We start from the raw sequence: 415293 nt of genomic DNA on the forward strand, positions 1-415293 counted from the left end.
CGTGGCGACCTTGGGTGCCTCTAATTACACCTATGTTGAAGCAGGACGCTCTCAGCAGCTGGAGGACTGGATCATGGCTCATACTCGTGCCTTCCAGTTCTTTGGGGGGATCCCGCGTTTGTTAGTGCCAGATAATCTGCGTTCAGCCGTCACCAAAACCCATCGTTACATGCCTGTTATCAATGAAAATTATGCTCGAATGGCACGGCATTATGGCACCGCCGTCATGCCCGCGAGGCCCTATAAGCCCAAAGATAAATCAAAAGCTGAAAACGCGGTCTTGATTGTTGAACGCTGGATCCTCATGCGTTTACGCCATGAATACTTTTATACACTCAGCAGTTTGAATCAGCGGATCCGCGAGCTGTTGCATGATCTTAATCATCGTCAGCAACGCGTACATCCAGGCTCTCGTTATGAACTTTACACTCGGTTTGATAAGCCTGCGTTGATGCCATTGCCGACCTATCCTTACGAGTACATCGATAGCAAGCAAGCGCGTGTCGGGCCTGACTATCATGTGTTGTATGCAAAACACGCTTATTCCGTCCCACATAATCTGGTCAGCCATACCGTCACTGTGGAAGCGACCGCGCAAATCATCTGCGTGTACTATCAAGGAAAAGTGGTGGCACAGCACCCCAGAAAACATCACGACGGAGGGTTTACTACCGTCAAAGAGCATATGCCTGATGCGCATATCAAACAGCGCTGGAGCGCGGAAAGATTACTGAGTTGGGCTGACAGCATAGGCAATGGCGTCAGGGCAGTCATCAGCTTCCAGCTTGAACGACGCCAACATCCTGAGCAGGCGATTAAAAGCTGCCTTGCAATCCTAAGCTTGGCTAAAAAGTATAGTAACGACAGGCTTGAAGCGGCTAGCCAACGAGCTCTGCTACTGGAGCAGCCCTACCTCAAAGTCATTACAAACCTGCTGGTGAATAACAAAGAACGCATCGGCATTGCCACTACAGCAGAGGCTACACCACCGCTGACCCACCACAATATCCGTGGTCCACGTTATTATCAATAAGGAGAACTGAGATGAGTTTATCGACATTACATGAGCAACTGCGTGCGTTGAGGCTTGGCCATTTTACTCAAGCATTACAACAGCAAGAGACGCAACCAGCAACTTACTCTGACATGAGCTTCGAAGAGCGATTAGGCTTGCTGGCAACACATGAGCTACTGTGCCGTGACAATACCAAAGTGCAGCGATTGGCTCGCCAGGCTAAGTTACGGGTAGATGCCCGAGCTAGCCACATAGACTATCGAGCGAGTCGAGGGCTTAAAAAAGATAAAGTGGCCGCACTACTCAGCGGTCAATATCTGCACTACAACCAGAATATTATCCTAACGGGGGCAACGGGCTGCGGTAAAACGTATCTTGCCTGCGCGCTGGCTACACAAGCGTGCGACCAACATCACAGCGTACGTTATTACCGGCTCGGTGAGCTGTTAGATGAGCTACATATCGGCCACGCCGACGGCTCATACCGCCAACAACTGAGCACCTTGGCTAAACGTAAACTACTCATTCTAGACGATTGGGGTATGGAAGCATTAACGGCGCGACAGGCTAACGACTTGCTGGATGTGATGGAAATACGCTACCAGCAATCAAGCACCATTATCGCCAGTCAAATACCGACCAGTGAGTGGTACAAACTGATCCCAAGCCCGACGATCGCTGATGCACTATTAGATAGGCTATTACACAACAGTCACCGAATAGAATTAACAGGAGAGTCGATGAGAAAACTAGACCAATCCGATCACTTAGCGTAAAACTACAGTTATGAAAAAGAACGGCTAACGGGTGATCGGATAACTCCGGGATCGCTGTTCGGAATCACCGAAATACGCATTCTCCCTAATTTTCAAAATTTCCGTATCAAAATCCCACATTACAATAATTTTCATGCACATGTTTGTGTTCATTCATGCAGTCGCAAGTTCAACTCCGGTACCCCCGACCATTTTTATTTGTTACGCAGCTTCCTTAGATATTCTCTCTTTAGGTCGCCGACCGGTTGATTTGATCATGCAAATGCGGGTTAAACACATGCCGTATCAGCACAACTTCTCTTTCTAAAACAAATGCTTTAATTAAGACCCAAACACCTCGCACAGCACATTTAACGAGCGTTTGTGTTTATGCTTGCCATGGTAATTGACATTTGCTGGGCAGTTTTAATACTCATGGGCTGAGTACCTAGGGCTAAGTGCTCAGGGTTTTAGCAGGGCATTAAACAAGCTAATTTATCGCTGTATCCTGTATGCGTTAAATCCCGATGCTTGCGGCAAAACTTAATGTTGAAGCCATGTATTTCAATCGCCACACAGTGCTGACAGGGCTTGTTGACGTTTGCTGGTTGTTTTTGCAGCTGAGTGGCTGGTATTTATACAAGGCAGAGCTTGTGCCGTGTAGTTATTCTACATAAACAAGCGACCCGTTTGTATGGAACAAACGGGAACAGCTCTGCTGGCCGAAGGCGAAATATAGGATATATTTCGTATAACGCAGTAGAAATGCCAGCCACACGCTGCCCGAAGGGTTCGTCTGGCGATGCTTTGCTCTTTGTGGCCTACATGGATGTAGGTCAGGGGCGAGAGCAGGACGCGGTAGCTTCTCTCGTCGTTTATTTAGAATAACTAAATTACACTCCTCGTTTCGCGATCAAAACATCGCCAAACGAACAAAATCTAAACAGCAAACGTCAACAAGCCCTAGTGATCAGGTGGCCATTTGGATTAGTGACGGGGCGTTATAACCACTATTCATCAGAATAATAGTGGTTTTTTATTTTTGTGATAATGGGGGGCGTTTTTGCAGAAAAAGTGAGCCGCGTGGATCTGTAATTTTGTTACAGTTATCAGGGGCTTCCTTTACATATTCTAGGTTTGAAAATACCGATGTTTTTTTCTAAATTAATGATAATTATCACTTATTTTTACTCCGTTAACTGTGGTTTTAAGTGTTGTTCGCGTGGTGTTGGGTGGTAGGGCTAGGCTGTTTTTGTTAGACTATGCACCGATTTACATAACGGAGGAATTATGCTTAACCCATCCTGGCGTAGGGTTGTACTGAAAGTCGGCAGTGCCCTAATCGCGCCGGACAATGAAGGATGCAGCGAAAAGTATTTGCGTCCTATTGCCGAATTTATCCGCGAATGTCGCGCACTCGGTCGTGAAGTGATTTTAGTCTCTTCAGGCAGTGTCGCGGCTGGTAGACACCATTTTAATTTCCAGCATCATCGTGTGCCTATGGCGTTAAAACGCGCCATGGCTGCCGTAGGTCAAAATGAGATGATGAATTTCTGGAGCCGTTGTTTTGATTTTCCATGTGCTCAGGTACTACTGACGCACGGTGATTTAAGCGATCGGGTACGCCACGTTAACGTGCAAAATACTATGCGCCGACTGCTAGATCATGGTGTATTGCCTATCGTTAACGAAAACGACACTATTGCTACCGAAGAATTAAAAGTAGGCGATAATGATAATTTAGCGGCGATGGTTGCAACGGTAACGCAGGCTGATGCCTTGATTATCTGTTCAGATGTCGATGGTTTGTATACTGCAGATCCAAACAAAGATCCGAAAGCGACCTTAATCCCTACTGTCAAAAAAATTGATCAACGCATTTATGACTTAGCCGGTGGTGCAACTTCATCAGTGGGTACGGGAGGGATGCGTACTAAAATTGAAGCAGCAGAAAAAGCCACCACACAAGGTGTTGATACCGTGATTTTAGACGGGCATCAGGCTGACAGTTTTCAGTGTCTTTTAGCGGGCAAGAATCCGGGCACCATATTTTATGCTCAAAAAAATCCGTTACCGGCTAAAAAACATTGGGTTAGACATACCTTACGTGCCAAAGGCGAAATTTGGGTTGATAGCGGTTGTATCGATGCGCTACGTGATAACGGTGCTTCTTTACTCAGCAGTGGTATTGTTGAAGTAAAAGGCGAGTTTGAATCAGGTGATGCGGTGATCGTTCGTTGCTCTAACGGCAAGCGCTCTATTGCTAAAGGCGTAACACGCTTTAGTGCGAGTGAATTGTTTTCGATTAAAGGACAAAAAACCCAGCATATTGCCGATTATTTAGGTTATTGTCCCAACGGTAGTAACGCCGTGATCCATCGCAGTGAAATGATGTTACTGGAGAAAATATGAGTAATGATGTTGCAGCTAAGCTTGCTGCAGAAGCCGCAGTGGCGGCAAAAGCGGTAGCTGTATTAAGCACCGAGCAAAAAAATATCGTATTGCAGTCGTTTGCCGATAAGATTCGTCAAGCCACGCCAACTATTTTAGCCGAAAACCGTGCAGAAGTAGCAGAGGCGACGGCCAATGGCACAGCCGCGGCCATGGTTGATCGTTTAACGTTAACTGCTGAGCGCATTGAAGCGATGGCCAGTGCCATTGAGCAAATTATCCAGCTGCCCGATCCGGTGGGGTTAACCCGCCAAATTGAGCAACGGCCTAACGGCATCAATATTGCCAAGCGTCGTATTCCGCTTGGCGTAATTTGCATGATTTATGAAGCGCGCCCAAATGTCACGGCTGATGCTGGTGCTTTGTGTTTCAAATCGGGTAATGCCGTGATTTTACGTTGTGGTCGGGAAGCGATTAAAACGAGCTTAGCGATTGCCGCTGCTATGCGTCAGGCGTTAGCCGAACATAATCTGCCTGATGCGGTGATTAGTATTGTGCCCGATCCTGATCGTAATTTATTACTGGCGTTGTTAAAGCAGGATGATTACATCGATTTAGTGATCCCACGGGGTGGCGAAGGCTTAATTCGTTTTGTAACTGAGCATAGCCGTATTCCGGTGATCCAGCACTTTAAAGGTGTTTGCCATTTATTTGTGGATGCCAGCGCAAAACCCGAGATGGCCCTTAACTTATTAATTAACGGTAAAGTGCAACGTCCTGGTGTGTGTAACGCCTTAGAAGGCTTACTCGTACATCAATCGATTGCAGATAGTTTTTTACCTAAAGTTGCCGCGGCCTTGGCCGAAAATCAGGTTAAGGTGCATGCTTGTGCACAAAGCTTACCGTATTTTAGTGGTGCCTCAGTTATTGCGGAAGATGAATTTGGCCAAGAATACCTTGCGCCGGAAATTGCCGTGCGGGTGGTTGCTGATTTTGACGGTGCCATTGCCCATATTGATCGTTTTGGCAGCCAACATACCGAAGTGATTTGTACAGAAGATCAAGCTAATGCTGACCGTTTTATTGCTACCGTCGATACTGCGGTGGTCATGCATAACGCCTCCTCACGTTTTTCTGATGGTGGCGAATTAGGTTTAGGTGCGGAAATCGGTATTTCTACCAGTAAGTTACATGCTTATGGGCCTATGGGGCTTGAAGCATTAACCACCGAAAAGTATGTGGTTACCGGCGTGGGGCAAACCCGCGTTTAAAAGAACACAACGAAGTTATTACAGGCTTTTATCGTTGATAAAAGCCTGTTTTTTTGTCTTGAAAAAGCATCGTATCTAAAGGCTCGACTAGCGGGTTATAGCTCGCTATAATGCCGCGTTAATTTTTATAACAGGTCAGGTTCATCTTGAGTTTGTCGACACCCGGCCATCACAGTAAGGCGTATCAGAGCCGCCTGACATTGAATTTGAGGTAAAGAGATGCAAGTTTCTGTTGAAACCACCCAAGGTTTAGAGCGCCGTTTAAATATCGTCGTGCCAGCTGCCAGTATTGATTCAGAAGTGAAGAGCCGTTTACGCGAATTAGCTAAACGTCAGCGTATCGATGGTTTCCGTCCGGGCAAAGCCCCCGTTTCTATTATTCAGAAACGTTTCGGTTCTGCTGTGCTGCAAGAAGTCGCTTCTGAGCAAATGCAACGTTCTTTCTACGAAGCTATTGTAGAAAACAAATTAACGCCAGCCGGTGCGCCACAGTTTGCACCTGGTGCCTTAGAAAGCGGCAAAGATTTAGCATTTACGGCTATTTTTGAAGTGTATCCAGAAATCACGGTAGCGGCTTTAGATAAAGTAGAAGTGACTAAGCCTACTGTTGAAATCACCGAGGCGGATTTGTCTAACATGTTAGACACTTTACGCAAGCAACACGCGAAATGGGAAGACAAAGCAGATGCCGCTGTTACTGGCGATCGCGTCACCATGGATTTCGTGGGTTCAATTGACGGCGAAGAATTCGAAGGCGGTAAAGCGACTGATTTCGTTTTAGAACTAGGCCAAGGCCGCATGATCCCAGGCTTTGAAGAAGGCGTGATCGGTAAAGCAGCCGGTGAAGAAACCACGTTAGAAGTGACTTTCCCAGCAGATTACCATGCTGAAAACCTGAAAGGTAAAGCGGCAAGTTTTGCTGTTACCGTGAAGAAGGTTGAAGGCCAGGTATTACCTGAGCTGAATGACGAATTCGCCACTTTATTCGGTTTAGCCGATGCGTCTGTTGATGCATTAAAAGCTGAAGTAAAGAAAAACATGGAACGCGAACTGAAGCAATCCATTAAAGGCAAAGTAAAAGAGCAAGTGATCAAAGGCCTGTTAGCGAACAACGAAGTTGAAGTGCCTAAGTCTCTTATCGCTAGCGAAGTTGATGTATTACGTCAACAAGCATTACAGCGTTTTGGTCAAAACATGGATCCAAAACAGTTGCCAGAATTACCGGCGTCATTGTTTGAAGAACAAGCAAAAGACCGCGTAAAAGTAGGCCTGTTATTAGGTGAAATCATCAAGACTAATCAACTGAAAGTGGATGAAGCTAAAGTTCAAGAGCTGATCGACAACGTGGCCTCGGCCTACGAAGATCCAGCAGAAGTGGTACAGTACTACACCACTAACAAAGAGCTGATGCAAAGCATGCGTAATGTTGCGTTAGAAGAGCAAGCAATCGAAGTTGTATTAGCTGCGGCTAAGGTGACTGAGCAAGCTGCCGCTTTTGACGAGATTATGAACCCAAAGTCCGCTAACTAAGATTGACTTCTTAGCGTATGGCGGTTTTAATGGCTCGGACACGTGTTCGGGCCATTTTATTTTCAGGCACCGTCTTTTCGCCAGTATTACCCAGCTACAGCAGAGGGATCCCAGATTATGCCAATGTCTCGCGACATGAATGACATCGTAAATGCCTTAGTACCTATCGTTATCGAGCAAACGGCTAAAGGCGAACGTTCTTTTGATATTTATTCCCGCTTGCTGAAAGAACGGGTTATATTTTTAACTGGTCAGGTCGAAGACCATATGGCTAACCTGATTGTGGCACAGCTATTGTTCCTTGAATCAGAAAACCCAGAAAAAGACATTTATATTTATATTAATTCACCTGGTGGTTCAGTCACGGCCGGTTTATCGATTTACGATACCATGCGTTATATCAAACCCGATATCGCTACCGTTTGTGTTGGCCAAGCCGCCAGTATGGGCGCGTTCTTGCTATCCGGTGGTACCAAGGGCAAACGTTATTGCTTACCTAATGCCCGCGTGATGATTCACCAACCATTAGGGGGCTTCCAAGGCCAAGCGACAGATTTTGAGATCCATGCCAAGGAAATCCTGTATATTAAAGAGAAACTCAATCGCTTGATGGCTGAGCACAGTGGTAAGAGTTATGAGCAAGTATGTAAGGATACTGAACGCGATAACTTCTTAAGTGCACAGCAAGCCTTGGAATATGGCTTAGTCGACTCCATATTGACCAATAGAGAAGCTAAATAATTGGATTATGCGGGCAGTATTTGCCCGCTGGTTGGAAAAAGAGGTAGTTACATGTCTGATCACCGCACTGACGGCGACAAGAGCGGCAAATTACTGTATTGCTCTTTTTGTGGCAAATCACAGCATGAAGTGCGTAAGTTGATCGCAGGGCCACAAGTCTATATTTGTGATGAATGCGTTGACCTATGCAACGATATCATTCGCGAAGAAATTAAAGATATCTCACCTAAACGCGACGGTGAAAAATTACCGACGCCTCGTGAAATTCGTCAACACTTAGACGATTACGTTATCGGCCAAGAACATGCGAAAAAAGTGTTAGCCGTAGCGGTATACAACCATTACAAACGCTTACGTAGCTCGCAGCACAAACAAGACGTTGAATTAGGTAAAAGTAATATCTTGTTAATCGGCCCAACCGGTTGTGGTAAAACGTTACTGGCTGAAACGCTAGCGCGTTTACTTGATGTGCCGTTTACCATGGCGGATGCCACCACCTTAACCGAAGCCGGTTATGTCGGTGAAGATGTCGAAAACATCATTCAAAAGCTGCTGCAAAAATGTGATTACGACGTTGAGAAAGCCCAGCGCGGTATCGTGTATATTGATGAGATTGACAAAATATCACGTAAATCTGATAACCCATCTATCACCCGTGATGTATCCGGTGAAGGGGTACAGCAAGCCTTACTGAAACTGATTGAAGGTACTGTTGCTTCTGTGCCGCCACAAGGCGGGCGTAAACATCCACAACAAGAATTTTTACAGGTAGATACCTCTAAAATCTTATTTATCTGTGGTGGGGCTTTTGCCGGTTTAGATAAAGTGATTGAACAACGTAGCGCCAAAGGTGCGGGTATTGGTTTCGGTGCTGAAGTAAAAAGCAAAGAAAGCAGCCGTAGCCTGAGCGAATCCTTCCGTGATGTTGAACCTGAAGATTTGGTGAAATATGGCCTGATCCCAGAATTTATCGGGCGTTTACCCGTTGTTGCAACATTAACGGAATTGGATCTTGACGCTTTAGTGCAAATTTTAAGTCAACCGAAAAATGCACTAAGCAAGCAATTCGCGGCATTATTCGAAATGGAAAACGTTGAATTAGAGTTCCGTGACGATGCCTTAAAAGCCATTGCCCAAAAAGCCATGGAACGCAAAACCGGTGCGCGTGGTTTACGTTCTATAGTGGAAGGTGTTCTGCTTGATACCATGTATGAATTGCCCTCTATGCAGGATGTGGCAAAAGTGGTCATTGATGAAACAGTGATCCGAGGCGAGAGTCAGCCCATACTTATCTATGAGAACAACGAACCGGCGGTTGCTGAATCACACTAAATAAAAAAGGAGCTGCAAAGCTCCTTTTTTATCAGATGAATTGAAGTTTGTAGATCCGTCCCCATATACTATTTATTGTCGCCTGCAGTAATTTAATTCGAGAGTAAATCAATGACCACAGAACATTCAGAACGTTTGCACATGCCGGTACTGGCGTTGCGGGACGTTGTTGTTTATCCGCATATGGTAATCCCACTTTTTGTCGGCCGGGCGAAATCCATTAAATGTTTAGACGCTGCTATGGAAAACGATAAGCAGATTTTCCTGGTGGCACAAAAAGACGCCGCTTTGGACGATCCGGCTGAAAGTGATTTGTATCGCATCGGTACCATTGCCACTATTTTACAATTGCTAAAATTGCCTGATGGCACCGTAAAGGTGTTAGTTGAAGGCGGCAAGCGTGCGCAATTAGCTGAATTTACTGAAACAACAGAAAGCTTCGCTGCTTATATCGATCCTGTAGTGACACAAGACATCGATAGCCGCGAGCAAGAAGTGTTTTTACGCTCGGCCATTAATCAGTTTGAAGGTTATATCAAACTGAACAAAAAGATCCCGCCAGAAGTGCTGACCGCCTTAAGCGGTATTGATGATGCGGCCCGTTTGGCTGACACCATGGCGGCGCATATGCCACTAAAAGTGGATGATAAGCAAAAAGTCTTAGAGCTGACCAATGTCACAGAGCGCATCGAGTATTTGATGGCGATGATGGAAAGTGAAATCGACATTTTGCAAGTTGAACGGCGTATTCGTAGCCGGGTAAAAAAGCAAATGGAGAAAAGCCAGCGCGAGTATTACCTGAACGAGCAAATGAAAGCGATCCAACGCGAATTGGGTGAGCTAGAAGATGCGCCGGATGAATTTGAAGCGTTAGCGAAAAAAATTACTGAAGCGAAAATGCCCGCTGAAGCCGAAACCAAAGCCAAAGCTGAACTGCAAAAGCTGAAGATGATGTCACCGATGTCAGCCGAAGCAACGGTAGTGCGCAGCTATATTGAATGGTTAACGCAGGTGCCGTGGCAAGCGCGGTCTAAAGTGAAGAAAAACTTAGCCATTGCTGAGCAAATTCTCAATGCTGACCACTATGGTTTAGATAAGGTTAAAGAGCGCATCATTGAGTATTTGGCGGTGCAGCAGCGCGTGAATAAACTGAAAGGCCCGATCTTATGTCTGGTTGGCCCACCGGGCGTGGGTAAAACCTCGCTGGGGCAGTCGGTGGCAAAAGCTACTGGCCGTAAGTACGTGCGTATGGCACTTGGTGGCGTGCGTGATGAAGCCGAGATCCGGGGGCACCGCAGAACCTATATCGGCTCTATGCCAGGCAAAATCATCCAGAAAATGGCAAAAGTGGGTGTACGTAACCCATTATTCCTATTAGATGAAATTGACAAGATGGCTTCGGATTTCCGGGGCGATCCGGCTGCAGCGTTATTAGAGGTATTAGATCCTGAACAAAATGCCACTTTTAGCGATCACTACTTAGAAGTGGATTATGACCTGTCAGATGTCATGTTCTTTGCCACCTCGAATAGCTTAAATATTCCCGCCGCGTTATTAGATCGGATGGAAGTGATTCGCTTATCGGGTTATACCGAAGACGAAAAACTGAACATTGCCCGTCAGCATTTAATCAACAAGCAAATTAGCCGTAATGGTTTAAAACCGACTGAAGTGGTGATTGAAGACAGTGCAGTCATTGGCATTATTCGTTATTACACCCGTGAGGCGGGCGTACGTAGTTTAGAGCGCGAATTATCGAAGCTATGTCGCAAAGCGGTAAAACAAATTCTTTTAAACAAAGAGTTGAAAACCGTGCTGATTAACGACGCTAACTTGGAAGAGTTTCTTGGTGTGCATCGCTTTGATTACGGTAAAGCAGAAGACAGCAACCGCATTGGCCAGGTTACCGGTTTAGCCTGGACAGAAGTCGGGGGTGATTTACTAACGATTGAAGCGGCAGCCGTGGTCGGTAAAGGTAAATTAACCTACACCGGTTCGCTTGGCGATGTAATGAAAGAATCGATCCAAGCAGCGATGACGGTGGTACGTAGCCGTGCAGAAGCGCTGCGGATTAACGAAGACTTTTATGAGAAACGGGACATTCACGTTCACGTACCCGAAGGTGCGACGCCTAAAGATGGCCCAAGTGCCGGTATTGCGATGGTCACGGCGTTAGTGTCGGGCTTAACCGGTAATCCGGTGCGAGCTGATGTCGCGATGACGGGCGAGATCACCTTGCGCGGTGAAGTATTACCCATTGGTGGCTTGAAAGAGAAACTGTTGGCTGCGCACCGTGGTGGTATAAAACGCGTATTGATTCCGCATGATAACATTCGTGATTTAAAAGAAATCCCAGAAAATGTTAAAGGTGCCTTAGAAATTAAGCCGGTGAAATGGATTGAAGAAGTGCTAGAACTGGCCTTACAAGAGCCAATTGCCCGTGTGACGCCGGTAAATTCACCAAAAACAGCTGCAAAAAGCAAAAAAACCGAAAAAAATCCGGTTTAGGGGCTTTTTATTATCGTAGGCTGTGCTAAGTTATGGTCAGTTTCGGCCAAGCCCTTGTGTAGCAAGGGCTGCGGTCAAAGCCAAAATTATTAGTTTTCTCGTTTCTGCTGCTTGCAAGCAAAGTCGTTGCTTGTTATAACAAGCGGGCAACTTCTAAAAACTAATAGCTTGACGTTGTAGAAAATAATAACAATTGAAGGGGATGATATTGTGAACAAGTCTCAACTTATCGACAAAATTGCTGCGAATGCAGACATTTCTAAGGCCGCAGCAGGTCGTGCTTTAGACGCGTTCATCGACGCTGTTACCGAAGCTCTTAAGGAAGGCGATTCTGTAGCTTTAGTTGGTTTTGGCACTTACACTGTACGCGAGCGTGCTGCCCGTACTGGCCGTAACCCACAAACTGGTGCTACTATTCAAATCGCTTCTGCGAAGATTCCTTCATTTAAGCCAGGTAAAGCGTTAAAAGACGCAGTAAACTAACAGTATTCTGCCCGGCGCGCCGGGGAGGGTCCTTAAGCCCGCAGACAATGCCAAGGCTTCTATAAAAAAGGCGCATCTGTTAAGATGCGCTTTTTTTTTAGCACAAACTTTTGTGTCACCGATAACAGAGAAAGAGCAAAGATGTTAGAACGAATCAGAGAAGGCTCGCAGGGATTGACCGCCAAAATCATTTTGGGCTTGGTTATCCTGACATTCGCCCTGGCCGGGGTTGGTGGTTACCTAAGTACGCCACGTGATGCGGTTGTTGCCGTGGTTAATGGCGATGACATTAGTCAGGTGCAGTATGAGCAAGCATTACAAAATGAACGTGCTCGTATGCAACAGCAGTTTGGTGAAATGTACGATATGTTAGCCGCCGATCCTGCGTATATGGCTAACTTTCGTAATGAAGTGTTAGAACGTTTAATTGACGAAACCTTACAAAAGCAATTTGCCCGTAAGTTGGGTTTGCGGGTAGGTGATGATCAAGTACGTGAAACCGTTACTGGCCTACCAGAATTCCAAGTTGATGGCGTGTTTAATCAAGATCGCTTTATCGCGTTATTACGCCAAGCCGGTTATCAACCTGCTGACTTCCGCGAAATGGTTCGCGAAGGTTTAGCCACAACCCAACTGATGCAAGGCTTAGTGGGCAGTGAATTTGGTTTACCTGCCGAAATTAATTTATTGCTGTCGTTACAACAGCAAACACGTGACATCCGTTATTTCACGGTCACTGCTGAGCGTTTTGCTGAGCAAGTTAGTGTCAGCGACGATATGCTGCAAGAGTACTATCAGCAAAATATCAGCCGTTTTATGACGCCTGAGCAAATCTCTGCTGAATATGTAGAATTGTCAGCGGCCAAGTTAGCGGAAGACATCGAAGTGACTGAGCAGCAAGTGGCTGATTACTATCAAGCTAACGCTGCGCGCTATGGCACCGAAGAAAAGCGTGAATTTGCCCACATTATGCTGGAAAGCGAAAGTGAAGATGCCGCTATTGCTGCACAAGCTGCTGCCTTATTAGCGGAATTACAACAAGGTGCAGATTTTGCTGAGTTAGCAAAAACCCGCTCTGCCGATACCTTCTCTGCCGAAAATGGCGGTAATTTAGGTGAGTTGGTGGCCGGTCAAATGGACCCTGTGTTCGAAGATGCCGCTTTTGCGCTAACAGAACTAGGCCAATTATCTGGCGTAGTGAAAAGTGAATATGGTTATCATATTATCAAGTTAGCCACGCTTGAGCCGGCAGTGACTAAACCTTTAGCTGAGGTTGCTGCAGAAATTGCGACAACGTTAAAAGCGGAGCAAGCCACGGCCTTATTTTATGATCTGCAACAGCGTTTAGCACAAGTCTCGTTTGAGCAGCCTGACAACTTAGAAGAAGCCGCTGATGTGGTTGGTTTGCAAGTTAAAAGTACCGGCTTATTTGAGCGCGCTAATGCGGCAGAGCCCTTATCGCAACCGGCTATTTTGAATCGGTTATTTGATTTGAACTTCATTGCTGAAGGCTTAAACAGCGATGTGTTAGAAATTGCTCGCGAGCATGTTGTGGTGATGCGCGTTAAAGAACATGTACCGGCACGTACCTTAGGTTTAAATGAAGTGCGCGCTGAAGTACAAAACGCAGTACAACAAGCTGAAATGACCAAACAAGCTGCTGCCTATGCTGCAGAGCTCGTCGCCGCAGGTGGCGATTTAGCCGCGATGGCGAGTAAAGCAGAAGCGAGCATCGTTGATAGTGCTGCCACGCCGCGTTTTGGTGGTAGTTTAGAAACAGAGGTACGCAGTAAAGCGTTTGCTATGCCAAGACCTACTAACGATCAAGCCAGTATTGACTCGGTGCAGTTAAGTAACGGTGATGTGGTATTAGTGGCGGTGGATGCGGTTACCCCTGCCAATATTAGCAGTGTGCCAGATACCAGCCAGTTAGAAGCGATTGCACGTCAGCAAGCAGAGCTGCATTATCAAGCGCTGATTGCCACTTTAAAAGCTGACGCTAAGATCACGCGTCAATTACGCACGACTGATTTGAGTGAGCAGCTGTAAGCGCACTGAAACGGCGTTAACGCCAAAACACTGAAAAGGGAGCCAACGCTCCCTTTTTTATTCATTTGAGCACATGCTGTGCTAGCAGCGTTTTTCTTGGGTGTTAGGCGCTACTTTTAATTAAACGCTTGGTATAGTCATGTACGGGGTTATTGAACACCGCGGTGGTATTACCCACATCGACCATTTGTCCTTCATGTAACACCAGCATCTCATCACTAATATGACGTACCAAACGTAAGTTATTGGTAATTAATAAATACGCCAAGCCATTTTTTTGCTGTAGCTCTAGCAGCAAGTTAACAATTTGGGCGCGTAAAGAAGGATCCAGTGCGGTTAAGGCTTCATCTAAGATCAGCAACTTGGGATCGAGAATTAAGGCTCGTGCCAGCGCGACCCGTTGTAATTGCCCCCCAGAGAACATGTGCGGGTAGTACTCTGCATGTTCATCCAATAAACCCAAGGTGCGAAGGGTGCCACGGATTTTTACACGGCGTTGCTCAGTATCTAAAATGGTACTAAAGCGCAGCACGTCTTCTAACATTTGCCCGACTTTTTGTAGCGGATTAAGTGAGTGGCCAGCATCTTGAAAGATAAACCGGATAACGTGGTTATACTTTTTATAGTTAGTAATATCGACTTGCTGTCCTGACAGGCGAATAATGCCGCTATCGGGTTTTTCGATGCCCACTAACAACTTGGCCAAGGTGCTTTTACCTGAACCGGTTTCCCCGATAATTGCCAAGGTTTTTCCGGTGTCTAAGCTAAAGCTGACATCTTGTAAGGCAATAATTTTTTTACGGTTTAGCCCACGCTGTTTAAAGTAGCATTTGCTAAGCTGTTCCACCTCGAGTAAGGCGCTCATGATTCATCTCGCTTTTTCAGAGGGAAGTGGCAACTGTAATAATGATTTTGTAGCCGTTCTAGCACCGGTGTTTTTACACACTCTTTGCGAGCATTTGGGCAACGTGGCCCTAAGCGACAACCAATCGGCACATGTTGTAAGGTTGGAATACTGCCCGGTAATGCATACAGAGGCGTTTTGGGGGCTAGGTTACTTTGAAACTCAGGTACGCTTTTAATCAGGGCATTAGTGTAGGGATGAAACGGGTGCTTGAGAATTTGGCTGGTTTCGCCGCTTTCTACTAATTGTCCACAATACAGCACACTAATATGTTGGGTGTAACGCGCGACACTCTCCAGTTCGTGGCTGATTAACAATACCGCCATGCCTTTTAATTGGTTAAAACTGGCCAGCAAACGAAACAGCTGCGCTTGGGTCGTACTTTCTAAAGCGGTGGTGGGCTCATCGGCAATAAGCAGTTTGGGGTTTTTCGCGATGGCCATGGCAATCATCACTTTTTGGCAAATCCCCTCTGATAACTGATAGGGATAGCTTTGCATAATGCTTTTATGATCGCGGATCCCCACTTTGTGCAGCAAGGCAATGGCTCTTTTGCGCCGCAAAAAAGGTTTTTGCCACCAGCTACCGGTCAGCAGGTGGCTGGGGATGGCTTCTTCAAGTTGCTCACCAATTTCGGCGGTGGGATCCAAACTGCGGCTGGGCTCTTGGTAAATCATCGCGATATCTCTACCGATAATTTGCCGCCGTTGTTCAGCCGTTACCCGCAGCATATCTTGGCCCATCCAGTTAAAGCGATCGGCGGTAACTTGCCAGCGACGATTGAGTACACCGACAATTGCTTTGGCTATCAAGCTTTTGCCTGAGCCCGATTCACCCACTAAGCCCCGTGTTTCACCTTCGCGTAAACTGAGGCTCACGCGATCGACGGCGCGGATCAGCCCTTCAGGGGTTTCTAGTTCGATAGTCAGGTTTTTAATATCCAGCAGCAACATTAGCTTTCCCGCCGTTTTTGAATAGCCACTTTTAAACCATCACCTAATAAATTAACGGATAATACCGCCGCGAAAATCAGTAAGCCGGGTACTGCCACGCTGGCGGGGGCCACGTAGATCAGATCCATAGAATCACTGATCATCGCCCCCCATTCCGCGGTAGGGGCCTGTGCTCCCAAGCCTAAAAAGCCCAGCGCCGCGATATCTAAGATCGCCGTGGATAAGGCCATGCTGCTCATGACCGTAATTTTTTCCCAGATATTTGGGATCACCACACGGGTTAACACCTGCCAGTTATTCGCACCATCTAAGCGGTAGGCGGTAACATAATCGCGCTTTAACTGATCGGCAATGGCATTACGAATGCCATGCACAAATTGTGGTAAGAGCGCCAAAATAATGGCCCAAGCGGTGTTAGCTAAACCAGGGCCTAGAATTGCGACGATAATAATCGCCAGCAATAATGAGGGAATCGTTAAAACCAAATCGAGTAAGTGATTAAAGAAGCTGGATTTAACACCACGGCTCATACCGGCTAATGCGCCTAATGCTAAACCGGCCATTAAGCTGGCTAATACCGTCACTAAGGCTAAACCAAAGGTGTAGGTGGTGCCTTTGAGCATTCTAGAAAGCAGATCGCGTCCCAAGTCGTCGGTACCAAACGGGTATTGCACTAAGCCGTCAGGTGCCCAAGACGGCGGCAATAGTAATAAATTATCGGCTTGAAAATACGGATCATGCGGGGTGATAAAGGGCGCAATAACACTGAAGAGTAAAAAACTGGCAAAGAGAGTTAACCCCACCAAAGCGCTGTGTTGCCGAGAGAACTCACGCCATAACTGTGCCAGTGGTGAGCGATTGTTTTCTTCTAGATAGAGACGAAATTTAGCCATGTTAAGACTTCCTGGCCAGCGGATTAAACAGCGTATGCAGAATTTCAGTCAACATATTAACGGTAATCACCAACGTCGAAATAATCATTAAACCTGATTGGATCGCGGGAAAGTTGCGCTGATAAATACTGTCTATTAACCAACGGCCTATCCCTGGCCACGAGAAAATGACTTCTGTTAACATCGCTAGCGTGATGAGGGCGCTAAACTGCAAACCGATTTGCCGGATCACTGGTAACAACGCATTACGCAAGCCATGTCGATATAACACTTGCAGCCGGTTTAAGCCTTTGGCTTTGGCCGTTTTTATATAATTTTGATCCCACACCTCAAGCATCGCATCGCGTACAAAGCGGATCATCACGGTAGTGGGGTAGGTGGCGAGGACTAAGGTGGGCAAAATTAAGTGTGTTAGCGCATCGTGGAAGGCCGCTTGTTGATAGCTAACATCAGCATACATAATATCGAGCATAATAAAGCCGGTAACGTTGGGGATTTCGTATAACACACCGATCCGACCGCCGGAGGGAAACCAGCCGAGCCCAATACAAAAAAACATAATGAGTAACAAAGCCCACCAGAAAATCGGCAAGGAATAACCGATCAATGCCAGCCCAGAGATGGTCTTGCCAAATACCCCTTGCGGTTTAATGGCGGCTAAAATACCAAAGGGCACACCCAGTACAAAAGAGAGCAGTAGGGCGTAGGCGGTTAATTCTAAGGTGGCGGGCAGTACTTGCCAGATCTCTTGTAACAGCGGTTGCTGACTGGCAAAGGATAAGCCCCAATTACCCGCGATAATGCGTTCAAGAAAAGCCAAATACTGTGCCAAGTAAGATTGGTCGAGCCGATACTCACTGATCAGTAAATCGCGCTGTGTACTGTCGATATAACGCAGACCACTGAAGTTTTGTAACGGATCTCCAGGAAATAAATAACCGAGCGCAAAAGCAAAGATACTTAGACCTAACAAGACGGTGCCAAGTAAAAACAAGCGACGTAGTAAAAAAACAATCATGGTAGCACCCGCCTAGCGGCAAACAGCGCGATGCCACCGTAAGGGTTAATGATAACGCCTTCAACATTAGCATTAATGGCCTGAAAACGCTGCGAGTGCGCAATCGCCACTAAGGGCATTTCTGCATGTAAATGGCGTTGTGCCGCCAGATAATAAGCGCGGCGTGCCTCTTGGTTGTCGGTGCTCAGCGCTTGACTCAGCAATAAATCAAAGGTCGGATCACACCACAATGCGCGATTACTTCCACTTTCGGCCGCGGCACAGCTCAGTAGCGGGCTAAAGAAGTTATCAGGATCCGGGTTATCAGCGGCCCAGCCAATTAACACCGAATCATGCTCTCCTTCGGATAATTTACGCCGAAAGGTGTTCCATTCATAACTTACTATATTGGCGGTTACGCCAATATTAGCCAGATCGGCTTGGATCAGTTCCGCCATTTTTAACGCGTTGGGGTTATACAAACGCTGCACCGGCATCGCCCAGATATCCATGCTAAAGCCTGCAGCTAAACCGCTTTCTGCCAGCAACTCGCGTGCGCGTTGTGGATTGTATTCTGCGTCGGGGAGCTTTTGCTCAAAGGCCCACGAGGTTGGCGGCAAGATCCCTTTGGCCGCAGTGGCTTGATTAAAATATACCGCCTGTAAAATCGCGCTTTGATTAATCGCTATTGCCAAAGCTTGGCGCACTTTAACTTGGTCAAATGGTGCTTTGGTGGTGTTAAAAGCCCAAAAACCCACGTTCATGCTGGTACTTTCTTGCACTTTAACATCGGGACGTTCGCTAATCAGCGTAAGCTCAGCCAGACGCGGAAAGGCCACGATATCACATTCATGCGTCAGCAGTTTTGCCATGCGTTTGGCATTATTTGGCACAATATCAAATACCAATTGTTCCATGGCCGATTGGCCACGCCAATAGTCAGTATTGCGATATAAACGCACTAGCACATCTTTTTGATATTCACGAAAGCGAAATGGCCCCGTGCCAATCGGTCGACTATCTAACAAAGCCTGCTGCCCGTCGGTTAAAAGGTTTGCGGCATACTCGGCAGATAAAATCGCAGCAAAGTCCGTTGCTAGGTTGGATAAAAACGAGCTGTCAGGACGACTCAGCTCAAAGCGCACTTGATTAGGGCCTATAGCGCTAACTTGCTGCACTAAAGCGGCCCAGTTAACGCTTTGAAAGTACGGATAGTTGCCGCCACCTAAAAAGTGATAAGGGTGGCTAGGCTCCATTATCCGCTCAAAAGTAAAGACAACGTCATCCGCGTTGAAGGGCCTACTTGGGCTAAAAAAACGGGTTTGATGAAATTTAACATCTTGGCGTAAGGTGAAGTCATAGATCAGGCCATCGGCCGAGCGTTGCCAAGATACCGCTAAGCCAGGCATCAAGTTACCGTTCTCAGGATCGATATCCAGCAAACGATCATAAAGTTGCTGGCTGATAATATCGATAGTCGTGCCTGAGGTCACGCGCTGTGGATTAAAGTGTTCAGGGGGGCCTTCTGCACAATAAACTAAGCCCGAGCGCACTGTCTCGGGTACTTCTTGTTGGCACCCGGCGAGCCAAACAACACTGACCAGCAGCGCGATTAATCGATTTTTCATGCTTGTTGGCTATCCAGCAGCTGATATTTTTTCATATAACCTCTTAACTGATGATAAGTCAGTCCTAGCATCTCTGCTGTTTTTTTCTGATTATACTGGCTTGCCGCTAGCGCTTGCTTGATTAAATTGATTTCAAAATCTTGCGACAGGATTTTAAAATCTAAAGGTTGGCTAAAGTCATGTTCGGTGGCCGAAGGCGCAGGCGAAAAAGGTGAGGGGTTAGCGAGCTCAGTTGTTTTATCGATAACGGCTGGCGTTTTCACGGCATGGCTGGTCTTGGTCCGTTTTTGGGGGCGAAACGCCGACTCAAAAGGATCGAGTTGGATCTCATGTACTGGCACATAAGCATTATTATTGCGATATACCGCGCGCTCTACCACGTTTTTTAATTCGCGGACATTACCCGGCCAGTCATAATCGAGCAGGGTGCGTTTTGCACGCTCAGTAAAACCACTAAACAGCTCTAGGCCTAACTCGCGGACCATATTCATAGCAAAATGCTCGGCCAGTTGCATAATATCTTCACGGCGTTCACGCATCGGTGGCAAGGTGATCACATCAAAAGCGAGGCGGTCAAGTAAGTCGGCACGAAATTCACCTAGCTCCGCCATTGACGGTAAATCTTCGTTGGTTGCGCAAATCAGGCGCACATCGACTCGGATCGGTCGGCTGCCGCCAACACGTTCAAACTCACCGTATTCAATAACGCGCAGCAGTTTTTCTTGCACCATCGCGGGGGTATTCGCCAGTTCATCTAGAAATAAAGTGCCACCACTGGCCCGTTCAAAGCGGCCTTCATGGCGTTTACTGGCACCGGTAAAAGCGCCGGCTTCATGGCCAAATAGCTCACTTTCAAGCAGGTTTTCGTTCAGTGCGGCGCAGTTAAGCGTTTGATATTGTTGATCCCAACGTTTAGATAGAAAATGTAGGCGGGCGGCAATCAGTTCTTTACCCGTACCGCGCTCACCAATGATTAAAACCGGTTTATCCAGCGGAGCCAATTGTGACACCTGGTCAAGCACGTTTAAAAAGCTGTTGGCTTGGCCGATGAGATTATCTTGCCGAAACTTTTGATTCATGGTGAGCTATTAGTTGGTTAAATTAACTAATTTATAGTGTATTTCATAACCGATGGTAGGAACAGTTTTATTTTTATTTTAAATAAACCTGTTTATATTCATTGATTTAAAATTTATTACCAAGTTGGCAAGGAATCTGAATAAGGTTAAGGGGTAAACACAATTTACTTAACGCAGAGGATTACATTATGGGCATTTTTTCCCGCTTTTCCGATATCGTCAACTCGAATATCAACGCATTACTGGATAAAGCTGAAGATCCAGAAAAAATGGTGCGGTTAATCATCCAAGAAATGGAAGACACCTTAGTCGAAGTGCGTTCTTCATCGGCTAAAACAATCGCTGAGAAAAAAGAATTACAGCGTGTGGTTAATCGTTTGCATGAAGAAGTGAACGATTGGCAAGCTAAAGCCGAATTAGCCTTATCGAAAGATCGCGATGATTTAGCGCGCGCCGCTTTGATTGAACGGCAAAAAGCCCAAACGCAAGCGGATGCGGTAAGCCGTGATATTGCTAATCTGGATGAACATATCAGTAAATTGCAGGATGAAGTCTCGCAGCTGCAAGAAAAACTGGCGGATGCCAAAGCACGCCAAAAAAGTATGCTGATGCGCCAGCAAACGGTGGCGAATCGTTTAGAAGTGAAGAAAACCCTAGATAGCACTAAGCTGAATGATGCGATGTATCGCTTTGAACGCTATGAGCAAAAAATTGATAACTTAGAAGCGCAGGTTGAAGCCTACGACTTAGGCAAAAAGACCTTAAAAGACGAGTTCGCTGAACTGGCGGCGCAAGATAAGATTGATCACGAATTGGCTGCTTTAAAAGCCAAGATGCAGCAAGGTTCTAAAGACGCCTGAGTACAGGCGTCGTTTCAAAAGGGTTAAACCATGGATTTACATGAATTAATTTTTGTGCCACTGATACTGTTTATGCTTTTTGTGGCACCGCTGTGGGTGATTATGCATTATCGCAGTAAAAATAAAATTAAGCAGGGGCTCTCGGCCAGTGAGTTAGAGCAGTTAAATGAATTAGCGCACCGCGCTGAGAAAATGTCGGAGCGCATTAAAACGCTAGAAGCGATTTTAGATGCAGAAAGTCCACGTTGGAGGACGCAACATGATTAAGAAAAGAGCTGAATTACTGCGCGATGATGAAAATGGCAAGATCGCGGGGGTGTGTGCTGGTATCGCTGATTACTTCGGCTGGGAAATTTGGCTGGTACGTATTATTACCATTTCTGCTGCTTTTCTTGGCGCAGGTGGTTTAGTATTTGTACTCTATATTGCAGCTTGGGTGGTGCTTGAAAAAAAGTCACTGGCTCAACCGCCAACCGCCGGGGCAGGCAGTTCCATCTATAATGGGAAATCGGTTGAGCTGAAAACTCGAGTTTGGCAACGTGGTGAGTCACCAAAACAGGCGTTACAGCACTTAAACCACCAATTTAATAGCATGGAGTTGACGTTGCGTGATATGGAGCGGCATGTTACCTCAAGTCACTTTCAGTTAAATCGAGAGTTTAATAACCTCTGATGTCTTAACAGACTAAGCGAGTATTATGAGTTGGTTAGAAAGCATTCAGTATCAAAGTCAACAATGGGGCCAACGCGCACTGGATCGGCATTTGCGCCTTGGCGTGACGGGGCTCAGTGGTGCTGGCAAAACCGCATTTATTACTTCCTTAGTGCATCAGTTGACGCTGGGCGATCAACCAGAACATTTACCGTTTTTTGCTGTGGTACAACAAGGGCGCTATTTGGGCGGGCGGCTAGCCAACAACCAACCCTTGGCTTTTCCGCGGTTCCCTTATGAACAAAACGTGCAGTATTTACAGCAACAGCCAGCGACATGGCCACCGTCTACGGCTGGTTGGAGCCAATTAAACCTCACTTTACGTTACAAATCAGCCGCGGGCTGGCGCTCGAAGATCCAACAGCGCAGTGAGTTACAACTCGAGCTTGTCGATTACCCTGGTGAGTGGTTACTTGACCTTCCGATGTTGCAGCAAGATTATCAGCAGTGGTCAACATTTTGTTGGACGCTGTTTCAGCAGCCACATCGTCAAGCTGAAGCACAAGTTTTTGCGGACTTGCTAGCCAATACCGATTTAAACGATGTCAGCGCATTGCAGTTGCAACGCTTAACCGATGCTTATTTAAATTTATTACACACTTTTCGCGCGAATGCGGCGACGTTTTTGCATCAACCCGGTCGTTTATTAGTGCCTGGCGAATTAGCCGGCGCGCCAATGTTAAAACTCTTTCCGCTATTACCGGCGCAATTAAAGCAGGATAGCCCGTTGCTGCAACAACTCAGCGAGCATTATCACAGCTATTGTGATTATGTGATTAAACCCTTTTATCGACAGCATTTTTCCCGCTTAGATCGTCAAGTCGTGTTAGTGGATTGCTTATCCGCACTGAATGCTGGCTTCGCTGCGATGCAAGAACTACAGCAGGCCTTAGGTTTAATTATGCAAAGCTTTCGCTATGGCCCCGCCAGTATTCTGGGGCGCTTATTTAAACCACATATTAATAAAGTGCTGTTTGCCGCGAGTAAGGCCGATCATGTCACACCCGAGCAACATAAATCCCTGACGTTATTATTGCAGCAGCTTTTACAACAGCCGATTAAACATAGCCATTATGCGTCAGCAAAAAGTGAGGCCATGGCCTTAGCAGCGATCCGAGCCAGTAGCGCCGGATTTGTGCAACACGCTGGGCAAAAAAGCCCTTGTATCAGTGGTGTTGAGTTAGATAGCGGAAATAAGGTCACGCTGTTTCCAGGTGAAGTACCGGCTAAACTGCCGGATGCGGCCTTATTTAACCGGCATCCTTTTCAATTTCCGGCGCTCGCGCCGTTGCAACACAGCGGACAACAACCAATGCCACATGTGCGGATGGATCACGCCTTGGAGTTTCTACTAGGAGACAAATTACAATGACGGATTTAAAGCCTGCGCAACGCTTTAGCGATGTGGCCGATGTGAACAGTCCTTTGTTACAACCGCGTGCACAGTTTAGCGAACACGCTATACAGCCAGAGCTACCAGAGCCCAGCGAGCTAGCCAGCGAGCCCGGTTCACGCCTCGTTAGCAAGTTAATATATGTGGGCGTCGTGTTGGTGCTAGTGTTGGCGATATGGCAATGGTTAGCGTGGTGGCAACAAAGTTGGCAAGCCAGTATACCGATGGCAATACTCAGTAGCTTACTCAGTGTGGTGCTTGGTAGTGTCGTGTTGATCGTGGGGTTTAGAGAGTGGCAGTTATGGCGGCGCTTAAAGCAAAATCAGCGTTGGCAGCAACAAGCCACACGGATCAATGACAGCGTGCAGTTTGGTGAAGCCGCAGCTTTGTGCCAAGACATGTTAGCGGTATTACCACCGAGTAGCTCGTTAACCGCAGCAACTGCGCGTTGGCAGCAAGCGCTAACGCCCGAGCACAGTGATCAAGAGCAACTGAATTTATTTAATCAGTTGGTGCTAAGCGATGCCGATAAGAAAGCTCGGCAGGTGATTTGGCGCGCCAGTACCGATAGCAGTTTGGCGGTGGCGATCAGTCCTTTTGCCTTGGCCGATATGTTATTGGTGTTATGGCGCAGCAGTCGCATGTTACGCGAATTAGCGCAGGTATATGGTGCGCCTATTGGTCAATTACGCAGTATGGCGATGTTAAAGCGGACCTTTACCGCCTTATTGTGGGCAGGCGGCTCTGAGGTGGTGCTCGATATGGCGTCGGATGTGCTCAGTAGTGAGCTAACGGCAAAAATTTCTGCCCGCGCTGGACAAGGCGTGATTGCCGGTTTGTTGGTCGCCCGCATTGGCAGTTTAGCGCAACAACAATTACGCCCTTTACCCCTGCAAGTGAACCAAAAGGTCAGTGTGAGCGAATTAGCCAAAGTCTTAGTAGGGCGCTTTAAAGGCCAAACTGCAACTGACAATAAAAGCTGACAATTTTAACTGGTAAGATATGTTGTTGCTTCAGACAGCAAGCCGTCTGGCTTGCTTCCCTTTCTGCTGGCGCGAGTTAATGTTATTAACAAGTTAAGCCACAAGCAGACATCATTATGCATCAACCTAAAAATAAGCATCTAGAAACCCTCTGTATCCATGCTGGCAAGGCTGTTGATCAGCATGGCGCGCTGAGTTCGCCTTTATATCAAACCTCAACCTTTGTATTTGACAATGCCGAGCAAGGTGCTGCGCGATTTGCAGGTGAGCAACCGGGTTATATTTACACCCGCTTGGGCAATCCCACCACCCGTGAATTAGAGTTAAAAGTGGCGGCCTTAGAAGGTATGGCCGATGCCGCGGCGACGGCAACGGGGATGGGCGCGGTGGCCGCTGCGACCATGGCATTTTTACAACAAGGTGATCACCTGATTGCCAGCCAAGCCATTTATGGTTGTAGCTTTGCACTGTTTAATCATCAATTCCGTCGCTATGGTATCGAGGTCAGTTTTGTTGATATGACCGATCATGACGCAGTACGGGCGGCGATCCAACCCAACACCAAGATGATGTTTTTAGAAACACCGATTAACCCCAATTTAGTGGTGTTAGATCTGGCCTTCTTATGCGGGCTGTGTCGCGAGCACAATATGATGTCGGTCGTCGACAATACCTTTTTAACGCCGTTATTACAGCAACCTGCCCAATATGGCGCTGATATTGTCATTCACAGTGCGACCAAATATCTCAATGGTCATGGCGATGTGGTGGCGGGGATTATTGTGTCGGATCAAGACAACATTCAACAAATCAAAATGACCACGTTAAAAGACATGGGGGCGACGATGAGCCCACATGATGCTTGGTTAATTATTCGTGGCTTAAAAACGTTATCGGTACGTATGCAGCGTCATTGTGAAAATGCCCAGCAAGTGGCTGAATTTTTACAAGCGCATCCGGCGATCGCCGCCGTGTATTATCCGGGTCTGCCAGGACATCCAGGTTATCGCTTTATTGGTAATCAGATGAAAGCGGCCGGTGGTGTTATTGCTTTTGAATTAAAGGCCAGCTTGGAACAAAGCCGACAGGTCATCAATCGTTGTCAGCTGTTTAACATTGCGGTGAGTTTAGGTGATGCCGAATCATTAATTCAACATCCTGCGTCAATGACACACAGCCCTTATACGGCAGAAGAGCGGGCCAAAGCAGGTATTAGTGATGGCCTGATCCGCGTTTCTGTTGGCTTAGAGCATATCGATGATATTTTGGCCGACTTGCAACGGGCCCTGAGTATTATTGCTGTCGCGGTGCCACAACGGCAGAGCCACTCTCTGCCCGCTTGACGCTCACTGTAATGCCAGCTTTACGCTTGTGCATGACATTAATCGGGCGCACAGGATTAACTCCTGTCGCCCAATCATCTAGTATCTGCAGCTATTACGCTTGGCGCACCGCCCAACAATAATAATGCCGTCAAGCGATTCGGTTGAATACCGACCCCAATTAAGACAACAGGTAGTGTATGACTAAGACAAGTAAATACCAGTCACGACAGTCGGATGATCAAGGCATGATCCACTGGAGTGCGGAAGAAAATCAGATTTGGCATGAATTAATCACTCGGCAACTCAGTGTGATCGAAGGTAAAGCTTGCGCTGAGTATATGGCTGGGTTAGAGAAATTACAGTTACCGCAAGATCGCATTCCACAATTAGAGGAAGTGAGCCAAGTACTGCGCGAGTGTACCGGTTGGGAATGTGCCGAAGTACCGGCCCTGATCAGCTTTGATAAATTCTTTGAGTTGTTAGCGAACAAACGTTTTCCTGTCGCAACCTTTATTCGGAGCCGCGAAGAGTTTGATTATCTACAAGAGCCAGATATTTTTCATGAAATCTTCGGCCACTGCGCCATGCTTACCAATCCAGCCTTTGCTGAATTTACCCATACTTACGGCAAACTGGGTTTAGCGGCCAGTAAGCAAGACCGCGTTTACTTAGCCCGTCTCTATTGGTTTACCATTGAATTTGGTTTACTTAATACCGCCGATGGCCTACGTATTTATGGCGGTGGTATTTTATCGTCACCGGGTGAAACGCAGTATGCACTGGGCTCAGATATACCCGAACGCAAAGTTTTTGATGCGGTGGATGTGCTAAGAACCCCTTATCGTATTGATATTATGCAACCCATCTACTTTATGATTAACAGCATTGATGATCTGTTCGACATCTCGCAGTTAGATATGATGCAGTTGGTTAACCAAGCTCGGGCACTCGGTTTACATGCCCCGAAATTTCCGCCAAAAGAAAAACAAGCCAGTTAGGAAGAGTTCATGACACAATTAACCACAATGCAATGTGAAGCCTGCCGCGCAGATGCCCCTAAAGTATCAGATGCGGAATTACCTGAATTAATGCGACAGTTGCCCGATTGGACGCCGATAGTGCGTGATGGCATCTTACAATTAGAGCGCGAATATAAGTTTAAAAACTTTAAGCAAGCTTGGGCTTTTCATAATAAAGTGGCCGAATTAGCTGAAGCCGAAGGTCATCATCCGGCGTTATTACTGGAATGGGGCAAATTAACGGTGACCTGGTGGTCGCACTCGATTAAAGGCCTGCATAAAAACGATTTTATTTGCGCCGCAAAAACCGACGCACTGCTGTGATGATGGCAGCTTGACGAAAAAACTGGCGCCGAGGGCGCCAGTTTTATTTTGTGCAGAATTCTTTACGAAAATAACTGGTCTGTCAGCCATTCTATACCGTATCATGCATCATCTGTTAAGCCAGAGGTGTAATAAGGCTATGCGTTTAGAAATTCTTTGTCAAAATCGGCTGGGGCTGGCGCAGGATGTGCTGAATATTCTGGTCAGTTACCAGCTTGACCTGCGCGGTATCGAGGTTGATCCTTCGTTAAACAAAATCTATGTATCTTTCCCTACTGTCGACTTTCAGCAGTTCCAAGAGTTAATGGCAAAAATGCGCCGCATTAATGGCGTAGAAGACGTGAAAACGACGGCGTTTTTACCGTCTGAGCGTGAGCATAACGAATTAATGACATTATTGCGTACTTTACCCGATGGCTTAATTGCCATTGATGCTAAAGCCAATGTAACGGTAATTAATGATGCGGCGTTAGAAGCGCTGTCGGTTGCCCGCGAAGAGATTGCCGATCAATCGCTGCAAGGCATGGTAAAAGGCTTTAATTTTCTGCGCTGGTTAGAAGGTGATGACGTTTTGGCGCAAACTCGTCGTTTTGAAATTCATGGCAAACGCTTTATCGCCGACATTCTACCAGTACACGTGCCGGACGAAACGGGTAAAGATATCTTAGCGGGAGCGGTGATAAACCTGAAATCTGAGAGCCGGCTGGGTCAGCATATGATTGCCTTTAAAAAAGGCGATCAAGAAAGCTTCAATAGCATTCAAGCAACCAGTAATGCCATGCGCAAAGTGGTACGTGAAGCACGACGGATGTCGCAACTTGATGCCCCTATCCTGATTATGGGTGAAACCGGCACGGGTAAAGAGTTACTGGCACGCGCTTGTCATGCCGCGGGCGGACGTCACGGTAAACCGTTTTTAACAGTGCCTTGTGCCTCAATGCCTGATAACGTCGCGGAGTCTGAGTTATTTGGTTATGGTCCCAATGCTTTTGCCGGTTCGGCTGAAGGCAAAAAAGGCATTTTTGAACAAGCTAATGGTGGCACCGTTTTTCTCGATGAAGTTGGCGAGATGTCTCATCAACTACAAACGAAGTTATTGCGCTTTTTACAAGATGGTAGCTTTCGTCGAGTGGGTGAGGAGAAAGAAGTCAAAGTGGATGTTAGAGTGTTGTGCACCACGCAAAAAGATTTGCCAGCGATGGTGCAAGAATCGAAATTTCGCGAAGACTTGTTCTATCGGTTAAATGTATTGACGCTCAACCTACCGCCACTGCGGGAACGTCGCCAAGATGTGGTGCCGTTAGCGGAGTTTTTTATTGCGCGTTACGCTGCACGTTTAGGACGCAAAGCACCGAAGTTAAGCGAAAGCTGTAGTCAATTTTTGCAGCAGTATCCTTGGCCAGGTAATGTTCGGCAATTAGAAAATGCTTTATATCGTGCGGTAACCTTGTTAGATGGTAGTGAGTTAGATAAGCATCACTTACAGTTACCAAGCTATACCAGTGACTTTGGTTATTTAGAGCAAGACTTTGATGGCACTTTAGATGAAGCCGTAAAACGCTTTGAAGCTAATCTGCTGCGCAAGTTGTTTCCGGCCTATCCAAGTTCACGGCAATTGGCGAAAAAACTGGGTTTAAGCCATACAGCGGTGGCAAACAAATTGCGTGACTATGGCATTAACCGCAAGAGTGTAAAAATATAAAGACGATTTTGTAGTCTTTGCTGTACATCGGAAAGGCCGTCAGCCAGTGCTGACGGCCTTTCTGTTTGAACAAGCGGGAAAACAGCGGTTTTGTATGCTTAACTGTACAATTTGCTCCAGCTATCGCCTTCAGCTCTTCAGCGGCTTGCCTCTTTCTTTTTTCTGGCGCTCGCGCATGATGTCGGCAAAGACAAGGTAATAGGAGTTGTACAATGACTGATCATATTAATCCGCTAGGCACAGATGGTTTTGAATTCGTAGAATATACCGCTGCCGATGCTAACGGCATTCAAAAGTTAAAAGAGCTGTTTTTCGGTCTAGGTTTTACCGAAGTCGCCAAACACCGTTCAAAACAAGCTTGGCTGTATAAGCAGGGCGATATTAACTTTATCATCAACGCTGAGCCGAATTCGCAGGCCGAAGCCTTTGCACGCCAGCATGGTCCATCCGTGTGCGCCATGGCGTTTCGCGTAAAAGATGCCGCAGCGGCTTTGCAACATGCTTTAGCGAATGGTGCAAAAGAATATAAAAACCAAATTGGTCCGATGGAGCTCAATATTCCTGCCGTTTACGGTATTGGAAGCAGCTTGCTGTATTTTGTTGATCGTTACGGCGCGAGCTCAGTGTACGACATCGATTTTAAATACTATGACAACTGGCAAGTTGAGATGGCCCAACATGGTGTGGGTTTAGAAATTCTTGATCACCTCACGCACAATGTTATGCGTGGCAATATGAATTTGTGGGCCGGTTTCTATGAGAATATCGGTAACTTCCGTGAGATCCGTTATTTCGATATCGAAGGTAAACTGACGGGGCTGGTCTCCAAAGCGATGACAGCACCTTGCGGCAAAATTCGTATTCCAATTAATGAATCTTCAGATGACAAATCACAAATTGAAGAATTTATCCGTGAATACAAAGGCGAGGGTATTCAGCATATCGCGCTAACCACGGAAGATATCTATCAGACAGTTCGCACTTTACGTGAGCGCGGTATGGAATTTATGCCGACACCTGAAACCTATTACAACAAGGTAAATGAACGGGTCGAAGGCCATACTGAAGATCTCGATCAACTGCGCGATTTGCGTATTCTGATCGACGGCGCGCCGATGAAAGATGGTATCTTGCTACAAATCTTCACTAAGACCGTGATCGGGCCGGTGTTCTTTGAAATCATTCAGCGTAAAGGTAATGAAGGGTTTGGTGAAGGTAACTTCAAGGCCTTGTTTGAATCGATTGAAGAAGATCAGATCCAGCGCGGAGTGTTAAATAATGCGTAAATGGGCAGCCTTTCCATTAAAAGAAGGTGATATATCTCGTCAAGCGCATGCTGATTTTCCAGAGCAGGCCATTTATGAGCGTGAAGCGGGGCGCAGCGGCTTTTTTGGCCCCGCAACTCACTTCCATCATCGGCACGCACCCACGGGCTGGAGCGATTGGCAAGGCCCGTTGCGGCCACGCTTATTTGACTTTAATGCGGTGAACAGCAATAACACCGCTTCACCTTGGTCAGTACCGACCTTGTTACATAACGCCCATTGTAAATTTCGCACCTGGCGTTTAACTGACAAGATGTCGCGACTTGCTCGAAATGCCGATGGCGATGAGTTGTTGTTTATTCATGAGGGCAGTGCTGAACTGTATTGCGATTATGGTCATTTAACTTTGCGTGACGGGGATTACGTGGTGATCCCTCGTTCGACCATGTGGCGTTTAGAGCCGTCTGAGCCCATGCTTATTGTGTTAATTGAGGCGACCAACGACAGCTATCAATTGCCAGAAAAAGGCTTAGTGGGTAATCATGCGATTTTTGACCCTGCGATGCTCGATACGCCAAAAATTGATGAGGCGTTTAAAGCCCAATACAGTGAGCAGCAATGGCAGGTGGAAGTGAAACGACACAATGAAGTGTCGGTCATTACCTATCCTTATAATCCGCTGGATGCCATTGGTTGGCATGGTGATTTAGCTGTGATGCGCATTAACTGGCGTGATATTCGGCCTTTAATGAGCCATCGTTATCACTTACCACCGTCGGCACACACGACTTTTGTGGCACAACGATTTGTGGTCTGTACCTTTGTGCCTCGGCCTATCGAAAGCGATCCCGGCGCCTTAAAAGTGCCGTTTTATCATAATAACGATGATTATGATGAAGTGCTGTTTTATCATGCGGGTGATTTCTTTAGTCGCGATAATATTGAAAAAGGTATGGTCACTTTCCATCCGGCTGGCTTTACCCATGGTCCTCATCCTAAAGCGTTTCAGGCAGGGCAAGAGTATCGGAAAAAGTTTACCGATGAAGTGGCGGTGATGCTCGATACGCGAGATGCGTTGATTGCCGGCGATGCGGCAGTGGCTACCGAAAACCCTGACTATGTTAACAGCTGGAAAGTTAAGCCTTAATTGCCTGCACAAGGATAAAAAATGAAGTTAGCAAGTTTAAAAAATCAAACACGTGATGGCCAGCTTGTGGTGGTCAGCCGTGATTTACAGCATTGTGTTGCTATTCCACAAATTGCACACACGATGCAGCAGTTATTAGATAATTGGCAACAATTAGCCAGTAAAGCCGAGCAAGTTTATCAAGCGCTGAATCAAGGTAGCGTCAGTGATGCTCAGCCGTTTCAGCAGGCCGCGTGTGAATCACCGTTACCGCGCGCCTATCAATGGGCTGATGGCAGTGCTTATGTAAATCACGTTGAATTAGTGCGCAAAGCACGTAATGCCGAAATGCCGGCGAGTTTTTGGACCGATCCTTTGATGTATCAAGGGGGTTCAGATGATTTTATCGGCCCACGCGATCCTATCGTGGCGATCACCCCTGAGCATGGCATCGATTTTGAAGGTGAAATCGCCGTGATTACCGACGATGTGCCGATGGGAATAAGTGCCGACGCGGCCTTAGATAAAGTGCGTTTACTTATGTTGGTGAATGATGTGTCGTTGCGTGGCTTGATCCCGAATGAATTAGGCAAAGGTTTTGGATTCTTTCAATCGAAGCCCGCTTCAAGTTTTAGTCCTGTTGCCGTTACGCCTGATGAACTGGGGCAGCATTGGCAAGCCGGTCGTTTGCATTTGCCCTTGTTATCGACCTATAACGGCGAAGCTTTTGGTAAACCGAATGCCGGTATCGACATGACCTTTAATTTTGGTCAATTAATTGCGCATGCGGCAGCAACACGCAATCTGGGTGCAGGTGCTATTATTGGTTCAGGTACGGTGTCTAATAAGCAAGGCACTGACTATGGTACCGCCATTGCTGAAGGTGGCGTGGGCTATAGTTGTATTGCAGAAATCCGCATGATTGAAACCATTCGTGATGGTAAACCGACTACACGTTTTATGCAGTTTGGCGATACCATCCGTTTAGAAATGCTGGATCCACAAGGTCAAAGCATCTTTGGCGCTATTGACCAGCAAGTGACAGCTTCCCACTAAGCTGTTGCTGTTTGCAGGCGGATGCGCCGCATCCGCCTATTGCTGAGGGGACAACTTAGATGAAACTATACAGTTATTGGCGTTCCTCAGCTGCTTACCGTGTGCGCATTGCGCTCAATCTTAAGCAGCTCAGTTTTGAGACTATTCCCGTTCACTTATTAAAAGAGGGCGGGCAGCAGCATCAGCCGCCTTATCAGCGATTAAATCCAGCCGAGTTAGTTCCTGTTTTTATTGATGAGCAGGCAACACTGCATCAATCGTTAGCCATTATTGAATATTTAGAAGAGTGTTATCCGCAACATGCGTTATTGCCTGACAATCCGGTTGCGCGAGCACAAGTTCGCGGCCTAGCGCTGGATATTGCTTGTGAGATGCACCCGCTGAATAATCTTCGTGTATTGCAGTACCTAACGGGCCCGCTGGCGCTATCTGAAGCGCAAAAGTTAGAATGGTTGCATCACTGGTTGCATGTTGGCTTTAAAGCCTTTGAGCAACGCTTATCATCCTGTGCTGGCGAATATTGCTATGGCGACAGTGTAAGCTTGGCAGACGTGTGTTTAGTGCCGCAAGTGTATAACGCTCTGCGCTTTAAACTCGATATGATGCATTATCCGCAGATCAATCGTATTTATCACCATTGTCAGCAATTGGCGGCATTTGCTCTTGCTGCGCCAGAACATCAAAGTGATGCGCAACTGTAAATAACCTAACCTCCTCGATAGTGTTTGCTGTAAAGCGATTGCTGCAACGTTATCTTTACCGTATTGTGGTATTAACTGATGCAATGCTTCGCAAGCAAGGATTTTCGAGGTTGGGTAATTCAGAATGAGCAACGATGATATGTTCCAGTGGTGGCGACAAGCGCCGTTTGGTTGTGCTTTGTATCAAGAAACAGCGGCGCATCCTGAGCAATGGGTATTTGTTGATGCGAATGCAATATTCAAAGTGGTTACGGGATTAACGGCCGAGCGTTTAGCGCGTAGTCAGCCTGAAGAGTTTAACCGACATGCGGTGTACTTCTCAGAAAGCACGGCTTTATGTTACCAAGTACATAGTTATGCCCCTGCTACAGGGTTTTTCTTAGTGATCTTGCAGCAAATTCCCAATTTACATTTTGCCAGCCCGCCAACGGCCAGTCAGCGCGATCCTGTGGCTTTAGTCAGTTTACTGTTAGAACTAGGCCAGCATTTTAGTACGGTCGAACCGGCTGCATTACCCGCATTAATCCAGCAAGCTTTAGCCAAATTAGGGCAAACCGTGGCGGCAGATCGCGTTTATATTTTTAATTATGATTTTAACAACAATACCTGTTCAAACTCTTTTGAGTGGTGCGCTGAGGGCGTTATGCCGGAGATCAATAGTTTACAAGGCGTGCCCTTAGCGGTTATCCCGCAATGGCTGCATGCACATCAAACAGGGCAGGAGATGCACATCCCTGATGTACCGTCGCTGCCAAAGGGGGATGCGTTAAAACAAATATTACAACCGCAAGGGATCAAAAGTCTTCTCACCATACCCTTGTTGGCGGGTATGGAACTGTTAGGTTTTGTTGGTTTTGATTCGGTGAAACAGTATCGCTATTACACCGAGCAAGAACGCTTAGTCTTAGGTGTTTTTGCTAGAATGCTGGTCAATGTGGAAGTGTCGGCAAGGAATCGGGCATTAAAGTGATGAAGTTACGCTTTCCAAAACGTTGGTTAAATCGCACGTTCTGTTATGTGGGTATTTTTGGTTTAGTCTTTCAAGGCACCGCAGCTATACACGCTTGGTGGAATCAGATCCCCATACACTATTTCTGGCCATTATTGCTGGCACCCTTGCTCTGTTTGGCATCAGGTTTAATACCGTTATTGCAACTGCAAAAAGAGCCTTAACGTTTCGGTTTAAACATTCCTCGTACCTGTAATTCATTGATACCGTTATCACTCAAATTGAAATTAATTTGGGCTGGACCTTTACTAAAATAGTAAGATTCATCATTGATTTCCAATACAAAACGGCCTCGCGCAGAACGGGCATTATCATCTTTGCTTAGCTTAATGAGATATTGGCCAAGTTGCAGTGTAAAGCCATGCAGAGGCTGGTTGATAAAGTCGGTTACCCAGACCTCACTGTCATCTTGTAAAATTAAAGCCAGTGAGTAAGACTGCGGTGGCATCGCGAAACGGCTTTGCTGTTGGCCTACCGTAAATTCATAGGCACCGGCTTCACGTTTCAATTGCAGGGTAAAAATCTGCTGCCGTTGTTCGCCACTGGCCGTTTGCAATTGCAATTGGCCATGGTATTTAAAGTCAGCATAACTGAAATGGCTGCAACACAGTAACCAGGCTAATACTACATATTTCATCTGATACCTCGGTAAAAATCAGACAGCTGTTGCATCGACTAATAGCGTTAATTGTTGTCCAGGCTGAAGATAGCGTTCAGTATTAATATTATTCCATTTTACGATATCTGCCACTGTAATGCTGAAACGCTGGGCAATTTTAACTAAAGAGTCGCCAGGTCTCACCCGATAATTTAGGGTACGGGTTTGCTGAGTAGCGGTTTGTAAAGGACTGTTGCTCCAAAGCTGGATGCGCTGCCCCTCGTTTAAGACACTGTTAACGCTTAGTTTATTCCAGTTACGAAGCTGCGCTACCGTCACATCATATTTACGGCTAAGATCCCATAAAGTATCACCGCGCTGAATAATATGCTCGGTCATTTCACCGTTGCTGGTATGGGTATTATCGCTAGCGGCAATGCTTTGCTCTGAAGTGCTATGGTTGGTGCTGTTGGGGATCAGTAATTCTTGGCCAATCCGTATGGTATTGCCGGACAATTTATTTAAGCGCACTAACACGTCAACCGAGGTTTGATAACGACGCGCAATCACGCCTAAATTATCACCACTTTTCACACGATAAGGTTTAAACTGCATTAATTGCGTTACCGGTGTATTGGCTAACGCTTGGTTAAATACCTCGGCTTGCTCAATCGGTAATACCAGTTGATGGGGGCCATCTGGTGCGGTGGCCCATTGGCTAAAGCCAGGGTTTAACGCCTGCAAATCCGCAACACTCATGTTGGCCAAGTCTGCAGCAATGGCTAAATCAACTTGGCTACCTACATCAACCACGGTAATTTTTGGCTCATTAGCAATAAACTTCCAGACAATTTGGAATTCTTCAGGGCGTTGTAAAATATCAACCAGAGCTAATAATCTTGGAATGTAAATGGTGGTCTCTGCCGGTAAATCGAGCGACCAAAAATCAGTGGGTAAGCGCCGTTTTTGATTCGCTTTAATCGCGCGCATAATTCGGCCTTCGCCAGCATTGTATGCGGCAATCGCGTTTAACCAATCATGTTCTAAGGTATCGTACAGATATTGCAAATAGTCTAAAGCGGCTTGGGTAGATTGCACCACATCACGGCGACCGTCGTACCAGGTGTTCTGTGCTAAGCCAAAACGTTTGCCGGTGACGGGCATAAATTGCCACATGCCAACGGCATTCGCCGGAGAGGTAGCCAGGGGATCAAAGGCGCTTTCAACAATCGGCAGTAACGCCAATTCTAACGGCATTTGGCGTTTTTCTAGCTCTTGCACAATGTAGTACAAAAAAGGCTGGGCTCGACCCGCCACCTTATCTAAATAGGCTTGATTATCAGTATAAAAATTACGTTGTTCGACGATAGCGCGGGTTTGCGGTACCTTAAAACTTAATTGCGCTTGGATACGCAACCAAAGATCTTCCAACTCGCTGGCATCAAGCAGTTGTTGTTCACTGAGACCTGAAGCCCATAACCTCGCGGCAATTTTCTCAGCCGAAGCGGTATTCTTGTGAAAATCTACAGCTTTAGTTTTTGCTGTTTGTGGCTGTGGTACCTGAGCTGTCGTTTCAGCATCAGACCCTGTCGTGCTGACACAGCCGGATAACAGTGCCAGTAAAACTACGGCAGAGATTCTTACAGACATAACGGAGATCCAGTTTTAAAAAAAATAAATATTACCTGTCTGACAGCTCAATGCAAGTCAGGATTTAAATTGATCTTTGGCTGCTCTTAAGTAAGTAAACAGCTCAAGAGCCGAGCTTTGTTTAAATTTGTGTTGTAACGCTATGTTTTCACAGCGTAAAAAAGGATTAATCTTTTTCTCTAACGCTAAATTAGAAGGCAAAGTTTCCTGATTATTTTGTCGCTTTAACTGACTTTGCTGCTGATAATGCAGTAAATCTAGGTTATCGGGCTCAACCTCACGGGCAAAACGCAAATTTGCCAAGGTGTACTCATGTGTGCAATACACTTTAGTGGTACTGGGCAAGCTAGCGAGTCGTTGCAAAGATTGCAGCATCTGCGCGGGTGTCCCTTCAAATAAGCGGCCACAACCGCCGCTAAATAAGGTATCACCGCAAAACAAAACGTCCGCTGAATAATAGGCTACGTGCCCAGCCGTATGGCCCGGCACTTGTAGAGTCTGACAGTGCCAATTAAGTTCCGGAAAATGAATGATGCTATTATCGGCAACGGTTTCGGTTAATAATGGAATTTTATGCTGTTCTGCAACAGGGCCGATGATCCGAACCTCAGGCCACTGCTGTTTTAATTGCGCCAGGCCTCCGGTATGATCAGCATGATGATGAGTAATTAAGATCCCAAGCAATTGTTTGCCGGTTTGCTGAAGGTACTGATTGACCACCGTGGCATCACCCGGGTCAACCAGCAAACAATAAGGTTGGTTCGGGCGTGACAGAACCCAGATATAATTATCCTGAAAGGCATGAATAGGGCTAATATCCAGCATTGGGAACTCCTTTGCATTTAATCAGGGCAGAACATTAACATGAAACCGGCACTTCGTGACAATCATCCTGCAGTCCCTTCCGGCTGGCACTGTTTTCGGCAAGGCCATGCCTTAGCCAGTGCGCTGGAGCAGGAATTAGAGCCGTGGTTGCAAAAAATCTTCGGTTATTACTTATTGAAGATTGGTGATTTAAGTAGCCAATTAAGTTTACCCAGTGCCCGCTTACGCCAACAATTAACGCTAGGCTCTGCCGAAGGGCAAGCAGAACTGCCCTCCGGCGCAAAAATGATTGCTGAGCCCGACGCGCTGCCAATAGCGGCAGCGAGCGTTGATGCTGTGCTATTAAGTCATTGTTTAGAATTTCAATCCGATCCGCATCACGTGATCCGCGAAGCGCACCGGGTGTTAATTGGCGATGGTTATTTATTGCTCAGCGGCTTTAATCCACATAGTGTGCTTGGGTTAACCCGCTTTGCGCCTTGGCTAAAAAACGAATTTCCGTGGCAAGGTCATTTTTTCAGTGCGGCGAGGATTAAAGATTGGTTGCACTTAATTGGTTTTGAAGTGGTCGGTGAGCAGCGGTTTTTTTGCAGTTCAATGTTAAGTCCAGACTATAAAGCTGGACGTTGGCAACGTTTCAGTGAACGTCATTTACGCTATTTTGCGTCGAGTTATTTGTTGGTGGCGCGAAAAAGAGAATTACCCTTAACGCCGATCCGGCCAAAATGGCAGGTACAAACTGGCTTTTCTACCGCACAGGGCATTAGTGCTAGGCATGGCGCCCAGCGCAAATCAGTAAAATAAAGCTAAAAAAAGCCCAACAGATCCGCCAAGGCAGTTGGGCGTTGTTGTTGCGGTTAACGCTTTAATCGTGCAACTGTTCAATACGATAGCCGCGATCGGCCAGTAACTTTAATAGGCCATCTTCACCGACCATATGCAGTGCTCCCACTAATACCATCGTATCCTTGCCTTCCAGTTGTGTTAGCGTATCCAGCCAAGCATAGTTGCGTTTTGCCAAGGTGATTTGATAGATCTCAGGGATTTTTTTCATGTCATCGATAAATAAGTCAGCCAATTGCTCAGCATGACCACTGCGCCAAGCGGCCTTCATTTGCGCCAACATGCTTTCGATTTTTTCTAAATCTTGTAAGGTTGAACTGATCACTTTATTGGCGTCAATTTCATTTAAAGCGGTCAGCACCGCCAGATGTTCATCGACCGTTTCTAACCCACTCATGCTTTTTTGCTGTTGCAAGCCTAATTGCAAATAGTGCATATCTACGCCGGTAGAAGCGGCACCGAGGCGTTGCAGTTCTTGTACTGAAATCATCATTGCGGCAAAAGCCGGTTTAAATTGTTCTATGGCAGTGAGTGGCCATTGCCGCTCTTTCGCCATGGCTTGTAGCTGCTGATACACTTTATGGGATAGCACATCTTTTAAGTTCTGCCCTGGGCGATAAGTGTTTTGAGACATCATCTTATTCATCCCTGCTGGGCTGGTAAGTTGTTGCATGTCGGTTTCAAAAATCAAATGCTGGCTGGCATTAAAGGCGGTATCAAAAGCGTTAGGGAGGGGGAAGTCGTTTTCACTGAGTAGATGCACAGTGCCAACTAAGTAAAACTGGGTTTGATCTTTACTCACTTGCCAAACAGAAGCGGCAAAGACCGCTTGGCTGACACCGAAAAACAGCAATAATCCAATAGTAAGTAGTTGCCGCATAGCAAGCTCCTTCATTTAATAATAATATTAAGAGAAGAAGCCCGCCTCGTAGTGTTACCACATCAAATCATCAGGAATTTGGTAAGCGGCATACGGATCTTCTTCATCGGCCTGTTCGACAGGGCGGTCCTGTTGCACGATAACGCTTTCTGGTTGGCGCTGTGCAATTTTAGCAGCAATCGCTGCGGGCACTAACACATAGTTTTCACCCTGCTTAACGATCGAAAGTAAACCACGAGTTAATTCACTATGCAACTTATTATTAACGTAAAGTCGCTTAACCACTTTGCCGTCGGTAAAGTTAAATGCCACTTCACCACTGGGCTTAATGGTATTGCTCGTTATTAATTGTGAAACTTGCGCCGCAATGGCTTTTTTCTGCAACAACTGTTCTTTTTGGCGGTTTAATTCTTGATCGCGTGCCACCTGCTCTTGGCGGCGTTGCTCGGCCAGTAAGGTGGCCTCGGCAACCACTTTTTGGTTTTTACCTGATTGCACACGTTGCTGATGTTGTTGCTTTTTTGCCGCTTTTAGTTTTTTCGGATCGGCTAAACCGGCTTTAAGCAGTTGCTCTTTAAAGGCATTACTCATGAGGTTACTCTTAACGATTTACGGGAATATTGCTTATACTAGCTCGACACAGGGCACTAACTCAAATCTGTCAGTTGAGGTATCATAGTCGCCTATCGTAAAGAGAGGTATATTTTGGTTTTTCAGGACTTAGGGCTGGACCCGCGATTATTGCGCTCGGTACAACATTTAGGCTTTGCCACGCCTACAGAAATTCAGCAAGAAGCTATCCCTGCAGTATTGGTGGGCCGGGATCTGATGGTCTCGTCCAAAACCGGTTCGGGTAAGACCCTGGCTTATTTGTTACCGATGATGCAGCGGCTGTTGAAAAGCCGCCCTTTGTCTAAGCAAGATGCCCGTGCGTTAATTTTGGCACCCACCCGCGAATTGGCAAAACAGGTATATGCGCAATTACGCTTATTTGTGTCAAATACGCCTGTTACGGCAGCATTAATTGTGGGCGGCGAGAATTTTAATGATCAAGAGAAGCTATTAAAACGCCAACCGACCGTCATAGTGGCGACGCCTGGGCGTTTTTTAGATCATCTTGAGCACAAGTCAGTGTTTCTGCAAGGCTTAGAAATGCTGATCTTAGATGAAGCGGATCGCATGTTAGACTTGGGCTTTATGCCGCAATTAAATGCCATTAATAAAGCCGCCGAGCATCGATTACGTCAAACCTTATTGTTTTCAGCAACCTTAGATCACACTGAAGTTGATGAGCTAACGGTTGCCTTATTAAAAAATCCGTTTCGGGTTGCCTTAGGCAGTGGGCATGAGCAGCACAGTGATATTCAGCAGCAATTTATGTTTGCCGATAACCTCACGCACAAAGAAGCCTTATTAGCACATGTGCTCAAACACGAGCCGGTGAAACAGCTCATTATCTTTACCGCCACTCGTGACGATGCCGAGCGCCTAGCGACCGTGTGTGTTGATAACGGTTTTAGCGCCATGGGCTTAAGTGCTCGGTTAAACCAAGGCAAACGTAATGCGGTGATGCAGCAATTCGCAGCCGGTAAATATCAAGTGTTAGTGACCACTGACTTAGCCTCGCGTGGCCTCGATTTGCTGCAAGTGACCCATGTTATCAATTTTGACTTGCCGAAACACCCCGAAGAATATGTGCATCGGATCGGTCGGACGGGTCGTGCCGGTGCGAAGGGGCAGGCTATTTCCTTAGTCGGGCCAAAAGATTGGGTATCACTGCAAAAAATTGAAGGTTTTTTACGCCGGCCTGCAGAGTTTAGTGAGGTGGAAGGTTTAGTGGCGCGCTTCAAAGGCCCAACCGAGCCAGTAGAAAAAGCCGGTAAAGCGGCAGCGAAGTCAGCTAAAAGCACCACGAAAGCTAAACACTCGGGCAAGCCCAGCGCGAAAACGGTGAAAAAAGCCCCGGCGAAGGTGTTCTTCCAAGGTGGCGATGACGGCTCGGCGCCGGTGCGACGTAAAAAAACACCACAAGATTGATGGTTTTTTCCACATTACTGCTACACTGAGTAAGTAAGGTTTAGCAGTCCTTGCCGGAACGGCCCAACAGAAAACTATTTTCTGTTCGTCTCGGTATTTATATTGACCACTTAATCAGCATCACTGATAATGCGGTCGAAGTAAGTATCAGCTCGATGACGTGGCCGGTATTATTTAAGTCGCCGGAATGTCGGCAAAATTTGTTAAAGTAAGAGAGTGTTATGTCACAGTTAATTTCTGGTACAGTTAAGTGGTTCAATGAAGATAAAGGTTTTGGTTTTATCGAGCGTGAAGGCGGTAAAGACGTGTTTGTTCACTTCCGCGCTATCAACGGTACAGGCCGTAAAACGTTAGTTGAAGGCCAACAAGTGACCTTTATCGTTACTGAAGGCCAAAAAGGCCCACAAGCTGAAAACGTAACTGTTATCGGTTAATTAGTAAAGATTTTAAAGAGCCGGCCTTAGCGCCGGCTTTTTTATTGCCGAATACCTTGCCTGAGTTACGCCTCTAAAAAGTGGTGCCTTCTAACGGTAGGGGTAATTGTTCATGACAAGCCGATTTAAAGCCAAGCTGTATGCCAATCAAACGCACGCTGTGCTCTTGCCTGCGTTGCCAAGCCTGCGCTAATAGTTGTGCCAATAAGCGCGGATCTAAACGATGACATTGGGTTTCTACTGTCGTTTGCCGAAAATCACTGAATTTTAATTTCACGCCAATTTTTTGTAGTAATGCCGCTTTACCGCTTTGCGCTAAACGCTGCTCTAAGGTGGGTAATAACTGTAGCATTTCTTGTTCGGCTTGCTGTAAGTCCGCGATATCGTTCGGCAATGTCTGTTCTACACCGATCGATTTACGTTCACGATCTTGCCGGACCGGGCGTTCATCAATACCTTGGCTGCGTTTAATTAACGTAGCGGCGAAGCTGCCAAAATGCCGAGATAACAAGGCAAGTCGCTCTGTACTGATCTCTTCACCTGGCTGACAAATATCACGGCAAAAATGAAATCCGAGCTTGGCAAGTTTCTCTGCGGTTTTTACCCCAACGCCGGGGATTTTGCGCAGGGCGAGTTGCAGAACAAAATCGTTGATGGCCTCGGGTGGGATCACAAATAAACCATCGGGTTTTTGTTCATCACTGGCGATTTTGGCGAGAAATTTATTGGGCGCTACCCCAGCAGAAACGGTTAAACCGGTTTCTGCTAACACCGAGCGGCGAATATCCGCAGCAATCAGCGTGGCGCTGGCTTTAAATTGCTTACAATCGGTGACATCTAAATAGGCTTCATCTAAAGAAAGTGGTTCGACGTGCTCGGTATAACGGCGAAATATGCTTTGGATCTGTTGGCTAACGGCTTTGTATTTATCCATGCTCCCGCGCATTAAGGTTAGATGCGGGCAACGCTTTAAGGCTTCATGTGTCGGCATGGCGGAGCGCACACCAAAAGCCCGAGCCGGATAATTGCAGGTGGCAATCACGCCGCGTTCAGATCGACTACCGCCAATAGCTAACGGAATATGCCGCAGGGCAGGGTTGTCGCGCATTTCAACCGCGGCAAAGAAGCAATCCATATCTAAATGGATAATTTTTCGATGCGACATAATCCTGCTGCAAATAGCGCTGTATGAATAACCAGTAATTTACGCCCCTTGCAACACGTTGTAAAGCGAGTGGCAGTATTTCTGCACAGCCAGTAAGATTTTTTCAGGCTTCATTTCATTTAGCTGTCTGGATGTCTGTTTTTTCAGTGCAAGAATTAAAAAATAAGAGTAGAATAGCCAACAATTTTTAGACTGTTGTCAATCGATCAGCGTGGTAGCCGCGCGCAGGAGAAAGCATGTTAAAGCGTGAAATGAATATTGCAGATTTCGATCCGGAATTATGGCAATCCATGGTACAAGAAACTGAACGTCAAGAAGCCCATATCGAGCTTATCGCTTCAGAAAACTATGCCAGCCCTCGGGTATTGCAGGCGCAAGGTTCACAGTTAACGAATAAATATGCCGAAGGTTATCCGCACAAGCGTTACTACGGTGGTTGTGAATTTGTTGATTTAGCCGAAGATTTAGCCATTGCACGTGCCAAAGAATTGTTTGGTGCTGACTACGCTAACGTACAGCCACACTCTGGCTCACAAGCTAACTCAGCGGTATTTTTAGCGTTATTAAACGCTGGCGATACCATTTTAGGTATGAGCTTAGCGCATGGCGGTCACTTAACGCACGGTGCGAGTGTCAGCTCATCCGGTAAACTTTACCATGCTGTGCAATATGGCCTGCATCCTGAAACCGGCGTGATTGATTATGATCAAGCCGAAGCCTTAGCGCTAGAACACAAACCTAAGCTGATTATTGCTGGTTTCTCTGCTTATTCCGGTATTGTTGATTGGCAGCGTTTCCGTGATATCGCGGATAAAGTCGGTGCATACTTACTGGTTGATATGGCGCACGTTGCCGGTTTAGTGGCGGCGGGTTTATATCCAAACCCCGTACCTATTGCTGATGTCGTGACGACGACAACGCACAAAACCTTAGCCGGCCCACGTGGTGGTTTAATTTTGGCGCGTAAAAACGAAGCCATTGAGAAAAAGTTAAACTCAGCGGTGTTCCCTGGCGGCCAAGGCGGCCCTTTAATGCACGTTATTGCGGCAAAAGCGGTAGCCTTTAAAGAAGCCTTACAGCCTGAATTTAAAGTGTATCAGCAACAAGTGTTACTAAATGCCAAAGCCATGTGTGCTGAGATGATCTCTCGCGGTTATAAAGTGGTATCAGGCGGTACGGAAAACCACTTGTTCTTGATGGATCTCATCGACAAAGATATTACCGGTAAAGAAGCGGATGCGTGGTTAGGTTTAGCGCATATTACCGTTAATAAAAACTCAGTGCCTAACGACCCACGTTCACCTTTTGTGACCAGTGGCTTACGTATTGGTACTCCGGCTATTACCCGTCGTGGCTTTAAAGAAGCTGAAGCACGTTTAGTCGCCACACTGATTTGTGAAGTGTTAGACAGCCGTGGTGATGAAGCGGTTATTGCATCCGTCAGAGCCCGTGTTTCTGAGGTATGTAGCCGTTTCCCAGTTTATGCGTAAACTAAAATAACATGTTATGATGGCCGCAATTGCGGCCATTATTTTATCCGGCCATCTCAAAAAGTCCCGATAGGGTGATATAGAGAGCTCAGCATGTTTTGTCCCTTTTGTAACGCGGATGACACCAAAGTCATTGATTCTCGTTTAGTCGCCGACGGTCATCAAGTGCGTCGGCGTCGTGAATGTCTAGCTTGTCATGAACGTTTTACGACCTTTGAAGCTGCCGAACTGGTAATGCCGCGCATTATTAAGCGTGATGGTTCGCGTGAGCCTTTTAACGAAGATAAATTGCGCAATGGCTTATTGCGTTCGTTAGAAAAACGCCCGGTATCTACCGAAGAAATCGAACAGCTGATCCATAAAATTAAATCGCAATTACGTGCAACGGGCGAACGTGAAGTCGGTAGTCATTTGCTGGGTAATTTAATTATGGATGAGTTAGTTAAAGTCGATAAAGTGGCCTATGTGCGCTTTGCTTCGGTGTATCGCTCATTCAAAGATATTCGTGAGTTTGGCGAGGAAATTGCCCGCTTGGGAGAGAAGTAACGGTGTCCTTTTCAGAAGCCGATCATCAGTATATGACGCTGGCGTTAAGCTTAGCTGCGGCTGGGCGTTTCACCACCGATCCTAATCCTAATGTGGGTGCGGTGTTGGTGAAAAACGCTCAGGTTATAGGGCAAGGCTATCATCGACAAGCGGGGCAGGGCCATGCCGAAGTGTATGCTTTACAACAAGCCGGCTCTGCCGCAGCAGGCGCGACTTGTTATGTCACGTTAGAGCCTTGTGCGCATTATGGTCGCACCCCGCCTTGCGCCGAAGCGTTAGTGAAAGCTGGGGTCAGTCGCGTGGTGATTGCCATGTTAGATCCGAATCCACTGGTGGCAGGCAAAGGCGTCGCTATCCTCGAAAACGCAGGGATCAGCGTGCAGCATGGTTTACTTACGAACGCCGCCCGAGCGCTTAATCCGGGTTTTCTCAGTCGGATGGAACGTCAACGACCTTATGTTTGGCTAAAAATGGCCGCCAGTTTAGATGGGCGCACAGCACTGGCGAATGGCGTAAGTCAGTGGTTAACCGGGGATGTTGCCCGTGATGATGTGCAGCAGTATCGAGCGCAGAGCAGCGCGATTTTATCAACCGCGAGCACGGTATTAGCCGACAATGCACGCTTAACCGTGCGACAAACCGCCAGCGAGGCCATTAGCTGTTTAGCCGATGGTAGCCTTCGCCAGCCACTGCGTGTCATTTTGGATCGGCAACAGCGTTTAACGGGGGCTGAAGCCTTGTTTAGCCAAGGTGGCGCGGTGTTAATTTGCTATGATGGCACACAAGCGGCAAAACAACTTAGCGCCAGTGCAGTTGCGGTAACGCAATGGCCTGTTGCATTGTTGCCATCAGGCCAATTCGATTTATCGGCTTTGCTTAAAGTGTTACATCAGCAACAGATCAACAGTGTCTGGACGGAAGCCGGCAGTACGCTAGCCGGGGCCTTATTGCAGCAGGGGTTAGTCGATGAATTGATCTTGTATCAAGCGCCACTCCTATTGGGTGACTGTGCTCAACCCTTAGCGAAATTGGGCGATTTCCAACAATTAACCGCTGTACCGCATTTAACACTGCTGGATGTACACCAACTCGGCAACGATATTCGAATTCGGGCGAAGCCCACTACAGCAACTGTTGCCAACCCAACAAAAGAGAGCTGATATGTTTACCGGTATTATTGCTGCCACAGGTCACATTAGCCGCTTAACCGCTAAAGGCGGCGATTTAGAAGTGCAGATCCACAGTGAGCAGTTAGATTTTAGCGATGTGCAGTTAGGGGACAGTATTGCCAGCAATGGGGTCTGTCTTACCGTTACCCAATTGCTAGCCCAAGGCTTTATCGCTGATGTATCCGCTGAAACACTCGCCTTAACCCGCTTTAGTCAGTATCAGGTGGGACAGAGAGTGAATTTAGAAAAAGCCTTATTAGCCACCGGTCGATTAGGTGGTCATCTGGTCAGTGGTCACGTTGATGGCGTAACCGAGCTGCTGCGTATTGAAAAAACCGCGCGCGCCTGGCAACTGTGGTTTGCTATGCCTGCGGCGTTAGCCCCTTATTTAGCGCATAAAGGTTCGGTAACCATTGATGGCGTCAGCCTAACCGTAAATGAATTAAGTGCCACAGCTTTTCGTTTAACGATAGTGCCGCATACGGCTGCGCAAACGACATTGCTGCAGTTGCAAAAAGGCAGCTTGGTCCATATAGAGGTGGATCTGATCGCGCGTTATTTAGAACGCTTACTCCATACTAAAACACCTGCCCCTACAACAGGTGTTGATCTGGCGTTGTTAGCGCAACGCGGGTTTTTATAAAGAAGGTTAGCTATGCAACTGAATACACCTGCAGAAATTATTGAAGATATCCGCCAAGGTAAAATGGTTATTTTGATGGATGATGAAGATCGCGAGAATGAAGGCGATTTGGTGATGGCCGCCGAGTATGTCACGCCTGCTGCCATCAATTTTATGGCAAAGTTTGGTCGTGGCTTAATTTGTTTAACCTTATCGAAAAAACGCTGCCAGCAACTCAACTTACCCTTAATGGTCGACGCCAATAAATCACCGTTTGCTACCAACTTCACGGTATCCATTGAAGCTGCAGAAGGCGTGACCACCGGTATTTCAGCGGCCGATCGCGCTAAAACAGTGAAAGCGGCGGTGGCGCGTGATGCTCGCCCAACAGATATTATTCAGCCTGGGCATATCTTTCCTTTAATGGCGCAAGATGGCGGTGTATTAGTTCGTGCCGGCCATACTGAAGCCGGTTGTGATTTAGCGCGGTTAGCCGGGCTGGAACCTGCAGCTGTGATTGTCGAAATCCTTAATGATGATGGCACTATGGCGCGCCGTCCGGATCTCGAAGTGTTTGCGAAAGAGCATGATATTAAAATCGGCACCATCGCTGATTTAATTGAATACCGTAACCTCAATGAAACCACCATTGAAAAAGTGGCGACTTGTCAGTTGCCAACCGAGATGGGCGACTTTGAATTAGTGACTTTTAAAGACACTATTGATAACCAGTTGCATTTTGCTTTAGTTAAAGGCGAGATTGTCGCTGATGAGCCAACCTTAGTGCGGGTGCATTTACATAATACCTTTAATGATTTATTGCTGACGACGCGTGGGACTCATCGTAGTTTTCCACTGCATACCGCCATGCAGCGCATTGCTGATGAAGGTGGCGTCTTGGTGTTGTTAGGTAAGCACGAAAGCACCTCAGAGCTAGTGCAGATGGTGCAACATTTTGAAGCAGAAGATAAAGGTGAGAAACCGCCAGTGGCACCTTGGAAAGGCACCTCACGAAATGTAGGTGTGGGTTCACAAATTTTAGCCAGTTTAGGCGTGAAGAAAATGCGCTTATTAAGCAAGCCGATTAAGTACCATGCGTTATCCGGCTTTGGTCTGGATGTAGTGGATTACGTTTCTGAATAAGGCTATGCCCGAGTGTCAGAAATTATGCTATTATGCACGGCTAAATTTTGACGGCAGTTAAATAGTAAGGACAGGTCATGCAGGTAATTGAAGCAGGCTATGCAGCAAATGGTAAGAAAATTGCGATAGTAGTCGCACGCTTTAACGGTTTTATTGTTGAGAGTTTACTCAGTGGCGCCATCGACACCTTGCGTCGCGTGGGTAATATCGCTGAACAAGACATCACTGTCGTACGTATTCCAGGCGCCTTTGAGTTGCCATTAGCGGTACAACGTGTTGCTGCAACCAAGAAATATGATGCGATTGTGGCTATTGGTGCGGTGATCCGTGGTGGCACACCACACTTTGAGTATGTCTCTGGCGAGTGTGTCAAAGGTATTGCCCAAGTGGGTATGCAGTATGACCTGCCGGTGGCTTTTGGCGTTCTAACCGTAGACAGTATTGAGCAGGCGATTGAGCGTGCGGGTACTAAAGCCGGTAACAAGGGCGGCGAAGCAGCCATGTCGGCACTCGAAATGATCAATGTGCTTGCACAGCTGTAACAGGAAGCACAGATGAAACCTAACGTCCGTCGTCAATCTCGCTCACTTGCTGTTCAAGGCATTTATAGCTGGCAAGTTAGCCATAACCCGATAGCTGACATTGAGCAGCAATTGTTATTGGAAAATAATGTTAAACATATCGATGTTGCGTATTTCCAAGACATTTTACGCGGTGTGGTATTACACCATTCCAAATTAGACGAAGCGATTAAACCGTATCTCGAGCGCCCGTTCGAAGATATCGACTTGGTCGAAAAAGCGGTATTACGTGTTTCAGCCTATGAACTGAAGTACCGTTTAGATGTCCCCTATAAAGTGATCATCAATGAAGCTATTGAATTAGCTAAAGCCTTTGCGGCTGATGATAGTCATAAGTTTGTGAACAGTATCCTGGACAAAGCGGTCAAGGTATTGCGTCCAAATTAATGGAGAAGCCGACGTCAGTCGGCTTTTTATACGCTATGGGTGAATTTGATTTAATCGCGCGATATTTCTCGAATATCGGCGTGAAGCGCACTGATGTCAGTATTGGTGTCGGTGACGATGGTGCGGTGTTACAGGTGCGTGATGGTTACGACATCGTTGTTACAACGGATACCATGGTCGCGGGGACTCACTTTTTTCCTGATGTTGATCCGCGTGCACTTGGTCATAAATTAGTGGCTGTCAATGTGAGCGATCTAGCCGCGATGGGGGCAGAGCCAACATGGTTATCGTTGGCGATGACGTTACCCTCGGCAGATGAAAGCTGGTTAGCGCAATTTGCTGCCGGTTTGCATGAAACCGCCGAATACTATAATTGCCAATTGATAGGGGGGGACACCACACGTGGCCCACTCAGTTTCAGTATGATGGCTAAAGGCCAAGTACCGCGTGGTAAAGCCATTACCCGTGCCGGTGCTAAAGTGGGTGATTATATTTATGTCACGGGTACACTGGGCGATGCAGCTTTGGGCTTAAAGTTGGTGCAAGGACAATGCGAGATCAGTAAAAAGCATCAAGGCCATGTGTTACAGCGTTTTCATTATCCCTCTCCTCGGGTTGCTTTAGGTCAGGCGCTGCGCAATACCGCCAGTAGCGCAATGGATATCTCTGATGGCTTAGCCGGTGATTTACCGCATATCTTACGTCGCTCGGTAGTAGGGGCTTATGTTGATATTCAACGTTTACCCATGTCACAAGCGTTGAAAGATAGCTGTACAGCAGAAGAAGCCATGCAACTGGCGTTATCGGGTGGTGAAGATTACGAGTTACTCTTTACCGTGCCAGAGAATCGCCGCGGCTCACTTGATGTGCTACTGTCGCCTTATGGCGTGCCAATCACCTGTATTGGCCGGATCACTGGGGCGGTGGGTAAACTGGAATTAAAAGCCGGTGAACAGCCTTATGCGTACCAACATCAGGGGTTTCAACATTTTCTATGACAACAGCAAACAGCAAAGCCCGATTTCAGCTGGGTAAATGGCAACATTTTTTAGCCCTGGGTTTTGGCAGTGGTTTAGCACCAAAAGCACCGGGTACCTTTGGTACTTTGGCGGCACTGCCGTTGGTTTGGTTACTTAGCCTTGCCGGTCAACCTTGGTTATTGCTATTTATCGTTTTAGGAACTTTACTGGGTATTTATGTTTGTGGCAAAGCGGCAGCCGATGTGGGTGAACATGATCATGGCGCCATTGTTTGGGATGAAATTATCGGTTTTGCTCTAACGATGCTCTTTGTGCCGATAAGCTGGCAAAGCATGTTGCTGGGCTTTATCTTGTTTCGGCTGTTCGATATTTTAAAACCTTGGCCTATCAGCTGGTTTGATCGCAGGGTACACGGTGGTTTCGGTATTATGCTGGATGATTTGCTAGCCGCGTTACCTGCTTTAGCCATCTTGCATCTATTGGTGTACCTGTCATGGTTAAACTAAGGGCTGTCACCACACCGTAATCACTATCACCAAGGAGGGCTGCATGTCTCGTTTTCTGTTCATCATCTTTGTTTTGATGTGTCAGAGCGCTTTGGCGGCCCCACCTTCCGTGTATGACTATGATCTGAAGCACTGGACCAGTGCCGAAGGCTTATCAAGCAATTCTGTTCGAGCGATCACGCAAGATAAACTTGGCTATATCTGGCTTGGTACTCTGTATGGTTTAAACCGTTTTGACGGCCAACATTTTGAAGTATTTAGTAATGAAACCCATCCGAAATTAGCCAGTAATGCGATTACCCGTTTACTGACTGACAGTGACGGTAAAATATGGATCGGTACCAAAGCGGGTTTGTCAGTGTTGGATCCTGCCACTCTAGAATTACAACGCTTACCGATTTACAGTGAAGTGACTTCGCTGCTTGAAGTGGCGCCAGGCGAGATTTGGGTCGCCGCTGATCAATTATTTAGTGTGCAGCAAGATAAGGTACGCCGGGTCGAGCAAGTCAAAGCGGTGGTCAGTCAATTAGCCCAAACCAGTGAGCAGATCTGGGTGATGGCCAGCGATTATTTGCATCAGCGTGCGGCTGACGGCAGTTGGCAGCAATTCGCCTTGCCACTTGCATTAGCACAAAACCCCGTATACGACTTAGCATGGACCGATAACGGTTTACATATTGCCAGTGAAAACGGTTTATATCAGTTACAAAGCGACGGTGAGATTACCGCGCAGCTACTGCCTGACGACACCATGGCACCGGTATACCGCTTGTTACAAGATAATACGGGCGCGCAATGGCTTTCTTCTTATCGTAAACTATTTTTTCAATATCCCGGACAAGCTTGGCAAACGGTTACGGTTGCCGAACTTGGCAGTTCACCTTGGTTTAGCCGGGTGTTTCAAGATAAAGAGCATAATATTTGGCTAACCAGTTTTAGCGATGGCATTTTTATGGTCAATCGCAGTCAAATTCGTCGGTTAGTCCCCGGCAGCGATCCCATTATTCGCAGTGTCTCACTTACACCTCAAGGTAAGCTGTTATTAGCCAGTCAAAGCGAAGTGGGCTATTTAGACATGGCTGAACGTTTTCAGCCCTTGATCGCTGCCGAACAATTGCAAGGGCAAACGGTACATGATCTCTATTGGCCTGGCCCTGAGCAGCTATGGCTGGGGTTGGAACGCGGTTTATATCAATATGATGTGAAAACGGCCCAGCTCAGCGTGTTATTTCCTCAGTTGCAAGGCCAAGCCGTTAGGGTGGTAAAACCGGCGGAACAGGGCGGCATTTGGATCGGTAGTCTTAATGGTTTATATCATGCACAAGATAACGTTTTAACCTTACTTCCCTTTAACGCCGAATTAGAATCTAAACAGATCACCACTTTAAGTCAGCATAAAGGCCAAGTGTTGTTTGGCAGCAGTCGTGGTTTATACCGTTGGCAAAATGCACAATTAACTCGTTTAGGCATCGGCAGTGCCCTTTATAACGCTTATATTTTAGCGACATCAGTGTTACCCGATGGCACTGTGCTGGTGAGCACTTTAGATGATGGTGTGTATATTCAAAGACCCAATAACGCGTGGTTACATTTGCACAGCGGTAATGGTTTATTACATGGCCCTGCCTTAAGTTTTTATTTTCACCAGCAGTCGGGTTGGCTCTGGTTGAGCACGCATAAAGGGATCTTTCGTTTACGCGTCGACAGTTTGCCGCAAGCGGCCGATGAGGGGTTTCGTTTAGAAGAAGTGCTATCGCCCTACGATAGGCAGATGGGCTCGTTAACCAGCCGTTGTTGTAACGGTGCCGGCCAGTCTAAAGTGGCGTTCTGGCAGCAACAGCTATGGTATCCAACATTACGCGGTTTGGTTGCGGTACCTGAACAATTAGATAGTACTACCCCCAAGACATTAAGACCCATTTTGAAGAAAATCAGTGCTCAGCAAAGTTATCCGCTGTCGGGTCAACAACTGCGGCAAGTTCTGGAACGGCAAGAGCGCAATCTAACCATCAGTTATTCAGCGCTTGAATATACTCGGCCTGATAGTGTGATTTTTCGTTATCAGTTAATGGGCTTTGATCAGCAGTGGCATGAAGTGGTCGATCGGCGCGAAGCGGTCTATACCAACCTGCCACCTGGCAACTTTACCTTTAAATTACAGGTAAGGTATAACTATCAACATTGGTTGGATGCCCAAGAAACGCAAATTCAATTGGTGATCCCGCGCCGCTTTGATGAAACCTTGGTGTATCGCTTGCTGTGGCTCTGTTTGTTATTGTGTTTGTTTTATGGCTTATTTTGGCTTTATCGGCAAAATAACTTACATAAACAGGAACAATTAACCAGTTTGGTGCGTCAACGAACCCAAGAATTAGAAAACACCAATCAAAAGCTGAATGAATTGAACGAGCAACTCAGTCAATTAACGCATCGTGACACTACCACCGGCTTACGTAATAAACGCTTTATGTTTGAGCAGCTGCCTAAAGATATCGAGCATTTTCAGCGCAATCGTCAAGCGTTAACCGAGCAGGGTAAAACCATTGCTTTGTTGTTGCTTGAACCTGATCATTATCAGCAAATTCTTTTAAAGTATGGCGTTAGCACTGCGGATAGTTTGTTACAACAATTAAGCTCGTTATTAAGTCGAGAAACACGCGGCTCAGATTATGTGGTGCGTTTTGTTGATGCACGTTTTGTGGTGGTGTTTCGTGATATCGCGCAAGAGTTGGTGGCATCTTATAGTTGTCGGTTGCTAGAACAGATTGCGGCCAGTCATTTTACGCTGCCCGATGGTGAAGTGATTAATCCAACCGCGTCTGGCGGTTATGCACTTTATCCGTTACCTTTACTCGGTGGCCAGTTGTTGAATTGGGAAAGCTCAATGCAATTAGCCGAGCAGGCATTACTGCAGTTAAAAGCTCAAGGTTTAAGCGCGGTGGTGGGCAGTTTGGCTTTTGCCAGTCAATTAGATGCGTTTGAATTTGAAGAGAGTGTTGATTTACCGTTGCAGATTAATCGCTTGTTAGCTGAAGGGTTGATTTGGTTAGAGCAGCATCGGCTTTAGCAAGGCTTTTGCAAAGACGACACCCACGTTTTGGGTGTCGTTTGTCTAGCGCTGACTACTCTTCTTTTAATAAACGCTGCGCTTGTGCCAAAATACCGGCACTGTCTAAGCCTAATTCTTGATAAATCTCTTGTTGCGTACCGTGTTTAATAAACTCATCTGGTAAGCCTAAGTTGAGGATCTGGCCTTGATAATGTAGCTGCACCAAGTACTCATTTACCGCAGAGCCGGCACCGCCCATAATGGCGTTATCTTCAACAGTCATCACGTAGCTGTGATCCACAGCTAATTGCTGTAACAGTGCAGTATCTAATGGCTTAACAAAGCGCATATCAACTAAGGTGGCGCCAAGCGCTGTGGCCGCTTGCTCACAGGCGCCAAGCAGTGGACCAAAGGCCAAGATAGCCAATTTTTTACCGCGCTGTACCACTTTTGCTTTACCCAGTGGTAATAACTCCATCGTTGTTGCGGCCGCTTGATTGTTACCGCTACCTCGTGGATAGCGAACGGCGGCCACCCCGTTATGTTGATAGCCGGTATAAAGCATTTGCCGGCATTCATTTTCATTGGATGGCACCATAATGGTGATATTGGGAATGCAGCGTAAAAAGCTGATATCAAAAGCACCTTGGTGAGTTGGGCCGTCAGCGCCTACAATGCCCGCGCGGTCAATGGCGAACAACACATCTAATTGTTGCAGCGCCACATCGTGGATCAGTTGATCGTAACCGCGTTGTAAAAAGCTCGAGTAAATAGCCACTACTGGTTTTAAGCCCTCAATAGCCATGCCTGCGGCCAGCGTCACCGCATGTTGCTCGGCGATGGCGACATCAAAATAGCGCTTAGGGAAGCGTTTTGAAAACGCCACTAAGTCAGAACCTTCTCGCATGGCAGGGGTAATACCTTGGAGCCGCTCATCTTGCTCTGCCATATCGCAGATCCACTGGCCAAATACATTGGAAAAGGTTGGTGCACTGGCTTTTTTAGCCGGTTGCGTTTTAGCCGCGGGATCAAATTTTGCGACCGCATGATAACCAATCGGATCGGCTTCGGCAGGGGCATAGCCCTTACCTTTTTTCGTGACGATATGCAGTAGCTGAGGGCCTTTAAGCTGGCGCATATTGCGAATGGTATCGACCAAGCCCAATACATCGTGACCATCAATTGGGCCGATATAATTAAAGCCAAGCTCTTCAAAGAAGGTACCGGGTGTTACCATGCCTTTAAAGTGTTCTTCAGCGCGGCTGGCTAACTGATGTAATGGTGGCATGTTGCTGAGGATTTTTTTGCCGCCCTCACGCAAGCTAGTATAAAAACTGCCCGATAAAATGCGGGCAAAGTATTGGTTTAACGCGCCAACGTTCTCTGAAATAGACATTTCATTGTCATTTAAGATCACTAGCATGTCCGGTTTAATTTCACCTGCGTGGTTTAAGGCTTCAAATGCCATACCTGCTGTAATGGCGCCATCGCCTATAACCGCTACAACTTTGCGTTGATTCTTAGCTTGTTGTGCTGCCACAGCCATGCCTAAGGCTGCGCTGATGGAAGTACTGGAGTGACCTACCGATAACACGTCATAGACACTTTCTTCCCGATATGGAAAAGGGTGTAGGCCTTCTTTTTGGCGGATAGTATGCATTTGATGACGACGACCCGTGAGGATCTTGTGTGGGTATGCCTGATGACCTACATCCCAGATCACCCGATCAAAAGGCGTGTTGTAAACATAGTGCAGGGCAACAGTCAGTTCGACGGCACCTAAACCTGAGGCAAAATGACCACTACTTTGGCTAACGGTTTTTAATAAAAACTGCCGCAGTTCATGGCTCAGTTGGGGTAAGGTTTCCTGAGGTAATTGCCGAAGCTCATCGGGCAAATTAGCCTGAGTTAACAGTGGATATTCCGTCATATCAATTTGCATAACAAATGCCTATGTTAAAACTTTCTGGCAATAATATAGTGGGCAAAGCGTGCAAGCTCAGCCGTATCGTAGGGTAGCCGTTCGAGTGCGGCAAGGGCTTCTTGATAAAGTTGTGCCGCTTTATCTTTGGCACCGGCAAGCCCCAGTAAGGCCGGATACGTAGCTTTGTTGGCTTTAAGATCAGAACCCTGTGTTTTTCCTAAAGTGGCCGTGTCGCTTTCAATGTCCAGAATATCGTCCTGCACTTGAAAGGCCAAACCCAGCGCACTGGCAAACTTTAACAAATCCAGCAGGATCTGTTCATCTTCTACCGGGCTGGCGTAATAGGCTAGTTTAACTGTGCTTTCAATTAATGCACCCGTTTTTAAACGATGCATTAACTCTAATTTCTCTAAAGTGATTTTTTGATTGGTTTGTGCCAAGTCTATCGCTTGGCCGGCACACATGCCGGTGGCACCCGCTGCTTGTGCCAGCGTTTTCACCATTAACACCTGCCGACGCGGGCAAACCTGTTGGTAATCATGACTGCTCAATAGCTCAAAAGCAAAAGCTTGCAGTGCATCTCCGGCTAAAATCGCCGTGGCTTCATTATACGCTTTATGGCAAGTAGGTTTGCCGCGGCGCAAATCGTCGTTATCCATGGCCGGCAAGTCGTCATGAATTAATGAATAACTGTGGATCGCTTCAATGGCCACTGCTGGGGCATCGAGATCAGCCAGTTTGGCACCTAACATTTGACCTAGGCTATAAACCAGAAAAGGTCGAACCCGTTTGCCACCCAGCAATAAACTGTAAGCCATGGCGTCATGCAACAAAAAGTTCGTTGGAACTGTTGTGGTAAGCGCCTGTTGCAGTTGTTGTTCCACCCGCTGCTGAAATAGCGATAGACTGGTTGGGGCCAAGGTTAGTCTCCTGTTTGCGGCTCAAACGGCTGCAGAGGTTCAGGTTGTTGTTGCAACAAAATCTGGACTTTTTGTTCCGCAGCGTGCAGTTGCTGCTGACTGTGTTTGACCAAACTGATCCCACGCTCAAATTGGCCTAAGGCTTGCTCTAACGACAGCTCACCCTGTTCCAATTGTTGGACGATGTGTTCGAGTTCTTGGATGGATTGTTCAAATTGGCCTGGGTCTGCAGATTTTTTACTCATATTATTCCCCAAAAAAACTGTGCGCAACCTTATCGTAGCAGGCTATTATGGTCAATGAAATTGCGTATAGTAACGACTAAATTGGTATTCTTTGCTGATTTATTGCTTAATGATTCAGAGTTAAGGTCGATAACTAGTTTGCAGCTGATATAAAATAACTAAAATCAAGATTCAAAAGCCAGCCCCGGCACTGTTTTGGAAGGAGTAGGATGTGGATTTAGCGACCCTAATCGGATTGATTGGCGCAATTGGCTTTATTGTAATGGCGATGTTTATCAGCAGTAGCGGTGACGTCGGCATGTTTGGTGATTTGGTCTCGGTGCTCATTGTATTTGGTGGCTCGGTATTTGTTGTACTGTCTAAATTTACGTTGGCACAATTTCTCGGTGCGGGTAAAGCCGTGGCAAAAGCCTTTATGTTTAAAATTGAATCACCAGAAGAGCTGATTGAAACCGCTGTGCAATTAGGTGGTGCCGCCCGTCAAGGTGGTTTTTTAGCCCTAGAGGAGGCTGAAATTCCCAATGGCTTTATGCAAAAAGGCATTAATATGCTGGTGGATGGTCATGACGCTGATGTTGTGCGAGCTACCATGCAAAAGGATATTTCGTTAACCGAAAAGCGCCATGAAACGGCTATTGCCATTTTTCGTAGTCTGGGTGACGTCGCACCGGCCATGGGGATGATCGGTACCTTGATTGGTTTGGTGGCGATGTTATCTAACATGGATGATCCTAAAGCCATCGGCCCGGCGATGGCGGTGGCACTGTTAACGACGTTATATGGCGCCTTTGTCGCCAACGTTATTGCCATTCCGTTGGCCGACAAATTAGCGATCCGCAACCAGCAAGAAAAACTGAACAATATGTTGATCTTAGATGCGGTATTAGGCATTCAAGATGGGCAGAATCCAAAGGTTATTGAAGGGATTTTACGTAACTATTTAGCGCAAAATAAACGCGAAGTAGCAGGAGAGGCGGCATGAGTGACGAAGAAGAATGCAAATGCCCACCGCCTGGGTTACCCGCTTACATGGGAACCTTTGCTGATTTAATGGCGCTTTTGATGTGCTTCTTCGTGTTGTTATTAGCCTTTTCTGAAATGGACGTGTTGAAGTTTAAACAAATTGCCGGCTCTATGAAGTTTGCCTTTGGTGTGCAAAATAAAATTGAAGTGGATGATATCCCGAAGGGAACCAGTGTTATTGCCATGGAGTTTCGCCCTGGGCGGCCTGATCCCACGCCAATTGAAACGATCCAGCAGCAAACCATGGAAATGACCCAGCAAGTCATTGAATTTCAAGCGGGTGAAGAAGACTCTGCCGGCGGGCGCCAAGATCAACGCGATGATCAAACCGGTGGTCAATCGGCATTAAATGCTGAGGACCAAGAGGCCGCCGATGCCAAAGCGGCCGCTGCCGCAGAAGCCGCCCAAGAGCAGGTTAATGAAACGGTGAAGAAGCTAGCTGAAGAGCTGGAGCAACAAATCGTTGACGGCGCAGTGGAGTTAGAATCATTGGGGCAGCAAATCATTATTCGTATCCGCGAAAATGGCTCTTTCCCGTCAGGCTCTTCTTTTTTACAGCCGCGTTTTATCCCGATAGTGCGGCAAATTGGGGTGATGCTCAATGATATTCCCGGTGAAATCACCGTCAGTGGGCATACTGATGATTTTCAGGTGGGTGATGAGTTACATGCCAACAATTGGGATTTATCGGCTAAGCGAGCCGTTTCAGTGGCCACTGCTTTAATTGCTGCGCCGGGTTTTGATCGAAACCGCATTGTCGTGGTAGGGCATGCTGATACTCGCCCCTTGATGCCAAATAATAGTGAGCTAAATCGTCGGCGTAACCGGCGTGTCGAAATCTCGATCATGCAGGGCAAGCCTAAGGTGTCTGAACCGATCAGTTTTGAACCGGCAACGAATCCTTAAGTCAGCAAACGCCTAATCGCTTGATTAGGCGTTTTTGTTACGCTTAGTTATAATGCGCAACATTGTTAGCTAAATGCGCCCATCATGCTCGAATTTATTATTAAGTTGCATCCTGAAATCGCCATCAAAAGTAAGTCGGTGCGCAAGCGTCAAACGTTGCTGGTGGAGCAGAATCTCAGAACCTTACTAAAACATCTGCCGCATAAAGTGAAAGTCACCGGTTATTTTGACCACCTAACAGTCACTAGCCAATACGAGACGAGCGCTTGGCGCCAAGAATTAATTACCCGTTTAAAATGTATTCCCGGTATTGTTACCTTTGCTCAGATGCAAACGCGCCAGTTCACTGATTTAGCCGATCTTTTTCAGCAAGTTGCGGCGGTTTATCAAGCTCAAATTGTCAACAAAAGCTTTTGTGTTAGGGTGAGACGCCAAGGGGAACATGAATTTAGTTCACTCGACGCCGAGCGTTATATTGGTGGCGGCTTAAACCAATTAGTAAGTAGCGCGCGAGTGCAATTAAAGCAGCCTGACTTAGAGATTAAATTAGAGATTAAACAGCAGCAATTTTTACTGGTCACCGAGAGCTTTTCAGGCATGGGCGGCTTACCGATCCCATCGCAATCGGATGCCTTGTCGTTGATCTCGGGCGGCTTTGATTCGGCTGTTGCCAGTTATTTAATGATCCGCAAGGGTTTACGCACGCATTATCTGTTCTTTAATTTAGGCGGTGCAGCACATGAGAACGGTGTGCGCGAAATCGCCTTTTATCTATGGAAAACCTATGCGGCCTCGCATCGGGTGAAGTTTGTCAGTGTCGACTTTGCCCCCGTTGTCGCAGATATTTTGGAACATGTACCCACGGGTTTAATGGGGGTCGTTTTAAAACGCCTGATGATGCAGGTAGCCAGTGCTATGGCTGAAAAGCTTGGGATCTCGGCAGTGGTCACCGGTGAGAGTATTGGCCAGGTTGCAAGTCAAACTCTGGCTAACTTGGCCGTGATCGATCAAGCGAGCCCCAGCTTAGTTTTACGGCCGCTTATTAATCATGACAAACAAGATATTGTGGATTTAGCACGACAAATTGGTGTGGCCGAGTTGGCGGGAAGTATGCCGGAATATTGTGGCGTGATTTCACAAAATCCGACGGTGAATGCCATCCTCAGCGAGGTTATCACAGCCGAAGCACAGCTCGATCCGCGCAGGATAAATCAAGCCATTGAGCAAGCTAAAATCCTCGATATTCGAACCGTTGAATATCAAGCAGAACAACAAGCGGGTGTTATCGCTACCGAGACGATATTACCGGCTAACGCGATCGTGTTAGATATTCGCAGTCACGACGAAGTCGACGCGCGGCCACTGCAATTACAGCAGCATCAGGTATTGACCATTCCGTTTTACCGTTTAGCCACGGCGTTTGCACAGTTAGATCAGCAACAGCAATATTACTGTTATTGTGAACGTGGCGTGATGAGTCGTTTGCAGGCTTTATTGCTGCAAGAGATGGGATTTAACAATGTTGCAGTGTATCGGCCTTAATTATCTTGCAGCGCTTGCCATAGCGCTTGATTGGCCGGAACCGCTAGCTGATGTTTTGCCGCCGTGGCGACAATAAAGCCGGTGATCACGCTAAGCTCGGTGGGGCGGCCATGGTAATGATCTTGCTGCATTGATGAATAGTTATTGGCCGTCGCGGTGATCACCTGTTGCACTTGCGCAAAGGTTGCCGCAAACGGCAAATCAACTTGTTCAAGCGACGCCAGCTGACAGACTTCGGTGACAATTTGCTGCAATTGAGGTTGATGCTCTGCCGCCGCTAAAGCACCATTTTTACAATTTAACACTGCAGTGAGCGGGTTAATAGCCGCATTAATCGCCAGCTTTTGCCATAAAGCCGCTATGCTATTCTCGGTGACAGTTAACGGGCCTAAGGCCTGATTTAAAGCCGTGAAAACGGCTTTGCGTTGTGCACTCGCGGCCTCATTCAGTGGGCTGAGCATACTTTTACCTTGGCCGGTATGGCGGATCTGCTCTGCTTGTCGTAAGGCACCATGGCTAGTCGTTAAAAACCAGATCCCTTGCTTAGCCCGTGCAAATTGCCGCAAAGCCGCAAGGTCTGGCATACCATTATGGGAAACGACAATTTGGGCGTTGTCAGTGAGATGAGGTTGTAGTTGGGCTAAGGCCTCGGTAACGGCATAGGCTTTTACTGGTAAAAACAAGGCATGGATGGGGGAGACTGCCGCTTGAAAATGGCATTGTTGCTCGGTGTGATCTAGCGCCAAAAAGCGCACGCTTAACGATTTAGGTTGACGCAACCACAAACGTACTGGCGTATTAGCCTGTTGCCAACGACAGGCAGCAAGCAGGCCAATAGCGCCTTGGCCAACGACGGTCCAGTTTAACGCTTGCTGCGTGGTCGCCATAAATGCCACAGTTTACGCACAACAAAAAAGGTTAAAACCCCAGCCATATCAGCTACCCAATCCCAAAAATCGCCAGTTCGTCGCGTATAGTTTTCTTGTATCACTTCAATTAAGGCGCCATAGATTGCCAGTAAAAGTAGGATCTTCCAAAACACTGCTCGAAAGCCTTTCCAAATTAAGCCACTGAGTACAAAGAAAATACCAAAATGGGCCACTTTATCGAGATTTTCAATTTTAAAAAAAGACAACTCGCCAGCAAGCTTGTGGCCGTTAATCTCGGCCATAAAGCCAAAAGTGGCTAACAGCAGACATAATAAAAACAAAAAGCGATAAAACGATTGCGGCACGTTCTCATCTCCGATAAATGGGGCTCGGATTGTAGCAGTTTTCTGGTTATAATCACCAGCATAGACCGAGATAGGAGAGCAAGATGCCCGCTTTTGATATAGTTTCTGAAGTTGACCAGCAAGAGGTACTAAATGCGGTTGATAATGCTAACCGTGAATTACAAACGCGTTTTGATTTTCGCGGCGTAAATGCTGAATTTACCCTCAAAGATAAACAAATTAACATGGTGGCTGAGGCAGAGTTTCAGTTACAGCAAATGCTCGAAATCTTTTTTGCCAAAGCGGTGAAACGCAATCTAGATGTGCGCTCTTTTAAAGAAGGCGATGTGGTGCACTCGGGTAAAACCTACAGTTTAGCGTTATCGCTGCGCCAAGGTATCGAAACAGATATGGCGAAAAAGTTAGTTAAATTGATTAAAGACAATAAGTTAAAAGTGCAAGCCGCTATTCAAGGCGATCAAGTGCGCGTTACTGGTAAAAAGCGCGATGATTTACAAGAAGCTATCGCGGCGGTGCGTGCAGCTGAATTAGAGCAAGCTTTTCAATTTACCAACTTTCGCGATTGATTTGCAGTTAAGACTTCTAGAAGTCTATTGACTTAACGCTGATTCAGCGTAAACTTGCGGCGGCTCTTGATAGAGCCGCCGCTTTTTTAGGTGCTTGGTCGCTGCTTTTTAACGTCATCGACCAAGTTAAACGGGAATCTGGTGTAAAACCAGAGCTGCCCCCGCAACGGTAAGCAACTTAAAGTATTTCATCCGCCACTGTCGCAAGATGGGAAGGCGAAATACTCGCATCAGCAGGTTGTTAGCCCGGAGACCGGCCTAAAAGTCCTACAAACCAAAGAAATGTGCGGTGGGCACATTGCTGGAGTATCTATGTTTAAACCTTCTTGGGCGCTGCTTTTGTCAGCCGTGCCTACTGCTGTATCCGCGACTGACGCGGTCGAACATATCAGTGTTTACGCTAATCGCACCCCTTTAGCCGCCTCCGAAGTGTTAGCCAGTGTTTCGGTGCTAGATCGTGCAGATATTGAGGCTCGTCAAGCCAGTGATTTACCTGCTTTATTAGCGCAATTACCCGGTATTACGATTTCTCGTGACGGTGGCCGTGGCCAAAATAGCGGTTTGTATTTGCGTGGCGGGAATAATGGTCATACGCTCGTATTGATTGACGGCGTGCGCAGTGGCTCTGCCACCTTGGGTTATAAAACCTTATCGATGTTGCCCTTAGCGTTAATTGAACGCATAGAAGTGATCCGTGGTCCGCGAGCGGCATGGTATGGTGCTGACGCCTTAGCTGGTGTGATTGCTATTACTACTCGTCAAGCCCGCGGCGTGGAATTAACTGCGGATGTTGGCAGTTATGGGCAGGCTGGTGCTGGTATTAATGCCAGTCAACAACAGGGTGATCTGACCTTGAGTGCCAGTGCGGGGTATAGCCGGGCCGATGGTTTTAATGTGCGTAACGATTTAGATAACGATCGTGATGGTTACCAACAACGTTTTGCCAAACTGGCTGCAGCCTATCAAACAGGGTTTGGTCTTTGGCGTGGTCAGGTGGATGTTAACTCCGGTTTTTATCAGTTTGATACGGCCTGGGGCAGTGAAGATCAAGCGGAAACGTTAAACCGCAGTTATTTGTTGGGCTGGGAACATCAGCAAGGATCATGGCAACATCAAGCACAATTCAGCCGAACGCTGGATGATGACACGACTTATGGGCCTGTTTCGCAAAGCCCTTATGTGACTGAGCGCGATGAATTTAACTATCAGGCAACCACCGCATTGACAGATAGCCTATCGGGTTTAGCGGGCGTGAACTGGTATCAAGAAAGCGTTGCACGCTCTGGCGTAGCCTATGTGAAGGATAATCGCCTTAATCGTGCCGCCTTTGCTGGTTTACAATTTGCTGCGCAAGGCTTGCGTTTAGACGGGGCCGTGCGCCGCGACCTTACCGAGCAATACGGTGGTAACACGACCTGGCAATTAGCCGCAGGTGTTGATCTCAGTGATGCGATGCAGCTCAGAGTGAGCCGGGGCTCGGCTTTTAAAGCGCCGACCTTTAACGACTTGTATTATCCTGGTAGTGCCAATCCCGATTTACAACCAGAAAGTACCTTGTCGGATGAAATTGCACTGAGTTATCAGTTAGCCGCAGCGACGTTGCAGTTAGCCTGGTTTAAGCAAGATGTCGATAATCTGATCCAGTTTGATTTTGCGACCTACACGCCACAAAACATTGAACGTGCCAAAATTTCTGGCGTGGAATTCAGTGTTGATCTGCGTTGGGATTCGTTACAGCAAAGTGTCAGTTATAGCTGGTTGGACACTGAAAACACCTTGACTGGGCAGCGGTTAGCGCGCCGACCTGAGCACAGTGTGAATTGGCGCTTAACACAACAATGGCAGCAGTTATCGGCATTTTTGACGGCGGATTACCAAAGCGATACTTATCAAGGTGAGTATGCTAGTAGCCCATATCTAGGGGGCTTTACTGTGTTTGGCGTGGGTGGTAGCTATGCATTATCCCCAGCTTTATCGCTCAGTGCTAAGGTGGATAACCTGTTTGATAAACATTATCAAACCAGTTCGGGTTATGAAACAGCCGGTGTAAACTTTGGTTTAAGCCTGCAATATAAATTGCCTTAACCGCTTAGTGATTAAACGCTAAAGAGAAACCCAGCGCTGCATTTGCCACCTAGGTTGTTATCACTAGGCTGCAGTCGGCGCTGGATTTATTTTAATAGATGCTGAAATTGGCTGCGAAATTTTGACATTTTCGGTGAAATGACCCAATGACAGTAGCCTTGCTGTGGGTTTTGCAAATAATAGCCTTGATGATAACTTTCTGCAGGATAAAACACACTGGCCGGGCTGATCTCGGTCACAATGGGTTGTTCAAATAACTGTTGTTGTTCAAGCTCGCTTATTATCGCCGCGGCTTCGGCTGCTTGCTCCGCGTTATGGCTAAAAATAACGCTGCGGTACTGAGTGCCGACATCATTGCCTTGGCGGTTAAGTTGGGTAGGGTTATGTAAGCTAAAAAACAGCTGACATAGTTGTTTAAAGCTGATCTGGCTATCGTCATAACTCACTTGTACCACTTCCGCGTGGCCGGTTTCACCGGTGCAGATGCTTTGATAATCAGGATTGAGGGTGTGGCCTCCCATGTAACCGCTGATGGCCGCGTGTACACCGGTGACTTCATTTAACGCTGCTTCTAAACACCAAAAACAGCCTGCGCCGAACGTGGCAATCTGTGTACTCATCTCTTCTCCTTGCATCAACCGTTGATCGTGCCTGTCGGCTAATACGTAATGTAAAACTTAATAGATTATAACACGCCGGAGTAATAATGACGTTGGCAGTAATTGGTGCCGGAATGGCTGGGCTAAGTTGTGCCTATGCGCTGCAACAAGCGGGACATCAGGTTGCGGTATTCGATAAAGCACGCGGCGCCGGTGGCCGCATGAGCAGTAAGCGCAGTGCTGAAGGCTATTTAGATCTCGGCGCCCAATATTTTACGGCGCGGCAGCCTTTATTTCAGCAGCAAGTTACACAGTGGTTAAAGCAAGGGGTGGTCAATCGTTGGTTAGCACCCATGTATCAATATCGTGCTGGGCAATTAGCGGCTTCCCCCGATGCTGAGCAACGCTTTATTGGTACGCCGGCGATGCACAGCCCACTTCGCGCGATGGCCGACACCTTAGAATGCCACTTTAACTGCCGTGTCAGCACCATAACAAACACGGCAGAGGGCTGGTTTATTCAAAACGAGCACGCTGAACAGTATGGACCCTTTTCTCAGGTGATCTTGGCGATCCCACCAGCGCAAGCTGCCGCATTATTACCAGCGGCATTAGCGGTGACGTTACCCACCCGTTTATTACAACCTTGCTGGGCCGTGAGTTTACAACTAAGTAAGGCTACGCAGCATGCCGCCGGTGGTATTTTTGTTAAGGATCAGGCATTTGGTGTCAGTTGGATCAGTCGGCAAAACAGTAAGCCTGGACGCAGCGTCGCTGAAAATTGGCTGGTGCATTTTACGCCTGAGTTTAGCCAACAGCATTTAGAGCAAGACGCTGTTTTTTGGCAGCAACACGCTCAGCATGCCTTAAGCGGAATTTTAGGCTTGACCAAGCAGAGCGTGGCGGTGAGTCATGCGTTATGCCATCGTTGGCTGTATGCCCAGCAACAGCAGGTGCCAGATAGTCATTTCCAAGATGCAATAGCGCCGGGTTTGTGGTTAGCCGGCGATTGGACACGTGGTGGTCGGGTTGAAAATGCCTGGCTAAGTGGTTATGAATTAGCTCAAAGGATCCAGCATGGCTGAACATTGGCTTATTATTGGTGCAAGCGGCGGTATTGGCCGTGCTTTTGTTGATCAGTTATTGGCTCAGGGCAAGCGCGTGTCGGCAATCAGCCGACAACCGCTAACCGAAAAAGTAGCAAATCTGGCGTGGTATACGCTGCAGCAGGCCGATGCGCCTGAGACGGCATCGGTATTGACGACTATTTTTAGCCAACCGGTGACGGCTATCGTGTTATGTCAAGGCTGGTTGCACGGCGATAGTATGCAGCCAGAGAAAACCATCCGGCAACTGAGCGCTCAAGCGATGCAGCAAAGTTTTCAGGTTAATATTATGAGTCCGGCCTTGTATTTACAGTCTTTGTTTCCTTTTATCCAAAAACTGCCCCATATCAAATTAGCCGTGCTCAGTGCCAAAGTGGGCAGTATTACGGATAATCAGTTAGGAGGCTGGTACAGCTATCGGATGAGCAAGGCAGCGCTGAATATGTTGGTGAAAACAACCAGTATTGAACTGGCGCGCTATAACAAAACGGCCAGTTTAGTCAGTTTACATCCCGGCACCACGGATACGGCGCTATCTGCGCCATTTCAGCGAAATTTACCCGAAGGGCAGTTACAAAGCGCGCATGCCACCGCGGAGCGTTTATTGCCGATTATCGCAGGCTTAAGCCCAGAGCAATCCGGTCAATTACTCAATTGGGATGGGCAAGCGCTACCTTATTAAAGCTTACCGTTTTTTTGTGCGCCATGTCGCTGATCTGAACTGAGACGCTCGTTAGCGAAACTTATCATCAATTCAAGCAAGAGGATCCTTATGCGTTTTTTCAGCAAGCATCAAGCCTTAACACTGGGCAGTTGCCTTGGACTCTTACTGTTAACGCTAACGGCTTGTTCGCAAAAACAGCCGGTCAACAATGTGGCTTGGCAGCAACAGTTAAGTTTACCCTCAGTACAGCAAGCACTGAGTGTTGCCGAAAATTTGTCGCGTGATGTTGAACAAATCAGTTTTGAATGGCTGGATCCGGCTCGTGAACGCAGTGTACCAGCATTATTGTTCAAACCGGCTGCAGCACAACAGGCGAAAGCCTTAATCGTGTTCTCACATGGTTTAGGCGGCTCAAAAGAGCGTTATGCTTATCTGGGGCAATATTGGGCAAGTCAGGGGTTTGCGAGTTTGCATTTACAGCATGTTGGCAGCGATCGCAAAGTGTGGCGAGGTAGCCGTTTATTATTACCCTTTCGTTTAATGGATGCGGCCGATGATACTGAAGCACTGGCTCGGGTAGAGGATGTGAAATTCGCTTTAGATCACATTCTAGCCTCAGAGTATGCCGGACAGTTTGACCAGCAGCATATTGTGATGGCTGGACATTCTTATGGTGCTAACACCGCTATGTTATTAAGTGGGGCACAGGTGAAGCAGGATGGCCGTTTGGTTAGCCTAAAGGATGAACGGATCACGGCGGCCATTTTGATTTCAGCCCCGCCTTTTTACAATAAACAGCCGCTGTCTCAGGTACTATCCGATGTCAGGATCCCAACGCTGCACATCACCACCACCGAAGATGAAATCACAGTGCCTGGTTTTTACTCTGCACCACAAGATCGGCTTGAGCTGTATTACGCTATGGGCAGTCAATACAAAGTATTGGCCGTGTTCAGTGCCGGCAGTCATAATATTTTTACCAATTGGCGACGTAGTGGTGACTCTGCGCCTCAGCAGCAAGTGATTAAAGCGGCTACACAGGCTTTATCAAGCGCATTTATCGCGCAAATTACCAGCGGCGATGATCGTGAATTACGGCAATGGGCGCAGCAGCATCAACCCGTGTTAGCAAACTTTATACGTTCGGATACTGTTGCGCTACGCTAAGGCGTTGTTAAATAAGGCCACGTGGTATTACGCGGTCTTATTGATATCATTTCAATGCAATTATCCCTTCGTGTTGTGGCTCTTTCTATCGCACCACTGACACATGAATAACGGGCTGACAATGCTGTTTTAACCCTGTTGTTCAATGCATGGCGCGGCTCTTTCTATCGCACAACTGTCACATGAATAACGGGCTGACAATGCTGTTTTAACCCTGCTGTTCAATGTATGGCGTGGCTCTTTCTATCGCACCACTGACACATGAATAACGGGCTGACAATGCTGTTTTAACCCTGCGGTTCAATGTATGGCGTGGCTAAGTTAACGGATGCGCGCAGCATGTTAACTTAGCTATCCAGACAATAAAAACGGGAGCCTTAAGCTCCCGTTTGTGATCAATCAACGGCAGTTAGGCCTTATTTTGGCACCACCTCGTCAGCGGCGTGCTCATCAGGCGCGGCTAATTCGAGTTCTTCTAGCTTACGACTAATCGAGCGTGGTGAACCTGTATTGCGTGCAATAGCAATATAGACCACCGGTACCACATAGATGGTTAATAAGGTTGCTAAGGCAACGCCGGCTAAAATAACCATACCTATAACCATGCGGCTTTCAGAGCCAGGGCCGGTTGCCAATACCAGCGGTAAGCTACTCATCACCGTAGTAAAAGCGGTCATCACGATTGGGCGCAAACGTTGCGCTGCAGCACGTTTCACGGCATCTTCAAACGCCACTCCGGCATCGCGTAATTGGTTAGCAAATTCCACAATCAAAATACCGTTCTTCGCCACTAAACCGATCAGCATCACTAAACCGATTTGGCTATAGATGTTCAGTGTCATGCCGGCAAAGTAAAGGCCTGACAAGGCACCCACTAAGCCAAGAGGCACCGTGACCATGATCACCAGTGGGTGAATAAAGCTTTCAAATTGTGCGGCTAACACCAAATAAGTGATAATCAGTGCTAACACGAATACCAGTGCTGTAGAGCGACCGCTTTCTTGATAGAGTAACGACTCGCCTTTGTAGTCAACACCCACAGTGTCATTGATATCCGTTTTGACGATATTTTGCAGATACTCCAGTGCTTCGCCCAGGCTGTAACCCGCCGCCATACTGCCTGTGATGGTAATCGAGCGCATCCGGTTGTAACGGTTTAGGCTAGAAGCTGTGGCTTCTTCACGTAGCGTCACTAAGTTATCTAAAGGAATTAACTCGTTGCTACGATCCGAGCGAATATAAACGTTACTGATTTTGGTTGGCGCGCGGAAGTCATCGTCTAAGCCTTCGATAATCACATCGTATTCACGACCACGGTCTAAGAAGGTGGTGACGCGGCGGCCACCGAGCATGGCTTCCAGTGAGCGGCCAATGGCACCTACCGACACGCCTAAATCACCGGCGCGATCAATGTCGATATCAACTAAGATCTGCGGCACGGTTTCTTTATAATCATGATCCAGCATGATTAAGTTCGGGTTTTCAGCGGCTTTAGCCAGAATAATGTCACGCCATTGCGCTAATTCTTCATAGGTATTGCCTTGAATAACGAACTGGATTGGGCGATTTCCGCCGCCACCGCCGCCTAAGCCACTGCGCATAAACGTAAAAGCTCGCACGTCAGGCAGTTCGTTTACTTTGCTGCCTATTTCCGTGAGTAAATCTTGAGTCTTGCGTTTGCCGTTATACCAGTTTTCAGTACCAACAATGGCGATACCACCGCTGTTACCCCAACCAGGAACGCGCAATAGCATCCGAGTCAGCTGCCCATCCTCATAATAAGGCGTTAAAATATCTTCAATTAAGCGCATATTGCGGCTGTTGCTTTGATAACTTGCCCCTTCGGCGGGGCTCATCATCACGAAGAAGGTACCGCGATCTTCTTGCGGCGCGAGCTCGCTTGGCAGCATTCTGACTAATTGTACACTGGCGACAAAACATAACGTGACCACCACCAAGACCGGCCAACGCTTGGTGCACACTACGGCAAGTTGACGTTGGTAAGCGCTTTCTAGCTTGGCAAATGCCTTGTGTAACCAAGTGCCAAATCTACTTTCACGTTTGCGGTGCGACAATATTTTGCTGCAAAGCATCGGTGATAAGGTGAGTGCGACCACACTGGAAAACGCTACGGCAGCGGCCACCGCCAGCGCAAACTCGGTAAAGAGTTTACCTAGCTCACCTTGCATAAAGACAAGTGGTACAAACACCGAGATCAGTACTAACGTGGTTGCCACTACAGCAAAGCCAACTTCACGCGCACCACGATAGGCTGCCAGTAACGGCGCTTCACCTTGCTCAATCCGCCGATAAATATTTTCTAAAACGACGATAGAATCATCAACGACTAAGCCGATAGACAGCACCATGGCTAGCAAGGTCAGCAAGTTAATTGAAAAATCTAATGCATAGAGCACGGTAACGGCCGAGACTAGGGCAACCGGTACGGTAATCGCTGGAATAAAGGTGGCACGGATATTACCCAAGAACAGGAATATCACTAAAATAACCATGCCCATGGCAATACCTAAGGTGTTGTATACCTCTTTAATAGACTCCGAGATAAATACTGAAGAATCATAGCCTGGCTCAATGGTCATGCCTGCCGGGAGATTGACTTTAATCTTTTCCATTTCCGCGCGGGCATTGCGAACCACTTCCAGGGTATTAGCTTTAGATTGTTTAATAATGCCGATACCGAGGATGTTTTTACCGTCGCTGCGAAATTCACCTTCTTCATCTTCAGCGGCCAAGCTGACATCGGCGATTTCTGATAAACGAACTAAGTAATTGTTCGCTCCGCGTTTGACCACTAAGCGTTCAAAATCTTGTTGCGAGCGGAAAGAGCGCACCACGCGCACGGTAAAATCACGGTCAAAGGATTTGATATTACCGGCGGGTAATTCGACGTTCTCAGCACGTAAAATAGATTCAACATCTTGCACGGTGACGCCACGCGCCGCCATTGCATCGCGGTCTAACCAGATACGCATAGCGTAATCGCGTGAGCCACCGAATTGCAAACGGGCCACGCCATCTACCACTGAAAAACGCTCAGCAATATAACGGTTAGCGTAATCGGTTAATTCCAGCGTGGTCATGTTTTCGCTGTTTAAGACAAACCAGGCAATGGTATCTTCGTCTGAGTTTGCTTTGAATACTTCTGGCGGATCCGCTTGATCCGGCAGGTTGTTCAGTGCCCGAGACACGCGTTCACGCACATCATTAGCGGCTGCATCAATATCACGTTCAACGTTAAATTCAATGGTGATACTTGAGCGGCCATTACGGCTGCTGGAGTTTATATTTTTAATGCCCTCGACACCGCTGATGCGATCTTCAAGCAATTGCGTGATCTTACTTTCAACAATTTCAGCAGAAGCACCTGGGTAATTAGTATTGATACTGACTACCGGTGAATCGATATCAGGGTATTCACGCAGTGGCAGCATGCTGAAACAAACGATACCGAAAATCACCAATAAGATATTAATTACAGTGGCAAAAACCGGTCGTTTAACGGAGGTATCAGATAACCACATCCTTAACCTCCAACTTTATTGATGGTAATGCCGTTGCGAACCTTTTGTACGCCCTCAACAATCACTTCATCGCCTTCTCGTAACCCAGACAAGATCTCTACCCAACCTGGAATGCGCTGGCCAATTTCGATTTCTTTTTGCATCACTTTGTTATCCGCATCGACCACATATACATATTGACGGTTTTGCTGGGGTACTAAGGCTTTTTCAGAAATACGTAACACTTCACGGTTTTCAAGTTGTAAGCGCACAGACAGTAACATCCCTGGGCGCAGTTTTAAGCTTGCGTTGTCAATTTCACCATGCACGGTTACCGAGCGCGTGACCGGATCTAAACGCGTATCAATGGCCGAGACTTTGCCGCTGAAGGTTTCGTCCTGATAAGCTACGTTGGTAACGGTTAAGGGCATACCTAAGGCCACTTCTGAAAGATAGCGTTCTGCGACACTGAATTGCACGCGTAGCGTTTGCATATCATCGAGGCTAGTAATCACAGTGCCAGCATTGATGTAAGCCCCTTGGCTAACTTGGCGTAAACCTAAAAAACCGCTGAAAGGCGCACGGATGGTCATATCGTTCAGCTGCTTGCTGGCGATGTCCAGTTGCGCTTGCGTGCTGTTTACGCGGCTTTGTTGTTCATCCAGCATCGATTGGGCGGTGGCTTGGGTTTTGGCTAAGTTCTTCAAACGATCCAACTGCCGAGATTGTTCTACCAACACGGCTTTTAACTCGGCCACACGGGCTTTTTGCTGAATGTCACTGAGTTTGGCAATGATTTCGCCTTTATTGACTTTTTTGCCTTCACTGACGTTCAGTTCAATTAAGAATTCGCTACTTGGCGCAATGAGTTGAATGGAGTTATTGGCAATGCCGGTGCCTATGGCGCCGACTTCGCGACTCATTTCATGTCTTTCAACTTGGGCCGTTTTAACCGAAACTGCGCCGCCAGGTCCACGACCGCCGTCTTGAACTTGTCCGGATTGCCAGAACAAAAAGCCAACAAAACACAGTAATGCTAACAAAATGAACCATATTAATCGTGAATGTAATTGCGCCAAGGGAACTCCGGAACGTTAAGAAAAATCATCTTGGCTATTGTATGGAATTATCGACCTGTCAGATTCCCTATTATCGCAATCTGACTACACTTGGTCGTATCAGAACGATTTTTCGGCAAATCTGAACCGTTATTGTGGCTGAAATATAGTTTTAGCTGGCTTAAACCAAACAAACACTGGCAGACTATAAAGCAAAGAATGCGGGAAAGGGGAGAGCATAATGAGCAAATTAGCGCTAGCGGGTTCAGCCAGCAGTGGCGGAGCCAAACTGTTGCTGCTGAGTGTCGGCACATTGTTTGTGCTTTTTATCTATACCTTATTATTGGCCGAACAATTTAATTGGTTGCTAGCGGTGGCGTATATAGCCAGTTTTATGGGGATTTTTATTGGTTGGGCAAAATTAGCAGAGCCCAAATACAGTATCGATTGTGATGAACTGGGCGTGCATTATCATCATCGTGCCGGCAGCTGGCTATTGCCATGGCAAGCCTTTAGTTACAGTGCCGTGCCAAGCATTGGCGGCGAAGATCTGGCATTTATTGGTTTTAAAGTGACGGATTATGATGCGGTATTAGCAAAATTGCCGTTACGTTTAGCCGTGAAAATTATGACTGAGCAACGGCCTATTTTTTTAGAAGCCATCAAGCAAAGCTGCAGTATCGGCCAGTGCGCAACAGAGTTACTGCGTGAAAAAGATCATTTTAGCACTGCTAAGCAGCAGTATGATGGGGTCAAAGCGATTTTTGCCCAACGTATGCAGCGTATTACGGCGGCTTGTGGCTTTGAATTGTTAGTGCCAGTTAATGCAGAACCTGCTACTGTGCGCAAATGGTGTCAGGATATTAATCGGTTACGACTGCAACAACTGCATCCCGATGATAACTAGACACTTGTGTCGTGGTGTATAATAATACATCCATACTAGTTAGCTGGCAGGGTTGAAATGAGTAGTTATGACAAAGCATTTTTGGTGAGTGGCCGTAACACCATTATTCATAAAAATAAGAAGTTGGATTTGATTATCATCAATGATGATACTAACCCAACGCTGATCGTCACTCGGCATGGCGTTAAGGTATTTGAAGATGAAGTGCCAAGCAGTCGCTTAGAAGCTAAAGAGCAATACATGGAGCTGGTTGATGTGTCCAGTATTGATGTATTTGGTGAAACAAAAACATTGTTGTTTATCCAAGCGTTAAATAACAAAGAATATAAAATTGATTACACCAAAAAAGACACCGATATGTTTATTCGTTTACACCAGGATAATTATATCTAAAGCGCTGTATTTCACCCTATAACCCTGCTTTATCGCAGGGCTAATGCTATTGTTAGACTGTGTCATGTTTCCTTTTTGTTTTATCTTTAACCTGAGATAACGGGTTACCTATGCATTTTACTGAGCACAAACTTAAAATAATAATAAAGGTGCCGGTGTCTGCTACTGCTATCAGTGCCGATCTGATCCGCAAAGCATTAATAGACGCAGGTTATGGCCGCTGTTTTGTGCTGCAAGCACAAATCGACGCCTTGCTAGCCGAATACGCCCCCTTGTGTAAACAAGTTCAACAACAGACTTTGCTTGAAAATAGCGAAGAGCTGGTTTATCCCATTGCTGAAAAACGCCCAGCAGAAGTGACTTTTCAATTATCTGAAGACAAGATGTCAGCTACGGCGACCGTTACTGCGGCGTATGGCGGCGCGCCATTGGCTGCCAATGCATTGGTGAAAGCGGCGCAAGAGGCTGGCATTGTTTTTGGCTTTCAAAAAGAGCAGATTATACAATTGATCCAAACCAGTAGTCAGGCAGAGCCTGGTGCGCAGCTACAGGCTGAAATTGCCATCGGCCGACTGGCTAAGGATGGTTTGGATTCCCGTTTTGATCCATTAATTCCTGACATGGTAGTAAGACGTAAGCGACCACAGGTCGATTCTATTCATAAAGTGGACTTGCGTGATTTTGGCAGTGTCCCTTCTGTCGTTGCCGGCGATCCTTTGATGCGCCGCTTACCCCCCACGCTAGGTGAGGCGGGCTATACCGTGACCGGCGAAAAAACGCCGGCTGAACCTGGTAAGATTATCGAATGGCAATTAGGCAGTGGCGTGGCGCTAAGTAGTAATGACCCGAACCTATTGCTGGCGAAGCAAGAAGGGTTACCTCGCTCAATTGAGCATGGTGCAACCGTAGATGACGTTTTTAATACCTCACAAGTCGATTTAGGCTCAGGTCATATCATTTTTAAAGGCTCAGTAGTGATCACCGGTAACGTCGCAGCCGGTATGAAAGTGCTGGCAGGTGGCAATGTTTACATCAAAGGTGTCGTTGAAGGGGAATTGATCGAAGCCGGTGGTGATGTGGTGATTGATGGCTCTATTATTGGCCATCAAGTCAGTGAAGGGGATCAACATTTTACGACGGTTGTTAAAGCCAAGGGCGATATTCATTGCGCGTTAGCACAATACTCTGAATTACATTGTCAGGGGGCACTCTTTGCCAGTAAATACTTAATGCACTGCAAGGTCGAAGCCAAAACGGTTTTGGCGGGTAGTGAGGATAAAATTAACGGCAAAATTGTCGGTGGTCATTATCTGCTGGCTAATGGCCTTAGTTGCGGTCAACTCGGTTCGCCGTCGAATAGTCCGGTGATGATTCAATTAAACCGCTTAATTACGCCTTTACTGGAACAACAACGCTTACTTCGAGAGCAGTTGGTGTTGAGTCGACATGAGCTTGAAGAGTGCAAAGCACAAATTGAGCAACTACGTAAAGCGTCCGCGGGTAAAGGTGATCCGCAATTACAAATGTTTGAACTGGACTTTCAGCAACAACGAGAGTTGGTTAAAGCGTTGATCACTGAGGTAAAAGCTCTTGAAGAGCAGCGCCAACAAATTTTGCAAACCTTAGAAATTAAGGTTACGCAGCAGTTGTTTTCTGCCGTTGAAGTGCAGTTTGGACCACAGAGTGTGCGTACGCGACGTGAGCATAGCCCTTCTCGAATTAAGATCAGTGAGGGGCGTCCGCTGATTGAACCCTTGTAATATAGCCGCAATGCGACCAGCTGGAGCTACTTTGCGTTAATAGGTCGTGTAATATGTCTGCTTTTTTTCTATGCTATACCGGTATTCAATAACTGAGCTTTTGCGGTGCCTTTACTTCTCGTTTTGCTGTTATTATTTTGTTTTCCGGCTGCAGCCAATTGTAATATGGCATTTCGTTATGGCGTATTAATCTCGCCTGAGCATATTCGTATGATGCAAAATAATCGTACGCACGTGCAAATCAATCATGATCAGCAATTGTTTGTGCGCGGTGAGTTGCAAACACTCAGTGAAGAAGAGCAGCGCTTACTGCAGCAATATGCCGAAGGTTTACGTAAGTTCGTGCCTGAGATTGTCAGCTTAGCCGTCGATGGTGTTGAAGTGGGGTTATCCAGTATCGAAGCCATGTTAGCTGGCGTGGGTAGTCAATCGCAGCAAGACGAGTGGCGCGCGCTGATCCGGGAAACAACCTTTCAATTTTTATCGCGTTTTGTGCGCAGTGGCGACCACTTTTATCTGGCGCCGCAAAGCTTGAACGAGTTAGACAACTTTCTTAATCGAGAACTCAAACCGCAGTTAACCAGCTTAGCGCGGCGCACTGTCGGTGCTGTGTGGGGCGCATTACGCGATGCGTTACGTCAATCAGATAACAACTTTGAGCGAGCCGAAACTCAAGATTGGCAGTCTGTGAATCAATTGATGGAAAAGATCACCTTGGGTATGGACGAAAAAATGGTCGAGCTTGAAGCGAAATCAGCCCTGTTTTGCCAACGCATGCGCGAGCTTGACCATATTGAATCAAAACTGCAAAAGCGTATTGCCAGCCTTGCGCAGTTTGATGTGGTGGTTGAAAAGCCCGAATAGCCGTGGGCGACTTAGACGGACTATTTACCTCAGGCGCTGTAACGGCGCTTATACCACGCCATACTCATCTTGCAGCGATACCGGCATCGAGTTATCGACTTCATCACTGATCGCATCCAGCGTCTTTTCCGCTTCTTCCAATGAGCTGACTTCGGCAATATGAAACAACGCCTCACCTTCATTGACTAGCGGTAAGTTATTGCGGCCAATCACCACTCCCGCTAAGGTGGCGTGAATAGCCACTTCAAAATCAGAGTAGGGTGAGTAAATATGAGCCAGTAAATCACCTTGCTGTACCGTTTGCCCCAGGCTGACATAATAGCGGGCGATACCATCGTGCTCAGCTCTCACCCAGCTACTTTTTTTAGTAAACAGTGAGTCTGTTTTTTTGCCTCTTTTTAAGCGACTCAGCATACCGAGATCTTGCATCACGTTAACAATGCCACGCACGCCGATTTTAATCGATTGCTCGTCGAAGCGCAGTGCTTCACCCGCTTCATATAACAAAATGGGAATGCCCATATTATTTGCCGTGCCGCGCATGGTGCCATCACGTGTAGCGGCTTTGACGATAATCGGTGCGTTAAAGCTCTCTGCCATGCGCAGCGCCATTTTATCTTTGGCGCTGGCGCGAACTTGTGGCAGGTTTGCCCGATGGATGGCCCCCGTGTGCAAATCGATGGCATGGCTGCACTTTGACAACACTTGATTGGTAAATTGGAATGCCATGCGGCTACCCAGCGAGCCTTTTTCGCTGCCGGGGAAACTGCGATTAAGATCGCGCCGATCGGGCAGGTAACGTGATTGCTGCACAAAGCCATAGGTGTTGACGATAGGCACGACGATTAAGGTGCCTTTGAGCCGACTTAACCTTGGCAGTTTAAGCAAACGTCGACAGATCTCGACCCCGTTTATTTCATCACCATGCAGGGCCGCCGTGATTAACAACACTGGCCCTTCTTGGCGGCCATGCACCACATGTGCGCCGATATTCAGCTCTGTGTGGGTATAAAGCTTACCAAAGGGAATATCCACTACCGCGCGTTCCCCTGCAGCGATATAGGTATTGGCCAGCATAAAAGGGGGACGAGTTGTACTCATTAGCCGGTGCCTTTAGTTTTAGGGGGTTTTTTGCTTTGATGGCTCGCAACCTTTTTTTCTAGATAGCGAATGATCATGCCGGCCACATCTTTTTCGGTGGTGGTTTCGATGCCTTCTAACCCCGGTGAGCTATTGACTTCCATGACCACCGGGCCATGATTAGAGCGCAGTAAATCAACACCCGCTACATCTAAGCCCATGGTTTGCGCTGCCGCTAAGGCGGTTTTACGCTCTTCTGGCGTAAGGGTGATCTTAGTGGCACTGCCGCCGCGATGTAAGTTTGAACGAAACTCGCCGGCTTTAGCTTGCCGTTTCATCGAGGCCACGATTTTATCGCCCACCACGAAACAGCGAATATCAGCACCGTTCGCTTCGCGAATATATTCTTGTACCAAGATATGCGCGTTTAAGCCCATAAAGGCATCAATCACGCTTTCTGCCGCGGTGCGGGTTTCGGCTAACACCACGCCAATACCTTGGGTACCTTCTAACAGTTTAATGACCAGCGGCGCACCGCCGACCATGTCAATTAAATCGGGAATATCACCGGGCTTATCCGCAAAGCCCGTGATCGGTAAACCAATACCTTGGCGTGCTAATAATTGTAATGAGCGTAATTTATCGCGAGCGCGGCCAATGGCGACTGATTCATTTAGCGAGTACACGCCCATCATCTCAAATTGGCGCAGTACTGCGGTGCCATAAAAGGTAATTGAAGCACCAATGCGCGGGATCACCGCGTCAAAGCGCTCGAGCACATCACCTTTGTAGTGAATCGAGGAATTACTGCGGTTAATGTTCATATAACACATTAACGGGTCGAGCACTCTGACCTCATGGCCAGCGTGAGTAGCGGCTTCTACCAATCGTTTGGTGGAATACAGCTCAGCGTTACGCGACAAAATCGCTATCTTCATAAAGGCTCCTGCCTGCTCGCCAGGTTGGCGCAGACACTAAACACCAGGGGACTGACAATCGGTCGATTGTCAGGAATTAGGCAGGCTATTATGCCAGTAAAAATAGCGAACCCAGCCCTAGGAATGCAAAAAAACCGACGACATCGGTCACGGTGGTCAAAATAACTGAACCCGATAAGGCCGGATCAATTTCCAGTTTATCTAACCAGCGAGGAATAAAGACACCGCAGATAGCCGCGATAATAATATTGATAATAATCGCCACACCAATAATGCCGCCAATCAGCCAACTACCAAACCAAAAGAACGTGATCACCGCGATAACGATTGACCAAAGCAAGCCATTTAATGCGGCAACGCCAATCTCTTTGCGCAGTAGCGCAACATAGGTTTGTTCAGTAATTTGTTCGAGCGCCAAACCGCGGATCATCAGCGTTAGCGTTTGACTGCCCGCAATGCCACCCATACTGGCGACAATAGGCATCAGCACGGCCAAGGCGACCACTTCTTGTAATGTCGCCTCAAATAAGCCGATAGTCCAAGCGGCTAAAAATGCGGTAAGTAAATTAATGCCGAGCCACACCGCGCGGCGTTTGGCACTAATAAAGACCGGTGCGAATAAATCTTCTTCTTCATCTAAACCGGCGGTGTGCATGAATTGGCTTTCTAGGCTGCGCCTCACATTCTCTAATGCTTCACCTATGGATAAGCGGCCCAGTAATTTGCCCTCGGCAGAAACGACCGCTAGGGCGGTATACCCAGAGCGAGAGACCATATCTGAGCCTTGGTCTAAATCTAACTGACCATCAACGACCGGGGCTTCATCATCAATAAAGCTTTCAATCGGCAAATGGCTACCGCGACCCAGCAAGCGGCTGGCGGAGACTTGTCCGGCATAGCGGCCGGTGCGGTCAATCACAAATAAGGTTTCTTGGTATTCAGCGTCTTCAGGCAAACTTTGAAACAGCCGAATGGCATCACGCACACGCGCGTTTTTATTTAAGATCAGTAAGTCATGATCGGCATAACGACCACACTGATCTTCATCATAGGTTAAAGCGATCTCTAGCCAACGACGTTGACTGGCGTCTAGGCGCGAGCAGGCATAATCGTAAAGGCGAGGGGGCAATTCTTCCAATAACTCAAGTAAATCATCAACTTCCATTTCCTCAACGAGGGTGCGCAGTTGTTGATCATCGAGTTGTTTGAAAATGTTTTCACGCGCATCGACCCGCATATGGGTCAAGGCACTGACTTGATCTTCTGCCGCTAAGCCGAGCCAACAGTTTAACCGCTGCTCTAGCGGCATAGACTCTAATGCTAACGCTAGCTCAGACGGTTCTAATTCGGTTAACCGAGTCAGCAGCTGATTTAATTCGTCTTCATCGAAACTGTCACGAACAATTTCTTCAATATCAAGATGTTGGCTCTCTACCATACAGACTCCTTGTTACCACCAATTCTTGAACTTAAACCAGATTAGGCTACCCAGCCCGACAAAAAACATCACGATTAAGGCAATAAAATAACCATTTTTATGCATCAATTCTGGCATATTAGCAAAATTCATCCCATAAATGCCGGCAATAAAGGTTAAGGGAATAAAAATCGTGCTGACCATGGTTAACACTTTCATGCGTTCGTTAATTTGATGCGACGTTGTCGACATATAACCATCCACTAAATCGCTTAGCTGATCATAATACATGTCGGTCATGGAGTGCAGTCGTTCAAATTTCTCATAAAAGTCACGCACATCAGTGCTAAGAAACATTTTACTCATTGGATGCAGTTCTTCGTAACTGGCTTCGGCAAAAATATCTTTTTGGTAAGCCAAGTTGCGACTGACTTTGCGTAATACCGATCGGTAGCGCATCATGGTCGACATCAGTTCATCGTCACCTTTTTGCAGCATAACATCTTCGAGCTCACTTAATTCGTCCTCAAAAATCAGCAGCTTTCCTAAGTAGCTGGCCGATACGGCAAGGATAACTTGCTTAACCCAATCGCTGACGGTGGCATTTTTTTTCTCTGCTAATTGCGGTTGTAATTGGCTGGCGAGTAAAGGATCGTGACATTGAATTTTACTGATCAGAATATCGCGAGAAAATAATAAATTGATCTGTGCGCTTTCGGTCAGCTCGCTAAAGTCAGGATCGGCATAACCCCGTAAAATCAGTAAAGAAAAGTCGTCTTGGGCTTCAAACTTAGGCGGATGACGCTGGCGTGTAAAATCTTCTAACATGGTTGGCGCAATCGCCAATTTCTGCATCACATGCAGCTCTTCTTCAATACTCGCCTCAGATAAATCGATCCAGATCGGGCTGGTAAATTGAAAGCCATCAGATAAAGCTTTTAACTTTCGTTGTTGCCAAGTAGCCGATTCGTGATCAAAAAAATATAATGTAATCATGCAGGACCTTATTGGTTTTTTGTTTTTAATCCTGCCCAACACGGCAAGACGTGTTGGGCAGTGGGGTCCAGAGGGTTGGCCTTAACTGGCGTTTGACGTGCTGCGCTCGCGGATATAGTCGTTAACTAATTGCTCAAGCACATCCAACGGCACGGCACCATTAGCCAGAACCACTTGATGGAACTCACGAATATCAAACTGCTCGCCCAATTGCTCTTTCGCGTGCTGGCGTAATTCTAGCAGTTTCATCATGCCGACTTTATAAGCGGTGGCTTGACCTGGCATCACAATATAACGTTCGATAGCTTTGATCGCATCGTTTTCGGGGTTCGGTGTGTTATCCATCAAATACTGGATGGCTTGTTCGCGTGTCCAGCCTTTAGCATGAATACCGGTATCAACCACTAACCGCGCTGCGCGCCATAACTCCATCGCTAAGCGGCCAAAATCTGAATAGGGATCTTGATAGAGCCCAATTTCTTTTGGCACCAGTTCAGAGTATAGACCCCAACCTTCAATATAGGCAGTGAAGCCACCAAAACGGCGAAATTTAGGAATACCTTCCAGCTCTTGCGCTATCGCCAATTGCATATGGTGCCCCGGAATGCCCTCGTGATAGGCCAGCGCTTCCATCTGATAAATGGGCATACTGCTCATTTGATACAAGTTGGCGTAATAGATACCTGGGCGCGAGCCGTCCATTGATGGCCGCTGATAAAAGGCTTTACCGGCACTGGCTTCGCGAAACGGCTCAACCGCTTTGACAATCATCGGCGCTTTCGGCTGCACGATAAACAGCTCATCTAGCCGGGTGCGCATATTATCGATAAGCGCGGTGGCTTCGGCTAAATAAGCGGCTTTCCCCTCTGCGGTTTCAGGGTAATAGAATTGCGGCGCTTCGCGCATAAACACAAAAAACTCGGCTAAGTTACCCGCAAAACCGACTTGCTGCATGATGGCCTGCATTTCTTTATGAATGCGAGCGACATCATCTAAGCCTAACTGATGGATGGTGGCGGCATCCATATCGGTGGTGGTCATACGGTTTAAACGATTTTGATAAAACGCCGCGCCTTTTTCAAAACGCCACACCCCATCATCGGTACCGGCTAATTTTTCTAGCTCGCCAAGATAACTGATTAACTGCTGATAAGCCGGGCCAACGCTGGTTAAAAGCGCGACCTTCGCTTCATCTAACAGCAGTTTTTGTTCTGCAGCTGGCAAATTTAACGCGGTGACCTTGCTGGTAAAGTCGCTTAGAAGGGTGCTATCACCTTCCTCAGTAAAAGGGGCGCCTTGTAACAAGTTTTCGCTAGCGCTTTTTAAATGCGGAAAAACAAACTTTGGCACAATAATGCCCACATCAGCGCGCTGTTTTAATTGCTCTTTTAACTGCTCGAATAATTTGGGTACGGCATTTAACCGAGCGATATAGGCTTTTGCATCGCTGATATCACTGATTTTATGCTGGTTAATTAATACCGAAGGCACTTGTGAGTGCACGCCATACATCTGATTAACCGGGTAGCTGTATAAACGCCACTCTGCATCGGTCAGCATATCTTGTAATTGCTGCTGCATTAACTGATAACTCAGGCGGGTTTGTGCATCTAATTCAGCCGGGTCGATGGTGGCTAACAATAAAAGATGTTGACGCGTTTGCGCTAAATCTGCGGCGAAGGCACTGTCGCTCAGATCTTGCCACTTATCATAATCATCTTTGATGCCCAAGCTGGTTTGTAAAATTGGGCTACGCTGCACACGTTCATTAAAAATGCGTTCAAAGAGTTGATTGGCGCGCTCATTCACATCCACTTGCTGCTGTTGCGAAGCGGGCTCGCTGACATTCGTCTCAGCGGGTTTTGGGCCGCAACCGCTAACTAAGGCGGCAGATAACAGCAGTGGCAATAAGGCCAGAGTATATTTAGGTTTTTTCTGCATTGTGCTTCCTTTATCTTGTCGCATCTAAATAAATAGGGTCAGTAAATCGTTTAGGTAACGTGCCCCTAAAGGCGTGATTTGCCAATGACCCGGAATTTCGCGCAGCAAACCTTTGTTAATGGCGGTGGTGATTGGCTGCGTGATATAGCTTAAGGGTAAGCCAGTAAAGGCCGTAAAGTCGGCCATCGGACAAGGCTCAAGCAAGCGAAAGCGATTCATAAAAAATTCGAAGGGGCGATCCTCCGGCTCCACTTGCTGGCGCTCATCCAGATAGCTACGGCTTAAATCCATATAGCCTTTCGGATGTTTTACTTTAACCGTACGCAAAATACTGTTGCGGCTGGGTAAGGTAATCTTGCCATGTGCACCACAACCAATACCAAGATAATCGCCATAGCGCCAGTAATTCAAGTTATGTTGACACTGATGACCTGTTTTACTGTAGGCCGAGGTTTCATATTGCTGATAACCCGCCGCGCTTAATAAAGCCAGACCCTGTTGCTGAATATCCCAAAGGATATCGTCATCAGGTAAGGTCGGGGGTTTTGAAGCAAAAGCGGTATTCGGTTCAATGGTCAGCTGATACCAAGATAAATGCGGTGGTTGTAATGCAATGGCTTGGGCTAAATCATCTAACGCAGCAGCGACGGTTTGCCCCGGCAGGCCATGCATTAAATCCAGGTTATAACTTTTCAGCGGTAAGGTTGCGGCTAGCTTAGCCGCGCGACACGCTTCATCGGCGTTATGAATACGCCCCAGCGCGCTTAATTGCGCTGCTTGAAACGTTTGTACACCAATCGAGAAGCGCGTAACACCCGCCGCGACATAACCGGCGAAACGTTCCGCTTCAAAAGTCCCAGGATTAGCTTCCATCGTCACTTCAAGTTCGGGTTGCGCGGGCATACGGCTTAACACACCGTCGAGGATCTGCTTGATGCCGTCAGCACTAAACACGCTCGGTGTGCCACCACCAATAAAAATACTGTGCAAAGGGCGTTGCCGAACTAGGTGTAGATCTTCATCTAAGTCATTGAGTAAATGCGCAATATATTCTTGTTCAGGAATGCCTTGTTTTACTGCATGCGAATTAAAGTCGCAGTAGGGACATTTTTGAATACACCAAGGAATATGGATATACAGTGCTAAAGGCGGTAATTGCAAACTCAAGATGCCGCCTTATTGCTTTGCGCTAATGACATTAGTTTTACCAGTTGCTGTAAGGCCTGCGCTCGATGACTCCGCTGCTTTTTTTGCTCAGCGCTCAGCTCTGCTGCGGTTTTATTTAAGTCGGCCAGATAAAAAATGGGATCATAACCAAAGCCACCTTCACCGCGAGCAGCTAAGGCAATTTCACCTTGCCACTGACCGTGACAGACCAGTGGCGTTGGATCGGCTGCATGGCTTAAATACACCAACACACAATGAAAGGTTGCTTGACGTTGCGCTGGCGGGACATCAACTAAAGCGCTGAGTAATTTCTCACAGTTTTGCTGATCGCTCGCCCCCTGACCGGCATAACGCGCCGAGTATATACCCGGTGCGCCGGCTAAGGCCGCGACGGCTAAGCCGGAGTCATCGGCGATGGCCGGTAGGCCGGTAATGGCGGCAGCATGCCGGGCTTTTAAAATGGCGTTTTCAATAAAGGTTAAACCGGTTTCGTCAGCATCGCTCACGCCCAAGCTACTTTGCGTGACCACGTCTAACGAAAAAGGGGCGAGCATTGCGGCTAACTCTGCCACCTTGCCTTTATTTCCGGTCGCCAATACCACTTTGTTCATGCCTAAGCCTTATTCTGTATAAAGTTTTTGTTCGAAATTCAGTTGCTGACGGGTATTACCTTGGCGAATGTCGAGGCTAAAACGAAACTGCTCTTCATTACGAAACGGCATGACAGCGATATAATAAATGGCTGCACCGTCTTTAATTTCACGAAAGGTTAAACTGCGCTGTTGCCCTAATAAATTTCGGGCTATGCCGCTAATAATCACGGCTTGTGCTTGCTGAGTTTGCGTATCCAGTACCGAAATATTAATGATCGCGTTGTTTTTATTGCGGCTTAGATTAGCGGCTCTGGCCACTTCTGGTGTCAGAAACGTCGAGTTAAAAGCAATATAGTGAATATCCCAATCGCCTAACTGTTTTTTTTGTTCCGCTTGTAATGTACCTGCAAACAAAAAACTGCTTAGCATAAGCAGATACAGTAAGTAATGCGTTGTGCGTTGTTGCATCTTGATAACTCCGCTTTTGGTGAGAAATGCGCCGCCGTTAGGCGGCCTTAAAAAACCGTTCGAGTACCGAGCTTATAAACCGCGGAACCAGCCCGCGAACAGCAACTCAATAAATTTTAGCGCGACTAGGGCGATCAACACCGATAAATCTAAGCCGCCCATCGGCGGTAAGATGCGACGGATCGGCGAGAGCATCGGCTCGGTTAATTGTTGAAACACTTGTTCCATCGGGTTACGGCCTTGGCTGACCCAGCTCATAATGGCGCGAATTAATAAGATCCAGAAAATTAAGCTGAGGATCTCTTTCATTAACAGCAAGCCACCTAAAATAAAGCTTGGCCCAATTTGTAACGACACAGAAAATAATAACTGCAACACAATAAACTTGGTTGTTGCGAGTAAATAAGCGATTAATAAGGTGGCGGTGTCGAGTTTACCCATACTGGGGATCACCCGGCGCAGAGGCAGTACAACGGGGTTGGTGGCTTTTACCACAAACTGGCTAAACGGATTGTAAAAATCGGCTCTAACCAACTGTAACCAAAAGCGAATTAACATCAGCATAATGGCGAGTGTAAAAGCGGTATGCACTAAAAACTGTATTGCTTCCATTTGAGCTTCTCCGCTAACTTAAATACTTTTGGCCATGGCTTCGGCCCGATCTATAGCCGCTTGCATGGCTTTTGCCACCATCTCTTCTAAACCTTCATTCGCAAAGGTGCTGACCGCTTCGTGCGTAGTACCGCCTTTCGACGTTACTTGGGCGCGCAGTTGTGCAAAACTTAAATCACTTTGTAGCGCCATTGTTGCGGCCCCCAAGGCGGTTTGTGCCACCATGGCTTTTGCTTGTTCGGCACTAAACCCCAATTGTTCGGCTTTTTGTTGCATCGATTGCATAAAGTAAAAAAAGTAAGCCGGTGAGCTGCCGGTTACGGCAATAATATGATTAATTTCGTGTTCTTCATTTAACCATACTGTCATGCCGGTGCCTTGAAACATATGATCAACAAAGGCTTTTTCATAGTTTGAACAACGGCTTGGGAACAAGCCGGTAACACCGAGTGCGACTAACGAGGGTGTATTAGGCATAGCGCGAACTAACTTAATGTTGCCTAACCAATTTTCATAATGTGCTACCGGTAAACCGGCGGCCAACGTTACGAACATTTTGTCCTGACACTGCGGAGCTTGCTCAAGCAGGGCGCTGCAAACGTCTTGCATCATTTGCGGTTTTACTGCCAGCACGATAACGTCTGCCCAGTCGGCCGCGGCCGCATTATCTAAGGTGGTGGCAATACCGTAATCTTTTGCCAGCTCGGTTAATTTTGGTTGGCTACGATTAGCCGCCATAATATTCTCTGCTGGATAGCCAGCTTTAACCATGGCGGCGATAACACAGCGCGCCATATTGCCAGCGCCTATAAACGCCACCCGATTGTCATTCATGTTTTTCATAATTCCTTGCGCCAAAAATTGCGGTGCCTAATCTTATCATAGTTGCACCGTATGGTAGAGCCAGTGGCCAGTCATTCGACATACCCATGGATAATTCAGTCGCCGCCGGATAAAGCGCTTGTAGCTGCTTGGATAACGCCTGCATCGCCGCAAAGTCGGCTTTAACTTTGTGCTCATCGCCAGGTGCTGGAATAGCCATTAAACCTCGTAAAGTGATGCGAGGTAACGCATTCACATCGGCCGCCAGTGCCAGCATCTCTGTGGCCGCAATACCAGATTTACTGGCCTCATCGCTGATATTGATTTGCAATAACACCTGTAAATCGGCGGCATCAGCGGGCCGTTGCTCGCTAAGGCGCTGCGCAATTTTCAAACGATCGATGCTATGCACCCAGCTGGCATACTGCGCAATAATCCGCGTCTTATTAGACTGAATGGGGCCGATGAAATGCCATTGCAAGTCTGGTAAATGTGCCAGCGCTTCAGCCTTGGTGGCCAGTTCTTGTGGATAATTCTCTCCAAACAGGCGTTGACCCGCTTCGTAGGCGGCCAGTACGGCTGTATCAGGTTGCGTTTTACTCACGGCGATTAATTGCACAGGCTGACGCGATTCAGGCAATTGTTCACAATTTTTCGCTAGCTTCTGATAGGCGAGGGCAAGTTGTTCTGCTATGTTATTCATCATAAATAAGTAAATTGGAGTTTCCTAAACGTGGATATTACCGAATTATTAGCTTTTAGTGTTGAACATAAAGCCTCAGACTTACACCTTTCTGCGGGTGTACCGCCGTTAATCCGTGTCGATGGCGATGTACGCAAGCTCAATATTCCGCCGTTAACGCACAAAGAAGTGCATGCGTTAGTGTATGAGATTATGACCGATAAGCAACGTAAGGAATACGAAGAGCGGTTAGAATCGGATTTTTCGTTCGAAGTGCCTAACCTTGCTCGCTTTCGGGTTAACGCCTTTGTACAAAACCGCGGTGCGGCTGCGGTATTTCGAACCATCCCCAGTGACGTATTAACCTTGGATGATCTGGGCGCACCGGATATCTTTAAATCGATATCAGAAAACCCACGTGGTTTAGTGCTAGTGACGGGGCCCACTGGTTCGGGGAAAAGTACCACCTTGGCGGCGATGATCGATTACATCAACACCACGCGCTTTGATCACATCTTAACCATTGAAGATCCCATTGAATTTGTGCACAGCAATAAATTTAGTTTGATCAACCAACGTGAAGTACATCGTGATACGCACAGTTTTAGTAATGCGTTACGCTCAGCCTTGCGTGAAGATCCGGATGTGATTCTGGTGGGTGAATTACGTGACTTAGAAACCATTCGTTTAGCCATGACCGCCGCCGAAACCGGTCACTTGGTGTTTGGTACCTTGCACACCACCTCCGCGCCGAAAACCATTGACCGGATCATCGATGTGTTCCCAGGCGAAGAGAAAGCCATGATGCGCTCGATGTTATCGGAGTCTTTGCGAGCGGTTATTTCACAAACCTTATTGAAAAAGGTCGGTGGTGGTCGTATTGCTGCGCACGAAATTATGGTCGGTTTACCGGCTATCCGAAACTTGATCCGCGAAGATAAAATTGCTCAGATGTATTCCGTCATTCAAACCGGGGCGGCACATGGTATGCAAACGATGGATCAATGTCTGATTAACTTGGTAAACCGTGGTTTAGTGACGCAAAAAGATGCGGCAGCTAAGGCGCAAGATAAAAATACCTTTAGCAGAATGTAGTCGAGGTTTTATATGCAGCTGGTTGATTATCAGAAAAAAATGGTTGAGTTAAAAGCCTCGGATTTATTTATTACCGCAGGTATGCCGGTGGCGGCAAAAATTAACGGCGAATTACAGCCGATTGATGATCAACGCTTATCAGAAGTCGATTCGTTAAATTTAGTGTTGTCGGCGATGAGTGAGAAACAGCAGCACGAGTTCAATACCACCAAAGAATGTAACTTTGCGATTGCCAATGATGCGGGGCGTTTCCGTGTTTCCGCCTTTTGGCAGCGTGACAAAGCCGGTATGGTGATGCGGCGTATCGTGACCACCATTCCTAATGTTGACGATCTGGGTTTACCACCGATTTTAAAAGAAATCGTCATGTCCAAACGCGGCTTAGTGCTGTTTGTGGGGGGAACCGGTACCGGTAAGTCGACGTCTTTGGCGGCGTTAATTGGTTATCGAAACAAAAACTCGAAAGGGCATATTCTGACTATTGAAGATCCCATCGAGTTTGTGCACGAGCATGGCCGCAGTATGATTACCCAGCGTGAAGTCGGCTTGGATACTGAAACCTTTGACTCAGCATTAAAAAGCTCATTACGCCAAGCTCCTGATGTGATTTTGATTGGTGAAATTCGCTCACAAGACACCATGGAGTTTGCACTGTCTTTCGCCGAAACCGGGCACTTATGTATTGCCACTTTGCACGCGAACAATGCCAACCAAGCGATTGACCGTATTATGCACCTCGTACCAAAGGAGATGCACAGTAAGCTGTTATTTGACTTATCATTGAACTTACGCGGTATTGTGGCGCAGCAATTAATTCCTACCTCCGACGGTCAGGGGCGTGTTGCCGCCATCGAAGTGTTACTCAATTCTCCGTTTATTGCCGATTTAATCAGTAAAGGACAAATTGCTGAGATTAAAACGGTGATGGCGAAGTCACGCGAGTTAGGCATGCAAACCTTTGACCAAGCCCTGTATGACTTGTACAAGGCCGAAGTGATCAGCTATACCGATGCGATACACCATGCCGATTCTCCGAATGACTTACGTTTAATGATTAAACTGCGTAACAATGAAGTGAAAGGGTCGGGTTTCTTATCCGGAGTCACCCTAGACAGCATGGATAAAGAATAGGCGCCAACACATTATGGGTTTAAGTTCGATCATGACCCCTCGCAGCAAACTGGTTACCACCCAAGGTGATGCCAGTTTAGCTTCGCTGCGTAACGTATTTAATCAGTCGCATTTTCAGCATGTGCCGGTTGTCGATAGCAGCGATAAAGTGGTGGGTATTGTCTCAGTAAAAGATTATTTTAAAGAGGTCAGCCCGCTTATCGACTCGGCTAGCGAAACAACGCTAGGCTTGTTTATGCGTACGCGTAAGGTGCATCAAGTGATGGTGTCGCCGGTGATCACCGTGCCGCTGGATACCAGCATTCGAGTTATCGCTACTATGTTAGTTGAACATAATATCAGTTGTATTTTAGTTACCGACAATCAACAGCATCTGCTGGGGTTGTTATCGTGGAAGGATATAATGAAAGCCGCTTTGTTAGCCAAACCTAAAAGCTAAGAATCTTTGGCTTAACATGACTTTTATGCTGTACGCCAAATTTAATCTGCGGCGTAACGGCGGCGTAAAATCTGCACCCGCTCAATATACGCCTGAGTTTCTGCGAAAGGTGGAATGCCATTATAACGTTTTACGTTGCCTGGCCCCGCGTTATACGCGGCTAACGCTAAGGTCAGATCGCCCTGATAGTCTTTTAACAGCTGCCCTAAATATTGACTGCCAGCACGAATGTTTTGTTCGGGCTCATGGCCATTTAAGACCTGAAATTGCTGCATCGTGGCGGGCATCAGTTGCATGAGCCCCATGGCCCCTTTTGCAGAAATCGCATTGGGGTTAAATGCCGACTCGGCATGGATCACCGCCCGGATCAGTGCACTTTCTAGTTGATGCTCGGCCGCCGCTTGATTAATTAACCGGGCAAAACGTTGTTTAAATAACGGTGTTTTTTGCCAGTCTATACTGGAGTTAGGGGCACAAGCAAAGCAATCAAAGCGCAATAATTCAAAAGCTTGGCCAACAGGGCGTTGATCTGAAAATCGTGCGCTGCCATCGGGCAGCACGGTTTTATAAACTAATACCTTGGGCGTATTAGCGCTGCTGGCAGTCGGTTGCGGTAAAGGCGCACTATTAGGCGATAGTTTAATCGTCGTTTTCGGCTCGGTGATACGGTCTGTTGCCGCGAGCAGGGCGCTAAAGATTAAACAAAAACTACTTACGCCTAATGTGGCCCATCGCACGCTTTGCATTACCGGAGATCCTTGCTGTCAGGTTTGGCGTTTAACGCGGTGGGCTAACCATTTTAATACTACCGCGACCATTAAAATGATAACGGGAACGCTAATGCTTTGCCAGAGCGCTATCGGTAATTCTGGTAGCCAATAGCTTAATGAGCGCAATAACTTATCGGCTAATTGCACCGCATAATAGCTAATCGCCACTAATGACAAGCCTTCAACCATTTGTTGCAGCTTTAGTTGCAGTTTTGCTTTTTGTTCCATCGAAAGCAGCAATTGCTGATTTTGCTGGGCTAATTTTAAACTCATCCGGGTGCGTAGTAGCTCAGTTGAACGGCCTAAGCGGTTTGACAAGCTATTTTGCCGCAGTTGCACCGATGCGCTGGTTCGATAAGCCGGGGTTAAACGTCGTTCGGTAAAATCCTGTAGCGATAGCTTATCGTCAATACTGGTTTCATCTAAGGCTTTTAGTCGATCTAAGGTTAATTGATAATAAGCGGCGGTGGCTTCTAATCGAGAACTGTTTTCGGCAATTAAGCGCTCTGTACCTGCCGCGAGCTGGCTGATCTGATCCAGTAACTGTTCATCATTATCGCGTTCTTGTTCAATACGTTGAGTCAGTGAAGCTAAATTTTGCTCTAAGCTATTGAGTTGCTGCAAACTTTGCCGTGAGACCGGCCAACCGAGTAGCGATAATTTTCGATAATTTCCTAAATCAAATAATTGCTGCACTAAACGGCCTAATGCCGCGGCAGAGAGCCCTTGATCCAGCAGCAGCATGCGGCCGGCACCTTCAGCATGTTTTTGAAAATCTGTCCATATTTTGGCTTTGCCTGCAGCTAATAAGCTGTTTATACAATTCTCGGCATTGAACAAGCGCGCCACTTGTTGTGCCGCTAAGGGCTGTTTAGCATCAATGATGGTCAGTTGCACAATACGAAAAATTTGCCCTGGGATGTGATCAAACCAGTCACGTGAGGGCAAAAAATCTAAAGGATCATCAAACCATGGCTTTTCGGCGTCAGCACGAATAAATGTATAACTGGAAAACTCACCATGCCGCTCCCAGCGCAGCCATTGGCCATAAAGTGATAAGGTAAGATCTTGTGCCGCTTCGGTTAATTGGCTGCCTTGCTGTGCAGCCAATTGCTGCATACATTGAAACTCTAAGGCGCGTGACGCGGGGGCTAAGGTCAGCATAAAATGACACAGTCGACAGGGGGCCGTTAACGGCGGGAAAGTGCGCTGTTGTAATTCTTTATCCAATAAATCGCGAAGAGGATGACTGCGACGGGATAGATTTTCCATAATTCACCTCATGGTTGCAGGCCTAGGTTGTTCACTCAGGCGTAAGGTCGAAACACTATTGCTGCAGGTTGTATGCCAGTGCGAAGCGTCACAATTTGCGAGTGTAAGATGCTGAAATGAATAAAGTTTGAAAATTACATCCGGCTCAGGCCGCTAAAACTGCTAAAATTTGTGCTTGAAATGAAAGCAGTTGCCTAGTTTCAGTGCAAATAATGTGTAAAACAGGCCATCAGGGCGATTGGCTTCGCATACCATACCTATTCCATTGCGCATTCGGAGAACAATGTGCCGTTTAACAAAACTTTTTTCTTAGCGATTGCCAGTGTGGTGATGGCGATGTTGACGATCCAATCCGGTGCGTCTTTAGCCAAGCAATTATTTCCTTTAATTGGCCCTACCGGTACCACCGGTCTGCGTATCGGTTTTTCTGCTTTAATGTTGTGGTTAGTGTTTCGACCTTGGCGACATTTACCCGTCGGTCGTAATTGGCGAGCTGTTTTTATCTATGGCGTCTGTTTGGGTGGCATGAACTTATTATTCTATTTAGCCATAGCGCGCATTCCACTGGGTATAGGTGTGGCGTTAGAGTTCACCGGCCCACTGGCTGTGGCGTTATTTTCTTCAAGAAAACGCAGTGATCTACTGTGGGTTGCACTGACCATCGCGGGGATAGTATTGCTGTTACCCGATATGCGCTCGGTCGATGCCTTAGATCCCGTCGGTGTTGCGCTGGCGCTGGGTGCGGGGGCTTGTTGGGCGGGTTATATCTTATTTGGGCAACGTGCTGGCAGCTTAGCCTCAGGGGGGGTAACGGTTGCCTTAGGGATGGCGGTGGCCGCGAGCTTTTTGTTGCCGCTGGGCCTCTTTTCTGCTGGGCAGAGTTTACTCAGTTGGCAGGTGATCCCATTAGCGATTGGCGTTGCAGCGTTATCCAGTGCCATACCCTATAGTTTAGAAATGGTGGCATTAAAAAAACTACCCGCGCAAACCTTTAGTGTTTTGATGAGCTTAGAACCGGCTATTGCGGCTTTAGCGGGTTTCTTGTTTTTAGCCGAATTACTCAGCTTAACGCAATGGCTCGCTATTTTATTAGTGATCAGTGCTTCGTTAGGCAGCACCTTAAGCAGTAAATCTGCTGCAGCGAGCTAAGTTGGGTTTTTAAACCCTTAAAATCATAAAAAGTTGATCTGTACCGAAGCAGTAACGGCTTTTATTCGTTATAACTAAAGGGTAGGGCAAGCACAGTGCATCCTGTTGCGCTGTGCTACTGCAAATAAGGAGTAACCGATGAGTATGCAAACTGTCACTGATTTAATGACCCCAGATCCGCTATCACTGCAACGCAGCGCCACCTTGAAAGACGCCCATGAGTTGATGCGGGTAAAAAATATCCGGCATATTCCGGTAATTGATAACGAGGGCTTCTTAATTGGCATGTTAACGCAAAAAGTGTTGATTGGTGCAGTGATTAATCTTCTGGCGAAATACGGTGCGGCGGCGCTGGATCATAAAGAACAACAGTTAGGTGTGGCGACATTAATGTTAACCGATTTTGCCACCGTCACACCCGAGCAAAGCTTAACTGATGTGGCTTCATTTTTTGTCAGTAATCGGCATGGTTGTTTGCCAGTGGTCTCTGGCGACAATAAACTACTTGGTATTTTAACGTCATCTGATTTTGTTAGATTAGCAGTACAGTTGTTGGCGGAAAAAGCATAAAGTGTCAGATGAACCCCCCAAGCCAGTGTCAACCGACTTGGGGGAGTGGTTTAGTTTACACCCAGTTCTTTTAACAAGTTATCGGCGTTATCGACAACTTGCATCTGCCATAACATAAAGCGTAAATCGACTTGGATTGAGCGCGTGTTCGCTAGGTTAAAATCCCAATCAGAGATAATAGAATCTAGCGTACCATCGAAAGCTAACCCCACAAACTCACCTTTACCATTTAACACGGCCGAGCCTGAGTTACCGCCAGTAATATCTAAGGTGGCAAGGTAGTTCACCGGAACTGAATTAATGCTAGCAACTGCGTAAGGGCCATAGTTTTTGGCTTTAATGGCATCAAGTTGATTTTGTGGTGCATTAAACTCACCTTCGCCGGTCGCTTTTTCAGTAATACCGCGCAGGGTGGTGAATGCGGTCCAAGCGTTACCATCTTCATTACCGTGAGCCCGACCGGTAACATTACCGTAAGTGACACGCAGTGTGCTGTTGGCATCAGGGTAAACGGCTTTACCTTGTGATTGCATAAAGGCAATTTTCGCGCGCATGTAACTGGCATAAGCTTGTTGGATCTTGCCACCTAGCTCTTCTTGCTCCGCTTCTTTTGAACGATCAGTTTTGTACAGTGCTACTGCGGCTTTAACAAAAGGATCATTGCTATTAGCAAATTGTGCGGGTGTGCTTTCTAGCAAGGCCGCGCGCTGTGCTGCATCCGTTAATACAGTAGCGGCATACCAGCTATCAATCAGCGCTACTAAAGCGGCTTGATCCATATTATCTTTGATGCCCATGGCTTTGTCGAAGTCGGCATTGCGTTGTTTTTTCGGTAAAGCAACATACTTAGTTAAGCTTTGCAGATCTAACGCTTTTTCTACACGCACATCAAAAGAGCGATCCATACCAGCGATAAAGGCTTTAAAGCGCGGTAAATCACGTGCCTGGAAACCTGCTTTTCGCTCTGCATCGGGCTTAGTGCTTTCTTGCGCCAAGCGGTACAAACTGCGGGCTGTGCCAAGTAAGCGAGGGCTCGCATTATTCAGTAAATAACTATCGCGGCCTTGTTGCTGCTGCTCTTTTAACAGTTTTTCGATATTAGCCAGATCTTTGGCATAGGCTTTTTTGTTGGCGCTACTGCTGTTGACCCAAGCGGTTAATGCTTGATGTTCAGCTTGTTTACGCGCTAGAAAATCGCTTTGTGCATAGCTGTCGAGCATGCCTTGGCGGTTTTTCATGTAGTTATTTAAACCTGCCACTCGGCTGGCATATTTTAATGCCGCATCACGGTCATTGGCCGTTTCGCGGCCAATAATGTCCAGTGTTTCAGCAAACTGGCTCACGGTGTTCGGATAGCTCCACTCAAAGGTGTCCGCCACTTCAGACGGTAAGCGATGGCGGTTAGTGCGCCCCGGATAGCCTAATGCCATCACAAAATCGCCTTCTTTTAAGCCTTCTTTCGCTAATTTCAAGTGAAAATCTGGGGTGTAAGGCACGTTGTCCGCATGGAAATCAGCTGATTTCCCTTCAGGGCTAACATAAGCTCGCAGAAAACCGTAATCACCGGTATGGCGTGGCCACATCCAATTATCGGTGTCGCCACCAAATTTACCGACACCTTCGGCAGGGGCGTGCACTAAACGCACATCTTTAATTTCTAATTGCTTGATTAAATAATATTCTAAGCTGCCGTAATAAGCCGCTACAGAACAGCGATGACCGGCATCTTGCTCACATTCAGCAACGATGGCTTTTTGATTGGCTTCAATCGCGTCTACACGCTTTTTGCCGGATAATTTGGCGGTGCTGGCATCAATCACTTTGTTAGTGACGTTATCAACCGCCTTAGTGACATAGATACGGCTACCCGGGGCGGCCGGCACTTCTTCGGCTAAAGTCTTGGCTAAAAAGCCATTTCTGAGTAAGTCATTCTCTGCAGTAGAGTTGTGCGCGATGCTATTGTAAATACAGTGATGGTTAGTGGCCACTAACCCCTGTGGCGAAACGAAAGACGCTGAACAACCACCTAAACTGACGATAGCGCCCATTGGGAATTCGGTTAATTTTGTTAAGTTGGCTGGATCTAATTCAAGGCCAGCTGCTTTTAATTCAGTGGCAATATTAGGCAGCTGTTGCGGCATCCACATGCCTTCATCTGCCATAGCGAAACCGCTGGCCAGTGCCAGTACAAGTAATGACTTTTTCATAAAATCTCTTAGTCTTATTGGATTAATGAGGATAACGAGGTTGCAGCGCTATAGTCGGTGCATGGCTCAGGCTTGTCAAGCCGTAGACATACACCGTTACACTTTTGTGAAGTTAGTGGACACTAATGAGTTTCGAACCAGCAAATGGCTTTAGCCTGCTGCTTAGCTTGATACATGGCAATATCGGCCTGACGCAACACATCTGAACTGTTGTGTTGTGCGCCATGGAATAAGTTAGCGCCAATACTAGCCGTGCAGCTATGCTGAACGGCATGCGTTTCGGTAAATACATGAGGCTCTGCTAAAGCCGCACTAATTTTTTCGGCCAGTTGTTGTGCCAGGGTTTTTGCTTTATCGGCATCACAGTCTAAATCGCATAACACAATCACAAACTCATCACCCCCTAGGCGAGCGACGGTATCCACTTCTCGTACTTGGTTTGTTAGCCGATTCGCTACTTCAATCAGTAGTAAGTCACCCACTTTATGCCCAAAGCGATCGTTCACGGGCTTGAAATTATTCAAATCGATAAATAATAAAGCACCAAAGCTGTTGCTGCGTTTGCTTTGTTTAAAAGCCAGTTGTAGGCGATCATCCAATAAGCGGCGATTGGCTAAACCGGTGAGATGATCATAAAACGCCATTTTATGAATATGTGCAGCTGAGAGCGAGCGGGAAATGGCAAGCTCAGCTAAGTTACTGAAAATGGCCATCTTGCTGCTAAACTCAGCCGAGGGTAAGCCGGGTTCTTTTTGATAAAAGCCAAATGCGCCTAACACTTTACTTTGGGCATTTTTTATCGGAATTGACCAACAGGCTCTTAACTCGTTCAATAACACTAATTCGCGATAGGCTTGCCAATGAGGATGTTGTAATAAATCTTCAGCCATAACGGCTTGGCCACTGTAAGCCGCACTGCCGCAAGATCCGGCATCAGGACCCGGTGTTAATCCATCAATAGCATCATTAAAGGCTTGAGGTAACGAAGGGGCGGCGGCCACGCGTAAACAATACTGCGCTTCATCGAGTAACAGTATCGAGCATAATATTTCAGGATATTGGGCTTCAATTTGTCGAACAAGTTGTATTAAAACATCTGACAATGCTGAACCATGACTGATCATACTGAGGATCTGGTTTTGCATTTCTAATTCGTGCGTTCGATTTTTTACTTGTTGCTCGACAATTTGCAGCATGCGGTCAGCTTTATAATTGCTATGGCTCAGCTCTGCGACTTGTTCTGCCAGAAAAGCGATCAGCTTCATCATCGCTTCAATTTTTGATTCTGGGATAATAGGGACTTCGGCAATCGCTTTTAAATAGCTATCTTCATCAAAACTAAGTGCTTTTGCTTGCTGTTTAAAAAAGTTTAAATCCGGTTTTTTTATAAAGAATTGGCCAATATAAAGATTAGCCACGTGCTTATTGAGTATTTTTACTGGCGCTGCACAGTCAATTAAGCCATTTAAACATGCATAAGTGGCAAAATCTTGCTGTTTTATCGCTTCGTTGGCGAGAGTAGTATCAGAGCTAATGCAATTTTTAAGGCTAGCAGGGTGCTGACGATGAAACTGCATACAAACGCGTTGCCAGTTAGATGAAGAGACGACTTTACCGTGTAAATCAATCAGCGCGATTGACACGCCCAAGGCTTTTTGAAAGTTCTCAAAAATGCTATTTAGCAGGTTGAGGTCTAAGGTTTTTAGAACAGACTGTTGCGCATCCGGTGCTTGGCTACTGGCTGAAAACTGCCACGACGCCAGCAAAGGGTTAAGATTTTGGACATCAAATTTGATGTCTTCTTTAAATTTGCCCATGCCAATTAATCCATTATTTGTCAGGCGTTAACTCAAGTTGTGATTTAGCGTTGTTGCAGCAAGCGCTAAATCACCCCAACGTCCAGCTACCCATGGTCTTTAAGCCAAAACGTCACTGTTAAGAATAGCATATATTTTGTACGAACGATGTCAGGATAAAGGCTGAAACGCCTAGTATGAGACGTTGTCAGCCGAGATAAATGGCTAGCGTATTGTTATTTATGACGATCTTGTAGCACTTTAATGACATCATTAAGTGCTAATTTTTGACTACGTAGCAAAACAAGTAAGTGGAAGATTAAATCGGCTGCTTCGTTTGCCAGCTCTTCTTTATCACCTGCCATCGCAGCCAGGGCTGACTCTACACCTTCTTCCCCCACTTTTTGCGCAATGCGTTTTACGCCTCGGGCGAATAAACTGGCGGTATAGCTGCTTTTCGGATCGGCACCTTCACGGCTGGCAATCACTTGCTCTAAGTCATACAAAAAGCTCAGTTGTGGGCTGTTGGCGTTATTATCATGCCAGCAGGTTTCGGTGCCTTCGTGGCAAGTAGGGCCCGCCGGCAGCGCCATAATCAGTAAGCTGTCGGCATCACAGTCTTGGTCAATGCTGACCAAACTTAGGGTGTTACCTGAGCTTTCACCTTTGGTCCACAAGCGCTGTTTACTGCGACTGAAAAAGGTAACCGTGTTGCTTGCAAGAGTGTGAGAAAGTGCCTCGGGGTTCATATACCCTTGCATCAGCACTTTACCTGAGATGGCATGTTGCACTATGGCAGGCAGTAACTGATTTTCAGGCCAGCTCAGTTGTTCAATTTGTTGTTGGTTCATCATTTAATTCTCACGTTCGAATGTGTATTTTGCCATGTCGCATCACCGTTATTTTTAGTACGCTTTACATGGTCATTGTAAGCAAAGAGGCTGTAAATACTTGCACGCCTCACAGTGATACTGTACGCAAAACCGCTGTAAACACTTCCACGCTTCACACTGATACTGCACGCAAAGACGCCGTAAATACTTCCCTGTAGGCTCCTCTTTGGCATCCATGCCAAAGACGCTTTGCTTAGCAGTATCAGTGTTTCGCTCCTCAGCTCAGAAAAAGCCCTGAGCTATGCAAGATCGATACGTCTATTAGCGTTATCTCTAGTCCGTTTCATATGAATACAGCACGCAAAGACGCCGTGAATACTTTCCTGTAGTGTGACAAACTTCAATCCAGAAGTTTGCCCTTTAGGCCAGCCTTGCTGTCCAAGTGGGCGAATATCATGGATGATATTCACAATCTAGCCCCGAGAAAGCTTCACGGCGTGTTACAGAGAAAATGTACGTAGTGCTTGCGTGGGTTTTATGGCTTTCCTTTTAAGGACGTATACTAATACCATCGGCCAGTAACTTCGCCTTTAGCTCGCTGATTTGAATAATACCTTTGTGGAAGACACTGGCTGCTAAGGCCCCATCCACATCAGCTTGCTGAAACACCTCGGTAAAATGCTGCATTGCGCCGGCACCACCACTGGCGATCAACGGCACCTTGCACAGATCCCGAATGGTTTTCAGCTGCGCCAAATCGTAACCTTGCCGCACCCCATCCTGATTCATGCAGTTCAGCACAATCTCACCGGCACCCAAGCGCTGCACCTCAGTCACCCAATCGCGAGTTAACCACTGCGTTTTCTGGGTGCGGCTCTCATCGCCCGTAAATTGATACACCTGATATTGGCCCGACGCCACATCAAAAAAGCTATCAATCCCAATGACCACACACTGCTGACCATAGGTTTGGTTAAGCTCAGCAATTAACTGCGGGTTAGTTAGGGCAGGGCTGTTAATCGACACTTTATCCGCGCCCATCTCCAAAATTTTGCCGGCATCTGCCACCGATTTAATGCCACCGGCCACACAAAAGGGAATATCAATCACCTCAGCAATGCGGCGCACCCAGCTCTTATCAACCACCCGGCCATCACTGGACGCCGTAATATCGTAAAATACCAATTCATCTGCGCCGGCTTCGGCATAGCGCTGGGCCAGAGGCACAATATCACCAATAATTTCATGGTTACGAAACTGTACGCCCTTTACTACCTTGCCATCGCGCACATCCAAACAGGGAATTAAGCGTTTTGCCAGCATGCAATGGCCTCCTCAAGCGTAAACTTACCTTCTAACAGCGAGCGACCTAAGATCACCCCCGCGACACCCGAGCCAATTAACGCTTGGATATCGGCTAATGAACCAATGCCGCCAGACGCTTGCCAAGCCAGCGTTGGATACTTACTGCTAAGCTCACGGTATAACGCCACATTAGCGCCAGTTAAGGTGCCGTCTTTACTGATATCGGTACAAAGCACATGCTTAGCACCGGCAGCAATATAACCGTCTAACACTTGCTCTAGTGTTACGCCAGACTCTTCAATCCAACCGTGGCTAGGTAAGGTTTTTTCGCCTTGGGCATTAATGGCCACATCTAAGGCTAACACAATGCGCTCACCGCCATATTTGCGGATCCAGCATTGTACCAACTCAGGTTCCCGAATCGCCAAGCTGCCAATCACCACGCGGCTGGCACCAGCAGCGAGTAAATCCATCACATCTTGCTCGCGGCGCACGCCACCGCCAACTTGAATTTGCAATGGCGAGTCGGTCATCAGCTTGGTTAACAGGGCAATTTGCCGCTTGTTGGCATCTTTGGCACCCGAGAGGTCAACCACATGCAGTAGCGGCGAACCGGCTTTGGCATAGCTATCGCGTAGCGTAAAGGGGCTGAAAGTGTACTCGGTGGTTTTATCGTAAGCGCCTTGGTAGAGGCGCACGACCGTGCCGTCAATTAAATCTATCGCCGGAATAATCACAACTGCCACTCCAGAAAGTTTTGTAATAATCGCGCGCCCACTTTACCTGAGCGCTCAGGGTGAAATTGCGCACCCACCACGTTATCTTTACCAATAACCGCGGCAAAGTCAGAGCCATAGTGGCATTGCGCTAAGCTATATTCGCTCGGCACCACTGCAAAGCTGTGCACAAAATACAGGTAATCTTGTTCAGTAAAGCCGGCCAAAATGGGGTGCTGACTGATCTGGTGCAAGGTATTCCAGCCCATATGCGGTAAGCGTAAACCGGCGGCATTAAGCGGTGCCACTTCGCCTGGAATTAATCCTAAACAGGCGACATCACCTTCCATACTGTGGGCGGTGAGCATTTGCATACCAAGGCAAATACCCAGCATCGGTTGCGTTAGGCTTTGTAAGGTGCTGATGAGCTCGCGATCGGCTAAATTATGCATGGCTGCTTTCGCGGTGCCAACGCCGGGTAAAATGACCCGCGAGGCACCACGGATCACCGCAGCATCACGGCTTATTACAGGCTCAACACCTAAGCGTTTTACCGCAAAATACACCGAGCTGATGTTGGCACAGCCGGTATCAACAATCACCAAACTCATTACAACACTCCTTTTGAGCTTGGTAGTGCTTCACCCGATACGGTAATGGCTTGGCGCAGTGCCCTTCCAAAAGCTTTGAATAAACCTTCTACTTTATGGTGTTTATTGCCTTCGGTAATGCTTAGGTGCAAAGACATCAACATGGCATCGCTTATTGAGCGGAAAAAGTGTGGCACCATCTCCAGCGTTAAACCGCCCACCGCACCTTCGCCCAGCTCGCCGTTAAACACAAACAGCGGCCGACCCGATAAATCTAAAATACACTCGGCGCGGCACTCGTCCATCGGCAGCACAAAACCAAAGCGGTTGATGCCTCGCTTATTGCCCAGTGCTTGCTTTAAGGCTTGGCCTAGGGCGAGGGCGGTATCTTCGACACTGTGGTGATCGTCAATATGTAAATCGCCTTTCACTTCCACTTGCAGTGAGAAACCGCCGTGGGTAGCTATTTGCTCTAACATATGATCAAAAAAGCCAACGCCCGTGTTGAACAGGTTATTACCACTGCTATCTAAATCGACCGTCACTTTAATATCGGTTTCGCGGGTGGTACGCACCACGGTCGCGCTGCGGCCACGGCTTAATAAGCGTTTGGTGATTTCGGCCCAGCCTAAGCTGTCACGTTGATACTGAAAAGCCGGTAAGCCCATGTTTTCAGCCAGTTGCACGTCGGTTAGCCGATCGCCAATCACATAAGAATTGGTAAAATCGATTTTACCTTGCTGCAGGTAGTCTTTGACCAAACCGAGTTTCGGTTTGCGACAACTGCAGTTATCCCGCTCAAAGTGCGGGCAAATCAGCACATCATCAAACTGAATACCTTGTGAGGTTAAAAGCTGCATCATTTTGTTATGGGGTGCATCAAAGGTATCGCGTGGAAAGCTGTCGGTGCCTAAACCATCTTGATTGGTCACCATCACTAAGCGATAACCCGCCGCTTGCAGTTTTAATAGCGCCGGCACTAAGCCTGGCTCGTAGGCCAATTTTTCAAGGCTATCAAGCTGCTTGTCTATTGGCGGCTCTTCTACCATGGTGCCGTCACGATCGATAAATAAAATAGGTTGGCCACTCATGCGGTTTCTCTCTGATTAGGTTGAAAATAACGTTGCATTGCGCCGGCTAAGCGCTGCATTTCTGCTGGGCTGCCAATGGATACCCGAACCACTTCTGATAAACCCAGTTGGCTAGATTGGTTGCGGATCAAGATATCTTCTGCAATCAGCGCATTAACACAGGCTGCGGCATCGCTTACTTGCAACAATACATAGTTAGCATTGCTTGGCCATACTTTATCAATGCCCGATAAGCTTGCGGCAAGCGTAATAAAGTCATCACGTAAAGCATTAATGGTAGCCACACTCTGTTGCATTTGCGCGATACCGGCGGGCGATAGCGCTTGCGCAGCAATTTGTGCCACCGGCTCGGCAATCGGATAGGGCGCAATCATTTTTTTCAGGGCGTTGATAATCTCAGGTGCTGCCAACGTAAAACCACAACGTAAGCCCGCTAAGCCAAAGGCTTTAGAAAGCGTGCGCAGGATCACCAAGTGCGGGTAGCGACTGAGTAGCGGCACCACAGACGCCTCTGGGGCAAATTCAATGTAGGCTTCATCAACCACCACTAAAGCTTGATCGGTAAAGTGCTCTAACACGGCGATAATATCTTCACGAGGAATGAGATCTCCGGTCGGGTTATTGGGGCTACAAATAAACACAAGCTTTGGCGAGGTAGCGAAAATGCCGGGTAAATCTAAACGCTCATTATCTTTTAACAGTACTTTATTCACCGACGTTTGATTGCTCTCGGCGCTGATGGCATACATGCCATAGGTCGGTGGGCAAATCGTAATGCTATCTTGCTTTGGCTCGCAGAAGCTTCGGATCAATAGCTCAATGCCTTCATCAGCGCCTCGGCTTACCAATACCTGCTCGGCAGCTAATCCTGCATACGCGGCATAGCCATCAATCACGGCTTTGGGTTGGCAAGACGGATAGCGATTAAAGGTACCCTCTAACTGATAAGCGGGCGCTAGCGCGTTTTCATTGGCATTAAGCCACACCGCACCGCCACTCATCGAGCTGCGGGCAGAAGCATAAGGCACGATAGCTTTTACGGCATCACGGGCCAGCGGGTGTACCTTAGACATGTTCAGTCTCCTTTAATAAACTGGCCAAGCGTAACCGTACCGCATTGGCGTGCGCTTCTAAACTTTCGGCTTCAGCCAGGGTGACAATGGCGGGGCCAATATTGCGCATCCCGGTGGCAGATAACTGCTGCACGGTAAAGCGGCGGAAGAAATCGGTCATCGACAAGCTTGAGACAGTGCGGCTATAACCATAAGTGGGTAACACATGGTTAGTGCCACTGGCGTAATCCCCAGCAGATTCGGGCGTCCACGCGCCAACAAAAATACTAGCGGCACTGGTAAAACGCTCGGTGAGTAGCTCAGCTTGCGCTGTTTGCACAATTAAGTGCTCAGGCGCATAGGCATTGGTCACGCTAATGGCGCTGTCTAAGTCCGCTGTTAAGATGGCTCGGCTGTGTGCTAGCGCTTGCGCAGCAATATCGCGGCGCGGTAAAGCGGCTAATTGCACACTAAGCGCTTGCTCTACGGCATCCAGCAAACTTGCGCTATCGCTAACTAAAATAACCTGTGAATCAGGGCCATGTTCAGCCTGCGAGAGTAAGTCTGCTGCGACAAACTCTGGGTTAGCCTGAGCATCGGCCAGCACGAGCACTTCAGACGGGCCGGCTGGCATATCAATCATCGCGCCTTTGGCATCTTGGCTTACTTGTTGTTTTGCTTCAGTAACATAGCGATTGCCTGGGCCAAAAATTTTATCCACTTTGGCAATCGTCTCTGTACCGTAAGCCAGCGCCGCCACAGCTTGCGCCCCGCCAATGGTATAAATTTCGGTAATACCACAGAGGTTAGCGGCATAAATAATCTCGGGTGCAATATCGGTTGCCAGCGGTTTACCCGGTGGCGTTACCAAGACTGCACGCGGGCAGCCGGCTAATTGCGCTGGGACACCCAGCATTAACACGGTAGAAGGTAAGGGCGCACTACCGCCAGGAATATACAGGCCGACACTGCCAATTGGGCGACTTTTCAGCTGACACATTACGCCAACACTGGTTTCAACTTCGATATCCCGCGGTAATTGCGCCGCATGAAACTTGCGAATATTGTCATAGGCTAATTCAATAGCGGCTTTGCGCTCAGGTTGTAATTGGCTTAACAACTGCTGCTGCACGCTGGCACTTAACGCCAATGGGTTATCGGTAAGCTGATCAAATTGCTGACTAAAACGTCGTAAGGCTGCATCACCCTCTGCTTGCACCGCCGCAATGATCTCGCGTACTTTCGGGGCAAGGCTGGCTGAATCAGGCAGGGCCGGTCTGGCCAAAGCAGCTTGTTGGCCAGCTTGATCAAGTTGACTCCAGTTAAAGCGTTGCATCGATTACTCCATCATCTTTTCAATAGGTAATACTAAGATTGAGCTGGCGCCCAGTACTTTGAGCTGTTCCATGGTTTCCCAGAACAGGGTTTCGCTGCTGACCACATGCAAGGCCACCATATCGTTATTGCCAGCTAAAGGCAGTAAGGTTGGGTTTTCTGCACCAGGTAATAAGGCGATTACTTCGTCTAACTTAGCGCGCGGGGCGTGCAGCATGATGTATTTGCTTTCGTTGGCTTGCATCACGCCCTGAATACGCGGCATTAATTTTGAAATCAGCTTTTGATGTTGGGGATCTGTTAGCCCTTTGCGCTGAATCAATACCGCTTTACTGCGGTAAATCACTTCAGCTTCTTTTAAACCGTTGGCTTCTAAGGTCGCACCGGTTGACACGAGATCACAGATGGCATCAGCTAAACCGGCACGCGGCGCCACTTCAACAGAACCGGTCAGCATTACTACGCGGGCATTCACGCCTTGCTGTTTTAAATAGCGTGTCAGTAAACGTGGGTAAGTAGTGGCAATAGTTTTACCTTCAAGGCTGCTTACACCTTGATATTGCTCTTCTTGCGGAACGGCAATGGATAAGCGACAGCCACCAAAATCTAAGCGGGCCAGCACTTCATAGTCCGCGCTTTCGTTGTCGATTTGCCGTTGCAGTGATACTTCTTCTAATACGTTTTCGCCGATAATGCCTAGATCACAGACGCCGTCCATTACTAAGCCTGGGATGTCATCATCTCGCACCCGTAAAATATCAATCGGCATATTTTCAACGTGAGCAATTAAGCGTTGTTCACGTAAATTGATTTTTAAACCACAGCTACTAAGCAGCGCTTGTGATTCAATCGACAAACGACCTGACTTTTGCATACCGATGCGAAGACGTTTACTTTCAATGGCTGGACTCATTGGTCACTCCGAAAATTAAAAACTGTAATTAAAAACAAAAAACCCCGTGGCTTAGGCCTGCGGGGTTGCGAGTAACAAGATGCACCGGAGGCCCAGACAACAGCCCTCCACCTAAGCGGTAAGGCTAGGTTGTATGATGATGATGCAATGTTACTGTTGAACGATTCATGCTGTAAATTTATCCAAAATGCTATGCTATACAAGTTACTGCAGCAGACTGTTTTTCGCAAGCGCTTTTTTTCAAGCAATCCAACGAGTAATTTAATGTAAATATATTAAAATCAATAGCATAAGTTAATGTTGTATTTTTTTAAGCTAAACAGTTGCAGAGTCGCTGTTTTAAAAATTAAACCATTTGGTTAAATTATGGTCAGGTTGTATAGGCATGCATTGCGCTGATAGCGTTAAAGTGATGCGATTTGCCGCCGATATAATATTTTGAGACCCAAATAACATTTTAATTACGGACAGGAGGCAAAAATGGATGCTTTTATGCCATTTATACAACGTATTCCGGGAACGCCGATTGAGCCGGACCCGAAAACGGTGTTGCCTGTTTTTAAAGAAGCACGCCTTGAGCCCCTCAAGCGCGAAGAGCAAAAGTACCTTATTTTACGCCGTTTTGGTTATAAAACCGGCTCCGCTGATGATTATCCTGCCGCTCCTTACACCACTCCCGAAGAAGATCAGCATGTTGATAAAGACGGGCATTTAGATATTTTTGTCTGATTTTTTAGCTGAACAAGGCATAATAGCCAGCATTACATCTTATGCAGCGGTTACGTTAGCGTTTCAAAGCCTGCGTTTAAGCTAATCAAGCCTTTGTGGAGTGCCAGTGAGCTATTGCAATTTGCCCGTTTTCATCTGGATAACATATGGCCGTTAAGTCTGCTAAAGCCTTTGCTGAAAACGGTATACTGGCGCAGCATATTGCAGGCTTTAAACCTCGGGCCGCGCAACTGGAAATGGCAACCGCTGTTGAACAAACCATTCAAAAAGACGGTGCCTTGGTGGTAGAAGCTGGAACGGGTACCGGTAAAACCTATGCGTATTTAGTGCCTGCGTTACTGTCTGGTAAAAAAGTGGTGTTATCAACCGGAACGAAAAACCTGCAAGAGCAATTGTACTTTCGTGATCTGCCAACCGTACTTCAAGCCTTGGCGTTACCGGTTAAAACGGCTTTACTCAAAGGCCGCTCAAATTACCTGTGTTTGTTTCGTTTAGAGCAGCATTATCAGCATATTCCGGTAGCTGATCCGCAACTGATCGCCGATTTAAGCTTAATCAAAAAATGGTCTGCAGAAACGCACAGCGGTGATATCGGCGAATTAACTTATATTGCCGAAGACTCTAAAGCCTTACCCTATGTGACGAGCACAACCGACAACTGCTTGGGTAAAGACTGCCCCGTTTATGAAGATTGTCATTTACTCAAAGCGCGTAAAGAAGCGCAGGCCGCCGATTTAGTGGTAGTGAATCATCACTTATTTTTTGCTGACTTAGCCTTAAAAGATACTGGCTTTGGTGAGTTGTTGCCAGAAATGGAAGTGGTGATCTTTGATGAAGCGCATCAGATCCCTGATATCGCCAGTGAGTATTTTGGCGAACATTTCTCTAGCCGTATCTTACAAGATCTGTGTAAAGACATTGAGTTAGTCGGCAAGGCAGAGTTAAAAGATGTCATGCAGCTTAGTAAGGCAGCCGATAAAGTGGCCAGCCTAACTCGCGATTGGCGGCTGCAATTTGCCGCAGATCCCGCGCGGGGCAATTGGCGGCAAGCTTATCAAAACCCGACTATGCAAACGGCGATCACCCGCATTAACGATGCGCTAGACATGTTGTACCAGATTGTTAAAAGTAGCTTAGGGCGCAGCCAAACCTTGGATAATTGCTACGAACGTTTAGCACAGCTTAAAAGCCAACTGCAAAAATTACTGCAGGTTGAACAAACGGGCGTGAGTCTTTGGTTCGAAACCAGCAAATTGCATGTTGGTTTGCATTTAACGCCACTGAGTATTGCCGATAAATTTAACAAGCTGGTGTTTGCTGAGCAGCGCAGCTGGATTTTCACCTCAGCCACCTTATCGGTAGATGAAGGGTTTGCGCATTATCAGCAGCAAATGGGCTTAACGGGCGCTGAAACTTTACTATTGGAGAGTCCGTTTGATTATGCGCAACAAGCGCTGCTCTGTGTGCCGCGATTTATGCCAGAGCCGCACGAGCCTGCAATGATGCATGCTTTATTAACTATGGCGATAGAGCTGATTACCGCTAATAACGGCCGTTGTTTCTTTTTATTTACCAGCCATCGTATGTTACAGATGATGGCTAAAGCCTTACCTGAACAAATTCGCCAGCCGGTGCTTATTCAAGGCTCTACCGGTAAACGCTTATTGTTAGAACAATTTGTGAAATTAGAAAATGCGGTGCTGCTGGGTACCGGCAGTTTTTGGGAAGGCGTTGATGTACGTGGTGATACCTTAAGCTGTGTCATTATAGATAAGCTACCCTTTGCCTCGCCAGATGATCCGTTGTTACAAGCGAGGGTGGAAGATTGTGCGATGCGCGGTAAAGATCCCTTTGCTGAGGTACAATTACCGCAAGCGGTGATTACCTTAAAACAAGGGGTCGGCCGACTGATCCGTGATGTCACCGATCGCGGTGTGCTGGTGATTTGCGATAATCGGTTGGTGACTAAACCCTATGGGGCGACCTTTTTAAAAAGCTTGCCACCGATGCGGCGAACGCGTGATCTCGGTGCGGCCAGTCAGTTTTTAAAAGAGATGCAAGGTTTAAAAGAGCAGCAACAAGGAAACTCATGAATTTTTTAGCGTTAGATACTTCTACCGAAGCGTGTTCCGTCGCGTTAAGTCACAATGGCAAAATACTGACCCTAGACGAAGTATGCCCGCAACAACACAGCAAGCGTATTCTACCCATGGTGCAGCAATTACTGGCTGAGGCCGGTATTAACCTGAATCAGCTAAACGGTATCGTATTTGGCCGTGGCCCTGGGAGTTTTACTGGCGTAAGGATTGGCGTGTCAGTCGCACAAGGTTTAGCCTTTGGCGTCGATGCGCCGGTATATGGCGTTTCGACTTTGGCGGCGATGGCACAAGCTGCTGCGCAGTTAAAAAATGCTCAGCACGTTATTGCTGCGATTGATGCGCGGATGGCTGAGGTTTATTTGGCTGTCTATGCTCGTGATGAGCAGGGTTTGATGCAGGCGATTAGCGCTGAAGTGGCGGCAAAGCCTAGCGCCTTACCCGCAGCGATAACCGCTTTAAATTTTGACACTGAGGTAATGGCCGTCGGCACCGGCTGGCAAACCTATCAGAGCCAGCTGCAAGGCATACTTTCAGCCAGCGTGACCAAAGATATTCTATACCCCTCTGCACAATACATGTTGCCTTTTGCTGATCAGGCATGGCAACAGGGCCACTTTGTTGCAGCAGAGCAGGCCGAACCGGTTTATGTGCGTGACGAAGTCACTTGGCAAAAACTGCCCGGCCGTTAACCCCCAACCACACTCACATCGCCAAAGACTGGTCAGACCGCACTCCGGTACAGGTCTGACCATACTCAGAGACGTTAGCTTAGAGATGCCAGCTTGCAAATGCGTATTAATATCACTGTTTGCAAAAGTTACTGGCTTGTTGGTTGATTACTTGTCTATAATTAGAACACTGTCCATTAGCTAAGAGCTTGCATGAGCATCAACGCCAGTAACAACATTAATCCTAGTAGCTTGCTAAATCCGGCAACGAATCGGCCACAGCCGAGTCGTACGGTGCAGCCAGAGCGGGAGAGTGTGGTTAAAGAAACGGCGGGTATTCGTTTTGAGCGTGATGCGGTGGAGCGATTAGATAGCGAGCGGGAAGCGCAAACTAACCGCCAATCTTTTCGCGATAACACGGAGCAACGCAACGAACGCGCGGTTGCTGCCTATCAAAGTTTGCAAAACGAACAACGCCGTAGCGAAGTTCAAGCTATGCTAGGTGTCGATCTGTACGCTTAATGGCTGTTAATTGTTTGCTTTAAATTTTTTCGCTTCGCTTATCCCTTCTACTGCCACACTGAACTGTTCTAATTCCTTTACGTACAAGTTATATCTTTCTTGCTCGCTTACTATTTATTTGGCCTTGCTTATAGAGGCTAATGCGTGAGTGACCTCAGCGACATAACAGGAGTGAATATGTCTGCAAAGATTCTTATTACGGGTGCGAGCTCAGGTATTGGCCGCGAAACCGCAAGCTATTATGCACAGCAGGGCTGGACGGTTTACGCGGTGGCTCGCTCAGAAGATAAGTTAGCGGCACTGGCTGCTGAACATCCTGAAAAAATTATCCCTGTCAGTTTAGATTTAACAGATTATGCAGCAATGCAAGAATGGCAAGCCAGTTTACCGGCAGCACTTCATTTTGATGTGGTGCTGTTAAATGCCGGTAATTGCGAATATGTCGAGGCTAATGATCTTGATCTAGATGCGTTTGCACGAACTTTTGCCATTAATTTTCAGGCTGTTGTTAGCAGTACTAAGCTGTTATTACCACGTTTAAAAGCCGGCAATACTTTAGCAATTGTCAGTTCAATGGCACACTTTTTTCCTTTTACGCGTTCAGAAGCCTACGGTGCCAGTAAAGCTGCGGTCAGTTATTTTGTTGATAGTTTACGCGTTGATTTATCTGACACGGGTATTCATATTTGTTTGATTGAACCCGGCTTTATTGATACGCCATTAACGCAAAAAAATGATTTTCAGATGCCTTTCTTAATGCCTGTGGCCGCCGCAGCTAAACGTATTTTTGATGGCATCGAAGCGGGAAAGTTACGGCTGCGTTTTCCAAGACGCTTAGCCTATTTATTAAAAACGTTGAGTGTGTTGCCTTACGGTTTACGCTGTAAGTTAGCAGCCAAGATGAAGCAATCATGAGCAGCGTTAAGGTTAAATTAAATTGGCGAGTATTAATTGGCTTTGAGTTAAGTTGGTTTTTACTGGTCTATTTTCAGCAATTGGCTTTTTGGCCGGTTTTAGCTTATTTGCTTTATGGTCTTTGGCAACTGCCGTCAATGAAGGCGCGTTATTTGGTATTGGCGGCTGCCATTTTAGGTATCAGTGTTGACTCGTTATTAGTCGCAACAGGGATCCTAAGCTTTGCGCAATTGGCTTGGCTACCACTGTGGTTTATTTTGTTGTGGGCCATATTTGCGTTAGCACTGGTTGAAGTGATGAGTCGTTTCTTAACAAAACCTTGGCTGGGCTTTGCCTTGGGCGCGACCGGTGGGCCGCTGTCTTATATTGGCGGTGCGGCATTAAGTGACGGTGTCATGAGCTTCCCATCAGGCGTGACTTCTTACATCGTTTTATGTTTAGTCTGGGGCTTGTTAGGCGTGATTTTCGGTAAGATCCCAAGCCTGTTAGAGACCAGCACACAGCAAGAGTTGAACGGTTCGGCTCAGAAATAGTCTAAACATTATCGTCGGCGGCATCACAATGCTGCTTTTGGCAAGTTATTTGGAGGGGCTATGCGTAAGTTATTGGGTATTATTTTAGCATTGGGTGTGTCATTCCCGTTGTTCGCGGTACCGCAACTTGAGACCGTTGGCCAAGGTAGTTACCGTTATTTATTTTGGCAGTTATACGATGCACGTTTAGCGACCCGCGATGGCCGTTATGTTGATTACCAGCAAAGCTCGCCGTTATTGTTAGAGTTAACCTATAAACGCAAGATTAGCCGTGATCAGTTCATCGAGGCAACAGTTGATGAGTGGAAAAAGCTGAAACAAAGCACCACTGAGCAACAAGCTGATTGGGCTGAACAATTAAAAACGCTGTGGCAAGATGTGAAAGAAGGTGATCGTTTAGCGGCAGTGCTGTTAGCCGATTCGAGTGTTGAGTTTTATTTTAATGGCACCAAAACAGGGGTGGTTGCAGACAACACTTTTGGGCCCGCGTTTTTTAATATATGGCTACACAACGATACTAGTGCGCCAAAGTTACGCGAGCAATTAACCGGTCTACGTAGTGAATAAACAACAAAGCGCAAGTTAATACTGGATAGTTAAGTGTTGTCTCAGAATCACTTAACTATCCAGCAAAAATAACGACTGTGCGCTTTTAAGCCCGCTAAGGCTTAATGGCTACTGATATACTTGATTAATTGCTTAGCAATATCGGTATTGTCCATAAAGCCGTGGAAATCTTCACTGTTTTTACCATAAGCCATGACAGGGACATCCACCGCGGTATGGGCGCCTGTTGTCCAACCGGTGTAAGAATATTGAGCCACAAGTTTAACCGCCACTTCGCGTAAGGCTTTTTGCTCTTTGCCGCGAGCCGCTAACAATTGTTGCTGTTCTTCTTTGGTTAGTTGGATCTTGGTAAGAGCTAGCCAGCGTGCTAACGCGGTGTTGTCATCGGGGGCAGCATTAAGCTCATCTGCTATTTTACGACCCGTGGCTGATACTCCTTTAATGACCTCTGGTAACCATAAATACTTGCCTGCCGCGCCTAACGACATGCCACCGGTTTCGTGATCTGCAGTAATAATTAATAAGGTATCAGGATTGGCATCAACAAAGGCTTTAGCAACGGCGATAGCGTTGGCAAAATCATCCATTTCAGCCATGGCACAGGCGATGTCGTTATCGTGGCCACACCAGTCAATCTGACTGCCTTCTACCATCAACATAAAACCTTTTTCAGCAGGGCTTAATAATTGTAGGGCTTTGCTGGTCAGTGTCGCCAGTTGTCTCGGTTCAGTCGCATTAAGTGCCGCAGGTAACGCAACGTCAGCCATCAGTGCCAGTGCCGGTGCGCGGGTCAGCGAGTCAAGTTGCTGCCAATTATCGATGTACTGATAACCTTCGTTTTTAAACTCATTAACCAGATGTCGATCTTCACGGATAAAAAACTGAGTGCCACCGCCTAAAATCACATCCGCTACCGGCTTGCCGTTGATCCGATAGTCAAAGTACATGTCTGCAATCTGATTGTAATTTTGCCGACTGATATTGTGGGCTAAAAAGGACGCGGGAGTGGCATGGTTAACCTGAGAACTTGCGACCACACCATTAGCCTTACCTTGATGTTTCGCCAGTTGCATCATAGTGCCAATCGGTATGTGTTGGCGATTGACTGCTATAGCGCCGTTATAGCTTTTTACGCCCGTGGCCAGAGCCGTAGCACCTGCGGCAGAGTCGGTAACCAGGGTATCGTCGTCAGGGTAGGTGCTGGCAGTACCCTTCAGTAAATCATCAAATATCGTGTTAGCGACAGGGAGTTCCCCCTCATGTTGATAATAACGATAGGCCGTTAAGTAAGCGGGGCCCATACCATCACCAATCATGTAAATAATATTTTTTGGCGCTGCAGTAGCGGCGGTTGAGGCAAAAGCGATTACGGGTAGCAATAATAATGCGTGCATCAGATACCTTGTGTATTTAAACAACAGAGAAGCGTTGCAGTTTAAAGGATGAATATGACAACGCCAAGGCGCTTGCGGCAGAGTGGCTAAAAAATGATGCCAGTATGCAGGGTGCTTTTGCTGGACTTTTGGGCAAATAGGGCGTTATCTTAAAGCAGATTGTTTGATCGCAGTGCCTTATGCAGAGTTCGCATCTTAATAATGTTATGTAACAAGGTTTTACTATGAAAAAAATAACAACAAGCATAGTGTCTTTAGGTTTATTGCTGGCGTTAATGCCTGCGCCGACCGTTGCTAATAATGCCACCGAATGGCAGCAGCGTTTGACCGAATTGTCGGAGAGTCGTTCGCGTGGCGAGGCTCACTTGCAGCGCAACCAATACCGCCATCCAGTTGAAACCTTAATGTTTTTTGGTATTGAACCGCAAATGTCCGTTTTAGAAATTTGGCCGGTACGAGGCTGGTATACCGAGATTTTGGCGCCCTTTTTAAAGGATGAAGGGCAACTGACCATTGCGCATTTTCGTTTAGATGGTGGCAATAATGCGGATGAAAAAAGTGTATTCTGGACTCGACTGACCAACCGTTTAGAGCAGCGCATATTGCAGCAAGAAGCCACTTTTGGCCAAGTATCTCGCGTCGCGTTAGATCCTCCCAATTTTATTCCGCAGCTGGCCGCTGACCAATTTGATATGGTATTGAGCTTTCGCAATGTACATATTTGGGATCAGGCAGGACATTTGCGAGCAACGTTAGAAAATATGTTTCGGGTACTTAAACCGGGCGGTATCTTAGGGATGGTGGAGCACCGCGCCGCTAAAGTAACCGAACTGACCAGTTATGCCGTAGAAGGCTATACCGATGAAGCTTATTTAATTGCGGTTGCCGAGGCGATTGGCTTTCATTTAATTGACCGCAGTGAAATTAATGCCAATGCAAAAGATACCAAAGATTATGTGAAAGGTGTTTATACCTTGCCGCCAACGTTGGCATTAGGACAAGAAGATCGCGATTTTTACCAAAACATTGGTGAAAGTGATCGCATGACACTGAAATTTATTAAACCGCAAGACGTCGACAGCGTAGATTGATTGTCTGCTGCAGACATTTATGGGATGATTAACCTAGAGTAAAAACTCAGTATTTAGATGGCCGCAGTAATTACTGTATAACATCAATACAACTATAACGATAAATGGTTTTGTCAGAATACAGCATAGATGCCTGACAGCGACCAGATAGAAAAACTTCAAAAAAGGAGTAGACGGTGGATAGAGTCTGGTTAGAGAGTTATCCTGAAGGTGTGCCGGCAACAATTGATCCCGATCATTATTCGTCATTAAACGACATTTTTAGCCGTAGCATTGAAACTTACGCCGATAAAGACGCTTTTATCAATATGGGTAAAAGTCTTACCTATCGTGAGTTAGATCAGCAAAGCCAAGCCTTTGCCGCGTACTTGCAAAATACCTTGGGTTTGGTTAAAGGCGACGCTGTCGCGATTATGATGCCTAACCTTTTACAATACCCAGTGGCGTTAATGGGAACCTTGCGTGCCGGTTGTACCGTGGTCAACGTAAACCCCCTTTATACGCCTCGGGAATTACAACATCAGCTGTCTGACTCTAAAGCCAAAGCTATTGTTATCGTCGATAACTTTGCGCACACGCTGATGGCGGTAGAAAAACAATTACAAGTTGAACATGTCATCTTAACCAAAATGGGTGATATGTTAGGTAGTGTCAAAGGTGCGGTCGTTAACTTCGTCGTGAAACACGTGAAAAAGCTGGTACCCGCCTATCAACTGCGTAAAGCCATCCCCTTTAAACAAGTGCTGAAAGAAGGTGCTGCGCTGCAATGGCAAAAACCAAACATCAGCGGTGAAGATATTGCCTTTTTGCAGTATACCGGCGGGACAACCGGCGTATCAAAAGGCGCCATGTTAACTCATCGCAATATGGTGGCAAACTTAGAACAGGCCAGTGCCTTTTTAGATCATTTTTTAGTGGCAGGAAAAGAGTATGTTGTCACGGCGTTACCGCTTTACCACATCTTTGCGCTAACGGCGAATTTCTTTGTGTTCTTTAAGCTCGGTGGCACCAATTTACTGATCACCAATCCACGTGATATGCCCAACTTTGTTAAAGAACTCGCTAAATTTCCGTTTACTTCGATCACGGGCGTCAACACCTTGTTTAATGGTTTGTTGAATACGCCGGGTTTTGACAAACTGGATTTTAGTTCGCTCAAACTCTCTCTGGGTGGCGGTATGGCGGTGCAACGGCCTGTCGCCGAGCGCTGGAAAAAAGTCACCAAGAGTCGCTTATTGGAAGGTTACGGTTTAACGGAGTGCTGCCCACTGGTTACTTTAAGCCCAGTGAACTTAGAAGACTTTAACGGCAGTATTGGCTTACCGGCACCGTCTACGGATATCCGTTTAATTGATGATAACGGTAACGATGTCGCCCCAGGTGAGTCAGGTGAAATGTTAGTGCGTGGCCCACAAGTGATGCTGGGTTATTTAAACCGTCCAGAAGAAACCGCTAAAACCATTAAAGATGAATGGCTTTACACCGGAGACATTGCCCGGATGGATGAGCAAGGTTTCTTTTATATTGTCGATCGTAAAAAAGACATGATTTTAGTGTCGGGCTTTAACGTCTTCCCTAATGAAATTGAAGAAGTCGTCGCCATGAACGAGAAGGTACTTGAAGTGGCCGCAGTGGGTGTTGCAAACGACGTTGCGGGTGAAGTGGTTAAAGTGTTTATCGTGAAAAAAGATCCTTCTTTAACCGAACAAGAAGTCATCGCGCACTGTAAGCAACATTTAACGGGCTACAAAGTGCCGAAACTGGTAGAATTCCGCAAGGAATTACCCAAAACGAATGTAGGCAAGATCCTACGCCGCGAATTACGCGGTTAGTACTTAGAGCCGGCGATTGCCGGCTTTATTTTTTGAAGAGAGAACACCATGTCCTTGCTTAGTGATAATCAAAGTTTAGCCCGTTTTTGTTTGCAGGCAGCCGAGCAGCCTAGCTTAGCGGTTGATACTGAGTTTATCCGGCAAAGTACCCTGTCACCGAAGTTAGGCTTAATTCAATTATTTGATGGCCAGCATTTTGCGTTGGTTGATCCTTTAGCGATTGATGATTGGACGCCATTACAAACGTTGTTTGCAGCGCCGCATATTTGTAAAATTTTGCATTCTTGCACCGAAGATTTAGAAGCTTTTGCAACCATTAATATTACGCAGATCACTCCCTTGTTTGACACTCAACTTGCAGCGGAAGTGATCGGTTGGGGTGGGAGTATTGGCTATGCTCGTTTGGTCGAGCAAATTACCGGTGCGGTGATTGATAAGAGTGAAGCGCGGACCGATTGGTTGGCCAGGCCATTAGCGCCCGCACAGCTAGCGTATGCTGCGAATGATGTAAAATACTTGCTCGATGTGTATCAACGTTTGCTCACTGAATTTAAAACCCCGCAGCAGCTCGAGGTTTTACTCGCAGAAGGGCAACAATTATTGCTACGTCGCCAGCATCAATTGCCTGATCAATTTAAGTTTTTAGAGATTAAAAACAGTACCCAATTAAATAGTCGTGAATTAGCGGTATTACGTGACATCGTAAGTTGGCGTTTTCAGTATGCCAGTAGCAAAGATCTGGCACTGGGCTTAGTGGCTAAAGATGCTCAGTTGCTGGAATTAGCGAAACGCCGCCCGGCCACCCCAGAAAGTTTACTGAATATACCCGGCATGGCGACACGTGATATGCGTCGACATGCCAAACTATTAGTGGAGTTAATTCAGCAGGCGAAAGCGTTAGCGCCAGAGCAGTGTCCACAACGTTTTTATCATCTTGATCGTTTTGCCGGAGAAAAGGTGGTGTTAGCTGAACTGGGGCAGGCGGTGAAAGAAGCCGCTGCCAATAGTGGTTTGCCCGCCGCATTTTTGTCAACCCGTCGGCAATTACATGAGTTTTTTAATTGGTGTTGGCGGGTGTCCGATGAGCAACGTGCACAATTACCGATCCCTGAATATTTACGAGGCTGGCGTGCAGAGCTACTAAAACCGTTTTTACCCAAACCAGCACATGTCGACTTTTAAGTTAACTCGTTAACAACGTTCGTTAACGCTAAATGGATTTATGTAAAAAATAGGTGTTTTTTTTCGATATTTGTCAACTTTTTCGATTGATCCCGCAATTTTGAGACGGCGTAAATTTTCCCGCTTATCAATTAAAAGGGTATTAATGATGAAGAAAATATTAACACTGTCCTTAGCTTCTGTGGCAATGCTTTCCCTAAGTGCTTGTAACAGCAGCAACGATGATGAAACCATCACACCACCAGGTCAGCCAGCTGCCGTTGCCGATGCCACCTTGAAGTTTGTACATGCCTCGTCAGATGCACCTGATGTCAATATTCGTTTTGGCGCGAACGCGGTATCGGGTTTGGCTTATGCACAGAGCTCTGCAAATTTCAATGTGACTCCGGACACATACCAAGTTGCGGTTGATGCCATTTTACCAGGTAATAGCACCGCTACAGTGATTGGCCCATTGGGTGTGACGTTAGCCGAAGCGACCAACTACACCGTATTTGCTGTTGGCTCTGTTGCAAATGAAACCTTAGAACCGCTAGTGGTTACCTCTGATGTTGCGCCACTGGCTGCGGGTAACATCCGTGTACAAGTTGTGCATGCGGCCTCAGCAGCACCCACTGTGGATGTGCATGTTACTGCGCCAACGGATGCCTTAACCGCACCTTTAGCAACTCTAGATTATAAAGACTTTACTGCGCCGGTAGATGTGCCTGCAGGTAACTATCGTGTCCGTATTACACTACCTGGCCAATCTACCGTTGTATTTGACTCAGGTACTTTAGAGTTAGCCGCAGGCACGGATTTAGTGGTAGCGGCAATCAATAACCGCTTATCAGGTGCTTCACCTGTCTCATTGTTAGCGGTTGCTCCAGATGGCAGCTTCTTTGATGTGGCTGATGCTAACACCACTTCTTCAGTGCGCGTCGTACATAACGTCTCTGATGCACCTGCTGTTGATGTTATCGTGAATGACAGTCTTGAACTCGTTTCGGCGTTATCTTTCCCAGACTTTACTGATTATGTGGGTGTTGCTCCAGATACCTACAATGTCAAAGTTGCCGCAGCGGCAGATAACAGTATAGTGGTTATCGATGCAGATCTGACCTTAGATGCAGGGGCGTTTTACAGTGTGTTAGCCGTGGGTTCTTTACAAAATGATAGCATTGAGCCGTTAGTATTAGCGGATATGCCACGTCGTGTTGCCACTGAGGCACAAGTGCGTATTGTGCATGGTTCTACCTTAGCCGGTTCGGTTGATATCTATGTTACTGCTACTAATGATATCAGCGCTGCCACCCCTGCGTTTGCAGCTGTACCCTTTAAAGCTGACACCGGTTATGTATCGCTAGCCGAAGGAACTTACTTTGTTACGGTAACACCAGCGGGTAGTAAAACGGCTGCTATCGGGCCGTTATCATTAGACTTAGCTGCCAATAAGATTTACACCGCCGTGGCTCGTGATGGAGCAGGTTTAACCGGTAATGTGGGTTTGATTTTATTAGACGATTTTAACTAAGTCGTTATTCAAATACTTTTCCCTGTATCTTGAGCGACTAGCTTTGGCTAGTCGCTTTTTTTTGCCTAAGGTCTGCATTATTTAAGCTATTGTTTATATTGATGTAACGCCCTATCTTTCACTGCCGTGTTTATGCAGCAGCTAACAAGCTGGCAGGGTTTAGCGCAGATAGAGGCAGACGCATCCCAGCGTTCTGCGTATAATCAGCCGCTAATTTACGGGGTGGTTATGTCGTTAACGCGTGAACAAAAACTCGGTGGTGTATTTGCTGCCAGTGCTTATACCTTATGGGGCATTGCCCCGTTATACTTCAAACAGATTGATTATATCCCGGCTGCGGAAATTTTAATTCACCGTATCGTTTGGTCATTTCTGTTATTAGCTTTGGTGATTGTCGCACTGCGCCAAGTACAGAGCACGTTTAGGGTGTTTCGTCAGCCGAAAATGTTGGCTAGCTTATTGTTGACTGCGGTATTGCTGGGTGGCAACTGGTGGTTATTTATTTGGGCAGTGAATAATAAACACATGCTCGATGCCAGCTTAGGCTATTACATTAATCCGTTGCTGAATGTGCTACTAGGTATGGTGTTTTTGGGCGAGCGTTTGCGTAAATTACAATGGCTGGCGGTATCGCTGGCAGCGGCAGGTGTGTTGTGGCAAATCATCAGTTTTGGTGCTTTGCCTTGGGTCGCTTTAACCTTGGCGTGTTCTTTTGCGATCTATGGTTTGTTACGCAAAAAATTGGCGGTCGATGCCATTACCGGTTTGTTTTTTGAGTCTTTATTGTTAATGCCACTGGCGCTGTGGTATTGGAACACCTTCGCAGAGAGTTCAGCCGTTAATTTGTTAGACAACACCTTGGCGTTAAACGCTTATCTTGTGGCCGCGGCCTTTGTGACCACGATCCCTTTGCTGTGCTTTATTGCTGGTGCGCGTCGCTTACGCTTGTCAACAATGGGGTTCTTTCAATATATCGGTCCAACCTTTATGTTTATCTTTGGTGTTTGGCTTTATCAAGAGCCGTTTGCGGCCGAGCGCTTATTTACCTTTAGTTTTATTTGGGCGGGGCTGATTTGTTACAGCTATGATGCTTGGCGTGACTCGCGCCAATCGCGAAAAGCCAACTTAAACAAGCTATAAAAAAGCCAGAGCATGGCTCTGGCTTGAGGTATCTTTCAGGCGGTTACAACCGCTAAACGGGGTTTAGTCCGCCAGCTTCATTTCTGTGCTTACCACGACACCATGCTCGTTGACACCAACAGACATGCCAATTTTCATATCTGATTGCAGCATCGATTCAAGCTCGGCAGGCATAGGTTGTCCTGACATGGCAAACATTTCACCCAGTGCGGCAAAGAACTGTTGATAATCCATACCAAAAGCAATCATGCCGTTTTTCTTTAAGGCTTCTTTAGCAATCACCTGTGCTTGAGCGGTGGCTTTATCACCCACATACAACAAGAGGTGATTACCGCTTAGCTTTAGCCGCACATCTAAATTAAGCATAGCGACGGGTGGGAAAATATCCGCCACGGCAATGTCTTCGCCATCGGCTGGCAGCGTGATATTTGCCAAAGGCGGTAACATCGCTTTGGCATTCGCTAATAAGGTTTGTGGATTATCAGCCGACAAGGTGACTAAGGCATCAGCCGCTTTTGGCTGCCCTGTGTTCATGTCGATGCTAAAGCCATTAATGGTTACTGAAGCACCTTGCAAGCCATTGGCAGCCATACCGGCCATGGCTAACATCATCATAGGGTTTTGCGCTTTCATTTGCTCTTGTATCGCCACAAGTGGCTCACAGCTAAGCGTCAGATCTGTCATGCCAGCCCACATTTTACTAATAGCGGGGGTCAGTTGGCTGATCTCAGTGCCCATGGCTAGGTAGAACATGGACGGGTGGATCCCACCCGCTAAGCTCGACGGGATAAAGCCTTGCATACTCTGCATGCCTTCTAAAGCAATTTTACTTTCTGTAGGCCACAGCATCGTGCCGCTCATATGTAAACCGCTGTTATCTTGCTGGGCAATTTTGGCATCCATCACTAAACCTGGCCAGGTTTTCGCCAGCATGGCGGCATCAGTACGACAGGCATCGCTGTGCCACACTTCAAGCGCAGCAGGTAGGCCATCTGTAAAAGTTAACTGCAAATCTTTAGCTAATTGATTGCCATCGGTAGTGGTGAAAGCTAAAGCCAACTGTTCGGTACTTAAAAAACCAATACCATCTTGATGCAGCTGATATTTTTTGCTCATTTCGGTGAGCTTTTGGCTGTTACCTAAATTTTGTGCAGGCTTACTTTGCGCTAAACTTTGCGCGCGGTGCTCAGCCGATAATTGCGTGTTGTGTAAGACAACCGTACCCCAGCTGCGATCAATACTGACCAACAACTCTAAACCAGGCATGGCATCACCTAACGGGTAAACCTGATAGCTGTGCTCGCCTAATTGGCGTTGTTCAGAGACGACGCCGCTTTGGGTCGCTGCGCGCTCAAAGAAAGCTTGAAAGGCTAAAGCGTCAGACACTTCAAAACGCACCACTGGTGCCGCGCCAACTAAATAACTGAGCGAGCGTGTTTTGGCCATAATGCCGGTGTTGGCAACAAAGGTTTCTGGTGACGTTAATACGGTCAGGTAGTCTTGAAATAAGGCTATGGCAAATTTCAATGCTGGCGAGCCATTCTCAGATAATGCGGCCATCGCTTGCTGCATTTCGTCAGAATTATATTGTGCCGGTGACATACCGAGGCTTTTTAAATAAGACACGATATCCAGAGCAGTAAACTGGCCAGAAAACAGCGCGGTATCTGCAGGAACGTAGTCTAGCTCGGTAAACGAACTCGCGCTGGTCGATGATTGATTGAGGGCGAAATAGCCAGCGACGCCTGCGGCAACGATAGCGGCGGCAATAAGGGTCTTGCGCATTGTCTGCTCCTTTGACATAGAGTTAGGATAAAAAGCGCTACTTAGCGCTTATCATCGGGGAAAGTAACGTTTAGCTCGAGTACTGACAGTTCATCACTGCGTTGTTCCAGTGTCACGGCAATTTGGTCTGCAGGGATATCGACATATTTACGAATGACTTCTAATATATCGCGTTCCATTTGCGGTAAGTAATCTGGGCCAGAACGTCTTTTGCGCTCATGAGCCACAATGATTTGCAGGCGCTCTTTGGCCGTGCTGGCGGTATTTTTTTTAGTTGAACGAAAATAATCCAGTAGCGACATTAGTTATCCTCCAAAAATCCTTTTGATAAAGCCCTTTTTCTCAACGGTCAGAAAACGGAATGGCCGTGTTTCGCCCAGCAGGCGTTGTACGGTATCTAAATAAGCCTGACCAGCATCACTGTCTTTATCTAAAATAACGGGTTGGCCTGAGTTAGAGGCATTGAGCACCGCTTGAGACTCAGGGATCACGCCTATCAGTTCGATGGCTAAAATTTCTTTGACATCTTCAACGCTCAGCATTTCGCCCTTTAACACGCGCTCAGGATTGTAGCGGGTTAATAGCAAGTGCTCTTTAATACCATCTTTACCATGCTCGGCGCGTTGTGATTTGCTGGATAGCATACCGATAATGCGATCAGAATCGCGAACTGATGACACTTCAGGGTTGGTCACCACGACCGCTTCGTCGGCGAAATAAAGCGCCATCATTGCGCCTGATTCGATACCCGCTGGCGAGTCACAAATAATAAAATCAAAATCTTCAGATAATTCTTTCAGTACACGCTCAACACCATCACGAGTTAAGGCGTCTTTATCGCGCGTTTGCGATGCCGGTAAAATAAACAAGTTTTCTACGCGTTTATCTTTAATCAGTGTTTGTTTTAAATTCGCTTCACCGTTGATAACATTAACAAAATCATAAACAACCCGGCGTTCGCAGCCCATAATTAAATCGAGGTTACGCAAACCAATATCAAAATCGACGATAACGGTCTTTTTGCCAGCCAACGCTAAACCGGTACCAATCGCTGCGCTGGAGGTGGTTTTACCGACACCGCCTTTGCCCGATGTAACCACAATAATCTTTGCCATAGTGACGATCCTTACACTAATTCTGAAATGACTAAGCTCTCGTCCTGCCATTTAATGCAGGCCGGTTTGCCCCAAAATTCACCTTGCAGACTATCGCTAAGCCAGTAGTTTCCAGCTATCGACACTAATTCTGCCTGCATATTAAAACAATACACGCGTTTGCTATGATCACCATTAGCTCCCGCAATGGCTTTACCCCGAAGGGAGCCATAAATATGGATGTTGCCATCGGCAATCACTTCAGCGCCGGCGCCAACGGCACCTTTGATAATCAGATCTGCGCCTTTAGCATAAATTTGTTGGCCTGAACGTACTGTTTGTTCAACCACTTTGCTGTCCATGGTGCTCTGTGGTACTTGCGGTTGAACGGCTTTTTCAACGACGGCTGCAGCCGCTTTGACCGGCGCTTTACCGGCTTGTAGTACCGCTAAGCCCGCTTGTTGCGCTGCCGTTTTTTGCTCATTATTGGCACCGGTTACACCAACCAGTACTAAATTTAATTTGGTAAATACCTGTTTTAACGCAACAAAGTCAGGCTCATTCCGATTATCTTGTAGATTTAATACGATAGGCGCCTGATAAAAGAAGCCCGGTGCTTGGGCGAGTTTTTCAGCGAGAAGGGGCTCAAGGGTATGAATGCTTAGATCAGTACAATGTAACACGGACAAAGGGAACAAACTGCCCTTTAACTCTAAGGTGTGTTCAGACATAAAAATTCAGTGCTTTTGCTATTATTATTACTGCCATTGCAGCGTTATTATTTGCGTTACCGACGAGCGGCGCCATTACGCAAGACCTGAGCTTCATGTTATAGTCTTGCTATCTGTTAGGCAAGTTAGTGAAGTAGTTTTATTCTATGTTATGCGCCATTTATCGTAGCCTGCGTAAAGAAGGCACTTATCTGTATATTGAAAAGCGTGATGACTTCGAAAAGGTCCCCGCTTTATTACTGCAAAGCTTCGGTAAGCCGCAACTGGTTACCTTGCTCAATTTAGCTAAACGGGAACATTTAGCCCAAGTTGAAATCGAAAAGGTGAAAGCCGCTTTAACCGAGCAAGGCTACTATTTACAATTACCGCCCCCACCAGAAAATTTGCTGGCAGCACATAAAGCGTCTAACGCGTCTTCGCTGCAAGAATAAAGGAGAGAAGTATGACAGGATTAACATGGCGTCGCCTGACTACCGCCGCGGGCTTATGGCTTTGCAGTTCAGTGGCATTGGCGAACACTGAGGTGGCTCAATCTACCGAAGTGGCTAAACCCGACTTTGCCAGCTACACCGCGGCCTTAAAAGCTGAAGCCTCAACCAAAGGCTATGATGCTGCTTTATTAGATGCCGTATTCTCCAGCCTGGAATTTCATGAGCGGGTGGTGAGCGCGGATCGCAGCCAGCCTGAAGTGGTTGAAACGCTCAACACCTATTTACCGAAGCGGGTCAGTGAAATCCGCATTCGTATGGCGCGCGAGCGTTATCAACAATACCTACCGCAACTAGAACAAATTGGCCAACGCTATGGTGTACAGCCGCGCTTTATTATCGCGCTTTGGGGTTTAGAAAGCAGCTTTGGCCGTTTTATGGGCACTTATTCCATTCCCTCTGCTTTAGCCACCCTTGCCTATGAAGGGCGTCGCGAAACCTTTTTTCGCCAAGAGTTTTATAATGCGCTAGATATTCTGGCCGAAGGCCATATCACGCTTGAAAACATGAAAGGCTCTTGGGCTGGCGCCATGGGGCAAAGCCAATTTATGCCAAGCTCTTTTATGGCTTATGCCCAAGATGGGGATGGTGATGGTAAAAAAGATATTTGGACTAACGAGCTGGATGTTTTCGCTTCTATCGCCAATTATTTAAAAAACCAGGGTTGGGATAACAACAAAACCTGGGGGCGTGAAGTGTTACTGCCAGCCAATTTTGATCCGAGCCATGCCATTCAACGCGGCAGTTTAGCCCGTGCTGAGTGGTTAAAGCGTTGGGATGCCTCTGAGCGCAGTGTGATGCAATGGCACAAACTGGGCGTCACCCGTTTAAATGGTAGCGCTTTACCGAAAAGTGAGCAGCCGGCGGCATTAATTATGCCTGACGGTGAAAAAGGTCGTGCCTTCTTGGCTTATAGTAATTACAAAAGTTTAATGCACTGGAATCGTTCTTATTATTTCGTAACCAGTGTTGGCTATTTGGCCGATCTGATTGTGGCAGAGCAGGGCTAAATATGTATCAACATCTTACAATGGCCAACGTCGATATCGCCTTACCTGTGGGTAAGGTGGTGTGTATTGGTCAAAATTATCAAGACCATATCGCCGAAATGCAAAGTACCACTGCTCCCGAAGCCTTGTTTTTTATTAAACCGGCCACGGCGCTGGTGCCATTAGCGCCGCAATTTAGTATCCCGCAGCAGCAGGGCGAGGTGCATAACGAGCTCGAAATCGCGGTATTGATTAAAAGCCGATTATGCAAAGCCGATTATGCCACAGTCAATGATGCAATCTGGGGTTACGGTTTGGCTTTAGATTTGACGCTGCGCCAAGTGCAGGCCAAGTTGAAGCAACAGGGTCGTCCTTGGGAAATCGCCAAGGGTTTTGATGGTGCTTGTCCGCTCAGTGGTTTTGTTCCTAAAAACCAAGTGCAGCATCCGCAACAATTAGATTTTAGCTTATCGGTAAACCAGCAGCTGCGCCAACAAGGCAATAGCGCCAATATGATCCGTGGCATTAATCAATTAATCAGCGAAATGAGCCAGCATTTTACCTTGCTACCCGGCGATGTTGTTCTAACAGGTACGCCTGCAGGAGTAGGGCCATTGCAAGAAGGTGATGTGTTAACGCTAGAGCTCGCTGATTTTTTCTCGGTAACAACGCAGGTAACCGCATAAATGGCTTTAACAGAGAATTTTTGGCAGCACAAACCGCTGGCCGAGATGAATAATGAAGAATGGGAAGCCTTGTGTGATGGCTGTGCTAAATGTTGTTTGAATAAGTTTATCGATGATGACGAAAGCGAAGGTCCTACTGCAGTGTTGCATCAAGATGAGCAAGTGCATTTCAGTAATATCGCCTGTCGCTATTTAAACAGTCATAAATGCGAATGTACTGAATACACGCAACGCACCGTGCTGGTGCCTGACTGTATCAAACTCACCAAAGATAATTTAAAAGATATTTTCTTTATGCCGACCAGTTGTGCCTACCGCCGTTTACATGAAGGCAGAGGCTTACCGTCTTGGCATCCGCTACTTAACGGCGGTAAAAAAAGCTTAATGCATAAAAAACAAATGTCGGTACGCAACAAAACCATCTCCGAAGATCAGGTCGATATGGACAAGTTCGAAGATTATATTGTTAGCTGGCCATTGAATGACTTGGATTAAGCATGAGTGTAGAGCAATCCATTATTGCTGAAAGCGACTTGCTGCAGCAATTAAGCGGCTATTTAAATCCAACCGTCATCCAGCTAGGGTTATCGGTTTTGACTGTGCTGGCTTATATTGTGATCAGTCGCCGTCTCGTGCCAGTTATTTACGGCTTACTAAAAGGCCGGCGGATGCGTCCGGACATGAATAAACGGGCATTGGTGGTTTTTCATATCTTATTGTTGTTAGTGTTACTGGTGATGCTTAGCATCGTTTGGGGCGTCGACATTCGTGGCTTATTGGTGTTGGCTTCATCGATCATTGCGGTAGCCGGTGTCGCCTTATTCGCTTCATGGTCATTAATCAGTAACGTTACGGCTTTCTTTATCTTACTGGGGCAAAAAGACTTTGCTGAAGGCAGTAAGGTGCGCATTATTGATGGTAATAATGCGTTAGAGGGCGATATTGCAGAAATTCATTTATTCAATACGGTGCTGAAAACCACCGATAATGAGCGCATTATTTATCCAAATAACCTGATCATCTCGCGACCGGTGGTAATTGTTAGCGTTGCACCGGCTAAAAAGCGGCGTACCGTGGATGTCATGGCAAAAGCCGAACGTTGGCGACAGAAAAACCTACAAACGCGCCCAGTTAACCGAATTAGCAAGTGACAGTACTGTTGAATTTAGGTAGATTGAAAAAATCCAATGATTACAATAACGCAACGGCTGGATGCGCTTAAAACAGATTAAACTTGCCGGCTTTAAATCCTTTGTCGATCCGACCATTGTGCCGTTTCCTGAGGCGATGACAGCGGTGGTTGGGCCTAACGGCTGTGGCAAATCAAATGTTATTGATGCAGTACGCTGGGTGCTGGGCGAAAGCTCGGCCAAGAATCTGCGTGGCGATGCCATGACCGACGTTATTTTTAACGGCTCGGCCCAGCGTAAACCCGTCGCTCAAGCGTCTGTAGAGTTAGTCTTTGAAAACACACAAGGCCGCTTAGCCGGTCAAATGGCCGATCGCAGCGAAATTGCCATAAAGCGTTTGGTCACCCGCGATGCACAATCCAGCTACTTTTTAAACGGCAGTAAATGTCGTCGTCGTGATATTACCGATATCTTTTTAGGCACAGGGCTAGGGCCACGTAGTTACGCCATTATTGAACAAGGCATGATCTCGCGGCTGATCGAATCTAAGCCGCAAGAGTTACGGGTGTTTATTGAAGAAGCGGCGGGGATTTCAAAATACAAAGAGCGGCGGCGCGAAACGGAGAATCGGATCCGGCATACGCGCGACAATTTAGATCGTTTAGCCGATGTGCGTGATGAATTAGCCAAAAATATCGATAAGTTAAAACGCCAAGCCACTACCGCTGAGCGTTACAAAGAACTGAAAGCGCAAGAGCGCAAATTAAAAGCTGAGGTGACAACCATTAAATGGTTAGCATTTAATCAGCAATTAACCGGCCTTGAGCAACAACTGGCGGCAGAAGAAACTGAACTGCTTAAGTTTGAAACCAGCCAGCAAGGCGATCAGCGCATCTTAGTGCAATTAAAAGAGCAGGCGGTAGAGGCACGCACTTCGCAAGAGCGCTGTCAGCAGCAATATTATCAGCTCGGTGCCAGTATCAGTAAGTTAGAGCAGCAACTTGTCAATCAGCAGCAGCAACAGCAGTTTTTGCAAAGCCAACTCCAACAAAAACGAGACAACTTGCAGCAGTTTAGCCAACATCAACAGGCTGATCAGCAGCTATTAGCCGATTACACGGCGCAACTGACGCAATTTGAGCCACAGATAGCGCTGATAGAGGATCAATTAGCCGAAGTTGACGAGCAGTTACTGTTGGCTTCACAAGCGTTACAGCTGCAACAACAACGCTTTGAACAATGGCAAGAGCAACGTTTTAGTTTACGTCAGCAACAGCAACAATTGATAATGCAGTTACAGCATCTCGCGCAGCAGCAACAGCAAGTATCAGCACAATTGCAGCGGCAGCAAGCACAGCTCGAAGCCATTGACGAGCAAGCATTAAGCTTGGAGTTAGCTCAGTTAACCGAACAAGAAACCGTACTGGCTTCCGCCGTTACTCAAAGCAGTGCGCAACTCGCAACGTTGCAAAGTACCTTAGCTCTTGCAGCCGAACAACGCGAGCAAACACAACAGCAGCTGCAGCAACTGCAAAATCAATGGCAGCTGGTGCATAATGAAGCTCTGCGACTCACGGCGATCCAGCAATCTTTACCGAGCTCAGCACAGCAGGTTTTACAACAGTTGGAATTAGCCGAGGGTTGGGCGCTCGCTGTAGCCTTTGCTTTAGGTGAGTTACAACATGCGCAAATTGGCCGTGCTGCTCAGAATGAAGCGCAAACCTATTTAGACGCTGCAGCGCAAAGTGCCGTGCCCGGTACCTTAGCCGCCCAGGTGCTTAGCGGCCCTTATCCTGAAAGCTTTCAACATATTTTAGTTGCAGAGTCGTTGGCGCAGGCCAAAGTGATGCAAACCCAATTAGCTGCGGGGCAATCTGTGATTTGCCCGCAAGGGATCTGGCTGGGACAAAACTGGGGGCAATTACCCAGCGCCAATGCGGCCGACAGTGCTTTATTGCGCCAAGAGCGTTTACAGCAATTAATGGCTGAACAGCAAAAATTAACTGCTGCACTGGCCGAGGCCGAGACGACGGCTCAAACCGCAAAACAGCGCTGGCAAGACATACATAGCCAATGTACGGCGTTACAGCAGCAATTAGAACAGCAAAAAACCGCTTGGCAGCAACAGCAAACCGCTGTGCAGTTAAAACAACAAGCTTTAGCGCAGCGACAACAGCAACGGCAGCAATTCGTTGAAACCATCGCCGCGTTAAAGGATGAGCTGGAGCTACTTGCAGCTAGCAGCGAGCCTTTACGCGATCAACAAGAGGTGGTTGCTGAACAATTAAGTGAGCAACAAGCTGAGCAAGTAGAGTTTGAGCAGGCCGTGCAACAGGCTCGGCAGCAAGAAAGTCATTTACGTGGGCAAAGCGAGCGGTTACGCCAACAATTACTAGAGCAACAAATGCAGCAAACGCTTTGTCAGCGTCAGCAGCAAAGCCTTGCCCAGAATCTCAATCGTGCCCATGAGCAACAGCAACAATTACAATCGCAAATTGATGCGTTAACCACACAACTGCAGCAACAAGCCGATCCAAGCGAGCTGTTACAAGCACAGTTGCAGGAAAATTTAGGCTTGCATGTGGATGCTGAGCAGGCTTTGCAACAGGCGAATGAGCATTTATCGACGATTGAGCAACAAATTCGTGCCCTAGAGCAAGGTCAATCAGGTATAGTGCACTTAGTCGCGCAACAGCAAAAGAAACTGGAGTCGTTGCGCTTAGATGCTGAGGGTTACCGAGTTCGTGCTAACAATATGTTGGAACTCTTGCGAGAACAGCAAGTCATCTTAAAAAGTGTGTTAGCGGATTTACCGGCAGACGCGCAAGAGTCCGTATGGCAGCAGCAACTGGATAAAACCGTTGATGCGGTATCCCGACTTGGCGCTATTAATTTAGCGGCGATAGAGGAATATCAGCAACAAGCTGAGCGCAAACAGTATTTAGATGAACAACATGCCGATTTAATTGCGGCACTCGATACGCTGGAAACAGCAATGCGAAAAATTGATCGGGAAACACGGCAACGCTTTAAAGAGACCTTTGAACAGGTCAACCAAGGGTTGCAACAATTGTTTCCTAAAGTCTTTGGTGGCGGTAGCGCTTACTTAGATTTAACCGATGAAGACTTACTGGAAACCGGTGTGAGTATCATGGCGCGACCGCCGGGTAAAAAAAACAGTACAATTCATTTATTATCCGGTGGTGAAAAAGCGTTAACCGCTTTATCATTAGTATTTTCAATCTTCAGGCTTAATCCTGCACCATTTTGTATGCTGGATGAGGTCGATGCACCATTAGACGATGCCAATGTGGGTCGATTTTGTAATTTGGTGCGCGAGATGTCTGAAACGGTACAATTTATCTACATCAGCCACAATAAAATTGCGATGGAAATGGCCGCGCAATTAATGGGGGTGACTATGCAGGAACCCGGCGTCTCTCGAGTGGTGGCGGTTGATGTAGACGATGCTGTCAAGCTGGCAGTAGCCTAAGAACAGTGAAAGGTATAAGAAATGGCTAGCGACTTGCGTATGGTTTTAATTATTTTAGGTGCCCTGGTATTGGGCGGCTTATTTTTACATGGCTTATGGACGGTGCGTAAAAACAGCTCGAAAACGCAACACCGTTATCATCCAGAAGAAAATACCAAGGATGACACGGCTGAAGGCTTTGATGAGTTAGGCGTGGGCCCTGTACGAGTGGTTAAAGGGGCGGCTGCGGCTAAAAAACCGGTAGAGTTAAAGCGTTTTAATACGCCTCGACCAGAGCCTAAACCACAGAGTCGGCCTATTGATGTGCAGCGCCCAGCAGAGCAAAACGATTTATTTAGTGAGCCAAAAGAGCCGAGTTTAAATTTTTCAGCCATAGAGCAAGCAGAGCCGAGCGTATCCGCTGTCGATGACTTTGATTACGAGAGCGAGGTTGCGACAGACAGTGCTCACAGCAGTAGCAGTGCCAGCGAGTCTGAAGCGTCGTCATCAGAAGTGTTGATTTTGTACGTGCTGTTACCCGAAAACAAAGAGATCCAAGGCCAAGAATTACTGTCAGCCTTAACGCCTTTAGGTTTTAAATACGGTGATATGGATATTTTCCATCGTCATCAAGACAGTGCCGGTAATGGCGAAGTATTATTTAGCCTAGCCAATATGTTTAATCCGGGGACCTTTGCCCTGGATAAAATGGAACAACTGTCGACCCGTGGTTTAAGTTTATTTATGACCTTGCCAGGGCCAGGTGAGCCATTGCAAAACTTTAACTTAATGAATAACGCTGCAAAAAAATTAGCAGAAGAATTTGGTGGTCAGGTGTTAGATGGTCAACGTAGTGTATTAACAGTACAAACGGTACGACATTATGTTGAACGGATCCGTGAGTTCCAACGGCAGCGTTTGATCCATCGTTAAGTTGATATCGAATACCCTAACGGCAGGTACTTACCTGCCGTTTTTCGTCGAGAGTTAAGCCCGCTTATGAAACCAACAGCTGAACAGCAATGTGCTGCTATCCGCCAACAACTGGCAGACTATAATTATCAATATTATGTGCTGGATGCACCGACCGTCCCTGATGCGGAATATGATCGTCTGTATCGTGAGCTGCAACAGCTAGAGCAACAGTTCCCTGAATTCATTACCCAAGACTCACCGACACAGCGGGTGGGCGGTGCACCCTTGGCGAAGTTTTCGCAGGTACAGCATCGCTTACCGATGCTATCTTTAGACAATGCCTTTGCCGCCGAAGATCTGAGCGCCTTTACCAAGCGCATGCGTGACAGACTGGATCTTAGCGGTGAGTTTAGCTTTTGTTGTGAGCCAAAACTGGATGGTTTAGCGGTGAGTATTCGCTACGAAAACGGTCAGTTAGTACAAGCAGCAACACGCGGTGATGGTTATACCGGCGAGGATATTACTAGCAATATCAGAACCATTAGAGCCATTCCATTACAGCTAAAAGGCGAGTCGATCCCGGCAGTGCTTGAAGTGCGGGGTGAGGTGTTTATGCCGCTTGCGGGGTTTGCCCGCTTAAATGAACAGGCACGGCAACGCGGTGATAAGTTATTTGCCAACCCACGTAATGCCGCTGCTGGCAGCTTACGCCAGTTAGATCCGGCCATCACTGCCACTCGACCACTGATGTTTTACGCCTATGCCGTTGGGCAAGTTGAAGATCCGACACAGCTTTTAGATAGTGCTTGTCATTATCAGCGTTTGCAGCAATTAAAACAGTGGGGCTTACCGGTCTGTCCGGAAATTCAGTTAGTGACGGGTGAGTCGGCGGTGCTGGATTATTATCAGCAGATCTTAACGCGACGTGCCGAGTTGGCTTATGAAATTGATGGCGTGGTGATTAAAGTCAGTAACTTAGCGCAGCAACAGGCTCTGGGTTTTGTTGCGCGAGCACCGCGCTGGGCCATTGCTTTTAAGTTTCCAGCCCAAGAAATGCTAACCACCTTACTGGATGTCGATTTTCAAGTTGGCCGCACCGGTGCCATTACGCCTGTTGCCAGACTTGAACCGGTGTCGGTGGGCGGCGTTACCGTCAGTAATGCGACCTTGCATAATCAGGATGAGATTAACCGTCTTGGTGTGCAAATCGGTGACAAAGTGATTATTCGCCGGGCGGGAGATGTGATCCCACAAATTGTCGGTGTGGTGTTAGAGCAGCGGCCTGAGCATACTGTGCCGGTGCAATTCCCAAGCCGTTGTCCAGTTTGTCAGGCGCATATCGAACGCGTCAGTGGTGAAGCCGTGGCACGTTGTAGCGGCGGTTTAAGTTGTCAGGCACAGCTAAAAGAATCGTTAAAGCACTTTGTGTCGCGCAAAGCGCTGGATATTGACGGTCTTGGCGATAAGCTCGTGGAACAATTAGTCGATCATGCACTGGTGAAAGCACCGGCCGATATTTTTGCCTTAGATATGCCGTCTTTGCTGGGTTTAGAGCGGATGGCCGAAAAGTCAGCATTAAAGCTGTTGCAGGCGATTAAGCAGGCTAAAACCACGACCCTAGCGCGCTTTATTTATGCCTTAGGCATCCGTGAAGTCGGTGAGGCCACTGCGCTGAATTTAGCCACGCACTTTGCATCCTTAGATGCCTTAGCGCAAGCGAGCAACGAGCAATTATTGGCGGTCAGTGATGTCGGTTCAGTAGTGGCAGAGCATCTGGGCCATTTCTTTGCTGAGCCACATAATCAGGCCGTAGTAGCCGATCTGCTGGCCCAAGGTGTGCACTGGCCTGCCATGAGCAAAGTTGCAGCAACGGAGCAGCCCTTAGCGGGGCAAACCGTGGTGCTGACCGGAACCTTACAAAGCATGGGCCGCGATGAAGCAAAAGCGTTATTGCAACGCTTAGGTGCCAAGGTCTCGGGCTCGGTTTCTGCCAAAACACATGCGGTGGTTGCCGGAGACAATGCCGGTTCGAAACTGGTAAAAGCCAATGAGCTCAATGTGCCCGTGTGGGATGAAGCTGCTATGCTGCAATTGTTTCAGCAACATGGGCTTGTCGATGCGTAATCTTTATTTGCAGTGTGGGCAAGTAATGGCGATGTTGTGTTGGCGAGGCTGCTGATGAAAGAGTGGCCATTATTAGATAAATACGGTTTAGTCCCTGTACCGATGCGTTTATATTGGTTACTGATTTTATTGCTGCGGCCTTATCTGAGTTGGGTCTTGGTATTAACCGTACCTGCGCAGCAAAAAGACATGTTGAAACTGTTTTATCCGCAGCAGCAAGATTTTCTGATTGCCTGCTTATTGGCGTTACCCGTTTTACTGGTTGTTGCCGCCTTGTCGCAGCGCAGTGATAAACGTCATGCCGGCTGGCGGCATGTCTGGCGTTTTGGTTTACCCATTTTACTGCTTTGTTGTGGTGCTGATCTGGCCTATACGCTGTATGATCTGCCGGCCGATGCCATTTTAGATGCCCCATGGCGTTTGTTTACCGTAGTAGGGCTAGGGCTAGGCTTTGCCTGGCTGTGTCGCTCGCGTACCTTACCAGAGGTGTTTCGGGAGTGGCCGTTACCGGTTACTAAAGATTAGCGGCCGGTGTCAGTTTATGTTTAAGTTGATCATAGCGCTGTTGCTGATCGGGTTTTAACATCGCTTGCTCAATAATTCGCTGGCACTGACGTAATAACTTATTTTGCTCTTTTATCGGGCACAACGGCCGCGGTGAAGTCAGAATAGTTTGCCACAAGTTTAACGCAATACCCGCATTTCTAGGCATCACCTGATGGGCTAATGAGAACGCGGCGAATGCCTGCTCCCAATGTCCACGTTGATATAACTGCACCGCACTGTTGTTGAGTTCGCGTGGGCCCAGTTGCATTTGTTTGCGCTCGTCTTTTTCTTGTTGTAAATAAGCATTTAACATCGGATCCGCTTGGTTTTTCAGACAATAATCACTGATCTGCTCAAACAAATGTTCGGCATTTTCAGTTAAGCCTACTTCATGCATCGCTTTAGCTTTATCCAGCGCATCTTCTAACGAATGAATGGGCGTATCGACTTTTAAACTACGCAGTAAGGCTTTGGCCTTTTCTTTATTATCTTGTAAATAATGCAACCGCGCTTGAATGATATGTTGCTGCTCAGACAGTTCATGCTTATTAAACTGTTTTTGTAAACTGACTAAGCTCTGGGTAGCTTGGCGATTTAAACGCACGTTCTGTTCTTCATCTTCACTGCTCAGCGCAAAATCAATGCTGGCTCTGGCCAAATTGAGATACAAGTCGGGCTGTTCGAAAATTGAAAACCGTGCAAATTTAACCATGTCTTTTGCCGCACGGTATTGCGTTTCATAATCATGATTTAACCGCGACATATGAAACAGCTTTTGTTGGCGTAATAAATTGCGTGGTGCTAAATCAGCGGCATCAATCAGATGCTGCTGCGCTTCTTGATAACGTTTTTGTTTAAACTCTAATTCGGCAAGCAGATCTAAAGCAAATAAGCGGCTGTCTGAACGCATCAGCATCGCTTCTAATTCACTAAAAGCCTGCGACTCTTTATCCAGTTTTAAATAGCAGCGCACCAAGCCCATGCGCGCCCAGTTAAAGGGTTGGATCGCCAGCATCGCTTGAAAGTACTGCTCGGCCTCTTTATAACGCGCCAAGTTTAATAAAATATCGCCCTTGAGCTTTAATAATAACGGAAACCACTTGCGCTGGTTGGCATCAGACAGTTGCTCATCAATAAAGCTTAGAGCGGCATCATGGTTTTGCGCATCTAATAATTGATAGAGTTGGCGAAGTTGTTCTTTACGTTTTAAGACCCGCTCGATACGCACCTGCAAGTCTTTAATGGCAAAAGGTTTTGCTAAAAACTCGTCGGGTTGCAGTTCAATAACACTGTGCACAAGGGTAGGATCAGTTTCAGCACTGATAAAAATGACACCGGTGGTGTATTTTTGTAAGCCATTAAATTTCAGTTCTTCGTATAGCTGGTAACCGTCTTTGCCTTCACCTTGGTTGTAAGAGCAAATAATCAGATCGTAATGATTTTCTCGACATAGGGTAAGGGCAAGTTGCGGCCGATCGGCCACCGTAATATCTTGATAGCTCAACTTTTCTAACGCATAGCGTAAATAACTCTGTGACAAGGCTTGTTCGTCAATAATCAGAATTCGTTCATCGCGTTCTAGCGAGCTATCCATCGTTGGCAATAATCCTAAAGGTTAGTCAAACACACTATAGCAACTTTTTTGCACAGAATAACTGCTTAGTCGCAATTATTCATCGCATATTTTGCTGATTTTAAGAGGTTTTTAGTTAAGCTGCCTTGCGCTGGCTCAAGCCTAGGCTTCGCCACATAGCGCTTGGCGCAAAGTGGCTAAAAACGTCTTTTACCGATTAAAGCCTAAGTTTATAAGATTAACATAAGTCCAGATGCGATCCCTGCTAGTATTAACTGCTGGTATTTCATCAACAGCTAAAACAATAATAGGATACACGGTATGAACATCTTAGTGATTCTGGTCAGTTTCGTTGCCTTTTTAATGGTAGTGTTGCCTGGCCTGTTATATAAATATGGCCTGTTTGCGCTGAGCACGGCTTTTGCTGGCTTGCGTTATGGTGTCTATGTGGGAGGCGCAGCCCTAGTACTGTTATTAGTGTACTTAGTGCTGAAACGTAAAAATAGTAATTGGGGTTTAGCCGCTGCTTCAGCATTGTTGGCCCTATTTGCGGTGGCAGTGCCCGTCAGTTTATTGAATAAAGCGCGTTCAGTACCGCCTATTCATGATATCTCGACCGACTTAGTCAATCCACCTGAGTTTATTGCCATTGCTCCGTTGCGGGCAGATGCCCCCAACCCGGTCGCGTATGCTGGCGAAGAAACGGCCGAGCAGCAACGTGTTGCCTATCCTGAGCTGGCGACCCAGCAATATTCCCAAAGCCTTGAGCAAGTGTTTGCTGCAGCCGAAGCCGCAGTGAAAAGCTACGGCATGGAAATCGTCAATGTTGACCGCGCAGCCGGTATTATCGAAGCGACGCACACCACGGCATGGTTCGGCTTTAAAGATGATGTGATTATTCGCGTGGTGGATAACGGCGAGATGCGCTTATTGGATATTCGCAGTAAATCACGCGTCGGCAGAAGTGATGTTGGTAAAAATGCTGAACGTATTAACAGCTTAATCAGCAGCATCAATAGCGCGTTATAATCTTTAAAACGAAAGTGCAGTAAGGCGAAAGGGGATGGCAGACATCCCCTTTATTATTTGTTTAATTTGCCTTGTTGCCTTTGCTAAAACGCGTTACCGCCCGCGCAAAGCAGCGAAACAGCTCACGTTGTGCGGGCAGATAGGGTAAATACTCGGGATGCCATTGCACGCCCACCACAAATCGATGCTTATGCTCAATCGCTTGCACAAAACCATCGGCATCTCTGGCGGTAATAATCAGGTTATCGCCTAAGCGTTTAACCGCTTGGTTATGCAGGCTATTGACACTAAAGCGGCTGGGCGAGACACAATGGCTCAGTTGGCTATTCTGTGCCACCGTGACCTCTTTAACCGGTAATGCGGTGTAGGCATTGGGGGTTTTCTGGCGATCAGGGCGGATATCGGCATGTAACGAGCCGTTCGCCACAATATTAAGCAGCTGTGCGCCGCGACAAATGCCGAGAATGGGCAGCCCCGAATCGAGATATTGTTCAAGCAGGGTCATTTCCAGTTTATCGCGAGCGGGGTCATAACGGCTGGTTTCGCGTGCACCCTCACCATAATGCTCAGGATGAATATCATCGCCACCACTAATAATCAGCCCGCTGATCGGCTGGTTCAGCTCTGGCCCTCCAGGGTAAAGATAAATACCGCGCAAGCCCACCAGCCATAGATTAAAACGGATAGCCCACCAACCAATGGGAAAGCGTTTACGTGGGCCAGTTACCGCGATAAGCGGTTTGGTTGCGTTTTTCATCATTGCGTTAGCCTAACCTTTGCAGTAATTCTGTACTGCGGGTTAGCCATTTTTTATCAAGATCGCGCGTCAAGCGTTGATAGTCGGCACGAAACTCATCGATAAATTGTGCTAGCAGTTTGGGTTGATCCGCCAGTTGTTCAACTTTAAGCCAGCGCTGCCAGGGTTTAGATAGATCCCAATTCGGGTTATCAATATCGCAGTTGGGTAAGCGGTAATGCAAGGTGGGCCGAGCCTTGATTAAGGCGCGCTCTGGATGCGTGTCTACCCATTTTTCATCGATGTGCGCAATTAATGGTAGTAAATCTAAACTGCGATTTCGGCTGGGGTTGTAAGCCATATAGTCGCGAATAAAGCTATCTAAATCAGGTTGATACTGTGGGTCTACCACCTTAAGAATATAGTCTTTGTTAAAGTTATCGATATAGGGCGTAAGCTTGCGCACGAGGTCGATGTTCTCTTTAGCATAAATATAATCATACAAACACATGTAGGCTTGCAGATACCTGACTAAGGTTGTCACCTGAAGATCAGGCAGATCGGGGTTTAAGTGTAAACCGAAGGCATAACGTGCGGCTTTGCGTGTGCCGACCGCGCCATTTTCGCGTAAACAATAAAAGAGGGTATTCAATTCAGCCAACTGACCGACGTTGAGCGGTGGCGTGACCACTTCCCAAGGCACCAGTTGCTCTGCTGCCGATTTCAATAATTGCTCGGCCGCTTGATAAATAGCACTGCTTTGCTGCGCACTCTCTTCTGTCGCAACGATCTTTTGCAAGAGTTCAGCATCGAGTTCCAGCCGAAAATCACCTACACGGCTGTCTTTGATCTGGTAGTTGAAGATCGAGTGTTTAATTACCTTACCGCCGAAACTTGCGGTAATACAATCGACAATCGATTCAGGCTGGCAGCCAGCAAATTCTAATTCAACCCCGACTTGTCGTTCGGCATTCTGATGATTTTGCTGCTGAGGTGGCAGCCAATTCGTGGTGTTATGCTCACTCAAAATGGCTCCTTAACGTGTAAGTACAGTGTTCTTAAAGCAATTACTTATAGTATCGCGAATAAAGGCCAGGTGCGAATTGTCAACAAACATACTGATATTAAACAGGTTTTAAATTGCCGATTTCATTGATAAAAAATACGCAAATAGTTGCATCTAATTATTCAAGTGGGTCGTTACTGCAATTGAAGATGAGTATTTAGCAGCAAAGCCAATAGCTATGCCACTCATCAAACTCAGTTGATAAACGTAAGGACAACGTCATGACAACATCAAAATTAGTTCGGCCGACAGGGCCTTTAGCATTAAGCGCATTAGCTTTAGCCATGTTATTGGCTTTATCGGGTTGTAATGGTGATGATGGTGCACCCGGTGAAATGGGCGCCACAGGGCAACCAGGCCAGCCTGGCCCCATAGGTAACAATGGCCAGCCCGGTTTCGCCGCCGCTAATTTTCTTATCGCTAACAATGGCACGGATAACCGCAATACCGTGGATGTGGTTAATCAAAATGCCGCTATGCTGAAACGTTTAACGGGCTTAAATAATGAAGGGCTGGCGCTTGATCCGCTGGGCAATTTAGTGCAAGCCGGTGACAGCATGAACGGTAGCCTTAAAACCTTTTGTCAGATAGCACAACGTGCTGATAGCGCTGCGTTTAACCTAAATCGTGATCGGGAAATTACCGGTGCGACAACCGGTTTAGTTAATCCCAAAGGAATTGCCTATTCTCAGATGCGTGGTTTAGTGTTTATTGCCGATCAAACCGCAATGCAAGTGACCGTATATGGCGGCGCCGCGGCGGGGAATGTCGCGCCGTTAGCTACCACCACCACCGATGCGATGCCGTGGGATCTGTTTTACGATGACAATAACGATAGGCTGTATGTGGCGCTAACAAATGGCGTATTGTCGGTTTACGATAATTATGTTGCAAGCAACTATGCCGCGATGCCAACGCGCAATATCACCCCGGTTGATAGCAATGGGGCTAAACAGTCGATTAATTTACATGGGATTGCCTACGATCGTTTATCTGACAAAATGGTCCTTTCGGATGTTGGCAGTGCCTCCGATGCCACCGATGGCGCAATTTTTGTACTTAATAACATATCAATGGTCGATGGTAATGTTGTGCCCAGCCGAGTCATTAAAGGCCCCGCAACTAAACTGGGTAATCCGGTAGATATTATTTTATCGGGCAGCGAATTACGCATTGCCGAAAAAGCCAATGATGCCATTTTGGTGTACGCCAATATTTTTGCAGGTGCAAGCGGTGATATTGCGCCTGATTTAACAACCAGCGCCATTAAACCTGAAGCATTGGTTGAACTGACCGCTTCGCGCCAAGACGCCGATATTTCGGATATCAGCAGTGCTGCGGTGTTACTCGGCGTTGCGGTATCCAGTAATCCCGCGGTAACAGGCCCGACAACAGGGCAAATAAGCCGATTAAATGCGCCTTTAACCAGTAACTTAGGCCAATATAATGCGCTACAAAATATTGAAAGCGTCACCTTTGATTTGGCAGGTGACAGCTACACCACTTTTGATACGGCGACTAGCGGTGGCATTGTGATTTCTAACCGTGTCGCGACTATGCGCTTAGGCGAGCAATATTCTGCGTCGCAAGATCGGATCATTACCGGAAGTAACACGGGCTTAATTTCACCCAAAGGCTTAGATGTTGATTCTGCCTCAGGTTTGATTTTTGTGGCTGAAAATAATGCGGCAACACCCGGCGTATTCATTTATTCAGCCTGTGCTAGCGGTAATGCCGCGCCACTATTAACCTTAAACACCGCCCCGGCGCAACCGTGGGATGTTGATTATGATCCCACCACAGATCGTGCTTTTGTCGCATTAACCAATGGCAGTGTTGCGGTGTTTAATCAAGTTAGAGCGAAATGGCTAGCGGGTAGCAGTGTCATTAGCACTGCAGATCGTATGATCACCCCCGCGGTCTCCGGTGTTGCTGTGGCAGCGCCAACCAATTTACATGGTATTGATTATGATTTTGCCAGTGATGCGTTAATGGTCTCTGATGTGGGCAGTGCGGCCGATGCCACCGATGGTAAAATTTATATTCTAAATAATGCCAGCAGTGCTGATGGTTTAACCAACATAGCCGTTAATATCAGTGGCGCGAATACCTTACTCGGTAATCCGGTTGATATTATGTATAGCGGTGCGCATCTTTATGTTGCCGAAAAGTCGAATAACCGCGTGTTACGCTTTGATAATATCTTGAACAGTGCCGGTGGTAATATTGCTGCCAACGCCAGTTTTGCGGTAACGGCCCCCGAGTCGGTGGCGATTATTCCAGTGTATCTGAGTAATCGGCAGTGATGCGCTGATTCAGGAGTGTGCGATAAGCGCTATAGCATAAAAACCGGTATGACTTGATGCCGGTTTTTCGTTAATCACTTTGTGCTTAGTGTTTATCCTTTACCCGTTAAAGACCTGCGCTAAGCTAATTTACATGCTTAAGCAATGCGACATCCGCCCTGCACTGAGGGCGGATATTCACCTGTAACACTATAGGTTTTATCAGGTTTGCAAACGCTTAGGTTAGAAGAAACCTAACGGATCTTCACTGTAACTGACCAATAAGTTTTTGGTTTGCTGATAATGATTCAGTGCCAGTTTGTGGGTTTCTCGGCCAATACCGGATTTCTTATAGCCACCAAAGGCCGCGTGCGCCGGATACATATGGTAGCAGTTCGTCCACACCCGACCGGCTTCAATTTTACGGCCAAAGTGATAGGCGCGATTCATATTGCGCGTCCAAACCCCAGCGCCTAAGCCAAATTCTGAACTGTTAGCCAGCTGCAGGGCTTCGGCTTCATCTTTAAAGGTTGACATCGAAATCACTGGGCCAAAAATTTCTTCTTGGAATACCCGCATATCGTTAGTGCCTTTTAAGATGGTGGGCTGAATATAATAGCCGCCGTTTAAGTCGTCACTTAGTTGCTCAACCTGACCGCCGGTCAGCACCTGTGCGCCTTCTTTTTTGCCGATTTCAATGTAACTTAAAATTTTATCAAACTGCGCTTGGGAGGCTTGAGCGCCCACCATGGTTTCGCTATCCAGTGGGTTGCCGCGCTTAATTTGTAGCGTGCGCTCTAAAATCCGCGCAATAAATTGCTCGTAAATATCTTCTTGAATAAACAGTCGTGACGGGCAAGTACAAACTTCACCTTGGTTAAAGTAGGCCAGCACCGCACCTTCAATCGCTTTGCTAAGAAATGAATCGTCTTTATCCATCACATCGTTAAAAAAGATATTTGGTGATTTACCGCCAAGCTCAACGGTAGACGGAATAATATTTTCTGCTGCACACTTTAAAATGTGTGAGCCAACAGGCGTAGAGCCAGTAAACGCAATTTTGGCAATACGGCTGCTGGTTGCCAGGGCTTCACCGGCTTCTTTGCCAAAGCCGTTTACCACATTCAGCACCCCGGCTGGCAGTAAGTCGCCGATTAATTCCATTAACACTAAAATAGAGGCGGGCGTTTGCTCGGCAGGTTTTAAAATGACACAGTTACCGGCCGCCAGTGCTGGCCCGAGTTTCCATGCGGCCATTAAAATTGGGAAGTTCCACGGAATAATTTGGCCAACCACGCCCAGTGGTTCATGGAAATGGTAGGCCACAGTGGTTTCGTCAATCTCACCAATACTGCCTTCTTGGGCGCGTATACAGCCGGCAAAATAACGAAAATGATCAATTGCCAGCGGTATATCGGCGGCTAGGGTTTCACGAATGGCTTTGCCGTTATCCCAAGATTCTGCGACGGCTAACATCTCTAAGTTTTGCTCCATACGATCGGCAATCTTCAGTAAAATGTTACTGCGTGCCGCTACAGAGGTACTGCCCCAAGCGGCTTTAGCGAGATGCGCTTTGTCGAGCGCTAATTCGATATCTTCTTTACTCGAACGTGGGATCTGGCAAAACACCTTGCCGTTTACCGGGCTTTTGTTATCAAAATACTGGCCTTTAATGGGGGCGACCCATTTACCACCAATATAGTTACCATATTGCGCTTTAAAGTTAACTAAGGCACCCGCTGTACCTGGATTTGCATAAATCATAGTCTATCCTTTGTCTAAATAGTTTAGTAATTAACTAAATCTGGCGGGAAGTTATTGTTTTTTAGCCGCCATAAGTTCACATTAGCGCAGGTGTATTCAGCACGCTTGCTTGCTAGTCCAGACTTTTTGTCTATTTGTCCAAACTGAGGGAGACTATGACAACATCGGTACTCACCCAAAAACGCCAACGCATTAATGTGCTTGTTGAAAACAAAGTGAGCTTTGCTGGTGAACATGCTGAACTCAGTATTTATGACACTTATCAAGATGCGCAGCAGGTGGCGTTACACTCTAGTGAGTTATTATTTTGCGGTATGCTAACGGGCAAAAAAGTGATGCATGTCGCCGACTGCCAATACCACAGCGCGTTTTTACCGCATCAATCTTTTGTGCTGGCGCCCGGGCAAAAGGTACTTATCGACTTTCCTGAGGCATCATTGCAACAACCCACCACCTGCCTTGCCATTGAAATCAGTACCGATAAAATCCGTAACGTGGCCGATGCGCTGAATTTCAAACAAGAAATTAGCAATAGCGATTTTTTTCATTATGTGCCGAAGCTGGTACACGGCCAGCATAATTCGCAAACGCAGCAGTTACTGGAAAAAATGATCACGCTGTTCAGTGAAAACGAGCAGCACCGTGACTATTTAATTGAATTGTCGCTAAACGAATTGATTACCCGTTTATTACAGCAGCAAAGCCGCGAATTACTGTTGGCCAGTTGTAAGCAAAACAACCAAACAACACCGCTGGGTAATGTGCTGAACTATATTGAGCAACACCTAAGCGAAGATATTCAAATTGAAACGTTATGCAAAATTGCTTGCATGAGCCGCAGTAAATTTTATCAGCAGTTTAAATTAGCTTTTGGGGTAACCCCAGCGCAGTGGCAGCAGCAATTGCGCTTACAACAGGCTTATCGGTTACTGCAAACTGGCGAGCGGATAAGCCAAGTGTGTTATCAGTTAGGCTTTAATAACCCAAGCCACTTTAGCCGGGTGTTTAAACAAACCTTTGGGGCAGCGCCTATCCATATCGCTAAAGCCAATTAGCCGCTGCGTAAACGGCTAGTTTAGTGGCAGATGGAAAAACCACAGCTACATTTTTTGTTAAACGTAGCTGTGGTTAATAAGATTATTTGGCTTGGTGTTATTGCGCGGCTTCTTCTTTTTTTACCATGGCAAGCAGCGAGTCTTTAAGCTGTACACGGCGCATTTTTTTCTGCTCTAAATTGTCATCCGTAGTAGGGGTACCGGCAGATTCAATACTAAATACTTCGTGATCTAAGTCGTTGTATTCATCAAATAACTTGGCAAAGTGCCGGTCGTGCATCTTTAAATGGCGAATAGTATGGTGATGATCGGGAAACTCACTGAGAAAGCTATGTTTTTCAAGCGTCATATTATTTCCTTATGCGATTAATTACTGTCTTACCCTGATAAGTATAGGCTTAAATTAAAAAAGGTTTATTGATCTCGGTCACAGAGTTGTTTGAAACCACAGGGGCAGGCCTTGCATGTTGATTTTAAAAAACCGTTCAACAGTTAACCGCTTGGCCAATAGAACTTTAGATGCAGACGGTTCCGGCAAGTATTGGATAACGCATTGAAAGCGGTTTTTTCGTTTGACTAATAGCTCAATGTTGGGCGCTCACTGGCTTAAACTGATGTTCTTTAGGCTTGTTGATTACGCGGGTGCTAGGTATAGTCTTTATAAACAATCGTTGGACACTACCATGCAAATACACCGTTTTCTTTTATTAATACCCTTATTGCTTTGCACTGAAAATGCCTTAGCTGCGCAACTGGACAATTTTAAAACCGGCCCCGTGTTTAACGATTTCGGGCCGACAGCACCCGTGCAACAAACTGAGCCGGTGCCAGTCAATACGGTATTTAAGCTGGCTTTCGACGTCGCTAAAGCTGCAGAACCAGGCAAGTTAAATCGGTCGATAGAAAGTGCGGCTCGATTTATCAATATGCATGTCGCAGCGGGTGTGCCTTTAGAAAATATTCAGCTGGCCGTGGTAGTGCATGGCAGTGCCTCTTTAGAGATGACAAACCCAAAGTTTTTTGCCGCCAATAAAGATGGACTAAAAAATAGCAGCGCCACTGCTATCGCACAACTACAGGAAAAGGGAGTCAAATTTTACCTTTGTGGACAAAGTGCTGCCGCTAATGGCATCAGTAATGCTGACTTGCTACCCGGTGTGAATATGGCGCTTTCTGCGATGACGGCTCACGCGCTATTGCAACAGCAAGGCTTTGCCATTAATCCATTCTAAAATTCTTGGTGTCAAAGCCCAACTGCGCCGAGGGTTACGGTATTTCTGCCAGCGCGCTTGCTGCTGTAAAGCGCTTCATCTGCGGCTTTTAGCGCACTCACGTAGTCGTGTTGTGAGGTATCCACATGCACTAAACCGATACTGATGGTCAGTTCGACCTTGGCATCAGCCACAAATTGCAGTTGTTTTTCAACTTGTTCACAGAGTCGTTGGCTAATTTTTAGTGCGGTGGCTTCATCCAGATCGATCAGCAGTGCAGCATATTCTTCACCGCCAATACGGCCAATAATATCGTTACAACGCAATTGTTTAGATAACAACTGTGCCACGGCTTTAATTGCGCTATCGCCTACCGCATGGCCAAATTTATCGTTAATTTTTTTAAAGAAATCGATATCGATCATCATTAATACGGCAGGCAGAGGGCGCTGTTGTTGCCAATAACGTTCCACCTGATTGAAAAAATGCTCGCGATTGGCCAGTTTGGTTAAGCCATCGCGTTGCGACTTTAAGGTGAGTTTGCGTTCCAGTTTTAAAAAGCATAACCAGGGTAGCAATAAAGCGGTAAAGGTGGTCAGTAAGATATGGCTGAGCAGGGTATAGACCGAGCTTTCGGGTAAGCCATTCATATCTAAAGATTGCCATTGCCAGAGGATCATCATTATCTGGGTAAACATGGTCAGCGCATGCAGCAGAAAAATACCTTGAAGTGAGCGGGTAAAGGTTGGCTCGGTGATTACCGATTTTTCTAACAACACGGCACATAAACAGAAGGTGACACCGATGACCAGCGCAACCAGCACACTCAAGATACCTGGATGCTGATAGACACTTAGCAATGCTATGACGATCAGTGCCAACAGCACAAAAGCGTGTTGGCGCCGGCGCCGAGTATAGCGAAAACGTGAAAATTGAATGAGCCCCGCCAGCACCAATATTGGCGCCAATAACAACAAGCAATCAGCAACAAAGAAGGTGAAAAACGCGGCAATATCATAAGGGCGTAAGGCGACGAGCGTGCCACCCAGCACAAAACTGATGGATGAGAATGACCAAAGTCGAAAGCAGCGATCTTTGGGTTTGCGCCGATAAAGTAAGTATAAATAAAAACCCACAATCAGGTTTATTACCAGAGCTAATATCACAACAGTGGGTAAATGCATGTATTCCTCAGGACAAGGCAAAGAAGTGACTAGTCCGCTTTAAAATCTCATTACAAGCATAGCAAAATTAATGACAAACTTGCGCGTTATTGCAGTTAGTCAGGGTGGCATGCTCGAATTCTAAGGTGGAATGACCTATACGAAACTCACGGGCTAATAGTGCTTTTAAGGTGGTTTTTATTTTCTCCAGTGCTGCCACATCCATGTTTTCCACCACAACATGCGCCTCAAGCGCACTGTGCTGTTCATCGACTTGCCAGATATGCACATGATGCACGTTTGTTACGCCATCTACCGCTTGCATGGCCGTAATAACCTGTGGGATGTCTATATGCTCAGGTGTGCCATCCATCAATAAATGGATAGCTTTAGGCAGCATGCTAAAACCTTGCCAAAGCACATAGCCGGCAATCAGTAATGTCAACAAGGTATCCACCCAGTACCATTGGTAAAGCAAAATTAAGGTGCCGGCGATAATCACTGCCACGGAGGCGAGGGCATCGGAGACATTATGTAAAAAGGCGGCTTTAATGTTCATACTGTTTTTTGATTGCGCATACGTCAGAAGCACGGTGACCACATCGACTAGCAACGCAAAACTGGCCACAATAACCACCAGCCAACCGGCGATCTCTTGTGGATCAGCTAAACGCCATAACGCTTCGTAAATAAGATATAAGCCAATAATGATTAAGGTGGTGAGGTTAATTAGCGCTGCAATCACTTCGGCCCGTTTATAGCCAAAGGTTTTCAATTCATCGGCGGGTTTACGGCTTATCTTGCGGGCAAAGATGGCGATACCCAGCGAAGCGGCATCACTTAAATTATGCAGGGCATCGGCAATCAGCGATAAACTGCCCGAGATGATACCGCCAACAATTTGCGCTACGGTGAGTAAAACATTGATGACCACGGCAACAAGTAGTTTGCTATCGCCAAGGTTTTCTGTGCCATGGTGGTGGGAATGGGGCATAAGCGGTTTCCTGCTGCTAATTGATGATGATGCACGTATACAACAGCAAACGATACTAGATAGCTGTAATAGGCATGCAGTTAAGCATAGGAAGAATAACGGTTATTCACCACGTCAATCCAGTTAATGCGTTTTAGTAGAGTAGCACTTAAACACGTAGATAAAGAGAGTCATATACGCTAAAGAGCGGGCGGTGCTCACCCAGCTGAGCTGACAATAGATTAGATGAGTTTCAAATAGAATTTGGTGGATTGTACTGGGTTCGATCCAGTGACCCCCGCCTTGTAAGGGCGGTGCTCTCCCAGCTGAGCTAACAATCCATGGGACATATAACAACGAATTGGTGGATTGTACTGTGTTTGAATCAGTGGCAACCCTGTCTTAGCAAAGAGCGGGCGGTGCTCTTTTTTAAGTTTACAAAAAATTTGGTGGATTGTACTGGGTGCGAAGTAGTGACAACCGTGTCTTGGTAAAGAACGGGCGGTGCTCTCCCAGCTGAGCTAACAATTCAGTTTTCAGTTTTACCTGAAGGGAGCATAGAATTGGTGGATTGTACTGGGTTCGAACCAGTGACCCCCGCCTTGTAAGGGCGGTGCTCTCCCAGCTGAGCTAACAATCCATGGGACATATGATATCGAATTGGTGGATTGTACTGGGTTCGAACCAGTGACCCCCGCCTTGTAAGGGCGGTGCTCTCCCAGCTGAGCTAACAATCCAGTTTTCAGTTTTACCTGAAGGGAGCATCAAATTGGTGGATTGTACTGAATTCAAATCAGTGGCAACCCTGTCTTAGCAAAGAGCGGGCGGTGCTCTCATTTAAGTTTAAAACATCAAATTGGTGGATTGTACTGGGTTCGAACCAGTGACCCCCGCCTTGTAAGGGCGGTGCTCTCCCAGCTGAGCTAACAATCCACGCTGTGATGGCGCTCATTATAGGCAGCAAGAAAAGAGTGTCAACTTTATTTTCTGAAAATGCTACCGCTTGCCGCAAAAGTGAACAGCATTTTGCCTATTGCCGAAAAAGTCTGCATGAACAACGACAGCTTTGGTGCATCCTGCGGCTGGCATTGCTACAATAGCCAGCTTATAGCTTGTTCAGTCAGATATGGAAAAATTATGTCATTGGTGACTCGTTTTGCCCCAAGCCCAACCGGTTATTTGCATGTTGGTGGTGCTCGTACTGCCTTATTTAGCTGGTTATACGCTAAAAAGCAGGGTGGTAAATTTATCCTGCGTATTGAAGATACGGATTTAGAGCGTTCAACGCAGGCATCGGTTGATGCCATTTTAGAAGGCATGCAGTGGTTGGGGCTGGATCACGATGAAGGCCCTTATTATCAAACTCAGCGGTTTGATTTATATAAAGAGGTGGTTGCGCAATTATTAGCTGAAGGCAAAGCCTATAAGTGCTTTTGTACTGTTGAAGAAGTAGACGCCATGCGTGAAGCGCAAATGGCCGCCGGGGAAAAACCCAAATACAACGGTATGTGGCGTGACAGAACCGATCACCCGAGCGATAAGCCTTATGTTATTCGTTTTAAAAACCCACTAGATGGTGTAGTGGTAATTGACGATATGATCAAAGGCCGCATTGAAATTGCTAATGCCGAGCTGGACGATTTGATTATTGCTCGAAGCGACGGTACCCCAACTTACAACCTGACCGTAGTGGTAGATGACTGGAAAATGGGGATTACTCATGTGATCCGCGGTGATGACCATGTTAACAATACGCCTCGGCAAATGAACATTTTAGCGGCATTGGGTGCAGATATTCCAAAATACGCACACGTACCGATGATATTAGGCGATGACGGCAAGCGCTTATCCAAGCGCCACGGCGCTGTTGGCGTGATGCAGTATCGCGATAATGGTTTCTTACCGCAGGCGTTATTAAACTATTTAGTGCGTTTGGGCTGGTCTCATGGCGATCAAGAAATTTTTAGTATTGATGAATTAAAAGATCTCTTTGATTTGTCTGCCTGTAACCGCGCACCCTCTGCTTTTAATACTGACAAGCTGATTTGGCTTAACCAGCATTATATGAAAACGCTGCCAGCAGAGCAGGTGGCTGAGCACTTAGCTTGGCATCTGGCAGAGCAAAAGTTGAATACTGAAAACGGCCCGGCGCTTACTGACGTGATTAGCGTGCAAGCTGAGCGGGTAAAAACGCTAAAAGAGTTGGTAGAAGTCAGCCGTTATTTTTACGAAGACTTCAGCGAGTTTGAAGAAAATGCAGCGAAAAAGCATTTACGTATTGTTGCAGCGGAACCTTTAGCGTTAGTTCAAGCCAAACTGGCTGAACTCAGCACATGGGATGCGGCCAATATCCACCAAACGATTAATGCAGCAGCAGAAGCATTGGGTTTAGGTATGGGTAAAGTCGGCATGCCATTGCGTGTGGCGGTTACCGGTGGCGGTAACTCACCTGCTTTGGATCAGACGTTGTATTTAGTCGGCAAAGAGCGTGCTTTAGCGCGGATCACACTGGCACTTGACTATATAAAGCAACGCGCTGAAAGTAACTAAGCGGTTAGCCAGAGCTAGCGTCTGAAGATTCGGCGCTAGCATTACTTAGAAACCCCATAAAGAAATTACGCCTAACATGCCTGTTTTAATACTTTTGCTCGGATTACTGTCCTTTAGTGTACTCGCCAACGAAGAACCCGAGAACGATGCGGGAACGTTGCCTGAATTTATCGATTTGGGTATTTTGGGCACCATTACGGGTGATATCGAACTCGGCTTTTTGTTTATCGACGGAAATACCGAAGCACGAGGCTGGCGGCTGGTCACCGAAATGGTGCATGACACTGAGTATTTTCGGAATAAGTATCAGTTTCAGGGGCGGTTACAAAAAAATCAATTTACCAATACAGATACCGGTGATGTGACCAGCCAAACGACCATAAAGCGTTACGCGTTCACGGGGCAAAGCAATTATAAATTCCTAAGTGGTACACAGTCATTCTTTGGCCGTGCAGCTTATGCCTATGACATGCTCGGGGCTTTTAAACAGCAAGGGCAGTTGGTAACAGGTTATGCTAACCGTATTTATGAGCACCAAGCTAACTATTTAGACTTAGAAACCGGCCCGGGTTTTGCCTATCGCGAAGCAGCATCGGGTAACACTAGCCGTGGTTTAATCTGGTTTTTAGCGGCCAACTTCGATCAAGAGTTGTATAAAGGCAGTCGCTTTCGGCAGACTTTTGAGGGAAACGTATCGCTGGATGGCAATAACTCGATATTTACCAGTCGCACGTCGTTAACATCGCAAATTAATGGTCGTTTAGGCATGCGTTTAAGTTTTAGTGTGAACTATAACTCTGAGCCTGAAGGCGATGCTGAAACGACAGATACAGAAACGTCGGCTTCACTGGTTTATGCTTTTTAAATGAGTAGTGTTACAGCTAAGCTTTAAGGTATTGAACAAAACAAAAAAGGGATTTAGGGTTAATATCGAGCAGTGTAATGTTTAGCATAACGCAGTTTGCTCACATCAACACGCCATGAATCATCCCTGAGGCTCGATGATGATCTTCATTCCTGAAGTTCACCCTTCCGGGCCTGCAAAGCTGTTCAAACTCGTTCCCAACGAATTTGTCCGGCCATCCATGGCCTTTAACGGTTGATTTAGAGCAAACAGGTCATGCTCAACTGATTTGCATTAGACTCAAGGTCATTTTTTAAGCGCATTCACTAGTTGGTGTTCAATTAGTGCAGGATACGGGCTCTTAATGTACCTGGGATCGCTTTTAATTCATTTAACGCCTGTTCACTATCTTCAGAATCAATATCAATTACCACATAACCAATTTCTTGTACGGTCTGTAAGTACTGACCAGAGATATTGATATTATGCCTTGCAAAAGCTTCGTTGATCTTGGTCAGCATACCAGGTTGGTTTTTGTGGATATGCAACAAGCGTGAGCGGCCTTTGTGCTCAGGTAGTGATACTTCAGGGAAGTTAACAGCGGATAGTGTTGAACCATTGTCACTGTATTTAACCAGCTTACCCGCCACTTCAAAACCAATGTTTTCTTGTGCTTCTTGGGTTGAACCACCGATGTGCGGAGTCAAAATCACATTATCAAATTGACGCAGGGGTGAAACAAACTCTTCGCTGTTGCCTTTGGGTTCGATAGGGAAGACGTCAATGGCGGCGCCGGCCAACCTTTGGCTTTCTAAAGCAGCGGTGAGTGCCGGAATATCGACCACCGTGCCGCGCGAAGCATTGATCAAGATCGCGCCTTGTTTCATTAGCGCCAGTTCTGTTTCACCAATCATGTTTTGAGTTTGTACGGTTTCAGGTACATGCAAACTGATCACATCTGAGGTTTTCAGTAAGGTTTCTAAATCAACTTGTGTTGAGTTACCTAACACTAATTTGCTTTCGATATCATAAAATTGCACGCGCATACCGATATTTTCAGCCATGATACCTAACTGCGTACCGATATGGCCATAACCAATAATCCCCAAGGTTTTACCGCGGGCTTCAAACGATTGGTCTGCCGTTTTTAACCACTCGCCACGATGGGCAGCGGCGTTACGTTGTGGAATACCGCGTAACAGCATAATTAATTGGCCTAATACTAACTCGGCAACCGAACGCGTGTTAGAGAAGGGCGCATTAAACACCGGAATGGCGCGAGTTAACGCGGCATGCAGATCCACTTGGTTAGTACCAATACAAAAACAACCAATCGCCATCAGTTTATTGGCGGCATCTAATACCGGCTCGGTCAGCTGAGTGCGCGAGCGAATACCGATGACATGTGCATCTTTGATTCGCTCAATCAGCTCATCTTCTGGTAACGAAGTCTTCAGATACTCGATATTGGTATAACCATTATCTTTAAAGGTTTGTACGGCACTGTGGTGCAAACCCTCGAGCAGCAGGATTTTAATCTTGTCTTTTGCTAGCGAAAATTTTTCCATGTCACGTCTCTTGTGCTTAATTAAATTAAAAAATGCTGCCTATGATTGTCGTCGTATTGCTGCAGCTTCGGTGCTGCATTTTATTATTTTAAGGTTTGGGTGCCGTTAGCTGTGCCAACCAGCACGATATCGGCATTACGCTGAGCAAAAATACCGTTGGTAACTACGCCGACAATATTGTTTAATTGTTGCTCTAGTTGCAGCGGATCGGTGATGGCTAAGCCGTGTACATCAATGATCTGATTACCGTTATCTGTAATTACGCCTTGGCGTAAAACCGGTTTGCCACCCAGTTTGCTTAATTCGCGGCTAACATAGGCGCTGGCCATTGGGATCACTTCAACCGGTAACGGGAAACGGCCCATCACGTCTACTTGCTTGCTGCTATCAACAATACAAATAAAGGTATCGGCTACGGCGGCAACAATTTTTTCGCGAGTCAATGCGGCACCGCCACCTTTAATCATATGGCGCTGCGGGTTAATTTCGTCAGCGCCATCGATATACACATTAAAGCTAGCCACGTCATTTAAGTCGAACACCGGAATACCCAGCGCGGTTAATCGTGCTGTGGATTGCTCCGAGCTAGACACAGCGCCAGTGATTTTATGCTTAATCTCGGCTAAGGCATCGATAAAATGATTCACGGTAGAGCCGGTACCGACACCGACAATGGAGTTCTCAGGGATAAAAGCCAGTGCTGAGCGGGCAGCATTTCGTTTCATTTCATCTTGAGTCATTGCTTATCTACTTTATACGTTTAGCCATACAGATGGATATTATATCGGCTGTGTTAAAAAAAGACAGTGTTGCTTTTGCTCTGTCTGCTCAGTCGGCGTTAAAACGCCAAAAATGTGAAGGTGTCGCGATAGCCGCCATGGGCTGATCCCAGGGCGCTATCGGTAATTCAGGCCATTGCTGGCAATTATGCGCTAAACCAATTAATTGCGGTGTGCGCGCTGGCGCAGCGAGATGATTTAACGGCGCAAGCGTACGATCGTAAAAACCACCGCCCATACCCAAGCGTTGGCCACGATCATCGAAAGCGACTAAGGGTGTAAAAATAACATCGAGCTCGGCCACCGGTTTAATGTGTTGGCAATGCCAAGCGGGCTCGGCAATACCGAATTTGTTTGTTCGCATCGGCATTGAAGGCAAGTAATGCTGAAATAACAAATAGCCACTGACAAAAGGATGCAGTACCGGTAAATACAGCTGTTTATTAGCGTCGAGTAAGGCGTTGATTAATGGGCTGGTATTAATTTCGGCATCGTTGCTTAGGTATAAAGCAAAGTGTTGTTGGCACATGATGTCAGGTTGGCTAAGGATTTGCTGGCAGAGCGCAAGGGCGGCGCTATGTTGGGTTGCGGCAGAAAGGGCTTGGCGACGCTGTCGCATTTCTGTACGCAATTGCTGACGACTTAACATGTCTTGCTGCAGCCTCGCAAAATCGGAATGGCAAAGACAAACCGCTGAGCCTGAGGCGGTTTGTAAGTGTTCTCCAAGTTGCCGTAACTTATTTAAGCCCTTGAACCCAAGGTTCAAGGCGGAAGGCCAATGGTCACCGTAGGCTTCCCAGTACAAGCCGGGCCTGCACAAAAGCAACGCAAAAGCATCCCTAGGTAAAACAATTATCGGCTCAGGGACGTCAACAAGCACACAAACAACCCAGAGAACGCCTTAAGTATAACATCCGTAACGGCGCTGTCTAAATTATTCGATAAATTGTCGGTTTGTTTGCTGTTTGTTTATGCACTTTGGCCTGCAGAGCATAGCCCTAGCAGTATTGGCCAAAACGGGTGGGGGTGTTAGCATAAGCTACTTTGATTTTTTTAGGCGAGGGGTGCTATGCCCGGTTCTTTGATTCACAGCTATGATCGTTGGAGTACGGCACTTGAGCAAGCCCATGTGATGGCATCGGCCGCCGAGCTGCATGGTTTAATTAGTGGTTTACTCAGCGGTGGCTTATCTGCGAAATCGGCTGACTTCTTAGCCGTGTTGTACGATTTTTTAAATGATGGTCAGGCTTTACCCGCAGCGCTAAAAGCCGACGTCCAGCAGTTAATTAGCAATACTGCCATCAGTTTACAAAGCGGTGAATACGATTTTGCACTATTGCTGCCCAACGAAGATGATGCCTTGGTTGAACGGTTAGAAGCCATGGTGGAATGGACACAAGCCTTTTTAGTTGGTTTTGCGGTGCAGCAAACGGATCTGTCTTTAGTGTCAGAAGATGTGCGCGAAGCGGTAGAGCAATTGACCGAAGTGACCAAAGTGGATCTTACTACCAGCTCTGATAGCAGTGCTGAAGAAAACGAAGAAGCTTATTACATGGTACTCGAACATATTCGGTTAATGGTGTTCAGTTGCTTTAACGATGTCGGGCAAAAGTTTCAAGATAAAGGCCCTGTAAGTAAAACACTGCATTAATCTGTTGATGGGCGTTTTAGGCTAAGCGTAAGGTGCGCTTAGGCCAAATACAGCTTGGCAGATGACCCAAACCGAGGCTTTATGTTACCCGAATATTTTCAGCAACGTCGTCAACAACTGCTTGCGCAACTACCCGAGCACAGTGTGGCGATTATCGCCGCGGCTTCAGAGCAAACGCGCAGTCGTGACACCGAATATCCCTTTCGCCAGCACAGCGATTTTTGGTATTACACCGGCTTTAACGAGCCGGAAGCCTTACTGATTTTAAGCAAAGCAACCGATGCTGACACCACCAGTTTACTGCTGTGCCGCGACAAAGATGCTTTCGCTGAAATGTGGCAAGGTCGACGCTTAGGCCCCGCAGCGGCGCTTAAAACACTGGGGCTTCAGGCCTGTAGTCAAACCGAGCAGCAAACACAGCTTACTCAGGCGTTAAATGGTAAAACGGCGGTATATCTTAATTTAGGTGAACACCCAGGCTTAGAGCAGCAAATTAGTCAGATCATGGCGGTGTTGCGGCAGCGCGAAAAGCGTGGCGACAGTGCTCCGACGGCATGGCACGATTTACGACCGCTCAGTAGTGAACAACGCTTGGTTAAGCAGCCGGAAGAATTGCACATTATGCGGCAAGCGGCGCAGATCAGCAGCCAAGCGCATCAGCGTGCGATGCGTTTTTGTCAGGTCGGTGCCTGGGAATATCAGCTGGAAGCGGAGATTTTGCATGAATTTGCCCGTCAGGGCGCACGTTTCCCCGCGTACAACAGCATCGTTGGTAGTGGCGAAAATGGCTGTATTTTGCACTATGTTGAAAATGCCAGTCAGTTGGCGGATAACAGCTTAGTATTGATTGACGCCGGCTGTGAGTTGCAAGGTTATGCTGCCGACATTAGCCGTACCTTTCCGGTCAATGGGCGTTTTACACCTGAGCAAGCAGCCATTTATCAGTTGGTGTTAGATGCACAACTTGCGTGTATTGCTGCCGTGAAACCCGGTTGTACCTTTGCCGATTTAAACTCTTTAGCGGAACAAATCTTAACCACGGGCTTAGTTGAGCTGGGTATATTACAAGGTGAGTTAACTGAACTTATTCAGCAAAAAGCCTGTAAACAATACTTCATGCACGGTATTGGTCATTGGCTAGGTTTAGATGTGCATGACGTCGGGGCTTATAAAATCGCCGGGCAAGATCGACCCTTTGTCGCCGGTATGGTGTTAACCATTGAACCGGGTCTGTATTTTCCTGCCGGTTGTGCCGCCGCCGCAAAATGGTGGGGGCTTGCGGTGCGAATTGAAGACAATATTTTGGTAACGGCTGATGGCTACGAGAACCTTACCGCCAGCTGTGTAAAAAGCATTACCGAGATAGAGCAGTTAATGAAGTGAAGCCTGTTTCATCTGATAAACCGGCTAATTTGCTAGGAAAAGTGCTTGCATGAAAATCATAGAGCCTTCAGCCGCGCCAGAGCAGGCATCCAGCCCGCAGGGCGCAGCAAACTTTGATTTGGTTATTGCCGGTGGCGGTATGGCAGGCTCTATGCTGGCGTTGAGCATTGCCCAGCGTTGCCCCGAACTGACTATCGCGATAGTCGAGCAGCAAGCGGCCAGCGCGCCGCAAGCCAGTTTTGACAGCCGCAGTATTGCTTTGGCTGCGGCCAGTGTCGAACAGCTTCAGCAATTAGGTATTTGGGCGGAATTAGCCCGCCACAGCTGCCCTATTTTACAGATCGCCGTATCCGATCGCGGCCATTTCGGTAAAACTTGGCTATCAGCTGCAGAATATCGCTTACCGGCATTAGGCCAAGTTGTCGAAGTAGAACACCTAGGCGCGGTATTAACGGCGAAGTTGGCGCACTATCCGCAAATCACGCGTTATCAACCCAATCAAATTAGTCAACTGCAAAGCGGTAAAGCGCAGCAACAACTGACTTTACAAGATGGCAGCGCCATTGCTGCTCGTTTACTGGTCATTGCCGAAGGTGGTCAATCGGCTACTCGTCAACTTGCCGGTATTACGCAAAGTGAACAGCCTTATCAGCAAACCGCGATCATTTGTAATGTGGCTATTGCCCAGCGCCATCAGCATAAAGCTTATGAACGTTTTACCGAGCATGGGCCTTTAGCTTTGCTGCCGTTAGTCGATAATCGCTATTCAGTCGTTTGGACCGTTAGCCCTGAGCAGGCCGAGCAGCTAATGGCTTTGTCTGAGCCTGATTTTTTGGCAAAACTACAACAAGCCTTTGGCTATCGTGCAGGGCAATTTACTGGCTGTGGTCAGCGAGCATGTTATCCCTTGGTGCTGCGACAAAGCCCGCAAGTGGTCGGGCATCGGTTGGCGTTGCTAGGTAATAGCTTACACAGCTTGCACCCGATTGCCGGACAGGGCTTTAACTTAGCCTTACGCGACATTGCTTGTTTAAGCGATCTGCTTGCCAGTGGTACTTTAGAAGAAGTGGGCACTTACCCGCAGTTACGCCGTTATCAGCTGGCGCGACAAGCCGATATGGCGCAAGTGATCCAACTGACTGATGCGCTGGTGCGCAGCTTTTCGAATCGCTCTCGTTTAATTGCCTTGGCGCGCAATATGGGGTTGTTAGCATTATTACTGAATGATCAGTTAAAACAGCCATTAGCACGGCAAACCATGGGCTATGGAACCTCTTATGCAAAATCTTGATATTACTATCGTCGGTGGCGGCAGTGCGGGGCTTACCTTGGCGTTGTTATTGGCGCCCTTAGGTTTAAAGATTGCTTTAGTCGAGCAGGGCGCTGCGCCAACATCGTCCGAGTTAACCTATCAGCGGGTCAGTGCGTTAAACCCGGCTTCAATGCGTTTACTCAGCCACTTAGGTGTGGCAGACCCTATTATGGCGCAAGCGGCGGCTTACTCGTCGATGGCAGTGTGGGAAGCTGATAGCTTTGGACGTATTGAATTTAGTGCAGAGCCACCGCAGTTGCCGCAACTGGGTTGGATCTGCGATAACGAAGGGATCCGCCAGCAGTTATATCAGCAGCTACAAACACACAATAATGTGCAGTGTTTCTTTCAAGCAAAGATTAGCCAACTGGCGCAAACCGAGCGCGAAGTGTTAGTGCAGCTCGCCAGCGGTGACATTTTATTAAGTCAGTTACTGGTGGGCGCTGATGGGGTCAATTCTTTTGTACGGCAGCAGCAACAGCTACCGTTAACGCATTGGGATTATCAGCAACAGGCGATTGTGGCGCGTATTCATTGCCAAGAACCACATCAAGGCGTGGCGCGGCAAGTGTTTTTACCCACTGGGCCGCTAGCACTGTTACCCTTACCCGATGCACAGCAATGCTCGATTGTTTGGAGTGCCGACACGGCACGGGCAGAGCAGTTACTGGCCTTAGACAATCACGCCTTTAATCAGGCGCTTACGGCGGCAAGCCAAAGCGCCTTGGGCTGTTTAACGCTGACAAGCGAGCGGCATAATTTCCCGTTGACCATGCGCTATGCCAGTGAGTGGGTGCGGGGGCGGGTTGTGTTAGTGGCCGATGCTGCGCATAGCATTCACCCTTTGGCGGGCCAAGGTATGAATTTAGGTTTAATGGATGTGGCCGCGTTAGCGCAAATTATTGAAAAGCAACTGCAAAGCGGTAAAGCCTTGGCTGAGCCTCGTGCATTACTGGCTTATCAGCGCTGGCGTAAAGCCGAAGCGCAAAGCATGATCGCCACGATGGAAGCCTTTAAACGGGGTTTTAGTAACAAGCAACCGGCACTGAAATTATTACGTGGTGCAGGCTTGTTACTGGCCGATAAACTGCCAGGTTTGAAACAAAAGCTGATGGCGGCTGCGCTGGGTAACAGTGGCGACTTACCAGACATTGCCAAGTATTAAACTGGGCTTTAGGCTGTTTGCCGCCAGGCGCAGCCCTTTGTTATCGCCAGCGCAAGGCTTAGCACCTTTCTAGCAACACTCTGCAACACAAATTCTTTAGACTAACCGGCTTATACGCGTTAGTCTTGAGAGGACATCAGCTCCTCAACAAGGATTTTAACCATGCGTAAGTCTTTAATTGCTATAGGTTTAGCCGCTTTTTTGGCCGGTTGTGGCGAAGCGCCAACCACACAAACTAGTCAAACTGTAGACACCGTAGCCGCACAACCACACATTTCTGAAACAGCACGACTGAATCAGTGGTTTGAAACTAAGTACGAAGAACAGTTACAGCAAAGTCCGTTACGTTTGACCATGTTGGGGCGCAAAGACTTATACAACCAAGTCGATGATGTCTCAATTGCAGCAGAAGAGGCGCAATTGGCTTGGTTAGCGGCCACCGTGGCAGAACTGACCAGCAGTTTTGATTACAGCCAACTTGATTTAGAAGCACAAACCTCTTACGACATCTGGGTTTATCAGTACGAACAAGCAAAAAACGGCGTGCAATTTCGAAAGAACACCTATGTGTTCAACCAGATGCAAGGTATGCATGCGTTGTTACCGCAAATGCTGATTAATTTTCACAAAGTGGATAACAAAGAAGATATGCAGGCCTATGTGTCGCGCATCGAAGGGATCAGCCGAGCGATTATGCAATTACTGGAGCGCACCAAGGCCAATGCTGCGGACGATTTTCGGGCGCCACGCTTTGCCTATGAAGGGATCATTGAGCAAATCGATAATTTGATCACCGGGGCGCCATTGCTCGATGCGCCGCAAGATATTCCATTGTGGAGCGATGCGAAAGCGAAGATCGCCGCACTGACCAGCGCGGATAAACTCAGTGATAAAGAAGCCGAGCAACTCACTCATGAAGCCAAACTGGCACTGCAACAGCACTTTTTACCGTCTTATACCGCATTAAAGCAATGGTTAGCAGAAGATGTCAGCAAGACCGATGAGATAGCTACCGGCGTAGGTAAGCAAAAAAACGGCGTCGCTTATTACGATTACATGTTAAACGTCTCCACTACCACTTCATTAACCGCTGAGCAAATTCATCAGATTGGCTTAGATGAAGTTGAACGCCTGACCAAAGAGATGATTGCCATTAAAGATCAGGTGGGGTTTGACGGTGATCTGGCGGCCTTTTTCAAATTTATTAAAGCTGACGATCAATTTTACTATCCCAATACCGATGAAGGCCGGGAAGGCTACCTAGCCGACTCCCGGCAATATCTGGCTTTTATTGAAGAAAAATTACCTGAGTATTTTGGCATTTTACCCAAGGCCGGATTGGTCGTGAAACGGGTAGAGGCATTCCGTGAGCAGCCAGGCGCAGCGCAGCATTATTTTCCTGGCACGCCTGATGGCGCCAGACCGGGTATTTACTACGCGCACTTATCTGATATGCGCGCCATGCCAAAAAACGAAATGGAAGCCATCGCTTATCATGAGGGTAGCCCTGGCCACCATATGCAAATCTCTATTGCACAAGAGCTGACCTCGGTGCCGACTTTCCGTACCCAAACCGGTTTTACTGCTTATGTCGAAGGTTGGGCGCTGTATTCAGAATTGTTAGCGAAAGAAATGGGCGCTTATGAAAACCCTTATTCAGATTTTGGCCGTTTAATTACCGAGATTTGGCGCGCAGTGCGTTTGGTGGTAGATACCGGTTTACACAGCAAAGGCTGGACCGAGCAAGAGGCTATTGAATACTTCTTAGCGAAAACCCCGATAGCCAACGAAGCGGTGCGATCAGAAGTTCGCCGTTATATTGTGTGGCCTGGGCAAGCGACCGCCTATAAAATTGGCATGATCAAAATACTGGAGTTACGCAGCCACGCGCAGCAGCAACTGGGTGAGCGTTTCGATATTCGCGCTTTCCATGACACCGTGCTTGGCGGCGGTGCCTTGCCGCTAGCGGTGCTGGAAAAACGCGTCAACAATTGGATTGCTCAAGTCAAAGCGAGCTAAGCCAGTACGACCATACTGACCAGCTATCTCCTCAAAAGGGCTGTTTATCGCGTATAAACAGCCTTTTTTGATCATCACCGTTAAAAAGTGCGTATCGTTTGGGTTAACTTAATTATGCAAAGGATTTCACATGACACTTTTTCGGCTAATCATAGTCAGTTTGGCTATTGTCTTTTTTAGCCCGGCACAGGCACAGCAAGCTAGGGGAGGGCAGGCTGCACAAGTTATTGTGATGCCATTGAGTTTCGAGCAGCAAAGCAGCCGCATCGAAGCGGTGGGTACAGCCGAGGCCGTGCGTTCAGTGGTGATTTATCCTGCTGTTGCCGATAAAGTCACCGCAGTTAATTTTTTACCCGGACAATTCGTTGAGCAGGGTGATGTGTTGCTGCAATTAGACGATCGCCGGCAACAAGTCGCCGTGGACCGTGCCACAATCCAATTAGCGGATGCCGAGCGCACCGTTAACCGTTTACAAGAAAGTCGCCAGCGCGGCGCTATCGCGCAAAGTGATTTAGATGACGCTATTACTAACCGCGACTTATTAAAAGTACAAATGGCCGAAGCCAAAACCAATCTAGAAGATCGAACGGTACGCGCACCCTTTAGCGGCGTAGTAGGGCTAACGGATGTCGAAGCGGGCGATCGCATCACCTTGCAAACCCCGATCACCACTTTGGATAATCGTGAACAATTACTGGTTAATTTTGTGGCGCCAGAAGCCGCTTTACCCATTTTATCGGCACAGGGTTCAGTGTCGTTACAGCCTTGGTTATCGCAAGGCGAAACAATAGCGGCACTCATCAGCCAAGTGGATTCACGTATCGATACCGCTAATCGTAGCATTCGTGCCAGAGCCCTGCTTGATAACGCCCAAGACCAGTATCGGCCGGGCATGAGCTTTCGAGTGATTTTAGAGCTGAAGGGTGATAGCTACGCCGTGGTGCCAGAAGCCGCGCTACTGTGGGGGGCAACCAGTGCTTATGTTTGGCTCATGCAAGATAACAAAGCGGTGCGGGTTGATGTACAAATTATGCAGCGACTCAGCGGCCGTTTATTAGTCGCGGGCGCTTTAAACGCCGGTGATATGCTCATCGTTGAAGGCGTGCAGAGCTTACGCAATGGCCAAGCAGTAACCGCTGTTGCTACCGAGGGTAGTGTCTTATGAGCCAGCCGAATATCCAGAACGATTTACCGTCGTTATCGATCCGCCGCCCCGTGTTAATTGTGGTGTTAAATCTGCTGATTATCATCGCGGGTTTAGCGGCGTTAAATGCCATTGAGGTACGAGAATTACCTGATGTCGACAGACCAATAGTGTCCGTAACGGCCGCTTACCCCGGCGGTTCGCCAGAAACCGTGGATACCGAAGTCACCAGTAAACTAGAAGGGGCAGTGGCACGGGTCAGTGGCGTTAAATCGATTAATGCCTCAAGCGAAGAGGGCAGTGCTCGCATTCGCGTTGAGTTTAGACCCGGTATTAATTTAGATGACGCTGCCAATGAAACACGTGAAGCCGTCAGTCGGGTGCAGCGCGAATTACCGAATGGTGTGGAACGTTTAGCCATTATCAAAGCGGATAATGATGCGGAGTCGGTGGTGAGTTTAGCCGTGTCGAGTAAAACCTTGGATCTGGAAAGCTTAACCGAGCGCGTTGAAACAGATTTAGCACCGATGTTTTTAAGCATTCCCGGTGTGGCTGATGTACGCTTAAATGGCGACCGCGAACGCGTGCTGCGCGTTTTACTCGACCCACTGCGTTTAACCAGTTTTAATTTATCGGTTACTGATGTGGCAGCCGCACTGCGCTTAGCGCCTTTTGATGTGCCTGCGGGTAGCATGAAATCCACCGATCAGCAGCTTATCGTGCGCGCAGATGCTACGTCGATTACCGCAGAGCAAATTGCCGATATTATTGTCAGTGATAACACCCGAATTGGCGATGTGGCCACCGTGTATTTTGGCCCGGCAGATGCAGGCAGTTTAGTTCGGCTAGATGGTAAACCGGTCATTGGGTTAGGAGTGATCCGACAGGCTCGCTCCAATACCATTGAGATCTCAGACGAAGTGTTAGCCATGGTGAAGCAACTGGAAAACCGCTTCCCTGATTTAGAGTTACAAGTGACCTCAGATGATGCCGAGTTTATCCGCAGTTCGGTGAAAGAAGTGTTGACCTCCTTGGTGCTGACCATCTTAATGGTTATTGCCACCTTGTGGCTGTTTATCGGCTCTGGCCGCGCTACCATCGTTCCGGCTTTGTCGATCCCTGTGTCGCTGATTGGGGCTTTAGCAGCCATTTGGTTAATGGGTTTTTCAATTAATATCTTAACCTTGCTTGCGCTTGTTTTAGCCACCGGTTTGATTGTGGACGATGCCATCGTGGTAACCGAAAACATTCAGCGGCGCCGAGCTATGGGTTTGGGCGCGCGGGCAGCGGCAGTTATTGGCACGCGTGAAGTGTTCTTTGCCGTGGTTGCGACCACGGCGGTTCTCGTTGCGGTGTTTGTGCCCATTGCCTTTTTACCTTCTACCGCTGGTCAGTTATTCCGCGAGTTTGGCGGTGTCTTGGCCATCGCGGTAATTATTTCGTCTTTTGTGGCTTTATCACTGGTACCCGCATTAACCGCGAGGCTACCGATAAAAAGCGGCGGTCAATCGCGTTTGGCGGCATGGGGTCATCGAATTTTGCAGGGGTATCAACGCAGCTTACACTTTGCCCTTGATAAAGCATGGTGGGTATTTTTAGCCAGCGTGCTAGCTGCAACAGCCGCACTGAGTGTGGTGAGTGTGCTGGATAACGAGCTGCTGCCCACGGAAGATCGCGGTAGCATCCGCGTGTTTGCTCGCGGCCCCGATGGAGTGGGCTTGAATTTTATGGATCGTCAAGCGGACAAAATGGAAGATATTTTGCTGCCTTATGTCAACGGCGGTGATATTGACTCTATTTATACGGTTGTCGGCCAGTGGGATCCTAACCTCACCTTTATTACGGTGCCATTAAAACACTGGGATGAGCGTAAGCGCTCACAACAAGAGATTATTAATGAGATCCGTGGGCCATTGGCTGCGATACCGGGTGCGCCAGCGCGGGCTTTTGGTTCAAACAGTTTGAATTTACGTGGCCAAGGCGGTGGGCTGGAATTGGCTTTAACTGGGCAAAGCTACAGTGAAATCTTTGCTGCAGCCCAAGCGTTTGCCAATGTGATCCAGCAGCAGATCCCCGAACTGGGTATGCCACGGATTTCGTATCAACCGACCCAGCCTCAGCTTAGAGTGAACATTGACCGCCGTCGGGCGCAAGAATTAGGTGTGCCGTTATCCGATATCGCCACCACCTTAAGAGTGGCCATTAATGGCGATGATTTGGCCGACTTAAATGTTGGCGATCAAGCTGTACCGATTATCTTGCAAGCACAAACCTCGAAAATTAACGATCCGTCTGATCTGGCCAATTTATATGTGGGTTCTCGCGATGGCGGCTTAGTGCCGTTATCAAGCCTAGCCACTATCTCTGAAGAGGGAGTTGCCGCTGAACTTGAACGCCAAGCGCAGCGCCGTGCTATTGAGCTGGATCTGGAATTACCGCCAGAATTGCCGCTGCAAGAAGCGGTAGCGCAGTTGCGTGAGCTGGCGGAGCAACATTTACCCGATAATATTGGCTTAATCTTTTTGGGTGAAGCCCAGACGTTTGAGGAAACGGCCCGCGAAGTCACCATGACTTATGTGCTGGCTTTTGTCATCGTGTTGTTGGTATTAGCCGCGCAGTTTGAAAGCGTAAACAGTGCGGTGGTGGTGATGGCCACGGTGCCATTTGGTATTGCCGCGGCGCTATTTGCGCTGTTTTTAACCGGTACTTCTATCAATATTTACTCGCAAATTGGCTTGGTGATGCTAATTGGCTTACTCGCCAAAAACGCTATTTTGTTAGTCGAGTTTGCTGATCAGTTGCGTGATCAAGGTCTTGAGGTACGCCAAGCAGTAGAGCGCGCGGCCAGTATTCGTTTGCGCCCCATCACCATGACGCTGCTTTCTACTTTACTGGGTGCTTTACCGCTGATTTTATCTACCGGTGCGGGTGCTGAAGCGCGCAATGCCATTGGTTGGGTGGTCTTCGGTGGTTTAGGGATTGCCGTGTTATTCACGCTATACCTGACACCCGTGTTGTACTTAGCCTTAGCACGCTTTGCCAGACCAAGAGCCGATGAAAGCAAGCGCTTGAAAACCGAGCTCGATCACGCCGAGCAATTTGAGTAACTATTAGGCTTTTACCTGGTGCTTTGACTGAACAAGTACCAGGTTTTACTCTCTCACTTGCTTGACCCTGTGCTGCTTTAAAAGTTTAGCTGGGTTCGTAACGAAACGGCGTTACCGGAGCCAAGCGCTTTAGCTTGTTCGATATACTCAGCGTTTAAGATATTCGCCATCAGCTTAATGTTTTTACTGGGGTAATAATTTAAACCAACAGAATATACTGTGGCGCGGCTTTGCTCTTGTGTCAGGTTGAACCTGCTGATGCCTGCCGTTAGCTCCCAGTCTTTTTTGCGACTGATGCCACCTAAACTGCCATTTTTATACTTTCTGTTCTGTCCCGAGAGTAAATAGCTCATCTCAAAATACCCCCCACTATATTGATATTGCTGAGCAAAAGTACTGTTGATGTCAGTTTGCTGCCACTCAGCCAAAAGCATAAAACCCTTGTGTTGCCAAAGCATATCTAGAGCGGTTAACCAAGCGTTATTGGCGTTAAAGGCGGTGCCCTCGATTAATGAATCAGCGCTATGAACCTGTAGAGTTTCGTTAATTCTGAATAGACTACCCTGATAATCACGTTGACTAAAAGAGCTGCCGACATGCAGTAAACTGTCGTCAGTAGCATAGGCGGCCCAACTGATCCTGCCGGTTATGGCCCGCTCTTGCTCATCTTGATCATGGATAAAATAACCCAGTTGCCAGTTTAGATTGCCAAAAGTATTCGATAGCTTTACGCCATGGGCTCTGCTTGGCGAAAGCGCTTCGCTAACCACACTGCGCTCGATTAACAGCAAATTACTGGAACTGGTTAACTGCGCTAAGCCAAAAGGCTCTTTTTGCAGACCGAAGGTCATATCGGCGAATTGCCAGCCGCTGTAGTTTAGCCAAGCATCTTTTATGGATAGCCCATCGCTCAACTCAATACTGAGCTTGGCTTGCCAATGGCGATTAAGATCGCTTTCTGCTTTAAGCCGAAAGCGCCGCAACTCTGCGTCAGCATCACCTGTGGTGGCTTTTTCTAAAAAGTTGGCCGCGTAGTTATCGTAATCCAGCATGATATCGCCAGAAAACGCCACCTCTGGCCAGCTTGGCGTAGCTGCATAGCTGGTTTGACTTAACAACAGCAGGCTACTGAGCAATAACGCTATTCTCATGATGCTTTTACCATGTTACCGCTTGCTATCGGCGTTTTTGCATGGGCTGTGGCAGTACAAGGTAAATAGGAAAGCTTGAGTTCTGCGGTATCTTTTAAAAAATCGATATGCAGAATATCTACCGCTATTACCTGTAAGCCGGTGCGTTGGTATAAGTCTGCCAGCAGCAGAGCTTTGTTTTGCGGTTTAATATTTTCGATCCGCTCATAAGAGACAGTTTGGGTACGATAACGGCTTCTTAAAAAACGCATATCAATGATAAAGGCCGCAAAACAAATTAAACCATTGAGTAGCAATAATTCGATAATGGCCAAATTGCTAACAGCGGTGAGTAACGCAATGGCGATGACTAAAAACAGGTAGGTCATTTCTTTAATTGAAATGGCATCAGTGCGATAGCGCAGCATGGTAAAAACTGCAAATAAGCCAAAGGCAAACTCCATCGACATATCAACGCCATGCAATAAGTTAGTAATGATAAAAATGCCGATGCCAAACAATAAAAAAGAGCCAGCCACTTCGCTGTTTTTATGTAAGCGGTAATAACAGCCATAGCAAAGTACGGCGATAGATAAGATGTTGATAACTAGCTTGATAATAAAAGCCAAATCTAAAGAAATCATATTAATTAACCCAGTTGAAAGTGTTTGATTGAATAGCCGCAAACTTGTCGATAAGCGTCAAGGTTGGTTTAAAGGCATTGGTTTTAAGTTGGTTGGGATACAGCAAGGCACAGCCAATGCAATATTTGCTAAATGACACCGGATAAATATGGTTTTTTGCCATCAGTTGGTAAAACGGTGACAATTTAGAGCGTTTAAATTGCTTTAATTCCGCAATAAAAAACTGCGATAAGCTAAGCGGCTGGCTGGTTTTATCGGCTTGAAACCACAGATTAAAATCCAAGGTTAAACGCTCAGCACTGGCTTCATTAGCAAGCGCGATCCGCTGATAACCACTCACTTGGCTGATCTGCAAATTGCTTAATGGCGTTTGCATGTGTTTCGCCATAAAGGCGTGCGTGATGTCCTGATTTTCTAAAAGATCAGCGCAGGGAATGCGTGATTTTATGGTGCGTTTTTTATTGTTTTTAAACTTCACTTCTAAAAAGTGGCTGTGCGTATCAAGGTAACTGCGTTGTCTGACTTTAAAACGGTTTAATTTGCCATTGTGGTGGCTGTAATAAAAGTCGAAATGGGCTGTGTCTAAATAGCGATTGTAATAGCGTGACACCCGTTGACCACCGATTTCCAAGACACTGTAATACTGCTGTAATTGTGTTAACAATGACGGTAAAAATGCACTAGGTAGCATAAATTTAACGTCTACCCGATCCATCAAAGTGGCTTTATCCAGATCACTGAGTTGATGGCTGCGAAACAGCATCAAGGCTTGCATTAAGGCCGGATTCGCTTGCGAAACAGGCTGTGGCTTATTTAGTTGCGGTGTTTGCCTCGGGGTTTCCGCTAAGCGCTGTTGATTGAAGAGTGATGAACTTAACATAGCAACCTCTGCGGGTTAGTTAGGGTTAGGATTTAAACACTTTATGTAAATCGAGATCTCACGCAGGTGCGCGAGTTCTCGACTGCTGAGTGCTTAATTACTGCAATAACCACGACCTGTGCCTTTGGACGGCAGGGTACCCAGTAACTGCTGGCGCATATTGGCAACGCGATAATTCACAAAAGAAGTTAAACCGTAGAAATTGCTCACCGTAGAGGTTTGATTGGTTTTGTATTGGCTATAGCTGTAAAACGCTGTGGGATCCGCCGCAACATGTTGGCCAATTTGTGCGTCAATCGCGGCTACCCAAGCTGCAAAGTTCGCGCTGGCTAAAGGCCCGTCGATCAGTTGTTGTAAATAACCATGGTAGCTAGCCAAGTTGGCGCTATCGGCAAATACTTTGGCAACTAAGGGCTTATTAGCTAAAGCGCCATCGGTAGGTTCGTCAATGTATAAGCCACGAATATCAGCACGGTTACAGCCCATACTAAAAGAGCCAAAGGCTTCATTTAGATCCCAAGGTAACATTGAAAAGACGCCATCTTGTTCATAAATGTAGTAATTGTGCGCTAAAATTCCGTGGTAACTATCCAGATTAGATAAGGCTACACTAACGGCCATGTAGCGTAATACGGAGTCTTGCTCAATGACACTTAAGGCATCGCCGTAAGCCATTTCACGCACAAAGTTAATAAAAGCACCATTATCTGAACTGGCTTCGTTGGTTTTTAATTCAACACCGGTATAACTGCTGAAATTATCGTTAATCCATTGCAGATCGCTGCCCACCCCGTCTGGCTTGTAAAGATCGCCTTGGGTATTGCTAAAATGCTTGGCAATAAAGTCTTCGTTAACAAATTCAACCAATAAATAGAGCCCTTTCAGCTGACCATTAACATAGACATTGACATAAGCATGCTCAGGGGTGGCGACGCCCATTTGCTCCATTAATTCATAGGCAATATATTCGCGCATGTAAGAAGGGTCGTTGAACATATTGTTCAGCACAAATTTCTTCATGCCGAGTAACTTTTGGCCACTGACATATTCATTCACATCAATATTAAAGCTAAAACGTTCGCCGCCCGAGCGGTAAACAGAATCTAAGCTAGAGTTACCCTTAGTACGAATGGCAACACTGTCTAATGTAACGCCTTTATAAGTGACTGCGGTGGGGTAGTATTCTTCATCTAAGGCATTATCAAGCATGTGCTCCCACTTGGCCGCGTCAATCTCAAAGTAAATCGACTCAACCGCGGCTTTGTTATACACCGCCGGTAGCTGATTACTGGCACCTTGCGTGATGGCTAAGGTGTTCTTCTGCCAGCTGCCGTCACTGACTAAACCATAGCTATAACCGGCGGCAACATCGCTCGCTTGCCAGCTGAGGTAATCGACCGTTTCATTATTCAACAGCAGTGATAGTTCGTCTTCTTTACCCAGTTTAAAAGGCACGTAATAGCTGCCGGGGTTTTCATCTGTGGCATAAATCACCAAAAACGCGCCTGGCGCCAAGTTTACATCCGGTAAAGTAACCGGCTCAATATCGCTGCTACTGTCGATAACCTGATATTGATTTAGCGCGATGACACTGTCGCTGTTGTTGTACAACTCAAACCAATCCAACCCCTCATCCAGAGGTGAGGCGACCACTTCATTGATCACCAAGGGCCCGTGTGACGCCGCGATATTGCTTGTAGCAGCAGTAGGCGTTAGTGTAGCAACTGCATCACTGCCATCAGGAAAGCGACCAAAGCTGTAACCGGCTAGCGCTTGGCCGTTTTTCCAACTCAGTTGGTCGACCAAATCCTCGTTTTTATATAAGCTGACCAGATCGGAAGAGCCTAATTTAAAAGCAACGGTGGCGCTGTCTGCCATGGCATCGGTGGTGGCATACACACGATAAAAACTACCAGAGCCTAAAGTCACCGCCGGTAAGGAAACGGCAACGCCATTCTCATCAGCAACTTGGTAATCACCCAGAAACACGCTACTGTCGCCGCTAACATATAACTCGATCCAATCTGGACCGCCGATAGCATCTTTTGCTACCACTTCGTTAATGCGTAGCGGTGCGTTGTGGTTCGTTTTGGTATCGGTTAATACAACAGCGCCAGTGACCATTTGATTAGCCGCACCTGGAGTGGGGCTCAGAGTTTGTGCGTTATCACTGCCATCGGTATATAAACCAAAGCTATAGCCTTGCGCCGCTTCACCCTCTTGCCAATCTAACTGATCAACTTGTACACCTTGCTTAAATAAGGTTAGGGCATCGTCAGAACCGAGTTTAAAGGTGACATAATATTGCCCTTCGGCAGGGGTATCGGTTTCATCAATCGCTTGAATGACGACAAACTCACCTGCTTTTAAGGCAATGGCCGGGAGGGTTTGCGCACTATGTGAGGTGTTATCATCAACAATGCTGTATTGAGATAAATCTGCGATATCAGCCGTTGCATACAGCTCAAACCAGTCGGCACCCTCGTTTACTGCTGCCGCAACAATTTCGTTAATTCTTAAGTCACCGGTTGTTTGACTCACCGGTGTGGTAGGGGCAACTGCAACACTGGTGTCGACGTCGCTGCCGCCACCGCAGCCAAATAATAGCAAACTGATTAACGACAAAGGGAACAGGGCAGAGGTTTTACAATTCATATTTCCATCTCAATAACATTCGGGGTATACAGCAACATACCGTGGAAATTTGCATGAATTGTGCAGTTATTGTGAAACCTGCTGAGCTAATGGCTCTAAGCTTGAAAGTGAAATGAAAAAATAGCAGAGCGTGCTAGCTAAGATGGCGCATTAAGCAAGCACAATGCTAGCGTTTGAGGTGTATGCAAGCAGCAAACGGTTCCATAAGCAGTTGCTTAACCTTGTTTTAATCTTGCTATTGCATTAATCTGCAGAAGTTAATCATATAGATAATGTTCAAAATACGGATTGTTATGAACTTCTCCAAATGTCCGACCTGCCAGCAAAGTGTTGGTATCCATAAATTGTGTTTATCTACTCCTCTGCGCGCTTTTACTTGTAAACATTGCGCAACCTCGCTGTGTATTGAACATAAAATCAGTTCTAGATTTATAATCTATGGCATTTTACCTTTTTTGCTATCGGCATTTGCATATTGGTTAGTTAGTAAAAACGTGCTTTCTGAGGTACTTTTGCTTTTGGTATTCTTTATTTGGATGTTGCTAGGGACGTACTCTGTTCGGGTTGCTCTAGCAAAAGATCTTTCCAAGATGGAAAAAGAGTCCGTCAACAAGGTCTAATAACCAAATATTTGTGGACTTAACCTATAGCAGGAAGCTTAAGTGATTGAACCTTTGACCATTAACATTATTTCTATCTTCCTTACCTTACAGTTTGTTATTGCCTGTTGGTTTTTCCATGAAAGAAATCACACCATTAGAGGGTTTAGCGCCTTTCTTTTAGCTGGATTCTGCTTGTTGAGCATGTCAATTCTTGAATTAATCTTAAATAGGCATGCGCCACAAGCCAATGTATTTATAAACAATACGTTATATGCCACAGCGTTATTTTGGTTTTGTCGTGCGTTTAGCGAGCTATTAGAAATACGATCCAACAAAAACCATGAAAGATTTTGTCTGATTGGATCGTTTGTCCCAAGTTTGTTACTCGCATTCTTTCACGACGCAAATGCTGATGTCGTACACTACTGGCATTTCACTATTGGTGTTATGCCCTTGGTTTATCTTACCTATATCGTTGCGAAGAAGGCCCGCTATACCCAGTACCAAGAAGAACTCAGCTACTTTTTTTACACCTTACAACTGATCATACTTTGTCATCTCGTTTTTATTAGCATGGTGTTGTTATCTTTTGCTATTCCTGAATCGACGGTTTTGCAAATTCAAACAGTAAGTTCTATGACTATGCTATTTGGTCACCTGACATTAATTATGGTGTTTTTAATGTTGGCGTTTAGATTGAAACACAATCAAATGAAAAAATTGGGCGAAACCGATTACTTAACTTCTATTCTAAATCGACGGGCGTTTTTTGAGCGTTTAGAGAGCATACCGAAACGCGATGACTTGTACTTTATTTTGATTGACGCCGATTTCTTTAAAAAAATAAACGATGATTTTGGCCATGATGTTGGCGATGAAGCATTAAAGCATATCGCAAATCAAATCAGCAGCTTGCTGTCTAAGGCGGACCTTTTTGCCCGCTTTGGGGGCGAAGAGTTTATTATTGCTATTGCCAATATCTCTGAAACTAATATCAAAGCCGTGGCAGAGCGTATCCGACAAAAAATCGCGAATACGCCATTACTCTATAATAACCTGAATATTCCTCTCACCTTAAGTATTGGGGTGTCTCAGTATTCAGGCGCTGACGTACAAGACGATATCAAAACAGCAGATGCCATGCTTTATCAAGCTAAAGGTAATGGCAGAAACCAAACGGTGTTCTCGTTTAATTAAACTGATGAACTCATGGGATCAAACTGATGAGGTCAGGCCTTGAGAGTTAAATGTAGTCATAACAACGCTCGCTAAAACCTCAATACCAACCAGCAGCGAGTACCAAAGTTTGTGCCTTAAAAGCAGGCATTTTCTAAACCAAGTATTGCTAGCGTTAAAAACACGATTAACGCCTCTTTTTCATGCGATGAGCTATACTTTATTTTTAATTCTCCGCCGAGATTTCATCTTCAGCAGCGTTCTTGCTTTATCGTTCAAATGGCTGTTGTTCATCCTTTGTTTGATCCGATGCAGTAGGTGGTAGCGTTTTATAAATAGGCTTGAGTCGTCGCCTTGAAAAAACGGCATAGTTGTACAAGTTGAGTATGACGCATCTGTTAAGGAGCAGGTTCGCTGAGCGGCCACGTTTCCTTTTGTGAATAAACAACTTAGGAAACGTATTTTATGCTAAAACCCCTCAGTTTTTCGCTATTAGCGCTATCGTCGGTCATGGCTTTTGCCGAGTCTTATCCCGATCGCACACTTGATGTTAATGCGCCACCGCTGTTATTGCAGTCAAACGGCTTTACCTATCCGGCGCAGACACATTTAGAATCTGAAGCCTTGGTGCATGATGTGGTGTTTTTCTACTCGAACGATATGCTGGATTACTTTCAGAATGATGTTGAGCAGCTGCTTGCTTATGTTGAAGGGGCGGTGAAGATTAATAATGACAGTTTTCGACGCCAAGATATTCCATTACGCCGCAGAATAGCGGGGGTAGTGGCGATACCCACAGATTTAGTTTATGACGATAAAGCTGAGCGGGAAGAACGGCTTAATAATTTGCGCAGTGTGTATTTCAACAGAACTTATGATTTTAGTTTTTACTACGATACCTCTTATGTTGTGGCGCTGAATCGCTATTATCCTGATATTGTTGCCACTATTGGCCTGGCTGAAGTAAGCGGTAAATACTCTTGGGTCTCTCCGGTTGGGCTCGGTTTAGCCGACCGCACTTTAGCGCATGAGTTGGGACACAACGATGGTTTTATTCATGATACCGAAAGTTATAACAGTTACACCACGGCTGAGCGCACGCTGTTAGCTGCGCCATTCGCCCGTGGTAGCACCTGTGGTAACTTTGACAGTATTATGAAAAGCAGCACGGGTAATCGTAGTGAGGGCTTCTTTTCATCGCCGTTAGTGAGTAACAGCCAAGGCGTAGCTTGTGGGGTAAATGAAGAGGCGGATGCCGCACGAGCTTATAAAGAAGCCATTGTCAGTCTTATTCCTAATCGTCAGCGGCCTTTTGCTAACAATACACCCGCTAAAGCCGCTTCAGGCACGGTTGCCTTATCTCTGCCAAGTGCGGTGATCAATGAAGGGCAAACGTTAATCGTTGAAGTCAACTGGTCAGGGGCCGCATTAGGTGATGTTGTGCAGTTAATTACGCGCAAAGCGACTGCGGATCTCACCGATTTTCAGTCCACGCTTAAAAGTGTTTACTTTGATGGCAGCAACACCACAAGCCAAGTGACCGTGGCAACCTTCCAAGATGCGGTGTTTGAGCAAGATGAGGTGTTCGCCGTGGAGCTGATCCATCCTTATGGCGTCAGTATTGCCAGCAATGCGGCTTCGCAAACCGTGACGATCACCTCAGATGACATGGGTAATCCCGGTGTGATTAACTTTTCACAAAACACTTTGCAATTATCCGAAGGCCAGAATGCCAATTTAACGCTTAATCGAACAAATGGTGCCGATGGTCAAATTAGCGTTACTGTGCTAACCGAAGCGGGCAGTGCCACTGCTGACGATTTTACCCCAATAAACCGTGAAGTGGTGTTTGCCAATGGTGAGCTGAGCAAAACCATTAATGTTGCGGCCACAGCCGATGTGCTCGCCGAACCTGCTGAAACTTTTACCGTGCGCTTAACGGGCAATAGCCAAGTGATTGGCACTAATAATAGTGTCAGCGTCACTATTATCGCCTCTAGTGCCCCAGCATCGGGTGGCAACACCGGAAGTAACAGCAGTTCAGGCGGCGGTAGCAGCAACCTGTCGGCACTTTGGTTGTTAGTGTTAGTGGCGCTGCGTCGGCGCTTTGCTAACACCCCTCACGAGGGCAGAGCTTAAAAGTTGCATTGTGAAGCCACAAAACGTTTTAAAACGGATATGCGGCTGTGTCAGGAAATTAAAGACGTTACGCCAAAGCTTAAGGGCGCTGTCAAAGCTTGATGGGGGGCAGATAGTCAGTGAAGCCGTTTAAGTTGACTTCCAAAACTCGCTATTTTCTGCTCTGAGAAAAACTGAATTATTTTAATGTGTTATGCAGTTTTGCTATCAAATTAAATTCGCCAAGCTTTTATCGATAGCGCTTGAGCATGAAATTCATACGAGAGAATTAATGAAAGTACCTTACCTATTGAGAACGCTACTCATTGTTTTTATTATATTTAACGGGAATATTGCCGCTGATGAGCTTTATCTAACAATCGAAGAGCGCGAACAGCAGGCTGTTTTAATTGTGAGTGCTGAGGTTGTCAGTTTAGTACCGCTAAAGTTTTCAGAAGATTTGTACGCGCGAAAGGTCGCTATTCTTGCAATTCAAAATATCACCAAAGGAAATACGAACTCTGAATTTATATTAGTTTCAGTTGGCTATTATTGGCCTTATGGGATGTTGAATAGCCAAGATATTAAAGTTGAGGTAGGTATGAGAGGCACTTGGTTCCTTACTAAAGAAAAAGAAACGGGGCTATTTCAATTAAATAGCCCAAGTGATGTGGTGATTAACACATTAAACTAGCTTGATTATTTTTCTTTCTTAATTGGAAAAACATTATTAAGCAGGCAGAGAAAAACAAGATTATTGCAGGGGGTTCTGATACTGCTGCTGATCTTAAACCAAGGTTATTAACTAAATCTTGCATATTCACATTACTAAAGGCTCTATCTTTAAGTCTTTCGCCATTAGGCATTAAAGAGGGGCTCGCTCCTGTAGCCATTAGGCCCCATAGTGATTCGCCTGGGTTTATTTGTTGACCGCTAGGATGGAACTGATTCAAACCATGGCCTATCTCATGCGATAAAGTTCCGGCAATAGCATTAACTGCCTCGTTCATATCCCAAGTTCCGCCGGCTGCTAAAGTCAGTGCAGAAAAAATATTGTTGGAGAAAATAGAGCCAAAGATGTTATTTATCGTGGTTGGAAAGCGTGCAATGCCTCCAGGGCCTGAAACACAGGAAATACAAGCCACACCAAACCCATTGTGGGGGCCAGAAAGACGAGAACCCACTTGGATCGTGTAGTGATTGGGATCGATAGCTGATACATCGTCAGTTACAGCTGCTTTTACAAAATCAATATTTAATTGTTTATCGTTGCTGATAAAGCCATAAAGACTACTATTGTAAAAATCATTTCGCACGGCTGTCATAATGGCATCAGTCAGTGAGTTAAAGGTGCTTGCTGCGAATCCTGCTTGTGTCACGTCAAATGCAGATGTGGTGTTTCCCCACATATCAGTCGAGGTAGAGGTAAAATCAACTTTTATTAGTAATGCGTTAGCCGAATAACTGGTTATCGCGAACAAAAAAAGGGCCAGAAAGCTTACCTTTTTTAACATAAATCCATCCCGTTGTTTGAATTTTTAGTTTGAAATTAAACTATAGACTAAAATAGCTGTTTATTTGCCTCTTTCTTTTCTTTCGGGTGCAAACTAAAAGAGTAAGGCCTTGAACGTTGCATTGTGAAGCCGCAAAACGTTTCAAATCAGATATGCAGCTGTGTCAGGAAATTAAAGGCGTTACGCCAAAGTAAGCAGACTTAAGATTTGTTCAAATCACGTTTAGTGGTTATTATCAGATGTCTGGTTTTTGCAAAGGACTGATCTTATGCGTTATCTGTGGTTAATTTTGCCCATTTTCTTTACTTTAACGGGCTGTCAAAGCGCCTATTATTCGGCGATGGAAAAGGTTGGCGTGCATAAGCGCGATATTTTAGTTGATCGGGTAGAAGAAGCGCAGCAATCACAGCAAGAGGCGCAGCAGCAGTTTAAATCGGCGCTCGAACAGTTCAGCAGCTTAATAAAGTTCGATGGTGGCGACTTACAGCGTATGTATGAAGCGACCGACAGTGAGTTTCAAGCCTGTAGCAAAGCCGCCGCAGAGGTAAGTGGACGCATCGACAGTATCGAATCGGTAGCCGATGCGTTATTTGACGAGTGGCAAGATGAGCTGGAGCTTTACAGCAACGACAAACTGAAACGCGACAGCGCGCGCAAACTGGCTGCTACTAAGCGCCAATATACCAGTTTACTGAAAACCATGCGCCGCGCCGAAGACAGTATGCAGCCTGTGCTGGCTTCACTGCAAGATAACACCCTGTATTTAAAGCATAACCTAAACGCCAAAGCGATTGGGGCGTTAAAAGGTGAGTTTAATTCCATTCAAAAAGACATTAACCGACTGATTGCTGAAATGAATACTGCAATTAAGCAAAGCGAACAGTTTGTTGCAGCGTTAAAACAATAAATTCAACAACAGTAAATATCATTAGTCAGGAGTACGTTATGGCAGGTCAGGGCTCAGGTGGCAACGTTATCGCCGCCTTGTGTAATGTGTTTATCCCCGGGTTAGGACAGCTGGTGCAAGGCCGTATTTTAGCGGCTATCGTGTTTTTTGTTATTTGTGCTGTGGGTTATGCCACCTTTTGGTTGGTGATCCCGGCTATTGTCGCTGCCATAGCGCACTTATGGTCGATAATTGATGCGGCTAAGTTTCGACCGCTTGTTTAATACTGCTGTGGCGATACGTTTAAAAATGTGATTTTAAAGCGACTTTTCAGACAGTCGCTTTTTTGTTTTAAGGCCAAATTATAAACTCTATGCGTGGTTTTCCTATGGTTGGCCAGATAAAGCAAAAACACGGTAACGTCATCGTTAAATGGCTCGCCAATGTTAGAGAGCATTCATGAAAACAACAGAATTTGAATCAGAGTGGTGTTTACTGCAACAGCAGTTTGACAGCTACGAGAAGCATTCTCTTTATATAAAACTATTAAGCATTACGGTGGTATTAGTGGCACAGCTGGCAAGTGGGGTGAATGTTTTTATCTTGCTGCTGTTGGCAGTGCTTTGGCTACAAGATGCCATTTGGAAAACCTTTCAGTCTCGCATCGAGGCTCGGCTATTTCAGGTTGAGCAGGCTATTGCCGCGCAAGCTGAAGCCTTTGCTTTTCAGTTTAATACTGAATATCAAAAAGGCAGTTTAACCGGACTATCCCTTATGCAAGAGTATGCTCGTCAAGCCATTCGACCGACAGTGGCGTTTCCGTATATCGTATTAATACTCATGTTATCGGTGCAATGGGTAGTTTAGGTTTGGGGTTATCGCATTTAACTTCATGTCAGGGGCAGGCCTTGCTTTTTGTAGGTTCGCTTGTCAACGTTGGCCGCGGCTTTGGCAACAGTACCGAGTTTAAAAATTAAGCCCTCACCTCATTTGGTTTTTGTGTTGATGGCGCTAGCTTACATGAGCCGGGTACGGCTAAAGAAAAGGGCTTAGAAAAACAAACGTATACAGCCTTATAGCGCTTTTATTCACGCCAGTTAGCATAAGCGCTATTGCCAAAGCTGTACTAATTAGTAAGCTAGAACCTAAGCAACTTCTGCAAAAGCAGTGGCTTAGTTTGCTAGCCTCTGCGATACACCGCGCTGAACAATCAAATAAGGTAAAAGCCAATGAAGCCATCCATAACACGACTCATTTCACTGCTATTGCTGTTTGCGCTCGCTGGTTGCAGTAATAAAGCGGTCTATCAGAATTTGCAGCTTAATAAAAAGCAGCAATGTCAGCAATTACCGGTCAGCCAATATGATGAGTGTATGCGAAGTATCCCTCTAACTTACGAAGAGTATGAGCGGGAACGGCAGGAAGTGCTGAAAACGAGTAAAAAGACCAAAGACTAGCAGTTAATAGTTAATTGAAACCCCGTTAGCCTTCAAGGTCAGATACCGAGCTCTCCCAAGCTCTCAGAATTTAACGTTTTCGCCGTTGGCGAGATACTTTCTTTTGCGTCGCCAAAAGAAAGTATCCAAAGAAAATGCGACCCCACTTCCGCTCGAAAGCCCAACTGCTCATGCGCTGTCCAAGGCGAAAACGTAACTCGCGCGGCGCTACCGTCGCCGCACTCAAACACCCGTTTTCTTAAAACCTTGGACAACGATGACCAGTCGGCTCGCTCAAAGGGGAATTAAAGCCAGAGCAGTATTCGCTTAGTTGAATGATCCTTCTTTTGCCCCAAAACTTTTGGTCATTATTTAAGCGACTTAGCCTAAGCGGCTAATAAAGGGACTAAAGGGTCAGGTCTTGCTTTTTGCCTTTTCTGTCTGCTGCGTTAAAGTTAATATAGCTACGGGGGCAGATACCAAGCCTCTTAACGTTTTCGCCGTTGGCGAGATACTTTCTTTTGCGTCGCCAGAAGAAAGTATCCAAAGAAAATGCCCCTCTTCCGCTCGAAAGCCCGGCTGCTCATGCGCTGTCCAAGGCAAAAACGTCACTGACGCTATGCTTCGTCGCCGCACTCAAACCCCCCGTTTTCTTAAAACCTTGGCCAGCGATGCTCAACCGGCTCGCTGCAATGGGGAGAGTCTTAGAGGTATTCACTTAGCTGGATAGCTTTGGTAAAGAACCCTTCGGGGCCAGATACCGAGAAACACTGATAACTGTGAAGCATTCTTCGCAGTGAGTTTAGGTGCTGCCGCTTTCAGCTTGCCATGTTGATAGTGATAGAATAGTATCACTTTAGTGTTTCTTTGGAGCCTCTCAGATGAAAGTAGAACTCGTGACATCACTAAAGCGTCAAGCAACAAAGATCCTTGCCGAGCTGCACGATACGAAAGAGCCTGTACTGATCACTGAACATGGAAAACCGTCAGCTTATCTTATTGATGTAGACGATTATGCGTTTATGCAAAATCGTCTAGCAATCCTGGAAGGTATTGCTCGTGGTGAGCGCGCTTTAGCTAATGGTGAAGTTATCAGCCATCAAGATGCTAAGGACAAGATGTCAAAATGGCTGAAATAGTTTGGAGCGACTCCGCTTTATCGGATCTGAATGATATTGCTGAATACATTGCTCTTGAAAATGCAGTTGCGGCGAAACAACGGGTGCAAACCGTCTTCGCTAAAGTGGAGCGTTTAGCCGATTTTCCAGAGTATGGGCGTATTCCGCCAGAACTAGCGCATCTCAAGTATCGTGAATTGGTTGTCAACCCATGCCGTGTTTTTTACAAGTGTGATAGTGAAAAGGTGTATATTCTTTTTGTTATGCGCTCGGAAAGAGATTTGCGTTTGTTTATGCTGACTAAACTGTAGTTTTTACCCTTCGAGCCTTGAGCTTTCGGGGCCAGATAACCCGTTCCAATTTTAACTCAAAACGAGTTCTTCCAATCATACAAACAAAAGACATGCCGTTCTAAATTAAACCTAACCTCTTCATATTGATATAAGCCATCCACCAGAAACCCCGCTACAGGCCGCTAGCTGCAACAGGCTCACGCATTTGGAAGGCGGCTCAGTGAGCTTGGATCTCACAAGAGCCTTAAATTTTGCCTTAGATTTTTTGGTAAGTGGGTTTGATTCATTACAAAAAGTAATCCAAATTGGGCTGTTTACCCAAGAGGCCTTGCGGTATAATCCAGCAGTATTTTTTAGTCCAAGCTGCAGGCTTATTGCGTAACAGGCTGAAATTTAAAGCCTTTTGCTGCGATGGTTTTTCTGCTGCTGACCCTCACATTAAGTAGGAAAAAAATAATGGCTCAAAAAACCGTGTTACACGCCAGCCACCTCGCTGCCGGTGCCAAGATGGTCGATTTCTTTGGCTGGGATATGCCGATTAACTACGGCTCACAGATCGAAGAACACCACGCCGTGCGTCAATACGCGGGCATGTTTGATGTGTCGCACATGACCATAGTTGACATAACCGGTGCCAACACGCGTAATTTCCTGCGTTATTTAGTCGCCAATGATGTCGCCAAATTAACCGTGCCAGGTAAAGCCTTATACACCGGCATGTTGAATGCAGACGGCGGTGTGATTGACGATTTAATCGTATATTTCCTGCAAGAAGACTTCTTCCGTTTAGTGGTTAATTCGGCCACCCGCGAAAAAGATCTGGCGCACATCAATGCGCAAGCCAAAGCCTTCGACGTGACGGTAACAGAGCGTCCAGAATTCGCGATGATTGCCGTACAAGGCCCAAATGCGAAAGCTAAAGTTGCCACCTTATTAAATGAAAACCAACTGGCTGCCGTCGCCGGCATGAAACCCTTCTTTGGTGTGCAAGCAGGCGACTTGTTTATTGCGACCACCGGTTACACTGGCGAAGACGGTTATGAAATTGCCCTGCCAAACGAGCAAGCGGCCGATTTATGGCAGCGTTTAGTGGATGCTGGCGTAAAACCCTGTGGTTTAGGTGCGCGCGATACATTACGTTTAGAAGCCGGCATGAACTTATATGGCCAAGATATGGATGAAAGCGTATCGCCATTAGCCGCTAACATGGGTTGGACTATCGCCTGGGAACCGGCTGAGCGTGATTTTATTGGTCGTGCAGCGCTTACGCAAGCTAAAGCGGCAGGTACTGAGAAGTTGGTGGGTTTAGTGATGGAACAAAAAGGCGTGTTACGTCATGGTCAGCGCGTAGTTACCCCAGCAGGCGAAGGCGTGATTACTTCAGGGACTTTTTCACCTACACTAGGTTTTAGTATTGCGATGGCGCGCGTACCTGCTGCGACTACCGATACGGCTGAAGTGGATATTCGTGGCAAAATGGTTGCGGTTAAAGTGATCAAGCCGGCCTTTGTCCGCGCAGGAAAAAAACTCGTTTAAGCCGCAAACTGCGCACTAATTTACACCGAACTACAACATAAAACAGCTAAGGAAAATAACATGAGCAACATCCCTGCGAATTTAAAATATGCATCTAGTCACGAATGGCTGCGAGCAGACGGTGACGGTGTTTACACTGTAGGTATTACTGAGCATGCTCAAGATCTGTTAGGCGATATGGTGTTTGTTGAATTACCAGAAGTGGGTGACACTGTAGAACAAGGCGGCGATTGCGCTGTTGCTGAATCGGTTAAAGCCGCTTCTGACATCTACGCCCCCGTAGCCGGTGAAGTTATTGCGGTTAACGAAGCCTTAGCGGACTCACCAGAATTGGTAAACAGCAGCCCATACGCTGAGGGTTGGATGTTTAAAATTAAGATTGCTGATGAAGCCCAATTAGCCAGTTTGTTAGACGCTGCGGGTTACCAGAGCGCTATCGAAGAGTAATATCGGCTGTTTTAGCTGTTGGCCACCAAGCAATACAGTATCTATTTCATGATGATGCTGTATTGGTTGTTTAACGTTTCACCCGCGGCTGTTCATTATTAATGACAACGCCTGTAAAGAAAAACGGCTGATAGCGAAAACCGCAAAGTGTGCTGTGCTTATTTGGATCAATCTATTTGAGCTTACACTGCGTAAGCAACCGAGTTCGCACACTCGCATTTTTTATGTCAGCTGGCGTAGCAGCTTACACCTTAACTGCTTTGCGCCCGCTGTGACAACCGCTGCACCAATACCAGGAATTAAGCATGACCCATACCGCTGTTAAAACCCTGACGCAACTCGCTAAACACGATGAATTTATTCAGCGCCATATCGGCCCAGACAGTGCCGAAACGGCAGCCATGCTGCAAGAACTGGGCGTTGACAGCCTAGAGCAGTTAATTGCTGAAACCGTGCCAGCGAGCATCCGCTTACCTGAGCCGTTATCTATTGGTGACAGCCGCACTGAAGCCGATGCTCTAAGCTTTTTAAAAGCCGCTGCGTCAAAAAACAAAATGTATAAATCATACATTGGTATGGGGTATCACCCGACATTAACGCCAAACGTTATTCTGCGTAACGTATTAGAAAACCCGGGTTGGTACACGGCTTACACGCCTTACCAGCCTGAAATTGCTCAAGGCCGTTTAGAGTCTTTATTAAATTTCCAGCAGCTATCGTTAGATCTAACGGGTATGGAATTAGCCAGCGCTTCATTGTTAGATGAAGCCACTGCCGCAGCAGAAGCCATGGCGTTAGCCAAGCGTGTTGCTAAGAGCAAATCAAATACTTACTTTATTGCTGACGACGTACATCCACAAACTATCGACGTGGTAAAAACCCGCGCGGAAATGTTTGGTTTTGACATTATCGTTGGTAACGCTAGCGAAGCGACAGATTTAGATGTGTTTGGTGCTTTGTTACAGTACCCAAATACACGCGGTGATATTCGTGATGACAGCGCTTTAATTGCTGCTATTCAGGCGAAAAAAGCAGTGGTTGCCGTGGCTACCGATCCTATGGCATTGATGTTGTTAAAAGCGCCAGGTGAATTAGGTGCTGACGTGGTGCTAGGTTCTATGCAACGTTTTGGTGTGCCTATGTGCTACGGCGGCCCACACGCGGCTTTCTTTGCCACCCGCGATGCCTATAAGCGCTCTATGCCAGGTCGCATTATCGGTGTATCAAAAGATCGCCGTGGTAATCAAGCCCTGCGTATGGCCATGCAAACCCGCGAGCAGCATATCCGCCGCGAAAAAGCCAACTCGAACATCTGTACCGCGCAAGTATTACTGGCCAATATGGCGTCATTCTATGCGGTATATCACGGTCCACAAGGCTTAAAAGACATTGCTGAGCGTATTCATCGCAGTGCCGATATCTTTGCTGCCGGTGTTAAAGCTAAGGGTGTTAAGTTAGTTAATCACCATTGGTTTGATACAGTAAGCTTTACCGTTGCGGATCGTGCTGCCGTTATCGCCCGTGCTTTAGCTGCGGGTGTAAACTTACGCACGGACATGGCCGATTGTTTAGCCGTGAGCTTTAACGAAGCCACCAAAGCCGCTGATATTGCTGAGCTGTTTGATATCGTATTAGGCAACGGTCATGGCTTAGATGTTCAAGCCTTAGATGCCGCTATTGTGGCTGAGGGTTCAACTTCTATCCCTGCCGATTTAGCACGTACCAGTGCGGTTTTAACGCACCCGGTATTTAACCAGTATCACTCTGAAACAGAAATGCTGCGTTATATCAAAAAGTTAGAAAACAAAGATTTAGCACTGAACCACTCAATGATCAGCCTAGGTTCTTGCACCATGAAGTTAAACGCAACTGCTGAGATGATCCCGATTACGTGGCCAGAGTTTGCGTCTTTACACCCGTTCGTACCGCGCGATCAAGCCGATGGTTACTACGAGATGATTGGCGAGTTAGGCCGTTGGTTAGTTAACATCACCGGTTATGACGATATTTCTATGCAGCCAAACTCGGGTGCGCAGGGCGAATACGCCGGTATGGTCGCTATTCGTAAATATCACGAAAGCCGTGGTGAAGGTCACCGTAATATCTGTTTAATCCCAGTATCGGCGCACGGTACTAACCCAGCGACAGCAGCCATGACCAGTTACGAAGTTGTACTGGTAGATTGTGATAAATCAGGCAACATCGATATGGCTGATTTAAAAGCGAAAGCGGCGGAAGTGGGCGATCGTTTAGCCGCCATCATGGTGACTTACCCGTCAACACACGGTGTATTTGAAGAAACCATCGCTGAGCTTTGTGACGTGGTGCACTCTTATGGTGGCCAAGTATACATGGACGGCGCCAATATGAACGCGCAAGTCGGCTTAACCTCACCCGGCTTTATCGGCTCAGACGTGTCGCACTTAAACCTGCACAAAACCTTCTGTATTCCACACGGTGGTGGCGGCCCGGGTATGGGGCCTATTGGTGTAAAAAGCCATTTAGCACCGTTCTTACCGAATCACAGTATTGTCAAAATTGACAACACCGGCAGCAGCAACGGTGCGGTAGCGGCAGCACCTTTTGGTAGTGCGGGTATTCTGCCAATCAGCTGGATGTACATTGCCATGATGGGCAGTGAAGGTTTAAAACAAGCTACCGAGTACGCGATTTTAAACGCTAACTACGTAGCCAAGAAATTAAACTCACACTTCCCAGTGTTGTATGTAGGTACTAAAGGCCACGTGGCGCACGAATGTATTATCGACATTCGGCCATTAAAAGAAGCCAGCGGTATTACCGAAATGGACATTGCTAAACGCTTAATGGACTTCGGTTATCACTCACCAACGATGAGCTTCCCGGTAGCCGGCACGCTGATGATTGAACCCACAGAATCAGAAAGCAAAGCCGAGCTGGATAAGTTTATTGAAGCGATGATCACCATTCGTGCGGAAATTGCCAAAGTGGAAGCAGGCGAATGGACTGTTGATAACAACCCATTAGCCTTCGCACCACACAGTATGGAAGATATCTTCGACCCAGCATGGGATCGCGCTTACGAGCGTCAATATGCTGCCTTCCCAGTGAAGTTTGTGGCAGAAAACAAATTTTGGCCAACGGTGACCCGTATTGATGACGTGTACGGCGACCGTAACCTAATGTGTTCATGCCCAAGCCCGGAAGATTACAGGTAAGTTATTGATAAAAAAGAGGTTGCTGATCTTTCTCGTGTGATCGGTAATAATGGAAGCCCTCAAGTTTGAGGGCTTTTTTATCGCTAAAATGGTCAGTCAACGCGTATTTTCAACGCTGGCTATTGATAACGTGTAACGCAAAATGAATGCTGCAGTTGCACAGAGTAACGACATCACATTTTAATCGGCTTTGGCGTACGTGTTATCGATGCAAGCTGATTGGGCCATTTCTCAGTCAGCGTTAAGGCATCGCAGATTACCGCTGCGTTATTTATCACGTTTAGGCGACAGCCAGCACACTCTCAACTTAGTCATTAAGGGCAAGCTATCATGAGCAAGATTTACGTGTTACATGAAAACAATGAATGGACCGTGCATTTACAAAATCGACTCGATGAATTGAATTACCCTTATGAGCTATGGCATTTAGATGAAGGCATCATCGATTTAGCCAGTGAGCCACCCGAGGGTGTTTTTTATAATCGTATGAGTGCTTCTTCCCATACCCGTGATCACCGGTTTGCCCCTGAACTGGCTGGCGCAGTAATCGCTTGGCTGGAATTTCATGGCCGTAAAGTGATCAACGGCAGTGGCGCATTGCGTTTAGAGATCAGTAAAGTACATCAATACTTGGCTTTAGAAAAAGCCGGTATCGCCACGCCAAAAACCATTGCTGCGGTAGGCAAAAAACACATCATCGCCGCCGCAAGCTCGTTAGGCATGGGCTCATTTATTACCAAGCATAACCGTGCGGGCAAAGGGCAAGGTGTGCAATTATTTCACTCGGTACAGGCACTGCAAGAGTATCTTGATGGTCCGAATTTTGATGCGCCGGTGGATGGCATTACCCTTATTCAACAATATATTAAAGCGACCGAACCCTTTATCATCCGGCATGAGTTTATTGGTGGTAAGTTTTTGTATGGTGTGAAAGTGGATACCTCTGAAGGGTTTGAGCTTTGCCCAGCCGATGCCTGCTCAATAGGTGATATGTTCTGCCCAACGGATGAAAAACCGGCACAGCCCAAAGCGAAATTTGACATACTGCAAGATTATCGGCCCGCCTTTATTGAGCAGTATGAAGCTTTTTTAAAAGCGAATGGCATTGACGTTGCGGGTATCGAGGCCATTCAAGATGCTGATGGCAACAGCTATGCCTATGATGTAAATACCAACACCAATTATAATTCAGACGCTGAGGCCAAAGCGGGGCAATTTGGCATGCTTGAGCTGGCACATTACTTAAAAGCCGAGTTAGATAAATTATCTGCCTAAGTTTTCGGATCGGCTGACGCAATCTTAGTGCTAAGGTACACCTTGTCTGGATTGCGCCATTACATAAACCGCTGCTACAAGGCCGCGGTTTTTTTTTATGCTCAATGCGCCAGTTGTATCATTTAGAGAAACCTGACTCAACGCGTGCTATTTTTAACTTACTCTTTGAACCATGTCGTAAAAACCTATAGCCGTGTCGTTAAGGGGCTTAACTTAACATAGCTGAAGCTCTAGCCCTAAAAGGCATCAAGATGAATGATGCAAAGTGCGGCTAATCGGCAACAGGTGTGTTGTAACTTGTTACAACCACGGTATTTCGGCCTTTCTCTTTGGCCGAGTACAGTGCCTCATCAGCCAAAGTAATTAATTTATCCAGATCAATTTGATTTGGAGTGGCACTTACCACGCCAATACTTATCGTCACATTGCCTATGTTGTTCAGGTTAATTTTTTCAATTTGCGCTCGCAGACCATTGGCGAGTTGTTGCGCCTGATCACTATTAGTATTGGGTAAAAATATTAAAAATTCTTCGCCTCCCCAGCGCAATGGGATATCAGAATCACGTAGGCGACTTTTAATTTCTTTAGCCACCGCTTTTAGCACGCTGTCGCCTGCGGTATGACCAAATCGATCATTAATTCGTTTAAACCAATCTAAATCCATCAACATGATGCACATTGGATTATTGTGCCTTTTACCCAACTCCCAGCTCGGGTAAACAAGCTTTGAAAATGCTCGGCGGTTATACAAGTTGGTGAGCGGATCATGCAGGGCATTTCTTTCTGCGACTATTCGAGCGTCTTGCGCTAACTTAAAATTAAACCCAAGAGATATAGACAACAATGACATCTCTAATAGCATGCCTATTTCTATCCCTCGAAACGCCCATTGCGAATAAGGAATAATGCCCCAAGTGGCAAAACTAGAAATGGTTGCACCGCCGGTTCCCATAATGATTGCGGGGATAAAAAACTTGGCTAGCGGATCGTTATTTTTGTAGGCCAGGCATCCAACCACGAGCATCCAAACCGATAGGATGGTTAGCATAATCAACTGGATCATGATGATAAATGCGCGATCACCAGACAAAAATATCAGCCCCGCTATTACTAGTAAACTGGCATAGATGCGCTGCCTGTAGGCATACAAAGCGGGTAAAAAAGTCCGTGTATTCAAAAAGCCAATAGTAAACATGACTGCTGAGATCAAATAGCAAAACATGAGGCTTGGCATTAACCACTGCTGCAGGCTGACCGATCCAGACCAAAGCAGCCAAAAACCATGTCCGGTATAAGTGAAATTAAATGCAGTAAAGGCAAACAGGTAGATGGGGTAAAGTAAATATCTGATTTCTCTTAAGTGAAAATACAATGCTAAGTTGTATATCAGCAGAATCAGTAAGCCACCATACAACGCACCATAAATATATGCATTTTTGGTTAAAGCCTTGGCCATTGCCATTTCGCTGCCGATATAGATAGGAATGGTCAGAGGGTCTTCAGAGTTAATTTGAAAAAGCACATGAGACGTGCCCAGCGGAAATTCATGCGCAACCGAGGGCATGCGATCTTGGCGTGAGCGTTCTGAAAAAGGCACGTTATCGCCTGTAGACACCTGGTGAATCAATGTGTCGGCAGTAAAAAAATACAGATCAATATTATCTAACCAGGCATTATCAATTTTTATCACGCTGTGCAAAGGCGCATCAGTGACATTTTCAACAGGTAATACCGCCCAGATTGTGCTTTGGGTAAAACCGAAGCTCACTTTATTTTGAGTATTGTGAGTAAATTCATCGCGTTTGTATGCTGCAAAAGCTTGCTGCGGCGTTAAGCTGGATTTTGGGTCATCAAGTAAAAATAAACGCTCATTGACAAGCGCAATTTCAGTGTCAGTTAGTGCGGTATCTGCGATCGCTAAAAGTGACCACAAACACAATACAACGACAAAAGTTGCTCTTAAGAGCATTTGGCAGCGGTTCATAGGTAATGACGGTGATCCATTCTTACTCAACGTTATTGGGGTGAGGCATACAAGCTGTGCTGGCAAGATAGCCAATAATGGCCAACCCTCTTTTAACGACAGCCTATTATATCTAAGCCAATAAAGTAAGCGTTGGCAATATATTGTGCAATCAACGGAAACAAGCAAAAGCTTAACCCAGACCAGCAACAGTGTGTGGTAAAGTGTACTGGTACAGATCAAATTATAGCTCAGGATCTCTCACGTTTTTACATACCTAAAGATCTAACGTCTAAAGCACTGATAAAATTGAATTATTCCAATTCTTTTTCTGCATCACAAAGCAATTTGCAGCTTGTTACCAAAAGCAAAAGAGGAGCCTAGCGAAACTCCTATTAGTTAAGCCACAACAAAGTCGCCGAAAAACGGATGTTTAGACTACTATCAAGCATGTAACTTTTAATCATTGAAATAAAGGTGAACGAGATGGCTTACGTTGATGGTTTTGTGGCGGCGGTGCCTACCGCAAATAAAGAAAAATACATTGAACATGCCAAATTATCTGCGGTGGTATTTAAAGAACATGGTGCCTTGAGTATTACCGAGTCTTGGGGTGAGAGTGTGCCTGATGGTGAGCAAACGTCTTTTTTAAAAGCCGTTCAGTGCCAAGACAATGAAACTGTGGTGTTTTCGTCAGTGGTATGGCCATCGAAAGCGGCACGAGAAGCAGGCTGGGCTGCCATTATGACGGATCCACGTATGCAGCCAGAGCAAAACCCCATGCCGTTTGATGGTAAACGGTTAATTTATGGTGGCTTTGAGGTGATTTTAGAGGCTTAAAAAAGCTTAACTACAGATAAGCATCATTGTGCTTGATGCTTTTTAGCCATAGTTTGTTCAGCAAATATGGCTAGCTGCGGTTATAAAGCTTATGAGTCACGCCATATAAAGTTAAAAAAACTTGATATTGACATGTCGCTCTCTCTAAATGCGCTGCGCTAGTCTAGCCAATCACAGCGCATTTTCATAATTGCCAGTAAAAATGCTACGGTGTTGGCGTAAACCAGCTTTAATCTCCGTTTTAAGCTATGATTGTCTTGAATTGTTTAATAAAGCAATAACCTAAAAGTTGACCATGTTATGGAATTAAGTTTGTCGAGTTGTTTGAAATTAGCGCCACAAGAACTTATTGCCATAATGGAAAAAAGTTTCAGTCTCTTAGATCAAATTATTATTATTACCAATAATCCAAACCTGGATAAAGAGGGCTTAAAAATACTCTATGTGAATGCGGCTTTTTCCCGTGTTACTGGTTATGAACCCCATGAGGTTTTGTGTAAAAAGCCCTCTATTTTGCAGGGCGTGGATACATCCCCAGACGTCATCACGCAAATTCGCAACGCGATAAAAAATGAAGTGCCCTTTAATGGTGAATTACTTAACTATACCAAGTCCGGACAGGAATATTGGATAGAGTTAAATTTAACCCCCTTATCAATCAATGGTGAGCAATGCCAATATTATATTGGGCATTCGTTTGAGACAACGCGGTATAAAAAAACACGAGAAATTGCCAGTGAAAGAGAGGCAAGTTTAGATTTCGTTTTAGAGTCAGCCGGGCTTGGTTATTGGGATCTTGATTTAAAAACGAATGAAACTAAGCGTTCACTTAGACATGATAACTTGTTTGGTCATTTGACTATGCAGGAAAACTGGAGCTATGAAACCTTTCTTTCGCATATTATTGAAGAAGATAAACGTAGAGTTGACCAAGTATTTAACGAAGCCATGCGAATAGGGGGGGATTATGACGTCGAGTTTAGGTGTCGCTGGCCCGATGGTAGCATTCATTGGTTGTGGTCAAAAGGCCGCTTTATTGCCAATGAACATCATGAAGTGATCAGAGCAGCAGGTATTCAAGCTAATATTGATGAAAAAAAGAGTGCTCAAGAGAAAATATATAGCCTGGCATTTACAGATGAGTTAACCCAGCTTCCGAATCGTGCGGCGTTTAATAAAGGGTTGAAAAAACTGATCCTAAATTCAAAACCCTCAGCATTAAATGCTTTGCTGTTTATCGACCTAGACGATTTTAAAGTGGTAAACGATACCTCTGGCCACGACATAGGCGATTTATTGTTAGGAAATATCGCTAAGCGACTGAGTAATAGCCTATCGAACGTCAATATGATTGCGAGATTCGGCGGTGATGAATTTTTGATACTGGCAGAAGATATCGGTGTCACTCCTGAAACAGCCTACAGAAACGCTGAAAATTTAGGGAAAAAAATTCGTGAGCTCTTTAAACAGCCATTTTTCTGTAAAAACCATGAGTTCTATATTACTTCCAGCATTGGTATTACCCTTTTCAATGATACGGCCAGCAATAAGTTTGAACTACTTAAACAAGCGGATTTAGCACTGTATTATGCAAAATCGTGTGGTAAAAATAGATACAGCTTCTTTAATGAATCATTGCAATTAGACCTAGTGCGCCGTAATCAACTTGAAACAGATATGCGCAAGGGGCTTAGTAGGAATGAATTTTTCCTTGTTTATCAACCCAAAGTTAACTGCAATAACCAGCTAGTGGGTGCTGAAGCGTTGATTCGATGGCGCCATCCCACCCAGGGGATCATTTCTCCCGCAGAGTTTATTCCGTTGGCTGAAGATACGGGGTTAATCGTACCAATGGGGGAGTGGGTATTAACTGAAGCAATAAAGAGCATCAAGTCTTGGTCACATTTAATCATTCCATCAGAATTTAAATTATCGATTAACATTAGCCCAGTTCAATTCAACCATGAACGTTTTGTGGAACGATTTAGCTTTTTATTGAACGAATTTAATGGTTTGATGGATGCAGCGGCAAGTTTAGTATTGGAAATTACTGAAAACACGGTGATTCAAAATCTTGACGAGTCGATGTTGAAAATGACTATATTAAAAGAATTTGGCGTGACTTTCTCGTTAGATGACTTTGGTTCTGGCTTCTCGTCATTAAATTATTTAAAGCTGCTACCTATAAATGAAATTAAAATTGATAAGACCTTCATTGATGATATTGTCGAAGACCGGCGTAATGAGGTGATCCTTGAGGCAATCATTAAGATTACTCAGAAACTGAATTTAGATTTGGTTATTGAGGGGGTGGAGTCTATTGCGCAAGTCAGCCTTCTCAATGAACTTGGCGCTAAGGTTTATCAGGGCTTTTACTTTAGTAAGCCACTGTCTGAAATTGACTTTTTGAGTTATGCACAGAGCCATCGCTAATGATATTTTATAAAAAACACGCGCGTTGTTTGTCGTGCAATCAGTTATGCAGTGCAAGAATGAGGCATTTTTGATTGTTCAATAGGTGGTAACCCGCGTTAAAAATGGTTACAGGGTTAATACGCCACCCAAAATACTGTTCTTGATAAGGAATAATCATGAGTTTGATTGTTTATGGTGTGCCACTTTCACCTTTTGTTCGTAAGCTAAGGCTTTGCCTAGCTGAGAAAGCCTTAGACTATAAACTTGAAATTGTTTTACCTTTTGAGTCACCGCAGTGGTTTGCTGACTTTAACCCGCTACGGCGCATACCCGCCTTAAAAGATGGTGATATTGTGTTAGCGGACTCTAGCGTGATCTGCCAATACCTGGAAGACAAATACCCCGATAGCCTGCCATTAATGGGGCACAGCGCCGAGCAGCGAGCCAAAGTACGCTGGCTGGAAAAGTATGCTGACTATGAGTTAGCGCCGCTCAGCACCTTTACGGTATTTCAACAACGCGTGTTAAACCCCAGCAAGCAAAAGCCGGTTGATGAAGCCGCGGTGCAGCAGGCACTCACTGACACTTTACCTAAGCACTTTGTTTATCTTGAACAAACGCTCGGCGAGTCGCCATTCTTTGCCGGCGATAGCTTAACGCTGGCGGATTTAGCCTTTACCTGTCAGCTGATCAATATGGAGCATGGCGGTGAAACGCTGGATGCAGAGCGTTTTCCAAAGCTCCATTCGCTTTACTTACGGATCAAAGCTTTGCCATCGGTACAGCACGTATTAAAAGGTGAGCAGAAGATTTTAGCGTCAATTAAAGTGTCCTAAGGCGTTGGCGGTAAATGGCCATTATGCCAACGACAGGTGTTTAGCGGCTTAACATAATAAGGAGTGATAAAAATTAAGTATCTTTGGCTGAGTATTTTTAGCGCAGTATTCATTTGGTCGGGCATTACGCCTAAAGATCAGTTTACTTGGCTATTGGAGGTGGCTCCGGCGATCATCGGTTTGGTGTTGCTTATTACTACCTATCAATCGTTTCGGCTGACGCCATTACTGTACTTTTTTATTTTACTGCACTGCATTGTGCTGATGATTGGTGGGCATTACACCTATGCAGAAGTGCCTTTTTTCGATGGTTTGTTTGGCGCAGAGCGCAATAATTACGACAAAGTGGGGCATTTCTTTCAGGGCTTTGTACCGGCCTTGCTGGCAAGAGAAATTTTAATTCGTAAAGCGGTAGTCAATGGCGACGCTTGGCGTAACACTATTATTATTGCAATTTGTTTAGCGTTTAGTGCCTTTTACGAATTGATTGAATGGTGGGTAGCGCTGCTTTCGGGTGAAGACGCTGAAGCCTTTTTAGGTACTCAGGGTTATGTTTGGGATACGCAATCGGATATGGGCTTGGCCTTACTTGGGGCTATTATGGCTTTAGTGTTGCTCAGTGCGGCGCACAATAAACAATTAGCGAAATGGGTGTCATAAAATAGGCATTTACGCTCATCTGGCAGCGCAGTGAAGATAGCTTGGGTCACTAAATAGCGTGCTTAACAGTTTGCGCTAGCCAAGCAATCGATAAAAAAGCGCACAAATTGTTGTGGTACAAGCACATTTCTACCAATTGTCTTTTAATGAAGTGCACTAGCCGCGCAGCCATTGGTGTTTGGCGCAGTGCAGGATAGACTCATTTTAAGCAGCTGTGTTAGCAGAAGCGTTACCACCGCCAAGGGGCTTGCAGCACAGCGTTTAAATACACTTACCAGCTTGTATGCCCGTTGCACACTTATCCAGATGAGTTGCAGCCCATCAGTCTTTTAAAAGCCTCAAAGGAGAGCTGAAATGCGATTATTGTTATGTAGTGTCATGTTGGGCATGCTGTTTGGCTGCTCCAAACCGGCGCCAACCTCGATTAGCGAAACACCCAGCGAAGATAATTATACGGTGATGTTAAATGGCAACCGTGTTGGGCATTTGCATGTTATGACTGCCGGTAGTCAGATCAGTATTGATTATGATTATAAAAGCAATGGTCGTGGCCCTGCCTCAAAAGAGATCCTCAGTTTAGATGCGCAGGGGTTACCTACGGCATGGCAAATTAAGGGTAATACCACCTTTGGTAATAATATCAGCGAGCAGATGCAGCGCTCTGCCGAGCAAGTTAGTTGGCAAGATGCCACCGGTGCTGATCAAAAAACTGTGCCGGGTATGGCCTTGTATGTGCCACAAAATAGCAGCCCTTATAGTGCCTATATTATGGCCAAGGCGTTATTAGATACCCCAGCCAAAATGTTACCGGCCTTACCTGCAGGGCAATTATCAATAGAAAAGCTGGAAAGCCTGGTTGTTGAGAATAACGGCAGCGAATTAACAGTAAGCACTTATGCCTTATCGGGTGCAGATTTAGATCCCGATTATTTAGTGCTCGATGAGAAACTGGGGTTTTTTGCCTTTATTAACCCGCGTTTTATTGTGATCCGTGAAGGTTTTGAAGCAGAAGAAGCGCAGCTGCGTCAGCGCTCTGCGAATTATTCTACCCAACGCTTTGAAGCCATTCAGGCAGAGTTTGCCCATCGTTACGATGGCGTCGTGCGTATTCGCAATGTGCGGGTATTTCAACCAGAGCAACTCGCTTTATCTGAGCCGGTATCGGTATTAGTTAAAGACGGTCGCATTGAGCGCATTGCCCCGTTAGAGGAAGCCACACAACCGGGTGAAACCGAAATTGCCGGTAATGGCGGCAGCTTGTTACCCGGTTTATATGATATGCATGGCCATGTTGGCGATGATGATGGTTTAATGAATGTATTAGCGGGTGTTACGTCAATTCGTGACATGGGTAACTCGTTAGAGGTACTGGGTGAGTTAATCGGTAAAATTGATGCCGGTATTTTGGCTGGGCCGCGCATTTCCCGCTATGGCATGATTGAAGGTAAAAGCCCCACCAACAATAACAACGGTATTTTAGTTGAAACCGAAGCGCAGGCTTTAGCCGCAGTGCAAACCTATGCCGATAACGGTTTTCCGGGTATCAAAATTTATAACAGTATGAAAGGTGAGTGGGTACCGGCGATGGCCGAACTTGCCAAAGCGCGCGGTATGCGCGTGTCAGGTCACGTACCCGCGTTTTCTAATGCCAATGCCATGATCAAAGCCGGTTATCATGAGCTGACGCATATCAACCAAGTGATGCTCGGTTGGGTGTTACAGCCAGATGAAGATACGCGCACCTTGCTGCGCTTAACTGCCTTAGACCGCTTACCCGCGCTGGATTTAAACAGTGAGCCTGTGCAGTATACCTTGCAGCTGATGCGTGATAATAACGTTGCGATGGAGCCCACGTTAGCTATTCACGAGCGTTTGTTGTTATCGCGCAACGGTGAAACACAGCGTGCGGTGTTAGATTATATTGATAACATGCCACCGGGTGTGCAGCGCAGTGCCAAGGTGTCGATGGTGCAGGTGACAAGCCCTGAACAAGATGCGGCTTATCGCGGTGCTTACGAGCAAATTGTTAAAACATTAACCATGATGCGCGAAAAAGGCATTTTTATAGTGCCCGGTACTGATTTAGGTGGTGCTTTTACACTGCACCGTGAACTAGAACTGTATCAACAGCTTGGCTTTAGCCCTGCCGAACTGCTGAAATTAGCCAGTTACGATATGGCCAAATATATGGGGCATACTGAGCTTGGCAGTATTGAAGCGGGTAAATTAGCCGACTTCTTCTTAGTGCCGAATGATCCCACCGTCGATTTTAAAGCGATTAAAACAATTAGTTTAGTATCTCGCGGCGGCGTGTTTTATTACCCAAGCGAAGTTTATCCTAAATTAGGTATCAAACCGTTTACGGATAAACCGGCTGTGCGCACCTTAATGGTAGAATAAGCCTTAGCTTTAAAATGTGCAGCAGGGCGCGGTGTTGGCCCTACTGCCTTTATCTACTTATCTACCTATCTACCTATCTGCTGCAGTAGGGCGTTTCAGCAGCGCCTGCTGCAATCACGACACTGTTTAGACTGCCTGTTATCCTTCAGTAAAAGTATTGTTTCATCAAGCGTTGTTATGCCGAGGCCATGATACTGAGTAACCCCTCTCGTTTTTAATAAATAAAACCGCCGTGAGATTGATCGTATTGTGGCTTAAGCGCGTTGATAGCCCTAACAACCGCATGCAGCGTTTACGTTTCCCAGTTAATGCGCGTTCAATCTAAGGATATTTAACATGACATTATTAAGAACAACTCTGTTATTACTGTTGTCGCTTTTCGCGGCTAAAGCGTTGGCTATCGAAGAGGCAAAATATGCGGTTGAAGTGTCTGAGCGCGATTTTGAGCTGCGTTTGTACGAGCCGCATATTGTGGCAGAAACCGCCGTTGCAGCCGAGTTTGATGAAGCCGGTAATGTCGCGTTTCAGCGTTTGTTTAAATATATTTCGGGTAATAATGCCGCTCGGCAAGACATTGCTATGACCACACCGGTTGGTCAAGCTGCAGAAGGGCAAAAAATTGATATGACCACACCGGTCGGCCAGCAACAGCAAGCCGGGCGTTGGTTAGTCAGTTTTATGATGCCAGCAGAGTTTACGCTTGAAACCATTCCAGAGCCGCGTGATCCGCTGGTAAAAATTCGGCAAGTGCCAGCACAACGCATGGCCGCTATCACTTATTCTGGTTTTTGGAGTGAAAAGGGCTATTTGCGCCACAAAGAGAAATTGATGCAATGGATCAACGACAAGGGATACCAAGTAGCGGGTGAGCCGTCTTGGGCTCGTTATAACCCGCCATTAATGCCTTGGTTTATGCGGCGCAATGAAGTGTTAGTGCCAGTGATTGTTGCACCATAGCGCAACACAACGTGATTTTTTATTCTTTGTCCGCTTCGGCCGGTTTTAGAAAACTAAATTCGTTATAGCTTGGTATCTTTAAAGGCGAGCTAGTATCAAGCATCGCCGCTTGTTGTAGCGCTAGCACATCGGCAATAATCTGACTGCGAAACTTTTTCACCTCATTCCATACCGCGTTAAACGTCGCGCGATCGGCCAGCGGATCGGTCTCATAGGCCAGTAATAAAGGGCTTAAGTGCTGATAACCTATTGCTAAGGTGGCCGCTTGTTGCTCTTCAAAATCACGAATTTGTTGCTGCAAGGCCTCAGTTATCGCAGATTGCTGTGTTTGGGCAAATTGTTGTTTAAATTGAGTGGTTAAAAAATACTGCTGGTAGGCAGCTTCATCAAAAGAGGCGGCATTGGTCCACTGCATTAAATAGGGTTTATTCAATAGCTGGCGATTACTGGGGTCAATAATCATCACTGTCGGCGTGCCGTAATAAAGGGGTAGCTGATAGCGCGTGGTGGTGGCTTGGCCATATTGTAAATAAGCGACATCAACCAACACTATTTCAAACCGTTCGGCTAAGGCGGCAGCTAAGGTCGGCTCGGCAAAGCGTTCCAGTAACGCCACACTGTCATGACACCAGCTGGCACCCAACGCAACGAGTAACAATTTGTTTTCAGCTAAGGCTTTTTGCTCCAATACCGTTAGCGTTGGCAAGATCTGTTGTTCTGGCTGATAGCGCAAATCACTGTCTTGCGCACTGGCTGCTGGTACGGGGAACAGCAGTAAACAAAAAAGTATTAAGGCTAGCTGGGTTAATGTGCTCACAGATCACTCCAATGGCTATAAAATGGCGGTTTGTTGCTTAGCTTTTAGCATGATATCGCCCCTTTTGTCATGTAGGCTTTCAGCCGTAAGTTATAACTGCCTTGCGATGGTGGCGGCATTTTGTCATGCTGTTTGCTCTATTTAGCGGTATGCAGGAGACACTATGAGTGCCAGCCCTTTTCGATATTTTGATGATCAGCGTTTAACCCTGCAATGTGGCAGTGAACTTCCAGCAGCACAGTCGTTATTAACATTTGGCGATAACCGCACCTTATTAACGCAACTGGCTGCTGCGCCAACGGCTGAGCAACTGCTTGATGCTGCAGAGCAGGCTTATGTTGCCGGTTATGAGCAGCAAGCCTCTACCGAGTTTGAGCTGCAGGGGATGGCAATAGCGGGTATTGGTGATCCGTTATTACAGCTCGATTTATTAAAACAGGTGATACCGGCTTTTAAACAGCAACGCCATGGCGTACCGATCACGTTGGTGAGCTATGGTTTGGTCGCGGCAGACATGGCTGTAGAGCTTTGTCAGCAATTAATCGATCTTGAAGTTGAGCGCATCGAGATTTTTTTACCGGCCACCAATCCGCCCGCTTATCAGCAGCTTGTTCAGCCAAAACAGCATGGCTTTAGTGAGGTTTGCCAGTTTATTCATACCGCCAGTGACGCTGGCTTGTATGTCAGTTGTTTTGCGTATCAGCCGGTAAAACAGCAAAGCGCCTTACGTGCTTTAGCAAAAGAGTTAGGAGCACGGGATTTTGTTGTGAAACCGGGCTGAACAGGCTTCGGCACTCCGGCTGTTGTCTGCCTCAGTGTTATCGGCATTAGCCGCAGCGCGCCCTTAAAAAGCTTGCGCCACGCTACATTGCCAGTTAGCGTGGCTTTTTCTCTTTAACGAGTATTTCGATGAGCAGTGTGACCATTCTGGTCGATGTGCAAAACATCTACTACACCAGCCGAGAAGCCTATCAGCGCAACTTTGATTACAACGCTTTTTGGCGCCTGGCTACGGCTAATCGTACTGTAGTCAAAGCGATTGCCTATGCCATTGAACGTGGCGATGAAAAGCAGCGGCAATTTCAAAATATTCTGCGGGCTATCGGTTTTGAAGTGAAATTAAAGCCTTTTATACAACGCGCTGATGGCAGTGCAAAGGGCGATTGGGATGTCGGTATTACGCTAGATGCGATTGAATACGGTGCCAGTAGTGACACACTGATCTTACTCTCGGGCGATGGCGATTTTGCACTGTTAGCACAGCGGCTAATTGACAAATATCACACCGAAGTCGAAGTGTATGGCGTGCCAAGCCTCACCGCGCAAGCCTTAGTGAATGCAGCGAGCCGGTTTATCCCGATCAGCGACGATTTGTTATTAAAATAATCAGTAATGTAAACCATAAGCGCGGTGTTAAGGCTGAGCCTTGCTTTACAGCCTATGCCAGCAAGTATATCGTGTTGCACTCATTTACCGCACAGGTAATCGTTAAGGAGCTGTTATGACATTTTTTTCCACCGCCAGACGCTGGGCGTGTTGGCTGGGGCTGGCGAGCATTACCGCCTTGCCGGCACTGGCGAATACCGCGGGGCAAGTTCAGCAATTTACCCTTGAAAACGGTATGCAAATTTTAGTGTTAGAAGATCACTCGATCCCGAATGCTAATATGTATTTATTTTGGAAAGTTGGCTCACGCAACGAAGCGCCCGGCATTACCGGCATTTCACATTTTTTTGAGCACATGATGTTTAACGGTTCAAAAAAATACGGCCCGAAAATGTTTGACCAGGTGATGGAAGCGGCAGGTGGTGCGAATAACGCCTACACCACGGAAAATTTAACCGTGTATACCAACTGGTTTCCGAACACCGCACTGGAAACGATCTTTGATTTAGAAGCGGATCGCATTGCCGATTTAGATATTGATCCAGACATGGTAGCCAGTGAAACCGGCGTGGTGATCTCCGAGCGCAGCACCGGCTTGGAAAACTCCAATTACCGTACCTTAAGCGAAGCATTGAAAGGCGTGGCCTTTCAAGCACATCCTTATAGTTGGTCGGTAATCGGGCATGAGTCAGATATTCAATCCTGGGACATCAAGGATCTAGAGCAGTATCATAAAACTTATTATGCACCGAATAACGCGGTAGTGGTGATTGCCGGTGCCGTGACCCTTGCGGAAGTAAAACGCTTAGCCGAGCAATATTTTGCGCCGATCCCCGCGCAACCGGCACCGCGCGCGGTAAAAACCGTTGAGCCAGAGCAAACGGGTGAGCGCAGGGTGTTTGTAACTAAAGCCTCCGCCACCTCTGCCAATATTATGCTGGGCTATCATGTTCCTGCGACCTCCGATGCCGATTACTATGCGTTAGAGCTACTTAGCACCATTCTAAGCAGCGGCAATAGCTCGCGTTTGCATCAAGCCCTGGTTGAGCAACAACTTGCCACCAACGTGTTCACCAATGTGCCGTTATCGTTTGATCCCAATTTATTTTATATCTATGCCGTGGCTCGCCCCGGGGTTGCGGCAAGCACCTTAGAACAAGCGTTATTGCAGGCGCTAAGCGCGTTGGCCCAAAACGGCGTAACCGCGAATGAGCTCGAAAAAGCTAAAAATATTCAGCTGATGAATTTTTATCGCGAGATGCAAACCATTAATGGTAAAGCCGATAACATTGGTACTTACCAATTGTATTTTGGTGATTACCGCAAGTTATATCAAACAGCCGAGCTGTTTAATCAAGTGAGTGCCGCCGATATTCAACGGGTGGCCGCACGCTATTTAACTCGGGCAAACCGTACCGTTGGCATTTTGGCCGCTAACGAGGAGACCGATCAATGAAACACTTTATCAAGAATAAGCTAGCGGTAGGTCTTGTGCTGGCCACCAGCCTTGTGCTCAGTGGTTGTAGCCTGACTGCACCTGCAGTACCCGTCCCTGCGTCAAATGCTAGCGATAACGCACCGTCGGTATCGGCATTTAAGTTACCGGATTATCAGCAAATGGTGCTGCCCAATGGCTTAACGCTGTATTTAATGCCGCAACATGAAGTGCCTTTATTAAGCGTGCAAGCGGTCATTAGCGCCGGTGCCGTGCTGGATCAGCGCGGTGGCGAAGCCTTTTTAACCGCACAAAGCCTGTTGTTAGGTGCTGGCGATAAAAACAAGCAACAGCTAGAGCAAGCCACTGATTTTATTGGTGCCAGTTTAAATAGCGTGGCCGGTAAAGAAGCCAGCTACCTCAGCATGAACTTTATGCAAAAAGATACCGACAGTATGCTGGATATTTTAGCGGCGGTGCTAAGGCAACCGACGTTTGATACGACAGAATTTAGCAAATTACATGCGCGGTTAGTGGCACAACAGCAACAAGCCAAAGAAAGCCCGAGAAATGTTATTGGCAGTTATTTTGATGCACTGCTATATGGCAGCCATCCTTACGCCAAAGCCAGAAGCGGCAGTGAGCAATCATTAGCTTCACTGGATTTAAAAGCGGTTACTGAGTTTTATCAGCGTTATTATCAACCCGATAATATTGCCATTGTGGTCAGCGGTGATTTTCAAGTGAGCGAACTGACAGCACAACTGACAGCGCGTTTTGCTGACTGGCAAGGCCAAAGTGCAGCAAAACCCTCATTAGCTGAGGTCAGTAAGCCCAGCCAAGCGCGGGTGTTGTTAGTCGATAAAGCCGATGCGACTGAGACCACATTGATGTTCGGTGGTGTCGGGGTAAGTCAAAACAACCCTGATTTTGTTGGCTTAGAAGTGGTCAATACCATTTTAGGTGGCCGTTTTACCTCATGGTTAAATGATGAGCTGCGCGTTAACAGCGGGCTGACCTATGGCGCGCGTTCAGGTTTTAGTGCGTTAAGCCGCGGTGGTGCTTTTCAGATCAGTACCTTTACCCGCAGCGAAACCAGTCAACAAACCATTGAATTGGCGCTGAAAACCTACAGTAAACTGTGGCAGCAGGGCATCGACCAGGCAACCTTAGACTCGGCTAAAGCTTATGTGAAAGGCCAGTTTCCACCAGATTATGAAACGAATAGCCAGTTAGCGAATTTACTCGGTAATATGCATTTGTATCAGCTAGATAAAGGCTACATTAACGACTTTGAACAAAAAGTGGATAGCCTGACCTTAGCCGACACACAGCGGCTAATTCAGCAATATTTCCCGCAGCAACAGTTGCAGTTTGTATTAGTGGGTAAGGCAGATGAGCTAGCATCTTTTGCGCAAACGCTGGGCGAAGTGACTCGGGTATCAATTCAAGCGGATGGTTTTACCGCCAGTCGTTAATCAATCGACCTTGCTTGTTGGGCTAATCTTTTTGGCTTAACGTACTGAAAAATCGCTGGTCAGCTTAAGCTACCAGCGATTTTTTAAGGTCCTCAAACTGTTTACATCAGCTACATCGATGCATAACGGCCATTTGCCCATCGCATTCTGCTTTCATCATATTTGTCGATTAAGGCAATCGTTTTAATTCACTCTAATCTATTAGCCAATTGCTATACTCTTTTAGTGCGTTGTTATCCAAGCCAAGACTGCAAAGCCAAACAGACATGCCGGCATGGGTAAACCAACTTGTAGCTCACACGACTGCGCTGCAATCTTTAGAGTGAAATACCGTTTTTACTACAGGTGTAGAAACGTAAACGCAAAGGAACCTTATAATGAAAAAACAATGTTTTAATAAAACCGCTGTGGCGATAGCCATGAGTATGTTGCTGTTGTCTGGCAGTGCCTTAAGTGACAATCATGGTAAAGCCGAAATGACCAAGCCCAAAGGTGCAGTGGGCACAGGCATGGCTAAAGAAGGCCAAGCGAGAAGTAATCAATTCTGGTGGCCGGATCAGCTGGATCTGTCTGCACTACGCGATCATGATGCGCGTTCAAATCCCTACGGCGCCAACTTTAGTTACGCCGATGCTTTTAACAAACTGGATCTGGATAAAGTTAAACAAGATATCGATAAATTACTGACCACTTCTCAAGATTGGTGGCCTGCCGACTTCGGCAACTATGGCCCGTTTTTTATTCGGATGACCTGGCACAGCGCGGGTACTTATCGCACCCTTGATGGCCGTGGTGGCGCCGGTGGTGGTCAGCAACGCTTTGATCCGCTAAATAGCTGGCCTGATAATGGCAATTTGGACAAAGCTCGTCGTTTGTTATGGCCAATTAAACAAAAATACGGTGAGTCGTTATCGTGGTCTGATTTAATGGTGCTAGCAGGTAACGTTGCGCTGGAAAATATGGGTTTTAAAACCTACGGCTTTGCTGGTGGCCGAGCGGACGACTGGGAACCGGATATGGTGTATTGGGGGCCAGAAGTCGAAATGTTAGCCAGTGATCGTGAAGATCGCGATGGCAAGTTACAACGGCCGTTAGGTGCCACCCACATGGGCTTAATTTATGTCAATCCAGAAGGGCCAAAAGGCGTGCCGGATCCTATGGGCTCAGCGAAAAACATTCGGGTCGCGTTTGAACGCATGGCCATGAATGACGAAGAAACCTTGGCATTGATTGCCGGCGGTCACACTTTTGGTAAGATGCACGGTGCGCATAAACCGGCAGATTGTGTGGGCGCAGAGCCTGCAGCTGCCGATATTGAAGAGCAAGGTTTAGGCTGGAAAAACAAATGCGGTAAAGGTCACTCTGAAGATACCGTCACCAGTGGTTTAGAAGGCGCCTGGACACAAGCACCAACGCGTTGGACTTCGCTATATTTAAGCAATTTACTGAATTTCGAGTGGAAACAAACACGTAGCCCAGCCGGTGCTATTCAATGGATCCCTACTGATGAGTCATTACATACCGTAGTACCGGATGCGCATATTAAAGGTAAATTTAACCCGCCCGTGATGACCACCGCCGATATGGCGTTAAAAGTGGATCCGGAATATCGCAAAATTGCGGAGCGCTTTTTAGCTGATCCTGAAGAGTATCGTTTAGCTTTTGCTAAGGCTTGGTACAAGTTAACGCACCGCGATATGGGACCACCACGTAACTTCTTGGGCAAAGACGTGCCGCAAGATATTTTGGTGTGGCAAGATCCGATTGATGAAAAAACTAAATCGACCATTGATGCCAAAGCCGTTAAAGATCTTAAAGCCAAGATTTTAGAAACGGGTTTAAGCGTGCCTGAGTTAGTGCGCGTGGCTTGGGCTTCTGCAGCCAGTTACCGTCAATCTGATATGCGGGGCGGCGCAAATGGTGCGCGTATTGCGTTAGCACCGCAAAAAGACTGGGCGGTGAATAACCCAGCTGAAACCGCCAAGGTGTTAGCGGCGTTAACCGAAGTGCAAAAAACCTTTAATGCGCGCTCTAATAGACGCCAAGTGTCGTTAGCGGATTTAATCGTGTTAGGCGGTGCTGCGGCGATTGAAAAAGCCGCAAAAGATGCCGGTTATACTGTTAATGTGCCTTTTACACCGGGTCGTGGCGATGCCACCCAGGCACAAACCGACGTCAATTCGTTTAGCTTGTTAGAGTTAACGGCAGATGGTTTTAGAAACTACTTTGACAGCAAAAACAGCTACCGCTCACCAACGGAAATGTTAGTGGATAAAGCCGATCAGTTAGATCTGAGCGTACCGGAAATGACGGTGCTAGTAGGCGGCTTACGGGCACTCGATGCTAACCACAGTGGCAGTAAACACGGTGTGTTAACCACTAAACCTGGCACATTAAATAACGACTTCTTTGTTAACTTGTTAGACATGTCCACCGTGTGGAAAAAGTCGGCTACCGATGGCGTTTACGAAGGCTTTGATCGCAAATCAGGCGCACAAAAATGGACGGCAACGTCAGTGGATCTGATTTTTGGATCAAATTCAGAGCTGCGTGCGGTGGCCGAGGTTTATGCCTTTGATACCTCTAAGCAGAAATTCGTTAACGATTTCGTGGCGGCGTGGAGCAAAGTTATGGAGTTGGATCGCTAAGTCAGCGAAGCCATTTTGCTAAGTCGTCATACAACAAAGCCCTGTGGTTAACAACACAGGGCTTTTTATTGTGGCAGTGCCGCAACAGCATCAGCGCAAAATGAACACACAATACGCAGCAAGCAGCGTCAATGGCCTGCTATGTTAGCGATGAAAAGCACCAGCCCGCTCAGGCTGATAAATAATCTCTTCAATGGTAATCGTTGACATATTGCCGCCAGGCAATGGCCAATTAATCACATCACCGATAGACAATCCCAGCAAAGCACTGCCAACAGGCGCTAACATGGAGATCTGCTGACCGCTTTGATCTAAATCCTTCGGGTATACCAGCGTCAGTGTACTGGTTTTACCTTCAGCAAAGCGAAAGCGTACTGTTGAGTTCATACTGACCACATGAGGGGGCAGTTGTTCTGGTGCAACGAGTGTGGAACGCTCGATTTCTTGGCGCAAGGTCTCGGTCGCCATGCTCGTTGTTTTTTGCGCTCTTAGTAGGGCATCTAATCGATCATAATCCGTTGTGGATAACATAATGTCAGGGGTGTGCATTATAGGCTCCTTATTTTGCCATGTTGAACATGCAGTATGGTGAGTACTCGAAAATGTAATGGGTGACACAACAGCGATAAGTGAATGTCGGTATTAACCGTCTTGCCCAGCATGGCGCTGCCCAGCGGCGACAGTAATGAGATGCTGCCCGAACGGTAACAAGCGTGTGCCGGTGCCACTAACTTTAACCAACCCCTTAAGCCGGTTTGGCCATTTTCTAATTCCACGGTGCTGCCTTGGCGGATCACCGTGTTGATATTCAGCTTAGGTTGGGTTTGGCTGTCGGCTAAAAAATGCAACGTATTTGCAAGCTGCTGTGCCGAAATAGGCAAAAATTCATGGCAAGCCAGCAATGCAACCCAGCGACTAACAAAAGTGTTTGCGGGGTCGGGATAACAGAAATGCATAACAACTCCAGTACAGAGCAGTAAAAATCTAGTTAATAATAAGGTATTAAGAAATCAATATGGGATGTCTAGCCGATTTTGCGCAGGGCAAAACCGGCCTAAGAATGGAAGGCGATAACGTTATGTGTGTGGCAGTGCGCGTTTGCTGTGCCAGTGCGGATTAAATGAATAGCATGCATGCAAACACCATAGTGTAAGCCTATCAAAAAGGCAAGTCGTACGGCACTGAAGCGTGCGGTGTAAAATAAGGCGGTGATAAAAGCGAGCTCAGCTTAATGCTGCTTGTGAATATGCCGTGTGCGCTTTATGATCCGCTTGTTTTCTTGCTGTGTACATTTACCATTTATCAATACTTGCAAATGAGCCCTTCATGACTAAAACCCGCTCTATGGTCACCCTTATTAGCGCCTTTATTGCTTTAACTCCGCTCATCACACAGGCGAGTAGCTGGGATTTTTCTGGCGGTGTCGTGCTGACACATCAACAAACCGATGAGCAACAGGTAGCAAATGAAACTGCGGCTTCAGCGGATTTACTGCTAACAAAACAGCAGCTCAGTGGCAGTTGGATCATACATCTAGAAGCGTCCTCTAGCCCAAATACGGCAGGGATAAGTCGTGCATTACCGGAAGCGAATAACGATGTAGGCTCTGCGCTTGATAAAAATGATAATGGGCGGCTTCAACTGTCGGAATTGTATTACCAACATCAATTTAATGATCAGCAGAGCTTAAGTGCCGGCTTAATCGATATCTCTGGGATCTTTGAGCAAAGTCGGATTGCCAGCGATGAAGCCACACAGTTTCTAGGGCGGTATTTTAGCGCTAATCCTGTGATTGCCTTTCCAGATTACAGTTTAGGGGTGGTGTATGAGCAACAAGTCAGCTCCGCCATCAAGTGGAGGACAGCGTTGGCCAGCTCTAATGGGCTTGCCGACAACGATGGTCGTTCTTATGCGCAGTTATTTTCTGTCGATGAGCAAGATAAAGGCCTCTTTGCCATTAGTTCTATTTCTTGGAAACAACAAGCTTACCTGTTTCGTTTAGGAGCTTGGGCTAACACGGCCGCGCAAGCTCGGCTCGATGATCCCAATAAAGATCAAGCTAATTACGGCTTATATATGCTAGCCGGTTATGAAGTTGGGCAACATGCATGGAATCTGCGTTTAGGTGCGGCTAATTCTCATGTAAGTGCCGCCGCTGCGTTTACGAGTTTAAGTTATCAGTATAGACAAGGTGCTTATATACTTGGTTTGGGCATGGCAAGAGCTTATGCCTCATCTCAACAGCCAGAGTTTACGGCTAAGGTGATCCCGCCACGGCAAGATACCCAGCAGTACGAAGCTTATCTGCGCTATGCAATAACGCCAGATCTATTAATCACGGGTGTTGTGCAAGCCATTGTGAACAGTGATTTTACAGCTGCAGAGGATCAGTCTAATCGTGTTAGCCAAGTCTATGGCGCGCGTTTAACATGGTTATTTGGTTAAGTGTAGATAATTGCTTACTTTCATAATGTGTCAGCAGGTTCTGGAGTGGTCGCATGCCGCCTTTTTATCTTACGCTGTTACCTGATTTACTGTTATTACTCGGCAGCATGGGCTTGCGTCGTGCTTTACCCAGTGCAACCTGGCAAGGTATTGATACCCTTAACTATTATCTGCTATTTCCGGCTTTAATTTTTGTTAGTACCTTACGCAGTGCACCCGCTTGGACTGATTTAGCGATCATGGGGACGGGGGTGTGGTCGGTTATTTTATTGGCTTGTGCCTTAGGGGCTATGGTGCGCCGTTGGGGGCCTGCGCGTTTTCTTGATTTTGCGGGGATGTGGCAAACCGCTTGGCGTTTTAATACCGCGGTAGCGCTCGCGGTGGTGCAGGTGTTTCCGCCAGACTATCGCGGTTTGATGTCGATTGCGGTCGGGTTAGCAGTCCCCTTAGCCAATATCTTAGCCGTATCGGCGTTATCACGCGGCCAGCAGTTAACGAAACGGCATATACTTCGCCAGTTAGTTACCAATCCTTTTTTAATTGCCAGCCTCGCGGGTATCAGCTTTTCGTTATGGAATGTCCGTTTACCTGAACCGTTATGGCTTGCGTTAAGCAAGCTGGCGCAGGCGGCGATCCCACTGGCCTTGTTATCGATTGGTGCGGCAATCAACTGGCGGGCTTTGGCACAAATTACCCGTATTCAGTTAGCACTAAACAGCATTAAGCTACTGATTTTACCTGCTGTTATGTTGCTGGCTAGCCAATACTTAGGTTTAGCGGCAGCGCCAAGCGCCGTGCTGGTGTTATTTGCTGCTTTACCAACGGCCGCGGCTGCGCATGTGTTGGCCTCGGTATTTGGTGCTGATCGGCAAAGTGTGGCGACCTTAATTGCACAATCGACCGTTTTGGGTTGTTTGACCTTGCCGCTGTGGTTGCTTCTGATTCAACAGCTGATACTATCGTCCTAATTAGCAGCAATGCGGATAACCGCTTTTAATCTACTTATCAAGGAACTCGTCATGGCAACAGCATATCGGGAATACAAAGTTTTACATATAGCCGAGGGCGGCTGTGGCACCATCTTTTTGGGCGCATCGGGTTTACCTTTAAAAAAAGTAGAAGCCGAGTTAAACGCGCAGGCGGCACAAGGTTGGCAGGTAGTTTTTCAAGTGATTGAGCAAAAACGTTTTTGGCTGTTTTGGAGCCGTGAAGCGATGATCGTTACTTTAGGGCGTTAAATGCTCAAGCCGTTGCTGTTAAAACTCATCGCCTATTATCGGCGAACCGGCGGTGGTCAGCGCTGGTTTGCGGTTGACTGCAATTTCGAACCCACCTGTTCTGCTTATACCTATATTGCAATTGAGCGCTATGGCGTGCGCCGTGGTGTATCATTGGGTTGGCAACGGATCCGCCGTTGTAGCCAACATGATAGTTTTTGTAAATGTATCGAGCCGGTACCGGAGACTTTTGATGCTAAAGCAAACTGAGGTGGATGCTCAGGAAGAGGCGCTACGCTTGCGCGCAGCGGCCTTGCCCGATGCTCAGCGGCAAGCCTTTTATCAAATAGTAAAAGACCAACTGAAAGATCCTGATACCTACGCTGCCCTGAACTGGTTTTTTGTAGCGGGTTTACATCACTTCTATCTGCGGCAATGGCTGCATGGTCTGCTGAATATCTTAAGCTTTACACTGGGTGTCGCGTTATTGTTTACCAGTGTTTGGTTGACCGGTATCGTGCTGATCCTGTTAGTGAGCGTATACGAGTTTTATCAGTTGTTCCGTGCCCAAATTATTGTGCAGGATTGGAATAATCAATTAATGAACCGATTACTGGATAGTGGTGATTATCTTAAGCAACAAGCTGACCACCTTTAACTAAACCGCCATTTACTGATACCAAGCCAGTGTACTGTGTGAGCTAACACACCACGGCTTGGTATGAACCCACTTACTGTTTTAATTGCTGCTGGAGTTACCTTATGCGCATTGTCATATTATTTTTGTTGCTCTGTTCCTGCAATAGCGTTGCCACGACGCAGTGGCAACGTTTAGCTGATATGCCGCTTGCGGTGCAGGAAATTTATCCTGCAGCACATAACGGCAAAATCTACGTTGCCGGGGGGCTCAGTGATAGCCTGGATATGAGCGTGCAGCAAATGACCGCACTGGTGCAAGTGTACGATCCTGCCACCGATAGCTGGTCATTAGCAGCAGAGTTACCTGCACCGCGGCATCATGCTTATTTGGTGTCGGTACAACAGCAGTTATTCCTGTTCGGTGGTTTTGTCGAGGCGAATGATGGCCGCTGGAGCGCCAGTGCAGATATTTTGCGTTTAGATGAAGCGGCTCAGCGTTGGCAAAAAGTAGGCCAACTGCCAAAGCCGTTAACCGAAACCACTGCGGTGGTGCTTGGCAATAAAGTGCATTTCGCTTCAGGTCGTTCACCGATTGCTCTAGAAAATGCGAAGTGGCGCGATCAAGCTGATGTTAACTGGCACTGGATCTTTGACCCTGCCACTTTAAGCGTGCAAGCGGCACCGGCACTTTCACAGGCGTTTAATAGCGCTGCTGCCGTTAATTTGGCTGAACAATTTTATGTCGTTGGTGGTCGGCAAGTAGGGGGCAGTAATTTAGCGCTGATGCAACGTTTTGATGCACCAAGCGGTAAATGGCAAACGTTAGCCCCGTTACCCCAGGCGCAAGGCGGCCTAGCAGCAGCTGTGATTGATCAGCAAATATGGGTATTTGGCGGTGAGTACTTTACGGACGGCGGCGGTGTTTATAGTGAAGCCTGGGCTTATCAGCCCGAAAGTAATACTTGGCAAGCACTGCCTGCCATGCCGATACCACGGCATGGTTTAGGTGCAGTAACCTTAGATAACGTGATTTACGTGATCGGCGGCGCCACCACAGTAGGTTTAAAAGATACCTCAGCGGTGCTTGAACGCGTTCGGGTTGTAAAGTAATTATTGAATCAGCTAATGCGCGAGTCTCGTTTTGCATACTGGCGCACTTTTGTGAGAATTTAGGAACACCTTTTTATGCCACAACCTCGCAGTTCTATGCTTTTGGTAACGCTTTTAATGGGTTTAATCGCGTGTACGCCACCGGCCAAAGAGCAACCCACACAAGTTAAATTACGCATTTTAGAAACGGCCGATTTACATGCCAACATGCTGGATTTTAATTATTACAGCGGTCAAACCGATCCAAGTTTGGGCTTGGCGCGCACCGCCAGTTTAATTAAAGCGGCCAGGGCCGAAGTACAAAACAGCGTGTTGGTGGATAATGGCGATTTAATTCAAGGTAGCCCATTAGGTGATTATATTGCGCAGCGCGGCTTAGCAGAGGGTGAGATCCACCCGATCATGCTGGCGCTAAATACGTTGGATTATGATGTTGCTACCCTGGGCAATCACGAGTTTAACTTTGGCTTACCGTTTTTATATCAAACGCTAGCGGGGGCTAATTTTCCGTATACCAGTGCCAATATTTATTGCGCGACAACGCAGTGCCGCCCGGGTGTCGGGCAGGGCGATCATTTATATCCACCTTACATTTTGCAGCAAAAACAACTTATTGATACTCAAGGACAACCGCAGCAAATCACTATTGGCTATATTGGCTTTGTGCCGCCGCAAATCATGTCATGGGATAAACAACATTTACATGGCCAGCTGCGGGTAGACAGTATTATTGACACCGCAAAGCGCTTGGTGCCCGAAATGCAAGCGGCCGGTGCCGATGTGATTATTGCGATTGCTCATTCGGGTTTAGGTCATACGGGCGCAGAAGTTGATCCGATGGCTGAGAATATGGTGTATGCCTTAACACAGGTACCCGGTATTGCGACGGTGTTGTTTGGCCACAGCCATGCGGTGTTTCCCGCGGCGCAATTTCAGCATCTACCTAGCGCGGATATCTCGCAAGGCTTACTGAACGGTATTCCGGCTGTGATGCCAGGGCGCTGGGGGGATCATTTAGGTCTGGTCGATTTGACCTTGCAGCAAAACGCCGGTAAGTGGCAAGTGATCTCTGCTCAGGCGCAAACTTTAGCGGTGTTTGACAATGCCACCCAGCAGCCGAATGTGGAAGCTGATGCTGCTATTGTTGCCGCTGTTGCTGAGGCGCATCAAGGCACTATGGCCTTTATGCAGCGCAGTATTGGTATGGCCTCTGCCGATATGTACAGCTTTTTAGCACAAATTCAGGATGATCCCACCGTGCAATTGGTTGCCGATGCACAACGAGCGCGAGTGGCCGAGCTATTGCCGCCGGAATTGCAAGATATCCCGCTCTTGTCAGCTGCCGCGCCGTTTAAAGCCGGTGGTAAGCTGGCAAGCAGCAACGATGCCGAGCAATATATTCAAGTCAGCCAAGGGCCGTTAAGTTTTCGTAATGCTGCCGATTTGTATTTGTATCCGAATACTGTTGTCGCAGTAAAGTTAAACGGGGCTGAGCTCAAAGATTGGCTGGAGTGTTCTGCAAACCAGTTTTTACAAATTGATCTGACGTCAACGGCGCCACAAACACTGATTAACTTGGCGCATTCATCCTATAATTTTGATGTGATTGATGGCATCCATTACCAAATTGATGTTAGCCAACCGAGCAAATTTAATCAGCGCTGTGAATTAGTGAATGCATCTGCAAACCGCATTGTCGATTTACGTTATACCGATGCCAATGGCAAAGTGTATCGGGATGCCGAGTTTGCGGCCAAAAGCTTTATCGTCGCCACCAACAACTATCGGGCTTATACCGGCATGTTTGCGGGTACCGGCAGTGATAAGGTGGTGCTGGAATTACCCGACACCAATCGTGAAGCCCTGGTGGCCTATATTGAGCAGCAATCGCAGTATGATGCTGCCAGTGATCGTTATCTTAGTGCGGTGGATCCGCAAGCGGATCATAATTGGCGCTTGTTGCCACTGACAAGCGCGGTGCAATTAGATTTGCGCTTTAAAACCCGTGATTCAGTAGCCGCGCAGCAGTTCATTCAGGCGAATCAGTATTGGCCAATGACGAAGCTGGCGAGCGACAATGTTGGCTTTGCGGAGTATCGGCTAGATTTGCAAGTGGCAGCGCCGGCTAATTAGACCTCGCTAGAGGTTGTGTAGAGTTTAGAACGCTGTTGGCTAGCGTTTTCGTAACAGCAGCAGGGAGGCTGCGCAGGCTGAAAGGGCACAGGGAGGTGATGTGCTGCTTTAAGCGAACAACAGGCATTCTTACCCCGAAGCTAGCTTATAGCCAATCGGCTACCAGTGCTCCGTTCAACTTTGCCAGAACGCGCCGTGAACCCTTCCCTGGGGGCTCCTGTTTTTCATCCATGAAAAACACGGTTCTGGACAAAGTGAACTTCGCACTTAACGCCTCGTTTTGTTGTAAAGACCAGCCTGCCATTAACCCGTATCACCTTGTTAACAAGCTACGCACAAAACAGAGCCGTTAGCGGCATTTGAGCCATTTATCGTATTAGTGCGTATGTCAGTCTGATCAATCTTGACTGAACGCATGGCTACGGCCAGTTTACACAGGTTGTTACTTTTGCAACCTGGTCATGAATACATTAACTAAAAAGATAAGAGACTACTTAATGAATAAATCCATTCTCTCGCTTGCGGTATCGCTGGCCTTATTGGCCGCGCCGATTGCCGCCCAAGATGCCAAGCCTGCTGCTGCCGAAAAAAAAGAACAAACCTATAGCAGCATGATTGCCAACAAAACCGCGATAAACGGTTTATTTACGCTGTATGTTGATGAAAAAACCGGTGAGCATTTAATGATGATCACGGAAGCGCAACTCGACAAACCTTTTTTATATTTCGCGAAAACGTTAGATGGCGTGACCGATGCAGGGCACTTCCGTGGCTCGTATCGGGGTACTAAGCTGATTGAATTTCGTCGTTACTTTGATCGCATTGATGTGATCAGCAAAACACCACGCTTTTACTTTGATCCTAACAGTGCCTTAGCGCGCGCGGCGGATGCCAATATTAGTGAAGCCGTATTAGCTACGCTGAAAATTGAAAAGCAACAGCAAGATAAGTTTTTAGTCAAAGCCGACAAGCTGTTTTTAAGCGAAGACTTAACCAAAGTGTCGCCGTGGGCTAACCCGAACGATCCCAACGCCAAAAAACGTTTCAGCCTAGGCAAATTAGACGATAAAAAATCACGTATCGTGCAGCATCGTCCTTACCCAAATAACCTTGATGTCGTCGTAGATTATGTGTTTGCCGACGGCAACCCGGGCGTTCGTGGCAGCAATGCCTTAAGCGATCCGCGCTCTGTTTCTATCAAGTTCCAACATTCTTTTATTGCCTTACCTGAGAATAACTTTGTGCCGCGTTATGACGACGCGCGCATTGGTTATTTCACCACCCAAGCAGACAATATGACGTCAGAAGATTGGGCGCCGTTTCGGGATGTGATCCATCGTTGGGATCTGCAGAAAAAAGATCCGTCAGCGGCGGTATCTGAGCCTGTTAAACCGATCGTTTGGTGGATTGAGAACACCACACCTGTAGAGTGGCGCGACACCGTCAGAGACGGTGTATTAGCATGGAACAGTGCTTTTGAAAAAGCCGGGATTAAAAACGCCATTGAAGTGCGTATACAACCGGATGATGCCGATTGGGATGCGGGTGATATTAACTACAACGTATTACGTTGGACCTCGTCACCACAGCCACCTTTTGGCGGTTATGGCCCGTCGTTAGCTAACCCGTTAACGGGCGAGATCTTAGGCGCCGACATCATGCTTGAATACGTGTTTATGAAGAACCGTTGGATCTTCGACAAGCTGTTTACCGAAGGTCGTGCTAGTGAGCTAAGTGCTAATGACGCACACGAGCATAGCGATGGCTTATTTTGCTCTGCTGGTCATCAATTACAAGAAGGTTTTGTTATGGCGGCCAGTTTAGGCAATGGTTTAGACATTGACCAAAACGACATTATGCGCCAAGGCCTAATGGAGTTAATTTTGCACGAAGTAGGCCATACACTGGGGTTAAACCACAACATGCGCGCTTCTAACTTGTGGAATGCCAAAGAAGTGCATGACAAGAGCAAAACCCAAGGTATTTTAACCGGCTCGGTGATGGACTACACGCCAATCAATGTTGCGCCCATTGGTATGGCACAAGGCGACTTCTTCCAAGTAAAACCCGGCCCTTATGATGATTGGGCCATTGAGTTTGGCTACAGCGCCGCGTTAAGTGATCCTGCAGCAGAGCAAGCGCGTTTAGATAAAATTTTAGCGCGCTCGGTAGAGCCTGCCTTAGCCTTTGGTAACGATGCGGATGATATGCGCACGCCAGGGCGACACATTGATCCACGCGTAATGATTGGCGATATGTCATCGCAGCCGGTGGTATACGCCGCTGATCGCATGGCGCTGATTGAAAAACTGATGTCAGAACTGACTGATACGGCAGTAGAAGACGGTGAGTCTTACCAGCGTTTACTCACTTCAGCGAACATGCTGTTTGGCCAATACCGCAGCCAAGCCGGTGTGGTGTCGCGGCAAATTGGTGGGGTTTATGTTGAGCGTAATGTCGCAGGTGCCCCTACCGACAAGCAGCCTTTAACACCAGTGCCATTAGCGCAGCAACAAGCGGCCATGAAGTTACTGAGCGAAAAAGTGTTTGCGCCGGATGTATTAGCGGTAATGCAGCCGTTATACAGCCAGTTATTACAGCAACGTCGGGGCTTCACGCACAGCGGTCGTAACTTAGATCCTAAAGCGCATGAGATGATCTTAGGCATGCAAAAATCGGTGCTGGATCACATCCTGCACAAAGCCGTGTTACAGCGTATTTCTGACTCAGCACTTTATGGTAATGAATACAGCTTAACGCGCTTTATGAAAGATCTGACCGACAGCATCTTCGTTGACCCACGTAAAGCCACTTCGGTAAGTCATAACCTGCAAGTGGAATATGTGAAACGGCTGATTGCCGCTGCCGGTTTAGAAAAACCAAGCGACTATGACAATCTGGCGAAAGCGGCCGCCTTGTTGCAGTTGAATAACATTCAGGCCAGCAAGTTACCGCGCAGCGCGGATGATGCCGCAAAAGCACAAAAAGCCTTAATCGATCTGATGATCAGCAAGGCGCTGCAAAGCTAAGTGAACCGTTAACGAAAGCAAACACGGCCTAACCCTGATGTGGGTTAGGCCGTTTCATGCGTTAATTAAGAGGGTTACATCACTCAGATAAATTGCTTGGTAATAAATAACCGACACCACGTACGGTTTTAATCAGCTCTGGCTGCAGTTTTTTGCGTAAGTTATGAATATGCACTTCAATGGCGTTACTTTCGTTATCACCATCCCAACCGACACTGAGCTCTTCTAGATGCTGGCGCGTTAAAATTTGATCTTTATGCTGCAAAAAATCTTGTAATAACAAAAACTCGCGGCGCGTTAAGTTAACCGCTTGCCCGGCAAAGTCGCAGCTATGATTGGCTAAATCTAACGATACTTTCCCTACCGTCAGTACATCGTGTCGCCGCGTGCTTTGCCGACGCATCAGCACACGGATCCGCGCTTCTAGCTCACGCACATCAAAGGGCTTAATCATATAATCATCAGCCCCGGCATTGAGTAAACTCAGTTTGGTTTCTAGCTGGTCTAAGGCGGTCAGCACCAGTACCGGTAAGGTATGCTTTTGTGAGCGTAATTTATCTAAAACGGTTTTAGAAAAGCCATCGGGTAAGCCTAAATCGAGAATAATTAAGTCAAATTCGCTATGATTAATCGCTTGTAATGCCTGGTTACCGGTTTGGCAGTGTTCCAATTGATAACCGGCTTTGCTTAGCGCCGTGACAATACCTTGCGCTAATAATTTATCATCTTCGACTAATAACAAACGCATCGGCTTGCTCCTGCTGCTGGCTAATTCTGCCAAGACATTCATATTATTCACTTAAGATAGGCTTAACGAGGTCTCGCTACAAGCAAGAACCCGTGCTTGCCGTTTTTATATTGGCGAATGAAACACACTATAAAACGCTTGGCGTGTTATTTAGCCTTTTTTTGTTGCGCGAGGCTTAAGGCTTGCTTTATTTCTTGGCGACGGCCGAGATCGGCTTGCTCACGACCCGGTCTATCCGGTGCGGCCAGCGCTTTTTCAAAGGCCGCTATGGCGGCTTGATAGTCTTTTTGTTGCAGTAAAAAATCACCGTAAAAATAGTTAGCATCAATACCGTTAGGGTTAACCGCTAGGCCTTTGAGTAAATATTCACGGGCTTTCTTATCGCTACCAAAGCCAACGGGCCAGCCAGGCACTTGATAATACAATGAGCCTAAGCTGGTATAAGCCGAGCCATCTAAGGCATTGGCATCCAGCTCAATCGCTTGTTCAAACAAGCTGCGCGCCGCTTTCACTTCACTGAGTGCAGATAAACCGCCCACGGCACCGGCATAGGTTGAGCGAATAATCCCTTCCCAAATAAGATAATTCGCATCATTGGCGTGTTCGGCACGGGCAGCGCTGGCTTCAGTTAATAACGCCTGATAAGCGCTTTCTTGCTGCTTACCGGTTTGTTGATATTTAATCTCGGCCCAACGCTGTTGCAGCTGTGGTAATTCAATGGCGTTACTGGTCGCGCTGAATAACAAGGCGCTGCTTAACAAGGTATTCACGAGTAAAGTTTGATAAGTGTTCATAAAGCCTCTCCTTTGGTCAGCGCTTGGCTGACGTTTTCTTTTGCAAAGCGTTTAATCACCGGTAATTGACCGATAATGGCGTTATCGACCACCCCCGGCAATACAGCATTGATGCGGATAAACAGTTTTTCTGGATAACCTAAATCTTGATCGTGCATGTGTTTCGCTTGCAGTTGCCGCAGGACTTGGCTGGCAACCCACTCTGGGCTATCGGCCTTGACCTTTAATTGCTGATTCATTTGCTGCATCGCCGCGCTGTTCATCTCGGTTTGGGTGGCGCGAGGCGCGATATGACAAATTTGACGTGGGCTATCGGCCCACTCACGGCGGAGTGCTTGAGCAAAACTGCGCAGGCCCGCCTTACTGGCACCATAGGCGGCAAAACCGGGATAACCGATGGCGCCTAAGCTTGAGCCAATATACAGTAAGCGCGCATCGGCACTTAATCGCGGCAATAAGCTTTGTGTTAGCTGCATTGGCGCCAGTAAATTGGTATTAATTAGCTGGCTTAGCTGCTCTGCACTTTGATCGCCCAGTAAAGCAAAGTGGTTAGTGCCGGCAGCAAACACCACGGCATCTAATGGCTCTGTGCCTAAGCGCTCTAGCAGGTGCTGTCGACCGGCGCTACTGGTAAGATCAGCGATGACAATATGCGCTGGCCGACTGAGTTTAGCGGCTAAGGCCTGAAGTGCCGCTGCGTTTCTACCGGTTAGCCAGAGTGTTGCTCCCGCTTGGTCCAGTTGTTGTGCTAAAGCCTGACCAATCCCGCCACTGGCACCGGTTAATAAGACGGCTTTAGCCTGCAATGTCATGCGGCCTCCTGCTGCGATGGCGCGTTTTCGATACTGCGAAAGATATTGCCATATAACTGATAAAATACTTTTGCAGCATGAATGATGGCAGCTTGATCAGCGCTATCGGTAATGGTATCCATTAATTTTTCAAAAAACGTCAGATGTTCAATATCCAAGCTGCCGTGTGAACGCAGATAACTAAAGGCTTTATTCGGTAAGCCCAATTGCTTTTGAATAATGTCTGCTGCTTGTGTGGCCAAATTAACACTGGTGCCCTCAAGTACTAATACCATACCGAAAAACGCTAACGGATTTTTGCGCAGCACGGTGTCGTAGGCATAAGCCACCATTAACTCGGTTGCTAGGCGGGGCTGGCCATGTCGTACGCTTTCTTTGTCCACACCACAGGCGGCAACATCGTTTAACACCCACTCTTGATGGCCTAATTCTTCCTCAATATATTCGGCAATGGCTTCGCGATAATATTCTTGGTCGCTACGCAGTCTGCTGCCAACGGCCATCAACAAGGGCACAGTATGCTTAACGTGGTGGTAGGCTTCGGTTAAAAACGCCTGATATTCAGCCAAATTAAAGCTTTGAGCCGCTAAACAGCGCTGGATCAGCGGTGCGGATAACAGGTATTGCCGCTCATTGCTGGTTTGTGCCATTAGTGTGTTAAAAAAACTCATAAGTTAACTCCTCTTTGGCAGCGACTGCCATAATAGTGGGAATAAGCGGATCGGGTTGTTGCTGATATAGCTGCTCAATAGCGGCTTGATACTGCTCAATAATCGGCTGGCGGCGCAGTCGGCCATTGGCGGTTAATTGCTGATTCGCTTGGGTAAATGGGGTGTTTATCACCAATACCGTTCGCAGGCGCGCATAATCAGGTAATTGCGTATTAAGTTGGCTTAATTGCTGTTGTAAAGTCTGTTTGCTGGCATTGGCGCGAAGTGTCAGCACCACACTTAACCAAGGCTTGGCATCTCCTAGCACCATCGCCTGAGCAATGGCGGGGCAACTTTGTAATTCGGCTTCGAGCCATTCTGGCGAAATATTTCGACCATAACTGCTGATCAGCAGATGTTTGCTGCGCCCTTGGATCACCAAATAGCCGTCTTCATCCAGATAACCCAGATCGCCGGTATCTAACCACGCCTCTGGATCGCGTGGCATCTCACCAAGGTAACCACTAAAAAGCTGGCCATTCACTTCAATATGGTGCTGACGCACACGCACAGCAACATGGGGCAGGGGTTTACCCGCACTGTTTTGACGTTGTTGCTGCGGTAAATTTAACGCGACCACAGAGCCCGCTTCCGATAAACCATAACCTTGAAAAATTGGTAACTTCAGCGCTGCCGCCTGAGTTAACAAAGCTTTGGCACAATGCGCACCGCCTACGGCGATAAAGCGAAAGGTGCGGCTTAGCTCAGGATGCTGCCGGCAGATCAGCAGTAACGCTTGTAACAGCTGCGGCGTTAAAATCAAACTGGCTGGCCGATATTGCAATAAGCTGGCAATAAAGGTCGGCAAATCTAAACCCGAGCTGCCAGCCAGGCCGGTTTTAGCGGCGCTAAGCATTAAAACACGCTGCCCTAAACGCAGCGGCAAATACACGCCTGCAACGTTTTCTAATAAAGTGGCCAACGGCAATAAGCAATAATGCAGCTGAGGCGCAGCGCTAAACTGCTCGGCTAAAGCCTGTTGTAAGCCATCGCAGGTGGCGGCTTGTTGTTGCCAGCTTAAGCATACGCCCTTCGGGGTTGAGGTAGTGCCCGAGGTAAAAGTAATTTTGCCACTGCTGATCGGCATGCTGGCAGCATGATGTTCGACTGGGTTAAGGCGCTTTGCCCATAAGCCGTCAATAACCGTTGGCTGACTTTGTTCAGTGGCTTGTGTTTGCAGTAATAATTCAACACCGGCTTCAGCCAACATAAATTGTTGCTGCTGAGCAGAGAAAAACACCGGTACAGGGATGGCAATTTTATTCGCTTGTGCCAATGCCAGATCGGCAATGACCCAGGCGATACTGTTATCACCACTGATCGCAATGCGTTGATACGGCGAGGCGACTAGCCACGCACTGAGGATCGATACTTGCAAAGCCAACTCATGATAACTGAGTTGCTGTTCGCCATCGTCTAAAGCGATGCGATCGGCAAATTGCAGCAACTGAGCATGCGACACGGGCACGGTATTAAGCATAAGAGTGCTCCAATAGGTTAAGTTCGGTACTGATCTGTGTAATTTGCTCGGAAAATAGCCGTTTGATCAGCTGATAGCGGGTCAGTTGTTGCGCACTGGCTATCGCCGGCAACGCATGCCCTGCCATAACGGTAGGTTGTTTTTGATAATAGCGGCCCCAGCCTGTGGGGTTGTCGGCTAATTTGCTCACATCGGCGGGGGCCAAAGCCAGCGGTTGATAATGCAATTTACTCAATAAGGACTGCACTTCACGGGTCGCGGTAAAGGCGATCCATTGGTAAGGCGATGCAGCGATCAGTTCACTTAACACCACCATCAATAACAAACTGCTGCCACTGCGACTGGCGACCAAATTACCCACTTCTAAAATATGTTGGCGTGGTATCTCAATTTGCTGTTGAGCACTTAATACCTGTTCAATCGGTGCCGGTAAATATTGCTCTAAAAACAAGGGTTGCGACGCGGCGGCAGTTAAACCCACCACGGCGGTTAATTGCCCGGCGCAGTGCAAGCTTAGTAGCACCGGCATAAAAAAATTGATGTCGGCTTGATGGTGCTGTCGAAATTGCTGTTGAATAAACTGTTCTATCTCAGCGCGATCGGCGCTGTGCCTTGTATGCAGTGTCAATTTACTGCTTTGCAGCGCCAAACAATCGCCAAAAAAAGGGCGGGGCAAAGCGTTAAGCGCAGCGAACTGAGTCATAAGGTGGCCTTAGTAAAGCAAACTGTGACCAATTTAAATGCCGAACCTTAAGACTTTATTAAGACAGCACCCAAGTAGGATCATTTAATACTGAAAGGTAAAAAATTAACGGGATTTAACAGCGATACCCATGAAAGCGAGCCATTTTCGTATATTTGACGTACCTAATGCTTTATGATTAGGCTTTTACAGCAGCTAAAGCAAAAAAAGTGATACTAGTGAGCACTTTAGCGCTAAGCAATTTTACACGAGGCTATTTTGACGCACGCAGCAGTGGCAGAGCGGTTACCCAGCGCCAAAGAATTATGGTTTTTACCACTGGGTGGCTGTGGTGAAATTGGCATGAACCTGAATTTATACGGTCATGACGGTCAATGGTTGATGGTCGATTGTGGTGTAACTTTTTACAACCCGCTGCAGCCTACCACGCAAACATTAACCGCTGAAGTGCAGGCTGCTGATCCTGCCTTTATTAGTCAGCAGCGCGAACGCCTTTGCGCCATTATTATTACGCATGCGCATGAAGATCATATTGGTGCCTTGCCGTATTTGTGGCCACGCTTGCAAGCGCCCGTGTATTGCACGCCCTTTGCCGCAGAGATTTTACGCCGCAAAATTGCTCGCTCGGGTTTATCAGCAGATATGCCCATTATTGAAATACCGCCCGGCGGCACCTGTCATTGTGGGCCTTTTGTGGTTAATTGGCTGAATATCACCCATTCTATTCCAGAGCCGCAGGCACTGCTGATCACCACTGCCGCCGGTAAAGTGTTTCATACCGCCGATTGGAAAATGGATGCGGCACCGATTTTAGGCCGAGCCTTTAAACCGCAAGTGTTTAAACGCTTAGCCAAGCAGGGCATTACTGCCATGGTGTGTGATTCAACCAATGCCTTAAAAAGTGGTTTTTCGTTATCTGAAACGGCCTGTTACCAAGCCTTATTAACGGTGATCCAACCGTTTAAACGCCGAGTGGTGGTGACCGGTTTTAGCAGTAATATCGGCCGTTTAATCAGCTTAGGGCGCATCGCCAAGCAAAGCGGCCGTTATTTGGCGCTATTTGGCCGTGCCATGGAGAACATGGTGGGCGCGGCGCGGCAATGTGGCTTTTGGCCAGAAGATATTCCACTGATTGCCAACGAGCATGTGGGCTTTTTACCGCCCGAAGAAGTGCTGGTGGTAGCGACCGGCAGTCAAGGCGAGCCTAAAGCCGCTTTAACTAAGTTAGCAGAAGATCGGCATCGGCAATTATTATTAGAGCCTGATGATTTGGTGATTTTCAGCGCTATGCTGATCCCCGGTAATGAAATGCTGATTTCTCGAATGGTCGATAAATTAAAAGCCAAAAAAGTGCAGGTGTTACAACAAGCCGATACCTTATTGCCCATCCATGTATCTGGGCATCCCAACCAAGGTGAGCTGGATCTCCTCTATCGTTATGTACAACCCGAGATTGCCGTGCCGGTGCACGGTGAAGCCGCGCATATGCAAGCAAATGCCCAAGTGGCGAAGCTCGCGGGAGTGCGCCAACAATTGCTTGGGCAAAATGGCGATTTATTTATCCTAGCGCCGCAGCGTCGTTGCGTAGCGGGTTTTGCCCATGCGGGTCGAGTGGCAATTAATAACTAAATATCATTTATTTGTTTGTGTCTTAAACCAAGATAAACGGGCCATACCGCAACCACAAAGGTCAAGCTGCTTTTGTGTTTTGTTATACTTCACAAAAAAGCCATTGCACTGTGGCTAACACAGCGTTATTTTGCGCTATCAGCTTGTGCTAGAGGCCTAATTTAACCTTGATGCCGCAAACTCTCAGTCAAAAGGAAGCACAATGCAGCGCGTAGCGGTGGCTCAATTATTCGACGGTGCAAATTGGCATCATAATGTAGAAGTGCTGTTAGCGCAGGGGCGGATCAGTCAGATCCAAGCGGCGAGTGGTCAGGTGTTAGCCGGGATGTTAGTGCCAGGCTTTATCGATTTGCAGGTTAACGGCGGTGGCGGCGCTTTATTTAATACCGCGCCTACCAGCGAAACTTTGCACACCATGGTACAAGCGCATGCTCAGTTTGGTACTACCGCTATGCTACCGACGGTGATCACCGACAGTTTAAACGTGATGCAACAGGCCGCTACGACCATTGCTGCCGCGCTAAGCCAGCAACAAGCCGGCATTTTGGGCGTCCATTTTGAAGGGCCTCATTTATCGGTGCCGAAAAAAGGCGTGCATCCGCAGCAACATATTCGTGCTTTAACGGCCGCTGAGCTGGCGCTTTATCAGCGTTCAGATTTAGGATGTCGTTTACTCACCGTGGCTCCTGAAAATGTCTCTCCAGAACAAATTCAAGCATTAAAAGCCAGCGGTAGCCATGTTTGGCTCGGCCATTCTAATGCCGATGCCGCCACGGTGCAACAGGCACTGCAAGCCGGGGCCAATGGCTTTACCCATTTATACAATGCGATGTCAGCCTTTACTTCGCGCCAACCAGGTATGGTGGGCGTAGCACTAACGGATGCCGATAGTTGGTGTGGCATTATTCTCGACGGCTTACATATCGATGCCATTGCCGCAAAACTGGCGTTATTAGCCAAGCCGATGGGTAAAGTGGTGTTAGTCACCGATGCGATGTCGCCGGTGGGCACGACCGAAAGAGAATTTGCTTTTTTTGACGGTGTAGTGCGCCGCGAAGGCAATAAGCTGACCAATGAAGCGGGCGCGTTAGCCGGTTCCGTATTAGATATGGCATCGGCGGTGCGTTATGCCGTGACAACATTGGGTGTGGCATTGGATGAAGCGCTGCGCATGGCGTCGCTTTATCCGGCGCAAGCGCTGGGGATCGAGCAGCAATATGGTCATTTGCTGCCAGGTTATCGGGCCGATTTCACCTTACTGAATGACGATTTAGAGGTAGAAGGCTGCTGGATCGCGGGGCAGGCTCATTATTTAAAAACTAAAAACTAAAAACTAAAAACTAAAAACTAAAAACTAAAAACTAAAAACTAAAAACTAACCTTTATACAGCTGGCAGGAAATATGATGGATAAGTCTTTGCGCGCACCCTCGACCGTTTCAACGCTAGGCCCAATGTTGATTATCGGCATCTTGTTCTTTGTGTTTGGTTTTGTCACCTGGCTTAATGGTGCGCTGATCCCCTTTTTACAAATTATTTGTCAGCTAAACGAGTTTCAAGCCTTTTTTGTTACCACCGCTTTTTATATTGCCTACACGGTAATGGCCTTACCCATGTCATTTTTATTAAATCTATTGGGTTATAAAAAGAGTATGTTGGCGGGCTTACTGATTATGGCCGTTGGCGCTTTATTATTTATTCCTGCGGCACAAAGCGCCTGGTATCCGTTATTTTTATTCGCGTTATTTACCCTGGGTACCGGCTTAACCATTTTACAAACGGCAACAAACCCTTATATCGTTTGTATTGGCCCACGTGAAAGTGCCGCTATGCGCATCAGTATTATGGGTATTGTTAACAAGGCCGCCGGTATTATTGTGCCCTTTGTGTTTGCCTCTATGGTGCTGAGTAATATCGATCAGTTCTCTGCCGAAGCCTTGGCTAAATTGTCTGAGGTAGAACAGCAAGTGCAATTGGCTACGTTATCAGAGCGCTTAGTGCTGCCTTATCTTTATATGACGGGCGCATTACTGCTATTAGCGTTCTTTATCGGTTTTGCCCCCTTACCTGAATTACCCGCCAGCGAGACCGCGACTCAGCGCGACAGCAATCATTTACGTGCAGTATTGGCTAAGCCACAGTTGGTATTTGGGGTGCTGGCATTGTTTTGTTATGTCGGGGTAGAGGTGATTGCCGGTGATACCATTGCACTTTATGGTAAGCATTTAGCGGTTGGGCATTTCGGTGTGTTAACGTCTTATACCATGAGTTTTATGGTGCTGGGCTATGTGCTAGGCGTGGTATTGATCCCACGCTGGTTAAGTCAAGCTCGCGCTTTACAAATCTCAGCATTAAGCGGAATTGGCTTTAGTTTGGGGGTGATCTTTGCTTCAACTGATAGCCAGTGGTTATCGAGCGTGCTGATTGGCTGGTTAGGTTTTGCCACCGTGCCTGACTCAGTAATGTTTTTAGCCTTGTTAGGTTTAGCCAATGCGTTAGTCTGGCCAGCCGTGTGGCCTCTGGCTTTAGAAGGTTTAGGTAAATTAACGGCGACAGGCTCAGCGCTATTGATTATGGGCATCGCGGGTGGGGCGGTGTTGCCGTTAACTTATGGTTACTTGGCGGAGCAAAGTGGCAGTAACCAACAAGCGTATTGGTTATTACTGCCTTGTTATGTGTTTATCTTATTTTATGCCTTTAAAGGCCATAAGTGGCGACAGTGGGCCGCCGGTTAACGGATGCTGGCCATTAAGGCTGTCGCTGAAATCGCTGATATAACGCCGCGGTTTCTTTGGCTATATGCCGATAAAATGCTTGGTGCTGTAGCGCTGAGGCCGCTGCTTCATCAACCACAATAATGGCTTGTGGGTGGAGTTGTAAGGCGGAAGCGGGGCAAACTGCACTCAGCGGCCCCTCAACTAAAGCCTGCACGGCTGGCGCTTTCGCACTGCCAGTGGCAAGTAGCATAATCTTCTTTGCTTCTAAAATCGTGCCAATACCCATCGTGATCGACAAATGCGGTTGATACTCGTTTGCTTTAAAAAAACGCGCATTGTCGGCAATGGTTTGTGCGGTTAACGTTTTAATTCGAGTGCGCGACTGTAATGAGGACGTCGGTTCATTAAAGCCAATATGACCATTACGGCCCAGCCCTAATAACTGCACATCAATACCGCCTGCCGACAGAATAAGCTGCTCATAATCCATGCAGGCTTGCCAAGGATCCGCCGCTGCGCCCAGCGGCACATGCGTATGTTCAGGGTTTATATCGATATGCGCAAACAACTGTTGCTGCATAAAAGCACGATAACTTTGCGGGTGTTCGGGCGCTAAACCGAGGTATTCATCTAGGTTGAAGGTTTTAACCTGAGCAAAGGATAATTCTGCAGCCTGATAAGCCGCAATGAGGCGTTGATATAATGCCAACGGTGTCGAGCCGGTAGCTAAACCTAACACTGAGTTAGGTTTTTTGGTTATCTGCTGTTTAAACAGCTTGGCGCCATAGTCAGCTACGGCGGCGCCATCCGCTAAAATCACCACTTGCATGGCGGTATTCCTAAAAAACATTAAGGTGATTAATGTAGCAGGTTTTGACTAGGGCTTGTTGACGTTTGTAAGACCGTTTCGACCGTTTTAGCGCTTCACACACACAAACAGCGCATTACCGCTTTGCGTGTCCCAGGGTTGGATGCGTTGATAATCATGCTCTAACACATGCACTTCAAAATAAGGTGCAAGCAGCGCCAGTAATTCAGTAAAACTCACGGCCACCATGGTATGGCTGTCTTGCCATTGCTCGGTGTGCCCTTCGGTTTCTCGGCTGATCTGTAAATTAAGGGCTTGTTGCTCACCTTGCCCAGAGTAATACCACGACGAGGCAAAGGTAAAACGACTTTGCTGATACTCACTGCTATGTGAAGCGGATAATTGATTGCTTATGCGATCTTTATCAACCGCATTAAAACAAAACACACCGCCAGGGCGTAATGCTTGGCTTACGTGACGTAAGCAGCTTTGTAAACCGGCTAGGCTGGCGCTGTAATGAATGGAGTAAAGTAAACAAGTGATCAAATCGACTGGCTCGGCCAGCTGAAAGTGACACAGATCTTGTTGCATAAACTGCGCATCTGGGCAACGAATAGCCGCCAGATCGAGCATTGGCTGATTCAAATCTAACCCGGTACACTGATAACCCTGTTGCAGCAAATGCCAAATGTGCGGCGCGGTGCCACAGGCCAAATCCACATGCTGCTTGCCACCATTACCAAATAACCCGGCAATCCGCGCGATAGCTTGGCTTTGCTGTTGATAATTAATATCGGCACAAAGCACATCGTAATAGGCCGATAAATCTGTGTAGAGCGCATTGGACGAAATCATTGATCGCCGCCTCGGCAAGAAAAGGTGGCGCATAATATAGTAGTTTTGCTGTTTGGCAAAGTGATGAAGTGCTTAAATACTGCACAAAAATGCTTATGATATAAATGCTGAAATACTTTATTAGAGCAAGGCTGTTTTTTTATTAGCAAAAACAAGCAGAGTCACTTATGCTTTTTTATGCATATTATCTATACAAGGAAAGGTATTTTGACTAACACCACCACTTCACATCAATGGCGTTTTTTCCGCTCAGGCGGCTTTGACCAAGTCTCCATTGAAACCGCCGCCGATTTACTTCACTTAGGCGAACTTAATCCAAAACTTTGGACCGTACTGAATTGCCCGACTACGGGCTTAGAGTTTGATGAGCGCACTTTGGCGCTGATGGACAATGATGGCGATGGCCAGATTCGTGTGCCTGAAATTCTTAGCGCAGTAAGCTGGAGTTGTCAGCGATTAACTGATGCCAGTGTTATGTTTGCTCAGCCTGGTTTACCGCTCGCCAGCATTTCTAAAGCGGATGCTGAAGGCGAGGGCATTTATCATGCCGCCGAAAAAGTCATGGCCTATTTGCAAATCCCGGCAGACCAGCCGATTCAGGTTACGGACTTAACCAACACCAGCCAATTGTTTTCACCCAATCACTACAATGGTGACGGTGTCATCATGCCAGAGTTAACGCCTGATGCAGCACTACAACAATGTATTGCTGAGATCATCAATACACAAGGTGGCGTGGCCGATCGCAGTGGTGGCATGGGCGTAACACAGGATACCGTCACCAGCTTTTGGGCACAGCTACAAGCCGTGCAAGACTGGCATGCGGCCTATGCCAATGAACAAGGTTTACTGTGCCCGCTAGCAGAAAACACCGCGGCGGCCGTTGCGGTATTTGAGCAAGTGCAAGCGAAAATTGACGACTACTTTGTGCGTTGCCAACTTGCCGCCTTTGATGGCCGTGCCCGTGATAATTTAAACCCGTTAACGTCTATGTACGACGGCCTAGCCAATCGGGTTATTGCCGAGCAAGACAGTGATATTGCTTCATTACCCTTATCTGAAATTGCAGCAGATCGGGCTTTACCTTTAGTAGATGGCATTAACCCCGCATGGCAAACACAAATTGCTGCGTTAACCAGCAGCGTATTACAACCTTTGTTAGGTGACGATTACGCTGAATTAAACCACGCCGATTGGCGCAAGGTATCCGCTCAACTGGCGGCTTGGCGTAATTGGCAAGCCGCGCGCCCGGCTACTGCGGTGCATGACTTAGGTTTAGATCGCATTAACGAACTACTAGCCAGTGATTTTAAAGCGCAATTAGAACAACTCATCGCCGATGATTTAGCCGCGAGTACCTTTGCCGATAACCTATTAGCGCTGGAAAAGCTAACGCGTTATCAACAAAACCTCGTGACCTTACTGCGCAACTTCGTGACTTTTAGCGATTTTTATCACGGCGATTCAAAAGCGATTTTCCAAGCGGGTACGCTTTACTTGGATCAACGTAGCTGTGAATTAGTTATGCGCGTAGCCGATCCAGCGCGACATGCCTCTATGGCACCTTTTAGCGGCTGTTATTTGGTGTACTGCACCTGTGTGCGCCAAGGTGAAAAACCCATCAATATTGTTGCGGCACTGACTAACGGTGACGTTGATGAACTCATGGTGCCAGGCCGTAACGGTATTTTCTATGATCGCCAGGGCCGAGATTGGCGTGCCAGTGTCACCAAGGTGGTGGCGCAACCGGTCAGTATTCCGCAAGCGTTTTGGTCGCCGTATCGCCGTATGGCGGCTTTTATTGAATCGCAAGTGCAAAAATTTGCTGCCTCGCGTGATAAAGATATCGAAAGCAAAACCAATAGCAGCGCTGCTTCACCTACTGCGGTGGCCAGTAGCTTTGATATTGCGAAGTTTGCCGGTATCTTTGCGGCTATCGGTTTAGCCTTAGGCGCTTTAGGTACCGCTTTAGCTGCGGTGGTTGCCGGTTTGTTCTCGTTAGTATGGTGGCAAGTGCCGATAGTGTTGGCGGCTGTGATGTTACTGATTTCAACACCATCGATGATTTTGGCCTATCTAACATTGCGTCGGCGTAATGTGGGGCCACTACTGGATGCTAACGGCTGGGCGGTGAACACCCGCGCGAAAATCAATGTACCCTTTGGTGCAGCCTTAACGGGTGTCGCGAAACTCCCCGCTGGCGCGAAACGCAGCTTGAATGATCCCTATGCAGAAAAACGCAGCCCATGGCGTTTACCGATACTGTTGCTGTGCTTAGCCGGAGCAGCTTGGTTAGGTTGGTGGCATTTCTTTAGTTAATACGTGAAATGGGTTGAAATCGGGTTTGATTACCGAGCTACCCAAAAAAATCCCCCGAAGCCTTAATGACTGCGGGGGATTTTTTATTACGGTGTCACTACACATAACGCAACGGTTGAAAACTTGAGCCACAAAAAAGAGGTACTGTTTTAAGTTTCTGTATCCGTGCTGCGTAAATCGTACATTTTATACTTTTCAATTAAGGAATACAGTGTGGGGCGAGTAATACCTAATAGATCGGCAGCCTTAGATAAGTTACCTTCGGTCATCATATGGGCTTGGCGGATCGCTTGAGTTTCAACTTCTTCACGCATTTGCCGTAAAGTTTGCATCTTAATTTTGCCATTAGGGGCCACTAAGCCTAAATCTTCGGCATCAATTTGCTTTGACTCTGCCATGATCACTGCAGACTTCACTTTGTTCTGCAATTCACGAATATTGCCAGGCCAACTATGCGATAGCATGGCCTTGGTTGCCTGCTCAGAAAAGCCTTGCACATTAGAATGGTATTCTTCATTAAAGCGCTGCAATAACGCTTTAGCAATTAAAATAATATCGTGACCACGGCTACGCAGTGGTGGGATGCGCAGGATGATTTCACTCACTCGATAAAAGAGATCTTCGCGGAAGGTTTGTTGGCTGACCATCTCTTGTAAATCGCGGTGCGTAGCACAAATAACCCTTACATCCACTTCAATTTCACTGCGGCCACCAACACGTTCAATTACCCGCTCTTGCAAAAAACGCAGCATTTTAGCTTGTAAGCTTAAAGGCATATCGCCAATTTCATCCAGCAGCAAGGTACCGCCGTTAGCACATTCAATTTTACCAAGCGTGGTTTTAGCTGCGCCGGTAAAAGCGCCTTTTTCATAGCCAAACAGTTCGCTTTCTAACAGGTTTTCTGGAATAGAGGCACAGTTAATGGCAATAAAGGGTTTATCGGCGCGAGGGCTTTGCTTATGTATGGCGCGTGCAAACACTTCTTTACCGGTGCCGCTTTCACCCAGTAGCAGCGTGGTAATTTCAGTGGGGGCTATTTTTTCAACCACACGGCAAGCTTTGATCATGGCGTCGCTGTTGCCTAAAATATCCGTCTGTTGCTGCGAGTTGTTTTTTAGCGCTTTGTTTTCTTGTTCTAGCTCAGTAAGCTTAAAGGCGCGTTGTAAAATGATATTAAGCACATCGGCATCAATCGGTTTTTGATAGTAATCATAGGCGCCCAGGGCAATAGCTTGTAACGCATGGCTATTATCGGTACTACCGGTTAACACAATCACCTTGGTATCCGGTGCGCTGCTTAAAATCTCAGACAAACACGCCAAGCCTTCAGTGGCATTGGTCGGATCGGGCGGTAAGCCTAAATCAAGGGTAACAACCGAGGGCTCGTAGCGTCTAAGGTGTGTCATGGCTTGTTGCCGATCACCAGCAAAAACCAATTCGTAATCACTTAGGCTCCACTTTAATTGTTTTTGGATACCGAGATCGTCTTCAATTACCAATACAGTGTTCATGGCTATAACGTTCCTTGTGCTAAGAGGTAAGTGGTTTCTTCTTCGGATATTTCTGATTGTAAAGGAAGATGGATACTAAAAGTAGTTCCTTCACCTACGGTGCTACTGACTTTAATTGAACCACCCGCTTGCTCAATAAAGACTTGTGCATCGTACACGCCAATGCCCATGCCTGCATTGCCTTTTGTCGTGTCAAAAGGTTTAAACAACCGATGTTCAATAAAATCAGCGCTCATACCACAGCCAGTATCGCAAATATTCAGTAACAAATCGGTCGATGTTGTTTGCATATACACCTTTATGCTTCCGGTAGACGGTGTGGCATGCTGGGCATTATCTAATAAGTGAAACATTACATTCGCAAAGCGGTGTTGGTCTAACATTAGCTGACAATCTTGCCGAACAATCAACTCTGGTTGTGGTGATTTTACCGCACAGCGTTGCTCAATAACTTGGCTGATTATTTCTGCTACCGAGAAGCTGCGCTGCGGTCGTTCTTTTGATTGCTTAGTGGTCAGTTGCAACAGCATATTATCTAAGCGTTGTTGCATAGATTCTAAGGTGCTGAAGGTATCATCAATAAATTCAGGGTTGTGCCGGTGCTTTTGGGCATTGCGTAAGGTTAAATCTAACTGTGCCTTTACGTTTTTTAAATCGTGCACTACAAAAGCTGACATGCGGCTAAAGGCAATAAACTGAGCATTTTCGCTCAGTTTATCACTGTGCTGCATCAGTAACAGCAGGGTAGCAATTTGCTCCGATACCACAGACAGATAATCTCGCAGCTCCCAGTTTAATTGCAGCTTTTGCTCGTTACCTGCCTGCATAATACATACGCCCCAAAGGCCTGCTTTAGTGCGAATAGGCAACAGCAATTGCAGTTTTAATTGATCTTTCGATAAATCAGCTGTTAATGCCCCTTGCGGCTCGGTTAAATCAATCTGCCAGTTTTGGTTGGCGTACTGACTTTGATAACGCTGAAGTAATGTTATCTCAGCTTCAGTTAACGTTGCGCGGCCATGCAGTGCGAGCATTTTTAACTCACCTTGCGGTCGATATTGCACAATGGCACCTTGGCCGTAATTAATGCTTTGTAACCATACTTGGAGAATTTTTTGATGGCGATCGACATGGCTAATATCGATCTGTTTTAAGCCACTGGTTAGTGCCAACCACTTTTCACGATAATCGAAACTATTGGCAAAAAAATGTTTTTCAATAAATACTTTTAAGCGCCTGCGGATAGTGCCAGATAACACCAGCAGTAGCATCAAAGCAAAACCGAGCACAATAAAACTGGTTTGCAGTAACTCAGACCAACTACCGCCAATGTAGCGCAAATAAAAGCCTGTAATGGCCAGTAACAGCAGGTAGACCCCTGCGGCCATCACTAAAGTGCTTTGTAAAACAATATCTCGTGAAATATAGACATTAATGCCCCATGCCTCGATGCGCCGAATAGCGATAACTAAAAACGGGATCATCAACGTAAAAATAAAGCCACGAGCTTGCCAAAGGTGTGAGTCTATTCGGGCAAATAACGCCGATTCCGCAAGCAATACAAAATCAAACAGTATGCATACCGCTAAGGCGATCAGCAGGGGTTTAAACTGCCAGCGTTGTTGCACATTCGTTTTACGGTAAATCGCTTCTAAAATAGCCAGTTGCAATATAGCAATAAGTAAATTACCCACATAAATAAGATGCTGACTCATCCAGTGGTTTAAGCCAACGGCCGTCCACAGTACAAAGCCGAGTAGAGTAGCGATAACCGATTTATTGAAAAAAAAGTTTTGCCAATCTCCGTGATGTTTAAGTGCGGCAATTAAGAACAGTGATAACAGCAGATTGCGACTATTTTCTACAAGGTAAGAGCCGGAATTAACGTAGGGTAGTTGCAATGACCACGCATAATAACCCGCCCACACCACACTAACGACGCTAAAAGCAAACAATAAGCCACGCTGAACCGAGTTACTTTTAGTAGTTAATATCAATAACGCAAAGATTAAATAGCTTATCGCCGCGATGCCAAAGCCTAGTTGTTCTGCAGAAATGTCGATCACGTTGGATAACTCTTATCAGTTAGATTTTAATTGTTGAATATATTTGGCAGGAATAGCGTAACTGATGCCACTGGGATCGGATAACACAGATTCTTTACTGGCTTTGATATAGGTTTGGTTAATAACGCCAATGACCTCACCGTTAGCCGCATTATACAGCGGGCTGCCGCTGTTGCCGGGATATGCCACCGCGTCAAGCTGGTAAATTAAGTAAGGTTGGCGCAGCTGCCGTAAAGCGGCTGCATGTAGTTGGCTGGCTTGATCAGCCGGGATAATAATGGGCGAATGTGCCGCGATAATGCCTCGGTGGGTTGCTGGATAAAGCCCTAACACACTGGTAATAGGATAACCGGTGAATGCAATTTCAAGCCCTTCCGGTGCCAGTTCGCTTTGGCTACTTAATGTAACAGCGGGTAATTGGTTGTCGATGCTTAACAATGCCAGATCATGCTCAGGTGCCAAGCGGCGCGAGGTGATCTGGTGTTGTTTGACTTGCTGCACCGAGCCCGATAACACCACATATGTCTCCATTTTACTTTCATCTAAGCCGCGGCTGACTACGTGATAATTGGTGACCACTAGATTACCTGGGCTAATAACAAAGCCTGTACCCACTAACTGTATCCGTGGTGAGGCGGTCGGGTTATATATGCCTATCGCTACCACCGAAGGTTTTATTTTTTTAATAACGTCAACTAACTGTGCATTGCTCATCGAAGAAAATAAAGCCAATATACAAAGTAAAAAAAATCGGTACAAATGCATCTTAATTACCATCAGTATTATCCTTAATTGAGCTAATATTATCTTACTATGCTAATTTTTGCCTGGCAGAGCTAGGAAAAAACGCTGTTTCTACACCATACTACAAAAGAGAGACGATAAAATTAATTTTGCGTTTGCAGCCGCATAACTCACTCAAGAAATATTGTTTAACGCTAAATTAATTGTTGCTGCTTATAGATGGCTGATTTATAAGGTAGGTATATAGGCAAGTAAAATTCCATAGCAAGGTAAAGTGATCGACATAGCCTAGATGATTGCTTTGCGCGTTGCTAAGCAGCGAATTGAGATTGTAAATAGAGGATATAATGAAAAAAATCAGCAGCTTTGCAGATAATCCGGTTATTGGGGGCGTAGTAAAAAAAGCGATATCTTCGCTCGCCAGTAAAGATGCTAAAAATATATCTGAGCATTTTTCTCACTATTTACAGCCAACCATTGCTAATAGCCATGCCTTAAGAGAAGAAGTTTACCGTTTACGGCACCAAGTTTATTGTGAAGAATTACAATTTGAACAAACCAATTCCGTACACCAAGAAAAAGATGATTTTGATGAACACGCTATTCATTGTTTTGTTAGACACTTATCTTCAAAGCAACTCGCAGGAACCGTGCGCTTAATATACTCTCGCCAGCCAGAAGAATTATTACCTATCGAAAAATATTGCGCGCATGCCATTACTGATAAACATATTTTCCCAGGGCGTTTTGCCCGAGAAGAGATCTGTGAAATATCTCGCTTAGCGGTACCCGCCGCATTTCGAAAACGGGCGGTCGATAACTTTGCGGGCGCGGCTACGGGTGCCATTGATCACACTACGTTTTCAGCCACAGAATTACGCTGCTTCCCTTATATTGCCATTTGTTTGTATATGTCTGCTGCTGCGATGTCTTATAAAACCAAACGCTATTATGGTTTTGTGATGATGGAGCCTCGCTTAGCAAAAAGTTTAAGTTACGTAGGGATTAAATTTCATCAACTCGGCGATGCGGTCGAATATCACGGTTTACGCGCAGCTTATTTTATCGATTCACGTGAATTACGTAAGACACTAAGTGGTGGCTATCAATCATTATTAAAATCGGTAGAACACGAGTTATTTGGTGAGTTATCAGAAGAAATGTTGTTAGAACCCAATGAACGCTTACTAGGCTGGAGTCTTTAAGCTATTCGTTTAACAAGGAAAGGGTATGTTTGATTATAACCGCGCGTTTTCTCGTAATCTCGGTTGGGTTACAGAAACCGAGCAACAACAGCTCAAACACTTCAAAGTGGCGATTGCTGGGTTAGGCGGGGTAGGTGGTGAGCATTTACTCACATTATGTCGTTTGGGGGTGCAACGTTTCAGTTTGGCTGATTTTGATCAGTTCGATGTGCATAATTTTAACCGACAGGCCGGTGCTAACATCCACACTATTGATGAAGATAAATTAGCTGTGATGGCGAGAATGGCCGCCGAAATTAATCCAGATGCTGAATTAACGTGTTTTGAGCAAGGGGTAACGGCTGAAAATGTAGATGCATTCTTGGCTGGTGCCGATATTTACGTTGATAGCTTAGATTTTTTTGCTTTAGATGCCCGCAAATTGGTTTTTAAACGCTGTGAAGAGCTCGGCATACCCGTTGTTACGGCAGCACCTTTAGGTATGGGCTGCGCTTTTTTAAGCTTTATGCCAGGTAAAATGAGCTTTGAACAATACTTTTGTTTTGAAAACCACAGCCGTGAAGAACAACTCCTACGTTTTTTAGTTGGCGTATCGCCCGCAATGTTACAACGCGATTACTTGGTTGATGACAGCCGCGTTAATTTTCGAGAAGAGCGGGGCCCTTCAACTGCCATGGCGGTTAAATTGTGCTCCGGTATTGCTATTACCAACACTTTAAAAATCTTGTTAAAACGTGGGCCAGTTATCAGTGCTCCTTCTGGATTGCATTTTGATGCTTACCGCAATAAATTTGCCAAAACATGGCGGCCTTTTGGTAATAAAGGTTTGCTGCCGCGCATTATGTTGTTTATCGCCCGCCGTATCGTTCTGAAAAAATAAGAGCGAAAGTCACCGATAATTAAACGCTGCTAAATGCCGCTACTGCGCGGCGTTTAGCAGAACGATGTAGCCCCAAAAAACCATTTTAAACATCGCTGTGTTAGCGTTTAGTCTTACAGACAATACCGTATTTTGTATTATTAGTTCGAACTCTGGGTTAGCAAAAATGGATAAACAGCTTTATTGTTGTTGAAGAAGGCTTATTACTTTTTGCTCTGAAAAATCGCTCATTTAACCAGCAATATCGACTTAACTGCTTTGAGAAAATCTCTCAGAACGGCTGTTTTTGTCAGGATAATTTACAGATTTTGTTTTGATTTTAAGCTGGATTTTTTAAGTTATTGTTTATATTTGCTTTTTATTTTTGGCACGCGTTGTGCATTAACTAGGAAGAGTTACTTACTTTTTTGAAAGGAACAAAAAATGAAAAAGTTCACAGTTTTAGCAACCGTAATGGCTGCAGGTTTATTTGCTAGTAATGCACAAGCTGCAAAAATTAGTATCGATGCTTCATCAATTGTTGGCCCAGGTGCTAGCATGACTGGTTTATTTGAATCTATGACTTTAGGTTCATTCAATCCTTTATCGATTTACACGCCTTCAAATCCAGGTCTTGGTATTCAGAATGGTGATGTAGTTAAAGACGTTGGTTCAACGAACGTAATAGCACTAAATCCTTTATTTTTAGCTTCTACTACAGGTGGTTTTAATTCTGTTTGGACAATGAAAGTTAGTTGGAATTTATCAGGTACAGCTGTTGTTCTTCCAACAGCACCTAACACCTTTTTAGGTACTTTTGACAGCGGCTTAGTTTCATTTTCGATCTGTTCAATTGCAACTTCAGCTTGTAGTAATGTAATGGATATTGGTATAACAGGTTCTACTGCATCTACTATAACGAATGGTAAAGTTGGTATTGGCATTACAGGTCAAGTTTTATCAGTAGCTGATAACGTATTTTATGATTACAACGGTGATTTTTTTGAGCAAATAGTAAACAATGAAATTATTTTTGCTCTTGCTACCAGCGATATCTCTGGTTTACAAAATCAACCTACTGCTGCTGCTTGTAAAAACTCTAATGGTACATTTAAAGCAGGAGCGGTTGCTGGTGACCTATGTCGCACAACTACTTTAACTTCTGTTGATGTAGCTTTCGTTCCAGAACCAGCTTCATTAGCTATCTTAGGCTTAGGCTTAATGGGCATGGGTTTCTCAGCTCGTCGTAAAAACAAAGATACTGCATAATATCTTTAATTAGATGATAAAAATCCGGCACAGGTTGCCGGATTTTTTTATATATGTTTCTTAATAATAAAAACAGCTTACGGTATGCATTTTTCGTTGCACCTTTACTAATTTGCTTTGTTAAATTCTTATCTTAATGCCGTTTTAATTTCTTATTCACGCCATAATATACAATCACTTAAGTTGTAATCTTATTTAAGCGCCTGCCTTAATACCTTTAGTTAAATCACTAAACCAGCGTCTTGATCTAGTATGCTTAGAGCTTTAGCCATGACGATTTAGCCATCGCACAATCTCTATTTAATGACATCGTTTCTTTGGTTTCAATGTTTAGCTAACTAAACTGATATTTCCTAAAGCAGTTTTGCTTTGAGTTAAAATAATGGGTTCGTAAATATACTTGCTTGTAACGAAGGGTATTACCGTTGAAGTGTAAGAAAACTTAGATAAGTTGCTGGCATTGGAAAGCTTATTCTTAAATATCGAAAGAAAGGCTATAAGCAACAACGTGGCTGAGCAAAACTAGTTATTTGTTAAACCTGTTTAAGCGCTTATGTGTAGTTTAGGAACGAAAGCTTAGAGACAACAACAAAAAAGGCACCGAAACAAACCTTTAACAAACCTTTGATGAGGTGAGTATTACGGTGCCTTTTTGTTTAATAATAGTGTTAATTAGTTATTTTACGTTGTAACTCAGCTTTTTTGTCTTGGTATTCTGGTGCATCACTCACCGTTCTGAGCACGCTGCTAGCTTTCGTCATTTTATTGTCAGCAATTAATGCCTCTACATAATGTAGTTGAACATCAGTGGCATCGGGTCGAATAGCTAAAGACTTTTCAAACTGGCCGACAGCAGCGGCATAGTCTTTTTTCCGCAGCAGTAACAAACCAAAGGTATCCAGAATATCAGGATGGTTTGGTGCCATTTGTAGGGCTTGCTTAACTAGAGGTTCAGCTTTAGCAAACTGATTACGCTCTATCAGTAACCACGCATAGTTATTTAATGTTACTAAGTTGGGGGCATCTTGAACAATTTCTGCAAATAACGACATGGCTTGATCTGCGTCTTGCTCAATTAACAAATTAGCTTTGAAGGTAATTAACCCATTATCACGGCCATGTACTTCAGTGTGTTTATCAATAAAAGCAATAGCCTCATTTACTGAGGTTTTGGCAATTTCATCTACTAGATACACAGCTGTCAGTGCAGTAGGGTTAGCGGCATAACTGGCTTTTAAAGCGCTGCTTGCCTCTTTAGGTTGCGAGGTTGACATATACAACTGAGCCAAAATGTATTGCACTTCGCCTGATTTTTTTAATTCTTCAGGTAGCGTATTAATTCGGCTAATGGCTTGGGTGTAGCGTTTCAACTCACTTAGCAAGCGAATTTGTGCCAATTGCAAACGCGGGTTGTCAGGATAACTAACAGATAAAGTGTTTATGATATCCAGTGCTTTATTGAACTCTTTATTCGAGGTAAGTGCATTGGCATATGAAAACGCCGCTTGCGGATTTTTTTCGTTTTTACGATACCATTTCTCAGCCAATTGCAGCGCCAATGTTTGTTTACCGGTATTTTGATGTGCATCAATTAATAATAAATAATGCAGTGGCGGTAAATTAGGTAGCTCTGCATCAATAGCACTCAGTAATTCTGCCGTTTTATCAAACTGTTGGTTATCAGTATAGATCTGAGCCATTAACAAGCGAAGTGCAAAGTTTTGCGTATTCGCCGTATAGATCTGTTCTATTTTTTGTTTGGCTTTATTTTGGCCATCTTTGCCACGGTTGATACTGTAGTAAAACTCTAAAGCAGGCAGGTAGGTTGGTGTTGCCACAATAACTTGCTCAATACGTTTTGTTGCAGCGCTAAGGTCTTGTTTTTGAGATAATAATACGGCTTGAATATATCCTACAAAGGGGTTATCCGGTGTTTCGGCAGCAGCCAATGTATTAAATTCATTCGCTTTTTCAAAGTCACCTTGTAGCAAGGCCACATACGACTTGATATTAAAAGCCGCGGTCCGCGTTTTAGGATCCGCTTGCCATTGCTCGGTTAAGCGATCTATTTCAGCAAAACGTTTTTCTTCTATATATGCGGTGATCAGCCGCATGCGAGCATCATCCATGGCAGGATCGAGCTGTAAGGCTTTTTCTAAATCTTCAATAGCGCCAGGGCGTTGACCTTCGATATTTAATCGAATGCTGGCTAAGGTAGCTAAGCTGGATGAGTCTTGACTGTGATTATTCTGATAGTTTTGTAGTAGTAAATCAGCTGATTTGTCATTGCCTTGCCGAAGAAGTTGAAATGCGGTTTGCGCTAATAACTCTATATTTTGCTCTTCAACCGGTAAACTGCTTAATATTTCTGCGGCACGCTCACCTTGACCAGCATTAAGTTGTAATACAGCATATAAACGTTGCGCAGCCGGGAAACGTTGCAGCTCGCTTGCAATAGGCTCTAGCATATTTAATGCTTGTGCATTTTGATTTAATCTAGCAGCTGACATGGCTGCAATAATGCGGCTTTCTGGAATTGTCATACCAAAGCGTACGGCGTTTTCACTGAATTGCTTAGCCAGTTCTAATTCACCTTTTTCATACTTAATGATACTCAGTAAATGGTTGGCATAAGGTTGCTGCGGAAATTGTTTTAGCAAAGCATCGAGCTGTGGCTCGGCTTTGGTAAAGTCCTGCATCCGCACATAGGTTTGCGCAAGCAGCAATTTTGCCAAAGTAGCGGTGGGCACTTTTTTCACATAGTGCTCAAATGCAGCGGCCGCCTCCGCATCTTGCTGCTGCGAGGCATAAAGTTTGGCTTTAAAATACATGCTCTCATCAAATAATGGGCTGTCTGCTGTAATAGTTTCTATTGCAGCAAACGCTTCATCATATTGACGCTTTGATGCTGTAACATTCGCTTTAGCAAAAGCCGCCGCATCAGCTTGTGATGATGTACTGAGAGCCTCGAACAAACTAAAGGCTGCGGGCGCATCACTCATACTTATCAAGGACAACGCGCGGTAAGTATCCAATAGTGCACTGTCGGCTACACTGAGCGCTGTACCCGCTAAATCAAAATTTGCAGCCTGTTCAAAGTTATTATTAAGGTAATAGCTTTTTACTAAGAGTGGCGCAATATCTGCTATCGGTGTGCCATATTGCAAAGCACGCTCAAACTCACGTTCTGCGGTTACACTATCACCACTTTTTAGCATTGTTTCCGCTAATGCCGCGCGCAAACGGGCATCTTCAGGGGCTTGTTGAATCGCCGAGCGCAGTTCAATGGCTGCCGCGGCATACTGCGCTTGGTTAATAAAATCTTGGGCTGCATTGTAGTGTTCATCAGGTGTCTTCTTACTACAGGCGGCTAACACGGCTAAAAACACTAAGCTGGTGACAAGTTTTGGGGTTTTCATTTTACACTCCTTCGAGAAAGCGAAATCGTAAGCTTTGTCAGTGACAACGATATAACACACTGACAAACACTTTTGCTGTTTGAGGATATTGCTCATCCAGCGCTTATTTAATTTGAAACAACTGGCGCTTAAATAACCAAGCCGTTGTAAATTGGTGTTTAAAGTATGGCTTTGATGCGTTCTTTGTCTAATGTACAGTTTGGGCTAGAACATGGTGTAAAGTACCAATGTAAGTCCGATGCACGTTTTAATACCAGCGCCTGTTTCAATCGTGCCATTCGATATTGCCCCTCAGAGGTAATTCGGTTATCACCAAGTTGATACCAATATAATACCAATGCTTCCCTACCAAAGGGATCTTGCAAGCGGCGCCATTGGCCTAAACTGCTGTACTCTGTGGCAATCTGTTTCCAGCCTTGAGGAATAACATCGTTTAAATAATAATTAGGGTTACGGCTGGCCTCGGTGCCACTAAACATAAAGTGTCGATAGACAATCTGCTCAGCGTTTTCAGAGTAGGTGCGACTAGTTTGTTGTTCAATAGTGACGATTACAGGGCTTGGGCTAGAGAGAGTTAGCGGTTGCTCAGGTATTTCAGTGGGTTGTGCTGCAATGTTGTAAAGCAGTTGTCCCGAACTGGTTAAGTTTAAAGTTGTCGTTGAAAACACCAATAATACCGCTAATACCGTAACGCTAGTTGGTAACTTAATAGATGATGTTTCAAGCTTAGCGTTGATTGTTTCTGGTTGGGTTTTATCGAGAAAACCGCCAACGTAAAACAGTAGCATAATGAACGGGATATAAAGAAACCAGCCAAACATATTATGATCAGCGATAATTTCGCTTTGCATATCGGTGAAGTGGCCAATTAAGATTAAACCGACAATACGCAGCCAATTGGTAATAAGCGAACCTAAGATAGCAATCGTAAAAAATAGTAAAACACTGCGAGTGCGTTTCAAGTGTAAATAAGAAAATATCACGCTTAGCGCTAACGACACCACAAAATAGCGTAAGCCACTGCAGCCATCGGCAATTTCAAAAATACCCGCCGGTATGTGCACCATATTGCCCTCTACAAAAGTAGGGATGGTGGTAAAACGCATAATAAAACTTACTGCAGCAACAGAAATATCCTGCAATATACCGTTTATACTGCCCCAAATGGGGGTAATAAACCAAAGCAGCGCCGTAGGTACAATAATCGCCAAAGTAAACCTAAAGTAGCTAAGCAGTGCCAGCAAAATGACCATTGGCCACAACACACGGCTTAGCACATTTTGTTGTGCAAATTGCAGCCACATATAACCGAATAAAGCCAAAATAAATAAAGCAAAAAAGATTAGGTTGGTTTTAGGGGATAACTGCTGGTTTTGCCAAGCTTGCCAATAAAAAAAGGCAATAACAAACGGCAGTAAATAGGCGTGAGAATAAGTACCGTCATCAAAACTAAAAGATCTGAGATCGACGATAACTGCAGGGTTAGCAGCTAAAAAAACGAAGTAAACAGCAGTAATAAACAATAACGGCCAGTAGCGGGCGATGCCATTTTGAGATGTATCCACATTTTTCACAATATTAATCCTTTAAAACACGCATCATTATGGCTTAAAAATAAGTTAAACCTAGGTTTTATTACAAGGGTGTACAATACAATGAATAACAGCGTTACGCTTAGGTTATTTAAATGCAAACTCTAGTATTACTGGTTTATGATCACTGCCCAAAGCTTGCTGCACTTCGGCATGTATAGGGCGTATTTTTGAGCCTGTTAAAATATGATCGATTCGGCTACCAAATAACCGACTATTTTTAGTGTACCCTATACCAAATCCTACTTTATTAAAAGCGTTTGACCACTCTGACCAATACTGTTGATAAATTCGGCTTTTTTGCGTTAAGTTAAAATCACCACCAATCATCGACAATCCTTGATCAACACTTATTAACTCAGATGTAACCATACTTTCAAACACTTGGTTTTTATAGGCTCGAGTAATTGCAGAGTAATTGCTAAGCGGGGCATGCAGTAATTCAAAACCGTGTCGAGGCGTATTTAAATGCAGGTTTACTAGATCCACTTCAACCTCATCCAAAGTTAATAAATAGTGTGCAGCGTAATGACCCCAACCTTGTAAGGCTCTTCTGTCTAAATATCTCACCACCTGAAAGTCATGTTGACTTAACAAACAAAGATTGCCGTGGCAATCCAAGGTTAAGTTTGCAGGTAGTTGTTGATTTAATGCCGCCGGGGTACTTTCTTGTAATAATAGCGCGTCGAGGTCTTCGTTTTGATACCAAGCAATGATGGCAGCAGCATTAACTCGACCGCTGGCTACGTTAAAGGTGGCTATTTTATAGGTGTGGGTAGCTGAATTAACATTAGCTTTTGGATCCATAGCTAGGGAGAAATCGAATAGAACCACAACATTAGCTATCGTAGTTAATACAATTGAAATGATGAAGGATTTACTCGGCTTTTTTCTGAATAAGCAGAGAGGAAGTAACAGCAAGACTAGCCAACGTGGCGCATAGTCTAATACCGCAAATAACGGCTGCCATGTTAGCGGCAAAGGTGCATAAAGCGCTAACCAAAGACAAAAACTCGTAAAAATATATAACACAGGCTCGTTGCCAACTTAGAAGAATGAAATTAACTATTACAAGTTAAGGTAATAAACAAAGCATAGCAACCGCTATACAACCCTAAACCTGTGTTTAGAAGAAAACAACTTTATAACCAGTATTCACATCATGCTAAGGCAGGATTTTCATGTTTTAGCTTGCTTTTTAACAGCTGAATGTGTCAACCTAAACGACTATAAACTTCAATGTAAATGCGGGTTTTGTGCGATTCTAGCCTAATTCTCAGCATATTTTGTGTGCCAAAGCGTATCTGGCAAATTCAGGATGATATATGGACAGCAATTTTTCGTTAACAGGGCTTAAGATCGCAATTATTGGTCTCGGTTATGTGGGTTTGCCACTCGCGGTTGAATTCGCTAAAAAATATTCTACATTGGGTTTTGATATTCACCAAAAGCGCATTGATGAGTTATCAGCGGGGCAGGATCGCACTTTAGAAGTTTCTACCGATGAACTAACTGCTGCTACTTATCTTGAGTTCTCCTCTAATATCGAAGCTTTAAAAACTGCTAACTTTTTTATTGTAACTGTGCCTACGCCGATAGATCGGCATCGCCAACCTGATCTCACACCGCTAATCAAAGCTTCTGAAACATTAGGCAAAGTAATTAAACCAGGCGATATTGTGGTGTTTGAATCAACAGTGTATCCCGGCGCGACAGAAGAAGACTGTGTACCCATTATTGAACGCGAATCTGGCCTTACATTTAATAAAGACTTTTTTGCAGGTTACAGCCCTGAGCGGATAAACCCTGGTGATAAAGAACACCGGGTTACCACGATAAAAAAAGTAACATCTGGCTCAACGCCAGAGGTGGCAGAATTTGTTGATAATGTCTATGCCAGCATTATTACTGCAGGTACTTATAAAGCCAGCAGCATAAAAGTGGCTGAAGCAGCGAAAGTGATTGAAAATACTCAACGTGATTTAAATATTGCACTGGTTAACGAGTTAGCGGTGATATTTAGTAAATTAAATATCGATACCGAAGAAGTGTTACTGGCTGCCGGCACGAAGTGGAACTTTTTACCGTTTCGCCCTGGTTTAGTGGGCGGGCACTGCATTGGTGTAGACCCGTATTACTTAACACATAAAGCCCAGTCTATTGGCTATCACCCCGAGGTGATTTTAGCCGGGCGGCGCATTAATGATGGTATGCCAAAGTTTGTGGTGTCTTCCTTAGTTAAAACTATGCTAAAAAAACGCATTCAGGTGCAAGGTGCCCGTGTACTAGTAATGGGTTTAACCTTTAAAGAGAATTGCCCTGATATCCGTAACACTAAAGTGATTGATGTGGTTCAAGAATTAGCAGATTACGGCATGCTGCCGGATGTGTTTGACCCTTGGGTAGCCGCTGCTGAAGCTAAGCATGAATATGGTATTGAACTAATTACCGAGCCAGAAGCAGGGCACTACGATGCGGTAATACTGGCTGTTGCGCATCAAACTTTTAAAGATTACGGTACAGAGCACATCCTGTCTTATACCAAAGAAAACCATGTGTTATATGATCTTAAATATATGCTCGACCCCGCTAAAGTTGAACTTCGCTTTTAATTTCAAGGATAAATAATGACGTTTTACCAGCAGGCGCTGAATAACTTACTAACTGAACCAAAGCGGTGGTTAATTACCGGTTGTGCCGGTTTTATCGGTTCTAATCTTCTTGAAGTGTTACTTAAGCATAATCAGTATGTAGTAGGTTTAGATAATTTTGCTACGGGTTTTCAGCGTAATCTTGATCAAGTGCAAGACTTAGTTACGGCCGAACAATGGCAACGTTTTCAATTTTTACAAGGCGATATTTGTAATAGTGATGATTGCGCTAAAGCCTGTGAAGGCATTGATTATGTGTTACATCAAGCGGCACTGGGCTCAGTTCCACGTTCAATTAGCGATCCTGCGCGTACTAATGCTAATAACATTAGCGGTTTTCTAAATGTGCTTATTGCCGCACGAGATGCCAAGGTAAAATCTTTTGTGTACGCTGCTTCTAGTTCAACTTACGGGGATCACCCAGCACTGCCGAAAGTAGAAGAAAACATTGGTAAGCCGTTATCGCCATATGCGGTAACCAAGTACGTGAATGAACTTTATGCCGATGTGTTTTCTCGTACTTACCAATTTCATTGCACTGGCTTGCGTTATTTTAATGTGTTTGGCCCAAGACAAGATCCTAATGGTGCATATGCCGCTGTTATCCCTAAGTGGACAGCCGCGATGATTGCCAACGAAGATGTGGCTATTAATGGCGATGGCGAAACCAGCCGCGATTTTTGTTTTGTTGCCAATGCTGTGCAAGCCAATATCTTAGCGGCTGTTACACCCTTAGCGCGCAGTGAAGTATTTAACGTGGCAGTGGGTGATAGAACCACCTTAAACCAGTTGTTTGCCGCCATCAAACAAAACCTTCAGCAGCATAATATACATTACGACAAGTCAGCAGTTTACCGTGACTTTCGGGCAGGTGATGTTCGCCATTCACAGGCTGATATTAGCAAAGCAAATAAGCTTTTAGGTTATCAGCCTGAGTACCGTATCGCGCAGGGGCTAAAGATAGCTATGCCTTGGTATGTGGCTTTAGGTGCATAACCGTTGTATTTGATATATAGAAAGGGCTATAAATTTAGCCCTTTTTAAAAAAAATTCTTACTCGCAACATCAAATTTCTAAGTGGTTTAATTGCTGAAAACCAGTATGCGACATAGCTTATCGAATAGACTTTAGTATCTGTATTTACATATTGTGCTTTGTAACTGTTTGCTTTCCCTGCCATCAAATCATAAAACTTGATCTGCTTTTCTCTTGCATGACGCATTGCAATAAGATGCATCGCTACGCCTGTATTGAGTAGAGGGCTGTTTTCATTAATGCCACTTTGATAGTAATACAGCGTATCCTGATGATAAAACCCATAAAAAACAGCGATGCACTCTTCTTGAATAATAAGTTTAAATAAAAGTAATTGGTTCTTATTAAGCAGAGCAGATGCTAAATCTAAATGAAACTGCCGAAAAACTTGTGTGGTAAAGGCCCCAGGCTTACCACGTTTTTGCCATTGCAAAGTATGTAACTCAATCAACTCATTAAAATAGTCCATAATTTTAAAGTCTTCATCGCAGTATGCGATCTGTACATCTTCTCGTTCAGTAAAGCGCCGTGCTTGTCTGCGTAAAGTAGTATGCGGAAATTGTGATATTTGTTGCTGTTCACTAGTAAGAACATCAAGCCTAAAGCGTTTTCCGATGAGCTGCTCTTGGAGTTGCCACCCAAATTTTTTATAGCTTTTCAACCATTGCATGCATAAGGAATCTGGCAAAACATGTTCAAAACTAATTTTTACGCAGCGGTTAAGTTGCTCAACCTGTTCAGTAAAAAGCTTTAGCGATTCTGAAATATACAAAGGGTTAATAATGAAGTCTTGGAACTCACTAGCTACTTCAGCTTTTTCAGTTTCTCCTGTGCCAATAAAGCGTAGTTCATAACCAAAATGAACTTTTTTCAAATATAATGGATAAAATGCTACAGGAACATTATCTTTTGAGTGCAAGCTTAAATACAAGAGATCTAAGTTGTTAATGTTTTTAGTTATCCAAGTGTCTAGCCATAAATAAGAAACGCAAAAACTAATGTCAGTTAGTGGTTTTAAATGTTCGCATATCTTATCTAATCCATTTATTTTGTAGTTTTTCAAATCAAAAATGATCAGTTCAATCATAATTTTTTATTTCTTATGTTTTGTATTGAGTGATGATATTAACGTGATTTTTTAAATATTTTGGACTTAATTAGGCTAATTAATTTTTCTTCTAGGCCGTCAGGTTTGTTTTGAAGATGCCAAATTGAGAAAGAAAAAGTTAAATAAAAAATCACTGAAATTACTATTTGGGTTAGCAAATCTATTAAAGGCGTTGATAATTCTAATGATAATAAATAGAATGTCGCAATGTACATGAATAAAGTTGATAATGCGGGCCTGAATATAGACTTTGAAATATTAAATAAAGATATTCTTATGAATTTTTTTAAAGTTATCTTAGTAATAATTAACATCATTATAGATGTTAAAATCAGCGAATAGCCAACACCATCAACTCCATAAAAAGGTACTAGAATGTATATAAAACCATATATGCTAAATACTTTACATACACCAAAATAAAAAGGGATTTTGGGTTTACCCAAAGCATTAAAAACATAGCTTATGTTGCTGTATAAGCCTGAAAACAAACTTGCTACAGCAAGAAGTTGCATAAGGTAAATAACATGAACCCAACTTTGACCTAATGCTGTTGAAATCAGTTTTGGCGCAATAAGAGCAATACCTATAGCAGCTGGTATTGTAATACTACTTGAAAGAGATAGCGTACTTAGATATGCCACTCTGAGCTCTTTTAAATTAGATTGGAGTTTACTGTAAACAGGAAAAGAAGCTTTGTTGATGGGTGCGGCGACTTCCATTGAGGGAATTGTTGAAATTTCATTAGTCATAGTATAAGAACCAACCGCGGAGGTTCCTAACATTTTACCTATTACTAAATTGATAAGTTTTTCATTTGCATAATATAACGCGTTGTTTAGAATCAGCCATTTGGAAAAGCTCATTAACTTTTTAGCCGATTTCAAGCCGAATTTTGAACGGTGTGGGTGCATGAGGTAACTTGCTAAAAAAGATATGAAGTTTCCAAATACAATACCGATAGCCAAAGCCCAGTAACTTTGAAGTGTATAAGCTAAAAATACTATAACAAAAAAATTGATGAATTTTGGGATTACTTGATATTTCATTTCTTTTTTAAAGTTTAGATCCTTTTGAAAATTTATTACACCAATATTACTAAACCCATTTAAAAGTGCGGTAAGGGAAATCAGATATATTAAATTTTCGAGTCTTAAATCTTCAAAATACTTTGCTATATAAGGAGATAATATTATCAACAAAGCAGCAGAGACAACGCCAAATAAAACTTTAAAAGTCCACGCTGTATTGTAGTCATCGTCATCTGCATCACTTTTTTGAATTAGTACAGTGGCTAGACCGAAAGAGCTGAATAACTCTATAAAGCCATAAATTGCCATTGCTATAGCAATTAAACCAAAGTCTTCCGGTGTTAGGAGTCTAGCAGTTATAACAATACTAACTAGTCCAATTGACTTTACTAGTAGTCTTGTTAAGATCATTAAAAATGACGCGCTAAATAACTTTTTATGAATGTTTTCTGTGAGTTCTAAGTTTATTTTATATTCTTTGATCATTATGTTACCGTTGCAATTTTGGATAATCGTAAAAAAATTAATCAAATAAATTTAATTATTATCATATAATACCATGACTAAATTTGAGTTGATTTTTATTTATGAAAAAAAATGTATTAATGATAGCTAGTGAATTTCCGCCTTGTGGTGGTGGAGGTGTGGGCAGGATTTCAGCAATTGCTGAGTCATTAGTTAAAAATGGTTTCCGCCTAACAGTCATTACTGCAAATAAGGAGCATTTTTCGATTCTTGACGATTCACTGATGTTCAGTCATAAAAATTTGGAGATTGTAACTGTTAATTCCTTTCCAATTAGAAAAATTCTTTGGAGAATTCGTAGATATATCCCCTCATTTAAATATTTAGACAATTATTCATTATGGAGTGTACTAGCTAAAATAAAAATCAATTCGCTTCAAAAAATAAAATCTTTTGATATGGTTATATCAAGTTATCCAAGTAAATCTAACCATTCAATTGCCTTTTTTATATCTAAAAAATATGATATACCATGGGTTGCTGATTACAGAGATCCTCCATCTTTTTTATATGATAGCTCTCAAAGCAAACAAAGCTGTTTTTACAATTATGCCAAACAAGCGATGATCAATTGCGTTACTACTAAAAATACAAAAGAAATGATATCTAGTAATTTACAAGTGGCACATGAAAAAATACACGTTATTCAAAATGGTTGCTCAGAAATTGCTTCTACAATTAATCAAACAAAACCTAATAATGGAATTTTTGAACTAGTTCATACGGGTTCTTTTTATGAAAATGGCAGGGATATAAATCAACTTATAGAGGCTATTGATTTACTATCAATTCCATTGAGAATGAGGTTTATTGGTGATGAACCATATAATTCAACTAAGGAATTATTGCTAAAAATGAATAATTCAGAACGAATTGAATTTATAAGCTATATGAATTCAGATGAAGTTTTAAAGATTTCTGCAGCATGTAGTGCACTTATTGTAGTTCAAGGCGAGCTCTTTACCAATCAAATACCTGGTAAAATATTTGAATATCTAGCGCTCGAAAAACCAATTTTACTTATCAGTAATGAAGGCAGTTCAACACATCTGCTTACATTGGATGAACCAAATGTAATATTCGCTCAGTATGGGAATGTTGATTCAATTAAACTTGGTTTGTTAAATTTGACGATTCATAAAACAGTTGAAATTGATCGAAAGAAATATACAAGAGAAAAAATGGCTAAAAATTTTATTAGTCTTCTAGATTCAATATAGATTTAGTTATTTTTATAAGCAAGTAAAATTAAAAATGAGTAAGAATTTTGAATAAAAACCAGCTTTTTAATAAAGATATTGATAATCAAAACTCTAGTATTGTCTTTTTTATACTTTTTTTTTACTCTTTATTAGTTCTTATAAGACCACAAGATTTCTTAACTACATTTCCTGATTTTCCTCTTGTAATGTTAACGACAATTGCATGTTTTATATTAATAATTTCTTTTCAACGACCTTTACGTTGGGCACCTCAACAAACATTACTAATATCATTATTACCAATTGTCAGTATTTCAGGTTTTTTGAATGGATGGGGGACAAAAGGAATTATTGAGTCACTTAATATTGCATTTTATCTGATGTTGCCTTTATTCTTTTTTGCCACAGTTATATCAACAAATTTAAGACAAAAAAGCATTATGTTTGTGACTATTGTTGCATCACTTTTTATGGTGCATAACGGGTGGGTCCAACAAAACAGCATTGATGGATATGGTTGGACTGGTACCCAAGCAGTAGGTGGTGACTTAAGAAGAATTGTATATGTTGGTATTTTTCAAGATCCTAATGATCTTGGCATGTTATTAGTAATGAATATTCCTTTTTTAGTTTATTTCTTTTACAACGGCGGATTTATATCAAAGTTTTTATCATTTTCGGTTTTTGGAGTATTTTTGTATGGTATTTACATAACGGGATCTAGAGGCACAATACTGGGTACTGCAGCTTTGTTTGGTTTTTATTTATTACTCCGTTATGGTGGTACACGTTTAATTATATTTGGTATCGTGTCTGGTCCAGCAATAGCTACTCTATTATCTCAGTTTGGTGGTTTAAATTCAGGGGAAGCATCAGCTAGAGGCCGTCTTTATGCCTGGTACGATGGCATTCATTACTTAATAAGTAATCCTATTTTCGGTATAGGTAAAGGTAACTTTGCTGATTGGCATGGTCGAACAGCACATAATTCTTATATTCTTGTTGCTGCAGAACTCGGCGTTATTGGTTATACCTTATGGGGCGGCGCTTTAGCATTAACGGTATATATAGGTTATAAAATTTTTAAATTACCTGTTGAACGTTTTGCTAATCATCCTCAAAAAGTTTTAATTCTTGATGAATTAAAACTCAATACTGCATTATTCTTTTCAATGATTGCTTTTATGGTAACCGCTTTTTTCCTTAGCCGCTCATATATATTATTACTTTTTATTTTCGTGGGAATGAGTGTTGCTTCACATTACAGAGTGCTTAAGTATGTTCCTGAATTTAAAGAACTAATGACTACAAAATTCGCATTTAAGTGTGGTTTAGCTTCTTGGGTAATGATTTTAATGGTTTATTTTGCACTTAAAGTATCACTTTAAGCCCATTGCTAAAAATAAATAACTATATTGAGTTAATATTGAAACGTCTATTAATAAGCAGCTCGTTCTACAGAGCTTTAGAGGCAATTTGGGCTGCTGTGACTATGCTTATAGTAACACCTATTGTTATTAAAGCACTTGGTGCAGAAACCTATGGCTTGTGGTTACTCATTTTGTCTAGTGTTGGTTTGTTAAGTTTTTTTGAGTTAGGTTTCGCAAGTGCAATTCAACGTCGTATGGCACAGTTAATCGAGAATAATGACCTAATTCGATTGAATAGTATCTTTAGCAGTGCATTTTTCATTTTTCTTATCTTAAGTATTATCGCTTTTACTTGTGTGATGCTCATTGCAATAAACCCACTAGTTTTAGGTGTATCCTTAAATAACCAGTCTACTGTTTTTAATGCTTTATTTTTGTTGAGTATAAAACTAGTATTTGATTTTGTAGCGAATTGTTTTCATGGTATTTTTAGTGGTCACTTGAGGTTTGATATTGATTCTAAAGTTTCTATTGTTGCTATAACAATAAAAGCTATACTGATGGTTATGCTCGTACATAACTATGGTTTTATATCACTAGTGTTGATAACACTCTTTGTTGACATATCTGTACATATCATAAAATTTATCATTGCCTATCGAATTCAACCTAGTTTGACTTTGTCCTTACCGATAAATTTCAAAGATGATTTGATTGACTTAACCCACTACGCAAAGCATGTTGTTTTTATCGAGCTTTCACGTCTAATACAAGATAAGTCTGTAACGTTATTCATTAGTCATTTATTTGGTCTTGTAACAATTAGTATATTTTCAATTGCGGATCGTTTAATACGGCAAGCATACTCTATGATTCAGACTATTACGGGTGTTTTACAACCTTTTCTTATAAGAAAATTAGAGAAAGGTGAACTTAGTCAATCTTTGATGCAAAGCTCAATGCTTATACACACTTGGCTCTGTTGTGTGATTTTCTTACCAGTTATGCTATGTGGCCCTGCTTTTATAATATTATGGGTAGGCAGTGATTTTTCCGAATCAGCAGATTTACTACATATTTTTGTTTTAGCTTTTTTTTTAAAAGTGTTGGTTTCTCCAATATCTCATCTACTATTAGCCCACGCTAAACATCAAAAAATTGCTTTTCTAGAAATTACAGCTTCGATAATTTATATTACATTATTAGTTATTTTAGGAAATGAATTCGGTTTAGCTGGTGTTGTCTGGGGAGGCGTCTTAGCGTCATTGTTGGTGCACGTTTTTGGTTATGTGTTTCTTGCACACAAAATTTTAGGTATTAAGTTTACTATTGGTATCAGTATAATTGTTAAAACACAAATGATTTTTTGGCTAACTTATTTTTCTAATAACTACTTTGAACTTTTCAGTATGGAAATGACTTGGTTAGAACTAGTTTTCTCTGTATTTACTTGTACTTTATTCTCAGTATTAGTTGGGTTTTATTTTATATTAAATAAAGATTTAAGACGTTTATTACTATTTTTGATATCTGAAAAAAATTAGTCATATGATATTTTATATTTGCTAAAACTGCGGCTTAATCCAAAACCATGTAGCAACAGAATTTGAACGGTATTGCCAGTTAAAAGCTCTGTAATTCTTTCCAATTGAACCTGAGCAATCTTTTGTTTTGTTATCCAACCAGTGTAATAGTATTTTTTCTATCCTTGCTTCTAATCTTATTTTATCTTTGGTATTCATTGAAAAGTAATAGGCAAGTGATAAAGGAAGTATTACTTCTATATTATGTTGATCTGTATACGATTTTTTGTTGTGGTATTCTGCTATTATTTGTTTATTTGCCACGCTTGATGCTGAATACAGTAACTCAACAGCGTCATTATCTTCACCTGTGCAAGCCAGGCGCGCTTTAAAACCTGCTCTTCTCAAGTAATTAGCATTTATTCCTTCTCCATCAACGTAAGTTGAGGCAAAGCCATGCTTGTCTATTGCATTACCAAGTTTTTGTAGCATATCTGCTATTTTTGCTTGTTCAGTTATTTGATATGCATGCCATAAAAAATCTGCAATATTTTCACTCATCCACGGTGAAAACCTAAAGTTATCTGTGTCTGCTTTTTTAGCATTATTTGTTTTTGCTCTGTTTTCATGTACTAACCATGAATGTTCAAACGCGCCACTCTTAGGTGTCCAGCCATTATTTTTTTCCCATTCACTTACGTTGTTTTGCATTTGATGCAAAGTATGTATTCTTTGTTTTAAATGATTAAGTATTCTTTTATCGGCATTAATTTCATAAGCAATTACTTCAGTTAAACCGGTTAAGCCAGCAGCACGCTCTGTAAAGCCTTGGTTCTCTTTGGTAATCGGTTCTCTGGTATTGTACTGGTAATTACCTAGGTCAGCTTGTAGTGCCATATTGCTGATTAATTCGCTGTCCCATTGACTGTTATCGCCTAGTAACGCCCAAGCTAATTTTGCGGGTTGGGTATAAATATATTTACCGTCCTGACATGCAACGGTCTTAAATTGCCAACAGCCACTACCACCATTTGGAGCTGGTTTTGTTTGATCATTTCTGACATATAAAAAATAAAATTGTTTTGATAAAAAGGCTTCTTTTAAAAATGTTAATTCGCCAGTATTTAGATAGGCTTTAAATAATGCGGATGATCTGTCAAATAACCATTCCCCATTTGTACTCGCGTTGTAATCTAACTTTTGTACTAAACGTTTGAATTTTTTTCCAATCAATGATTTCAGTTGCGGTTGTCTTTTAGATATAACGTTGTAAGGAGGCACTATGTCGGTTGTTGAAAGATAAAACGGATCATGTAGCGCGAATACTCTCGGATAATACAAGTAAAACTTATCAGCGCCGGCTTTTACCCAGCCTTGTTCTGGTGGTGTTTTCTTGGGTATCCTTGTTGCTTGATGAGTGTGTTTTTTTATGATCAGTTCAGTTTCATTTAATTGATTGCTCATGTTAAAATTTGTTAATTGGATAGTTACTGAACGTAAAGAGTTATCTAACCAGTGCCAGCGTAAGCCTTCTTCTATATAAATATTTTGCTCAGTTCCGTTATAAAAAACGCTAATATCTTTGATGTCGTAAATACTCGATCTTGCTAAAGGCAAACCGAAAGTTATCACTTCATTTTTTTTACCAATAATGTCTGAATCGAGCTTTAATTTTATTATGGTTTCAAAACTTTCAACTTTTGTACATGCCATTATTAATAAAGACAAAATTAAAAATTTAGTTATTTTAATCATCTTTGCAGCCTTTTCTTGATTAATCTTTAGCTTTCTGAGTATTGTAGCTATACTTCTATTGCTATATAAAACATACATTAAGCCTTAATTACTTTGTAGCTATTTCCTAAATAGGATAAGACATATGCTTTATCAAAAGATTTTTTTTAACGTTTTGTATCCATTTTATGAAGGTATAATTAAGCGGCGGAAAACTTTTTCTTATTACCGCAAATATATGCAAAATGAAACTGTAAGCCGTGACGAATTGAAAGTCCAGCAACTTAAAGCTTTAAAAGATTTACTTGAGCATTGCTATAGTAATGTGGCCTATTATCGCTCTAAATGGGATGAACTTGGTTTTAAACCTTCAGACATTCAGACCGTTGCCGATCTAGAGAAAATTCCATTATTAACAAAAAGTATTATCCGTGAAAATTACGATCAGTTACGAGCTTCTACTCATGAAGGTATTAACATAACAAAAACCTCTGGTGGTTCTACTGGTGCTCCGTTCAAATTTGAGCATGACAGAGAAAATTACAATCGTAGGCAGGGAGTCATCTGGCGAGGATATGGCTGGTCAGGCAGTAAGACTGGTGATAAGACGCTTTACTTTTGGGGAACACCGGTTGGAAGTCTGTTAAAAGGGCATAAAATTAAAGATGCACTTTATAACTGGTTTTATAATAGAAAAATACTGAATGTTTTTTCTATGTCAAAGGATAATATCCAGACCTATGTTGATGCTGTTAATGATTTTAAACCAGATGGTATTGTTGCTTATACTGGGCCTCTGTATGAGATTGCTAAATATATAGTTGATAATAATGTTCAAGTTGCAAAGGTTAAATGGCTGATCGTTGGTGCAGAGCCTCTTTTTGATGTTCAAAGGGAAGTTATAGAGAAAGCTTTTTCAGCCCCGTTGTTTAATACCTATGGTTGTAGAGAGTTTACGCTAATAGCTGCTGAATGTAAGGAAAAAACTGGTCTTCACATTAATGATGATCATCTTGTTGTAGAAATTACAGATGATAGTGGTTTAGCAACTAAGGACGTTGGAAATATTGTCATTACTGATCTTTATAATTATGGCATGCCGCTAGTTCGCTACGTTAATGGTGATATAGCAAAACTTAAAGATAACCCATGTCCGTGTGGTCTTCCATTTTCACAATTATCTTATATTGATGGCCGTCGTTTAGATAAGATAGTTACAAAGTCAGGCAACCTTTTACCAGGCGAATTTTTCATATATATTTTAAAAGATGTCGTTGGTATTGATAAATTTCAAGTAATTCAAAATGCTGTATCAGAAATTGATTTGAAGATTATTAAAACTGAAAAGTATGATGCTAATTTTGCAGAAACCTATGTTAATCAATGCCTGATTGATACCGTTGGTGATGAATTACTTGTTAATTTTTATTATGTTGATGATATTGCATTAACGGTTAGTGGTAAGCATAGGGTAACAGTTTCTAATATTGTAGAATCTCTATAGAAGGAAAGGCTAAATTTATTTAGCCTTTCTTTATAAAAGGTTAGCTATTGGTTGAGTATATTTTATTATATTTGTCTAAAGTCACATTTAGTGAATAATCTATAGCTATAAAGTTGTATGCATTTTCTTCTATGCTGTATAGTAAATGTCTATTGTTGTATAGCTCAATTAAAATACTGCTTAGTGTTTTAGTGTCTGCGTATTCAAACAACATACCTGTAGTCTTATGATTAATAAGTTCAGGATTTCCACCAACGTTAGTTGCAACAGTAGGTATAGAATTTGCCATCGCTTCCATAATAGCAAGTGAAAGACCTTCCATTTTAGAACACACAACTTGAATATCGATTTTACTGTAGATTTGGTTCCGGTCTTTTACAATACCATGAAAAACTATTTTCATAGATTCAAGATGTTGTAATGCATATGTATTTAGTTTTTCAAATTCACTTCCATGTCCGAAAAAATGCAATTCAAATTTACATTGTTGTTCTGTTGTCATCTCAGCTAAGGCTTGTAATAGGTATTTTTGGCCTTTAATCGGATCCATTCTGCCAATTGAGCCTAGTCTTAAAACATTATCTGCTGTTTTTTTAATTTTAGATTTAGGCGGAACAATAATACCGTTTTTGATAACGGTAGATGAAGATAGAGGCCAATTATGATTTTTATGAAAGACATCACGTGCATCATTTGAGACAAATGTTATGTGCTTTACAAAAGGCTTGATTAATTGATGTATTAATTTCCAGATTTTTGTCGCGTAAGGTGCTGCGCCATGTCTTGTATAAATTATTTTCGTTTCTTTTGGTAATAACCAAAATACAGGAAGTAAAAATTTCATTAGTGCAGGGCTGTGGAAATGCAATATTGTAATGTTGTTGCTTTTAACAAGTTTTATAAATTGATTGTATTTATACCAACGTGAATTGCCTGTAGCATGCGTCACGCTAATATTGAGTTTCTTCGCTTCGCTAACTAATGCATCATTTTCAGTACCTAGACTATAAATTGATGAGGATGTTCCTTCTTTGTTCTGTAAATGACAAATATCAATGGCAAGTCTTTCTGCACCACCAAGATTCAAGCTAGAAACTCCATGAAGAATATTTAATTTTTGATTGTTCATTTTCGATTTATCCATATTTTAAATCGAAATTTATGTAAGTTATCATTGTCTATACAGATTCTGTATAAATTGAAAGGATCATTTAGTGTTTTATTGATACCGGATTGATTGTTAAAAGCGAATAAGTATCCAGCTTTTTGGCAAAGTTTTTTCGATGTATCGTTATAACAGTATGAGCTTCCAACAGGGTAAGCAAAAGCAGAAATTGTTGATGCTATTTCCTCTTCAATAATTTGTTTGGATCTAGTAATTTCATATTCTTGTTCATCCTCTGCTAGGCTTGTTAAAATTTGATGACTGACAGTATGCGAGCCTATTTCCATATTGTTAGCGGTCATCGTTTTAATGTTTTGCCATGACATAAATAATGAGGGTGTGTTTTTTAATAATTCTGCTTGTTTAGGTAATGCGTTGTGTAATTCTTCAAGAACTTTTGGGATGTTGTTTTTTCTCTGTCGTTTTGTGTTTTGAATATAATGTTGAATTTGACTCTCAATAATATTTTCATCAAGTAACATAGTTGATGAATTATCCGGCAAAGTTACCGTACTCCCGACACTGCGGCGCAGCATGAATGTTATTTCATCCCACCAAGCAATTTTTTTTGAATTAATTAGTGATGTTGAAAGGAAGAAAAGTGCAGGGACTTCGTGTTTTTTTAAAATTGGGTAAGCGACTGTGTAGTTATCAATGTATCCATCGTCAAAAGTAATTAATGCTAATCGTTCATCGATATTTTTTTTATATTGAAGCTTTTGTTCTAGTTCGTTAGTAGTAACGATCCTAAAGTTTTGTTTTATATCAATTATTATTTTTTCGAAAGCAGTTTCCGAGCAAGAAAATACATCCCTTGCAAACTCACTATCTTGTTTTGAACCAATGCGGTGAAAATTGAAAACATATAAACCATTTGGCAGTAATCGCAAGATTAGTTTATCTATTTGGAAATGGATAACTGTTTTTTCTATTATTTTTCTTATTGTATTTTTCATGAGCTACTTCTTAACTATTCAGTTTAAACGATGGTTTAGCTAAGATGAAATCACGGTATTTATTTGGGTTTCCTGACATGTCGGCTTCTGCTGCTTTAGCAATGTTATACATTTCACGAGCAGATACATAATGTAAAATATATTCTTCGCCATCGTTGTATTGCGTTTCTAAGTAGCTATGCAAAAAGTCACGAGGTTCACCTAACAAGGTATTCATATCGCCTTCTTGTGCACCGTGGGTGTGTACTTTAATAAATACCCACTCTGGGCGGCCTTTAACGTGGATGTTACTGTTAACCCATTGGTCTATTCTGCTTTTTAGTGGCGGAGCCGTTTTGCGAACATCACTATTTTCAATATGCGGCATACCGCTAGGCGTTCGCCACTCAAAGTTTAATCCAATGGGGCCTTGTAAGATCATTAAGTCACCCGTTGCGGTTTTATTTACTTCCACATCGATGCCATTATTATGCGATTTACATTTGCCGTCTTGGCCGGTAGCGTAATAAATACTGTTAATTTTGCTGGTTTGAGCAGGGCTTGGTGCACAGGGCAGGGTCATATCTATATAACAACCTGTCTCTTTTAACACTTTAAGCTCGTTATTTACGCCACAATGTTTACCATCAGGTAGTGAATTGTCTAATGACCAATTACCATGAATAAAGGCATATTGAATTTGTCTTGTTGTAGGGTTTAGCGGTAATGCGCCATGTTGTTCATGTAATACTTTGGCAAAGCCAGTTAGTGTGTTGCTAAGATTCTCTGCGGTATCATCTTCATGGTGTAAATGGATTTCTATTTCTCCAAAGCCTCTAGCACAAAGATCGGATAGTTTGGCTAGGTGTTCATGCCGGTATTCTTCTTCAGGATAAAAGAATACATGTTTTGGATAATGGCCATCAGCGTCGCGGTGTTTTTCTGCCATTTTGGGGTAATCGTTATACCAGCGATCAACTCTGGCGCGTTCTAGTTCGATATCGTTTTTGTTTTTCCATTGCGGCTCAAAATGGTCGACGAAACAGAATAGAATATGTTTTGGGCCTTTAACCTTTGGCTTGGGTTTTAAACACTGCCACAGATAAGCGCCAATCCAGTTGTGCATATTTTTTTGTTTCAGCACAAAATAAACAGCTGCAAGTATTAGCGTAATTAAAAGCACAAACAGCAAAACCATTGTCATTTTATTTCTCCTTGTCTTGCTGTTCTTTTCCAGCCGCCGCGTTCGTTATTTCGAATAAAACGCACAAACCCAAAGGCTAATGCTAAGTTCATTGATACAAAGAAGCTAATAATTTGAATTAATTTACCCACTTTAGCACCTTTATTTATCTGATAGGTTCCTATTACTGCGATTGCATAGAAAGTGATTTGCCCAACAAACAGTGTGAGATATAAAGGCGAGCTGATAAGCAACATATTGCAGATTAAGGCGAGTAACAGCAGGTGAGGTGCAAACCAGCGTAAAACCTTGTGCGACCAATAACACAAGCTGAAAAGACCTTGTGACGGTGATAGTGCCCATAAGGTACTGCTAAAGGCTCGGTAATTACCAAGGCCAATTCTTACTCTGCGGCCAAATTCGTCCTGTAAGGATGGAGCAACTTCTTCATAAGCAATCGCTTTTTCGTTATACACAATATCGTAATGTTGTTTTTTGATGTTCATGACGATACAAAAATCATCCACAACAGTGTTAGCAGCCAGCGGTTGGAATAGCTCACGTTTAATCGCATAGATGGCACCATTAGCACCAAGTAGCGCGCCGAGTGTCGATTCTTGCCGCTTTAAAAATTGTTCATATCGCCAATATAAACCATCGCTATTTTGATTACTGCCTTCGGTAACTAAGTGTAGTTCACCGCAAACGGCGCCAATATCAGGTGTAAAACTTAACATAAGTTGCCGAATAGCATCAGTAGCAAATTCGGTATTTGCATCTGTTAATACTAAAAATTCTGCTTTAGCATTTGCTACTAAGTCGTTTAATACGGCAATTTTGCCGCGATTTTCTTCAAAACAGAAAGGCGTTATACGTTCATCGTTGAAAGCTTTGATCAATACTGCGGTGTTATCACTACTGCCATCTGATGCGACTAAGATACGCAGGTTACCTGGGTAATCTTGCGCTAAAAGATTGTCTAAGCGTTGCGTGATACAAAGCTCTTCGTTATAGGCAGACAAGATCACATCCACGTCTGGCCAATGTTCAAAAGTTTGCGGTTGTTGCTTTGTGGGTTTAGCCAGATATTTTAGTAATATTGGGTATAGCACATAGGTATAGAGCAATAAGCTTATACTTAGCCAAAATAAAAAAATGCTCATTATTCAGCTCGCTTACTGACTATTTTGGCCGGGATGCCAACGACGGTAACATTATCAGGCACATCTTTAACTACTACGGCATTAGCGCCAATTTTTACATTGTCACCAATTTTCACATCACCAATAATTTTTGCGCCTGCGCCAATAAAGATATTATGCCCAAGCACGGGTGCTTTACCTCTTTCATCACCGATCACAACACCACTTTGAATAATAATGTTGTCGCCACCCGTTACTTTAGAGTTAATGATGATACCGACAGGATGCATCAAAATTAGCCCGGGGCCAAAGCGGCAACCAGCACCTAGCATACAACTATTCAGTATTTTATTAAGCCATAAGAATATTAAGGCGAGTGGCTGCAAGTGATGCCACTGCAGCCAACTGGTCAAACGGTATAAAAAGTTGGCCGAGCTGCCATCACTCAGAAAAGCACGAAGTAGCGATGTGCTGTAGCCTTGTTGTTGGAAATACTGCTGTTTATAGCGGATATCTCGTAAAAAAATACGCATCTTAGTCCATCCGGCTAATAAAAGTATCAACATTTTTTGGCCAACTAAACTGTTTGGCATGTTGTAATAAGGCTGTTTTTGACCACTGGTGCTGCAAAGCTTTATCTATGGCAACGCTCAATGCTGCGCTATTTTTTGCGGGGACTAATATCCCGGTTTCTTCGCTAACTACTTCGGGTATTCCCCCCACATCAGTAGCAATGGCAGGTACGCCGCTAGCTAGTGCCTCTAGCACTACATTAGGTACGCCTTCACGATAGCTAGGTAATATTAGTAATTTGGCTGTGCGCAGTCTCGCTGCAACTTCTTGCAAGGGGAGTGCACCATGTAAAAATACTTGCTGTTCAAGCCCTAGCGCTTGGATCCGTTTTGCTAATTTTTGTTTTTCGGGGCCTTGGCCAATCAAGTGTAACGAAGGAAAGTGTGCATTTAAGCAGTTAACTCTGCTTTGATGATAAGCCTCTAATAACTCATAAACGCCTTTTGTGGTCAATAAATTACCAATAAAGAGGATGTCTGCTGTTTGCGCCTCTGTGGTTGCAGGGTAAAAAATGTTTGGGTTAACACCATTATAATTTATACAAACCTTAGCTGGAGCAATGCCAATGGCTATGAGTTTGTCGGCTAACGCTTTGCTTGCACAAAACACCGTTTGTGCTTGGTTGAGCCAATATGCCATTTGCTTTCTGCGTGCTGCGAATTCAGTATTTTCATTAACATCAGTACCATGTGCTTTAACCAGCACTTTGGCATTAAATTTTTCGGCTAACATTAAACAAGCAATAGCATCAGGGTAGGCCCAAGAGGCAATGATGTGGCTAGGATTACTTTGCTTAATCCATTTGCGTTTAAACCAAAGCGAAATAGCCTGAAAATAAGGCGTTAACCTACGACCGAACCGCGGTAAGTAAAAGTAGGGCACGTAGCAACGCTCTGTGTTATTGCAACAGTCTTTTCGATGTTTTAGCCATTCTAACCAAGGAACAAGAATCATGATTCGAAACGGAAATTGTTCCGCAAGCAAGGCAAACTGCTGTTGATTAAAACTGGCGCGGTGAGGTGCCCAAGGTACTGGGAACAAATTAGTTATAGCCAGTAGAGAGACGGATTCTTTTTTCATCTTCTCATTCTCAGCTTGTGACACAATTTGTTTCTGTAAAATCTAGAGTAACTATCTGAACCAAACTATTAGGCCCCATGAATTTTTTTATATTCATTATGTTTAATACCAAACAAACCTGCGATTGTGCCAGCAGCAGAAGCAAATCTGAATAACCCTTCTATCCAGACTTTTTTATTTAATGTCAGTGCACCTTGTATGCATTTTATAAAACCGAAACCGAGCCTAACTAAAAACATTAGTAAACAACGGCCTAAAGCTATTATTGCGCTTTCTTCAAACCGATGACTTCGACTATAACCAATGCCTGAGCGGAAACCCCTGCGTAAAAACCAACTTAGGGAGGCTCTAGATTTTGGAAATTCTTCAATTACGGGCGCTTCAGTAAAGTAGGCTTTGTAACCGGCTTGAGTGCAGCGCAGTGCAAAATGATAATCGCTTGCACCAGTCATGGCAAAACGTCTATCAAAGGTGGGTTGAAACTTTTCCAGAACAGTTCTGCTGAGTAAAAGATTATTAGTATAAAAAATCTTAACTTGCTGACCTTCTGTTAAATGATTTTCGCCATATAAAAGTTGCGTTGCCCAGTTTGGTGTGCCAGTTTCACCGACAGAAATTACATTACTAGTAACAATATCACATTGGTATTTAAGTTGAGCTGCTACTAACTTTTCTAACCAATCTTCTGCCGCAGGCCACTCATCATCATCAATAAATATTAATGCATCATAATCGCGGGTTAAAAACCAACGAGTACAGTTGTTTCGTGCAGCAACAATACCTGGTTCTGCTTCCTGTTGATAATGTATTTTGAATGGCGCTTCTTCGGATATTTGATTGATTAAACTTGCGATTTCAGTTTGGCATGCATTATCAACGACTAAAATTTCAGCTGTCGAATGGCTCAATCTTTGTTTTAACAAAGCGTTGACTAATCTAGTAAGGCCTTGAGGTCTGCGGCAAGTAATAATAGCTACAAGCAATTTAGTTTGCATCTTACAATTCCATAAAATTGCTTGTCTCAAATACCGTTAAATTGGTTCACAGTATTAAGCCTAAAAGTTAAATACAACTTAGCAAGCACAAAAAATGACTATATTGTTATCTGCCCTTACCCAAAACTACGATCTCTACAGTTCTAATCAGAATCGTTAGATCAAGTAACAAACTGCGGTGCTTGATATAGTAAAGATCGAATTTTAATTTTTCTAAGGCATCTTCTGCTGTCGCACCATAAGGGTATTTCAACTGTGCCCAGCCAGTTAAGCCGGGGCGAACGTTATGGCGCTGGGCGTAGTAGGGGATATCTTTAACCAGTTGGTCTACGAACTCAGGGCGTTCTGGGCGCGGGCCTACAAATCCCATTTCGCCTTTAAGCACATTAATTAACTGCGGTAACTCGTCAACACGATATTTACGGATAAAACGGCCAACGCGAGTGACGCGCACGTCATCAGTGGTAGCCCATTGCGCACCGTCTTTTTCAGCATCAATACCCATGCTGCGGAATTTAATGATATGAAACGGTTGGCCATCAAAACCTACTCGGATTTGACGGTAAAGCACGGGGGCACCGGTTTTTCGGCCATCTTCTAAATAAATTAAAAAGGCAGTGATCAGCATGATTGGCCAAGTCAGTAGCAGTGTGAATATGGCTAAGATGGCGTTTAAGCGGTAATCTAAATTCGTTCTAAATTTTTTGCTGCGTGCTAAACCATTAGAGTAAATCACCCAACTTGGGTAAATAAGGTTTACAGCAATTTGCCCCGTTTCACTCTCAATAAAGTCGAGGATGTCGGTAACGTCAATACCGCGTGTTTTGCATTTAAACAACAAATCCACAGGTAACATATTGCGTCGCTCGTCGCAGGCAATCACTAGTTGTTCAATGTTGTGTTTTTCAGCATAGCTAAACAGGTCGTTTAGATAGTCCATGTCGATAAGTTTATCTTCAGGAATATAGCCTTCTTTATCCCCTTCAATACGCACAAAACCGACTAAGTCAAAATAACGTCGGTCGACATCACGGCGCATTCTGTTTTCAATAATAGCTGCGCGCTCGCCTGAACCGAGCACTAAGATTCTACGGCGGTTTAGCCTGACTAAGTCGTGGTATTGGAAAAAGGTGCGGAAGCTACTAATTAGCAATACAGTAACCAATGACGAGAGTAGTAGCGGGATAAAGCCTAAATCAATGTGGTCGGCGATGCTGAAAATAATAAATTCAAGAAATAAAACGTTGAAGCATTGAGTGAGAAATACGCGTTTAACAATACCCGAGCTCGTTTCGCGCAGTTTATGATCATAAAGCCCTAAGGACAGGGTGCAAAGCATGGTAGAAAATGTGAAAACGGCGATATAAACCATTTCCCACTCTAGTGTTAGCGATACCATGGGTTCTGCTGAAACGAAGCCAGCGAGGATGAAACCAAGATGGGCAGATAACAAAATTAAACTGATTTCACCCAACATCAGTATCTTATCGGATACTTTTGAGCGATTAATCCTTGTGCTGAACATAACACATCCTTGGTACTAGCTGGTGTTTTAACTCGTTTTGCGGAACGTTAAACATCACGAATTGCAGTTTAGGTAATATAAATAGACATTCTCATGATAGTACCTTTAAACTAGTCGAATGTCGATCTGTAATCTAGCTGAATTAACGCTGAATTCCTAGTTGCGTTTTTGAAATTAACCTTTAAAAAGTGCAGCCAAATGACGAACTTTTAGTTATATTGATGATGCATCAGACACAAGGACACGTTTTATGAATAACAAGTTAAACGTTAAAATAACTTTCTCCGCGCTTGTTGCTGCAACTTTGCTGCTTAGCGGTTGCGCTCAAAATAGTACTCTGCCGCGTGCATCAGTGCAGAACTCGGTAACGACTTCTGTTGATAATTATCAGTATTTGATTGGTCCTGATGATTCACTAACTATCTTTGTTTGGCGTAACCCAGAGCTTTCTGGGAATTTTATTGTGCGACCCGACGGTAAAATCTCAACCTCACTAATCGAGGATGTAGAGGTTAGCGGTAAAACCCCTACGCAACTAGCGCGTGACATGGAGCTTATTTTAGCTAAGTACATTCGTGATCCGGTTGTAACAGTGTCAGTGAATAATTTTGTTGGCCCTTACAGCGAACAAGTTCGTGTTATTGGCCAAGCGCTCAATCCGCAAGCCGTTAATTATCGCCAGTACATGACATTACTCGATGTAATGATTACGGTAGGCGGCTTAACAGAATTTGCAGATGGCAATAATGCTAAATTAGTGCGTACCACCAATGGTTCGCAACGTACTTATAACATCCGTTTAGATGACTTAGTTCGTGAAGGTGAAATCTCCGCTAACGTAGATATCTTACCTGGTGACATCATTATTGTTCCTGAAGCATGGTTTTAATCGACAGCGCTGGGCTTTTACCCTTATCGCAACACGGAGTTAGTAGTACATGAAGGAGTTAAACCACGCTATCGAGCAACTGTTAATTCAGCTGCATGGTATTTGGATCCGTCGTAGATACGTCATTATTACAGCTTGGTTAATATGCCCTGCTGCATGGTTTGCTATTTATAAAATGCCACCGGTTTACCAAGCCGATGCGCGTGTCTATTTTGATACTCAATCTATTCTTGAGCCGTTATTGCGAGGCCTCACGGTTAATCGTAACGCAGAGATGGAAGTCCAAGCTCTAGCGCGGTTAGTGTTAACGCGGCCCAACTTAGAAAATGTTGCGCGTAAAACCGATTTAGGTAAAGTCGCTTTAAGCAGTAAAGACTTTGAAAAAGTCGTCGATGATTTGGAAAAAAGCATCAAGCTTACCGTGCAAGGCGGTCGGCGTGAAGTAAACATTTATACCGTTTCCTATGAAAATAGTAACCCGCAATTAGCGTTAAAAGTGGTGCAAGAAATGCTGAGTGTGTTTATTGAAACTCGGTTAGGCACCAATCGGTCAGATCAGCTTTCTGCTGAGCGATTCATTACAGCGCAAATTGAAGAATACGAACGCCGTTTGCTAGAAGCGGAACGAAAACGTTCAGAGTTTCGTCGTAACCAGATGACCATTCTCGAGGGCGGTGAGGCCAATTATTATAATCGGATCAGTCAAGCTGAAGCTGAACGTGCATCGGCAGAGTTGGAGATACAACAGCTGCAACAACGTATTTTAAGTGCCAAGCGTGACTTAAATGAGTTAACTAGCCTAGGCGGTGAAGGCCGGGCACCTTCAACACAGTTTGACGCGCGCATTACCGAGGTAAAGAGCACGTTATCTACTCTAAAATTACGCTTTACTGAAAATCATCCCGATGTTGTTGAGTTTACTCGTTTACTTGAGCAGTTAGAACAGCAACGTAAAGATGAAATTGCCTTGTTAAAAGAAACCGGTGGTATGTCAGAAACTAACGCCGCTTTGCTGATGCAAAGCCCGCTTTACCAAAGTTTGGTTACCAGCATTTCTAATTTTGAGTCAGAAATTGTTTCTAGAAAAATTCTAATTAACAAGTTAGACGAAACGATTCAAACGCTAAGAAATAGTCTGCATTTAATTCCGCAAATAGAAGCTGAGTACGCAGCCTTAAATCGTGATTATGATACTAACCGGGCGCAATATGAGACGTTGTTATCACGGCGTGAGTCTGCAGAAATGGCACGTAAGGTAGACTCAACAGAGTCAGAAGGGCAGTTCCGCGTTATAGACCCGCCACGAGTGCCAATGCTCCCTTCTGGTCCGAAGCGGCTTCTTTTCTATACTATTGCGTTGTTTGCAGGTATTGCTGCTGGTGTGGGTATGGCTTTCCTAAGAAACTTACTGTCACCGGTGTTAACCAGTGCGGCACAACTAAGAAGTATTTCAGCCTTTCCTGTGTTTGGTGTGGTATCGCATACCAATAAGAAGCAAATTCAAAAAGTCAGTAGAACGCATTTGTTTTATTTCATTATGTTAAGCGGTATGTTGTTGATGGTGTATATGGGCTTGATGGTGAACGAGTTACTATTTGGTAAGCCTGCTGAAATGTTGTTGAGGGTGATCCAATGAGTTTAATTGAAAAAGCAATACAGCAACAGCAAGCCAATCAACAAAGCCAACCGCAGTCAGCCTCTGCTGCAGATCCTGTTATTGAAGTGACAATGGCTGAACATGAACATAAAGATAGGCCGGCCAAGCCAATAATAACCCTAAATCTTGATGCGTTACGTCAAAAAAACTTTGTAAGCTTATCTGCAGAGCGGCGGTTGATTAACGAAGAATACCGTGTGATTAAACGTAAAATTCTTAACAATGCATTTGGACAATTAAGCACTACCTTGCATCATCCTAATTTAGTGTTAGTTTCTAGCTCACGGCCGGGTGAGGGTAAAACTTTTACCTCCATCAATTTGGCGTTGAGTATGGCGTTAGAGCAAGATAAGACCATTTTGTTGGTCGATACTGATGTGCTGCGCCCTTCGGTATCAAAAACACTTAATTTAAATTTAGAGTATGGTCTGACCGAGTATTTACTGTCAGATAGCCTAAGCGTTGAAGACATTATTTACTCTACCAATGTTGATCGTTTAAAAATTATTGGCGCAGGGCAACCGCATCATTTATCTACTGAGTTACTCGCCAGTGAAAAAATGTTGAAATTATCCAGAGAGTTTGCCGAACGTTACCCTGATCGTCTGGTTATTTTTGATGCACCGCCTTTGTTAGGTGTGAATGAAACTGCGGTCTTAGCGGCAATGTGTGGCCAAGCAATTATTGTAGTAGAAGAGAATCGGTCTAAAGTCTCTGAGATTGAACAGGCAGCCTCATTATTGCCTGAAAATCTCGCTGTGGGTTTTGTTATTAACAAAGCGCACCGAAATCAGGGCAAAGGATATGGTTATGGCTATTATTATGGCGCGGAATAACAAGCAACAACATCTTGCTAAAGCGAGGTTGCACTCGTTGTTGTTACTATTACCGGTTGCATTGCTGCCTACAGCATTAAATGCTGCTGAAACCAAGATTACGCCGTTATTTAAAACGGCTTTATATGGCTATCAGATTGAAACTACCGAGTCTGATCAGACGGATGATGGCGCGGCTTGGGAGTTATCTCCCGGCCTTGTTTTCAATCGCCAGTCAGCCAATATGCAAACACAACTGCTTTGGCAGCATGAATCCGTTGCTTATGATGACGCCCAGCGCGATGGTGGCAGTTATAACGAGTTTCAATTTGTTAACCAAATCACCGCTTTAAACAAGCGTTTATCTTGGCAACTTAACGCCCAACAAAACTATTTAGTGAGAAACAGCCGTTTCGGTATTTTTTCTGACAAAATCACCGGTGCTGAGAATCTCAGTAAAGCCAATAGTTATGGAACACAAGTCCGTTATAGTAATTCGCCTTCAGCTGTCTATATCACTGATATTGCAGTGCAATATCGTAAATCTGAAGCTGCAGCAAGTATTGTTGATGATGGTTTTACTAATTTTGATACTGATACCTACAATGCTAATTTACGCCTAGGTACTAATAACCGTGGTTTAAATTTTTTCTGGTTATTTGAGGCAAGCTTACAAGAAACTGAGCGTGATTTAGGCAATGACATATCGGGTAGTTTGTATAACATTGCTATCGGTGTGCCTTTTGCGCCAAACTTTTCGTTTTTTGGGCGGTTAGGCGCGGAAAAAGCCGATAACGGCTCAATTTACGATAACAGTTTTGATTATTTTGGCGGTGGTGTTGAATACCGTTTTGGCGCTAAGTCGCGTGTAAACTTGACCATGAACCGCAGTGACTCTAATGCTTTTGATCAAAAAACAGAAACAGACACCTATGTCGCATCTGATTTCTTGTTAGCCTTAAGCCGCAGAACCAGTTTAGAAGGTTCATTTGATCGCCGCTATTTTGGCCGAACTATGCGCTTAAGTGGTAAGTATGATTTGCGGTTTTTGTCGGTGAGGTTAAGTGTTTCGGAAAATGTTCGCACGCAAAACCTGTTTGACAACGAACTAGATGATTTAGGTGTGTTTGTTTGCCCAGATGGCGCATCTGACTTTAATGCCTGCTTTAAGCCACCGACAAATCAATATGTGCCTGTTTTTGGTGAGTCGTTACAGCAAGTCAGTATCAATAACGCTGAGTTGCGCCAAGAACTAGTAAAAGTGCGAACTGAAAGTATCAACATTGCTTATAGCAAAAATCGTTTAGCGTTGAATCTGCTGTTTTCAGACAGTGAAACTGAATATGTAGAAACGGGTGCGGCTAACTCCAACCAAAGTGCGAGTTTGCAAGCATCATGGCTGCTCAATGAGCATAATAAACTGTTGTTCGATGTAACGCATTACAACACTAAGTATATTACTGAATTAAGAACAGATAAAAACTTGTCTGCCTCGTTAAGTTATTTACGCACCATCAATACACATTCTACTGCAAGGTTAGCTTTACGCAGGTTAGATCGAGATTCAAACCAATCGGAATTTGATAATGCTGAGAATCGGGTATGGCTGGAATACCAATATCGTTTCTAAGCTTAAACCTGTTGTGTTTAAAATAAAACGGCGCATTAAGCGCCGTTTTTATGTGTATCGGTAGCTGTAGCTTATTTTGCTTGTTGCTGACGTTGCAAAATAAGTTCATCAAGCTCTTTTATTAACTTAAGCTTCTGCTCTAAAGACTCATCTAATAACTGCTGCACTGAAGCACTGCCAAGCGCGGCAGGCGAGGGTGATGTAGTTACTGGAGCTTCGCTTTCACTTTTAATATTTTGAGGGCTGGCAGGTGTTTGGTGAGCAATTTCTTCGGAAATTTCATTAATCACGCTTTGTACATGCTCTGCACTAATCGTTTTATGCTGCTCCAGATAACCAAGTAGTAACACGCGGTCCATTAGCAGGTTAATGCGCCTTGGAATACCGCGGCTGAACTGCTGTACTAGCGGGAAGCATTCATCTTCTAATAAAGAATGTTTTACCCCTGCCATATTTAAACGAAATTCAACGTACTCTTTTGTTTCAACTTCAAGTAGTGGCACTAAGTTACTAGAGGCAATAATGCGCTGTCGAAACTGTTCCATATTCGGCGCCTGGATAACAGGGTTAAGCTCGTTTTGTCCCAATAAAAAACTCTGTAGTAGTGGCTTACCGTCTATTTGAAAGTTCGATAGCATGCGCAACTCTTCAATCGACTCTAAAGGTAAGTTCTGCGCCTCATCGACTAATAACAGCGCCCTGCGATGCATTGAGTGTAAACGCTTTAAGAAGATATAGATGGCATCCAGATAGCTAGCTTTGTTGTTCTCTTCAACTTTTAAATTAAATGAGTTCGCAATCATCCGAATAAGGTCGTCAGGCTCTAATTTTGAGGTTACGATTTGTCTGGCAACAATTTCATCTTGATTGAGCATTGATAGTAACTGACTGGCCAGCGTGGTTTTGCCGGTACCAACATCACCCGTGATAACAATAAAGCCTTCGCCTTGGGTTAAACCATACTGTAAGTAAGCGAGCGCTTTTTTATGCAAACGGCTAGCAAAAAACCAATTGCTGTTATGAGTAAGTTGAAAAGGCCGCTCCGTAAATCCATAGTATGACTCGTACATCGTTAATCCTTCCAGAAGCTCTTCATCGGTAAACTGAGCGTAGTGTATACAAAATCCAAGGCTAACACTAAACAAAAGCGTGTTAATGGCTTAAACATGATTAAGGCTGGTGATAGTTTAAAATTTACTCGAACAATCGGGCTGTTATAAAAAACTGTTGACACTTTTGAGGCACCACCCTAGAATGCGCCCCGTGTTCAGCGATAAGCTAAGTTTAGAGTTGGCACAGAAAAGTGTGGGGCTATAGCTCAGCTGGGAGAGCGCTTGCATGGCATGCAAGAGGTCAGCGGTTCGATCCCGCTTAGCTCCACCAAAATTTTATTGCGTCCCCTTCGTCTAGAGGCCTAGGACACCGCCCTTTCACGGCGGTAACAGGGGTTCGAATCCCCTAGGGGACGCCACTAAATTTTACACTTTTCAGACTGTTACAGCGTCCCCTTCGTCTAGAGGCCTAGGACACCGCCCTTTCACGGCGGTAACAGGGGTTCGAATCCCCTAGGGGACGCCAATTCAGTCACGCTTTTCACTGTTATGTCCCCTTCGTCTAGAGGCCTAGGACACCGCCCTTTCACGGCGGTAACAGGGGTTCGAATCCCCTAGGGGACGCCATTATTTATCAGTGGCTGTAAATTCCCAGACCGACTTTACATTTCGGGGCTATAGCTCAGCTGGGAGAGCGCTTGCATGGCATGCAAGAGGTCAGCGGTTCGATCCCGCTTAGCTCCACCAATTTCCAGTGCGTCCCCTTCGTCTAGAGGCCTAGGACACCGCCCTTTCACGGCGGTAACAGGGGTTCGAATCCCCTAGGGGACGCCATCTTTATTTCTGCTTCAAAACTCAAAACTCAAAACTCAAAACTCAAAACTCAAAACACCTACTCGCCGTGATGGCGGTGTGGACACCGCGCTATTGTCTTGGCACGGCGGTAGCAGGGGGCGAATCCCCTAGGGGACGCAATCTATTAACCATTATCATATTAATTTCTCTACTGCTTTCGCCGTGAATGGCGGTGCGGACACCGCGCTTTTTTCTTGGCACGTCGGTAATAGGGGTTCAAATCCTCTAGGGGACGCCATTCTCACTTTAAAAATCAATTAAACATCATACTCTGCTGCCGTGAATGGCGGTGCGGACACCGCGCTATTGTCTTTGCACGGCGGTAACAGGGGTTCGAATCCCCTAGGGGACGCCAATTTCAAACTAATTCTTCCGCATTTTAATTGTTTCCACGCCGTGATGGCGGTGCGGACACCGCGCTTTTGCCTTTGCACGGCGGTAACAGGGGTTCGAATCCCCTAGGGGACGCCATCTTTGTTTATGCTTCAAAACTCAAAACTCAAAACTCAAAACACCTACTCATCATGATGGCGGTGTGGACACCGCGCTTTTGCCTTTGCACGGCGGAAGCCGGGGTTCGAATCCCCTAGGGGACGAAATTCTTAACTTAAATGCTGATATCTCAATTGTGATGCTGCTGAAATGCCCTTTAGCTTATGAAAGGCTTCGCATTTGAACAGGGTAATGTGCTAACCTGCTGCGCGTTTAGGTATCCTTCCGAGTCATCTGTTGGTAGAGGTAAGCAAATGGTTTTCGCTAGAAAACTGGCTATTTTTATTTTCAAAGCCTTTGTTATATTTGCTTTAATAATGTCGTTATTGTTCTGGGGGCTAACCACTTCTGGTCAGGTAGTTTCACCTACCTTAAGCAGTGACGATGTGAAGATCTCGCAACAGGTGCTATCTACCAATTTAGCTAAATTTCAAAAAGCAGCCGGTAATATCGAGTTAGTGTTTAATCAAGCTGACTTTGATGCCATGAGTAATGTGGCCAGTCATACTTTGCAGCCTTTAGTTTTTCAAGTTGCACTATTTGAGAGCAGTGCTGTTTTTAATGTTGTCTACAGCTTGCCTGAACTGTTTCAGCCGCGTTTAATTCATGCTTATTGTTTTTTTGCGGAGACGTCTCAAGGCTTTGCCATTGACACTTGTAAAATAGGCCGATTACCTGTTTCGGGTCGAATAGCCAATTACCTGCTCAAAAAGTCTGTTCTTTTATTATTAGACTCACCTTCTGATCAGCAAGTATTACAGCTTCTTAAAACGGCTCAGGTACGTGAACGGCAACTAAGGTTTCATAGTGAGCAGCCTGAGAGTATTTCTTTAGCTTTAAATCCTAGTCTGTTTAACAGCCAATCTGGGGTGGAAACGTTATGGAATCGTGATGCGGTGTTAGCTGATCTCGATATTGAATTTTACCTGCAAGCGCTAAAGCAACTGGTTTTGGTTCATCCTGCTGAGCGTCGCTTAGCTTTTTATCTGCAGCAACTGCTGAAAACAGCTTTAATTCGTGCTGAGTCTAGTGATCTTGAAACTGAGTATCGTAATGCCTTGTGGGCTTTGGTCGTGGCATTTGGCAATAAGAAATTTTCTGCATACTTAACAGAACCTATTGATAAGAGCTTGCTAAGTGGTTTTCCAAGATTAACCCTAGCAGGGCGCGCTGATTTAACGCTGCATTTTTTATATTCAGCGGCATTTAAAAGCATGAGTAATACCTACTTTGCCGGGCAAATAGGTTTTCTAAAAGAAATTAATGATGCCGGTCGAGGGGGTAGCGGTTTTAGTTTTGTTGACCAGGCCGCAAATAAAGCGGGTGTGTTTTTAGTACAACAACTTGAAAATATTAACCCTCGATTATTGCATGAGCTTACTCCTGCAGAGTTTGAGCAAGCCTTTTTTCCTGCCATTACTGATTTACCTGAAGGAATAACGGAAGCCCAGTTTAAACAAGAATGGGGTGGCGCATCCGACCCTCGCTATCAAGCAAAGGAGCAGTTGATCGAGCAACGCCTTGCTGATTTAATTTTATATAAAACAGACGCTAACTGAACGGGCTAAGGCGCCTGTTCAAGCTGCATAATTAACGGCAGCATAATATCCCTTATCAACGGCTGCGCCTCAGCCGTCGGGTGAATACCATCCTGCATCATCAATTCTGGTTTAATCGCAATCTCATCCATAAAGAACGGCCATAGCGGGATCTGATGTTGCTCGGCGAGTGTCGGGTAGATCGCGGTGAAGCGCTCAACGTAACGTGGTCCGTAGTTGGGTGGAATGCGTATTTGCATAAGTATCGGTTGGGCATTATGCTGCTTGGCTGTGATAATAATTTGTTGCAATTGATCTTCGATTAGCTGTGGCGTAAACCCCCGTAAGCCATCGTTGCCGCCAAGTTCAACTAATACCCAAGTGGGTTGATGTTCTTTTAGAAGTGCCGGTAAACGGGCGAGGGCGCCACCGGTGGTTTCGCCGCTGATGCTGGCGTTAATTAGCGTGAGCTCGGTTTTTTCGGCCAATAGGGCGGGCCAGCCTTGTGATTCTTGTAAGCCATAAGCCGCACTTAAGCTATCGCCAAGGATCATGAACTTTTGGGCCAGAGCGTTCTGGCTAATAATAAACAATACAAAACATAAGATGATGCGCATGACTAAACTACCTGAAATTCATATTAAAGCGGTTAACCTTGCTAAACGGGTGAATGTTAGCGAAGGATCACTGACTATCCTGCATGATATTAGTCTGACAATCAATCAAGGCGAGACTGTCGCCATTGTTGGTGCGTCTGGTTCAGGCAAATCGACCTTATTGAGTTTATTGGCCGGCTTAGATGTGCCCAGTGCCGGTGAAGTGTTTTTAACCGGGCAGCCGCTACATAGCTTATCTGAAGATGACCGTGCCGGGATCCGCGCGGCGCATGTTGGTTTTGTGTTTCAATCGTTCTTATTGCTACCCAGTTTAACCGCCATTGAAAATATCACCTTACCCGCCGAGCTTGCCGGCGATAAGCAGGCAAGACAACGCGCGTTAACGCTATTAAAACAAGTTGGCCTACAAGACCGTGCAGATTTTTATCCAGCGCAGTTATCGGGGGGGGAACAGCAACGCGTGGCCATTGCTCGCGCCTTTATTACGCAGCCGGCCATTTTATTTGCCGATGAACCTTCCGCCAATTTAGATGCCACGACCGGCCAGCGTATTGAAGATTTATTGTTTGAATTAAACCAGCAACAAGGCACCACCTTGGTGTTAGTTACGCACAATGCAGAACTTGCTGCACGTTGTCAGCGCCAGTTAAAAATGCAAGCAGGGCGTTTTGTTGAAACAGAGGAGCCAGCTGATGTGGGCTAGTATTGCCTGGCGCTTATTTTGGCGTGAATTAAAACGCGGCGAGTTGTGGGTGATTGCCTTTGCGCTGTTTTTAGCGGTTTTCTCTGTGGTTAGCTTAAGTGGCATTACCCAAACAGTGCGCGTTGCGCTGGAGCAGCGCAGTGCGCAATTTATTGCTGCGGATCGCGTTCTTGGTTCTAGTCAGCCATTTAACCCAGAAATTATTCGTTTAGCTCAGCAGCAAACATTGCAAGTGGCGCAGCAAATGCAGTTCGATTCCATGCTGTTTAGTGAACAACAGATGCAATTAGCAACCATAAAAGCCGTTGATAATGCTTACCCACTTCGCGGTGAGTTGGTTCTTCACCAATCCGATAATGTGTTAAACGGTGAGTTGGGCAGCTTAACGCCCGGGCAAATTTGGGTTGAACCGCGTTTGCTGGGATTACTTGAGGTGTCTATTGGTGATGACATTGAATTAGGCAGCAGCCGTTTGCAAGTTGCTGGTGTTATCGTTAATGAACCGGATGCGCCTTTAAGTGTATTTGGTGGTTCGCCCCGCGTGATCATGCACATCGCAGATGTTGCGGCCACCGGCATTGTGCAGCCGGGCAGTCGTATTAGTTACCGTTATTTATTTGCCGGTGGCAATGCTGAATTAGACCGTTTTGCTACTGAGGTAACGCCTTTAATGTCGGTACACGAGCGTTGGCGCAATCGTGATCGGCAAACCGCCGTGGGTGGCGCGTTAGAGCGGGCTGAGCGGTTTTTATTATTAGCTGGCTTGCTGGGTATCGTGTTAGCCGCTTGTGCTGCTGCGGTAGCCGCAAGCCGTTATAGTCAGCGGCATGCGCAAGCCGTTGCCATTATCAAAGCGCTTGGGGCGAGCACCGCCCAAGTTCGGCGCATTTATAGCAGTCATTTAATGTTGGTGGTGTTGTTTAGCTTAGGCTTAGGTTTACTGCTGGGGCAGGTAACCTTGCTGGGCGTAGAATCGGCCATTGTGCTTTATGTCGGTGATTTTCGGCCTGAGTTTAGTTTGCGGCCAATATGGCTGGGTAGCCTAACCTGTATTTTATGTGCCTTACTGTTTGCCGCGCGGCCTTTATGGCAATTAACCATCACCCCTGCCATCCAAGTACTAAAACAACCGGTGCAGCAGTTGGCGTTTGATCGTTGGCAATTTATCACCGGCGCTGTCGCGGTATTCGGTTTAATGTGGCTATTTTCAGGTGAATGGTTAATTAGCATCGGCTTGTTTTTGGTTTGTGGGGTGTTCGTCGGTGTGCTATTAGGTATCGCCGCCTTAATGGTGAAAGCCGCTAAACCGGTAGCCGCGGGCCAAAGCAGTGCTGGCAAGTTGGCGCTGGCCAATTTACGCCGTAGATTATGGGCGAACAGCTTTCAGTTAATTACCTTTTCTTTAGCGTTGTTCTTGGCGTTGTTGCTGTATTTTGTTCGCGCCGAATTAATTGGTCAGTGGCAACAGCAGATCCCAGAAGGTGCACCCAATCACTTTCTGGTGAATGTCAGCGAAGCGCAGCGTAGCCAATTAGCAGACTTTGCCAAAGCGCATCAACTACAATCCGAGCCGTTTTATCCGGTGGTGCGGGGGCGTTTAGTGCAAGTGAACCAAGAGCAAATGCGCGATGAAGCCACAAAAGAAGATCGTACTGAACAACGCACAGGGGTTGGGCGCGAGTTAAACCTAACGTGGCTATCCACCTTACCTACGGCCAATAAAATCTTAAGTGGTAACTGGTTTTCAACTGAAAGTCGCGGTGAAGTGTCGGTAGAGCAAGAACTCGCTGAGCGTTTAGGTTTGAAATTAGATGACCAGCTGCAGTTTTCTATTGGCGGGCAAATGGTCTCGGCCAAGATCAGCAGCATTCGTCAGGTCGATTGGAACAGCTTGCAGCCAAATTTCTACATGATTTTAAGCCCAGATTTGTTGGAAGCTTTTCCAGCGAGCTATATCACGGCGTTTTATATCGAGCCGGATCGCTATCAGCTCGTCAATCAGTTAGCGCGTTTGATGCCTACGGTCACTGTATTAAGTGTCGAGGCAATAATCAAACAGGTGCAAGACATTATTGCGCAAGTCACGGTCGCACTTAGCTTTATATTACTGATTATTATTTTGGCTTCTGCATTGGTACTGGTAGCACAGGTGCAAGCGACATTAGAGCAGCGCGAGCAAGAGTTAGCCATATTGCGTACCCTAGGCGCGCGTTATGCTTTTTTACGCAATGCGCTAATCTTAGAGTTTACTTTTTTAGGGGCGTTAGCGGGCTTGTTTGCCACAGTGCTGGCAGAAGTGTTGTTATTAACCCTGCAACAGCGCTTGTTTGAATTACCCTTTAGTTTTCACTATGCCTTATGGTGGATGGGGCCGCTCAGTGGTGCGCTGTTAGTGTCGGCTTTGGGCTGGTGGCAGTTACGCCGTTTATTGCAAGTGCCAGGTGCGGTATTGATCCGCCGGGTGCTGCAAGGATAATGGCTGAAAAGCCAGTAGAAGCCGCTAAAACTACAAAACCCCTAACAATCTGTTAGGGGTTTTGTTATTTCGCTTTTTGCTTTGGCATCACAATGTTAATGCCGCTAAGGCCTGCGATAGCTGCGGATAACGGAAGGTAAAACCGGCTTTCAGTAGTTTTTGCGGCACCACGCGTTGCCCGTAAAGCAAAATGTCGGCCATTTCACCAAACAACAAGGTCGCCATAAACGCAGGCATTGGTAATACCGCAGGGCGTTTTAGGCGCTTAGCGAGCTCCGCCGTGAAAACTTTATTGGTCACTGGGCGCGGAGATACGGCATTCACCGGGCCGGTTATCTCGTCGTTTTGCATAATAAAGTCGATAAGGTTCACCATATCGTCTAAATGGATCCACGACATATATTGCGTGCCGTCACCCATTACCCCGCCTAAGGCCATTTTGAACGGTGGTATCATTTTGGCTAAAGCGCCCCCGTCTTCAGCCAGCACAATACCGGTGCGCAATAATGCAACTCGTGTTTGCTCACTACTGGCTCGCATCGCCAAGTTTTCCCATTTCGCACAAATATCGTGCGTAAACTCAGGGAAGAAAGCGTCGTAGTTTTCCGTGATCTCGGTATTACCCTGCCTGCCATAAAAGCCCGTAGCAGAGCCACTGATCAGCAATTTTGGAGGCGTTGTGGCTTGACTGATCAGTTGGCTAAGTTGCTCGGTTAACTGCCAACGGCTTTGGCAAATAAGGTCTTTTTGCTTTTCGCTCCAACGGCGCTTAGCGATAGGTTCGCCAGCCAAGTTCACCACCACATCAATGGTATTAAAATCCGCTTCTGAGAGGGCATTAATATAGTGAATATTGCTGTTAGCACTTTTACGGCCGGTACGGCTGAGGATCAGCAGTTTGTGCTCAGCTTGCCAAAGTCGTACTAAAGCACTGCCGATTAAGCCAGTGCCGCCAGTAATGAGGATCTGCATATCAGGTACCCTTACTTACGTTGTTGTTACAAACAGTTGTAACACATCAACCTTTATTGAAGTATAGCGGGTTATTTGTTAACCGATAAGGTTAGCGAAACAGAATCGGCAAAACGCAGGGCATGCGGTTTGTCGATTTCCACTTCAGCGTAGCTAACAGAGGCATGCGCACTGGCTAAAGCGAGGACATCAGAGGTGAGTTTTTCTAATAAACCAAAGCGATTGTTTTCAACCAGGGCAATAATTTGTTTGGTGATGGTGCGATAATTTAGCGCGTTAGCCATATCATCGGTTTGTGCGGCTGTTTCTGCGCGATAAACAATTTTAGCGTTTACTACTACGTCTTGTTTGTTCGCAATCTCATCTTCGTTAATGCCGATGTAAGTGCGTAAGCGCAGGTTTTTGATTCTGATTGTTGCCGGATTAAGATCCATAATAATACCCTTAATTAATTTTAACTGCTTACGCTACGCTAACGCGCTGCGATCAATCAGTACAGTAATTTGTTTAGGTATTTAGGCATCGTCATTGAATACAAGGGTAAAACAGGCACCGCCTAACTCACTGTCGCTAATGGTAATGTTACCCGAGTACGAGTTTACCAGTTCAGAGACGATAGATAAGCCGACGCCATGGCCTTCGACATAGGTGTCGAGTCGTGTGCCACGCTGAAACAACTCTTGGCGATTTTTTTTCGCAATGCCAGGGCCATCGTCTTCGACGATAATTGAAAAGGGTTGTTGGCCGATAGTTACCCGCACTTGATGACGGCTGGCTTTACAGGCGTTATCCAGTAAGTTACCCAACACTTCCATTAAATCGGTTTCATCACCACGGAAAAAGGCCTCTTCGCTGCACACTAGCTCAATTTCACAGCCTTTATCACGGTAGATTTTTTGTAGGGCGTTAATTAGCTTTTCAAGCAGTGGTAAAATCAGCGTTTCTTTTTTCCAAATATCCTGTCCTGAGCTACTGGCTTTTTTTAGCTGATGCTCGATCATCGCAGTAATGCGGTCAATTTGCTCTTTTAGTTCAGGCTGCTGAGCTAAAGGGGAGGTTCTCAGCACCGCTACCGGGGTTTTTAAGGCATGCGCTAAGTCACTTAAATGATTGCGATATCGCAGCTTTTGGCGGTTTTGACTGGCTAATAATAAATTCAGATCTTCTTTAATAACACTGAGTTCAGACGGATAATTGCCCATTAAGTGATCTTGTTTACCGCGTTCAAGTTGTCTGATTTCATGGTCCAAGCGGGTTAACGGTTTGGTCGTCCAGTAATAAGCCAGAATACTAAGCAGTAATAAACCTAACGCAATGCCAATAAACCAACGTAATAGTGTTGAGCGGAAGCTTTTGTGTGGTGCGAGTAACAATTCTGCGGTTTGCACCACATGAATGGCGAGCGGGCGAGCGCTTTCACCAGAGTCAAACAAAAAAGCGATACTGAGAATTTGGAATTGGCTGTCTTGCTGCTGTTCAGCATAAAAAATATGCTGCCCTGGTACTAAGGTTATATCTGGCACACGAAAGCTTTGATTAAGCGAAGAATCGGATTGCCATAACAGCTGTTTACCGTCGGTAACATAAGCACTTAAACCCGAGTCTGGCCGATAGAAGTCGGGGGCCAGCGAGTTGTTGGTTAATTCTATTTTGTTATTATCCAAGTTAAGCTCAGACAAAATGGCGTACATATGTACTTCCATTTTTTGTTCCGCATTGGTTAACAGCTGCGTGTGAAAGGCTTGCTCAATAGCCAAAAAAGAGCTGGGCAACAGCAATACTAACAATACTGCGCTGACCAGCCCTTGACGGAGCTTAAGAGGGATAACTCTCATTTACTCACTTGTAAATTAAAGCGATAACCACGGCCACGCAGTGTTTCGATCGGTTTTAGCTCGGCATCGGGGTCGAGCTTTTTACGTAACCGCAGTACAAACACTTCAATAACATTACTGTCTAAATCAAAGTCTTGATCGTAGATGTGCTCGGTCAATTCAGTTTTAGAGATCACCTTGCCTGGGTTAAGCATAAAGTACTCTAGCACTTTATATTCATAGGCGGTTAAACTCACTTCGGTTTCACCCAGCCACACCTGTTGTGTGCGGCTATTTAAAGAAATAGGACCCGAGCTTAGGGTCGGATCCGGTTGACCGGCTGCGCGGCGGATCAGTGCGTTACAACGGGCTAATAACTCTTCATTGTGAAAGGGTTTCGTTAAATAATCATCAGCACCAGCATCTAAACCTTCCACTTTTTCTTGCCAGCTGCCACGCGCCGTTAAAATGATGATGGGGGTTTTTAATTCTTGTTTGCGCGCTTTACGGATCACCGATAGGCCGTCTAGCTTGGGTAAACCCAAATCAATAATGGCCAGATCATAAGGGTATTCGGATAATTTAAACCAACCTTCGGCACCATCTACCGCCAGATCAACGCTAAATTGTTGTTGTAACAGGTCGTTCTTAATTTGCTCAGCTAATAATTTTTCATCTTCGATGACTAAAACTCGCATGCTTAATCTTCCCTTTTAACACGGCCGCTGCGGCCATCGACAATAACATTAACAACTCGACCATCATCTTGCATCACTCGCACACGATATTGTCGAGATTCTGCTCTTACTTTTAAAATGCGGCCAGGGAAACGTTGTTGCGCTAATTGTGCGGCAGTTTCTTTAGTAATGTCTTTTGTGGGTAAGGCAGTGGGTTGTTTTGCTGGTTCTTTGTTATCACTCAACAACATAGCGCTATCGTTTGCCTGCACGGGCGCAACAAGCACCAGCAGCAAACTGCAACTAAGTAAAAATGTGAGTATTTTTGTCATATTATTCAACCCCCTAGACAGTGTGGAACACCGCTACGACTGGTAAGGTGTGTTAACTACAGGTCTTGTTTAATCTGTAGAAGCCACAAAGTAATGCGCTGTGATTGGCATAAGCTAACCGCTGATTTATCTCTAACTTGATAATCTGTTTGTATATTCTTGCTAATGTACTGAAATATTATGTTGGCGGCAATCAGCAATGTGCCAAGAATAGGCGTTGATGGCTTAATTCAACCTGAATGTGAATGTAGCCATTTAATTAATTTTTTTAAAATAAAGTTGCAAAATAATTTAATGCGTCTAGATTTAATGCGGTCGGTAATTTTGCTTGCGATGTCTGCTTTGCGAATGCTGTAGCTACCAGCGGCTACCGACTCTGGTAGGTAAGTAAGGTTTATGTCAGTGTTAACTGCTGCGGCATCCAGCCATTTCGGGAGGAAAGCTGTTATGAAAAATGTTATTGTTGCCACATTGCTAGCTACTGCCGTATTGGTAGCTAACCACAGTTTAGCCAATAGTAATGTTCAAGAAGTCACTAAAGCGACGGCTAGCCAAGCGACAAGTAAATTACGCTTGAATCAAGCCAGTGTAGAGCAACTGGTTGCCGTGCCAGGTTTAGGCAAAGTGAAAGCAGAAGCGATAGTGGCGCACATTAGTGAAAAAGGCGCCATTAACAGTGAAGCGGATCTGACTAAAGTGAAGGGCATTGGTCCAAAACTGGCGGCACGCGTGGCGCAATATGTCAGTTTTGACTAATGGTTAAGGCAAAGCCTTAGGCGAGTTCGCCTAAGGCTTTCATTTGTTCGTTAGCCCACTGCACCGCTTTATGATAGGCATCGGGTACTTTTTCAACAGGTAGATTCAGTTGTTTGATGGTGTTCGTCGCTTCCGCCCAGTGCGCCGTTTCGTAACACTGAATTAAGCGAATATAATCGGCAAGCACACCTTCTTTATTCACTAACGCGTTTTTGATATCAGCTGCCAGCGGTAACTTCTCCATGACGCTTTCAATCGACTCATCCAAAATCGCATCCATTAACGACATCATACCGGTTAAGAAGGCTTTCTCTAACGGTACTGTGCCCGATAACGCCGCTAAGCCTTCAGCAAAGTTTGCCCGAGTCATGGCCATTCGCATCAATTCAGCCGGTTTGTCGGTACTGATTTGCGCGGTAAACAGCAAGGATAAAAATTTCTTTAACTCAACCTGACCCAGCACCACAATAGCGTGCTTAATGGTATCAATTTCTGCGCGGCGGCGGAAAATGGCCGAATTGCTGTAACGTAATAATTTATAAGACAGCGTCACATCGCGTTTAAACACTTCGGCGATTTGCACTAAATCCATATCGGCTTTTGATGTTTCATATAACAGCTCAGCTAAGGCTAACTGAGCTGGAGACAGCGCTTTGGCTTGCATCATTTCCGGTTTAGAGAAAAAGTAGCCTTGGAAATAGGCGAAGCCTTGCTGCATCGCTTGTTGAAACTCTTGAATCGTTTCCACTTTTTCGGCTAATAATTTGATATGCGGAAAGTCGGCAATCGCCGTTTTAATCTCTTCAATTTGTTCGCTATTGGTGCTGCGAAAATCGATTTTGATAATATCAATGTAAGGGTAAAAATGCCGCCAAACATGTTTGTGCTCGTAATCGTCGAGCGCCAGAACATAGCCTTGCTCTTTAAGATGCTGGCATTCTGCTAGCAGGCGTTTGCCCGGCTGCACCGTTTCCAGTACTTCAATCACTACCTGTTCTTTTGGCAGCATACTGGGGTATTTTTTTAGCAGTGTTTCTAGTGTGAAGTTGATAAAGCCCGGTTTATCGCCCAGAAAGTCGTCTAAGCCAAAGGCAAATTGACTGCCTTCAATCATTTTTGACGTGGCTTCATCACCATCAATGTCTGGAAATGCGTTATCGACGCCATCCCGAAATAGCAATTCATAGCCGAAAAGCTCTTTATTACGGTCCAAGATCGGTTGGCGTGCTGCATAAAAAAACATTCGTGAGGTTTCTCCGACAAGTAAACTTTGCTTAATGTAACAAAACGCTGGCTATGAAAGCCAGCGTATCTTCACCACTATCAGTAAAAACAGCCTGTTTTGTCACAGGCTGTTTCAATTATAGCGCATTAAGTGTTTGCTTTTAGGGTAGTTAGCATCTTAGTGAACATCTGCTGCACACTTTCTGATGGCATTTTACCCATTAAGCTGACAACAATAATGGCTATAGTGCTGAGGATCACCCCTGGTACAATTTCGTACATGGTAGCACTTAGCGTTTGACCATTAATGCTGATAGGTAAGTAGATCCACAGTAATACGGTGCCCGCACCAACAATAATACCGCTAAGCGCACCGGCAAACGTCATGCGAGGCCAATACAAGCTCAGGATAATCAGTGGGCCAAAGGCCGCACCAAAACCGGCCCAAGCATTGCTCACTAATTGCAGTACTGAACTGTCGCGATCGTAGGCTAGCGCGATAGCCACTAAGGCCACTAATAATACCGATAAACGACCCACCACCACTAATTCTGTTTGAGTGGCGCTGCGATTTACAAAGGTTTTATAAAAGTCTTCGGTTAACGAGCTCGATGTTACCAACAGCTGTGATGAGATGGTACTCATAATGGCCGCTAAAATAGCCGCCAGTAAAAAGCCACTGATCAGCGGATGGAATAAAAATTGTGAGAAGACAATAAAAATGGTTTCAGGATCGGCGATGTCCATTTTGGTTTTCGCCACATAAGCGATACCTACAAAACCGGTTGTAATGGCACCGACGATGGTCACAAACATCCAGCTCATACCAATGCGACGAGCCGTTTTGATATCTTTAACCGAACGGATCGCCATAAAGCGTACGATGATATGCGGCTGGCCAAAATAGCCCAGGCCCCAACTAAGCGCCGAGATAATCCCCAGTACTGAACTGCCGGCTACCCAATTCATTAAATCAGGGTTGATGTTAGTGACAATCTGGTTAACTTCACTGATCCCGCCAAGGTGATCGATCGCCACAATAGGCACTAATACCAAAGCGATAAACATTAAACAGCCTTGCACAAAGTCGGTAATGCTAACCGCCATAAAGCCGCCAATCAGGGTGTAAATGACCACTACACCCGCAGTAATATACAGGCCCAGTTCGTAGTTAAGATTAAACGAGCTTTCAAATAATTTACCGCCGCCAACGACACCTGAAGAGGTGTACAGCGTAAAGAAAATAACAATAACTAAAGAAGAGACAATGCGCAGCATGCGCGTTTTGTCTTCAAAGCGTTTTTCAAAGTAATCCGGAATGGTAATCGCATCATTGGCTATTTCGGTATACACCCGCAGCCTTGGAGCAACAATCAGGTAGTTCAGGAGGGCACCAATTAATAAACCGACCGCTATCCAGGTGCTACTGAGACCAGAAACATACATGGCACCGGGTAAGCCCATTAACATCCAGCCACTCATATCAGAGGCACCGGCAGAGAGCGCTGTCACGCCAGGGCCGAGTTTACGACCACCAAGCATATAGCCTGAAACATCATTATCTGTGGCATTGTAGGAATATAAACCGATGCCGATCATGGCAAGAAAATAAATACCCAAAGATATTAGGGTGGCAGTTTCCACTACGCGAGCTCCTTTTTTTAGTTTTATTAGGCATTACAACGAGGTTAACTGACCAGGTAATTAACCTTGAGTGTATCTCGCTATAATGATGATTGAGCTGACGTTTGCTGACGCGGCAACCCTTTCAATGCCCATCAGCAAAAGTCAAATCACGTTAAATGTTAACAACTAGGCTGCTCAGATACCAGTCATTTTCGGTAATGCGGTCTCAGCCGCAGGTCATTCTAACGTAAAGCCCCGGTAGCTAACACAGGGGCTTTAGGTATTCAGTAAGTTATTATGGGGTTAACCGCAATTTATCAAGGATAAAGTGACGCCAGCCCTTGCGGCGTAGGCTGTTTTGCCGGCGCTTGCCATTGCCGCCAATGCTGATAAAGGCTGTCGCCCTGCCACGGGTTGTCGGTGTTACTGTACAGTTGTTGTTCCAGTTGCTTTAACTCGGCTAATAAAGCCTCATCTTGTAATTGGCCCATGAGCTGCCCTAAAGAGCGGATCGAGGGGCCAAATTGTTGTTGCCCCCAAAGGAGTAATTGCTGTGCCGCTGTTGCTGCATCACCGGCGGCACAGGCTTGTTGTAGCAAGCGATTATCCGCCATCACTTTGGCGCTGCGTACCCTGTTTGCCGTTGTCGGTTGCGCAGAGCGTGACTTTAAAAAGTACAGGGCGATCAGCATAGACGCAAGCCAGAGCAGGCTAAGTAAGCTTGAGGTGTAATTCCATTGCCAAGGGTTGCTAGCCACTGACGGTGTGGCAGCCATTGGCGCAGGCAGCGTGTTGCCTGTAGGTGTGGCGCCTGCTGCTGCAATAACCTTAAAGGTACGTGCAGGTAACACCGTAGTTTGTAATTGATCCGTTTGGCTATTCCACCAAGCCAAACTAATTTCTGGCAGTGTGACTTCCCCCTCAGCATTAGCAATTAAAGCCGTGGTAAACACTTTTTGCGCGACCAAGCGGCCATTGCGTTCAGCGCCGACACTTTGCGGTTGTTCATCATATGAGCGTAATTGCGTGGGCAGTGGCTGAGATAACTCGGGTAATTGACTGGGCGACACATCTACGGCCGATAAGGTAATGATCCGCGTAACGGGCTCGCCGACCACTAATTCGGTGTTATTAGGTTGCCATTCTTCGGTCAGCGTGACTAAACCGGCGACAAGCCAATTTCCAGGGAAATCATCTGGTTGCGGTAATACCTGCAGGGTAATGGGGTTGGCTTCCTGCATCACGGTTTTACTGCGGGCAAAATAATTGTAGTTGCTGTTATCACGATCAATCACTTCACCGGTAAATACCGGCGGGTTAATCACCATATCTCCGCTGCGCTGCGGGATAACACTATAACGACGGGTAATAGTGCGATAACGCACGCCATTAACAATAGCGCTGCCTTCGGCATCTTGACCCACCCGTTTAATCTCGGCGCCTTCAAGTTGCGGTTCAGTTAAGGTGCCGCGCTGTAAATCACCACTAAAATAAATCACTACATCGTAATACAACATTTGTTGCACATAAACGTTATTGGTGGCAATTAAATTGGCTTCAACAAACAGCTCGCGTGAGGCATCTTTTTTTATTGGTTGGTCTAACACTTCCACGGTGAGCGGTAAAGAACGAATACCGTTAATTTCAAAAGACGGGATAGTGAAAATACCGCTGTTAAGCGGAAATAAGGTCAGTGACCAGCGGGTACTTTGGCTACTTTGGCCGTTAATAATTTGCGTGCTTTGGCTAACCGACGGCGCCATAACGCGGAAGTGTTGCTCTAACTGCCGATAATTTAAGGCGTCAGCCGATAAACGGCTATCTGCCGTGACAACCAAGGTGATGGCTTCACCGGCCAGTGCCGGGTTTTTATCCACTTCACTGGTGAGTGAACTAAAGGCCGCCAGCGGCATGCTCATAACCAGTAACAGAAAAATAAAGCTGTTAAATACCGATGTCACCATTCCTGACGAGCTCCTGGAGGGGGTTGAGTACGACGTTTCTGATGTTCTAATAACATTCTGTTGCGCAGTAAAATACCCGGATCATCCTGTACCTTGCGCAGCAGGTTTTCTAGCTCTTGTTGTTGCTCTGGCGTGGCATTGGGCCAGTTTTCAGTAACAACTTGCTGTTTATTGCTTGGCGGTTCGTCGCCGGGTTGCTGTTCTGTTGCTTGCTGCGCGGCTTGTTGCTCACGTTGTGCGGCGTCTTCTTGCTGCTCGGCATTTTGCTCGGCTTGTGCGCTGCTATCACCGGCACTGCCATCTTCTGCTGAATTTTGCTCGGACTCAGCCGACTCTTCAGCGTCTTGCTTTTCAGATGAAGCGTCGTCGGCAGCATCGCCGTCTTGCTGACCTTGTTGTTTATCTTGCTGTTGCTGATCTTGTTGTTGCTCTTGCTCTTGTTGCTGTAACAACTTGCGCATCAGCTCAGCATTGGCCGCCGGTGATGGCGCCTCGGGATCAAGCGCCAATGCTTGTTCGTAAGCCGCTAAAGCTGCTTCATATTGCTGTTGCATCGCTAAGGCATTGCCTAAATTGTGCCAGCTATCCACCGAAGGGGCGTCGTTGCTGGCTCGCTGATAGGCTTCTGCGGCTGCGGCATAATCTTCGGCCCGGTAAGCGGCGTTACCTTGCCATAGAGGATCACGAAACTTCTGTTGAGCTTGTTGATAGTCTTGTTGCTGATAATCCTCTACGGCTTGCTGTTGTTTTGTTTGCCATAAATCACGCCAACTTGCGGCATCTGCTGGGGGTAGATATAACAAGGGCAAGATCACTAAAATAGGGGCTTTACGCGCTAGCCACAGTGCTAAGGGTAAGAGTAACCACACCAAATAAACGGCATTGTCTTGCCATTGGTCGCCTGTCATCAGGGGCTGTGGCTGTCTGTCATCATATTGCTGTTGGTTTTGTTTCAGTAGTTGTTGTAAATCCGTATTATCGGCGCCGGCTTGCACTAAGCTTCCGCCGGCTTGGCGAGCTAATACGCGCAGTTGTTCAAGAGGAACACGAGGCATCACAACACCGCCTTGAGCATTTTTCAGCAGCTCGCCATTTTCTAAACGCACCACTGCACCTTCGGCTTGACCAAAAGCCATGATGGCTAATTGATGTGGCCAATTGTTCAGTAATTGCTGAATAGACTGATAACTGTCAGCATCAAAGCCGTCGGTAAACAGCACAATTTCACCGCTGGGGTAACCGGCTTGTTCTAATAACTCGGCGGCTTGCTCTAGCGCGCGTAGCACATTAGAGCCCTGAGCCGGCATCAATTCTGGGCGTAAGCTGGGAATTTGCAGGCGGATATTATTGTGATCCGGCGTCAGTGGCGAAATCACAAAGGCATCGGCGGCGTAACTGATTAAACCCAGATCACCTTCTTGTAGCAAATCAATAAAATCTAAAGCTTTAAAGCGTTGCTGTGTGAGGCGATCGGGCGTTAAATCTGTTGCCCGCATTGATAACGACATATCCATGACTAAAACCGTGGCTTTTTTCACCGTTAAGGCCGGCTGCGGCAGTTTCTGCCAGCTGGGACCACTTAACGCTAATACGGTCAGCAGCCAACAGCTGGCTAACAGCGGCAGAGCCCAAGGTTGGCGTTGCTGAATATGTTGGCCCAACAACATCACGTGCTGTAAATGCGGGGCAATCAGTTGTTGCCACGGGCTAGTATCTTGTCGCCGCTTTTGCAGTAACCAGCAAAGCAGTGCCAGTGGCAGCAACGCCAGTAACCAATAAGGTCGTAAAAAATGAAAGTCAGCGAACATCTTTCGTTACTCCAGACCAATTGATACGCCGAACCGCTAAAAAGCATGAACAGAGCAAGGCGAGGGCCAATGGATAATGCAACAGGCTGCGCTGTGGCCGAAAGGTCAGCTCTTCACGCTCAATCGGTTCGAGTTCATCTAATAACTGATAAATTTCTCGTAATTCTTTCGGGCTGCGAGCACGAAAGTAGCGTCCGCCGGTGCTTTCAGCTAATTCTATCAACAAGGGCTCATCTAAATCTTGCGACGGATTGATATTGCGCTGTCCGAACAGGCTTTGCTGGATCATTTGTTCTGCACCTAACCCAACCGTGTAAATTTTTACGCCCGCCGCTTTAGCCAGTTGCAATGCTTCTCGGGGTTGAATATCGCCGGCATTGTTAGCACCGTCACTGAGTAAAATCAGGACTTTATTGCTGGTTTCAAAATTATTAAAGCGTTTTACCGTTAAGCCAATGGCCTCACCAATCGCAGTGCGCTGGCCAACCAGCCCGATAACGGCATCATCAAGAAATTGCTGCACTGTGGCAAGGTCAAAGGTCAACGGGGTTTGCTGAAAAGCGGCATCGGCAAATAGCACTAAACCGATACGATCACCTTGGCGCGCTTGAATAAATTCACTCAGTACCGTTTTCATGGCTTTTAATCGGGTGGTATTACCCATCTCCAATCGCATATCGGGGATATCCATTGAGCCGGATAAATCAATCGCTAACATGAGCTCGCGCCCGGGCTGTGGCAAGCTTACCGGCTCATCCAGCCAGCGGGGCTGTGTGGCACTGATCACTAATAACAGCCAAATCACCGCTAATAAAAAATGACTGACGTTGCGCTGCTCGGCTTTGGCTTGGTTGGCACTGCCTAGTTTAGCTAAAGCCGGTAAATTAAGGGCACTGCCATTGCTCTGCGGTTTTTTCTTAAGCAGCAGTGGTAACGGCAAGGCTAATAATAACCAAGGATAAGCGAGATCAAGCATGGGTGCCGCCTTGCTTAAGTGGGCTAAACCCTTGTACAGGATCTAATTGTTTAATGATGTGCTGGGTTGCCAGCCAAAATTGCTGTTGCAGTGCCGTTTTATCTGGCCCGGGTGCTTGATAAAGCAGGGTAGCCAAAGGCGGTAGCGGCAACTGCGCCGGTAATTGCTGTTGTAAAAAAGCTTGCCATTGCTCGGTGCTGGCGCTTAACAGCGGGTGGCTGGGTTGATAGTGCTTTAACAGCCGTTTTAACAGCACATTTAATTCGGTGGCGGCTTGCGGCGATTGCCAATCAATGTGTGCCAATTCGGCCAGTGCCGCGCGTTTCACCCGCGATTGCTGCTTTGCCCGATAGCGCCAAAATAATAAAGCGGCTAATAACGTTAATGCCAGCACGGCGAGCAGCCAATAACCTAGTGGCGGCAGCATACTGCTTAAGAGTTCAGGCTCATAAATATCCGCTAATTGCGGCAGTAAATCGTGTTTATCGGCCATGATAACGCCTCGACAATTGGGTTAATAACGGTTCAGCACTGCTGATGCTAAGCCATTTACAGCCGAGTTGTTGGAGTTGCTGTTGCATTTTTTGCATGGTCTGTTGTTGCTGTTGTTGATAGCGTTGCTGCAGCTTGCGATCGCCAAGTGCCACCAACAGTGGTTCTGCATTGGCTTGCACCAAGGCAGAGCCTTGCGCTTTGGCAGGCAGTTGTTGTTCTAGCGGGTCGACCAACTGACAGCAATGCACTTCATTATGCTGTCGGATCAGCTGTAAATGGCGCATCGCTTCATCATCTAAGGCGTTAAAGTCAGACAGCACATACAACAGGCTGCCTGGGCGCAATAAGCGGCGCACTTCAGCCAGCGCTTGCGCTAAGGATAACCCTTGCGCAGTGGTGTCGGCTTGATGCACATCGACTAAGGCTTGCAGGTAGCGCAATACGCCACGCGTGCGACTGGCCGGCTTCAGTAAACGATGTTGCTGCTGACTAAAGACAATGCCGCCAAGTTTATCGCCATGTGCTTTGCTGTGCCAACTGATCACCGAAGCGAGATGCGCAGCTTGAATCGATTTTAATAATAAGGTGGAACCAAAGCGCATACTGCTGCTCAGATCGGTAAGAATAAACACCGGCCGTTCTTTTTCTTCACGAAATAGCTTGGTGTGCACCTTGCCGGTCCGTGCGGTAACACGCCAGTCAATCGCTCGCACGTCATCGCCAGGCTGATAATGCCTTACTTCGTCAAACTCCATGCCGCGACCTTTGCTTTTGGCCAAATAACTGCCGGCCAATTTGCTTTGAATGGCAATCGTCGGGCGCAGATCCAAAAGTTGCGTATGGCGCTGATACCACAACAGCTCAGCTAAACCAAGGTGGTAACCGCTGGCTTGTAGGGTGGCTAACCATTGTGAAGGCGTGGGTTCAGGCATGTTCATTTATGGCACAGCGACCTGCTGTAAAATTTCATCGAGCACGTGATCGGTACTGATCCCTTCTGCTTCTGCGGCATAGGTCAGAATTAAGCGGTGGCGCATCACATTATGGAACACCGCTTGAATATCTTCAGGCGTAACAAAATCACGCTCTTGTAACCAAGCACGGGCACGGGCGCAGCGATCTAACGCTATGGTGGCGCGCGGGCTGGCGCCATAGCCAATCCAACTGGCCAGTTTACTGCTGTAAGCGGCAGGTTGACGACTCGCCATAATCAACTGCACCATATAATGTTCAAGACTTTCCGAAAGGTGTAACTTTAAAATCGCTTGGCGGGCGGCAAAGATTTCTGCTTGGCTGATCGGCTTTGCCGCTGCAGCCGCTTCGTGCCGAGCTTCGGCGCGGGTTAGGCGCAAAATGGCTAATTCGGTTTGGCTATCAGGATAATCCACTTTTAAATGCAGTAAGAAGCGGTCGAGTTGTGCTTCTGGTAAGGGGTATGTGCCTTCTTGCTCTAGCGGGTTTTGTGTGGCCATCACTAAAAACAACTCCGGTAACGGGTAGGTATTACGCCCAACGGTAACTTGTTTTTCGGCCATCGCTTCCAGTAAAGCAGATTGCACTTTGGCGGGCGCACGGTTAATTTCATCCGCCAAAATAATATTGTGAAACAATGGGCCTGATTGAAAAGCAAACTGGCCGGTCTCTGGCCGATAAATATCGGTACCTGTTAAATCGGCAGGCAGTAAATCTGGGGTAAATTGGATCCGATGAAATTCGGCTTCTACACCCTGTGCCAGCGCGTTCACGGCGCGCGTTTTCGCTAACCCCGGCGGCCCTTCTACTAATAAATGACCATTGGCCAGTAAGGCCAACAAGATCCCTTCGGTCAGTGCTGGCTGCCCCAGAACTTGACTGTCTAAATAGCTTTTTAGTGATGCAAATGCCTGAACCATAATAATGTTAGTCTTTTAGTCAATAAGTGAATGATTTTTGCACAATTAATGGCAAAGCTAGCTACGCTAAGATGTTATAACCTTTATAAGGTTCCCGGTAGCAGAAAACAAGAGTATTAAAACAACTGTTTTAATTTTTGCTGAGTGTGGTTACAATCGAGCTACACTCAGAGGTCAGACCTGTAATCAAACAGAATTGCAAAAAGAGGATCACTATGGCTGCGCCAATTAATCTCACTACTCGGCAGGGCGAACGTATCGCCATTGTGGCTGGGTTACGTACCCCCTTTGCTAAACAGGCAACGGAGTTTCACGGTGTGTCCGCCTTGGACTTGGGCAAGTTAGTGGTCAATGAATTATTGATCCGCACCGAATTAGATCCTGCTTTAATTGAGCAGGTGGTGTATGGCCAAGTTATCCAAATGCCAGAAGCGCCCAATATTGCACGTGAAATCGTGTTAGGCACCGGTATGCCATTGCAAACCGACGCTTACAGCGTAACACGGGCTTGTGCCACTAGCTTTCAGTCGGTGGTAAGTGTTGCCGAGTCGATGATGGCGGGCATTACCCAAGTTGGTATTGCTGGCGGTGCCGATTCAAGTTCAGTATTACCTATTGGGGTCAGTAAAAAACTGGCACGCGCCTTAGTGGATTTGAACAAAGCCAAAACGCTCGGCCAAAAATTAGCCATAGTGCGCAATTTAGGTCTAAAAGATTTAATGCCAGTGCCACCGGCCATTGCGGAATACAGCACGGGCTTATCGATGGGCGACACGGCAGAGCAAATGGCCAAAAGCCATGGTATTAGCCGTGCAGCACAAGATGAAATGGCGCACCGTTCACACAGCTTAGCCGCGGCGGCGTGGCAATCAGGCAAGATGACTGGCGAAGTGATGACTGCGCATGTTGAGCCTTACAGCCGCTTTTTAGACATGGATAACAATATCCGAATGGACTCTAAACTTGAGTCTTATGCCAAATTAAAGCCGGTGTTTGACCGAGCGCATGGCACGGTAACTGCGGCTACCAGCACCCCTTTAACTGACGGAGCCTCGGCGGTATTGATGATGACTGAAGGTCGAGCCAAAGCGCTCGGCTATAAACCGCTGGGCTACATTCGTAGTTATGCTTTTGCGGCCATTGACGTATGGCAAGATATGTTAATGGGGCCATCTTATGCTACGCCAATTGCGCTGGCTCGGGCAGGCATGAACTTAGCCGATCTTACCTTAATTGAAATGCACGAAGCTTTTGCTGCGCAAGCGCTGGCCAATATGCAGATGTTTGCCAGTCGCAAGTTTGCTAAAGAACAGCTGGGCTTAGATCAAGCGATTGGTGAGATTGATATGGCGAAATTTAACGTCAATGGCGGCTCTTTGGCATATGGACACCCATTTGCGGCGACGGGCACGCGCTTAATCGTGCAAACGCTGAATGAATTAAACCGTCGCGGTGGCGGCGTTGGCCTTACTACGGCTTGTGCAGCCGGTGGCTTGGGTGCGGCAATGATTGTGGAGACAGAATAATGAGTGACAGCAACAGCTTTAGTTTAGCGGTACGCGACGATCATGTAGCCATTTTAACCATGGATATCGTTGGCGAAAGCATGAACGTGTTAAAAGCCTCTTTCGCGACTGAAATTGAGCAGCTATTACAAAAAATTGCCAATGACAGCAAAATCAAAGGCGTGGTGTTTATCAGTGGTAAAGCGGATTCGTTTATTGCCGGTGCCGACATCAGCATGCTAGACAGCTGCAAAAGTGCAGATGAAGCCGAAAAAATTGCGCAAATGGGCCAACAAATGTTTGACCGTTTGTCTCAGTTGCGTGTGCCTGTGGTTGCCGCCATTCACGGCCCTTGTTTAGGTGGAGGCCTAGAGTTGGCTATGGCATGTCATGCGCGTATTGCCACCGACAGCCCGAAAACGGTGTTAGGTTTACCCGAAGTACAACTGGGCTTATTACCTGGTAGTGGGGGAACGCAACGTTTACCTAAACTGGTAGGCGTACAAAAAGCCTTAGACATGATTTTAACCGGTAAACAGCTGCGTGCTGCGCAAGCAAAAAAAGCCGGTTTGGTCGATGACGTGGTGCCGCAGAGTATTTTGTTAGAGGCGGCGGTTAAAAAAGTTTTGGCGGGTAAACCGCCGGTAGTGGTTAAAAAGCAAAGCTTATTAAACAAGCTGTTAGAGCAAACCTCGCCTGGGCGTAAGCTGGTGTTTTCGCAAGCGTTAAAACAAACCTTAGCCAAAACGCAGGGTAACTACCCGGCCGCATTAAAAATCATCCGGGTTATTCAAACGGGGGTTGAGCAGGGCTACAACCAAGGTTTGGCCGCCGAAGCCAAAGCCTTTGGTCAGCTTTGTATGACTGCCGAGTCGGCAGCACTGCGCAGTATTTTCTTTGCTACCACGCAAATGAAAAAAGAAACCGGCGCTGGCGCCGTGATCCCTCAAAAAATTCATAAAGCCGCTGTGCTCGGTGGTGGCTTGATGGGCGGCGGTATTGCCAACGTTACAGCGACTAAAGCCGGTTTACCGGTGCGCATCAAAGATATTAGCGAGAAGGGTATTAGTGCAGCGCTGAAATACACCTATGATCAGCTGAATAAAAAAGTAAAAAAGCGCTTTATGCGCAAAACCGACATGCAAAAGCAGCTACTGCGGATCACCGGCACCACCGACTTTAGCGGCTTTCATGATGTTGATATCGTGGTAGAAGCGGTATTTGAAGATTTGGCGTTAAAGCAGCAAATGGTTGCCGACATTGAGCAACATTGCCCTGAACACACCATTTTTGCTAGTAACACCAGCTCGTTGCCTATTCATCAAATTGCGGAAAAGGCAGCCAGACCTGAGCAAGTGATTGGTTTACATTATTTTTCACCCGTGGATAAGATGCCATTGGTTGAAGTGATTGCCCATGAAAAAACCTCAGCGCAGACCATCGCGACGACCGTTGCTTTTGCCCGTAAACAAGGCAAAACGCCCATCGTGGTGAAAGATGCAGCTGGTTTTTATGTCAATCGCATATTAGCGTTGTACATGAATGAAGCCGCAAATATTTTATTAGCGGGTGAATCCATTGAAAAAATCGACAAAGCTTTAGTGAAGTTTGGTTTTCCGGTCGGGCCTATTACCTTATTAGATGAGGTGGGTATCGATGTTGGCGCGAAAATTTCGCCGATCTTAAGTGCTGAACTGGGCGAGCGTTTTACTGCCCCCGCCGCTTTTGAGAAGTTACTGGCAGACGGTCGTAAAGGTAAGAAAACAGAAAAAGGTTTTTACCAATACGGTAAGTCAGTGAAAAAAGGCAAAAAGCTGGTGGATGAATCGGTTTACAACGTACTGGGTGTTACGGTGGCACCGGCGCTGAATGCAGATGAAATCGCCAGTCGTTGTACCGCGCAAATGTTAAATGAAGCAGTACGCTGTTTAGATGAAGGTATTATTGCTTCAGCGCGGGATGGTGATATCGGGGCTATCTTCGGTATTGGTTTCCCGCCGTTTTTAGGCGGGCCGTTCCGCTATATTGACAGCTTAGGCGTAAATAACTTAATTGCGACCTTACGTCAGTTAGAAAACCGCTTTGGCAGTCGTTTTACGCCGTGTCCACGCTTGTTAAAAATGGCCGAGCAGGGCGAGCGCTTTTATCCAAACTAAGTTAAAGCAACCGCCCTGGTTATGGGCGGTTGTACTTTGCAATAAGGGCCTTAGGGCCCTTTTTACGTTTATGCGACTAAAGATTAACAGGAAGACGTCAAGATCGCTGTTATAATCAGCAATACAGTAAGGACTGACCCGTATCAACAGTAAAGCAGCAAAGGGGGCAATTGTGGTTGTAGTGCCATTAGTATGGTTAATGGTTGTTATAGGCGTATACATTGCGGCCTTACGCAGTGGCATGCGAGCGTTGCAATGGGCCATAGCGGCCATATTCACCGGGCCTTTATTACTGCCGCTGTTTAACAGTTACAAACGTTTAGCCATTCATCGCGCCCGCACCAAAAACGCGCGTATCTTCAGGCCTTAATTCGCCGGCCGGTGTTAGGTTTGCCATTGCTGGAGCAAGCGCATCACTGCTTGCAGTTGCGGTTGATATTCTTTATCAGTTAAATAGGCTGCATATAAGTCGAGCGTTAAGCTGGGCGTTGCCTCAAGCGGTTTTAAGGTACCTGCAGCCAACTCTGCGCTGACAAACTGCGCGGGTAAATAGGCACAGCCGCCTTGTTGTAACAACCAGGCTTTGGCCAAACTGGCGCTGCTGGTTTTTAACTGTATCGCCTGCTGTTCGGCAAAATGACGCTGGTGTTTAACGTCAAAGCTGCTCCCCCAATCGACATAACAATATCGTTGATCGGGTTTGCCCGCGGCTTGTTGTTCTTGGCAGCTACTGACCGGCAGTAAGGTAATTTCGGTTAATTTAACCAGCGTGATCTCATCGGTTTTTGGTGGATCAAATAAGATGGCAATATCTAATTGATGTTCCAATAATTGGCGGGTACTGGTTTCACGGTTTAAACTGTCAGTACGCCAGGTAACATCGGGTTTTGTGGCGGCTAAAGCTAAAAACACCGGCAGTAACACGCTTTCCCACAAGTTGGCTGTTGCGCCGAGTGATAATGGCTGTAACTGTTGTGTGCTTTGTGCCACATCCTGACGGGCGCGTTGTAACGCACTTAGCATGGTTTGGGCATGGGGCAGTAAACGTGCACCTGCCGCCGTTAATTGAATATTATTGCGATGGCGCACAAACAGATGAACACCGAGTTGTTGTTCCAGTTGTCGGATACGAAAACTCACCGCCGATTGGGTTAAATAGAGGTTCTCAGCAGCCTTCCCAAAATGTCGAGTATGCTGTACTTCTAAAAAGGTTTTTAATAACTCAGTATCCAAAATGATTCCTTTGTGATATTTATCGTAAGCATAAAAAATTTTTGTTTTACGACAGGAAATTTGTTAACCATACTCCGCACAGTTTAAACAGGCTGGCTTGATATTCAACGAGATGAGAGGAAAAAAGTGATGCAGCAAAGTTTTGTCGCTAATCGTCGCTTTTTCGATGACCGGAATTTCCCACGTGGTTTTACCCGGTCAGGGCGCTTTACTCTGGCAGAGGGTAATCTGTTAGAGAAACATGGTTTGGCAATGCAGCAACTGGATCAAGGTGCTAGAGCGCCAGTCAACGAAGAGGAAGAGCGTTTTCTGCTCGTCTGTCGCGGCGAAGCTGAAGCAACGACACCTTATGAGAAGACCTGGCAAAAGTACAAACAACGCTTAGCAGAAAAGCGTAAGTTCCATACCGTATTCGGTAAAAAACGCATTGCGGATGGGGCAGACGATTTCTCTTACGTTGAAACAGATTCTGATTAAAAAAAGCCCCTGAGGGGCTTTTTTTATATCTACTGTTTGGCTGCTACCAATTATTACCGTTTGCTGTCAGGCTTAAACGGGGTTTCTTTTGCTCTTGTAAAAAAGCTGCAAAATCGTCCGCCGACAGTGGCTTACTGTAATAATACCCTTGAATAATTTCGCAGCGCAGTTTTCTTAGCTGCTCTAATTGTTCAATGGTTTCAACGCCTTCAGCCACCACCGATAAACTTAAGTTATGCGCGATGGTCACAATCGTATCCACCATATTGCGGCCACGGGCGCTATTCATATCATCAATAAAGGCTTTATCAATTTTCAGCGTATTTAATGGGAATTGCTTTAAATAGGCCAGTGATGAATAGCCGGTGCCAAAGTCATCCATGGCGAGGTGAATACCGCGAGCGCGCAGTTTTTTCATGGTGTCGATGGCCAGTTTCGGCGATTCCATTACCGTGCCTTCAGTGATCTCTAATTCTAGGTGATAAGACGCCAATTGGGTTTGCTGTAAAATATCGTCGATTTGATCACATAAAAACGGCAGCATAAATTGCTTAGCCGATAAGTTTACCGCTACCCGTCCATGAAACAACCCTTGGTCAATCCAGCGGCGCACATCTAAACAGGCTTTGCGCAACACCACAGTACCAATATCGACAATTTGTCCGGTTTCTTCTGCAACCGGAATAAAACTCGCTGGGCTGACTAAGCCGCCTTTGGGCGTAATAAAGCGCACCAGCGCTTCCATACCGACCACTTTACCGCTGAGTAAGTCCATTTTCGGTTGATAGAACACCGTAAACAGATCTTCTTTTAAACCATGGCGGATTAAATTTTCGACTTGCAAGCGTTTAACCGCTTGTTTGTTCATGGTGTCATTAAAAAACAGATAACGATTCGCGCCAGCGCTTTTGGCGTGATACATCGCGGTATCGGCGTTGCGTAACAGCGCTTGTGGATCTTTGCCGTCTTCTGGAAACAACACGATACCGATACTGCTGGTGACGACCAGTTCATGTTGCTCGATAGCAAAAGGCGTATTAATTTGCTGCAGCATGGCTTTGGCAACACTGGTAATGGCATGAATATCATTGGTATTGCTTAGTAAAATGGCAAATTCATCGCCACCTAACCGATATAGCTTTTGCCGGAACAGTTTGTTGTTGTGCAGTCGCTCAGACAATTTACATAACAGCGCATCGCCTAATTCATGGCCGAGTGAGTCGTTAATTTTCTTAAAGTTGTCTAAGTCGAAAACTAAAAGCGCATGCTGGGTGTTGTCTTTGACTAAACTGGCCAGTTTATTCATAAACACCGCCCGATTGGGCAGTCCGGTCAACGTATCGCTGTTGGCCAATCGATTGAGTTCAGCATCACGTCGTTTGCGCTCTGAAATATCAGAGAATACGGCGACATACTGAGTGATAAAGCCTTGTTCGTCTTTAATCACATCAAAGGTTAATTCAGCTTGATAATAATCACCGTTGGTTTTGAGTTCACGGATCTCATCACTCCAGCGGCCTTTTTGTACCAAGGTTTTTTCAATTTCTTGTAAGAAGCGCGGCGGATATAAGCTAAGTTTAAAGCGGGTTTGTAGCACGCTTTCCCGAGTATTACCGGTAATGCTGCTAAACGCGGGGTTCACTTCGATAATATTAAACTTGGTATCGCAAATCACCACGGCATCTGAAATGTTTTCTAGACAGCGTGCAAATAACTGCATTCTGGCTTCGGCTTGTTTTAACTGACTAATGTTTTTCAGCGTGCCGGTCATTCGTTGTGCTTTGCCTTCGCTGTTATAGGCAACAACTTTGCCGCGATCTAATACCCAGATGTAATTATCGTCTGCCGTGCGTAAGCGATAACTGGATTCAAAAAACGGGCTATTTCCGGCCAGATGCTGCGAGAGGGCGCTACTGACACGTTCTAGATCTTGTGGATGAATTAAATTTTTGTTCGGAGGAAAGTTTTTACCTTCAGGCGGCGCAGACAGGGGTTCAAGCCATGCGCTGGAGCGATACAGCTCGCCACTTTCGATATTCCAATCCCATAACTCATCACCGCTACCCCAAATGGATAAGCGTAAACGCTCTTCACTTTTTGCCAGAGCTTGATGGTAAGTGCGCATGCGACGTTGATTAAATTGGGCAAGCAAAAAACCTGCAACGGCAATCGCCATCACAGTGTAAAGCAGATAAGGTTCAATGATGGTCCAGTCGATTACTGTTGCCGCAAGATACGGCGAAAAAAAAGCCAGTAAAATCAAACTACCAAGCGTAAATTTTTTATAAGACATTTATTATTGTTTTAGCGAATACTGAAGCTAAGTTAACGAAGATCAGCAGGGCTGTCAAAGCAAATTCAGCCCCGTGTTAGTTTATCTAGTAATTCAGTTTTCAAGAGGGTTTTTACATGGCTATGGCTGGGCGCCGGATCGGTTGCTAAAAACAGCACATCGTAGTCGGGTGCGAGCAGTTGTTGTAAAAACGCAATAAAGGCTTGCCGGCTTAGCGTTGCTAAGGCCTGTTGAATATCTGCGGTAAGACTAAACTGATAATCTTGCTGACCAAGGGCTAGCCACAAGCGCTTGGCACGTGCGCCTAAACTGGTATCACGCTCGGCCAATTGCGATAGCATACTTTGTTTTAATGCGGCGAACTCGTCAGACGTTAACTGCTGAATTTGTTCTAAAAACTGCTGAAAAAACGCCACTGTCGCGGCATACAGTTTATCTGCTGTTGAGTCGGGCGATTGTACGTAAAAGGCTAAACCTGGCAGGGTATTAATCGGCACATAACCGGTACCAACTAAATAGCCTAACTGTTGCTCTGTGCGTAATTGATGAAAATAGCGTGGCGACATCACATGGTTCGCCAACATAAAGCAGGCCATTTGGTCGGCCGTTTTTTGCTGAGCCGCAATATAAATCACAATGGCATGGTCGGTTTGACCACAGGCGACACTTTGCAACCAAACCGGGCCAAGATCTTTAATGCCGTTTTGCCGCGCAGGCAAAGCAGGGCCGCTAGAGTGCTGTGCCGCTAACCACGTCACTAATAGCTGCTGTAAATCGGCCGCGGCCGTAGCAGGCCAGTTGCCCACCAGTAAAGCTTCCAGATGGATCTGTTGTAACAGTTGCTGCTGAAATTGCTGAAACTGCTCAAAGCTTAATGCCGCTAGGGTGCGTTGTAATAAATCTAACTCAGGGTTTTGCGGCTGCAAAATGGCTGATAACTGACTAAATAACTGGGCGACGGGTTTATTTTTACTGCTGTTTTCCCAGTGTCGGCACAGTTGATGTTTGAGCTCATTAAAACGCTGTTCACTAAATTGAGGCTCGGGTAATTGGCTTAAAATATCGCTGAGTAAACGAATTTGGTTCGCGGTCAGGCCAGAGGTTTGTAAACTGACACCTTGCCGATGCACATGCAGATAATAATTTAACCCCGCAGTGGTCGCGGCATACAATTGCTGGTTAAAGCGATCCAGCACCAGTTCTACCCACAAGCGAGTGGCAGCTAACTGCGTTAAGGTTTGACAGCTATTAGGCAAGGTTAGCTGCACAAAGATATGGCCTTTGGGGGTGTTAAAATCCGTGTCGGCTTTATACCAAATGTGCAGATCATCACGCTGACATACCGCTTGCGGTAACGGCATATGCGCACTGTCCGGCAATAACGACAATTCGGTTTGTAAATACGGATTCGGCGCTGGCAATTGCATGGCGCCTTTGAGGGGTTGTTGGCTTAATTGCTCAAGCCACTGCTTATCTAAACGGACAATACTGTAGGGGGTATGATACCAGCGCGCTTCACGATTAACCGGCACCTCATCGGCCACCAGCATAATGCGCATATTGTCACTTCGAAAATATCCCAGCAGTTCTTGATACAGCGCCTCGGGCGGCAATTCCATGCGATAATCGCCGAAAATAATATCCTCAGGCGCGTAATGCTGCATATTTAGCGATAAATCGCCCGCGGTTTGTAAAGCGCTACTGGGCTCATAAAATTGAAATGACCATTGTAATAAGCGTTGCCGCTCGATAAACAGCGCTTGATTGAACCCGGATTGTTTTAGCAGCTTAATTTGACTGAACAGTGCTGCCACAATATCGCGATAATGCGCGCGGCCACTGGCAGTCAGTTCAAAGGCGACGGTGAAATCTTTGTAATTACTGCCATCAATACCGCCACCGGCACTTAATTGATTAACCAGCTCGCGATCTTTTAAATAGGCCAGTAAAGAATGTTGCCCTTCATCGCCCAGCAGATGTGCGATAAAACTCACCAGTTTATAGCGGTACCATGGCTGAATATCAGGCATGGCAAAGCTAACCACCAAACGGCTGCTGCTTTTATGGGGGCGGATATTTAATTGAATCCCTTGCTGTTCAGGCAAATACAATGGCACCTGTACCGCAGGTTTTTTCGGAAGATGCGTTGGCAGTGCCGCAAAATGTTGCTCGGCCAGCGTGGCTAATTCAGCAAGTGATTGAGGACCCACTAAGCACAAACTCATGCGGCTAGTGCTGTATTGCTGCTGATAAAACTGGCTGACGGCTTGTTGCAGGCTGTTGTTCGGTAAATCGGCGAGTGTTTGGGCATTCCCTACTGAAAATTTAGCAAAAGGATGCGCAGGGTTAATGCTTTCTTTGTGCGCTTGATAAATGCGGCGGCTATCATCTTTGAGTTTCATGGAAAACTCAGCTTCGATAGATTGCCGCTCTTTATCAACGTAGCTGGCGCTAAACAACGGCGCACTAAGCATATCACCAAAACGGGCCAGGCCTTGCGCAAAAGCGGCGTGTTCAATATCAAAATAAAAATGACTATGCTCGGTACCCGTCCAGGCATTATGGCTACCGGCATGTTCACTGATAAAGTGTTGAAACCCTCCTGCGTCGGGATAGTGTGCCGAGCCTAAAAACAGCATATGTTCTAAAAAGTGCGCGAGGCCTTCTCGTTCTTGCGGATCGTCAAAGTGTCCGACATTAATGGTTAAGGCGGCGGCACTTTTTTCACTGTCAGCTTGGTGAACCAAAAGCACAGGTAAACCGTTAGCTAACTGCAGATAGCGGTATTGCTTTGGATCATTTGGACTTTTTATTAGTTCATTATGTTGCAAAGCGGTTCCTTTATTCAACATGGGTGCTTGTTGACGATTGCGGGTTATCCGACGAAAGTTTCATAGCGATAAGTAATAACTAAGCGCTATATTATGCACAAATGATAGTTACGCTGACGGCAGACTTTCTTTATCATAGCGCACTATTTTCACCTGACGCATGCTAATTTGCTCAATAGCAGACTGAATGGGACAAAACAGCAGTATGGTAACAATTTCATGGTAAATCTCGTGATCATGCGACATGGCGAAGCACAGCCCTATGCGGCGGATGACAGCTTACGGCAATTAACACCAGACGGTCAGAACGATGTGCGGCAAATGGCCTTGTGGTTAAAAACGGTCTATGCCAATTTCGATTATGTTTGGAGTAGTCCATACCTACGTGCCCAGCAAACAGCTGAGTTAATGTTAGAGCAGCAGCCCGCAGAATGCCAATTTACGCTAATACCCGAATTAGTGCCTGATGCGCCAGCGCAAACAGTGAAGGCGCAAATTGATGCCTTATTGTTAGCCCAACCCAACGCTAAGCTGTTGTTGGTATCACATATGCCGTTGGTGAGCTTTTTAGTTGAAAGTTTAACTGAGCCTGGCCAAGCTCCAATTTTTAGCACCGCCTCGTTAACTTGTATCAGTTACCAGCCAGGGCAAGGGGGCGTGGTGCAAGAGCGTAATCGGCCACTGGCGTTGTCGGTATTACCCGAAATCTGAAAGGCGCACGGCGTTAGCGGCCAGGCAAATCCCGAAACTGTTGCTCGGTGCTTTGGTTGATTTTCAAAAGCAGTAATAAAGCGCCTTGTTTGCCCCATGCTTTGGGCGCGGTATGAAAGGCACGCACATTGGGATGCTGCACTAACCAATTCGGCACTTTTCGCGCTAAAATCCCTAACCCTTTGCCATGTACCACGCAGGCACAGTTAAATTGCTGCTGCTGGCAATAAGCTAATAACCCCGCTAATTCTGTTTTCGCTTGTTGGCCGGTCATGCCATGTAAATCCAAAACGACTTGCGGCTCGATTTCTGCGCGGCGCAGGCGTCCGGCTAAATGCGGATCATCACCGCTTTGCACATAAGACAAGCTGCCTTGGGTATCGCTAAAAACTTCGTATTCATCAGAGAAAAAGAACAGCTTTTCAGCAGTTGCGCTATTCGAGGCCGCGCTGGGGCGTTTTTGCTTGCTGCGTTTGGCAACTGGCGCTATCTTGTCTTGCTCAAGCGGGCGGGTGCCAGCAACAAACTCCCGGAACAATTCCAGCTCCTCTGGATCAAGGGTTTTGCTAGCTGAGTTTTTTTTCTGCATGCGCGCGGGTCTAATCAATATTTTGTTAAAATCTGGAGTGCAGCATACCATGACTGAGCAACCGCTATCACCTTTTCATCCTGAACAGTTGCAGGGGACTTTATCAGAACTGTGCACGGTACATGATTGGTTACGTTGGGCAGTAAGTCGTTTTCATCAGGCTGGAGTGTATTTTGGTCATGGTACCGACAATGCGTGGGATGAAGCGGCAGTGCTGTTAGCCCATGTGCTATTTTTACCGCCACTGACCGATGACAAACTGTTGCCCGTACGTTTAACCCTGCATGAGCGCCAAGCGTTTATCGATTTACTGCAGCAACGCATTGAACAGCGTATTCCCGCCGCTTACCTGACTCAGCAAGCCTACTTTTGCGATCTGCCGTTTTATGTGGATGAGCGGGTGTTGATCCCACGCTCGCCGATTGCCGAATTAATTAAAAACAAATTTGCTGACTTACTTGAGCCGGGTTTTACACCCACGGCTATTTTAGATTTATGTACCGGCTCTGCCTGTATTGCTATCGCTTGTGCTTATGCGTTCCCTGATGCACAAGTGGATGCCGTGGATATTAGTCCTGATGCGTTAAATGTTGCGCAAATTAATATTGCGGAGCATCAATTAGAAGAGCGGGTATTTCCCGTGTTATCTGATGGCTTTGCCGCCTTACAAGGCCAGCATTACGATTTGATAGTGACCAACCCGCCTTATGTTGACGCCGAAGATATGGATGACTTACCAGAAGAGTATCGGCATGAGCCCGAATTAGGCTTAGCCTCGGGTGTGGATGGGTTGGCATTAACGCGGCAAATTCTTCGTGATGCGGCAGCACATCTTACCGAACAGGGCATTTTAGTTTGTGAAGTTGGCAATAGTATGGTTGAATTGCAGTATAGATATCCAGACGTCCCATTTAATTGGCTTGAGTTTAACAGCGGTGGCCTGGGCGTTTTCGCGTTGACAAAGCAGCAGCTTATCAACAGTCAGCATTTGTTTGAGGAAGCATAAATGGCAGGTAACAGTATTGGGCAGTTATTTAAAGTCACCACCTTTGGCGAAAGCCATGGCCCGGCTATTGGCGGCGTGGTTGATGGCTGTCCACCTGGTATGGCGTTGACCGCTGAAGATCTGCAGTTAGATCTGGATCGGCGCAAGCCAGGCACGTCGCGTTACACCACCGCGCGCCGTGAAGAAGATACGGTGAAGCTATTATCAGGGGTGTTTAACGATACCACCACCGGCTGCTCTATCGGTTTATTGATTGAAAACACCGATCAGCGTTCACAAGATTACTCGAACATTGCCGCTTTATTTCGTCCTGGGCATGCCGATTACACCTACTGGCACAAATTTGGGATCCGCGATTATCGTGGCGGTGGTCGTTCATCTGCGCGGGAAACGGCCATTCGAGTGGCTGCCGGTGCTATCGCTAAAAAGTATTTAAAAGAACATTGTGGCATTGAAATTCGCGGTTATTTAGCCCAGTTGGGCCCGGTAAAAGCGGAACAATTACAATGGCATGAAGTTGAAAACAACCCGTTTTTCTTCCCCGATCCAGATAAGCTCAACGCTTTAGATGAGTACATGCGGCAACTGAAAAAAGACGGTGATTCGGTCGGTGCTCGCGTTAATGTGGTGGCGAGCGGCATGCCTGTTGGCTTAGGTGAGCCGGTGTTTGATCGCTTAGATGCCGATGTTGCGCATGCCATGATGAGCATTAATGCGGTAAAAGCGGTGGAAATTGGCGATGGCTTTGCGGTGGTCGAGCAGCGCGGCTCAACGGGTCGTGATGAATTAACGCCAACGGGCTTTAGTGCCAATCATGCTGGTGGCACCTTAGGCGGCATTTCCAGCGGCCAAGATTTATTAGTCAGTATTGCGCTAAAGCCCACTTCGAGTATCAGTGTGCCGGGTAAAAGCATTAATACCGACGGTGAAGTGGTCGATATCGTGACCAAAGGGCGGCATGATCCCTGTGTTGGCATTCGAGCTGTACCTGTGGCCGAAGCGATGTTGGCGATTGTGCTGTTAGATCACCTGTTAAGACAGCGCGCGCAAAATGCCATGGTGCAGGTAACCACGCCGGATATTGCTGCTATCGCTCGTCAACAAACTCCCAACGAATAAGCGATTATTGTGTTTAGATTAACTGCCAAGCCAGCGTTATCGCTGGCTTATTTTGCTTACTTTGGTGTACTGGGCATCTTTGTGCCGTATTTTGGCTTGTTTTTAGATGGCCGCGGTTATCAATCGGCACAAATCGGTTTGTTACTGGCATTGGTTACCGCCACCCGTATTGTAGGCCCAGCGCTTTGGGGCACTTTAGCCGATCGCACGGCTAATCCTTTAGGGATCATGCGCTTTGGCGCCAGTATTGCTATTGTTGCTTGGCTTAGCAGCTTAGTCGATTTTGGCTTTTGGCCATTATTACTGGGTTTTGCGGTATTCAGCTTTTTCTGGACAGCGATTTTACCGCAGCTGGAAGTCTGTACTTTTCATAGTTTGAATGATGATACCGGCAGCTACAGTAAAATTCGTACCTTTGGCAGTATCGGGTATATCGTATTGGTCATGCTGGGCGGCTGGCTTTATCAGCGCTTTGGTAGTGAGTTTATGCCGGGCACCGCGTTGTTATTTCTGTTCTTGTTGTTACTCAGCTTGGTTAATTTACCGCCGATGCCACCGCCACCGAGTAAAGATCAGCCCAAATTATCTTTTGCTGAATTGTTTTCCAGTAAGGTGCTGTGGCAGTTTATGGCCGCGGCATTTTTATTACAGATGAGCTTTGCACCGTTTTATGGTTTTTTTACGCTGTATAGCCGCGATCTGGGTTACAGCGGAACCCTTACCGGCTTGTTTATAGGTTTAGCGGTGCTGGCTGAAATCATCGCCTTTTATTATGCCGGGCGTATTTTGCAGCGTTTTTCTTTTCGTCGGTTGTTGGCCTGCTGTTACGGTTTGACGGTGATTCGCTGGCTTATGTTAGCTTTTGTTGCCGATTCGCCGTGGCTGTTAGCGCTAAGTATGTTGTTTCATGCGGGGAGTTTTGCCATTGCCCATAGCTGCGCGATGCAGTTTATTCAGCAGTTTTTCCCCAAAGCGCAGCGAGGGCGAGGCCAAGCTTTTTACGCCGGTATTATATACGGTGGCGGTGGTGCGCTAGGTGCTTATATCAGCGGTATTAGTTGGCAAAATGGCTTAGGTGCTGAACAAACCTATGTGCTGGCAGCGATAGCGGCATGTTTTGCCGCCATTTTAGCTTGGTGCTTACCTAAACAAATGCCTAAAGCGGCCTTGGTTTAACGCCTTATCGGGTGAGCCAGCGTAATAAAGCTTGAAATAGCGGCCGATCAAACGGCGGATAAATAAATTGGCTGCTACTAAAGCGGCCTTTTTCATGGATGGCTTTAAGGTGCGACATGCGTAAAAAGCCCTCTGGGCCATGATAATAGCCGAGGCCTGATGGCCCGACACCGCCAAATGGCAAATCATCTTGCGCCACTTGCAGCAAGGTATCATTAATGGCCACGCCACCCGCATGCACTTGCTCGAGCACTTGACTAATTAACGCTGAGTTCTCGCTCATCAGGTATAAAGCTAAGGGCTTAGGCCGTTCTCGGATAAAGGCAATGGCCTCGTTAATATCATCATAGGGTAGTAGCGGTAAAACCGGCCCGAAAATCTCTTCTTGCCATAACTGACACGCTAACGGGGCATCCACTACCAAAGTCAGCGGCAATAAGCGCTGCTCCGCGTTGCCGCCTTCGCTACAGGAGATTAAGGTTGCGCCGGCATCTTTCGCTTCTTGCAAAAGATGGCTGAGCCGTTGATATTGTCGCTGATTGACGACCGCACTGTATGAGCTGCTGTTTGGGAAATCGGGGTAAAAACGTTGAAACCCTTTCTTGAGCAGACTGATTAACTCGGGCAGTTGGGCACGAGGTACTAATACATAATCTGGTGCGACACAGGTTTGACCGGCATTAGCCGTTTTACCAAACAGCAAGCGCTCGCTGATGCGTGCTAATTTGGCATCAGGTGCAATCAGTACCGGGCTTTTTCCGCCAAGCTCTAAGGTCACCGGCGTTAAGTTGGCGGCGGCGGCTTGCATCACTTTACGCCCAACCTGGGTTGAGCCGGTAAACAGCAGATGATCAAAGGGTAGGGCAGAAAAGTCGGCAGCGACATTCGCATCGCCTTCGATAATACTGACGCTATCTGCGCAGGCTTGCTGGCATAATTGGCGCAGTACTTGATTGGTTGCTGGGGTAAATTCAGATAATTTAACCAAGGCATGATTGCCCGCTGCCAGTGCCGTCATTAAAGGGCTCAGTGCCAAAAATATCGGATAATTCCACGGTACAATAATACCCACTACGCCAAGCGGTTGTGGCATCACGCGATTACTGGCTGGCGCAAAAGTGTAATGAACATGCCGCTTTTTCGGGCGCATCCACGCTTTTAAATGGCGCAATTGATATTTTAAGCCTTGGCGACATGGCGCGATTTCCAGTAATCGGGTTTCATCATGACTGCGCTGGCCAAAATCGCTGGCAACGGCTTCGCATAGCGCGTGCTCAAATTGCTGCAAAGCACGCATTAAGGCAGTTAAACGCTGACGGCGACGGGCAAGGCTTGGGTAAGGATCTGCATGAAATGCCTGCTGGTGTTGCGCAAACTGCTGTTCGAGCGAGGTCATAAAAACTCCTGATAAGAAACGATATTCAAGGATAAGTAGCAAAATCGGCGTAAAAAACAGTTGGTGTAGCGCATAAAACCAAACCGTGGGGCGCGAATGCCGACTTACTGTAGAGCACTGACGGTCTTGCCGCAAGCCTGCTGAAATTGCCTACCCATGCTAGGCGGCTGTTACTGGGTTGCGATGCGCTGGTCTGGCGGCTGATCGCTGGGAAATAGCCAGATTAGCAGGTACAATGCGCGGCAATTGCAATACGCCTGCTTTTAAGAGGCAGCGAGCTATAGGTAGCAGTAGTTATGGCGAAACGATTTCGATTAGGCTTAATTATTAACCCATTCGCCGGCTTGGGCGGCAGCGTAGGGTTAAAAGGCAGCGATCAACTGGCCGAGCAAGCCTTGGCGCTTGGCGCTACGCCGATGGCCGGCGCGCGCGCTCGTGTTTGTTTAGAGCAGTTATTACCTCTGCAGCAGCAAGTTGAAATTCTCACTGTTGCCGCGGAGATGGGCGAGGCTTTGGCCGCCGAGTTGGGTTTTCAGTATCAGGTGTGTTACACCCCGACACAACATCCTACACAAGCACTGGATACGGAACATGCTGCCGAACTGATTGCAGCGGCGGGCGTTGATTTACTGTTATTCGCAGGTGGCGATGGCACCGCGCGCAATGTTTGCAGTGTGGTAGCAGATCGCACCACGGTGCTGGGCATTCCTGCGGGCTGTAAAATTCATTCGGGCGTGTATGCCATATCACCGCTGGCCGCAGGGAAGTTACTGAGCAAGTTAGTCGCAGGTGAATTAGTTAGCCAGCAGGAAGCAGCGGTGATGGATATTGATGAAGTGGCGTTTCGCCAAGGCGTGGTGAAAGCACGGCGTTATGGTGAAATGCGTATTCCGGCTGAATTACGTTATGTCCAAAGTGTAAAAATGGCGGGCAAAGAATCCGCTGAGCTGGTGTTGGATGATTTAGCAGCTTATGTGGCCAGCCAGTTAGAAGATAACGTGCGTTATGTGATGGGCTCTGGTTCAACCGTGGCTGCAGTGATGGCGGAGTTAGGCTTAGAAAACACCTTGCTAGGGGTAGATGTCGTTGAAAATGGCCAACTATTAGCGCAAGACGTGACCGCCAGTGAACTGCTTGATTGGGTAAAAGATTATCCCAGTAAGTTAGTTATCACGTTGATAGGCGGGCAAGGCCATGTGTTTGGTCGAGGTAATCAGCAACTATCCCCGGCGGTGATCCGTGCCGTAGGCCGTGACAATATTATATTACTAGCCACCAAAACGAAGTTACAACAATTAGACGGACGGCCGTTGTTGGCCGATACCGGCGATGTCGCATTAGATCGTGAGCTGCAAGGCTTGATCAGTGTGCTAACCGGTTACAACGATTATGTTATTTACCGTCTAGGATATGAGGATGAGCATTAAGATGCAGCAACAAGAACATACCGAGCAGTTTATTGAGCAGGCCGCCGCCTATTTTGATCAGTTAGTGCCCATTGCGACCGATGATGAGTTATTTGCTGCAGGTTACTTACGCGGCCATGTTGATTTAGTGGTGGGGACCTTGCAGGTCACTGAGCAGCCTTTTCACGTCAGCGATATTGTGGCGCAAGTGGAGCAGAGTTTGGCGCAAGCCATTACCGGCGGTGAACTGACTGAGCAAGATCAGCAGCAAGTTCGTGCGGTTTGGCAACAGTTACAATCGTCTTGCGAGACAAGTTCTTCTAATTAGCGTAAGATAAGCGCAATTTTAACTCTGATGGTGCTTAGCGCCATCCGTCAAGGATAAGTGGAACGCATGTCAAAATTTACCACCTTAGAGCAACACGCAAGTTACGGTATTGGTTTACAGATGGGTCAGCAGCTTGCTGATCGTCCATTTGATGGCTTAGATATTACTGCCGTGGCCGCAGGTTTAGCCGCAGCATACAATGAAGAAGCGCCAGAAGTGACTGAAGATCAAGTTCGTGCTGCTTTTACGGTTATCAGTGAGCGTATGCAAGCCGTTGAGCAAGAAAAAGCGGCGGCTTTAGCCGAAGCGGGCGAAGTATTTTTAACGGAAAACGCCAAGCGTGCAGAAGTCACCACCACCGCTTCAGGTTTACAATATGAAGTGTTAGTTGCCGCCGAAGGTGAAAAACCGACTGCTGCTTCTACCGTGCGCACGCACTATCACGGTACTTTAATTGACGGCACGGTCTTTGACAGCTCTTATCAGCGTGGCGAGCCTGCTGAGTTCCCAGTATCAGGCGTGATTGCTGGCTGGACTGAAGCGTTACAAATGATGGCGGTAGGTTCAAAGTTACGTTTATATGTGCCACATAACCTCGCTTACGGCGAACGTGGTGCCGGTAATGCAATCGCCCCATTTAGCACGCTGATTTTTGACGTTGAGCTATTAGCTATCGTTTAAACGCGCGCGGTATTCATTCTTAAAAAGCGCCGACATTGTTCGGCGCTTTTTTTATGATGAATAAGAACGCGGTAAGCGTTAATCTTACGTTTTTCATGCCTTTATACAGCAGTATGTCAAAACTAGGCTTATACTGACTGTTGAATTTAGCCGTTAACATGGAGTAACTGATGGCCAACCTTACCATCCAAACCCGAATTTTATTATTAGCCCTGATCCCCAGCACCTTGCTTGCTGTGCTGTTAGTGAGCTTTAGTTTGTTGCAAGCCAAATCTTTGGGGCAGCAAGGGGTTGATAGTTTTGAAGAGATGTTTCAGCAAAGTCAGCAAGCCTTAATTAAAAACTATATGCAATTAGGCAAAAGCGCCATTGCCCATCTTTATAACGCGCCTGATGCCGCCACTAACCCAGCAGTTAAAGCTGAAGCTATCGAGATTTTAAGGCAATTGCGTTTTGATGATAGCGGCAGTATGGGCTATTTCTTTATTTATGATCAGCAAGGCGTCAATGTGATGCATGCGGCTAATGAAGCCTTACAAGGCCGTAACCTGATGGATCTAAAAGATCCAAATGGGGTAGAGGTGATCCGAGGTTTATGGAATGCGGCGCGAAGTGGTGACGGTTATTTATATTATCATTGGAATAATACCCAGACTAACCTGACTGAGCCCAAATTGGGGTACGCTGAAGAGTTAAGTAAGTGGGGGCTGATGCTTGGCACGGGTTTTTGGATTGACAGTTTAGATAAACAAGTGGCGCTGATGCAGCAAAAAGTGGATGAATCACTCAGTACCAGCTTTTGGAGCTCACTGGGTACCGCCATCGCCTCGTTAATCGTGATTATGTTGTTGGCGCTGGTTGTGGTGCGCAGCATTATTACGCCGTTAAAATCAGTTGTTACGGCAATGACCGCAATAGCGCAAGGGGGGGGAGATTTACGCCATCGCTTAACCGTGAGTGGTAATGATGAATTAGCACAGTTGTCTGAGGCCTTTAACCGCTTTGCCAGTCAGGTACGAGATTTGGTTGCAAGGGTTGCCGGTTCAACTTCGACTTTAAACAGCAGTGCCGGTGAGTTAAACACCATCATGCGTCAAGCCACTCAGGGCGTGAGTCGTCAGCAATCAGAAAGTGATCAAGTCGCTACTGCGATGAATGAAATGGCGGCATCTTCACAAGAGGTGGCCGACAGTGCCATGCAAGCATCATCCGCCGCAGCGGATGCGGAAGATCTGGTCAGTAACTCGAAGCAAACACTGGAGAAAACCGTACAAGTAATTGATGGTTTAGCTTTGCAAGTGAATGATGGCGTATCGGTTATTGCAGATTTAAGCAAAGAGTCTGATCGGATTGGCGGGGTGTTAGATGTGATCCGCAGTATTGCTGAGCAAACTAATCTGTTAGCGTTAAATGCGGCAATTGAAGCGGCCCGAGCCGGTGAAGCGGGGCGGGGTTTTGCCGTAGTCGCCGATGAAGTGCGCACGCTGGCCAGCCGCACGCAAAAAAGCACTCAAGAAATTCAGCAAATGATTTCACGCTTACACTCGGGTATTAAAGGCGCGATTGAACTGATCAGTCAGTTAAAGCAAAGCAGTCAGAGCAGCGTGGATGAGATCCGCCAAGTAGAATTGGCATTAAATCAAATTAGTACCGCGGTAAATACCATTAATAACATGAACGCACAAATTGCCACCGCAGCAGAAGAGCAAACCCATGTTTCTGGTGCCATTAACGAAAATGTGCATCAAATTGTTATGGTTATCGAAGAAACGGCTGGTGGTACCAAACGGGCCACACACACCAGCGAACAACTCACGGCACTCGCCACAGAGTTGGATCAATTAGTCAGTAATTACCGAGTGTAAACAGGGTTTGTGGGTTAATCCATGTAAGGGTTTTTGTTGAGCCGGCTAAATTGGCTGGCCAACACCACTACCGCGACCACACTGTAACTTAACATGATGATCCGGCTCCATTGCGCCATGCTGAGCGAAGCAAATTGCCAACTTACCCCGCCACAAGTACCGGTGACTTCAAAAACCGCGGGAAACCAGCGATCTAAAGCTAACCAACTAGGAAAATCGGCAAACAAGGCACAAGTGGTAAAGCCGCCGCTGGCTAATGTTTGCTCTATCACTACCAATTCTTGTGCTTGCCAGAAACCATAAAGCGCAGCGCCAAGCCAAGCTAAGTTAGCCACAAAACGGCCTAAGGTATGACTAGGCGCAAAAGCACCGATTAAACCGGCTACCAGAATACCGAGAAAGGCTGCGCGAATATAAATACACTTAATACAAGGTTGAAAATTAAGCACATACTGAAAATATAAGCCGGAAGCTTCAAATAATAACGCGGTGAAAGCCAGTAAAAGCCAAGGCCAACGTTTGAGAGAAAGTGATTTAAGCGCTTGAAACATGCTGCTGCCTGCAAAGTTAAGCAAATATAGCTAAACAATTTAAGGTATTTCAACAGAATACACAATGAAGTCTGTCTTAGTGTAGCGAATTTTGCCGTGTGTCTTGTTAACTGCTATCGCTCTGGTACAATCAGTGGATAATTTTAAGACTAATGAGACGGATTAATCCGCATGACCAACCTAATTAAAGCACAAAGCCCTGCTGGCTTTGCTGAAGAGTATATTGTTGATTCAATCTGGAATGGCAAATTTGCCCCAGGTTCTATTTTACCGGCTGAGCGTGAGCTATCAGAATTGATTGGTGTAACCCGCACGACCTTGCGTGAAGTGTTACAACGTTTAGCGCGCGATGGTTGGTTAACCATTCAACATGGCAAACCCACTAAAGTGAATAACTTTTGGGAAACCTCAGGTTTAAATATTTTAGAAACGCTGGCGCGGCTTGATGAAGAGCATATGCCAGACTTAGTAGATGAACTGCTTTCTGCCCGGACTAATATTAGCGCTATCTATATTCGTGGCGCCATTAAGACGCATCAGCAGCAGGTGATTGATTATTTAAGTAACGCTGAAACCTTAGACGATACTGCAGAAGCCTTTGCTGAGTTTGATTACAACCTCAACCATGAATTAGCGCTGCATTCTTCTAACCGTATTTATGTGTTGATCTTAAATGGCTTTCGCGGCTTGTATAACAAAATTGCCCGTTTTTATTTTTCACAACCGGCAGCCCGTGCGCTCGCCCGCAGCTATTATGAACAGTTAAAGCAGATGGCTCAGGCCGGTAAGCATAACGACGTGATCATGGTCGTGCGTAAATACGGTATTGAAAGCGGCAAAATTTGGTTAGAGATGCGCCCACAGATCCCAAATGATTTGATTTAATCTACTGTAGTGTATAGAAAAAGCCGCTATTGTTATCAATAGCGGCTTTTTTATTTAATGCTGTGCCAAGCAAACAAAATGATATAACATATAACCTTTAGTTATAAGTTGGTTTTCGCCACGTTTTTGGAGTTTCCTCGATGTCAGCATCCTCCCACCGCTGTCGCACTTTGGCCGAAGTGTATTTAGATAATAATGCGACTACACCGGTGTTGCCGGCAGTGGCCGCTGCCGTGATGCAAACAATGCAGCAAGACTTTGGTAATCCAAGCAGCAGTCATAGTACCGGTATTAAAGCTAAGGTTGCCTTGGAGCATACTCGCAGTTTGGCGCGGCAATTATTGGGGGCTGCCACAGGCGAGATTATTTTCACTTCGGGGGCAACAGAGGGCATTCAAACGTCGGTGATATCCGCGTTGCAAGCGCTGCGTGCTCGCGGCTTATGTGGGCCTGAAACCTTATTATTATATGGCGCGACCGAGCATAAAGCCGTTCCGGAAAGTTTAAAGTACTGGAACAAGCTTTTACAAATTAATGCGACGGTACAGGCTATTCCTGTACTGAACAGTGGGCTAATTGACACTGATGCGTTACGTCAATTATTACCCCGTGCTGCGATGGTTTGCACTATGGCGGCTAATAACGAAACGGGGGTAAAACAAGATTTAGTGGTGTTAGAAAAACTGATCCGTGAAGTGAAACCGGATGCGTATTGGTTGGTTGACTGCGTACAGGCTCTGGGCAAAATGTCTTTAGATTTTGCGAAGATCAGTATCGATTATGCGCCGTTCAGTGGCCATAAGTTGTATGGTCCTAAGGGCATTGGTTTTTTGTATGTTCGCCCAGGTGCGCCTTATCAGCCATTAATTGCTGGTGGTGGTCAAGAGGGCGGATTACGCTCGGGTACAGAAAACTTACCGGGTATCGCCGCTTTAAGTACCATCTTTAGTCAATTACTGAACCCTGAATCAAGTGTGTTCTGCGCGGATGCGGTGCTGTGGCATTACCGGCAACAGCTGCTAGCTGCGCTTCGTCAGGTTTTCCCGGCCTTGGTATTAAATAGCGCTGAGCCACACATTCTTGCCACAACCTTAAATTTTGCTGTGCCAGGTTTCTTTGCCAAAGATATTTTAGATCTGTTTGATGCGGCGGGTATTCGCGTGAGTTCAGGCTCTGCGTGTAGCTCAAAAGTAACCGGTAGTTTTGTCTTAGATGCCATGGGGCTGGAGCGCTGGCGCAGTGAAGGCGCTATTCGTTTATCTTTTGGCCCCGCAATGACAGCAGAAGAATGTGACGAAGCGTGCAAGCGTATTGTCAGTTTAGCGCCAGTGGTGCGCCAACACTGTTTAGTGTTAACGGACGCGGATCCGCTGAATATGAGCGTGGCGGCCGGTTTATCACAATTTAAATATGATGCTAATTGCAGTTATTTACTCAGTTGTGAGCACAGTCGCCAAGCCATTATTATTGATCCGGTTATGCCGTTAGCAGAGCGTTTAGTGAATATTATTCAAGGGCAGGGTTTAACATTAGTTGCGGTGCTGGATACGCATTTGCATCAACAAGCCAACCCCGCGTCAAAATTATTACGACAATTGTTGGTCGATGCAAAGGAGCAGGATGCAACCGGTTGGCCGTTGGCACAAGATACGCTGCAAGTTGGTGCTTATCAATTAAGCCGCATTGCTACCCCGGGCCATAGTTCGCAAGCTTATAGTGTGTTGTTAAAACAAGCTGACAGCATCACTGCTGCCTTTATTGGCGACATTTTACTGCCAGCAGGTATTGGTCGCACCGATCTTGACGGTGGCAGTGCCATGGCTTTACAGCAGAGTCTGCAACTTTTGCAAGCAACGGTTTCTGAGCAAACGCTATTATTTTCAAGCCATGATTACGCCCAGCGCTTTGTTACCACCTTCGCCTTAGCTAAACAAGAAACCCCTTTATTACAACAAATTTTAGCCGGCGCTGAGCAAGAGCAATGGCAACAACGATTGAATGAACAAAGTGCGATTTTGCAACAAGCCAGCACGCATTTGTGTGGTTTGGTTGAAGTGTCTCATCAAGATGCCATTGCGTTAGTACAGCCCAATGATTTAGAGCAGTTATTAGGCTCGCAACAGATCACTGTGCTGGATGTGCGTGAGCCCTATGAGCAAAGCGCGGGAGCGGTACAAACCTATTTACCGGTAGCGGCTGAGGTGCTGCAGATCCCTTTATCACGGCTTTGCAATGCCATGCTGCAGCAGCAATTACAGCAAGATCAGCCCTTATTGTTGATTTGTCGAACGGGTAATCGAAGTTTATTAGCTGCGCGAGTGCTTCGGCGTTTGGGCTTTCAGCAACTGTGGAATTTACAGGGTGGTGTAGCCTTATTAAGCTAAAAAAGCGCCGGCAAAAGCCGGCGCAACAGTGCTACATCAGAAGTACATGTTGAAACGGGTTTAGTAAAAAAACTGCTGTAACGGGTTCAATAAACGCACTAAGCCTTTGTTGAACTTTAATGGCGCACTCAGTACCGACAAACATAAACAATCTTCGTCAGCCCGAGTGTGCGGCGTATGCGTATCGTCAGGTGAATTAATTAATAGATCACCCGCACCGTATTCACCGCTTTCATCATAAATACGACCGCTTAATACCAGTGTCATTTCCATGCCTAAATGGCTATGGTTTGGCACTTCGGTACCTTTATCAATATACAGCAAAGAAACATGGGTTTTTTCACCGGCAGGCAACTTGGCAGTGGCAATGCCGCCTAACTGTAACCATTTGCTTTGTTGCGTCACTAAACGGCTTAGTGCACGCGGTATACGAAACTCACGCCCATTGACGTTTACCGTTACTGACTCTTGTTGCTTCGGCGCGTGTGAGCCTGTGTTAGGTTGCTGCGCCGTAATGAACTCAAGCATCTGTGCGAAATCATCAGCGTTGTTATTTGTTTCTGGGGCTAACTTGGCTAATTGACTGCCTTGATCGTTGTGTAAATCTTGGCACAGGTGCTGACAGTGCGGACACAAGTCAATATGTGTGGCAACTGCCAAGGCAACTTCAGCAGAAAGCGTGCCTTCTACATACTGTTCCATCAGCATCATTCCAGGATGAAATTTAACTGCGTGTGTCATCTAATGCCTCTCTCAATCGATCTAGCGCCAACCTGATCCGTGACTTTACTGTGCCAAGCGGAATTCCTAGCTCATCGGATACTTCTTGATGAGATTTTTCTTCTAAATAAACTTTTTGCATTACCATTCGTTGTGCTGGGGGTAAAGCATCGAAATGGGGAGCCAGCTTTTCACTCATTAGCATGGTTTCCCATTGCTCAGTAGTGCTGCCTTCTTGCTCTGGATAATCACCATCAGCCCATAAGTCATCGGCGCTGATGTCATCTTTACGACTTTGCTTTTTGCGCAGCATGTCAAAACGGACGTTACGCGCAATGGTAAAGATCCAAGTAGAAGCGCAACCTCGACTTGCGTCGAACAGATTGGCTTTTTTCCAAACATTAAGCATGGTGTCTTGAACCATCTCTAAAGCTTGCTGCTCGTTACCGAACATCTTCATACCAAAAGCTTTTAAGCGTGGCGCAAAGTAGCTAAATAGCTCAGCGTAAGCTGCTTTGTCAGCATTTACAGCGACATAAGTTAAAGCGTCTTCCCATTGCCCAGTGCGGATATTGGGTTCTGCACTAATAGTCATACGGTCGGGCATCCTCGTTTTAGCTCTCGAGTTGTCATGATGCCCTGATAGCACGGTAGATTCCAACATATTCGTTATTTCCCGGCGATTAAGTGCGTTTTTTGAAACGTGCAATTTATACGCAGCGAAATAGGAACTGGTTTTAAATATAATTAAAATAAAAAATAGAACGTTAAATCCGAAATTATCCGTTTTTAATTCTAAAAAGTTGCATGTAACATCAGCTAAATTTTTTTAAACGGAGAATGTTGATGAAAAATATCTTAGTGATAAACAGCTCGATCAGTGGCTCTGCCGGTAAATCTGTAGAATTAGTGCAACACTTTTTAGCACAGTTGCCGCAAGCGCAGCACAAGGTAACTGAAATTGATTTAAATGCGACGCCACTGGCGCATTTGACAATGCCTGAGATGGGAAGTTGGATGACGGCTGCCGCAGAGCGTAATGCCGAGCAACAACAACTCGCGGCAATTTCTGATGATTTAGTGGCTCAGATTAAAGCGGCTGATGTTTTAGTATTTGGTGTGCCCATGTATAACTTTGCGATACCTAGCCAATTAAAAGCGCTGTTAGATCGTTTAGCACGAGTAGGGGTAACCTTTAAATACACTGAGCAAGGCCCAGTCGGGTTGTTAAACGACAAGCCCGTGGTTTTCGCACTGACTCGTGGTGGCGTATATGCAAATAGTCCGGCTGACAGTCAGGTACCTTTCTTAAAAACCTTTTTTAATTTCTTAGGGCTAACGCAATTGCATTTTGTTTACGCCGAGGGCTTAAATATGGGGCCTGACAGTGCGGCACAAGCCATGAGTAAGGCAAAAACGCAACTTAGCGCACTCGGCAAGCAGTTATTTGCTTAATGTTTGTTTTTTAGCTGCAACACAAACCGGCGTGATGCCGGTTTTTTGCTTTTTAGCGTATTGGCTTTGCATTCAGGCGCAATCGGTTGCGTTCTGATTTCAAGCTTTGTATAACAGCAGGGTCTTAGGCAGAAATGAAGAATAACTCTATGAAAAAATTTCACTGCGCCATACTGGCTTTAAGTGTCAGCTCGTTATTGTGTTTTAGTTCGGTTGTGGCTGCAAAAGGTGAGCCTCGTACTTGGGCAACCGATACCATCAGCGTTGTGCAACAAAATCAAGTTGATCCGTCCATTCGATTGACGATGGAACAAATTATGGCGGATCCGGATTGGTTGGGTCGTCAACCAGAAAGCGCTTTTTGGGCTCCAGATAGCAGCACGGTGTATTATCAACGCAAACGTGAGCAAAGCGAATTGCGCGATTGGTTTCGTCGTCCGGTGCAAGGGGCAGGCAATGGTGAGCAAGTTAAACTCGCTGATTGGCATCAAATGGGCGCAGAGCAGTTGGTTTTTAACGCTGATCGCAGCAAAATGGCTTATATTTTTGAAGGAAACCTGTTTGTCATTGTTGATGGGAAGTTGCAGCAACTGACCCGCAGTAATAGCAGTCAAAGCAGACCACAATTTTTGTTAGATGGTCGTTTAGCCTATCAACAAGGTTGGGATTTTTTTGCTTATGACTTTAACAACGGTAGCCACAGCGAAATTGCCAGTTTAAAAACAGAAGATGCCCCCACCGCACCTGCACCGGCAAAAGGCTATTTGGGTCAAGAGCAAGCGAAGCTGATCCGATATATTGCGCTACAACAACAAAATCAAACCGAGCGTTATCAGGCCGCACAGCAGTTACGCACTGAAAATAATAGCATGGCTCCGGCCGCGATTTATTTGGGTAAAGGGCAACAAATTGTTGATGCCAGCTTATCGCCCAAGGGTGATTTTTTGATGCTTGCTACGCGTAAATCGAGTGCGCGCAATGACAAAGATATTATGCCGAATTATATTACGGCTAACGGTGATATTGCCGCGCAGCAGGTGCGTGCACGTGTGAATGATTTTTCTCTTGAGCCGCAAAAGTTGCTTTTAGTTGATTTACAACAAAACAGCATGCAGGAGCTCAGTTATAGCAGTTTGCCAGGTTATAACGAAGATGTGCTGGCAGAAGTGAAAGCAGAAAATGCCAAGGCACAGGGTAAAAAGTATCAATCGGAAAAAGTGATCCGTGATATTGGCTTAATGACCGATTGGTATTGGAGCCAAAGTGCCATGCGTTGGCACAATAACGGTCAGCAAGTGGCGGTCATGTTAAAAGCCTTTGACAATAAAGACCGTTGGATTGCCACTGTCGATTTGGCGAAAAAGCAGTTAGTACCTCAGCATCGTTTGCATGATAAAGCTTGGGTTAATTACGCTTTTAATGATTTTGGTTGGTTAAACAACAGTGAAACCTTGTTCTTCTTATCGGAAGAAAGTGGTTATGCCCACCTTTACAGCAAAGCATTAACTGCGAAAAAAGCGACAAAATTAACTTCTGGCACATTTGAAGTGACCGGCCCGGTGTTAACGCATGACGATCATTACATTTATTTCACCGCTAACAAGAGCCATCCTGGGATCTACAATGTGTATCGCCAAGTGCTGGGCACTAACCAGACTGAACAGGTGACCAATTTACTGGGCAGTACGGAGTTTACTTTATCGCCAGATGAACAGCAGTTGTTGCTGCGTCACTCAACCAACCTGATGCCACCTGAGCTGTTTGTAGCAGAGGCGAAGGCAGGTACAACGGTTCGTCAGTTAACGGATACGGTTTCTGCAGCGTTTCGGCAGTTACCACTAGTTGCACCTCAGGTTGTGGCTGTGCCTTCAAGGCATGGCTCACATCCGGTATTTAGCAAATTGTATTTACCGGCTGATTATCAGCAAGGCGAGGCCCGTCGTGCTGTCGTGTTTAACCATGGCGCCGGTTATCTGCAGAACAGTGATTTAGGTTGGTCTGGTTATTTCCGTGAATTCTTGTTCCATAACTTGTTGGTTCAACAAGGGTATGTGGTACTTGATATGGATTACCGCGCATCAAAAGGTTACGGCCGTGATTGGCGCACTGCGATATATCGGCAGATGGGAACACCTGAAATTGAAGATTTAGTTGATGGTGTGGACTATTTAGTCAAAAACGCCAATGTCGACCGCAAGCGTGTGGGTACTTATGGCGGTTCATACGGTGGTTTCATGACTTTTATGGCGTTGTTTAAAGAGCCTGAGTTATTTCAAGCAGGGGCAGCGCTGCGTCCAGTCAGTGATTGGGCTTATTACAACCATCCTTATACCTCCAATATTTTAAACACGCCGGCAATCGATCCTATCGCCTATGAGCGCAGCTCGCCCATTTATTTCACCGAAGGTTTGAAAAAGCCCTTACTGATCAATGCTCCCATGGTTGACGACAACGTGTTTTTTCAAGATGTGGTGCGTTTGGTGCAGCGCTTAATCGAGCACGAAATTGTCGACTTCGAAACAGCGATTTACCCCGTTGAAGCGCATGGCTTTCGTCAACCAAGCAGCTGGTTAGACGAATACCGTCGCATCCACAAACTGTTCGAAGAAAACCTCTAAACCGCTCATTCCACACAATAAGGGCCTCACTCAGGCCCGACCACACTCTGACACTGGTACGACCGCACTCCGGTACAGGTCGTACCACACTCTGACACTGGTACGACCGCACTCTGGTATTGGTTGTACCACACTCTGACACTGGTACGACCGCACTCCGGTACAGGTCGTACCACACTCTGACACTGGTATGACCGCACTCCGGTACTGGTTGTACCACACTCTGACACTGGTATGACCGCACTCCGGTACTGGTTGTACCACACTCTGACACTGGTAAGATTGCACTCCGGTACTGGTTGTACCACACTCTGACACTGGTAAGATTGCACTCCGGTACTGGTTGTACCACACTCTGACACTGGTACGACCGCACTCCGGTACTGGTTGTACCTTACTCTGAGTCTGGTATGACCATACTCAGAGACGTTTTGAGGGGAGGATGTGACGGAAGGCGCTTAGCGCAGGCGTTTGCCGCTGGCAGTGACGAAATCGCTATCGGCATTAAAGGTGAGTGTTTGTTGGCTGTAAGGTTGTTGCAGTGTCAGTGTGGCGGCATGGAGTAGTAAGCGCGGTGCAGCTTGTTGCACCTCGATAGGGGCATAAAAAGCATCGCCTAAGATCGGATGCCCTATTGCTGCCATATGAACGCGTAATTGATGTGAACGGCCGGTAACGGGCCTTAATTCTACTAAGGCCGAGTTAGCGTATTGCTCTAAAACTTTAAAATGCGTTTCTGCTACTTTGCCTGCGGTATCAACTTGTTGTTTGGGAGGATTAGCGGGATCGGCCGCTAAAGGCAGAGTAATGCAACCTGCCGTTTCAGTCAGTTGCCCGGCAACAATGGCAAGATAGCGTTTTTTTACCAAACGTTCGGCAAATTGCCGTTTTAATTCTCGCTCGGCTTTGCGCCTTAAAGCAAAAGCCACCACACCGGATGTACTGAGATCTAATCGATGAACTAATTGCGCTAGTGGGTAGAGCGCGCAAACTCGGCTGAGCAAACAATCTGCTAACTCAGGCCCTTTACCGGGGTTGGTTAGCAGGCCACTGGGTTTATTGACGACTAACAGATCTTTGTCTGCATATAAAATATCTAGCGCAGTTTGCGGAGGGTTATACCGCAGCGGAGCAATCATCATGCTGTTCCTGTGTCAGTGTTTTTGCGCAGCTTAACGGATTTATGGCTGCTGGCTAGGTTTTTTTGCGGCATAATGCCTGGGTTTTTTAGTATTTGAGCGTAACTATGTCTGTTGAACCGCAAGCGTTAGCCATATTACCGGCAACCCAAGACGCCTACCGCATTATTTATCAAGATGATGTGCTGCTGGTGGTGGATAAACCGAGCCATCTCCTCACTGTGCCTGGTCGACATCCGGCGAATCATGACTGTTTAATTAGTCGGGTGCAGCAGAATTTTCCAACTGCCCAGGTGGTGCATCGTTTGGATTATGATACCTCAGGCTTGGTCATTTTACCGTTAAACAAAGCGACACTCTCAGCCATTAGTAAGCAATTTCAGGCACGAACCATAGAAAAAGATTATTTGGCTGTGGTTGCGGGTGACTTACCAGACAGTGGCGAGATTAACTTGCCGATAGCGGCGGATGCTGACAATCGCCCACTGTATAAAATTTGTGCACAAAGCGGTAAACCGGCTTTGACGCATTTCACGCGCTTGGCTGATCCTGCTTTAATCGACAGCTCCCGGGTTTTGTTACAGCCGGTGACCGGTCGCTCGCACCAGTTGCGTTTGCATTTGCTCAGTATTGGCCATGCCATCTTAGGGGATACCTTATATGGCACAAAAGCCATTGCAAAAAGAGCCCCGCGTTTACTGTTACATGCTTACCAAATTCGTTTTCAACACCCGCTTAGTGGTGAGTCGGTGCAACTGACAGCGGCCCCGCCTTTTTAGGTAGGGTGGAACGTAACTGGATAAGCACGCTAACCCCATGGCTGGCAGGATAAATACTGATTAAACTCGGCTCGGTGTGTGAGGGCAGGGTAAACCACAGCTGACTATTTTGTTTTTCAGCAAAGGCCCGTTGGATCGCGCTGATCAGCGGGCTAAAATCGACTTCTGATTGATAGAACACTTCAGTCATGTGTTTACCCGGTGACAAGGCTCTATTACCGGCAATCCATTCCAGAGCTTGCTGGTTGATATAGCTAAAGTGAAAATGGGCATCTAGCATAAATAAACCATCGGTCACATTTTCTAAAATCTGATAAAGCGAGCGCTTAAGCTCATCAGTTTGTAGCCATAGCGCTTTTTGTTTACTGATATCCATGGCTGAACCAAACCAGTAACTTAACTGCCCCGGAGCCTGATAAATGGGTACGGCATGCATCAGGTGCCAACTGTATTGTCCATCCGCACCTAACAACCTAAATTCAATTTTGTATGATGTTTCATGCTGTAAAGCCTGTTGCCAAGCTGACATGGTTGCCGCTTGGTCTTCAGGATGGATGATGTTAAGCCAGTCGGCGACAATACGCTCTGCGCTCCAACCACAAAATACTGCAAAACTTTGTGAAATAAAGTTAATCAGGCCATCCGCATCGGCGATCCATACCTTAACGGGTAAGGTGTCGGCTAGATATTTAAACTGTTGAATTTGCTCACTAAGCGCATCGTCTGGTGATAATAATGGCTGAAGGTTTTGTAATAATCCGCGCACAATGTCGCGATTATCTGGATCCGGATAAGCAATCAGTTTGATCCGTTTCACCGGTAGGCTTTGGCTGGCTAATTGCATTTCAAGCTTAATCATTTTTCCTTCAAATAAACAGGCTTGAACTCGGTTTGTTAATTCAGTTTGTGAGGCATCATCAAAACAGGCATAAAACTGCTCAATGGTTAGCTCAAGCTTGTTAAGTTTTAATAACTCGCAACTGGCTGCATCTAACACCACCATTTTTCGGTAGTCATTTAAGTGCCAATGACTTAATCCGGCCACCTCTTGGGCTAAATTTAACTCCAGGCGAGCGCGTTTTTCTTGCTGCAGTTGAGTTTGTTGTAATTGAAGATGGGTAATAATTTTAAAACTTAGCCACCAGAGGATGGCGATGACCAAGGTGGCTAATCCGCGATTGGCCAATACATAGGCTTCTGAGAAGTTATCTGGCGCTGGGGGAGCGATGAAATAACCGAGCCATGTGGCCATGATACTTAAACTGGCGGTTAGGTTCAGTAAACGATAACGGTAGGTGAAACCCGCTAGTAAGATCAACGGCGCATATAGCATGCCGTGAGCAAAACCAAGTTGGGTTAAATTATCCGCTAATAAAATGACAAAAATAGCTAAAATGAAGCAGGGGAGCACAAAGCGAGAAGACTGAAAAAAAGCCAAGGTTTTGTGCATGAGGTTCCTTTTCTATGCTCACCGGTAATCTCGCAGCTGTGCTAGATCACAAGGTGTGGCGTATTAGATCACTGTATTAATCAGGCTACCGCTTTTTTCGCCAGAGGAGCCGTTTACTAAGTTATTGATCTCGATTGTTAAGGCATTAGCTTTGTTATCAGGCTCTGCCGAAGAGTTTTGGGTAAATTGTCGGTTGACACTTTGCTGAAAACGCTCATTGTTTTGCTGGTTGCTTTGGCTCAGTTGTTCGGCCGCATTTAAATTTTGCTGTAGGGTGCTCGCTTCATTTTCGGCAGCGTTAGCCTCAGTATCTAAACGTTTTGCGGCCGCATCGGCTTGTCGGGCTTCACGCCGTTTGGCTGCAGCCTGGGTTTCTAAAGCACGTGCTTGCTGCTCAGCAAGTTCGGCTTGTCGAACTGTCTGTTGGCGTAATAGCGTATTAACCGGAAAACTACCCGTGCTTAAGGAACTCATTGTAGCTGCTCCATCTGTTTGGCCCAGCTTTGGCTAAACCTAGCTAAACTATAGTGCATTTTCAGTGAGATGCAAATAGCATCAAAACAGCGTTAACGATAAAAGAGTAGCTAAAACAAATTGTTACGTTACTTTTTAATTTTCTCTCTTGTCCGTTTTTTCATTAATGTTTTAGTCAATCTGCCCATTTAGCTTTAATGGCTAACAGCTTCGGTAACTCGGCGATAAATAAAGGCACCAATTGAGGATCAAAATGCTTTCCTGATTGGCTGGTTATAAACGCTAAAGCCGCGTCTACTGTCCATGCTTGCTTGTAGGGTCGTTCACTGGTTAGCGCATCAAATACGTCGGCAAGCGCCACGATCCTTGCAGCGATAGGGATCTCAGCGCCGGCTAGACCATCGGGATAGCCGCTACCATCCCATTTTTCATGGTGCCAACGTGCCACTTGAGACGCGGTTGCCATCAGGCTTGAATCACACTCGCCGAGAATATCAGCACCAATGCAGGTATGTTGGCGCATAATGACCATTTCGTCGTCAGTCAGTTTACCCGGTTTCAATAAAATATGATCGGGTGTACCAATCTTACCGATGTCATGCATTGCGCGGCATGTAACAGCTCTTCTGCCCAATGAACAGGCTGTTTCATCATATACTGCTGGTTATTTTGTCGCATGCAACAACGCAAAGCGGCCGCTGAAACTGTAGCGCTTGCCATTCAAAGTGAATTGGCTAGAGGTTGAGCCGTTGACTGGGTCGGTGCGATAGGCCAGTAAGAAATGCCGGTTATCTTTGAATTGCAGGTCGATAATTTCCATATTTTTTAAACTGTGGCTGTTCATCGCAACCAGTTTACTGTTGGCATCTAAAGTAAATTCATTTGATGGGTTATATTCACCATGCGGTTCTAACACACTGACGAAACGTTGCTCACGGCTGCCGTTGCTGCGCAGAATAAAGGCACGTTCGTTGCGTAAATTGTTATTTGGATCATTGGCACCCAGTTGGGTAAATAACACCTGTAAGTTAGCGCGATTAGCGGTGTTTAAAGTGTAGAAACGCCCGTTGTCATTCAACCATGTAATTTTAGCCAGTGCCGCATCTGGCTTGCCAGTAGCGGTTAACCACAGGTGTTCATAACCATTGGCTTTACCCAGTGCTTGCATTTGCTGTAAGGCGGTATCACGTTTAAAGTTAGTTTCAATTAATTGACCGTGGTAATGCAGCGGTAAATCAAACTGCTTAGCGGTTTTAGCTGTCGCTTTTAAGATGTCGACCACTAATGGCAGATCACTATCAGGTAGGGTGATTAACGCCATGGTGCGGGTAAATTGCGTATCCTTATAAGCGGTATCCATACTTGCAGAAGCGATACTGCCTTGCGGGTTCGTCGCAAAAAAGTGTAATTCTGGATGGTGCTGATTACCGGTTTTCGTATTACCTGCGAAGTGGCTTTGCTCGTTCACCACTAAGGTATTGTGCGCAACCGTTTGCTTAGCCCAGGTCTTGTTTTCATTAAGGTAACCACCACCGTCTTTGGCTTCAACATTAAGAAAACGCACCGCACCATAGTCGGTAACAATTTCAGCCCCTGCATCGTAGAATTGCCAGTTGAGTTTATCAAAGTGTCCATGGCCTAAACCTTGCGCAGTAGCTTTAAACACCACGGCAGCCGGTTTTGGGGTAGCGCTGCGCATAACCACTAAAGCCCCTTCGTTACCATCCTTGCCGTCGCCATAGGCGATGCTATTAAAACGGTAAGGGGTGGCTTTGTTTGCGGCCAGATCACGTGCCACTTTTAAGCCATCGCCAGTCAATAAAAGGGTGTTTTGGCGTTGCGCAATATCCAGCAAACTGGTGTCGCCATTTAAACCGTAAGCCATGGCTACACCTGTAACTAATTCAATGGTATCAATACCTTTGTTTTTGATGGCATCGTTTAGGGGGAAGAATAGGCCGTTGTAGCTTAATTGAATAGTGGTATCGATGGCTTTTAACAACACACCGTCGCGGTAACCAAAGATATCGCGCTCAGGTTGGTTGACTTGAATTGCTTTCGCAAAGGTGACAAATGGCAGCAGCGCATAACGCTGGTAATAAGGGCCTTCATTGTAATAACCCTGCGGTGAAAACAACGCTTGCAGCTGGCGTAAAAAACCCCCTTTGCCAGATTTGCTCAAATCTAATAAGGCGGTTTCAACGAATTCCGGCTCAGACAGGACATAACCGGTCATGCCGACGGCTGCAGTAGCCCAAGTGCCATGGTTATGCACTTTATTAAAGGTTTGCGGTGATTCAATCGATAAGAAACGGGCGACTGGGCGAATAATGCCTTGTTCAATGGTGTGGCGTTCTTCAGCTGATAAGACATTGTAAACTAAATCATAGGCTTGAATGGTATACACCAACCAAACCGCTTCGTTTAAACCTTGCCAAAATAATTTGCCTTCGTTACTACTTTTGCGCATGGGGTGTCGCGGTAACGTTGGGTAAAGTGCGGCATACTTGAGTAACATATCTCGAACGTAGTGTGCATAACGGTTTTGCTCGGTTAATTGAAACACAATGGCAGCGTCATACATTAACTGAGCATTTTTCTTGTGGCGTTCGTGGGTATAACCGCCGCCGGCATCTTTGGGAACCGGTACTTCCATGCTGAAGGTTAATTGCTTATCAATGCGGGCTTTTGTTTTGTTAAAGGTGTCGGTAAATAAACTTGGCGTTTGAATGGCTGTGCGCATTTCAATAATATCGGCTGCAGTGAGCACCAGGTTAGGATGCGGCTGCGCCAAGACTAGGCTGTGCCAACATAAGGTGGCTACAGCCAGTAACGCAGCGGTCAGTTGGCTGATACGGCGCCAAGCCGTTACGGGAGAAGTCAGTGTTTGGGTATTCATTTATTATGCCTCTACAGAGCTAACACGCGGTTGTGGCGTGACGGCGAATGGTTTGTCGTATCAAGCGGGGCCTGTCGCTTCCTTGCTAACCGGAACTAACCCCGCTGATACGCCAAACTTTGCTAAAGCCGCATCAGTAGCGTAAAGCAGGCCAGTATTGGCACGGCTTAAACTGATGGCTGGCGCTTTAATGCCTTTTAATCGTTCACCTAGCGTCATAGAATGAGTGACGTTAAAACTGACGTTGATACCACTGATAGCATCAAAGGGCTGAACGGTGTTTGTTGTTTTGTTGAAAAAATAAATTGCCTTGTATGCGGCTATCCATTGCTATGGCAGTGCATTAAGCATCGCTACCGGCCGCTACCTAAATATTATCGACATTAATAACGCTGTTTTGACTGTTCTGTGCCTTCACAACTTGCTGATAGCGCTTCACTGACCCGTTTGGCACGCCATTCATCATGGTATCGCTAGGCTTAGCGGCGCGCAGCGTTTTGGAGAACGCGGCGTTATCCGTAACTAAAGGATCTGCGGCATCTACAGAGAACAGGCAGCATAAGCTGATAATGACGGCGGCAGAGCATAGTCGTGTTGTATTTTTCATGGTAACCACTTGGTTTGAAACAAGAGAAAAAAAGCACCCATCAAAAGGCGATGGGTGCTGCAACACCATGCAATTAGAACACGGTTTTCAGGCTTAAGAAGTACTTAGGACCTGAACTTGACACTAACGTAGGCGTATTGCTGGCGCCACGTGTCATGTATTGAGCTTCGTCAGTAATGTTCAACGCTTGGAACGAAATAGAAGTCGCCTTAGTCATTTTGTATTTCGCACTAAAATCAACATAGTTGAACGGCTCAACATAACGGTTAGAGGCGGCGCCACTGTTTGGCTGGAAGTATTGTGAGCGGTACTTGTACAGCACGCGCATGGAGAACTTCTTACCTTCCCAGTATACCGAGCCCGAGAACACGTCTTCGGATAAACCAAACACGTTAGCGGGCTCAACAAAGCCGGCTTGCGTTAAATTACCGTCTAAGTCAAACACATCCCCGAAAGTGCCATCTTGATTTTCGAAAGACGAGTTTGCGTAGTTATAAGATAGCTTGACACCCAAACCATCAAACGGGGCAGGTAAATTAACGAAGTTGTGCTGCGCACTCAGCTCTACACCGCGTAAGTAGCTGGCGTCATCGGTATAGGTGCTGGTTGATAACTGCACATCAATCGGCTGGCCATCAATAGTTAAGGTTTCAGCAACAACCACGTCACGGAAGTTTGCTTCAAACTGTTTCACATAGAACGCAATGGAGTAAGCGGTATCCATTGAGGGGTACCATTCCAGTGATAAGTCAGCACTGTTTGACATTAAAGGGGTTTGATAAGGGTTACCACCGCTAACCTGACGAATCAAATCGTTCGGGTTAGTAATGGTATCTTCAGTATTCACATCGATATCACGGCCTGCGCTCATGTCTAGCAATTGCGGTCTGGACATAGCACGATAGGCGGCTGCACGAATTAAGAACGTATCGCTGTAATGAAAGGTAATATTGGCACTGGGTAAGAAGTCGATAGTATCATTTTTGATATTAAACTCTTCAATGGTACCCGTTGGCTCTAAGGTTAACGAGCCCGTGTTATTGGTTGAAACGCGATAGCCCGAGCGAATGCCGTTAGAATCAATTTTGGTTTGCACCGCGCGTAAACCGATGTTACCTGATACCGGTAAACCAAACAGTTGGGTTTGCAGTTTAGCCATGACATAAACAGCAGTAATTGACTCTGTAATATCAACATCACCCGTACTGCGCACATCAGCGAAGGGGCCGATGTCGGCAAAACTACCGTCAGCATTTACGCCAGATAAAATACCAAAACCACAACGGCCATTTAACTGGGCAAACTGACCATCAGCAAAACCACTACCAGACTCGCTGCTTAACCAATCTGGATTATTCCAATCGATAAAGCAGTTGTTTACAACAGCGTTAACCAAGGTTGCATCACGGGTGGCAAATTCGCTTGATTCTGCACCGGTGAAGGGGTTGACGGCACGAGTGGTATCTAAATCGGAGAATAGCTCTTCTTCAGAGTAGCGCACACCGGCATGAATACTCGAAAAAACGTCGCCACCTAAGTAGTATTCTAAGTCGAAGCGGATAGCGCCTAAGCGGTCAAAGCGTTCTTCCATTAAACGACGGTATCGGGCTTCTGGGTTGACATTATTGTTCCGAGCGGCACTCCAAGACGCAATATTGTTGGGATCAAAAGCGGTACTGCTGTTGTAACCGGCATCACCTGGGCTATTCCAGTTAGCATCTAAGAACTGCACTTCGCTTAAACGATGTGCCGTGTTATCAATGCTGTATTTCCAATAGCTATTGCTAATAATCCGAGATTGATAATCTGTACGGTTACGGTAAGACTTAGAGTAAGAAATATCAGTAGAAATTTTTAAATCGTCTGTGAGGTTATGCTCAATATTTAAACCCCAACCGTTATAGGTTTCGTCTTCATTACGATAAAGACCTTGGGTTTCCATTCTTGAATCACCTTCGCGGTACAGCAGGTTTAATTCGTCATCGATAATATGGTTACGCAAGTTACGACGGGCACTGGCGATAACGAAATCATGGCGATCTTCAAAATAGGTATTGTTTGAATATTCAATATCAAAGTTGATATTCCAAGCATCGTTTGGCTGCCATTGTAAGGCGGTGACGAAGGCATCACGCGTATCTTCTTCTTCTTGATTACGGAACGTCCAGCTTGATGGCGTTAAGAAAACAGATGAACGGTCATAATTATCAATATTGGCCCGGGTAACACTGGCGTTCGCATTGCTGGACGTCGAGTTACAATCGTTTACCGTACGAGTTGGCGTACCATCAGCTAAGCGAGTAGCACAGGCATACATGGTCGAGCTGGTTAACATGCTTTCTTCAGGGTTAGAAGAATCCGTACGCTGATAACCGGCGGTGATTGCAAAGTTACCTAACACAGCATTATTTAACTGCTTAACAAAAGAAGCGGTAACCTGATTACCTAAACCGTTCTCACCATCGGTGTGTGCGGTGTGATTGTTATAGATACCTTGCAACTCAAGTGAAACTTGATCTTTGCCGTAATCCAGCGGGCGTAACGAGTCAACGTTAATGGTACCGGCTACCCCCCCTTCAACTAAATCAGCTTGTTGTGATTTATACACCACCACTTTATCAGAGAATTCAGACGGGAATTTTTTGAAGTTCACGGCACGGCTAAAACCGGCACTGGTAATAGTGCGATCATTAAAGGTGCTATAACCTAAAAACGGACCTAAACCACGGATAGACATTTCAGAGGCACTACCTTTACCACGGTGGCCTGACACGCTGGTGATGTTTTCGATAACATCAGAGATAGATAAACCCGGTAAATCACCAAAATCTGCAGCGGCAATAGAATCAGTAATGGCTTCAGTGTTTTTCTTTAAGGTTAACGAGCGGGTCATGGTGGCACGCATGCCTGATACTTGTATCACTTCTACATCAACTTCTGCGGCTTTTTGGGTGTCAGCAGCGGTTGTCTCAGCCTCTTGCGCCACAGCTGGCATCGCTAGCGCTGCCAATAGGGTCGATAATAGGGCCCATTGTGTGGTGTGCGTGCCACGACTTGCAGCGCGGATCCCTGTGCTTACTTTGCTTAGTTTCATGTCTACCCTCGGGTGGTGTTTTTATATGCCGCTATGTATCGCACAATTTATATCGCTAGCTATTATGCGTGAAAGGAATCTAACCAATGGATGAAAAATTGTCAATCATGTTGCATTACCAATGTGAGCTTTTTTTCGGCATGATGTTATTACCAGTTTTTGGTATAACCTGCTATGCTTAAAATATAGCTTGGCCCGTAATGGTAAAACCACGATTTTGTTTTTGCTTAGGGCTTTTGAAGTCGCTAATATGCACGTTAATTAGTGCACAGAATATTGGTTAGAAAAATATGAGAGAGCCTGTATGAAAAGCAGACGAATGTTTTGGGGCATCGTAGACGAAATTGAAGCGTTAATTGATAGCGGTGAATTTGCGCCAGGTAGTCGTTTACCGGCTGAGCGCGAACTGGCAGAAAAGTTTGATGTCAGTCGGCCGACTATTCGTGAAGCGATCATTGCTTTAGAAGTGCGTGAGAAGGTTGAAGTGAAAACCGGCTCGGGGGTTTATGTACTTGAAGGTGCGGTTAAAAATAATAAAGAAGCGGTAGTGAATGCTTTTGAATTAACCCAAGCTCGGGCACTGGTTGAAGGCGAGGTCGCGGCATTAGCGGCGGTGAGCATTACTGATGAAGAGCTGGCCCGTTTACATGATACGCTTGTTATGATGAAAGATCGTGGTGAAACGGAAGAGGCCGATCGCTTATTTCACAGTATTATTGCTGGCGCGACTCGAAATGGCGCGATGATTTTATTGGTCAATAAGTTATGGTCTTTGCGTGAATCTACCGCCGCCATCATTGATGATTATGCTAGCGTCTGTAGTAAGGATAGCCATTTAACGTTGCAGGAGCACACGGCCATTTATAATGCGCTTAAGGCGAAAGATCCGTCAAAAGCGCGGGTGGCCATGCATAATCACTTTAACCGTTTGATCAATACCTTGTTTGATGCCACGGAAGCCAGCGCTTTAGAAGAAATACGCCGTAAGAATAACGAGAAACGCGGTTTATATTCCATTTCGAATTTGGTTAAACATAAAGTGGTTTAGCCCTTATTGCTCTGTGCCACGGCGCGTTTCGTCTGCTGAATGGGGTTAAACGCACAATAGCCAAGTCGTCAACATCAATAAGCTTAATAAAAAAAATGCAGCGATCATCGCTGCATTTTTTATGTCTGCAAAATATAAGAGGCCCTTCATAAGAAGGGCCTCTCGCTGTATGTAGGGTACAGCGTTTTATAAAGCGTTTAGCCGTTACACCATTAACTTATACATGTTAATCATGTCAGCTTGATTGATTGGGCGCGTGCCCGCTGTGGTTTCAGGTTTATGTCTGTTGTAGCTAACCGCTGCTAAAACATCATGGGTTGTGTTGCTAAAGTAGGTTATTGGCAAACTTACCAAAGGGTTAAACAGCAAAACATCACAGGGTGAGGCATAAGGTAGGCGCCAGTGGCTTTCTTGTCAACCAATTAATTTTAATTGGTATGACATTTTGAGTGGTTTTGTAACGGTTTTTATCTTTAGAAAAGCGAAGTAATACTCCAGCTTATCGATGCAGTGTTCTAAGACGAACGCCATTGCTAATGGCTTGGTATGGTTTTGGTCATATCAGCTGGTTTAACCGATTTTCAGGGGAATACCTTGGTATCGTCTTGATGTTTCCGGCTTTTACTGCGTTTGTTTTGTCGTTAAATGTATTTTGGGTCAATCATCTGCTAAACCTTATAGATAGGCAGATACACTCGTCAACATTAAGTCAGTGTGCCTTGTTGCCAACAGCGTGAGTTTTGATTGATAAAAGTATTAGGGTTTAAGTGCCTCTACCGATATCGCAAAGTCATAAAATCAGGTAGTGTGCCGACATAATATTAGACAACGTTCTGCGTTGTTATCCGCAGTACCCACGTCACGATTACTTTTGAGGCTATAAATATATGTCTATTCAACGAAAGTTTGTATTATCGGTGAGCGTATTAATCGTGTGCTTAATGCTGATCGCGGTCGGATTGACCTATGTTCGCACCAACACAGCAATAAAGCAGCAAGTGACACAAAGCGCGCAGCAGCTCAATTCCAGCGTGGTTAAACTTCTTTCTGTAACCGATAATCTGATGCAAGACCGTGTCGCCAGTACCATGAAATTGTTGTTGCAACGGATTGAACATGCGGGGCCTGTGGCTTTAAGTCAACCGGTACAAGTTAAAGAGGTGATGGTGCCTGATTTACTGATTAACGATGTACCACAAGCCAATAACTTTAAACTCGTTGATGAGCTAACCGATATCGCCGGTGGCACGGCCACACTTTTTAGCCGAGATGGTGATAATTTTGTACGGGTGGCCACCAATGTGCTGGTGAATGGGCAGCGAGCCATTGGTACACAGTTAAATCCGAGCGGTACCGTGATTGAATTAATAAAACAAGGCAAGGCCTTTTTTGGGCAAGTTGATATTTTAGGCACGCCTTATCTCACCGGCTATACCCCGTTATTCAACTCGGCACAGCAAGTCGTGGGAATTGCTTATGTTGGTTACAAAGCCGACTTAACTGAACTTGAAGCCAGTATTAAAGACAGCAAATTGTTATCAAAAGGCTTTGTGGCCGTGGTCGATGACAAAAACCGTGTGCGGATGCATTCAGATAACCAAACCACTGCTGCAATTGAAAGTATCTTAGCCGGCTCAGACAGTGATTGGACCGTCATTAATAATGATTACCCTGCATGGCAATATCGAGTCATTGTGGCAATTAATCATGATGATGTCGCTGCGCTGGTCAGAGCTGAATCATTTAAAATTGGTTTTGCTGTGATTTTTATTGGTTTGCTGATTATCGTGTTGATAGCAGTGTTGGTGAATCGCTTGATTGCGGCACCTTTAACACAAACCATTAGCCGATTAACGCAAATTACCCAAGGCGGCGGCGATTTAACACAGCGTCTATCCATTACCACAAAAGATGAAATTGGCACTATGGCGCAAGAGTTTAATCAGCTACTGGAACATGTTCGCCAGACTATTGCTAAATTTGCTCATACCAGCGAAGCATTGCAGCACTCTGCTAACGATCTGAGCAGTTTGGCAGACCGCTCAACAGCAGCGAGTGCTTCACAAAGGCAACAAACTGATCATGCTGCGGCGTCAATTCATGAAATGGCAGTAACCGCACAAACAGTGGCGCAAAGTACGGTGGATGCAGAGCATGTGGCGGGTTCCGTATTTGAGTTAACCGATAAAGCCAATCTGCAAACACAACAATTATTGAAAAGTATCGAGCAGCAACAGGAAAAAGCCTCGGCGTCTTCAAAAGTGGTAAAAGAGTTAAACTCGGCCAGTGAAGATATTGCCACGGTATTGAATGTGATTAAATCGATTGCCGAACAAACCAATTTGCTGGCGCTGAATGCCGCTATTGAAGCGGCTAGAGCGGGTGAGCAAGGTCGTGGTTTTGCGGTGGTCGCCTCAGAAGTACGAAACTTAGCCGGTAAAACACAATCTTCAACCGATGAAATTCAAACCATGATTGTGCGCTTGCAAGGTAATGTGAATGATGTGTCGAGTTTTTCAGCCGCGCAGCAACAGATGTCTGAAAATAACACCCAGTCGGCACAGCAAGCTGTTAATGCATTACAACAGGTGTTAGAAGCCTCAAAACGTATTAATGCCATCAATGCCGACATTGCCAGCGCCGCCGAGCAGCAAAGTGTCGTTGCTGAAGATGTCAGTCGAAATGTTGAGAAAATTAAGCAAGGCGCGGAACAAAATTCAACCTATGCTCAAGAAACGCAAAATGCGGCTAACGCATTGCAACAGGCCGCCAACGAAGCCAAGCAATTGCTGGCACGTTATCAAGTGTAAATTCAGCTGGGCGAATAGATACCTACTGCCAAGGTATTGATGCGCCCAGTCTTCTGCCAATTTGGGTTGATCATAAACCTACCTGCCATTTTGAGCCTAAATAATCAATTAAACACGGTCTGAGTGATACGGTAGTAGTCGGTTATTTGTGATAGTGTTAAGCTAAGTTAAAGATAGTGTATTGAAAGCAGGAGACTTCATGGAAGCTAGCCATATAGAAATTCGCCATTTAACCAAAGAAGACATGACTGAGTTACGCCATGCTTCTGAGCAGGTGTATAAATCAGGCCCATTGCTCAGTTGGAGCGAAGAGGTGATTGATACCTTGTTAGCCAAGTTTCCCGAGGGGCAAATTTGTGCCTGTGTGGACGGTAAAGTTGTTGGCTGTGCCTTTTCTCTGATTATTGATTACAGCAAATTCAGCGACGAACATACTTACGAGCAAATTGTTACCGGTTTTTCGTTTAATAATCATGACCCACATGGTGATATTTTATACGGTATCGAAGTGTTTATTCACCCCGATTACCGCGGTTTACGTTTAGCACGTCGTTTATATGATGTACGCAAAGAGCTTTGCGAAAACCTCAATTTGCGCGCCATTATGGCCGGCGGTCGCATGCCAAACTATAATGAACATGCAGAAAAGTTGAGTGCCAAGCAATATATTGAAAAGGTAAAAAGCAAACAGATCTACGATCCGGTATTAAGTTTTCAGTTAGCCAATGGCTTTCATGTGCGCAAATTACTTAAAGGGTATCTGCGTGGTGATACCGAGTCGCAAGAATATGCCACCTTATTAGAATGGGCCAATATTTATTACACCAAATCGGTAAAGCTAATCAATGCCCCTAAAGCCGAAGTACGCTTAGGTTTAGTGCAATGGCAAATGCGCAATATGAAAGATATCAATCAGCTTTTTGAGCAGATGGAGTTTTTTGTTGATGCCGTGTCAGATTATAAAAGCGATTTTATCTTATTCCCTGAATTGTTCGCAGCACCGCTGATGGAGCATTACAACCATTTAAGTGTTACGCAAAGTATTCGCGAGTTGTCAAAATACACGGAAACGATCCGTGATAAGTTTATTGAATTCGCCATTGCTTACAACATCAATATCATTACCGGCAGCATGCCTTATATGTATGATGGCAAACTGCACAACAGTGGCTTTTTATGCCGCCGTGACGGCAGTTGGGAGCAATATGACAAGGTGCACGTCACGCCAGCTGAAAAACGCAACTGGGCGATGCATGGCGGCAATAAAATCAAGGTGTTCGATACCGACTGTGGCAAAATTGGCATTATGATTTGTTACGATGTCGAGTTCCCTGAATACGCGCGCTTATTATCCGATCAAGGCATGAATATTCTATTTGTGCCATTTTTAACGGATACGCAAAATGGTTACACTCGTGTGCGGCACTGTGCCATGGCCCGAGCCATTGAAAACGAATGTTATGTGGCGATTGCCGGTGCAGTGGGTAATTTAGCCCGTGTTAATAACATGGATATTCAATATGCGCAGTCAGCCTTGTTTACACCATCAGATTTTTCGTTTCCAACCACCGGTATTAAAGCCGAGGCAACGCCCAATTCTGAGATGCTATTGATTGTTGATGTTAATTTGGATCTGTTAAAAGAGTTACATACCCACGGTAGTGTGCATACCATGAAAGATCGACGGCACGATGTGTATCAATTATCTTTGGTACAGCAGCCAGAAAAGTAAACTGCGTTAAGCCCATTATAAAAAAACCGCCACCTTTATTGTGGCGGTTTTTTTATGTCTAAAGCCGTTTTTTTGGGTTGGCTGCTCAGATAACGCGCATGCAAATAAAAATAGTTATCATTTAGGTTTACAGGTTGGGCGAAACCTTTTATGCTTTCGGCCCTGATTGGTTTACCTCTTTAAGGGAATGATAATGACGAAAGTAACCTCTAAACACCCGTCGAACCATTTTGGTTCCAAAGCGCTTTTTACCACTTTAGCTCTAACACTCGGGCAGGTTTCTGCCGAAGAAATTGTGATTGAGTGCGATACTGCCGAGCCCAATTGCCAAGAGCAGGCCATCGAATTAATTAAGATCCACGGTGTACGTTTTTCTAAATATCAGATAGAGCAATCAGGTGATTTGCGTCGCACGGCACCGCTGCTCGATACACCTCAAACCATTACGGTTTTAACCAAAGATCAAATTGAAGAGTCGGGTAAGTCGGATCTCAAAGAAATTTTAGCGGCACAAGCGGGCGTTACCCTGGGCACGGGCGAAAACGGTAATGCCTTTGGTGATCGTTATATTATTCGCGGGCATGAAGCGCGCTCAGATGTATTTGTCGACGGCTTACGCGATCCAGGCATGACCACCCGCGAAAGTTTTGCCACAGAACAAATTGAAATTACCAAGGGCCCCAGCTCGACTTTTGCCGGGCGCGGTTCATCGGGTGGGGCCGTTAACAGTATTAGTAAAAAAGCCTCAACGTCTTACGATTTTGGCCGTATGGATGCCAGCCTCGGCACGGATGAACATCATCGTCTTGTGCTGGATTACAATACGCCGATTGCCAACGACTTTGCTACCCGTATCAATTTACTGAGCACGGCAGAGGATGCTCCAGGGCGCGAAGGAATTAGCCGCAGCCGTGAAGGCGCTTTGTTATCGGGGGTGTATGATAATGCCAGTTCGCTTAAAACTTTTGCTGATGTGTATTATTTAAAAGCCGAAGATACACCGGATTTAGGCAGTTATTATCAACAAGATAGTCGCAAGCCATTAAGTGATATTCCGGTATATGCGCAGCAAGAAGACTTTTTACATTCAGAAGTGGCCGCCGCGACCTTTCGGGTTGAATGGCAGTTAGCGGATAATCTGCGTTTTCATAATGCCACCCGCTATGGGGAAACCCGCAACGGTTATTTAGCGACCGGTGCCCGTGGCACTGAACGCGATGCCTCTGATTTAACAGCGCCGAATGCTCAGACCATAGTGCTAAGTACCCATCAAGGTTGGCAAGATGTTGAGTATTTTGCCAGCCAATTTAATTTATTTTGGGATACCCAAACCGGCTCGGTAGCACATCAGCTGTTATTGGGTCTGGAAATCAGTGACGAGCAAGTGGATAACGGTGTCTATGATATCAGTTACCAAAACAGCACTAATTGCCGTGTTGCAGGGCGCTCGTCAGTCAGTAACAGTTATTGCTTACTGGATGGCATGGGTGAGGTTTACGCGAATGCCGATAATATTATTGGCCGTAATATCGAGAAGGGCAGTTCAGACGCCTTGTTTAAAGCCAAAACGCTAGCCGCGTATGTTATGGATACCGCCACACTGAATGATAAATGGCAAGCGTTCGCGGGGCTGCGGGTAGATCAAATCGATTACAGTAATGATGTCCTTTCCTCTGGTCAGCCGGTGCAATATGCGTATAAAGACCGTTTTTACAATGGTCATTTGGGGCTGGTATATAGCTTGAGCGAGTATGGTAACGTGTATCTAAGTTACGCCACCGCGACCAACATTAATGGTGGCGAGTCTGATCTGGGCGCAAACTGTGGCTATGGCGGTCTTTGTGGTGATCCAGAACAAGCAGCATTAGCTGATCCAGAAACAGTGCAAAATATTGAATTAGGCACTAAATGGTCGCTGTTAGATGAACGCTTATTTTTAGCGGCAGCATGGTTTACCACAACGAAGTCTGATGTGATGGAAAGTGTTGGCGATGCTTATTCAACCTTAGGGACTTTAAACACCGGTAAAAACCGTATTCAGGGTGTCGAGTTTGCCATCAATGGTAATTTAACCGATAAGCTCAGTGTGCAAGCCAGTGCGGCCATTATGCAGTCAGAGGTGCTGGATTCAATTGAGCCTAGCAATATTGGTTTGGCGCTAAGTAACTTTGCTGATGAAAGTGTTTATGTGCAGTTACGTTATCAATTAACGCCTGATTTAGTGCTGGGCGGAGATTACAGCTATAAAAGCGAAATCTATGGCGGTCAGCCCGATACAGCAGCCGGTTTCAATAGCACGATTAACGATTACAGCATAGTGGTACCGAGTTATGCCGTGTTGGGTTTATTTGCCAACTATAACATCAACGAGGCCACCACCTTGCGTATGAATATCGGTAATGTCACCAATAAAGAATACTGGACTGCGGCTTATCGTTCTGGCGCCTTTATGTACTTGGGTGATGCCCGTTCTGTTCGTGCAACCTTAACCTATGAATTTTAAACCTCATTATTAACCTTTAGGAGCTAAAACATGCACGTGTTAAAGCAATTACTGACTAAAACTGAAGTGGCAGAATTTCGTCAAACGCTGCAACACGTGCCTTGGTTAGATGGCAAGGGCAGTGCAATGGGGATGGCGGCGGCAGTGAAACACAATGCGCAAGCAGACCGCGATCATCACCAGGTACAGCAACTGGCTAATCGTTTACTGGCGAAGTTTGGGCATAACGCCAGTTTAATGGCTGCAGCCTTACCACATCGTATTTATCCACCGTGTTTTAATAGTTATGCAGAAGGTGGGCATTATGGCTGGCATGTCGATGCCGCCATTATGCGTTTACCGGATCAACAGATATTGCGTTCAGATCTCTCCATCACGGTGTTTTTATCAGAGCCAGAAGACTACCAAGGTGGCGAGTTAGTCATTCAAACCGATTTTGGTGAGCAAAGCGTTAAGCTCGCGGCCGGTGATGCGGTGTTGTATTCCTCGGCAACCTTGCATCAGGTGATGCCAGTGACCGCCGGGCAGCGTGTGGCGGCCATCAGTTGGTTACAAAGCATGATCCCCGGCACGGCAATGCGCGAAACCTTATATCAACTGGATTTAAGTATTCAAGCCTTGGCAGGTCACTCGGGGGTAGAGCGCGCTGAATTAGACCGCTTACATCATATTTATCATAACTTGATCCGTCAGCATGCACAGGTATAGCACACTTTATGAAAGCGGATGACTGACATATTTGAACGATTGCTCATAAATAACTTGAACGACTGTTCATGTTTGGTTATAGTGACCTCATCAGCACGGCAAATACTGTCGGCAGATACTTTTTCGCTATTAACTAAGGATCATAATTATGAGTCACTTCACTTTGCACACCGTCGATACTGCGCCAGATGACAGCAAGTCTATGCTGCAAAACTCATTAAGCGCCTTTGGTTTTATTCCTAATTTACATGCGGTGATGGCAGAAGCGCCGGGGTTGTTAGACGGCTATCAAGTACTGCATAAGCTGTTCAGCGAATCGTCGTTTAATGCTGAAGAGTTAACCGTAGTATGGCAAACCATTAATGTTGAACATGAATGTGGTTATTGTGTCCCTGCGCATACGGGTATTGCGCATATGATGAAAGTGGATGCCGAATTAACCGAAGCGTTACGTAATCGTGCGCCTTTACCGACAGAAAAGCTGCAAGTACTACACGACACCACGCTTGCCATGACGCGCAGTCGCGGCAAACCCTCAGCAGAGCAACTTGAGCGTTTCTTTGCTGCAGGTTATACCCAGCGCCAGTTGTTAGAAATTGTGTTGGGTTTAGCACAGAAGGTGATGAGTAATTATACCAATCACTTAGCCGCGACGCCGGTTGATGCGCCATTTCAAAAATTTAGCTGGTCTGCAAAATAAGCCTCGCTTGTTTGTTTAAATGATTTGCTTAAATGACGACAGCAAAGTGGCCTAGTATTCGTCGCTTTGTTGTCTTAATCCGATCAATCACTGAGGAATTGACGACTAATGTCTTTTATCCCCCGTTGCCAACGGTCATGGTTGGCTTTTGTGTTACTGTTTTTATTAGGGACCGGAATGATGAGTCACGCCGCTACTCAACCTAAAGTCATTGTTTTTGATGTTAACGAAACACTGTTAGATTTAGAAACGATGCGCAGTTCTATCGGCCAAGCTTTAAATGGCCGAGACGATTTAACCGCATTATGGTTTTCAACCATGTTGCATCATTCTTTAGTGACCACTGTCACGGGTGATTACCAAGACTTTGGCAAGATTGGTGTGGCTGCGCTGCTGATGGTGGCGCAGAGTAATCAAATCCGTTTAACCGAAGAACAAGCCCTGACGGCGATCAAGGGGCCTTTATTGTCACTACCAGCACACCCTGATGTAAAAGCCGGTTTAGCGGCACTAAAGGCCAAAGGCTACCGACTGGTCAGCTTAACCAACTCATCCAATAACGGTGTCGCCACGCAGTTTGCGCATGCGGGGTTAACCGACTATTTCGAGCAACGGTTAAGTATTGAAGACATTAAAGTGTATAAACCTGATCTCAGGGCTTATGCTTGGGCGTTAGCTAAATTAGGCGTTAAGCCAGAAGAGGCGTTAATGGTTGCAGCACACGGCTGGGATATTGCTGGCGCGAAAGCAGCCGGTATGCAAACCGCTTTTGTGGCAAGGCCTGGCAAAACTCTCTATCCGCTGGCGGCTGCACCTGATTACGTGGTGCAAGATTTAGCTGAGCTAGTGCAAAAGCTGAACTAAGGCGCAGATAAACTCCTGCGCCGGCTGTTTTGATCTGCTCAAGTCATTTCGGTTAAAAAGCGCGAGGTAAAATCTAAGGCACGCATAGGCTTATTTTACTCATAACCCAAGCCAATATAATATCCCGCCGGAGCCTTCGCTTGATAGAGGCTCTGGCTTGCGTTGGCTAATTAAGGTGTTTTAGTTCTAAGGTTACTTATGCAGCAACATATTAACCAAACGCGGCTAGAAAACACCCTGAAATTTGAACATGCCCATCCTGAGATTATGTTGCGCTTTAGCTGCGAAGAGCAACGTAATGCCATTTTCGGCCACGTTTCCACCCTAGTAGCGCTCGTTTTTCTGCAACAGCTAGGTTCTTCTTTTTAAGGTCGTTGGGCTAGAGGCGGCTTTTTTCAGTATAAGCAATCATGCAGTTATCTCTGCTTTGGCCTCGCGTTGGCAGACATTTATTTTCCTAATGCTGTAACTATTTTTAGCTAAACCAACAATACTGAGATAATACGCACCGAGTGGTGCGTTTTTTACATTATAGTTAAGTCAGTAGGCTTATCGGCATTTAACGCTTCAGCACTGACATCTCACTTATTCTTATAAAAAGAAGGTATTTATTTTGCGATTTCATTATCACCCCTTAGCGGCAGCGATTGCGCTGACACTTCTCACCGCTTCAACTCAAACCTTAGCGCAAAGCATGGCAGCAACCGAGTCTGCTGAGCAGACGGATCCGGTCGAAGTGATTAATGTTAAAGGTGTGCAAAGCGATGACGACCGTATTTCGCCGAAATTTGCCCGGGTCAGCGGTAGCTTTGGTGATGACAAAGCGCTAGTCGATATTGCGCGCTCGGTCACGGTGATTACTGAAGAGATGATGCAACAATATGCCATTACTTCACTGCAAGATATTTTAGCCCTCACGCCTAATAGTTATGCGGCTTCTGGCTTTGGCGCGCCCAGTTTACCCAGTTTACGCGGTCAGTTAGGTGAGCTGTTTGAAAACGGCATTCGTCGCCAAGCGGGTAATAATGGTTTTGGTGTGCCGTTATCCTTTAATGCGATTGAGCAACTCGATATTGTAAAAGGGCCACCACCGGTGATACTCGGTAGCACCCAGCGCAACGGCGGTTATGTTAATTTGGTCAGTAAAAAAGCCTCGGTAGAGCAAGCCAGTCAGCAGCTGAGGGTCAGTGCGGGCAGTTGGCAGCAATATCGGGCCCAGCTAGATATCAATCAGCCGCTATTGGAAAACGAAGCCGGTGTGCGCCTAAGCTTAGAGCATATTGATGAAGACAGTTTTTATGATTTTAGCCATCATCGCAGCACCAGCGCTTATGTCAGTGGTCGCTGGCAGTTAGATGCCGATACGCGTTGGGATCTGAGCGCCGAATATTATAAAGCCAATTATACTGACATCGCTGGCATTAACCGGCCAACCCAAGCGCTGATCGATTCGGGCTTGTATATCACCGGCCAAGGTCGTCAGCCTAATGGCAGCACCGTACCCGGTGCTTTTGCGCTCGTGTCGCCCACGGGCCAAGTACTGTTGCCGCGCAATCAAGTACTGACCGATCCAGACGATACTAACCAAGCGCAAACCTTTTTAGTCCACAGTGAATACCGACAGCAACTCAGTGAGCAGTGGTTAGTGCGCAATATCAGTTATTTTCAACATTTAAGCCGCGAAGAGATTGCCGGCAACAGTTTTGTTGAGATTATTGATGGCGCTGATACCTTTGAAAACCGTACCGAATTCCAATATCAGTGGCAGGCAGAGCAGCAAACCACCTTTGGGCTGAATGTCCGTTATAACGATGTGCTGGGCTACAGCCAATTTACTACCGAAGCGGATCTTCCTATTGATTTAACCGGGCCGCTGTCTAATCGACGCATCCCGTTAACGCCAGCACAGCAAGCGCGCTTAGTCGAGCTTCGCCCCGGTATTTATGTGTCACCCGGTGCGCAATACGATATTAATAACGACGGCACCGGTGATTTCTCCTTATCCGACACCACGGATTCAACCAGCTGGCAAACCGGTATCTTTGTGCAACACGACAGCCAGTGGAGTGATAAATGGAGCAGCATTGTTGGCCTGCGTGCCGATCAGTATGACGTGACCGCCCGTGATGCGTTGCCGCCGGCAGGGCAAATAGCGGCGCAAGATAGCCATGCTGAATTACTGTCTAGCGGTATGCTGAGTGTCAGTTATAAACTGCAGCCCGATTTAGTGCTGTATGCCAGCGCTAATTACAACGAAGCAACCTCTAACAGTATGGCTGGCGGCACGGTTTTGGGGGCGAACAATCAAATTAACCCGCTTAACTTTGCCACCGAAAACACCTTAGTTGAAACCGGAATTAAATACGATCCCGTGCAGAGCAGCTGGTATGCAGATGCCGCGGTGTTTCAACAGCGGCGCAGCTTACGTAATCGTGACGGCAGCAACAGCGGTATTCGTACGGCTGGGTTTGAAGCGCAGGTGTTTTACCGCGCCGAGTTATATTGGTTTAATCTCGCCTACAGCTATTTAGATGCGCGTTATGATGATTCAGCAAGCTTTCAAGATAGCCAGCAAGTTGCTGATGCTTTTGATAACTCACGCCCCGATATTATTGCCGGTACCGGCATTGGCGCACCGAATTTTGCGGGCTTTGCGCCATCATCTGGCCGAGTACAGGGGATCCCCTCAACGATTTTGTCTTTGAATGCCGGTTATCAATTAACGGATTCTTGGCAAGTGGGGTTAGCCACGGTGTATACCAAGAGCTATCCGTTAGACTTCTTGGCTACGGTGCAAATTCGCGATCAGTATCATATTAATCTGAACAGTAGTTATCAGCTGAGCCCACAATTGTTAATGCGACTGGATGTGCTTAACGTTACGCAGCAGCAAAATTGGCGGCCGGTATTTGAAGGCGGCTATTTTGGCTCAACTTTGGTGTTTCCTGAATTACCCCGTAATGTAAAAGCCTCGGTGACCTACCGTTTTTAATGCTGCGCTCTTAAATTGATAAGTGGATACTATGTTTAAAAAAATATTGGTTTTACTGTTATTGCTGTTGCTTGCGGGCAGTTTTTTTTACTTCGACCTGCATCAGCTGTTGACCTTTGCCGGTTTAAAGCAAGGGCTAACAGAATTTAGCCAGTGGTATCAGGCGTCGCCTTGGCTGGTCGCGGGTGGGTTTTTTCTGTTTTATGTACTGGTTACGGCGCTGTCCTTACCGGGTGCATTAATTCTTACTGTGGCATCAGGGGCCTTATTTGGCTTATGGCAGGGTTTGTTATTGGTGTCATTTGCCTCAAGCATCGGTGCCACCTTGGCTTTTTTAGTGGCGCGCTACATGCTGCGCAGCACCTTGCAACAAAAGTTCTTTACTCGGCTAAAAGCCATTGATCAAGGCATTGAACGAGATGGTGCCTTTTATCTGTTTACCTTGCGATTAGTGCCCATTTTCCCGTTTTTTCTCATTAATATATTGATGGGTTTAACCGCGCTGCGGGCAGGGACTTTTTATTGGGTGAGCCAAGTAGGCATGTTAGCCGGTACCTTTGTTTATGTGAATGCGGGCACACAGATAGCACAGCTTGACAGCTTAGCCGGTATTTTATCGTTAAATATGCTGTTGTCTTTTGCACTATTAGGCTTGTTCCCTTGGTTGGCGAAAGGCTTAATTAAACTGATTAATCAGCGCCGCTTGTATGCGAAATGGCAAAAACCAAAGCAGTTTGATCGAAATCTGATTGTGATCGGCGCCGGCGCAGCGGGGTTAGTGAGCAGTTATATTGCGGCAGCGGTGAAAGCCAAAGTCACCTTAATTGAAGCGCATAAAATGGGGGGCGATTGCTTAAATTTTGGCTGTGTACCCAGTAAAGCGTTAATTAAAAGTGCCAAGGTCGCGCATACGCTGCGGCATGCCGAGCATTATGGTCTAGCGGCGGCCGAGCCGTTGAGTCATCAGCAGGGCATGCTTGCGCCGTTTTCGTTTAAAAAAGTCATGGCGCGCATTGAGCAAGTGATTGCTGATATTGCGCCACATGATAGCGTAGAACGTTATACCAATTTAGGGGTTGAGGTGTTGCAGGGTTATGGCAAATTGCTCGATCCATGGACGGTGCAGATCACGCTGACGGATGGCCGTGTGCAGCAACTTACCGCGCGCAGCATTATTATTGCCGCGGGGGCACAGCCGTTTGTGCCGCCTTTACCCGGTTTAAAAGAGCTGGGGTATTTAACCAGTGATACCTTATGGCAGGCTTTAGCCGAACGTGAGCAGCCACCGGCTAAATTAGTCATCTTAGGGGGTGGGCCCATTGGCTGTGAGCTGGCGCAAAGTTTTGCCAGGCTTGGCAGTGAAGTGACGCAAGTCGAAATGGCCGAGCGGGTGATGATCAAAGAAGATCGTGAGATCAGTGATTTTGCCCACAAAGCGCTGACCAGCAGTGGTGTAACGCTATTAACGTCGCACAAAGCATTACGCTGCGAAATACAAGATGCGAAAAAATGTTTAATCGTCGAGCATCAAGGCCAAGAAATGGCCTTGCCTTATGATGAATTAATTTGTGCTGTAGGCCGTACCGCACGCTTAGAGGGTTTTGGTTTGCAAGAGCTCGGGATTGAAACCTCGCGGACAGTCCAAACCAATGACTATTTAGAAACCTTATTACCGAATATTTTTGCGGCAGGGGACATTGTTGGGCCTTATCAGTTTACGCATGTGGCCGCTCATCAAGCTTGGTATGCCGCGGTGAATGCGTTGTTTGGTCAGTTCAAAAAATTCAAAGTCGATTATCGCGTGATCCCCTGGACAACCTTTATCGATCCGGAAGTGGCCCGAGTGGGCATCAATGAGCAAGAAGCCAAAGAGCAGGGCATCGCTTATGAAGTCACGCGCTTTGACATAGGTGAGTTAGATCGCGCCATCACAGATGGGGCTGCGCAAGGCTTAGTGAAAGTGCTGACTAAGCCGGGTAAAGATCAGATCTTAGGGGTAACCATTATTGCTGAGCATGCCGGCGATTTATTGGCTGAATTTGTCTTGGCGATGAAGCACGGTTTAGGCTTAAACAAAATTTTGGGGACCATTCACAGTTATCCAACCTGGGCCGAAGCCAATAAATACGCCGCCGGCGAGTGGAAACGTGCGCATGCGCCTGCAACGATTTTAGCGCTGCTGCAAAAATACCATCACTGGCGCTTAAAAGGATAAGCTTATGCGTTTTGTAACACTGTTATGGCTACTGTGTTTTAGTTTACAGGGGCAAGCGCGCACCTTTGAACATCAACCGCTGACCCAGTTATTACAGCAAACGGTGTATGCTTTGCCCGGTGGCCATGCCACCGCGGTAAATTACCGGTTGTTGCAACAACAGCAAGCGCAACTTGAGGCCTATTTAACCTCGTTAAGCGCTGTAGAAATGAGTACATTTAAGCAATGGCCTACGGCAGAGCGTTTAGCCTTTTTGCTCAATGCTTATAACGCTTGGACATTACAGTTGATTTTAACGGCGTATCCCAACTTAGACTCTATCAAAGATCTGGGCACTTTGTTTCAGTCACCGTGGAAGAAACGGTTTATTCCTTTATTAGGTCAACACCGTTCTTTAGATGAAATCGAACATGAGATGATCCGCGGCAGCGGTGACTTTAACGAGCCGCGCATTCATTTTGCCGTGAATTGTGCCAGTATCGGTTGTCCGGCGCTGCGTGAAGAAGCCTATAACGCGGCCACTTTAGAACAACAATTAGAGCAGCAAACGGTGCGTTTTCTGTCCGATCGCTCGCGCAATTTAGCCACTGACGAACGCTTGCAGCTGTCGGCAATTTTTAAATGGTACAAAGAAGATTTCCAACAACCTTGGCGCGATAGCCGCAGTTTGGCGAGTTTTTTGTTGCGCTATGCACAGGCGTTACAGCTGGATGAACGCCAACAGCAGCAGTTAGCGGCAGGCAAGCTGCCGATTTCTTTTCTGGATTATGATTGGCGGTTGAATGCAGTGGCGCAGTAATTTGGCTTGGTTTTGCCAAAGCTTGTGCCAATGTAGTGTGTTGTTATGCGCCAGTCTGTCTTTGGCCCACGCTAGCGTAACAGAAACGGCAAATACAAACGTGGCTAGTAAAAATAGCACCTCAGCGCACGCTAGCATGTCAGCTATGGCTGTTGCAAACAGTGCCGCCTGGCAGCAGATCATCGCACAAGGCCAAAATCAACCGGTGTACTGGCATGCTTGGGGCGGCGATCCGCAGGTCAATCAGTATATTCAGTGGGTCGGCCAAGAAGTGGCAGCGCGTTATGGTATTCGTCTTACTCACGTCAAGCTGGCAGATACCGGTGAAGCGGTCAGCCGCATCTTAGCCGAAAAGGCCGCCAACAATCATCGTAATGGCAGTGTTGATCTGATTTGGATTAACGGGGAAAATTTTGCCAGTTTACAACAACGGCAGCTGTTAGAAGCAGATTGGGCTGAGCAGTTGCCCAACTTCATTTATGTGAATGCTGACGAAAACCCGCAAATGCGTTTAGATTTTGGTTTGCCGACGTTAGGGATGGAAGCCCCTTGGGGCCAAGCGCAGCTGGTTTTTTATTACAATAGTCAGCATCTTGCTTCAGCGCCTCGCACGATGGCAACACTGCTTGAATTCAGTCAGCAACAACCAGGGCGTTTTACTTACCCCAGGCCGCCTGATTTTTTAGGCGTAAGCTTTTTAAAGCAATTATTATTGGTGCTTAATCAGCAAGACCCGTTATTGTATCAGCCTGTTACCGCCGCCAGCTTTGAACAAATGACCGCAGTGCTGTGGCCATATTTAGCCAAATTACATCCCAACTTATGGCGCCAAGGTCGGCATTTTCCGAGCAGCGGCAATGAATTAATGCGTTTGATCAGTGATGAAGAATTACAACTGGCGTTTAGCTTTGCGCCTTCCAGCATTCCTGCCGCGGTGCGTCGTTACGATCTGCCAAGCAGCACCCGCAGCTATGCCATGCAGGATGGCAGTTTAGCCAATGTACATTTTGTGGCGATCCCGTTTAATGCCGCGCACAGCGCCGCGGCCAAGCTGGTGGCGAACTTTTTATTGTCGCCAGAAGCACAGTGGCACAAACAGCAATTAGCGGTATGGGGGGATAGCACCGTTTTAGACAGCCGCTTATTAAATTGGCCCAGTACAACACAAACCGAGCCGGCTGCTTTGCCGCTAGCAAGCACGACCACAGCCTTAGCTGAGCCGCATCCGAGTTGGAGTAGGGCGCTTACCGCCGCTTGGTTAGCACGTTATGGGGTGCAACCATGAAACTGGGCCAGTCACTTTATGACTGGGGTATCAGGGTAGCGCCTTGGTTGCTATTCGCCCTGCTGGTCCTGCCGGTGTTAGGCGGTTTAATTGGTGTGTTGTTACCGGCCTTTGGTTGGTTGCCCACGCTGGGCTCTCAGCAGGTTAATTTACTGGCGTGGCAGCAATTGTGGCAACAACCGGGTTTACCACAGATGGTCACATTAAGTGTCACAAGCGGCGTGTTAAGTAGCCTGTTGGCGTTGCTGGTATGCTTGTTATTACTAGGCTGTTTTTATGGTAGCCGAGGTATGATGCTGCTACAGCGGATCTTTAGTCCGTTGTTAGCCATACCGCATGCTACGGCCGCGATTGCTATTGCTTTTTTGCTCACCCCATCGGGTTTTTTTAGTCGGGTATTTGCTTTGCTCACCGGCTGGCAAACACCGCCAGATTGGTTACTCCCCAATGATGCTGCAGGCGTCAGTATTATGTTGGCGCTCTTTTTAAAAGAATTACCGTTTTTAATGATTATGTCACTGGCTGCTTTAGCAAACAGCACAGTGTTAACGCAGTTTCAGTTGGCGCAAAGCATGGGCTATCAGCGATTAACGGCCTTTTGCAAAGTGGTGTTACCGCAGCTTTATCCTAAATTACGTTTACCTATTTATGCGGTGTTAGCCTATGGGTGTGCCAATGTCGAAATCGCGCAAATTGTTGGCCCATCAGGGCCACCGACGCTCGCCGTGGCAATTGTGCAGTGGTTTAATGATGTCGATTTACATCGCCGTTTTATGGCTTCGGCCGGTGCCGTATTGCAATTAGCTGTAGTGTTAAGTGTACTGCTCGCTTGGTGGTGTGCCGAGCGCTTGCTGGCGTGGGGCTTAGGCCGCCTGTTAAGTAATGGCCGCAGAAGTTATGCCGATGTTTTCTGGCAACGTTTAAGCCGGTTAATTTTAGGCCTCGTTGGCTTGACGTTAGTATTGGCGATGGGGGGCTTAATACTGTGGTCGCTGGCGGGTTATTGGTCTTATCCCGATTTAGTCCCCGACACCTTGCAACTCAGCCATTGGCTCACGGCGTTGCCATTTATTCGGTTACCGCTGTTAAATGCCGTAGTCGTCGCATTTGCGGCCAGTGGTTTGGCCTTGCTGTTAACACTGGCCACCTTAGAAGCTGAGCAAGTGCGGCAAAAACCGCTCTCTTGGTTGAGCCAAAGTATTATTTATTTACCGTTGTTAGTGCCGGCAATCGCCTTTTTATTTGGGGTTGTTTGGTTACAAGAGCAACTGGGCATTGCCCCAGGTATGGGCACAGTGATCGCCAGTCACAGCTTATTTGTATTACCTTATGTGTTCTTGGCGTTAGCGGGCAATTATCGTTTGTTGGATCCGCGCTGGGCGAATGTCGCTGCGAGTTTGGGTTTATCGCCGGGCGCCGTGTTTGTTCGCGTTAAATTGCCCTTATTGTTTAAACCAATTTTATTGGCCTTGGCTTTAGGGCTAGCGGTCAGTTTTGGTCAATATTTGCCCACACTGTTAACCGGTGCGGGTAGGGTTGCTACGCTAACCACCGAAGCCGTTGCTCTGGCCAATGGTGGCAGCCGCCGTTTGGTTGCGGTATATGCCTTATTACAAATGTTGTTACCTGCTTTGGCCTTCTTGCTAGCCTATTGGTGCAGCAAACTATTTTTTCAGCCTGGCACCAAGACGCAAAGCAACGCCTCTGTTGCAGTAAAATGAGATAGGATTTATGACGAGCGGCACGCTTCAGATCAACGCTTTACAGTTAAGTCGTCAGCAGCAGCCTTTGCTGTCGCTCAGTACCGAGATCCATGCTGGAGAAGTACTGACGGTTATGGGCCCGTCGGGCAGTGGTAAATCGAGTTTACTGAATTGGCTGAGCGGTTTATTGGCGCCGCAATTTAGCGCGTCTGGTCAAATAGTGTTAGATGGTAAAGACATCACTCACTTGCCGCCGCATCAACGGCACATGGGGTTGTTATTACAAGATCCGTTATTGTTTCCTCATCTGAATGTGGCAGAGAATATCGCTTTTGCCATGCCTAAAGCCATTAAAGGTGCACAGCGCCAAGCGCAGATCTTAGCGGCGTTAGACTCGGTGGGGTTAGCTGACATGGCATTGCGCAATCCGGCGAGTCTTTCGGGTGGGCAACAAGCGCGGGTGGCATTGTTGCGCGTGATGCTAGCGCAGCCTAAAGCGTTATTATTAGATGAGCCTTTTAGCAAACTCGACAGCCGTTTGCGCCAAGAAGTACGCGAGTTAGTGTTTAACTTTATTCAGCAAGCGAAGATCCCTGCGCTGTTAGTCACCCATGATCAGGCTGATGTTCCCGCCGCTGGGCGGTTGATAAACCTAGCTGAAATGGAGGCCGCCACATGTTAGATGCTAAGATCACACCCTTGTTAAAACCGTTAATGCAGCCGCTGGTAAAACAGTTAGATCAGTGGAAAATAAGCCCTAATCAGTTAACCGTGCTGGGTTTTTTGTTCGGTATGTTGGCTTTACCCTTGCTAGCCTATCAAAACTATACTGCCGCCTTGCTCGTGATCTTGCTCAATCGCGTGGTGGATGGCTTAGATGGTGCCTTGGCGCGCTGGCAAAACAGCAGTACCGCTTCCGGTGGCTTTTTAGATATTAGTTTAGACTTTTTGTTTTATGCCGCCATACCTTTGGGTTTTGCTTTGGCTGATCCAACCGCCAATGCTTTAGCGGCTGCGGTGTTGTTGGCCAGCTTTATTGGTACCGGCTCCAGTTTTTTAGCCTTTGCCATTCCAGCAGAACGTTTACAATTAGCGCGGCCACAATTTGCGAATAAAAGTTTTTACTACTTACATGGTCTGACTGAAGGCACCGAAACCATTTTATTGTTTGTCGCTTTTTGTGTATGGCCGCAGCATTTTAGCCTACTGGCTTATTGCTTTGCTTTTGCCGCCGGTATCACCATCGTGACGCGGGTTATTGGCGGTTTTAAAACATTAAAGCACTACGAGCAAGCGGAGTAAGCAGCATGGCGCATGAGCACTATTATCGGCTCGGAATATTTTTAGGCATGTTGTTGCTGATGATGCTGTGGGAAGCGTTAGCACCGGCCCGGCGTGATCCGGTAGGTCGGTCTTGGCGTTGGCGTACAAATTTGTTGTTAATGGTTTCTGGCACGTTGTTGATGCGTTTATTAGCGCCAATTAGCTTAGTAGCACTGGCGCAGGTAAATCAGCAGCAAAGTCTTGGCCTGTGGTATCTGTTCGCCATGCCGTATTGGCTAATGGTGTTGGTGAGCGTGCTTTTTTTAGATATGGCTATTTACTGGCAACACCGATTATTTCACCGTATACCCCTGCTTTGGCGCTTACATCAAGTACATCATGCTGATCCGCATATTGATAGCACCAGTGGCTTGCGCTTTCATCCACTAGAAATTCTGCTCAGTTACTTTATTAAGTTGTTCTTGGTATTTTTACTGGGCGTACCGGCGCTTGCGGTGCTGTTATTTGAAATTATTTTAAATGCCAGCGCGATTTTTAATCACAGCAATATTCGTTTACCGGCGATGATTGAGCGGCCACTGCGTTGGTTTATCGTGACGCAGCAGATGCATCGTATTCATCACAGTCAGCGTGTTGTTGAAACCAACAGTAATTACGGCTTTAATTTATCCGTTTGGGATCGTTTGTTTGGCAGTTATTGTGAAAAAGCACGGAAAAGCGATGCGCAATTAGATATTGGTTTGGTGCAATATCTGAAACCTGAGCAAAATACCGGTTTAGCTTTCTTACTCAGCTTACCGTTTCGCCGTGTTAAAGACACAACTCGAAACGATAAACCGGTTAAGAAATAATTTATTTACCCAGGGTAAATTTAGTGTCGGCATCTCGAAGCAGATACAAGGCTAAACAAGCGGCTAGCATCGGCCATGCTGCGAAGAATAACAGGTTATTAAAGCCGTCTAAGTATTGTGCATAGCTTGAGAAAGTTGAACCACTGTGCATCAGTAAAATAATGCCGTAGGTAATGCGCTTCTTAAAACCGACCACAAATGCTAATACTAAAATCAGCTGCAATACGCCAAGAACGGTAAAAATATCGGCAGTTAAACCGGGCAAAGCATAAAATTTGCCAAACACCGCAGCGCTGTGTGCCGGGTTAACAAATTTGTCTAGCGTCCACATTAACATGACAATAAATACGCCTAAGCGCAGTGACAATAAAGACCATTGTAATCTTGGCTGCAAGGATCTGAGGTTTTGTTCTGACATCTTGGCTCCTAGTTTGATATCGTAAGTCGGCGAGACGGTAAATGTTAATTTACTTGGTAACGCAGGCGAGGTACTATAAAGCAAGTTGAGCAAGTGTTCAAAGTTATTTTTTTACCTGTTTAAGACGAGGGCAAGATGGCCAATTCGATAAAATTTGACCGCGCCGAGGTGATCAGCAAAGCGCAACAATTGTTTTGGCAGCGTGGTTTTAATGGAACCTCGATGCGAGATCTGTTGGATGCGGTAAATTTACGACCAGGCAGCTTGTATGCCAGTTTTGGTGATAAAGAAAGCTTGTATCACGAAGCATTATTACATTATGCAGAAAAAGGGCAGCAGGCCTTTGCATCAGCACAAGCGCAACATCAGTCGGCGCTGGAAACGTTAAAACAGTTTGTCCGTTCGCAAGTGCTCGGTTCGCAGCATGAACCAAGCCAAGTGTGTATGTTAGTAAAAACAGTGGCCGAATTAAGCGCAGAAGGCTCGGCTTTAGCCGAATTGGCTAAAACGCTATTGCAAAATATTGAATTCGCTTTTAAAACATTACTTGAGCAGGCGGTTGCAGAGGGCGCTGTGCTTTCTGCGCCACCTGAACGTTTAAGCCGCACTTTACAGGCGCAAATTATTGGTCTTAAAACCTATGCTCAGCTCAAACCCGAGCCTGCGGTGTTAGCGGCGATGGTAGACGACATTTTAGCGGGTATTGAAAAACCACAAGCTGTAAATTAAACCGCTGCGTGTTGCGGGTAAAACGTTTGCTGTGAAGGATGTTATGACGTTATCGCTAAGTAGTCAGTTAAAAAGTGCTACCCTAAAACAGCATACGCAGCTGGATTAGTTGGCGTTATTTCAAGCGCTTAGCTCAGCAAATATTAGCGCGGCTCACTACGAAACCGTGATAAGCGGTTTTGCCGCCTTGTTATCATGCTGGCAACCTCAATTTGCCTTAGCAGCACAGACTTATGCGATCCCGGATTTTGCTCACATTGCCGATCATGGCCTCGCACTACAACAAGATATCACGGGGTTTTCTGCGCCTTGCTGTTTGCCCGAGCCAGCCGCCGCCACAATTTGTTCGCCCGAAGATTATTTGGGCTATAGTTACGTTTGGCATGGTGCCAGTTTAGGGGCACAGTTTATTTTAGCTCGCTTACGGGCTTCGGCACTGAATACGAATTATCCATTTGCTTATTATCAGCAACTCAGCCAGCAAAGCCAGGCGGCAACGCACTGGCCGTTATGGTGTGCGGATTTAAATACTTACGCTGCAAAGCAGCAGCTCTCGACAACCGCAATAACCCTGGCAGCGCAACGATGTTTCTCACAGATCATTGATTGGTTCAGTGTATTACCTGTTGCTACTGACATAGCCGCTGAATAAGTGGTTTATCAATTACAACTGCGAAGTATTAGGCGGCATAGGTAAATTTTTACAGCACAACAGTTTGCATGAGCCTTAGCAGTGGCGGTTAACTGCTGAGGATTTCATTTTAAAAGGACAAGCGTAAGCTTAATCACATGGATAAAAAACGCGCGATGACATCTCCTGATACGACTTTAGATAATGCCGAGGCTACAGAGCCAGCATCGGCAGCATTGGCAACAGACTCCTTACGTTTTGTTTTAGTCGATGATGAAGTGCAATTCATTGAAACCTTCGCCAAGTTACTGCATCATCAAGGCCATGAGGTGAATGTATTTTACAGTGGCTCAGCCGCGTTACAATTCTTAGCCAAACAGCCACAGGCCATCGATGTATTGGTGACTGACTTTGCGATGCCGCAGATGGATGGGCTCAGTTTAATTCAGCGTATTCGTGCGCTTGGGGTAAACGCGATGATTGCGGTGATGACAGGGTTTGCACAAGAGGAGGATGAAGCTAAGTTTTTGCATGCCGGTGCCGATTTTGTGCTAATCAAACCCATTAGAGTGGGGCAATTATTAGCCAAGTTAGCCGAGCGCAGGCAAGTTGGTACTTAACCCTGAGTGCAGCCGTTATCGTGTTTCTTTGTTGCTCATTAGAATAGGCTAGATATGGACAAGCGAGTACCGGTAACCTTAGCAAATTGCGACCAAGAACCTATTCATATTCCAGGGGCGATCCAACCGTTTGCTTGGTTATTTATTTTAGATGATAAGCTGAGCATTCAAGGCGTATCAGAAAATTTTTTACAGCAGATGCAGCTTAATTCCGCGCAGGTGCTTACACAAAAATTTACCGATTTAGCGTGTTTTCAGCAGGTTAATTGCACTGCAGTTGGGGTATCCAATCAACTAATAAGCATTAAGCAACAACCTTACCATTTACGCTGTCATGCGCTAAGTGATCAACCCAACTGGTATGCGATAGAAATAGAAGCGGTTGTTCAAACCTCGGCCACCAGTGATGATGCCCAAAGCCAAGCCCAGCATATTATTTCTCACTTATTGCCTTGTAAAAGCCGTAGCGAATTATTCAATACTTTATTGCTAATGCTGCGTGATTACATTGGTTTTGATCGCTGCATGGTTTATCAGTTTGACGATCAGTGGAATGGCTCGGTTGTGGCCGAAGCGAAAAGCCCAGAGCTGGAATCTTTTTTAGGCTTACATTACCCCGCATCTGATATTCCGGTGCAAGCGCGAGCGCTCTATCAAAAAAAGTTAACGCGGTTAATTGCCGATGTAAACTATACCCCAGTACCCCTGTTGCTGGCGCCAACGGTTGATTTTGCCATTGATATGACAGGCATTGATGCTCGGGCGATCTCACCGCTGCATATCCAGTATTTACAAAATATGGGTGTACAAGCCACCTTAGTGATCTCGCTGATTGTCAATGGCAAGCTGTGGGGCTTGGTGGCGTGTCATCATTACCGCGGCCCGCATTATTTAAATCATGAAACGCGACTGTCTTGCGAAACCATCGCCTTGATGAGTGCTTTGTTTATTGAACGCTTAGAAGCCAAAGTGCTGTTTAATAAAAACCGCAGCTTGCGCCGAGCATTAACCATCGGGGATATTCAAAAATTTATCGATAACCCTAAGGCGTATCAGCACATTTCTAGCAAGATTTTAGAGTTAACTCGGGCGGATGGGGTGGCTTGGTTTGATGGTACTCAGCTAAGAGGTTTTGGCAGCAGTTTAACCCCAGAAGCGTTTTCAGTATTACAAGCCACATTACTATCTAACCCTGATAATGTGATCTTTATTGATTCACTGAAGCCTCTACTGCCGCCAGAGCAGCGGCAAACCGATGTCGCCGGGGTGTGTGTCATCCGATTAATCGCTGAAGATCCCAGTGTTGAACAAGCACCTTGTTTGCTGTTATGTCGGAAAGAAGCCATCACGCAGATCAATTGGGCGGGTAATCCCTACGAGAAAACCCTCGCTGATGCGCAGCAACAGACCCATTTATCGCCAAGACGCTCTTTCTCTGTCTGGACAGAAGTGATGAAAGATCGCTGTGAAAATTGGACCTGGCTGGATAAATCGCTAATTGAAGAGTTGCAAGTTTTACTGCTAGAAGCCTATTTATTACAAATTAAACTGCAACGCCATCTTGAGTTAAAAGTGATTGCTGATGGCAGTGATATTGGTGTCTGGAGTTTAGATACAGAAGCCGGCACCTTGTATTGGAGCGATCGGATGTTCGAGATTTATGGTGTCGATGCCGAGCATTTTGATGGTCAATACCAGAGTTGGAGCGCCTGTATTTTTGAAAGCGACAAAGAAAATGCGCGGCTAGCGTTTGAGCGAGCGATACACCAGCAACAAACCTTTCAACATTCCTTTCGGATCAATCATCCGAAAAAAGGCATTCGTACTATTCGGGCGCATGCTGATATGTTGTTAGCCGAGAATGGTTTAGTGAGAAAAGTGATTGGTACTAATGTGGATATCACGGAAGAAATTGCTAAAAATAAGGCTATTCAGCTGTCATTAGATGCCTCAACCAAGCAAGCTCGCTTGGTTTCGTTGGGGGAGCTTGCCGCCACTATCGGCCATGAAATTAATAACCCGTTAGCGATTATTTTATCCAGTTTAGAATTACAACAGATTGCCTTTGAAGAGCAACCCCCTGCCATAGCGGATGCGATGGAAACCAATAAGCGAGCCATGACCGCTGCCGAACGTATCATGAAAATCGTCTCCGGATTAAACAGCTTATCGCGTAACTCGCCGCCAGAAAATAAACAGGCGCAATGCGATTTACCTGCGGTAGTGCAAGAGGTGGCAGAAATGATGGATCAATTGCTACGTAAAAACGGCGTGGTGATCAAAGCCACTATTACAGCGACGGAGCACTGCGCAGCCATCGATACTACAGCCATTCAACAAGTGTTGATTAACCTGATTAACAATGCGAAAGATGCGATGGCGGGTTATGCCGAAAAACTCATCCGTTTAACGCATTGGCATGATGAGCATTATGCCTACGTTGCGGTGCAGGATCATGGTACCGGTATTACTGATGAAACGAAGGCCCGTTTGTTTACGCCATTTTTCACCACTAAAAAACGCGGCGAAGGCACCGGTTTAGGGCTTTCAATTGTGCGATCATTATTAGTTGAAGTGAAAGGCGACATTTTGCTTGAGACAACCTTAGGGCAGGGCACCACCTTTACGGTAAAAATCCCGCTGTGTGATTAATAACGGCTGCAGTTTGCGGGTATCGCTCGTTTACTCGGGTGCGTTATGGTTGAATATACCTAGCGCTTTGACCGCTTAAGCGGGTTTTCAAGTCAATTTAATTTGCATAACGTTAGGCATTAATCAGGGGTTAATAAGCGATTAGCTTTACTCTCAGAGTTAATATGCATCATAACATCGGCTTTATGATACAGCTGCTGTAAAGTCATGGGTCTTGCCGCATTTGAGATAGCCGAGCCATAAGAAAACGCAATGGTGGGTAAATTAGCCGAGTTATGTTTTTTAAAACCAATGGTATCGCGTAGCCTTTGAATAAGCTGCTCTACATCGATGTCATGATTACTGATCATGACCACGATAAACTCGTCTAAGCCCAAGCGGGCAATTAAATCTGACTCACGAAAAGTCGATTTTAAATCGTTGGCGAATTCTTGCAGTACTTCTTCACCCGTGAGGCGACCGTATTGCTGATTAATCTCGTTAAAGCCATTTAAATCAAAATACAGCATTAAATAAGTTAAGCCTTCTTTACGGCACAACTCGTTTAGCAGCATCGCCCGTTTCTCAAAAGATTTGCGATCCATCAACCCGGTGATCGGATCCGCGTGCGAATTGGCTGAGTTTTGTAATTCTATGGTGACTAATTCAGCTAAGCTTTTTAGCAGTGCGCTGTCTTTTGCGGAGAACGCTCTGGGTTTATTGTCGATAATGCAAAGTGCGCCTAAAGATTCGCCTTCGGTTACCGTAACAGGGTAACCGGCGTAGAAACGAATATGGGGTGAGCCTGTGACTAAGCTATTGCGCTTAAAGCGTTCGTCTTGTTGCGCATCTGGCACGATGAAAGTATGTTGCTCGCGAATGGTATGATCACAAAAAGCCACTGAGCGAGGTGTTTCTTTTAAATCAGTACCCTTGCGAGATTTAAACCATTGTCTGTTGGTATCGATCAACGAAAACACACTGACGGGCACGTTAAATAAGCGAGCCGCCAGACGTGTGATCCGATCAAAGCGCTCTTCTTCGGGCGAATCTAGCAATTCATAGGCTTTTAAAATGGCGATCCGCTTCTCTTCCGAGGCCTGAGTATTGTGCTCAATCCATGCTGTCACTTTGTCTGCCGCCATGGGCCTGGCAATAAAGTAGCCTTGGGCATTATCGGCATTCATTCTTTTTAGCAATGCCAGTGTAGCCTCATCTTCAATGCCTTCGGCGGTCACTTTTAAGCCCAAACGATGCGCCAGTTCAATGGTGGCATTAATCACGATTTTTGATTCTTCCGCCTCTAAAGCCGTCATGGTAAAAGAGCGGTCAATTTTTAATTCGGAAAAGGGCAAACGTACTAATTGCAGCATTGACGAAAACCCGGTACCAAAGTCATCAATAGATAACCTGAACCCTTTTAAACGCAGCCGAGTGAGCAAATCCATCGATAAGATCGGATCTTCCATTGCCGCCGTTTCAGTCAGTTCTAAGATCACATTGCTTGGGCTAATAGTGAGATCCGCACACAGGTTGGCTAATTCCGACACCATGTGATCTTGTTGTAATGAGCAAGCAGAGATATTCAGTGACAGCGTCAGTTTGTTTTTATGCTCTTTGCTCAGCAACGTGCAATGCTGCATCAGTTCGCTGAACCAGGTAAGCGCTTGCTTAAAGATAAGTAAGGTTAAAGCGTCAATTAAGTGGTGGTTTTCCGCAATCTTAATAAACACATCAGGGCTTATAAACCCCAGTTCATCATCTTGCCAACGCGCCAATACTTCAAAGCCTTTAATTTGATGAGTTCGGCATTTGATAATGGGCTGCACGGCAAAGGTGATAATGTTGTGCTCAATGGCATGCGTTAATTTATTTTTTATAGCGTTAACATCGTAGGCTTGTTGCTGCTGCAACACGTTTTTTAAAGCATGTTTATTATCGTTGTGCAGTGGCTCGTGCAGCACATCACGTATTTGTTTGACATAAAAAGGCTTGGGTAAAATACCGATAATATTTAACCCTCGCGCCTTGGCCGAACGTGCTGCCGCTTCGATTATGCGTTCACTGACACCACTACAGATAACGATTTTACTTTGATTGCCCTGATCGGCTAACGCATTAAGAATTTGTACGCCATCCATCGTTGGCATATTCAAATCGATAATGACATTATGGGGCAGCCAGTTATCTAACAGGTTTTGGAAGGTCAGGTAATCCGTGGTATATCGAACAGTAAAACCGTCTTTTTTAGCCACATCGGCTATGGTTTTGCAGATTAATTCGTCATCGTCGAGAATCAATAATCTTTTTTCAATCCGCATAACAGCCTTTTATTTTAATGAGGTTTAAAAAATGCAATGAAAGTATGCATCCAGAAGTGATTGAAAACCATTCAATATTTAGCATAATGCCGAAAAATAGCGAGTAATGCTTAAACAGTATAGCCTGTATTAGCGCTAAGTGTCGGTATTAGTTTAGCTGTTAAAGTTATGGTTAAAACAGCGAGCGCTAATGTGAGCTCCTATGTAAAAAGTGTTATCAATCAATTTTTTATGAGCCTTTGCAGTTCTAAGCAGTGAAAAGTGAGTGGCAACCGAAGCACAGCGTCAGGTTGCCAGAAAATGGCTATTTCTAGGCTAAACTATGCACCACAATACTGCTGTGCGTTAAATTGTCATGCAAGGGGCAACGTTGACAGACTTCATCTAAAAACTGTTGTTTTTGTTCATCGGTTAAATCGGCATCGATCACGGCACTGATGCGGATCTCCGTAAAACCCACTCGATCAGCAGTGGCTTTGCCAAGCAAGCCGGCAGGGTTGTAATCACCATCCACTTTTATTTGCATGCTGCGCAAGGTGATTTTTTGTTGGAAGGCCGCGATCCGACCAATGGTGCCGATACAGGCGCCCACGGTAAATAACAACATTTGCAACGGCGTCGGGCCCAAGCCATTGCCTTTAGCGGCAACAGGTTGGTCGATAACAACCGTGTGCCCATCCATGACACCGGTAATGGCAAAGCCCGTATCCATGTTGGCATTAACTGAAACCGTTCTAAGTTCACTCATTGGTATTGCCCTTAATTAGTTATTAATTAGGTTTAACTAATCTTAGCAGCAAACTGGCTAGGCCACCTGTTCTAGATCAACTTTTTTGCGGGTTTAAGCTAAGCATCACCGCGTCTATTCGTTATGTTGCCAAGCTTGGCGTACAACATCCGACACGGGGCGAACACAGCCTTGTTTAAGCCATTGCGCTACAGCGGGCAGGGGATCAGGGAAAGGGTAAGGTTGAGCAGCCTCTTGTTGTAACCAAGTGTCTAAGATGTTGGCCGTAAAGTCAGAGAACACGCTCGCTTTGGCCATATTTGCTAAGGTATAGGCATTATAGGCTTGTTCGATTTGCCCCTTTAATGGCTTGATCAGCAGTTTTTTGCCAGCGCGCAGTGCTTCACTGCACAGGCCAAAACCACTGTTACAAATAACACCGCTAGCGTGGTGTAAATCAAGCGGAAAAGCCTGTCGAGAGAATGGCAATAATTTGACATTTTCATCTTGATAAGGCGCCTCAATGGCGGTGTAGAGCTTAAATTGCCAAGCCTGGTGTTGCTTTAGCCAAGCTAAAACTTGTGCAAGGTGTTCAAAAGGTAAATACACCAAGATAAAAGGTTCAAAGCTAGCAGGGTTAGCTGGCTTATTAAAAACGGCCGGCGCCGACAATAATGGCGGCAGCAGATCCGGATAATCAGGTTGCCAATGCACACCTAAATAGTGTTGAGCCGGCGCAAAAGCACTGACGGCAGCTTTTAACCAGCTAACCGACTGCTTGCCCGCCAGCGGATGACGCAAAGCATACTGCCGGGCTAAACCCACTGATAAAATACCTTGGCGCTTGGCGGCCCAGGCGCTCACCGGCTCAAAATCTGTTAGCACCAGATCATAAGCGCTAACATCGAGCTGACGCACATCTTTTATAAACTGCAGAGGCTTTAATTGGCGTAACGTGCTTAACGGCTGTACCTTGCCATTACGGCTACTAAAGGTTAAGCCGTTAGCCCAGCCATAGTCTTTGAACATCGCCATATCAAACAGTTTCGCTTCAGAGCGGCCACTGAATAAAAAGTCTACCTCGATGCCTTGTTGCTGTAATGCCGGTAACAAGGCACGCGCACGGGTGATATGTCCATTTCCGGTTGCCTGCACACCATAGAGTATTTTCATCGGGTTTAGTGTCTTTATATTACAACAAGCTGGCTGCCCAGCAGCAGTAGGGCAATAGCCGAGCCTAAGGCTGCACCGGCAAGGATGTCTGTCAGGTAATGCACACCTAAAAGAACTCTGGATAGGCCAATGCCACTTGCCAGCAATAAATAATAGGGTGTAAACGCTGGATAAAAGGCCGCCAGCAACCAAGCAAACAGAAAGGCTGCAGCCGTGTGGCCAGAAGGAAAACTAAAACGATCAGAGGGACGAATTGCCGGTGTCCAACCATGCTGGACGGCACCGCGAGGGCGTTCGCGTTGAATGACATTTTTTAGTAACAAGTACAGGGGTAACTCGATGGCAAAAGCCAGTAAGCAGCTTTGAAAAAACAGCTGACCTTGGTGTTGCTCAAACTGCCAAATTAATAACGCACAAAGTAAATACAAGGGGCCATCGCCACAGCGAGATAAGGCCAAGCTGAGCTTTTTTATCGACGGCATTTGGCCAACCAAGTTGACGCGAAAGAACAGTTGATTATCTAATAAACTTAATTTTTGTCGTGTATTCATCTGTTTTATCTCTGGCGAAATCTGCTGCTATTACAGGTGCTGCAGATGACACTATGGTGAAAACCAAATGAAGCCTTTATGACAGCCTTAACGCAAAGGCGTGCTGCTGGCTGTTTTGCCCAACATATTTTAACGGCGAAGCTGCATTTACAGTGTGATTGCTTTATAGTTTGATGGTATTGGGATCTTCGCAAGCCCTGAATTTTAAGGATAAATCATGCTTTCTTTGCAGTGGACACCTGAGTTGATTGTTGTTTTGAGCGCAAGTGCGTTGGTGTTAGCGTTAATCAGTTTTTTAGTAGCAAAAACGATTTTTGCTCGAAAAAATGCGGAATTAGCCACGCAATTAATGAATGAGCGCACTGCACTGGGGCAACTTCATGCCCAGCATCAGCAGCTGCAAACCACGCTTAAACAACAAGAGTTAGCTGCCCACCAACAGGAATTAACGCAAAGCCGGTTACACGCGCAATTACAGCATGCTGAACAGAACGAAAAACGGATAATTAGCGAGGCGAGTGAGCAAAAACAACAGCTTAGCTTATTGCGTGCAGATCTTGATAAGCTCAGACAAGTTTTACATAACAGCGAAAAACAGCTCGAAGCGGCACAAGCAGAGGGCCGGGCACAGCGTGAAATGGCCACAGAGTTACGTCAGCGGTTAATGCACACTCAGCAAGAATTACAAGAGGAGCGAGAGCGAGTCAGTGTGTTAAAAGCCGAGTTATCACAAGAAGGCAAAAAAGCTAAAGCGGCCGAAGTGGCCGAGCAAGAAACGCGTTTGCAGTTACAAGACATGAAAGCCAGCTTGAGCCAAGCCGCCGACAAGCATGACGCACTGCAACATCAATTAAGCCAATTAAATCGGGCTTATACGCAACTGCAAACCGAGCAAGCTGAACGCGAAGCCAGCCATGCGCGTGAGGTTGCCAATTTTACGGCACAAAAACATAGCCTTGCAGAGCAATTTAAAGTGTTGTCGAACGATATTTTAGAAGCGAAAACCAAATCTTTGCAGGAGAGCAGTAAGCTGTCATTAAGTGCGGTGATGAGTCCGTTTCAACAATCGATTGATAGCTTTAAAAAAGAAGTGCAAGAAATTCATCATCGTGAAACCTCACAGCAAGGTGAATTACGCAAAGAGCTCGCCTCATTAAAAGAGCTAAATCAGAAAATCACCACCGAAGCCCATGAGCTTTCTACCGCGTTACGTGGCCAGAAAAAACTGCAAGGTAATTGGGGTGAGTTGGTGCTAGAGAATGTGTTGGATCGTTCTGGCTTGCAGCTAGGTACCGATTACAAACGAGAAGTGAGTTTCAGCACCAGTGAAGGGCGGCAGCGGCCTGATGCGGTGGTCTATTTACCGCAGGGTAAACACCTTATTATTGATGCCAAAGTATCGCTGAATGCTTATACCCGCTATGTGAATAGTGTGGATGACATTGAGCGGGCACAAGCTTTAAAAGAGCACGTTAGCGCAGTAGCTAGCCGCATTAAAGAACTGGCTGATCGCGATTACTACAAGTTACCGGGTCTGAATTCACCGGAAATGGTGTTTATGTTTATTCCAATAGAATCTGCTTTTGTTGAAGCGTTAAAAGCAGACGAAAGCTTATTTCAGCAGGCTATCGAAAACAATGTGCTGGTCGCGACACCGACCACCTTATTAACCAGCTTGAACATTGTGCGTCAGCTGTGGCGCTATGAAGATCAAAACAAACATACGGCGGCGCTGGCGAGTAAAGCTGAGGCCGTATTTAAAAAGCTGAATACTTTTTTAAGCAGTTTTGAAAAGATTAAAAAAGGCTTAGATACCGCAACTGAGGCCTACAGCACCGCTGAAAATCAACTGGTCAGTGGCAAAGGTAACTTGGTGAAACAGGTGGGTGAGTTTAAAAATCTTGCTCCGGCGATAAAAGCTGAACTGCCCAGTTATTTTGTTGAAAAAGCCGCGTTAGAAATTGATTTTATCACCCCCGACACCTCGGACGAGGCAGCTCAATCCACGCTATTACGTGATGATACGGTAGTCGAGTTTTCAAACTCATAAAGCGGCGCTATTGCCGGCGATAATCGGGTTTAGCGCTATAAGGCTAAACCCGTCCCAACGTGGTAACAGGCATGCAGAGTAAAGCCGCTGCGGCATGATGATTATGTTTGCCTAGACGCCCGCCAACTGGGCTTGTAAAGCCGGCTGACACAGGCTATAACCAGCTGATAATGTTATGAGCTGTGTGGAGTATCAACATGAGCAAATTTTTAAGCCTGATTTTTATCTGTATAACGTTTCAAAGCATCGCTTCTGAGGCGCAAGCCGCAAAACAGCAGAAGGATGAACGCATCCAAATGATGATCGTCGCCAAAGCGACAGGGATGTGTGATGCCCTTAGCCAAATTATTACGTTTCAACAAACCCATAAAATGCCGGGTTCTGATCAATTCGTGATCCGCTTTCTGAATGACGAAGCCGCACGGTTAAACAAAAGCTTAGATGATTATATGGCGCAATGTGCTGCGGTATCTGAGCAATACCATCGCTACATGAATGAACTGGGATTTCGTTAGTCGATAACCAGGCCCTTAGCAACCTTTGGCTGAGGGCTTATTTAATCTGCTTGCAGCAGATAAACCGTTTTCGCGGTGAAGCGTTGTTGGCTAGCTTCTGCTAGGCCTTTTTAAGCCGTGCTAGAGCACTCTTTATGCGGGAACGTTAGCGTGACGTTAAAGGTATCCGCCGCAAGCTGATAGCTAATATTGGCGTGATGTAACTCGACAATCCGCATCACAATAGATAACCCCAGCCCACTGCCGTTGATAGATTGATGTTTCGGATCGCGATAAAACCGCTCACCCATGCGGTTAACATCGGGTTTAATTTGCGATGGGTTGATGATAGAAATAACCAATGCATTGTCGTCATTTTTAGCGGCCGTTACGCTAACTTGCTGCTCCGGCTCTGCATACTTAGCTGCATTTTCCAGTAGATTTTTAAATACAATACTCAGTAAAAACGGTTCGCCGTAAATACGCAATGCGGGGTCCACAGTGAGCTGCCATTCTGTGCTTTCTAAAAGCGGCAGCGGTAATGCGGCTAAGCTGTTGTTCAACAGTTGCGACAACGGCGTGTGACTGCAAGCGGTATCGGCAATCCGCTCTACGCGGCTAAGCTGCAATAATTGATTCACTAGATGGGTCATTTTCTTACTGCCAAGTAAGATCGACGCTGCCGCCTCTTTGATTTCTTCTGGTGTTTTCGCATCCAATAAGTTGGCACAGTGCAGCTGCAAAATACTGAGTGGGGTTCTCAGTTCGTGCGCGGCGTCAGCGGTAAAACGCTTTTCTTGTTGTAAATGATGGGCAACGCGATGGATCAACTGATTTATCGCTAGCTTAATCGGTTGTAACTCGGCCGGTTGCGCCAAGGTAATTTCGGTTAATTGTTCAGGCGATTTGGCCGCCACTAGCCGTGCTAGTTGTTTTAATGGTAATAGCACCCATTTAATCACAATGTAAATCAGCATACTTAAAGGCAGTAGCAACACTAAAATCGGTCTAATTTGTGCTAAGGCTAAATGACCACTCATCTCTTCGCGTACATCTTCTCGCTGCGCCGTCACCACCCAAGTATCTTGCTCTGGTAGATACAGCACAAAGCTGATCCATAATTCATCTTGATAAAATAATTCATGGAAACCTTCGTTTTTAACCAAAGGCGGAAAGCTTAAGGTATTTTCCGATTCCATCAGCAAGTTGTCATGTTGCCATACCTGAAAGGCTAGCTTGCGTTCATATTTATGGCCGGAATATTGCCGTTGTTGCGCGGCGGTTTGGTTTTCGCCGCTGTCAATAATGTTGGGTACGGCGATGATGATAGGTAACTCGGTGTCGTCAAACGAAATGTTATGCAGCAAGGCACTTACCAAGCGAGCATTTCGCGCTAATTGCGCATCGTAAATCTCGTCTAACTCATGCAGCGCATTATTGTAAGAAATATAAGCGGTGATACTTAAACTGACAAAAATAATGCTGTTGATCACCAACAACAACCAGAATTTGATACTGTTAAACTGCATAGCGACGCTTCAACATAGAGCCTACACCATTGAAAGTGATAAATAAGAAGGCAGGTTTTTACTGCACAAAAGTCGTTGCTGTAATAGCTAAGGTTAGATGCGATTTAAGCTAATTAAGCATGGCTGTTTCAGCCTGATAACGCAATGTTTTCGTTCAATCTTCCCACGTTTTTAAGGCCAACCGCAGCATGTTAACCTCATGGGGCTAAGTTAGCTTGTATGAGCAACCCGTGACGTTTCTGTTTTAAAAAAGAGCATAAAGCAAAATCGAGCACAGCTTAGACAAAGTAGTAGGGTGGTTAAATCATGCGACAAAAAGTGAGCCCCACGTAATTGCTGCGCCATACCCAAAACACTGCCCGCCACTAGCCCTAAGGCTAAGCCAGAAAAGCGCCAAGTGGGCGCGGTTTTCTCAAAGAAAAAATACAGTGCCACCCAAGCAAAACCGACACTAGCATGGCCCGCCGGAAAACAACGATGGTAGGGTAAAAAAGACGGTTTTATTTGCAAGTAATGAATATAAGGCTCGCTGCCACCAAAGGCCAACAAATCCCAGGGACAGGCCACATTAGTGATAGTTTTAAGGTAAGCGACAATAAAAAAAGAGGCCGCCAAGGATAAGCTCAACGCAGCGTAGGCTCGCGCTTTGGTTGGATAACGTGTTGCTTGTAAACCGTAATATAAGGTGGTGAGTAGCACAGCCAAAACCAGAATATAATTCAGGCTTCTGGCACCCTCATGCAAAACGGTTTGGGTGAGCCAATGATCACGTAATAGCCACTGTTGGCCTTCTAACGCATATAAAAAGCGAGCAAACCACACATCGCCACCGGCATAATCTAACACCCACATCAGGATGGCATAGGCTACCAGTAGCCCGAGCATAGCGCGATTTGAGAAAAACTGACGAACCAACATACTATCACTCACCCTATATAGTAGGACAAAGGCTATTTACGTAGCGCTAAGCCCAAGTGACATGCTTTGGCAACTAAACCCATCGCCGCGTTAAACTAAATTGGCATGCCTCTGCGTGACTAAGCGCAAATACAAACTAAGCATTAACGACAAAAGTGCTACTTAGCAGGCATTATCATGATGTTTTCTTAAGTAAGGCTTAATTTAAGCCTGAGCTGATGACTGGAATACTGCTGTTTAAAGGGCGTTAAGGGACATTTTTTTATAACTGAATTGGCAAATGGCAAGACATGCAACAAGCTGGCTGAGATTGCCAAAGGCGAGGTCACACTCGTGCCGCTGGCCACTCGAGCAAAGCCTCAATTGAAATTGTTGGCGGCGGTAAAGCAGGCTAATACTTATGTCATGTGGCAGGCTGAAGGCTAAGCTTGTTAAAGCCTCTAGTTGTGGGGCTTAAGTTTTATTTACAACAGCTTTAAAATTTATTTTCAGTTTTTTATAGGATAAGCTTTGACAGCCCAGTGAAAAGCGATACACTACGCAGGCTTTATTAGCTTGTTCATTTTTTATGCAAACCTTGAATGTTACTACCGTTAGTATCCCTTCCTGTATTCATAAGCTTAAACATCTCTTGCAGCAGCACCGCCTTATTTAAGGCTCATTTAATTTAATTAATACAGGTAACTCTTATGTCTACTCCAACTACCGGCATCGTAAAATGGTTTAACGAAGCGAAAGGCTTTGGTTTTATTGAACAGGCTTCAGGCCCAGACGTGTTTGCACACTTCAGCGAAATCTTAAACACAGGCTTTAAAACCCTGCAAGAAGGTCAGCGCGTGCAGTTCACTGTAACGGCCGGCCAAAAAGGCCCACAAGCTTCAAAAATCGCTGTAATCTAATGGCTTAACGCCATGCCTGAGCCAGCAAGTTTTGCTTGCAGCGAGGGTTACAGTACTAAAAAGGTCACTGCCATGCAGCGGCCTTTTTTGCTTTTGGGGCTTTAGCTATTGGTTGGTAGATTATACAGGGCCGCAGGCTTTGCTTCGATGAGCAGCACTAAAGTGTTATGGTGAATATTTCAGCAACTGTTTAACTTGATGGTGAAAACAACCAGGAGTTAAACATATATAACAAAAAAACACTAATGGCTTTGTTACTGTTGATGTTCAGCCAAGCGGTAAATGCGGCTTGTGTTGATGCCGTTGTGCTTGTACACGGCAACACGGCAACCCCCGCCAGTTGGGATAACACTTATAACTACTTACTCAGTAAAGGCTACACCAGCAGTGATATTTTTCGACCTGATTGGGGTTCGAAAACCTGTGCGGCCTGTAATGACCATAACGGCACCGAGGAAACACCGGTAAGAAATGCTTTGGTGACGGCGTTAAACCAGTCTTGCACCGGTAAAATTGATGTGATTGGCCATTCTATGGGCGCGACCTTAGCCGCTCAGCAAATTGATAAATTGGCCATCGCCTCGCAAGTAAACAGCTTTGTGGGTATAGCGGGGGCTTTTCGGGGCTTATTGAGCTGTGGTGTGTATCCATACAATGTATGGAATAGTACTTGCGGCAGCAAGGGGTTATCGGTTTCCAGCCCGTTTTTAGATAGCATTTATGGCACGCGCTTTGGTAATAAGGTGTATTCCATTAAAAGCTATATTGATCAGGTGGTTTGCTCTACCGGCAGCTGCTTAGTGTATGGCGTACATAGCAGCAGTATCTGGGGTGAAAACGCCACTTACAACTATAATTTGGGGCATTTTGGCTTACAAACCGATACCGCCGCGCAGCAATATTTGCTAATTAAATAACAACTCGGCATTACATCAAATCTACACCGCCGCGAGAGTTGAAGTGAGTTGGTGTAAGATTTAGCGCAGAGAGCCAAAGAATCGTGCTAGCTGTTGTTTAGATTGAAATGCTAGAACTTCAGCTGCTCAACTCCGTTTATCTGCGAAGTGATCCTTTAATAAAGCCACCCTTCATTCAAAGTGTCTTTATCTTTTGGCCATGTTAATAGGGCTTGTTGACGTTTGCTGGTTGTTTTTGCAGCTGAGTGGCTGGTATTTATACAATGCAGAGCTTGTGCGGTGTAGTTATGCTACATCAACAAGTGACCCGTTTGTATGGAACAAACGGGAACAGCTCTGCTGGCCGAAGGCGAAATATAGGATATATTTTGTATAACGCAGTAGAAATGCCAGCCACACGCTGCCCAAAGGGTTCGTCTGGCGATGCTTTGCTCTTTGTGGCTTACATGGATGTAGGTCAGGGGCGAGAGCAGGATGCGGTAGCTTCACTTGTCGTTTATTTAGAATAACTAAATTACACTCCTCGTTTCGCGATCAAAACATCGCCAAACGAACAAAATCTAAAGAGAAAACGTCAACAAGCCCTAGTCTTATTAAGCAATTAAATTTTGTTTAAGCGCTTATTTGCCGCCTCAGACCGGTAAAAGGCTTAGGGGGATGCCGTTAACATTTGTTTTTGCTAGCCAGGAAATAGCGAAGCACTGTTTTTGGATTGCAGCAGTTGCTGAGCAATTCGGATATCTGCAGTGTAATACAATGAAGCAAAACCCAGTCTGTTGCGGCCTAAATTGTGAAACATCTTACCAAAAGCGATATCACCGGCACTAAAGTTTTGATGATTCGCGGCAAAATAAGTCGCCGGTGCGTTTAACTCGGTATCTAACAACAACGATTTCACCCGTCCAGGCCCACCATGGTAAGCCTGAAGTAATAACAAGCGATAAAGCTGTTCTTGTTTGTCTTCTGGTAAATGATAAAAGGTGGCAGCAAACACCGGTTGCAGCATGCAATGATTGCGTTCAAGCAACCATAAAGCACAATCAACTTGAGCAATACTGTGCAGTTGTTTATTGATCGGCACACTGCAATCTTTAAGTGCGGAAGGGGGGAGTTGCAAAATACCTCGCGCATTGGCTTTGGATTTTGCTTCGCGCACGCCACCACTTTCAATAATGAGCATGCCGGTCAAATCTGGCAGTAAGCTAGCCGGCAAAGTAATGCGTTTTTGCTGCACTCTTTTTTTATACACCGTTTGCAATACTTCATGGATTGACATCGGCTTTTGCGGCGTGCCAACCTTGATGCCATTCCAATTACCAGATAAACGCCCCTCTGGGGCCTCGCCTAAGTAACGGGCAATAGCGCGGGGTAAATCAACATGAGGTTGATGGCAACTTATAGCAAAAGGATAACCGACCGTTTGGCTGTTACCTTCTACCCAAGCTAAGGCGCTGCCTTGTTGCACAAGTGCTTGACGGCTTTGATTGATGTTTAATTGGGTTTGCAGCGCATTATCCGCATCGTCCAAATAGGTGAGAACGTTACCCCGCATATCGAAAATCACATGACGATTACGCTCGGTGCAGTGGCCGGATCGCATTAGGATCCAACGTCTAACATTCATCATATTGTCATAGACGCCCTGACTTTCATCGAAGGTTTTGGTGCGGACCACATCGGTCCAATAAGCGAGAGATGCGGTGCTGTTTTGAGCAAGGGCAGGTTGAGCGGACAGCGCCCAAACCAAGCCAGCACAGGCAAGGTGGCAGAGTGTGTATTGTGAGAAAAGTGCCATCTAGACCACGGAGGAGCAATGTTGTTATTGCACAGTAGCAATGTCTCGAATCATTTTACTGAATACAATACGCACAGCACTATCTTGCCGTGAATTGATATTTTAGTGCGCGGTTAGCGTGAGCATCCCTGTTATCCGTACTAACATTTTTTGACACATCTGTAAGCGTGTACAGATCAGGTACACCAGATTGCTAAAAAGTGGACAATGCCGATACGAGATTTTATGCCTGTCACGACGCAGTTTATGATTATGTTCGGTAACAGAATATCGTTATGATAAACAAATATTTACACAAAATATTCTATATTCTCAATTATAATACTTATAAATACTCAGTCTATTAGATTTAGCTTACCAATAAAGCTTTTGTAGGGTTTGAGCATTAAAATTAAGTGCATCTAGCTGATTAAATAGAGTTTTATTTTTTATGATTTTTTGTTTACTTGACCTTTACTAAAGAGCCGCCTGAGCTATATTTTTATTGGTTGTGTGATTTTATATAAAGATCTATTGCATGTTTAAAAAATTTTGACAGTTTTAATACTCAACTTAGGATCATGATTGAGGGCTGCATTATGGCAAATACTTTACAGGACTCTCCTTTGCAAAGTATACATCGGCGAATACAAATTAAAGAGGATATATTCTTTTATGGAATGATAGCATCATTTATTTCCGCAATTCTCGTACCTTTTTTTATCGATGAAAGCTGGCGAGTAGCACTTTTAGAAGTAATAATTTTGACACTGATAATAATTTTATTTTTCTGTAGAAATAGGGCTAGTAATTGTGCTCATTCTATTACATTTGCTATGCATTTCGAAACCAAAGACTTTACAAAAGCTTTTACAATTCTTAAGTCGAGTGATTGTGTAAAAAATGCAGATGCTTTTGTTGCTCTTTTATCAAAAACAGTTCTAAATCGAAATAAATAGCATTTTTAGCTTAAAGGAGGGGGGTATGAGCGCAGATTATAATGAGCGTGTATTAATGCAAGAAAAAGAGTTTCATAATTTTATAGAAAAAACCAAAAGTAGAGATTCTAAGATATTTTATATTTGTCTTTTCACGCTTTTGTTGACGGGGGGATTTGGATACAAGACACTGTATAAAGCATTTCAGGATACAAATGTTGAGCTGCTAAGCTATCAAAAACAAATTGCTGATGCTAAAAAAGAAAGCCAAGAACTGATTGTGAAAATAAAAAGTCAAGAAGAACATTTAAAGTCTATTGATAAGCACATTAGAGAAGTGAAGATTTCTGAAATCACTAAACTTATGGAATTTTCAGCTAATCATAGAAAAGAAATTGACGCACTCAAAGCTGATGTTCAGTGTATTAAAAACATCAACTCTGAAACTCAATGTTAATTCTAAACGTAGACTAAGAAAATTTTTAATAAATAATTTAATTTTTAACTGAATATTCGGAAGTGTTTTACATGATCAGGAAGTTGTAAGATTGTTGTATTATGCTGGTGAGGGGCTTTTAAATTAAATGCAGTTCTAATTTAATCGCCGATGTTTCAAAAAAACACTTTTATTCAATGCTTTAAAAACAAAAAAAGCCACTCAATGAGCGGCTTTTTTTGTTTGAAATTTTTGGTGCGTCCTAGTGGACTCGAACCACCGACCCCTACCATGTCAAGGTAGTGCTCTAACCAGCTGAGCTAAGGACGCACACTGAGTGGTTGTTGATAACTGTCATCGACAACGGGCGCTATGTTATTGCGCTAGTGGCGTGTTGGCAAGTGTTTTTCTGCCTGTTTGATGTGTTTGGCTGAAATTTAGCCGTGTTGGCCTGCGGTGGGCGCTATTGTGGGGTAATTAACCGCACATGGCTTGGAATTGGTCGTATCTAGGGTGGTGCTCAGGCTATGGCTTGCCACAACGTTGTTGGCTTGTGGTAAGTTTTGACAAAATAAAACGATAAACACCGTTATTGAGGGTTCTATGTCTAATACTGTTCGCGGCTTTAGCCGCCTGGCTGGCTGTTTGCTGCTGGCATTTGCCAGTGTCGCCTGTAGCCAGTATCAAAGCACTACACCTATGGCACGCGGCGATGTCACAACCTCGGCTGTGATCCAATCCAGTCAAATCAGTACGGCCAATCTTAAGCCGCTAAGCCTGAATGACATTATGCAGTTTCGGGAGATTAGCCAGCGCCAAGTCAGTAAAAACCAGCAGGTTATGGTATATACCGCCATGCCAGATTTTGGTGATAGCACCGGCTATGCAGTGCACATTGCTACAGGGCAACAGTTTAGCGTGCCAAATGCCGATCGCGGCCAAGTGAGCGCCGATGGCGCTTTTGCTTTGTTTCGCCAGCAAGCGCCTTTGTTAGCCCGTGAACAAGCCGCAGATAAAAAAGCCCGCGATGCGCTTGAGCAAAACGCGGTGCTACTTAATACCGCCACCGGCGAAAGCCAGGTGATTGCCAATATTGACCGTTTTGCCTTTAGCGGTGACAGCCACTATGCGCTGTTACTGGTACGTAAAGCCGACAGCAAGGACGAGACGCAAAGCTTACAAGCGCTGCATTTAGCCAGTGGTAAACTCACAACCTTAGGGCAGGTGACCGACTTTGCGGCAGCTGAAACCGGGCCCTTAGTGGCTTGGGTTGTTCAGCAGGCTGATAAGGCAAGCAAGCAGGAAAAAGAGACTGAGAGCGCCGCTAAGCAAGCGCTGATTGTCTGGGACAGTGCAGCGGATAAGCAATATGCTGCTTTAGCTCACGCTTTGCAAAAACTGCAACAGCTGCAATTTAATCAGCAGGGCACGCAGTTAGCGTTTTTCTCAGGCCCAACTAAAGCGCAGCTTACTGCCAGTAAACAAGCTGAAGCGGCGCAGCAATTATGGCTTTGGTCAGCAGGTACTGCGGCCGCACAACCAGTGAACACTGCGCGAAGCGGCTGGCTGTTAAGCGAGCATTATGCCCCGCGCTTTAGCAAAGATGGCCAGCGCTTATTTGTCGGGCATCGGCCCGATCTGGGCGAGCAAATGGCGAAGCCGGCCTTACCGCAAAGCGAAGCTGAGCTGTATGACATTAACCGTTTACTGGCCGATCGGCGCTTGCAGGTATGGCATGGCGAGGATGAGCGGATTAATAGCCAACAAAAAGCGGAATATAAAGAGGCACAAAAACGTACTGCCCCGTCGGTGATTTGGCTTGATAGCTTAAAGATGGTGGCGTTAAGTGATGATATCGCAGATCGGCTGCGCTTAACCGAGCACAGCAGTGCGCAGTTAATTAGTAATGGCCGGCCTTATTTAAAGCAGCTGAGCTGGAATGGCCGTTTACATGATATGTGGCACGTGGATCTAAAAACCGGCAAACGCCAGCCAGTATTCACCGCGAATCGCAGCCAAGAATGGGCGCACTTATCACCCGATGGTCGCTTTGTTGTGTATTTGCAAGATGCGCAATATCGGCTATTTGATAGCCAAACTGGCCAGCAGCAAGTGTTGGGGGCAGACGTTAACGTATTTTGGGTCGATGAAGAAAATGACGTACCCATGCCAGCGCGCAGTTACGGCGTAGCCGGCTGGCTTGCGGATAGCTCAGCCGTACTGGTGTATGATCGCTTCGACATTTGGGCCTTGGCTTTAGATGGCAGCAGCCAAAACCTGACTAAGCAAGGCCGTGCTAACAGTGTGCAATATCGGGTCGAAAAAACCGATGAGACGCTTGCCTTCGCGCCAAACGCCACCTTGTTATTGGCCATGTATCACGAAGAAAACAAGGGCTATGGTTTTGCAAAGTTTGAACTGGCGAATGGTACGCTCACCACCTTAGTACAAGGTGCAAAGCGCTATGACTTTGTCGAAGCACTTGAGCAACAACAACGCTACCTGTTTACCGAGCAAAGCTTCCGGCAATTCCCGGATCTGTGGCAAGCCAGTTATGACTTTAGCGAGCGCCTACAGTTAACTCATGTCAACCCGCAGCAAAGCGAGTTTATTTGGGGTGACAGCCATTTAATTGACTGGAACACCGCCGATGGCGAGCGTTTACAAGGGGTAGTGTTAACGCCTGATGGTTATGATGCCAATAAACGCTATCCGGTGATGGTGTATTACTATGAGCAGTTTTCACAGCGCCTAAACCATTATAATCAAATGAAAATTAACCACCGACCGAATTTTCCGTTTTATTTAGGCCAAGATTATGTGGTGTTCTTACCGGATGTACGCTTCCGTGAGGGCGCGCCAGGACCAAGTGCCACCGAGTCGTTAGTGCCGGGCGTGCAAAAATTGATTGATTTGGGCATTGCTGATCCTAAAGCCATCGGCTTACATGGCCACAGCTGGTCTGGCTATCAAACCGCCTTTGTGGTCACCGAAACCGATATGTTTGCCGCAGCGGTATCGGGTGCACCGGTGTCGAACATGACCAGTGCTTATAGTGGCATTCGCTGGGAGTCAGGTTTAGCGCGGCAGTTTCAGTATGAAACCGGGCAAAGCCGGATTGGCCCCTCGATGTTTGAGAATTTAAAACCCTATATTGATAACTCGCCAGTGTTTTTTGCCGAGCGCATTAACACACCGATGTTAATTCAATTTGGTGATGAGGATGGCGCGGTGCCATGGGAGCAGGGCATTGAATATTATTTAGCGCTGCGCCGCCTTAATAAGCCGGTGGTGATGTTGCAATACGAAGGTGAGCCGCATCATTTAAAGCAATATGCCAATAAAATTGACTACACCATTAAAATGCTTGAGTTTTTTGACCATTATTTAAAAGGTAAGCCAGCACCCCAGTGGTGGCAACAAGGTATGCCTTATCAACCTAACAGTAAATAACCTGCAACAACCTCAAGCTAAGTGTGCTTAGCTTGAGGTTAAGCCTACCGGGCACACCTTATTAAGCTCTTGATACCATCCCACGTGCGCTAACAATAAACGTTGTAATTGCTCTGCTTGCTCTAAATAGCGCTGCGCTAACACAGGATGCAGTGCCGTATCTCGGTACAGTTCATCTAACAGCGGCCAACTTTGTTGCTGAAAGCGGCTAAGCTGCGCAAGATAGGCTTGGATATCGCCGATAAAAAACTTGCGAAAAACGGTGGTTAATATCGATAACTGTTCGGTATTGCGGTTATTGGTGCACAGTGTGCTCGGGGCGATCTGCTGTAATTTGGGGTTAATCGCCACAAACCAACTGCGGGTATAACGCAAACTGTATTGCAGTTTTGACAGAAAATCATAACGATATAAACTTTCTAGCGCGCGCTCAGGATCCATTTGGCTGGCGCGTTGCCAATCTTTGGCGTCGATAGCATGTTTCAATTCTACTAGCAACTGTAAAGCGGCCAAGCTTTCGTTAAAGCCACTGCTATCATTGGGCGCGAGCATGCTGTCACTGTTGTGCCAACGTTTGCGCAAGGTGTCATCGGTTTGCAGCATGTTTAAAAACACGCTGTTGATTTGTGCGAGTTTCTGCTGATAAACCTCCGTTATTTGTTGTTTTAATGGCTCAGGCCAATCTTGCTGATCGCAATCAGCTAACACCGCCAGTAAACGTAATTCGTAGTTAAGCCGTTTACTCACGCTAAATACGCGGCCCATGCTGCTGTTGCGCTCGGCAATGAGCTGATCTAAACCACACTGGCGCGTTGCAAACGCATCTAAAAGATCCATGCGTAAATCAGGTTGCGGCACCAGTAGGCTATTTTTGGCCGGTAACGGAGTAGTAGGTAAGAGCGAGATGTCCGCTTTGTCTAAAGCCAACACCCGAGTTAAACGTTGTTGATAATCCGCGAGTTCCGCTTTACCTGCTGGCTTGCTGCAGCCAAGTAAAAGTGTGGTAGCAACACTAAGCAGTAGCCCCTGCGTTATGTTCATGTTCCATCCTGTTTAATTGTTTGCGTAACACGAAACCTAAGGCAATGGCAGAAACCGTTAAGCCAACAATAATGCCGATCCAAAAACCATGTGCGCCCATCGGTTCAACCAACCAGTTGGTTAAGCCTAGTACGCAGCCAAGGCCAAAACCGATTGGCCAATAGGAAATTAGCGTGATAAAAAATACCGGCATGGTAATTTTCATGCCGCGTAAGGCACAAGACGACACCACTTGGATGGCATCTGAAAACTGATAAAAGCTGGCTAAAATTAATAATGAGCTGGCCAAGGCTATTACCGCAGGATCAGGTGAATACAAGGCCGCCACGTGCTGGCGCATCAATAGCGTAAACACAATGGTGAGCAGCGACAGCAACATGGACAGGATCAACGCCGAGCCAATGGCTTTTTTCAGGCTTTGCAAATTTTGCTCGCCCACTAAGTGCCCGACGCGGATGGTGGTGGCTAAACCCAGTGACAACGGGATCATAAAAATAATCGAGCTGTAGTTATGCGCCACCTGATGACCGGCGACGATCACCGGCCCCAAATGCACAATCATCAGCGGCACACAGGCGAATAAGGTGACTTCAAAGAAAATAGACGCGGCAATGGGCGTGCCGATACGAAAGATTTGCCATTGTGCTGGCCAATTTAATTTTAAACTGGCTGGCCAGTGCCGATAAGGCCGAGTTGAGCGGCTAAACCAACCGTAGCAAAGCATCGCCAAAAACATCGCTAAAAACACTAAACTGGTGGCAATACCACAGCCGGCCCCCCCAAGCGCGGGCATACCCAATTTGCCATAAATAAACACGTAATTGGCGGGGATATTCACTAACAGGCCAACAAAGCTGATCCACATACTGGCTTTAGTATTGCCAAGGCCTTCAAATAAATTACGCATAACAATGTAACCGACAGCAGGAAACAGCCCAAAACTAACGTAGTACAGGTATTGCAGGGTCTTAGTTTGCAGTTCGCTTTCCATGTGTAATTTACTGATGGGAATTTCAGCAAACAGCATCAATACAAACAATAAGGCCGCGAGCAGTAAACCCAAATAACTGGTTTGTAACGTATAGTGGCTGACTAAGCTGGTTTGTTTGCTGCCAAAAAACTGGGCGATAATCGGCGTTAACGCCAGCAACAAACCTTGTAAGGTCATCACAATCGGCAGCCATAAGCCTGACGCAACCGCAATGGCGGCCATGTCGACAGCACCGTAACGACCGGCCATCACAGTATCGACAAACATCATTAAGGTTTGCGTGACTTGTGCCAGAATGATCGGGCCGGATAATTTTAAAATGGTTCTGGCTTCAAAGCGGGAAAAAGGTAACATGAGCGCCGTCTTAATTTTGCTACAGTGTTGTCAGCCGCGCAATTTAACACAACTGAGGTTTTATGTTTACTGGAATAGTGCAAACCACCGCCACCATCAAGCAAATTGCTGATTTACCCGGTCTTAGGACCTTAACCCTAAACGTTGCCCCCACACATCTGGCGCAATTGCAACGTGGCGCCAGTATTGCGATTAATGGTGTTTGCCTTACCGCCACCAACTTTGACAGTGCTGCTGGTTGGGTTTGCTTTGATGTTATTGCTGAAACGTTAGATAAAACCAATCTTGGTACGCTAAAGGTCGGTAGCCGAGTGAACTTAGAGCGTTCTCTGCGTTTTGGCGACGAGCTTGGCGGGCATATTGTCTCGGGCCACATTCAGGCAACGGCCGAATTGGTCGGGAAAACCCAAGATGCGCAAAACTGTCAGCTGCTGCTGAAAGTGGATCCTGCCATGCTGCCTTACATCCAACCAAAAGGGTTTATCGCGGTGGAAGGCTGCAGTTTAACCGTGGGCAAAGTCACTGCCGAAGGCTTTGGTTTGTATCTGATCCCTGAAACACTGGCGCTAACAACTTTAGGCGATAAAGTGATTGGCGATCGCATTAATATCGAACTCGATCAACAAACCGTGACGATTATTCGCACGGTTGAGCGCGTGATGGCAGCACGCTTTGCCAATACTGAGCAAGCTCAGTAATACTGTTCGTCATCGGCATCGACGAAGATCTGCACACGATGTTGTAGATCATCAGTATGCACTCGAATATGCATCGGATTGCAGCAATTGCTGCAATCCTCGATGTAATCTTGATCCTCTGCTGAGGCTTCCACGCAAATATCGCTGGGATAACCACAAAAAGGGCAATTCACACTTTGAAATATGGGTTTCATACTGCCTTCTCCCGTTTTGCCTGAGCGGTTTAGGGCTCGGCATATTACGCTTTATTGGCACCACCTAAACTTCTGCCACCGTCTACCGCAACAATTTGCCCCGTAATGTAAGGTGCCTGTGCTAAAAATAGCAGAGTATTGGCAATGTCGTTGGCCTCACCTAAGCGTGCCAGGGGTACTTGCTGTAATACCATGTCTTTATCGGCATCATCGAGCGCCTGGCTTGGCCATAAAATGGCGCCTGGCGCGATACCATTAACCCGAACTGCTGGCGCCAGCTCGCGAGCTAAGGCCTTGGTCATCATTTGCAAGGCCGCTTTGGCCATGCAATAAATGCTGTGCTCAGCTAAGGGTTTATCGGCGTGAATATCCACCATATTAATAATGCAGCCTTGGCGCTTTGTCAGTTCGGCACTTAAAGCTTTACTCAAAAAGTACGGCGCTTTGACGTTCGAGCCAAACAGCTCTTGCCAATCATCCAACTGGGCGTTAGCCAGCGGTGTCGGATAAAAACTTGAGGCGTTATTAACCAATAAATCTAAACGGCCAAAACAAGCAATGGCTTGCTGGGCGAGAGGGGCAATTGCCGCATCGTCGGTTAAGTTCGCACAAAGCGTGGCAGCACTGTTAGCGCGTAGCTGGTTTAATTGCGCGGCGAGTTGCTCGGCCGCCGCTGCAGAACGGCGATAGTGGATCAGTACTCGATAACCTTGTTGGTGCAAGCTGATAATCATTTGTTTGCCCAATCGCAGGGCGCTGCCGGTGACTAATGCTACCGGGTGATTCGAGTCGGTCATGCTTGGCCTTTTAAGTGAAAAAGTAGTTTGATCTGTTCTTGTGCCTGGATCAGATAATTACCACGAAACAAATTGGCGTGGTTTAAAATATGATACAGATTATACAGCGCTTTTCGTTCTTCAAAATCAGCCGCTAAGGGGTAATATTGCTGATAATGATCATAAAACTCGGCAGGAAAGCTACCGTAAAGGCTACTACAAGCAATATCCGTTTCTCGATCACCAAAATAACTGGCGGGATCAAAAATCACTGGGCCTTCTGCCGTAAAACCGACATTGCCACGCCAGAGATCGCCGTGTAATAAACTGGGTTTGGGTTTGTGATGCATTAAGCGCTGACGAGCTTGCTCCACAATATGATCAATATTGCCAAAACCAAACCCTTGCTCTAATAGCAATTGTAATTGCCAACCCAAGCGTTGTTCAGAAAAAAAGCTACTCCAGTTACCTTGCCATTGATTAGGTTGGGTGGTTAGCCCTAATTGATTGTCCCAATCAAAACCAAACATGGCTTGTTCGTGTTGTTGATGCAGTTTAGCGATGTGCTCGGCTAAGCGATGCCACGAGGCGGGGTGATCGGCTTTGGCTGGCTCCAGCGGTAAATACTCGAGCACCAAAAAAGCCTTGTCGAGCGTTTGACCCACGCAAATAACCTTAGGCACGCGCACGCAATGTGTTTGCGCTAGGCAAACTAAGGATAATTGTTCGTTTTCAAATTGTTCTAGTTGTTCGCGATGGTGCAATTTGACAAAAAAATCATGGCCACCGCCGGATATTTTATACGCCAGATTAATAGAGCCACCGGTAAGCGAAATCTTGCGCTCGACCTGAAAATCGATATCCAACTCCAAGCTAATTTGTGCTGCTATTTGTTGCCACATGCGACTGATCCTTTGTTTGCTTGCTCTTCTATAATTATGGCTGAAAATTCTGAACAATTTTTAATAATGCCAATATCAATGTGCTGCGGTTGCTCAATCACTGCTAAACTTAAGGTCGCAGTCTCTTCAGACTGCAAAAACAGGAGTAGCTATGTCTACTATCGCTCCACGCTTTCGTCTGCACGCATTTTCCATTATGAGCCTTGTGAATATTCTGTTGTTGCTAGTGGCGTTGTTTCTCGCCAGTTGGCATGGCAGTTGGCTGGCCGCTATTGTTGTTGGTGTACCTAGCGCCTTATTACCGATCATGTTTTATCGTTTACTCGGGGATCATTATTTAGCCAGAGTTAGCTTTGGTGTCAGTTTTATGTTTTTTGCCGCGCTGCACATTCATCAATCAGCCGGCATGTTAGAAATGCATTTTAGTATTTTTGCCTTATTGGCAGTGTTAATTGCCTTTCGCGACTTTTGGGTGATCTTGACCGCAGCGGTTACGATAGCCGTGCACCATCTGTTGTTTATGTACCTACAAATGCAAGATGTTGGCGTATATTTGGTACCCGTACAAAGTTTAAGCTTCGGTATTATTATGATACATGCCGCTTTCGTGGTGCTGGAGTCAGCAGTATTAATCGTGATTGCTCGGCAAAGTTACCGTGAGGCGACAGTGGGGCAAGCCTTGTTTGACAGTACAGAAGCCTTGTTAACCGAGGACGGTAAAATAGTGCTAACAGGGCGCTGTGCCGACTTAAATTCGCGTGTGATCAAACGATTTAATGAGGTGCTTGATACCCTGCAAGGCACAGTAAAGATCATCGATCAACAAACGGTTGCGCTAAGAACAGAGGCCGTAAACATGCTGGCCGAAGGCGGGGCCTTGTCTGACAGCATGCAACAAAAGATGAAAGAAGTGGATCGAATTGCCGCGGCGACAGAGCAAATGTCGCACAGCATTGAAGAAGTGTTTAATTTGTCTCAGCAGGTACAGCAATTTGCTAAAGCTGCCGAGCAAGCGGCGACGGCAGGTAGAAGCTCTGTTGAAAGCACGGTTACCTCGGTACAGAAACTGTCAGAACAATTAAATGATACTGGCCAAAAAGTTGATGACGTTGCTCAAGCAACCGTGGATATTCGTAAAGTTTTAGATGTGATTCAATCTATCGCCGAGCAAACTAACTTACTGGCGTTAAACGCCGCTATTGAAGCCGCCCGCGCGGGCGAGCAAGGCCGTGGCTTTGCTGTTGTTGCCGATGAGGTGCGTACCTTAGCCTCTCGCACACGCGGCTCTACCGATGAAATAAAAGTGATGATTGAGCGCTTGCTGGCAAACAGCGGCGAGTCGGTTACCGAAGTAAAGCGCAGTATTGAACAGCTACAACATACGCGTGAGCATGCTAAGCAAAGCGGCACATTGCTGCAAACGATTTTGCAACAAGCGCAGCAAGTCAGTACTTCAGCCGATATTATGGCCAATTCATTACAGCAACAAAGTGCCTCAAGTAACGAAATTGCGCAAAGTGCCCAGCAGTTGAGCCATATGACCAGCGAGCAAAATGAGCAAGGCCGAAAGGTGCTAAAAACGGCAGACAATTTAGAGCACATTACGCAGGCGCTTAATAACGAATCGTTAAAGTTTAATGTGTAGCCGCTGATGCAGATGCAACATCGAGTGCGCTTGGTCGCATTACTCTTTATCAGTTGGATCGCTATCGCAAGTATTGGTTTGTATCTTTTTGGCCAGCAGTACTATGGCTTGTTTGATCAAACGGGGGTATGGCAAAGGCAAACATCGGCTGCCTTTGCTATCGAACGCTTGGGTATCGCCCCCGCCAATGATAAGCAGGTTGTGCACGTGACCCAAACCGGTTGTGTCTGCAATCGCCTAGCAGCTGAACATCGCGATTTATTTACCCACAGTTATCAAATCACCGCTAACCGGCAATTTCAATTCTCTGCCGAACAATTGCAGGCAGCAGGTTTTAGTTTGCCGGCTGCACCGGCAGTGCTCATATTTGAACAGGGGCAGTTAATTTATGCCGGGCCTTATGCCACAGGCCCACTTTGCTCGGTTGACGACAGTTTAATTGCGCCCATTTTGCGCAATACGCTGCAATTACCTGGGCTTTGGTTAAACGGTGAAGTAAAAGCCTGTCGTTGTCTGGTCACACCCAGCATGAAGTGATACCATAGCCACCGCTTTTTTGCTTCGCTGCCGACGTTCTGCAGATGGCTTTTCGTGTAAGCCATTAACTGCACAGCAAGGTGACGAAACCTCTTATCATAGATAAACAAGTGACCCTTGGTTTGGGCCACCACTGTAAAAGGATTGATCATGCCAGTTATTACTCTGCCTGACGGTAGTCAGCGCGCCTTTGACCATGCCGTTACTGTACTTGATGTTGCGAAAGACATTGGCCCAGGTTTAGCTAAAGCCACCATTGCCGGTAAAGTTAATGGTGAACTTGTTGATGCTTGTGAACTGATTGAACAAGATGCCAGCTTAAGTATCGTAACCAGCAAAGATCAAGAAGGCTTGGAGATTTTACGTCACTCTTGTGCACACTTATTAGGCCACGCGATTAAACAACTTTGGCCAAACGTGAAAATGGCTATCGGCCCTGTTATCGATAATGGTTTTTACTACGACGTTGATTTAGAACAGCCGATCAGCAGTGATGATTTAGCGGCGCTAGAAGCGCGCATGCTGCAGTTAGCCAAAACCGAATACGATGTGGTAAAAAACAAGGTGAGCTGGCAACAAGCTTGGGATACCTTTGCCGCACGTGGTGAAAGCTACAAGCAAGAAATTCTTGAGCAAAATATTCCGCGTGATAGCAGCCCTGCGCTGTATCATCATGAAGAATACATTGATATGTGTCGTGGCCCGCACGTGCCCAACATGCGCTTTTGCCAACACTTTAAAATTATGAAAGTGGCCGGTGCCTATTGGCGCGGCGATTCAAAAAATAAAATGCTGCAGCGTGTTTACGGTACGGCTTGGGCAGACAAAAAACAATTAGCGGGCTATTTAACCCAGTTAGAAGAAGCCGAGAAGCGTGATCACCGTAAAATTGGTAAAGCACTGGGCTTATTTCACTGGCAAGAAGAAGCACCGGGTATGGTGTTCTGGCACAACGATGGTTGGACTATTTTCCGTGAGCTCGAAACTTTTGTACGCGAGAAGCTGGGCCAGTACGACTACGACGAAGTGAAAGGTCCATTAATGATGGATCGTGTGTTGTGGGAAAAATCGGGACACTGGGAAAAGTATGCCGATAATATGTTCACTACCCAGTCTGAGCATCGTGAGTACGCTATCAAACCAATGAACTGCCCGGGCCACGTGCAAATCTTTAACCAGGGGTTAAAGTCTTACCGTGATTTACCGCTGCGTATGGCCGAGTTTGGTTGTTGCCACCGTAATGAGCCTTCAGGTGGCTTACACGGCTTGATGCGCGTGCGCGGCTTTACCCAAGATGATGCGCATATCTTCTGTACTGAAGATCAAGTGCAGGCAGAGGTGACTAAATGTATCAAGATGGTGTTTGATACTTACAGTACCTTTGGTTTTAAAGACATCGTAGTGAAGCTATCGACACGTCCGGCACAACGGATTGGTTCTGATGAGATTTGGGACCGTGCCGAGCAAGGCTTGATGGACGCATTAAAAGCCAATGATATTGCCTATGAACTGCAACCTGGTGAAGGTGCTTTTTATGGTCCGAAGATTGAATTCACCCTGCACGATTGTTTAAATCGCGCATGGCAATGTGGCACAGTGCAACTCGACTTCGCGTTACCGGGTCGTTTAGGGGCCAGTTACGTGTCTGAAAGCGGCGAAAAACTGGTTCCGGTGATGATTCACCGTGCTATCTTAGGTTCGTTAGAGCGCTTTATTGGTATTCTCATCGAAGAGTACGCCGGCTTTTTCCCGACGTGGTTAGCACCCACGCAGGTGGTAATTATGAATATTACCGATAATCAGGCCGAATATGTCGAAGAATTAGTAAAAACTTTCAAATCTCACGGTATTAGAGTGAGAAGTGACTTGAGAAATGAGAAGATAGGCTTTAAAATTCGCGAGCACACACTTAAGCGTATTCCGTACCTCGTTGTCGTCGGTGATAAAGAAGTCGAAGCAGGTGATATTGCAGTCAGAACACGTAAAGCTGATGATTTAGGCAAAATGCCGGTTGCCAGCTTTGTCGAGAAAATGCTGACTGAAATTAAAAACCGGGTATAAGCTTTAAGTGAATTATAAAATTTTCGGAGGAACATACTATTAAAGTAGGAAAGAAAACATTACCGGCCAACCGTCCTAACAGGATAAACGAAGAAATTAATCTGCCAGAAGTGCGATTAATTGGTATGGAAGGTGAACAGCTGGGCGTCGTTACCACGACAGAAGCAATTCGGTTAGCTGAAGAAGCAAGTGCTGATTTAGTAGAGATCAGTCCTACAGCAGAACCACCAGTTTGTAAGTTGATGGACTACGGTAAGTTCCTGTTCGAAAAGAGCAAAGCTCTTAAAGAACAAAAGAAAAAGCAAAAACAGATCCAGATCAAGGAAATTAAATTCCGGCCTGGAACTGATGAAGGCGATTACCAGGTAAAACTACGCAACCTGCGTCGCTTCATTGAAGAGGGTGATAAAGCTAAAGTAACACTACGTTATCGTGGTCGTGAAATGGCGCATCAGGAAATCGGTATCGAAATGCTTTCTCGTATTAAAGAGGATCTTAGCGATATCGCCATCTGTGAATCTTTCCCTAACCGGGTAGAAGGTCGGCAGATGATCATGATGCTAGCCCCAAATAAGAAGTAATAAGCGCCTTCAAGTTTATTAAACTGCGGCTTGCCGCAGTTTTTTAACGCCTTATTATTCGTTGTCATTTAACAATGCGAGTTTCAATACTATGCCAAAGATGAAAACCAACAAAGGTGCCGCGAAGCGTTTTAAAAAGACTGCTTCAGGTAACTTTAAACGTAAGCAATCTCACCTTCGCCACATCTTGACGAAGAAGACTTCTAAGCGTAAGCGTCAGTTAGGTCCAAAAACCTTAGTCGCAAAAGTGGATATTGCCGGCTTAGTCCGTTGCATGCCGTACGCATAATTTAATAGGAGTCAGAAATGCCAAGAGTTAAACGTGGTGTGACGGCACATGCTCGTCACAAGAAGGTATTAAAACAGGCTAAAGGTTACTACGGTGCCCGTAGTCGTGTTTACCGGGTTGCTTTCCAGGCTGTTATCAAAGCCGGTCAATATGCTTACCGTGACCGTCGTCAGCGTAAGCGTCAGTTCCGTCAACTGTGGATCGCGCGTATCAACGCAGCGTCACGGATGAACGGTATGTCTTACAGCCGTTTAATTGCAGGTCTGAAAAAGGCTTCAATTGAAATCGACCGTAAGATCCTGGCCGACATCGCTGTTTATGACAAAGCCGCTTTTACTGCTATCGTAGCAAAAGCAAAAGAAGCTTTAGTCTAAACACTGCTTGAATAAAAAAACCACCCTAGGGTGGTTTTTTTATGTCTGCAATTTAGTTTTTTTGTAATTTGAATGAGCGGCTAGGGGGTATTCTCAACTATTGGCTGTCAGTAAATTTTACAAATAAACCAAAAAATAAAAACCTTAATTTGTAGACTGCTGATTTTAATGCGATTAATTTATTGGCTTAATTTATGCTAAAGTTTTGCTTGTTTTTTGTACAGTAAAATAAATCGTTATATAAACAACAAGGATGCATCATGAAATATTTTCCAGCAGTCTTAGCTTTAGCAACGACCTTAATTGCAGTGCCCGCACATGCCGCTTTAATTAACGGTACAGGTAATGTAACACCCAATGTCATTTTTGGTTCTGGTAATGCGAATGGGTCATTTACCGGTATAAACGATGGTTTTTTTGAGTTAGCGCTACGGGGTAAATTGCGTTACAACTTGGCAGGTCAACCCGCAGGCATCTATAACTATGATGGTAATAAAACCTATACTTTTCAGCCTAGTGATGGTGTAGCCCCAGTAGACCGTTCATTGTTTAGTTTTGATTGGTCGATTAACGTCGATCCAACTGGAAATCAGGGAACATTTTTAAACCAATTTACCTACTTATTGCAGATTGATTATGATCCCAGCGCCAATGTTGATTTTGTGGAATTTGATCTAATTAATCCCAGTGCAGATTACCCACTTTTTGATCATTCAATTGGCAATAATACAACCACTAGTGCAAATGATTTAAGAACCACTTCTTCTGTTTCGGATTATCTATCTTACCTTTCAACAAATAATGTCGCACAGAATTCATGGAATTTGGGCTTTTTTGAACCTTTAGGCTTCGATGTGCAAACTCAGGGTATGTATACCATTACGTTGTCAGCCTTTGATCGTCAAAACAACAGATCTGCCTCAACGTCGATCGACATTATTTTTGGTCAAGTACCTGCTAGTGTGCCAGAGCCTTCAGCATTAATGCTGATGTTTGGTGGGCTTATGGGGTTAGGTGCGGTTGCCAGACGTCGGCGCAATAGTAAGAAGAATTAATTCAATCTGATAATTAATGGCTATTTTAAAACCCCAGTGTTGTCATGCACTGGGGTTTTTTATGCGTAGAAGATTTTCGGTATATGTTAAATAACAATGAGCTGTGTTAGTTAACCGCAGGCACCAATTCTAAAATAACTTGGTTATTATAAAATAATTGCAGTTTATCGGCGTTCACTTCCGCGCGGTCAACTTGCTGCAGTTTTTCGGTAAATTGCTGCTCAATGTTGCTGGCGTCAGCGCAGAACTTTCGCGTGCTGGCAAGCGGTTGCACGCTCAGGGTATTGGCTTGTTGCTGATAGCTGGCGTTAAAGTTATTACAGCCGCTAAAGCCATATAAACGGTCTTTTTCAAATATAAGCCGAACATTTAACTGGTGTGGAATATAACGGTTAGCCACTTTCTCAGCACGCCAGACAATACCTTGTAACTGTTTTTGGGCAAATTGATCAGGGCAGGTGGCATTAGGCCAAAACTGTTCAAATTTATCGATGTAAAGCGTATCAATACCGTGCTGATCCGCACTTTTACGCCCAACTAAGGTGGCAATAACCGGTTTATTATTGAAGCGTGTATCTTGTTGATACAGGCGCATCATGGGTAAATGATTTTGTGTATTAGCCACCGGTAAGGTGTCACCGTTTTGACAGGTTATAAAGGTCGCAACATTGTTTTTTAATTGATACATACCCAGTAGCGGTTGGCGTGGGTCGAGCTTTTTCAGCGAGGCATAACGGCTTAATTGATATGCTTCAGACGATAATATGGGCTTACCGGCCAAATCCGTCATCACTAAGTGCTGATTGCTGCGAAAATGAAAAACCGGCAGCGTGCTTTGCTGATTAATCAAATGCAAAGTGCGTTTTTCTAACAACCAAGAGCCGCTAATTAATTGCACTTGGCCACGGCCAAGATACTCTTGACGCGCTTCAAAGCGGCCATCACGATACAGATTAATATGATATGCGATGCCGCTGCAATCCGCACACGGCAAGACGCCTTCAAAAGTCATATCAGTATCAATGAAAATATGTTCGAAATCGGTTGCTAACGATTCGGTCGTATCGTTATTAGCCACTTCGTTGGCATCGGTAACCGGTGCCGGGATGGGTACGGCTAATACCGGTTTTTTCTCGGCACTTAAGGTGGTGGGTTTGTCAGCGCCGATATCGGGTAATTGACTACAGGCCGATAATAATAATGCGGTGACGACAACTAGCTTTTTCATCTTAGAAATCCCTGCCTAAACATTTCGGCCATTATAACGCATGCACACTTAGGAAACAGGCCTATTTTATCGGTGCAAACCCTTGTAATGCTTCGCGCACCCAAAGTGCACTTTGTAACGGTTGTTCTTGCATAAAGCAATGGCCACCAGGCACTTGCCGGCTTTGCACCCCGTTGTTTAATTGTTGCCATTTAGCCACGGCTTTGACGACAAATGGAAAGGTTTGTTCCCCATAAAAGATTTTTACCGGTGCCTTTGCTTTACGAAGCGCCGGCCATAGCCCTCTTGGGTAGGAGCTGAACACATCGGCTTCACGCTCGGGTAAGCACTTTAAGCGCACACCATCGTCTTGGTCAGCTAAGGCGTGTTCAACATAAGCATTAAGCGCCTGTGCATCCCAGCTTTGAAATAGGCTACGGCTTTGAAAGTAACTTAAGGCAGTAGGGCGATCCGGCCAATGTTGGCGTCGCCTTAACGCGGCTTTGGCTAACGGATTTTTTTTAAATAGCCGCACACCTTCAAGGGTTCTGGCCAGTAATAGCATAGAGGGGGGAAATAACACCGGATCAAGTAATACCACCCCTTGAAATAACTGTGGATGCTCGGCGTGGATCAGGGCGGTTAATACGCCACCAAAACTATGGCCTATGCCGTAAACGGGCGCAGTGCCAAACAATGGGCGATGGGTTAACCACGCTTCTGCGGCAATCTGCGCAATGTTATTCCAGCCTAAAAACTGCTCACCATGATCACTATCACCATGGCCTTGGGCATCCGACAAGAACAAATCATAGTGTAGGCTTAGTTGGCGTAGCATGGGGCTGTAGGTTAGGCCGCTAAAGCCGTTACCGTGCATAAAATGTAATACAGGCTTGCCACTTGGCACGCTGTGTTGTCCGCGCACGGTCAGACCCTGTGCGCTGTTATAAGACCATGGGATCAACTGCATGAATTTTCACTTCAAAAAAATACGCATTAAGCACTTAATACTGTGCATGGGCACTAACGGCTTATTTAGTGCCAAATAATTTATCACCGGCATCGCCTAAGCCTGGCAGGATATAACCTTGCTCATTTAAACCTTGGTCTACCGCTGCGGTATAAAGCTCAATGTCAGGATGCGCTTCGCTTAACGCTTTAATCCCCTCAGGCGCGGCAACCAGCACTAAAGCTTTGATTTGTTGGCAGCCATGCTGTTTAAGTAAATCGATGGTTGCAATCATCGAGCCGCCCGTGGCTAACATGGGATCAACAACAATCGCTAAGCGTTGATCCAAATCGGCAGCGAGTTTTTGAAAGTAGGGTACCGGTTGCAGTGTTTCTTCATCACGATAAATACCCACCACGCTTATGCGAGCGCTGGGGATTAAATCTAAAACGCCGTCTAACATGCCCAAGCCGGCGCGCAGAATGGGCACTACGGTCACTTTTTTACCTTGAATTTGTTGCACGTCGCAAGGGCCGTTCCAGCTCTCTATTGTCAGTTGCTCAGTTGGCAGATCTTTGGTTGCTTCATAAGTCAGGAGGCTCCCTAGTTCTGCGGCTAATTGGCGAAATTGGCGAGTGCTAATATCGGCTGCGCGTAATAAACCAATTTTGTGCTGCACCAGTGGGTGTTTTACTTCGGTCAGTTTCATCAAGATTTCCTCTGTTCAGCGCAGATAAGCCTAACGCAATCTGCTTTCGCTTGCAGTTTATATCGAAGCATTATACAAACGTTACGCTTAATTACAGTAAAAACACAGGAACAAAAATGCCAGTGAAATTACCACGTGTTTTGATAACACTCAGTTTATTACTTGGAGGTGCCGCTATGGCTGATGCAAAGCAACTTGAACTGGAGCGACTGTTCGCCGATCCAGTGTTAAGCGGCACGACGCCTCGTTCTTTGACCATGGCACCTGACGGTAGCCGTGTTACCTATCTTAAGGGCAAAGTTGAAGATGCCAACCGTTTAGATTTGTGGCAATACCATATTAAAGAGGGCAAACACAGTGTGCTGGTGAATGCCGACAATTTAATTAGTGGTGCAGAAACACTGTCTGATGAAGAAAAAGCCCGCCGCGAGCGACTACGTTTATTTGCTTCGGGTATTGTCAGTTACAGTTGGTCTAAAAGTAGTGACGCTTTATTATTCCCTTTAAATGGTGATTTGTATTACTACCAGCTCGCCAGCAATAAAGCAAAAAAGCTGACAAATACCCCAGAGTTTGAAACCGATGCCACCATTTCACCTACTGGTCGTTATGTTGCTTTTATTCGCGAGCAAAACTTGTTTGTACAAGAGATAGCGACCGGTAAAGAAACCCAACTGACCTTTGATGGCGGTGGTGATATTAAAAACGGGATGGCCGAGTTTGTGGCACAGGAAGAAATGGGCCGCATGACAGGTTATTGGTGGGCTCCGGATGACAGTAAAATTGCCTTTACCCGCACTGATGAAAGTGGGGTTGCCGAAGTCGTTCGTAATGAAATTTATGCTGACGAAATTAAATTGTTTAAACAGCGTTATCCTTATACCGGCACCGCCAATGCGACCATCCAATTAGGTGTTGTGACATTAAACGATGGTAGTGTGAGGTGGCTACCGCACGGTGATGATGCTGATATTTATCTGCCAAGAGTCGAGTGGAGCAAAAACGCGCGGTATGTAAGTTATCAATGGCAAAGCCGTAACCAACAGCAATTAGAACTGCGCTTGGTTGATCTTAAAACGGATCAGCAAACAGTACTGTTAACGGAAACCAGCAACACGTGGTTGAACCTGCATGATGACCTACATTTTTTAAGTAATAACCAAGGCTTTATTTGGGCCTCTGAACGCAGTGGTTATAAACATTTATATCACTATGATTTTAATGGCAAGTTACTGCGTCAGCTCACCGCGGGCGACTGGGTGGTGGATCAGCTAGATGCCGTCAACGAGCAGCAAGGTTTGCTGTACTTTACCGGGCGCAAAGATAGCGTGCTAGAACGTCATCTGTATCAGGTGAGTTTAAAAGATGGCAATATTAAACGCATCACAGAAGCCGGTTATGATCATGCCGTGGTTGTGGCCAAAGATGGCAGCAGTTTTATAGATAGTTTCTCCAATGTCACAACGCCCGATAAAGTAGCGCTGCGAGCCATTGATGGTCAGGTACTCACCTGGTTAGCGCAAAACACCTTGAACGCAGATCATCCGTTAGGCCCTTATCATAGCGAGCTGAATGCCCCGCGTTTTGGCACGTTACAGGCCGAAGATGGTCAAACCTTACATTACCGTTTATTTGAACCCAAAAATGTCGTGCCAGGCAAACAATACCCTGTGGTCGTCAGTGTCTACGGCGGGCCTCATGCTCAGCGTGTGACGAACAGTTGGAGTCAGCGCAATTTGTATTTGCATTTCCTCGCGCAACAAGGCTATCTGGTATTTCAATTAGATAATCGTGGTTCGTACAACCGTGGTAAAGCCTTTGAAGATCCGATCTATAAAAAACTCGGTGAGGTCGAAGTGGATGATCAAATCACCGGTGTTAAGTACCTGCGAACTTTGCCTCATGTTAACCCGCAGAAAATAGCGATTTATGGCCATAGTTATGGCGGTTATATGGCCATCATGACTCTGTTTAAAGCCGGTGATTACTTCACCGCCGGCGTTGCGGGTGCGCCTGTTACCGACTGGGCCTTGTATGATACTCATTACACTGAGCGTTACTTAGGGCACCCACAACAAAACGCCGAGGGTTATCGTGATAGCGCGGTCTTCCCTTATGCCGATGGGCTAAAAGGCGATTTGCTGATTTATCATGGTATGGCAGATGATAATGTGTTGTTTACCCACAGTACTAAGCTTTATAAACACTTACAGGATAAAGGCCTGTTGTTTGAGATGATGGACTACCCAGGCAGTAAACACTCGATGTTTGGTCAGCCGGTTCAAACGCATTTACATAAAAGCATTACGCGCTTTTTTGAGCGTACTCTGAAGTAAAAACCACGCTAACAGGTCGGCGGTTCAGTCGGCCTGTTACTTTGCCTACCTAAAAAAAGCGATAACTTGGCGAGATCAACGCGCTGAAACGCCGCTATACAGCGAATGGCAAACTTAACCGCCTGCCTAAAACCCTTTATCTGACTAACGCAACATCACGGTATTACTTGCACTCACTGCAGAATGTCACTTGACAGACCAGTGATTCAAACGTACATTTCAAACAGGTGTTTAAAAAACATGTTTGAATAAAATGAGTGTGAAAGTGAATACACAACTAAAAATTTTGGATGCGGCGCAAAATCTGTTTGCCGAAGCCGGCTTCAATGATACTTCACTACGCCAGATCACGACCAAAGCGGAAGTGAATCTGGCCTCGGTTAATTATCACTTTGGCTCGAAAAAAGAACTGATCCAAGCGGTGCTTCAGCGTTATTTGCAAGTGTTGATGCCGCGTTTAGATCATGAGTTTGATCAATTACTGGCGAAAACTCAGCCGCATAGCTTACCGGATATCCTCGCTGTATTCGTTAAGCCCTTGTTAGAGCTTAACCATGTGCAGCGCAAAGGCACCCGTACTTTCTTACAACTGTTAGGGCGCGGTTATACCGATGTGCAAGGCCACTTGCGTTGGTTTATCAATCATCATTATGGCCAAACCCTAGATAAGTTTGTGTTACTTGTGCAACAAAGCTGTCCACATTTGCCTGCGAGCGTGTTGTTTTGGCGGTTGCATTTTTCACTGGGTTCCATTGTCTTTACCATGGCATCCAACGATGCGTTGGCAGAAATTGCCTTAGCCGATTTTAACGAGTCGGTTGATATCGAAGGCGTGATAGCACGCTTGATCCCTTATTTGGCGGCAGCCATTGCTGCGCCTGTGTTGACGAATGTTATGCCGACAGGCTTAACACAAACCGTAGCCTGATGCTGGAAGGAAGCTGAAATGGTCTTTTTATTATTAATTATCGTTATTCTGGTGGTGGTATTCGGTGTCACCTCCATTCGACGCAGTCTGATCACCAAACCTGTGTTTGGTATTTTCAAAAAAATCTTACCACCTCTTTCAGATACTGAACGTGAAGCGATGGAAGCCGGTGACGTGTGGTGGGATGGTGAACTGTTCAAAGGTAAACCAGACTGGCAAAAACTGCACAGCATTCCTAAAGCCGAGTTATCGGCCGATGAGCAAGCCTTTATGGATAATCAAGTTGAAACCTTGCTGAAAATGCTGGATGACTACAAGATTGTGCAAGAAGAGCGAGACCTGCCTAAAGCCGTGTGGGATTACATTAAAAGCGAAGGTTTCTTCGCCATGATTATTCCTAAGAGCTATGGTGGGCGTGAGTTTTCAGCCATCGCCAACTCGACCATCGTGTCGCGCATTGCTACGCGCAGCTTAACCGCCGCCGTGACCATCATGGTGCCTAACTCTTTAGGCCCCGGTGAATTGTTAATGCACTACGGTACAGAAGAGCAAAAGAACCGCTGGTTGCCACCCTTAGCCAATGGTACTGATGTGCCGTGTTTTGCCTTAACCGGTCCTGAGGCGGGCTCTGATGCGGGCGGTATTCCTGATACCGGCGTAGTGTGTAAAGGCGAATTTGAAGGTAACGAAGTACTGGGTATTCGTTTGAACTGGGATAAGCGCTATATCACCTTAGCACCTGTGGCAACGGTGTTGGGCTTGGCGTTCAAATTATCTGATCCTGATAAGTTACTGGGTGAGAAAGAAGAATTAGGAATCACCTGTGCGTTAATTCCGACCAGCCATCCTGGTGTGCAAATAGGCGATCGTCATTTCCCAATGAATATGGCTTTTATGAACGGTACCACTTACGGTAAAGACGTATTTATCCCGATAGATTGGATTATTGGTGGGCCAGAATATGCCGGTCGTGGCTGGCGTATGCTGGTCGAGTGCTTGTCGGCAGGACGCGGTATTTCATTACCGGCGCTGGCCACCGCAACGGGCCACTTAGCGGCTCGGATGACGGGCGCTTATGGTTATGTGCGTCAGCAGTTTGGTTTATCGATTGGTAAATTTGAAGGTGTGCAAGAAGGTTTAGCGCGTATCGGTGGCTTAACTTACACATTAGAAGCCATGCGCGTGATGACCGCGGGTGCGATTGATCAAAAACTTAGCCCTGCCGTCGTTACCGCCATTGCTAAATATCACATGACGGAGATGTCACGTATTTTATTAAACGATGCGTTTGATATTCATGCCGGCAAAGCCATTCAGTGCGGACCGATGAACTATTTAGCACACGGTTATATGGGCGTGCCTATTTCGATTACCGTTGAAGGGGCGAACATTTTAACGCGCAACTTGATGATCTTTGGTCAAGGTGCCACGCGTTGTCACCCGTATGTGTTAGCGGAGTTAGAAGCCGCAGCCAACCCGAATGCCGATGAAGGTTTAGCACAGTTTGATAAGCTATTAATGGCGCATGTTGGTTTTGCGGTAGGCAATACGTTTTCAGCGTTATGGCAGGGCTTAACGGCCGGTGCCTTTAACACTGCACCGGTGTCGGGTGACACGGCTCGTTATTACAAGCAATTAAGCCGCATGAGCCGTGCCTTAGCACTAAGTGCTGATGTATCTATGTTAATGCTGGGCGGTGATTTAAAACGCAAAGAAATGCTGTCTGCGCGGTTAGGCGATGTGTTAAGCCAGTTGTATATTGCTTCGGCCGTATTGAAGTTTTATGAAGATAACGGCCGTCAGCAAGCGGATCTGCCTTTTGTACATTACAGTGTGGCGCGTGCTTTATATGAAATCGGTAAAGCCTTTGATGGTTTCTTTGCTAACTTCCCAAATCGCATTGTGGCACGCACATTACGTACTTTGGTGTTCCCATTTGGTATCGGCTACAAACTGCCAACCGATGAAGTGGCGCAGCAAATTTGCGAAACACTGTCTAAACCCAATGTGGTGCGCGATCGCTTAACGCATCTGTGTTATGTCGGTGAAGGCGCGGATGATGCCACTGGGCTAATGGAAGCGGCTTTTGTTGCGATGTATGAAGCTCAGCCATTATTGAAGAAAATAGCTCAGGCGCAAAAGTCTGGTCAGTTAGCGCGTAAGCAACCGATGGTGGATACCATTAAGCAAGCGTTAGCGGCGAAGATTATTTCAGAAGCTGAAGCTGCGTCGCTGCATAAAATGAATGAATTGCGGTTTAAAGCCATCAGTGTGGATAGCTTTAAACCCGGCGAACTCGAAAAATTCAGTTTACCGAGTAAAGATGCAGCATAATCGCTAACGCGTTGAAGAAACCGGAGTATACTCCGGTTTTTTTTCGCCATAACGCAGGCTATAGTAGTATTTCAATTTGAGCCTAGCCTGACATTTTATGATCCCAAAGGTATTTTATGATTAATCACAGCACGATCCGTATAGCAACCGAGGCTGATTGCGCCTTAATTTTAGCTTTTATTCAGGGCTTAGCTGAGTATGAGAAAATGGCAGATCAGGTGGTCGCCACCACCGAAAAGTTACAACAAAGCTTGTTTGGCGAGAAGCCCGCAGCCGAAGTGGTGATTGCTGAGTATCAAGGGCAGCCAGCGGGCTTTGCTTTGTTTTTTCATAATTACTCCACATTTTTAGCGCAACCTGGGCTTTATCTAGAAGATTTATTTGTTCTACCTGAATATCGGGGTAAGGGTTTAGGTAAATTATTATTAAGCTATTTAGCAAAATTGGCCGTAGAACGTGGCTGTGGTCGCTTTGAATGGTCAGTGCTGGATTGGAATCAACCGGCAATCGATTTTTATCAAGCGCAAGGTGCCAGTGTTATGCATGACTGGCGGATCACTCGTGTTGCTGGGGCGGAATTACAGGCATTAGCGGCCTCTTATCCGCATTAATGAGTGGCGTTAACATTTTCTGAAGGATTGTTGTTGAAAATGGCTCAAGTGAAAAAAGCGTCAGCAACGGCTGGCGCAGCGTCTTCCTCTAGCAATAAGCAACCGTCTAAGGTTGTGATCAAACAGCGAGTGAGTAAGGCAAAGCCGCAATCGATGTTTTGGCTACATGTCAGTATTTTTTTATTGATTATCTTATCAATCTTACTCATAGGCTGGGATTTAATCGTTAAGTTTATCTTGTAGGGCTTGAGCTGTTGCGGCGTTGTTTTGTCGTAAACTGGCCAGGCTGAAATGGTGTAGGTTGTCTGTAATAATGAGCCACTAAGTGCACATCAGCGTGTTACTGTGCAGTTTAGTGAGCAAGATAATGCGCTTGAGCTTGTTAATACGCCAAACAGAGGTTTAAGTTTTAGCTGCGGTCTACCTTGCAGCACTGGCAGGCCAGTGTTGCAAAGTAGATCCGAGTAAGATGCTGTGTTTGCCAGCCATGGCATTGATGGCTTAAAGCAAACCGCGGCTCATTAACCGCGTTGCCTTAAGCCATCATTTCCTTCATACAATGCTGCATTAAAAAATGTTATAACAATTTACCGCGAGCAATAATTTCTTGCGCCATCAGATCCGCTACGGTGCTGGTGGGTAAATTTTCTGCATCAGCACGTTCAAAAATGGTCAGCAAGGTGTCATAGATTTGCTTCACTTTTGCCGTTGACTCAGAGCTACTGTAGCCTTGTGGCCGCATTTCAAAGGCGACATTGATAATGCCACCGGCGTTAATCACATAGTCTGGCGCATATAAAATACCCATTTGACGCAACTTCTGGCCATGCTCTGCGCGCTTTAATTGGTTGTTAGCACAACCTGCGATAATTTTTACTTTTAACTGTGGCAAGGTCTCATCATTTAACGTAGCACCTAGCGCACAGGGCGCATAAATATCAGCATCTACCGCATAGATGTCATTTAAGCCTACAGCTGTTGCGCCAAAGTGATTCACCGCCCGAGTGACAGCGTCTTCATTGATATCAGTAACAATCAGTTTCGCGCCTTCAGCGTGCAAATATTCACACAGGTAAAAACCCACGCTGCCTAAACCTTGCACCGCGACAACTTTACCGTTCAGATCGGCCGAGCCAAATTGATGCATCGCAGCGGCTTTAATACCTTGGTAGGTGCCTAGCGCAGTAAAGGGGGCAGGGTTACCGCTTTTGCCTTCTAAACCAGCCACGAAAGGCGTTTCCTGATTCACTTGCATAATATCGTGTGTGGTAATGTTCACATCTTCTGCACTGTAATAGCTGCCATTTAAGCGATGAACCATACGACCAAAGGCACGAAACAAGGCTTCAGACTTGATAGTTTTAGCATTACCGATAATCACAGACTTACCACCACCTAATGGCAAACCGGCCATAGCGTTTTTGTAAGTCATACCGCGAGATAAGCGCAGTACATCGACCAGTGCATCTTCATCTGAGACATAATCCCACATGCGGCAACCGCCGACAGCCGGGCCTAAGCGGGTGCTGTGCACAGCAATGATGGCTTTTAAGCCAGATTCCTGATCACTGCAGTAAACCACTTGTTCGTGTTGATCAAATTCAGGATGATTAAATACTGCCACAATGAACTCCATTGGAATAAAAGCGGATAAAGCGCTACCGTTTACGTTTACGTTAACTGTAGCCGATGTTTATGGCGCGGAATTTACCATTTAGTCCTACTTTATGCCAGCTTTCCCATGAAATAATGACTGGTCAGACCGCACTCAGAGACAGGTCTGATCTGTCTGTTGCCAGCAAAGCATCATTCAGCTCTTAATTGTCTCAGATTGTGGTCAGATGTGTCTCAGAGTGTGGTCGGACCGGTGTCTGAGTGTGGTCGGAGGTGATATGGGGTTGATAGGTGAACTTTTGGGGTGGGATGGGCTGATTCTGCGCTATCAAGACTTGATTGTCGGCAGCGAGTCACCTAAAGTAGCGGCAACTACAACATAGGAAGCCGTTTATGAGTGAGTCGTTAACTCAGAATAATGCTGAAATCAGTGATGCGGAGCGCACAGAGTGGGTGCGAACGCAGTTTCAAAAAGCCAACGAATACCTTGCAACTAAAGGTATTATCCCCGATAACGTTGCCGTGAGTGAAAGCCGTTATTTACCGCCTTATGTGGCGATTTGGAAACTGAATACCCGCGAGAAAAAATCGTTTTGGGTGATCAGTGGCGACTTACCAACCGACCATATGGCGATCGGCGCGGCACCTAATGCGCGTGAAGCGATCCGTGCTTTTGCGTTACATTGGCAGTTAAAGGCCGAGCAAATTATTCAAGCGGGTGTGTCTGATAAAACTCAGCATGATTTTGCTAATTTATTGGTTGCTCGTGCGCACGGTTTATACGACTTGTTTGATGACGAACAATTGTGGCAAAGCTAGCACAAACTGCACTTAAATCTGTAGTTTAATCTTTACAAAAAAACCGCTGTTAAGCGGTTTTTTTCTAGGCAGAGAGCTTACTCAACAAAGTACCACAACCCTTGATTGATCAAATCGGTGAGCAGCAGCAAACGCTCTTCGCGGGCAATAAAATGCATACAGTCTTGCTGGCTAATGGTGGGGCTCTGTGTCAGCAGTTGCGCGGTGTGTAATTCCTCTGCAGGTAACACGATTTTCTCACCATCAATAAACAACAAAATATCACTGTCAGGTTTTTGCTGATAATAACTGCAGCGTAAACCGCCGATACTGGCCAGTACGGAGCCTTCTTCTAAGTATTCCGCAATTTCTTCGGCTTGATAATGTGGATCAGGCTCTTGCTGATCTAATTCATGCTTAGCTTGAGTAATGTATTGGCCAAACCATTGCGGGAGTAATTGTCGATCACTAATCAGTTGTAGTAACAATTGCTGCACCTGATCTAAATCTTGTTCACTGATCGCGCCGTTTTGCGGGGTTAATTGCCGAGCAGGATCGGTGAAACGTTTACCAACAATCTCATGGTCAATTAAATAGTCAGTTAAACCGGTGAGTAGATCTTTTTGTGCCGGTGCTCGAAAACCCACAGAGTAATTTAAGCTGTTATCAATAGACACACCATCGTGCGGGCAACCTGGTGGAATATATAAAATATCACCCGGTTCTAAAATGGCATCAATACAGGCTGTAAAAGGGCTAACTTGTAATAAGCGTGGGTGCGGGCAATGTTGCTTCAGTGAAGCATCGGGCATACCCACGCGCCAATGGCGTTTACCTTCGCCTTGAATAATAAATACATCGTATTGATCCAAATGCGGGCCAACACCACCACCAGGCGTAGAAAAGCTGACCATCAAATCATCAATCCGCCAATTCGGGATAAAACGAAACGGCTCTAATAACGCCGCCGCAGGCGGATGCCAATGATCGACGGCTTGAACTAACACCGTCCAATCACGTTCACCGTAGCGATTAAAATCTTCAAAGGGGCCGGTTTCTAATTGCCAGTTGCCCGCATGACATTGCACCAGACGTGACTCGACATCTTCATCTAAGGCCAGGCCTGCCAATTCATCGGCGGATAAAGGATCTTTAAAGTCTTGAAAACCTTGCTTGATCAGCAGCGGTTTTTTTTGCCAATACTGCTGCATAAAGTCTGCAAGGCTAAGCTGTCCGAGGTGTAATGTGTACATATTTGGGCACCGAATAAAAGATCGAAAGGGTTAACACAATTGGCCGGTTAGCTTGGGTTGCACGTGAAGCCGCTAACTAAACGTTTAAACGCTTTGCAGCTTGCCAGCTTAAAACGAATAAAGGCGAGTTGCTCGCCTTTATTCGTCAATGCCACATCAAGCTGCAGTGACAACTAAGTGGTTAGTCTAATAACTCAACTAAGCGTATCGCATCACCAATATAACCGGCTGGGCTAAGCTGTTTCATTTCCGCTTTAGCCTGCGCAGGTAAGTCTAGGCCATCAATAAACAAGGCGAGATCATTGGCGCTGATCCGCTTACCGCGAGTCAGTTCTTTTAACTTCTCGTAAGGTTTCTCGATGCCATATTTACGCATAACAGTTTGCACCGGCTCGGCCAGTAATTCCCAGTTAGCGTCTAATTCGGCTCGTAAATTGGCTTCGTTTACTTCTAACTTGCTGATGCCTTTTAACGTGGCTTGATAAGCAATTAAGGTATAACCAAACCCGACGCCAAGGTTACGTAATACGGTTGAGTCAGTCAGGTCGCGCTGCCAACGAGATACCGGTAATTTGGCCGAAAGGTGGTTAAATAGCGCGTTAGCGATACCTAAGTTACCTTCTGAGTTTTCAAAATCGATCGGGTTCACTTTATGTGGCATGGTCGATGAACCAATTTCACCGGCAATCGTTCTTTGTTTGAAGTGACCTAAGGCAATGTAGCCCCAGACATCACGGTCAAAATCCAGCAAAATGGTATTGAAACGCGCAATGGCATCAAACAATTCGGCAATATAATCATGCGGTTCGATTTGTGTGGTGTACGGGTTCCAAGTAATACCCAGCGAGCTGACAAAACGCTCAGCAAATTGATGCCAATCAATATCCGGATAAGCCGATAAATGTGCGTTGTAGTTACCTACCGCGCCATTTATTTTACCCAGTAGGCTGACCGCCGCGATTTGTTCACGCTGACGCTTTAAGCGCATGTAAACATTGGCCATCTCTTTACCCATGGTAGTTGGCGAAGCTGGCTGACCGTGCGTTCTGGCCATCATAGGGACGGCTTTTAAATCAACCGCTAGCGTTTTCAGTGCGCTAAGCAGTGCATCACACTCAGGTAATAAGACTTGGCTGCGCGCATCGTGCAGCATTAACGCGTGCGATAAGTTGTTGATGTCTTCAGACGTACAGGCAAAGTGGATAAATTCACTGATGGCCGCTAATTCGCTGTTGTTAACAACTTTTTCTTTTAACAGATATTCTACCGCTTTAACGTCATGGTTCGTTGTGCGCTCAATATCTTTAACACGCTGGGCATCTGCTAAACTAAATTCGCTGACAATCTTATCTAAAATGGCATTCGCTTCGGCAGATAACGCCGGTACTTCAGCAATTTTTGGCTCTGCCGCCAGTTGTTGTAACCAACGCACTTCGACAGTGACCCGGTATTTAATTAAACCGAATTCGCTGAAAATTGGGCGTAGGGCAGCCGCTTTGCTACCGTAGCGACCATCCACCGGCGAAATTGCGGTAAGGGCATTAAGTTCCATGAAATCTCCTGAGGTATCGTGCTTAGTTAGATACTGTTTAATGCGGCTTCTGCCGCAGCCAATAATTTACGTCGCTTAAAAACAAAATGCAGCCGGCTTCCGCCCGCTTGACGCCAAAGCACTGCTGCTCGCACGGCGGCAAGCAGTAATGCTCGTACCTTATGCTGCACACTGTTTTGACTGAGTAAGTCGGGTTGGCCGTAAATTTGAATACGGGCTCCCAAGCTGCTGATACATTCGGTGTAGATGTCTGCTAACTTAGCAATAATGGTTTCGTCCGTTACGGTAAAGTGCTGTAATTGACGGTCCATCTGCTGTAACTGATTGCCGAGCTGCTGCATATTCTTGCTGTTTTTATTCAGACGGCGCTCTAGCGCTAATACCCCGACTAAATAGCGGGTTAATTCGACATCTTTCTTTGGTTTATCAGCAAGTTGTTCGATAATCAGTTCAAAACCCTGTCGTAAGTTTTGCATCTCGCCGCCATAAATATCGAGCGGTTCAGCCGGGTTGAGATTAACAACACTACCAAGCGCAATGGCTAATTGACCTTGTTGCGATTCGCTGCTGCGAGCAACCGTTTGCACCAATTTTACCGCTTGGCATAGGCCCGCTAAAGCAATCAATTGAGTTTGTAACGATGCTTCCATTTAGTTTAACGCCTCATCAATAATGCCGCCGCCCAAACAGACTTCATTTAAATAAAATACGGCAGACTGACCTGGAGTAACGGCCTTTTGTGGCTGATCAAATTCGACCTTTAACCGACCTTCAGGCAACGGCGTGACCAAACAAGCAATGTCGGTTTGACGGTAACGAGTTTTCACCGTTAAGCGTTGCGGTTGTTGCGGCCCCGTGCGATCAACCCAGTCTAATTGCGTGGCAATTAAGCCGCTAGACAACAGGGCCGGGTGGTCATGGCCTTGTGCCACTAACAAATGATTTTTCTGAAGATCTTTACCCACCACATACCAAGGTTCGTCGCTGCCATCACGAAGCCCGCCAATGCGCAGGCCTTTGCGTTGGCCAAGGGTGTGATACATCAAGCCATCGTGTTGCCCAATCACTTTCTGATCATCAATACTGACAATGTCGCCTGGTTGTGCCGGTAAATATTGTTGTAGAAAATCTTTAAATTTGCGTTCGCCAATAAAACAAATACCGGTGGAATCTTTTTTGTCGTGGGTGATCAAGCCTTGTTGTTCTGCAATAGCACGCACGGCAGGCTTTTCTAGCTCACCTACCGGAAACAAAGTTTGCGCAATATGCTGTTCAGCGAGTGTGTATAAAAAGTAACTTTGATCTTTATTTTGATCTAAACCACGCAGCATTTGCCAATGACCGTCTTGCAAGCGGCGGCGCACATAATGACCGGTAGCAATATAATCGGCTTGTAAGGCTTCAGCGGCAAATTCAAGAAAGGCTTTAAATTTGATTTCTTTATTGCACATGATGTCGGGATTTGGCGTGCGACCGGCTTGGTATTCAGCCAAAAAGTACTCAAACACGTTATCCCAATATTCAGCGGCGAAGTTGACTTTGTGCAGCTTAATGCCGAGCTTATCGCACACGGCTTGCGCGTCGGCCATATCTTCGGCGGCAGCACAGTATTCGTCATTATCGTCTTCTTCCCAGTTTTTCATAAACAGGCCTTCAACCTGATAACCTTGTTGTATGAGTAACCAGGCTGATACTGAGGAATCTACGCCGCCAGACATTCCGACGATGACTTTTTTACTGCTGTTATCTGACATGACACCGCACTTAACTTAGCTGAAAATTAAAGGCGCGGATTATACCACCAAATTTAGTCGGGCAAAATGCTAACGCAGCGGCTCAATCAGATTAAGTGCCAGCCGAGTGCCTTGTAAGTAGCTATTGATGGCATCATGCACCAGTCGACTGCGTGCCGGCACGGGGTGCTGGCGTAATTCGTCGGCGCTTAGCCAATGCAAGGCGAGTATATCGTTATCTTGCGGTTGGTAGTGTTGCGGTAGCGAGTCGGGTTCAAATAAAAAGTTAACCCGCACATAAGTATGGCCGTTGCTTGCCGCTAATTGCGAGATGCCAAGCCAAGCGGTAGGCGTGAGCATTAAACCGGTTTCTTCTGTTACTTCGCGGCATACGGCACTGAGTACATCTTCATCTTCTTCCATGTGTCCAGCCGGTTGATTCAGTACTTTATGACCGTGTTGCTTGTCTTGCTCTTCCACAAATAAAAAACGGCCTTGATACTGAATAACCGCAGCCACGGTCAAATGTAATCGATTTCTACTCATGCAGTGTCATCCTGTAAAGCAAATGGCCCCTAACAGAGCCGTTTAACGGGTTAGAGGGATAGTACGGCTCATACCCGGTGCTAGATCGGCCAGTTGCCAATCACCGATTTGCCAGCGCACTAAGCGCAGCGTAGGAAAGCCGACCGCAGCGGTCATCCGTCTAACTTGCCGATTACGGCCCTCGCTAATGGTTAAACTTAGCCAACTGGTTGGAATATTGGCGCGATAACGCACGGCTGGAGTGCGAGGCCATAGCGCGGGCTCGGCCATCCGTTGTGCTTGGGCGGGCAGGGTGAGGCCATCTTTCAGTTGCACACCCTGGCGCAATTGCTGCAGTGCTTGTTCGCTAATGTCACCTTCAACTTGCACCCAATAGGTTTTGGGGGCTTTAAATTTCGGATCGCTGATGCGTTGCTGGGTTTTACCGCAGTTGGTCAGTAATAACAGGCCTTCACTATCTCTATCTAAGCGACCTGCCGCATACACATCTGGAATATCAATATAGTCTGCCAGCGTAGCGCGCGGTGGGGTACTGTTGTCGGTAAACTGGCTTAATACATCAAAAGGCTTGTTAAAAAGCACTAAGATCGGTGTTGTAACACTCTCGCCATTGTTTTTTTTGAAAAAGCCCTTATGTTTGGATTGGGCTGCTGATGTTGATTTTTTCACACAAATTCTCGACGTTATTCTGGGGCAAACCGCCGCCGTTACCAGTGAGCATCCTACCGCGTGTATTAGAACATTTACTGGTCGGTCATACTGCGCCTGTTTTAATCTGATTGATGCTGATATAATCAGTCGGTTTTTTGGCTGCGTTTAAAACAATTTCCACACTCGGGTGGCAATGGCCCTGTCAATGCGATCCGTCGATTACAATACAGGAACTAACATGTCGAATGAAAGTGCAAAAATTATTTACACCATAACTGACGAAGCGCCAGCACTGGCGACCCAGTCTTTATTGCCAATTATCGAGGCGTTCTCTGCCGCTGCCGGCGTAGTGGTTGAAACCCGCGACATTTCATTGTCAGGTCGGATTATTGCCAGCTTCCCTGAGTTTTTGACACCAGAGCAACGGATCAACGACGACTTAGCTGAATTGGGTGAATTAGCCAAACAGCCAGACGCCAACATTATTAAATTACCGAACATTAGCGCTTCATTACCGCAATTAAAAGCAGCGATAAAAGAATTACAAGCGCAAGGTTATGCTTTACCTGATTACACAGAAGAGCCAAAAACCGAGCAAGAACGTGACGTCAAAGCGCGTTATGACAAGATCAAAGGCTCAGCCGTAAACCCGGTTTTACGTGAAGGTAACTCGGATCGTCGTGCGCCGGCTTCGGTTAAGCAGTATGCGCGTAAAAACCCGCACAGCATGGGTGCTTGGAGCAGCAGCTCAAAATCACACGTTGCCCACATGAGTGCCGGCGATTTTTATGGCTCTGAATTATCTACCACTATGTCGGCAGCGGATGTGTTAAAAATCAGCCTGCAGCAAGCCGATGGCAGCGTACAAGTACTTAAAGAAAAAGTGCCAGTATTAGCCGGTGAAGTAGTCGATGCTACCATGATGAGCGTAGCCGCCTTACGCGAGTTTTACGCCGCTGAGATTGAAGATGCCAAAGCGCAAGACGTGTTGTTCTCGTTACACTTAAAAGCCACCATGATGAAAGTGTCGGATCCGATCCTGTTCGGTCATGCGGTTAAAGTGTTCTACAAAGAAATTTTCGCGAAATACGCCACAACCTTTACTCAATTGGGTTTAGATGTTAACAACGGTATCGGCGATTTATACGCCAAGTTACCGCAGTTACCTCAAGCTGAACAAGACGCGATTAAAGCTGATATCGCCGCGCTGTATGCGGATAAACCCGCCATGGCGATGGTAAACTCTGATAAAGGTATCACCAACCTGCACGTGCCAAGCGATGTGATTATCGATGCGTCTATGCCAGCGATGATCCGTAGCTCAGGTCAAATGTGGGGGCCAGATGGTCAATTAAAAGATACCAAAGCGGTCATCCCAGATCGTTGCTATGCCGGTGTTTACCAAGAAACCATTGCTTTCTGTAAGCAAAACGGTGCTTTTGATCCTCGTACCATGGGCTCAGTGCCTAACGTTGGCTTAATGGCGCAAAAAGCCGAAGAATACGGTTCACACGATAAAACGTTTGAAATCGCCGCGGCAGGTACTGTTGTGGTAACCAACAGCAAAGGCGAAACCGTGTTCAGCCATAAAGTGGCGGCCGGTGATATTTGGCGTATGTGCCAAGTAAAAGATGAGCCGATCCGTGATTGGGTTAAATTAGCGGTTAATCGCTCACGTTTAAGCAACACGCCAGCCATTTTCTGGTTAGACAACCAACGTGCTCACGATGCGGAATTAATCAAGAAAGTGCATGCTTATTTAGCGGATCACGACACTGATGGTTTAGATATTCAAATCATGTCGCCGGTAGAGGCAACCCGTCATACCTTAGCGCGTATGAAACAAGGTTTAGACACGATTTCGGTAACCGGTAACGTATTGCGCGATTACTTAACAGACTTATTCCCCATCCTTGAGCTGGGAACCAGTGCCAAGATGCTGTCAATTGTGCCATTGATGAACGGTGGTGGCTTGTTTGAAACAGGCGCTGGCGGTTCAGCACCGAAGCACGTTGAGCAATTCGTGCAAGAAAACCACTTACGTTGGGATTCACTGGGTGAGTTTTTAGCGTTAGCGGCCTCGTTAGAGCATTTAGCTCAAGTTGCTGATAATAAAGTGGCGCAGATCTTAGCGGATACGTTAGATAAAGCCACCGCTCAGTTTTTAGATAACGACAAATCACCACGCCGTAAAGCGGGTGAGTTAGATAACCGTGGTAGCCATTTCTATTTAGCCATGTACTGGGCACAAGCGATGGCGCAACAAACTGCGGATGCTGCTTTAGCCAGCCGTTTTGCTAAGCTAGCCGACGCTCTGCAGTCTGGCGAGCAGCAAATATTGGCCGAGTTAAACGGTGTGCAAGGTCGTGAAGTGGATATCGGTGGTTACTACCGTCCGGATCAAAGCAAGGCTGCAGCGGCCATGCGTCCAAGCGCAACACTAAACGCTGCCTTAACTGCCCTGTAAGCATTTGGGCAAGTTGTTTGGTTAAGCAAAAAGGCGCAACCCTCGGGTTAGCGCCTTTTTTCTGCCTGTAGTCACTGTAATGTAGAGAGAACAGCCAACGTTGTGAACCTGAAACAGCTCAGCAAGGTTGTGGATTGTACTCGGGCAGTTTAGTAAGCCACATCGGTTATTGGGGCAAGCTAACATTATGGCTAATGAACTTACCGAAATAACCGTAACGTGTTCGCTTACTTATTCTTCGCCAGGAAGTTTGATATTAACTGCATGTAAGCCCTTAGGCCCTTCAGACAAGTCAAATTCGACATCCTGACCCGCTTTTAGCGTGCGGTAGCCGTCCATGGTGATGGTTGAATAATGCGCGAAGATATCTTCGTCGCGCCCATCTTCCCGGATAAACCCAAATCCTTTTGCATTATTGAACCATTTTACTTTACCGGTAGCCATACTACTTACATCCTTCTCTAAGTTTAGCTATATTCTGTATGCTTGAGCTTCATGTTAGAGGAGCTTTTTGGTTGCTCCACTATCTAATGTAGATAATTTGTACAGACAGTCAAGGTATTTGCTGAAATATGCTAAATACTTTTACGCAATTTTAATTGAAGCGCCTTTGCTGGATGGCGCGCGCATGGCTATAGTTTATTTATGAGCGGTAATAACAATCCAAACGTACACTTTGATGACATTGCAGAATTAACGCGGCAACGACTGGCGCCACCCCCTATGTACAAGGTGGTTTTGCACAATGACGATTTCACGCCTATGGATTTTGTTATTGATGTGCTGTCACGGTTTTTTAACCTGCAGTACGAGCAGGCAACAGAAATTATGCTGAAAGTTCATTATGAGGGTAAAGCTGTTTGTGGCATCTACACGGCAGAAATAGCAGAAACTCGCGTACAGCAGGTCAGTGATTATGCCAAGGAGCATCAGCATCCGCTGTTATGCACCATGGAGCGAGCATAATCCAATGGGAACACCGACTGTGGTCGGAGAATTATCTAACTCAGGTGGATTAGGAGTAGTGCATGTTAAATAAAGATCTTGAGTTGACACTGAATGCGGCTTTCAGGTTCGCGCGTGACCGTCGTCATGAATTCATGACAGTAGAACATCTGCTGTTGTCCTTACTCGATAACCCTGCAGCAGGAGCAGCGTTAAAATCCTGCGGGGCTAATATTGATAAATTGCGCCACGAATTGGCCAGCTTTATTGACTCCACTACACCCGTATTGCCCGAAGGCGAACTCGAGCGCGATACCCAACCTACTTTAGGTTTTCAACGGGTTTTACAGCGCGCGGTATTTCACGTGCAGTCTTCAGGTAAGTCAGAAGTCACCGGCGCCAATGTGTTGGTGGCGATTTTCTCTGAGCAAGAGTCTCAGGCGGTGTATCTTCTGAAAAAAATCGATATCACACGCTTAGATGTGGTTAATTATATTTCACACGGCATCGCTAAAACGGAAAAGCTGGAGCAGCATGACGATACGCCCCCTGAAGAAATGGGCGAATCCTCGGCTGATGAGCATCGTTATTTAGAAAACTTCACGGCAAACTTAAATCAATTAGCGAAAAATGGTCAAATTGATCCGTTAATTGGCCGAGATGCCGAAGTCGAGCGGGCGGTACAAATTTTATGTCGGCGTAAAAAGAATAACCCTTTATTGGTTGGTGAAGCCGGGGTGGGCAAAACCGCCATAGCCGAGGGCTTAGCGTGGCGTATTGTGCAACAGCAAGTGCCTGAGGTGATTGCTGACGCAACGATTTACTCATTGGATATGGGCGCGTTACTGGCCGGCACCAAATACCGTGGCGACTTTGAGAAACGCTTAAAATCGTTATTAAAAGAAGTGGAACAAGAAAAAAATGCCATCTTATTTATTGATGAAATTCATACTGTAATTGGTGCTGGTGCCGCCTCTGGTGGCGTTATGGATGCCTCGAATTTAATTAAACCGTTATTATCCAGTGGGCGTTTACGCTGCATGGGCTCAACAACCTATCAAGAATTTAAAAGTATCTTTGAAAAAGATACCGCCTTGGTACGTCGTTTCCAAAAAATTGATGTGTTAGAACCGAGTGTTGACGACACGACGCGTATTTTAATTGGTTTAAAAGAGCGTTATGAAAAACATCACAACGTTAAATACACCCAAAAAGCGTTGCGTGCGGCAGCGGAGTTATCGGCAAAATACATTAACGAACGGCATTTACCAGACAAAGCCATCGATGTCATAGATGAAGCCGGCGCATCACAACGCTTATTACCGGCCTCTAAGCGCCGTAAAACGATTAACGTGGCAGAGATTGAACAAGTTATTGCCAAAATTGCGCGCATCCCTGAGAAGTCGGTATCGGCTTCAGATAAAGATGTGTTAGCCAATTTAGATCGTAATCTAAAAATGGTGGTGTTTGGTCAGAACGAACCGATTGATGTATTAACCTCGGCCATTCGTTTATCTCGCTCAGGTTTGGGCAATGAAGAAAAGCCGATTGGTAATTTCTTATTTGCGGGGCCAACCGGTGTAGGTAAAACCGAAGTGACCAAGCAATTGGCAAAAGTGATGGGCGTAGAGTTATTACGCTTTGATATGTCTGAATATATGGAACGCCATGCGGTCAGCCGCTTAATTGGCGCGCCGCCAGGCTATGTCGGGTTTGAACAAGGCGGCATGTTAACCGATGCCGTGTCAAAGCATCCCTATTCGGTGGTGTTGTTAGATGAAATTGAGAAAGCGCACTCCGATATCTACAACATTCTGCTGCAGGTTATGGATCATGGCACCCTAACCGATAATAATGGCCGTAAGATTGATTTTAGAAACGTGGTGTTGGTGATGACCACCAATGCGGGTGTACAAGAAACCATCCGTAAAACCATTGGCTTTAAGCAACAAGATCATAGCCATGATGCGTTAGCCGAAATTAACCGGACTTTTAGCCCTGAGTTTCGTAACCGCTTAGATGGCATTATTTGGTTTAAGCATTTAGATCCTGCCATTATTTTGCAAATCGTTGATAAGTTTATTTGTGATCTGCAAGTGCAGTTAGATAAAAAACAGGTGTCGTTAGAGTTAACTGCCGAAGCAAGACAATGGTTAGCAGACAAAGGCTATGATCCGGCAATGGGCGCACGGCCGATGGCGCGGGTTATTCAAGAGCATTTGAAAAAGCCGTTAGCGAACGAAATCTTATTTGGTAGTTTAAGCAGTGGCGGCGACGTGAAAGTCAGCTTAGTTGCTGATGCGCTGCAGTTTGATTATCAATCGAGCCAAGCTTTAGCGGATGCCTGATGAGTAAGCAGTCGCTGCCTAATCGGGTAGTGGCTGCTTGCTTTACTGCGCATCATCAAAAATGATTTAACGCAAAAACCCGGCTAATGCCGGGTTTGTCCAATAAACGAAACGCGTGTTCGTTTTTGGCTAATGCTTAACGCTGACGGAAAACGATCCGGCCTTTGGTTAAGTCGTACGGCGTCAGTTCAACCGTTACTTTGTCACCAGTTAAGATGCGGATATAGTTCTTACGCATTTTGCCAGAGATATGAGCGATCACAACATGACCGTTTTCAAGTTCAACTTTGAACATCGTATTTGGCAGGGTATCCAAAATGGTACCTTGCATCTCAATTACATCTTCTTTCGCCATTCAGCGTACTCGCCTCTATAAAAAATTGGGTGCCTTCGAAAAACAGCGCAGATTGTGCCGAAAAGCCGTCGATAAGTAAAGCAGCAAGCGCTTTTTTACGCAAATGAATGCCAGTAACCATTAAAAAAACGCTGATGAGGTCGAAATTCGCTCTTATAGGCCATTTTTTGGCAGCCTTCAATTTGATAGCCAAGGTAGACAAAACGCCGATCGGTGGTCGCGGCGAAGTCTAATAGATATAAAATCGCCAGCTTACCCGGTGAAAACCGAGCCCCTTCAGCAGCGAAAAAAGTATAGACCGCTGAAAAACTTTCACTAAGATCATCAATGATACTGACTGCCATTAACACATCAGCTTGATACAGCTTTAACAAGCGGATAGGTTGCCAGTGGCTATGTAATAACGAGTGTAATTGTTCATCTGTAGCCGGAAACATCACACTGTCGGCATGTTTAAAAGCGATATAGCGGCTGAATAAGGTAAATAACTCGGTGTATTCTGCGCTATCAATTTGGGGGGCGTCACTCAATTGATAATGCCAATGTTCGCGCTGTGCTTTATTTAATATGCGTCGCTGTGCGGCACTGGGTTGAAAATCGCTCACCAGTATCCGTAATGATTGACAGGCACTGCATGCTGCACAGTGCGGTCGATAAATTTGATCCCCACTGCGCCGGAAATTATAGGCGATGAGTTGGCTATAGGTATCGGCTTCAATTGGCTCAGGACCAATCAATACGGCTAATTGTTCTTGTTGTTCAGAGAGATAACTGCAGGTTGTCGGCTGCGTTAAACCAAATTGTAAGGCAATATTTTCCATTCAGAGCCTTAATACTGCAACGTTAAGGTTTGCGCTTGCCAATGTTTTGCCGGTGCCGGCAGAGTGCGGAGTTGTTGCAGCAATTCGAGGTAATCGGCTCTTGGCATGGTACTGGCACCTTGTTTTAATAAAAAAGGGTTGGGTAGCTGACAATCAATCCAGCCCGGTGCATAACGCTGTAAATGTTGTTGTAGCGCGACGAGCGCGAATTTAGCGCCATTGTCAATACGGTTGAACATCGATTCTCCACAAAACAACTGGCCTAATTGTACACCGTACAACCCTCCAACTAACTGCTGCTGTTGCCAGATTTCAATACTGTGCGCTAAGCCCTGTTGATGAAGCGCAATATAGGCTTGCTGAATATCAGGCAAGATCCATGTTTGTGCTTGGCTTGGTCGGGGGGCCGCGCAAAGTTTCACCACGGCAGCAAAGTCATGATTAAGGGTAATCTGCAGCTCGGATTTTTGCCATTGTTTACGCAAGGTGCGATTTAATTGCAGCGTGTTAGGAGGAAATACCGCACGCGTGCTCGGGCTCCACCATAACAGCGGGTCGCCATCGGCAAACCAAGGAAAAATACCAGATTGATAGGCCAACGTTAACCGTGCCACCGATAAATCCCCGCCCATCGCCAACAAACCATCCGGCTCGGTCAACGCTTGACTTACCGGGGGGAAAACAAGTGAATTAACAGTTAGCTCAGGCAAATAAATCGGCATAGCAATGTCCGGTTAAAAAGCGCTAAAAACCCCGTCACAACGCCAACCTGTCTCTGAGTGTGGTCTAACCTGTCTCAGAGTAAGGTCTGACCAGTGTCTGAGTGTGGTCCAACCTGTCTCAGAGTGCGGTCTGACCAGTCTCAGAGTGTGGTTGGACCTCACTCTGAGACGTTTAAGGTGTTAACGGGGATGGCTTATTTGGCAAGGGCGTCTAGGTAGCGCTCGGCATCCAGTGCAGCCATACAGCCTGAACCAGCTGAGGTGATGGCTTGACGATAAATATGGTCGGCAACATCACCGGCAGCGAAAACGCCTTCAATACTGGTTTGCGTCGCGTTGCCTTCAGTACCACTGTGTACTTTCAGGTAGCCGCCGTTCATTTCTAGTTGGCCAGCGAAGATGTCGGTATTCGGTTTATGACCAATGGCAATAAAGACGCCTTGTAAGGCGATATCTTTAGTCGCTTCCCCTTGGGTTGAGGCCAAACGTACACCATTCACGCCCATATCATCGCCTAGCACTTCTTCTAAGGTGCGGTGCGTGTGCAGAATAATGTTACCGCTGGCCACTTTAGCCATTAAACGGTCGATTAAGATTTTTTCCGCTTTGAAGGTATCGCGGCGGTGCACTAAATGTACTTCTGCAGCGATATTGGCTAAATACAGCGCTTCTTCCACTGCGGTATTACCGCCACCGATCACTGCCACTTTTTGGTTACGATAGAAGAAACCATCGCAGGTAGCACACGCTGAAACGCCACGGCCGCTATAAGCTTGCTCTGACTCTAAACCTAGATATTTAGCCGAAGCGCCGGTACAGATTATCAGCGCATCACAGCTGTATTGGCCGTTATCACCCGTTAACATAAAGGGGCGCTGTTGTAATTGCACGGTATGAATATGGTCAAACACGATCTCGGTATTGAAGGCTTCTGCGTGAGCCTGCATCCGTTCCATTAACGCTGGGCCTGTTAAACCATGCGCATCACCAGGCCAGTTTTCGACTTCAGTGGTGGTGGTTAATTGACCACCTTGCTGCATCCCCGTAATTAATACCGGTTGTAAGTTAGCACGGGCGGCATAAACGGCGGCCGTGTAACCGGCAGGGCCTGAGCCAAGAATAAGTAATTTGCTGTGTTTTATCTCTGACATCAGAGCGCTCCATTATCAATCATCAAAACAAGTAGGCGGATTCTACGGCAAAGGCCGAGCAAAGCGAAACCCCGTAAAGCGGATATGCGGGTGTTTTGCTGTAAATAAAGACGAACAGACAGTTAAAATTGTCGACAGTGGTTAGGCATTATCGATAAAGCTGGTAAGATGAGTTGCATAATCGCACCTATTTTAAGATGTTATGAGTCATTACAGCCGTTTAGAAGATCAATTACACAGTTTAAGCCATGGTATTGGTGCCTTACTGGCTTGTGTCGGTGGCTATGCCTTGTTTTCACATACCCTAGAGGGGGATGTTTGGCAGCGGGTGGCCGCGCTACTTTATGCCAGTGCTTTGGTGCTGCTGTATAGCAGTTCTTGTTTGTATCATGCGGTGGTGGATCCGGTATTAAAGTTTCGCTTTCGACAGCTTGATCACGCCGCAATTTTTATTTTAATTGCGGGTACTTACAGCCCCATAACCTTAGTCAGTTTGCGGGGGCATTGGGGCTTGGCGTTGTTTGCGCTGGTTTGGGCCATTGCCATTGGCGGCGTGTTGCTAGAATGGCTCACTGCGATGAAATACAAAAAAATGTCGCTGGCGCTTTATCTTGGCTTAGGTTGGGTGGCGGTTTTGGCGTTAAAACCGATGCTGCAGCAATTAGCGCCGGGGGCTTTAATGCTGCTGTTAGCCGGCGGCCTAAGTTATTCGTTTGGTGTCATTTTTTACGTTTGGAAAAGCTTGTACATGCATCATTTAATCTGGCATCTGTTTGTGATGGCCGGTAGTATTTTGCACTTTTTAGCGGTGTACTGGTATGTGCTACCCGCACCCCGCTAAGTGTGATTTAAGCTTATTGAGCAGGCGATTCGGCTTGTTCAACCGGGGTATCATTTAATATTTTTAGCTGATCTTTTAGCATTTTTAGTTGCTGCTGAAGCAGTTCTTTTTGCTCATCTTTGGCATCGCCTAACCTTTGTTCACACTCGGCAATTTGTGCCTGCAAGCCTGCTTTAGCGTTCTCGCGTTGCTCTGCTTCTTCGGCTTTATCAAACACGACGCTTTCTGCCACATTTTCAGTGTGACTCGGTGCAATAGGTTGGCGCCCCACAGGGATCACCTTGCCATCATCTGGCACTTTACGTTGATTCATAAAGCTGGGTGACATAATTTCGATACCCTCACCATGCAGGCCATCTAAAACCTGTTTGCGCAAATTTGAACGAGCACTGAGTAAACTTTTTACATCAACCAACATACCGCTGATTTTATAAGTAATCGCGAAATTACCCAGTTCAAGCACTTGCACAAAGGGATCGGTTAACTGGCTATTTTCCGCCGCTTGAAGTAGCAGCGTTTCAACTTGAGCATGATGCACATCATAGCCCAGAGATAAGGTTGTTGAGACAATACAACCCGAGCTGCGCGTCACAGTAACGGCGGTACTGACCAGAAGGGTATTGGGGATCGCCACCAATTCACGGTTTTCGGTTTGGATTTCGGTATCCAGTAAACCGCGTTCTACCACACGACCGAATAGCTCCCCAACTTGAATAAAATCACCGGTACGAAATGGCTTAGTCACACGCAACATGGTACCGGCCATAATATTCGAAAATATAGTGCTAGAAGAAAACGCAAATACCCCCGAAATGACTAAACCAATTAATCCAATCACTTGGTTGCGGGAGCTATCACTTACCGGCAACGACAGGGCAATGGCTATCACACCCATCAGCGTTAGCGTTAACATGGCTAATTGCCGTGGGAAAAGGCGTTCATTGCCATCATCCTGATGGCGCTGGATTAACAATACGTGCGAGATCCACAAGATTGCACTGACGATGATCACCGTAACCGTTAGCGGTAAAAACAGCAGTATCGTTTCGTTAACTGTTTGCAACAGTGACATAAAGACGTATTCCTTAATCGCAAAGTGATGCAGACAACCTGATGTTGCTGATAATGATGAACACTAGCCAATCACCTGATTTTAATCAATGTCTTTTTATCACAACGCCAGTGAAATGCCGGTGGGCAACACAGATGCTATTTACAGGCTGAGCAGGTAGAATATGGCCTTTTTGAAAAGGAGCCAACATGCCACTGTTAGTGATTATTGGTTACGTTTGGCCTGAACCCAATTCGTCGGCGGCGGGGAGCCGAATGCTCAGTTTACTGCAGTTATTTCAACAGCAGGGCTGGCAGGTGATCTTTGCCAGCGCGGCGGAAAAAAGCCCACATCGCTTTGCTTTAGAAAGTATTGGTGTTACTGAGCAGAGCATTGCACTGAACGACAGCCGTTTTGATCAATGGATCGCTGAGTTACAACCTGCTGCCGTATTGTTCGACCGTTTTATGCTGGAAGAACAATTTGGCTGGCGCGTAGCCGAGGCTTGCCCAGAGGCTTTACGTATACTTGATATGGAAGACGTGCATGCGCTGCGCCATGCCCGGCATGACGCTGTTAAGCAGCAGCGACCGTTGCAGCTAGCTGACTTGAACAATGAACTTGCTATGCGTGAAGTGGCCGCGATTTATCGCTGTGATCTTACCTTGGTAATTTCTGAGTATGAGCTGCAATTATTACAACAGCATTATCAGCTGCCAGCCAACTTACTGGCCTATTGCCCATTTTGGCAAACTGAGCCGGTTGCTAGCGCTCCGGGCTTTGCTGAACGCCATCACTTTATCAGTATTGGTAATTTCCGGCATGCGCCCAATTGGGATGCCGTATTGTGGTTAAAGCAGCAGTTGTGGCCGCAGATCCGAGCGCAGTTACCCCAAGCAGAGCTGCACATTTACGGTGCCTATCCGCCACCCAAAGCCACCGCCTTACATAATGCTCGAGAAGGCTTTTTAGTGAAAGGCTGGGTAGATAATGCCGAGCAGGTTATGCGTCAAGCTCGAGTCTGTTTAGCACCGCTGCGCTTTGGCGCCGGTTTAAAAGGCAAATTATTGCAAGCCATGCAATGTGGTACACCCAGTGTGACGACGCCCATTGGTGCTGAAGGGATGACCATCGAGAGTGGCTGGGCCGGTCAGATCGCCCAGACCAGCAGCGAGCAGGCAGCTGCCGCCTGTCAGTTGTATCAAGATGCTGCCGCTTGGCAAAGCGCGCAACAGCAAGGTTATCACATTTTAGCTACGCGCTTTGCCAGTGATCAAGCTCAGTATTTTTGGCAGCGATTACAACCGCTGTTGATCGAAACGGCTTTAACGCGAGCAGAGCGGCGCGCCAGCAATTTTACTGGCCAGATGTTACAATCGCATGCTTATCGTAGTACCCGTTATATGGGGCAGTGGATAGAAGCGAAAAATAGGAAAATGCCATGATTGAACGCCAACAGTTAGTCGACTATTTGGATCAGTTACTCGACAGTGGGCGCATTAAAGATTATTGCCCTAATGGTTTGCAGGTAGAAGGCAAAGCACAGATCCAAACCGTGGTCACCGGTGTCACCGCCAGCATGGCGCTATTAGAGCAAGCGGCTGCCTTAAATGCCGATGCCATCCTGGTGCATCACGGTTACTTCTGGAAAAATGAAGCGCCCATGGTGGTTGGCATGAAAAAGCGCCGTTTACAGCTTTTGCTAGCGCATGACATCAATTTACTGGGCTATCATTTGCCGTTAGATGTGCACCCAACCTTAGGCAATAATGCGCAATTAGCCCAGATTTTACATCTTGAAACGGCCACCCCCGTGTTAGGTGTCGAGCCGCTTGGCGTATTGCAACAAGGTGAGCTCGCCAAAGCAACGCCACTAACCGACATTGCGGCGTTGTTAGCAGAACAATTGCAGCGCGACCTGTTGGTGGAAGATGTGGGCATTGGTGCAGTAACCAAATTAGCATGGTGTAGCGGCGGCGGCCAAGGCTATATTGAACAAGCCGCAGCGGCCGGGGCACAGCTATTTATCAGCGGTGAAGTCTCAGAGCAAACTATCCACTGTGCGCGCGAGCTGGGCATTCATTTTATTGCCGCAGGCCATCACGCCACAGAGCGTTATGGTGTAAAAGCTTTGGGTGAGCATTTAGCCACTGAGCTGGGTTTAACCGTACATTTTGTTGATATTGCTAACCCGGCCTAAGCCGCCGACAAAGAGGCGCAATGCGCGATAAATTAACCGATCGTAATTTTGATCAATTAGCTGAGCGTTTCCAGCAAAACATTTATAACACCAGCAAGGGGCAGTTACGCCAAGCGGTGTTAATGCGCGATCTTTTGGCGCTACCGCTGTTAGCTAAGCCTTGTTCGGTGTTAGATGTCGGCGGTGGTCAGGGGCAACTCGCTTTGCGGCTAGCAGCCTTGGGGCATCAGGTGCACTTAACCGATATTTCTGCCGACATGCTGGCGATTGCACAGGCGCAAGCTGCAGCGGCAAACTTGTCGCAACAGTTTCGCTTTACCCATAGCCCATTACAAACCTTGGCGAGTCAACTTGCCGGGCAACAGTATCCGCTGGTGCTTTGTCATGCGGTATTAGAGTGGTTGGTTGATCCGGCCAGCGCAATTCAACAATTACGGCAAGTGCTGGCGCCCGGTGGCATTTTGTCGCTGATGTTTTTTAATAAAGACGCGCTACGCTTTAGTAATATTTTGTATGGCAACTTTGATTACGTAAAAGCCGATATGAGAGTGAAAAAACCGGTGCGCTTAAGCCCACAACAGCCGTTACTGCAAGCGGATGTGCTGGCGTGGTGTCAACAAGCGGGGCTCAGCGTCATCAGTAAAAGTGGTGTTCGCTGTTTTCATGATTATTTACGCGATCGTCAGCTACAAATCACTCAATACAGCGAACTTGAAGCGCTCGAGTTACAATACAATCAACAAGAGCCTTATGCCTCGTTAGGGCGTTACACGCATTTACTGCTGCAAGGTTAAGCAAACCGTGATGGGTATGACACGTCAGTCAGCATGAATTAGTAGCACTTATAGGACCTGATATTGCAACTGAACTGTACTACCCAGTTTCGGTAACTAGCTTCGGGGGCAGATACCAAGACTCTATTGATGAGTTAATAGCGAAATAAACTTTGGCTGGAAACGTCTTTTTCAGGGATGAAAAAGAGGAGCGTACACGGATGTATTTACCGCGTGCTCCAGTCGAAGCTTTACGTAGCGTTTAACCTTTTCGCCGTTGGCGAGATACTTTCTTTTGCGTCGCCAAAAGAAAGTATCCAAAGAAAATGCGACCCCACTTCCGCTCGAAAGCCCGACTGCTCATGCGCTGTCCAAGGCGA

359 protein-coding genes, 13 tRNA genes, 1 other RNA gene and 1 riboswitch are annotated in these 415293 nt (G+C 46.0%); of the genes, 214 read left to right on the top strand and 159 right to left on the bottom strand.

What is annotated here, in order from left to right:
* The 10 genes from istA to LMJ53_RS04085 all read left to right on the top strand — a co-directional run.
* The coding region (gene istA, locus LMJ53_RS04040; RefSeq protein ID WP_229584918.1) for an IS21 family transposase at positions 1-1033 on the top strand (1033 nt) is incomplete at its 5' end.
* Positions 1034-1044: 11 nt separating this feature from the next.
* Positions 1045-1791: an IS21-like element helper ATPase IstB gene (gene istB / locus LMJ53_RS04045; protein ID WP_229584919.1), complete on the top strand. Its 747-nt coding sequence runs from the start codon at positions 1045-1047 to the stop codon at positions 1789-1791.
* Between the two features lie 1269 nt (positions 1792-3060).
* A complete protein-coding gene (gene proB / locus LMJ53_RS04050) occupies positions 3061-4182 on the top strand; it encodes a glutamate 5-kinase (protein ID WP_226749788.1) in 1122 nt (373 codons plus the stop codon).
* Complete coding sequence (locus LMJ53_RS04055) at positions 4179-5432, top strand: glutamate-5-semialdehyde dehydrogenase (RefSeq protein ID WP_229584920.1); 1254 nt, start codon at positions 4179-4181, stop codon at positions 5430-5432. Before proB ends, LMJ53_RS04055 begins: the two co-directional genes overlap by 4 nt.
* 219 nt (positions 5433-5651) lie before the next feature.
* Complete coding sequence (tig, locus tag LMJ53_RS04060) at positions 5652-6962, top strand: trigger factor (protein ID WP_229584921.1); 1311 nt, start codon at positions 5652-5654, stop codon at positions 6960-6962.
* A 117-nt stretch (positions 6963-7079) separates the two neighbouring features.
* Entirely contained in the window at positions 7080-7703 is a 624-nt protein-coding gene (clpP, locus tag LMJ53_RS04065) for an ATP-dependent Clp endopeptidase proteolytic subunit ClpP (RefSeq protein ID WP_420778843.1), read from the top strand.
* Between the two features lie 51 nt (positions 7704-7754).
* The gene (gene clpX / locus LMJ53_RS04070) at positions 7755-9035 is read left to right on the top strand and encodes an ATP-dependent protease ATP-binding subunit ClpX (protein WP_226749791.1); all 1281 of its coding nucleotides are present in this window, start codon (positions 7755-7757) and stop codon (positions 9033-9035) included.
* Positions 9036-9146: 111 nt separating this feature from the next.
* Positions 9147-11543, top strand: a complete 2397-nt coding sequence (gene lon / locus LMJ53_RS04075) for an endopeptidase La (RefSeq protein ID WP_229584922.1) — start codon at positions 9147-9149, stop codon at positions 11541-11543.
* A gap of 210 nt (positions 11544-11753) precedes the next feature.
* On the top strand, positions 11754-12026 hold the full coding sequence (gene hupB / locus LMJ53_RS04080) for a nucleoid-associated protein HU-beta (protein ID WP_226749793.1): 273 nt from the start codon (positions 11754-11756) through the stop codon (positions 12024-12026).
* A gap of 141 nt (positions 12027-12167) precedes the next feature.
* Positions 12168-14075: a SurA N-terminal domain-containing protein gene (locus tag LMJ53_RS04085; protein WP_229584923.1), complete on the top strand. Its 1908-nt coding sequence runs from the start codon at positions 12168-12170 to the stop codon at positions 14073-14075.
* Between the two features lie 103 nt (positions 14076-14178).
* Here the strand turns inward: LMJ53_RS04085 and LMJ53_RS04090 are convergent, their stop codons facing one another.
* The 6 genes from LMJ53_RS04090 to pspF are packed head-to-tail and all read right to left on the bottom strand — an operon-like array spanning position 14179 to position 20529.
* Positions 14179-14940 (bottom strand): ATP-binding cassette domain-containing protein, encoded by a 762-nt coding sequence (locus tag LMJ53_RS04090; RefSeq protein ID WP_229584924.1) that lies wholly within the window; start codon positions 14938-14940, stop codon positions 14179-14181.
* Positions 14937-15932, bottom strand: coding sequence for an oligopeptide/dipeptide ABC transporter ATP-binding protein (locus LMJ53_RS04095; protein ID WP_229584925.1), 996 nt, complete (start codon positions 15930-15932; stop codon positions 14937-14939). The genes LMJ53_RS04090 and LMJ53_RS04095 overlap by 4 nt, the downstream gene beginning before the upstream one ends.
* Entirely contained in the window at positions 15932-16825 is an 894-nt protein-coding gene (locus tag LMJ53_RS04100) for an ABC transporter permease subunit (RefSeq protein ID WP_229584926.1), read from the bottom strand. Before LMJ53_RS04100 ends, LMJ53_RS04095 begins: the two co-directional genes overlap by 1 nt.
* A gap of 1 nt (position 16826) precedes the next feature.
* Positions 16827-17843: an ABC transporter permease gene (locus tag LMJ53_RS04105; RefSeq protein ID WP_229584927.1), complete on the bottom strand. Its 1017-nt coding sequence runs from the start codon at positions 17841-17843 to the stop codon at positions 16827-16829.
* Positions 17840-19450 (bottom strand): ABC transporter substrate-binding protein, encoded by a 1611-nt coding sequence (locus LMJ53_RS04110; RefSeq protein WP_229584928.1) that lies wholly within the window; start codon positions 19448-19450, stop codon positions 17840-17842. Before LMJ53_RS04110 ends, LMJ53_RS04105 begins: the two co-directional genes overlap by 4 nt.
* Positions 19447-20529 carry a phage shock protein operon transcriptional activator gene (gene pspF, locus LMJ53_RS04115; RefSeq protein ID WP_229584929.1) on the bottom strand — a complete coding sequence of 361 codons (1083 nt, stop codon included), beginning with the start codon at positions 20527-20529 and terminating at the stop codon, positions 19447-19449. The genes LMJ53_RS04110 and pspF overlap by 4 nt, the downstream gene beginning before the upstream one ends.
* Positions 20530-20717: 188 nt before the next feature.
* Between pspF and pspA the strand changes: the two genes are divergently transcribed.
* The 15 genes from pspA (at position 20718) to LMJ53_RS04190 (ending at position 34168) form a co-directional block, all read left to right on the top strand.
* Positions 20718-21389: a phage shock protein PspA gene (gene pspA, locus LMJ53_RS04120; protein ID WP_229584930.1), complete on the top strand. Its 672-nt coding sequence runs from the start codon at positions 20718-20720 to the stop codon at positions 21387-21389.
* 30 nt (positions 21390-21419) lie between these two features.
* Positions 21420-21656: an envelope stress response membrane protein PspB gene (pspB, locus tag LMJ53_RS04125; RefSeq protein ID WP_226749802.1), complete on the top strand. Its 237-nt coding sequence runs from the start codon at positions 21420-21422 to the stop codon at positions 21654-21656.
* Positions 21649-22062 (top strand): envelope stress response membrane protein PspC, encoded by a 414-nt coding sequence (pspC, locus tag LMJ53_RS04130; protein ID WP_226749803.1) that lies wholly within the window; start codon positions 21649-21651, stop codon positions 22060-22062. The genes pspB and pspC overlap by 8 nt, the downstream gene beginning before the upstream one ends.
* A 25-nt stretch (positions 22063-22087) precedes the next feature.
* Complete coding sequence (locus LMJ53_RS04135; RefSeq protein ID WP_229584931.1) at positions 22088-23473, top strand: YcjX family protein; 1386 nt, start codon at positions 22088-22090, stop codon at positions 23471-23473.
* Positions 23470-24477, top strand: coding sequence for a TIGR01620 family protein (locus LMJ53_RS04140; RefSeq protein ID WP_229584932.1), 1008 nt, complete (start codon positions 23470-23472; stop codon positions 24475-24477). Before LMJ53_RS04135 ends, LMJ53_RS04140 begins: the two co-directional genes overlap by 4 nt.
* A gap of 116 nt (positions 24478-24593) precedes the next feature.
* A complete protein-coding gene (gene megL / locus LMJ53_RS04145; RefSeq protein ID WP_229584933.1) occupies positions 24594-25820 on the top strand; it encodes a methionine gamma-lyase in 1227 nt (408 codons plus the stop codon).
* A 179-nt stretch (positions 25821-25999) separates the two neighbouring features.
* On the top strand, positions 26000-26800 hold the full coding sequence (gene phhA / locus LMJ53_RS04150; RefSeq protein WP_229584934.1) for a phenylalanine 4-monooxygenase: 801 nt from the start codon (positions 26000-26002) through the stop codon (positions 26798-26800).
* A gap of 9 nt (positions 26801-26809) precedes the next feature.
* On the top strand, positions 26810-27145 hold the full coding sequence (locus LMJ53_RS04155; RefSeq protein WP_229584935.1) for a 4a-hydroxytetrahydrobiopterin dehydratase: 336 nt from the start codon (positions 26810-26812) through the stop codon (positions 27143-27145).
* Between the two features lie 139 nt (positions 27146-27284).
* Positions 27285-28847, top strand: coding sequence for a transcriptional regulator TyrR (tyrR, locus tag LMJ53_RS04160; protein ID WP_229584936.1), 1563 nt, complete (start codon positions 27285-27287; stop codon positions 28845-28847).
* 212 nt (positions 28848-29059) lie between these two features.
* A complete protein-coding gene (gene hppD, locus LMJ53_RS04165; protein ID WP_229584937.1) occupies positions 29060-30133 on the top strand; it encodes a 4-hydroxyphenylpyruvate dioxygenase in 1074 nt (357 codons plus the stop codon).
* Positions 30126-31259: a homogentisate 1,2-dioxygenase gene (locus LMJ53_RS04170; RefSeq protein ID WP_229584938.1), complete on the top strand. Its 1134-nt coding sequence runs from the start codon at positions 30126-30128 to the stop codon at positions 31257-31259. The genes hppD and LMJ53_RS04170 overlap by 8 nt, the downstream gene beginning before the upstream one ends.
* 21 nt (positions 31260-31280) lie before the next feature.
* The gene (locus tag LMJ53_RS04175; protein WP_229584939.1) at positions 31281-32294 is read left to right on the top strand and encodes a fumarylacetoacetate hydrolase family protein; all 1014 of its coding nucleotides are present in this window, start codon (positions 31281-31283) and stop codon (positions 32292-32294) included.
* A 59-nt stretch (positions 32295-32353) separates the two neighbouring features.
* Positions 32354-32995, top strand: a complete 642-nt coding sequence (maiA, locus tag LMJ53_RS04180; protein ID WP_229584940.1) for a maleylacetoacetate isomerase — start codon at positions 32354-32356, stop codon at positions 32993-32995.
* A gap of 124 nt (positions 32996-33119) precedes the next feature.
* A complete protein-coding gene (locus tag LMJ53_RS04185; protein ID WP_229584941.1) occupies positions 33120-33965 on the top strand; it encodes a GAF domain-containing protein in 846 nt (281 codons plus the stop codon).
* On the top strand, positions 33965-34168 hold the full coding sequence (locus tag LMJ53_RS04190) for a hypothetical protein (RefSeq protein WP_229585236.1): 204 nt from the start codon (positions 33965-33967) through the stop codon (positions 34166-34168). Before LMJ53_RS04185 ends, LMJ53_RS04190 begins: the two co-directional genes overlap by 1 nt.
* Here LMJ53_RS04190 and LMJ53_RS04195 read toward each other — a convergent pair.
* Genes LMJ53_RS04195 through gloB form a run of 3 tightly spaced genes read right to left on the bottom strand, consistent with a single transcriptional unit; the run spans position 34165 to position 37077 of the window.
* Positions 34165-34641 carry a hypothetical protein gene (locus LMJ53_RS04195; protein WP_229584942.1) on the bottom strand — a complete coding sequence of 159 codons (477 nt, stop codon included), beginning with the start codon at positions 34639-34641 and terminating at the stop codon, positions 34165-34167. The two genes, LMJ53_RS04190 and LMJ53_RS04195, sit on opposite strands and share 4 nt — an antisense overlap.
* Positions 34642-34659: 18 nt before the next feature.
* A complete protein-coding gene (locus LMJ53_RS04200; protein WP_229584943.1) occupies positions 34660-36252 on the bottom strand; it encodes a lytic transglycosylase in 1593 nt (530 codons plus the stop codon).
* Positions 36253-36309: 57 nt separating this feature from the next.
* A complete protein-coding gene (gene gloB / locus LMJ53_RS04205; protein ID WP_229584944.1) occupies positions 36310-37077 on the bottom strand; it encodes a hydroxyacylglutathione hydrolase in 768 nt (255 codons plus the stop codon).
* 39 nt (positions 37078-37116) lie between these two features.
* On the opposite strand from gloB, the gene LMJ53_RS04210 reads away from it, so the two are divergent.
* A complete protein-coding gene (locus tag LMJ53_RS04210; protein ID WP_229584945.1) occupies positions 37117-37881 on the top strand; it encodes a class I SAM-dependent methyltransferase in 765 nt (254 codons plus the stop codon).
* 61 nt (positions 37882-37942) lie between these two features.
* Here the strand turns inward: LMJ53_RS04210 and LMJ53_RS04215 are convergent, their stop codons facing one another.
* Positions 37943-38800, bottom strand: coding sequence for a TraB/GumN family protein (locus LMJ53_RS04215; protein ID WP_229584946.1), 858 nt, complete (start codon positions 38798-38800; stop codon positions 37943-37945).
* Between the two features lie 54 nt (positions 38801-38854).
* A complete protein-coding gene (locus tag LMJ53_RS04220) occupies positions 38855-39391 on the bottom strand; it encodes a DUF2058 domain-containing protein (protein WP_229584947.1) in 537 nt (178 codons plus the stop codon).
* 114 nt (positions 39392-39505) lie between these two features.
* Between LMJ53_RS04220 and LMJ53_RS04225 the strand changes: the two genes are divergently transcribed.
* Positions 39506-40837 (top strand): DEAD/DEAH box helicase, encoded by a 1332-nt coding sequence (locus LMJ53_RS04225; protein ID WP_229584948.1) that lies wholly within the window; start codon positions 39506-39508, stop codon positions 40835-40837.
* A gap of 221 nt (positions 40838-41058) precedes the next feature.
* Entirely contained in the window at positions 41059-41271 is a 213-nt protein-coding gene (locus LMJ53_RS04230) for a cold-shock protein (protein ID WP_226749822.1), read from the top strand.
* Between the two features lie 73 nt (positions 41272-41344).
* Here the strand turns inward: LMJ53_RS04230 and dinB are convergent, their stop codons facing one another.
* Positions 41345-42436, bottom strand: coding sequence for a DNA polymerase IV (gene dinB, locus LMJ53_RS04235; RefSeq protein ID WP_229584949.1), 1092 nt, complete (start codon positions 42434-42436; stop codon positions 41345-41347).
* A 236-nt stretch (positions 42437-42672) separates the two neighbouring features.
* Here dinB and glyA point away from each other — a divergent pair, with 236 nt between their 5' ends.
* From glyA to LMJ53_RS04285, 10 genes are all read left to right on the top strand, one after another.
* The gene (glyA, locus tag LMJ53_RS04240) at positions 42673-43926 is read left to right on the top strand and encodes a serine hydroxymethyltransferase (RefSeq protein ID WP_229584950.1); all 1254 of its coding nucleotides are present in this window, start codon (positions 42673-42675) and stop codon (positions 43924-43926) included.
* A 93-nt stretch (positions 43927-44019) separates the two neighbouring features.
* Positions 44020-44472, top strand: coding sequence for a transcriptional regulator NrdR (nrdR, locus tag LMJ53_RS04245; protein ID WP_226749825.1), 453 nt, complete (start codon positions 44020-44022; stop codon positions 44470-44472).
* A 2-nt stretch (positions 44473-44474) separates the two neighbouring features.
* Complete coding sequence (ribD, locus tag LMJ53_RS04250) at positions 44475-45632, top strand: bifunctional diaminohydroxyphosphoribosylaminopyrimidine deaminase/5-amino-6-(5-phosphoribosylamino)uracil reductase RibD (protein WP_229584951.1); 1158 nt, start codon at positions 44475-44477, stop codon at positions 45630-45632.
* Position 45633: 1 nt separating this feature from the next.
* Entirely contained in the window at positions 45634-46284 is a 651-nt protein-coding gene (locus LMJ53_RS04255) for a riboflavin synthase (protein WP_229584952.1), read from the top strand.
* Between the two features lie 12 nt (positions 46285-46296).
* Positions 46297-47406 (top strand): bifunctional 3,4-dihydroxy-2-butanone-4-phosphate synthase/GTP cyclohydrolase II, encoded by a 1110-nt coding sequence (gene ribBA / locus LMJ53_RS04260; RefSeq protein ID WP_226749828.1) that lies wholly within the window; start codon positions 46297-46299, stop codon positions 47404-47406.
* 77 nt (positions 47407-47483) lie between these two features.
* Complete coding sequence (gene ribE / locus LMJ53_RS04265) at positions 47484-47948, top strand: 6,7-dimethyl-8-ribityllumazine synthase (protein WP_226749829.1); 465 nt, start codon at positions 47484-47486, stop codon at positions 47946-47948.
* A 12-nt stretch (positions 47949-47960) separates the two neighbouring features.
* Positions 47961-48374, top strand: a complete 414-nt coding sequence (nusB, locus tag LMJ53_RS04270) for a transcription antitermination factor NusB (RefSeq protein WP_226749830.1) — start codon at positions 47961-47963, stop codon at positions 48372-48374.
* The gene (gene thiL, locus LMJ53_RS04275) at positions 48374-49372 is read left to right on the top strand and encodes a thiamine-phosphate kinase (protein ID WP_229584953.1); all 999 of its coding nucleotides are present in this window, start codon (positions 48374-48376) and stop codon (positions 49370-49372) included. The genes nusB and thiL overlap by 1 nt, the downstream gene beginning before the upstream one ends.
* Positions 49369-49860 carry a phosphatidylglycerophosphatase A gene (locus tag LMJ53_RS04280; protein ID WP_229584954.1) on the top strand — a complete coding sequence of 164 codons (492 nt, stop codon included), beginning with the start codon at positions 49369-49371 and terminating at the stop codon, positions 49858-49860. Before thiL ends, LMJ53_RS04280 begins: the two co-directional genes overlap by 4 nt.
* Positions 49861-49903: 43 nt before the next feature.
* The gene (locus LMJ53_RS04285; protein WP_229584955.1) at positions 49904-52927 is read left to right on the top strand and encodes a two-component regulator propeller domain-containing protein; all 3024 of its coding nucleotides are present in this window, start codon (positions 49904-49906) and stop codon (positions 52925-52927) included.
* Between the two features lie 55 nt (positions 52928-52982).
* Here LMJ53_RS04285 and dxs read toward each other — a convergent pair whose 3' ends face one another.
* Genes dxs through xseB form a run of 3 tightly spaced genes read right to left on the bottom strand, consistent with a single transcriptional unit; the run spans position 52983 to position 55998 of the window.
* Positions 52983-54851 (bottom strand): 1-deoxy-D-xylulose-5-phosphate synthase, encoded by a 1869-nt coding sequence (gene dxs, locus LMJ53_RS04290; RefSeq protein ID WP_229584956.1) that lies wholly within the window; start codon positions 54849-54851, stop codon positions 52983-52985.
* Positions 54852-54865: 14 nt separating this feature from the next.
* Positions 54866-55753, bottom strand: coding sequence for a (2E,6E)-farnesyl diphosphate synthase (ispA, locus tag LMJ53_RS04295; RefSeq protein WP_229584957.1), 888 nt, complete (start codon positions 55751-55753; stop codon positions 54866-54868).
* Between the two features lie 2 nt (positions 55754-55755).
* The gene (gene xseB / locus LMJ53_RS04300; RefSeq protein WP_229584958.1) at positions 55756-55998 is read right to left on the bottom strand and encodes an exodeoxyribonuclease VII small subunit; all 243 of its coding nucleotides are present in this window, start codon (positions 55996-55998) and stop codon (positions 55756-55758) included.
* Between the two features lie 211 nt (positions 55999-56209).
* On the opposite strand from xseB, the gene pomA reads away from it, so the two are divergent.
* The 3 genes from pomA (at position 56210) to thiI (ending at position 59469) form a co-directional block, all read left to right on the top strand.
* Positions 56210-56980 carry a flagellar motor protein PomA gene (gene pomA / locus LMJ53_RS04305; RefSeq protein WP_229584959.1) on the top strand — a complete coding sequence of 257 codons (771 nt, stop codon included), beginning with the start codon at positions 56210-56212 and terminating at the stop codon, positions 56978-56980.
* Entirely contained in the window at positions 56977-57927 is a 951-nt protein-coding gene (locus tag LMJ53_RS04310) for a flagellar motor protein MotB (RefSeq protein ID WP_229584960.1), read from the top strand. The genes pomA and LMJ53_RS04310 overlap by 4 nt, the downstream gene beginning before the upstream one ends.
* An 84-nt stretch (positions 57928-58011) precedes the next feature.
* A complete protein-coding gene (gene thiI / locus LMJ53_RS04315; RefSeq protein WP_229584961.1) occupies positions 58012-59469 on the top strand; it encodes a tRNA uracil 4-sulfurtransferase ThiI in 1458 nt (485 codons plus the stop codon).
* On the opposite strand, the gene LMJ53_RS04320 is transcribed toward thiI, so the two are convergent.
* Together LMJ53_RS04320 and LMJ53_RS04325 are read right to left on the bottom strand one after the other, a co-directional pair.
* Positions 59466-60356, bottom strand: a complete 891-nt coding sequence (locus LMJ53_RS04320) for a ketopantoate reductase family protein (RefSeq protein ID WP_229584962.1) — start codon at positions 60354-60356, stop codon at positions 59466-59468. The two genes, thiI and LMJ53_RS04320, sit on opposite strands and share 4 nt — an antisense overlap.
* Positions 60332-60703 carry a VanZ family protein gene (locus LMJ53_RS04325; RefSeq protein WP_229584963.1) on the bottom strand — a complete coding sequence of 124 codons (372 nt, stop codon included), beginning with the start codon at positions 60701-60703 and terminating at the stop codon, positions 60332-60334. The genes LMJ53_RS04320 and LMJ53_RS04325 overlap by 25 nt, the downstream gene beginning before the upstream one ends.
* A gap of 83 nt (positions 60704-60786) precedes the next feature.
* Between LMJ53_RS04325 and LMJ53_RS04330 the strand changes: the two genes are divergently transcribed.
* Both LMJ53_RS04330 and LMJ53_RS04335 read left to right on the top strand, forming a co-directional pair.
* A complete protein-coding gene (locus LMJ53_RS04330) occupies positions 60787-61269 on the top strand; it encodes a YajQ family cyclic di-GMP-binding protein (protein WP_226749841.1) in 483 nt (160 codons plus the stop codon).
* Positions 61270-61340: 71 nt separating this feature from the next.
* Positions 61341-61546: riboswitch (cobalamin riboswitch) on the top strand.
* A 35-nt stretch (positions 61547-61581) separates the two neighbouring features.
* Positions 61582-63354, top strand: a complete 1773-nt coding sequence (locus LMJ53_RS04335; protein ID WP_229584964.1) for a TonB-dependent receptor domain-containing protein — start codon at positions 61582-61584, stop codon at positions 63352-63354.
* 86 nt (positions 63355-63440) lie between these two features.
* Here the strand turns inward: LMJ53_RS04335 and msrA are convergent, their stop codons facing one another.
* Entirely contained in the window at positions 63441-63974 is a 534-nt protein-coding gene (gene msrA, locus LMJ53_RS04340; RefSeq protein ID WP_229584965.1) for a peptide-methionine (S)-S-oxide reductase MsrA, read from the bottom strand.
* 86 nt (positions 63975-64060) lie between these two features.
* Here msrA and LMJ53_RS04345 point away from each other — a divergent pair, with 86 nt between their 5' ends.
* From LMJ53_RS04345 to LMJ53_RS04355, 3 genes are all read left to right on the top strand, one after another.
* Positions 64061-65038, top strand: a complete 978-nt coding sequence (locus LMJ53_RS04345; RefSeq protein ID WP_229584966.1) for an NAD(P)/FAD-dependent oxidoreductase — start codon at positions 64061-64063, stop codon at positions 65036-65038.
* Complete coding sequence (locus tag LMJ53_RS04350; RefSeq protein ID WP_229584967.1) at positions 65031-65741, top strand: SDR family NAD(P)-dependent oxidoreductase; 711 nt, start codon at positions 65031-65033, stop codon at positions 65739-65741. Before LMJ53_RS04345 ends, LMJ53_RS04350 begins: the two co-directional genes overlap by 8 nt.
* Before the next feature lie 90 nt (positions 65742-65831).
* Positions 65832-66890: an alpha/beta hydrolase family protein gene (locus tag LMJ53_RS04355; protein ID WP_229584968.1), complete on the top strand. Its 1059-nt coding sequence runs from the start codon at positions 65832-65834 to the stop codon at positions 66888-66890.
* Positions 66891-67306: 416 nt separating this feature from the next.
* On the opposite strand, the gene LMJ53_RS04360 is transcribed toward LMJ53_RS04355, so the two are convergent.
* Entirely contained in the window at positions 67307-70432 is a 3126-nt protein-coding gene (locus LMJ53_RS04360) for an efflux RND transporter permease subunit (RefSeq protein ID WP_229584969.1), read from the bottom strand.
* Between the two features lie 2 nt (positions 70433-70434).
* A complete protein-coding gene (locus tag LMJ53_RS04365) occupies positions 70435-71490 on the bottom strand; it encodes an efflux RND transporter periplasmic adaptor subunit (RefSeq protein WP_229584970.1) in 1056 nt (351 codons plus the stop codon).
* Between the two features lie 220 nt (positions 71491-71710).
* Between LMJ53_RS04365 and LMJ53_RS04370 the strand changes: the two genes are divergently transcribed.
* From LMJ53_RS04370 to LMJ53_RS04385, 4 genes are all read left to right on the top strand, one after another.
* Entirely contained in the window at positions 71711-72376 is a 666-nt protein-coding gene (locus LMJ53_RS04370; protein ID WP_229584971.1) for a DUF2982 domain-containing protein, read from the top strand.
* 57 nt (positions 72377-72433) lie between these two features.
* Positions 72434-72769 carry a hypothetical protein gene (locus tag LMJ53_RS04375; protein ID WP_229584972.1) on the top strand — a complete coding sequence of 112 codons (336 nt, stop codon included), beginning with the start codon at positions 72434-72436 and terminating at the stop codon, positions 72767-72769.
* Positions 72770-72924: 155 nt separating this feature from the next.
* Positions 72925-74529: a FapA family protein gene (locus tag LMJ53_RS04380; RefSeq protein ID WP_229584973.1), complete on the top strand. Its 1605-nt coding sequence runs from the start codon at positions 72925-72927 to the stop codon at positions 74527-74529.
* A gap of 165 nt (positions 74530-74694) precedes the next feature.
* Positions 74695-75393, top strand: coding sequence for a DUF2884 family protein (locus tag LMJ53_RS04385; RefSeq protein ID WP_226749852.1), 699 nt, complete (start codon positions 74695-74697; stop codon positions 75391-75393).
* Between the two features lie 48 nt (positions 75394-75441).
* On the opposite strand, the gene LMJ53_RS04390 is transcribed toward LMJ53_RS04385, so the two are convergent.
* The 11 genes from LMJ53_RS04390 to LMJ53_RS04440 all read right to left on the bottom strand — a co-directional run bounded on the left by LMJ53_RS04390 (position 75442) and on the right by LMJ53_RS04440 (position 86133).
* Complete coding sequence (locus tag LMJ53_RS04390; protein WP_229584974.1) at positions 75442-76494, bottom strand: succinylglutamate desuccinylase/aspartoacylase family protein; 1053 nt, start codon at positions 76492-76494, stop codon at positions 75442-75444.
* On the bottom strand, positions 76494-77411 hold the full coding sequence (gene rimK, locus LMJ53_RS04395; RefSeq protein WP_229584975.1) for a 30S ribosomal protein S6--L-glutamate ligase: 918 nt from the start codon (positions 77409-77411) through the stop codon (positions 76494-76496). Before rimK ends, LMJ53_RS04390 begins: the two co-directional genes overlap by 1 nt.
* A gap of 88 nt (positions 77412-77499) precedes the next feature.
* On the bottom strand, positions 77500-78849 hold the full coding sequence (gene mgtE, locus LMJ53_RS04400; protein WP_226749855.1) for a magnesium transporter: 1350 nt from the start codon (positions 78847-78849) through the stop codon (positions 77500-77502).
* A 12-nt stretch (positions 78850-78861) separates the two neighbouring features.
* Positions 78862-79824: a magnesium transporter CorA family protein gene (locus LMJ53_RS04405; protein ID WP_229584976.1), complete on the bottom strand. Its 963-nt coding sequence runs from the start codon at positions 79822-79824 to the stop codon at positions 78862-78864.
* A gap of 81 nt (positions 79825-79905) precedes the next feature.
* Positions 79906-81765 carry a DUF885 domain-containing protein gene (locus tag LMJ53_RS04410; protein WP_229584977.1) on the bottom strand — a complete coding sequence of 620 codons (1860 nt, stop codon included), beginning with the start codon at positions 81763-81765 and terminating at the stop codon, positions 79906-79908.
* Between the two features lie 24 nt (positions 81766-81789).
* On the bottom strand, positions 81790-82932 hold the full coding sequence (hemW, locus tag LMJ53_RS04415) for a radical SAM family heme chaperone HemW (protein WP_229584978.1): 1143 nt from the start codon (positions 82930-82932) through the stop codon (positions 81790-81792).
* Complete coding sequence (rdgB, locus tag LMJ53_RS04420) at positions 82929-83543, bottom strand: RdgB/HAM1 family non-canonical purine NTP pyrophosphatase (protein ID WP_229584979.1); 615 nt, start codon at positions 83541-83543, stop codon at positions 82929-82931. Before rdgB ends, hemW begins: the two co-directional genes overlap by 4 nt.
* A gap of 9 nt (positions 83544-83552) precedes the next feature.
* On the bottom strand, positions 83553-83993 hold the full coding sequence (locus tag LMJ53_RS04425; protein WP_226749860.1) for a DUF4426 domain-containing protein: 441 nt from the start codon (positions 83991-83993) through the stop codon (positions 83553-83555).
* Positions 83994-84065: 72 nt separating this feature from the next.
* Positions 84066-84605: a YggT family protein gene (locus LMJ53_RS04430; protein ID WP_229584980.1), complete on the bottom strand. Its 540-nt coding sequence runs from the start codon at positions 84603-84605 to the stop codon at positions 84066-84068.
* A gap of 18 nt (positions 84606-84623) precedes the next feature.
* Complete coding sequence (gene proC / locus LMJ53_RS04435; RefSeq protein WP_229584981.1) at positions 84624-85448, bottom strand: pyrroline-5-carboxylate reductase; 825 nt, start codon at positions 85446-85448, stop codon at positions 84624-84626.
* Positions 85432-86133 (bottom strand): YggS family pyridoxal phosphate-dependent enzyme, encoded by a 702-nt coding sequence (locus LMJ53_RS04440; protein ID WP_229584982.1) that lies wholly within the window; start codon positions 86131-86133, stop codon positions 85432-85434. The genes proC and LMJ53_RS04440 overlap by 17 nt, the downstream gene beginning before the upstream one ends.
* Before the next feature lie 27 nt (positions 86134-86160).
* Here LMJ53_RS04440 and LMJ53_RS04445 point away from each other — a divergent pair, with 27 nt between their 5' ends.
* Genes LMJ53_RS04445 through LMJ53_RS04455 form a run of 3 tightly spaced genes read left to right on the top strand, consistent with a single transcriptional unit; the run spans position 86161 to position 88774 of the window.
* On the top strand, positions 86161-87204 hold the full coding sequence (locus LMJ53_RS04445; RefSeq protein WP_229584983.1) for a type IV pilus twitching motility protein PilT: 1044 nt from the start codon (positions 86161-86163) through the stop codon (positions 87202-87204).
* 12 nt (positions 87205-87216) lie between these two features.
* Positions 87217-88335: a PilT/PilU family type 4a pilus ATPase gene (locus tag LMJ53_RS04450; protein ID WP_229584984.1), complete on the top strand. Its 1119-nt coding sequence runs from the start codon at positions 87217-87219 to the stop codon at positions 88333-88335.
* Between the two features lie 13 nt (positions 88336-88348).
* Positions 88349-88774 (top strand): HPP family protein, encoded by a 426-nt coding sequence (locus LMJ53_RS04455; protein WP_229584985.1) that lies wholly within the window; start codon positions 88349-88351, stop codon positions 88772-88774.
* A 41-nt stretch (positions 88775-88815) separates the two neighbouring features.
* Here the strand turns inward: LMJ53_RS04455 and LMJ53_RS04460 are convergent, their stop codons facing one another.
* Positions 88816-89520 (bottom strand): lytic transglycosylase domain-containing protein, encoded by a 705-nt coding sequence (locus tag LMJ53_RS04460; RefSeq protein WP_229584986.1) that lies wholly within the window; start codon positions 89518-89520, stop codon positions 88816-88818.
* Positions 89521-89538: 18 nt separating this feature from the next.
* Positions 89539-90816, bottom strand: coding sequence for a DUF3422 domain-containing protein (locus LMJ53_RS04465; RefSeq protein WP_229584987.1), 1278 nt, complete (start codon positions 90814-90816; stop codon positions 89539-89541).
* 285 nt (positions 90817-91101) lie between these two features.
* Here LMJ53_RS04465 and LMJ53_RS04470 point away from each other — a divergent pair, with 285 nt between their 5' ends.
* Entirely contained in the window at positions 91102-91965 is an 864-nt protein-coding gene (locus LMJ53_RS04470; RefSeq protein ID WP_229584988.1) for an EamA family transporter, read from the top strand.
* A 138-nt stretch (positions 91966-92103) separates the two neighbouring features.
* The gene (locus LMJ53_RS04475) at positions 92104-92535 is read left to right on the top strand and encodes an HPP family protein (protein ID WP_229584989.1); all 432 of its coding nucleotides are present in this window, start codon (positions 92104-92106) and stop codon (positions 92533-92535) included.
* Between the two features lie 50 nt (positions 92536-92585).
* Here the strand turns inward: LMJ53_RS04475 and LMJ53_RS04480 are convergent, their stop codons facing one another.
* The 10 genes from LMJ53_RS04480 to hisG form a co-directional block, all read right to left on the bottom strand.
* Positions 92586-94742: a S46 family peptidase gene (locus tag LMJ53_RS04480; protein WP_229584990.1), complete on the bottom strand. Its 2157-nt coding sequence runs from the start codon at positions 94740-94742 to the stop codon at positions 92586-92588.
* Positions 94743-94864: 122 nt separating this feature from the next.
* Positions 94865-96559 (bottom strand): PocR ligand-binding domain-containing protein, encoded by a 1695-nt coding sequence (locus LMJ53_RS04485; protein WP_229584991.1) that lies wholly within the window; start codon positions 96557-96559, stop codon positions 94865-94867.
* A gap of 215 nt (positions 96560-96774) precedes the next feature.
* Positions 96775-97392, bottom strand: a complete 618-nt coding sequence (hisIE, locus tag LMJ53_RS04490) for a bifunctional phosphoribosyl-AMP cyclohydrolase/phosphoribosyl-ATP diphosphatase HisIE (RefSeq protein ID WP_229584992.1) — start codon at positions 97390-97392, stop codon at positions 96775-96777.
* A 528-nt stretch (positions 97393-97920) separates the two neighbouring features.
* Complete coding sequence (gene hisF / locus LMJ53_RS04495; RefSeq protein ID WP_229584993.1) at positions 97921-98694, bottom strand: imidazole glycerol phosphate synthase subunit HisF; 774 nt, start codon at positions 98692-98694, stop codon at positions 97921-97923.
* The gene (gene hisA, locus LMJ53_RS04500; RefSeq protein WP_229584994.1) at positions 98676-99413 is read right to left on the bottom strand and encodes a 1-(5-phosphoribosyl)-5-[(5-phosphoribosylamino)methylideneamino]imidazole-4-carboxamide isomerase; all 738 of its coding nucleotides are present in this window, start codon (positions 99411-99413) and stop codon (positions 98676-98678) included. The genes hisF and hisA overlap by 19 nt, the downstream gene beginning before the upstream one ends.
* The gene (gene hisH, locus LMJ53_RS04505) at positions 99410-100003 is read right to left on the bottom strand and encodes an imidazole glycerol phosphate synthase subunit HisH (protein ID WP_229584995.1); all 594 of its coding nucleotides are present in this window, start codon (positions 100001-100003) and stop codon (positions 99410-99412) included. Before hisH ends, hisA begins: the two co-directional genes overlap by 4 nt.
* Positions 100003-101073 (bottom strand): bifunctional histidinol-phosphatase/imidazoleglycerol-phosphate dehydratase HisB, encoded by a 1071-nt coding sequence (hisB, locus tag LMJ53_RS04510; protein WP_229584996.1) that lies wholly within the window; start codon positions 101071-101073, stop codon positions 100003-100005. The genes hisH and hisB overlap by 1 nt, the downstream gene beginning before the upstream one ends.
* Positions 101070-102146 carry a histidinol-phosphate transaminase gene (hisC, locus tag LMJ53_RS04515; protein ID WP_229584997.1) on the bottom strand — a complete coding sequence of 359 codons (1077 nt, stop codon included), beginning with the start codon at positions 102144-102146 and terminating at the stop codon, positions 101070-101072. The genes hisB and hisC overlap by 4 nt, the downstream gene beginning before the upstream one ends.
* Positions 102139-103461: a histidinol dehydrogenase gene (gene hisD / locus LMJ53_RS04520; RefSeq protein WP_229584998.1), complete on the bottom strand. Its 1323-nt coding sequence runs from the start codon at positions 103459-103461 to the stop codon at positions 102139-102141. Before hisD ends, hisC begins: the two co-directional genes overlap by 8 nt.
* 3 nt (positions 103462-103464) lie before the next feature.
* Positions 103465-104373: an ATP phosphoribosyltransferase gene (hisG, locus tag LMJ53_RS04525; protein WP_229584999.1), complete on the bottom strand. Its 909-nt coding sequence runs from the start codon at positions 104371-104373 to the stop codon at positions 103465-103467.
* A gap of 480 nt (positions 104374-104853) precedes the next feature.
* On the opposite strand from hisG, the gene LMJ53_RS04530 reads away from it, so the two are divergent.
* From LMJ53_RS04530 to LMJ53_RS04560, 7 genes are all read left to right on the top strand, one after another.
* Entirely contained in the window at positions 104854-105102 is a 249-nt protein-coding gene (locus LMJ53_RS04530) for a hypothetical protein (RefSeq protein WP_229585000.1), read from the top strand.
* A 146-nt stretch (positions 105103-105248) separates the two neighbouring features.
* Positions 105249-107195 (top strand): ATP-dependent DNA helicase, encoded by a 1947-nt coding sequence (locus LMJ53_RS04535; protein ID WP_229585001.1) that lies wholly within the window; start codon positions 105249-105251, stop codon positions 107193-107195.
* Positions 107192-107890: a tRNA (adenosine(37)-N6)-threonylcarbamoyltransferase complex dimerization subunit type 1 TsaB gene (gene tsaB / locus LMJ53_RS04540; RefSeq protein ID WP_229585002.1), complete on the top strand. Its 699-nt coding sequence runs from the start codon at positions 107192-107194 to the stop codon at positions 107888-107890. Before LMJ53_RS04535 ends, tsaB begins: the two co-directional genes overlap by 4 nt.
* A gap of 192 nt (positions 107891-108082) precedes the next feature.
* Positions 108083-108391, top strand: coding sequence for a hypothetical protein (locus LMJ53_RS04545; protein ID WP_226749880.1), 309 nt, complete (start codon positions 108083-108085; stop codon positions 108389-108391).
* A gap of 177 nt (positions 108392-108568) precedes the next feature.
* Positions 108569-109306 (top strand): SDR family NAD(P)-dependent oxidoreductase, encoded by a 738-nt coding sequence (locus LMJ53_RS04550; RefSeq protein ID WP_229585003.1) that lies wholly within the window; start codon positions 108569-108571, stop codon positions 109304-109306.
* Entirely contained in the window at positions 109303-109839 is a 537-nt protein-coding gene (locus LMJ53_RS04555) for a DUF2878 domain-containing protein (RefSeq protein WP_229585004.1), read from the top strand. Before LMJ53_RS04550 ends, LMJ53_RS04555 begins: the two co-directional genes overlap by 4 nt.
* Positions 109840-109899: 60 nt before the next feature.
* Positions 109900-110406 carry a chalcone isomerase family protein gene (locus tag LMJ53_RS04560; protein WP_229585005.1) on the top strand — a complete coding sequence of 169 codons (507 nt, stop codon included), beginning with the start codon at positions 109900-109902 and terminating at the stop codon, positions 110404-110406.
* 101 nt (positions 110407-110507) lie between these two features.
* Here the strand turns inward: LMJ53_RS04560 and LMJ53_RS04565 are convergent, their stop codons facing one another.
* Positions 110508-111800, bottom strand: a complete 1293-nt coding sequence (locus tag LMJ53_RS04565) for an alkaline phosphatase (RefSeq protein ID WP_229585006.1) — start codon at positions 111798-111800, stop codon at positions 110508-110510.
* Positions 111801-112024: 224 nt separating this feature from the next.
* Between LMJ53_RS04565 and LMJ53_RS04570 the strand changes: the two genes are divergently transcribed.
* The 5 genes from LMJ53_RS04570 (at position 112025) to rarD (ending at position 118558) form a co-directional block, all read left to right on the top strand.
* A complete protein-coding gene (locus LMJ53_RS04570; RefSeq protein WP_229585007.1) occupies positions 112025-112891 on the top strand; it encodes a class I SAM-dependent methyltransferase in 867 nt (288 codons plus the stop codon).
* 176 nt (positions 112892-113067) lie between these two features.
* A complete protein-coding gene (gene fadD, locus LMJ53_RS04575) occupies positions 113068-114723 on the top strand; it encodes a long-chain-fatty-acid--CoA ligase FadD (protein WP_229585008.1) in 1656 nt (551 codons plus the stop codon).
* Positions 114724-114771: 48 nt separating this feature from the next.
* On the top strand, positions 114772-115905 hold the full coding sequence (rnd, locus tag LMJ53_RS04580; RefSeq protein ID WP_229585009.1) for a ribonuclease D: 1134 nt from the start codon (positions 114772-114774) through the stop codon (positions 115903-115905).
* Positions 115906-116050: 145 nt separating this feature from the next.
* Positions 116051-117418, top strand: coding sequence for a DUF4397 domain-containing protein (locus LMJ53_RS04585; protein WP_229585010.1), 1368 nt, complete (start codon positions 116051-116053; stop codon positions 117416-117418).
* Positions 117419-117646: 228 nt separating this feature from the next.
* Positions 117647-118558 carry an EamA family transporter RarD gene (gene rarD, locus LMJ53_RS04590; protein ID WP_229585011.1) on the top strand — a complete coding sequence of 304 codons (912 nt, stop codon included), beginning with the start codon at positions 117647-117649 and terminating at the stop codon, positions 118556-118558.
* 63 nt (positions 118559-118621) lie between these two features.
* Here the strand turns inward: rarD and LMJ53_RS04595 are convergent, their stop codons facing one another.
* The 4 genes from LMJ53_RS04595 to minC are packed head-to-tail and all read right to left on the bottom strand — an operon-like array spanning position 118622 to position 122168.
* Positions 118622-120343, bottom strand: a complete 1722-nt coding sequence (locus LMJ53_RS04595; RefSeq protein WP_229585012.1) for a hypothetical protein — start codon at positions 120341-120343, stop codon at positions 118622-118624.
* Between the two features lie 41 nt (positions 120344-120384).
* On the bottom strand, positions 120385-120645 hold the full coding sequence (gene minE / locus LMJ53_RS04600; protein ID WP_229585013.1) for a cell division topological specificity factor MinE: 261 nt from the start codon (positions 120643-120645) through the stop codon (positions 120385-120387).
* 3 nt (positions 120646-120648) lie between these two features.
* Positions 120649-121458, bottom strand: a complete 810-nt coding sequence (minD, locus tag LMJ53_RS04605; protein WP_229585014.1) for a septum site-determining protein MinD — start codon at positions 121456-121458, stop codon at positions 120649-120651.
* 11 nt (positions 121459-121469) lie between these two features.
* Entirely contained in the window at positions 121470-122168 is a 699-nt protein-coding gene (minC, locus tag LMJ53_RS04610; RefSeq protein ID WP_229585015.1) for a septum site-determining protein MinC, read from the bottom strand.
* A 146-nt stretch (positions 122169-122314) separates the two neighbouring features.
* Here minC and LMJ53_RS04615 point away from each other — a divergent pair, with 146 nt between their 5' ends.
* The 9 genes from LMJ53_RS04615 to LMJ53_RS04655 all read left to right on the top strand — a co-directional run bounded on the left by LMJ53_RS04615 (position 122315) and on the right by LMJ53_RS04655 (position 132497).
* Positions 122315-122599, top strand: coding sequence for a YcgL domain-containing protein (locus LMJ53_RS04615; RefSeq protein ID WP_229585016.1), 285 nt, complete (start codon positions 122315-122317; stop codon positions 122597-122599).
* Between the two features lie 11 nt (positions 122600-122610).
* On the top strand, positions 122611-123666 hold the full coding sequence (locus LMJ53_RS04620) for a lytic murein transglycosylase (protein ID WP_229585017.1): 1056 nt from the start codon (positions 122611-122613) through the stop codon (positions 123664-123666).
* Between the two features lie 2 nt (positions 123667-123668).
* On the top strand, positions 123669-124331 hold the full coding sequence (locus tag LMJ53_RS04625; protein WP_229585018.1) for a fumarylacetoacetate hydrolase family protein: 663 nt from the start codon (positions 123669-123671) through the stop codon (positions 124329-124331).
* Positions 124332-124826 carry a YcgN family cysteine cluster protein gene (locus LMJ53_RS04630; RefSeq protein WP_226749897.1) on the top strand — a complete coding sequence of 165 codons (495 nt, stop codon included), beginning with the start codon at positions 124332-124334 and terminating at the stop codon, positions 124824-124826.
* Positions 124827-124828: 2 nt separating this feature from the next.
* Positions 124829-125482, top strand: coding sequence for a mechanosensitive ion channel domain-containing protein (locus tag LMJ53_RS04635; protein ID WP_229585019.1), 654 nt, complete (start codon positions 124829-124831; stop codon positions 125480-125482).
* Positions 125483-125543: 61 nt separating this feature from the next.
* Positions 125544-128954 (top strand): AAA family ATPase, encoded by a 3411-nt coding sequence (locus tag LMJ53_RS04640; RefSeq protein ID WP_229585020.1) that lies wholly within the window; start codon positions 125544-125546, stop codon positions 128952-128954.
* Between the two features lie 21 nt (positions 128955-128975).
* Positions 128976-129866, top strand: a complete 891-nt coding sequence (gene zipA, locus LMJ53_RS04645; protein WP_229585021.1) for a cell division protein ZipA — start codon at positions 128976-128978, stop codon at positions 129864-129866.
* A 66-nt stretch (positions 129867-129932) separates the two neighbouring features.
* Positions 129933-131972 carry an NAD-dependent DNA ligase LigA gene (gene ligA / locus LMJ53_RS04650; RefSeq protein WP_229585022.1) on the top strand — a complete coding sequence of 680 codons (2040 nt, stop codon included), beginning with the start codon at positions 129933-129935 and terminating at the stop codon, positions 131970-131972.
* Positions 131973-132026: 54 nt separating this feature from the next.
* The gene (locus LMJ53_RS04655) at positions 132027-132497 is read left to right on the top strand and encodes a DUF2919 family protein (protein WP_229585023.1); all 471 of its coding nucleotides are present in this window, start codon (positions 132027-132029) and stop codon (positions 132495-132497) included.
* Here LMJ53_RS04655 and LMJ53_RS04660 read toward each other — a convergent pair.
* On the bottom strand, positions 132487-134112 hold the full coding sequence (locus LMJ53_RS04660) for a response regulator (RefSeq protein WP_229585024.1): 1626 nt from the start codon (positions 134110-134112) through the stop codon (positions 132487-132489). The genes LMJ53_RS04655 and LMJ53_RS04660 overlap by 11 nt on opposite strands.
* Before the next feature lie 300 nt (positions 134113-134412).
* Between LMJ53_RS04660 and LMJ53_RS04665 the strand changes: the two genes are divergently transcribed.
* The gene (locus LMJ53_RS04665) at positions 134413-135120 is read left to right on the top strand and encodes a DUF1499 domain-containing protein (RefSeq protein ID WP_229585025.1); all 708 of its coding nucleotides are present in this window, start codon (positions 134413-134415) and stop codon (positions 135118-135120) included.
* A 61-nt stretch (positions 135121-135181) separates the two neighbouring features.
* On the opposite strand, the gene LMJ53_RS04670 is transcribed toward LMJ53_RS04665, so the two are convergent.
* The gene (locus LMJ53_RS04670; RefSeq protein ID WP_229585026.1) at positions 135182-135880 is read right to left on the bottom strand and encodes a gamma-glutamyl-gamma-aminobutyrate hydrolase family protein; all 699 of its coding nucleotides are present in this window, start codon (positions 135878-135880) and stop codon (positions 135182-135184) included.
* Positions 135881-135884: 4 nt separating this feature from the next.
* Positions 135885-136883, bottom strand: coding sequence for an amidoligase family protein (locus tag LMJ53_RS04675; RefSeq protein WP_229585027.1), 999 nt, complete (start codon positions 136881-136883; stop codon positions 135885-135887).
* Between the two features lie 260 nt (positions 136884-137143).
* Between LMJ53_RS04675 and LMJ53_RS04680 the strand changes: the two genes are divergently transcribed.
* A complete protein-coding gene (locus tag LMJ53_RS04680) occupies positions 137144-139228 on the top strand; it encodes a collagen-like triple helix repeat-containing protein (protein WP_229585028.1) in 2085 nt (694 codons plus the stop codon).
* Between the two features lie 222 nt (positions 139229-139450).
* Here the strand turns inward: LMJ53_RS04680 and LMJ53_RS04685 are convergent, their stop codons facing one another.
* Positions 139451-140971, bottom strand: coding sequence for an aldehyde dehydrogenase family protein (locus LMJ53_RS04685; RefSeq protein ID WP_229585029.1), 1521 nt, complete (start codon positions 140969-140971; stop codon positions 139451-139453).
* A 155-nt stretch (positions 140972-141126) separates the two neighbouring features.
* Between LMJ53_RS04685 and LMJ53_RS04690 the strand changes: the two genes are divergently transcribed.
* Entirely contained in the window at positions 141127-142026 is a 900-nt protein-coding gene (locus LMJ53_RS04690) for an AraC family transcriptional regulator (RefSeq protein ID WP_229585030.1), read from the top strand.
* A 97-nt stretch (positions 142027-142123) separates the two neighbouring features.
* On the opposite strand, the gene LMJ53_RS04695 is transcribed toward LMJ53_RS04690, so the two are convergent.
* Positions 142124-142375 carry a YdcH family protein gene (locus LMJ53_RS04695; RefSeq protein WP_229585031.1) on the bottom strand — a complete coding sequence of 84 codons (252 nt, stop codon included), beginning with the start codon at positions 142373-142375 and terminating at the stop codon, positions 142124-142126.
* Between the two features lie 334 nt (positions 142376-142709).
* Here LMJ53_RS04695 and LMJ53_RS04700 point away from each other — a divergent pair, with 334 nt between their 5' ends.
* Entirely contained in the window at positions 142710-143258 is a 549-nt protein-coding gene (locus tag LMJ53_RS04700; protein WP_229585032.1) for a DsrE family protein, read from the top strand.
* 11 nt (positions 143259-143269) lie between these two features.
* On the opposite strand, the gene LMJ53_RS04705 is transcribed toward LMJ53_RS04700, so the two are convergent.
* From LMJ53_RS04705 to LMJ53_RS04735, 7 genes are all read right to left on the bottom strand, one after another.
* Complete coding sequence (locus tag LMJ53_RS04705) at positions 143270-144421, bottom strand: GGDEF domain-containing protein (protein ID WP_229585033.1); 1152 nt, start codon at positions 144419-144421, stop codon at positions 143270-143272.
* A gap of 67 nt (positions 144422-144488) precedes the next feature.
* The gene (locus LMJ53_RS04710; protein ID WP_229585034.1) at positions 144489-145394 is read right to left on the bottom strand and encodes a cation diffusion facilitator family transporter; all 906 of its coding nucleotides are present in this window, start codon (positions 145392-145394) and stop codon (positions 144489-144491) included.
* A gap of 244 nt (positions 145395-145638) precedes the next feature.
* Positions 145639-145714: transfer RNA gene (locus tag LMJ53_RS04715), tRNA-Val, on the bottom strand.
* Between the two features lie 106 nt (positions 145715-145820).
* Positions 145821-145904 (bottom strand) — tRNA-OTHER (locus tag LMJ53_RS04720).
* Positions 145905-145937: 33 nt separating this feature from the next.
* A tRNA-Val gene (locus tag LMJ53_RS04725) sits at positions 145938-146013 on the bottom strand.
* A 21-nt stretch (positions 146014-146034) separates the two neighbouring features.
* Positions 146035-146110: transfer RNA gene (locus LMJ53_RS04730), tRNA-Val, on the bottom strand.
* Between the two features lie 120 nt (positions 146111-146230).
* Positions 146231-146306: transfer RNA gene (locus LMJ53_RS04735), tRNA-Val, on the bottom strand.
* A 204-nt stretch (positions 146307-146510) separates the two neighbouring features.
* Here LMJ53_RS04735 and gltX point away from each other — a divergent pair.
* Both gltX and LMJ53_RS04745 read left to right on the top strand, forming a co-directional pair.
* Complete coding sequence (gene gltX / locus LMJ53_RS04740) at positions 146511-147923, top strand: glutamate--tRNA ligase (RefSeq protein WP_229585035.1); 1413 nt, start codon at positions 146511-146513, stop codon at positions 147921-147923.
* Positions 147924-147999: 76 nt separating this feature from the next.
* A complete protein-coding gene (locus LMJ53_RS04745) occupies positions 148000-148788 on the top strand; it encodes a DUF481 domain-containing protein (RefSeq protein ID WP_226749921.1) in 789 nt (262 codons plus the stop codon).
* Between the two features lie 320 nt (positions 148789-149108).
* Here the strand turns inward: LMJ53_RS04745 and serA are convergent, their stop codons facing one another.
* The 4 genes from serA to ssrS form a co-directional block, all read right to left on the bottom strand.
* Positions 149109-150335 (bottom strand): phosphoglycerate dehydrogenase, encoded by a 1227-nt coding sequence (serA, locus tag LMJ53_RS04750; protein ID WP_229585036.1) that lies wholly within the window; start codon positions 150333-150335, stop codon positions 149109-149111.
* A gap of 83 nt (positions 150336-150418) precedes the next feature.
* A complete protein-coding gene (rpiA, locus tag LMJ53_RS04755) occupies positions 150419-151075 on the bottom strand; it encodes a ribose-5-phosphate isomerase RpiA (protein ID WP_226749923.1) in 657 nt (218 codons plus the stop codon).
* An 88-nt stretch (positions 151076-151163) separates the two neighbouring features.
* The gene (locus LMJ53_RS04760) at positions 151164-151763 is read right to left on the bottom strand and encodes a 5-formyltetrahydrofolate cyclo-ligase (RefSeq protein ID WP_229585037.1); all 600 of its coding nucleotides are present in this window, start codon (positions 151761-151763) and stop codon (positions 151164-151166) included.
* Between the two features lie 66 nt (positions 151764-151829).
* Positions 151830-152013, bottom strand: a non-coding RNA gene (gene ssrS, locus LMJ53_RS04765) — 6S RNA.
* Between the two features lie 170 nt (positions 152014-152183).
* Here ssrS and LMJ53_RS04770 point away from each other — a divergent pair.
* The 7 genes from LMJ53_RS04770 to LMJ53_RS04800 all read left to right on the top strand — a co-directional run bounded on the left by LMJ53_RS04770 (position 152184) and on the right by LMJ53_RS04800 (position 162895).
* Positions 152184-152765 (top strand): UPF0149 family protein, encoded by a 582-nt coding sequence (locus LMJ53_RS04770; protein ID WP_229585038.1) that lies wholly within the window; start codon positions 152184-152186, stop codon positions 152763-152765.
* Positions 152766-152846: 81 nt separating this feature from the next.
* Positions 152847-154148 carry a Xaa-Pro aminopeptidase gene (pepP, locus tag LMJ53_RS04775; RefSeq protein WP_229585039.1) on the top strand — a complete coding sequence of 434 codons (1302 nt, stop codon included), beginning with the start codon at positions 152847-152849 and terminating at the stop codon, positions 154146-154148.
* A 49-nt stretch (positions 154149-154197) separates the two neighbouring features.
* The gene (ubiH, locus tag LMJ53_RS04780) at positions 154198-155439 is read left to right on the top strand and encodes a 2-octaprenyl-6-methoxyphenyl hydroxylase (protein ID WP_229585040.1); all 1242 of its coding nucleotides are present in this window, start codon (positions 154198-154200) and stop codon (positions 155437-155439) included.
* A complete protein-coding gene (locus LMJ53_RS04785; protein ID WP_229585041.1) occupies positions 155426-156625 on the top strand; it encodes an FAD-dependent monooxygenase in 1200 nt (399 codons plus the stop codon). The genes ubiH and LMJ53_RS04785 overlap by 14 nt, the downstream gene beginning before the upstream one ends.
* A 162-nt stretch (positions 156626-156787) precedes the next feature.
* Positions 156788-158644, top strand: a complete 1857-nt coding sequence (locus tag LMJ53_RS04790; protein ID WP_229585042.1) for a DUF885 domain-containing protein — start codon at positions 156788-156790, stop codon at positions 158642-158644.
* Between the two features lie 130 nt (positions 158645-158774).
* Positions 158775-159809: an efflux RND transporter periplasmic adaptor subunit gene (locus LMJ53_RS04795; RefSeq protein ID WP_229585043.1), complete on the top strand. Its 1035-nt coding sequence runs from the start codon at positions 158775-158777 to the stop codon at positions 159807-159809.
* Positions 159806-162895, top strand: coding sequence for an efflux RND transporter permease subunit (locus LMJ53_RS04800; protein ID WP_229585044.1), 3090 nt, complete (start codon positions 159806-159808; stop codon positions 162893-162895). Before LMJ53_RS04795 ends, LMJ53_RS04800 begins: the two co-directional genes overlap by 4 nt.
* A gap of 77 nt (positions 162896-162972) precedes the next feature.
* Here the strand turns inward: LMJ53_RS04800 and LMJ53_RS04805 are convergent, their stop codons facing one another.
* The 4 genes from LMJ53_RS04805 to LMJ53_RS04820 all read right to left on the bottom strand — a co-directional run bounded on the left by LMJ53_RS04805 (position 162973) and on the right by LMJ53_RS04820 (position 168204).
* Positions 162973-164046: an OprO/OprP family phosphate-selective porin gene (locus LMJ53_RS04805; protein ID WP_229585045.1), complete on the bottom strand. Its 1074-nt coding sequence runs from the start codon at positions 164044-164046 to the stop codon at positions 162973-162975.
* Positions 164043-164669, bottom strand: a complete 627-nt coding sequence (locus LMJ53_RS04810; RefSeq protein ID WP_229585046.1) for a DUF4956 domain-containing protein — start codon at positions 164667-164669, stop codon at positions 164043-164045. Before LMJ53_RS04810 ends, LMJ53_RS04805 begins: the two co-directional genes overlap by 4 nt.
* Before the next feature lies 1 nt (position 164670).
* The gene (locus LMJ53_RS04815; RefSeq protein WP_229585047.1) at positions 164671-165549 is read right to left on the bottom strand and encodes a polyphosphate polymerase domain-containing protein; all 879 of its coding nucleotides are present in this window, start codon (positions 165547-165549) and stop codon (positions 164671-164673) included.
* Positions 165550-165642: 93 nt separating this feature from the next.
* On the bottom strand, positions 165643-168204 hold the full coding sequence (locus LMJ53_RS04820; RefSeq protein WP_229585048.1) for a CotH kinase family protein: 2562 nt from the start codon (positions 168202-168204) through the stop codon (positions 165643-165645).
* 803 nt (positions 168205-169007) lie between these two features.
* Here LMJ53_RS04820 and LMJ53_RS04825 point away from each other — a divergent pair.
* The 3 genes from LMJ53_RS04825 (at position 169008) to LMJ53_RS04835 (ending at position 172794) form a co-directional block, all read left to right on the top strand.
* Positions 169008-170003 (top strand): GGDEF domain-containing protein, encoded by a 996-nt coding sequence (locus LMJ53_RS04825; RefSeq protein WP_229585049.1) that lies wholly within the window; start codon positions 169008-169010, stop codon positions 170001-170003.
* A gap of 444 nt (positions 170004-170447) precedes the next feature.
* Complete coding sequence (locus tag LMJ53_RS04830) at positions 170448-172121, top strand: Calx-beta domain-containing protein (protein WP_229585050.1); 1674 nt, start codon at positions 170448-170450, stop codon at positions 172119-172121.
* A gap of 271 nt (positions 172122-172392) precedes the next feature.
* A complete protein-coding gene (locus LMJ53_RS04835) occupies positions 172393-172794 on the top strand; it encodes a hypothetical protein (protein WP_229585051.1) in 402 nt (133 codons plus the stop codon).
* Here the strand turns inward: LMJ53_RS04835 and LMJ53_RS04840 are convergent.
* Positions 172778-173614 carry a hypothetical protein gene (locus tag LMJ53_RS04840; protein WP_229585052.1) on the bottom strand — a complete coding sequence of 279 codons (837 nt, stop codon included), beginning with the start codon at positions 173612-173614 and terminating at the stop codon, positions 172778-172780. The genes LMJ53_RS04835 and LMJ53_RS04840 overlap by 17 nt on opposite strands.
* A gap of 268 nt (positions 173615-173882) precedes the next feature.
* Here LMJ53_RS04840 and LMJ53_RS04845 point away from each other — a divergent pair, with 268 nt between their 5' ends.
* The 10 genes from LMJ53_RS04845 to LMJ53_RS04890 all read left to right on the top strand — a co-directional run bounded on the left by LMJ53_RS04845 (position 173883) and on the right by LMJ53_RS04890 (position 183802).
* Entirely contained in the window at positions 173883-174521 is a 639-nt protein-coding gene (locus LMJ53_RS04845) for a DUF2959 domain-containing protein (RefSeq protein ID WP_229585053.1), read from the top strand.
* A gap of 38 nt (positions 174522-174559) precedes the next feature.
* Complete coding sequence (locus tag LMJ53_RS04850) at positions 174560-174784, top strand: hypothetical protein (protein WP_229585054.1); 225 nt, start codon at positions 174560-174562, stop codon at positions 174782-174784.
* A gap of 175 nt (positions 174785-174959) precedes the next feature.
* A complete protein-coding gene (locus tag LMJ53_RS04855; RefSeq protein ID WP_229585055.1) occupies positions 174960-175367 on the top strand; it encodes a hypothetical protein in 408 nt (135 codons plus the stop codon).
* 362 nt (positions 175368-175729) lie between these two features.
* Complete coding sequence (locus LMJ53_RS04860) at positions 175730-175957, top strand: hypothetical protein (protein ID WP_229585056.1); 228 nt, start codon at positions 175730-175732, stop codon at positions 175955-175957.
* Positions 175958-176817: 860 nt separating this feature from the next.
* Positions 176818-177075, top strand: a complete 258-nt coding sequence (locus LMJ53_RS04865; protein ID WP_229585057.1) for a type II toxin-antitoxin system Phd/YefM family antitoxin — start codon at positions 176818-176820, stop codon at positions 177073-177075.
* On the top strand, positions 177063-177365 hold the full coding sequence (locus LMJ53_RS04870; RefSeq protein ID WP_229585058.1) for a type II toxin-antitoxin system RelE/ParE family toxin: 303 nt from the start codon (positions 177063-177065) through the stop codon (positions 177363-177365). Before LMJ53_RS04865 ends, LMJ53_RS04870 begins: the two co-directional genes overlap by 13 nt.
* 438 nt (positions 177366-177803) lie before the next feature.
* Positions 177804-178883 carry a glycine cleavage system aminomethyltransferase GcvT gene (gcvT, locus tag LMJ53_RS04875; RefSeq protein WP_229585059.1) on the top strand — a complete coding sequence of 360 codons (1080 nt, stop codon included), beginning with the start codon at positions 177804-177806 and terminating at the stop codon, positions 178881-178883.
* A gap of 60 nt (positions 178884-178943) precedes the next feature.
* Entirely contained in the window at positions 178944-179330 is a 387-nt protein-coding gene (gene gcvH / locus LMJ53_RS04880) for a glycine cleavage system protein GcvH (RefSeq protein WP_226750726.1), read from the top strand.
* Between the two features lie 305 nt (positions 179331-179635).
* On the top strand, positions 179636-182527 hold the full coding sequence (gcvP, locus tag LMJ53_RS04885) for an aminomethyl-transferring glycine dehydrogenase (RefSeq protein ID WP_229585060.1): 2892 nt from the start codon (positions 179636-179638) through the stop codon (positions 182525-182527).
* 330 nt (positions 182528-182857) lie between these two features.
* Entirely contained in the window at positions 182858-183802 is a 945-nt protein-coding gene (locus LMJ53_RS04890) for an ATP-grasp domain-containing protein (RefSeq protein ID WP_229585061.1), read from the top strand.
* A 271-nt stretch (positions 183803-184073) separates the two neighbouring features.
* Here LMJ53_RS04890 and LMJ53_RS04895 read toward each other — a convergent pair whose 3' ends face one another.
* The gene (locus tag LMJ53_RS04895; RefSeq protein WP_229585062.1) at positions 184074-185786 is read right to left on the bottom strand and encodes a diguanylate cyclase; all 1713 of its coding nucleotides are present in this window, start codon (positions 185784-185786) and stop codon (positions 184074-184076) included.
* Positions 185787-186251: 465 nt separating this feature from the next.
* On the opposite strand from LMJ53_RS04895, the gene LMJ53_RS04900 reads away from it, so the two are divergent.
* The 6 genes from LMJ53_RS04900 (at position 186252) to LMJ53_RS04925 (ending at position 193873) form a co-directional block, all read left to right on the top strand.
* On the top strand, positions 186252-186605 hold the full coding sequence (locus LMJ53_RS04900; RefSeq protein ID WP_229585063.1) for a DUF1428 domain-containing protein: 354 nt from the start codon (positions 186252-186254) through the stop codon (positions 186603-186605).
* A gap of 300 nt (positions 186606-186905) precedes the next feature.
* Positions 186906-189038, top strand: a complete 2133-nt coding sequence (locus LMJ53_RS04905; RefSeq protein WP_229585064.1) for a putative bifunctional diguanylate cyclase/phosphodiesterase — start codon at positions 186906-186908, stop codon at positions 189036-189038.
* A 158-nt stretch (positions 189039-189196) separates the two neighbouring features.
* A complete protein-coding gene (locus LMJ53_RS04910; RefSeq protein WP_229585065.1) occupies positions 189197-189856 on the top strand; it encodes a glutathione S-transferase family protein in 660 nt (219 codons plus the stop codon).
* Between the two features lie 63 nt (positions 189857-189919).
* A complete protein-coding gene (locus LMJ53_RS04915; protein WP_229585066.1) occupies positions 189920-190516 on the top strand; it encodes a DUF2238 domain-containing protein in 597 nt (198 codons plus the stop codon).
* Positions 190517-190870: 354 nt separating this feature from the next.
* The gene (locus tag LMJ53_RS04920) at positions 190871-192916 is read left to right on the top strand and encodes an amidohydrolase family protein (RefSeq protein WP_229585067.1); all 2046 of its coding nucleotides are present in this window, start codon (positions 190871-190873) and stop codon (positions 192914-192916) included.
* A 336-nt stretch (positions 192917-193252) separates the two neighbouring features.
* The gene (locus tag LMJ53_RS04925) at positions 193253-193873 is read left to right on the top strand and encodes an SOUL family heme-binding protein (RefSeq protein WP_229585068.1); all 621 of its coding nucleotides are present in this window, start codon (positions 193253-193255) and stop codon (positions 193871-193873) included.
* A 19-nt stretch (positions 193874-193892) separates the two neighbouring features.
* On the opposite strand, the gene LMJ53_RS04930 is transcribed toward LMJ53_RS04925, so the two are convergent.
* Entirely contained in the window at positions 193893-194690 is a 798-nt protein-coding gene (locus LMJ53_RS04930) for a thioredoxin family protein (RefSeq protein WP_229585069.1), read from the bottom strand.
* Between the two features lie 163 nt (positions 194691-194853).
* Between LMJ53_RS04930 and LMJ53_RS04935 the strand changes: the two genes are divergently transcribed.
* From LMJ53_RS04935 to katG, 5 genes are all read left to right on the top strand, one after another.
* A complete protein-coding gene (locus LMJ53_RS04935; protein WP_229585070.1) occupies positions 194854-195471 on the top strand; it encodes a hydrolase TatD in 618 nt (205 codons plus the stop codon).
* A gap of 128 nt (positions 195472-195599) precedes the next feature.
* Complete coding sequence (locus LMJ53_RS04940) at positions 195600-196076, top strand: NYN domain-containing protein (RefSeq protein ID WP_226750779.1); 477 nt, start codon at positions 195600-195602, stop codon at positions 196074-196076.
* 115 nt (positions 196077-196191) lie between these two features.
* Entirely contained in the window at positions 196192-197532 is a 1341-nt protein-coding gene (locus LMJ53_RS04945; RefSeq protein WP_226750780.1) for a M16 family metallopeptidase, read from the top strand.
* Positions 197529-198989, top strand: coding sequence for a M16 family metallopeptidase (locus LMJ53_RS04950; RefSeq protein ID WP_229585071.1), 1461 nt, complete (start codon positions 197529-197531; stop codon positions 198987-198989). The genes LMJ53_RS04945 and LMJ53_RS04950 overlap by 4 nt, the downstream gene beginning before the upstream one ends.
* Positions 198990-199366: 377 nt before the next feature.
* Complete coding sequence (gene katG / locus LMJ53_RS04955) at positions 199367-201637, top strand: catalase/peroxidase HPI (RefSeq protein ID WP_324295586.1); 2271 nt, start codon at positions 199367-199369, stop codon at positions 201635-201637.
* A gap of 144 nt (positions 201638-201781) precedes the next feature.
* Here the strand turns inward: katG and rnk are convergent, their stop codons facing one another.
* Both rnk and LMJ53_RS04965 read right to left on the bottom strand, forming a co-directional pair.
* On the bottom strand, positions 201782-202186 hold the full coding sequence (gene rnk, locus LMJ53_RS04960; RefSeq protein WP_229585072.1) for a nucleoside diphosphate kinase regulator: 405 nt from the start codon (positions 202184-202186) through the stop codon (positions 201782-201784).
* On the bottom strand, positions 202186-202593 hold the full coding sequence (locus tag LMJ53_RS04965; RefSeq protein ID WP_229585073.1) for a GreA/GreB family elongation factor: 408 nt from the start codon (positions 202591-202593) through the stop codon (positions 202186-202188). Before LMJ53_RS04965 ends, rnk begins: the two co-directional genes overlap by 1 nt.
* 370 nt (positions 202594-202963) lie before the next feature.
* On the opposite strand from LMJ53_RS04965, the gene LMJ53_RS04970 reads away from it, so the two are divergent.
* The 8 genes from LMJ53_RS04970 (at position 202964) to LMJ53_RS05005 (ending at position 212210) form a co-directional block, all read left to right on the top strand.
* A complete protein-coding gene (locus LMJ53_RS04970) occupies positions 202964-204082 on the top strand; it encodes a carbohydrate porin (RefSeq protein ID WP_229585074.1) in 1119 nt (372 codons plus the stop codon).
* A gap of 53 nt (positions 204083-204135) precedes the next feature.
* The gene (locus LMJ53_RS04975) at positions 204136-205050 is read left to right on the top strand and encodes an AEC family transporter (protein WP_229585075.1); all 915 of its coding nucleotides are present in this window, start codon (positions 204136-204138) and stop codon (positions 205048-205050) included.
* 51 nt (positions 205051-205101) lie between these two features.
* Positions 205102-205320, top strand: coding sequence for a DUF4177 domain-containing protein (locus LMJ53_RS04980; RefSeq protein ID WP_229585076.1), 219 nt, complete (start codon positions 205102-205104; stop codon positions 205318-205320).
* On the top strand, positions 205321-205569 hold the full coding sequence (gene yidD / locus LMJ53_RS04985; protein WP_229585077.1) for a membrane protein insertion efficiency factor YidD: 249 nt from the start codon (positions 205321-205323) through the stop codon (positions 205567-205569).
* The gene (locus tag LMJ53_RS04990; protein WP_229585078.1) at positions 205553-205957 is read left to right on the top strand and encodes a TM2 domain-containing protein; all 405 of its coding nucleotides are present in this window, start codon (positions 205553-205555) and stop codon (positions 205955-205957) included. The genes yidD and LMJ53_RS04990 overlap by 17 nt, the downstream gene beginning before the upstream one ends.
* A gap of 104 nt (positions 205958-206061) precedes the next feature.
* The gene (locus tag LMJ53_RS04995) at positions 206062-207048 is read left to right on the top strand and encodes a Kelch repeat-containing protein (protein ID WP_229585079.1); all 987 of its coding nucleotides are present in this window, start codon (positions 206062-206064) and stop codon (positions 207046-207048) included.
* 75 nt (positions 207049-207123) lie between these two features.
* Positions 207124-209181 (top strand): bifunctional 2',3'-cyclic-nucleotide 2'-phosphodiesterase/3'-nucleotidase, encoded by a 2058-nt coding sequence (locus tag LMJ53_RS05000; RefSeq protein ID WP_229585080.1) that lies wholly within the window; start codon positions 207124-207126, stop codon positions 209179-209181.
* Between the two features lie 497 nt (positions 209182-209678).
* Positions 209679-212210: a zinc-dependent metalloprotease gene (locus LMJ53_RS05005; protein ID WP_229585081.1), complete on the top strand. Its 2532-nt coding sequence runs from the start codon at positions 209679-209681 to the stop codon at positions 212208-212210.
* Positions 212211-212289: 79 nt separating this feature from the next.
* Here LMJ53_RS05005 and LMJ53_RS05010 read toward each other — a convergent pair whose 3' ends face one another.
* The 6 genes from LMJ53_RS05010 to LMJ53_RS05035 form a co-directional block, all read right to left on the bottom strand.
* Positions 212290-212958 (bottom strand): response regulator transcription factor, encoded by a 669-nt coding sequence (locus tag LMJ53_RS05010; protein WP_229585082.1) that lies wholly within the window; start codon positions 212956-212958, stop codon positions 212290-212292.
* Positions 212959-213104: 146 nt separating this feature from the next.
* Complete coding sequence (locus LMJ53_RS05015) at positions 213105-213752, bottom strand: tetratricopeptide repeat protein (RefSeq protein ID WP_229585083.1); 648 nt, start codon at positions 213750-213752, stop codon at positions 213105-213107.
* Positions 213749-214564 carry an SDR family oxidoreductase gene (locus LMJ53_RS05020; RefSeq protein WP_229585084.1) on the bottom strand — a complete coding sequence of 272 codons (816 nt, stop codon included), beginning with the start codon at positions 214562-214564 and terminating at the stop codon, positions 213749-213751. The genes LMJ53_RS05015 and LMJ53_RS05020 overlap by 4 nt, the downstream gene beginning before the upstream one ends.
* A complete protein-coding gene (locus tag LMJ53_RS05025; protein WP_229585085.1) occupies positions 214561-215235 on the bottom strand; it encodes a TenA family transcriptional regulator in 675 nt (224 codons plus the stop codon). The genes LMJ53_RS05020 and LMJ53_RS05025 overlap by 4 nt, the downstream gene beginning before the upstream one ends.
* Complete coding sequence (locus LMJ53_RS05030) at positions 215222-216754, bottom strand: AMP-binding protein (protein ID WP_229585086.1); 1533 nt, start codon at positions 216752-216754, stop codon at positions 215222-215224. The genes LMJ53_RS05025 and LMJ53_RS05030 overlap by 14 nt, the downstream gene beginning before the upstream one ends.
* Positions 216747-217457, bottom strand: coding sequence for a thermostable hemolysin (locus LMJ53_RS05035; RefSeq protein ID WP_229585087.1), 711 nt, complete (start codon positions 217455-217457; stop codon positions 216747-216749). The genes LMJ53_RS05030 and LMJ53_RS05035 overlap by 8 nt, the downstream gene beginning before the upstream one ends.
* A 258-nt stretch (positions 217458-217715) precedes the next feature.
* Here LMJ53_RS05035 and LMJ53_RS05040 point away from each other — a divergent pair, with 258 nt between their 5' ends.
* The 3 genes from LMJ53_RS05040 (at position 217716) to LMJ53_RS05050 (ending at position 221820) form a co-directional block, all read left to right on the top strand.
* On the top strand, positions 217716-219086 hold the full coding sequence (locus LMJ53_RS05040; protein ID WP_229585088.1) for a ribonuclease J: 1371 nt from the start codon (positions 217716-217718) through the stop codon (positions 219084-219086).
* A 202-nt stretch (positions 219087-219288) separates the two neighbouring features.
* Entirely contained in the window at positions 219289-220416 is a 1128-nt protein-coding gene (nagA, locus tag LMJ53_RS05045) for an N-acetylglucosamine-6-phosphate deacetylase (RefSeq protein ID WP_229585089.1), read from the top strand.
* 75 nt (positions 220417-220491) lie between these two features.
* Complete coding sequence (locus LMJ53_RS05050) at positions 220492-221820, top strand: sugar MFS transporter (RefSeq protein WP_229585090.1); 1329 nt, start codon at positions 220492-220494, stop codon at positions 221818-221820.
* A 13-nt stretch (positions 221821-221833) separates the two neighbouring features.
* On the opposite strand, the gene nagB is transcribed toward LMJ53_RS05050, so the two are convergent.
* Both nagB and LMJ53_RS05060 read right to left on the bottom strand, forming a co-directional pair.
* Positions 221834-222631, bottom strand: coding sequence for a glucosamine-6-phosphate deaminase (gene nagB, locus LMJ53_RS05055; protein WP_229585091.1), 798 nt, complete (start codon positions 222629-222631; stop codon positions 221834-221836).
* 87 nt (positions 222632-222718) lie between these two features.
* Positions 222719-223465: a class I SAM-dependent DNA methyltransferase gene (locus LMJ53_RS05060; protein ID WP_267867445.1), complete on the bottom strand. Its 747-nt coding sequence runs from the start codon at positions 223463-223465 to the stop codon at positions 222719-222721.
* Positions 223466-223672: 207 nt separating this feature from the next.
* On the opposite strand from LMJ53_RS05060, the gene LMJ53_RS05065 reads away from it, so the two are divergent.
* On the top strand, positions 223673-225784 hold the full coding sequence (locus LMJ53_RS05065) for a hypothetical protein (protein ID WP_229585092.1): 2112 nt from the start codon (positions 223673-223675) through the stop codon (positions 225782-225784).
* Between the two features lie 149 nt (positions 225785-225933).
* Here the strand turns inward: LMJ53_RS05065 and prsR are convergent, their stop codons facing one another.
* Genes prsR through LMJ53_RS05080 form a run of 3 tightly spaced genes read right to left on the bottom strand, consistent with a single transcriptional unit; the run spans position 225934 to position 230138 of the window.
* Positions 225934-227295: a PEP-CTERM-box response regulator transcription factor gene (gene prsR, locus LMJ53_RS05070; protein ID WP_229585093.1), complete on the bottom strand. Its 1362-nt coding sequence runs from the start codon at positions 227293-227295 to the stop codon at positions 225934-225936.
* A 2-nt stretch (positions 227296-227297) separates the two neighbouring features.
* Complete coding sequence (prsK, locus tag LMJ53_RS05075; RefSeq protein ID WP_229585094.1) at positions 227298-229361, bottom strand: XrtA/PEP-CTERM system histidine kinase PrsK; 2064 nt, start codon at positions 229359-229361, stop codon at positions 227298-227300.
* A 15-nt stretch (positions 229362-229376) separates the two neighbouring features.
* Positions 229377-230138: a S1 family peptidase gene (locus LMJ53_RS05080; protein ID WP_229585095.1), complete on the bottom strand. Its 762-nt coding sequence runs from the start codon at positions 230136-230138 to the stop codon at positions 229377-229379.
* Between the two features lie 314 nt (positions 230139-230452).
* On the opposite strand from LMJ53_RS05080, the gene LMJ53_RS05085 reads away from it, so the two are divergent.
* The 3 genes from LMJ53_RS05085 (at position 230453) to LMJ53_RS05095 (ending at position 233438) form a co-directional block, all read left to right on the top strand.
* Positions 230453-231310: a PEP-CTERM/exosortase system-associated acyltransferase gene (locus LMJ53_RS05085; protein WP_229585096.1), complete on the top strand. Its 858-nt coding sequence runs from the start codon at positions 230453-230455 to the stop codon at positions 231308-231310.
* Positions 231311-231335: 25 nt separating this feature from the next.
* A complete protein-coding gene (locus tag LMJ53_RS05090) occupies positions 231336-232190 on the top strand; it encodes a ThiF family adenylyltransferase (RefSeq protein ID WP_229585097.1) in 855 nt (284 codons plus the stop codon).
* Positions 232191-232613: 423 nt separating this feature from the next.
* A complete protein-coding gene (locus tag LMJ53_RS05095) occupies positions 232614-233438 on the top strand; it encodes a PEP-CTERM sorting domain-containing protein (protein ID WP_229585098.1) in 825 nt (274 codons plus the stop codon).
* A gap of 668 nt (positions 233439-234106) precedes the next feature.
* Here the strand turns inward: LMJ53_RS05095 and prsT are convergent.
* The 3 genes from prsT to LMJ53_RS05110 form a co-directional block, all read right to left on the bottom strand.
* Complete coding sequence (prsT, locus tag LMJ53_RS05100; protein ID WP_229585099.1) at positions 234107-236857, bottom strand: XrtA/PEP-CTERM system TPR-repeat protein PrsT; 2751 nt, start codon at positions 236855-236857, stop codon at positions 234107-234109.
* Between the two features lie 158 nt (positions 236858-237015).
* A complete protein-coding gene (gene xrt, locus LMJ53_RS05105; protein WP_229585100.1) occupies positions 237016-238431 on the bottom strand; it encodes an exosortase in 1416 nt (471 codons plus the stop codon).
* 105 nt (positions 238432-238536) lie between these two features.
* Entirely contained in the window at positions 238537-239370 is an 834-nt protein-coding gene (locus tag LMJ53_RS05110) for an endonuclease/exonuclease/phosphatase family protein (protein ID WP_229585101.1), read from the bottom strand.
* A gap of 404 nt (positions 239371-239774) precedes the next feature.
* Between LMJ53_RS05110 and tviB the strand changes: the two genes are divergently transcribed.
* Complete coding sequence (gene tviB, locus LMJ53_RS05115; protein ID WP_229585102.1) at positions 239775-241061, top strand: Vi polysaccharide biosynthesis UDP-N-acetylglucosamine C-6 dehydrogenase TviB; 1287 nt, start codon at positions 239775-239777, stop codon at positions 241059-241061.
* A 15-nt stretch (positions 241062-241076) separates the two neighbouring features.
* Positions 241077-242096 carry an SDR family oxidoreductase gene (locus LMJ53_RS05120; protein WP_229585103.1) on the top strand — a complete coding sequence of 340 codons (1020 nt, stop codon included), beginning with the start codon at positions 241077-241079 and terminating at the stop codon, positions 242094-242096.
* Between the two features lie 34 nt (positions 242097-242130).
* Here the strand turns inward: LMJ53_RS05120 and LMJ53_RS05125 are convergent, their stop codons facing one another.
* Entirely contained in the window at positions 242131-243222 is a 1092-nt protein-coding gene (locus LMJ53_RS05125; RefSeq protein ID WP_229585104.1) for a GNAT family N-acetyltransferase, read from the bottom strand.
* Positions 243223-243260: 38 nt separating this feature from the next.
* On the bottom strand, positions 243261-244760 hold the full coding sequence (locus LMJ53_RS05130; RefSeq protein WP_229585105.1) for a lipopolysaccharide biosynthesis protein: 1500 nt from the start codon (positions 244758-244760) through the stop codon (positions 243261-243263).
* 101 nt (positions 244761-244861) lie between these two features.
* Here LMJ53_RS05130 and LMJ53_RS05135 point away from each other — a divergent pair, with 101 nt between their 5' ends.
* The 3 genes from LMJ53_RS05135 to LMJ53_RS05145 are packed head-to-tail and all read left to right on the top strand — an operon-like array spanning position 244862 to position 248915.
* Entirely contained in the window at positions 244862-246019 is a 1158-nt protein-coding gene (locus tag LMJ53_RS05135) for a glycosyltransferase (RefSeq protein ID WP_229585106.1), read from the top strand.
* A gap of 47 nt (positions 246020-246066) precedes the next feature.
* On the top strand, positions 246067-247389 hold the full coding sequence (locus LMJ53_RS05140) for an O-antigen ligase family protein (RefSeq protein ID WP_229585107.1): 1323 nt from the start codon (positions 246067-246069) through the stop codon (positions 247387-247389).
* A 38-nt stretch (positions 247390-247427) separates the two neighbouring features.
* Complete coding sequence (locus LMJ53_RS05145) at positions 247428-248915, top strand: oligosaccharide flippase family protein (RefSeq protein ID WP_229585108.1); 1488 nt, start codon at positions 247428-247430, stop codon at positions 248913-248915.
* A 21-nt stretch (positions 248916-248936) separates the two neighbouring features.
* On the opposite strand, the gene LMJ53_RS05150 is transcribed toward LMJ53_RS05145, so the two are convergent.
* Positions 248937-250649, bottom strand: coding sequence for a hypothetical protein (locus LMJ53_RS05150; protein ID WP_229585109.1), 1713 nt, complete (start codon positions 250647-250649; stop codon positions 248937-248939).
* A 124-nt stretch (positions 250650-250773) separates the two neighbouring features.
* Between LMJ53_RS05150 and LMJ53_RS05155 the strand changes: the two genes are divergently transcribed.
* Positions 250774-252132 (top strand): phenylacetate--CoA ligase family protein, encoded by a 1359-nt coding sequence (locus LMJ53_RS05155; protein ID WP_229585110.1) that lies wholly within the window; start codon positions 250774-250776, stop codon positions 252130-252132.
* 40 nt (positions 252133-252172) lie between these two features.
* Here LMJ53_RS05155 and LMJ53_RS05160 read toward each other — a convergent pair whose 3' ends face one another.
* The 8 genes from LMJ53_RS05160 to LMJ53_RS05195 all read right to left on the bottom strand — a co-directional run bounded on the left by LMJ53_RS05160 (position 252173) and on the right by LMJ53_RS05195 (position 260730).
* Entirely contained in the window at positions 252173-253261 is a 1089-nt protein-coding gene (locus tag LMJ53_RS05160) for a glycosyltransferase family 4 protein (protein WP_229585111.1), read from the bottom strand.
* The gene (locus LMJ53_RS05165) at positions 253258-254253 is read right to left on the bottom strand and encodes a polysaccharide deacetylase family protein (protein ID WP_229585112.1); all 996 of its coding nucleotides are present in this window, start codon (positions 254251-254253) and stop codon (positions 253258-253260) included. The genes LMJ53_RS05160 and LMJ53_RS05165 overlap by 4 nt, the downstream gene beginning before the upstream one ends.
* A 10-nt stretch (positions 254254-254263) precedes the next feature.
* On the bottom strand, positions 254264-255436 hold the full coding sequence (locus LMJ53_RS05170) for a hypothetical protein (RefSeq protein WP_229585113.1): 1173 nt from the start codon (positions 255434-255436) through the stop codon (positions 254264-254266).
* Entirely contained in the window at positions 255433-256578 is a 1146-nt protein-coding gene (locus LMJ53_RS05175; protein WP_229585114.1) for a glycosyltransferase family 2 protein, read from the bottom strand. Before LMJ53_RS05175 ends, LMJ53_RS05170 begins: the two co-directional genes overlap by 4 nt.
* On the bottom strand, positions 256578-257090 hold the full coding sequence (locus LMJ53_RS05180; RefSeq protein WP_229585115.1) for a serine O-acetyltransferase: 513 nt from the start codon (positions 257088-257090) through the stop codon (positions 256578-256580). Before LMJ53_RS05180 ends, LMJ53_RS05175 begins: the two co-directional genes overlap by 1 nt.
* 1 nt (position 257091) lies before the next feature.
* Positions 257092-258210: a glycosyltransferase gene (locus LMJ53_RS05185; protein WP_229585116.1), complete on the bottom strand. Its 1119-nt coding sequence runs from the start codon at positions 258208-258210 to the stop codon at positions 257092-257094.
* Between the two features lie 68 nt (positions 258211-258278).
* Positions 258279-259205, bottom strand: a complete 927-nt coding sequence (locus LMJ53_RS05190; protein ID WP_229585117.1) for a glycosyltransferase family 2 protein — start codon at positions 259203-259205, stop codon at positions 258279-258281.
* Positions 259206-259311: 106 nt separating this feature from the next.
* Positions 259312-260730, bottom strand: a complete 1419-nt coding sequence (locus LMJ53_RS05195; protein ID WP_324295587.1) for a TIGR03013 family XrtA/PEP-CTERM system glycosyltransferase — start codon at positions 260728-260730, stop codon at positions 259312-259314.
* A gap of 250 nt (positions 260731-260980) precedes the next feature.
* On the opposite strand from LMJ53_RS05195, the gene LMJ53_RS05200 reads away from it, so the two are divergent.
* The 4 genes from LMJ53_RS05200 to LMJ53_RS05215 are packed head-to-tail and all read left to right on the top strand — an operon-like array spanning position 260981 to position 265721.
* Positions 260981-261619 (top strand): XrtA/PEP-CTERM system exopolysaccharide export protein, encoded by a 639-nt coding sequence (locus LMJ53_RS05200; RefSeq protein WP_229585118.1) that lies wholly within the window; start codon positions 260981-260983, stop codon positions 261617-261619.
* 49 nt (positions 261620-261668) lie between these two features.
* Positions 261669-263255: an XrtA system polysaccharide chain length determinant gene (locus tag LMJ53_RS05205; protein ID WP_229585119.1), complete on the top strand. Its 1587-nt coding sequence runs from the start codon at positions 261669-261671 to the stop codon at positions 263253-263255.
* Positions 263252-264112, top strand: a complete 861-nt coding sequence (locus LMJ53_RS05210) for an XrtA-associated tyrosine autokinase (RefSeq protein ID WP_229585120.1) — start codon at positions 263252-263254, stop codon at positions 264110-264112. The genes LMJ53_RS05205 and LMJ53_RS05210 overlap by 4 nt, the downstream gene beginning before the upstream one ends.
* Positions 264087-265721: a hypothetical protein gene (locus LMJ53_RS05215; protein WP_229585121.1), complete on the top strand. Its 1635-nt coding sequence runs from the start codon at positions 264087-264089 to the stop codon at positions 265719-265721. Before LMJ53_RS05210 ends, LMJ53_RS05215 begins: the two co-directional genes overlap by 26 nt.
* 71 nt (positions 265722-265792) lie before the next feature.
* On the opposite strand, the gene LMJ53_RS05220 is transcribed toward LMJ53_RS05215, so the two are convergent.
* Positions 265793-266791 carry an ExeA family protein gene (locus LMJ53_RS05220; RefSeq protein WP_229585122.1) on the bottom strand — a complete coding sequence of 333 codons (999 nt, stop codon included), beginning with the start codon at positions 266789-266791 and terminating at the stop codon, positions 265793-265795.
* Positions 266792-267028: 237 nt separating this feature from the next.
* Between LMJ53_RS05220 and LMJ53_RS05225 the strand changes: the two genes are divergently transcribed.
* From LMJ53_RS05225 to LMJ53_RS05260, 8 genes are all read left to right on the top strand, one after another.
* A tRNA-Ala gene (locus LMJ53_RS05225) sits at positions 267029-267104 on the top strand.
* Between the two features lie 12 nt (positions 267105-267116).
* Positions 267117-267192: transfer RNA gene (locus LMJ53_RS05230), tRNA-Glu, on the top strand.
* A gap of 31 nt (positions 267193-267223) precedes the next feature.
* Positions 267224-267299, top strand: a tRNA-Glu gene (locus LMJ53_RS05235).
* A gap of 25 nt (positions 267300-267324) precedes the next feature.
* A tRNA-Glu gene (locus tag LMJ53_RS05240) sits at positions 267325-267400 on the top strand.
* Positions 267401-267444: 44 nt separating this feature from the next.
* Positions 267445-267520 (top strand) — tRNA-Ala (locus LMJ53_RS05245).
* Positions 267521-267531: 11 nt separating this feature from the next.
* Positions 267532-267607, top strand: a tRNA-Glu gene (locus LMJ53_RS05250).
* 422 nt (positions 267608-268029) lie between these two features.
* Positions 268030-268099: transfer RNA gene (locus LMJ53_RS05255), tRNA-Ala, on the top strand.
* 275 nt (positions 268100-268374) lie between these two features.
* On the top strand, positions 268375-269679 hold the full coding sequence (locus LMJ53_RS05260; protein WP_229585123.1) for a hypothetical protein: 1305 nt from the start codon (positions 268375-268377) through the stop codon (positions 269677-269679).
* A gap of 5 nt (positions 269680-269684) precedes the next feature.
* Here the strand turns inward: LMJ53_RS05260 and LMJ53_RS05265 are convergent, their stop codons facing one another.
* Positions 269685-270275: an arylesterase gene (locus LMJ53_RS05265; protein ID WP_420778844.1), complete on the bottom strand. Its 591-nt coding sequence runs from the start codon at positions 270273-270275 to the stop codon at positions 269685-269687.
* Here LMJ53_RS05265 and LMJ53_RS05270 point away from each other — a divergent pair.
* Together LMJ53_RS05270 and LMJ53_RS05275 are read left to right on the top strand one after the other, a co-directional pair.
* Complete coding sequence (locus tag LMJ53_RS05270) at positions 270274-270978, top strand: ABC transporter ATP-binding protein (protein WP_229585124.1); 705 nt, start codon at positions 270274-270276, stop codon at positions 270976-270978. The genes LMJ53_RS05265 and LMJ53_RS05270 overlap by 2 nt on opposite strands.
* A complete protein-coding gene (locus LMJ53_RS05275; RefSeq protein WP_229585125.1) occupies positions 270968-273454 on the top strand; it encodes an ABC transporter permease in 2487 nt (828 codons plus the stop codon). Before LMJ53_RS05270 ends, LMJ53_RS05275 begins: the two co-directional genes overlap by 11 nt.
* Positions 273455-273541: 87 nt before the next feature.
* On the opposite strand, the gene LMJ53_RS05280 is transcribed toward LMJ53_RS05275, so the two are convergent.
* From LMJ53_RS05280 to LMJ53_RS05300, 5 genes are all read right to left on the bottom strand, one after another.
* Positions 273542-274426, bottom strand: coding sequence for a TIGR01777 family oxidoreductase (locus LMJ53_RS05280; protein ID WP_229585126.1), 885 nt, complete (start codon positions 274424-274426; stop codon positions 273542-273544).
* Between the two features lie 71 nt (positions 274427-274497).
* Entirely contained in the window at positions 274498-274863 is a 366-nt protein-coding gene (folX, locus tag LMJ53_RS05285) for a dihydroneopterin triphosphate 2'-epimerase (protein WP_420778846.1), read from the bottom strand.
* A 78-nt stretch (positions 274864-274941) separates the two neighbouring features.
* Positions 274942-276261 (bottom strand): ATP-binding protein, encoded by a 1320-nt coding sequence (locus LMJ53_RS05290; protein WP_229585128.1) that lies wholly within the window; start codon positions 276259-276261, stop codon positions 274942-274944.
* A complete protein-coding gene (locus tag LMJ53_RS05295; RefSeq protein ID WP_229585129.1) occupies positions 276258-276938 on the bottom strand; it encodes a response regulator transcription factor in 681 nt (226 codons plus the stop codon). The genes LMJ53_RS05290 and LMJ53_RS05295 overlap by 4 nt, the downstream gene beginning before the upstream one ends.
* Positions 276939-276940: 2 nt before the next feature.
* On the bottom strand, positions 276941-277249 hold the full coding sequence (locus LMJ53_RS05300) for a PepSY domain-containing protein (protein WP_229585130.1): 309 nt from the start codon (positions 277247-277249) through the stop codon (positions 276941-276943).
* Positions 277250-277696: 447 nt separating this feature from the next.
* On the opposite strand from LMJ53_RS05300, the gene LMJ53_RS05305 reads away from it, so the two are divergent.
* Complete coding sequence (locus tag LMJ53_RS05305; protein WP_229585131.1) at positions 277697-278005, top strand: ComEA family DNA-binding protein; 309 nt, start codon at positions 277697-277699, stop codon at positions 278003-278005.
* A gap of 16 nt (positions 278006-278021) precedes the next feature.
* Here LMJ53_RS05305 and LMJ53_RS05310 read toward each other — a convergent pair whose 3' ends face one another.
* The 8 genes from LMJ53_RS05310 to LMJ53_RS05345 form a co-directional block, all read right to left on the bottom strand.
* The gene (locus LMJ53_RS05310; protein WP_229585132.1) at positions 278022-279248 is read right to left on the bottom strand and encodes an EAL and HDOD domain-containing protein; all 1227 of its coding nucleotides are present in this window, start codon (positions 279246-279248) and stop codon (positions 278022-278024) included.
* Positions 279249-279376: 128 nt separating this feature from the next.
* On the bottom strand, positions 279377-280873 hold the full coding sequence (gene putP / locus LMJ53_RS05315) for a sodium/proline symporter PutP (RefSeq protein WP_324295588.1): 1497 nt from the start codon (positions 280871-280873) through the stop codon (positions 279377-279379).
* A gap of 299 nt (positions 280874-281172) precedes the next feature.
* Positions 281173-282819, bottom strand: coding sequence for a BatD family protein (locus tag LMJ53_RS05320; protein ID WP_229585133.1), 1647 nt, complete (start codon positions 282817-282819; stop codon positions 281173-281175).
* Positions 282813-284627 carry a VWA domain-containing protein gene (locus tag LMJ53_RS05325; RefSeq protein WP_229585134.1) on the bottom strand — a complete coding sequence of 605 codons (1815 nt, stop codon included), beginning with the start codon at positions 284625-284627 and terminating at the stop codon, positions 282813-282815. Before LMJ53_RS05325 ends, LMJ53_RS05320 begins: the two co-directional genes overlap by 7 nt.
* A complete protein-coding gene (locus tag LMJ53_RS05330) occupies positions 284617-285603 on the bottom strand; it encodes a vWA domain-containing protein (RefSeq protein WP_229585135.1) in 987 nt (328 codons plus the stop codon). Before LMJ53_RS05330 ends, LMJ53_RS05325 begins: the two co-directional genes overlap by 11 nt.
* Positions 285596-286096, bottom strand: a complete 501-nt coding sequence (locus LMJ53_RS05335) for a DUF4381 domain-containing protein (RefSeq protein ID WP_229585136.1) — start codon at positions 286094-286096, stop codon at positions 285596-285598. Before LMJ53_RS05335 ends, LMJ53_RS05330 begins: the two co-directional genes overlap by 8 nt.
* Complete coding sequence (locus LMJ53_RS05340) at positions 286086-287036, bottom strand: DUF58 domain-containing protein (RefSeq protein ID WP_229585137.1); 951 nt, start codon at positions 287034-287036, stop codon at positions 286086-286088. Before LMJ53_RS05340 ends, LMJ53_RS05335 begins: the two co-directional genes overlap by 11 nt.
* Positions 287037-287990 (bottom strand): AAA family ATPase, encoded by a 954-nt coding sequence (locus tag LMJ53_RS05345; protein ID WP_226750848.1) that lies wholly within the window; start codon positions 287988-287990, stop codon positions 287037-287039.
* Between the two features lie 215 nt (positions 287991-288205).
* On the opposite strand from LMJ53_RS05345, the gene fadI reads away from it, so the two are divergent.
* From fadI to LMJ53_RS05360, 3 genes are all read left to right on the top strand, one after another.
* Complete coding sequence (fadI, locus tag LMJ53_RS05350) at positions 288206-289516, top strand: acetyl-CoA C-acyltransferase FadI (RefSeq protein WP_229585138.1); 1311 nt, start codon at positions 288206-288208, stop codon at positions 289514-289516.
* Positions 289516-291651 (top strand): fatty acid oxidation complex subunit alpha FadJ, encoded by a 2136-nt coding sequence (gene fadJ / locus LMJ53_RS05355; protein WP_229585139.1) that lies wholly within the window; start codon positions 289516-289518, stop codon positions 291649-291651. The genes fadI and fadJ overlap by 1 nt, the downstream gene beginning before the upstream one ends.
* Positions 291652-291823: 172 nt before the next feature.
* Positions 291824-292021, top strand: a complete 198-nt coding sequence (locus LMJ53_RS05360) for a hypothetical protein (RefSeq protein ID WP_229585140.1) — start codon at positions 291824-291826, stop codon at positions 292019-292021.
* A gap of 14 nt (positions 292022-292035) precedes the next feature.
* On the opposite strand, the gene hdfR is transcribed toward LMJ53_RS05360, so the two are convergent.
* Complete coding sequence (gene hdfR, locus LMJ53_RS05365) at positions 292036-292884, bottom strand: HTH-type transcriptional regulator HdfR (protein ID WP_229585141.1); 849 nt, start codon at positions 292882-292884, stop codon at positions 292036-292038.
* Positions 292885-293013: 129 nt separating this feature from the next.
* On the opposite strand from hdfR, the gene maoP reads away from it, so the two are divergent.
* Positions 293014-293361, top strand: a complete 348-nt coding sequence (maoP, locus tag LMJ53_RS05370; RefSeq protein WP_229585142.1) for a DUF413 domain-containing protein — start codon at positions 293014-293016, stop codon at positions 293359-293361.
* A gap of 43 nt (positions 293362-293404) precedes the next feature.
* Here the strand turns inward: maoP and LMJ53_RS05375 are convergent, their stop codons facing one another.
* Both LMJ53_RS05375 and LMJ53_RS05380 read right to left on the bottom strand, forming a co-directional pair.
* A complete protein-coding gene (locus LMJ53_RS05375; protein WP_229585143.1) occupies positions 293405-295654 on the bottom strand; it encodes a putative bifunctional diguanylate cyclase/phosphodiesterase in 2250 nt (749 codons plus the stop codon).
* 65 nt (positions 295655-295719) lie between these two features.
* Positions 295720-298485 (bottom strand): insulinase family protein, encoded by a 2766-nt coding sequence (locus tag LMJ53_RS05380; protein WP_229585144.1) that lies wholly within the window; start codon positions 298483-298485, stop codon positions 295720-295722.
* Between the two features lie 219 nt (positions 298486-298704).
* On the opposite strand from LMJ53_RS05380, the gene sixA reads away from it, so the two are divergent.
* A complete protein-coding gene (sixA, locus tag LMJ53_RS05385) occupies positions 298705-299196 on the top strand; it encodes a phosphohistidine phosphatase SixA (RefSeq protein ID WP_229585145.1) in 492 nt (163 codons plus the stop codon).
* A 13-nt stretch (positions 299197-299209) separates the two neighbouring features.
* Here sixA and smrB read toward each other — a convergent pair whose 3' ends face one another.
* Positions 299210-299785, bottom strand: coding sequence for an endonuclease SmrB (smrB, locus tag LMJ53_RS05390; protein ID WP_226750857.1), 576 nt, complete (start codon positions 299783-299785; stop codon positions 299210-299212).
* A 49-nt stretch (positions 299786-299834) separates the two neighbouring features.
* On the opposite strand from smrB, the gene prmB reads away from it, so the two are divergent.
* The 3 genes from prmB to LMJ53_RS05405 are packed head-to-tail and all read left to right on the top strand — an operon-like array spanning position 299835 to position 303086.
* Positions 299835-300791: a 50S ribosomal protein L3 N(5)-glutamine methyltransferase gene (prmB, locus tag LMJ53_RS05395; protein WP_229585146.1), complete on the top strand. Its 957-nt coding sequence runs from the start codon at positions 299835-299837 to the stop codon at positions 300789-300791.
* Positions 300792-301910: a chorismate synthase gene (aroC, locus tag LMJ53_RS05400; RefSeq protein WP_229585147.1), complete on the top strand. Its 1119-nt coding sequence runs from the start codon at positions 300792-300794 to the stop codon at positions 301908-301910.
* A gap of 9 nt (positions 301911-301919) precedes the next feature.
* A complete protein-coding gene (locus LMJ53_RS05405) occupies positions 301920-303086 on the top strand; it encodes an MFS transporter (protein WP_229585148.1) in 1167 nt (388 codons plus the stop codon).
* 4 nt (positions 303087-303090) lie between these two features.
* Here the strand turns inward: LMJ53_RS05405 and LMJ53_RS05410 are convergent, their stop codons facing one another.
* Positions 303091-304482 (bottom strand): coniferyl aldehyde dehydrogenase, encoded by a 1392-nt coding sequence (locus LMJ53_RS05410; RefSeq protein ID WP_229585149.1) that lies wholly within the window; start codon positions 304480-304482, stop codon positions 303091-303093.
* Positions 304483-304778: 296 nt separating this feature from the next.
* On the opposite strand from LMJ53_RS05410, the gene LMJ53_RS05415 reads away from it, so the two are divergent.
* The 4 genes from LMJ53_RS05415 to LMJ53_RS05430 all read left to right on the top strand — a co-directional run bounded on the left by LMJ53_RS05415 (position 304779) and on the right by LMJ53_RS05430 (position 308762).
* Positions 304779-305909: an ATP-NAD kinase family protein gene (locus LMJ53_RS05415; protein WP_229585150.1), complete on the top strand. Its 1131-nt coding sequence runs from the start codon at positions 304779-304781 to the stop codon at positions 305907-305909.
* A complete protein-coding gene (locus tag LMJ53_RS05420; protein WP_229585151.1) occupies positions 305899-306216 on the top strand; it encodes a YfcL family protein in 318 nt (105 codons plus the stop codon). Before LMJ53_RS05415 ends, LMJ53_RS05420 begins: the two co-directional genes overlap by 11 nt.
* 66 nt (positions 306217-306282) lie before the next feature.
* Positions 306283-306897, top strand: coding sequence for an FKBP-type peptidyl-prolyl cis-trans isomerase (locus tag LMJ53_RS05425; protein WP_229585152.1), 615 nt, complete (start codon positions 306283-306285; stop codon positions 306895-306897).
* Between the two features lie 170 nt (positions 306898-307067).
* The gene (locus LMJ53_RS05430; RefSeq protein WP_229585153.1) at positions 307068-308762 is read left to right on the top strand and encodes a methyl-accepting chemotaxis protein; all 1695 of its coding nucleotides are present in this window, start codon (positions 307068-307070) and stop codon (positions 308760-308762) included.
* A gap of 14 nt (positions 308763-308776) precedes the next feature.
* On the opposite strand, the gene dsbB is transcribed toward LMJ53_RS05430, so the two are convergent.
* Positions 308777-309313, bottom strand: coding sequence for a disulfide bond formation protein DsbB (dsbB, locus tag LMJ53_RS05435; protein WP_229585154.1), 537 nt, complete (start codon positions 309311-309313; stop codon positions 308777-308779).
* Between the two features lie 171 nt (positions 309314-309484).
* On the opposite strand from dsbB, the gene fadR reads away from it, so the two are divergent.
* Both fadR and LMJ53_RS05445 read left to right on the top strand, forming a co-directional pair.
* Entirely contained in the window at positions 309485-310198 is a 714-nt protein-coding gene (fadR, locus tag LMJ53_RS05440) for a fatty acid metabolism transcriptional regulator FadR (protein ID WP_229585155.1), read from the top strand.
* 140 nt (positions 310199-310338) lie between these two features.
* Complete coding sequence (locus LMJ53_RS05445) at positions 310339-312582, top strand: aminotransferase class V-fold PLP-dependent enzyme (protein WP_229585156.1); 2244 nt, start codon at positions 310339-310341, stop codon at positions 312580-312582.
* Positions 312583-312642: 60 nt separating this feature from the next.
* On the opposite strand, the gene LMJ53_RS05450 is transcribed toward LMJ53_RS05445, so the two are convergent.
* Both LMJ53_RS05450 and LMJ53_RS05455 read right to left on the bottom strand, forming a co-directional pair.
* The gene (locus LMJ53_RS05450; protein ID WP_229585157.1) at positions 312643-313323 is read right to left on the bottom strand and encodes a ChrR family anti-sigma-E factor; all 681 of its coding nucleotides are present in this window, start codon (positions 313321-313323) and stop codon (positions 312643-312645) included.
* Positions 313307-313897, bottom strand: a complete 591-nt coding sequence (locus LMJ53_RS05455; protein ID WP_229585158.1) for a sigma-70 family RNA polymerase sigma factor — start codon at positions 313895-313897, stop codon at positions 313307-313309. The genes LMJ53_RS05450 and LMJ53_RS05455 overlap by 17 nt, the downstream gene beginning before the upstream one ends.
* A gap of 251 nt (positions 313898-314148) precedes the next feature.
* Here LMJ53_RS05455 and LMJ53_RS05460 point away from each other — a divergent pair, with 251 nt between their 5' ends.
* Complete coding sequence (locus LMJ53_RS05460; protein WP_229585159.1) at positions 314149-314757, top strand: FMN-dependent NADH-azoreductase; 609 nt, start codon at positions 314149-314151, stop codon at positions 314755-314757.
* Between the two features lie 149 nt (positions 314758-314906).
* Entirely contained in the window at positions 314907-317375 is a 2469-nt protein-coding gene (locus tag LMJ53_RS05465) for a S9 family peptidase (protein ID WP_229585160.1), read from the top strand.
* Between the two features lie 458 nt (positions 317376-317833).
* Here LMJ53_RS05465 and LMJ53_RS05470 read toward each other — a convergent pair whose 3' ends face one another.
* Positions 317834-318517 (bottom strand): RluA family pseudouridine synthase, encoded by a 684-nt coding sequence (locus LMJ53_RS05470; protein ID WP_420778845.1) that lies wholly within the window; start codon positions 318515-318517, stop codon positions 317834-317836.
* A 104-nt stretch (positions 318518-318621) separates the two neighbouring features.
* Between LMJ53_RS05470 and LMJ53_RS05475 the strand changes: the two genes are divergently transcribed.
* The gene (locus LMJ53_RS05475) at positions 318622-319293 is read left to right on the top strand and encodes an RluA family pseudouridine synthase (RefSeq protein WP_229585161.1); all 672 of its coding nucleotides are present in this window, start codon (positions 318622-318624) and stop codon (positions 319291-319293) included.
* Here LMJ53_RS05475 and LMJ53_RS05480 read toward each other — a convergent pair.
* From LMJ53_RS05480 to LMJ53_RS05510, 7 genes are all read right to left on the bottom strand, one after another.
* Positions 319250-320743 carry a PAS domain-containing protein gene (locus LMJ53_RS05480; RefSeq protein WP_229585162.1) on the bottom strand — a complete coding sequence of 498 codons (1494 nt, stop codon included), beginning with the start codon at positions 320741-320743 and terminating at the stop codon, positions 319250-319252. The genes LMJ53_RS05475 and LMJ53_RS05480 overlap by 44 nt on opposite strands.
* A gap of 63 nt (positions 320744-320806) precedes the next feature.
* A complete protein-coding gene (locus LMJ53_RS05485; protein WP_229585163.1) occupies positions 320807-321217 on the bottom strand; it encodes a hypothetical protein in 411 nt (136 codons plus the stop codon).
* A 175-nt stretch (positions 321218-321392) separates the two neighbouring features.
* The gene (locus LMJ53_RS05490) at positions 321393-321821 is read right to left on the bottom strand and encodes an HD-GYP domain-containing protein (protein ID WP_324295589.1); all 429 of its coding nucleotides are present in this window, start codon (positions 321819-321821) and stop codon (positions 321393-321395) included.
* 60 nt (positions 321822-321881) lie between these two features.
* Positions 321882-324116 (bottom strand): alginate lyase family protein, encoded by a 2235-nt coding sequence (locus LMJ53_RS05495; RefSeq protein WP_229585164.1) that lies wholly within the window; start codon positions 324114-324116, stop codon positions 321882-321884.
* A gap of 60 nt (positions 324117-324176) precedes the next feature.
* Entirely contained in the window at positions 324177-324335 is a 159-nt protein-coding gene (locus LMJ53_RS05500; protein ID WP_229585165.1) for a hypothetical protein, read from the bottom strand.
* A gap of 148 nt (positions 324336-324483) precedes the next feature.
* On the bottom strand, positions 324484-324723 hold the full coding sequence (locus LMJ53_RS05505) for a hypothetical protein (protein ID WP_229585166.1): 240 nt from the start codon (positions 324721-324723) through the stop codon (positions 324484-324486).
* A gap of 73 nt (positions 324724-324796) precedes the next feature.
* Complete coding sequence (locus LMJ53_RS05510) at positions 324797-327817, bottom strand: TonB-dependent receptor (protein WP_229585167.1); 3021 nt, start codon at positions 327815-327817, stop codon at positions 324797-324799.
* Positions 327818-328121: 304 nt separating this feature from the next.
* On the opposite strand from LMJ53_RS05510, the gene LMJ53_RS05515 reads away from it, so the two are divergent.
* The 16 genes from LMJ53_RS05515 (at position 328122) to LMJ53_RS05590 (ending at position 349311) form a co-directional block, all read left to right on the top strand.
* Positions 328122-328865 (top strand): FadR/GntR family transcriptional regulator, encoded by a 744-nt coding sequence (locus LMJ53_RS05515; RefSeq protein ID WP_229585168.1) that lies wholly within the window; start codon positions 328122-328124, stop codon positions 328863-328865.
* Positions 328866-329752: 887 nt separating this feature from the next.
* Positions 329753-331675: a methyl-accepting chemotaxis protein gene (locus LMJ53_RS05520; RefSeq protein ID WP_229585169.1), complete on the top strand. Its 1923-nt coding sequence runs from the start codon at positions 329753-329755 to the stop codon at positions 331673-331675.
* A gap of 199 nt (positions 331676-331874) precedes the next feature.
* Positions 331875-333407: a bifunctional GNAT family N-acetyltransferase/carbon-nitrogen hydrolase family protein gene (locus tag LMJ53_RS05525; RefSeq protein ID WP_229585170.1), complete on the top strand. Its 1533-nt coding sequence runs from the start codon at positions 331875-331877 to the stop codon at positions 333405-333407.
* A gap of 193 nt (positions 333408-333600) precedes the next feature.
* A complete protein-coding gene (locus LMJ53_RS05530) occupies positions 333601-335910 on the top strand; it encodes a TonB-dependent receptor (RefSeq protein ID WP_229585171.1) in 2310 nt (769 codons plus the stop codon).
* A gap of 30 nt (positions 335911-335940) precedes the next feature.
* Positions 335941-336618, top strand: coding sequence for a Fe2+-dependent dioxygenase (locus tag LMJ53_RS05535; protein WP_229585172.1), 678 nt, complete (start codon positions 335941-335943; stop codon positions 336616-336618).
* A gap of 148 nt (positions 336619-336766) precedes the next feature.
* Complete coding sequence (locus LMJ53_RS05540) at positions 336767-337318, top strand: carboxymuconolactone decarboxylase family protein (RefSeq protein ID WP_229585173.1); 552 nt, start codon at positions 336767-336769, stop codon at positions 337316-337318.
* A gap of 108 nt (positions 337319-337426) precedes the next feature.
* On the top strand, positions 337427-338182 hold the full coding sequence (locus tag LMJ53_RS05545) for a haloacid dehalogenase type II (RefSeq protein ID WP_229585174.1): 756 nt from the start codon (positions 337427-337429) through the stop codon (positions 338180-338182).
* Positions 338183-338380: 198 nt separating this feature from the next.
* The gene (locus LMJ53_RS05550; protein ID WP_229585175.1) at positions 338381-338551 is read left to right on the top strand and encodes a hypothetical protein; all 171 of its coding nucleotides are present in this window, start codon (positions 338381-338383) and stop codon (positions 338549-338551) included.
* A 244-nt stretch (positions 338552-338795) separates the two neighbouring features.
* Complete coding sequence (locus LMJ53_RS05555) at positions 338796-341174, top strand: TonB-dependent receptor (protein ID WP_229585176.1); 2379 nt, start codon at positions 338796-338798, stop codon at positions 341172-341174.
* Between the two features lie 31 nt (positions 341175-341205).
* Positions 341206-343389 (top strand): FAD-dependent oxidoreductase, encoded by a 2184-nt coding sequence (locus LMJ53_RS05560; RefSeq protein WP_229585177.1) that lies wholly within the window; start codon positions 341206-341208, stop codon positions 343387-343389.
* Positions 343390-343393: 4 nt separating this feature from the next.
* On the top strand, positions 343394-344188 hold the full coding sequence (locus tag LMJ53_RS05565; protein WP_229585178.1) for a DUF547 domain-containing protein: 795 nt from the start codon (positions 343394-343396) through the stop codon (positions 344186-344188).
* Between the two features lie 136 nt (positions 344189-344324).
* Positions 344325-345473: an ABC transporter substrate-binding protein gene (locus LMJ53_RS05570; protein ID WP_324295590.1), complete on the top strand. Its 1149-nt coding sequence runs from the start codon at positions 344325-344327 to the stop codon at positions 345471-345473.
* Entirely contained in the window at positions 345470-347194 is a 1725-nt protein-coding gene (locus LMJ53_RS05575; protein ID WP_229585180.1) for an ABC transporter permease, read from the top strand. Before LMJ53_RS05570 ends, LMJ53_RS05575 begins: the two co-directional genes overlap by 4 nt.
* A 10-nt stretch (positions 347195-347204) precedes the next feature.
* Positions 347205-347858 carry an ATP-binding cassette domain-containing protein gene (locus LMJ53_RS05580; protein WP_229585181.1) on the top strand — a complete coding sequence of 218 codons (654 nt, stop codon included), beginning with the start codon at positions 347205-347207 and terminating at the stop codon, positions 347856-347858.
* Positions 347852-348478, top strand: coding sequence for a CDP-alcohol phosphatidyltransferase family protein (locus LMJ53_RS05585; protein ID WP_229585182.1), 627 nt, complete (start codon positions 347852-347854; stop codon positions 348476-348478). Before LMJ53_RS05580 ends, LMJ53_RS05585 begins: the two co-directional genes overlap by 7 nt.
* Positions 348479-348483: 5 nt before the next feature.
* Positions 348484-349311 (top strand): sterol desaturase family protein, encoded by an 828-nt coding sequence (locus LMJ53_RS05590; protein WP_229585183.1) that lies wholly within the window; start codon positions 348484-348486, stop codon positions 349309-349311.
* Between the two features lies 1 nt (position 349312).
* On the opposite strand, the gene LMJ53_RS05595 is transcribed toward LMJ53_RS05590, so the two are convergent.
* On the bottom strand, positions 349313-349729 hold the full coding sequence (locus LMJ53_RS05595) for a hypothetical protein (protein ID WP_226750892.1): 417 nt from the start codon (positions 349727-349729) through the stop codon (positions 349313-349315).
* A gap of 135 nt (positions 349730-349864) precedes the next feature.
* Between LMJ53_RS05595 and LMJ53_RS05600 the strand changes: the two genes are divergently transcribed.
* The 4 genes from LMJ53_RS05600 to LMJ53_RS05615 all read left to right on the top strand — a co-directional run bounded on the left by LMJ53_RS05600 (position 349865) and on the right by LMJ53_RS05615 (position 354361).
* Positions 349865-350458 carry a TetR/AcrR family transcriptional regulator gene (locus tag LMJ53_RS05600; RefSeq protein ID WP_229585184.1) on the top strand — a complete coding sequence of 198 codons (594 nt, stop codon included), beginning with the start codon at positions 349865-349867 and terminating at the stop codon, positions 350456-350458.
* Between the two features lie 109 nt (positions 350459-350567).
* The gene (locus LMJ53_RS05605) at positions 350568-351110 is read left to right on the top strand and encodes a biliverdin-producing heme oxygenase (protein ID WP_229585185.1); all 543 of its coding nucleotides are present in this window, start codon (positions 350568-350570) and stop codon (positions 351108-351110) included.
* 137 nt (positions 351111-351247) lie between these two features.
* Entirely contained in the window at positions 351248-351709 is a 462-nt protein-coding gene (locus LMJ53_RS05610) for a response regulator (protein ID WP_229585186.1), read from the top strand.
* Positions 351710-351763: 54 nt separating this feature from the next.
* Entirely contained in the window at positions 351764-354361 is a 2598-nt protein-coding gene (locus tag LMJ53_RS05615) for an ATP-binding protein (protein ID WP_229585187.1), read from the top strand.
* A gap of 119 nt (positions 354362-354480) precedes the next feature.
* Here LMJ53_RS05615 and LMJ53_RS05620 read toward each other — a convergent pair whose 3' ends face one another.
* The 4 genes from LMJ53_RS05620 to LMJ53_RS05635 form a co-directional block, all read right to left on the bottom strand.
* Complete coding sequence (locus LMJ53_RS05620; RefSeq protein ID WP_229585188.1) at positions 354481-356661, bottom strand: EAL domain-containing protein; 2181 nt, start codon at positions 356659-356661, stop codon at positions 354481-354483.
* Between the two features lie 310 nt (positions 356662-356971).
* Positions 356972-357409: an OsmC family protein gene (locus LMJ53_RS05625; RefSeq protein WP_229585189.1), complete on the bottom strand. Its 438-nt coding sequence runs from the start codon at positions 357407-357409 to the stop codon at positions 356972-356974.
* 114 nt (positions 357410-357523) lie between these two features.
* Positions 357524-358561, bottom strand: coding sequence for a glycosyltransferase family protein (locus LMJ53_RS05630; protein ID WP_229585190.1), 1038 nt, complete (start codon positions 358559-358561; stop codon positions 357524-357526).
* 14 nt (positions 358562-358575) lie between these two features.
* A complete protein-coding gene (locus LMJ53_RS05635; RefSeq protein WP_229585191.1) occupies positions 358576-359112 on the bottom strand; it encodes a phosphatase PAP2 family protein in 537 nt (178 codons plus the stop codon).
* Positions 359113-359329: 217 nt separating this feature from the next.
* Here LMJ53_RS05635 and rmuC point away from each other — a divergent pair, with 217 nt between their 5' ends.
* Together rmuC and LMJ53_RS05645 are read left to right on the top strand one after the other, a co-directional pair.
* Positions 359330-361162: a DNA recombination protein RmuC gene (gene rmuC, locus LMJ53_RS05640; protein ID WP_229585192.1), complete on the top strand. Its 1833-nt coding sequence runs from the start codon at positions 359330-359332 to the stop codon at positions 361160-361162.
* Between the two features lie 197 nt (positions 361163-361359).
* Positions 361360-361677 (top strand): hypothetical protein, encoded by a 318-nt coding sequence (locus LMJ53_RS05645; RefSeq protein WP_229585193.1) that lies wholly within the window; start codon positions 361360-361362, stop codon positions 361675-361677.
* A gap of 110 nt (positions 361678-361787) precedes the next feature.
* On the opposite strand, the gene LMJ53_RS05650 is transcribed toward LMJ53_RS05645, so the two are convergent.
* Complete coding sequence (locus LMJ53_RS05650) at positions 361788-363185, bottom strand: histidine kinase dimerization/phospho-acceptor domain-containing protein (RefSeq protein WP_229585194.1); 1398 nt, start codon at positions 363183-363185, stop codon at positions 361788-361790.
* Between the two features lie 210 nt (positions 363186-363395).
* Positions 363396-364103: a phosphatase PAP2 family protein gene (locus LMJ53_RS05655; protein WP_229585195.1), complete on the bottom strand. Its 708-nt coding sequence runs from the start codon at positions 364101-364103 to the stop codon at positions 363396-363398.
* A 689-nt stretch (positions 364104-364792) separates the two neighbouring features.
* On the opposite strand from LMJ53_RS05655, the gene LMJ53_RS05660 reads away from it, so the two are divergent.
* The 3 genes from LMJ53_RS05660 to LMJ53_RS05670 all read left to right on the top strand — a co-directional run bounded on the left by LMJ53_RS05660 (position 364793) and on the right by LMJ53_RS05670 (position 366428).
* Entirely contained in the window at positions 364793-365002 is a 210-nt protein-coding gene (locus LMJ53_RS05660; RefSeq protein WP_229585196.1) for a cold-shock protein, read from the top strand.
* 245 nt (positions 365003-365247) lie between these two features.
* The gene (locus LMJ53_RS05665) at positions 365248-365919 is read left to right on the top strand and encodes an alpha/beta fold hydrolase (protein ID WP_229585197.1); all 672 of its coding nucleotides are present in this window, start codon (positions 365248-365250) and stop codon (positions 365917-365919) included.
* Positions 365920-366287: 368 nt separating this feature from the next.
* A complete protein-coding gene (locus tag LMJ53_RS05670) occupies positions 366288-366428 on the top strand; it encodes a hypothetical protein (RefSeq protein ID WP_229585198.1) in 141 nt (46 codons plus the stop codon).
* Positions 366429-366598: 170 nt separating this feature from the next.
* Here the strand turns inward: LMJ53_RS05670 and LMJ53_RS05675 are convergent, their stop codons facing one another.
* The gene (locus LMJ53_RS05675; protein WP_229585199.1) at positions 366599-367714 is read right to left on the bottom strand and encodes a transglycosylase SLT domain-containing protein; all 1116 of its coding nucleotides are present in this window, start codon (positions 367712-367714) and stop codon (positions 366599-366601) included.
* Positions 367715-368292: 578 nt separating this feature from the next.
* Here LMJ53_RS05675 and LMJ53_RS05680 point away from each other — a divergent pair.
* Positions 368293-368652: a hypothetical protein gene (locus tag LMJ53_RS05680; protein ID WP_229585200.1), complete on the top strand. Its 360-nt coding sequence runs from the start codon at positions 368293-368295 to the stop codon at positions 368650-368652.
* Between the two features lie 25 nt (positions 368653-368677).
* A complete protein-coding gene (locus tag LMJ53_RS05685; RefSeq protein ID WP_229585201.1) occupies positions 368678-369088 on the top strand; it encodes a hypothetical protein in 411 nt (136 codons plus the stop codon).
* Positions 369089-369320: 232 nt separating this feature from the next.
* Here the strand turns inward: LMJ53_RS05685 and LMJ53_RS05690 are convergent.
* Positions 369321-369397 (bottom strand) — tRNA-Val (locus tag LMJ53_RS05690).
* 273 nt (positions 369398-369670) lie between these two features.
* On the opposite strand from LMJ53_RS05690, the gene LMJ53_RS05695 reads away from it, so the two are divergent.
* Positions 369671-372520, top strand: a complete 2850-nt coding sequence (locus LMJ53_RS05695) for a prolyl oligopeptidase family serine peptidase (protein ID WP_229585202.1) — start codon at positions 369671-369673, stop codon at positions 372518-372520.
* Positions 372521-372547: 27 nt separating this feature from the next.
* On the opposite strand, the gene LMJ53_RS05700 is transcribed toward LMJ53_RS05695, so the two are convergent.
* Positions 372548-373561, bottom strand: a complete 1014-nt coding sequence (locus LMJ53_RS05700; RefSeq protein ID WP_229585203.1) for a DUF3080 family protein — start codon at positions 373559-373561, stop codon at positions 372548-372550.
* Positions 373533-374906, bottom strand: a complete 1374-nt coding sequence (locus LMJ53_RS05705) for an MATE family efflux transporter (protein ID WP_229585204.1) — start codon at positions 374904-374906, stop codon at positions 373533-373535. Before LMJ53_RS05705 ends, LMJ53_RS05700 begins: the two co-directional genes overlap by 29 nt.
* Positions 374907-374968: 62 nt before the next feature.
* On the opposite strand from LMJ53_RS05705, the gene LMJ53_RS05710 reads away from it, so the two are divergent.
* The gene (locus LMJ53_RS05710; RefSeq protein ID WP_229585205.1) at positions 374969-375604 is read left to right on the top strand and encodes a riboflavin synthase subunit alpha; all 636 of its coding nucleotides are present in this window, start codon (positions 374969-374971) and stop codon (positions 375602-375604) included.
* On the opposite strand, the gene LMJ53_RS05715 is transcribed toward LMJ53_RS05710, so the two are convergent.
* From LMJ53_RS05715 to LMJ53_RS05725, 3 genes are read right to left on the bottom strand one after another with little or no spacing between them, the layout of a single operon-like run.
* Positions 375598-375798, bottom strand: a complete 201-nt coding sequence (locus LMJ53_RS05715) for a CPXCG motif-containing cysteine-rich protein (protein ID WP_229585206.1) — start codon at positions 375796-375798, stop codon at positions 375598-375600. The two genes, LMJ53_RS05710 and LMJ53_RS05715, sit on opposite strands and share 7 nt — an antisense overlap.
* A 44-nt stretch (positions 375799-375842) precedes the next feature.
* Positions 375843-376595 (bottom strand): pteridine reductase, encoded by a 753-nt coding sequence (locus LMJ53_RS05720; protein WP_229585207.1) that lies wholly within the window; start codon positions 376593-376595, stop codon positions 375843-375845.
* Positions 376592-377476 carry a fructosamine kinase family protein gene (locus tag LMJ53_RS05725; protein ID WP_229585208.1) on the bottom strand — a complete coding sequence of 295 codons (885 nt, stop codon included), beginning with the start codon at positions 377474-377476 and terminating at the stop codon, positions 376592-376594. Before LMJ53_RS05725 ends, LMJ53_RS05720 begins: the two co-directional genes overlap by 4 nt.
* Positions 377477-377627: 151 nt before the next feature.
* Between LMJ53_RS05725 and LMJ53_RS05730 the strand changes: the two genes are divergently transcribed.
* The 7 genes from LMJ53_RS05730 to LMJ53_RS05760 all read left to right on the top strand — a co-directional run bounded on the left by LMJ53_RS05730 (position 377628) and on the right by LMJ53_RS05760 (position 384018).
* Complete coding sequence (locus tag LMJ53_RS05730; protein ID WP_229585209.1) at positions 377628-379121, top strand: methyl-accepting chemotaxis protein; 1494 nt, start codon at positions 377628-377630, stop codon at positions 379119-379121.
* A gap of 6 nt (positions 379122-379127) precedes the next feature.
* The gene (locus LMJ53_RS05735) at positions 379128-379658 is read left to right on the top strand and encodes a DUF6436 domain-containing protein (protein ID WP_229585210.1); all 531 of its coding nucleotides are present in this window, start codon (positions 379128-379130) and stop codon (positions 379656-379658) included.
* Between the two features lie 150 nt (positions 379659-379808).
* The gene (thrS, locus tag LMJ53_RS05740; RefSeq protein WP_229585211.1) at positions 379809-381719 is read left to right on the top strand and encodes a threonine--tRNA ligase; all 1911 of its coding nucleotides are present in this window, start codon (positions 379809-379811) and stop codon (positions 381717-381719) included.
* A gap of 38 nt (positions 381720-381757) precedes the next feature.
* Positions 381758-382300, top strand: coding sequence for a translation initiation factor IF-3 (gene infC / locus LMJ53_RS05745; protein ID WP_226750998.1), 543 nt, complete (start codon positions 381758-381760; stop codon positions 382298-382300).
* Positions 382301-382391: 91 nt separating this feature from the next.
* Positions 382392-382589: a 50S ribosomal protein L35 gene (rpmI, locus tag LMJ53_RS05750; RefSeq protein ID WP_082122441.1), complete on the top strand. Its 198-nt coding sequence runs from the start codon at positions 382392-382394 to the stop codon at positions 382587-382589.
* A 17-nt stretch (positions 382590-382606) separates the two neighbouring features.
* A complete protein-coding gene (rplT, locus tag LMJ53_RS05755) occupies positions 382607-382963 on the top strand; it encodes a 50S ribosomal protein L20 (protein ID WP_226750916.1) in 357 nt (118 codons plus the stop codon).
* 260 nt (positions 382964-383223) lie between these two features.
* Positions 383224-384018: a PEP-CTERM sorting domain-containing protein gene (locus LMJ53_RS05760; RefSeq protein ID WP_229585212.1), complete on the top strand. Its 795-nt coding sequence runs from the start codon at positions 383224-383226 to the stop codon at positions 384016-384018.
* A gap of 106 nt (positions 384019-384124) precedes the next feature.
* Here LMJ53_RS05760 and LMJ53_RS05765 read toward each other — a convergent pair whose 3' ends face one another.
* The 3 genes from LMJ53_RS05765 to upp form a co-directional block, all read right to left on the bottom strand.
* Positions 384125-385246 carry an META domain-containing protein gene (locus tag LMJ53_RS05765; protein WP_229585213.1) on the bottom strand — a complete coding sequence of 374 codons (1122 nt, stop codon included), beginning with the start codon at positions 385244-385246 and terminating at the stop codon, positions 384125-384127.
* Positions 385247-385307: 61 nt separating this feature from the next.
* The gene (locus LMJ53_RS05770; RefSeq protein ID WP_229585214.1) at positions 385308-386195 is read right to left on the bottom strand and encodes an alpha/beta fold hydrolase; all 888 of its coding nucleotides are present in this window, start codon (positions 386193-386195) and stop codon (positions 385308-385310) included.
* 61 nt (positions 386196-386256) lie between these two features.
* Complete coding sequence (gene upp / locus LMJ53_RS05775) at positions 386257-386883, bottom strand: uracil phosphoribosyltransferase (protein ID WP_229585215.1); 627 nt, start codon at positions 386881-386883, stop codon at positions 386257-386259.
* Between the two features lie 116 nt (positions 386884-386999).
* On the opposite strand from upp, the gene LMJ53_RS05780 reads away from it, so the two are divergent.
* The 4 genes from LMJ53_RS05780 (at position 387000) to LMJ53_RS05795 (ending at position 393092) form a co-directional block, all read left to right on the top strand.
* Positions 387000-389219, top strand: a complete 2220-nt coding sequence (locus LMJ53_RS05780) for a S9 family peptidase (protein WP_229585216.1) — start codon at positions 387000-387002, stop codon at positions 389217-389219.
* 265 nt (positions 389220-389484) lie between these two features.
* A complete protein-coding gene (locus tag LMJ53_RS05785; protein WP_229585217.1) occupies positions 389485-390147 on the top strand; it encodes a TetR/AcrR family transcriptional regulator in 663 nt (220 codons plus the stop codon).
* An 18-nt stretch (positions 390148-390165) separates the two neighbouring features.
* The gene (locus tag LMJ53_RS05790) at positions 390166-392481 is read left to right on the top strand and encodes an acyl-CoA dehydrogenase (protein ID WP_229585218.1); all 2316 of its coding nucleotides are present in this window, start codon (positions 390166-390168) and stop codon (positions 392479-392481) included.
* A gap of 116 nt (positions 392482-392597) precedes the next feature.
* Complete coding sequence (locus LMJ53_RS05795; protein WP_229585219.1) at positions 392598-393092, top strand: GNAT family N-acetyltransferase; 495 nt, start codon at positions 392598-392600, stop codon at positions 393090-393092.
* Between the two features lie 577 nt (positions 393093-393669).
* Here LMJ53_RS05795 and LMJ53_RS05800 read toward each other — a convergent pair.
* The gene (locus LMJ53_RS05800; RefSeq protein ID WP_229585220.1) at positions 393670-394716 is read right to left on the bottom strand and encodes a Leu/Phe/Val dehydrogenase; all 1047 of its coding nucleotides are present in this window, start codon (positions 394714-394716) and stop codon (positions 393670-393672) included.
* Between the two features lie 383 nt (positions 394717-395099).
* On the opposite strand from LMJ53_RS05800, the gene LMJ53_RS05805 reads away from it, so the two are divergent.
* Complete coding sequence (locus LMJ53_RS05805) at positions 395100-395525, top strand: DUF4826 family protein (RefSeq protein ID WP_229585221.1); 426 nt, start codon at positions 395100-395102, stop codon at positions 395523-395525.
* Between the two features lie 77 nt (positions 395526-395602).
* Here the strand turns inward: LMJ53_RS05805 and LMJ53_RS05810 are convergent, their stop codons facing one another.
* The 6 genes from LMJ53_RS05810 to LMJ53_RS05835 form a co-directional block, all read right to left on the bottom strand.
* Positions 395603-396757, bottom strand: a complete 1155-nt coding sequence (locus LMJ53_RS05810) for a cupin domain-containing protein (RefSeq protein ID WP_229585222.1) — start codon at positions 396755-396757, stop codon at positions 395603-395605.
* A 181-nt stretch (positions 396758-396938) separates the two neighbouring features.
* Entirely contained in the window at positions 396939-398309 is a 1371-nt protein-coding gene (purB, locus tag LMJ53_RS05815; protein WP_226750928.1) for an adenylosuccinate lyase, read from the bottom strand.
* 26 nt (positions 398310-398335) lie between these two features.
* The gene (hflD, locus tag LMJ53_RS05820; RefSeq protein WP_229585223.1) at positions 398336-398959 is read right to left on the bottom strand and encodes a high frequency lysogenization protein HflD; all 624 of its coding nucleotides are present in this window, start codon (positions 398957-398959) and stop codon (positions 398336-398338) included.
* On the bottom strand, positions 398960-400063 hold the full coding sequence (gene mnmA, locus LMJ53_RS05825; protein ID WP_229585224.1) for a tRNA 2-thiouridine(34) synthase MnmA: 1104 nt from the start codon (positions 400061-400063) through the stop codon (positions 398960-398962).
* Between the two features lie 69 nt (positions 400064-400132).
* A complete protein-coding gene (locus LMJ53_RS05830; RefSeq protein WP_229585225.1) occupies positions 400133-400588 on the bottom strand; it encodes an NUDIX domain-containing protein in 456 nt (151 codons plus the stop codon).
* Between the two features lie 42 nt (positions 400589-400630).
* Positions 400631-401170 (bottom strand): pseudouridine synthase, encoded by a 540-nt coding sequence (locus LMJ53_RS05835; RefSeq protein ID WP_420778847.1) that lies wholly within the window; start codon positions 401168-401170, stop codon positions 400631-400633.
* Between the two features lie 307 nt (positions 401171-401477).
* Here LMJ53_RS05835 and LMJ53_RS05840 point away from each other — a divergent pair, with 307 nt between their 5' ends.
* Positions 401478-403706: an NADP-dependent isocitrate dehydrogenase gene (locus tag LMJ53_RS05840; protein WP_229585226.1), complete on the top strand. Its 2229-nt coding sequence runs from the start codon at positions 401478-401480 to the stop codon at positions 403704-403706.
* A gap of 231 nt (positions 403707-403937) precedes the next feature.
* On the opposite strand, the gene cspD is transcribed toward LMJ53_RS05840, so the two are convergent.
* Positions 403938-404150, bottom strand: coding sequence for a cold shock domain-containing protein CspD (gene cspD, locus LMJ53_RS05845; RefSeq protein WP_226750933.1), 213 nt, complete (start codon positions 404148-404150; stop codon positions 403938-403940).
* Between the two features lie 201 nt (positions 404151-404351).
* Here cspD and clpS point away from each other — a divergent pair, with 201 nt between their 5' ends.
* Positions 404352-404672, top strand: a complete 321-nt coding sequence (gene clpS, locus LMJ53_RS05850; protein ID WP_226750934.1) for an ATP-dependent Clp protease adapter ClpS — start codon at positions 404352-404354, stop codon at positions 404670-404672.
* A 62-nt stretch (positions 404673-404734) separates the two neighbouring features.
* Complete coding sequence (gene clpA / locus LMJ53_RS05855; RefSeq protein WP_226750935.1) at positions 404735-406999, top strand: ATP-dependent Clp protease ATP-binding subunit ClpA; 2265 nt, start codon at positions 404735-404737, stop codon at positions 406997-406999.
* 136 nt (positions 407000-407135) lie between these two features.
* Here clpA and infA read toward each other — a convergent pair whose 3' ends face one another.
* The 4 genes from infA to trxB form a co-directional block, all read right to left on the bottom strand.
* Positions 407136-407354, bottom strand: coding sequence for a translation initiation factor IF-1 (gene infA, locus LMJ53_RS05860; protein ID WP_008610216.1), 219 nt, complete (start codon positions 407352-407354; stop codon positions 407136-407138).
* Positions 407355-407449: 95 nt separating this feature from the next.
* Positions 407450-408175 carry an arginyltransferase gene (locus tag LMJ53_RS05865; protein ID WP_229585227.1) on the bottom strand — a complete coding sequence of 242 codons (726 nt, stop codon included), beginning with the start codon at positions 408173-408175 and terminating at the stop codon, positions 407450-407452.
* Positions 408176-408183: 8 nt separating this feature from the next.
* Positions 408184-408897, bottom strand: a complete 714-nt coding sequence (gene aat, locus LMJ53_RS05870) for a leucyl/phenylalanyl-tRNA--protein transferase (protein ID WP_229585228.1) — start codon at positions 408895-408897, stop codon at positions 408184-408186.
* A 194-nt stretch (positions 408898-409091) separates the two neighbouring features.
* Positions 409092-410048: a thioredoxin-disulfide reductase gene (trxB, locus tag LMJ53_RS05875; RefSeq protein ID WP_229585229.1), complete on the bottom strand. Its 957-nt coding sequence runs from the start codon at positions 410046-410048 to the stop codon at positions 409092-409094.
* 202 nt (positions 410049-410250) lie between these two features.
* Between trxB and trhA the strand changes: the two genes are divergently transcribed.
* Positions 410251-410889, top strand: coding sequence for a PAQR family membrane homeostasis protein TrhA (trhA, locus tag LMJ53_RS05880; protein ID WP_229585230.1), 639 nt, complete (start codon positions 410251-410253; stop codon positions 410887-410889).
* 13 nt (positions 410890-410902) lie between these two features.
* Here trhA and LMJ53_RS05885 read toward each other — a convergent pair whose 3' ends face one another.
* Positions 410903-411961, bottom strand: a complete 1059-nt coding sequence (locus LMJ53_RS05885; protein ID WP_229585231.1) for a mechanosensitive ion channel domain-containing protein — start codon at positions 411959-411961, stop codon at positions 410903-410905.
* Between the two features lie 188 nt (positions 411962-412149).
* Here LMJ53_RS05885 and LMJ53_RS05890 point away from each other — a divergent pair, with 188 nt between their 5' ends.
* From LMJ53_RS05890 to LMJ53_RS05900, 3 genes are read left to right on the top strand one after another with little or no spacing between them, the layout of a single operon-like run.
* Positions 412150-413385, top strand: coding sequence for a glycosyltransferase (locus tag LMJ53_RS05890; protein WP_229585232.1), 1236 nt, complete (start codon positions 412150-412152; stop codon positions 413383-413385).
* Complete coding sequence (locus LMJ53_RS05895) at positions 413382-414140, top strand: Nif3-like dinuclear metal center hexameric protein (RefSeq protein ID WP_229585233.1); 759 nt, start codon at positions 413382-413384, stop codon at positions 414138-414140. The genes LMJ53_RS05890 and LMJ53_RS05895 overlap by 4 nt, the downstream gene beginning before the upstream one ends.
* Positions 414141-414160: 20 nt before the next feature.
* On the top strand, positions 414161-414934 hold the full coding sequence (locus LMJ53_RS05900) for a methyltransferase (RefSeq protein ID WP_229585234.1): 774 nt from the start codon (positions 414161-414163) through the stop codon (positions 414932-414934).
* The last annotated feature ends 359 nt before the right edge of the window (positions 414935-415293 follow it).

It is taken from the genome of Rheinheimera sp. UJ51 (genome assembly GCF_020819615.1).
GTDB classification, from domain to species: Bacteria; Pseudomonadota; Gammaproteobacteria; order Enterobacterales; family Alteromonadaceae; genus Alishewanella; species Alishewanella maricola.

Coding starts and splice junctions, on each gene's coding strand:
- LMJ53_RS04085 (WP_229584923.1), top strand. CDS start 12,168: ATGTTAGAACGAATCAGAGAAGGCTCGCAGGGATTGACCGCCAAAATC.
- LMJ53_RS04210 (WP_229584945.1), top strand. CDS start 37,117: ATGAAACCGGCACTTCGTGACAATCATCCTGCAGTCCCTTCCGGCTGG.
- lon (WP_229584922.1), top strand. CDS start 9,147: ATGACCACAGAACATTCAGAACGTTTGCACATGCCGGTACTGGCGTTG.
- LMJ53_RS04550 (WP_229585003.1), top strand. CDS start 108,569: ATGTCTGCAAAGATTCTTATTACGGGTGCGAGCTCAGGTATTGGCCGC.
- ubiH (WP_229585040.1), top strand. CDS start 154,198: ATGAAAATCATAGAGCCTTCAGCCGCGCCAGAGCAGGCATCCAGCCCG.
- LMJ53_RS04570 (WP_229585007.1), top strand. CDS start 112,025: ATGAAAAAAATAACAACAAGCATAGTGTCTTTAGGTTTATTGCTGGCG.
- LMJ53_RS05730 (WP_229585209.1), top strand. CDS start 377,628: ATGTCTACTATCGCTCCACGCTTTCGTCTGCACGCATTTTCCATTATG.
- LMJ53_RS04100 (WP_229584926.1), bottom strand. CDS start 16,825: ATGGCTAAATTTCGTCTCTATCTAGAAGAAAACAATCGCTCACCACTG.
- LMJ53_RS05150 (WP_229585109.1), bottom strand. CDS start 250,649: ATGATTAAAATAACTAAATTTTTAATTTTGTCTTTATTAATAATGGCA.
- LMJ53_RS05190 (WP_229585117.1), bottom strand. CDS start 259,205: ATGCAAACTAAATTGCTTGTAGCTATTATTACTTGCCGCAGACCTCAA.
- LMJ53_RS05890 (WP_229585232.1), top strand. CDS start 412,150: ATGCCACTGTTAGTGATTATTGGTTACGTTTGGCCTGAACCCAATTCG.
- LMJ53_RS04925 (WP_229585068.1), top strand. CDS start 193,253: ATGACATTATTAAGAACAACTCTGTTATTACTGTTGTCGCTTTTCGCG.
- LMJ53_RS05620 (WP_229585188.1), bottom strand. CDS start 356,661: ATGCGGATTGAAAAAAGATTATTGATTCTCGACGATGACGAATTAATC.
- LMJ53_RS05415 (WP_229585150.1), top strand. CDS start 304,779: ATGGCGAAACGATTTCGATTAGGCTTAATTATTAACCCATTCGCCGGC.
- mnmA (WP_229585224.1), bottom strand. CDS start 400,063: ATGTCAGATAACAGCAGTAAAAAAGTCATCGTCGGAATGTCTGGCGGC.
- dinB (WP_229584949.1), bottom strand. CDS start 42,436: ATGTCGCATCGAAAAATTATCCATTTAGATATGGATTGCTTCTTTGCC.
- xseB (WP_229584958.1), bottom strand. CDS start 55,998: ATGAGTAAAAAATCTGCAGACCCAGGCCAATTTGAACAATCCATCCAA.
- mgtE (WP_226749855.1), bottom strand. CDS start 78,849: ATGGTAGAGAGCCAACATCTTGATATTGAAGAAATTGTTCGTGACAGT.
- LMJ53_RS04630 (WP_226749897.1), top strand. CDS start 124,332: ATGGCTTTAACAGAGAATTTTTGGCAGCACAAACCGCTGGCCGAGATG.
- prmB (WP_229585146.1), top strand. CDS start 299,835: ATGACTGAGCAACCGCTATCACCTTTTCATCCTGAACAGTTGCAGGGG.
- LMJ53_RS05445 (WP_229585156.1), top strand. CDS start 310,339: ATGTCAGCATCCTCCCACCGCTGTCGCACTTTGGCCGAAGTGTATTTA.
- ligA (WP_229585022.1), top strand. CDS start 129,933: ATGAAACCAACAGCTGAACAGCAATGTGCTGCTATCCGCCAACAACTG.
- clpA (WP_226750935.1), top strand. CDS start 404,735: ATGTTAAATAAAGATCTTGAGTTGACACTGAATGCGGCTTTCAGGTTC.
- LMJ53_RS04105 (WP_229584927.1), bottom strand. CDS start 17,843: ATGATTGTTTTTTTACTACGTCGCTTGTTTTTACTTGGCACCGTCTTG.
- LMJ53_RS05470 (WP_420778845.1), bottom strand. CDS start 318,517: ATGATGATTGCTCCGCTGCGGTATAACCCTCCGCAAACTGCGCTAGAT.
- upp (WP_229585215.1), bottom strand. CDS start 386,883: ATGAAACTGACCGAAGTAAAACACCCACTGGTGCAGCACAAAATTGGT.
- LMJ53_RS04810 (WP_229585046.1), bottom strand. CDS start 164,669: ATGATTTCTTTAGATTTGGCTTTTATTATCAAGCTAGTTATCAACATC.
- LMJ53_RS04760 (WP_229585037.1), bottom strand. CDS start 151,763: ATGTTAAGTCGTCAGCAATTGCGTACAGAAATGCGACAGCGTCGCCAA.
- LMJ53_RS04350 (WP_229584967.1), top strand. CDS start 65,031: ATGGCTGAACATTGGCTTATTATTGGTGCAAGCGGCGGTATTGGCCGT.
- LMJ53_RS05635 (WP_229585191.1), bottom strand. CDS start 359,112: ATGAATACACGACAAAAATTAAGTTTATTAGATAATCAACTGTTCTTT.
- LMJ53_RS05015 (WP_229585083.1), bottom strand. CDS start 213,752: ATGAACACTTATCAAACTTTACTCGTGAATACCTTGTTAAGCAGCGCC.
- LMJ53_RS04280 (WP_229584954.1), top strand. CDS start 49,369: ATGACAACAGCAAACAGCAAAGCCCGATTTCAGCTGGGTAAATGGCAA.
- LMJ53_RS05035 (WP_229585087.1), bottom strand. CDS start 217,457: ATGACTCAGTTCGCTGCGCTTAACGCTTTGCCCCGCCCTTTTTTTGGC.
- LMJ53_RS04995 (WP_229585079.1), top strand. CDS start 206,062: ATGCGCATTGTCATATTATTTTTGTTGCTCTGTTCCTGCAATAGCGTT.
- LMJ53_RS05710 (WP_229585205.1), top strand. CDS start 374,969: ATGTTTACTGGAATAGTGCAAACCACCGCCACCATCAAGCAAATTGCT.
- gltX (WP_229585035.1), top strand. CDS start 146,511: ATGTCATTGGTGACTCGTTTTGCCCCAAGCCCAACCGGTTATTTGCAT.
- LMJ53_RS04865 (WP_229585057.1), top strand. CDS start 176,818: ATGAAAGTAGAACTCGTGACATCACTAAAGCGTCAAGCAACAAAGATC.
- LMJ53_RS04405 (WP_229584976.1), bottom strand. CDS start 79,824: ATGATTACATTATATTTTTTTGATCACGAATCGGCTACTTGGCAACAA.
- LMJ53_RS05185 (WP_229585116.1), bottom strand. CDS start 258,210: ATGAAAAAAGAATCCGTCTCTCTACTGGCTATAACTAATTTGTTCCCA.
- LMJ53_RS04845 (WP_229585053.1), top strand. CDS start 173,883: ATGCGTTATCTGTGGTTAATTTTGCCCATTTTCTTTACTTTAACGGGC.
- pspA (WP_229584930.1), top strand. CDS start 20,718: ATGGGCATTTTTTCCCGCTTTTCCGATATCGTCAACTCGAATATCAAC.
- LMJ53_RS05375 (WP_229585143.1), bottom strand. CDS start 295,654: ATGTCTTATAAAAAATTTACGCTTGGTAGTTTGATTTTACTGGCTTTT.
- LMJ53_RS05175 (WP_229585114.1), bottom strand. CDS start 256,578: ATGAGCATTTTTTTATTTTGGCTAAGTATAAGCTTATTGCTCTATACC.
- trxB (WP_229585229.1), bottom strand. CDS start 410,048: ATGTCAGAGATAAAACACAGCAAATTACTTATTCTTGGCTCAGGCCCT.
- LMJ53_RS05460 (WP_229585159.1), top strand. CDS start 314,149: ATGAAAAATATCTTAGTGATAAACAGCTCGATCAGTGGCTCTGCCGGT.
- LMJ53_RS04695 (WP_229585031.1), bottom strand. CDS start 142,375: ATGACGCTTGAAAAACATAGCTTTCTCAGTGAGTTTCCCGATCATCAC.
- LMJ53_RS05585 (WP_229585182.1), top strand. CDS start 347,852: ATGTTAGATGCTAAGATCACACCCTTGTTAAAACCGTTAATGCAGCCG.
- gloB (WP_229584944.1), bottom strand. CDS start 37,077: ATGCTGGATATTAGCCCTATTCATGCCTTTCAGGATAATTATATCTGG.
- LMJ53_RS05005 (WP_229585081.1), top strand. CDS start 209,679: ATGAATAAATCCATTCTCTCGCTTGCGGTATCGCTGGCCTTATTGGCC.
- LMJ53_RS04795 (WP_229585043.1), top strand. CDS start 158,775: ATGACACTTTTTCGGCTAATCATAGTCAGTTTGGCTATTGTCTTTTTT.
- LMJ53_RS05685 (WP_229585201.1), top strand. CDS start 368,678: ATGAGCGCAGATTATAATGAGCGTGTATTAATGCAAGAAAAAGAGTTT.
- istB (WP_229584919.1), top strand. CDS start 1,045: ATGAGTTTATCGACATTACATGAGCAACTGCGTGCGTTGAGGCTTGGC.
- rpmI (WP_082122441.1), top strand. CDS start 382,392: ATGCCAAAGATGAAAACCAACAAAGGTGCCGCGAAGCGTTTTAAAAAG.
- LMJ53_RS04465 (WP_229584987.1), bottom strand. CDS start 90,816: ATGGAAAATCTATCCCGTCGCAGTCATCCTCTTCGCGATTTATTGGAT.
- tyrR (WP_229584936.1), top strand. CDS start 27,285: ATGCGTTTAGAAATTCTTTGTCAAAATCGGCTGGGGCTGGCGCAGGAT.
- nrdR (WP_226749825.1), top strand. CDS start 44,020: ATGTTTTGTCCCTTTTGTAACGCGGATGACACCAAAGTCATTGATTCT.
- LMJ53_RS04640 (WP_229585020.1), top strand. CDS start 125,544: ATGCGCTTAAAACAGATTAAACTTGCCGGCTTTAAATCCTTTGTCGAT.
- dxs (WP_229584956.1), bottom strand. CDS start 54,851: ATGCAAATTGATATGACGGAATATCCACTGTTAACTCAGGCTAATTTG.
- LMJ53_RS05155 (WP_229585110.1), top strand. CDS start 250,774: ATGCTTTATCAAAAGATTTTTTTTAACGTTTTGTATCCATTTTATGAA.
- LMJ53_RS04615 (WP_229585016.1), top strand. CDS start 122,315: ATGTTATGCGCCATTTATCGTAGCCTGCGTAAAGAAGGCACTTATCTG.
- LMJ53_RS05485 (WP_229585163.1), bottom strand. CDS start 321,217: ATGAGTTCCTTAAGCACGGGTAGTTTTCCGGTTAATACGCTATTACGC.
- LMJ53_RS04530 (WP_229585000.1), top strand. CDS start 104,854: ATGGATGCTTTTATGCCATTTATACAACGTATTCCGGGAACGCCGATT.
- dsbB (WP_229585154.1), bottom strand. CDS start 309,313: ATGTTTCAAGCGCTTAAATCACTTTCTCTCAAACGTTGGCCTTGGCTT.
- LMJ53_RS05895 (WP_229585233.1), top strand. CDS start 413,382: ATGATTGAACGCCAACAGTTAGTCGACTATTTGGATCAGTTACTCGAC.
- LMJ53_RS05570 (WP_324295590.1), top strand. CDS start 344,325: ATGTCAGCTATGGCTGTTGCAAACAGTGCCGCCTGGCAGCAGATCATC.
- LMJ53_RS05320 (WP_229585133.1), bottom strand. CDS start 282,819: ATGGTGACATCGGTATTTAACAGCTTTATTTTTCTGTTACTGGTTATG.
- rplT (WP_226750916.1), top strand. CDS start 382,607: ATGCCAAGAGTTAAACGTGGTGTGACGGCACATGCTCGTCACAAGAAG.
- pspF (WP_229584929.1), bottom strand. CDS start 20,529: ATGAATCAAAAGTTTCGGCAAGATAATCTCATCGGCCAAGCCAACAGC.
- infA (WP_008610216.1), bottom strand. CDS start 407,354: ATGGCGAAAGAAGATGTAATTGAGATGCAAGGTACCATTTTGGATACC.
- LMJ53_RS05310 (WP_229585132.1), bottom strand. CDS start 279,248: ATGTTTTTTTATGCAGCACGCCAACCGATCTTGGACCGTAATAAAGAG.
- LMJ53_RS05200 (WP_229585118.1), top strand. CDS start 260,981: ATGAATAACAAGTTAAACGTTAAAATAACTTTCTCCGCGCTTGTTGCT.
- tsaB (WP_229585002.1), top strand. CDS start 107,192: ATGAATTTTTTAGCGTTAGATACTTCTACCGAAGCGTGTTCCGTCGCG.
- cspD (WP_226750933.1), bottom strand. CDS start 404,150: ATGGCTACCGGTAAAGTAAAATGGTTCAATAATGCAAAAGGATTTGGG.
- LMJ53_RS05490 (WP_324295589.1), bottom strand. CDS start 321,821: ATGCATGACATCGGTAAGATTGGTACACCCGATCATATTTTATTGAAA.
- minD (WP_229585014.1), bottom strand. CDS start 121,458: ATGGCAAAGATTATTGTGGTTACATCGGGCAAAGGCGGTGTCGGTAAA.
- LMJ53_RS05210 (WP_229585120.1), top strand. CDS start 263,252: ATGAGTTTAATTGAAAAAGCAATACAGCAACAGCAAGCCAATCAACAA.
- LMJ53_RS04475 (WP_229584989.1), top strand. CDS start 92,104: ATGAGTATGCAAACTGTCACTGATTTAATGACCCCAGATCCGCTATCA.
- glyA (WP_229584950.1), top strand. CDS start 42,673: ATGTTAAAGCGTGAAATGAATATTGCAGATTTCGATCCGGAATTATGG.
- LMJ53_RS05530 (WP_229585171.1), top strand. CDS start 333,601: ATGACGAAAGTAACCTCTAAACACCCGTCGAACCATTTTGGTTCCAAA.
- LMJ53_RS04620 (WP_229585017.1), top strand. CDS start 122,611: ATGACAGGATTAACATGGCGTCGCCTGACTACCGCCGCGGGCTTATGG.
- LMJ53_RS05580 (WP_229585181.1), top strand. CDS start 347,205: ATGACGAGCGGCACGCTTCAGATCAACGCTTTACAGTTAAGTCGTCAG.
- gcvT (WP_229585059.1), top strand. CDS start 177,804: ATGGCTCAAAAAACCGTGTTACACGCCAGCCACCTCGCTGCCGGTGCC.
- rpiA (WP_226749923.1), bottom strand. CDS start 151,075: ATGACTCAAGATGAAATGAAACGAAATGCTGCCCGCTCAGCACTGGCT.
- ribBA (WP_226749828.1), top strand. CDS start 46,297: ATGCAACTGAATACACCTGCAGAAATTATTGAAGATATCCGCCAAGGT.
- LMJ53_RS04430 (WP_229584980.1), bottom strand. CDS start 84,605: ATGGAAGCAATACAGTTTTTAGTGCATACCGCTTTTACACTCGCCATT.
- LMJ53_RS05790 (WP_229585218.1), top strand. CDS start 390,166: ATGGTCTTTTTATTATTAATTATCGTTATTCTGGTGGTGGTATTCGGT.
- LMJ53_RS05135 (WP_229585106.1), top strand. CDS start 244,862: ATGAAAAAAAATGTATTAATGATAGCTAGTGAATTTCCGCCTTGTGGT.
- LMJ53_RS05270 (WP_229585124.1), top strand. CDS start 270,274: ATGACTAAACTACCTGAAATTCATATTAAAGCGGTTAACCTTGCTAAA.
- LMJ53_RS05510 (WP_229585167.1), bottom strand. CDS start 327,817: ATGAAACTAAGCAAAGTAAGCACAGGGATCCGCGCTGCAAGTCGTGGC.
- LMJ53_RS04135 (WP_229584931.1), top strand. CDS start 22,088: ATGAGTTGGTTAGAAAGCATTCAGTATCAAAGTCAACAATGGGGCCAA.
- LMJ53_RS05810 (WP_229585222.1), bottom strand. CDS start 396,757: ATGTACACATTACACCTCGGACAGCTTAGCCTTGCAGACTTTATGCAG.
- LMJ53_RS04155 (WP_229584935.1), top strand. CDS start 26,810: ATGACACAATTAACCACAATGCAATGTGAAGCCTGCCGCGCAGATGCC.
- LMJ53_RS04565 (WP_229585006.1), bottom strand. CDS start 111,800: ATGCACGCATTATTATTGCTACCCGTAATCGCTTTTGCCTCAACCGCC.
- LMJ53_RS05660 (WP_229585196.1), top strand. CDS start 364,793: ATGTCTACTCCAACTACCGGCATCGTAAAATGGTTTAACGAAGCGAAA.
- LMJ53_RS05795 (WP_229585219.1), top strand. CDS start 392,598: ATGATTAATCACAGCACGATCCGTATAGCAACCGAGGCTGATTGCGCC.
- nusB (WP_226749830.1), top strand. CDS start 47,961: ATGAAACCTAACGTCCGTCGTCAATCTCGCTCACTTGCTGTTCAAGGC.
- LMJ53_RS04460 (WP_229584986.1), bottom strand. CDS start 89,520: ATGCAAAGCGTGCGATGGGCCACATTAGGCGTAAGTAGTTTTTGTTTA.
- LMJ53_RS05675 (WP_229585199.1), bottom strand. CDS start 367,714: ATGGCACTTTTCTCACAATACACACTCTGCCACCTTGCCTGTGCTGGC.
- fadI (WP_229585138.1), top strand. CDS start 288,206: ATGGCTGCGCCAATTAATCTCACTACTCGGCAGGGCGAACGTATCGCC.
- LMJ53_RS04330 (WP_226749841.1), top strand. CDS start 60,787: ATGCCCGCTTTTGATATAGTTTCTGAAGTTGACCAGCAAGAGGTACTA.
- LMJ53_RS05805 (WP_229585221.1), top strand. CDS start 395,100: ATGAGTGAGTCGTTAACTCAGAATAATGCTGAAATCAGTGATGCGGAG.
- LMJ53_RS04670 (WP_229585026.1), bottom strand. CDS start 135,880: ATGATGAAAAACGCAACCAAACCGCTTATCGCGGTAACTGGCCCACGT.
- LMJ53_RS04545 (WP_226749880.1), top strand. CDS start 108,083: ATGAGCATCAACGCCAGTAACAACATTAATCCTAGTAGCTTGCTAAAT.
- LMJ53_RS04410 (WP_229584977.1), bottom strand. CDS start 81,765: ATGCAGAAAAAACCTAAATATACTCTGGCCTTATTGCCACTGCTGTTA.
- LMJ53_RS04140 (WP_229584932.1), top strand. CDS start 23,470: ATGACGGATTTAAAGCCTGCGCAACGCTTTAGCGATGTGGCCGATGTG.
- LMJ53_RS04910 (WP_229585065.1), top strand. CDS start 189,197: ATGAGTTTGATTGTTTATGGTGTGCCACTTTCACCTTTTGTTCGTAAG.
- LMJ53_RS04815 (WP_229585047.1), bottom strand. CDS start 165,549: ATGTTAAGTTCATCACTCTTCAATCAACAGCGCTTAGCGGAAACCCCG.
- LMJ53_RS04945 (WP_226750780.1), top strand. CDS start 196,192: ATGACATTTTTTTCCACCGCCAGACGCTGGGCGTGTTGGCTGGGGCTG.
- LMJ53_RS05300 (WP_229585130.1), bottom strand. CDS start 277,249: ATGACAAAAATACTCACATTTTTACTTAGTTGCAGTTTGCTGCTGGTG.
- LMJ53_RS04255 (WP_229584952.1), top strand. CDS start 45,634: ATGTTTACCGGTATTATTGCTGCCACAGGTCACATTAGCCGCTTAACC.
- LMJ53_RS05305 (WP_229585131.1), top strand. CDS start 277,697: ATGAAAAATGTTATTGTTGCCACATTGCTAGCTACTGCCGTATTGGTA.
- LMJ53_RS05125 (WP_229585104.1), bottom strand. CDS start 243,222: ATGATTGAACTGATCATTTTTGATTTGAAAAACTACAAAATAAATGGA.
- LMJ53_RS05335 (WP_229585136.1), bottom strand. CDS start 286,096: ATGGCCGATAAACACGATTTACTGCCGCAATTAGCGGATATTTATGAG.
- hisG (WP_229584999.1), bottom strand. CDS start 104,373: ATGAGTCCAGCCATTGAAAGTAAACGTCTTCGCATCGGTATGCAAAAG.
- LMJ53_RS05205 (WP_229585119.1), top strand. CDS start 261,669: ATGAAGGAGTTAAACCACGCTATCGAGCAACTGTTAATTCAGCTGCAT.
- LMJ53_RS04940 (WP_226750779.1), top strand. CDS start 195,600: ATGAGCAGTGTGACCATTCTGGTCGATGTGCAAAACATCTACTACACC.
- LMJ53_RS05900 (WP_229585234.1), top strand. CDS start 414,161: ATGCGCGATAAATTAACCGATCGTAATTTTGATCAATTAGCTGAGCGT.
- yidD (WP_229585077.1), top strand. CDS start 205,321: ATGCTCAAGCCGTTGCTGTTAAAACTCATCGCCTATTATCGGCGAACC.
- LMJ53_RS05430 (WP_229585153.1), top strand. CDS start 307,068: ATGGCCAACCTTACCATCCAAACCCGAATTTTATTATTAGCCCTGATC.
- LMJ53_RS05425 (WP_229585152.1), top strand. CDS start 306,283: ATGTCAAAATTTACCACCTTAGAGCAACACGCAAGTTACGGTATTGGT.
- LMJ53_RS04860 (WP_229585056.1), top strand. CDS start 175,730: ATGAAGCCATCCATAACACGACTCATTTCACTGCTATTGCTGTTTGCG.
- LMJ53_RS05665 (WP_229585197.1), top strand. CDS start 365,248: ATGGCTTTGTTACTGTTGATGTTCAGCCAAGCGGTAAATGCGGCTTGT.
- LMJ53_RS05590 (WP_229585183.1), top strand. CDS start 348,484: ATGGCGCATGAGCACTATTATCGGCTCGGAATATTTTTAGGCATGTTG.
- hisIE (WP_229584992.1), bottom strand. CDS start 97,392: ATGATGAACCAACAACAAATTGAACAACTGAGCTGGCCTGAAAATCAG.
- LMJ53_RS05020 (WP_229585084.1), bottom strand. CDS start 214,564: ATGACATTGCAGGCTAAAGCCGTCTTATTAACCGGTGCCAGTGGCGGG.
- LMJ53_RS04870 (WP_229585058.1), top strand. CDS start 177,063: ATGGCTGAAATAGTTTGGAGCGACTCCGCTTTATCGGATCTGAATGAT.
- LMJ53_RS04920 (WP_229585067.1), top strand. CDS start 190,871: ATGCGATTATTGTTATGTAGTGTCATGTTGGGCATGCTGTTTGGCTGC.
- LMJ53_RS05450 (WP_229585157.1), bottom strand. CDS start 313,323: ATGACACACGCAGTTAAATTTCATCCTGGAATGATGCTGATGGAACAG.
- LMJ53_RS05630 (WP_229585190.1), bottom strand. CDS start 358,561: ATGAAAATACTCTATGGTGTGCAGGCAACCGGAAATGGACATATCACC.
- LMJ53_RS05010 (WP_229585082.1), bottom strand. CDS start 212,958: ATGCGTTTGTTATTAGTCGAAGATGATAAATTATTAGCGCAAGGTATT.
- rmuC (WP_229585192.1), top strand. CDS start 359,330: ATGCTTTCTTTGCAGTGGACACCTGAGTTGATTGTTGTTTTGAGCGCA.
- LMJ53_RS04110 (WP_229584928.1), bottom strand. CDS start 19,450: ATGAAAAATCGATTAATCGCGCTGCTGGTCAGTGTTGTTTGGCTCGCC.
- LMJ53_RS04535 (WP_229585001.1), top strand. CDS start 105,249: ATGGCCGTTAAGTCTGCTAAAGCCTTTGCTGAAAACGGTATACTGGCG.
- LMJ53_RS05550 (WP_229585175.1), top strand. CDS start 338,381: ATGCAGCAACATATTAACCAAACGCGGCTAGAAAACACCCTGAAATTT.
- purB (WP_226750928.1), bottom strand. CDS start 398,309: ATGGAACTTAATGCCCTTACCGCAATTTCGCCGGTGGATGGTCGCTAC.
- LMJ53_RS05735 (WP_229585210.1), top strand. CDS start 379,128: ATGCAGATGCAACATCGAGTGCGCTTGGTCGCATTACTCTTTATCAGT.
- hisC (WP_229584997.1), bottom strand. CDS start 102,146: ATGTCTAAGGTACACCCGCTGGCCCGTGATGCCGTAAAAGCTATCGTG.
- LMJ53_RS04425 (WP_226749860.1), bottom strand. CDS start 83,993: ATGCAACAACGCACAACGCATTACTTACTGTATCTGCTTATGCTAAGC.
- ribE (WP_226749829.1), top strand. CDS start 47,484: ATGCAGGTAATTGAAGCAGGCTATGCAGCAAATGGTAAGAAAATTGCG.
- LMJ53_RS05180 (WP_229585115.1), bottom strand. CDS start 257,090: ATGCGTATTTTTTTACGAGATATCCGCTATAAACAGCAGTATTTCCAA.
- LMJ53_RS04375 (WP_229584972.1), top strand. CDS start 72,434: ATGAGTAGTTATGACAAAGCATTTTTGGTGAGTGGCCGTAACACCATT.
- LMJ53_RS04970 (WP_229585074.1), top strand. CDS start 202,964: ATGACTAAAACCCGCTCTATGGTCACCCTTATTAGCGCCTTTATTGCT.
- LMJ53_RS04905 (WP_229585064.1), top strand. CDS start 186,906: ATGGAATTAAGTTTGTCGAGTTGTTTGAAATTAGCGCCACAAGAACTT.
- LMJ53_RS04175 (WP_229584939.1), top strand. CDS start 31,281: ATGAAGTTAGCAAGTTTAAAAAATCAAACACGTGATGGCCAGCTTGTG.
- LMJ53_RS04700 (WP_229585032.1), top strand. CDS start 142,710: ATGCAAATACACCGTTTTCTTTTATTAATACCCTTATTGCTTTGCACT.
- LMJ53_RS04090 (WP_229584924.1), bottom strand. CDS start 14,940: ATGAGCGCCTTACTCGAGGTGGAACAGCTTAGCAAATGCTACTTTAAA.
- LMJ53_RS04220 (WP_229584947.1), bottom strand. CDS start 39,391: ATGAGTAATGCCTTTAAAGAGCAACTGCTTAAAGCCGGTTTAGCCGAT.
- LMJ53_RS05525 (WP_229585170.1), top strand. CDS start 331,875: ATGGAAGCTAGCCATATAGAAATTCGCCATTTAACCAAAGAAGACATG.
- LMJ53_RS05560 (WP_229585177.1), top strand. CDS start 341,206: ATGTTTAAAAAAATATTGGTTTTACTGTTATTGCTGTTGCTTGCGGGC.
- smrB (WP_226750857.1), bottom strand. CDS start 299,785: ATGCAGAAAAAAAACTCAGCTAGCAAAACCCTTGATCCAGAGGAGCTG.
- LMJ53_RS04385 (WP_226749852.1), top strand. CDS start 74,695: ATGGCATTTCGTTATGGCGTATTAATCTCGCCTGAGCATATTCGTATG.
- LMJ53_RS04950 (WP_229585071.1), top strand. CDS start 197,529: ATGAAACACTTTATCAAGAATAAGCTAGCGGTAGGTCTTGTGCTGGCC.
- LMJ53_RS05725 (WP_229585208.1), bottom strand. CDS start 377,476: ATGTGGCAACAAATAGCAGCACAAATTAGCTTGGAGTTGGATATCGAT.
- LMJ53_RS04835 (WP_229585051.1), top strand. CDS start 172,393: ATGAAAGTACCTTACCTATTGAGAACGCTACTCATTGTTTTTATTATA.
- hflD (WP_229585223.1), bottom strand. CDS start 398,959: ATGGAAGCATCGTTACAAACTCAATTGATTGCTTTAGCGGGCCTATGC.
- LMJ53_RS04585 (WP_229585010.1), top strand. CDS start 116,051: ATGATGAAGAAAATATTAACACTGTCCTTAGCTTCTGTGGCAATGCTT.
- LMJ53_RS05290 (WP_229585128.1), bottom strand. CDS start 276,261: ATGAGAGTTATCCCTCTTAAGCTCCGTCAAGGGCTGGTCAGCGCAGTA.
- LMJ53_RS04805 (WP_229585045.1), bottom strand. CDS start 164,046: ATGAGAATAGCGTTATTGCTCAGTAGCCTGCTGTTGTTAAGTCAAACC.
- LMJ53_RS04800 (WP_229585044.1), top strand. CDS start 159,806: ATGAGCCAGCCGAATATCCAGAACGATTTACCGTCGTTATCGATCCGC.
- LMJ53_RS04215 (WP_229584946.1), bottom strand. CDS start 38,800: ATGCGGCAACTACTTACTATTGGATTATTGCTGTTTTTCGGTGTCAGC.
- tviB (WP_229585102.1), top strand. CDS start 239,775: ATGGACAGCAATTTTTCGTTAACAGGGCTTAAGATCGCAATTATTGGT.
- LMJ53_RS04980 (WP_229585076.1), top strand. CDS start 205,102: ATGGCAACAGCATATCGGGAATACAAAGTTTTACATATAGCCGAGGGC.
- LMJ53_RS04320 (WP_229584962.1), bottom strand. CDS start 60,356: ATGGCGACCACGCAGCAAGCGTTAAACTGGACCGTCGTTGGCCAAGGC.
- LMJ53_RS04745 (WP_226749921.1), top strand. CDS start 148,000: ATGCCTGTTTTAATACTTTTGCTCGGATTACTGTCCTTTAGTGTACTC.
- LMJ53_RS05545 (WP_229585174.1), top strand. CDS start 337,427: ATGTCTTTTATCCCCCGTTGCCAACGGTCATGGTTGGCTTTTGTGTTA.
- LMJ53_RS05720 (WP_229585207.1), bottom strand. CDS start 376,595: ATGACCGACTCGAATCACCCGGTAGCATTAGTCACCGGCAGCGCCCTG.
- LMJ53_RS05705 (WP_229585204.1), bottom strand. CDS start 374,906: ATGTTACCTTTTTCCCGCTTTGAAGCCAGAACCATTTTAAAATTATCC.
- LMJ53_RS05095 (WP_229585098.1), top strand. CDS start 232,614: ATGAAAAAGTTCACAGTTTTAGCAACCGTAATGGCTGCAGGTTTATTT.
- LMJ53_RS05080 (WP_229585095.1), bottom strand. CDS start 230,138: ATGGTAATTAAGATGCATTTGTACCGATTTTTTTTACTTTGTATATTG.
- LMJ53_RS04965 (WP_229585073.1), bottom strand. CDS start 202,593: ATGCATTTCTGTTATCCCGACCCCGCAAACACTTTTGTTAGTCGCTGG.
- nagB (WP_229585091.1), bottom strand. CDS start 222,631: ATGCAAGTGGTGATTTTAGCGGATGGCGCCGCCGTAGCTGACTATGGC.
- LMJ53_RS04360 (WP_229584969.1), bottom strand. CDS start 70,432: ATGTGGTTATCTGATACCTCCGTTAAACGACCGGTTTTTGCCACTGTA.
- rnd (WP_229585009.1), top strand. CDS start 114,772: ATGTCCTTGCTTAGTGATAATCAAAGTTTAGCCCGTTTTTGTTTGCAG.
- LMJ53_RS05120 (WP_229585103.1), top strand. CDS start 241,077: ATGACGTTTTACCAGCAGGCGCTGAATAACTTACTAACTGAACCAAAG.
- gcvH (WP_226750726.1), top strand. CDS start 178,944: ATGAGCAACATCCCTGCGAATTTAAAATATGCATCTAGTCACGAATGG.
- LMJ53_RS04480 (WP_229584990.1), bottom strand. CDS start 94,742: ATGAAAAAGTCATTACTTGTACTGGCACTGGCCAGCGGTTTCGCTATG.
- rimK (WP_229584975.1), bottom strand. CDS start 77,411: ATGAAGATAGCGATTTTGTCGCGTAACGCTGAGCTGTATTCCACCAAA.
- LMJ53_RS04790 (WP_229585042.1), top strand. CDS start 156,788: ATGCGTAAGTCTTTAATTGCTATAGGTTTAGCCGCTTTTTTGGCCGGT.
- LMJ53_RS04820 (WP_229585048.1), bottom strand. CDS start 168,204: ATGAATTGTAAAACCTCTGCCCTGTTCCCTTTGTCGTTAATCAGTTTG.
- LMJ53_RS05325 (WP_229585134.1), bottom strand. CDS start 284,627: ATGTTCGCTGACTTTCATTTTTTACGACCTTATTGGTTACTGGCGTTG.
- maiA (WP_229584940.1), top strand. CDS start 32,354: ATGAAACTATACAGTTATTGGCGTTCCTCAGCTGCTTACCGTGTGCGC.
- LMJ53_RS04935 (WP_229585070.1), top strand. CDS start 194,854: ATGAGTGCCAGCCCTTTTCGATATTTTGATGATCAGCGTTTAACCCTG.
- LMJ53_RS04825 (WP_229585049.1), top strand. CDS start 169,008: ATGTCAATTCTTGAATTAATCTTAAATAGGCATGCGCCACAAGCCAAT.
- pspB (WP_226749802.1), top strand. CDS start 21,420: ATGGATTTACATGAATTAATTTTTGTGCCACTGATACTGTTTATGCTT.
- LMJ53_RS05170 (WP_229585113.1), bottom strand. CDS start 255,436: ATGACAATGGTTTTGCTGTTTGTGCTTTTAATTACGCTAATACTTGCA.
- LMJ53_RS04555 (WP_229585004.1), top strand. CDS start 109,303: ATGAGCAGCGTTAAGGTTAAATTAAATTGGCGAGTATTAATTGGCTTT.
- trhA (WP_229585230.1), top strand. CDS start 410,251: ATGAGTCATTACAGCCGTTTAGAAGATCAATTACACAGTTTAAGCCAT.
- LMJ53_RS04710 (WP_229585034.1), bottom strand. CDS start 145,394: ATGCCCCATTCCCACCACCATGGCACAGAAAACCTTGGCGATAGCAAA.
- LMJ53_RS04785 (WP_229585041.1), top strand. CDS start 155,426: ATGCAAAATCTTGATATTACTATCGTCGGTGGCGGCAGTGCGGGGCTT.
- LMJ53_RS05275 (WP_229585125.1), top strand. CDS start 270,968: ATGTGGGCTAGTATTGCCTGGCGCTTATTTTGGCGTGAATTAAAACGC.
- prsR (WP_229585093.1), bottom strand. CDS start 227,295: ATGAACACTGTATTGGTAATTGAAGACGATCTCGGTATCCAAAAACAA.
- LMJ53_RS04655 (WP_229585023.1), top strand. CDS start 132,027: ATGAAAGAGTGGCCATTATTAGATAAATACGGTTTAGTCCCTGTACCG.
- LMJ53_RS05610 (WP_229585186.1), top strand. CDS start 351,248: ATGGATAAAAAACGCGCGATGACATCTCCTGATACGACTTTAGATAAT.
- LMJ53_RS05780 (WP_229585216.1), top strand. CDS start 387,000: ATGCCAGTGAAATTACCACGTGTTTTGATAACACTCAGTTTATTACTT.
- LMJ53_RS05480 (WP_229585162.1), bottom strand. CDS start 320,743: ATGCACAAAACCTTGGCTTTTTTTCAGTCTTCTCGCTTTGTGCTCCCC.
- LMJ53_RS05265 (WP_420778844.1), bottom strand. CDS start 270,275: ATGCGCATCATCTTATGTTTTGTATTGTTTATTATTAGCCAGAACGCT.
- LMJ53_RS04335 (WP_229584964.1), top strand. CDS start 61,582: ATGTTTAAACCTTCTTGGGCGCTGCTTTTGTCAGCCGTGCCTACTGCT.
- LMJ53_RS05345 (WP_226750848.1), bottom strand. CDS start 287,990: ATGGTTCAGGCATTTGCATCACTAAAAAGCTATTTAGACAGTCAAGTT.
- LMJ53_RS05330 (WP_229585135.1), bottom strand. CDS start 285,603: ATGCTTGATCTCGCTTATCCTTGGTTATTATTAGCCTTGCCGTTACCA.
- clpP (WP_420778843.1), top strand. CDS start 7,080: ATGCCAATGTCTCGCGACATGAATGACATCGTAAATGCCTTAGTACCT.
- LMJ53_RS04185 (WP_229584941.1), top strand. CDS start 33,120: ATGAGCAACGATGATATGTTCCAGTGGTGGCGACAAGCGCCGTTTGGT.
- LMJ53_RS04895 (WP_229585062.1), bottom strand. CDS start 185,786: ATGAACCGCTGCCAAATGCTCTTAAGAGCAACTTTTGTCGTTGTATTG.
- LMJ53_RS04890 (WP_229585061.1), top strand. CDS start 182,858: ATGAGCAAGATTTACGTGTTACATGAAAACAATGAATGGACCGTGCAT.
- LMJ53_RS05500 (WP_229585165.1), bottom strand. CDS start 324,335: ATGACGCTAGGTGAACGATTAAAAGGCATTAAAGCGCCAGCCATCAGT.
- LMJ53_RS05130 (WP_229585105.1), bottom strand. CDS start 244,760: ATGATCAAAGAATATAAAATAAACTTAGAACTCACAGAAAACATTCAT.
- LMJ53_RS04200 (WP_229584943.1), bottom strand. CDS start 36,252: ATGTCTGTAAGAATCTCTGCCGTAGTTTTACTGGCACTGTTATCCGGC.
- LMJ53_RS04485 (WP_229584991.1), bottom strand. CDS start 96,559: ATGGGCAAATTTAAAGAAGACATCAAATTTGATGTCCAAAATCTTAAC.
- LMJ53_RS05195 (WP_324295587.1), bottom strand. CDS start 260,730: ATGTTCAGCACAAGGATTAATCGCTCAAAAGTATCCGATAAGATACTG.
- LMJ53_RS05760 (WP_229585212.1), top strand. CDS start 383,224: ATGAAATATTTTCCAGCAGTCTTAGCTTTAGCAACGACCTTAATTGCA.
- LMJ53_RS04560 (WP_229585005.1), top strand. CDS start 109,900: ATGCGTAAGTTATTGGGTATTATTTTAGCATTGGGTGTGTCATTCCCG.
- pepP (WP_229585039.1), top strand. CDS start 152,847: ATGTTACCCGAATATTTTCAGCAACGTCGTCAACAACTGCTTGCGCAA.
- hisB (WP_229584996.1), bottom strand. CDS start 101,073: ATGAGTGGCCAACCTATTTTATTTATCGATCGTGACGGCACCATGGTA.
- LMJ53_RS04450 (WP_229584984.1), top strand. CDS start 87,217: ATGCAGCTGGTTGATTATCAGAAAAAAATGGTTGAGTTAAAAGCCTCG.
- LMJ53_RS04440 (WP_229584982.1), bottom strand. CDS start 86,133: ATGATGAATAACATAGCAGAACAACTTGCCCTCGCCTATCAGAAGCTA.
- LMJ53_RS05085 (WP_229585096.1), top strand. CDS start 230,453: ATGAAAAAAATCAGCAGCTTTGCAGATAATCCGGTTATTGGGGGCGTA.
- LMJ53_RS05520 (WP_229585169.1), top strand. CDS start 329,753: ATGTCTATTCAACGAAAGTTTGTATTATCGGTGAGCGTATTAATCGTG.
- LMJ53_RS05865 (WP_229585227.1), bottom strand. CDS start 408,175: ATGGAAAATATTGCCTTACAATTTGGTTTAACGCAGCCGACAACCTGC.
- LMJ53_RS04370 (WP_229584971.1), top strand. CDS start 71,711: ATGAGCAAATTAGCGCTAGCGGGTTCAGCCAGCAGTGGCGGAGCCAAA.
- aat (WP_229585228.1), bottom strand. CDS start 408,897: ATGCCGATTTATTTGCCTGAGCTAACTGTTAATTCACTTGTTTTCCCC.
- proC (WP_229584981.1), bottom strand. CDS start 85,448: ATGAAAAACATGAATGACAATCGGGTGGCGTTTATAGGCGCTGGCAAT.
- LMJ53_RS05160 (WP_229585111.1), bottom strand. CDS start 253,261: ATGAACAATCAAAAATTAAATATTCTTCATGGAGTTTCTAGCTTGAAT.
- LMJ53_RS05420 (WP_229585151.1), top strand. CDS start 305,899: ATGAGCATTAAGATGCAGCAACAAGAACATACCGAGCAGTTTATTGAG.
- clpS (WP_226750934.1), top strand. CDS start 404,352: ATGAGCGGTAATAACAATCCAAACGTACACTTTGATGACATTGCAGAA.
- LMJ53_RS05090 (WP_229585097.1), top strand. CDS start 231,336: ATGTTTGATTATAACCGCGCGTTTTCTCGTAATCTCGGTTGGGTTACA.
- LMJ53_RS05615 (WP_229585187.1), top strand. CDS start 351,764: ATGGACAAGCGAGTACCGGTAACCTTAGCAAATTGCGACCAAGAACCT.
- fadJ (WP_229585139.1), top strand. CDS start 289,516: ATGAGTGACAGCAACAGCTTTAGTTTAGCGGTACGCGACGATCATGTA.
- LMJ53_RS05060 (WP_267867445.1), bottom strand. CDS start 223,465: ATGATTTCGTCCAATGCGCTCTACACAGATTTATCGGCCTATTACGAT.
- LMJ53_RS05840 (WP_229585226.1), top strand. CDS start 401,478: ATGTCGAATGAAAGTGCAAAAATTATTTACACCATAACTGACGAAGCG.
- LMJ53_RS04170 (WP_229584938.1), top strand. CDS start 30,126: ATGCGTAAATGGGCAGCCTTTCCATTAAAAGAAGGTGATATATCTCGT.
- LMJ53_RS05495 (WP_229585164.1), bottom strand. CDS start 324,116: ATGAATACCCAAACACTGACTTCTCCCGTAACGGCTTGGCGCCGTATC.
- LMJ53_RS05625 (WP_229585189.1), bottom strand. CDS start 357,409: ATGAGTGAACTTAGAACGGTTTCAGTTAATGCCAACATGGATACGGGC.
- nagA (WP_229585089.1), top strand. CDS start 219,289: ATGCAGCGCGTAGCGGTGGCTCAATTATTCGACGGTGCAAATTGGCAT.
- rdgB (WP_229584979.1), bottom strand. CDS start 83,543: ATGAACAAAGTGGTATTGGCGACCGGAAATAAAGGCAAGGTGGCAGAG.
- LMJ53_RS04190 (WP_229585236.1), top strand. CDS start 33,965: ATGAAGTTACGCTTTCCAAAACGTTGGTTAAATCGCACGTTCTGTTAT.
- LMJ53_RS04840 (WP_229585052.1), bottom strand. CDS start 173,614: ATGTTAAAAAAGGTAAGCTTTCTGGCCCTTTTTTTGTTCGCGATAACC.
- LMJ53_RS05165 (WP_229585112.1), bottom strand. CDS start 254,253: ATGAAAAATACAATAAGAAAAATAATAGAAAAAACAGTTATCCATTTC.
- phhA (WP_229584934.1), top strand. CDS start 26,000: ATGACTAAGACAAGTAAATACCAGTCACGACAGTCGGATGATCAAGGC.
- LMJ53_RS05505 (WP_229585166.1), bottom strand. CDS start 324,723: ATGAAAAATACAACACGACTATGCTCTGCCGCCGTCATTATCAGCTTA.
- LMJ53_RS05595 (WP_226750892.1), bottom strand. CDS start 349,729: ATGTCAGAACAAAACCTCAGATCCTTGCAGCCAAGATTACAATGGTCT.
- thiI (WP_229584961.1), top strand. CDS start 58,012: ATGCTCGAATTTATTATTAAGTTGCATCCTGAAATCGCCATCAAAAGT.
- LMJ53_RS05475 (WP_229585161.1), top strand. CDS start 318,622: ATGTCTGTTGAACCGCAAGCGTTAGCCATATTACCGGCAACCCAAGAC.
- LMJ53_RS04665 (WP_229585025.1), top strand. CDS start 134,413: ATGAACATCTTAGTGATTCTGGTCAGTTTCGTTGCCTTTTTAATGGTA.
- LMJ53_RS04345 (WP_229584966.1), top strand. CDS start 64,061: ATGACGTTGGCAGTAATTGGTGCCGGAATGGCTGGGCTAAGTTGTGCC.
- thrS (WP_229585211.1), top strand. CDS start 379,809: ATGCCAGTTATTACTCTGCCTGACGGTAGTCAGCGCGCCTTTGACCAT.
- aroC (WP_229585147.1), top strand. CDS start 300,792: ATGGCAGGTAACAGTATTGGGCAGTTATTTAAAGTCACCACCTTTGGC.
- hisD (WP_229584998.1), bottom strand. CDS start 103,461: ATGCAACGCTTTAACTGGAGTCAACTTGATCAAGCTGGCCAACAAGCT.
- LMJ53_RS05455 (WP_229585158.1), bottom strand. CDS start 313,897: ATGACTATTAGTGCAGAACCCAATATCCGCACTGGGCAATGGGAAGAC.
- LMJ53_RS04230 (WP_226749822.1), top strand. CDS start 41,059: ATGTCACAGTTAATTTCTGGTACAGTTAAGTGGTTCAATGAAGATAAA.
- LMJ53_RS05770 (WP_229585214.1), bottom strand. CDS start 386,195: ATGCAGTTGATCCCATGGTCTTATAACAGCGCACAGGGTCTGACCGTG.
- LMJ53_RS05050 (WP_229585090.1), top strand. CDS start 220,492: ATGGATAAGTCTTTGCGCGCACCCTCGACCGTTTCAACGCTAGGCCCA.
- LMJ53_RS05515 (WP_229585168.1), top strand. CDS start 328,122: ATGAAAAGCAGACGAATGTTTTGGGGCATCGTAGACGAAATTGAAGCG.
- sixA (WP_229585145.1), top strand. CDS start 298,705: ATGGTAAATCTCGTGATCATGCGACATGGCGAAGCACAGCCCTATGCG.
- pspC (WP_226749803.1), top strand. CDS start 21,649: ATGATTAAGAAAAGAGCTGAATTACTGCGCGATGATGAAAATGGCAAG.
- hisH (WP_229584995.1), bottom strand. CDS start 100,003: ATGAGTTTGGTGATTGTTGATACCGGCTGTGCCAACATCAGCTCGGTG.
- LMJ53_RS04055 (WP_229584920.1), top strand. CDS start 4,179: ATGAGTAATGATGTTGCAGCTAAGCTTGCTGCAGAAGCCGCAGTGGCG.
- LMJ53_RS04770 (WP_229585038.1), top strand. CDS start 152,184: ATGCCCGGTTCTTTGATTCACAGCTATGATCGTTGGAGTACGGCACTT.
- gcvP (WP_229585060.1), top strand. CDS start 179,636: ATGACCCATACCGCTGTTAAAACCCTGACGCAACTCGCTAAACACGAT.
- zipA (WP_229585021.1), top strand. CDS start 128,976: ATGGCTAGCGACTTGCGTATGGTTTTAATTATTTTAGGTGCCCTGGTA.
- LMJ53_RS05260 (WP_229585123.1), top strand. CDS start 268,375: ATGGTTTTCGCTAGAAAACTGGCTATTTTTATTTTCAAAGCCTTTGTT.
- LMJ53_RS05540 (WP_229585173.1), top strand. CDS start 336,767: ATGAGTCACTTCACTTTGCACACCGTCGATACTGCGCCAGATGACAGC.
- LMJ53_RS05885 (WP_229585231.1), bottom strand. CDS start 411,961: ATGTCACTGTTGCAAACAGTTAACGAAACGATACTGCTGTTTTTACCG.
- LMJ53_RS04095 (WP_229584925.1), bottom strand. CDS start 15,932: ATGTTGCTGCTGGATATTAAAAACCTGACTATCGAACTAGAAACCCCT.
- LMJ53_RS05565 (WP_229585178.1), top strand. CDS start 343,394: ATGCGTTTTGTAACACTGTTATGGCTACTGTGTTTTAGTTTACAGGGG.
- hisF (WP_229584993.1), bottom strand. CDS start 98,694: ATGCTGGCAAAACGCTTAATTCCCTGTTTGGATGTGCGCGATGGCAAG.
- minE (WP_229585013.1), bottom strand. CDS start 120,645: ATGTCGCTACTGGATTATTTTCGTTCAACTAAAAAAAATACCGCCAGC.
- proB (WP_226749788.1), top strand. CDS start 3,061: ATGCTTAACCCATCCTGGCGTAGGGTTGTACTGAAAGTCGGCAGTGCC.
- msrA (WP_229584965.1), bottom strand. CDS start 63,974: ATGAGTACACAGATTGCCACGTTCGGCGCAGGCTGTTTTTGGTGTTTA.
- LMJ53_RS05830 (WP_229585225.1), bottom strand. CDS start 400,588: ATGAGTAGAAATCGATTACATTTGACCGTGGCTGCGGTTATTCAGTAT.
- LMJ53_RS04705 (WP_229585033.1), bottom strand. CDS start 144,421: ATGCATTTACCCACTGTTGTGATATTAGCTCTGGTAATAAACCTGATT.
- LMJ53_RS04900 (WP_229585063.1), top strand. CDS start 186,252: ATGGCTTACGTTGATGGTTTTGTGGCGGCGGTGCCTACCGCAAATAAA.
- LMJ53_RS05215 (WP_229585121.1), top strand. CDS start 264,087: ATGGCTATTATTATGGCGCGGAATAACAAGCAACAACATCTTGCTAAA.
- LMJ53_RS04830 (WP_229585050.1), top strand. CDS start 170,448: ATGCTAAAACCCCTCAGTTTTTCGCTATTAGCGCTATCGTCGGTCATG.
- LMJ53_RS05695 (WP_229585202.1), top strand. CDS start 369,671: ATGTCTAATACTGTTCGCGGCTTTAGCCGCCTGGCTGGCTGTTTGCTG.
- LMJ53_RS04285 (WP_229584955.1), top strand. CDS start 49,904: ATGTCTCGTTTTCTGTTCATCATCTTTGTTTTGATGTGTCAGAGCGCT.
- LMJ53_RS05465 (WP_229585160.1), top strand. CDS start 314,907: ATGAAAAAATTTCACTGCGCCATACTGGCTTTAAGTGTCAGCTCGTTA.
- LMJ53_RS04990 (WP_229585078.1), top strand. CDS start 205,553: ATGCTAAAGCAAACTGAGGTGGATGCTCAGGAAGAGGCGCTACGCTTG.
- LMJ53_RS05340 (WP_229585137.1), bottom strand. CDS start 287,036: ATGAACATGCCTGAACCCACGCCTTCACAATGGTTAGCCACCCTACAA.
- fadR (WP_229585155.1), top strand. CDS start 309,485: ATGACCAACCTAATTAAAGCACAAAGCCCTGCTGGCTTTGCTGAAGAG.
- prsT (WP_229585099.1), bottom strand. CDS start 236,857: ATGAAAACCCCAAAACTTGTCACCAGCTTAGTGTTTTTAGCCGTGTTA.
- LMJ53_RS05645 (WP_229585193.1), top strand. CDS start 361,360: ATGAGCAAATTTTTAAGCCTGATTTTTATCTGTATAACGTTTCAAAGC.
- LMJ53_RS05765 (WP_229585213.1), bottom strand. CDS start 385,246: ATGAAAAAGCTAGTTGTCGTCACCGCATTATTATTATCGGCCTGTAGT.
- LMJ53_RS04660 (WP_229585024.1), bottom strand. CDS start 134,112: ATGGATAGCTCGCTAGAACGCGATGAACGAATTCTGATTATTGACGAA.
- megL (WP_229584933.1), top strand. CDS start 24,594: ATGCATCAACCTAAAAATAAGCATCTAGAAACCCTCTGTATCCATGCT.
- LMJ53_RS05655 (WP_229585195.1), bottom strand. CDS start 364,103: ATGTTGGTTCGTCAGTTTTTCTCAAATCGCGCTATGCTCGGGCTACTG.
- LMJ53_RS04195 (WP_229584942.1), bottom strand. CDS start 34,641: ATGAAATATGTAGTATTAGCCTGGTTACTGTGTTGCAGCCATTTCAGT.
- hppD (WP_229584937.1), top strand. CDS start 29,060: ATGACTGATCATATTAATCCGCTAGGCACAGATGGTTTTGAATTCGTA.
- serA (WP_229585036.1), bottom strand. CDS start 150,335: ATGGAAAAATTTTCGCTAGCAAAAGACAAGATTAAAATCCTGCTGCTC.
- LMJ53_RS04310 (WP_229584960.1), top strand. CDS start 56,977: ATGAGTGACGAAGAAGAATGCAAATGCCCACCGCCTGGGTTACCCGCT.
- LMJ53_RS05600 (WP_229585184.1), top strand. CDS start 349,865: ATGGCCAATTCGATAAAATTTGACCGCGCCGAGGTGATCAGCAAAGCG.
- LMJ53_RS05715 (WP_229585206.1), bottom strand. CDS start 375,798: ATGAAACCCATATTTCAAAGTGTGAATTGCCCTTTTTGTGGTTATCCC.
- LMJ53_RS04685 (WP_229585029.1), bottom strand. CDS start 140,971: ATGATTTATGCAAATCCAGGTACAGCGGGTGCCTTAGTTAACTTTAAA.
- LMJ53_RS04690 (WP_229585030.1), top strand. CDS start 141,127: ATGACAACATCGGTACTCACCCAAAAACGCCAACGCATTAATGTGCTT.
- LMJ53_RS05680 (WP_229585200.1), top strand. CDS start 368,293: ATGGCAAATACTTTACAGGACTCTCCTTTGCAAAGTATACATCGGCGA.
- LMJ53_RS05650 (WP_229585194.1), bottom strand. CDS start 363,185: ATGCAGTTTAACAGTATCAAATTCTGGTTGTTGTTGGTGATCAACAGC.
- LMJ53_RS04850 (WP_229585054.1), top strand. CDS start 174,560: ATGGCAGGTCAGGGCTCAGGTGGCAACGTTATCGCCGCCTTGTGTAAT.
- clpX (WP_226749791.1), top strand. CDS start 7,755: ATGTCTGATCACCGCACTGACGGCGACAAGAGCGGCAAATTACTGTAT.
- LMJ53_RS04595 (WP_229585012.1), bottom strand. CDS start 120,343: ATGCGCAAGACCCTTATTGCCGCCGCTATCGTTGCCGCAGGCGTCGCT.
- LMJ53_RS05410 (WP_229585149.1), bottom strand. CDS start 304,482: ATGACCTCGCTCGAACAGCAGTTTGCGCAACACCAGCAGGCATTTCAT.
- LMJ53_RS04635 (WP_229585019.1), top strand. CDS start 124,829: ATGAGTGTAGAGCAATCCATTATTGCTGAAAGCGACTTGCTGCAGCAA.
- LMJ53_RS04355 (WP_229584968.1), top strand. CDS start 65,832: ATGCGTTTTTTCAGCAAGCATCAAGCCTTAACACTGGGCAGTTGCCTT.
- LMJ53_RS04975 (WP_229585075.1), top strand. CDS start 204,136: ATGCCGCCTTTTTATCTTACGCTGTTACCTGATTTACTGTTATTACTC.
- LMJ53_RS05700 (WP_229585203.1), bottom strand. CDS start 373,561: ATGAACATAACGCAGGGGCTACTGCTTAGTGTTGCTACCACACTTTTA.
- thiL (WP_229584953.1), top strand. CDS start 48,374: ATGGAGAAGCCGACGTCAGTCGGCTTTTTATACGCTATGGGTGAATTT.
- LMJ53_RS05535 (WP_229585172.1), top strand. CDS start 335,941: ATGCACGTGTTAAAGCAATTACTGACTAAAACTGAAGTGGCAGAATTT.
- LMJ53_RS05220 (WP_229585122.1), bottom strand. CDS start 266,791: ATGTACGAGTCATACTATGGATTTACGGAGCGGCCTTTTCAACTTACT.
- maoP (WP_229585142.1), top strand. CDS start 293,014: ATGCAGCAAAGTTTTGTCGCTAATCGTCGCTTTTTCGATGACCGGAAT.
- LMJ53_RS04455 (WP_229584985.1), top strand. CDS start 88,349: ATGGGTTTAAGTTCGATCATGACCCCTCGCAGCAAACTGGTTACCACC.
- rnk (WP_229585072.1), bottom strand. CDS start 202,186: ATGCACACCCCTGACATTATGTTATCCACAACGGATTATGATCGATTA.
- LMJ53_RS05025 (WP_229585085.1), bottom strand. CDS start 215,235: ATGAGTTTTTTTAACACACTAATGGCACAAACCAGCAATGAGCGGCAA.
- LMJ53_RS05575 (WP_229585180.1), top strand. CDS start 345,470: ATGAAACTGGGCCAGTCACTTTATGACTGGGGTATCAGGGTAGCGCCT.
- rarD (WP_229585011.1), top strand. CDS start 117,647: ATGTCGTTAACGCGTGAACAAAAACTCGGTGGTGTATTTGCTGCCAGT.
- tig (WP_229584921.1), top strand. CDS start 5,652: ATGCAAGTTTCTGTTGAAACCACCCAAGGTTTAGAGCGCCGTTTAAAT.
- LMJ53_RS04625 (WP_229585018.1), top strand. CDS start 123,669: ATGTATCAACATCTTACAATGGCCAACGTCGATATCGCCTTACCTGTG.
- LMJ53_RS04390 (WP_229584974.1), bottom strand. CDS start 76,494: ATGAGTACAACTCGTCCCCCTTTTATGCTGGCCAATACCTATATCGCT.
- LMJ53_RS04855 (WP_229585055.1), top strand. CDS start 174,960: ATGAAAACAACAGAATTTGAATCAGAGTGGTGTTTACTGCAACAGCAG.
- minC (WP_229585015.1), bottom strand. CDS start 122,168: ATGTCTGAACACACCTTAGAGTTAAAGGGCAGTTTGTTCCCTTTGTCC.
- LMJ53_RS05000 (WP_229585080.1), top strand. CDS start 207,124: ATGCCACAACCTCGCAGTTCTATGCTTTTGGTAACGCTTTTAATGGGT.
- LMJ53_RS05295 (WP_229585129.1), bottom strand. CDS start 276,938: ATGCGAGTTTTAGTCATCGAAGATGAAAAATTATTAGCTGAGCAAATT.
- LMJ53_RS05280 (WP_229585126.1), bottom strand. CDS start 274,426: ATGCAGATCCTCATTACTGGCGGCACTGGCTTAATCGGCAGTGCTTTA.
- katG (WP_324295586.1), top strand. CDS start 199,367: ATGAAAAAACAATGTTTTAATAAAACCGCTGTGGCGATAGCCATGAGT.
- LMJ53_RS05030 (WP_229585086.1), bottom strand. CDS start 216,754: ATGCTTAATACCGTGCCCGTGTCGCATGCTCAGTTGCTGCAATTTGCC.
- LMJ53_RS04680 (WP_229585028.1), top strand. CDS start 137,144: ATGACAACATCAAAATTAGTTCGGCCGACAGGGCCTTTAGCATTAAGC.